At 65.4% G+C, this 461,373-nt stretch carries 433 protein-coding genes and 12 pseudogenes (2 of these 445 only partly in view); 279 read left to right on the forward strand and 166 right to left on the reverse strand.

What is annotated here, in order from left to right:
* Positions 1–247, reverse strand: partial view of a YceI family protein gene (locus LWC34_RS48015; protein WP_233732438.1) — the start only. The gene continues 305 nt to the left of window position 1, outside the view; only the first 247 of its 552 coding nucleotides appear in the window; the start codon lies at positions 245–247; its stop codon lies beyond the left edge, outside the window.
* A gap of 88 nt (positions 248–335) precedes the next feature.
* Here LWC34_RS48015 and LWC34_RS48020 point away from each other — a divergent pair, with 88 nt between their 5' ends.
* The 5 genes from LWC34_RS48020 (at position 336) to LWC34_RS48040 (ending at position 4,501) form a co-directional block, all read left to right on the forward strand.
* Entirely contained in the window at positions 336–830 is a 495-nt protein-coding gene (locus LWC34_RS48020; protein ID WP_233732441.1) for a MarR family winged helix-turn-helix transcriptional regulator, read from the forward strand.
* Positions 831–898: 68 nt separating this feature from the next.
* Complete coding sequence (gene pgsA, locus LWC34_RS48025; protein ID WP_233732443.1) at positions 899–1,510, forward strand: phosphatidylinositol phosphate synthase; 612 nt, start codon at positions 899–901, stop codon at positions 1,508–1,510.
* The gene (locus tag LWC34_RS48030) at positions 1,507–2,412 is read left to right on the forward strand and encodes a phosphatidylinositol mannoside acyltransferase (RefSeq protein WP_233732445.1); all 906 of its coding nucleotides are present in this window, start codon (positions 1,507–1,509) and stop codon (positions 2,410–2,412) included. The genes pgsA and LWC34_RS48030 overlap by 4 nt, the downstream gene beginning before the upstream one ends.
* Positions 2,409–3,539 (forward strand): glycosyltransferase family 4 protein, encoded by a 1,131-nt coding sequence (locus LWC34_RS48035; protein WP_233732447.1) that lies wholly within the window; start codon positions 2,409–2,411, stop codon positions 3,537–3,539. Before LWC34_RS48030 ends, LWC34_RS48035 begins: the two co-directional genes overlap by 4 nt.
* Positions 3,536–4,501, forward strand: a complete 966-nt coding sequence (locus tag LWC34_RS48040) for an NUDIX hydrolase (RefSeq protein WP_233732449.1) — start codon at positions 3,536–3,538, stop codon at positions 4,499–4,501. The genes LWC34_RS48035 and LWC34_RS48040 overlap by 4 nt, the downstream gene beginning before the upstream one ends.
* On the opposite strand, the gene LWC34_RS48045 is transcribed toward LWC34_RS48040, so the two are convergent.
* Positions 4,498–6,615, reverse strand: a complete 2,118-nt coding sequence (locus tag LWC34_RS48045; protein ID WP_233732451.1) for an elongation factor G-like protein EF-G2 — start codon at positions 6,613–6,615, stop codon at positions 4,498–4,500. The two genes, LWC34_RS48040 and LWC34_RS48045, sit on opposite strands and share 4 nt — an antisense overlap.
* Before the next feature lie 273 nt (positions 6,616–6,888).
* On the opposite strand from LWC34_RS48045, the gene pdxS reads away from it, so the two are divergent.
* Entirely contained in the window at positions 6,889–7,794 is a 906-nt protein-coding gene (gene pdxS / locus LWC34_RS48050; RefSeq protein WP_308200259.1) for a pyridoxal 5'-phosphate synthase lyase subunit PdxS, read from the forward strand.
* A gap of 43 nt (positions 7,795–7,837) precedes the next feature.
* Here the strand turns inward: pdxS and LWC34_RS48055 are convergent, their stop codons facing one another.
* Positions 7,838–8,026, reverse strand: coding sequence for a hypothetical protein (locus LWC34_RS48055; RefSeq protein ID WP_233732453.1), 189 nt, complete (start codon positions 8,024–8,026; stop codon positions 7,838–7,840).
* Here LWC34_RS48055 and LWC34_RS48060 point away from each other — a divergent pair.
* Positions 8,025–8,453, forward strand: a complete 429-nt coding sequence (locus LWC34_RS48060) for a hypothetical protein (RefSeq protein ID WP_233732454.1) — start codon at positions 8,025–8,027, stop codon at positions 8,451–8,453. The two genes, LWC34_RS48055 and LWC34_RS48060, sit on opposite strands and share 2 nt — an antisense overlap.
* A 106-nt stretch (positions 8,454–8,559) precedes the next feature.
* Positions 8,560–9,939: an amino acid permease gene (locus tag LWC34_RS48065; RefSeq protein ID WP_233732456.1), complete on the forward strand. Its 1,380-nt coding sequence runs from the start codon at positions 8,560–8,562 to the stop codon at positions 9,937–9,939.
* A 27-nt stretch (positions 9,940–9,966) separates the two neighbouring features.
* Here LWC34_RS48065 and LWC34_RS58455 read toward each other — a convergent pair whose 3' ends face one another.
* Both LWC34_RS58455 and LWC34_RS59215 read right to left on the reverse strand, forming a co-directional pair.
* Positions 9,967–10,386, reverse strand: coding sequence for a TetR/AcrR family transcriptional regulator (locus tag LWC34_RS58455; RefSeq protein ID WP_233732459.1), 420 nt, complete (start codon positions 10,384–10,386; stop codon positions 9,967–9,969).
* Between the two features lie 15 nt (positions 10,387–10,401).
* Positions 10,402–10,482: pseudogene (locus LWC34_RS59215) on the reverse strand (TetR family transcriptional regulator); the annotation flags it as partial.
* Here LWC34_RS59215 and LWC34_RS57575 point away from each other — a divergent pair.
* The 10 genes from LWC34_RS57575 to LWC34_RS48115 all read left to right on the forward strand — a co-directional run bounded on the left by LWC34_RS57575 (position 10,447) and on the right by LWC34_RS48115 (position 19,047).
* On the forward strand, positions 10,447–10,575 hold the full coding sequence (locus LWC34_RS57575; RefSeq protein WP_284051897.1) for a hypothetical protein: 129 nt from the start codon (positions 10,447–10,449) through the stop codon (positions 10,573–10,575). The pseudogene LWC34_RS59215 and the gene LWC34_RS57575 sit on opposite strands and share 36 nt — an antisense overlap.
* A 6-nt stretch (positions 10,576–10,581) precedes the next feature.
* Positions 10,582–11,010 carry an SRPBCC domain-containing protein gene (locus tag LWC34_RS48075; protein WP_233732460.1) on the forward strand — a complete coding sequence of 143 codons (429 nt, stop codon included), beginning with the start codon at positions 10,582–10,584 and terminating at the stop codon, positions 11,008–11,010.
* Positions 11,011–11,052: 42 nt separating this feature from the next.
* Complete coding sequence (gene pdxT / locus LWC34_RS48080; protein ID WP_233732461.1) at positions 11,053–11,670, forward strand: pyridoxal 5'-phosphate synthase glutaminase subunit PdxT; 618 nt, start codon at positions 11,053–11,055, stop codon at positions 11,668–11,670.
* Between the two features lie 25 nt (positions 11,671–11,695).
* Positions 11,696–12,448, forward strand: a complete 753-nt coding sequence (locus LWC34_RS48085) for a YebC/PmpR family DNA-binding transcriptional regulator (RefSeq protein WP_233732465.1) — start codon at positions 11,696–11,698, stop codon at positions 12,446–12,448.
* 114 nt (positions 12,449–12,562) lie between these two features.
* A complete protein-coding gene (locus LWC34_RS48090) occupies positions 12,563–13,129 on the forward strand; it encodes a hypothetical protein (RefSeq protein ID WP_233732467.1) in 567 nt (188 codons plus the stop codon).
* Between the two features lie 9 nt (positions 13,130–13,138).
* Positions 13,139–13,657, forward strand: coding sequence for a DUF4262 domain-containing protein (locus tag LWC34_RS48095; RefSeq protein WP_233732469.1), 519 nt, complete (start codon positions 13,139–13,141; stop codon positions 13,655–13,657).
* A gap of 171 nt (positions 13,658–13,828) precedes the next feature.
* Entirely contained in the window at positions 13,829–15,391 is a 1,563-nt protein-coding gene (locus LWC34_RS48100) for an NAD(P)-binding domain-containing protein (protein ID WP_233732471.1), read from the forward strand.
* Positions 15,391–16,440: an alpha-hydroxy acid oxidase gene (locus tag LWC34_RS48105; RefSeq protein WP_233732472.1), complete on the forward strand. Its 1,050-nt coding sequence runs from the start codon at positions 15,391–15,393 to the stop codon at positions 16,438–16,440. Before LWC34_RS48100 ends, LWC34_RS48105 begins: the two co-directional genes overlap by 1 nt.
* Positions 16,434–17,774 (forward strand): cytochrome P450, encoded by a 1,341-nt coding sequence (locus tag LWC34_RS48110; RefSeq protein WP_233732473.1) that lies wholly within the window; start codon positions 16,434–16,436, stop codon positions 17,772–17,774. Before LWC34_RS48105 ends, LWC34_RS48110 begins: the two co-directional genes overlap by 7 nt.
* A 10-nt stretch (positions 17,775–17,784) precedes the next feature.
* Positions 17,785–19,047, forward strand: coding sequence for a cation:proton antiporter (locus tag LWC34_RS48115; protein ID WP_233732475.1), 1,263 nt, complete (start codon positions 17,785–17,787; stop codon positions 19,045–19,047).
* Here LWC34_RS48115 and LWC34_RS48120 read toward each other — a convergent pair.
* Positions 19,008–19,451, reverse strand: a complete 444-nt coding sequence (locus LWC34_RS48120) for a cupin domain-containing protein (RefSeq protein ID WP_233732476.1) — start codon at positions 19,449–19,451, stop codon at positions 19,008–19,010. The genes LWC34_RS48115 and LWC34_RS48120 overlap by 40 nt on opposite strands.
* Positions 19,452–19,537: 86 nt before the next feature.
* Here LWC34_RS48120 and ruvC point away from each other — a divergent pair, with 86 nt between their 5' ends.
* The 9 genes from ruvC to LWC34_RS48165 all read left to right on the forward strand — a co-directional run bounded on the left by ruvC (position 19,538) and on the right by LWC34_RS48165 (position 29,958).
* The gene (gene ruvC, locus LWC34_RS48125) at positions 19,538–20,107 is read left to right on the forward strand and encodes a crossover junction endodeoxyribonuclease RuvC (protein WP_233732478.1); all 570 of its coding nucleotides are present in this window, start codon (positions 19,538–19,540) and stop codon (positions 20,105–20,107) included.
* Positions 20,104–20,700, forward strand: a complete 597-nt coding sequence (ruvA, locus tag LWC34_RS48130; protein WP_233732479.1) for a Holliday junction branch migration protein RuvA — start codon at positions 20,104–20,106, stop codon at positions 20,698–20,700. The genes ruvC and ruvA overlap by 4 nt, the downstream gene beginning before the upstream one ends.
* A gap of 9 nt (positions 20,701–20,709) precedes the next feature.
* Positions 20,710–21,762 (forward strand): Holliday junction branch migration DNA helicase RuvB, encoded by a 1,053-nt coding sequence (ruvB, locus tag LWC34_RS48135; RefSeq protein WP_233732480.1) that lies wholly within the window; start codon positions 20,710–20,712, stop codon positions 21,760–21,762.
* A gap of 114 nt (positions 21,763–21,876) precedes the next feature.
* Entirely contained in the window at positions 21,877–22,302 is a 426-nt protein-coding gene (yajC, locus tag LWC34_RS48140; RefSeq protein WP_233732481.1) for a preprotein translocase subunit YajC, read from the forward strand.
* A 149-nt stretch (positions 22,303–22,451) separates the two neighbouring features.
* Entirely contained in the window at positions 22,452–24,251 is a 1,800-nt protein-coding gene (gene secD, locus LWC34_RS48145; RefSeq protein WP_233732483.1) for a protein translocase subunit SecD, read from the forward strand.
* A 1-nt stretch (position 24,252) separates the two neighbouring features.
* Positions 24,253–25,485: a protein translocase subunit SecF gene (secF, locus tag LWC34_RS48150; RefSeq protein WP_233732485.1), complete on the forward strand. Its 1,233-nt coding sequence runs from the start codon at positions 24,253–24,255 to the stop codon at positions 25,483–25,485.
* On the forward strand, positions 25,485–26,009 hold the full coding sequence (locus LWC34_RS48155) for an adenine phosphoribosyltransferase (RefSeq protein WP_233732488.1): 525 nt from the start codon (positions 25,485–25,487) through the stop codon (positions 26,007–26,009). The genes secF and LWC34_RS48155 overlap by 1 nt, the downstream gene beginning before the upstream one ends.
* Before the next feature lie 112 nt (positions 26,010–26,121).
* Positions 26,122–28,437 carry a RelA/SpoT family protein gene (locus LWC34_RS48160; protein WP_308200261.1) on the forward strand — a complete coding sequence of 772 codons (2,316 nt, stop codon included), beginning with the start codon at positions 26,122–26,124 and terminating at the stop codon, positions 28,435–28,437.
* A 132-nt stretch (positions 28,438–28,569) separates the two neighbouring features.
* On the forward strand, positions 28,570–29,958 hold the full coding sequence (locus tag LWC34_RS48165) for an IS1380 family transposase (RefSeq protein WP_233723285.1): 1,389 nt from the start codon (positions 28,570–28,572) through the stop codon (positions 29,956–29,958).
* Between the two features lie 354 nt (positions 29,959–30,312).
* Here the strand turns inward: LWC34_RS48165 and LWC34_RS48170 are convergent, their stop codons facing one another.
* The 3 genes from LWC34_RS48170 to LWC34_RS48180 all read right to left on the reverse strand — a co-directional run bounded on the left by LWC34_RS48170 (position 30,313) and on the right by LWC34_RS48180 (position 33,962).
* Positions 30,313–31,581: an IS110 family RNA-guided transposase gene (locus LWC34_RS48170; RefSeq protein WP_233723845.1), complete on the reverse strand. Its 1,269-nt coding sequence runs from the start codon at positions 31,579–31,581 to the stop codon at positions 30,313–30,315.
* 748 nt (positions 31,582–32,329) lie between these two features.
* Positions 32,330–33,052: a helix-turn-helix transcriptional regulator gene (locus LWC34_RS48175; protein ID WP_233732491.1), complete on the reverse strand. Its 723-nt coding sequence runs from the start codon at positions 33,050–33,052 to the stop codon at positions 32,330–32,332.
* A 70-nt stretch (positions 33,053–33,122) separates the two neighbouring features.
* Complete coding sequence (locus LWC34_RS48180; protein WP_233732494.1) at positions 33,123–33,962, reverse strand: peptidylprolyl isomerase; 840 nt, start codon at positions 33,960–33,962, stop codon at positions 33,123–33,125.
* Between the two features lie 118 nt (positions 33,963–34,080).
* On the opposite strand from LWC34_RS48180, the gene LWC34_RS48185 reads away from it, so the two are divergent.
* Positions 34,081–34,782, forward strand: coding sequence for an MBL fold metallo-hydrolase (locus tag LWC34_RS48185; RefSeq protein WP_233734114.1), 702 nt, complete (start codon positions 34,081–34,083; stop codon positions 34,780–34,782).
* A gap of 3 nt (positions 34,783–34,785) precedes the next feature.
* Positions 34,786–35,418: a hypothetical protein gene (locus LWC34_RS48190; RefSeq protein ID WP_233732497.1), complete on the forward strand. Its 633-nt coding sequence runs from the start codon at positions 34,786–34,788 to the stop codon at positions 35,416–35,418.
* Here the strand turns inward: LWC34_RS48190 and LWC34_RS48195 are convergent.
* Both LWC34_RS48195 and LWC34_RS59220 read right to left on the reverse strand, forming a co-directional pair.
* Positions 35,375–36,643, reverse strand: a complete 1,269-nt coding sequence (locus LWC34_RS48195) for a YibE/F family protein (RefSeq protein WP_233732499.1) — start codon at positions 36,641–36,643, stop codon at positions 35,375–35,377. The two genes, LWC34_RS48190 and LWC34_RS48195, sit on opposite strands and share 44 nt — an antisense overlap.
* A 24-nt stretch (positions 36,644–36,667) precedes the next feature.
* Positions 36,668–37,194, reverse strand: a pseudogene (locus LWC34_RS59220) (AAA family ATPase).
* A gap of 345 nt (positions 37,195–37,539) precedes the next feature.
* Here LWC34_RS59220 and LWC34_RS59225 point away from each other — a divergent pair.
* A complete protein-coding gene (locus LWC34_RS59225) occupies positions 37,540–37,695 on the forward strand; it encodes a hypothetical protein (RefSeq protein ID WP_372496799.1) in 156 nt (51 codons plus the stop codon).
* A 52-nt stretch (positions 37,696–37,747) separates the two neighbouring features.
* On the opposite strand, the gene pnuC is transcribed toward LWC34_RS59225, so the two are convergent.
* Together pnuC and LWC34_RS48210 are read right to left on the reverse strand one after the other, a co-directional pair.
* Entirely contained in the window at positions 37,748–38,239 is a 492-nt protein-coding gene (gene pnuC, locus LWC34_RS48205; RefSeq protein WP_308200295.1) for a nicotinamide riboside transporter PnuC, read from the reverse strand.
* A 9-nt stretch (positions 38,240–38,248) separates the two neighbouring features.
* Complete coding sequence (locus LWC34_RS48210; protein ID WP_233732504.1) at positions 38,249–38,389, reverse strand: hypothetical protein; 141 nt, start codon at positions 38,387–38,389, stop codon at positions 38,249–38,251.
* Between the two features lie 197 nt (positions 38,390–38,586).
* Here LWC34_RS48210 and LWC34_RS48215 point away from each other — a divergent pair, with 197 nt between their 5' ends.
* The 5 genes from LWC34_RS48215 to LWC34_RS48235 are packed head-to-tail and all read left to right on the forward strand — an operon-like array spanning position 38,587 to position 44,305.
* A complete protein-coding gene (locus LWC34_RS48215) occupies positions 38,587–40,059 on the forward strand; it encodes an Rv2578c family radical SAM protein (RefSeq protein WP_233732505.1) in 1,473 nt (490 codons plus the stop codon).
* Positions 40,060–40,069: 10 nt separating this feature from the next.
* Positions 40,070–40,981 (forward strand): ABC transporter substrate-binding protein, encoded by a 912-nt coding sequence (locus tag LWC34_RS48220; protein WP_233732506.1) that lies wholly within the window; start codon positions 40,070–40,072, stop codon positions 40,979–40,981.
* Positions 40,968–41,837 (forward strand): amino acid ABC transporter permease, encoded by an 870-nt coding sequence (locus LWC34_RS48225; RefSeq protein ID WP_233732507.1) that lies wholly within the window; start codon positions 40,968–40,970, stop codon positions 41,835–41,837. The genes LWC34_RS48220 and LWC34_RS48225 overlap by 14 nt, the downstream gene beginning before the upstream one ends.
* Complete coding sequence (locus LWC34_RS48230; protein WP_233732515.1) at positions 41,834–42,610, forward strand: amino acid ABC transporter ATP-binding protein; 777 nt, start codon at positions 41,834–41,836, stop codon at positions 42,608–42,610. Before LWC34_RS48225 ends, LWC34_RS48230 begins: the two co-directional genes overlap by 4 nt.
* Positions 42,611–44,305 carry an aminotransferase class V-fold PLP-dependent enzyme gene (locus tag LWC34_RS48235; protein ID WP_233732516.1) on the forward strand — a complete coding sequence of 565 codons (1,695 nt, stop codon included), beginning with the start codon at positions 42,611–42,613 and terminating at the stop codon, positions 44,303–44,305.
* Here LWC34_RS48235 and LWC34_RS48240 read toward each other — a convergent pair.
* A complete protein-coding gene (locus LWC34_RS48240; protein WP_233732518.1) occupies positions 44,277–45,230 on the reverse strand; it encodes a helix-turn-helix domain-containing protein in 954 nt (317 codons plus the stop codon). The two genes, LWC34_RS48235 and LWC34_RS48240, sit on opposite strands and share 29 nt — an antisense overlap.
* 198 nt (positions 45,231–45,428) lie before the next feature.
* Between LWC34_RS48240 and aspS (LWC34_RS48245) the strand changes: the two genes are divergently transcribed.
* The 16 genes from aspS (LWC34_RS48245) (at position 45,429) to LWC34_RS48320 (ending at position 61,217) form a co-directional block, all read left to right on the forward strand.
* Complete coding sequence (aspS, locus tag LWC34_RS48245) at positions 45,429–47,204, forward strand: aspartate--tRNA ligase (RefSeq protein ID WP_233732527.1); 1,776 nt, start codon at positions 45,429–45,431, stop codon at positions 47,202–47,204.
* A gap of 337 nt (positions 47,205–47,541) precedes the next feature.
* On the forward strand, positions 47,542–48,738 hold the full coding sequence (locus LWC34_RS48250) for an aminoglycoside phosphotransferase family protein (protein ID WP_233732530.1): 1,197 nt from the start codon (positions 47,542–47,544) through the stop codon (positions 48,736–48,738).
* Between the two features lie 71 nt (positions 48,739–48,809).
* Complete coding sequence (locus LWC34_RS48255; RefSeq protein ID WP_233732533.1) at positions 48,810–49,610, forward strand: SGNH/GDSL hydrolase family protein; 801 nt, start codon at positions 48,810–48,812, stop codon at positions 49,608–49,610.
* A gap of 10 nt (positions 49,611–49,620) precedes the next feature.
* Positions 49,621–50,100, forward strand: coding sequence for a hypothetical protein (locus LWC34_RS48260; protein ID WP_233732536.1), 480 nt, complete (start codon positions 49,621–49,623; stop codon positions 50,098–50,100).
* Positions 50,101–50,139: 39 nt separating this feature from the next.
* A complete protein-coding gene (locus LWC34_RS48265; RefSeq protein ID WP_233734115.1) occupies positions 50,140–51,474 on the forward strand; it encodes a replication-associated recombination protein A in 1,335 nt (444 codons plus the stop codon).
* Positions 51,471–51,938 carry a GNAT family N-acetyltransferase gene (locus tag LWC34_RS48270; protein ID WP_233732539.1) on the forward strand — a complete coding sequence of 156 codons (468 nt, stop codon included), beginning with the start codon at positions 51,471–51,473 and terminating at the stop codon, positions 51,936–51,938. The genes LWC34_RS48265 and LWC34_RS48270 overlap by 4 nt, the downstream gene beginning before the upstream one ends.
* 100 nt (positions 51,939–52,038) lie before the next feature.
* The gene (locus tag LWC34_RS48275) at positions 52,039–53,619 is read left to right on the forward strand and encodes a purple acid phosphatase family protein (RefSeq protein ID WP_233732549.1); all 1,581 of its coding nucleotides are present in this window, start codon (positions 52,039–52,041) and stop codon (positions 53,617–53,619) included.
* Between the two features lie 84 nt (positions 53,620–53,703).
* A complete protein-coding gene (locus LWC34_RS48280; RefSeq protein ID WP_233732551.1) occupies positions 53,704–54,267 on the forward strand; it encodes a hypothetical protein in 564 nt (187 codons plus the stop codon).
* A gap of 58 nt (positions 54,268–54,325) precedes the next feature.
* Entirely contained in the window at positions 54,326–54,727 is a 402-nt protein-coding gene (locus LWC34_RS48285) for a DUF948 domain-containing protein (RefSeq protein WP_233732552.1), read from the forward strand.
* Positions 54,724–54,990, forward strand: a complete 267-nt coding sequence (locus LWC34_RS48290; RefSeq protein WP_233732554.1) for a hypothetical protein — start codon at positions 54,724–54,726, stop codon at positions 54,988–54,990. Before LWC34_RS48285 ends, LWC34_RS48290 begins: the two co-directional genes overlap by 4 nt.
* A 79-nt stretch (positions 54,991–55,069) precedes the next feature.
* Positions 55,070–57,733 (forward strand): alanine--tRNA ligase, encoded by a 2,664-nt coding sequence (alaS, locus tag LWC34_RS48295; protein WP_233732568.1) that lies wholly within the window; start codon positions 55,070–55,072, stop codon positions 57,731–57,733.
* A complete protein-coding gene (gene ruvX / locus LWC34_RS48300) occupies positions 57,730–58,257 on the forward strand; it encodes a Holliday junction resolvase RuvX (protein ID WP_233732570.1) in 528 nt (175 codons plus the stop codon). Before alaS ends, ruvX begins: the two co-directional genes overlap by 4 nt.
* Positions 58,254–59,474 carry an endolytic transglycosylase MltG gene (mltG, locus tag LWC34_RS48305; RefSeq protein WP_233732573.1) on the forward strand — a complete coding sequence of 407 codons (1,221 nt, stop codon included), beginning with the start codon at positions 58,254–58,256 and terminating at the stop codon, positions 59,472–59,474. Before ruvX ends, mltG begins: the two co-directional genes overlap by 4 nt.
* Before the next feature lie 49 nt (positions 59,475–59,523).
* Complete coding sequence (locus LWC34_RS48310) at positions 59,524–60,321, forward strand: shikimate dehydrogenase (protein WP_233734121.1); 798 nt, start codon at positions 59,524–59,526, stop codon at positions 60,319–60,321.
* Between the two features lie 71 nt (positions 60,322–60,392).
* Complete coding sequence (locus tag LWC34_RS48315) at positions 60,393–60,551, forward strand: hypothetical protein (protein ID WP_233732576.1); 159 nt, start codon at positions 60,393–60,395, stop codon at positions 60,549–60,551.
* A 57-nt stretch (positions 60,552–60,608) separates the two neighbouring features.
* Positions 60,609–61,217: a GrpB family protein gene (locus LWC34_RS48320; RefSeq protein ID WP_233732578.1), complete on the forward strand. Its 609-nt coding sequence runs from the start codon at positions 60,609–60,611 to the stop codon at positions 61,215–61,217.
* Positions 61,218–61,328: 111 nt separating this feature from the next.
* Here the strand turns inward: LWC34_RS48320 and LWC34_RS48325 are convergent, their stop codons facing one another.
* The 3 genes from LWC34_RS48325 to LWC34_RS48335 all read right to left on the reverse strand — a co-directional run bounded on the left by LWC34_RS48325 (position 61,329) and on the right by LWC34_RS48335 (position 63,500).
* A complete protein-coding gene (locus tag LWC34_RS48325; protein WP_233732582.1) occupies positions 61,329–61,817 on the reverse strand; it encodes a pyridoxamine 5'-phosphate oxidase family protein in 489 nt (162 codons plus the stop codon).
* A 128-nt stretch (positions 61,818–61,945) separates the two neighbouring features.
* Positions 61,946–62,212, reverse strand: coding sequence for an HPr family phosphocarrier protein (locus tag LWC34_RS48330; RefSeq protein WP_233732584.1), 267 nt, complete (start codon positions 62,210–62,212; stop codon positions 61,946–61,948).
* Positions 62,205–63,500: a PTS transporter subunit EIIC gene (locus LWC34_RS48335; RefSeq protein WP_233732586.1), complete on the reverse strand. Its 1,296-nt coding sequence runs from the start codon at positions 63,498–63,500 to the stop codon at positions 62,205–62,207. Before LWC34_RS48335 ends, LWC34_RS48330 begins: the two co-directional genes overlap by 8 nt.
* A gap of 192 nt (positions 63,501–63,692) precedes the next feature.
* Between LWC34_RS48335 and LWC34_RS48340 the strand changes: the two genes are divergently transcribed.
* The 12 genes from LWC34_RS48340 to LWC34_RS48395 all read left to right on the forward strand — a co-directional run bounded on the left by LWC34_RS48340 (position 63,693) and on the right by LWC34_RS48395 (position 73,563).
* Positions 63,693–63,929 carry a PTS sugar transporter subunit IIB gene (locus LWC34_RS48340; protein ID WP_233732588.1) on the forward strand — a complete coding sequence of 79 codons (237 nt, stop codon included), beginning with the start codon at positions 63,693–63,695 and terminating at the stop codon, positions 63,927–63,929.
* The gene (locus tag LWC34_RS48345) at positions 63,926–64,381 is read left to right on the forward strand and encodes a PTS sugar transporter subunit IIA (protein WP_233732591.1); all 456 of its coding nucleotides are present in this window, start codon (positions 63,926–63,928) and stop codon (positions 64,379–64,381) included. The genes LWC34_RS48340 and LWC34_RS48345 overlap by 4 nt, the downstream gene beginning before the upstream one ends.
* Positions 64,382–64,383: 2 nt before the next feature.
* Entirely contained in the window at positions 64,384–64,965 is a 582-nt protein-coding gene (locus LWC34_RS48350; protein ID WP_233732593.1) for a class I SAM-dependent methyltransferase, read from the forward strand.
* Positions 64,966–65,226: 261 nt separating this feature from the next.
* A complete protein-coding gene (locus LWC34_RS48355) occupies positions 65,227–65,670 on the forward strand; it encodes a prepilin peptidase (protein ID WP_233734122.1) in 444 nt (147 codons plus the stop codon).
* A gap of 56 nt (positions 65,671–65,726) precedes the next feature.
* Positions 65,727–66,908, forward strand: a complete 1,182-nt coding sequence (locus tag LWC34_RS48360; RefSeq protein WP_233732595.1) for a DUF222 domain-containing protein — start codon at positions 65,727–65,729, stop codon at positions 66,906–66,908.
* A gap of 134 nt (positions 66,909–67,042) precedes the next feature.
* Positions 67,043–67,666 (forward strand): hypothetical protein, encoded by a 624-nt coding sequence (locus tag LWC34_RS48365; protein ID WP_233732597.1) that lies wholly within the window; start codon positions 67,043–67,045, stop codon positions 67,664–67,666.
* Positions 67,651–68,838 (forward strand): chorismate synthase, encoded by a 1,188-nt coding sequence (gene aroC, locus LWC34_RS48370; RefSeq protein WP_233732598.1) that lies wholly within the window; start codon positions 67,651–67,653, stop codon positions 68,836–68,838. The genes LWC34_RS48365 and aroC overlap by 16 nt, the downstream gene beginning before the upstream one ends.
* Positions 68,835–69,350 carry a shikimate kinase gene (locus tag LWC34_RS48375; RefSeq protein ID WP_233732600.1) on the forward strand — a complete coding sequence of 172 codons (516 nt, stop codon included), beginning with the start codon at positions 68,835–68,837 and terminating at the stop codon, positions 69,348–69,350. Before aroC ends, LWC34_RS48375 begins: the two co-directional genes overlap by 4 nt.
* A 2-nt stretch (positions 69,351–69,352) precedes the next feature.
* Entirely contained in the window at positions 69,353–70,456 is a 1,104-nt protein-coding gene (gene aroB, locus LWC34_RS48380; RefSeq protein WP_233734124.1) for a 3-dehydroquinate synthase, read from the forward strand.
* Positions 70,453–70,878: a type II 3-dehydroquinate dehydratase gene (gene aroQ, locus LWC34_RS48385; RefSeq protein WP_233732601.1), complete on the forward strand. Its 426-nt coding sequence runs from the start codon at positions 70,453–70,455 to the stop codon at positions 70,876–70,878. The genes aroB and aroQ overlap by 4 nt, the downstream gene beginning before the upstream one ends.
* On the forward strand, positions 70,875–71,915 hold the full coding sequence (locus tag LWC34_RS48390; RefSeq protein WP_233732604.1) for a GNAT family N-acetyltransferase: 1,041 nt from the start codon (positions 70,875–70,877) through the stop codon (positions 71,913–71,915). Before aroQ ends, LWC34_RS48390 begins: the two co-directional genes overlap by 4 nt.
* Before the next feature lie 148 nt (positions 71,916–72,063).
* Positions 72,064–73,563 (forward strand): glycoside hydrolase family protein, encoded by a 1,500-nt coding sequence (locus LWC34_RS48395; protein ID WP_233732609.1) that lies wholly within the window; start codon positions 72,064–72,066, stop codon positions 73,561–73,563.
* Here LWC34_RS48395 and LWC34_RS48400 read toward each other — a convergent pair.
* Positions 73,527–73,943: a hypothetical protein gene (locus tag LWC34_RS48400; RefSeq protein WP_233732612.1), complete on the reverse strand. Its 417-nt coding sequence runs from the start codon at positions 73,941–73,943 to the stop codon at positions 73,527–73,529. The two genes, LWC34_RS48395 and LWC34_RS48400, sit on opposite strands and share 37 nt — an antisense overlap.
* A 70-nt stretch (positions 73,944–74,013) precedes the next feature.
* On the opposite strand from LWC34_RS48400, the gene LWC34_RS48405 reads away from it, so the two are divergent.
* Genes LWC34_RS48405 through nusB form a run of 3 tightly spaced genes read left to right on the forward strand, consistent with a single transcriptional unit; the run spans position 74,014 to position 76,168 of the window.
* Complete coding sequence (locus tag LWC34_RS48405) at positions 74,014–75,123, forward strand: M24 family metallopeptidase (protein WP_233732615.1); 1,110 nt, start codon at positions 74,014–74,016, stop codon at positions 75,121–75,123.
* A gap of 57 nt (positions 75,124–75,180) precedes the next feature.
* Positions 75,181–75,747 carry an elongation factor P gene (gene efp, locus LWC34_RS48410; protein ID WP_233732618.1) on the forward strand — a complete coding sequence of 189 codons (567 nt, stop codon included), beginning with the start codon at positions 75,181–75,183 and terminating at the stop codon, positions 75,745–75,747.
* A 1-nt stretch (position 75,748) separates the two neighbouring features.
* Positions 75,749–76,168: a transcription antitermination factor NusB gene (nusB, locus tag LWC34_RS48415; protein WP_233732621.1), complete on the forward strand. Its 420-nt coding sequence runs from the start codon at positions 75,749–75,751 to the stop codon at positions 76,166–76,168.
* Between the two features lie 814 nt (positions 76,169–76,982).
* On the opposite strand, the gene bldD is transcribed toward nusB, so the two are convergent.
* Entirely contained in the window at positions 76,983–77,471 is a 489-nt protein-coding gene (gene bldD, locus LWC34_RS48420) for a transcriptional regulator BldD (RefSeq protein ID WP_003096372.1), read from the reverse strand.
* Positions 77,472–77,734: 263 nt separating this feature from the next.
* On the opposite strand from bldD, the gene pyrR reads away from it, so the two are divergent.
* From pyrR to metK, 12 genes are all read left to right on the forward strand, one after another.
* Positions 77,735–78,307: a bifunctional pyr operon transcriptional regulator/uracil phosphoribosyltransferase PyrR gene (pyrR, locus tag LWC34_RS48425; RefSeq protein WP_308200263.1), complete on the forward strand. Its 573-nt coding sequence runs from the start codon at positions 77,735–77,737 to the stop codon at positions 78,305–78,307.
* Entirely contained in the window at positions 78,304–79,236 is a 933-nt protein-coding gene (locus LWC34_RS48430) for an aspartate carbamoyltransferase catalytic subunit (protein WP_233732623.1), read from the forward strand. Before pyrR ends, LWC34_RS48430 begins: the two co-directional genes overlap by 4 nt.
* Complete coding sequence (locus LWC34_RS48435; RefSeq protein ID WP_233732626.1) at positions 79,233–80,516, forward strand: dihydroorotase; 1,284 nt, start codon at positions 79,233–79,235, stop codon at positions 80,514–80,516. The genes LWC34_RS48430 and LWC34_RS48435 overlap by 4 nt, the downstream gene beginning before the upstream one ends.
* Entirely contained in the window at positions 80,513–81,016 is a 504-nt protein-coding gene (locus tag LWC34_RS48440; protein WP_233732628.1) for a PH-like domain-containing protein, read from the forward strand. Before LWC34_RS48435 ends, LWC34_RS48440 begins: the two co-directional genes overlap by 4 nt.
* On the forward strand, positions 81,013–82,122 hold the full coding sequence (gene carA, locus LWC34_RS48445) for a glutamine-hydrolyzing carbamoyl-phosphate synthase small subunit (protein ID WP_233732629.1): 1,110 nt from the start codon (positions 81,013–81,015) through the stop codon (positions 82,120–82,122). Before LWC34_RS48440 ends, carA begins: the two co-directional genes overlap by 4 nt.
* 3 nt (positions 82,123–82,125) lie before the next feature.
* Positions 82,126–85,452 carry a carbamoyl-phosphate synthase large subunit gene (carB, locus tag LWC34_RS48450; RefSeq protein ID WP_233732631.1) on the forward strand — a complete coding sequence of 1,109 codons (3,327 nt, stop codon included), beginning with the start codon at positions 82,126–82,128 and terminating at the stop codon, positions 85,450–85,452.
* Positions 85,449–86,297 (forward strand): orotidine-5'-phosphate decarboxylase, encoded by an 849-nt coding sequence (pyrF, locus tag LWC34_RS48455; RefSeq protein ID WP_233732633.1) that lies wholly within the window; start codon positions 85,449–85,451, stop codon positions 86,295–86,297. The genes carB and pyrF overlap by 4 nt, the downstream gene beginning before the upstream one ends.
* Before the next feature lie 111 nt (positions 86,298–86,408).
* On the forward strand, positions 86,409–86,726 hold the full coding sequence (gene mihF, locus LWC34_RS48460; protein ID WP_033390147.1) for an integration host factor, actinobacterial type: 318 nt from the start codon (positions 86,409–86,411) through the stop codon (positions 86,724–86,726).
* An 11-nt stretch (positions 86,727–86,737) separates the two neighbouring features.
* A complete protein-coding gene (gmk, locus tag LWC34_RS48465) occupies positions 86,738–87,328 on the forward strand; it encodes a guanylate kinase (protein ID WP_233732634.1) in 591 nt (196 codons plus the stop codon).
* Between the two features lie 18 nt (positions 87,329–87,346).
* Positions 87,347–87,628 (forward strand): DNA-directed RNA polymerase subunit omega, encoded by a 282-nt coding sequence (gene rpoZ / locus LWC34_RS48470; RefSeq protein ID WP_033390145.1) that lies wholly within the window; start codon positions 87,347–87,349, stop codon positions 87,626–87,628.
* Positions 87,625–88,878 (forward strand): bifunctional phosphopantothenoylcysteine decarboxylase/phosphopantothenate--cysteine ligase CoaBC, encoded by a 1,254-nt coding sequence (coaBC, locus tag LWC34_RS48475; RefSeq protein ID WP_372496802.1) that lies wholly within the window; start codon positions 87,625–87,627, stop codon positions 88,876–88,878. Before rpoZ ends, coaBC begins: the two co-directional genes overlap by 4 nt.
* 51 nt (positions 88,879–88,929) lie before the next feature.
* Positions 88,930–90,135, forward strand: coding sequence for a methionine adenosyltransferase (metK, locus tag LWC34_RS48480; RefSeq protein ID WP_233732636.1), 1,206 nt, complete (start codon positions 88,930–88,932; stop codon positions 90,133–90,135).
* A gap of 171 nt (positions 90,136–90,306) precedes the next feature.
* Here metK and LWC34_RS48485 read toward each other — a convergent pair whose 3' ends face one another.
* Positions 90,307–91,245, reverse strand: a complete 939-nt coding sequence (locus tag LWC34_RS48485; RefSeq protein WP_233732638.1) for a proline dehydrogenase family protein — start codon at positions 91,243–91,245, stop codon at positions 90,307–90,309.
* Between the two features lie 27 nt (positions 91,246–91,272).
* Here LWC34_RS48485 and LWC34_RS48490 point away from each other — a divergent pair, with 27 nt between their 5' ends.
* Positions 91,273–93,270, forward strand: a complete 1,998-nt coding sequence (locus LWC34_RS48490; protein WP_233732639.1) for a primosomal protein N' — start codon at positions 91,273–91,275, stop codon at positions 93,268–93,270.
* Here the strand turns inward: LWC34_RS48490 and LWC34_RS48495 are convergent.
* Positions 93,267–94,001 carry a hypothetical protein gene (locus LWC34_RS48495; protein ID WP_233732642.1) on the reverse strand — a complete coding sequence of 245 codons (735 nt, stop codon included), beginning with the start codon at positions 93,999–94,001 and terminating at the stop codon, positions 93,267–93,269. The two genes, LWC34_RS48490 and LWC34_RS48495, sit on opposite strands and share 4 nt — an antisense overlap.
* Positions 93,998–94,588: an RNA polymerase sigma factor gene (locus LWC34_RS48500; RefSeq protein ID WP_233732645.1), complete on the reverse strand. Its 591-nt coding sequence runs from the start codon at positions 94,586–94,588 to the stop codon at positions 93,998–94,000. The genes LWC34_RS48495 and LWC34_RS48500 overlap by 4 nt, the downstream gene beginning before the upstream one ends.
* Before the next feature lie 134 nt (positions 94,589–94,722).
* On the opposite strand from LWC34_RS48500, the gene LWC34_RS48505 reads away from it, so the two are divergent.
* Positions 94,723–95,859 carry a carboxylate-amine ligase gene (locus LWC34_RS48505; RefSeq protein WP_233732647.1) on the forward strand — a complete coding sequence of 379 codons (1,137 nt, stop codon included), beginning with the start codon at positions 94,723–94,725 and terminating at the stop codon, positions 95,857–95,859.
* A 96-nt stretch (positions 95,860–95,955) separates the two neighbouring features.
* A complete protein-coding gene (locus LWC34_RS48510; protein ID WP_233732650.1) occupies positions 95,956–96,177 on the forward strand; it encodes an RNA-binding S4 domain-containing protein in 222 nt (73 codons plus the stop codon).
* On the opposite strand, the gene LWC34_RS48515 is transcribed toward LWC34_RS48510, so the two are convergent.
* Together LWC34_RS48515 and LWC34_RS48520 are read right to left on the reverse strand one after the other, a co-directional pair.
* A complete protein-coding gene (locus LWC34_RS48515) occupies positions 96,174–96,749 on the reverse strand; it encodes a sigma-70 family RNA polymerase sigma factor (protein WP_233732653.1) in 576 nt (191 codons plus the stop codon). The two genes, LWC34_RS48510 and LWC34_RS48515, sit on opposite strands and share 4 nt — an antisense overlap.
* Positions 96,750–96,822: 73 nt before the next feature.
* Positions 96,823–98,337: a PucR family transcriptional regulator gene (locus LWC34_RS48520; RefSeq protein ID WP_233732655.1), complete on the reverse strand. Its 1,515-nt coding sequence runs from the start codon at positions 98,335–98,337 to the stop codon at positions 96,823–96,825.
* Between the two features lie 124 nt (positions 98,338–98,461).
* Here LWC34_RS48520 and LWC34_RS48525 point away from each other — a divergent pair, with 124 nt between their 5' ends.
* The 6 genes and pseudogenes from LWC34_RS48525 to LWC34_RS48550 all read left to right on the forward strand — a co-directional run bounded on the left by LWC34_RS48525 (position 98,462) and on the right by LWC34_RS48550 (position 108,083).
* Positions 98,462–99,895 (forward strand): sodium:solute symporter family protein, encoded by a 1,434-nt coding sequence (locus tag LWC34_RS48525; protein WP_233732658.1) that lies wholly within the window; start codon positions 98,462–98,464, stop codon positions 99,893–99,895.
* The gene (speB, locus tag LWC34_RS48530) at positions 99,892–100,830 is read left to right on the forward strand and encodes an agmatinase (protein WP_233732661.1); all 939 of its coding nucleotides are present in this window, start codon (positions 99,892–99,894) and stop codon (positions 100,828–100,830) included. The genes LWC34_RS48525 and speB overlap by 4 nt, the downstream gene beginning before the upstream one ends.
* Positions 100,827–102,441: pseudogene (locus LWC34_RS48535) on the forward strand (thiamine pyrophosphate-binding protein). Before speB ends, LWC34_RS48535 begins: the two are co-directional and overlap by 4 nt.
* Positions 102,438–103,781, forward strand: a complete 1,344-nt coding sequence (locus LWC34_RS48540) for an aminobutyraldehyde dehydrogenase (RefSeq protein ID WP_233732663.1) — start codon at positions 102,438–102,440, stop codon at positions 103,779–103,781. Before LWC34_RS48535 ends, LWC34_RS48540 begins: the two are co-directional and overlap by 4 nt.
* A gap of 58 nt (positions 103,782–103,839) precedes the next feature.
* Positions 103,840–105,627, forward strand: a complete 1,788-nt coding sequence (gene ggt, locus LWC34_RS48545) for a gamma-glutamyltransferase (RefSeq protein WP_372496804.1) — start codon at positions 103,840–103,842, stop codon at positions 105,625–105,627.
* A gap of 521 nt (positions 105,628–106,148) precedes the next feature.
* Positions 106,149–108,083: a glycosyl hydrolase family 18 protein gene (locus LWC34_RS48550; protein WP_233732666.1), complete on the forward strand. Its 1,935-nt coding sequence runs from the start codon at positions 106,149–106,151 to the stop codon at positions 108,081–108,083.
* A gap of 48 nt (positions 108,084–108,131) precedes the next feature.
* Here the strand turns inward: LWC34_RS48550 and LWC34_RS48555 are convergent, their stop codons facing one another.
* The gene (locus LWC34_RS48555; RefSeq protein WP_233732669.1) at positions 108,132–108,605 is read right to left on the reverse strand and encodes a PaaI family thioesterase; all 474 of its coding nucleotides are present in this window, start codon (positions 108,603–108,605) and stop codon (positions 108,132–108,134) included.
* The gene (locus LWC34_RS48560) at positions 108,602–109,078 is read right to left on the reverse strand and encodes a winged helix-turn-helix transcriptional regulator (protein WP_233732671.1); all 477 of its coding nucleotides are present in this window, start codon (positions 109,076–109,078) and stop codon (positions 108,602–108,604) included. Before LWC34_RS48560 ends, LWC34_RS48555 begins: the two co-directional genes overlap by 4 nt.
* Positions 109,079–109,160: 82 nt before the next feature.
* Between LWC34_RS48560 and LWC34_RS48565 the strand changes: the two genes are divergently transcribed.
* The 8 genes from LWC34_RS48565 (at position 109,161) to LWC34_RS48600 (ending at position 117,702) form a co-directional block, all read left to right on the forward strand.
* Positions 109,161–110,330: a thiolase family protein gene (locus tag LWC34_RS48565; RefSeq protein WP_233732674.1), complete on the forward strand. Its 1,170-nt coding sequence runs from the start codon at positions 109,161–109,163 to the stop codon at positions 110,328–110,330.
* Positions 110,331–110,427: 97 nt separating this feature from the next.
* Positions 110,428–111,888 (forward strand): glycoside hydrolase family 28 protein, encoded by a 1,461-nt coding sequence (locus LWC34_RS48570; protein WP_233732676.1) that lies wholly within the window; start codon positions 110,428–110,430, stop codon positions 111,886–111,888.
* 894 nt (positions 111,889–112,782) lie between these two features.
* Entirely contained in the window at positions 112,783–113,214 is a 432-nt protein-coding gene (locus tag LWC34_RS48575) for a hypothetical protein (protein ID WP_233732679.1), read from the forward strand.
* Positions 113,211–114,215, forward strand: a complete 1,005-nt coding sequence (locus LWC34_RS48580) for an IS3 family transposase (RefSeq protein ID WP_233732681.1) — start codon at positions 113,211–113,213, stop codon at positions 114,213–114,215. Before LWC34_RS48575 ends, LWC34_RS48580 begins: the two co-directional genes overlap by 4 nt.
* Positions 114,216–114,390: 175 nt before the next feature.
* Positions 114,391–114,798, forward strand: coding sequence for a hypothetical protein (locus LWC34_RS48585; protein ID WP_233732683.1), 408 nt, complete (start codon positions 114,391–114,393; stop codon positions 114,796–114,798).
* 11 nt (positions 114,799–114,809) lie between these two features.
* Complete coding sequence (gene def, locus LWC34_RS48590) at positions 114,810–115,355, forward strand: peptide deformylase (RefSeq protein ID WP_233732685.1); 546 nt, start codon at positions 114,810–114,812, stop codon at positions 115,353–115,355.
* A gap of 2 nt (positions 115,356–115,357) precedes the next feature.
* Positions 115,358–116,287, forward strand: a complete 930-nt coding sequence (gene fmt / locus LWC34_RS48595) for a methionyl-tRNA formyltransferase (protein WP_233732690.1) — start codon at positions 115,358–115,360, stop codon at positions 116,285–116,287.
* A complete protein-coding gene (locus tag LWC34_RS48600) occupies positions 116,284–117,702 on the forward strand; it encodes an RsmB/NOP family class I SAM-dependent RNA methyltransferase (RefSeq protein ID WP_233732692.1) in 1,419 nt (472 codons plus the stop codon). The genes fmt and LWC34_RS48600 overlap by 4 nt, the downstream gene beginning before the upstream one ends.
* Here the strand turns inward: LWC34_RS48600 and LWC34_RS48605 are convergent.
* Both LWC34_RS48605 and LWC34_RS48610 read right to left on the reverse strand, forming a co-directional pair.
* Positions 117,699–118,157, reverse strand: a complete 459-nt coding sequence (locus LWC34_RS48605) for a hypothetical protein (protein ID WP_233732695.1) — start codon at positions 118,155–118,157, stop codon at positions 117,699–117,701. The genes LWC34_RS48600 and LWC34_RS48605 overlap by 4 nt on opposite strands.
* Positions 118,144–118,566 carry a DUF3574 domain-containing protein gene (locus LWC34_RS48610; RefSeq protein ID WP_233732698.1) on the reverse strand — a complete coding sequence of 141 codons (423 nt, stop codon included), beginning with the start codon at positions 118,564–118,566 and terminating at the stop codon, positions 118,144–118,146. The genes LWC34_RS48605 and LWC34_RS48610 overlap by 14 nt, the downstream gene beginning before the upstream one ends.
* Positions 118,567–118,712: 146 nt before the next feature.
* Here LWC34_RS48610 and LWC34_RS48615 point away from each other — a divergent pair, with 146 nt between their 5' ends.
* From LWC34_RS48615 to LWC34_RS48650, 8 genes are all read left to right on the forward strand, one after another.
* Positions 118,713–119,084, forward strand: a complete 372-nt coding sequence (locus tag LWC34_RS48615; RefSeq protein ID WP_233732700.1) for a PLD nuclease N-terminal domain-containing protein — start codon at positions 118,713–118,715, stop codon at positions 119,082–119,084.
* An 11-nt stretch (positions 119,085–119,095) separates the two neighbouring features.
* Positions 119,096–119,599, forward strand: a complete 504-nt coding sequence (locus LWC34_RS48620; protein ID WP_235730949.1) for an HFCD family protein — start codon at positions 119,096–119,098, stop codon at positions 119,597–119,599.
* Between the two features lie 24 nt (positions 119,600–119,623).
* Positions 119,624–120,283 carry a ribulose-phosphate 3-epimerase gene (rpe, locus tag LWC34_RS48625; RefSeq protein ID WP_233734131.1) on the forward strand — a complete coding sequence of 220 codons (660 nt, stop codon included), beginning with the start codon at positions 119,624–119,626 and terminating at the stop codon, positions 120,281–120,283.
* 2 nt (positions 120,284–120,285) lie between these two features.
* Complete coding sequence (locus tag LWC34_RS48630; protein ID WP_233732702.1) at positions 120,286–120,909, forward strand: riboflavin synthase; 624 nt, start codon at positions 120,286–120,288, stop codon at positions 120,907–120,909.
* Positions 120,910–120,928: 19 nt separating this feature from the next.
* A complete protein-coding gene (locus LWC34_RS48635; RefSeq protein ID WP_233732705.1) occupies positions 120,929–122,170 on the forward strand; it encodes a bifunctional 3,4-dihydroxy-2-butanone-4-phosphate synthase/GTP cyclohydrolase II in 1,242 nt (413 codons plus the stop codon).
* Positions 122,167–122,664, forward strand: coding sequence for a 6,7-dimethyl-8-ribityllumazine synthase (gene ribH, locus LWC34_RS48640; RefSeq protein ID WP_233732708.1), 498 nt, complete (start codon positions 122,167–122,169; stop codon positions 122,662–122,664). The genes LWC34_RS48635 and ribH overlap by 4 nt, the downstream gene beginning before the upstream one ends.
* Complete coding sequence (locus LWC34_RS48645) at positions 122,661–123,149, forward strand: PH domain-containing protein (protein WP_372496805.1); 489 nt, start codon at positions 122,661–122,663, stop codon at positions 123,147–123,149. Before ribH ends, LWC34_RS48645 begins: the two co-directional genes overlap by 4 nt.
* Before the next feature lie 200 nt (positions 123,150–123,349).
* Entirely contained in the window at positions 123,350–126,790 is a 3,441-nt protein-coding gene (locus LWC34_RS48650; RefSeq protein WP_233732710.1) for a glycosyl hydrolase family 95 catalytic domain-containing protein, read from the forward strand.
* 191 nt (positions 126,791–126,981) lie between these two features.
* Here LWC34_RS48650 and LWC34_RS48655 read toward each other — a convergent pair whose 3' ends face one another.
* The 6 genes and pseudogenes from LWC34_RS48655 to LWC34_RS48680 all read right to left on the reverse strand — a co-directional run bounded on the left by LWC34_RS48655 (position 126,982) and on the right by LWC34_RS48680 (position 132,867).
* Entirely contained in the window at positions 126,982–127,659 is a 678-nt protein-coding gene (locus LWC34_RS48655) for an IS630 family transposase (RefSeq protein ID WP_308200296.1), read from the reverse strand.
* A pseudogene (locus LWC34_RS48660) lies at positions 127,572–128,072 on the reverse strand (winged helix-turn-helix domain-containing protein); the annotation flags it as partial. The pseudogene LWC34_RS48660 and the gene LWC34_RS48655, both read right to left, overlap by 88 nt.
* Positions 128,073–128,477: 405 nt before the next feature.
* Positions 128,478–129,230 (reverse strand): alpha/beta fold hydrolase, encoded by a 753-nt coding sequence (locus LWC34_RS48665; protein WP_233732715.1) that lies wholly within the window; start codon positions 129,228–129,230, stop codon positions 128,478–128,480.
* A gap of 30 nt (positions 129,231–129,260) precedes the next feature.
* Positions 129,261–130,139 carry an NAD-dependent epimerase/dehydratase family protein gene (locus tag LWC34_RS48670; protein WP_233732717.1) on the reverse strand — a complete coding sequence of 293 codons (879 nt, stop codon included), beginning with the start codon at positions 130,137–130,139 and terminating at the stop codon, positions 129,261–129,263.
* A gap of 69 nt (positions 130,140–130,208) precedes the next feature.
* A complete protein-coding gene (locus LWC34_RS48675; RefSeq protein ID WP_233732718.1) occupies positions 130,209–131,714 on the reverse strand; it encodes a sensor domain-containing diguanylate cyclase in 1,506 nt (501 codons plus the stop codon).
* Position 131,715: 1 nt separating this feature from the next.
* The gene (locus LWC34_RS48680; protein WP_233732720.1) at positions 131,716–132,867 is read right to left on the reverse strand and encodes an FIST signal transduction protein; all 1,152 of its coding nucleotides are present in this window, start codon (positions 132,865–132,867) and stop codon (positions 131,716–131,718) included.
* Between the two features lie 450 nt (positions 132,868–133,317).
* Between LWC34_RS48680 and uvrC the strand changes: the two genes are divergently transcribed.
* The 5 genes from uvrC to LWC34_RS48705 all read left to right on the forward strand — a co-directional run bounded on the left by uvrC (position 133,318) and on the right by LWC34_RS48705 (position 139,160).
* Entirely contained in the window at positions 133,318–135,297 is a 1,980-nt protein-coding gene (uvrC, locus tag LWC34_RS48685; protein ID WP_233732722.1) for an excinuclease ABC subunit UvrC, read from the forward strand.
* Entirely contained in the window at positions 135,290–136,162 is an 873-nt protein-coding gene (gene rapZ / locus LWC34_RS48690; protein WP_233732724.1) for an RNase adapter RapZ, read from the forward strand. Before uvrC ends, rapZ begins: the two co-directional genes overlap by 8 nt.
* Positions 136,163–136,200: 38 nt before the next feature.
* Entirely contained in the window at positions 136,201–137,211 is a 1,011-nt protein-coding gene (locus LWC34_RS48695; protein WP_233732725.1) for a gluconeogenesis factor YvcK family protein, read from the forward strand.
* Positions 137,202–138,188 carry a DNA-binding protein WhiA gene (gene whiA / locus LWC34_RS48700; RefSeq protein ID WP_033385886.1) on the forward strand — a complete coding sequence of 329 codons (987 nt, stop codon included), beginning with the start codon at positions 137,202–137,204 and terminating at the stop codon, positions 138,186–138,188. The genes LWC34_RS48695 and whiA overlap by 10 nt, the downstream gene beginning before the upstream one ends.
* 108 nt (positions 138,189–138,296) lie before the next feature.
* A complete protein-coding gene (locus tag LWC34_RS48705) occupies positions 138,297–139,160 on the forward strand; it encodes an LLM class F420-dependent oxidoreductase (protein ID WP_372496806.1) in 864 nt (287 codons plus the stop codon).
* A 304-nt stretch (positions 139,161–139,464) separates the two neighbouring features.
* On the opposite strand, the gene LWC34_RS48710 is transcribed toward LWC34_RS48705, so the two are convergent.
* The 4 genes from LWC34_RS48710 to LWC34_RS48725 all read right to left on the reverse strand — a co-directional run bounded on the left by LWC34_RS48710 (position 139,465) and on the right by LWC34_RS48725 (position 141,857).
* Positions 139,465–140,019, reverse strand: coding sequence for an alpha/beta fold hydrolase (locus tag LWC34_RS48710; protein ID WP_233732726.1), 555 nt, complete (start codon positions 140,017–140,019; stop codon positions 139,465–139,467).
* Positions 139,941–140,330 carry a hypothetical protein gene (locus LWC34_RS48715; RefSeq protein WP_233732727.1) on the reverse strand — a complete coding sequence of 130 codons (390 nt, stop codon included), beginning with the start codon at positions 140,328–140,330 and terminating at the stop codon, positions 139,941–139,943. The genes LWC34_RS48710 and LWC34_RS48715 overlap by 79 nt, the downstream gene beginning before the upstream one ends.
* A gap of 364 nt (positions 140,331–140,694) precedes the next feature.
* Entirely contained in the window at positions 140,695–141,354 is a 660-nt protein-coding gene (locus LWC34_RS48720; RefSeq protein WP_233732730.1) for a hypothetical protein, read from the reverse strand.
* 74 nt (positions 141,355–141,428) lie between these two features.
* A complete protein-coding gene (locus LWC34_RS48725) occupies positions 141,429–141,857 on the reverse strand; it encodes a Rieske (2Fe-2S) protein (RefSeq protein WP_233732733.1) in 429 nt (142 codons plus the stop codon).
* 202 nt (positions 141,858–142,059) lie between these two features.
* Between LWC34_RS48725 and gap the strand changes: the two genes are divergently transcribed.
* The 5 genes from gap (at position 142,060) to LWC34_RS48750 (ending at position 145,861) form a co-directional block, all read left to right on the forward strand.
* Positions 142,060–143,067, forward strand: a complete 1,008-nt coding sequence (gene gap / locus LWC34_RS48730; protein WP_233732736.1) for a type I glyceraldehyde-3-phosphate dehydrogenase — start codon at positions 142,060–142,062, stop codon at positions 143,065–143,067.
* Between the two features lie 10 nt (positions 143,068–143,077).
* On the forward strand, positions 143,078–144,274 hold the full coding sequence (locus LWC34_RS48735; RefSeq protein ID WP_233732738.1) for a phosphoglycerate kinase: 1,197 nt from the start codon (positions 143,078–143,080) through the stop codon (positions 144,272–144,274).
* Positions 144,275–144,280: 6 nt separating this feature from the next.
* The gene (gene tpiA / locus LWC34_RS48740; RefSeq protein ID WP_233732739.1) at positions 144,281–145,066 is read left to right on the forward strand and encodes a triose-phosphate isomerase; all 786 of its coding nucleotides are present in this window, start codon (positions 144,281–144,283) and stop codon (positions 145,064–145,066) included.
* Positions 145,067–145,204: 138 nt separating this feature from the next.
* A complete protein-coding gene (gene secG / locus LWC34_RS48745; protein ID WP_233732742.1) occupies positions 145,205–145,438 on the forward strand; it encodes a preprotein translocase subunit SecG in 234 nt (77 codons plus the stop codon).
* An 81-nt stretch (positions 145,439–145,519) separates the two neighbouring features.
* Positions 145,520–145,861 carry an RNA polymerase-binding protein RbpA gene (locus tag LWC34_RS48750; RefSeq protein WP_033385843.1) on the forward strand — a complete coding sequence of 114 codons (342 nt, stop codon included), beginning with the start codon at positions 145,520–145,522 and terminating at the stop codon, positions 145,859–145,861.
* 69 nt (positions 145,862–145,930) lie between these two features.
* On the opposite strand, the gene LWC34_RS48755 is transcribed toward LWC34_RS48750, so the two are convergent.
* A complete protein-coding gene (locus tag LWC34_RS48755; protein WP_233732745.1) occupies positions 145,931–147,142 on the reverse strand; it encodes a sensor histidine kinase in 1,212 nt (403 codons plus the stop codon).
* A gap of 966 nt (positions 147,143–148,108) precedes the next feature.
* On the opposite strand from LWC34_RS48755, the gene LWC34_RS48760 reads away from it, so the two are divergent.
* Positions 148,109–149,839 carry an ABC transporter ATP-binding protein gene (locus LWC34_RS48760; protein WP_233732748.1) on the forward strand — a complete coding sequence of 577 codons (1,731 nt, stop codon included), beginning with the start codon at positions 148,109–148,111 and terminating at the stop codon, positions 149,837–149,839.
* A 4-nt stretch (positions 149,840–149,843) separates the two neighbouring features.
* Entirely contained in the window at positions 149,844–151,187 is a 1,344-nt protein-coding gene (gene pabB / locus LWC34_RS48765; RefSeq protein WP_233732750.1) for an aminodeoxychorismate synthase component I, read from the forward strand.
* On the opposite strand, the gene LWC34_RS48770 is transcribed toward pabB, so the two are convergent.
* Complete coding sequence (locus LWC34_RS48770) at positions 151,184–152,152, reverse strand: hypothetical protein (RefSeq protein WP_233732753.1); 969 nt, start codon at positions 152,150–152,152, stop codon at positions 151,184–151,186. The genes pabB and LWC34_RS48770 overlap by 4 nt on opposite strands.
* Before the next feature lie 280 nt (positions 152,153–152,432).
* A complete protein-coding gene (locus LWC34_RS48775) occupies positions 152,433–155,774 on the reverse strand; it encodes a phosphodiester glycosidase family protein (RefSeq protein ID WP_233732755.1) in 3,342 nt (1,113 codons plus the stop codon).
* A 150-nt stretch (positions 155,775–155,924) separates the two neighbouring features.
* On the opposite strand from LWC34_RS48775, the pseudogene LWC34_RS48780 reads away from it, so the two are divergent.
* Positions 155,925–156,974, forward strand: a pseudogene (locus LWC34_RS48780) (glycerophosphodiester phosphodiesterase family protein); the annotation flags it as partial.
* Positions 156,960–157,976: a glycerophosphodiester phosphodiesterase family protein gene (locus LWC34_RS48785; RefSeq protein ID WP_284051952.1), complete on the forward strand. Its 1,017-nt coding sequence runs from the start codon at positions 156,960–156,962 to the stop codon at positions 157,974–157,976. The pseudogene LWC34_RS48780 and the gene LWC34_RS48785, both read left to right, overlap by 15 nt.
* Before the next feature lie 11 nt (positions 157,977–157,987).
* On the opposite strand, the gene LWC34_RS48790 is transcribed toward LWC34_RS48785, so the two are convergent.
* On the reverse strand, positions 157,988–159,166 hold the full coding sequence (locus LWC34_RS48790; protein WP_233732757.1) for a serine/threonine-protein kinase: 1,179 nt from the start codon (positions 159,164–159,166) through the stop codon (positions 157,988–157,990).
* Between the two features lie 615 nt (positions 159,167–159,781).
* On the opposite strand from LWC34_RS48790, the gene LWC34_RS48795 reads away from it, so the two are divergent.
* Positions 159,782–161,281 (forward strand): purine-cytosine permease family protein, encoded by a 1,500-nt coding sequence (locus LWC34_RS48795; RefSeq protein WP_233732763.1) that lies wholly within the window; start codon positions 159,782–159,784, stop codon positions 161,279–161,281.
* On the opposite strand, the gene pgl is transcribed toward LWC34_RS48795, so the two are convergent.
* From pgl to tkt, 9 genes are all read right to left on the reverse strand, one after another.
* The gene (pgl, locus tag LWC34_RS48800) at positions 161,274–162,023 is read right to left on the reverse strand and encodes a 6-phosphogluconolactonase (RefSeq protein WP_233732765.1); all 750 of its coding nucleotides are present in this window, start codon (positions 162,021–162,023) and stop codon (positions 161,274–161,276) included. The genes LWC34_RS48795 and pgl overlap by 8 nt on opposite strands.
* Before the next feature lie 4 nt (positions 162,024–162,027).
* Positions 162,028–162,945 carry an asparaginase gene (locus LWC34_RS48805; protein WP_233732768.1) on the reverse strand — a complete coding sequence of 306 codons (918 nt, stop codon included), beginning with the start codon at positions 162,943–162,945 and terminating at the stop codon, positions 162,028–162,030.
* A gap of 55 nt (positions 162,946–163,000) precedes the next feature.
* On the reverse strand, positions 163,001–163,693 hold the full coding sequence (locus LWC34_RS48810) for a Clp protease N-terminal domain-containing protein (RefSeq protein WP_233732770.1): 693 nt from the start codon (positions 163,691–163,693) through the stop codon (positions 163,001–163,003).
* Positions 163,694–163,785: 92 nt separating this feature from the next.
* Positions 163,786–166,134 (reverse strand): endopeptidase La, encoded by a 2,349-nt coding sequence (gene lon, locus LWC34_RS48815; RefSeq protein WP_233732772.1) that lies wholly within the window; start codon positions 166,132–166,134, stop codon positions 163,786–163,788.
* Between the two features lie 332 nt (positions 166,135–166,466).
* Positions 166,467–167,411: a glucose-6-phosphate dehydrogenase assembly protein OpcA gene (gene opcA / locus LWC34_RS48820; protein WP_233732775.1), complete on the reverse strand. Its 945-nt coding sequence runs from the start codon at positions 167,409–167,411 to the stop codon at positions 166,467–166,469.
* Positions 167,408–168,934 carry a glucose-6-phosphate dehydrogenase gene (gene zwf, locus LWC34_RS48825; RefSeq protein WP_233732777.1) on the reverse strand — a complete coding sequence of 509 codons (1,527 nt, stop codon included), beginning with the start codon at positions 168,932–168,934 and terminating at the stop codon, positions 167,408–167,410. Before zwf ends, opcA begins: the two co-directional genes overlap by 4 nt.
* Entirely contained in the window at positions 168,931–170,535 is a 1,605-nt protein-coding gene (locus tag LWC34_RS48830) for a phosphoglucose isomerase-related protein (protein WP_233732780.1), read from the reverse strand. The genes zwf and LWC34_RS48830 overlap by 4 nt, the downstream gene beginning before the upstream one ends.
* 9 nt (positions 170,536–170,544) lie before the next feature.
* Positions 170,545–171,657 carry a transaldolase gene (gene tal, locus LWC34_RS48835; protein ID WP_233732783.1) on the reverse strand — a complete coding sequence of 371 codons (1,113 nt, stop codon included), beginning with the start codon at positions 171,655–171,657 and terminating at the stop codon, positions 170,545–170,547.
* A complete protein-coding gene (gene tkt, locus LWC34_RS48840) occupies positions 171,654–173,750 on the reverse strand; it encodes a transketolase (protein ID WP_233732786.1) in 2,097 nt (698 codons plus the stop codon). The genes tal and tkt overlap by 4 nt, the downstream gene beginning before the upstream one ends.
* Before the next feature lie 309 nt (positions 173,751–174,059).
* On the opposite strand from tkt, the gene LWC34_RS48845 reads away from it, so the two are divergent.
* The 4 genes from LWC34_RS48845 to LWC34_RS48860 all read left to right on the forward strand — a co-directional run bounded on the left by LWC34_RS48845 (position 174,060) and on the right by LWC34_RS48860 (position 177,420).
* Positions 174,060–174,992 (forward strand): heme o synthase, encoded by a 933-nt coding sequence (locus LWC34_RS48845; RefSeq protein WP_372496807.1) that lies wholly within the window; start codon positions 174,060–174,062, stop codon positions 174,990–174,992.
* A gap of 91 nt (positions 174,993–175,083) precedes the next feature.
* Positions 175,084–176,100: a PQQ-dependent sugar dehydrogenase gene (locus tag LWC34_RS48850; RefSeq protein WP_233732788.1), complete on the forward strand. Its 1,017-nt coding sequence runs from the start codon at positions 175,084–175,086 to the stop codon at positions 176,098–176,100.
* A gap of 80 nt (positions 176,101–176,180) precedes the next feature.
* Positions 176,181–176,933, forward strand: coding sequence for a polysaccharide deacetylase family protein (locus tag LWC34_RS48855; RefSeq protein ID WP_233732789.1), 753 nt, complete (start codon positions 176,181–176,183; stop codon positions 176,931–176,933).
* Positions 176,934–176,952: 19 nt separating this feature from the next.
* Positions 176,953–177,420: a nitroreductase family deazaflavin-dependent oxidoreductase gene (locus LWC34_RS48860; protein WP_233732791.1), complete on the forward strand. Its 468-nt coding sequence runs from the start codon at positions 176,953–176,955 to the stop codon at positions 177,418–177,420.
* Between the two features lie 63 nt (positions 177,421–177,483).
* On the opposite strand, the gene LWC34_RS48865 is transcribed toward LWC34_RS48860, so the two are convergent.
* Positions 177,484–178,080, reverse strand: a complete 597-nt coding sequence (locus LWC34_RS48865; protein ID WP_233732793.1) for an FKBP-type peptidyl-prolyl cis-trans isomerase — start codon at positions 178,078–178,080, stop codon at positions 177,484–177,486.
* 197 nt (positions 178,081–178,277) lie between these two features.
* Between LWC34_RS48865 and LWC34_RS48870 the strand changes: the two genes are divergently transcribed.
* The 3 genes from LWC34_RS48870 (at position 178,278) to LWC34_RS48880 (ending at position 180,677) form a co-directional block, all read left to right on the forward strand.
* A complete protein-coding gene (locus LWC34_RS48870) occupies positions 178,278–179,282 on the forward strand; it encodes a hypothetical protein (RefSeq protein ID WP_233732794.1) in 1,005 nt (334 codons plus the stop codon).
* A gap of 1 nt (position 179,283) precedes the next feature.
* Positions 179,284–179,913, forward strand: coding sequence for a hypothetical protein (locus LWC34_RS48875; protein WP_233732795.1), 630 nt, complete (start codon positions 179,284–179,286; stop codon positions 179,911–179,913).
* 104 nt (positions 179,914–180,017) lie between these two features.
* On the forward strand, positions 180,018–180,677 hold the full coding sequence (locus LWC34_RS48880) for an HD domain-containing protein (RefSeq protein ID WP_233732797.1): 660 nt from the start codon (positions 180,018–180,020) through the stop codon (positions 180,675–180,677).
* Positions 180,678–180,684: 7 nt separating this feature from the next.
* Here the strand turns inward: LWC34_RS48880 and LWC34_RS48885 are convergent, their stop codons facing one another.
* Together LWC34_RS48885 and LWC34_RS48890 are read right to left on the reverse strand one after the other, a co-directional pair.
* Positions 180,685–181,254: a DUF5946 family protein gene (locus LWC34_RS48885; protein ID WP_233732798.1), complete on the reverse strand. Its 570-nt coding sequence runs from the start codon at positions 181,252–181,254 to the stop codon at positions 180,685–180,687.
* On the reverse strand, positions 181,251–182,213 hold the full coding sequence (locus tag LWC34_RS48890) for a quinone oxidoreductase family protein (RefSeq protein ID WP_233732806.1): 963 nt from the start codon (positions 182,211–182,213) through the stop codon (positions 181,251–181,253). Before LWC34_RS48890 ends, LWC34_RS48885 begins: the two co-directional genes overlap by 4 nt.
* 103 nt (positions 182,214–182,316) lie before the next feature.
* On the opposite strand from LWC34_RS48890, the gene LWC34_RS48895 reads away from it, so the two are divergent.
* Entirely contained in the window at positions 182,317–183,096 is a 780-nt protein-coding gene (locus LWC34_RS48895; RefSeq protein WP_233732809.1) for an aminotransferase class IV, read from the forward strand.
* Here LWC34_RS48895 and LWC34_RS48900 read toward each other — a convergent pair.
* The 10 genes from LWC34_RS48900 to LWC34_RS48945 all read right to left on the reverse strand — a co-directional run bounded on the left by LWC34_RS48900 (position 183,063) and on the right by LWC34_RS48945 (position 194,128).
* Entirely contained in the window at positions 183,063–184,562 is a 1,500-nt protein-coding gene (locus LWC34_RS48900) for an ATP-binding cassette domain-containing protein (RefSeq protein WP_233732812.1), read from the reverse strand. The two genes, LWC34_RS48895 and LWC34_RS48900, sit on opposite strands and share 34 nt — an antisense overlap.
* Positions 184,559–186,703, reverse strand: coding sequence for an ATP-binding cassette domain-containing protein (locus LWC34_RS58460; RefSeq protein ID WP_233732814.1), 2,145 nt, complete (start codon positions 186,701–186,703; stop codon positions 184,559–184,561). Before LWC34_RS58460 ends, LWC34_RS48900 begins: the two co-directional genes overlap by 4 nt.
* Complete coding sequence (locus tag LWC34_RS58465) at positions 186,700–187,728, reverse strand: tetratricopeptide repeat protein (RefSeq protein WP_233732817.1); 1,029 nt, start codon at positions 187,726–187,728, stop codon at positions 186,700–186,702. Before LWC34_RS58465 ends, LWC34_RS58460 begins: the two co-directional genes overlap by 4 nt.
* Positions 187,729–187,923: 195 nt before the next feature.
* Entirely contained in the window at positions 187,924–188,157 is a 234-nt protein-coding gene (locus LWC34_RS48915) for a hypothetical protein (protein ID WP_233732819.1), read from the reverse strand.
* 148 nt (positions 188,158–188,305) lie between these two features.
* A complete protein-coding gene (locus tag LWC34_RS48920; RefSeq protein ID WP_372496836.1) occupies positions 188,306–189,247 on the reverse strand; it encodes an acyl-CoA desaturase in 942 nt (313 codons plus the stop codon).
* 37 nt (positions 189,248–189,284) lie between these two features.
* On the reverse strand, positions 189,285–190,220 hold the full coding sequence (locus LWC34_RS48925; RefSeq protein ID WP_233732822.1) for a COX15/CtaA family protein: 936 nt from the start codon (positions 190,218–190,220) through the stop codon (positions 189,285–189,287).
* A 38-nt stretch (positions 190,221–190,258) separates the two neighbouring features.
* Positions 190,259–190,972, reverse strand: coding sequence for an ABC transporter permease (locus LWC34_RS48930; protein WP_233734140.1), 714 nt, complete (start codon positions 190,970–190,972; stop codon positions 190,259–190,261).
* Positions 190,973–191,058: 86 nt separating this feature from the next.
* Positions 191,059–191,994: an ABC transporter ATP-binding protein gene (locus LWC34_RS48935; RefSeq protein ID WP_233732823.1), complete on the reverse strand. Its 936-nt coding sequence runs from the start codon at positions 191,992–191,994 to the stop codon at positions 191,059–191,061.
* A gap of 11 nt (positions 191,995–192,005) precedes the next feature.
* Complete coding sequence (gene mptB, locus LWC34_RS48940) at positions 192,006–193,637, reverse strand: polyprenol phosphomannose-dependent alpha 1,6 mannosyltransferase MptB (RefSeq protein WP_233734142.1); 1,632 nt, start codon at positions 193,635–193,637, stop codon at positions 192,006–192,008.
* 32 nt (positions 193,638–193,669) lie between these two features.
* Positions 193,670–194,128 carry an Lrp/AsnC family transcriptional regulator gene (locus LWC34_RS48945; RefSeq protein ID WP_233732824.1) on the reverse strand — a complete coding sequence of 153 codons (459 nt, stop codon included), beginning with the start codon at positions 194,126–194,128 and terminating at the stop codon, positions 193,670–193,672.
* Between the two features lie 82 nt (positions 194,129–194,210).
* On the opposite strand from LWC34_RS48945, the gene LWC34_RS48950 reads away from it, so the two are divergent.
* On the forward strand, positions 194,211–195,326 hold the full coding sequence (locus tag LWC34_RS48950) for a trans-sulfuration enzyme family protein (protein ID WP_233732825.1): 1,116 nt from the start codon (positions 194,211–194,213) through the stop codon (positions 195,324–195,326).
* Between the two features lie 554 nt (positions 195,327–195,880).
* Here LWC34_RS48950 and LWC34_RS48955 read toward each other — a convergent pair.
* Complete coding sequence (locus tag LWC34_RS48955; protein ID WP_233732826.1) at positions 195,881–196,636, reverse strand: nucleoside phosphorylase; 756 nt, start codon at positions 196,634–196,636, stop codon at positions 195,881–195,883.
* Positions 196,637–196,763: 127 nt separating this feature from the next.
* Between LWC34_RS48955 and LWC34_RS48960 the strand changes: the two genes are divergently transcribed.
* The 11 genes from LWC34_RS48960 (at position 196,764) to LWC34_RS49010 (ending at position 206,533) form a co-directional block, all read left to right on the forward strand.
* On the forward strand, positions 196,764–197,474 hold the full coding sequence (locus LWC34_RS48960) for a helix-turn-helix transcriptional regulator (protein WP_233732827.1): 711 nt from the start codon (positions 196,764–196,766) through the stop codon (positions 197,472–197,474).
* Between the two features lie 41 nt (positions 197,475–197,515).
* Positions 197,516–198,922: a Fe-S cluster assembly protein SufB gene (sufB, locus tag LWC34_RS48965; protein WP_443667763.1), complete on the forward strand. Its 1,407-nt coding sequence runs from the start codon at positions 197,516–197,518 to the stop codon at positions 198,920–198,922.
* A 1-nt stretch (position 198,923) separates the two neighbouring features.
* The gene (gene sufD, locus LWC34_RS48970; RefSeq protein ID WP_233732829.1) at positions 198,924–200,084 is read left to right on the forward strand and encodes a Fe-S cluster assembly protein SufD; all 1,161 of its coding nucleotides are present in this window, start codon (positions 198,924–198,926) and stop codon (positions 200,082–200,084) included.
* Positions 200,081–200,395, forward strand: a complete 315-nt coding sequence (locus LWC34_RS48975; RefSeq protein ID WP_233732830.1) for a non-heme iron oxygenase ferredoxin subunit — start codon at positions 200,081–200,083, stop codon at positions 200,393–200,395. The genes sufD and LWC34_RS48975 overlap by 4 nt, the downstream gene beginning before the upstream one ends.
* A gap of 28 nt (positions 200,396–200,423) precedes the next feature.
* Complete coding sequence (sufC, locus tag LWC34_RS48980; protein ID WP_233732833.1) at positions 200,424–201,197, forward strand: Fe-S cluster assembly ATPase SufC; 774 nt, start codon at positions 200,424–200,426, stop codon at positions 201,195–201,197.
* Positions 201,194–202,501: a cysteine desulfurase gene (locus tag LWC34_RS48985; protein ID WP_233732835.1), complete on the forward strand. Its 1,308-nt coding sequence runs from the start codon at positions 201,194–201,196 to the stop codon at positions 202,499–202,501. The genes sufC and LWC34_RS48985 overlap by 4 nt, the downstream gene beginning before the upstream one ends.
* Before the next feature lie 2 nt (positions 202,502–202,503).
* Positions 202,504–202,947 carry a Fe-S cluster assembly sulfur transfer protein SufU gene (gene sufU / locus LWC34_RS48990; RefSeq protein WP_233732837.1) on the forward strand — a complete coding sequence of 148 codons (444 nt, stop codon included), beginning with the start codon at positions 202,504–202,506 and terminating at the stop codon, positions 202,945–202,947.
* Positions 202,944–203,327 (forward strand): metal-sulfur cluster assembly factor, encoded by a 384-nt coding sequence (locus LWC34_RS48995; protein ID WP_233732839.1) that lies wholly within the window; start codon positions 202,944–202,946, stop codon positions 203,325–203,327. Before sufU ends, LWC34_RS48995 begins: the two co-directional genes overlap by 4 nt.
* A gap of 13 nt (positions 203,328–203,340) precedes the next feature.
* The gene (gene mug, locus LWC34_RS49000; RefSeq protein ID WP_233734143.1) at positions 203,341–203,832 is read left to right on the forward strand and encodes a G/U mismatch-specific DNA glycosylase; all 492 of its coding nucleotides are present in this window, start codon (positions 203,341–203,343) and stop codon (positions 203,830–203,832) included.
* A gap of 271 nt (positions 203,833–204,103) precedes the next feature.
* Positions 204,104–204,652, forward strand: coding sequence for a GNAT family N-acetyltransferase (locus tag LWC34_RS49005; RefSeq protein WP_233732841.1), 549 nt, complete (start codon positions 204,104–204,106; stop codon positions 204,650–204,652).
* Between the two features lie 933 nt (positions 204,653–205,585).
* Positions 205,586–206,533 (forward strand): ABC transporter substrate-binding protein, encoded by a 948-nt coding sequence (locus tag LWC34_RS49010; protein ID WP_233732842.1) that lies wholly within the window; start codon positions 205,586–205,588, stop codon positions 206,531–206,533.
* Here the strand turns inward: LWC34_RS49010 and LWC34_RS49015 are convergent.
* The gene (locus LWC34_RS49015) at positions 206,523–208,625 is read right to left on the reverse strand and encodes a thiamine pyrophosphate-dependent enzyme (RefSeq protein WP_233732844.1); all 2,103 of its coding nucleotides are present in this window, start codon (positions 208,623–208,625) and stop codon (positions 206,523–206,525) included. The two genes, LWC34_RS49010 and LWC34_RS49015, sit on opposite strands and share 11 nt — an antisense overlap.
* A 194-nt stretch (positions 208,626–208,819) precedes the next feature.
* Here LWC34_RS49015 and LWC34_RS57600 point away from each other — a divergent pair, with 194 nt between their 5' ends.
* Positions 208,820–208,945, forward strand: a complete 126-nt coding sequence (locus tag LWC34_RS57600; RefSeq protein ID WP_284051900.1) for a hypothetical protein — start codon at positions 208,820–208,822, stop codon at positions 208,943–208,945.
* Between the two features lie 214 nt (positions 208,946–209,159).
* Here the strand turns inward: LWC34_RS57600 and LWC34_RS49020 are convergent, their stop codons facing one another.
* Together LWC34_RS49020 and LWC34_RS49025 are read right to left on the reverse strand one after the other, a co-directional pair.
* Positions 209,160–210,320: an NAD(P)/FAD-dependent oxidoreductase gene (locus LWC34_RS49020; protein ID WP_233732846.1), complete on the reverse strand. Its 1,161-nt coding sequence runs from the start codon at positions 210,318–210,320 to the stop codon at positions 209,160–209,162.
* Positions 210,321–210,327: 7 nt separating this feature from the next.
* Complete coding sequence (locus tag LWC34_RS49025; RefSeq protein ID WP_233732849.1) at positions 210,328–211,542, reverse strand: cytochrome P450; 1,215 nt, start codon at positions 211,540–211,542, stop codon at positions 210,328–210,330.
* 267 nt (positions 211,543–211,809) lie between these two features.
* Here LWC34_RS49025 and LWC34_RS49030 point away from each other — a divergent pair, with 267 nt between their 5' ends.
* On the forward strand, positions 211,810–212,415 hold the full coding sequence (locus tag LWC34_RS49030) for a TetR/AcrR family transcriptional regulator (RefSeq protein ID WP_233732852.1): 606 nt from the start codon (positions 211,810–211,812) through the stop codon (positions 212,413–212,415).
* On the opposite strand, the gene LWC34_RS49035 is transcribed toward LWC34_RS49030, so the two are convergent.
* The 5 genes from LWC34_RS49035 to LWC34_RS49055 form a co-directional block, all read right to left on the reverse strand.
* Positions 212,393–213,232, reverse strand: a complete 840-nt coding sequence (locus LWC34_RS49035) for an alpha/beta hydrolase (protein WP_233732855.1) — start codon at positions 213,230–213,232, stop codon at positions 212,393–212,395. The two genes, LWC34_RS49030 and LWC34_RS49035, sit on opposite strands and share 23 nt — an antisense overlap.
* 94 nt (positions 213,233–213,326) lie before the next feature.
* Positions 213,327–214,175, reverse strand: a complete 849-nt coding sequence (locus LWC34_RS49040; RefSeq protein ID WP_233732856.1) for an alpha/beta fold hydrolase — start codon at positions 214,173–214,175, stop codon at positions 213,327–213,329.
* A gap of 186 nt (positions 214,176–214,361) precedes the next feature.
* The gene (locus tag LWC34_RS49045) at positions 214,362–214,889 is read right to left on the reverse strand and encodes a general stress protein (RefSeq protein ID WP_233732858.1); all 528 of its coding nucleotides are present in this window, start codon (positions 214,887–214,889) and stop codon (positions 214,362–214,364) included.
* 112 nt (positions 214,890–215,001) lie between these two features.
* A complete protein-coding gene (locus LWC34_RS49050; protein WP_233732860.1) occupies positions 215,002–215,523 on the reverse strand; it encodes a TetR/AcrR family transcriptional regulator in 522 nt (173 codons plus the stop codon).
* A 215-nt stretch (positions 215,524–215,738) separates the two neighbouring features.
* Positions 215,739–216,740 carry a serine hydrolase gene (locus LWC34_RS49055; RefSeq protein WP_233732863.1) on the reverse strand — a complete coding sequence of 334 codons (1,002 nt, stop codon included), beginning with the start codon at positions 216,738–216,740 and terminating at the stop codon, positions 215,739–215,741.
* 78 nt (positions 216,741–216,818) lie between these two features.
* On the opposite strand from LWC34_RS49055, the gene LWC34_RS49060 reads away from it, so the two are divergent.
* Positions 216,819–217,658, forward strand: a complete 840-nt coding sequence (locus tag LWC34_RS49060) for an ESX secretion-associated protein EspG (protein ID WP_233732866.1) — start codon at positions 216,819–216,821, stop codon at positions 217,656–217,658.
* Between the two features lie 227 nt (positions 217,659–217,885).
* On the opposite strand, the gene LWC34_RS49065 is transcribed toward LWC34_RS49060, so the two are convergent.
* The gene (locus LWC34_RS49065; protein WP_233732868.1) at positions 217,886–219,436 is read right to left on the reverse strand and encodes a PucR family transcriptional regulator; all 1,551 of its coding nucleotides are present in this window, start codon (positions 219,434–219,436) and stop codon (positions 217,886–217,888) included.
* 62 nt (positions 219,437–219,498) lie between these two features.
* Between LWC34_RS49065 and pruA the strand changes: the two are divergent.
* The 3 genes and pseudogenes from pruA (at position 219,499) to LWC34_RS49080 (ending at position 223,818) form a co-directional block, all read left to right on the forward strand.
* Positions 219,499–221,123 (forward strand): annotated as a pseudogene (pruA, locus tag LWC34_RS49070) (L-glutamate gamma-semialdehyde dehydrogenase).
* Between the two features lie 9 nt (positions 221,124–221,132).
* Positions 221,133–222,047, forward strand: coding sequence for a proline dehydrogenase family protein (locus tag LWC34_RS49075; RefSeq protein ID WP_233732871.1), 915 nt, complete (start codon positions 221,133–221,135; stop codon positions 222,045–222,047).
* Between the two features lie 94 nt (positions 222,048–222,141).
* Positions 222,142–223,818, forward strand: a complete 1,677-nt coding sequence (locus tag LWC34_RS49080) for a PHP domain-containing protein (RefSeq protein ID WP_233732873.1) — start codon at positions 222,142–222,144, stop codon at positions 223,816–223,818.
* Positions 223,819–223,876: 58 nt separating this feature from the next.
* On the opposite strand, the gene LWC34_RS49085 is transcribed toward LWC34_RS49080, so the two are convergent.
* Positions 223,877–224,650 carry a bestrophin-like domain gene (locus LWC34_RS49085; RefSeq protein ID WP_233732875.1) on the reverse strand — a complete coding sequence of 258 codons (774 nt, stop codon included), beginning with the start codon at positions 224,648–224,650 and terminating at the stop codon, positions 223,877–223,879.
* 125 nt (positions 224,651–224,775) lie between these two features.
* Here LWC34_RS49085 and LWC34_RS58470 point away from each other — a divergent pair, with 125 nt between their 5' ends.
* Positions 224,776–226,920 (forward strand): CLIPPER-2 domain-containing protein, encoded by a 2,145-nt coding sequence (locus tag LWC34_RS58470; RefSeq protein ID WP_233732877.1) that lies wholly within the window; start codon positions 224,776–224,778, stop codon positions 226,918–226,920.
* A 1-nt stretch (position 226,921) separates the two neighbouring features.
* Here the strand turns inward: LWC34_RS58470 and LWC34_RS49095 are convergent, their stop codons facing one another.
* The gene (locus LWC34_RS49095; protein WP_233732879.1) at positions 226,922–227,884 is read right to left on the reverse strand and encodes a magnesium transporter CorA family protein; all 963 of its coding nucleotides are present in this window, start codon (positions 227,882–227,884) and stop codon (positions 226,922–226,924) included.
* 59 nt (positions 227,885–227,943) lie between these two features.
* Entirely contained in the window at positions 227,944–229,203 is a 1,260-nt protein-coding gene (gene aspS, locus LWC34_RS49100) for an aspartate--tRNA(Asn) ligase (protein WP_233732881.1), read from the reverse strand.
* Between the two features lie 306 nt (positions 229,204–229,509).
* On the opposite strand from aspS (LWC34_RS49100), the gene LWC34_RS49105 reads away from it, so the two are divergent.
* The 9 genes from LWC34_RS49105 to LWC34_RS49145 all read left to right on the forward strand — a co-directional run bounded on the left by LWC34_RS49105 (position 229,510) and on the right by LWC34_RS49145 (position 237,849).
* Entirely contained in the window at positions 229,510–229,962 is a 453-nt protein-coding gene (locus tag LWC34_RS49105; protein WP_308200267.1) for an ATP-binding protein, read from the forward strand.
* A gap of 26 nt (positions 229,963–229,988) precedes the next feature.
* The gene (locus tag LWC34_RS49110) at positions 229,989–230,780 is read left to right on the forward strand and encodes an alpha/beta fold hydrolase (RefSeq protein WP_233732883.1); all 792 of its coding nucleotides are present in this window, start codon (positions 229,989–229,991) and stop codon (positions 230,778–230,780) included.
* On the forward strand, positions 230,780–231,892 hold the full coding sequence (locus LWC34_RS49115) for a PP2C family protein-serine/threonine phosphatase (protein ID WP_233734144.1): 1,113 nt from the start codon (positions 230,780–230,782) through the stop codon (positions 231,890–231,892). Before LWC34_RS49110 ends, LWC34_RS49115 begins: the two co-directional genes overlap by 1 nt.
* Positions 231,893–231,951: 59 nt before the next feature.
* A complete protein-coding gene (locus tag LWC34_RS49120) occupies positions 231,952–233,016 on the forward strand; it encodes a sensor histidine kinase (protein WP_233732893.1) in 1,065 nt (354 codons plus the stop codon).
* A complete protein-coding gene (locus LWC34_RS49125) occupies positions 233,016–233,759 on the forward strand; it encodes a LytR/AlgR family response regulator transcription factor (RefSeq protein ID WP_233732895.1) in 744 nt (247 codons plus the stop codon). Before LWC34_RS49120 ends, LWC34_RS49125 begins: the two co-directional genes overlap by 1 nt.
* Positions 233,759–234,106 carry a hypothetical protein gene (locus LWC34_RS49130; protein WP_372496809.1) on the forward strand — a complete coding sequence of 116 codons (348 nt, stop codon included), beginning with the start codon at positions 233,759–233,761 and terminating at the stop codon, positions 234,104–234,106. Before LWC34_RS49125 ends, LWC34_RS49130 begins: the two co-directional genes overlap by 1 nt.
* A complete protein-coding gene (locus LWC34_RS49135; RefSeq protein WP_233732896.1) occupies positions 234,103–235,848 on the forward strand; it encodes a sodium/solute symporter in 1,746 nt (581 codons plus the stop codon). Before LWC34_RS49130 ends, LWC34_RS49135 begins: the two co-directional genes overlap by 4 nt.
* 64 nt (positions 235,849–235,912) lie before the next feature.
* Positions 235,913–236,257 (forward strand): DUF485 domain-containing protein, encoded by a 345-nt coding sequence (locus LWC34_RS49140; protein WP_233732898.1) that lies wholly within the window; start codon positions 235,913–235,915, stop codon positions 236,255–236,257.
* A complete protein-coding gene (locus LWC34_RS49145; RefSeq protein ID WP_233732900.1) occupies positions 236,254–237,849 on the forward strand; it encodes a monocarboxylic acid transporter in 1,596 nt (531 codons plus the stop codon). The genes LWC34_RS49140 and LWC34_RS49145 overlap by 4 nt, the downstream gene beginning before the upstream one ends.
* A gap of 230 nt (positions 237,850–238,079) precedes the next feature.
* Here LWC34_RS49145 and LWC34_RS49150 read toward each other — a convergent pair whose 3' ends face one another.
* Both LWC34_RS49150 and LWC34_RS49155 read right to left on the reverse strand, forming a co-directional pair.
* The gene (locus tag LWC34_RS49150; RefSeq protein ID WP_233732902.1) at positions 238,080–238,478 is read right to left on the reverse strand and encodes a hypothetical protein; all 399 of its coding nucleotides are present in this window, start codon (positions 238,476–238,478) and stop codon (positions 238,080–238,082) included.
* 66 nt (positions 238,479–238,544) lie between these two features.
* The gene (locus tag LWC34_RS49155; protein WP_233732905.1) at positions 238,545–238,937 is read right to left on the reverse strand and encodes a YybH family protein; all 393 of its coding nucleotides are present in this window, start codon (positions 238,935–238,937) and stop codon (positions 238,545–238,547) included.
* A gap of 361 nt (positions 238,938–239,298) precedes the next feature.
* Between LWC34_RS49155 and LWC34_RS49160 the strand changes: the two genes are divergently transcribed.
* The 3 genes from LWC34_RS49160 to pgfA are packed head-to-tail and all read left to right on the forward strand — an operon-like array spanning position 239,299 to position 242,213.
* A complete protein-coding gene (locus LWC34_RS49160; RefSeq protein ID WP_233732906.1) occupies positions 239,299–240,069 on the forward strand; it encodes a glycosyltransferase in 771 nt (256 codons plus the stop codon).
* A complete protein-coding gene (locus LWC34_RS49165) occupies positions 240,070–241,230 on the forward strand; it encodes a glycosyltransferase family 4 protein (RefSeq protein WP_233732908.1) in 1,161 nt (386 codons plus the stop codon).
* Positions 241,215–242,213 (forward strand): cell envelope lipid trafficking protein PgfA, encoded by a 999-nt coding sequence (pgfA, locus tag LWC34_RS49170; RefSeq protein ID WP_233732910.1) that lies wholly within the window; start codon positions 241,215–241,217, stop codon positions 242,211–242,213. The genes LWC34_RS49165 and pgfA overlap by 16 nt, the downstream gene beginning before the upstream one ends.
* On the opposite strand, the gene LWC34_RS49175 is transcribed toward pgfA, so the two are convergent.
* From LWC34_RS49175 to LWC34_RS49185, 3 genes are read right to left on the reverse strand one after another with little or no spacing between them, the layout of a single operon-like run.
* On the reverse strand, positions 242,197–242,925 hold the full coding sequence (locus LWC34_RS49175; RefSeq protein ID WP_233732912.1) for a class I SAM-dependent methyltransferase: 729 nt from the start codon (positions 242,923–242,925) through the stop codon (positions 242,197–242,199). The two genes, pgfA and LWC34_RS49175, sit on opposite strands and share 17 nt — an antisense overlap.
* A 1-nt stretch (position 242,926) precedes the next feature.
* Positions 242,927–243,088, reverse strand: a complete 162-nt coding sequence (locus LWC34_RS49180) for a hypothetical protein (RefSeq protein ID WP_233732914.1) — start codon at positions 243,086–243,088, stop codon at positions 242,927–242,929.
* Positions 243,089–243,092: 4 nt separating this feature from the next.
* Positions 243,093–244,745 carry an MmpA family trehalose lipid delivery protein gene (locus LWC34_RS49185; RefSeq protein ID WP_233732916.1) on the reverse strand — a complete coding sequence of 551 codons (1,653 nt, stop codon included), beginning with the start codon at positions 244,743–244,745 and terminating at the stop codon, positions 243,093–243,095.
* Between the two features lie 911 nt (positions 244,746–245,656).
* Between LWC34_RS49185 and LWC34_RS49190 the strand changes: the two genes are divergently transcribed.
* Positions 245,657–246,862 (forward strand): lipopolysaccharide biosynthesis protein, encoded by a 1,206-nt coding sequence (locus tag LWC34_RS49190; RefSeq protein WP_233732918.1) that lies wholly within the window; start codon positions 245,657–245,659, stop codon positions 246,860–246,862.
* A gap of 873 nt (positions 246,863–247,735) precedes the next feature.
* Here LWC34_RS49190 and LWC34_RS59365 read toward each other — a convergent pair.
* The 4 genes and pseudogenes from LWC34_RS59365 to LWC34_RS49210 form a co-directional block, all read right to left on the reverse strand.
* A pseudogene (locus LWC34_RS59365) lies at positions 247,736–250,864 on the reverse strand (alpha-(1->3)-arabinofuranosyltransferase); the annotation flags it as partial.
* Entirely contained in the window at positions 250,845–251,579 is a 735-nt protein-coding gene (locus tag LWC34_RS49200; protein ID WP_233732920.1) for a class I SAM-dependent methyltransferase, read from the reverse strand. The pseudogene LWC34_RS59365 and the gene LWC34_RS49200, both read right to left, overlap by 20 nt.
* 64 nt (positions 251,580–251,643) lie before the next feature.
* Entirely contained in the window at positions 251,644–253,365 is a 1,722-nt protein-coding gene (locus LWC34_RS49205) for a hypothetical protein (RefSeq protein ID WP_233732922.1), read from the reverse strand.
* The gene (locus tag LWC34_RS49210) at positions 253,362–254,900 is read right to left on the reverse strand and encodes a substrate-binding domain-containing protein (RefSeq protein WP_233732924.1); all 1,539 of its coding nucleotides are present in this window, start codon (positions 254,898–254,900) and stop codon (positions 253,362–253,364) included. Before LWC34_RS49210 ends, LWC34_RS49205 begins: the two co-directional genes overlap by 4 nt.
* A 179-nt stretch (positions 254,901–255,079) precedes the next feature.
* On the opposite strand from LWC34_RS49210, the gene LWC34_RS49215 reads away from it, so the two are divergent.
* From LWC34_RS49215 to dgoD, 3 genes are read left to right on the forward strand one after another with little or no spacing between them, the layout of a single operon-like run.
* Complete coding sequence (locus tag LWC34_RS49215) at positions 255,080–257,167, forward strand: DUF8189 domain-containing protein (RefSeq protein ID WP_233732925.1); 2,088 nt, start codon at positions 255,080–255,082, stop codon at positions 257,165–257,167.
* Positions 257,164–257,853 (forward strand): SDR family NAD(P)-dependent oxidoreductase, encoded by a 690-nt coding sequence (locus LWC34_RS49220; protein WP_233732926.1) that lies wholly within the window; start codon positions 257,164–257,166, stop codon positions 257,851–257,853. The genes LWC34_RS49215 and LWC34_RS49220 overlap by 4 nt, the downstream gene beginning before the upstream one ends.
* 10 nt (positions 257,854–257,863) lie before the next feature.
* A complete protein-coding gene (dgoD, locus tag LWC34_RS49225) occupies positions 257,864–259,012 on the forward strand; it encodes a galactonate dehydratase (RefSeq protein ID WP_233732927.1) in 1,149 nt (382 codons plus the stop codon).
* 55 nt (positions 259,013–259,067) lie between these two features.
* Here the strand turns inward: dgoD and LWC34_RS49230 are convergent, their stop codons facing one another.
* The gene (locus tag LWC34_RS49230) at positions 259,068–259,466 is read right to left on the reverse strand and encodes a rhodanese-like domain-containing protein (protein WP_233732928.1); all 399 of its coding nucleotides are present in this window, start codon (positions 259,464–259,466) and stop codon (positions 259,068–259,070) included.
* Positions 259,467–259,539: 73 nt separating this feature from the next.
* Positions 259,540–260,070, reverse strand: a complete 531-nt coding sequence (locus LWC34_RS49235; RefSeq protein ID WP_233732929.1) for a cysteine dioxygenase — start codon at positions 260,068–260,070, stop codon at positions 259,540–259,542.
* 173 nt (positions 260,071–260,243) lie between these two features.
* Between LWC34_RS49235 and LWC34_RS58475 the strand changes: the two genes are divergently transcribed.
* From LWC34_RS58475 to LWC34_RS49250, 3 genes are all read left to right on the forward strand, one after another.
* Positions 260,244–260,627, forward strand: a complete 384-nt coding sequence (locus LWC34_RS58475; RefSeq protein WP_233732930.1) for a Na-translocating system protein MpsC family protein — start codon at positions 260,244–260,246, stop codon at positions 260,625–260,627.
* The gene (locus tag LWC34_RS49245) at positions 260,624–262,450 is read left to right on the forward strand and encodes a S9 family peptidase (protein ID WP_233732931.1); all 1,827 of its coding nucleotides are present in this window, start codon (positions 260,624–260,626) and stop codon (positions 262,448–262,450) included. Before LWC34_RS58475 ends, LWC34_RS49245 begins: the two co-directional genes overlap by 4 nt.
* Before the next feature lie 81 nt (positions 262,451–262,531).
* A complete protein-coding gene (locus tag LWC34_RS49250; RefSeq protein ID WP_233732932.1) occupies positions 262,532–262,936 on the forward strand; it encodes an NADH-quinone oxidoreductase subunit A in 405 nt (134 codons plus the stop codon).
* Here LWC34_RS49250 and LWC34_RS49255 read toward each other — a convergent pair.
* Both LWC34_RS49255 and LWC34_RS49260 read right to left on the reverse strand, forming a co-directional pair.
* Entirely contained in the window at positions 262,879–263,790 is a 912-nt protein-coding gene (locus LWC34_RS49255; protein WP_233722569.1) for an IS3 family transposase, read from the reverse strand. The genes LWC34_RS49250 and LWC34_RS49255 overlap by 58 nt on opposite strands.
* Complete coding sequence (locus tag LWC34_RS49260; protein WP_233722568.1) at positions 263,787–264,104, reverse strand: transposase; 318 nt, start codon at positions 264,102–264,104, stop codon at positions 263,787–263,789. Before LWC34_RS49260 ends, LWC34_RS49255 begins: the two co-directional genes overlap by 4 nt.
* A 95-nt stretch (positions 264,105–264,199) precedes the next feature.
* Here LWC34_RS49260 and LWC34_RS49265 point away from each other — a divergent pair, with 95 nt between their 5' ends.
* The 7 genes from LWC34_RS49265 (at position 264,200) to LWC34_RS49295 (ending at position 271,151) form a co-directional block, all read left to right on the forward strand.
* Positions 264,200–265,177, forward strand: coding sequence for a hypothetical protein (locus LWC34_RS49265; RefSeq protein WP_233734151.1), 978 nt, complete (start codon positions 264,200–264,202; stop codon positions 265,175–265,177).
* Positions 265,170–266,036: an NADH-quinone oxidoreductase subunit H gene (locus LWC34_RS49270; protein ID WP_233732933.1), complete on the forward strand. Its 867-nt coding sequence runs from the start codon at positions 265,170–265,172 to the stop codon at positions 266,034–266,036. The genes LWC34_RS49265 and LWC34_RS49270 overlap by 8 nt, the downstream gene beginning before the upstream one ends.
* A gap of 10 nt (positions 266,037–266,046) precedes the next feature.
* Complete coding sequence (locus tag LWC34_RS49275) at positions 266,047–266,544, forward strand: NADH-quinone oxidoreductase subunit J (RefSeq protein WP_233732934.1); 498 nt, start codon at positions 266,047–266,049, stop codon at positions 266,542–266,544.
* Positions 266,541–266,846: an NADH-quinone oxidoreductase subunit NuoK gene (locus LWC34_RS49280; RefSeq protein WP_233732935.1), complete on the forward strand. Its 306-nt coding sequence runs from the start codon at positions 266,541–266,543 to the stop codon at positions 266,844–266,846. The genes LWC34_RS49275 and LWC34_RS49280 overlap by 4 nt, the downstream gene beginning before the upstream one ends.
* Before the next feature lie 4 nt (positions 266,847–266,850).
* A complete protein-coding gene (locus LWC34_RS49285; protein ID WP_233732936.1) occupies positions 266,851–268,392 on the forward strand; it encodes an NADH-quinone oxidoreductase subunit 5 family protein in 1,542 nt (513 codons plus the stop codon).
* 4 nt (positions 268,393–268,396) lie between these two features.
* Complete coding sequence (locus LWC34_RS49290) at positions 268,397–269,830, forward strand: complex I subunit 4 family protein (RefSeq protein ID WP_233732937.1); 1,434 nt, start codon at positions 268,397–268,399, stop codon at positions 269,828–269,830.
* 67 nt (positions 269,831–269,897) lie between these two features.
* Entirely contained in the window at positions 269,898–271,151 is a 1,254-nt protein-coding gene (locus tag LWC34_RS49295; RefSeq protein ID WP_233732938.1) for an NADH-quinone oxidoreductase subunit N, read from the forward strand.
* Here LWC34_RS49295 and LWC34_RS49300 read toward each other — a convergent pair.
* The gene (locus LWC34_RS49300; RefSeq protein WP_233732939.1) at positions 271,144–274,389 is read right to left on the reverse strand and encodes an EAL domain-containing protein; all 3,246 of its coding nucleotides are present in this window, start codon (positions 274,387–274,389) and stop codon (positions 271,144–271,146) included. The two genes, LWC34_RS49295 and LWC34_RS49300, sit on opposite strands and share 8 nt — an antisense overlap.
* Before the next feature lie 304 nt (positions 274,390–274,693).
* Here LWC34_RS49300 and LWC34_RS49305 point away from each other — a divergent pair, with 304 nt between their 5' ends.
* From LWC34_RS49305 to LWC34_RS49370, 14 genes are all read left to right on the forward strand, one after another.
* On the forward strand, positions 274,694–275,725 hold the full coding sequence (locus LWC34_RS49305; protein ID WP_233732940.1) for a BMP family ABC transporter substrate-binding protein: 1,032 nt from the start codon (positions 274,694–274,696) through the stop codon (positions 275,723–275,725).
* A 37-nt stretch (positions 275,726–275,762) separates the two neighbouring features.
* Entirely contained in the window at positions 275,763–277,088 is a 1,326-nt protein-coding gene (locus LWC34_RS49310) for an ABC transporter ATP-binding protein (protein ID WP_233732942.1), read from the forward strand.
* Entirely contained in the window at positions 277,085–278,053 is a 969-nt protein-coding gene (locus LWC34_RS49315) for an ABC transporter permease (protein ID WP_233732944.1), read from the forward strand. Before LWC34_RS49310 ends, LWC34_RS49315 begins: the two co-directional genes overlap by 4 nt.
* Positions 278,046–278,891, forward strand: coding sequence for an ABC transporter permease (locus LWC34_RS49320; RefSeq protein ID WP_233732946.1), 846 nt, complete (start codon positions 278,046–278,048; stop codon positions 278,889–278,891). The genes LWC34_RS49315 and LWC34_RS49320 overlap by 8 nt, the downstream gene beginning before the upstream one ends.
* A gap of 42 nt (positions 278,892–278,933) precedes the next feature.
* A complete protein-coding gene (locus LWC34_RS49325) occupies positions 278,934–280,112 on the forward strand; it encodes an ROK family transcriptional regulator (RefSeq protein ID WP_233732948.1) in 1,179 nt (392 codons plus the stop codon).
* 83 nt (positions 280,113–280,195) lie between these two features.
* Positions 280,196–281,512, forward strand: coding sequence for an LLM class flavin-dependent oxidoreductase (locus LWC34_RS49330; protein WP_233732950.1), 1,317 nt, complete (start codon positions 280,196–280,198; stop codon positions 281,510–281,512).
* An 11-nt stretch (positions 281,513–281,523) separates the two neighbouring features.
* Positions 281,524–282,516: an ABC transporter substrate-binding protein gene (locus tag LWC34_RS49335; protein ID WP_233732952.1), complete on the forward strand. Its 993-nt coding sequence runs from the start codon at positions 281,524–281,526 to the stop codon at positions 282,514–282,516.
* A gap of 5 nt (positions 282,517–282,521) precedes the next feature.
* Positions 282,522–283,298 (forward strand): ABC transporter ATP-binding protein, encoded by a 777-nt coding sequence (locus tag LWC34_RS49340; protein WP_233734152.1) that lies wholly within the window; start codon positions 282,522–282,524, stop codon positions 283,296–283,298.
* Positions 283,295–284,104, forward strand: coding sequence for an ABC transporter permease (locus LWC34_RS49345; RefSeq protein WP_233732954.1), 810 nt, complete (start codon positions 283,295–283,297; stop codon positions 284,102–284,104). Before LWC34_RS49340 ends, LWC34_RS49345 begins: the two co-directional genes overlap by 4 nt.
* On the forward strand, positions 284,095–285,639 hold the full coding sequence (locus LWC34_RS49350; RefSeq protein ID WP_233732956.1) for an FAD-dependent oxidoreductase: 1,545 nt from the start codon (positions 284,095–284,097) through the stop codon (positions 285,637–285,639). Before LWC34_RS49345 ends, LWC34_RS49350 begins: the two co-directional genes overlap by 10 nt.
* Complete coding sequence (locus LWC34_RS49355; RefSeq protein WP_233732958.1) at positions 285,636–285,977, forward strand: 4Fe-4S binding protein; 342 nt, start codon at positions 285,636–285,638, stop codon at positions 285,975–285,977. The genes LWC34_RS49350 and LWC34_RS49355 overlap by 4 nt, the downstream gene beginning before the upstream one ends.
* 10 nt (positions 285,978–285,987) lie before the next feature.
* The gene (locus tag LWC34_RS49360) at positions 285,988–286,875 is read left to right on the forward strand and encodes a TauD/TfdA dioxygenase family protein (protein ID WP_233732959.1); all 888 of its coding nucleotides are present in this window, start codon (positions 285,988–285,990) and stop codon (positions 286,873–286,875) included.
* 8 nt (positions 286,876–286,883) lie between these two features.
* Positions 286,884–287,378, forward strand: a complete 495-nt coding sequence (locus LWC34_RS49365) for an SMI1/KNR4 family protein (RefSeq protein ID WP_233732960.1) — start codon at positions 286,884–286,886, stop codon at positions 287,376–287,378.
* Positions 287,379–287,389: 11 nt separating this feature from the next.
* Positions 287,390–287,782: an NUDIX domain-containing protein gene (locus LWC34_RS49370; RefSeq protein ID WP_233732961.1), complete on the forward strand. Its 393-nt coding sequence runs from the start codon at positions 287,390–287,392 to the stop codon at positions 287,780–287,782.
* A gap of 45 nt (positions 287,783–287,827) precedes the next feature.
* Here LWC34_RS49370 and ykgO read toward each other — a convergent pair whose 3' ends face one another.
* The 3 genes from ykgO to LWC34_RS49385 all read right to left on the reverse strand — a co-directional run bounded on the left by ykgO (position 287,828) and on the right by LWC34_RS49385 (position 288,763).
* The gene (gene ykgO / locus LWC34_RS49375) at positions 287,828–287,950 is read right to left on the reverse strand and encodes a type B 50S ribosomal protein L36 (protein ID WP_233732962.1); all 123 of its coding nucleotides are present in this window, start codon (positions 287,948–287,950) and stop codon (positions 287,828–287,830) included.
* A 378-nt stretch (positions 287,951–288,328) separates the two neighbouring features.
* Positions 288,329–288,466 carry a hypothetical protein gene (locus LWC34_RS49380; protein WP_233732963.1) on the reverse strand — a complete coding sequence of 46 codons (138 nt, stop codon included), beginning with the start codon at positions 288,464–288,466 and terminating at the stop codon, positions 288,329–288,331.
* A gap of 36 nt (positions 288,467–288,502) precedes the next feature.
* Positions 288,503–288,763 (reverse strand): UBP-type zinc finger domain-containing protein, encoded by a 261-nt coding sequence (locus tag LWC34_RS49385; RefSeq protein ID WP_233732964.1) that lies wholly within the window; start codon positions 288,761–288,763, stop codon positions 288,503–288,505.
* Positions 288,764–288,835: 72 nt separating this feature from the next.
* Here LWC34_RS49385 and LWC34_RS49390 point away from each other — a divergent pair, with 72 nt between their 5' ends.
* From LWC34_RS49390 to LWC34_RS49405, 4 genes are all read left to right on the forward strand, one after another.
* Positions 288,836–290,530 carry an NAD(P)/FAD-dependent oxidoreductase gene (locus LWC34_RS49390; protein WP_233732965.1) on the forward strand — a complete coding sequence of 565 codons (1,695 nt, stop codon included), beginning with the start codon at positions 288,836–288,838 and terminating at the stop codon, positions 290,528–290,530.
* 1 nt (position 290,531) lies between these two features.
* Complete coding sequence (locus LWC34_RS49395) at positions 290,532–291,959, forward strand: ATP-binding protein (protein WP_233732967.1); 1,428 nt, start codon at positions 290,532–290,534, stop codon at positions 291,957–291,959.
* Positions 291,960–292,109: 150 nt separating this feature from the next.
* On the forward strand, positions 292,110–293,447 hold the full coding sequence (locus LWC34_RS49400) for a pyridoxal phosphate-dependent decarboxylase family protein (RefSeq protein ID WP_233732969.1): 1,338 nt from the start codon (positions 292,110–292,112) through the stop codon (positions 293,445–293,447).
* A gap of 57 nt (positions 293,448–293,504) precedes the next feature.
* Positions 293,505–293,927: a LapA family protein gene (locus tag LWC34_RS49405; RefSeq protein WP_233732971.1), complete on the forward strand. Its 423-nt coding sequence runs from the start codon at positions 293,505–293,507 to the stop codon at positions 293,925–293,927.
* On the opposite strand, the gene LWC34_RS49410 is transcribed toward LWC34_RS49405, so the two are convergent.
* Both LWC34_RS49410 and LWC34_RS49415 read right to left on the reverse strand, forming a co-directional pair.
* Positions 293,924–296,395, reverse strand: a complete 2,472-nt coding sequence (locus LWC34_RS49410; RefSeq protein ID WP_233732973.1) for an ATP-binding protein — start codon at positions 296,393–296,395, stop codon at positions 293,924–293,926. The two genes, LWC34_RS49405 and LWC34_RS49410, sit on opposite strands and share 4 nt — an antisense overlap.
* A gap of 2 nt (positions 296,396–296,397) precedes the next feature.
* Positions 296,398–298,089: pseudogene (locus LWC34_RS49415) on the reverse strand (glycoside hydrolase family 2 protein); the annotation flags it as partial.
* Between the two features lie 241 nt (positions 298,090–298,330).
* Between LWC34_RS49415 and LWC34_RS49420 the strand changes: the two are divergent.
* Positions 298,331–299,017, forward strand: a complete 687-nt coding sequence (locus tag LWC34_RS49420) for a CPBP family intramembrane glutamic endopeptidase (protein WP_233732975.1) — start codon at positions 298,331–298,333, stop codon at positions 299,015–299,017.
* Positions 299,018–299,052: 35 nt separating this feature from the next.
* Complete coding sequence (locus LWC34_RS49425; RefSeq protein WP_233732977.1) at positions 299,053–300,036, forward strand: trypsin-like serine peptidase; 984 nt, start codon at positions 299,053–299,055, stop codon at positions 300,034–300,036.
* Here the strand turns inward: LWC34_RS49425 and LWC34_RS58480 are convergent.
* Entirely contained in the window at positions 300,033–300,239 is a 207-nt protein-coding gene (locus LWC34_RS58480) for a pirin-like C-terminal cupin domain-containing protein (RefSeq protein ID WP_233732979.1), read from the reverse strand. The two genes, LWC34_RS49425 and LWC34_RS58480, sit on opposite strands and share 4 nt — an antisense overlap.
* A gap of 319 nt (positions 300,240–300,558) precedes the next feature.
* Between LWC34_RS58480 and LWC34_RS49435 the strand changes: the two genes are divergently transcribed.
* Positions 300,559–301,302: an alpha/beta fold hydrolase gene (locus LWC34_RS49435; protein WP_308200269.1), complete on the forward strand. Its 744-nt coding sequence runs from the start codon at positions 300,559–300,561 to the stop codon at positions 301,300–301,302.
* A 37-nt stretch (positions 301,303–301,339) separates the two neighbouring features.
* A complete protein-coding gene (locus LWC34_RS49440) occupies positions 301,340–302,428 on the forward strand; it encodes an aldo/keto reductase (protein WP_233732989.1) in 1,089 nt (362 codons plus the stop codon).
* Here the strand turns inward: LWC34_RS49440 and LWC34_RS49445 are convergent, their stop codons facing one another.
* The 3 genes from LWC34_RS49445 to LWC34_RS49455 form a co-directional block, all read right to left on the reverse strand.
* A complete protein-coding gene (locus tag LWC34_RS49445; RefSeq protein WP_233732991.1) occupies positions 302,429–303,409 on the reverse strand; it encodes an LCP family protein in 981 nt (326 codons plus the stop codon).
* Positions 303,409–303,906: a SigE family RNA polymerase sigma factor gene (locus LWC34_RS49450; RefSeq protein WP_233732993.1), complete on the reverse strand. Its 498-nt coding sequence runs from the start codon at positions 303,904–303,906 to the stop codon at positions 303,409–303,411. The genes LWC34_RS49445 and LWC34_RS49450 overlap by 1 nt, the downstream gene beginning before the upstream one ends.
* A 135-nt stretch (positions 303,907–304,041) precedes the next feature.
* Positions 304,042–305,385, reverse strand: coding sequence for an IS701 family transposase (locus LWC34_RS49455; protein ID WP_443667751.1), 1,344 nt, complete (start codon positions 305,383–305,385; stop codon positions 304,042–304,044).
* 531 nt (positions 305,386–305,916) lie between these two features.
* Here LWC34_RS49455 and LWC34_RS49460 point away from each other — a divergent pair.
* The 3 genes from LWC34_RS49460 (at position 305,917) to LWC34_RS49470 (ending at position 310,635) form a co-directional block, all read left to right on the forward strand.
* Positions 305,917–308,970, forward strand: a complete 3,054-nt coding sequence (locus LWC34_RS49460; RefSeq protein ID WP_233732995.1) for an AfsR/SARP family transcriptional regulator — start codon at positions 305,917–305,919, stop codon at positions 308,968–308,970.
* A gap of 57 nt (positions 308,971–309,027) precedes the next feature.
* Positions 309,028–309,558: a hypothetical protein gene (locus tag LWC34_RS49465; RefSeq protein ID WP_233732997.1), complete on the forward strand. Its 531-nt coding sequence runs from the start codon at positions 309,028–309,030 to the stop codon at positions 309,556–309,558.
* 168 nt (positions 309,559–309,726) lie between these two features.
* The gene (locus LWC34_RS49470; protein ID WP_233733001.1) at positions 309,727–310,635 is read left to right on the forward strand and encodes a C1 family peptidase; all 909 of its coding nucleotides are present in this window, start codon (positions 309,727–309,729) and stop codon (positions 310,633–310,635) included.
* 3 nt (positions 310,636–310,638) lie between these two features.
* Here LWC34_RS49470 and LWC34_RS49475 read toward each other — a convergent pair whose 3' ends face one another.
* A complete protein-coding gene (locus LWC34_RS49475; protein ID WP_233733003.1) occupies positions 310,639–311,391 on the reverse strand; it encodes an AfsR/SARP family transcriptional regulator in 753 nt (250 codons plus the stop codon).
* A gap of 146 nt (positions 311,392–311,537) precedes the next feature.
* Here LWC34_RS49475 and LWC34_RS49480 point away from each other — a divergent pair, with 146 nt between their 5' ends.
* Both LWC34_RS49480 and LWC34_RS49485 read left to right on the forward strand, forming a co-directional pair.
* Positions 311,538–313,406, forward strand: a complete 1,869-nt coding sequence (locus tag LWC34_RS49480) for an N-6 DNA methylase (RefSeq protein ID WP_233733005.1) — start codon at positions 311,538–311,540, stop codon at positions 313,404–313,406.
* A gap of 4 nt (positions 313,407–313,410) precedes the next feature.
* Positions 313,411–314,874 carry a serine/threonine-protein kinase gene (locus tag LWC34_RS49485; protein ID WP_233733007.1) on the forward strand — a complete coding sequence of 488 codons (1,464 nt, stop codon included), beginning with the start codon at positions 313,411–313,413 and terminating at the stop codon, positions 314,872–314,874.
* Here the strand turns inward: LWC34_RS49485 and LWC34_RS49490 are convergent.
* The 3 genes and pseudogenes from LWC34_RS49490 to pdxR form a co-directional block, all read right to left on the reverse strand.
* Positions 314,856–315,185, reverse strand: a pseudogene (locus LWC34_RS49490) (class I SAM-dependent methyltransferase); the annotation flags it as partial. The gene LWC34_RS49485 and the pseudogene LWC34_RS49490 sit on opposite strands and share 19 nt — an antisense overlap.
* Positions 315,186–315,200: 15 nt before the next feature.
* Complete coding sequence (locus LWC34_RS49495) at positions 315,201–315,494, reverse strand: class I SAM-dependent methyltransferase (RefSeq protein WP_233733011.1); 294 nt, start codon at positions 315,492–315,494, stop codon at positions 315,201–315,203.
* Between the two features lie 4 nt (positions 315,495–315,498).
* Complete coding sequence (gene pdxR / locus LWC34_RS49500; protein WP_233733013.1) at positions 315,499–316,860, reverse strand: MocR-like pyridoxine biosynthesis transcription factor PdxR; 1,362 nt, start codon at positions 316,858–316,860, stop codon at positions 315,499–315,501.
* A 90-nt stretch (positions 316,861–316,950) separates the two neighbouring features.
* On the opposite strand from pdxR, the gene LWC34_RS49505 reads away from it, so the two are divergent.
* Positions 316,951–320,046, forward strand: a complete 3,096-nt coding sequence (locus LWC34_RS49505) for a S8 family serine peptidase (protein WP_233733015.1) — start codon at positions 316,951–316,953, stop codon at positions 320,044–320,046.
* Positions 320,047–320,064: 18 nt separating this feature from the next.
* Here LWC34_RS49505 and LWC34_RS49510 read toward each other — a convergent pair whose 3' ends face one another.
* Both LWC34_RS49510 and LWC34_RS49515 read right to left on the reverse strand, forming a co-directional pair.
* Positions 320,065–322,056, reverse strand: coding sequence for an ABC transporter ATP-binding protein (locus tag LWC34_RS49510; RefSeq protein ID WP_233733025.1), 1,992 nt, complete (start codon positions 322,054–322,056; stop codon positions 320,065–320,067).
* Positions 322,057–322,082: 26 nt separating this feature from the next.
* Positions 322,083–322,628 (reverse strand): TetR/AcrR family transcriptional regulator, encoded by a 546-nt coding sequence (locus LWC34_RS49515; RefSeq protein WP_233734153.1) that lies wholly within the window; start codon positions 322,626–322,628, stop codon positions 322,083–322,085.
* A 931-nt stretch (positions 322,629–323,559) separates the two neighbouring features.
* On the opposite strand from LWC34_RS49515, the pseudogene LWC34_RS59230 reads away from it, so the two are divergent.
* Positions 323,560–324,132 (forward strand): annotated as a pseudogene (locus LWC34_RS59230) (transposase family protein); the annotation flags it as partial.
* A gap of 40 nt (positions 324,133–324,172) precedes the next feature.
* On the opposite strand, the gene LWC34_RS49525 reads toward LWC34_RS59230, so the two are convergent.
* Positions 324,173–324,355, reverse strand: coding sequence for a hypothetical protein (locus tag LWC34_RS49525; protein WP_233722972.1), 183 nt, complete (start codon positions 324,353–324,355; stop codon positions 324,173–324,175).
* Positions 324,356–324,454: 99 nt separating this feature from the next.
* Here LWC34_RS49525 and LWC34_RS49530 point away from each other — a divergent pair, with 99 nt between their 5' ends.
* Positions 324,455–324,949: a transposase gene (locus LWC34_RS49530; RefSeq protein ID WP_284051902.1), complete on the forward strand. Its 495-nt coding sequence runs from the start codon at positions 324,455–324,457 to the stop codon at positions 324,947–324,949.
* A 180-nt stretch (positions 324,950–325,129) separates the two neighbouring features.
* Here the strand turns inward: LWC34_RS49530 and LWC34_RS49535 are convergent, their stop codons facing one another.
* Positions 325,130–325,687 (reverse strand): TetR/AcrR family transcriptional regulator, encoded by a 558-nt coding sequence (locus LWC34_RS49535; RefSeq protein WP_233733027.1) that lies wholly within the window; start codon positions 325,685–325,687, stop codon positions 325,130–325,132.
* Positions 325,688–325,827: 140 nt separating this feature from the next.
* On the opposite strand from LWC34_RS49535, the gene LWC34_RS49540 reads away from it, so the two are divergent.
* Entirely contained in the window at positions 325,828–326,673 is an 846-nt protein-coding gene (locus tag LWC34_RS49540; protein WP_233733029.1) for an alpha/beta fold hydrolase, read from the forward strand.
* A 39-nt stretch (positions 326,674–326,712) separates the two neighbouring features.
* Here LWC34_RS49540 and LWC34_RS49545 read toward each other — a convergent pair whose 3' ends face one another.
* On the reverse strand, positions 326,713–327,621 hold the full coding sequence (locus LWC34_RS49545) for a sulfite exporter TauE/SafE family protein (protein ID WP_233733038.1): 909 nt from the start codon (positions 327,619–327,621) through the stop codon (positions 326,713–326,715).
* 263 nt (positions 327,622–327,884) lie between these two features.
* Between LWC34_RS49545 and LWC34_RS49550 the strand changes: the two genes are divergently transcribed.
* Positions 327,885–329,357: a CU044_5270 family protein gene (locus tag LWC34_RS49550; protein ID WP_233733040.1), complete on the forward strand. Its 1,473-nt coding sequence runs from the start codon at positions 327,885–327,887 to the stop codon at positions 329,355–329,357.
* Between the two features lie 30 nt (positions 329,358–329,387).
* On the opposite strand, the gene LWC34_RS49555 is transcribed toward LWC34_RS49550, so the two are convergent.
* A complete protein-coding gene (locus LWC34_RS49555) occupies positions 329,388–330,083 on the reverse strand; it encodes an alpha/beta fold hydrolase (protein WP_233733042.1) in 696 nt (231 codons plus the stop codon).
* A 132-nt stretch (positions 330,084–330,215) separates the two neighbouring features.
* Between LWC34_RS49555 and LWC34_RS49560 the strand changes: the two genes are divergently transcribed.
* Positions 330,216–330,992 (forward strand): SDR family oxidoreductase, encoded by a 777-nt coding sequence (locus LWC34_RS49560; protein WP_233733044.1) that lies wholly within the window; start codon positions 330,216–330,218, stop codon positions 330,990–330,992.
* Positions 330,993–331,109: 117 nt separating this feature from the next.
* Here LWC34_RS49560 and LWC34_RS49565 read toward each other — a convergent pair whose 3' ends face one another.
* The 3 genes from LWC34_RS49565 to LWC34_RS57620 form a co-directional block, all read right to left on the reverse strand.
* On the reverse strand, positions 331,110–332,057 hold the full coding sequence (locus LWC34_RS49565; RefSeq protein ID WP_233734158.1) for an ABC transporter ATP-binding protein: 948 nt from the start codon (positions 332,055–332,057) through the stop codon (positions 331,110–331,112).
* Complete coding sequence (locus LWC34_RS49570; RefSeq protein ID WP_233733046.1) at positions 332,057–332,857, reverse strand: ABC transporter transmembrane domain-containing protein; 801 nt, start codon at positions 332,855–332,857, stop codon at positions 332,057–332,059. The genes LWC34_RS49565 and LWC34_RS49570 overlap by 1 nt, the downstream gene beginning before the upstream one ends.
* A gap of 61 nt (positions 332,858–332,918) precedes the next feature.
* Complete coding sequence (locus tag LWC34_RS57620; RefSeq protein ID WP_284051903.1) at positions 332,919–333,047, reverse strand: hypothetical protein; 129 nt, start codon at positions 333,045–333,047, stop codon at positions 332,919–332,921.
* A gap of 233 nt (positions 333,048–333,280) precedes the next feature.
* Between LWC34_RS57620 and LWC34_RS49575 the strand changes: the two genes are divergently transcribed.
* Positions 333,281–333,904, forward strand: coding sequence for a hypothetical protein (locus tag LWC34_RS49575; protein WP_233733048.1), 624 nt, complete (start codon positions 333,281–333,283; stop codon positions 333,902–333,904).
* A gap of 141 nt (positions 333,905–334,045) precedes the next feature.
* Here the strand turns inward: LWC34_RS49575 and LWC34_RS49580 are convergent, their stop codons facing one another.
* From LWC34_RS49580 to LWC34_RS49590, 3 genes are all read right to left on the reverse strand, one after another.
* Positions 334,046–334,786 carry a polyprenol monophosphomannose synthase gene (locus LWC34_RS49580; RefSeq protein ID WP_233733050.1) on the reverse strand — a complete coding sequence of 247 codons (741 nt, stop codon included), beginning with the start codon at positions 334,784–334,786 and terminating at the stop codon, positions 334,046–334,048.
* Positions 334,787–334,915: 129 nt separating this feature from the next.
* Complete coding sequence (locus tag LWC34_RS49585) at positions 334,916–335,146, reverse strand: Rossmann-fold NAD(P)-binding domain-containing protein (protein WP_233733052.1); 231 nt, start codon at positions 335,144–335,146, stop codon at positions 334,916–334,918.
* The gene (locus tag LWC34_RS49590) at positions 335,143–335,640 is read right to left on the reverse strand and encodes an SDR family oxidoreductase (protein WP_233733054.1); all 498 of its coding nucleotides are present in this window, start codon (positions 335,638–335,640) and stop codon (positions 335,143–335,145) included. Before LWC34_RS49590 ends, LWC34_RS49585 begins: the two co-directional genes overlap by 4 nt.
* A gap of 87 nt (positions 335,641–335,727) precedes the next feature.
* On the opposite strand from LWC34_RS49590, the gene LWC34_RS49595 reads away from it, so the two are divergent.
* Complete coding sequence (locus LWC34_RS49595) at positions 335,728–336,285, forward strand: TetR/AcrR family transcriptional regulator (RefSeq protein WP_233733056.1); 558 nt, start codon at positions 335,728–335,730, stop codon at positions 336,283–336,285.
* Here the strand turns inward: LWC34_RS49595 and LWC34_RS49600 are convergent.
* Positions 336,265–339,048, reverse strand: coding sequence for an AfsR/SARP family transcriptional regulator (locus LWC34_RS49600; RefSeq protein WP_233733057.1), 2,784 nt, complete (start codon positions 339,046–339,048; stop codon positions 336,265–336,267). The genes LWC34_RS49595 and LWC34_RS49600 overlap by 21 nt on opposite strands.
* A 293-nt stretch (positions 339,049–339,341) precedes the next feature.
* Between LWC34_RS49600 and LWC34_RS49605 the strand changes: the two genes are divergently transcribed.
* From LWC34_RS49605 to LWC34_RS49615, 3 genes are all read left to right on the forward strand, one after another.
* The gene (locus tag LWC34_RS49605) at positions 339,342–340,529 is read left to right on the forward strand and encodes a PQQ-dependent sugar dehydrogenase (protein ID WP_233733058.1); all 1,188 of its coding nucleotides are present in this window, start codon (positions 339,342–339,344) and stop codon (positions 340,527–340,529) included.
* A gap of 175 nt (positions 340,530–340,704) precedes the next feature.
* A complete protein-coding gene (locus LWC34_RS49610) occupies positions 340,705–340,950 on the forward strand; it encodes a hypothetical protein (RefSeq protein ID WP_233733059.1) in 246 nt (81 codons plus the stop codon).
* A 697-nt stretch (positions 340,951–341,647) separates the two neighbouring features.
* On the forward strand, positions 341,648–342,769 hold the full coding sequence (locus tag LWC34_RS49615; protein ID WP_233731022.1) for an IS701 family transposase: 1,122 nt from the start codon (positions 341,648–341,650) through the stop codon (positions 342,767–342,769).
* 376 nt (positions 342,770–343,145) lie between these two features.
* Here the strand turns inward: LWC34_RS49615 and LWC34_RS49620 are convergent, their stop codons facing one another.
* Genes LWC34_RS49620 through LWC34_RS49630 form a run of 3 tightly spaced genes read right to left on the reverse strand, consistent with a single transcriptional unit; the run spans position 343,146 to position 345,270 of the window.
* On the reverse strand, positions 343,146–343,964 hold the full coding sequence (locus LWC34_RS49620; RefSeq protein WP_233733060.1) for an LLM class flavin-dependent oxidoreductase: 819 nt from the start codon (positions 343,962–343,964) through the stop codon (positions 343,146–343,148).
* Complete coding sequence (locus LWC34_RS49625; RefSeq protein ID WP_233733061.1) at positions 343,961–344,404, reverse strand: TIGR03618 family F420-dependent PPOX class oxidoreductase; 444 nt, start codon at positions 344,402–344,404, stop codon at positions 343,961–343,963. Before LWC34_RS49625 ends, LWC34_RS49620 begins: the two co-directional genes overlap by 4 nt.
* Complete coding sequence (locus LWC34_RS49630) at positions 344,401–345,270, reverse strand: helix-turn-helix domain-containing protein (RefSeq protein WP_233733062.1); 870 nt, start codon at positions 345,268–345,270, stop codon at positions 344,401–344,403. The genes LWC34_RS49625 and LWC34_RS49630 overlap by 4 nt, the downstream gene beginning before the upstream one ends.
* A gap of 160 nt (positions 345,271–345,430) precedes the next feature.
* Here LWC34_RS49630 and LWC34_RS49635 point away from each other — a divergent pair, with 160 nt between their 5' ends.
* Positions 345,431–346,615 (forward strand): MFS transporter, encoded by a 1,185-nt coding sequence (locus LWC34_RS49635; RefSeq protein WP_233733063.1) that lies wholly within the window; start codon positions 345,431–345,433, stop codon positions 346,613–346,615.
* A 50-nt stretch (positions 346,616–346,665) separates the two neighbouring features.
* Positions 346,666–347,544 (forward strand): LysR family transcriptional regulator, encoded by an 879-nt coding sequence (locus LWC34_RS49640; protein WP_233733064.1) that lies wholly within the window; start codon positions 346,666–346,668, stop codon positions 347,542–347,544.
* Here the strand turns inward: LWC34_RS49640 and LWC34_RS49645 are convergent.
* Positions 347,516–347,674 carry a hypothetical protein gene (locus tag LWC34_RS49645; RefSeq protein ID WP_233733065.1) on the reverse strand — a complete coding sequence of 53 codons (159 nt, stop codon included), beginning with the start codon at positions 347,672–347,674 and terminating at the stop codon, positions 347,516–347,518. The two genes, LWC34_RS49640 and LWC34_RS49645, sit on opposite strands and share 29 nt — an antisense overlap.
* 267 nt (positions 347,675–347,941) lie before the next feature.
* On the opposite strand from LWC34_RS49645, the gene LWC34_RS49650 reads away from it, so the two are divergent.
* Together LWC34_RS49650 and LWC34_RS49655 are read left to right on the forward strand one after the other, a co-directional pair.
* Complete coding sequence (locus LWC34_RS49650; protein ID WP_233733066.1) at positions 347,942–348,733, forward strand: class I SAM-dependent methyltransferase; 792 nt, start codon at positions 347,942–347,944, stop codon at positions 348,731–348,733.
* Between the two features lie 66 nt (positions 348,734–348,799).
* A complete protein-coding gene (locus tag LWC34_RS49655; RefSeq protein WP_233733068.1) occupies positions 348,800–351,889 on the forward strand; it encodes an ATP-binding protein in 3,090 nt (1,029 codons plus the stop codon).
* 24 nt (positions 351,890–351,913) lie between these two features.
* On the opposite strand, the gene LWC34_RS49660 is transcribed toward LWC34_RS49655, so the two are convergent.
* Positions 351,914–352,939, reverse strand: a complete 1,026-nt coding sequence (locus tag LWC34_RS49660) for an alpha/beta hydrolase (RefSeq protein WP_233733070.1) — start codon at positions 352,937–352,939, stop codon at positions 351,914–351,916.
* Positions 352,940–353,100: 161 nt separating this feature from the next.
* Between LWC34_RS49660 and LWC34_RS49665 the strand changes: the two genes are divergently transcribed.
* The 8 genes from LWC34_RS49665 (at position 353,101) to LWC34_RS49700 (ending at position 362,571) form a co-directional block, all read left to right on the forward strand.
* Positions 353,101–354,459 carry a sigma 54-interacting transcriptional regulator gene (locus LWC34_RS49665; protein ID WP_233733071.1) on the forward strand — a complete coding sequence of 453 codons (1,359 nt, stop codon included), beginning with the start codon at positions 353,101–353,103 and terminating at the stop codon, positions 354,457–354,459.
* Positions 354,440–355,627 carry an RNA polymerase factor sigma-54 gene (locus tag LWC34_RS49670; protein WP_233733072.1) on the forward strand — a complete coding sequence of 396 codons (1,188 nt, stop codon included), beginning with the start codon at positions 354,440–354,442 and terminating at the stop codon, positions 355,625–355,627. Before LWC34_RS49665 ends, LWC34_RS49670 begins: the two co-directional genes overlap by 20 nt.
* A 126-nt stretch (positions 355,628–355,753) precedes the next feature.
* Positions 355,754–356,542, forward strand: a complete 789-nt coding sequence (locus LWC34_RS49675; protein ID WP_233733073.1) for a hypothetical protein — start codon at positions 355,754–355,756, stop codon at positions 356,540–356,542.
* A gap of 26 nt (positions 356,543–356,568) precedes the next feature.
* Positions 356,569–357,369, forward strand: a complete 801-nt coding sequence (locus LWC34_RS49680; RefSeq protein WP_233733074.1) for a hypothetical protein — start codon at positions 356,569–356,571, stop codon at positions 357,367–357,369.
* A gap of 4 nt (positions 357,370–357,373) precedes the next feature.
* Positions 357,374–358,669, forward strand: coding sequence for a hypothetical protein (locus LWC34_RS49685; protein WP_233733075.1), 1,296 nt, complete (start codon positions 357,374–357,376; stop codon positions 358,667–358,669).
* Between the two features lies 1 nt (position 358,670).
* On the forward strand, positions 358,671–360,434 hold the full coding sequence (locus tag LWC34_RS49690; protein WP_233733076.1) for a hypothetical protein: 1,764 nt from the start codon (positions 358,671–358,673) through the stop codon (positions 360,432–360,434).
* Positions 360,431–361,444, forward strand: coding sequence for an aminotransferase class I/II-fold pyridoxal phosphate-dependent enzyme (locus LWC34_RS49695; RefSeq protein ID WP_233733085.1), 1,014 nt, complete (start codon positions 360,431–360,433; stop codon positions 361,442–361,444). The genes LWC34_RS49690 and LWC34_RS49695 overlap by 4 nt, the downstream gene beginning before the upstream one ends.
* A complete protein-coding gene (locus LWC34_RS49700; protein WP_233733086.1) occupies positions 361,444–362,571 on the forward strand; it encodes a M20/M25/M40 family metallo-hydrolase in 1,128 nt (375 codons plus the stop codon). Before LWC34_RS49695 ends, LWC34_RS49700 begins: the two co-directional genes overlap by 1 nt.
* Here the strand turns inward: LWC34_RS49700 and LWC34_RS49705 are convergent.
* Together LWC34_RS49705 and LWC34_RS49710 are read right to left on the reverse strand one after the other, a co-directional pair.
* Positions 362,543–363,844 (reverse strand): MFS transporter, encoded by a 1,302-nt coding sequence (locus tag LWC34_RS49705; RefSeq protein ID WP_233733087.1) that lies wholly within the window; start codon positions 363,842–363,844, stop codon positions 362,543–362,545. The two genes, LWC34_RS49700 and LWC34_RS49705, sit on opposite strands and share 29 nt — an antisense overlap.
* A gap of 45 nt (positions 363,845–363,889) precedes the next feature.
* Positions 363,890–364,912: an LLM class flavin-dependent oxidoreductase gene (locus LWC34_RS49710; protein ID WP_233733088.1), complete on the reverse strand. Its 1,023-nt coding sequence runs from the start codon at positions 364,910–364,912 to the stop codon at positions 363,890–363,892.
* Between the two features lie 412 nt (positions 364,913–365,324).
* On the opposite strand from LWC34_RS49710, the gene LWC34_RS49715 reads away from it, so the two are divergent.
* The 15 genes from LWC34_RS49715 (at position 365,325) to LWC34_RS49785 (ending at position 378,083) form a co-directional block, all read left to right on the forward strand.
* Positions 365,325–365,795: a TetR/AcrR family transcriptional regulator C-terminal domain-containing protein gene (locus LWC34_RS49715; RefSeq protein WP_233733089.1), complete on the forward strand. Its 471-nt coding sequence runs from the start codon at positions 365,325–365,327 to the stop codon at positions 365,793–365,795.
* A 176-nt stretch (positions 365,796–365,971) separates the two neighbouring features.
* Positions 365,972–366,676 (forward strand): GAF and ANTAR domain-containing protein, encoded by a 705-nt coding sequence (locus LWC34_RS49720; protein ID WP_233734160.1) that lies wholly within the window; start codon positions 365,972–365,974, stop codon positions 366,674–366,676.
* A 29-nt stretch (positions 366,677–366,705) separates the two neighbouring features.
* On the forward strand, positions 366,706–367,215 hold the full coding sequence (locus tag LWC34_RS49725) for a hypothetical protein (RefSeq protein WP_233733090.1): 510 nt from the start codon (positions 366,706–366,708) through the stop codon (positions 367,213–367,215).
* Positions 367,175–368,239, forward strand: a complete 1,065-nt coding sequence (locus LWC34_RS49730) for a hypothetical protein (RefSeq protein ID WP_233733091.1) — start codon at positions 367,175–367,177, stop codon at positions 368,237–368,239. The genes LWC34_RS49725 and LWC34_RS49730 overlap by 41 nt, the downstream gene beginning before the upstream one ends.
* Before the next feature lie 43 nt (positions 368,240–368,282).
* Positions 368,283–368,666 carry a hypothetical protein gene (locus LWC34_RS49735; protein ID WP_233733093.1) on the forward strand — a complete coding sequence of 128 codons (384 nt, stop codon included), beginning with the start codon at positions 368,283–368,285 and terminating at the stop codon, positions 368,664–368,666.
* A 79-nt stretch (positions 368,667–368,745) separates the two neighbouring features.
* Positions 368,746–369,429, forward strand: a complete 684-nt coding sequence (locus LWC34_RS49740) for a DUF6766 family protein (RefSeq protein ID WP_233733095.1) — start codon at positions 368,746–368,748, stop codon at positions 369,427–369,429.
* A 30-nt stretch (positions 369,430–369,459) separates the two neighbouring features.
* Positions 369,460–370,425, forward strand: a complete 966-nt coding sequence (locus tag LWC34_RS49745; RefSeq protein WP_233733097.1) for a DNA topoisomerase IB — start codon at positions 369,460–369,462, stop codon at positions 370,423–370,425.
* A gap of 29 nt (positions 370,426–370,454) precedes the next feature.
* Positions 370,455–370,973 carry a DUF1360 domain-containing protein gene (locus LWC34_RS49750; RefSeq protein ID WP_233733099.1) on the forward strand — a complete coding sequence of 173 codons (519 nt, stop codon included), beginning with the start codon at positions 370,455–370,457 and terminating at the stop codon, positions 370,971–370,973.
* A gap of 5 nt (positions 370,974–370,978) precedes the next feature.
* Entirely contained in the window at positions 370,979–371,968 is a 990-nt protein-coding gene (locus LWC34_RS49755; RefSeq protein ID WP_233733101.1) for an SDR family oxidoreductase, read from the forward strand.
* The gene (locus LWC34_RS49760; protein WP_233733103.1) at positions 371,969–372,691 is read left to right on the forward strand and encodes an alpha/beta fold hydrolase; all 723 of its coding nucleotides are present in this window, start codon (positions 371,969–371,971) and stop codon (positions 372,689–372,691) included. It abuts the gene before it with no gap.
* The gene (locus tag LWC34_RS49765) at positions 372,688–373,956 is read left to right on the forward strand and encodes a hypothetical protein (RefSeq protein ID WP_233733105.1); all 1,269 of its coding nucleotides are present in this window, start codon (positions 372,688–372,690) and stop codon (positions 373,954–373,956) included. The genes LWC34_RS49760 and LWC34_RS49765 overlap by 4 nt, the downstream gene beginning before the upstream one ends.
* A gap of 36 nt (positions 373,957–373,992) precedes the next feature.
* Positions 373,993–374,661: an HAD family hydrolase gene (locus tag LWC34_RS49770; RefSeq protein WP_233733107.1), complete on the forward strand. Its 669-nt coding sequence runs from the start codon at positions 373,993–373,995 to the stop codon at positions 374,659–374,661.
* A 230-nt stretch (positions 374,662–374,891) separates the two neighbouring features.
* Positions 374,892–375,953 carry a hypothetical protein gene (locus tag LWC34_RS49775; RefSeq protein ID WP_233733109.1) on the forward strand — a complete coding sequence of 354 codons (1,062 nt, stop codon included), beginning with the start codon at positions 374,892–374,894 and terminating at the stop codon, positions 375,951–375,953.
* A gap of 11 nt (positions 375,954–375,964) precedes the next feature.
* Positions 375,965–377,380: a VWA domain-containing protein gene (locus LWC34_RS49780; protein WP_233733111.1), complete on the forward strand. Its 1,416-nt coding sequence runs from the start codon at positions 375,965–375,967 to the stop codon at positions 377,378–377,380.
* Positions 377,367–378,083 (forward strand): hypothetical protein, encoded by a 717-nt coding sequence (locus LWC34_RS49785; protein ID WP_233733113.1) that lies wholly within the window; start codon positions 377,367–377,369, stop codon positions 378,081–378,083. Before LWC34_RS49780 ends, LWC34_RS49785 begins: the two co-directional genes overlap by 14 nt.
* Before the next feature lie 104 nt (positions 378,084–378,187).
* Here the strand turns inward: LWC34_RS49785 and LWC34_RS49790 are convergent, their stop codons facing one another.
* Complete coding sequence (locus LWC34_RS49790) at positions 378,188–378,691, reverse strand: SDR family oxidoreductase (protein WP_233733115.1); 504 nt, start codon at positions 378,689–378,691, stop codon at positions 378,188–378,190.
* A gap of 134 nt (positions 378,692–378,825) precedes the next feature.
* On the opposite strand from LWC34_RS49790, the gene LWC34_RS49795 reads away from it, so the two are divergent.
* A complete protein-coding gene (locus tag LWC34_RS49795) occupies positions 378,826–379,236 on the forward strand; it encodes an ABC transporter substrate-binding protein (RefSeq protein WP_233733117.1) in 411 nt (136 codons plus the stop codon).
* Here the strand turns inward: LWC34_RS49795 and LWC34_RS49800 are convergent.
* Entirely contained in the window at positions 379,202–380,308 is a 1,107-nt protein-coding gene (locus LWC34_RS49800; protein WP_233733119.1) for a sensor histidine kinase, read from the reverse strand. The two genes, LWC34_RS49795 and LWC34_RS49800, sit on opposite strands and share 35 nt — an antisense overlap.
* On the reverse strand, positions 380,305–380,973 hold the full coding sequence (locus tag LWC34_RS49805) for a response regulator transcription factor (protein ID WP_233733121.1): 669 nt from the start codon (positions 380,971–380,973) through the stop codon (positions 380,305–380,307). The genes LWC34_RS49800 and LWC34_RS49805 overlap by 4 nt, the downstream gene beginning before the upstream one ends.
* Before the next feature lie 147 nt (positions 380,974–381,120).
* Here LWC34_RS49805 and LWC34_RS49810 point away from each other — a divergent pair, with 147 nt between their 5' ends.
* Both LWC34_RS49810 and LWC34_RS49815 read left to right on the forward strand, forming a co-directional pair.
* Positions 381,121–381,414 (forward strand): LysR family transcriptional regulator, encoded by a 294-nt coding sequence (locus LWC34_RS49810; protein ID WP_284051904.1) that lies wholly within the window; start codon positions 381,121–381,123, stop codon positions 381,412–381,414.
* Positions 381,415–381,509: 95 nt separating this feature from the next.
* Entirely contained in the window at positions 381,510–382,076 is a 567-nt protein-coding gene (locus LWC34_RS49815; protein ID WP_233733122.1) for a TetR/AcrR family transcriptional regulator, read from the forward strand.
* 3 nt (positions 382,077–382,079) lie between these two features.
* Here LWC34_RS49815 and LWC34_RS49820 read toward each other — a convergent pair whose 3' ends face one another.
* A complete protein-coding gene (locus LWC34_RS49820) occupies positions 382,080–382,754 on the reverse strand; it encodes an SDR family oxidoreductase (protein ID WP_233733123.1) in 675 nt (224 codons plus the stop codon).
* Between the two features lie 357 nt (positions 382,755–383,111).
* Between LWC34_RS49820 and LWC34_RS49825 the strand changes: the two genes are divergently transcribed.
* Complete coding sequence (locus LWC34_RS49825; protein WP_233733124.1) at positions 383,112–384,353, forward strand: HNH endonuclease signature motif containing protein; 1,242 nt, start codon at positions 383,112–383,114, stop codon at positions 384,351–384,353.
* An 18-nt stretch (positions 384,354–384,371) separates the two neighbouring features.
* Here LWC34_RS49825 and LWC34_RS49830 read toward each other — a convergent pair whose 3' ends face one another.
* On the reverse strand, positions 384,372–385,799 hold the full coding sequence (locus LWC34_RS49830) for a M1 family metallopeptidase (RefSeq protein WP_233733125.1): 1,428 nt from the start codon (positions 385,797–385,799) through the stop codon (positions 384,372–384,374).
* A 210-nt stretch (positions 385,800–386,009) separates the two neighbouring features.
* On the reverse strand, positions 386,010–386,687 hold the full coding sequence (locus LWC34_RS49835) for a hypothetical protein (RefSeq protein WP_233733126.1): 678 nt from the start codon (positions 386,685–386,687) through the stop codon (positions 386,010–386,012).
* 220 nt (positions 386,688–386,907) lie between these two features.
* On the opposite strand from LWC34_RS49835, the gene LWC34_RS49840 reads away from it, so the two are divergent.
* Positions 386,908–389,649 (forward strand): BTAD domain-containing putative transcriptional regulator, encoded by a 2,742-nt coding sequence (locus LWC34_RS49840; protein WP_233733127.1) that lies wholly within the window; start codon positions 386,908–386,910, stop codon positions 389,647–389,649.
* Here LWC34_RS49840 and LWC34_RS49845 read toward each other — a convergent pair.
* From LWC34_RS49845 to LWC34_RS49855, 3 genes are read right to left on the reverse strand one after another with little or no spacing between them, the layout of a single operon-like run.
* The gene (locus LWC34_RS49845; protein ID WP_233733128.1) at positions 389,636–390,247 is read right to left on the reverse strand and encodes a lipoprotein; all 612 of its coding nucleotides are present in this window, start codon (positions 390,245–390,247) and stop codon (positions 389,636–389,638) included. The genes LWC34_RS49840 and LWC34_RS49845 overlap by 14 nt on opposite strands.
* Positions 390,248–390,300: 53 nt before the next feature.
* Positions 390,301–390,714 carry an iron chaperone gene (locus tag LWC34_RS49850; RefSeq protein ID WP_233733129.1) on the reverse strand — a complete coding sequence of 138 codons (414 nt, stop codon included), beginning with the start codon at positions 390,712–390,714 and terminating at the stop codon, positions 390,301–390,303.
* 32 nt (positions 390,715–390,746) lie between these two features.
* On the reverse strand, positions 390,747–391,202 hold the full coding sequence (locus tag LWC34_RS49855; RefSeq protein ID WP_233733130.1) for a carboxymuconolactone decarboxylase family protein: 456 nt from the start codon (positions 391,200–391,202) through the stop codon (positions 390,747–390,749).
* 169 nt (positions 391,203–391,371) lie between these two features.
* Between LWC34_RS49855 and LWC34_RS49860 the strand changes: the two genes are divergently transcribed.
* The 3 genes from LWC34_RS49860 to LWC34_RS49870 are packed head-to-tail and all read left to right on the forward strand — an operon-like array spanning position 391,372 to position 395,127.
* Positions 391,372–393,537, forward strand: coding sequence for an ATP-binding protein (locus tag LWC34_RS49860; RefSeq protein WP_233733131.1), 2,166 nt, complete (start codon positions 391,372–391,374; stop codon positions 393,535–393,537).
* A 56-nt stretch (positions 393,538–393,593) separates the two neighbouring features.
* Positions 393,594–394,502: an AraC-like ligand-binding domain-containing protein gene (locus LWC34_RS49865; RefSeq protein ID WP_233733136.1), complete on the forward strand. Its 909-nt coding sequence runs from the start codon at positions 393,594–393,596 to the stop codon at positions 394,500–394,502.
* Positions 394,503–394,554: 52 nt separating this feature from the next.
* On the forward strand, positions 394,555–395,127 hold the full coding sequence (locus LWC34_RS49870) for a flavoprotein (protein ID WP_233733138.1): 573 nt from the start codon (positions 394,555–394,557) through the stop codon (positions 395,125–395,127).
* Here the strand turns inward: LWC34_RS49870 and LWC34_RS49875 are convergent.
* On the reverse strand, positions 395,102–396,265 hold the full coding sequence (locus LWC34_RS49875; protein ID WP_235730958.1) for an MFS transporter: 1,164 nt from the start codon (positions 396,263–396,265) through the stop codon (positions 395,102–395,104). The two genes, LWC34_RS49870 and LWC34_RS49875, sit on opposite strands and share 26 nt — an antisense overlap.
* A 508-nt stretch (positions 396,266–396,773) precedes the next feature.
* On the opposite strand from LWC34_RS49875, the gene LWC34_RS49880 reads away from it, so the two are divergent.
* On the forward strand, positions 396,774–398,162 hold the full coding sequence (locus LWC34_RS49880; protein ID WP_233722400.1) for an IS1380 family transposase: 1,389 nt from the start codon (positions 396,774–396,776) through the stop codon (positions 398,160–398,162).
* A 764-nt stretch (positions 398,163–398,926) separates the two neighbouring features.
* On the opposite strand, the gene LWC34_RS49885 is transcribed toward LWC34_RS49880, so the two are convergent.
* From LWC34_RS49885 to LWC34_RS58485, 4 genes are read right to left on the reverse strand one after another with little or no spacing between them, the layout of a single operon-like run.
* On the reverse strand, positions 398,927–399,208 hold the full coding sequence (locus LWC34_RS49885) for a DUF4235 domain-containing protein (protein WP_233733141.1): 282 nt from the start codon (positions 399,206–399,208) through the stop codon (positions 398,927–398,929).
* Positions 399,208–399,546, reverse strand: a complete 339-nt coding sequence (locus LWC34_RS49890; protein WP_233733142.1) for a DUF3618 domain-containing protein — start codon at positions 399,544–399,546, stop codon at positions 399,208–399,210. The genes LWC34_RS49885 and LWC34_RS49890 overlap by 1 nt, the downstream gene beginning before the upstream one ends.
* Positions 399,543–399,941 carry a phage holin family protein gene (locus LWC34_RS49895; RefSeq protein ID WP_233733143.1) on the reverse strand — a complete coding sequence of 133 codons (399 nt, stop codon included), beginning with the start codon at positions 399,939–399,941 and terminating at the stop codon, positions 399,543–399,545. Before LWC34_RS49895 ends, LWC34_RS49890 begins: the two co-directional genes overlap by 4 nt.
* A 32-nt stretch (positions 399,942–399,973) precedes the next feature.
* Complete coding sequence (locus LWC34_RS58485) at positions 399,974–400,543, reverse strand: CGNR zinc finger domain-containing protein (RefSeq protein WP_233733144.1); 570 nt, start codon at positions 400,541–400,543, stop codon at positions 399,974–399,976.
* 134 nt (positions 400,544–400,677) lie between these two features.
* On the opposite strand from LWC34_RS58485, the gene LWC34_RS49905 reads away from it, so the two are divergent.
* The 3 genes from LWC34_RS49905 to LWC34_RS49915 all read left to right on the forward strand — a co-directional run bounded on the left by LWC34_RS49905 (position 400,678) and on the right by LWC34_RS49915 (position 403,239).
* Positions 400,678–402,066 (forward strand): IS1380 family transposase, encoded by a 1,389-nt coding sequence (locus LWC34_RS49905; RefSeq protein ID WP_233723285.1) that lies wholly within the window; start codon positions 400,678–400,680, stop codon positions 402,064–402,066.
* A 193-nt stretch (positions 402,067–402,259) separates the two neighbouring features.
* Positions 402,260–402,934, forward strand: a complete 675-nt coding sequence (locus LWC34_RS49910) for an AzlC family ABC transporter permease (RefSeq protein ID WP_233733145.1) — start codon at positions 402,260–402,262, stop codon at positions 402,932–402,934.
* A complete protein-coding gene (locus LWC34_RS49915) occupies positions 402,931–403,239 on the forward strand; it encodes an AzlD domain-containing protein (RefSeq protein ID WP_233733146.1) in 309 nt (102 codons plus the stop codon). Before LWC34_RS49910 ends, LWC34_RS49915 begins: the two co-directional genes overlap by 4 nt.
* Here LWC34_RS49915 and LWC34_RS49920 read toward each other — a convergent pair.
* The 10 genes from LWC34_RS49920 to LWC34_RS49965 all read right to left on the reverse strand — a co-directional run bounded on the left by LWC34_RS49920 (position 403,161) and on the right by LWC34_RS49965 (position 412,228).
* The gene (locus tag LWC34_RS49920) at positions 403,161–403,838 is read right to left on the reverse strand and encodes a DUF998 domain-containing protein (RefSeq protein ID WP_233733147.1); all 678 of its coding nucleotides are present in this window, start codon (positions 403,836–403,838) and stop codon (positions 403,161–403,163) included. The two genes, LWC34_RS49915 and LWC34_RS49920, sit on opposite strands and share 79 nt — an antisense overlap.
* A gap of 70 nt (positions 403,839–403,908) precedes the next feature.
* Complete coding sequence (locus LWC34_RS49925; protein WP_233733148.1) at positions 403,909–404,469, reverse strand: dihydrofolate reductase family protein; 561 nt, start codon at positions 404,467–404,469, stop codon at positions 403,909–403,911.
* Between the two features lie 60 nt (positions 404,470–404,529).
* Entirely contained in the window at positions 404,530–405,171 is a 642-nt protein-coding gene (locus LWC34_RS49930) for a UbiX family flavin prenyltransferase (protein ID WP_233733150.1), read from the reverse strand.
* Positions 405,164–405,946, reverse strand: a complete 783-nt coding sequence (locus LWC34_RS49935) for an IclR family transcriptional regulator (RefSeq protein WP_233733152.1) — start codon at positions 405,944–405,946, stop codon at positions 405,164–405,166. Before LWC34_RS49935 ends, LWC34_RS49930 begins: the two co-directional genes overlap by 8 nt.
* A gap of 21 nt (positions 405,947–405,967) precedes the next feature.
* Positions 405,968–407,410: a UbiD family decarboxylase gene (locus LWC34_RS49940; protein WP_233733154.1), complete on the reverse strand. Its 1,443-nt coding sequence runs from the start codon at positions 407,408–407,410 to the stop codon at positions 405,968–405,970.
* A complete protein-coding gene (locus LWC34_RS49945) occupies positions 407,395–408,123 on the reverse strand; it encodes an alpha/beta fold hydrolase (RefSeq protein ID WP_233733163.1) in 729 nt (242 codons plus the stop codon). Before LWC34_RS49945 ends, LWC34_RS49940 begins: the two co-directional genes overlap by 16 nt.
* The gene (locus tag LWC34_RS49950) at positions 408,120–408,578 is read right to left on the reverse strand and encodes a (2Fe-2S)-binding protein (protein WP_233733164.1); all 459 of its coding nucleotides are present in this window, start codon (positions 408,576–408,578) and stop codon (positions 408,120–408,122) included. Before LWC34_RS49950 ends, LWC34_RS49945 begins: the two co-directional genes overlap by 4 nt.
* Positions 408,575–410,821 carry a xanthine dehydrogenase family protein molybdopterin-binding subunit gene (locus tag LWC34_RS49955; protein WP_233733165.1) on the reverse strand — a complete coding sequence of 749 codons (2,247 nt, stop codon included), beginning with the start codon at positions 410,819–410,821 and terminating at the stop codon, positions 408,575–408,577. Before LWC34_RS49955 ends, LWC34_RS49950 begins: the two co-directional genes overlap by 4 nt.
* A complete protein-coding gene (locus tag LWC34_RS49960) occupies positions 410,814–411,668 on the reverse strand; it encodes an FAD binding domain-containing protein (RefSeq protein WP_233733166.1) in 855 nt (284 codons plus the stop codon). Before LWC34_RS49960 ends, LWC34_RS49955 begins: the two co-directional genes overlap by 8 nt.
* The gene (locus LWC34_RS49965; protein WP_233733167.1) at positions 411,650–412,228 is read right to left on the reverse strand and encodes an SRPBCC family protein; all 579 of its coding nucleotides are present in this window, start codon (positions 412,226–412,228) and stop codon (positions 411,650–411,652) included. The genes LWC34_RS49960 and LWC34_RS49965 overlap by 19 nt, the downstream gene beginning before the upstream one ends.
* 225 nt (positions 412,229–412,453) lie before the next feature.
* Here LWC34_RS49965 and LWC34_RS49970 point away from each other — a divergent pair, with 225 nt between their 5' ends.
* Genes LWC34_RS49970 through LWC34_RS49990 form a run of 5 tightly spaced genes read left to right on the forward strand, consistent with a single transcriptional unit; the run spans position 412,454 to position 417,102 of the window.
* Positions 412,454–413,419: an ABC transporter substrate-binding protein gene (locus LWC34_RS49970; protein WP_233733168.1), complete on the forward strand. Its 966-nt coding sequence runs from the start codon at positions 412,454–412,456 to the stop codon at positions 413,417–413,419.
* Positions 413,420–413,445: 26 nt separating this feature from the next.
* Positions 413,446–414,237, forward strand: a complete 792-nt coding sequence (locus LWC34_RS49975; RefSeq protein WP_233733169.1) for an ABC transporter ATP-binding protein — start codon at positions 413,446–413,448, stop codon at positions 414,235–414,237.
* Entirely contained in the window at positions 414,230–415,006 is a 777-nt protein-coding gene (locus tag LWC34_RS49980; protein ID WP_233733170.1) for an ABC transporter permease, read from the forward strand. Before LWC34_RS49975 ends, LWC34_RS49980 begins: the two co-directional genes overlap by 8 nt.
* Positions 415,003–415,746, forward strand: a complete 744-nt coding sequence (locus LWC34_RS49985; RefSeq protein WP_233733171.1) for an ABC transporter permease — start codon at positions 415,003–415,005, stop codon at positions 415,744–415,746. The genes LWC34_RS49980 and LWC34_RS49985 overlap by 4 nt, the downstream gene beginning before the upstream one ends.
* A gap of 45 nt (positions 415,747–415,791) precedes the next feature.
* A complete protein-coding gene (locus LWC34_RS49990) occupies positions 415,792–417,102 on the forward strand; it encodes an MFS transporter (RefSeq protein ID WP_233733172.1) in 1,311 nt (436 codons plus the stop codon).
* Positions 417,103–417,473: 371 nt separating this feature from the next.
* Here the strand turns inward: LWC34_RS49990 and LWC34_RS49995 are convergent, their stop codons facing one another.
* Both LWC34_RS49995 and LWC34_RS50000 read right to left on the reverse strand, forming a co-directional pair.
* Positions 417,474–419,252, reverse strand: coding sequence for an acyltransferase family protein (locus tag LWC34_RS49995; protein WP_233733174.1), 1,779 nt, complete (start codon positions 419,250–419,252; stop codon positions 417,474–417,476).
* Positions 419,253–419,372: 120 nt separating this feature from the next.
* The gene (locus LWC34_RS50000; RefSeq protein WP_504925942.1) at positions 419,373–420,446 is read right to left on the reverse strand and encodes a tetratricopeptide repeat protein; all 1,074 of its coding nucleotides are present in this window, start codon (positions 420,444–420,446) and stop codon (positions 419,373–419,375) included.
* A gap of 50 nt (positions 420,447–420,496) precedes the next feature.
* Between LWC34_RS50000 and LWC34_RS50005 the strand changes: the two genes are divergently transcribed.
* The 3 genes from LWC34_RS50005 (at position 420,497) to LWC34_RS50015 (ending at position 423,833) form a co-directional block, all read left to right on the forward strand.
* Positions 420,497–420,934, forward strand: coding sequence for a hypothetical protein (locus LWC34_RS50005; RefSeq protein ID WP_233733176.1), 438 nt, complete (start codon positions 420,497–420,499; stop codon positions 420,932–420,934).
* Positions 420,935–421,041: 107 nt separating this feature from the next.
* Positions 421,042–423,363, forward strand: a complete 2,322-nt coding sequence (locus tag LWC34_RS58490) for an ATP-binding protein (RefSeq protein WP_233733178.1) — start codon at positions 421,042–421,044, stop codon at positions 423,361–423,363.
* A 95-nt stretch (positions 423,364–423,458) separates the two neighbouring features.
* Entirely contained in the window at positions 423,459–423,833 is a 375-nt protein-coding gene (locus LWC34_RS50015) for a DoxX family protein (RefSeq protein ID WP_233733179.1), read from the forward strand.
* Here the strand turns inward: LWC34_RS50015 and LWC34_RS50020 are convergent.
* Positions 423,763–424,659, reverse strand: coding sequence for a helix-turn-helix domain-containing protein (locus LWC34_RS50020; protein ID WP_233733180.1), 897 nt, complete (start codon positions 424,657–424,659; stop codon positions 423,763–423,765). The two genes, LWC34_RS50015 and LWC34_RS50020, sit on opposite strands and share 71 nt — an antisense overlap.
* A 103-nt stretch (positions 424,660–424,762) precedes the next feature.
* Here LWC34_RS50020 and LWC34_RS50025 point away from each other — a divergent pair, with 103 nt between their 5' ends.
* Positions 424,763–425,656 (forward strand): alpha/beta hydrolase, encoded by an 894-nt coding sequence (locus LWC34_RS50025; RefSeq protein ID WP_233733181.1) that lies wholly within the window; start codon positions 424,763–424,765, stop codon positions 425,654–425,656.
* A 61-nt stretch (positions 425,657–425,717) separates the two neighbouring features.
* Entirely contained in the window at positions 425,718–426,122 is a 405-nt protein-coding gene (locus LWC34_RS50030; RefSeq protein ID WP_233733182.1) for a DUF3995 domain-containing protein, read from the forward strand.
* Here LWC34_RS50030 and LWC34_RS50035 read toward each other — a convergent pair.
* Positions 426,109–426,555, reverse strand: a complete 447-nt coding sequence (locus tag LWC34_RS50035) for a DUF4383 domain-containing protein (protein WP_233733183.1) — start codon at positions 426,553–426,555, stop codon at positions 426,109–426,111. The genes LWC34_RS50030 and LWC34_RS50035 overlap by 14 nt on opposite strands.
* A gap of 144 nt (positions 426,556–426,699) precedes the next feature.
* Between LWC34_RS50035 and LWC34_RS50040 the strand changes: the two genes are divergently transcribed.
* Complete coding sequence (locus LWC34_RS50040; protein WP_233733185.1) at positions 426,700–426,846, forward strand: hypothetical protein; 147 nt, start codon at positions 426,700–426,702, stop codon at positions 426,844–426,846.
* Positions 426,847–426,953: 107 nt separating this feature from the next.
* Here the strand turns inward: LWC34_RS50040 and LWC34_RS50045 are convergent, their stop codons facing one another.
* On the reverse strand, positions 426,954–428,477 hold the full coding sequence (locus LWC34_RS50045) for a tetratricopeptide repeat protein (protein ID WP_233733186.1): 1,524 nt from the start codon (positions 428,475–428,477) through the stop codon (positions 426,954–426,956).
* A 370-nt stretch (positions 428,478–428,847) separates the two neighbouring features.
* Here LWC34_RS50045 and LWC34_RS50050 point away from each other — a divergent pair, with 370 nt between their 5' ends.
* Positions 428,848–430,026 carry a cytochrome P450 gene (locus LWC34_RS50050; protein ID WP_233733187.1) on the forward strand — a complete coding sequence of 393 codons (1,179 nt, stop codon included), beginning with the start codon at positions 428,848–428,850 and terminating at the stop codon, positions 430,024–430,026.
* Positions 430,027–430,885: 859 nt separating this feature from the next.
* Here the strand turns inward: LWC34_RS50050 and LWC34_RS50055 are convergent.
* Complete coding sequence (locus LWC34_RS50055; RefSeq protein ID WP_308200270.1) at positions 430,886–432,100, reverse strand: amidohydrolase; 1,215 nt, start codon at positions 432,098–432,100, stop codon at positions 430,886–430,888.
* 73 nt (positions 432,101–432,173) lie between these two features.
* Between LWC34_RS50055 and LWC34_RS50060 the strand changes: the two genes are divergently transcribed.
* A complete protein-coding gene (locus tag LWC34_RS50060; RefSeq protein ID WP_233733189.1) occupies positions 432,174–432,593 on the forward strand; it encodes a GtrA family protein in 420 nt (139 codons plus the stop codon).
* On the opposite strand, the gene LWC34_RS50065 is transcribed toward LWC34_RS50060, so the two are convergent.
* Complete coding sequence (locus LWC34_RS50065; RefSeq protein ID WP_233733190.1) at positions 432,574–433,107, reverse strand: superoxide dismutase; 534 nt, start codon at positions 433,105–433,107, stop codon at positions 432,574–432,576. The two genes, LWC34_RS50060 and LWC34_RS50065, sit on opposite strands and share 20 nt — an antisense overlap.
* On the reverse strand, positions 433,104–433,967 hold the full coding sequence (ligD, locus tag LWC34_RS50070) for a non-homologous end-joining DNA ligase (protein ID WP_233733191.1): 864 nt from the start codon (positions 433,965–433,967) through the stop codon (positions 433,104–433,106). The genes LWC34_RS50065 and ligD overlap by 4 nt, the downstream gene beginning before the upstream one ends.
* 150 nt (positions 433,968–434,117) lie before the next feature.
* On the opposite strand from ligD, the pseudogene LWC34_RS50075 reads away from it, so the two are divergent.
* From LWC34_RS50075 to LWC34_RS58495, 7 genes and pseudogenes are all read left to right on the forward strand, one after another.
* A pseudogene (locus LWC34_RS50075) lies at positions 434,118–435,018 on the forward strand (TIGR03557 family F420-dependent LLM class oxidoreductase).
* A 23-nt stretch (positions 435,019–435,041) separates the two neighbouring features.
* On the forward strand, positions 435,042–435,455 hold the full coding sequence (locus LWC34_RS50080; protein ID WP_233733192.1) for a phage holin family protein: 414 nt from the start codon (positions 435,042–435,044) through the stop codon (positions 435,453–435,455).
* Positions 435,452–435,751 carry a DUF3618 domain-containing protein gene (locus tag LWC34_RS50085; protein WP_233733193.1) on the forward strand — a complete coding sequence of 100 codons (300 nt, stop codon included), beginning with the start codon at positions 435,452–435,454 and terminating at the stop codon, positions 435,749–435,751. The genes LWC34_RS50080 and LWC34_RS50085 overlap by 4 nt, the downstream gene beginning before the upstream one ends.
* 39 nt (positions 435,752–435,790) lie before the next feature.
* The gene (locus LWC34_RS50090; protein WP_233733194.1) at positions 435,791–436,543 is read left to right on the forward strand and encodes a phospholipase D-like domain-containing protein; all 753 of its coding nucleotides are present in this window, start codon (positions 435,791–435,793) and stop codon (positions 436,541–436,543) included.
* A 63-nt stretch (positions 436,544–436,606) separates the two neighbouring features.
* On the forward strand, positions 436,607–437,203 hold the full coding sequence (locus LWC34_RS50095; RefSeq protein WP_284051966.1) for a phospholipase D-like domain-containing protein: 597 nt from the start codon (positions 436,607–436,609) through the stop codon (positions 437,201–437,203).
* Between the two features lie 87 nt (positions 437,204–437,290).
* Positions 437,291–437,713, forward strand: a complete 423-nt coding sequence (locus LWC34_RS50100) for a hypothetical protein (RefSeq protein WP_233733195.1) — start codon at positions 437,291–437,293, stop codon at positions 437,711–437,713.
* 137 nt (positions 437,714–437,850) lie between these two features.
* Complete coding sequence (locus LWC34_RS58495) at positions 437,851–440,355, forward strand: ATP-binding protein (RefSeq protein ID WP_233733197.1); 2,505 nt, start codon at positions 437,851–437,853, stop codon at positions 440,353–440,355.
* Here LWC34_RS58495 and LWC34_RS50110 read toward each other — a convergent pair.
* Positions 440,331–440,834: a GNAT family N-acetyltransferase gene (locus LWC34_RS50110; protein WP_233733198.1), complete on the reverse strand. Its 504-nt coding sequence runs from the start codon at positions 440,832–440,834 to the stop codon at positions 440,331–440,333. The two genes, LWC34_RS58495 and LWC34_RS50110, sit on opposite strands and share 25 nt — an antisense overlap.
* Positions 440,835–441,018: 184 nt before the next feature.
* Between LWC34_RS50110 and LWC34_RS50115 the strand changes: the two genes are divergently transcribed.
* Positions 441,019–441,366 (forward strand): hypothetical protein, encoded by a 348-nt coding sequence (locus tag LWC34_RS50115; RefSeq protein ID WP_233733199.1) that lies wholly within the window; start codon positions 441,019–441,021, stop codon positions 441,364–441,366.
* Between the two features lie 20 nt (positions 441,367–441,386).
* On the opposite strand, the gene LWC34_RS50120 is transcribed toward LWC34_RS50115, so the two are convergent.
* The 6 genes from LWC34_RS50120 to LWC34_RS50145 all read right to left on the reverse strand — a co-directional run bounded on the left by LWC34_RS50120 (position 441,387) and on the right by LWC34_RS50145 (position 447,294).
* Positions 441,387–442,532 (reverse strand): PucR family transcriptional regulator, encoded by a 1,146-nt coding sequence (locus LWC34_RS50120; protein ID WP_233733200.1) that lies wholly within the window; start codon positions 442,530–442,532, stop codon positions 441,387–441,389.
* On the reverse strand, positions 442,529–443,659 hold the full coding sequence (locus LWC34_RS50125) for a PucR family transcriptional regulator (RefSeq protein ID WP_233733201.1): 1,131 nt from the start codon (positions 443,657–443,659) through the stop codon (positions 442,529–442,531). The genes LWC34_RS50120 and LWC34_RS50125 overlap by 4 nt, the downstream gene beginning before the upstream one ends.
* 78 nt (positions 443,660–443,737) lie before the next feature.
* Positions 443,738–444,397, reverse strand: coding sequence for an endonuclease (locus tag LWC34_RS50130; RefSeq protein WP_250109478.1), 660 nt, complete (start codon positions 444,395–444,397; stop codon positions 443,738–443,740).
* A 21-nt stretch (positions 444,398–444,418) separates the two neighbouring features.
* A complete protein-coding gene (locus LWC34_RS50135) occupies positions 444,419–445,765 on the reverse strand; it encodes a serine/threonine-protein kinase (RefSeq protein WP_233733203.1) in 1,347 nt (448 codons plus the stop codon).
* Positions 445,766–445,822: 57 nt separating this feature from the next.
* Positions 445,823–446,395, reverse strand: a complete 573-nt coding sequence (locus tag LWC34_RS50140) for a superoxide dismutase family protein (protein WP_233733204.1) — start codon at positions 446,393–446,395, stop codon at positions 445,823–445,825.
* A 122-nt stretch (positions 446,396–446,517) separates the two neighbouring features.
* Positions 446,518–447,294, reverse strand: a complete 777-nt coding sequence (locus LWC34_RS50145; RefSeq protein ID WP_233733205.1) for a TetR/AcrR family transcriptional regulator — start codon at positions 447,292–447,294, stop codon at positions 446,518–446,520.
* 74 nt (positions 447,295–447,368) lie between these two features.
* Between LWC34_RS50145 and LWC34_RS50150 the strand changes: the two genes are divergently transcribed.
* The gene (locus tag LWC34_RS50150) at positions 447,369–448,070 is read left to right on the forward strand and encodes a DUF8817 family protein (RefSeq protein ID WP_233733206.1); all 702 of its coding nucleotides are present in this window, start codon (positions 447,369–447,371) and stop codon (positions 448,068–448,070) included.
* On the opposite strand, the gene LWC34_RS50155 is transcribed toward LWC34_RS50150, so the two are convergent.
* Positions 448,052–448,549, reverse strand: a complete 498-nt coding sequence (locus LWC34_RS50155; protein ID WP_233733207.1) for a GNAT family N-acetyltransferase — start codon at positions 448,547–448,549, stop codon at positions 448,052–448,054. The genes LWC34_RS50150 and LWC34_RS50155 overlap by 19 nt on opposite strands.
* A gap of 465 nt (positions 448,550–449,014) precedes the next feature.
* Between LWC34_RS50155 and LWC34_RS58500 the strand changes: the two genes are divergently transcribed.
* The 6 genes and pseudogenes from LWC34_RS58500 to istB all read left to right on the forward strand — a co-directional run bounded on the left by LWC34_RS58500 (position 449,015) and on the right by istB (position 457,288).
* Positions 449,015–450,667: a PEP-utilizing enzyme gene (locus tag LWC34_RS58500; protein ID WP_233733208.1), complete on the forward strand. Its 1,653-nt coding sequence runs from the start codon at positions 449,015–449,017 to the stop codon at positions 450,665–450,667.
* Positions 450,664–451,638 carry a PEP/pyruvate-binding domain-containing protein gene (locus tag LWC34_RS50165; protein ID WP_233733210.1) on the forward strand — a complete coding sequence of 325 codons (975 nt, stop codon included), beginning with the start codon at positions 450,664–450,666 and terminating at the stop codon, positions 451,636–451,638. Before LWC34_RS58500 ends, LWC34_RS50165 begins: the two co-directional genes overlap by 4 nt.
* A gap of 27 nt (positions 451,639–451,665) precedes the next feature.
* Complete coding sequence (locus LWC34_RS50170) at positions 451,666–454,041, forward strand: ATP-binding protein (protein ID WP_233733211.1); 2,376 nt, start codon at positions 451,666–451,668, stop codon at positions 454,039–454,041.
* A gap of 118 nt (positions 454,042–454,159) precedes the next feature.
* Positions 454,160–454,918: pseudogene (locus LWC34_RS50175) on the forward strand (IS701 family transposase); the annotation flags it as partial.
* A gap of 136 nt (positions 454,919–455,054) precedes the next feature.
* A complete protein-coding gene (gene istA, locus LWC34_RS50180) occupies positions 455,055–456,521 on the forward strand; it encodes an IS21 family transposase (RefSeq protein ID WP_233723026.1) in 1,467 nt (488 codons plus the stop codon).
* Positions 456,518–457,288: an IS21-like element helper ATPase IstB gene (gene istB, locus LWC34_RS50185; RefSeq protein WP_233723025.1), complete on the forward strand. Its 771-nt coding sequence runs from the start codon at positions 456,518–456,520 to the stop codon at positions 457,286–457,288. Before istA ends, istB begins: the two co-directional genes overlap by 4 nt.
* A gap of 420 nt (positions 457,289–457,708) precedes the next feature.
* Here istB and LWC34_RS50190 read toward each other — a convergent pair whose 3' ends face one another.
* The gene (locus tag LWC34_RS50190) at positions 457,709–458,959 is read right to left on the reverse strand and encodes an aspartate aminotransferase family protein (protein ID WP_233733213.1); all 1,251 of its coding nucleotides are present in this window, start codon (positions 458,957–458,959) and stop codon (positions 457,709–457,711) included.
* Positions 458,960–459,427: 468 nt separating this feature from the next.
* On the opposite strand from LWC34_RS50190, the gene LWC34_RS50195 reads away from it, so the two are divergent.
* From LWC34_RS50195 to LWC34_RS50205, 3 genes are read left to right on the forward strand one after another with little or no spacing between them, the layout of a single operon-like run.
* Positions 459,428–459,688 carry a hypothetical protein gene (locus LWC34_RS50195; protein WP_233733214.1) on the forward strand — a complete coding sequence of 87 codons (261 nt, stop codon included), beginning with the start codon at positions 459,428–459,430 and terminating at the stop codon, positions 459,686–459,688.
* Positions 459,689–459,700: 12 nt separating this feature from the next.
* Positions 459,701–460,297: a S8/S53 family peptidase gene (locus tag LWC34_RS59435; protein ID WP_233733215.1), complete on the forward strand. Its 597-nt coding sequence runs from the start codon at positions 459,701–459,703 to the stop codon at positions 460,295–460,297.
* Positions 460,197–460,841 (forward strand): S8 family serine peptidase, encoded by a 645-nt coding sequence (locus LWC34_RS50205; RefSeq protein ID WP_233733216.1) that lies wholly within the window; start codon positions 460,197–460,199, stop codon positions 460,839–460,841. The genes LWC34_RS59435 and LWC34_RS50205 overlap by 101 nt, the downstream gene beginning before the upstream one ends.
* A 60-nt stretch (positions 460,842–460,901) precedes the next feature.
* On the opposite strand, the gene LWC34_RS50210 is transcribed toward LWC34_RS50205, so the two are convergent.
* Positions 460,902–461,373 carry the 3' portion of a TetR/AcrR family transcriptional regulator gene (locus tag LWC34_RS50210; protein ID WP_233733218.1) on the reverse strand. 182 nt of this gene lie beyond the right edge of the window, so the window shows 472 of its 654 coding nt (coding positions 183–654); its start codon lies beyond the right edge, outside the window — the gene reads right to left on this strand; it ends in the stop codon at positions 460,902–460,904.

The following is a 461,373-nucleotide window of genomic DNA, read 5'->3' on the forward strand; positions in this document are numbered from 1 at the left end:
CCTCGGACTTCACGTGGTTGTCGCGCTGCTCCTGGCGGGTGTGGAAGGAACCGGCGTCGATGGTCGCCGTCACGCTCGACTTCAGCGGGTCCTCAGCGGTGACGATCTCGCCCGCGAACGTGTTGAACTGGCCACGCACCTTGGCGACACCCAGGTGCCGGACGGTGAAGGAGACGTCCGAGTGGATCGGGTCGATCGTCCAGGTGCCGACGACGTAGCCAGGAATGTTGATGGTCGGGGTGCTCATGTCTATCCTTCTCCGTAGGCTCGTTGAAACTTCAACCAGACCCTAGCGCGATTTAGTTTAGAGTTCAACCATGGGGTACGATGAAGTCATGACAGAGGTCCGGTGGCTTGATGGCCGCGAGCAGATGATCTGGCGTGGCTTTCTGGGAGCGACCGGGTCCTTCATGGAACACCTTGACCGGCAGATGCAGCGCGATTCGGGCATGCCGCTGGCGTACTTCGAGATCCTCGCCGTGCTCTCCGAGATGCCCGGACGTTCGCTGCGGATGAGCGAGCTCGCCACGATGTGTCGTTCGTCTCGTAGCCGTCTGTCGCACGCGGTGTCCCGGTTGGAGGAAGCGGGCTGGGTTCGCAGGCGGGCTTGCGAAAGCGACAAGCGCGGCCAGTTCGCCGAGTTGACCGATGACGGCTTCAAGGTACTGGAGAAGGCCGCGCCAGGGCATGTCACGGCCGTGCGCGAGCACTTGTTCGACGTGCTGACGCCCGAACAGCTCCAGCAGCTGGACCAGATCACCGCCGCGATCCAGGCGGGCCTCACCCCACAGTGTGATCGGGCCAAGGTCGAGCTGCAGGCCGAGTTCTGACCGGGCGGGCCAGCGGTTAGGCTGCGTTTGCCGCTATCCGAGTCGATCAGGGTGCCCGCCGAGACCTCATGCTGAACATCTTCGCCCGTGCTTCGGTCTCGCGCGTGACCGATCCGATCGGGGCATGGCTTGTCCGGCTCGGACTGACGCCGAATGCGATGACCGTCATCGGAACGGTCGGCGCGGTCGCCGGCGCACTGTGGTTCTTTCCCCGCGGCGAGTTGGTCGCAGGCACATTCGTGGTGTGGGGCTTCGCCATGCTCGACCTCTTGGACGGCGCCATGGCGCGCGCCAAGGGCAAGGGCACGAAGTTTGGCGGTGTGCTGGATTCCAGCTGTGACCGGATCGCCGACGGCGCGCTCGGAGCCGCTGTCGCCTGGTATTGCTTGGCCGTCGCGCAGAACCACACCTTGGGTGCCGCGGCGCTGATCTGCGTGGTCAGCGGTCAGGTCATCTCGTACGTCAAGGCGCGCGCCGAGGCGTCAGGGCTGCATGCGGATGTCGGCATCGTCGAGCGGGCCGAGCGTTTGATCATCACACTGGTAGGTACCGGGCTGTTCGGGCTTGGAGTGCCGTACGCCCTGCACGTCGCGTTGTGGGGCCTCGCGGTGTTGTCCGTGGTGACGGTGATCCAGCGGATGGTCGCGGTGTGGCAGGCGGCGCGTGAGGAGATGGCGTGAAGGAACGGCTGGTCGATGCCGCGTACGGCGCCGGATGGGGCCTGGTCAAGGTCCTGCCGGAGTTCGTCGCGCGCCCAGCGTTCCAAGCAGGCGCCGACCTGGCCGTGCTGCGCAACGGCTCAGGGGCTCAGCAGTTGCGACGCAATCTGGTCCGTGTCGTGCCCGGGGCGTCGCCGAAGGAACTGGACGACCTCGTCCGTGCGGGGCTCCGGTCGTATTCGCGGTACTGGAAGGAAGTCTTCCGGCTGCCGACCATGAACCATCACGCGATCGCCGAGCAGGTCAACTCGGTGGTGGTCGGCCGTGACGTGGTCGACGCGGCACTGGAACGCGGCAAGGGCCTGGTGCTCGCGCTGCCGCACACGGGCAACTTCGATGTGTCGGGCATCTGGCTGGCCCAGAACTACGGCGAGTTCACGACTGTTGCCGAACGGCTCAAGCCCGAGTCGGTCTGGGAACGGTTCTTGGCGTACCGGCGCTCGCTCGGGTTCGACGTACTTCCGTTGACCGGCAACGGCAGCGGCCCTTTCCGTGGCATGATCGACCGGCTCAAGAAGAACGGCGTCGTATGCCTTGTCGCCGACCGTGACCTGACCAAGAGCGGCATCCCGGTGACGTTTTTTGGCGAGGAGACCCGGATGCCCGCCGGTCCGGCGCGCTTGGCGGCGACCACTGGCGCGGCGCTCGCTGTCGTGGACAACCTTTTCGTCGACGACGGCTGGGGTTTGCGGATTCACTCGCCGCAGTTGGTCGAATCGTGTGCCGACGTGCCCGCCGCGACCCAGGCGCTGGCCGACGGCTACGCCAAGGACATCGCCGAACATCCAGCCGACTGGCACATGCTGCAGAAACTGTGGATCGCTGATCTTTCGGACGCACGCAGGGAAGCGCTCGGCGAATGAGGATCGGAGTCGTGTGCCCGTACTCCTTCGAGGTCCCTGGGGGAGTACAGGCCCACGTCGTCGACCTGGCCAGGGCTTTGCGGGGAATGGGCCACGAGGTAGCCGTCCTCGCGCCCGCCGACGAGCACACCCCGTTGCCTGACTTCGTGCAGCCCGCCGGTCGCGCGCTCGCCATTCCGTACAACGGTTCGGTGGCGCGGTTGTCGTTTGGCCCGGTGTCGTACGCGCGAGTACGACGGTGGATTCGTGAGCACGACTTCGACGTGCTGCACCTGCACGAGCCCATCGCTCCTAGCTTGTCGCTGCTGGCGTTGATGGTCGCCGAGGGGCCGATCGTCGCCACGTATCACACGTCGACGACGAAATCGCGCGCGCTGAACGCTTTCCAGGTCGTGCTTCAGCCTTTTTTGGAGAAGATCACCGCACGGATCGCCGTTTCCGCGTTGGCTCGTCGGGTTCAGGTGGAGCACCTCGGCGGAGATGCGGTGCAAATCCCCAACGGCGTCGATGTTCGGTTCTTCGCCGACGCGAAACCGCTCGACGGATATCCGCGCGAAGGCCCGACAATCGGGTTCGTCGGCCGATTCACCGAACCGCGCAAGGGCATGCCGGTTTTGCTCGCCGCCATGCGTCAATTGTTGACGGACATGCCGGACCTACGCCTTTTGGTCGTCGGCCGCGGCGACGCGGATGATTTGCGGCGCGAGGCCGGTCCGGAATTGGCTGACCGGATCGACCTGCTCGGCCAAGCCGACGACGAGACCAAAGCGCGCGCGTTGAGCAGCGTCGATGTGTACTGCGCGCCCAACACCGGCGGCGAGAGCTTTGGGATCATCCTGCTCGAAGCCATGTCCGCGGGCACTCCCGTGGTCGCCAGCGACCTGGACGCATTCCGGCGCGTGCTCGATGACGGCATGGCTGGAGTCCTACATCCTGTAGGAAATCCGATTGCGTTGGCTGGCGCGCTCCGCGGTGTGCTGAGCGATCCGGAACGGCGCGCCACATTGGCCGCCGAAGGTTCGCGGCGTGCTGCGGCGTTTGACTGGTCGGTCGTCGCCGGCCAAGTTTTGCGCGTCTACGAAACCGCGATCGCCGCCGACCCGCGGCACGTTGGCGAGGCGCTGTGACCACTGCCCTGCTCATCGTTGTGCCGCTGGTGCTGATCCTGGTGGCGTGGTTGATGGCGACGGCGAACCGGCTAAACCGACTTCATATCCGATCCGACGCCGCATGGGCCGCGTTGGAGGCCGCACTTGCGCGCCGCGCGGTCGTCGCGCGGGCCGTTGCGGCGACCGGCTCGGCGCCGGGAACGCTTCGGGAGATCGCCGACCACGCCGAGCGCGCGCCGAGGTACGACCGCGAAGCGGCGGAAAACGAACTCAGCCGCGAACTCGCGGTCGTCGTTCGGGGGCAACTGCCAGTTGCGTTAGTAGCCGAATTGGTCGACGCCGAACAACGCGTCGTCATCGCGCGCCGCGTGCACAATGACGCGGTCCGCGACACTTTGGCGCAGCGTCGTCGCCGAACGGTCCGCTGGCTCAAGCTCGCCGGAACCGCGCCCCAGCCGGAATACTTCGAAATCGCCGAACCGGAATTGAACGGCGAGGTCGCACCTTTGCCGCGGTCGTCGGCGCGCGTGCTTTTGCTCGATGGTGACGGTCGCGTGTTGCTGTTCCACGGATGCAATCCGGGCGTCGAAGACGACACATTTTGGTTCACCGCCGGCGGCGGGATCGAGCCGGACGAGGACATTCGGGCCGCCGCGTTGCGGGAACTGTTCGAAGAGACCGGCATCAAACTGGCCGACGACCAGTTGACCGGGCCGGTTTGGCGGCGCCGCGCGGTGTTCAGTTTCGACGGCCGCAGCTACGACGCCGAGGAATGGTTCTTCGTCGCGACCACCCCGACGACCACTGTGGACACCTCCGGCTTCAACCAGATCGAACTGGACACGATCGACGAGCATCGCTGGTGGAGCGCAGCCGATCTGCGCGCCACCACCGACACCGTCTATCCCGTCCAGCTCGCCGAGTTGCTTCCGGCCCTGCTGGAGTCCGAATGGGACGGACGCACCCGCTCCGTCCGCTAGGTCATGCTGGCCACAAGGTTCTGTGGCAACGGGTCGAACCGGCTGAACTCGCGGGTGAACGTCGCCGAGCCGGAACTGAGCGACCGCAGATCGATCGCGTATCGGATCAGTTGCGTCGCAGGCACCTCGGCGCGAATCACCGAGTAGCCCGGTGACATGTCCGCCTCGGTACCCAGCACACGTCCGCGCCGACTGGAAAGGTCGCCGAGTACCGTGCCCAAGTGCTCGTCAGGCAACCGGACCAGCACCGTGTCGACCGGCTCGAGCAACGTGATCTGCCCGGCCGCGGCGGCTTCCTTCAAGGCGATCGACCCGGCGGTCTGGAACGCCGCGTCGGACGAGTCAACACTGTGCGCCTTGCCGTCGACCAGCGTGACCTTGATGTCCACCACCGGATAGCCGGACAGCAGACCGCGCTCGAGCTGCGCCCGGATGCCCTTCTCCACACTCGGGATGAACTGGTTCGGGATCGCCCCGCCGACGATCTTGTCGACGAACTCGAACCCGGAACCACGCGGCAACGGTTCGACGACGATGTCGCAGACCGCATATTGGCCGTGTCCACCGGACTGCTTGACGTGCCTGCCCTTCGCCTTCGCAGTTCCGCCGAACGTCTCGCGCAGCGCGACCTTCACCGGCTCGGTGTCCACATCCGCGCCGCCCGAACGCAAGCGCGCGAGCACGACATCCGCGTGCGCCTCGCCCATGCACCACAGCACCAACTGGTGCGTTTCGGCGTTGCGTTCCAAACGAAGCGTCGGGTCGCCAGCCACGAGCCTCGCCAAGTTGCGCGCCATCGTGTCCTCGTCACTGCGCGTCTTGGCCACGACCGCGACCGGCAGCAACGGTTCAGGCATCGCCCACGGCGTCATCAGCAACGGATGTTCGGGCGCGGAGACGGTGTCGCCAGTTTCCGCCGAACCAACTTTGGTCAACGCGCACAAGTCGCCCGCGACGCAGTACGGCACTTCGCGCAGCGTCGCACCGAGCGGCGAGTAAATGTGCGCCACGCGCTCGTCGACGTCATGGTCTTCGTGCCCTCGCTCAGACATGCCGTGACCCGACACGTGCACGGGACGCTCCGGCCGCAACGTTCCGGAGAACACGCGTACCAACGACACACGCCCGACGTACGAGTCGACCGCGGTGCGCACGACCTCGGCCGCGAGCGGACCTTCGGGATCAGCCTTCAGCTTCTCGCGGTTCCTGCCGTTCGGGTCGGTGACCTCGGGCAACGGGTGCTCCAAGGGCGATGGGAACGCGCGCTTGATCCCGTCGAGTACTTCGGCCAGGCCAACACCGGACGTCGAACAGACCGGGATGACCGGGTGGAACGAGCCGCGCGCGACCGCTTTCTCCAAGTCTTCGATGAGCGTGTCCTGGTCGAGATCCTCACCGGCGAGATACCGGTCCATCAGGGTCTCGTCCTCGCTCTCGGCGATGATGCCCTCGATCAGCTCGTTGCGTGCCTCGGCCATCCGCTCGAGATCGGCCGGATCCGGCTCGCCCATCTTCGGCGGATAGCCGTCGGAGTAGTCGTAGAACCGCTGGGTGATCAACCCGACCAGACCGTTCTTCGCCGGCAGATACAGCGGGAGCACGCCCGCGCCGAACGCGTCACGACATGCGGCGATCTCGTTCTCGGCGTCGGCGCGCTGGTGATCGAGCCGCGCGACGATTACTGCCCGGGGCATCCCGACGGCGGCGCACTCTTCCCATACGGCGACAGTCGCGGCGTCCACGCCTTCGGCCGCGCAGACGACGAACAACGCGGCGTCCGCGGCACGCAATCCTGCCCGCAGTTCCCCGACGAAGTCGGCGTACCCAGGCGTGTCGATGAGATTGATCTTGACGCCGTCGTGCATGAGCGGCGCGACGGACAGACCGACCGATCGCTGCTGACGGACAGCGGCTGGATCGTGGTCGCAGACGGTGGTGCCTTCGGTGACCGAACCGGCGCGTGACAACACTCCGGCCGCGGTGAGCAGGGCTTCTGTCAGTGTGGTCTTCCCTGAACCGGACGGCCCCACCAGGACCACATTGCGCACTTTGGCAGGGTCGTCCACAGCGACCGCGGCTCCGACGTCTCCGTTCTCGGTGTGCTTACCAGCCATAGCCCTCAACCTCCCGCACGGACAGTGTTCAGCCGTAGGACACAATGTGCTCGATCTCACACCCGTTTGCAGGTCGGGGACAACCCCGCAGGTGCTCTGCCATCCAGTGGTAGTAACGGCGTCGCAATCCGCCGTTAAGGGGTGACAGGGGCCACACGCTGGGGCTTTGTTGAAGTGGCCTGATGATATCGGGTCAGATTGGCCCGTTGGAAGTGGCCACACTCGCCGTACGATTCGAGACGAACCCATCGTTACGTCGAGAGGACGACTTCCGTGACCACCAGCCCAGAATCCATCCCGCAGACCGGGACCGCCCGCGTGAAGCGCGGGATGGCGGAGATGCTCAAGGGCGGAGTGATCATGGACGTGGTCACCCCGGAGCAGGCGAAGATCGCCGAAGACGCCGGTGCTGTCGCGGTCATGGCGCTCGAGCGCGTGCCCGCCGACATCCGCGCGCAGGGCGGCGTGTCCCGGATGAGCGACCCGGACATGATCGACGGCATCATCGCCGCGGTGTCGATCCCGGTCATGGCCAAGGCCCGGATCGGCCACTTCGTCGAAGCGCAGGTCCTGCAGTCGCTCGGGGTGGACTACATCGACGAGTCCGAGGTGCTGACCCCGGCCGACTACGCCAACCACATCGACAAATGGCAGTTCACCGTGCCCTTCGTCTGTGGCGCCACCAACCTTGGCGAGGCACTGCGCCGGATCACCGAAGGCGCGGCCATGATCCGCTCAAAGGGCGAGGCCGGCACCGGTGACGTCTCCAACGCCACCACGCACATGCGCAAGATCCGCCAGGAGATCCGCCGCCTGCAGAACCTGCCGGAGGACGAGCTGTTCGTGGCGGCCAAGGAACTGCAGGCGCCGTACGAGCTGGTCAAAGAGGTCGCCGAGCTCGGCAAGCTGCCGGTCGTGCTGTTCACCGCCGGTGGCATCGCCACCCCGGCCGACGCCGCGATGATGATGCAGCTCGGCGCCGAGGGCGTGTTCGTCGGCTCGGGCATCTTCAAGTCCGGCAACCCGGCGCAGCGTGCCGAGGCGATCGTGAAGGCCACCACCTTCCACGACGACCCTGACGTCATCGCCAAGGTCTCGCGCGGCCTCGGGGAAGCGATGGTCGGCATCAACGTCGACGAGATCCCGCAGCCGCACCGCTTGGCCGAGCGCGGCTGGTAATCGGATACCAAATACGAAATAGGGTCCCGTGAGCGTCGCTCGCTCACGGGGCGTCTTTGCGCGTCGCGTGGTCGAACAGGTCGGCCAGTTCGGTCGTGAAGGTTTCCAATTTCGTATCCGATCGCTCCATGAGTTCGCGCGGCACGTTCTCCAACGTCGCCATCAACGCCAACGCCATCACCCGGGGCGCGAACTTGCGATACTCGCCCGCTTGCCGCCCGTCCCGGAACATGTCCGCCAGTTCGTCGAGCGTGGCATTGCGCTGCCCTTCGGCCCACAAGTGGGGCAAGCCCATCACGATCCTGGAATTCGGCTGCTGCACGTATCCCAGTGCGTCCGAGCGCGGCGCTGGTAGCTACGACATCGTCGACTACACGCAGGATCCGCCGGTGATCAAGGCGGGATTCGTGCGCGACGAACGCGTCCAGGCCGAACGCATCACCCGGATGCTGCGGATCTTCGCCGCCGAGGGGATACCGGCGCACATCTATACGTTCATCAACCCCGAGGCGCCGCATTCGCCGGTCCGACAGCGCGAACTGGGTATCGGCGCGTTCAGCTTGGTCAAAGTTGTCCGCGAGCAGTACGCGGATTCGTACTCGCCGTATCGCTGGGAGCCGAAGGAAGCGTTCCACGCCGTCGCCCGATACAACGCGTAGTCGCGAGCTAACCCCAGCTCATGACCGATTGTGACGTTCGCCTCACGCTAAGTCTTCCTTAAGGGGTCTCGATCATCGCCGGTCCAAACTCTACGGTTCGGCAGCTATGGGCTCGGTTGATGTAGACGGTTACTCCAAGGCGCTCGGCAAACGCCAGGTACAGATGATCGCTATCGGTGGTGCGATCGGTGTGGGGTTGTTTCTGGGAGCAGGCGGGAGACTCAATCAGGCCGGTCCGTCTCTGGTTCTGTCGTACGCGCTGTGCGGCATCGCGGCGTATTTCGTGATGCGGGCGTTGGGTGAGCTCGTCATGCACGAGCCCAATTCCGGCAGTTTCGTGACCTACGCGCGGAAGTTCATCGGCCCGTGGGCAGGGTTCGCGTCAGGCTGGATGTACTGGGTGAACTGGGCGATGACCGGCATCGCGGAGATCACCGCGGTGGCCATCTACGTGCACCGGTGGTTGCCGGACGTGCCGCAGTGGATCACCGCGATGATCGCGCTCGCCGTGTTGCTGGCGGTCAACCTGTTGTCGGTGAAGCTGTTCGGCGAGCTGGAGTTCTGGTTCTCGCTGATCAAGGTGCTGGCCATCGTGGTGTTCCTGGTGGTCGGCCTCGGCCTGGTGGTGACCGCGGCGGACATCGGCGGAACTCCGGCCGGGATTGGGAACCTGACCGAGCACGGCGGGTTCTTCCCTGCCGGTATCGGGATCGCGTTGATGACGTTGCAGGCGGTGATCTTCGCGTATTCGGCGATCGAGCTGGTCGGCATCGCGGCGGGGGAGACCAAGGACCCGCACAAGGTGCTGCCGAAGGCGATCAACAGCGTGGTCTGGCGAATCGCGATCTTCTACGTCGGCTCCGTGCTGCTGCTCGCGATGCTGCTGCCGTGGCCGTTCTACAACGGCGGCGAGAGCCCGTTTGTCACCGTGTTCTCCCGTCTGGGCATCCCCGGCGTCGGCGACATCATGAACGCGGTGGTGCTCACCGCGGCGCTTTCGTCGTGCAACTCCGGCCTGTATTCGACCGGGCGGATTTTGCGCGCGTTGGCCGAAAAGGGCGAGGCGCCGAAATTCGTCGGCAAGATGAGCGCGCGGCACGTGCCCTACGGCGGCATCCTGTTCACCGCGATCGCCTACGTGTTCGGCGTGGTGCTGAACTACTTGGTGCCCAAGGAGGCGTTCGACATCGCGATCGCCATCGCGTCGCTTGGTGTGGTCGCGACTTGGGCGACGTTGGTCTTCTGCCAGATGCGGCTGCGGCAGGCGGCGCTGCGCGGCGAACTCGAGCGTCCGGCATATCGGATGCCGGGCGCGCCGTACACCGGATGGGCAACGCTCGGGTTCCTCGCGCTCGTCATCATCCTGATGGCGTTCTCCGACGGCGCCGAACGGATCGCGTTCTATTCACTGCCCGCGATCGTTCTCGCGCTGGTCATCGGTTGGCGCGTGATCTCGCGCCGCCGCGAGTCCGTCACCGTCGATTAGATACGAAATCGGATATATGACAGTCGGCTAGAACAACCGGGCAAGATACCCGCGATACAACGCCGGCAAGTCAACGGTGCCGGGGTCGAGCAGCCACAGCGTGACCGCGCCTTCCATGAAGGCGTGCAACTCAGTGGCCACGGCCTCGGCATCCATGGCTGGTCGATCGCGGCGGATCGTATCTGAAATATGATGTCGGAGCCGTCGGGCCCGTTGCAGGAACCGCTCGTGCACCGTTGACTCGTCGAACAAGTGCTCGGCCTGCAGGACGATGTGCAACATCGCCAGCCCGCGCTCGCTTGTCATGTACTCCGCGTCGGCGATCAATGCCTTGACCAAACCGTTGATGCCGCCAGCGTGGCTCGTCACGCGCGCTGCCGCGCGGGCGTCGTACTCATCCAGCACTGCCTGCAACAGTGCGTCCTTCGAACCGAAGTGATGGATCACAGCTGACGGCGTGATGCCTGCCCGCTCGGCGATCGCCGCGACCCCGGTGCCGGGGAATCCTTGCTGCGCGAACAGCTCAATGGCGGCGTCGAGAATGCGGCGCCGCCGCTCGACACCGCGCTGCTGCGTCTGTCCCTTTACCCCTGCGATGCGGAGAAGCTTATCGGCTTGCCCGGCGCATTATCCTGAACAACCATGCAGGAAAATGGTGTGGTTACGTCCGTGGTCATCGATGCGCCGCGGAACCGGGTCTGGCGCGTCCTTGTTGCCTTTGACCAGTACAAACAGTGGCATCCGACGATCGAGCTCGTCGCGGGCGAGCCGGTACCCGGCGCTCGCATCCAGATGCGGATCGCGGCAGGCACGCCCGCGGAACGCACCGCGGAAGGAACAGTGCTCGAAGCCTCGGAGGACCGTCTGCTCAAGTGGGAAGGTGGCGTGCGCGGCTTGCTCTGGGGTGAGCACCGCTTTGACCTGGTCGAACAGGACGGGCGTACCCACCTGACCAACAGCGAGAGCTTCACCGGCTCAATGGTCGAGCAGGTCATGGCCAGCGGCAGGGAAACCCTCGTCGCGGAGTTCGAAGCGGCCAACCAGGCGCTGAAGGCGTACGTCGAGAACTGATCTTCTAAGCTGGTAGGAGGCGTTTCGGGAGGGGAACCCAGGTTGACGGCTCAGCCAGTTGTCGGTGTGCTCGCGTTGCAAGGCGACGTGCGCGAGCACGCTGCTGCCCTGACAGCGTGTGACGTGCAGGTCCGGCCGGTGCGGCGGGTGGAAGAACTCGACGGGCTGCACGGGATCGTGCTGCCCGGCGGCGAGTCGACGACCATGTCACGGCTGCTGGAGACGTTCGAGCTGCTCCAGCCGCTCAAGACACGGATCGCCGACGGGCTGCCCGCGTACGGGTCCTGCGCAGGCATGATCATGCTGGCCACCAAGGTCCTCGATGGGCGCCCTGACCAGCACCAACTGGACGGCATCGACATGATCGTGCGTCGCAACGCGTTCGGGCGGCAGGTCGACTCGTTCGAAGAGGGCCTGGAGTTCGACGGCATCGAAAGCGGGCCGTTGCACGCTGTGTTCATCCGCGCGCCTTGGGTGGAGTCGGTGTCTCCCGACGTGGAGGTGCTCGCTACGGTGCCGGATACCGAAACTGCGGGACCGGCCGCCGGTAGGATCGTCGCGGTTCGGCAACGGTCCGTGCTGGCCACTGCGTTCCACCCGGAGCTCACCGGCGACGGGCGGGTGCACCGGCTGTTCACGGAGATAGTTCGGGCGTCCTGACTGGCGCGTAGACGACGGAGGAGAGATGAGCGGCCACTCCAAGTGGGCGACTACCAAGCACAAGAAGGCCGCCCTCGACGCCAAGCGTGGCAAGCTGTTCGCGAAGCTGATCAAGAACATCGAGGTCGCCGCGCGGACCGGCGGGGGCGACCCGGACGGTAACCCCACGCTGTACGACGCCATGCAGAAGGCGCGTAAGAACTCGGTCCCGCTGGACAACATCGAGCGCGCGCGCAAGCGCGGCGCCGGTGAGGAAGCCGGTGGTGCCGAGTGGCAGACGATCATGTACGAGGGCTACGGCCCCAACGGCGTGGCCCTGCTGGTCGAGTGCCTGACCGACAACCGCAACCGTGCGGCCGGTGAGGTCCGTACCGCGATGACCCGTAACGGCGGCTCGATGGCCGACCCGGGTTCGGTGTCGTACCTGTTCAACCGCAAGGGTGTCGTGCTGATCCCGTCGAGTGGCCTTGCCGAGGACGATGTGCTGATGGCCGTCATCGACGCGGGCGCCGAAGAGGTCAACAACCTCGGCGAGAGCTTCGAGATCGTCTCCGAGGCGACCGATCTGGTGGCCGTGCGTAAAGCCGTGCAGGACGCGGGTTACGACTACGAGTCCGCTGAGTCGAGCTTCCTGCCGTCGGTTTCGGTCGCGTTGGACGTGGAAGGCGCCAAGAAGGTCTTCAAGCTGGTCGACGCGCTGGAAGACTGCGACGACGTGCAGAACGTGTACGCGAACTTCGATGTGAGCGACGACATCTTGGCGGCTGTGGATGCGTGACGTTGTGGCGGCGCGGGGAACGTGTACGCCCGGCGTCCGATTCCATGTGAGCGACGAGGTCATGGAGGCCGTGGGCTGACCGCCGACGAAGTTGTCCTGTCGAAACCCCGGGCCGTGCCCGGGGTTTTCGCATGGCGTCTGCTTGTGGCGTTCTTCGGTTTCCTCGGATTCTTTCTCGCGGTCAACCGGCTGCCGGACCCGCTGACCGCGTTGAGCCAACAGGCAAGCCTGCTCACCGGCATCGTGTTCACCGGCCTGGCGGCGTATCCGCTGATCACCGGACGCGTCGAACCGCGGTCGCCGCGGCTGCGTGGCGCGATGGCGGTGCTGTTGCTGCTGGTCTGCGTCACGTTCATGACCTTGTTGAGCGGCAACCTGAGCCGCGCGTACTCGCTGTTCGAGCACTTGATCACGCCACTTGCCGTGCTTGCTGACTTCCTGTTGGTCGGCCGGAACCAACGGGCGATGAAGTGGTGGTACCCGATCAGCTGGCTCGGTTACCCGCTGCTGTACTTGGTTTACTACGTGGCCGCGGATTTGCGGCTCTACGGACGTTTCCTCAACCCTGGCGCGCCGAGCTTTCCCGGCGTGATCGCCGGGTTCGTCGTCGCGTTGCTGGCGGTGGGGTATCTGCTGTACGCGTTCGGCAGAGCCAAGGCGGGTTATCGCTCGAACAGGTGACCAGGCAGAATGGTCGACGTGTCCGAGCCGCTGAACCCTGACGAACAGAGATTCCGCGACTGGCTGCTCCATGAGACCGAAGTCAACGGGTGCGCCGTTATCGACGTCCCACCGGACGTGGAAGGCGCGGGCTACACGTTCTCGGTCGGTGCGTGGCGGCGCTTCGGTGTCGCCGAGGCAGTGGTTCTCGGGCTGCCGGAAGGCATGGGGCCGGTGTTGATCAACGCCTACCTCGACCGTGCCAAGAACGGTGAGCGGTTCCTGCCGGGCCAGCTCTACCACGAGTTCTTCGAAGGTCTTCCGGTCACGGTCGAGCGCGTCAACAAAGGCCACTATTTCGAGTACTTCGGCAGCGCGTTCGTGCTCTACCGCAAGGGCGACTTCCCGGCGCTGCAGATCATCACGCCGACTGACGAAGGCCACTGGCCGTGGTCGCCGGACGCGCCACCGGGTTTCATAGCCTGGCAGCACGTGCTGACCGAAAGTGGCCGCCCGGAAAGCTGGATGCCCGGCGTCAACGGTCCGTAGGGATCGAACCGTCGCAGCAGACCCGGATCGCGCACATATCATTTGGACCTCGGTCAAACAATGGCTGCGATTCTGGGAAAAATAACTGTGTCCGGCTGTCGAACTGCATCGTGGTTACGTGCGTAGTCATCCCTTGCCACACCGTCTCATGGTGTCCAGGGAGGGGATTTCATGCCCACTACCACGGATTATTTGGTGATCGGGGCTGGCCCGGCCGGGCTTCAGCTTGCTTACTTCCTCGACCGCGCGGGCCGCGACTACCTGGTAGTCGAAGCCGGTTCGTCGGCCGGGGCCTTCTTCGAGACATTTCCCCGTCACCGCCAGCTGATCTCGATCAACAAGCCGTACACCGGGATCGACGATCCCGAGTTCAACCTGCGGATGGACTGGAACTCGCTGCTGTCGGACGACGTTGACCTGCTCTTCACCAAGTACACACCGCGCTATTTCCCTGACGCGGCCGACATGGTCCGCTACCTCGGCGACTACGCCGCCAAACTCAACCTGAACGTGCGCTACAACTCGCGCGCCGTCGAAGTCAGCAAGGACAAGAACTTCCGCGTCGTAGACGACAACGGGGAGGTCTACGAAGCACCCACACTGATCGTCGCGACTGGACCGTCCAAGCCCTACCTGCCCGACATCCCGGGCATCGACCTGGTCGAGCTGTACTCGACAGTCAGCGTTGACCCGCAGGACTTCGTCAACCAACGCGTGCTGATCATCGGCAAGGGCAACTCGGCGTTCGAAACCGCCGACAACCTGATCGAGACGGCCGGTGTCATCCACGTCGCTGGGCCGAACTCTGTTCGGTTTGCTTGGCAGACCCACTATGTCGGGCACTTGCGCGCGGTCAACAACAACTTCCTCGACACGTATCAGCTCAAGTCCCAGAACGCGATCCTGGACGGCAACATCCTCGAGATCCGCAAGGAGGGCGACAAGTTCGTCGCGTCGGTCAGCTTCTCCAGGGCCAATGAGGTCGTCAAGGACATCCCGTACGACCGGGTGATCGCGTGTACCGGTTTCCGGTTCGACACGTCGATCTTCGCCGAGAACTGCAGGCCTGAGCTGGTGATCAAGGACCGTTTTCCGGCGCAGACCAGCGAATGGCAGTCGACCAACGTGCCCGGCCTGCACTTCGCGGGCACGATGATGCAGGTCCGCGACTTCAAGAAGTCGACGAGCGGGTTCATCCACGGTTTCCGGTACACAGTCAAGGCGCTGCACCGGATCCTGGAGCGCAAGAACCACGGCCACGAGTGGCCCCATATTTCGTATCCGATCGATGCGGCGGCGCTGACCGACGCGATCATCGGCCGGGTCAACCGCAGTTCGGCGCTATGGCAACAGTTCGGCATGCTCGGCGACCTCATCGCGGTCAACGGCAAGGACGCCAGGTACTTCGAGGAAGTCCCCGTCGACTACGCCCACGACAGCGGGTTCGCCGACAACTACTTCACCATCACGCTTGAGTACGGCCCGGACCACGACAAGGTCGACCCGTTCGACATCACGGTGCGCCGCGTCGCGCAGGACAGTCCCGGGCAGGCGCACGACGCGGCTTATCTGCATCCGGTCGTACGGCATTTCCAACGCGGGGCCGTACTCGCTGAGCACCATGTGGCCGAGAATCTGGAGAACGACTGGACGAGTGAGGCCAACCACCGCAAGCCGTTGACCGATTTCCTCGCAGAGCGCCTGCTGCAGAGCGTCCTGAGTGCGACGACGTAATGCCGTTCTCGATCAGGGAATTCGAGGCGCTGGCCCGGGACCGGTTGCCGCGCTACGTCTACGACTTCATGGCGGGCGGCGCGGATGACGAGGTGACGGTGCGAGCGAACGAAAATGCGTTCGCTCGCCTGCGTCTGTTGCCTCGCGTTCTGCGCGGGCGTCCAAAACGCGATCTCGGCATCACGTTGTTCGGCGACGAGATCACGATGCCGGTCGTCCTTTCGCCGACGGCCTTTCACCGGTTGGCTGACCCCGAGGGCGAACTAGCGACCGCTCGGGCCGCCGCGCGGGCGGGCACGGTGATGATCGCCAGCATGGCGTCGACGGCGTCCATCGGCGACATCGCCAAGGCGGGCGGCGCGGACCTCGCATTGTGGTTCCAGGCCTATATCCAATCTGATACAGGAATCACGCGGACCTTGGTCAGACGCGCCGAGGACGCAGGGTGCCGCGCGTTGGTCGTCACGGTCGACTCGCCGGTTTTTGGTTGGCGGGAACGCGATCACCGCAACGGTTTCCACCACCTACCGGTCGGTTGGCACTGCGAGAACATGCGCGATCTCACCGGCGACGGTGGCGTGCTCGACATCGAGATGGTCGCCGATCTGTCGTGGGACCACATCGACCAACTCGTGGCGATGACCGACTTGCCCGTCGTCCTGAAGGGAGTCCTGCATCCCGACGACGCGGTGACGGCCGTCGACCACGGTGTCCGCGGACTGCTCGTGTCCAATCACGGCGGCCGACAACTGGACACAGCCATCGCCACAATCGACGCGGTCGCCGACATCGCGGCCGTCGTTGACGTTCCGGTGCTCGTTGACGGCGGCGTTCGCCGCGGAACGGACGTCGTCAAAGCGCTCGCATTTGGCGCGCGAGCGGTGGGCGTCGGCAGACCGGTGTTGTGGGGCCTGGCCGCGCGCGGCGAAGACGGCGTGACCGAAGTGCTCGAGTTGCTTCGGGCCGAAATCGACCGTGCGCTCGCGTTGACCGGGTGCGCATCGGCGCACGAAGTTGCGCGCGATCTGGTCAGGGAGGACCGATGTTGATCGCGGCCCTCGTTGCGCTGCTGGTCTTCGTGATCAGCCTGCCGTTCTGGCTGCCCGCCCTGGTCGTCCGATTACGGCTGCGGATCTTCGCGCACATCAACGGCAAAGAAGGCATCCAGGTCGAGATCGCGCAATTCCGCGCGCTGTACGAGAACCCCGCGGCCAACGGGCGCAGTCGCGGCGCGGTCCTATCTGATCTGTTCTGGTACTGGCTCGCACCTGGACCACAGGTGCATCAAGAGCATCTGGAACCCGGCGAGCGCTACACCGAAGTCGCTCGCACGACCCGGCGCATTTTGGCGGGCGCGCATGCGAACGCGGCGGGCGTCGCGCAGGAGTGCGCCGAGCGCGTCCTCGCGCAAATTTTGGCGAAGCCGGTCAACGCCGTACGGCTGCGCGACCTGATGATGCCGATCTGGGCCGAGTTCTACTACGAGATGGTCTTCGGCGAATCGTGTAGGAAATCTGATCGGGACCTGATCGTCGGAAACGCCAACGACGTGGTCACCTCGCTCAAATGCTGCGGTCTGCGACACATGGATCGCCGCGAACGGTTGACGCGCTATCTCATCGAGCGCATCGAGGCAGGCGACGTGCCCCATCGGTTGCCCAATGTGCTCACCGTCGAAGAACAGGCCTGGTACCTGCAAGGCACGTTCTTCAACACGGCAGTCGTGCAGTCGAGCGAAGCGATGGCGCATCTGCTCATGGCAATCGCGCAACACCGTGACGTGCAACGCGGTTTGCGCACGGGCGCGGTCGACCTCGACCACGTCATGGACGAAGCCCTGCGGCTCTACCCGTTGTTCGGCGTCGCCCACCGGATAACCACCGGCGACATCGGCAACATCCCGACGGGCTCAGTGCTGCTGTTCAACTATCCGGATCTCCACCAATCAGGGTTCGACCATCCGGAGCGCTTCGACCCGGGACGGTGGGAGACAGCCAAAGTGGTCAAAGACGTCAATCACATCCCATACGGCGTGACGGCCAACCGCGCATGCCCGGCGCGTGGACTAATGCCCGTCACAATGCGCGCAGTCACGCAGGCGACGCTCGCGCGTTTCGAGTTGCGCACTTCTGCGGCGCACACGCGATCGATCCCCAACCGCGGTCCGTGCCTGCTGATCCGCCGGGAACCTACCGACCAGCCGGAAGCCACCCGACCGGTCGGTAGGCAGCTCGCGGTGATGCGGCTGCGGGACCGCTGTGAAGACGTGACGCGCAGCCTCACCCAGCTCGTGCTGGGCAGCTACATGGTCTTGGACGCCCGCAGGCAGCGGCTGTGCGGGCGCTACTTCGAACAACAGGACGGCTGGCTGGCCGTGGATTGAGGGGCTCTACATGGACATCGCCACCACTACCGCGCGGTTCTTCCTAGCCGCGGTCGTCATTCTGCTGACCTGCCGAGTGGTGGTGATGGCCGCTCGGCGGATCGGCCAGCCACCGGTCGTCGGCGAGATGATCGCGGGTGTTCTGCTCGGCCCATCCCTGCTGGGACTGTTGTTGCCCGGCGTGCAGGACTGGCTGTTCCCCGACGCCGTCCGGCCGATGTTGTACGTCGTCAGCCACATCGGCCTGGTCGCGTTCATGTTCGAAGTCGGCCACCAGTTCGCGAAACACAAAGTCCGCGGCCTCGGCCGACCGGCGGGCGCGGTCTCGCTTGCCGGTGTCACCGCGCCCTTGCTGCTCGGTGTCGCACTGATCCTCGCGACCCAGGGGCACGTCGACGCACTCAAAGAAGGCGTCCCGGTCGGAGTGTCCGCACTGTTCGTCGGAGTCGCGCTGGCGATCACGGCATTCCCGATGCTGGCTCGGATCATCAGCGAACGAAACCTGACCCATACCCGCCAAGGTTCGCTGTCGCTGGCCGCGGGCGCGCTCGACGACGGCGTCGCGTGGACCCTGCTGGCGCTCACCATCGGCCTCGCGACCGGCGACCCCAACCGGATCCTGGTCACCGCGGGCGGATCGCTGCTGTTCATCCTGGTGCTCTGGTTCGTCGGCAGGCCCGCACTCGCCTGGATCATTGCCCGGCAAGGGATGGCCATGGAGCACCTTGTGCTGGCTACGGCGGTAGTGCTGTTCGCGGCCGCGTGGTGGACCGACCTGATCGGTCTCTACTCGGTGTTCGGCGGTTTCTGTCTCGGATTCATCTTCCCGCGCGGCGAAACCGCCGACCGGGTCGTCAGCACGATCAGTTCGGTGACCAAAGTCGTCTTCCTGCCGCTGTTCTTCGCCTACTCCGGCCTGAACACGTCGTTCGGCCTGCTGTTCACCGTGCCGCTGATGCTGCTCACCATCGGCAGCATCGCGGTCGCGGTGATCGGCAAGTCCGGTGCGTGCTGGGCGGCGGCGCGACTGACCGGGGAAGACAACTACACCGCGATGCGAGTCGGCGTGCTGATGAACGCGCGTGGCCTGATGCAGCTGATCGCGTTGAACGTCGGCCTGCAAGTCGGCATCGTGACGCAGTCGCTGTTCAGCGTCCTGGTGATGGTCGCGATCGTGACGACGATGATGACCGCGCCGTGGCTGAGCTGGCTCGACAAGCGCGCGGAACGCCGTCAGGCCAAGCGGGATATGTCCGAAGCAGCGGCCGGATAGGTGGCGACGAGCGGGCCTGCTTCGGCGAAAGTCACGCCGTCTTCGTCGTAGGGCGGCGCCATGACCGTGCCGAGCAGGCTCCACTCGCCGAGCGTTTCCGTGGCCTGCCAGGTTCCCGCGGGAACGATCACCTGTGGCCGTTCACCGGCGGCCAGATCCATGCCGAGCACCGGCCGGGAAACCGTGCCATCCGGGTGCAGCAACAACATCCGGGCGGGCGCGCCCGCGTGATACGAGAAGATCTCGATGTGTTCGAGCTTGTGCAGACGCGAGAACTGAGGCGCCACAAGCATGTAGTAGATCGCCGACGCGTACGCGTGCCCGTTCAGGTTCTCCTTGTACAGCCCGCCTTCCACCGGCAGCGGCTGCAGGTCCAACGCCTTGATGATCTCTTCGGGTGTCACGGACACAACCAACCACAAGCGTGTCTGCGCCGGTACGGACAACCCACCCGTTACGCTCTCGAACAAGCGTTCTTAGGGGTGATGGTGTGCGGGTGCTCGGCGTCGACCCGGGCTTGACCAGGTGCGGTATCGCCGTGGTCGACGGCGGGACCGGCCGCAAGCTCAGCTGTATCGCCGTGGACACGGTCCGCACGCCCGTCGAGGCTGAATTGGCCGAACGGCTGCTTGCCGTCTCCAACGCGGTCGAGAACTGGCTGGATCTGCACAAGCCGGACGTTGTCGCGGTCGAGCGCGTGTTCAGCCAGTACAACGTGCAGACCGCGATGGGCACCGCGCAGGCAGGCGGCGTTGTCGCGGTCGCTGCGGCACGGCGCGGCCTGAAAGTCGAGTTCCACACCCCCAGCGAGGTGAAAGCGGCCGTCACCGGATCGGGCCGGGCCGACAAGGCCCAGGTGACCGCCATGGTGATGCGGCTGCTGAAGCTCCAGGAGAAACCCGGCACCGCGGACGCCGCCGACGCGCTCGCGTTGGCCATCTGTCACATTTGGCGCGCGCCGATGCGTGCCCGGCTGGCCGAAGCCGAGCAGCGCGCGGCGGAGTTGGCCAGGGTGCACAAAGCCCGGCTCGCGCAGGCACGAAAAGGAGCGAAGCGGTGATCTCGTCGGTACGTGGGCCGGTGCTGTCGGTCGGGCTCGACCACGCGGTGATCGAGGTCGGCGGGGTCGGCTTCGCGGTGCAGGCCGCCCCTTCCTGCCTGGCCACGCTGCGCAGGGGTGAGGAAGCGCAGCTGTTCACGGCGCTGATCGTGCGCGAGGACTCCTTGACCCTGTTCGGTTTCGCCGACACGGACGCGCGCGACCTGTTCTACATGCTGCTGACCGTGTCGGGCATCGGGCCACGGCTCGGCCTGGCGATGCTCGCCGTGCTCGAACCGGACAAGCTCAGGGCGGCGCTGTCGGAGGGCAACGTCGCGATGCTCACGCAGGTCCCCGGCATCGGCAAGAAGGGCGCCGAGCGGCTGATCATCGAACTGCGGGACAAGGTCGGCGCTTTCACCTCCAGCGGCGAAACGCCGGTCGCGCCCTCGGCCAGCGTCGTACGCACCTCGGTCATCGCCGCCCTCGTCGGCCTCGGGTTCGCGCAGAAGGCCGCCGAGCAGGCCGTCGACGGCGTGCTCGCGGAGAACTCCGCGGGCGACACGTCAGTGGTGCTGCGCAAGTCCCTGGCCATCCTCGGTCGCAAGCGGTAGGGCAGCGGCATGCACCATGACGACCTCGACGAGGACGCGCTGTCCCCGCTCGCCGAACCCGAGGATCGCGACGTCGAGGCGACGTTGCGGCCGAAGCGGCTGAGCGAGTTCGTCGGGCAGGCGCGCGTGCGTGAACAGCTGGAACTGGTGCTCGAAGGCGCCATGCGGCGTGGCACGCCACCCGACCACGTCCTGCTGTCTGGCCCGCCCGGCCTTGGCAAAACGAGCCTCTCCATGATCATCGCCGCCGAGCTGGGCAGCGCGATCCGGATCACCTCGGGGCCAGCTCTCGAACGCGCGGGTGACCTCGCCGCGATGCTGTCCAACCTGGTCGAGGGCGATGTGCTGTTCATCGACGAGATCCACCGGATCGCCAGGCCAGCCGAAGAGATGCTCTATCTGGCGATGGAGGACTTCCGGGTGGACGTCGTGGTCGGCAAGGGCCCCGGCGCGACCAGCATTCCGCTGGACATCGCGCCGTTCACCCTCGTTGGTGCCACGACCAGGTCCGGCATGCTGACCGGGCCGTTGCGTGACCGGTTCGGCTTCACCGCGCACATGGAGTTCTACGAACCCCACGAACTTGAGCAAGTGCTCGCTCGTTCGGCCACGATTCTGGGCGTTGACCTGCGGCCGGACGGCGCCGTGGAGATCGCGCGGCGCTCCCGTGGCACACCCCGGATCGCCAACCGGCTGCTGCGCCGCGTCCGCGACTACGCCGAGGTCCGAGCTAACGGTGCGGTCACAGTTGATGTGGCCAAGGCCGCTCTCGAGGTCTACGACGTCGACGAACTGGGCCTCGACCGCCTGGACAGGGCGGTTTTGAACGCGCTGGTCAGGTCATTCGGCGGCGGACCGGTGGGTATTTCGACTTTGGCTGTCGCCGTGGGGGAAGAGTCAACTACCGTGGAGGAAGTGTGCGAGCCGTACCTGGTACGCGCTGGCATGCTGGCAAGGACCCCTCGTGGCCGAGTGGCGACAGCGACCGCGTGGGCGCATCTCGGGTTGCAAGCCCCGAACGACGCACCAGGTCAAGCGGCGCCTACGCTGTTCGGTGAGTGACCGCGCGCACAGGCTGAATGTCTGGGCGTAACGCGCTGGTGGCACACTCGGCGGCAGGCAACCAGAACAATCGGGCATTTCGACTCCAACGGGATGTCCGCCGAACGGAGAGAAATGAACCTCGGGCAACTGCTTCCGTTTCTGCTGATCGCGGTGCTCATCGTGCCCATGGTGCTGATGAGCCGCAAGCAGAAGCGGGCGATGGCACAGCAGCAGGAACTGCAGAACTCGATTGAGGTCGGCGACAAGGTCATGACCACGTCGGGCCTGTACGGCTACGTGGCGAACACCGCCGACGACGCCACGGTCGACATCGAGATTGCCGACGGTGTCGTGACCACCTGGTTGCGTGCTGCTGTCCGCGAGAAGGTCAGTGACGACGTCGTCGAGGAGACCGTCGAGGATGACGACGAGGCCGTCGCCGAGGTCGAGGAGACCAAGGCCGACGAGACCAAGGCCGACGAGAAGAGCGTCGAGTCCGAGACCCCGAAGTCGACCGCCGAGGTCGCGCCGCCGCTGGAGCAGACCAAAAAGAGCTGACCGCTTTACGTCGCGCGCTGGGGAAACACCAACCTCATCGCCTTCGCGGTACGCTGCGCCCTCACCCATTCGAGATCGGGTGCGGGCGCAGCGTCATGACCAACCCGATCCCGGTCCCCAACTAGTGACCCATAGAGAGACGGACAGACGTGGCACCATCGGCTGGGCACTTCCGCCCCGTTCGTTATCTCGCCTTCTTCATAGCGATCATCGCGGTCCTCTACGGGCTGGTGTTCGGCACAGGTGACCACAAACCGGTCCCCAAGCTGGGCATCGACCTCAAAGGTGGCACCCGTGTGGTGCTGACCGCGCGAACGCTGGACGGCAACGCGCCGAGCCCTGAGTCCCTCAACCAGGCACGGCAGATCATCGAGACGCGCGTCAACGGCCAGGGCATCAGCGGTGCCGAGGTGGTCCTCGACGGCAACAACATCGTGATCACGGTGCCAGGTGACGGCGGCGAGAAGGCCAAGGAACTCGGTCAGACCGCGACCCTCGGCTTCCGCAAGGTTCTGAATTACATTCCGAACACGCCTCAGCAGCCGCCGGCCTCGCAGACGCCGCCGACCAGCGGGACCCAGCCCCCGCCGTCCGGCAGCCAGTCGTCCACGCCACCTCCGTCCGGCAGCGCGACCGCAGGGGCACCGTCGGGGACCAACCAGCCGCAGGGCCGCCCGGCGCCGCACGTGCAGCAGCAGCCATCCGGTAGCGCCACGCCCACGCCGCCGCCTGCCAGCCAGCCCGCGCCGCCGCCCACCGACACGGGTGCGGTCAGCCCCGAGGTCGCCGCACAGATCAAGGCCGCACGTGATCTGCGGCAGAACCCGGCACTGGCCACCGCCGAGGACGGCGGCAACGCCGCGCAGGCCGACCAGACCGCGCAGCAGACCGCGCTGTTGTCGTTGAGCTGCGAGGCCGACGACCCGCTGGTCGGCAACGACGACCCGAACCTGCCGCTGGTCGCGTGCAACCAGGAAGGCACCGAGAAGTACGTCCTGAGCAAGGTCTTCCTGCGCGGAACGGACATCAGCGACGCCAACGCCGCCCCGAACTCCCAGGGCGCGGGCTTCGTGGTCAACCTGTCCTTCAACGGCACCGGCTCGGAGATCTGGGCCAAGTTCACCGCCGCCAACGTCGGCCAGCGCGCCGCGTTCGTGCTGGACACCAAGGTCGTCTCGGCCCCGGAGATCCGTGGCCCGATCCCCGGCGGCAACACCGAGATCAGCGGTAACTTCAACCAGCGCAGCGCGACCGCGCTGTCCGACGTGCTGAAGTACGGTTCGCTGCCGCTGTCATTCCAGTCGTCGGACGCCGAAACCGTCTCCGCGACCCTCGGACTGGCGTCGCTGCAGGCAGGCATCATCGCCGGCGCGATCGGCCTGCTGCTGGTGTTCATCTACTGCTTGTTCTACTACCGCCTGCTCGGCGTGCTGACGATCCTGTCGCTGGCGCTGTCGTTCGCGATCGTCTACGCGATCATCGTGCTGTTCGGCCGGTTCATCGGCTACAGCCTCGACCTCGCGGGCGTCGCCGGTCTGATCGTCGCGATCGGTTTCACCGCGGACTCGTTCGTGGTGTTCTTCGAACGACTCAAGGACGAAATGCGAGAAGGCCGAACATTCCGCTCGGCCGTACCGCGTGCGTGGGTCCGTGCCCGTCGCACGATCCTGTCGGCCGACGCGGTGCTCTTCCTGTCCGCCGCAGTGCTGTACCTGCTGGCTGTCGGCCAGGTGAAGGGCTTCGCGTTCACCCTCGGCATGTCCACGGTCCTCGACCTGATCGTGGTGTTCCTGGTGACGCACCCGCTGGTGTCGATCGTCTCGCGGTCCAAGCGACTGTCCAACCCCAAGCTCGTCGGGCTCGGTGCGGCGCACCGCGAGAGCCACGCCGCCGAACAGTCCCAACCGGCCAGCACCGGCCGTACCGGTCCCACAGTGAAGGAGGCCTGAGGTGGCCGGCGAGGAAACGCCAACGGCGCCGCAGACGCCAAAGCCCGTCAAGCGCGGCTCGTTCTTCCAGCGTCTTTACGTCGGAAACGGCGCGCTTGACGTCATCGGCAAGCGCAAGCGCTGGTACATCTTCTTCTCAGCACTAGTGCTGGTCTGCCTCGCGTCGATCGCGATCAAGGGCTTCAACTTCGGTATCGACTTCGAAGGCGGCACCAAGATCCAGCTGGACGCCGACGGCGCCAGGGGCACGATCACGACCGAGCAAGTCACCCAGGTCTACACCGACACGCTGGGTGAGCCGCCGGAGTCGGTACAGAGTGTCGGTGTCGGCGACAGCGCGTCCATCCAGATCCGGACCGAGACGCTCAACCCCAACCAGGTCTCGCGGCTCAAGGCCGTGCTGACCGCGCAGCTGCAGCCGGAAGGTTCGATCAGCGACAGCGCGGTCAGTGGTACGTGGGGTGGCGAGGTCACCACCCAGGCGCTGATCGCACTGCTCGTGTTCCTGGTCCTGGTGACGATCTTCCTCGCGCTGTACTTCGAGCTGCGGATGGCGCTGGCCGCGCTGATCACGCTGTTCCACGACGTGGTCGTGACCGCGGGTATCTACTCGCTGGTCGGCTTCGAGGTCACCCCGGCGACCGCGATCGGTCTGCTGACCATTCTCGGCTTCTCGCTGTACGACACGGTGGTCGTGTTCGACAAGGTCAAGGAGAACACCCGCGGCCTGCTTGGACTGACTCGCCGGACGTACGGTGAAGCGGCCAACCTCGCGGTCAACCAGACCCTGATGCGCTCGATCAACACCGCGCTCATCGCGTTGCTGCCGGTCATCGGCCTGTTCGTGGTCGGCGCCATCCTGCTGGGTGTCGGCACCCTGCAGGACCTCGCGCTCGTGCAGATCGCGGGCATGCTCGCCGGCGTGATCTCCTCGATCGGCCTGGCCACGCCGCTGCTGGTGGACTTCACCATGCGTAACCCGAAGTTCCAGCAGCAGGCCAGGCGCGTGTACGCGCGTCGGGCCAACCTCGCGGCACGTGCCGCTGGCGCCACGAGCGTGGAGGGCGACCAGGCGGAGTCCTTCGACGACGAGTCGCTTGGCGCGGAGTTGCGTCGCGAGCGCGCGCTCAGCGCGGCTGGTGGCGTGCCTGTGCGTAACCCCAGCGCCGCTGAGCAGCGGCGCAGGCAGGGCCAGCCGCAGGGCAAGCGGCCCACCGGGAAGCGCAAGCACTGATGGAGTTGAACCAGGCACTCGCCCTGATCCGGCGAGTGCCTGATTTCCCTGAACCGGGCGTGCTGTTCCAGGACATCACGCCCGTTCTGGGCGATCCCGGGGGTTTCAAGGCCGTTATCGACGCGATGGCGTCCGAGGTCGGCAGTGACGGTCCTGTCGACGCGATCGTCGCTATCGACGCGCGCGGGTTTTTCTTCGGCGCCGCCGTCGCGTACTCACTTGGACTCGGCGTCGTTCCCGTCCGCAAGGCGGGCAAGCTTCCCGCGGTCGGCGGCAAGGCCACGTACTCGCTCGAATACGGCACCGCCGAACTCGAGATCCCCTCGGACGTGATCAAGCCAGGGCAGCGAGTGGCCGTCATCGACGACGTGCTGGCCACCGGCGGTACCGCGAACGCCGCATGTGAGCTGGTCGAGCTTGCCAAGGGAGAAGTGGCCGGTATCACAGTGCTGCTGGAGATTGGCGCACTGGGCGGTCGTAGCCGACTTGTCGGACGTAAAGTTCATCCGCTACTCACCGTGTGAGGAGCACCGCCCACCGCGAACGGGCATGGTTACCAGGGCTAACGCGTTATTCTCAATACAAGGGCCGCAGTCGTGGCCCTGGAGGCTCTGGTGACGTGCGGGGAGCGTGTGAGTGAGTCATGACGTGGAGTCCGCGGCGAGCCTGAAGCCGGCCTCGGAACAGCCGGCCGTACCAAGGCCGCCCTCAGCGACGCGTCGTGTCCGCACACGGCTCGCCCGCCGAATCACCGCGCAGCGCGCGGCCCCGGTCAAGCAGGTGCTCGAACCGCTGGCCGCGGTGCACCGTGAACTGCACCCCAAAGCTGACCTCGGGCTGCTGCAGCAGGCGTACGACGTTGCCGAGGAGAAGCACCGGCACCAGCGCCGCAAGTCCGGCGACCCGTACATCACCCACCCGCTCGCGGTCGCGACGATCCTCGCCGAGCTGGGCATGGACACCACGACCCTGGTCGCGGCACTGCTGCACGACACGGTCGAGGACACGGACTACTCGCTTGAGCTGCTGCGCGCCGATTTCGGCGACGAGGTGGCGCACCTGGTCGACGGCGTCACCAAGCTGGACAAGGTCAAGCTGGGCACGGCCGCCGAAGCCGAGACCATCCGCAAGATGATCATCGCGATGGCCAAGGACCCAAGGGTTCTGGTGATCAAGCTGGCCGACCGGCTGCACAACATGCGCACCATGCGGTTCCTCCCGCCGGAGAAGCAGGCGCGTAAGGCCAAGGAGACCCTCGAGGTGCTGGCCCCGCTGGCGCACCGGCTGGGCATGGCCACGGTCAAATGGGAGCTTGAGGACCTCGCGTTCGCGATCCTGCAGCCCAAGAAGTTCAACGAGATCGTCCGCCTGGTCGCCAACCGCGCGCCGTCCCGCGAGAACTACCTCAACGCGGTGATCGAGGAGCTGGACAAGCACCTGAGCGACGCGAAGATCAAGTGCACGGTCGAGGGCAGGCAGAAGCGCTACTACTCGATCCACCAGAAGATGATCGTGCGCGGGCGCGACTTCGACGACATCCACGACCTGGTCGGCGTCCGGCTGATGGTCGAGGACGTGCGCGACTGTTATGCGGCGATGGGCGTCGTGCACGCGATGTGGCAGCCGATGCCCGGCCGGTTCAAGGACTACATCGCGCAGCCGCGGTTCGGCGTCTACCAGTCGCTGCACACGACAGTGATCGGTCCGGACGGCAAGCCGCTCGAGGTGCAGATCCGTACGCACGACATGCACCACACCGCCGAATACGGCATCGCCGCACACTGGCGCTACAAGGAGACCCGCGGCACCCACGACAGCAAGGGTGTCGAAGTCGACGAGATGGCCTGGATGCGCCAATTGCTCGACTGGCAGCGTGAGGCCGCGGACCCGGGGGAGTTCCTCGAGTCGCTGCGCTACCAGTTCTCCACGCGCGAGATCTTCGTGTTCACGCCGAAGGGCGACGTCATCACGCTGCCCGCCGGGTCAACCCCGGTGGACTTCGCGTACGCCGTGCACACCGAGGTCGGTCACCGGTGCATCGGCGCCCGTGTGAACGGCCGGCTGGTCGCGCTCGAGCGCAAGCTGGAAAACGGCGAGGTCGTCGAGATCTTCACCTCGAAGGCCGAAGGTGCCGGTCCTTCTCGTGACTGGTTGCAGTTCGCGGCTTCGCCGCGGGCCCGGGCCAAGATCAAGCAGTGGTTCGCGAAGGAGCGTCGCGAAGAGGCGATCGAAGCGGGCAAGGACGCGATCGCCAAGGAAGTTCGCCGGGTCGGGCTGCCCATGCAGCGTCTGGTGTCGGTTGACGCGATGACGGCTTTGTCCCGTGAGCTCCGGTACCCGGACATCAGTTCACTGTATGCGGCTGTCGGCGAAGGCCACACTTCGGGCCGCCACGTCGTTCAGCGGCTTGTGGCGCTGCTCGGCGGCGTCGAACACGCCGAGGAGGAACTCGCCGAGCGGGCGACGCCCTCGACCGTCACGCGCCGCCGGGCATCTGGCGACGCGGGCGTGGTCGTCAAGGGCGCTTCGGACGTGTGGGTCAAACTTGCGCGGTGCTGCACTCCCGTGCCTGGCGACGACATCCTTGGGTTCGTCACCCGGGGCGGTGGCGTCAGCGTGCACAGGACGGACTGCACTAACGCGGACGAGCTGCTCGCGGAGCCGGAGCGGTTGGTGGACGTCGAGTGGGCGCCATCGGCGTCTTCGGTGTTCCTTGTCGCGATCCAGGTGGAGGCGCTGGATCGGCACCGGTTGCTGTCCGACGTGACCAAGGTGCTCGCTGATGAGCGGGTCAACATCCTGTCGGCGTCGGTGACGACATCCCGGGACAGGGTCGCGGTTTCGCGATTCTCGTTCGAGATGGGCGACCCGAAGCACCTGGGTCACGTGCTGAAGGCCGTCCGGAGCGTCGAAGGCGTCTACGACGTCTACCGGGTGACCTCAGCGTCCTAACGGCGCGCCTAACCCAGGTGTTTCACGCGGATAGCCGCGACACGAGCCGTAGATAGAACGAAGTGCCTGCCCTGTAAGGGAAACTGGGACTTGTCTAGGGTCCAGGTTCTCGAACGGGAAGGCACTTCGCGGATGAAGCGTATCGAACGGTCCCGCCGGGTCAAGGTCAGCGCGGACGGTACGGGTGTCGTGTCGCATGCCGGGGTCGGAATGCTGCGGGAACTGGCCTGGGATACCGGGCTGGTGAGCGGGATCAGCACTGCGCTGGCCGACACCTATGCCGGACGGTGGCAGCACGCGCCAGGCCGGGTGTTCACCGACCTGGCGGTCGCGATCGCAGATGGCGGCGACTGTGTCTCCCACATCGAGGTGTTCGGCGACCGGCACGAGGTATGCGGGCCGGTCGCGTCGATGCCGACCACCTGGCGGATGCTGGACCGCGTTGACCCGGCCCATCTGTCCAGGGTGCGTGCCGCGCGGGCAGCGGCACGGGAACGGGCCTGGGCCGCCGGCGCCACCCCGGACCTGACACAGCTGCTGCGGATCGATTTCGACGCCACAGTCACGATCTCGCACGCGGAGACCAAGCAAAACGCGGCGAAAACCTGGAAACGCACGTTCGGGTTTCACCCGTTGCTGGCGTTTCTGGACCGCCCGGAGGTCTCCGGCGGCGAGGCCCTGGCCGGGTTGCTGCGTCCGGGCAACGCGGGCAGCAACACCGCCGCCGATCATGTCACCGTGCTGGAGCAGGCGTTGGCCGCCCTGCCCGAGCACGCCCGGCCTCGGCCGGGTGACCCGGACACGGTGCGGGTGGTGGCCCGCTCGGACTCCGCCGGCGCCACCCACGCCTTCGCGACGGCGTGCCGGGATCGTGGGGTGTGGTTCTCCTTCGGGTTCCCCGTGGACGCCCGCATCCAGGCCATCGTGGATGAGGTGCCCGACCAGTGCTGGCAATCCGCGATCGAGTCGGATGGCGGGATCCGGGACGGCGCCTGGGTCGCCGAGGTCACCGGCCTGCTGGACCTGACAGCCTGGCCGGAAGGCTCCCGGGTGCTGCTGCGCGCCGAACGTCCCCATCCCGGTGCGCAGTTGCGGTTCACCGACGTCGACGGGCACCGGATCACCGCGTTCATCACCGACATTCCCGAGCGGGTGATCCCCGGTCAGAACGCCGGGCTGGAGCTTGACCACCGCCAGCACGCCCGGGTCGAAGACCGCATCCGGGAAGGCAAAGCCGCCGGGCTGCGTAACCTTCCCTGCCGGGGGTGGGATGAGAACGTCGCCTGGCTGGAAACCCTGCTGGCAGCCACGGATCTGGTGTGCTGGGCCAAACTGCTCGGGTTCACCGGCACACCGGAGTTGGCGCATGCCGAGATCGCCACCTTCCGCAATCTGGTGTTGCACGTGGCCGCCCGCATCACCCGCAGCGCCCGGCAGGTCCGCCTCCGTATCGACCGGACCTGGAAATACGCCGATGCCATCGCCGAGGCGTGGTTGAGGATCCGTGCCGCGTTCACCTGACCCGTCCACCCTGTCCCGACGACCCGAAAGACCCCGGAGCGGCCGACACGACAGCAGGTCGGCGGCATGCTCGCGCCTATCTCTCGAATCGCTCGCCGCGAGATCAACCAGACTCAACACAAGATCATCCCGGGATCACATGAAACACCTGGGCTAACGATCGGCTATTTCCTATACGATCTCGCCTTCAACGATGAGGTGCGCAATCGCGCGTCACCAATCGGACGCGTCCGCACGGCCGCGTCCGTACAGCGCGGTTCCAAACGACGCTTCGCTGATCCGAAAATCGATGGTGAGTGGGCAGGCCGAAGGCACCCGGCGTAGCGCAGCGGAGCCGGGTTGGTAGTTGGGTTGTCAGGCCGCGGGTTCGAGGGTGACGCGATAGCCCAGAGCGGCCAGTTGGCTGATGTGGTTGCGGACCTTGCGTTGAGTGTTGGTGTGCTGGACGAAGTAGTCGGCGCCGAGGTCACGGAACCGGGCGTTGGGGTCGGATAACAGGTGCCACATGATCACGAGAATGGAACGGCCGACCGCGACGATGGCCTTCTTGGCGCCACTGCGGCGAGCGATGCGCCGGTAGCGTTCGCCGAGAAAAGTGTTGGTCCTGCTGGCGGACACTGCGGCCTCGCCCAGGATTCGGGCCAGGTAAGGGTTGCCGTGCCCGGTGGCAGCTTTGCCTTTCTTCTTGCCGGCCGACTCCGACACCCCGGGAGCGAACTTGGCCCAGGAACACAGGTGGCCCGGAGTTGGGAAGCGTGCCATGTCCAGCCCGATCTCGGCGATGGCTACCTGGGCGGCGGTGCGCCCGACGCCGGTGATCTCATCAAGCTGGTCGACCGCTGTGGCGAAAGGGGCGATCAACTCCTCGATCGCGGCATCCACTCGGGCGACGTCAGCGATCCCGGCATCCACCCGGGCCAGCATGGTCGACAACAGGAACGCGTGATGATCGGTGAAAAACCCGGTGAACGCCTCTTCCAGCCTGCCGATCTTGCGCCGCATCGAGGTGCGGGCCAGCTGCGCGAGTACCTTCGGGTCCCGCTGCCCGGCGACCAGCGCGGCCAGCATGGCCCGGCCGGACACCCCGAAGATGTCCGAGACCACCACCGAGAGCTTGATCTGGGCATCTTCCAGGAGCTTTTCCACCCGCTGCTTCTCCGCGGTGCAGACCTCGACCAGGTCACGCCGATACCGGGTCAGATCCCGTAGCCGGCGGATCGGTGACGGCGGGACAAAACTGGGCCGGATCATCTGCCGCTCGGCCACCTTGCACAACCACACCGCGTCCAATCGATCCGTCTTCGGCCGGCCGGGCAGATGCTTGACATCGCGGGCGTTGACCAGCCAGGTCTCGAACCCGTGCGCCTCCAACAGGTAGAACACCGGCTTCCAATAGTCCGATGTGGACTCCATGACCACCCGGGTCACGCCCAGCCCGGCCAGCCGATCAGCCAGCACCAGCAACGACCGGGTCATCGTCGAGTACGGCCGGACCTCCTGCAGCCGCTTACCCGGACGCGCCTCATCGGGCACCCGGACACAACACATCACCTCGGCCTTACCGATATCCAACGCGGCCACCCGCGCGATGATCTCCTCGTTGTCCTGTGTCTGCTCCAACATCGGCCTCTCCCCGAGCGTCCGGCGGGGCGGCTACCCGCGGGAGCCCAGGCAACAACGAATCTGATCCGCGTGCTCGAAGCAACAATCAAGGGCCCACCAAGGGCTCCCAGCGTCCGACTAACGCACGGCCTTCACAGACCATAGAGACAACGACGTCAGCGGGCAGCCAACACCGATTTTCACCCCTCAACGGGCGTCTTCACCAGAGGACAGACTGACTAACGCAGAGATTCTGCGCGCCCGTTCCCAAACCGGCGCGTCACCACACGGCACGGTCGCCCGGAAACGTGGCGCCCGAAACGGCTTTTCTCCGATCGGTGACGTTCTGCGCGGCCGTACCCAAACCGGCGCGTCACCAGACAGCGCGGTAGCCCCGAAACGTCGGCGCCCGGAGCGGTGCCCGAAACGTCGCGTCACCAAAGTGGCTGCACGGTCACGGTCGCCTCCGAAACAGTCGCCTCCAAAACGGCGGCGCGCGAACGCCGCCTGCCAAAGCAGCAGCCTCGATGGGCTGCCGCGCCCGCAACGGCGGCGTCCAAGATGGCGCGTCACCAAACGGCTACGCGGTCGCCTTCGAAACGGCGGCGCCCAGAAAGGGGGCGCATCAAAGCGGCGACCGTTCTGCGCAGTGGCGCCCGAAACGCACGTTGTCGAACGGCTGGGCACCAAACGGCGCCCGCTTGAACCGGGCACCAACGGCGGCACCTTCGCCGGAGCATCAAACGGCGCCCACCTGACCGGCGTGCTTCTAAACAGCGGCGCCCTGCATTGGTGCGTCCGCAACGGCGGCGTCCTGGACCAGCGTGGTCAGCGTGGCCCCAGCCAGGGCTTTCACCTCGCGCGACAGATGCGCCTGATCCGAATATCCGATTTCGTATGCGATATCGGAAAAAGGTTTTCCGGCGTACACGAGCTCCATCGCGCTGGAGAACCGCATGATGCGCTGCAGCGTCTTAGGGCCGTAGCCGAACTTGGCCAGGCACTTGCGATGCAGGTGCCGTTCGGTGATGCCCAAGTGGTCTGCCGCGCCGCGGACTTCATTCCCGGCGACAAGTGCGCGAACGGCTTCGGCGAAACCATCACGCTCCGCGGCCCGCACCGAATGCAGAAGTTTGCGACCCGGATTGCCTTCGTACAATTCGTCGGCGAGCCGCTGAACCTGCTCCTTCGGCCACAGCTCCGCCAACGACACGCGTGTGTTCGCAATCGCGTGCGCCGGGACATCGAAGAAGCCAGGCGCCACACCAGGCTGGAAACGGATACCAACAGTGTTGCCGGTGGCTTCAGTGAGGAACGCCTGTGTATCCGGTCCGGCAACGAACAGGCTCTCGCCGTTCCAGATCATGTCCATGCATCCGTCCGGGACCACCCGTTGCACGCCAACCTTCGTGCTCGTCCATACGCAACGCACGACGTCGGTCTGCGGCGGCTCGTACTCCCGGTACATCACAGCTCCGTCAGCTTCGGACATCTGCCAACCACGGTACAAACAACGGCGCCGCCCGCAAACATGTGCGAGCGGCGCCGTCGGGCTGAGAAAATTAGGAAACGGTGGCCGTCTCGATGGTCACCGCGTTCTTCGGCGCACCGTCCTCGGCGCCGTTCTGACCTGGTGTGATGCCGCCGCTCGCAATCTTGTCGAGGGTGGCGAGGCCGGAAGCGTCGATGGTGCCGAACACCGTGTAGTTCGGCGGCAGCTGGCTGTCGCCGTAGACCATGAAGAACTGGCTGCCGTTGGTGTTCGGGCCCGCGTTGGCCATCGCCAGCGTGCCCTTCGGGTACGAAACGGCCTGCTGGCCCTCGGCGGGCTTGGGCAGGCTGGCCAGCTCGTCCTTGATCTGGAAACCGGGACCGCCGCTGCCCTGGCCCTGCGGGTCGCCGCACTGCAGGACCTTCAGGCCGGAGGAGTTGACCAGCCGGTGGCACGGGGTGCCGTCGTAGTACTTGGCCTTGATCAGGTGCTCGATCGCCTGCGCGGTGCACGGGGCCTTCGCGCGGTCGAGGGTCAGCGCGATGTCACCCTGGTTGGTCTTCAGGTTGACCTTGGCCGTCCCGGCGTTCGGCGTCGGGTCGACGTCCTGCGGCACGTCCACCGGCTTGGCGGCAGGCTTGTCCGGGGTCTTCTCGTACTTGCACGGACCGCTGGTGGTCTCCGGCGGAGGCGGCGGGGTCTCACTCGAGGTCTCCGACGCTGCCGTATCTGTGCTGTCGCCGGTGTTCAGAACGACCAGGAGGTAGATCAGCCCAACCACCACAACGACACCACCGACGGTTAGCGCGGTGGCGACGATCCTGCGCTTCTTCGCGCGTTCGGCCCTACGCGTAAGCTGTCGTTCCAGCTTTCGCTTCGCCGCCTCCCGGCGTTGCTGATTCGTCGGCACCTGCACCCTCCCTGAGCCCTCACGTTGCTAGCCGGCGCAGTCTATTTGCACCCCCAGTAAGAACTGTGTAGAGGGGATGCCCAGTAGTGTGGCGGTATTCACCCGAGAGGACGTGCGTGTGCTTGTCGTCGGCTTTCCCACAGGGGCTCTGCAGGCAAACTGCTACCTGATCGCGCCGGGTAAAGGCGAGGCCTGCATCATCGTCGACCCTGGTCAGGACGCCGCCGAGCCGGTCGCCGAAGCGATCGCGGAGCACGATCTCACGCCTGTCGCGGCTATATTGACGCACGGTCACTTCGATCACTGTTTCGCCGTCGCCCCGATCTGCGACGGCAACGACATCCCCGCGTGGATCCATCCCGACGACCGCGAACTGTTGTCGGACCCGTTGAAAGGCGTCAGCACGGAATCCGCCGCGTTCTTCGGCGGCAAGCTCGCCATGCGCGAACCGCAGGAGGTTCGCGAGCTGACCGATCAGGCCGTGCTGGACCTCGGCGGGCTGAGCATGACGGTCGATCACACGCCTGGACACACGCAGGGATCGGTGACGTTCCGATGCGGTACGCAGGAAGGCGGCCGGTTGATCTTCGCCGGGGACACGCTGTTCGCCGGTTCGATCGGCAGGACCGACCTGCCGGGCGGTGACGTCCACAAAATGGCGCAGTCGTTGCGCACCAAGATTCTCACCCTGCCTGATGACACCGTCGTTCTGCCAGGGCACGGCCCGACAACGACGATCGGCCGCGAGCGGTTGACCAACCCGTTCCTCGCCGGTCTTGAAGAAGGCTCGACGGTGCCCGGTCCGTTGCGAAGGCTGTAGTAGATGACGAACGAACATTTGCCGCTGGACCTGCTTGACCGGGCCGGCGTGCGAAAGCGTTTCCGGATGGCGATCATCGCGATCCTGATCTTGGCCGCGGCCATCGGCGGCGTGCTCGGCTTGATATTCGGCGAGGTGGCCGGGCTGGTCGCGGCCGGTGTCGTCGGCCTGCCGTTGTTGCTGTTCAGCTGGTCGCAGGCGCGCCGGACGCTGTGGCTGGACGGCACCAAGGTCGTTCTGCGGACGTTCGGTCGCCGCTCGGTCGACCTGGCCAAGGCTGAGCGCCTGGAAATGGTCGTGATGGACGTACGTAGCGTGCGCACGGTCAGCATGCTGGTCGCCGAGTCACCGCGCAGCCGCGGCATCAACATGGCGGTCGCGTCATATTCCGGCACAGGTGGCGCCGAGCTGGGCATCTTCGCGTTGCGCAAACTTGCTGACGCGCTCGCTGCCAGCGAGAACACGGGTTCGCTTGTGATCTCCGAATTGCTCGTGGCTCAGCTCAAAGCCGAGGCGCGAGGTGAAGGCCTCGACGGTCGCCCGCTGTATCAACTGGCTAAGGCAGCGCCCCCGGGCAAACTCGCGGTCCGCCTCAAGCCTGAGGCCGTGACGAAGTTCGTGGCTTCGCTGGAGTAGCCGGTTCGCGACTGGCCACCAACGCGGCGACCAACGTGGTCACCGGAACGCACGCCACCAGGCCGATGCTGCCGACCAGCGTGCGCACGAGTTCCTGAGCGATCGACTGCGAGCCCAGGATCGTGCCGAGACCGGCACCGGACAGGTACGACAGCAACAGCACTGGAAGCGCCGCGCCCGCGTAAGCCATCGCGAGCGTGTTGACGGCCGACGAGACATGGTCGCGACCAATGCGCAAACCGGCGGCATAAAGCTCACGCCAGCTCAGCAACGGGTTCGCGCGCCGCAGTTCCCACACGGCGCTCGCCTGCGTGACCGTCACGTCGTCAAGCACACCGAGCGCGCCGATGACGAGCCCGGCCAACAACAACCCGCGCGTGTCTAGGCCGTGTCCCAGCGCGCCGAGCAACGAAGAAGTGTCTTCGTCGATCCCTGTCAGTCTGGTGATGGCCGAGAACAGCGCGCCCAGCACGCCGATCAGCACGAGGCTGATCATGGTCCCGAGTACAGCGGTTGACGTGCGCGCCGACAGCCCGTGTGTCAGGTACAGAGCGACGAACATGATCAGTCCGGCGCCAGCGACGGCAACCAGAAGCGGGTTCTCGCCGGTGAGAATCGCGGGCAGCACGAAAAGCAGCAGGACGAGGAAACTGACGCCGAGCGCGACCAGCGCCGCCAATCCTTGGTAGCGGCCCAGCACAAGGATCGCCAACGCGAACAACGCGGCGAGCACCGCGAGCGGCAGGCCGCGTTGGAAATCCGCGACGCGATACGACTCACCGGCGGCCGGGTCGCCGCCTGAGTACGCCAGGACGACCTTGTCACCGACGGCAAACCGCGGGGTGCTTGGTTCGTTCGGCGACCGGCTGACGATTTCCCGGCCGGGCGCGGGACCGTCGCTCATCCTGACGGTAAGCACGAGACAAGCGGGATCCGGCGTACCGACTTGCACACCGCCGTCACAAGACCCGAGCGACGCGGCGGTGACCTCGCCGCGGACCGGCTCCTGTTGTCCGTTTACGGGCGACGGCGTATCTCCTATCGGATATAGGATCGCGACGCCCACGACGGAGGCGATCGCGAACGGCAGCAGCAGCCACGTCAGCAGCCGTCGTACGTTGCGTGACGCGGGTTCCGCCGGTCTGTGCCCGTGCCCATGTCCGTGACCAGTGGGGATCTCTGGTTCGTCGGTGACGCGAGGGATGGGGACGGTGTTGTCGTGCACCGGGACATCCTGCCCTCTCGTGCTTCACCCCAGCGGATCGGCGTAGCGAAAGTGTCTTATGAGCACGTCCTCGCATGCTTGGATCGCATGTTCCAAGCGTTCCGTTCTGCTTCCCGTGAGTCGAATCCATGGGACGCCGCGCTCTGTGAGCCGCTGAACGAACAAGTCCGTCATCCATTCGCGCAAATGCTCACCGTCGCGCCAACCATCCTGTTCGAACGGTACGTCCGAATGATCGGTCAATAGATACAGCGCAGGCCGTCGGTCGCCCACTGCGTCAGCGACCTGGGGGAGGCGCAGCCGAGATACCGTTCGCACCACACAGTCGCTGCCCATGGATCGTTGTCACATACGAGAACGGGTCCAATGTGGGCGGACTCGTCCTCGGCGCGCGCGTGTCGGTTGGCGATGTCCACGAAGTCGCCAACCGTCCATACCAGACCGTCGACATCGGCCGATGGAGTGAACGCCTTGGCCGTGGCCAGTTTCTCTTCGGTGTGCACCCGGCCGTACTCGGGCACCCACGCCGCTTTGTAGTGATCGGCCAACACTCGGACAATGTCATCGTGCCAGTGGATTCGGCTCCGACAACAACAATTCGCGCGGCGAGTCCCGCCCGGGTCGCCGGTGCCAAGTCCTGCCAGCGGCCGCGCGGATCTGCGCGCACCGCGGTGCCCGAGACTGGGTGCGTCACCCGATCGGGGTCGATCGAAATGTGCTGAGCGCCAAAGCGTTTCGCCAGTTCCGGGCCGTACTCCTCGGATGTGAACACCGCGTCCACGGCGGCGGCCGCGGGATTGCCGTCCATGATTGCCCGCCGGGACAACACGGAGCGAGTGATGGCGACGTGCGCTTCCCAAATGGCGTCGTCGTCGAAATCAGTCGGGTGTTCGTCCATGTCGCCCACCACCACGACGCCAGCGTCACCACTGTGCTCCACGGTCAGCCAGGACACCCTGGCCGCCAGGGGAATCGACTCAACGCTGGACGCCAGAACCGCAACAGTGGTTCTTTCGCTCGCCGCCGCGGCCGCGCGAATGAGCGAGTGGTGACCGAGGTGTGGCGGATAGAACTTGCCGAGCACCAACGCGTGCTGGAACTGCTTCACACCGACACCAACTCTCGCGCTCGAACATCCGCCAGCCAGCTGCGCAGCCCGAATACGCACAAAGCCAGGAAACCGACGTAAAGGATCGCGGTCAGCCACAGCTCTTTGTAGGCGTACAGCGGAATGTAGATCACGTCAGCGGTGATCCACAGCCACCAGGACTCGACCTTCTTGCGGGCCTGGCCCCAGGTGGCGAGCAGGGACAGCACGGTCGTCGCCGCGTCCGGCAACGGGACGGTCGAATCCGATTTCGTATCTAATATCCACGTCAGCAAAGCCGTCCCCGCGACGCCGACGCCAAGCAGCAACCACCATTGGGTCGCCGTCGTCCGACCGGTCGGTAGATGGTCGCGCGCTGGGCCGCCGCGCAACCATGACCACCAGCCGTACACCGCGAGTGCCAGGTAGACGACCTGCAACCAACCGTCAGCGTAAAGGCCGCTGGTCATGAACAGCGCGAAGAACGCGATGTTGTTGAGGATGCCGATCGGCCAGTTTCACACGTTCTGTCTGGCGACGAGCCACACGCATAACGCGCCCGTGACGAAGCCGGCGACTTCGCCCCAACTCGTGCTGGTGCCACCGACTGTGATCGCCGGTGTATGGAACGGCATCAGCAGTGTGTCCACCCACGACATGCGGGCGATCATGTCAGCCGCACACGAATGTGTCCCGCAGTTGACGACCGAACGGTCGGCGCCAAGGCAACGACAAGGTGGGGTTGGTCGGCGGCGCCTGGGGGGTTGTGCGCCGCCGACAACGACACTCTTTCCTACCGGCATACAAAACTTGCACAAAGTTGACAGCGACTCGAACATATGTTCGGATCAAGCTCATGCGCTGGGATGCTCAACGGGCCGATCGCGGGCAACTGGCCCTGCCAGGGCTGGTGCGGACGGTTCGCACCCCGGAGTTCGCTGACATCACGTTCCACGAAGTGCACGCCAAATCGGTGCTCAACCGAGTGCCCGCGAGCTCATCGATGCCGTTCCAGTGGACGATCAACCCATACCGCGGCTGCTCGCACGCGTGCACCTACTGCCTCGCTGGCGATACCGAGATCCTGATGCGCGACGGCACAACCCGGCCGCTGGCCGACGTCAACGTCGGTGACGAGATCTACGGAACCGGTCGGTTGGGCAACCATCGCTATCGCGTGCCGACCCGGGTGCTCGCACATTGGTCGACCGTCAAACCCGCGTTCCGAGTCACCCTCGAAGACGGCACGACGCTGGTCGCAAGTCGCGAGCACCGGTTGCTGACCGAACAAGGTTGGCAGCAAGTGGCCGAGGGGATCACCGGGCAACCGTTCCTGGTCAACGGGATCAGGCTCGTCACAGACGTCGACGGCGTGGTCGAACCGCGGCTAACGGTCGTCAACATCGAGCCGCTCGACGAATCGGTCGTCATGTACGACGTCACCACCGGCACGGGCGACTTCATCGCCAACCAGGTCGTGAGCCACAACTGCTTTGCCAGAAACACCCACACGTACTTGGAGTTCGACGCCGGGCGCGACTTCGACACCCAGATCGTGGTGAAGGTGAACGCGCCCGAAGTCGTCGCCAAACAAGTGCGTTCGCCGAAGTGGCAACGAGAACACGTCGCGATGGGCACGAACACCGATCCGTACCAACGGGCCGAGGGGCGCTACAAGCTGATGCCCCGGATCATCGAGGCCCTCGCCGACTCGGGCACGCCGTTCTCGATCCTGACCAAGGGCACCGTGATGGTGCGGGACATCCCGTTGCTGGTGGAGGCGAGCAAGCAAGTGTCCGTCGGGATTGGAGTGTCGCTCGCGCTCGTCGACCGCGAGTTGCAGCAGCGACTCGAACCCGGCACGCCGAGCCCGCAGGCCAGATTGGACATGATCAAGCGCGTCACGGACGCTGGGCTGCCGTGCGGTGTGATGGTCGCGCCAGTGATCCCGCGGATGACGGATTCGCGCGAGCAGCTTGAGGCGGCGCTGTCCCAGATCGCCGAAGCTGGTGCGACCGGTGCGTCGATGATCCCGTTGCACTTGCGGCCGGGTACCCGTGAGTGGTTCGCGGAGTGGCTGGCACGTGAGCGCCCCGACCTGCTCGACGACTACCGGGACATCTACGCGCGCGGTAGCTACGCCAACCGCGCATACCGCGACTGGCTCGGCGCGCGCGTCAAACCGCTCGTGCGCAAGTACGGCCTTGAAGGCAGGAGTTTTCCGAGCGGGAGCATGCCGCAGGCCGCGCCGAAATCGCCACCCGTCGCGGCTGAGCAGCTGGAACTCATGCTTCAACAAAATGTGGACAGTTTCAACTCTGAGTTGTAGCTTCTGGCGCATGCTTCGACGGATCAGCGTGCTGGTGGCAGCGTTGGCGCTGCTCACAGCCTGTGGCGGCAAGGATGAGCCGGTCGGCGCGCCGGCACCGAGCGGGGCGGATTCGCCCGTTTCGGCAGTGGCAAAGGACGACAAACTCGCGGCCGAGCTGCCGCCGGAGATCGCCTCGGCAGGCAAGATCCGGATCGGCTCGAACATCCAGAACCCGCCGAACAACTTTTACGCGGCTGACGGCAAGACACCGATCGGCTCGGAGGTCGACCTCGCCAAGGCGATCGGCCGCAAGCTCGGCGTGGAGATGGCCTACGAGGACATGGCGTTCGGTTCGCTGATCACCAGCCTGCAGGCCGGCCGGATCGACCTGACCATGGCCGCGATGAACGACACCAAGGAACGGCAGAAGTCCATCGACTTCGTCGACTACTTCACGTCCGGCATCACGATCATGATCCAAAAGGGCAACCCGGCGGGCATCAAGTCACCGGACGACCTGTGCGGCAAAGCGGTCGCGGTGAACTCCGGCAGCAGCCAGGAGACGTACGCCAAGGAGCGCAGCACCGCCTGCACCCAGCAAGGCAAGGGTGAGATCACGGTCGCGGCGACCGACAGCGACACGCAGAACCAGAACCAGCTGCGCACCGGGCGGGTGCAGGCCATCCTGAACGACCTGCCGACGGCGGTGTACGTCGCGCAGACCGCGGGCGACGGCAAGTACTTCGAGGTGGTCAACCTGCCGCCGATCAACGGCGGGCCGTACGGCATCGGCGTGAACAAGGCGAACCCGAAGCTGGCCAAGGCCGTGCAACTGGCGTTGCAGTCGCTTGTGGACGATGGCACGTACACCAAGATCCTGCAGTCGTGGAACGTCACCCAGGGTGCGATCCAGAAGGTCGCCATCAATGGCGGCCCCTGATCCGAATATGCAGATCGTCCGGCTGACCCACTGGGGACGGTGGGTCGGCGCGGCGGTCATTGTCGGCATTCTCGTCGCGCTTGGCTTCGCGTTCGCCGACGCGCAGATCCTCTGGGAGGACATCCCGGACTTCTTCGCGTTCGAGGTGATGATCGAAGGCTTGTGGCGCACGCTCGGCCTCGCGGTCGCCGCGCAAGCGGGCGCGATCGTCATCGGCGTCGTCATCGCGTTGCTCGGCAGGTCGGCCAACCCGGTCGCTCGCTGGTTCGCGTGGGGCTACATCTGGATCTTCCGTGGTTTGCCGGTCCTGCTGCAGATCCTGATCTGGTACAACCTCGCGCTGGTCTTCCCTGTCATTTCGATTCCGTTCGTCGTCGACGCGCCGACCAATACGGTGATCAACGCGTTCGCAGCCGCGTTGCTTGGCCTGGGGCTCAACGAGAGCGCCTACATGGCCGAGATCATCCGGGCCGGGCTCAACAGTGTGGACCGCGGTCAGATCGAAGCCGCTCAGTCGATCGGGATGACGCCGGGCAAAACGCTGATCCGGGTGACCTTGCCGCAGGCCATGAGGGTGATCATCCCGCCGACTGGCAACGACTTCATCAACATGCTCAAGGGCACGTCCATCGCGTCAGTGATTCCGTACGTCGAGTTGACGAAGGCCGCGAGCAACATCGCGTCGCGCAACCTCGAGTTCATGGAGACGCTGCTGGCGGCCGCGGCCTGGTACATGATCTTGGTCAGTATCGCCAGCGTCGGCCAGTACTACCTGGAGCGCTCGTTCGACGCCGCTGACCGCGCGCATCGGCTGCGCAACAAAGTCGGCCGGTCGCTGAAGTTGGGGAGAGCATGACGGTGTCTTCTTCCGGGCCGTTGGTTCAAGCGGTCGGTGTGGTCAAGAAGTTCGGCGACACCACGGTTCTGCACGAAGTCTCGATGGACGTCCAGTCCGGCCAGGTGGTGTGCCTGCTGGGCCCGTCGGGCGCGGGCAAGAGCACGTTTCTGCGCTGCATCAACCACCTGGAGCCGATCGACGGCGGGCAGATCTGGGTCGACGGTGAGCCGATCGGATATCGGGTACGAAATGGGAAATTGTACGAACTGCGCGAGCGTGAAGTGGCCAAACAGCGCCGCGGCATCGGCATGGTCTTCCAGCGGTTCAACTTGTTCCCGCACCGCACCGCACTGGACAACGTGATCGAAGGCCCGGTGCATGTCAAACGACGCAACAACGCCGAGGCGCGCGAAAAAGCGATGGCGTTGCTTGACCGAGTCGGTCTCGCGGACAAAGCAACTTCGTATCCGGGCCAGCTGTCCGGTGGACAGCAGCAGCGCGTAGCGATCGCCCGGGCGCTGGCGATGGAACCGAAGCTGATGTTGTTCGACGAACCGACATCGGCACTGGATCCGGAGTTGGTCGGGGAGGTACTTGACGTCATGGTCGGGTTGGCCAAGGACGGCATGACGATGATCGTCGTGACGCACGAGATCGGTTTCGCCCGTCAGGTCGCCGACCATGTTGTCTTCATGGTTGATGGCACGGTCATCGAGACCGGCCCGCCGAGCCAGGTACTGGACAACCCAGAACATCAACGGACTCGGCAGTTCCTGGCGAAGGTGCTTTAGGTGATTCCCAACCAGTTCCGCGAGCCAACCGGATATCTGGACTTCGCCCGGTTCGGCCCGCCGTCCAACGCTGTGCTCGCCGAACGCGCGCGCCTCACGGAGTACTCCGCGGTCGCCGGTCCGACGACGGTCGACGACCTGATGCGTCAAGATTTGCGCGCCCGCGCAGCGGTCGCACGTTTGTGCCGCACGGATACCGACCACGTCGTGCTGCTGCCCAACACCAGCACCGGCTTGTTCCAGGCGGCGTTCGGTGTCACCGGCGAGGTCGTGATCTCGGCAGCGGAGTTCCCAGCGAACACTTATCCCTGGTCACGGGCGGCAGGAGTGACACCACGCTGGGTTCGTCATGTGACGGAAATCCCGGAGGCACTAACCAAGGACACCGTCGCGGTATCGCTCAGCGCGGTCGATTTCAGGACCGGTTTTCGCGCGGACATCGCCGCAATGCGCGAAGCCGTCGGTGACCGGTTGCTCGTCATCGACGGTATCCAAGGCTTCGGGGTCGTTGACGAACCATGGGAAGTCGCCGACGTCCTCGTTGTCGGCGGCCAGAAATGGCTGCGCGCTGGATGGTCGACAGGCTTCATGGTGCTGTCCGACCGTGCACTCGAACGGCTCACACCTGCGTTGTCCGGCTGGACGGGCGCGGAAGACCCAGGCCTGTTTGACGAATCCGTCCACGAACCCACGCCGTTCGCGGCCGCGTGGTCGTTGACGAACCTCAGCCCGATCGCGGCAGGAGCACTGAACGTCGCGCTGGAACTGGTGGAGCAGGCGGGTATCAAGCAGATCGAGGCGGAAATATCCGCGAGGATCGAGGAAATCGGCGACGTCATCCAACGCGCGGGCGGCCAGATCGTGTCGTCGTTCGACCCCGCCCGGCGCGCGGGCATTTTGGCGTTCACGATCCCCGGCCGCCCGGCGGAAACCGTCGGTGCGGCATTGAACGCCGAAGGGATCACCGCGACCATCCGCCCCGAACACGTCCGGCTGTCACCGCACGTGTCCACGAGCGCCGACACGATCGACCAACTGTCCATCGCGCTGAAACGCATCCTCCCGACCGGTCGGTTGGCCGGTGAACCGCGGCGTTCTGTCGCGGGCGTTTTGGAGACGTTGATCCCGACCATCAACGGACTCGGCTCCGCGTTGGGACCGGGAACCGAAATCGTGCTGCACGACCTGACCAGATTGCCGAACTCGATCGTCGCGATCGCAGGCGACCTGACTCACCGGTCGGTAGGCGGACCGATGACGGACCTGTTACTCGGGTTGGTGCGCCGCGGAACGACGCAAGACCTGACCAACTACGAAACGCATGCACCCGACGGCCGCCCAATTACGTCATCGACGGTGTTCATTCGCGACCCGGACGGCGTCGCGGTCGGGTGCCTGTGCGTCAACTCGGAGTCCACCTCGGCCACCTCAGCCGCGCAGGACGTCGAGACGTTCCCCGGCGACGTGGACACATTGCAACGCCACCTGGTCGAACGCGCGGTCACGGACGTCGGCGTGCCCGTGTCGCTGATGAAGAAGGCGCACAAGTCGCAGGTCGTCAAAGTGCTCGACGACGCCGGGTTCTTCCTGATCCGCGACGCCGTCGACTATTTGGCCGCTCAACTAGAGGTGACCAGGTACACGATCTACAACTACCTGAACGAAACTAGGGGACCCAGCCCCACTCAACAGTGAACGTCCCCGGCCCGAAACCGAGCACAACGGCGTGCGTCCGGCCGGCGCTGTCGACGACGAGGTCGCGCCGGGTCGCCGCGTCCGGATCATCGGCAGGCGTGCTGACCTGGTGGCAGAACGCGGGCAGATCGGTCGGGTCGAACCGCATCTCGACCACGTAATCGCGAACAGGCAACCGGAACTTGCGGCAGAACGAATCGTCTCCGCGCGCGTACGGCGGCCCGCTCATGGCGACCTCGTACTCCATGATCACCGTCTCACCGCGCGACAGCGGACGGTCGAAAAGCAGCTCGCTGACGATCAACCCAGCCGCCGGATCCTTGGCGACCCGGCCAAGACGGCACGACTGCAGTGGAACGATCCGAGGCAGCGGATTTCCGGGCTTGGCGACGTCGTACACCGAAATCCACCGATCGGCCCCGTCGTGCTCAGCGCGCAAAACTTGACGGACCCGCACGCTGCGCTCGCCACGGTCGCCCGCTATCTCCACGCGATCGTGCTGGCTGATTCGCGTCAGTGACGTATCCGACGCCAGGTCCATCCGCGCGAGTAAAGGCGCGAGTTGCTCACGGTTGTCCCATAAAGCCTCGATCGGGATCGCGGCAGGCGTGCGTTGCGCGCGGCCACGCGGACGCGGCGGCCCGAGCAACGCGGTCAAGGATCCCGATTCGACGCCGAGCACTTCCTCGAGGTGCTTGAGCGCGCTCATCGATTCCGGCCGTTCCGGCCTGCGCCTGCCCGACTGCCAGTAGCTCAGTGCGGTCACGCTGATCGTCAGGCCCCGGGCTCTGAGCCGGTACTGGATCCGGTCGAGACTCAGTCCACTCGCGCGGATCGCCGCACGCAGGGCGATCGGGAATGCGTCACCGGCCAGCGCGTCGACCTCGTCGATCGCGCCAGCGTCCCCAACCGGCCAGCCTCCCATAGTCAGGCTCCCCTGGTCATGAACCGTTACACGACACTACTTCGTGGTAACCGCCTGTGGTACCGACAAGAGTCGGTCTTCTGACCGGCTCGCGGTAGCCGACGGTAAATGCTGTAGCGGCGTTGGCTAGCCTTTTCACCTGGGCCTGACTCGTGGCCCGAGGTTTTCGAGCTGATCGTGAATTGGAGTGCACTACCCGTGATCCGCACCCATGAGGCCGGAACGCTCCGGTCCGAGCACGCCGGGCAGACCGTCACACTCAGCGGCTGGGTGGCCCGCAGGCGCGATCACGGCGGTGTCATCTTCATCGATCTGCGTGATCGTTCCGGCGTCGCCCAGGTCGTGTTCCGCGAAGGCGAGATGGCCGAGCGCGCGCACAAACTGCGCAGCGAGTTCTGCGTGAAGATCGTCGGCGAGGTGTCGGTCAGGCCGCAGGGCAACGAGAACCCGGACATCCCAACCGGGCAGATCGAGGTCCTGGTCACCGAGCTCGACGTGCTCAGCGAAGCCGCGCCGCTGCCGTTCCCGCTCGACGAGCACCTGACCGTCGGCGAGGAGGCCCGCCTCAAGCACCGCTACCTCGACCTGCGCCGCAGCGGCCCCGCGGCCGCGATGCGCCTGCGCAGCGAGGCCAACCGGATCGCCCGTGAGGTGCTGCACGGCGACGGCTTCCTCGAGATCGAGACGCCGACGCTGACCCGCTCGACGCCGGAAGGCGCGCGTGACTTCGTCGTGCCCGCCCGGCTGGCGCCTGGTTCGTGGTACGCCCTGCCGCAGTCGCCGCAGCTGTTCAAGCAGCTGCTGATGGTCGGCGGGATGGAGCGGTACTACCAGATCGCCCGCTGCTACCGCGACGAGGACTTCCGCGCCGATCGACAGCCGGAGTTCACCCAGCTGGACATCGAGATGAGCTTCGTCGACCAGGACGACGTGATCGCGCTGTCCGAGAAGGTCATCTCGGCGCTCTGGCGCCAGCTCGGCGACTACGAGATCACGCTGCCGATCCCGCGGATCAGCTACGCCGAGGCGATGTCGCGCTACGGCTCGGACAAGCCTGACCTGCGCCTTGGCGTCGAGCTCACGGACCTCACCGAATTCTTCAAGGACACGCCGTTCCGGGTGTTCCAGGCGCCGTACGTCGGCGCGGTCGTCATGCCTGGCGGCGCCAGCCAGCCGCGGCGCCAACTGGACGCCTGGCAGGAGTGGGCCAAGACGCGCGGCGCCAAGGGCCTCGGCTACGTACTGGTTGCCGAGGACGGCACCCTGACCGGCCCGGTCGCCAAGAACATCTCCGACGCCGAACGCGAAGGCCTGGCCAAGGCCGTCGGCGCGAACCCTGGCGACTGCATCTTCTTCGGCGCTGGCGACCCGGGCTCCTCGCGTGCGCTGCTTGGCGCCGCGCGGCTGGAGATCGGCAAGAAGTGCGACCTGATCGACGAGTCCGCCTGGTCGTTCGTGTGGGTCGTGGACTTTCCGATGTTCCAGGCTGTCGAGGGTTCGGACGACGTCGCGGTCGGTTCGGGCAAGTGGACCGCGTTGCACCACGCGTTCACCTCGCCGACTCCCGAATGGATCGACCGTTTCGAGGAGGACCCGGGCAACGCCAAGGCGTACGCGTACGACCTGGTGTGCAACGGCAACGAGCTCGGCGGTGGATCGATTCGTATCCACAACCGCGAAGTGCAGCAGCGCGCGTTCAACGTGATGGGCATCGGCCCGGAGGAAGCGCAGGAGAAGTTCGGCTTCCTGCTGGACGCGTTCTCCTACGGCCCGCCGCCGCACGGCGGTGTCGCGTTCGGCTGGGACCGGATCTGCATGTTGCTGTCCGGTTCGGACTCGATCCGTGACGTCATCGCGTTCCCGAAGTCCGGCGGCGGCTACGACCCGCTGACCGGTGCACCCGCGCCGATCACCGCGGAGCAGCGCAAGGAAGCGGGCGTCGACTTCAAGCCAAAGCCGCAGCCCCAGAGCTGATCGGACAGGGCGAACGCGGCGGGTGGACCGGACTCCGATCCGCCCGCCGCGCTGGCGTTTGCGGCGTTCGTGACGAGTTGAACGCCAATTTCGTATCTGATGTGGGCGTGCTCTGCGCACTCGTGGCATTGTTGGTACGAGCGGCGGTCGCCGCGACGCTGGGGGAGTGGCGACGACGGTGTCTTCACCCGGCCAACTGGTGGACAAGTCGGTCGGCATCGCACTCGTTCGTTGTCCATTGGGTGAGATCGTGACCTGTTAAGGCTGCGCGTGCGTCTCTATCGTTGATTGTGACTACTGTCGGGGCCGCGATGACGCGGGAGTAGGGTCAGAGGAGATGAGTGTGGACATCGCCGCCGACCCGCCCGATCTCGACCAGCCGCCGAACCCGGCCATCACCGAGGCGGTGAGCGCCGCGGAAGCTGTGCTCAGACGCCGATACGGGGCCAAGATCCAGCTCGCCGAGCCGGAAGACCTCGGCGGCAGCAAACTGTCGACCGTTGTCCGGGTGCGTGTCGCCGCCACCCCGTTCTCGCTGCCACGCACGCTCGTGGTCAAGCGCTACAGCCCGCCGATGCCCTCCGAGGCATTCGTCCGCGAAGCCGTGAGCTACCAATTGTTCACCGCGCTGACGGCCGAAGAGCGGATGTGCCCGGAGTTGTATGCACACGACGGCGCAGCCGGTGTGATCGTTATAGAAGACCTTGGCCGTGCTCCGACGCTCGCCGACAAGCTGCTCGGCGACGACGCGCGCGCCGCCGAACGCGCTTTGCTGTCGTGGGCGCGGTCGTTGGGCAGGCTGCACGCTACGACCGCAGGCCGAGAGGCAGATTTTGACGCGCTGATGCGCCGATTGTCGTCGGCGAAGGTGAAGGGCGATCCCTTGGCGGTCAACGGGCCCGCCGCCATCGAGCGTCTGCCGCAACTGCTCGATGACGTCCTAGGCGTGCACACCCCGGCGCACGTGTTCGAGCGTGCCGAGCGGACTCGCTGGTTGCTGGCGACCAGCAGGCACCGCGGTTTCAGCCCGTCGGACCTGTGCCCGGACAACAACCTGATCACCAGCCGTGGTGTCCGTTTCCTGGACTTCGAAGGCGGCTGCGTCCGCAACATCATGCTCGACGCGGCCTACCTGCGGGTGCCGTTCCCGTCGTGCTGGTGCGCGTTCGCGTTGCCCGCGGGCATGACCGACGCGATGTTCGCGGCTTGGCGCGCCGAAGTGCGCGTGATGTGGCCGGACTTGGCCGACGACTCGGTCGTTCTGCCGCGCATGCTCGACGCGCAGCTGTTCTGGGTCTGGGCGTCCACTTTCTGGTTCCTGCCACGGCCTGGCGAGCAGGACGGGCCGATCGACAGCCACCTGCCGTCTCCCAGGCGAACCGTCTCAATCGCGGCGCGTTGGCAGCATTTGCGTGACGAGGCCGCGCGAGCGGGCGCGGACAACATCGTCGAGCACGCCAAGGCCGTGGTCGACGCGCTGACGAAGAAGTTCGGCCCCGATCTCAAGCTGCCGATGTACCCGGCGTTCCGATAGTTCAAAAAGGCGTCTTCGGACGGTTAACCCGACGTCACCGGTGGTGAGCGAACGCCAGAGATCGTTGTGCCGTGACCGTGCTGGAGTATGCGCCCCAGGGGCTGCGTCAGATACGTAGTCTCGTCATATTGGGGGATTCGACTGCGGTGGGGCTGGGCGATCCGTTGCCCGGCGGCGGGTGGCGTGGCGTCGGCCCGTTGCTCGCCGACGCGCTGAGCGGCACCGAACAGGTGCGGTTCGCCAATGTGTCGTTCACCGGTGCCCGGATGGGCTGCGTGCGCACGATCCAGCTGCCGCAGGCACTGGCGATGGCGCCGGAAGTTGCCGTGATCATCGTCGGGATGAACGACACGCTGCGCTCGGATTTCGACTCGGAACGCATCCGAGCCGACCTCGAGCACGTTGTGACGTCTCTGAAAGCGGCGGGAACGGTTGTCCTGACCGTCCGTTTCCACGACCACGCCAAGGTTTTCCGGCTCCCCGGGCCGTTGCGGCGTGCGCTGCGCAGCCGGATAACCGAGCTGAATTCGGTGATCGACTCGGTGTCGGCGAAGTACGACACCGGCTGCCTCGACCTCGATTTGCTGCCCGGGGCGTACGAGATGAGTGCGTGGAGCGTCGACCGGTTGCATCCGTCCGAATTGGGCCACCGGCTGCTCGCGCAAGGATTCGCCGCGCTGCTTGCCGAGCGTGACTGTGCGATACCCAACCCGGTGAGTTTGACGTGTTCCGGTGGACGCCAGATCGGCACCGCGGGGCACGTCCTGTGGCTGATCGTGAAGGGCATTCCGTGGCTGTGGCGGCGTGGCCGCGACCTCGTGCCGTACGCGGTGTCGATCATGGTGAAAGGTTTTGTCGGACCCCCTCGCTAACGTGCGGAGTATGAGCTTCACCGAGCGCTACTCCCGGCCGTTGCCCGCCACCCTGGTCGACGGCTGGACCATAAAGCCCTACCAGGTGGCGATCCGCCAAGAGCCGATCGCCACCTCGACCACCGCGGCCGCGGACGAATTCCTGCGGAAGCTGCTGCCCGATTCGTTGACGCATCCGTCGCTCGTCCACGAGCAGGCCAGCTCGCCGAAATACGCGTTCGCCGTGCTCCACCAGGGCGCGGACGCGTTATGGCTGAACCTCTATGTCTGGGTCTACCAGGCGATCCTGCACGTCCGGGCGGCCTCGTCGACTCTGGACACGGTCGAATTCAGCGAGCTGACCGAACCGCTGATCGGGTGTGTCTGGGAGTTGCCCGCGCTGGTCCACGAACGCTCGGCGTGGGTCAGGCACGTGATGACGCCCGACAGCCCGGATCTGGACGCCTACCTGGCGGATGTCTTACCCGCGGGACCAGTGGGCGGGCCTTGATTAGGTAGCGTGTTTGCCGTGGATGAGGGCCTGTTCGACATGTCGGAGCCGACCAACCCGCAACCCCATCCGGGGTCTGCGGCGAATGTGGCCGCCAAAGCTCCGCTGGCAGTGCGGATGCGGCCGCGATCGCTCGACGAAGTCGTCGGTCAAGATCACCTGCTTGGCGCCGGATCACCGCTTCGGCGGTTGGTCGAAGGCGCGGCTCCGGCTTCCGTGCTGCTGTACGGACCGCCGGGAACGGGTAAGACAACGCTCGCGACGCTGGTTTCGCAGTCGATCGGCCGCCGGTTCGTCGCGTTGTCGGCGCTGACGGCTGGCGTCAAAGAAGTACGTGCGGTCATCGACGAAGCCAAGCGTCGGTTGACGCGGTCTGGCGAGTCGACCGTGTTGTTCATCGATGAGGTGCACCGGTTCTCGCGTACCCAACAGGACGCTTTGCTGGGCGCGGTCGAGGACCGAATCGTCCTACTGGTCGCGGCGACGACGGAGAATCCGTTCTTCTCGATCGTGTCGCCGTTGTTGTCGCGGTCTCTGGTGCTGCAACTGCATCCGCTGACCGACGAAGACGTTCGCGTCCTGATCCGCCGGACGGTCGCCGACCCGCGCGGCTTGAACGGCCAACTTGGCCTGGCCAAGGACGCCGAGGATCACCTGGTGCGGCTCGCGGGCGGGGACGCCCGGCGGGCATTGACGGCATTGGAGGCGGCCGCGGACTCTGCCGCCGCGACCGGACTTGCCGAGATCGACCTCGCGACCGTCGAGGCCACGGTCGACAAGGCCGCCGTCCGATATGACCGGCAGGGCGACCAGCACTACGACGTCACCAGCGCGTTCATCAAGTCGATCCGTGGCTCCGATGTCGACGCCGCCCTGCACTATTTGGCGCGGATGATCGAAGCAGGGGAGGACCCGCGGTTCATCGCGCGCCGGTTGGTCGTGCACGCCAGCGAGGACATCGGTATGGCTGACCCGACCGCTTTGCAGGTCTGCGTCGCCGCCCACCAGGCCGTGCAGTTCATTGGCATGCCGGAGGGGCGTCTGGCGCTTGCCCAGGCGACCATTCACCTCGCCACGGCGCCGAAATCCAATGCGGTGATCATGGCGGTCGACTCCGCTTTGGCGGACGTCCGCGCGGGTGGCGCCGGAACAGTGCCACCTCACCTGCGCGACGGTCACTACGCTGGCGCGGCGCGGCTCGGCAACGCGCAGGGATACCGGTATCCGCACAACGTTCCGGAGGGTGTTCTAGCGCAGCAGTATCCGCCGGACGACCTGGTCGGGCGCGACTACTACGAGCCGACGACCCGAGGCGCCGAACGTGCGCTGGCCGATCGGGTTCCCAAGCTCCGTAAGGCGATCCGCGGCGAATGACGGTCGAACTGACGCCGGTCGCTGAGCCGGACAAACCAGTGTTGGCGAACCTCGTACAGCTGTACCTGTACGACTTCTCCGAGATTCGGGACGACCTGAAACTCAGTCCGCACGGCACCTTCATCTACCGGTACTTGGACACGTACTTCACTGAGCCGGACCGTGAGGCCTACTTCATCATGGCGGACGCCGAACTCGCCGGTTTCGCTATGGTGCGCAGCGACGTTGACGACGACGGATCGTGGAACGTGGCGGAGTTCTTCGTCGCACGCCAGTATCGGCGCCGAGGGGTGGCAACCGAGGCAGCCAGGTCGCTTTTCGCGCTGCATCCGGGCGAATGGACGCTGACGTTCGACCACGCGAACAAGCCCGCCGTCGTCTTCTGGCGGTCCGTCGCGACCGAGCCGTATATCGAGATCGGCTTGCCGGACGACCGCACTCGCCTGCGATTCCTGGTGGAGTAAAGAAGTCTTCGGAATCCCTTGACCGCCACCATCCATAGTGGACAGCTGGTGTTCATGTCGGTGTGGCCGCGCTGGAATGTCACCGGATGAGCATGTCGGCATGGAAATTCCTCGCGTTGGCGTTCCCGGTCACCTTGCTGACCGCCTGTCCATGGCCGAGCAGCACGAGTACCTCAACCGTAGGTCGTTACTCGGTCGCGGCGCTGCGGTCGCGGCGCTGACGGTCGCCGGACCGACCTTTTTGCCCGGTCTGGCGTACGCGTCCGGCGACCGCGTCACGCCGACCGGCAAACACATCGCGTTCGGGCGCAACCCGCGGACCCAAATGCGAATCGGCTGGCAGGTTCCCGCGCTGGTTCGCAAACCGTTCGTGCGAATCGGATACGATCCGCACGACCTCGGCCACCGTGAACCGGCCGAGATCCGCGCCCTGCACTCCGAGGTCAAGGGCGTGATCGCGCCCCAGGACCAGTACTACCTGCACGCCGAAGTCGGAAACCTGCGGCCGGGCACCAAGTACTACTACGCCGTCGGTCACGAGGATTTCGACCCGAAGCACGCCGACGCCTCGTTCACCACCGCGCCGCACCGCGGTTTGCCGCCGCACAAATTCACCTTCACCGCATTCGGCGACCAAGGCGTCACCACGGCGGCGTTGGCCAACGACGGCGCCGTCGCGCGACAGAATCCGGCGTTTCACTTGCTGGCTGGCGACATCGCATACGCGGACCCCAACGGCAACGGATTGCCGATCGGCAGCACACCGGACGCCGGCCATGACACCTTCAACCCGAAGGTCTGGAACGCGTATTTCGGCCAGATCGAGCCGGTGGCCGCAAATGTGCCGTGGATGGTCACCACCGGAAACCACGACATGGAGGCGCTGTACCCGCACAACGGCTACGGCGGCCAAACCGCCCGCTGGGACTTCCCGGGTTCCGGCCCGCGGTCGTGCCCGGGCGCGTACTCGTTCATTTACGGCAACGTCGGCGTCATCTCACTGGACGCCAACGACGTGTCCTATGAGATCCCGGCGAACTACGGCTTCACCGGCGGCGAGCAGACCCGCTGGCTCAAGCAGCGCCTGGCGTTCCTTCGCGCGCAACCGGACGTCGACTTCATCGTCGTGTTCTTCCACCACTGCGCCTACTCGACAACCAACAGCCACGCGTCCGACGGCGGCGTCCGCGACTTCTGGGTGCCCTTGTTCGACCGCTACAAGGTCGACCTCGTGGTCAACGGCCACAACCACGTCTACGAACGCAGCGACGCCCTCCGCGCCGGTCGCGTCACGAAACAGGTTCCTATAGGAAGTACGATCCGCCCCGAAACCGACGGCACCGTTTACGCGACGTGCGGCGGTGGCGGCAAGAGCCTCTACGACTTCCCGGCGCCCGACACGTACGCCGGTCACGAGTCGCCGCACACGGACGTACCGTCGTACCACTGGGCGCCCGGCAAAGCGAAGGTCACTGAACTCGTCCAATGGTCGCGAGTCCGGTTCACCGGTTACGCATTCCTCGCCATCGACTCCGAACCGGCGTTCCCCGGTCGCAAAACGCGCCTCACCGTTCGAGTGCTCACCGCGACCGGCGCCGAAGTCGACCGGTTCGCTCTCGAACGCACCGCCGGACTGCATTTCGGCGCCCTCACACTCGGCGCCGACGTCGGTGACGCGTGACCAAAATGCGACTCCGCGCCAAATGACGTCCGAAGCCTCCCGGTCGGCAAAGCCCGGCCGGGACAGGCGCGCTACTTTCCGAACATGTCCTCTCAAGTCCCGTTATGGGTCACCATCGCTGTCGCCCTCGTCGGGTTCGCCGGTGTCCTGAGCGCTCAGTTCGTCGCGGCCTGGCGTGAAGACCGACGTTGGCGCCGAGACCAAGAGCGTGAGGACAAACGCTGGGACCGCGAACGCGTCAAGGAACTCGAGAACCGCAGCTACGAAGGCCGCCAAAACGCCTATGTACAAATCATCGCGGCAGTGGAGGCCTACGACTGGCTGGTGTACCCGGTCGTCGCTGCGGTCCGGCGGATCGCCGACAACCCACAAGTACTGCGCCAGGACCAGCGTGGCGACGTCTGGCGGGCCAGGGAAGAACTACGCCATTCACTCGGTCCGGTGACCCTGTTCGCCTCCGAGCGTTTCAGCGACATGCTGCGCAGGACCATGCTGCCGCGGTCACGGCTGGCGATGTACATGTCCGCGGGCAAGGCGCCGGAGTGGACCAGGGTCAAGGAGCTATGGGACGAGTCGCAGGCAGGCTTCCGGAAATTGCGCGGCGAGATGCGTAAGGACCTCGGCCTTGAGGCGCTGCCGGACGACTGACGGCCCCCCGGTAATGTTTCCTTCACCCAATTCGAGCAACGCCTTTCCGGGAGGCTTCGTGTCCGCAGGGGAATGGATCGCGGCTGCAGCTGTAGTCGTGTTCCTGCTGCTGGTGATCCTGGTGGCGCGCCCATTGATCAAGCTGGGGCGCACGCTGGACGAGGCCACCATCGCGATCCGTAAGGCGCACGAGAACTCCGACCCGTTGTTCAACGGCGCCAACACCACACTCACCCACGTCAACACCCAGCTTGAGCGGGTGGACGGGATCACCGCGAACGCACAGGCGGTCAGCGGCAACGTATCCGCCCTGACCTCGGTTTTCACCGCCACACTCGGCGGTCCCCTCGTCAAGGCCGCAGCCGTTTCCTATGGCCTGAGCAAGGCGATCAAGGCCCGCCGCAAGCGCAAGGACGAGCGCGAGGGCAAGCACACGCGTCGTCGTAGGGGGCGCAAATGAGCAGGTTGTTCTGGCTCGGCGTCGGCGTCGCGGCCGGCGTTGCGCTGTCCCGTAAACTCAGAGAGAAGGCGCATCAGGCCACCCCGGCCGGTGTTGCCGAGAACGTCAGCGACGCGATGCGCGAGCTGGCGGGCGCCGTGGGCGCGTTCGGTGCGGACGTGCGCGCGGGGATGCAAGAGCGTGAGAAGGAGTTGCAGGACGTGGTCACCGAGCGGTCGGGCGTGCGTTTGCACAACGCACGAGCGCGACGGGCGGACGACTGAGTCGCTTCACAGCGCCCAGTGGTCGTTCGCCGTTCCGCCGTGCCTGACATCCGTCCATACCTCCTTCCAGGGATAAGCCGTGCAGACGCATGAGATTCGCAACCGTTTCCTGAATCACTTCAAGAACGCCGGGCATACCGAGGTGCCGAGTGCCTCGCTGATCCTCGACGACCCGAACCTGCTGTTCGTCAACGCCGGCATGGTGCAGTTCAAGCCGTATTTCCTCGGCGAAGCCCCGCCGCCGTACCCGACCGCGACCAGCGTGCAGAAGTGCGTGCGCACCGGCGACATCGACGAGGTCGGCAAGACCACCCGGCACAACACGTTCTTCCAGATGGCCGGGAACTTCTCGTTCGGCGACTACTTCAAGGCCGGTGCGATCGAGCACGCCTGGAACCTGATCACCTCCTCGGTCGACGATGGCGGCTTCGGGCTGGACCCAGACCGCATCTGGACCACCGTCTACCTCGACGATGATGAGGCCATCGAGCTGTGGAAGAAGGTCGCCGGGCTGCCCGACGAGCGGATCCAGCGGCGTGACGGCAGGGACAACTACTGGGACATGGGCGTGCCCGGTCCCGGCGGCCCCTGCTCGGAGATCTACTACGACCGCGGCGCCCAGTTCGGCAAAGAGGGCGGCCCGGTCGTCGACGAAGACCGGTACCTCGAGATCTGGAACCTGGTCTTCATGCAGGACGTACGCGGCGAGCAAAGCCCCAAGTACGGCCACAAGCCGATCGGCACCCTGCCGAAGAAGAACATCGACACCGGTATGGGTGTCGAGCGTGTCGCCTACCTGCTGCAGGGCGTGGACAACGTCTACGAGACGGACCTCGTGCGCCCGGTGATCAGCAAGGCCGAGGAGATGTCCGGCCGCCGTTACGGCGCCGATCACGTCGACGACGTGCGTTTCCGCGTCATCGCCGACCACGCCCGCAGCGGCGTGATGCTGATCGGCGACGGCGTGACCCCTGGCAACGAGGGCCGTGGCTACGTGCTGCGCCGCCTGCTGCGCCGCATCGTGCGATCCGTGCGTCTGCTCGGTGTCGATGAACCGGTGCTGCCGGAGTTCGCCGCCGTCGTGCGTGACGCCATGGGCCCGTCGTACCCGGAGCTCGTGCGCGACTTCGACCGGATCTCGGCCGTGGTGAAGACCGAGGAAGACGCTTTCCGCGCCACCCTCACCACCGGTTCGCGGATCTTCGACGTGGCCGCCTCGCAGACCAAGGACAGCGGCAGCAAGCTGCTGGCCGGTGACAAGGCCTTCCAGCTGCACGACACCTACGGCTTCCCGATCGACCTGACCCTCGAGATGGCTTCCGAGCAGGGCCTGCAGGTCGACGAGGCCCGGTTCCGTGAGCTGATGGAGGAGCAGCGGCAGCGCGCCAAGGCCGACGCGGCCGCCCGCAAGACCGGGCATGGCGACCTGTCGGAGTACCGCAAGGTGCTCGAGCAGCACGGCGAGACCCAGTTCCTCGGCTACATCGACCTGCAGTCGACCGCCCAGGTCATCGGCCTGCTGGTCGACGGCCAGCCGGTCGCCAAGGTGAGCGCTGGCCAGCACGCCGAACTGATCCTCGACCGCACCCCGTTCTACGCCGAGAGCGGTGGTCAGATCGCCGACACCGGCCTGCTGGTTGGTTCGGGCGCCGAGATCCAGGTCGACGACGTGCAGAAAGCCGTTCCCGGCCTCTTCGTGCACCGGGTGACCGTGTTGTCCGGCGAGATCGGCCTGGACTCCGAGGTCACCGGGTCAGTCGACCGTGACCGTCGCAAGTCGATCGCCCGCGCCCACTCCGCCACGCACCTCGTGCACGCCGCTGTCCGTGGTGCCTACGGTCAGCGCGCCGCTCAGGCCGGTTCGCTCAACGCCCCTGGCCGGATGCGGTTCGACTTCACCACGCCCGGTTCGGTGTCCACCGACATCCTGACCGAGGTCGAGGAGGAGGTGAACGACTACCTGCAGACCGACGTCGAGGTGCAGACGTTCACCACGACCAAGGCCAAGGCCCTCGAGCTGGGCGCCGTGGCCCTGTTCGGCGAGAAGTACGGCGATGATGTGCGCGTAGTCGACATGGGCGAGTACTCGCGCGAGTTGTGCGGTGGCACGCACGTCGACCGGATCGGCCAGCTCGGCCTGGTCAAGCTGGTCGCCGACTCGTCCATCGGCTCCGGCGTGCACCGTGTCGAAGCCCTGGTCGGCTCGGACGCGCTGCGCTACGTCCGCAAGGAGCAGCTGCTCGTGTCGCAGCTCGCCGACCAGCTGAAGGTGCCGTCAGCCGAGCTGCCCAGCCGGATCGAAGGCCTGCTCGGCCGGATCAAGAGCGCCGAGAAGGAGATCGAGCAGCTGCGCATCGCCCAGGTGCTGCAGTCCGCCGGTGACCTGGCCGCCAAGGCCCAGGACGTCAACGGCGTGCGCCTGGTCGCCGAGCGTGTTCCCGAGGGCGTCGATGCTGGTGGCCTGCGCGCCCTGGCCACGGATGTCCGTAACCGGCTTGGCGGTGCCGAGGCTGGCGTGGTGGCGTTGTTCGCCCCGGGTGGCGACAAGGTCAGCTTCGTCGTGGCCACCACCGGCGGTGCCAGGGACAAGGGACTGGCCGCTGGCAAGCTGGTCAGCTCGTTCGCCGCGGCGATCGACGGCCGCGGCGGCGGCAAGCCGGACATGGCCCAGGGTGGCGGCACCAAGCCCGCTGGCATCGACGACGCCATCGCTCTGCTTCGTAAGGAGCTGGGCGGCGCGTGACGCATGACAGTCCGACCGTGCATCGCCCGGGAGAGAATGATCCCGGGCCAGGTCGGAGGCTCGGCGTTGACGTCGGCTCGGTACGGGTCGGCGTCGCGCTGAGCGATCCAGCGCCGATGCTCGCGAGCCCGCTCGTTACTCTGTCCCGTGACGAGAAGACAACAAGTGATCTAGACCAGATCGCGCGACTCGTCACCGAACACGAAGTGGTCGAGGTGGTGGTCGGTTTGCCCAAGACATTGGCTGGCCGGCACGGCCCGGCGGCGATCGGCGCGGTCGCCTACGCCACGGCTCTTGCCGAGCGGATCGGGCAGGTGCCTGTCCGGCTCGGCGACGAGCGGCTGACCACCGTGACAGCGTCACGGATGTTGTCGCAGCGCGGTGTGCGTGGCAAGAAGCAGCGGGCCGTGGTCGACCAGGCCGCTGCGGTGGAGATCCTGCAGGCATGGCTGGACGCGCGCGCGGCCGCCGTGCGCAGGAACAACGACCGGGTCGGGGAAAGTTCACCGGAGGGTGCGGAGTGACCGACGGACTCGGACTGTTCGACAACTCGCGAAGCCAGGACCGGCACGACGACGAGTACGACTACGACGACGAACCGCGCAAACCGCGGGGCAAGAAGCGCCGTAGCCCCACTTTCTGGGTCGTCGCGGTCGTCGTGGTCGCGATCATCGCTGGTGGCGCCTGGTACGGCGTCACGCAGGTGCTCGGCATCGGCGGATTCGACGACTACACCGGAGCCGGTGAAACGGACGTCGTGGTCGAAGTGAAGGCAGGCCAGGGCACGGCCGATATCGGCGCCGCGCTCAAGGCCAAGGATGTCGTGGCCAGCTCGCGCGCCTTCACCTCGGCGGGTGAGGACCAGCCGAAGGTCAAGGCCGTCCAGCCCGGCTTCTACCTGATGAAGACCAAGATGTCGGGTAAGGCCGCGGCCGACCGGATCGTCTCCAAGGACGCACGGGTCGGCAACCTGCAGATCCGTGCGGGTACTCAGCTCGACGACATCAAACTGCCGGGTGACAAGACAACCCCGGGTGTCTTCACGCTGATCGCCAACGCCGGCCGAGTGACCATGAACGGCAAGGAGACCGGTCCTACGGTCGAGGAGCTGCGCAAGGTCGCCGAGACGGTAGACCTGAAGGACCTCGGTGCGCCCGCGTGGGCGGTACCGTTCGCCAGCCAGGTCGAGCCGAAGCGTCGGCTGGAAGGCCTGATCACGCCGGGTGTCTACGACGTCGAGCCCGGGGTGAGCGCGCAGGAACTGCTGACCAAGGTCGTCAAGGACTCCGCGACGACGCTCGACGGCTGGGGCATGCCCAAGCTGGCCGAAAAGACCGGGTACACGCCGTATCAGGTGTTGGTGATGGGCTCGCTGATCGAGCGCGAGGGCATCGCCAAGGACTTCGACAAGATCTCCCGGGTGATCTACCGGCGGCTGGCCGACAACATCCGGCTCGGCTTCGACTCGACGATCAACTACGTGCTCGACCGCCCGACCATCACGACGGATTCGTCGGCTCGTGAATCGCAGAACCCGTACAACACCTACAAGAACTTCGGCCTGACGCCGACCCCGATCGCGGCGACCAGTAAGGCAGCGCTGCAGGCGGCGGCGAAACCGGCCGACGGGCCGTGGGTGTACTTCGTGAAGTGCGAGAAGGACGGCACGTCGTGCTTCGCCGAGACACAGGGGCAGCACGACCAGAACGTCAGGGACGCAAGGGCTCGTGACGTTTACTGATCGCCGCGCCGCGGTGGTCGGGAAGCCTGTCGAGCACTCGCTGTCGCCTATGCTGCATTCGGCTGCGTATCAGGCACTCGGGCTGACGGGCTGGACGTATTCGCGGATCTCGTGCGACGCCGACGAATTGCCGGGTTTGGTTGCCGGACTTGGGTCGGAATGGGCTGGTTTGTCCGTGACCATGCCCGGCAAACACGCCGCTTTGACGGTGGCTACAGAGGTCACTGAGCGCGCTTCGCTTGTCGGCGCGGGAAACACGCTCGTTCAGTTACCTGACGGCGGTTGGCGGGTCGACTGCACGGACGTCGACGGCGTTGTGGGCGCGCTGTTGTTTGCCGGTGGGTATCAAACGAAACCGGGCGCGCACGCGCTTCTTTTAGGTGCGGGGGGAACGGCGCTGGCGACCATGGTCGCTTTGGCCAGTGTGGACGTTGCTTCTTTTGCCTTGGTGGTCAGGGATCCGGCCAGAGCGGCCGACGCCTCGCGTTGCGCGGAACGACTTGGCGTGCAGCTGGACGTGTATCGCTGGTCCGATGCGGACTTCCGGGACCTTGTGGCGTCTTCGGATGTTGTCGTGAGCACTGTGCCCGCTGGGGTCGCGGACTCCCACGTGTCCGAATTGGCCGTTGCGCCGTGCGTTGTCGACGTCATTTATCACCCTTGGCCCACGCCACTCGCGGCCGCTGTGCAGGCTCGTGGCGGCCGAATCGGCACCGGCTTGGATATGTTGCTGCACCAGGCGTTCGGGCAGGTCTCGCAGTTCACCGGGTTGCCTGCGCCGCGTGAAGTCATGCGGGACGCGCTGTTCGAGGCGACAGGCGGAACGGTCCCGTTGCCGCTGGCCTGAATCACCTGACCCGTGATACACAAGAAGGTGATGCTCACGATGCGGTGGGTATCGCTGAACGGAGGGTGTGCGTGGGTACAGCGTTGACCATGGGCATACTGGCAGTCGTGCTTGTCGTTATGGCCGTGTTCTTTGCCGGTTTCCTGGCGTTGTTCGGTGCGGTGGCAGCCGTGGGAACGGTCGCCGCGGCGGCACAACGGACCACTACTCGGCGCAAACTCGGGCGCTGAATAACGGTTTGCACCTCTCAATAGCGTGAAGGACCTGCCTATCGAGAGGAGTTCTTCGTGCCCGAGGAACGCATGTCCAGGGACGAGGAATATCTGGCCGCTTTGGTCAGCGACGCTCCGGCTCCTTACTCCGTAAAAGTCGTCGTCGCCGACTACGACCCGCTTTGGCCCTCGTGGTTCGCCGAGGAAGCCGACAAAATACGCACCGCTTTAGGGGCGGTTGCTGTGCGCGTCGAGCATGTTGGCTCCACTTCGGTTCCCGGCCTCGCGGCGAAACCCATCATCGACATCGCACTTGAGGTACCGGACTCGTCCCAAGAGGACACCTACGTGCCCGCCCTGCTCGCCGCAGGCTATGACCTGGAAATTCGCGAGCCGGAAGACCACCAGCACCGCTGCTTCACTACCCGCGTCGAACGCGGCCACAAGCGGGACGTCAACCTGCACACCTATACGGCCGGATGCGTCGAATTTGACCTTTACGCGGTTTTCCGCGACTGGCTCCGAACCCACGACGACGGCCGCCTGCTGTATCAGACAACCAAGCAAGAACTGGCCAAACGCGACTGGAAGTACGTCCAGAACTACGCGGACTCCAAAAGCGACGTGATTCAAGCGATCAGGGCACGCGCGGGCGTACCGGATCGTTCATGCCGACTGTACTGACGCCGGATGGTGGTCGACTCCCGGCGGCCTCGCGCACCCGGAGGTCGATGCCGAAGTCGGCGGCGCTTCCGTCGCCGACGCCCGAAGCCTTTGGCACTATCTGGTTGCGCCCTATTTGCGTACGACCCGCTCGGGCTCCCCGGGCTTCCAGATGGTGATCTCCAAGCGGCCGTCGGTCAACTCCACTGCCGAAGCGCTGGTCAGGTCGGCCGCATAGAAGTGCCCGAACTCCCGCCCGCGAATGTCGAACCCGGTCGTCTCGAACAACGCTTCGGCGAACCGCTGGTGCAGCGCCTTGTCTTGAACATCCTTGACGACACCGAAGAGCTTCGCGTCGCCGTCGCTGACGTGTGTGTCGATCGTCGCGGTGTGTAGGCAGAACCGCGGATCGCGTGCCAGGTCGTGGAACTTCGTCGTGTTCGGCATCCCGGCGAGCCAGAGTTGACCCTCGAAGAACCTCGGCTCCATCGGGCTGATTCTCGGGAACCCGTCCGATCGGAGAGTGGCCAGCATGCAGAGATTGCCAGTCGCCGTATGCCGACGAGTGAAGACCGACGCGATCCGCGGCGCCGCCTCACTGAACTCGTTCCAAGTTGTCATGGAACGACCCTACGCACGCCAAGAAGCGAATGCCCGTTCATGAGGCATGCTGCAGCGCTGGTTGAAGTCCCAGCAACCGGCCGACCGCTGACAAGCCAACGTGGTGGCCGCCCAAATATGCCACATGACTACGAGTCCAAATCGGTCGCGATCAATGCCGCTAGTTTGTCCAAACTGGACTGTGCCGCGTGACCATCTGCCGCGAGGACAACCTCATCGCCGTGCATCGCGCCAAGCGTCATCAGGTTGAGCAGGCTGGCCGCCGCAACCGGTTCACCACCTTCCTTGCGAATGGTCACGGTCACCGGCTGCTCAGCCGCCAACCGGGCGACCAGCGCGGCGGGCCGTGCGTGCAGGCCGACCTTGCTGGCCACCCGGACCCGTACCTCAGGCACGTCGACCCGGTGAAGGTGGCGGGCCGTGCTGCGGGCGGACCCGCTCCGTCGGCGTATCCATGGTCGTTTCGTTGTCGAGCGGTTCGGCTTCGCGGCCCGGCGTGCGCAGGTTCCACTTGGTGATGACGAAGCGGAACACCACGTAATAGATCACCGCGAACACCAGGCCGATCGGAATGATCAGCCACGGTTTGGTGGCGAGATTCCAGTTCAACGCATAGTCGATGGCGCCTGCCGAGAATCCGAACCCATCATGCACACCCAGCGCGTTGGTGACTGCGAGTGAAACGCCGGTGAGCACAGCGTGCACGATCAGCAGTGGCCACGCAACAAAGATGAACGCGAACTCCAGCGGCTCCGTCACACCGGTTAGGAACGACGCGAGCGCTGCGGCCAGCATCAAGCCGCCGACCAGCCTGCGGTTTTCCGGCCGGGCGGTGTGATAGATCGCAAGGGCGGCAGCTGGCAGCGCGAACATGAAGATTGGGAAGAACCCGGACATGAACGTTCCCGCGTTCGGGTCACCGGCGAAGAACCGGTTGAGGTCGCCCGTGACGCCGTTGGCCTCCCCGAACACAAACCACACGAACGAGTTGATGATGTGGTGCAAGCCAAACGGGATCAAGAAGCGGTTGAGCGCACCGTAGATGCCTGCCCCGACAACGGTGGACCCCGAAACTGCCTCGCCGACCGCGGTCAGCCCGCTGTTGAACCAGCTGTAGACCAGGCCGAGGAGCACGCCGACGATCAGCATGACCACCGCGGCGATGATCGGCACAAACCTTCTGCCGCCGAAGAAAGCCAGGTAGGGCGGGAGTTTGATGCGGTGATACCGCGTCCAGAGGACAGCCGTGATCAAACCACTGATGATGCCGCCGAGCACACCGTACGGGCCGCCCATGAACGACTTGCCCTCGGTGAGGCTCGTGTCCTGGATTGTGGCTACCAGTACCTGATGGAACACCAGGTAGCCGACTGCCGCCGCGAGCGCGGCGGAACCATCCGCCTTGCGCGCGAATCCGATGGCGATACCGATTGCGAACAGCAATGGGAGGAAGTCGAACAGTGCATTGCCACCGGCACCGATTACCCGCGCGGCGTCATCGAAGAATTCCCCCGGTATGGCAGCGATCAACTCGCCTTGTCCCTTGCCGGTGGAGTCGGTGTAACCGAGGCGGGACAACAGAGCCGCGGCCGGAAGGGCCGCGATCGGCAACATGAGGCTTCGCGCGAAGCGTTGTAAACCGGCCAAGCCACGGCCGGATTGTTGGATCTGTGGTGCGCTCACTGGAAATCTCCCGTGTCGGGGCCGGGTGTCCTGACGCGTTCAACCTCCTGGTCTAGACCAGGTAAGTGCGGGACTATGCGCCTGACTGGTGTTATATGTCAACGACCGTTACAGCTTTGTGTCGATGCGTGACGCGGTCGGTATGCGGCGCGTACAAATTGCGCAGGTTGTGCAACAGAGAGGGACAAGTCGATGGCAGACGAGCGGGCGGCGAAGATCCTTGCCGCGATCGGCGGCGCGGAAAACGTGATCGAACTCGAACCGTGTATCACCAGGCTCAGGTGCGAGCTGCAAGACGATTCCCTGGTGGACGAACCAGCGTTGCGTTCCCTCGGGGTGCACGGTGTCGTGCGAATGGGCGGAGCAGTGCAGATCGTGGTCGGGCCGGAAGCCGACACCATTGCCAGCGACATAGAGGATCTTCTGTGACATTCCGCGTTTCCAGCCCGGTCTCCGGTTCGGTTGTCGGCCTTTCCGCCGTGCCAGACCCAGTTTTCGCCCAGACCATGGTGGGGCCGGGTGTGGCGGTGCAACCTGTGCCCGTGGCCTCGGACGTGCTTTCGCCGATCGACGGCGTCGTGATGACGCTGCACCCGCACGCTTTCGTCGTTACGGGAGGCAGCAGCCAGGCCGTATTGGTCCACTTGGGAATTGATACCGTCAAGATGAAGGGCCAGGGTTTCGTCCTGCACGTGGTGAAAGGCGAGACGGTGCGGGCCGGGCAGCCGATCATCGGATGGAATCCAGGTGCTGTCGAGGCAGCTGGCTACTCATCGATCTGCCCAGTTGTGGCACTAGATGCACAGAATGGGGCGTTGACCGCGATCGCGCCTGACGGCCCCGTGAACGCCGGGGACCCGTTGTTCCTGTGGCACCCTTGATCATGTCTAACCGCTGGAACCACAACATTCATTACCACCCGATGGTCCTGTCTGCTGTACCTGCCGGTGCGCGAACTGCGCTGGACGTGGGCTGTGGTGAAGGCATGCTTGCCCGCCTTCTGCGGAAGAAAGTGCCGGATGTGGTCGGAGTGGATCTGGACCAGCCGAGCATCGACCTGGCGACGCAGTTCGACGATGACATTTCCTATGTCGTGGCTGACGTCCTGACATACGACTTCCCAACGTCATTCGATTTCATAGCATCGGTCGCCACGCTGCACCACATGGACGCGGCTGCGGGGCTTACCCGTCTGAAGGCGCTGCTGAGTCCTGGCGGCACGATGGTGATCGTCGGTCTGGCCAAATCACAGGTGCGCGACTTGCCGTACGAAGTGGCTGGTGTTGTGGCGAACCAAGTTCATCGCCTCCGGAAAGGCTACTGGGAGCACCCGTCGCCGATCTGTTGGCCGCCGCCCGAGACGTACACCAGTATGCGTCGATTGGCAACCACGTTGCTCCCAGGCGTTCGCTTTCGCCATCATATTTTCTGGCGCTACTCGCTGACCTGGGCTAAGCCTGAGTAGTTCCGCGCGAACGGACCGTTCGTACGAACTCATTGCTCCAAACGCTAGCGTTCGGTGGTCGCATGTGGGCAGGCTGGTCACGTGGTCCTCACTGCGTCCCTTCTCGTCGGCGGTCTCCTAGCGGGATCGCTCGGCCGCTGTCTGCTGCGCAGACTGCGGCGTGGTGCGCAGTTGCGACCTGGGTGGTGTGAAGCGGCCTGCGCAATTCTCTGGGGATTGGCAGGTCTGGCGGACATGCCTGCCCCGTGGCTGCTTGTGGTCATGGCTTTGTCTTGGTTCGCGGTCGTGCTCATCGCGACAGACTTGAAGCACGGACGGCTTCCTGACGCGTTGACACTGTCGGCCTACCCTGTTTTCGGGCTGCTACTTGCATTCGCAGGCAGTCTCGAACGCGCATTGGTGGGCGCCGTGTTGTTCCTCTGTCTACACGCGACTGTCCACTTCTTGGCACCTGACGCGCTCGGTGGTGGCGATGTCAAGCTCTCTGGCAGCCTCGGAGCTGTCCTTGGCTCGGTGAGCTGGCTTGCTCTGTCTGTGGGCTTGGCGCTAGCAGCCTTGATCACATTGGCGCTTCGAGGGGTTTCTCTTGGCCGTTACTCAGACCGAGTCCCGCATGGGCCAGGTTTGCTTGCTGCCACATGGCTTCTCGCCTTCCTGCCTATGACACCTGGATTACCTGCGGACGTCGTGTACCTCTCGCGCTAAGCGCAGTGCGTCAAACGATCCGTACTCCCTGTTTCTTGACCTTGATTGGAATGAGCATGACTGCTGACAACTTGACTGGCCACGCTGACGTTGACTCCCCGGTGATCGGCGCCATCGAGACGATGAATCAGTCGCAGTGCCTGAACGTGATCATCCACAGTGCCCGGATGAAGGCCTTCTACGAAGCGCAGATTGTCAAGGCCCTAGCCAGGTACTCGGATCTGAGGCCGCCGCCCGGAGGTAGCGGGAAGGAACTCGACCACGATGGCCGGCAACTGATATCGGCAGAACTCGCGGTGTCGCCACGAGCCGCCGACATACAGGTCCGCCAGTCGCGAAAGCTGGTCGACTCGCTGCCTTCCACGCTGTCTGCCCTGGAAAAGGGTGATATCGACCAGCGGAGGGCGTTGGCGATGGTCGACCTCGCCGGTCGACTGTCCAAAGAGGATGCGAGCAGGGTCGAGCGGGTCGTGCTCGAAGGCGGTGCACGCCCCAACTATCGGAGGTTCCGGGACTCCGTCCGGCAACAAGTGATCAAGGTGGACGCCGATGCGGTCGCACGCCGGAAAGCGGCGAGGCAGAACCCTGACGTGTCAGTCGAACCTTGCGATGATGGGATGTGCAAACTCATCGTCGACATGAACGAGGACGAGGCGATCCTTGCCCGAAAACGGATCGACACTCTCGCTGAGGAAGCCAAGATTCCTGGCGACACCCGGACTGATGGGCAGCGGAGGGTAGCGGTCGTTTACGACGTGTTCGTGCGTGACAACCGTGGCGAAGGGCTGTCCATCAAGGTCGCGATGGACGACGCGGTCTCGCCGACTGGTCAGTCCAACGAAACCGAACGACTCGGTGATCCCATCGCGTGCGAAACTAGCTCCACCCCGGAACATCGGGCCGATGTGGCGACCAGCCTGGATCCGTCGGAGCCACCGGGACATGTCCTCGATATCGCTCACCATCGATACGTCCGGCCCCCGCAGCTCGAACGCGCCAACGAGTGCGAAACCGTAGGTTGCCGGGCGCCCGCGGAGACCGGCCGTATCGTAGGCAGTGATGACTCTAAGGCCGTCTCACGGGACGAACATTGCACCTATCACAAGGTCAAGAAGCAGCATCATGGATGGACCTTCAACTACCCGGCACCTGGAGTGATCGCTCTCACCAGCCCGGACGGTGGCATGACTCATACGTATGCGGTCGCACCTGCTCAGTACCTGGACGCGCCCGCCTGATCACCCGCAGATCGCTTCGTGATGGGGTCGGGCGCGCCCGCTGAGTGTTCACTTGTCCCAGGTGGGGCGTGTGCACGTTCGCTTGGCGGGAAAATGCGTGCTGATCGTGTGCGGCCACGTGGTGGACTGTCGGCGTGGATTTGGAGTTGGTGCCGCGTCAGGAGCGACTGCAGGCCGAAGGTGCGGAACTGCTGCGCGACCTGAAGCTGGTCGAGCGCCTTGCGGAGGCCGGACCTGTGCTTTTGGCGGGCAGTTTCGTATCCGGGCTGATGACCTGGCGCGAACTGGACGTGATGGTGCTCGTCGGCCCGCAATTCACGCCGGCGGATGTCTTGGTGTTGATGCAGCGCCTGATCGACTTGCCGGGAGTGGTGAGTTTCGAATTCCACGATGAGAGGGAGACGCGCTGTCCTACCGAATATGCCCGCGACGAGCGGTACCACCTCAAGATCGGCATTGATCGCCTCGAAGGGGAGTGGTGCGTCGACCTCTCCCACTGGTTGCACGATGTCCACGCCAACGTGGCTTCATGGCATGAGGAGCTGCGTGGCTCCGTCACGCCTGACCAGCGGGACGCCATCTTGACGATCAAGGACGCCCAACGCCAGTTTCCGGACTATCCGGGTGGCTTGCCCATTTACACCGCTGTGCGCGTAACCCAGGACAATTCCGGCACTGGTACGCATCTGGACAACGGCCCCCAGGGGAGGGCTGAGCTCGTGCGACGTGAAAGGATCCGTCTGTGCTGCGCTGGATAACCGCTGGGGAATCACACGGCCCGGCCCTTGTCGCCGTGCTCGAAGGAATGGTCGCCGGGGTCGAGGTCACTTCGGACGACCTGACCGGCCAACTGGCCCGCCGACGGCTTGGCTTTGGGCGTAGTCCTCGTATGGGGTTCGAGACTGACAACGTCGAGTTCCTCGGCGGCGTCCGGCACGGCCGCACCCAGGGGGGTCCGATCGCGGTCAAGATCGAGAACTCCGAGTGGCCCAAGTGGGAAAAGGTCATGGCAGCCGATCCGGTTGACCCGGATGAGCTGGCCGGACTGGCCCGGAACGAGCCGTTGACCCGGCCGCGGCCTGGCCATGCGGACTTGGCGGGCATGCAGAAGTACGGCTTCGAGGACGCCCGGCCCGTTCTCGAACGAGCCAGCGCGCGGGAGACGGCAGCGCGGACGGCGCTCGGCACGGTGGCCAAGGGCTTCCTTCGGCAACTGCTCGGCGTAGAGATCATCAGCCACGTCGTGTCCATCGGTGCGGCTGAGGCCCCTGAAGGACCCGAGCCCACACCAGCCGACCTGGCAGCCATTGACGAAAGTCCGGTTCGGGCGTTCGGCCAGGCGGCGACTGACGCCATGGTCGCTGAGGTAGACGCGGTCAAGCAGGCTGGCGACACCGTCGGAGGTGTCATCGAGGTGATCACGTACGGCCTGCCGCCTGGCTTGGGCAGCTACGTTCATTGGGATCGACGGCTTGACGCTCGACTGGCTGGGGCGTTGATGGGTGTCCAGGCCATGAAGGGCGTGGAGATCGGTGACGGTTTCACGTCGGCACGGCGTTGGGGCAGCAAGGCCCATGACGAGATCGACAAGGGCGACGGGCCGAAAGGGGTGACTCGCCGGTCCAACCGTGCTGGTGGGCTGGAAGGCGGAGTCACCAATGGCGAGCCATTGCGCGCCCGCGTCGCGATGAAGCCGATCTCGACTGTCCCGAAAGCACTGTCCACTGTGGATGTCGTCACCGGTGAGCCTGCGGTGGCTATCCACCAGCGGTCAGATGTGTGTGCGGTGCCGCGTGCCGGAGTGGTCCTCGAGTCGGTTGTCGCGCTGATCTTGGCTGACGCGGCGTTGGAGAAGTTCGGCGGCGACTCGATGCGTGAGACGCGGGCGAACGCTGCGGCGTACTTGAAGGCACTGGAGGAGCGCTGGTGACCACCAACGGCCCGGTGTTGGTCCTGGTCGGACCGCCCGGTTCAGGCAAGAGCACGATCGGCCGGATGGCGGCTGAACGGCTTGGTGTCGGTTTCCGGGACTTCGACGATGACATGGCCGCCGAGCACGGCAAGGAAGCTGGCGACTTGGTCGTTGACCTCGGCCGTGAGCGCTTTCAGCAGTTGGAACACGAGCTGCTGATTCGTGTTCTGCCTCAGCATGACGGTGTGCTCGCGCTCGGTGGCGGAACGCCGACGGCGCCCGGTGTGCCGGACCTGTTGAAGCCCTACTCGGTCGTATTCCTGGATGTGGACCTCGATCACTTGCTCAAACGGGAAGGCCTTGTCGCGCTGCACCCGTGGTTGTTGCCCAACCCGCGGGCGCACCTGAAGCAGATGCTGGCCGACAGGCGACCGATCTATACCCAGGTCGCGGACGCCACCGTTGAGACCAATGGCCGTGACCCGCAGGACATCCTCGAAGATGTCCTTGCGGCCATGCCAGTTAGGTGACAGTGATGGAGCCAGTCAGAATCGCAGTGACCACCGCGCAGCCATACGAGGTCGTGATCGGCCGCGGACTGCTTGGTGATCTGGTCGAAAAGGTGCAGGGCGCTTCCAGGGTGGCGATCGTCCACCCGCCGACGTTGACCGCGACGGCCGAGGCAGCTCGTGAGGAAATCGCCAACTCAGGCGTCGATGCTCACCGGATCGAGATTCCAGACGCCGAGGACGGCAAAGCTTTGCCCGTCGCCGCGTATTGCTGGGAAGTACTTGGGCGCATTGGCCTTGATCGGCAGGGCGTTGTTGTCGGCCTCGGCGGCGGTGCGGTCACCGATCTCGCTGGTTTTGTTGCGGCGACCTGGCTGCGTGGCGTTCGCCTGATCAACGTTCCGACGACGCTGCTGGGCATGGTCGACGCGTCGCTCGGTGGCAAGACCGGCATCAACACCGACGCGGGCAAAAACCTCGTCGGCGTCTTCCATGAGCCCAGCGCAGTACTTGTCGATCTCGCCACCTTGTCCACATTGCTAGCCAATGAACTCGTCGCGGGTATGGCAGAGGTGATCAAGGGCGGGTTCATCTCGGATCCACGGATCCTTGAGCTGATCGAAGCCGACCCGAAGGCCGCCGTCGACCCTGATGGCGACGTGATCGCCGAGCTGGTAACCCGCAAGATCCAGATCAAGGCTCACGTCGTGGGGCAGGATCTGCGTGAGTCAGGGCTGCGCGAGATTCTCAACTACGGTCACACGCTGGGCCATGCGATCGAGCGGCGCGAGCGGTATCGCTGGCGCCATGGTGCGGCCATCAGCGTCGGCATGGTGTTCGCTGCTGAGCTGGCGCGTCTCGCCGGTCGGTTGGACGATGCCACTGCGGATCGGCACCGCGAGGTGCTTGAGTCGATCGGGCTGCCGACGTACTACGACGCGGATGCTCTGCCTCAGCTGATCGACGGAATGCGCAACGACAAGAAGACCCGGTCGGGAATGCTTCGTTTCGTTGTGCTCGACGGACTGGCGAAGCCTGGCCGATTGGAAGGGCCCGACCCGGCGTTGCTCGCCGGTGCGTACTCGGCGGTGGCGGCCAAATCGGCGAACGGAGGGGTGCTGCTGTGAAGATCCTGGTGCTCAACGGCCCGAACCTGGGCAGGCTCGGCACAAGAGAACCAGAGGTCTACGGCCACACCACCCACGCCGACCTTGTCGCCCTATGTGAGCAGACCGGCAAAGAACTCGGGGTCGACGTTGAGGTCAGGCAGACCAACCACGAGGGCGAGATGATCGGATGGCTGCATGAGGCCGCCGATCAGAAGGCTGGCGTTGTCCTGAACGCGGGCGCGTGGACGCACTACTCCATCGCGATCGCGGACGCTTGCGCGATGCTGACCGCCCCACTGGTCGAGGTGCACATCTCGAACGTGCACAAGCGCGAGGAGTTCCGTCACCACAGCTACATCTCCGCCGTTGCCAGCGGAGTGATCGTTGGTCTTGGCGTACGGGGATACCCGCTGGCGATCAGGTGGTTGGCTGAGCAATGAGCCAGCCGACGTTCGAGACGAACCGGTTGACGCTGCGTCCGATGCGGGCTGACGACCGGGACGCGGTAATCAAGATCTTCGCTGATCCGGCTAGCAGCAAGTACTTGACGCGGGACATGTCGGACGCGGTCAACGCGGCGACCAGCTTCGAGCGTTGGCTGGGCTGGGGTTCGCCGAACGGCATGGGAACCTGGCTGCTGGACTTGAATGGCTTGGTGATCGGCGTCGGCCGGTTCACGCCTTCGGATCGGTTGCCAGGCAAAGTGGTTGAAGTTGGCTGGTTTGTCGCCCGCACTCATGTGGGCCAGGGGTACGCGACCGAGGCGCTGCGCACGTTGCTGGACTATGGCATCCGCACCCTTGGGCTGCCTGCGATATGGGCATTGATCCACGCGCACAACGAGCCAAGCGTCCGCCTCGCGAAGTCCCTCGGGTTCCTCGACATAGCCGATCACTACCAACCAGCCGGGCCAGCCAGGATCCATGTCCTGCTCCCGCGCGCCGAGGCTAACGGCCACGATAGGCAACCCACGCTGCGGACCGAGCGCTTGGTAATCCGGCCGTTGCGCGAGGACGATCGGCGCGATGTGCGGGACATTTTCAGCGACCCGGAGTTGACGCGCTTCCTAAGCGAAGCTGCGCAGCAGCCTGGGTGGGCGGACAAGATGATCGACAGCAGGCTGGCCTATGCCGGGCCAACTGGTATGGGGCACTGGGCATTCGTCGAGGACGACATCCTGGTGGGCATCGGTCATCTGCGACCGTCTGGGGAACTGCCTGGCGATGTTGCCGAGATCGGCTGGTATCTCGGTACAGCGCACCAAGGGCGCGGTCTGGCGACGGAAGCGGCTATCGCGATCAGAGACCACGGTTTGCACACACTCCGCCTCGCGGCTGTGTGGGCGCTCGTCCACCAGGACAACGACGCCAGCCAGCGTCTTGCCAGCCGCCTCGGGTTCCTCGACGTCGGAACCGGTGTGCATTACAACGATCTTCACCGCGTCTACGCTGTGCTGCCGCGGCCCACGATCCGGTGATTCTGTCGATGCAGCCGTAGCTGCGGCAAACGGCTCAGATTCCGGTAGTTGGGTCGGCCAACGAGGAATGAGGATGACACCGCGTTGACTCCTGGCGGCACGGGAGGACCGTAAACTGTCGCCCGACTGGGTGACGGAAGGTCTGTGTGTGCGTCGTTTGGTGTTGGTGTCGGTGTTCCTGAGTGCTGCGGCGTTGGCGTCGTGTTCGGAGGCCTCGCCTCAGGCCGATGGCGTTGGGACAGCGGTCATCGGTGGCGCATCCGAACCCGCCCAGTTCGCTCCTGGGTCCGCACCCGAGCCCGCAGCTGCGCCATCACCACAACCGCGAGCGTTATCGCATGACGGTGCGCGACCGGATAGCGGGATTGTTGCGGCCGCGGGCGAGAACGCTCAATACAACTACGCGCCTTCGGTGATGGTCGACAACGGCCGTGTGCGCATGTGGTGGTGCAGCCAACTGGTTAGCAATCCGCCACCGGGCGACGATGTGGTCTACGCAGAGGCCGACACACCGGCGGGGCCCTTCTCCGTGGCGCGGGCGGTATTCGGTGGCGCTGGCCAAGGCTTTGACGGGCGGCACACCTGCGACCCGTCAGTGATCAGAGTCAACGGAACGTACTACCTGTATTACACAGGCGCGCCGAACGACCACAGTTCGGGCAACGCGATCGGGCTTGCGACGAGCTCAGACGGTGTTACGTGGACGCGTGCCAAAGGAGGCGAACCGATCGTAGGTTCGTCGTACGAAGTCGGGCGCAGCAACACTTACGGCGCTGGTCAACCGTCGGCGTTATATCTCGACGGCTGGTTCTATCTGATGTTCACCGACACCAACGCGTCCGGGGCGTACGACAACGGGGCTGGCCAATTCGTGTTGCGCTCCAAGGACCCGGTGTTCGCGACTGGCATGGAGATGTTGGGGCACGGCGGCTTCAAGCCTGGCCAAGGTCGCGAACGGTCCGTTGTAAATGCTTTCAGCGCCGACTGGATGTGGATCGACGCTCTGGACGCGTTCGCGATCGGCCACGAGACAGCAGACGGCACGACGATCACTTTCTGGAACAGGGACTTCACCACGCACCCGTACGAACCGGCGATAGTTCCGGGCCCCTGGGAAGAAGGACCAGGACTGGCACGCCGTGCGGACGGACACGCCCCACTGTCGATGACCGATCCATGTGGTCGCATACCGATCGATCTCATCCGCGCCACGCGGGATAAGGCCGAACCGACCGACCTCAAGCGGTTCGGGCTGGATCTGCACGCCGTCAACGGCTGCGCAACCAGACAGTCCGCGCTCGCCACACTGCAAGGATTCGCGGTGCCGTCCCCGCAACGAACGCTCGACATGGTGCTGGGCAACGAATTTGTGCGCGTGGACCGCCGGTCGGTTGCCGAAGCGATGGGCGCGGTCGTCATCAGTCAACGAGCCGCAGCGTTGAACGGTGTGCCGGTCACGGCGCACGTCGCCGCGGGCGCGGCAGCATTACGAGCGGAAGGGCGCGGCGTCGGCTTCCTACTTGGCGAAAGTCGCTTGTATCCGGTGACCCCGACGGTGGTTGCCGCCAACTCGTCGACCGTCGCCGACATTCCACCGACGACGTGGGACGGCTACTCGACCGGACCGGCCTTGGCTGTGCCGCGCTGAGCGAGGCGTCCGCCGACCAGCAAGCCGAGCCCGGCAGGCACGAGAATCACCAAGGCGCCGAAGGCGGCGTCGCCGGTCAACGCACTGCCCAGCGAACTCAGCCCTGTTTCGTCCACGAAGATCGCCTTGCCGATCACCCGCAGGATGCCGCTGGCGAATCCAGCCACGATCGAAGCCAGCACCCAGATCCGGGCACGATCAGCGAGCTGATGCCATCCGTCGAGCGCGCCCCACAACGCGGCAAGTCCCGCGACGACGCCGAGCACGATCGAGCGAATGACGCCGAGCGAGCTGATGTGCACAGCGATCGCCGCGAGCCCGACATCCGCGCCAGCCAGCACGAACGCGAGCACTCCGCCTCTGATCAGCCAAAACCGCACCACAAGACCCTACAACGAGCGTGTGGCCCAATGGTGATCCAGCAATCCGCACCGACGTTAAGCTCGTCGCATGTCTGACCTCTACGCCCGCCGCCGTGAAGCTCTGCGTACCCAGCTCAGGGAGCGAGGGCTGGACGCCCTGCTCGTGGTCGACCTACTTAATATCCGATATCTGACCGGATTCACCGGTTCCAACGCGGCGCTCGCCGTGCACGCCGCGGACAACCCCGGCGACGAGAAGCACACCATCTTCTGCACCGACGGGCGATACCTGACGCAAGCCGAAGAAGAAGTGTCCGACCTCGACCGGATCATCGACCGCGCCAGCGCCATCGCACTGGTCAACAAGCTCGCCGCGCAGAAGACCAAGCACCGCAGGACGGGCTACGAGAGCCACCACGTCACCGTCGAAGCCTTGGACGGCCTTGCCGACGCGGCCGCTGGGATCGAGCTGATCCGCGCGCCCGGCATGATCGAGAAGCTGCGGATCATCAAGGACGACGCAGAGATCGAGGCCTTGCGGATGGCGTGCGCCGCGGCCGACCGCGCGCTGGCTGACCTGATGGAACACGGAGGTCTTCGGCCGGGCAGGTCCGAGCGCGAAGTGGCGCGTGAGCTTGAGGACCGCATGCTCGAGAACGGCGCAGCCAAGCCCGCGTTCGAGTCGATCGTCGCCGCGGGCGCCCACTCGGCCATTCCGCATCACCGGCCAACGGATTCAGTGCTGCAGCACGGTGATTTCGTCAAGCTGGACTTCGGCGCGCTGGTCGACGGGTACCACTCCGACATGACCCGGACAGTGGTGCTCGGCGAGCCCGCTGACTGGCAGAAGGAGATCTACGAGCTTGTCGCGGCCGCGCAAGCCGCTGGCCGGGCCGCGTTGAAGATCGGCGCGGACGTCAAGGATGTCGATGCCGCGGCCCGCGACATCATCGAGCGCGCCGGCCGGGGCGACGAGTACCTTCACGGTCTCGGCCATGGCGTTGGCCTGCAGATTCACGAGGCCCCGAACCTGTCGAAGGCCGGTGAAGGTACACTTTCGGCCGGCATGGCGGTCACCGTGGAGCCCGGCGTGTATCTGGCCGGCAAGGGCGGTGTCCGAATCGAGGACACGCTTGTCGTGCGGGAGGCCGGTCCCGAACTCCTCACCTTGACCACCAAGCAGCTCATGGTCGTGTGAACGCACGCACGTCCTTGCCGAAAATTGAACACCGCTGAAAACAGGAGAGTCGAACCCGTGGCCACCACCACCAACGACCTGAAGAACGGACTGGTCCTCAACATCGAGGGCCAGTTGTGGACGGTTGTGTCGTTCCAGCATGTCAAGCCCGGCAAGGGCCCGGCCTTCGTCCGGACCACCCTCAAGGCCGTGCTGTCCGGCAAGGTCGTCGACAAGACGTTCAACGCGGGCACCAAGGTGGAGACCGCGACCGTCGACCGTCGCTCGATGACCTACCTGTACGCCGACGGCACGGACTTCGTGTTCATGGACGGCGAGACCTACGAGCAGATCCACGTCTCCCGGGACGTGGTCGCCGACGGCGCGAACTACCTCCTGGAGAACACCGAGGTCGTCGTGGCCACGCACGAGGGTGTGCCGCTCTACGTCGAGCTGCCGACGTCGCTCGAACTGGTCATCCAGCACACCGACCCAGGCCTGCAGGGCGACCGTTCGACTGGTGGCACCAAGCCCGCGACCCTGGAGACCGGTGCGGAGATCCAGGTCCCGCTGTTCCTGTCGACCGGCGAGAAGGTCAAGGTCGACACCCGGGACGGCCGGTACCTCGGCCGCGTCTCCAGCTGAGATGGGCGCACGGAGCAAAGCTCGCAAGCGCGCGGTCGACCTGCTGTTCGAAGCGCAGCTCAGGAAAGTCGACCCGGTCAGCCTGCTGGCCGACCGGGTCGGTTCCCCTGACGTGCCACCGGTGAACGACTACACCGTCACGCTGGTCGAGGGTGTGCAGACGCAACTCGGGCGGATCGACGAGCTGTTGGCAGAGCATTCGGAGGGCTGGACGCTCGACCGGATGCCCGCGGTGGACCTCGCGGTGCTCCGGCTCGGCCTGTACGAGTTGCTGTGGGCGTCGGACGTGCCTGACGCGGTCGCGATCGACGAGGCCGTTCAGCTCGCGAAGATGCTGTCCACGGACGACTCGCCGCGGTTCGTCAACGGTCTGCTCGGCCGGATAGCCACGATCGCGGACAGGCTGCGCGCGACCCTCTGAGCCGACCTGGACAAGAGCTAGCCCGGAAAGCGCTGGGGTGAAGAAGCGCTGGTCAGAACGCATGCGGCGCAGAACTGTCGGACCCCTGGTGTTGAATAAAAACTAGGGGTTCCCCCAATGGCGGGCTTTGTCGCGGTGGTGGGACTGCGACTTCCGCTGGAGTGCAGGGCCCTTAGGCCCGCAGGGGTGCATGCGCTTGGATGTTCGCAGAGCCGCGTGGGCCTGGACATTTGCCGGGCACCGATCTGGATGTCGCCGGGATCTGTCCCCCTTGCTGCGCACCGATCAGGATGTCGCCAGGCATCGATCTGGAGTGCCGGGTACGGGCCTGGATGTCCGCAGGGCTGCACTGAGCCGGATGCTCGCGGGGCCTGGACGTTCGCAGGTACGGGCCCGGATGTTGGGAAGGCTGCGCCGGGCGTTCGCAGGCCTAGATGTTCGTGGGCACCGGCCTAGATCTTCGCGAGTCGGGATGTACGGAAGGCTGCACGGATCTGGAAGTCCGGTGGCAGGGGCCTGGACGTTCGCGGGCAAAGATCTTGACGTTCGCAGGGCCCGGTCAGGTGGATGGCCGCCGCGGCTGTGTGGAGTCGCCTTCGTCTGGACTGCTCGGACTTGCGCGTTCGCCACAGCGCGAAAGTGGTTCGGTGCCAAGGCGAGAGTAGTTCGCATCAGCTCGATGCGCGCGCTGCACGTGTTCCGGAGGCGTGCGGTCGTGCAGGGCGACCTCATCCTCAGGTTGTTCTGCTCAGCGCCGACCGGCTGCGCGCCACCCATCGTTCAACGGGTCCCCCAGCGCGCAGCCGGTGTTGTATCAGTCCTCTTTGGACGGCCTTGCTTCCGGCGGGAGCACGCCCCAGTCGATCAGCTGCTCGGTGAGCTCGCCAGGGGTCATGTCGTAGATGATGGCGAGTGACCGCAGGTCCTCGGTCCGGATGGACAGAACCTTGCCGTTGTAGTCCCCTCGCTGACTCTGGATGGTGGCCGCGTAGCGCGCCAGCGGACCGACCTTCTCGGCCGGCAGCTGCTGCAGCCGCTCCAGGTTGATGACGATTTTCGTGGCTGGCTCGGCGCCGGAGGGGACCCTTCCCTCGGGCAGGAGCTCGACCACCGGTACCCCGTAGAAGTCGGCCAGCTCGGCCAGCTTCTGCACGGTCACTGCACGGTCGCCGCGTTCGTAGGAGCCGACAACGACTGCCTTCCAGCGTCCGCCGGACTTCTGCTCGACGCCGTGCAACGACAGGCCTTGCTGCTGGCGGATGCCACGGAGCTTGGCCCCTAGCGCCTTGGCGTAATCGCCCATGTGGCGGTTCTCCATTTCATTCGCCCCGGCGGCCGGGAAGGCGAGCCGACGGGTCTCTGCTTAGATCGATACGCAGAGTAATGGTTACTTGCCGTGGCCACCAGGTCAAGCACCTCGCTCAGTTGCAGTATCGAGATCGACCTCAAGACCACCCGGACGGTGTACCCGTGTGCCCTGGTAACGTGCCTGATGACCCTGGTAATGAGGGTCCTTGACATCCTTTAACGACCCGTCCAGCGAGGCGGGGAAGGAGGTCCACGCCAGTGCCACGCACCCGTGGCGCGGCGGATCCGGGCGAGCGGCGCGAGCTGCTGTCGGCCGGGGACGTCGCGCGCACCGTCGCCCGAATGGCCCATCAGGTCATCGAGAAAACGACTCTCGGTGGTCCTGACGCTGCTCCAGTCGTGCTGATCGGCATTCCTACAAGGGGTGCACCGCTCGCCAAGCGACTGGCAGCACGTATTGCCGAGTTCAGCGGAGTCCACGTCCCCACGGGCGTGCTCGACGTGACTCTTTACCGCGACGACCTGCGTCGCCATCCCAACCGCCCGCTCGAACCGACGAGCCTGCCCGAGGGCGGTATCGAGGACAAACTCGTCATCCTTGTCGACGACGTGCTCTATTCCGGCCGAACGGTCCGTGCCGCTTTGGATGCGCTGCGTGACCATGGCAGGCCGCAGGCCGTGCAACTCGCCGTGCTTGTCGACCGCGGCCACCGCGAATTGCCGATCCGGGCCGACTACGTGGGCAAGAACGTCCCTACCGCCCGGTCGGAAGGTGTCGAAGTGTTGCTTGACGAACTGGACGGCCGCGACGCCGTGGAGCTTGTTGGATGAAACACCTGCTGAGCTGTGACGGCCTGAGCCGTGACGCGGCCACTGCCGTACTGGACACTGCCGGCGCGCTGAAGCAGGCGCTTCTGGGCCGGGAGGTCCGTAAGCTGCCGACGCTTCGTGGTCGGACGGTCATCACAATGTTTTACGAGAACTCGACCCGCACCCGCGTCTCGTTCGAGATCGCGGGCAAATGGATGAGCGCCGACGTCGTCAACGTGTCGTCGAGCGGCTCGTCTGTCAGCAAGGGCGAGTCGTTGCGCGACACCGCCCTGACGTTGGCGGCCGCGGGCGCTGATTGCGTCATCGTTCGCCATCCGGCGTCCGGCGCGGCGCACCGGTTGGCCGACTGGCTGGCCAGCACGCACACCTCGGTCGTCAACGCCGGTGACGGTACGCACGAACATCCGACCCAGGCGTTGCTGGACGCGGCGACCTTGCGCGAGCGCCTCGGCGGCCTGGACGGCCGTCGGGTCGCGATCGTTGGTGACGTGCTGCACAGTCGCGTGGCCAGGTCGAACGTGCATTTGCTCACAACGCTGGGTGCCGAGGTGGTGCTCGTCGCGCCGCCGACTTTGCTGCCGACGGGCGTAAACAGTTGGCCTGTAACGGTGTCGCACGAGCTCGACGCCGAACTGTCCGCTGTGGACGGTGTGATGATGCTGCGTGTGCAGGCCGAGCGCATGCACGGCGGCTTCTTCCCCTCTGCACGCGAGTACTCCATCGCATACGGTCTGTCGGAGGCGCGCCTGCGCCTGCTCCCTGACCACGCTGTCGTGCTGCATCCCGGACCGATGCTGCGCGGCATGGAGATCGCGTCCACCGTCGCGGACTCGCCACGGGCCGCGATCACCGACCAAGTCCGAAACGGAGTCCACGTCCGCATGGCGGTGCTCTACCACCTGCTCGCCGGGGAAGAGGAAGTCGCATGACGCTGATCAAAGGCGCCGTGATGTACGGCGAAGGTGACCCGGTCGACATCCTCGTCGAGGACGGTCAAATATCGGATATAGGAAATCTGAAATCTGATGACCGGACCGTCATCGACGCACAGGGCCTGATCGCCCTGCCAGGGTTCGTCGACCTGCACACGCATTTGCGTGAGCCGGGACGCGAGGACACCGAGACCGTCGAGACGGGTTCGGCGGCCGCCGCGCTCGGCGGTTACACGGCGGTTTTCGCGATGGCCAACACCGATCCGGTCGCCGACAACCCGGTCGTCGTCGAGCATGTGTGGCGCCGCGGCCGCGAGGTCGCGTTGGTTGACGTGCACCCGATCGGCGCGGTGACCGTCGGGCTGAAAGGCGAGCGACTCGCCGAGCTCGGCGCGATGGCGCGGAGCAACGCGAACGTCCGGATTTTCTCCGACGACGGCATGTGCGTCGCTGACCCGCTCATCATGCGGCGCGCGCTGGAATACAGCCGAGGCCTCGATGTGCTCATCGCGCAGCACGCCGAAGAACCGCGCCTGACGGTCGGCGCCCAGGCGCACGAAGGTGAAACCGCCGCGCGACTCGGGCTCGCCGGATGGCCAGCGGCCGCCGAGGAGTCGATCGTCGCGCGCGACTGTTTGCTGGCGGGCCACGTCGGCGCGCGGTTGCACGTCTGCCACGTCTCGACTGCGGGAACCGCGGACGTGCTGCGCTGGGCGAAGGCCCGCGGCACCCAGGTCTCGGCCGAAGTGACGCCGCACCATTTGCTGTTGGACGACGATCGGCTCAACACCTATGACCCGGTCAACAAGGTCAACCCGCCGCTGCGGGCTATATCAGATACGAAAGCGCTCCGTGAAGCGCTCGCCGAAGGCGTCATCGACTGCGTGGCCACCGACCACGCGCCGCACGCGCCACAAGACAAAGACTGTGAATGGTCCGCGGCGCGACCCGGCATGCTCGGTCTGCAGACCGCCTTGTCCGTCGTGATCCAGACGATGGTCCAGCCCGGCCTGCTCGACTGGCGCGGAGTCGCGCGAGTGATGAGCGAGCGGCCCGCCGAAATCGCCGGTCTGCCGGACCACGGCAGGCCGATCGCGGTCGGCGAACCCGCCAACCTCGTCCTGGTCGACCCGAAAGCGACCTGGACGGTGAATGGCGCGGAATTGGCCAGTCTCGCGAGCAACACCCCGTACGAGGGCATGGAGTTCCCCGGCGTCGTCAAAGCGACGTTGCTGCGCGGCAAGGTGACCGCGCGAGACGGGAAGGTCGCGAGATGAGGATCTTGCTCACGCTCGCGATCGTGGCCTTCTTCCTGCTGTGCGTGCTGGCCATGTGGTGGGGCTACCGCAATCGCGCGCGCAGGCAAAGCACGGTCCTTCCGGCGTTTCCGCAACCACCGGCGCAGCTCAAAGAAGATCTGCTCAAACCTGTGACGGGCGTGTACATCAGCACGACGACCGCGAAGAGTTGGCAGGACCGTGTCGCTGTCGGGGACGTCGGATTCCGGGCTGCCGCGACCGTGCACCTGACGAACGACGGCGTGCTGTTCGACAGGGAAGGCGCAGACCGGGTCTGGATCCCGGCCGACTCGGTGGTCAGCGCCCGCACCGACCGTGCGATCGCCGGAAAGGTGATGAAGCGCGACGGCCTGCTCGTCGTGCGCTGGCGACTGGGCGAGCACGAGCTCGACACAGGCTTCCGGGGAGATGACAAAGACGTGTACGCGGACTGGGTCGAGGCGTTGACCGGCCTGGCCAAAGGAGGAGCGGCGAAGTGACACCAGCTGCATTGGTGCTTGAGGACGGCCGGGTCTTCCGGGGTGAGGCGTTCGGCGCGGTCGGGTCGACCCTCGGCGAGGTCGTCTTCTGCACCGCGATGACTGGGTACCAGGAGACCCTGACCGACCCGTCCTACCATGGGCAGATCGTGGTCGCGACGGCCCCGCAGATCGGCAACACCGGGTGGAACGACGAGGACGACGAGTCCCGCAAGATCCACGTCGCCGGTTACGTGGTGCGGGATCCCGCGCGGATTCCGTCCAACTGGCGGTCCCGTCGTTCCCTGAACGACGAGCTGGTCAACCAGGGCGTCGTCGGGATCGCCGGGATCGACACGCGCACGGTCACCCGGCACATCCGCGAACAAGGCGCCATGCGCGCCGGGATCTTCGCGGGCGACGCGGTGACCGATGTTGACACGATGGTCCAGGCCGTGCAGGAGAGCCCGAAGATGAAGGGCGCCGATCTTTCCGGCGCGGTCAGCACCAAGGAGACCTACGTCGTCCCCGCCGACGGCGCGACCCGGTTCAAGGTCGCCGCACTGGACCTCGGCATCAAGTTCAACACGCCGCGGATGATGGCCCAGCGCGGGATCGAGACACACGTGATGCCGGTCGGGTCCACTCTGGACGACCTGCTCGCGATCGAGCCCAACGGCGTCTTCCTGGCCAACGGCCCCGGTGACCCGGAGACCCAGGCCCACGCGATCACGCTGACCCAGCAGGTGCTCGAACGCCGGATCCCGCTGTTCGGCATCTGCTTCGGCAACCAGATTCTCGGCCGCGCGCTTGGCATGGGCACGTACAAGATGCAGTACGGGCACCGCGGTATCAACGTGCCGGTGATCGAGGCGGCCACCGGCCGCGTCGCGATCACCGCGCAGAACCACGGGTTCGCGTTGGAAGGCGAAGCTGGCCAAAAACTGGACACGCCGTTCGGCGCGGCCGAGGTGAGCCACTACTGCCCGAACGACGGCACCGTCGAAGGTTTGCGCTGTGTGGACGTTCCCGCGTTCAGCGTCCAGTACCACCCTGAGGCCGCCGCGGGCCCGCACGACGCGGCGCCGCTGTTCGACCAGTTCGTGACGTTGATGGATGAGGCCTGACAGATGCCGAAACGGACAGACATCAAGCACGTGCTCGTGATCGGCTCAGGGCCGATCGTCATCGGGCAGGCGTGCGAGTTCGACTACTCGGGCACCCAGGCCTGCCGCGTTCTGCGGGAGGAAGGCCTGCGGGTCAGCCTGGTGAACTCCAACCCGGCGACGATCATGACCGACCCGGAGTTCGCCGACGCCACCTATATCGAGCCGATCACCGCTGAGTTCGTCGAGAAGGTCATCGCCGCCGAACGCCCCGACGCGATCCTCGCGACCCTCGGCGGGCAGACCGCGCTGAACACCGCCGTCGCGCTGCATGAGCGGGGCGTGCTGGAGAAGTACGACGTCGAATTGATCGGTGCGGACATCGACGCGATCCAGCGCGGCGAGGACCGGCAGAAGTTCAAGGACATCGTCGCGCAGATCGGTGGCGAGACGCCGCGCAGCCGCGTCTGCCACTCGATGGACGAGGTCCGCGAAACCGTCGCCGAACTCGGCCTTCCTGTCGTCATCCGGCCGTCGTTCACCATGGGCGGTTTGGGTTCTGGCATGGCGCACACGCCCGAGGAGCTCGAGCGCCTCGCGTCGTTCGGCCTGGCCGAGTCGCCGGTGACCGAGGTCCTGATCGAGGAAAGCGTCCTCGGCTGGAAGGAATACGAACTCGAGCTGATGCGCGACCGGCACGACAACGTGGTGGTCGTCTGCTCGATCGAGAACATCGACCCGATGGGCGTGCACACCGGTGACTCGGTGACCGTCGCGCCCGCGATGACGCTGACCGACCGCGAGTACCAGCACATGCGCGATGTCGGCATCGACGTCCTGCGCGCGGTCGGCGTGGACACCGGCGGTTGCAACATCCAGTTCGCCATCCACCCGGAGAACGGCCGGATGGTCGTCATCGAGATGAACCCGCGGGTTTCGCGGTCGTCGGCGTTGGCGTCGAAGGCGACCGGGTTCCCGATCGCCAAAATCGCGGCCAAACTTGCTATCGGATATACGCTCGACGAAATCCCGAACGACATCACCGGCGAAACCCCGGCGAGCTTCGAACCGACGCTCGACTACGTCGTGGTCAAGGTGCCGCGGTTCGCGTTCGAGAAGTTCCCCGGCGCGGACAAGACGCTGACCACCACGATGAAATCGGTCGGCGAGGCCATGTCGCTCGGCCGCAACTTCACCGAGGCGCTCGGCAAGGCGTTGCGGTCCATGGAGACCAAGGCCGCGGGCTTCTGGACAAGGTCCGACCCCGTCGACGCGACCGTCGAGTCCACTTTGGAGCAGCTCAAGGCCGGGCACGACGGCAGGCTCTACACCGTCGAGCGCGCGTTGCGGCTCGGTGCGTCTGTCGAAGACGTGCACAACGCGTCCGGTATCGACCCGTGGTTCATCGACCAGATCTTGTCGCTGGTGGAGCTGCGCGCCGAGATCATGGACGCCGCCGTGCTCGACGAACCGCTGTTGCGCAGAGCGAAACGCGCCGGTTTGTCGGACCGTCAGGTGGCCGCGTTGCGGCCGGAACTGGCGGGGGAGGACGGCGTTCGCACGTTGCGGCACCGTCTCGGTGTCCGGCCGGTTTTCAAGACCGTCGACACCTGCGCGGCCGAATTCGCCGCGAAGACTCCGTATCACTATTCGGCTTACGAGTCCGACCCAGCGGCCGAGTCCGAGGTTGCGCCTCAGCGCGACAAGCCCAAAGTGCTCATCCTCGGCTCTGGGCCGAACCGAATCGGGCAGGGCATCGAGTTCGACTACTCGTGCGTGCACGCGGCGATGGCGTTGCGCGCTGACCAGTACGAGACCGTGATGGTCAACTGCAACCCGGAAACCGTGTCGACCGACTACGACACGTCCGACCGCCTGTACTTCGAGCCACTGACCTTTGAGGACGTTCTCGAAGTCGTGTACTCCGAGCAACAGTCCGGCACCGTCGCGGGCGTCATCGTGCAGCTCGGCGGTCAGACACCGCTCGGCCTTGCGCAACGGTTGGCCGACGCGGGAGTCCCGGTCGTCGGCACGCCACCCGCCGCGATCAACCTCGCGGAGGACCGCGGAGCGTTCGGTGACGTCCTGACGACCGCCGGTCTGCCAGCGCCGCGGTACGGAACGGCGACGTCGTACGAAGGCGCGAAGCGGATTGCAGATGAAATAGGATATCCGGTTTTGGTGCGACCGTCCTATGTGCTCGGCGGCCGCGGCATGGAGATCGTGTACGACGACTCCACGCTCGCCGACTACATCGCGCGCGCCACGGAGGTCTCGCCGGAACACCCCGTTCTGGTCGACCGGTTCCTCGACGACGCGATCGAGATCGACGTCGACGCGTTGTGCGACGGCGAGGAGGTGTTCATCGGCGGCGTCATGGAGCACATCGAGGAAGCGGGTATCCACTCTGGAGACTCGTCCTGCGCCCTTCCGCCGATCACGTTGGGCCGTACGGACTTGGAGAACGTCCGCCGATCGACCGAAGCCATCGCCAAGGGCGTCGGCGTGCGCGGCCTGCTCAACGTCCAGTACGCGTTGAAGGACGACCAGCTGTACGTGCTGGAAGCCAACCCGCGCGCGTCGCGGACGGTTCCGTTCGTGTCCAAGGCGACCGCGGTGCCGCTGGCGAAGGCCGCCGCCCGAATCATGCTCGGCGCGACCATCAAGCAGTTGCGCGACGAAGGCATGTTGCCGTCGTCCGGTGACGGTGGCGAATTGCCGTCGGACGCCGCGGTCGCCGTCAAGGAAGCGGTGCTGCCCTTCCACCGGTTCCGCACGCCGGAAGGCCACGGCGTGGATTCGTTGCTGGGCCCGGAGATGAAGTCGACCGGCGAGGTGATGGGCATCGACACCTCGTTCGGCAAGGCGTTCGCCAAGTCGCAGACCGCTTCTTATGGTTCGCTGCCGACGTCGGGCCGGGTGTTCGTGTCGGTGGCCAACCGGGACAAGCGCGCGATGATCTTCCCGGTGAAGCGGCTGGCCGACCTCGGGTTCGAGATCGTCGCGACCCAGGGGACCGCGGAAGTGCTCCGGCGCAACGGGATCCCGTGTGCCGAGGTGCCCAAACACTTCGAGGCTGGTGAGGACTCGGCGCGCAACGCCGTCAGCGTGATCCTGGACGGCGAGGTCGTCATGGTGATCAACACGCCGTACGGCAACAGCGGCCCCCGGGTGGACGGTTACGAGATCCGCACCGCGGCCGTGGCACGTGACATTCCTTGTGTGACCACGATTCAAGGCGCCGCTGCGGCCGTTCAGGGCATTGAGGCCCTGATCCGGGGTGAGATCACCGTCCGCCCGTTGCAAGCCTTGCAAGAAGCGCTGAAGGCGCAGTCGAGGAGTAACGCATGACGCACGCGGATCGCGCCCCGTTCGGCGCGCGGCTGACCGACGTCGTCGCCGAACGGGGCCCGCTCTGCGTCGGCATCGACCCGCACCCTGGTCTGCTGACCCAGTGGGGCCTCCCGGACGACGCGAACGGCCTCGAACAGTTCGCGTTGACCTGTGTGGACGCACTGGCAGGCGAGATCGCGGTCCTCAAACCGCAGTCGGCGTTCTTCGAGCGCTACGGCTCCAAGGGCGTCGCGGTGCTCGAGCGTGTCATCGCGGAGTCGCAGCAGGCAGGCGCGATCGTCCTGCTGGACGTCAAACGCGGCGACATCGGATCCACGATGGCGGCCTACGCGGCGGCGTACCTGACCGACGGTTCGCCGCTCGCCGCCGACGCCATAACACTGTCACCGTACCTCGGATTCGGCTCGCTCGAACCGGCGTTCCAAGCGGCGGAGAAGTCCGGGCGGGGCGTTTTTGTCCTTGCTCTGACCTCGAACCCTGAGGCGTCGGACGTTCAGCGTGCGCTGAATGGCGGGCGCAGTATCGCGCAGACGGTCGTAGACGCTGCGGCCGAACGCAACGCTGGGATTACCCCGATCGGGGGAATCGGTCTCGTCGTTGGAGCCACTATCGGGACGTTGGGCGTCGACCTGGACAGCCTCAACGGGCCCGTGCTGGTGCCCGGCTTCGGGGCACAAGGGGGCACGCTGTCCGATATCCGGACGCTCTTCGGAAAGTCCCTGCGTAGCGTGCTTCCGACCACGTCACGGGGGGTTCTGCGGGCGGGTCCCGATGTGTTCGCGCTGCGTAGCGAGGCCCTGCGGACGCGTGACGCGATCGTGTCGGCCGCGGGTCACCATTGATGTACCACGCGTGATCTGCGCAGGATCGTCGACCCACGTTGTCCTTGACCCGGGCGTGTCGGTACGGTCGCCAGCACCCGATCCGGAAACACCCACCCCACGGAGGAAATCGTGGCCCTTCCCCAGCTGACCGAGGAGCAGCGGGCCGCAGCGCTGGAGAAGGCGGCTGCCGCTCGTCGGGCCCGGGCTGAGCTCAAAGAGCGCCTGAAGCGAGGCGGCACGACCCTCAAGGACGTGCTCGCCCAGTCCGACAGCGACGAGGTCTTGGGCAAGATGAAGGTGACCGCACTGCTGGAGGCCCTCCCCGGCGTCGGCAAGGTGCGTGCCACTCAGATCATCGAGCGGTTGCAGATTGCCCCAAGCCGCCGTCTCAGGGGTCTCGGCGACCGGCAGCGCAAGGCGCTGCTCGCTGAGTTCAGCGGCGAGTGACTGATAGTCACTTGAGTGCCACTGAGCCGGGGACGGGTGTGCGCGCCCGGCCCCGGCTCACTGTTGTGTCGGGTCCATCAGGCGTCGGCAAGTCCACTGTGGTGGCCGAGCTGCGCAGGATGGACCCGAGCATCTTCTTCAGCGTCTCGATGACCACCCGCCGCCAGCGGCCCGGCGAGGTCGACGGTGGGCACTACCACTTCGTTGACCGGGCACGCTTCGACGACATGGTCGACAAGGACGAGTTCCTGGAATGGGCTGAGTACGCGGGCAACTGCTACGGCACGCCACGCCAGCCTGTTCTCGACGCGCTTGACGCGGGACGACCCGCGATCCTTGAGATCGAACTGCAGGGCGCGCGGCTGGTTCGCGCCGCGATGCCCGAGGCGCAGCTGGTGATGCTGGTGCCGCCGTCATGGGAAACCTTGGTCGGCAGGCTGACCGGTCGCGGGACCGAGGATCCCGAGGTGGTCCGCCACCGGCTGGCCGTCGCGGAGAAAGAGCTGGACGCTCAGGGCGAGTTCGACGCGCTGGTGGTGAACACCGACGTGAAGCAGGCCGCGACCGAGTTGCTAACCTTGATAACCGGTACCGCTGTCTGAAAACCCCTGGAGTTCCTCTTGACCACCGAGCTGGGCGCACTGGGCGAGCCGACCACCAACCTGGAAGGCATCACCAACCCCCCGATCGACGACCTGCTTGACAAGGTCAGCTCGAAGTACGCGCTAGTGATCTACGCCGCCAAGCGCGCACGCCAGATCAACGACTACTACGCGCAGCTCGGTGAGGGCCTGCTGGAGTACGTCGGCCCGCTCGTCGAGCCGGGTCCTCGCGAGAAGCCGCTGTCCATCGCGCTTCGCGAGATCCACTCCGGCCTGCTTGAGCACACCGAAGGCGAGTGACCACCCCGGCTTCTGGCCGGCCCCGGGTGGTGCTCGGGGTCGGCGGGGGCATCGCCGCCTACAAGGCCTGCGAGGTCCTTCGCCGTCTGACTGAGTCCGGTCACGACGTCCAGGTGCTTGCCACCGAGTCGGCACTCAACTTCGTCGGCAAGGCGACGTTCGAGGCGCTGTCGCACCAGCCCGTCTACACGGGCCTCTTCGAGGACGTGCCCGAGGTGGCGCACGTCCGCATCGGCAAACAAGCCGATCTTGTCGTCGTCGTCCCCGCAACAGCGGACCTGCTGGCCAAGGCCGCGCACGGGAACGCCAACGACATGCTCACCGGCACCCTGCTGACCGTGCGATGCCCGGTACTGATGGTCCCGGCGATGCACACCGAGATGTGGGAGCACCCGGCGACCCAGGACAACGTCGCGTTGCTGCGTTCGCGTGGTGTCGTTGTCACCGAGCCCGCCAGTGGGCGGTTGACCGGCACGGATACCGGCAAAGGCCGTCTGGCTGACCCCGCTGAGATCGTTGACCTCGCCCGGTTGCTGCTCGCTCGCGCTGACGCGTTGCCCCGCGACATGGCAGGCAAACGCGTTGTGGTGTCCGCCGGTGGCACACGTGAGCCGCTGGATCCGGTCCGCTACCTGGGCAATCGTTCGTCTGGCAAGCAGGGCTACGCGCTCGCGCGGGTCGCCGCGCAGCGAGGCGCCCAGGTCACCTTGGTCTCCGCGCACACCGTCGCGTTGCCGGAACCTGCGGGCGTGGACATCGTCGACGTCGGGACCGCGCTGGAGTTGCGCGACGCCATGCACAAGGCGGCCGCGGAGGCGGATCTCGTGGTGATGGCGGCGGCCGTGGCGGATTTCCGGCCGGTCAGCAAGGCCAACCACAAGATCAAGAAGACCGACAAGGACCCGGAGCCGGTCGCGCTGACCCGCAACCCGGATGTGCTGGCGGAGTTGGTCGTGGCCCGGGCCGAAGGCAAGTTCGACGCCTACATCGTGGGCTTCGCCGCGGAGACCGGCGACGAGCAGGGCGACGTGCTCACGCACGCGCGTGCGAAGCTGGCCAGGAAGGGCTGTGACCTGCTGGTTGTCAACGCCGTCGGCGAAGGGCAGGCCTTCGAGGTCGAGGACAACGCCGGGTGGCTGCTGTCCGCCGACGGCTCCGAACGGCCTATCGCACTGGGCTCCAAAGCGCAAATGGCAACCGAAATCTGGGACTTCGTCATGAAGTCGAGCACTCGTCGAACAGCGCGCTAGAACCTTCAGTAGGCTGGTCGATGCAGCTCATCCGTGATGAAGTGAGGGGTAATGGCAACAAACAAGGCCAGCCGGCTGTTCACGTCGGAGTCGGTCACGGAGGGGCACCCGGACAAGATCTGTGACGCGATCAGCGACTCGATCCTCGACGCCCTGCTGCGGAAAGACCCACGAAGCCGCGTCGCCGTCGAGACCATGGTGACCACCGGCCAGGTACACGTCGCCGGTGAGGTGACCACCGAGGCGTACGCGGACATCCCGGCGATCGTTCGCGACAAGATCCTCGAAATCGGGTACGACTCGTCAGCCAAGGGCTTCGACGGCAACTCGTGTGGCGTGAACATCGCCATCGGTTCGCAGTCTCCGGACATCGCTCAGGGGGTCGACACCGCGTACGAGTCGCGTGTCGAGTCCGCCGACGATGAGATCGACCGCCAGGGTGCTGGTGACCAGGGCCTGATGTTCGGCTACGCGTGCACCGACACGCCTGAGCTGATGCCCTTGCCGATCGCGCTCGCGCATCGGCTGTCCAAGCGACTGACCAAGGTCCGCAAGGACGGCGTCCTGCCGTACCTGCGTCCCGACGGCAAAACCCAGGTGACCATCGAGTACGCCGGTGACCAGGCCGTTCGGCTGGACACCGTCGTTGTGTCGTCGCAGCACGCCGAAGGCATCGACCTCGAGCGTCTGCTCGGCGTCGACATCCGTGAGCAGGTCATGGAGCCGGAGATCGGCGAGTTGCACCTGGACACGTCCAACGTGCGACTGCTGGTCAACCCGACCGGCCGGTTCGTCATCGGCGGTCCGATGGGTGACGCCGGCCTGACCGGCCGCAAGATCATCGTCGACACCTACGGCGGGATGGCGCGGCACGGTGGTGGCGCGTTCTCCGGCAAGGACCCGTCGAAGGTCGACCGTTCCGCGGCGTACGCCATGCGGTGGGTCGCCAAGAACGCGGTGGCGGCGGGCTTGGCCTCGCGCGTTGAGGTCCAGGTGGCGTACGCGATCGGCAAGGCGGCCCCGGTGGGCCTCTTCGTCGAGACGTTCGGCACCGAGGTCGTCGACCCGTCCAAGATCCAGGAGGCCATCTCCCAGGTCTTCGACCTGCGTCCGGCCGCGATCATCCGCGACCTGGACCTGCTGCGGCCGATTTACGCGCCGACGGCGGCGTACGGTCATTTCGGTCGTCCGGAGCTGGACCTGCCGTGGGAGCGCACCGACCGTGCGGAGGCCCTGAAGCAGGTTGCCGGTCTCTGACGGACCATCGTCACAAAACGGCGCGGGACTGTGCCCGCGCCGTTTCGTATCTGATTTTTCGTATCTGATATCCGATCGCCGGGTTTCAGGGAGCGCGAAATGGGCGTGCGCGCATCTTTGTGCGCGCCGCCCGGCTTCAAGGCACGGCATCGGAGGTACGCGCGGCCCCGTTCAGGATGCGGCGTCGACGAGCGCTTGCAGCAGGCGTTGCGGGTCCTCGGCGATGCGGTTGCAGACGTAGAGCCACCACTCGGTGCCGAACACGACGTACTCGCGAGTCGGGTGGCCGTTTTTGGCCATCGCTTCGAGCCGGTCCGGACCTAGCCCGAGCAGCGTCTCGAACTCCCACCGCGCGTCGGACCGACCGGCGCCGCCGAGGTAGTCGTCGATCTGGTTGATCAGGTCCCAGTCGTGGGTCGCGAACGAACACAGGTGCGCGGCATCAACCAACTGCTCGGCATACCGCCGATATGCGACCGCCAATTCGCGCGCCTCGCGCGGGTACGCGACGGTTTCGCTTTCCAAAAAGGCGCCTTTGACCAACCGGATTCGTCCAGGGCGCTCCAGAAGGCGAACCAAATCGTCGCCGGTTCGGTGAAGGCGCGCTTGTACGGTGATGCCGACGTGACCAAAGTGCGCGCAAAGTTGCTCATGGACCGCGAGGACGGCGTCCGTCCGGTCGGAGCCCTCCGCCGAGATGACCATTTCGCGGCCTGCGGCGGCGGTCGCCGTGGCGATCTCGGTCGCGTTCTCCAAAGCGAGACCAGCATCGACCGCGAGTCCTATATGAGATAGGTCGAGCGACACAGAACAACCGCTCGGTAGGCGACGCGCCATATCGACGAACACCGCGGTCTCGTCAGCGGCGCGTCGGGCGTCGCGGCAACTTTCGCCCATGTATTCGGCGTTCGCCCGGTGCCCGTCGGCGAGGATCCCGGTCACACGTTCGAGGGCATCGGCCAGGCTTTCTCCGGCCACGTACCGGCTGGCGACCTTGCGGACCAGTGGACCAATCATCGGATCGGCGGGGATTCGCCACTTCAGGTCCTCGTCGAGAGCCAGCGTGCGCAAAACCTGGGCGGCCCGCACTGCCTGGGCGGAGATGGTCATGATCCGACCCTCTGGTAAACCTCAAGCGTGGTCAACGCAGGCAACCGAAACAAGGGCGAACGGCACCCAGCAGCCGCCCTTCCGGTTGCCCGTGTCTACGTCGACGTGCCACTGGCGCACCTGGACAAGACATTCGACTACTTGATCCCCGCGCAGCTGGACGAACAAGTGGTGCCTGGTTGCCGGATCCGCGTACGGTTCTCCGGCAGGCTCGTGGACGCCTACGTCATCGAACGAGCGGCGGAGTCCGAGCATCCGAAGCCGATGTTCCTCGAAAAGGTCGTGTCGTCCGAACCGGTGCTGGCGCCACAGATCGCGCAGCTGGCCAGGACCGTCGCGGACCGCTACGCGGGCACGATGATGGACGTGCTGCGGCTGGCCATCCCGCCCCGCCACGCCCGAGCCGAAGCGGCACCCTCACCAGACCCGGTCGAGGTCAACCCGCCCGAAGAGACCGGCTGGGGACGCTACCCACGCGGGCCAGCGTTCCTCGACGCGTTGAAAGCAGGCCGCAACGCGCACGCGGTGTGGCAGGCGCTGCCGAACGACGACTGGCCTCGAAGGTTGGCGGAGCTGGCGACCACAGTCGCGGCGACAGGCCGGGGCGTGGTCATGGTCGTTCCGGACTACCGCGATGTGGCCCGTCTGCACGCCGCATGCCTTGACCTGGTCGGGAAGGAACAAGAGTCCGCTGTTGTCGCGTTGTCGGCCGATCTGGGGCCATCTACGCGGTACAAACGGTGGCTCGCGGTGCTCAGGGGCTCGGCAAGCATCGTTCTCGGCACCCGGGCGACAGCGTTCGCGCCGGTCAAGGACCCTGGCCTGGTCGTCATCTGGGACGACGGCGACGACTTGCACGCCGACCAACGCTCACCGTACGCCCATGTGCGTGACGTACTCACTCTCCGCGCGCATCAAACCGGCGCGGCGATGGTCATCGGCGGGTTCGCCAGGACATCTGAAGCCCAGTTGCTCCTGGACACGGGCTGGGCGCACGAAGTCATCGCGGCGCGAGACGAAGTCAGGAAATCCGCGCCACGGGTGACCGCGATCGGCGAGACCGACGTCCAGCTCGCCAGGGATCCGGCCGCCCGAGCGGCAAGGCTGCCGTCGGTGAGTTTCGAGGCAGCGCGTCACGCGCTCACCGCGGGCGCCCCAGTGCTGGTCCAGGTCCCACGACGCGGGTACGTGCCCGCGTTGGCCTGCGCGCAATGCCGCGCTCCGGCGCGGTGCCGCAGATGCGCCGGGCCGCTCTCGTTGCCGGGCGGGTTCGACGACGGCATGGCACGTCCAGCCGCATGTCGGTGGTGTGGTGCGGCTGAGGCCGCATTCCGTTGCGGCAACTGTGGATCACGGCGGCTGAGGGCTGTCGTGGTCGGTTCCAAAAGGACAGCCGAGGAGCTGGGACGGGCGTTTCCCGGCGTACCCGTTCGAACATCAGGCGCCGACGAAGTGCTCGCGACCGTGTCCAGCGCGCCCGCGCTCGTGGTGTCGACGCCAGGCGCTGAACCAGTTGCTGAAGGCGGCTACGGCGCGGCGCTTTTGTTGGACAGCTGGGCTTTGCTCGGCCGTGCGGATTTGCGCGCCACCGAGGAAACACTCAGGCGCTGGATGGGCGCGGCCGCGCTTGTTCGTCCTGGAGTGGACGGTGGGCGAGTGGTCGTGGTCGCCGATTCCTCGTTCGCGCCCGTGCAGGCGTTGGTGCGTTGGGATCCCGCTTGGCATGCCACGCAGGAACTTGCCGCGCGGAGCGAATTGGGTTTCCCACCCGCGGTCCGGATGGCGTCGGTAGACGGATCACCGGACGCGTTGGCGGAGTTCCTGGACAACATCGCATTGCCGGAGTCAGCCGAAGTCCTTGGCCCGGTGCCGATCGGCGAGACGAACGAGCGCGCGCTGATCCGGACGCCTCGCGTCGACGGGCGCGCGCTCGCCGCCGCGCTCGCCGTGGCGCAGAAGGAACGAACGGCACGGAAAGAGCCGGAGTCCATCAGGATCCGGCTCGACCCGTTGGAACTCGTCTAGTTGCTCGGCAGTCTCTCGGTCACGAGCGCCGGCGGGGGAGCGCTGAATATCAGTGTCGAGGTCTCGTGCAGCGCGTAGAGCTTCGTGCGCGGGTTCTGCAGGTCAGTTTCCGCGCGAGCAACGAAAATGTCGCCGCTCAGTTGAGGGGTGATGATCTCGGACGCGTCCGGTTCGACGGACACGCGCAGGTCGAACCCGCGCCACGCGGAGTCGACAACACCGGCGACCACGCCGTTTGACGTTGTGAACATGGCCGCGGTCTGGGACGGGGCCGCGTAACCAGGCACGCCATCCGGATCGGATACGGTCACGGTGGTTGCCGTCGTCTCACAGAACACCGGCCTGCCTTCGACGCGTGCTGCGGTGACGGTTACGCCGTTGACCTCAGAACTGGTCACGATCAGCCACTGTGGACGTTCAGGCAGATCGTGCGCGGCGGTAGCCGTTGCGTAACAGCGGTCGAGGTCGGCGTTCGCGCGTTGCAAGGAGACATTCTCGCTGCCGAACGCCGCAGCGGCGGGGGCGGTCGAGGACGACGACACGTTCTGCGCCAGGACAACCGAGCCGCCGATCAGGACAGCTACGGCACCGACAACTGCGGCGATGGGGGCACGTGCGCGGACGAACCACGACCGCGCCGGAACATCCAATTGGCTCCATAGTTTGCGTCGCAGCCGATCCCGCACCTCCGGCGGCATTTCACGGCGGCGGGGCAGTTCGTGGCGCGTCATTGGGCCGCCTCCAGCAAGTCGTCTCCGAGCATCCGGCGCAGACGGGATCGAGCGCGCGACAGCCGTGACCGGATGCTGACATCCTCGAGGCCGAGCAGTTCGGCAGCCTCGGCGACGGACAATTCGCCGATCAGGCACAACTCGACGGCCTGGCGTTCGGATTTCGGCAAACGCGCGACTGCCTGCAGCAGCACACGCATCCGGCCTTCGCCATCGACCTTGTCCACCACCGCATCCGCGTGATCCTCGATCGTGTCCGCGGTCGGCAGCCTGCGCAGCAACCGCGCGAACCGCCCAGAACTGCGGAATTCCGTGCGCGCCAGGTTTCCTGCGACCGCGTACAACCAGGGCAACGCGCTATCGCGGACCAACGTGACTTCGTGCAGCTTGCGCCATGCGTTCAGAAACGTCATGGATGTGAGGTCTTCGGCCAACGACCACGAACCGGTCAGCCGATAGGCGTGGTTCCACACCGCTTGCGCATGCCGCTCGAACAGTTCGCCGAACGCGGCCTTGTTGCCTGATGCGGCCCGGTGCCACAGCGCGGCGTCGCTGTGCACGTCGGCCTGCAGGCTTCTGGTGGTCACATCTATTAGATGTCCGCACCCGGTAACAACGTTGCATCCTCGAAAGTCACAGTTGGTTCAGCCCAACGCCGCATGCGGGGTGGCAGTGCCTGCTCCTACTGTCGAAGGTAGGACAGCCGTCACTGGAGGCAGGCGTGAGCGAAGCCCAGCTCGGCACCCGGGAGTACTTGTTGGCCGTCACCGAAGTGGATCAGCTGACGGTTGGTGTTGAAGAGGAGTTCCTGCTGGTCGACGTCGAATCCGGCGGGCTGGCCGACCGCGCTCCGGACATCCTGTCCGAAGTTGAGGGCGGCGGGCACGATCTGCAGCCCGAGATCGCGTTGAGCCAGGTGGAATCGGCCAGCGCCGTCTGCGTGACCATGTCTGACCTGCGGGCGCAGTTGAGCAGCGCCCGCAGGGTGCTCGCCGATGAAGCCACCCGGCACGGGTCGCGGCTTATCGCGACGGGAACGCCAGTGCTGGGCCGCGGATCGCCGAGCGGGCTGACGCCGTTGCCGCGGTATCACCGGATGACTCGAGAATTCCGTGCGCTTATTGGAGATTTGCCTGTCTGCGGGTGCCATGTGCACGTTGGTCTGCCGGACGACGAAACTCGGGTGCTGGTCTGCAACCACATTCGGTACTGGCTGCCGACTTTGCTGGCCATCAACGCGAACTCGCCGTACTGCAACGGTGCTGACACGGGTTACGCCAGCTGGCGGTACTTGATGTGGAGCCGATGGCCGTCAGCCGGTGCGCCGCCGTGGTTCGAATCTGCGTCGGACTACTACGCCGCTCGTGAACAGGTCATCGCAAGTGGGGCTGCGATGGATCTGGGCATGCTTTATTGGGACGTAAGGCTTTCCGCGCACCAACCGACAGTCGAGGTCAGGGTCGGTGACGTGGCTCCGACAGTGGACGACGCGGTGCTCATGGCCGCGCTGGTTCGCGGCATCGCCGCAACCGCGCTGGCGACCGGGGAATTAGGGCCCGCGGTGCCGCAGTATTTGTTGCGGCCCGCACTTTGGCGCGCCGCGCGGGACGGCCTGGAGGGCCAAGGAGTCGATCTCGTCACCGGGGAGCTGGCTCCGGCCGCGGATCTCGCCGGTGCGTTGGTGCGATGGATACGTCCGGCGCTGGAGATGGCCGGGGACTACGAATTGGTCGACGAGTCGCTGGCCCGTTTGGTGCTGGACGGATGTGGCGCCGCTCGGCAACGGGCCGCGTTTGGTCGGACCGGGTCGTTGGATGGCGTTGTGGAGTTCCTCGCCGCGCAGACGCGTTCGGCGTGATCGTCGCGAACCGTCCCGCCTATTTCATACTTCGTATCCGATATAGGGCAGGTCGTCGAGCGGTCGCTCGTTGGCCGGGCGGTAGGCTTTCACGCGATGAGCATTCGCGATGTGTCGATCCGGGACGACTCGATCAGGCTTGGTCAGTTCCTGAAGCTGGCGGGGCTGGCCGAGGACGGCAGCCACGCCAAGGACCTGATCGAGGCCCAGGACGTGACGGTCAACGACGAGGTCGAGGTTCGCCGGGGCAGGCAGTTGCGGCACGGTGACGTCGTCGCGGTCGACGGCGAAAAAGCGCGCTTGGTGGCGAACGGTTAAACGAGCTCGGCGATATCAACTTTTCGCCGCAGACGCGCCAATGCCCGATGTTGCGCGACCCGCACGGCCCCGGGCGTCGAACCCACAGCCGCGGCAGTCTCCTCAGCGGACAGCCCGACAACGATCCGCAGAACGAGGATGTCGCGTTGACGGCTGGGCAGGATGCTCAAGATCTCGTTGATCCGCCTGGACGCCTCGCCCTGCAGCACATGCTGCACAGGGCTGGCCTCGACTTCGGGCGTGTCCGGAATGTCCGCGACCGGTTGCTCTCGGTTACGGGCGACGGCGCGATGAGCATCGGCGACCTTGTGGGCCGTGATGCCGTAGACGAACGCCAAGAACGGACGTCCTTGGAACTCGTAGCGCGGCAGTGCGGTGAGAACCGCGAGGCAAGCCTCCTGCGCGATGTCGTCTGCTGAGGTGTAGGACCGCTCACCTCGGCCGACGCGGGCGCGGCAATAGCGCACGACCAATGGCCGGATCGTCGTCAGCAGCCGACCCACCGATTCAGGGTCACCGTTGACCGCCGCCGGAACCAGGGCGTCGAGGTAGTTGACCAAGTTCGTTGCCACATGGTCGATCCTTGCCGCCCGCAGTGGTTACCGACAGTGCCGGAAGACTTCGGCGGATTGATGACTTTAGGCCCTACTGGGATTCGGGCCAATCCTGTGGCAGCCAATTGACGGCGTACCAGAGGTCCATTCGGTGCTGTGCCTGGGACAAATCCACGTGCAGGGCACGCTCGATCTGACCGATCCGGTGCCTGACGCTGTTGCGGTGCACATCCAGGGCGGCCGCGGTGCGATCCCAGCTGCCATGGTTGGCCAGCCAGACCCGAAGCGTCTGCACGAGATGCGCCGGGCCAGGCGACCGAATTTCGGCGAGCGGCGCCAAGGTCCGTCGAGCGAACGCACGCGCTTGCGCAGGGTCGATCAGCGACGCGACGCTTTCAGACTCGTTGTCCGCGCTGATCGGATGACCCGACGCGGCGGCGCGCCGCCGCAAAGCGACAGCCTCCCGTTCGGCCATCCGCAAATCGGCGACACCGACAACGCCGCTCATGCCGACGAGCCACCCGCGCTTGTGCAACGTCTCCAACGCGGTCGGCGACGGTGCCGAGCGCGCCGAAACGATGGCACGGAAACTGCCACCGGCCAGGTCGACCAGGGGAGTGCCGAGCAACTGCACGAGCTGCGTGAAGTCACTGTCCACATCGGCGCGCTGCTTGCGACGCACGTCGACGCCAGCCACAACGCGGTAGTCCTGCCCCACGCGGTTATCCAGCAACGCGGCGAGATGATCACCTGTCGATTCAGCGGCCGAACCCGCGGCCAAAAGCAACCGGGCGGCCAGCCGGGAAGCGTGCCCTCGCGACGTATCGGTCTCTCGCCGCAGCAATCCGAGCATCGCCAACGCCATGGCGACGACCGCGCGGTCGCCGACGCTGAACGCGCGGCCGCGTCCGACGACGAGCACAGCTGACTGGTCAACCGGGTGCAGCACCACGTGGTCGACACCTATATGTGTGCTCGCGCTGCGGGGACCTGAGCCACCGCGCAGCCGTGAGGCCAAGGACAGCAGATCGTCCGTCGGCTCCGGAGCCAGACCGGACCTGGTCACGACCGCGCCGTCGGAATCCAGCAGCATGGCCCAGCCGGTGAGCGACGTGGCCAGCGAACGGACCGTGGTCTCGGTCGGCCGCGGCCTCGTCGCAGCCCTGGTCAAATTGCGCTGACCGTCGGCGATGACCCGGAGCTCGGCGTTCTGCACCTCGGCTAGTGCGGCACCGACAGCTTGGCTGACGGCCAGGAACGGCGTTCGTTCAGGAACAGCGAGCAACGGGAGGTCACGGTCGCGGCATGCTTTGACCAGCTCTCGGGGCACGGCGTCGTATATCGGGGTGACCCCGAAGCCCAACGCGCTGACACCCGCGTTGATCAGGCTTTCCACGTAAGCGTCGATTTCCGCCGGGGTGCGGGGAAAGTTCGTGCCCGCGGTCAGCAGCAGTTCCTGGCCAAGCAGATACGGCACCGGATCGCGCAGTTCGCTGACGTGCGCCCAGCAGATCGGGCGGTCAAGCCGCGACTTTCCGGCCTTCACCTCGAGGCCCAACTCCGCGCGGCTGACGACCGCACGCAGCGGGATGGTCCTGAGCACCATGGCACGCCTCCCCGGGCCGATTCATCCAATCGTGGCTGGCCAGATTGTGCAGAACAACCTCTGACCGAACCAGACTTGGCTCTCTACGGTGACCGGAACGAAACGCCACGCGTAGGAGATCGACATGGCCCTCGACAACGCAGTGATTGTGGCCTACCTGGTCGGCATGGTCGCGATGGGGTGGTGGGGCATGCGCCGGGCCACGACCAAGAGCGAATACCTGGTCGCCGGACGACGGTTAGGCGGCCCGATGTACTCGGGCACGATGTCGGCGATCGTGCTCGGTGGCGCGTCGACGGTCGGCGGCGTCGGCCTTGGTTACAAGTTCGGCATCTCCGGAGCGTGGCTCGTACTCGCCATCGGCCTCGGCATCCTGCTGTTGTCCGCCGCGTACGCCCGTCGCATTCAGCGGCTGAAGGTGTACACGGTCTCCGACATGTTGGATATCCGATATGGGGGTTCGTCGGCGTCGGTGTCCGGCGTCGTGATGTGGGGCTACGCGTTGATGCTGACGGTCACGTCGCTTGGCGCGTCATCGACGATCTTCAAGGTGCTGTTCGGGTTCGACAGGTGGTCGAGCATCCTGCTCGCTGGCGGAATCGTGGTGCTGTATTCGGTGCTCGGCGGCATGTGGTCGATCTCGATGACCGACATCGTCCAGTTCATCGTCAAGACCGTCGGCATCCTGTTCCTGCTGTTGCCGTTCGCGCTGATCAAAGCGGGCGGGTTCGAAGGGATGCGGGAACGGCTCGACGCGAGCTTCTTCGACTTCACCGCGATCGGTGGCGACACCATCGTCACATACCTGGTGATCTACACGCTCGGCCTGCTGATCGGACAGGATATCTGGCAGCGGGTGTTCACCGCGCGGTCGTCGAACGTCGCGACCTGGGGCGGAATCACGTCAGGTCTGTATTGCGTCATCTACGCGTTCGCCGGCGCGTTGATCGGCATGGCGACCAAGGCGCTGTACCCGGATCTGCCGAGCCGCGATGACGCTTTCGCGACCGCCGTGGAGAACCTGCTGCCGATGGGCGTTCGCGGACTTGTGCTCGCCGCCGCGCTCGCGGCGCTGATGTCCACGTCGAGCGGTGCGCTGATCGCGTCGTCGACGGTCGCGGCGAACGATATCTGGCCGCGGCTGACCAAACGTATTTCGGATATGAAAGAGGATGTACACGCCAACCGCATCTTCACGTTGGTGCTCGGCATTGTCGCGATCGTGCTGGCGATCCTGATCGAAGGCGTGATCGCCGCGCTGACCGTCGCGTACAACCTATTGGTCGGCGGTTTGCTTGTCACGATTGTCGGTGGGCTGATCTGGAAGCGCGGCAACCGGCAGGGCGCGTTGGCTTCGATGATCACCGGCGCGATCACCGTGGTGATCGTGATGATCACCGCAGGCCTTGAGGCCAACGAGGTCGTCTACTACGGGCTTGGCGTCAGCCTCGTGTCCTATGTGGTCGTCAGCCTGCTCACGCCGCCGACCGACAAAGCCGTACTCGAGCACTGGAACCGTCGCGTCAACGGCGAAGACAAGGAGGAAGTGCCAACATGATCGGTCCGGTGGACTCTTCGAAGGTGCCCCGGTTCGCTGGGCCCGCCACGTTCGCCCGGCTGCCCAGGCTGGACGAAGTGGAGCGGGCCGACATCGCGGTGGTCGGTGTTCCGTTCGACACCGGCGTTTCCTACCGGCCAGGCGCTCGGTTCGCGCCCGCCGCGGTCCGTGAGGCAAGCCGGTTGCTCCGGCCGTACCACCCCGGTCTCGACGTTTCGCCGTTCGAATCCGCGCAGGTCGTGGACGCCGGGGACATCGTGTGCAACCCGTTCAACATCGGCAAGGCGATCACCGAGATCTCCGAGCAGGCAACAGAACTGCTGAACACCGGCGCGAAACTGGTGACGATCGGCGGCGACCACACGATCGCCCTGCCCTTGCTACGAGCGATCGCATCGAAGCACGGCCCGGTCGCGCTGCTGCACTTCGACGCGCACCTGGACACATGGGACACGTACTTCGGCGAGCCGTACACACATGGGACGCCGTTCCGTCGTGCTGTCGAGGAAGGAATTCTCGACACTTCGGCACTGTCGCATGTGGGCACTCGCGGACCGCTTTACGGTCGCGCCGACCTGACCGAAGACGCACGGCTCGGCTTCGGGATTGTTACGTCAGCTGACGTAATGCGCCGGGGTGTGGATGAGGTCGTTGCCGCGCTGCGGGAGCGGATCGGCGACCGTCCGTTGTACGTCTCGATCGACATCGACGTCCTCGATCCCGCGCACGCACCAGGCACCGGAACGCCTGAAGCAGGCGGTATGACGAGCCGCGAACTGCTTGAGATCCTGCGGGGTCTGGCTGGGACGAACCTTGTTTCAGCTGACGTTGTCGAGGTGGCGCCTGCATACGACCACGCGGACATCACGTCCATTGCCGCGTCGCACGTGGCGTACGACCTTGTCAGCCTGCTAGCGATGGGCGTGGGCAAATGAGCCGGACCGGTGGAGACCTGGTTGTCGAATCCTTGACCGCGTTGGGTGCGCGGACCGTTTTCGGGCTTCCCGGTCAGCACGCCCTCGGACTGTTCGACGCGCTGCACCGATCGTCACTGCGCTACGTCGGGAGCCGCACGGAGGTCAACGCTGCGTTCGCCGCCGACGGTCACGCGCGGACGACCGGCGAAGTGACGCCGCTGTTCGTCTCGACGGGGCCCGGCGCGTTGCAGTCGTTGGCGGGTTTGCAAGAAGCGGCGGCGTCCAGCGTGCCGATTCTTGGCATCAGCAGTCAGATCCCGTCCGCTGGTCTCGGCGGCGCGCGACGCGGTTTCCTACACGAACTGCCCGACCAACAGGCCAGTTTCCGCGACGTCGTCAAACACACGCGCGTCGTGCGGGCCGCGTCGCAGATCCCGTCGGCGATCGCCGAAGCGTGGCGAATCGCGGCGAGCGCGCCGACGGGCCCAGTGTGGGTTGAGATTCCGCAGGACGTATTGCTTGGCCCTGCCGGAGTTCCGGCCGTCAGCGAACTGCGGGCGGACCCGATCGTATTGGAAATACGATCCGAGCTGATCGTCGAGGCGGCGCGCGCTCGCCGAAGCGCAGCGGCCGGTCATCCTGGCGGGCGGCGGAGTGCTCCGCAGCGGCGCGCAGGCGGAGTTGCTGACTTTGGCGGAGAAAATCGGCGCGCCGGTCGTCACCACGTTCGGCGGCAAAGGTGCGTTCCCCTGGCACCACAAGTTGTCGCTGCAGTCCTGGCTGGAGGACTGGCACACCACCGAAGTGCTCCAGGACGCCGACGTTCTTGTGGTGATCGGTTCCGGCCTTGGCGAGCTGTCGAGCAACTATCACACCTTCCGACCGGCCGGTCGGGTCATTCAGATCGAAGCGGATCTGGGCAAACTCGAATCCAACCATTCGGCGCTGGGCATTCATGCCGACGCGAGAGGCGCGCTGCGCGCACTGATACCGCTCGTCGAGCAACAGGACGCGGTCGTTCCCGAACTGTTGGCAAAAGTGCGGCAACGGCTGGACGGTCAAAATTTGACGGTCGAACGCGACATTCTCGCCAGCGTCCGCGAAGCGTTGCCTGACAACGCCCCGAGCTTCTGGGACATGACGATCCTGGCCTATTGGGCATGGTCGGCCTGGGACCCGCGCGACGGCGCGATGCATTCGGCGCAGGGCGCTGGCGGTCTCGGCTACGCCTTCCCTGCCGCACTCGGTGCGGCGTCCACTGCGGATGGCCCAGTGGTGGATGGCCCGGTGCTCGCGGTGTCGGGTGACGGCGGTGCGATGTACGGCTTGTCCGAGCTGGCCACGGCAAAGCAGCACAACCTGAACGTCACATGGCTCATCGTCGACGACGGCGGCTACGGAATCCTGCGCGAATACATGACCGAGGCCTTCGGAGCAGCCAGCGGAACGGAACTGGCCAGGCCGGATTTCGTCGCGCTGGCCGAGTCCTTCGGCATCCCGGCCGTCAAGACAAGCCCTGAACGGCTCCGAACTGACCTGGCCGACGCCTTGGCCGCCGCGGGACCACGTGTCGTCGTCCTGCCTGTGTTGCTGCGGATGTTCGCCCCGACCCACCTGGAGCACCGATGAGCACACTGGATCTGGTCAACCCGGCGACCGGCGAGGTCTTCGGCACGACGCCGGTCGGCCGTGAGTCCGAAGTGGACGCCGCGGTGCGGAACGCGGCCAAAGCGTTCACAACCTGGCGTCGCAGCACGCCGATGGAACGCCAAGCGGCTTTGCTTGCCATCGCCGACGCTTTGCAGGTCAGGGCGGACGACTTCGCTGAGGTCGAATGCCGGGAAACCGGCAAGGACCGGGCCGTGATGCTCAGCGACGAGATCCCCCAATCCGCTGACGTCTTCCGTTTCTTCGCAGGCGCGGCGCGGACGCTGGCTGGCGCGTCGGCGGGGGAGTACGTGGCGGGACACACGTCGAGCCTGCGCCGTGAGCCGGTCGGCGTGATCGCGCAGATTACGCCGTGGAACTACCCATTGCTGATGGCGGTCTGGAAGATCGCGCCCGCGATCGCCGCAGGTAACACCGTTGTGCTCAAACCAGCCGACACCACGCCCAGCAGCACGGTCCTGCTCGCCGAGTTGGCTGCGGAATTTCTACCCGAAGGTGTGGTCAACGTTGTCACAGGAGACCGGGACACGGGACGGCTGCTCGTCGCCCATCCAGTCCCCGCGATGGTGTCGATCACCGGCTCCACCCGAGCGGGCATCGAAGTAGCGCGCACCGCGGCGGACACGCTGAAGCGGACGCATCTCGAACTCGGTGGCAACGCGCCAGTGGTGGTCTTCGACGACGTCGACGTGGCCTCGGCGGCTGACGGCATCATCGCGGCCGCGTTCTACAACGCTGGTCAGGACTGCACTGCGGCGACGCGGGTGCTCGTCCAGGCAGGCGTACATGACGAGTTGGTCGACGCTTTGATGACCCGTGCCAAAGCCGCCACAACCGGTCCACTCAACAGCGCGATCCAACTGGATCGGGCCATCGGTCTGGTGGACCGGCTACCCGGCCACGCGGTCGTCCACTGTGGAGGAAAACAGCTCGGCGACCGCGGCTTCTTCCTTGAGCCAACGGTCATCTCCGGATTGCGCCAGCAGGACGAGATCGTCAAGGAAGAGGTCTTCGCCCCGGTCGTGACCGTGCAGCGGTTCACTTCCGAGGACGAGGGGATTACCAGCGCCAACGGCGTCCCGCAAGGCCTGGCTTCCTCGGTGTGGACAACTGATGCGAGCCGGGCCGCGCGTGTGAGCATCGAACTGGACTTCGGCTGCGTCTGGGTGAACACCCATGGTCCGCTTGCCTCCGAGATGCCCCACGGCGGCTTCGGCCAATCCGGCTACGGCAAAGATCTGTCCACGATTGGCCTTGATGACTACACACGCGTCAAGCACGTGATGACCAAGCTGGCTTGAGTTCGCCACGCGCGCGAGGCAAAGTGGGCCACCTCAATCGTTTGCGGGAGGTCATGTCGTGCGCAGGTCAGCCGCCTTGGTCGCGTTATTGACTACAACTACTGTGCTTGTCAGTGGCGCGGAAGTGGGCGCGAGTCCCAGCCGGTCCAAGGTGCCAGAGGCCATCGGCTACGGCGGTGCGGTCGCGAGCATCGACGCAGACGCGACCGCCATCGGCATTTCCGTTCTGCGCCGCGGCGGCAACGCGGTCGACGCCGCCGTGGCGACCGCGGCGGCATTAGGCGTCACCGACCCGTTCTCCAACGGCATCGGTGGCGGCGGCTTCTTCGTGTTCTACGAAGCGAAAACCGGAAAGATCCACACCATCGACGGTCGTGAGACAACGCCGATGGCCGCGACCGAAACGCTGTTTCAGGAAAATGGTGTGCCGATTCCGTTCGCCGAAGGCATGACCAGCGGCCTGAGTGTCGGCGTTCCCGGCACACCGCGCACCTGGCAGCGCGCGCTGCAGCTGTGGGGACGCAAGTCGCTCAACGACGTGATGAAGCCAGCGGAGCAACTTGCCCGCAGCGGTTTCGTTGTTGACGAAACGTTCCGCACCCAAATTGCCAACAACGCGACCAGGTTCGCCGCGTTCCCGTCGACCCGTGAGCTGTACCTGCCGGGCGGACAGCCACCGGCGGTGGGCACGACGTTCCGTAACCCCGACATGGCCAACACCTACCGGGAACTGGCCGACACGAACCTGAAGTCGTTGTACCGGGGGCAGATCGGCGAAGAGATCGTCAAGACGGTTCAGCAGCCACCGAAAGATCCGGCGTCCACCCTGAAGGTCCGGCCAGGAAAGCTGGCCGAGTCCGACCTTGCCCGCTACGAGGCGCCGCTGCGTGAGCCGAGCAAGACGACCTACCGCGGCCTGGACATCTACAGCATGGCGCCGCCGTCCTCAGGCGGCACGACCGTCGGCGAAGCGCTGAACATCCTGGAGTCGACCAATCTCAGCAAGCAGTCGAAGACCGACTACCTGCACTATTTCCTCGAGTCGACGCGGTTGGCGTTCGCGGACCGCAACCGTTGGGTCGGGGATCCCGCGTTCAGCAACGTGCCGACGCGTGAACTGCTTTCGCAGCGTTTCGCCGATTCCCGCGCGTGCCTGATCAACCCGGCCAAAGCGTTGACGAGCCCCGTCGCGCCTGGCGACCCGCGTAACCCGCAACCGTGCGCGACCACTGGTCAGGGCGTTGCCGCCGAGATCGGCAGCAAGCACACCACGCACCTGACGACCGCGGACGCGTGGGGCAACGTTGTCTCGTACACGCTGACCATCGAGTCTGAGGGCGGCAACGGAATCGTCGTGCCGGGCCGCGGTTTCCTGCTCAACAACGAGCTGACCGACTTCAACTTCGCTCCGTTGTTCCCTGGTGTTCCTGACCCCAACCTGCCCGCTGCGGGTAAGCGGCCGCGTTCGTCGATGGCGCCGACCATCGTCATGCGTCACGGCAAGCCGTTCTTCGCCACTGGTTCGCCGGGCGGGGCGTCCATCATCACTACGGTCGCTCAGGTGATCACCGGACGAGTGGACCGCGGCATGACGCTCAAGAACGCGATCGCGGAGCCGCGTGCCTCGCAGCGCAACTCCGCGTCGGCTCAGGTGGAGAAGGAGTTTCTCGCCCAGCCGGAGACGGCTGCGTTGATCGCTCGCGGACAGGGCTTCAGCAGTGCCCCCGCTGAAATCGGCGCGGCGACCGGCGTTGAGCGGTTGCCTGACGGCCGGTGGATCGCTGCAGCCGAGACTGTTCGGCGTGGTGGTGGTTCGGCGGCGGTCGTGATTCCTGCCCGTCGGTAGGGCGCTTTTTCGTTGGTGGATAGGTGGAGCACCTCGGTCGTGGACCGGGGTGCTCTCTTTTGTGCGTGCCGCAGTCTTCGGTGGACGGGTTTGCGTCCGTGGGTGAATGGTCATGTCGGTGCTGCGGTATTGCTGGCAGGCGGCCCACTGCGAGATCGGGATCACCGGCCGGGGAACGGCAGTCGCGGGTTGTGCAGGACGCCTCGAAGCGACACTGGAAGCAGCCAGCGAGTTTTCCTTGTCGGAGAACGGGCCGTAGTCGGTGCCGCCCTTGGCCGCCTGCTTTTGGCTGCCGGAGAGTGCGCCTGCCAAACTCGACGAGTAGCGCGATCCAGGGCGCCCTGCCGTCCTGTAGATCCGGATGCTGTCTGAACCCGTTGCGCCGGAACCGGTTTCCTGTCGGCGCGGGTTGCGGTCAGGTGACGAAGTTTGGTCTAGACCTTGAGTTGATCAGTGGTCTGGATCTTTAACTGATGTGTGGTCTTCCTTGCCACGACCCTGCCAACTGGAGGAAGAAACCGATGTCAGTCAGACAACGGCGATTCGGCATTGTGCTGATCGCCGGTTCGCTCGCGTTATCTGGCTTCTCCGGCACCGCGCAGGCCGCCGCCAATCCCACCGCCACATTCAGCAAGGTGTCCGACTGGGGCACCGGATTCACCGGCCAGGTCGTCGTCCGCGCCGGCGACTCCACCCCGCTCAACGGCTGGATCGTCAAATTCGACCTGCCTGCGGGCACAAGCATCGGCTCGACGTGGGAAGCGGACATGACCCGCGTCGGCGACAACTACACGTTCCGCAACCGCAGCTACAACGGCAGCGTAGCCGCTGGTGCCACAACATCGTTCGGGTTCAACGGCGCCGGACCCGGCACGCCGCTGAACTGCACGATCAACGGTAACCCGTGCGATGGCTCGTCTGGCGAGCCGGACGCTCAGGCGCCGACCGTCCCGACCGGCCTCGCGGCGGGCACGACCACCAGTAGCACGGTTCCGTTGAGCTGGAACGCGTCCTCCGACAACGTATCCGTTATCGGATACGATATTTTCCAAGGCAGTTCGACGACGCCCGTCGCCACCTCGCCGTCCACTTCGTTCACCGTCGGTGGTCTGCAACCGACGACCACCTACAGCTTCCGCGTACGGGCGCGCGACCGTGCAGGCAACGTTTCCGCGCTCAGCGCACCCGTTTCCGCGACCACGAAGGAAACCGGCAACCCCGGGCCTGGCGGAAAACGCAAAGTCGGCTACTTCACCCAATGGGGTGTTTACGACCGCGCGTACTACATCAAGAACCTGGACACGTCCGGTTCGGCGGCGAAGCTGACGCACATCAACTACGCGTTCGGCAACATCGACTCCGCGGGCCGGTGCTTCCAGGCCAACCAACTCGGCCAGGGTGACGCGTGGGCTGACTACCAGCGGCGGTTCACCGGGGACCTGACCGTCAACGGGCAGGCGGACGTGTACAACCAGCCGCTCGCAGGCAACCTCAACCAGATCAAGCAGTTGAAGGCCAAGTACCCGCACCTGAAGGTCAACCTGTCGCTGGGCGGCTGGACCTGGTCGAAGTACTTCTCCAATGCCGCGCTCACGGCCGCCTCGCGGCAGGCACACGTGTCGTCGTGCCTCGACATGTGGATCAAGGGCAACCTGCCGCAGATTGGCGGCGAACCACAGGGCGGTCCGGGTTCGGCCGCGGGTGTGTTCGACGGCATCGACCTCGACTGGGAATGGCCGGGTAGTGAGGGCAACGTCGGTAACGTCGTTCGCCCGGAAGACAAGCAGAACTTCACGGCGCTGGTCCAGGAATGGCGCCGCCAGCTCGACGCGTATGGCGCTACCACCGGCAAGCACCACGAGCTGACCGCGTTCATGCCTGCCGATCCCGACAAGGTGGTCGCCGGTTACGAAGTCAGCCAGCTCTTCACTTCGTTCGACTTCATCACCCTGCAGGGCTACGACCTGCACGGCGGCTGGGAGACGGTGACCAACAACCAGTCCGCACTGCGACTTCCGGCTGGCGATCCCGGCCCGAAGCCGTACAGCATCGAGATCGCGGCGAACGCGTGGACCAGCCGGGGCGCGCCCGCGAACCGGATTGTGCTTGGCGTTCCGTTCTACAGCCGCGGTTGGACCGGCGTGGCCAACGTCAACAACGGGCTGCACCAGACGGCGACCGGACCTGCCCCCGGTCGGTACGAAGCGGGCATCAACGACTACAAGCTGATCAAGCCTTTGGTCGGCAGCGGCTATCAGCTGTACCGGGATGCCAACGCCGGACACGCGTGGTTGTTCAACGGCAGCACATTTTGGACATACGACGACCCGACCGAAATCGCCAGGAAGACCGCTTGGATCACCAGCAACGGCCTTGGCGGGGCGATGATCTGGTCCATGGACGGCGATACGGCCAACGGTGAGTTGATGACGGCCGTGCACCAGGGCATCGGCTGACCACGTGTTTGATGGGACGCGCGTTGGCCGTTGGTCAACGCGCGTTCGTTACGAAAGGATCATGAGGCTGCTTGTCGCGGTCGCGAGTAGACGGTCGCTGCCATCCGTTATGCGCGCCTCGGCCAAAGCAATCCGTCGGCCGTGGTGGGTCAGTGTCCCGGTGCATCGGATCGCATCGGTGCGCTCCGAGATGGCGCTGAGGAACTTGACCGACAGATCGAGCGACGTATAACCGATCCCTACATCCAATTTTGTATGCAACGCGCTACCGGTCGCGGTGTCCATCATGGACGCGATGAATCCACCGTGGACGATGCCAGAGCCGTTGTACATGTACTCGGCCGGTTTGACGCCGAAGACGACTCGGCCCGGTTCGACTTCGATCAGATCGAGGCCAAGCGTCTGGACCATTGGCGGTGGCGGGATCGTTCCGGCGAGCAGGCCGCGCATGATCTCCAAGCCGGTCAGGTCAGCCGGAAAGCCTGGCTCTTCCCAGCGATAAGTACGAGTCCGGACGCTCATGATCGCTCCCCTTGTGCGGCGGTGGCCCACCGTCGCTGATAGACCCGGTCCGCTGACGTCAGCGGTTCGCCGCAAGTGCTGCACACGGTCGGCGAGCTGCTCAGGTGATCAGCTGACCGGTGCAGGATGGACATCTCGATATGGCGCGCGGGCGCCTTCGTGTACTTCTCGCCCCAACGCGCCAGAGCGTCGAGTGACGGCAGCAAGTCCGCGCCCGCGTCGGTGATCACGTACTCCTCGTGCATCCGCTGCTTACCGCGATACGGCGCGCGGCGAAGCAGTCCCGCTTCGACCATCTGTGCGAGCCTGCGGGCGAGCACGTTGTCGGCGACCTGGAGACGCTCGCGGAACTGCTCGAACCTCGTCGCGCCAAGCAGCGCCTCGCGCAGCACGAGCATGACCCACGGGTCGCCGACCACATCCAGCGAACGCGCGATCGGGCACGGGTGCTTCGACCAGTCCTGACGTAGCACGGGACGCTCCTCACATTGGCTTGCTCGAAGAAAGCCTATACGAAGTAGGCTTGCTTGAGGAAAGTTAACAAGGAGGTCGGCCATGAGAGACGCTGTGATCGTCGACGCCGTCCGCACGCCCATCGGCAAAGGTCGCGCCACAGGGACATTGGCTGGCGTGCACCCCGTCGACCTGCACGCGCACGCCATTCGCGCCCTCGTTGACCGCACCGGAATCGACCCGGCGTTGATTGACGACGTGATTTCCGGCGCGGTCGGTCAGATCGGCGAGCAGAGCGGCAACACCGCGCGCTGGGCCGCGCTCGCCGCGGGACTGCCCGAATCGGTTCCGGCCGTCACCGTCGACCGGCAGTGCGGCAGCAGCCAGCAGGCGATCCACTTCGCCGCCCAAGGTGTGATCGCCGGTGCGTACGACGTCGTCATCGCATCCGGCATCGAGTCGATGAGCCACGTCCCGATCGGCAGCCAGCGCGACGGTCGGGACTTCCTCGGCCCGCAGGTCGCCAACCGGTACGCCGACGGGCTCGTCCCGCAGGGGATCAGCGCCGAGTTGATCGCCGCCAAGTGGGGATTGACCCGCGAGCAACTCGACACGTTCGCGGCCACGAGTCATCAGCGCGCCGCGGCGGCGTGGGCGGATGGCCGGTTCGACCGCGATGTGGTGCCGTTGAAGGTGGGGGCCGACGAGGATGAGTCGATCCGTCCGTCAACGACGGCGGACATCCTGGCTGGTCTGAAACCGGCTTTCTACAACGACTACTGGACTACACGTTTTCCGCAAATTGGCTGGCACGTGACTGCGGGCAACTCGTCGCCGATCAACGATGGCGCCGCGGCCGTGCTGATCACGAGCAGCGAGACGGCGCAACGCCTCGGCCTGAAGCCGCGTGCACGCCTGCACAGCTTTGCGGTCGTCGGTGACGACCCGTTGCTGATGCTTACCGGCGTCATTCCCGCCACCGCCAAAGTTCTCGACCGCGCGGGCCTCGCGCTCAGCGACATCGACGCGTTCGAGGTCAACGAGGCGTTCGCCAGCGTCGTCCTGGCGTGGCAGGCGGAAACTGGCGCCGATTTGGCGAAGGTGAACGTCAACGGCGGCGCGACCGCCATCGGTCACCCACTGGGCGCCAGCGGTGCGCGACTGATGACCACCTTGTTGTCGGTTCTCGAGCAGACCGGCGGCCGGTACGGCCTGCAGACCATGTGCGAAGCCGGAGGTCTGGCCAACGCCACGATCATCGAACGGATCTGATGATTGACGGTCACCGTCCGTCAGTCCTAATGTACGTCCTTGTAAACGTTTTCATTCCGCCGCGCGAGTGACACGTCAAAGAAGACGAGGTGAGCTCATGGCGAGAATCGGCGCATTGATCGTATCTGGTCTGATCACCACAGGACTGACCATATCTGCGACCCAGGCAGCGCCTGCCGTGTTCAACGTCAAGTCGTACGGCGCGGTCGGCAACGGCAGCGCCAACGATGACGACGCCATCGACCGGGCGATCAACGCCGCCAACGCGGCGGGCGGGGGCGTCGTGGACTTCCCGGCCGGGCGTTACCGCTCGCGAACGATCCATCTGAAGAGCAACGTCACGCTCAACCTCAACGCGGGCGCGACTTTGCTCGCCGCGAGCAGCGGCATGGATCGCGCCGAGGCGAACGAGTGGGACGAGTACCAGGACTACGGGCACAGCCACTTCCGTAACGCGCTGATCTTCGGGGAGAACGTCGAGAACATCGCGTTCACCGGCGCGGGCACGATCGACGGCGACAACAACCTGATCACCGGCGACCCCAGTCAGGGCCAGGCCGACAAGGCGTTGAGCCTCAAGTACTGCCGCAACCTCCGGTTCCAGGACATCACGTTCCGCCAGGGCGGGCACTTCGCGATCCTGATCAACGGCTGCGTCGGCGTGCAGATGCACAACACCAAGATCCTCAGCGCCGACGACCGGGACGCGTTCAACATCATCAACACGTCCAATGTGGAGATCGCGAACTCGCGGATCGAGGCGAGCGACGACGCTGTCGTGTTCAAGAGCGACTACGCGCTTGGCCGGACGTTCACGACCGAGAACGCGATCGTCCGCGACTCGACGATCCTGTCGACGGAGAACAACGCACTGCAGTTCGGCTCGGAGACGTGCGGCAACTTCCACAACATCCAGTTGCGCAACCTCACCGTGACCGGCGCGGGCAAGGCGGGAATCGGCATGGTGTCGATGGACGGCGCCACGATCGAGGACATCACCTACGACAACATCAAGCTCAGCAAGACCGCCTGGGCGATCTTCATGCACATCGGCAAGCGTTCGCGCTGCCCGGGCAACCCGCCAGCGGGCAAGATCCGCAACGTCACGCTGAAAAACATCACCGGCACGAACCTGACCACCCCGCGCGATGTCGCCGGTGACGACGAGTACTCGGCCACGATCACCGGCCGGACAGACTCGGCAATCGAGAACGTCACGCTGGAGAACGTGAACATGAACTTCCCTGGCGGTCACCCAGCGTCTGACGCCAACCGCGTACCGCCGGAGAATTCGACCGCATACCCGCCGCGCACATTCGGCGTCCGCCCGGCGTACGCCTTCTGGGTCCGGCACGCAAAGGGCATCAAGTTCCTCAACAGCACCGTCGAGTTCCAGAAGTCCGACGGCCGACCGGTGTTCCTCGCCAACGACACGACCGGCGTGGTCATCGACGGCGTGACGATGGAACGCAGCACGGGCAGTTGGGACGTGACGTTCCAGAAGTCCATTGGCCAGCAGGTCGTCAACAGCGGCAACCCACGCGTCCGCGTGCAGTAGTCGAGTGCACCCTCGCCTCAATCGACGCAAGGGGAGAGGCGATGGGGGTGAACAACGGATCCGTGGCAGTCGGCCGTTGGCTGTCACGGATCCTGTCACTGTGGCATGTGCGGCCTGGCCGTGATTCGCGTGTACCTCAACGAGATCGGGGTCGGCGAGGGCGAGTCATGAATGGGAGAACGCGGTGACAGGGTGGACGGCGATGGCTGCTGTGTCCCATTTCGTTGTGCCAGATGAAGAAACGGCCCGTGCGCTGGCAGGTGCCTTTGCGCGGTTCGGATATCCCCGAGTGGCTGCCCGGCCAACGCGGCCGGATCCCTTTGATTTCGACACTGTCGAGCGGACGAGTTGGACGGTCGCTGTGGTCGACGAGGGACCGTATCCGATCGACGATGCCGGGCGGCGCGCCTACCGAGCGGTTGGCCGGCAGGCCAACGCGCTCGCTCGGGAGCATGGCGGGTTCTTCCGCGGCGGATCCCAGTTCGACATAAGCCAGCTGGGTACCGTCGATGAGGATGGGCCGATCGTGCTGGTCAATCCAGGGCGGCGGCCCGATCTGCCGGAGATCGTGGTGGTCCCGGAGCCTGCGAACGCGTTCCTGGCACTCACTCCCGATGACATCGAGGATGCCGAGATCGACCTCGACGGGCTCGATGACATCGACTGGGCCGCGCTCGAGCACGCGCACGGCAGCGCAGAGGATATTTCCTATCTGATCCGTCGGCTCGCCTACGACTTCGAGGTGTGGGAAGAGTGGTCGGAGATTGACAGTGAGCTCTTCGGGGACAACCTCATGCACCAGGGGACGTTCCCCTCTTTGTCAGGATCGTGTGAGACACCCGGTGTGAGTACCGGGGTTCCTGACCGAGGGCGGGATCGGAGATCCTTGTGTACGTGTCCACCTCCTCTGACGACCAGCCCAACCCGTCGTCCCCGAAGGGCGATCCCGCTCCGCGTCCGTCCCGGCGGGTGTTCAGCCCGGAGTACAAGCTGGCGATCGTCACCGAGTACGAGAACGCGCCCAACGGCGAGAAGGGCGCCATCCTGCGCCGGGAAGGCCTGTATTCCTCCCACGTCATCGAATGGGCACGCGCCCGCGACGCGGGCACCCTGACCAGCGGGCCGGCGGATCCGACGGTCCCGGCGAAGCGGCCGAAGAAGTCAGCCGAGCAGATCGAGTTGGAGAAACTCCGCCGCCAGAACGAGAAATTGCAATCCGACCTGGCGAAAACTCGGATGGCGCTGGACATCATGGGAAAAGCGCACGCGCTCTTGGAAGGACTCTCCGAGAGCGCGGAGAACGACGAGCCGCCGAGGACGTCATGACGGCCGCGTTCACCGACCTGCGCGCGGCCGAGGTCTCGGTGCAGGCGTCCTGCGCGCTGACCGAGATCTCCCGCGCGACCTACTACCGGCGCGCCAGCCCGCCGTCGGCCAAGCACGGTCCATGGCTGCCGCGCCGGCCACCGCCCTCAGCGTTGACCGATGCCGAGCGGGCGGCTGTGCTGCAACTGTTGACCAGCCCAGCCTATGCGGACCTGGCGATCCCGCAGGTCTGGGCCCGGGAGCTGGACGAGGGCCGGTATCACTGCTCGATCTCCACGATGTACCGCATCGCCAGGGCTGCCGGGCAGGTCTGCGAACGTCGCCGGCAGGCCACCCATCCGCCTCGGGTACGTCCGGAATTGGTCGCACGAGGCCCCAGCGAGGTCTGGTCCTGGGACATCACCGCGTTGAAAGGACCGGTCAAAGGCATCTGGTACAAGTGCTATGTCGTGCTGGACATCTTCTCCCGCTATGTCACCGGCTGGCTGGTCGCCGCGGCCGAGGACGCCGTCGTGGCCAAGGACTTCCTGGCTGAGGCCGTGCGCCGCAACGGAGTCGAGCCGCACACCATCCACGCCGACCGCGGCGGGGCGATGGTCTCCAAACCAGTATCCGAGCTCCTGGTCGATCTCGGTGTGCTGCGGTCGCATTCCCGCCCCCGCACGTCGAACGACAACCCGTATTCCGAGGCGCAGTTCAAGACAATGAAGTACGTGCCGGACTTTCCCGACCGGTTCGGCTCACTGGCCGACGCCCGCGCGTTCTGCGAGGGATTCTTCCTGGCCTACAACCACGAACACCGGCATTCCGGGATCGGGATGCACACCCCGGCCTCGGTCCACTTCGGCACAGCCGAGCAGATCCACACCCAACGGCAAGCCACGCTCAACCGGGCCTACGCCACACACCCCGAACGCTTCACCCGCCGACCCCGGCCACCCGCACTGCCCGAGGAGGCCTGGATCAACCAGCCAGCCGAGCAGCCGCAACCAGTCCCGTAGACACCAACCGTCTCAATTGGACTTGACAACTACCGTTCTACTCGGCAACGGCCTCCGCCATACCTTTCATTGCCCGGATAGCGACGTCCGGTGCAGTGCCCGCGCTCTGCCGGTCATCCCTTTACCGAACACTGGTCTTGGCTGCGGGGGGTGGGAACAGAGCATCGTGCACCGGATGTCCTTGGGGCACGGGCCGGTGCCCGCGCCATGGACCGAAGAGGTCTACCGGGCAGTCGGCGAAGCCGTGCCCAGTTTGCTGGCGCGCTGGGATTTCGAACCGCCTGCCAACCGTTACTTATTGGCTTTCGTCGCCGCCCTGTACGCGCGGACCGAGTTCACCGACGAGGTGAGCGCGATGGCGGATCGGTTATCGGATACGAAACCTGGTTGCTACCTTCGGCTCGTCGTCGCGCTGCTGCGGGGTGCGGATGACTTGGTGGCCGAGCTGGCGGAGGAGATCGCCACCTGGATGTACTACGGCAGCGACAGTTACCTCGACGAGCCTGGTGTCAGTGCGGCCAGTAAAGGCCGGATCACGCTGACCAAGGGAGTGCTGACAACTGCCTATGGGGAAAGTTCGTAGAATCGAACGTCGTGACCATCCAACCGATCAGGCTCTTCGGCGACCCGGTGCTGCGCACGCGCGCGGACGAGGTCGTCGAGTTCGACAAGGAGCTCCGCACGCTCGTCCAGGACCTGTGGGACACCATGGAGTCGCAGGGCGGCGCCGGGCTCGCCGCCCCACAGCTGGGCGTGGGCCTGCGGGTGTTCACGTATCACTGCGACGGTTTCGCCGGCCACATGGTGAACCCGACGTGGAACGCGATCGACGACGAGTGCCAGGACGGCGAGGAAGGCTGCCTGTCGATTCCCGGTTTCACCTGGGAGACGCGGCGGCTGCGCAATATCGTCGCGACCGGGTGGAACATGCACGGCGAACCGATCGAGATTGAGGGAACCGACCTGCTGGCGCGCTGCATCCAGCACGAGTCCGACCACCTGGACGGCGTGCTGTTCCTCGACCGGCTCGACCAGGAGACGCGCAAGCAGGCGATGCGCGAGATCCGGCAGGCGACGTGGTTCAACGGCTCGATGCCGACGATCAAACAGGACCCGCACGCGTTGTTCGGAGGCTTCTGACCATGCGGCTGGTCTTCGCCGGGACACCAGAGCCCGCGGTACCCACCCTCAAAGCATTGATCGACTCGCCGCGGCACGAGGTCGTCGCGGTGGTGACCAGGCCGGACGCGCCCGCCGGGCGTGGCAGGCACGTCGTGCGCTCGCCGGTTGGCGCGTTGGCTGACGAACACGGCATCGAGGTCCTGACGCCGCAGCGCGTCAAGGACCCGGACTTCCTGGCTCGGCTGACCGAACTGGCGCCGGACTGCTGCCCGGTCGTCGCATATGGGGCGTTGCTGCCGCAGGTCGCGTTGGACATTCCCGCACACGGTTGGGTGAATCTGCACTTCTCGCTGCTGCCCGCATGGCGTGGCGCGGCGCCCGTGCAGGCCGCGATTCGGGCAGGCGACGAGATCACTGGCGCGAGCACGTTCCGGATCGTCAAGCAACTGGACGCGGGCCCGGTGTTCGGTGTGCTGACTGAGCCGATCCGTGCGCAGGACACCGCGGGTGACTTGCTCGGCAGGCTCGCGGTCGCCGGTGCCGATCTCATGGTGTCCACGTTGGACGGTATCGAGGACGGCACGATTCGCGCTGTCGAGCAGCAAGAGGTGGATGGCGTCAGTTACGCGTCCAAGATCACGGTCGATGATGGGCACGTCGACGTGACGCAGCCCGCGCTCGCGGTCGATCGTCTGGTTCGTGCGGTGACGCCGGATCCTGGCGCGTGGGCGGAGTTCCGTGGCGAGCGGCTCAAGCTCGGGCCGGTGACGGTCGTCGACGCCGAGGTGCTACCGGCAGGCGAGGTCAAAGTGGAGCGTAAGCGTGTGCTGGTTGGCACCGCGACACAGCCCGTGCAGCTGGGTGAAGTCCAAGCGCAGGGCAAGAAGAGAATGGCTGCGACCGACTGGGCTCGTGGTGCCCGGGTCGAGCAAGGAGAACGATTGTCTTGACGCACCGACCGTCCCGCCCGCGGCGGGCGCATCCGCCCCGCCGCCGTGAGCCGTCCGCGCCGCGTCCGCCGATGGAAGATCCGGCTCGCCGCGCGGCGCTGGACACGTTGCGCGCGGTGCGTGACCGTGACGCCTACGCCAACCTCGTGTTGCCGGGTTTGCTGCGCGAGCGGCGGATCACCGGGCGCGACGCGGCTCTGGCAACCGAGCTGACGTACGGCGCGTGCCGTGCGATGGGCTGGCTGGACCAGGTGATCGCCGAGTGCTCGGATCGCCCGCTGTCGCAAGTGGACAAGCAGCTGCTCGACGTTCTGCGGCTCGGCGCGTACCAACTGCTGCGCACTCGGATCCCACCGCACGCCGCCGTCTCGTCCACTGTGGATCTCGCGAGGCTCGATGTCGGTTCGCGGTTGGCCGGGTTCGCCAACGCCGTTCTGCGCAAGGTCGGCGAGCGGTCGGAGGCCGAGTGGGTCGAGGCGCTGGCGCCATCAAATATCGAAGATCCTATAGGATATCTGGCGACGGCGACCGCGCATCCGCGTTGGATCGCGCGCGCGTTCGCGGACTCGCTCGGTGACAAGGGCGAAAGTCTGAAGGCCGCACTTGAGGCCGACGATGACCGTCCTTTGGTGCATCTGGTTGCGCGGCCGGGCGAGATCACCGCCGAGGAGCTCGCCGCGATCACCGGCGGCGACGTCGCGCCGTACTCGCCTTACGGCGTGCGGTTGGAAGCGGGCGCTGGTGATCCGTCCGATATGGAGCCCGTTCGCGAACGGTTCGCGGCGGTTCAAGACGAAGGCAGCCAGTTGTGCGCGATCGCGTTGACGCGGCCGACGCTCACCGGCTCTGACCAACGGTGGCTGGATCTCTGCGCCGGGCCGGGTGGCAAGGCCGCGATGCTCGGCGCGTTGGCCGGGCTGAGCGACGCGACCGTCGACGCGGTCGAGAAAGCGCCGCACCGTGCGCGGCTGATCGAGAACGCCACCGAAGGCCAGCCGGTGACCGTGCACGTCGCCGATGGTCGCGACACCGGTTTCGAGCCGGGCAGTTTTGACCGTGTGCTCGTTGATGCGCCGTGTACCGGGCTCGGTGCGTTGCGGCGCAGGCCGGAGGCACGGTGGCGGCGACAGCAGTCGGACGTCGGCGATCTGACCAAGCTCCAGCGCGAACTGCTGTTGTCAGCCATGGATTTGGTCAGGGTTGGCGGCGTGGTCGCGTACGTCGTGTGCTCGCCGCACCTGTCCGAGACCATTGGCGTTGTGGGAGACGTCGTGCGCCGGACCAAAGCCGAACAACTGGACGCGCGCGAATTCTTTCCCGGCGTGCCCGACCTCGGTGGCGGCCCGGACGCCCAACTCTGGCCGCACCTGCACGGCACCGACGCCATGTACTGCGCGCTGATCCGCAAGATCTAAGGCGAGTACAGCGGCAGCCACGACGGCCACCAAGCGGGCGCCCCGCCGGGGCAACTAGCCGAGGACAAACCGGTTGACGCCCCGGTGACCCCGAACGACCAATACCACCAGACGAGCGGTCCGATGAGGACGATCGCGCCGAGCACCACGGTCGCGATCCGCATCGGACCGCTCGACGCAATTCGGCCCGCCACAAAGCAAACGACGCTCAGCAGCGCACTTGCGGCGATCCACAGCACTGGGACGACGAACACCCACGAGTAGCCAAGCGCGAAATCCGTGCCGGCGTCGGTGTCGTGACAGGATCGGATCAGATATAGGAAACCTGCGTTGGCGAGCAACGCGACGGCCAGTCCGCCGAGTCCGGCGATTAAGCAACCACCGGACCCGAGCAAGCCCGGTTGGCGTTCCGCTGCCTCCGGAACGCCAACCGGTTGGGCGTCAGAAGGAGACACGCTCGACGCTGTCGGCGCGGAGCACCGACTGCTGCTGGAACTGCTTCTTGTAGTCCGTGCGGATTTCCTCGATGTCGCGGTTGGCCGACCGCTTGGTAGGCAGGTACAGCAGGATCAGCACGTACGAGTCCTCTTTGCCACCCATCCACTGGCCGTGCGCCTCGAGCCAGGTCAGGCCGTCCGGGAACGCGGGCGTGACCTCCTTGTCCACGAACAGCTCGAAGTCGGTCGGGGTGATCACCGAACCGTCCGGCTTGCTGCCGCCGAAGTACAACTCGGTGCGCTTGTAGGCCTCCCCAGGTGTCCGCTCGGCAGCGTTGTCGACGGCGGGCGCCGCGGTTCCGGCGGCCGTCAGGCCCAGCATCAGAGCGGTCACCATGCCGGCGATCGCGGTGCGTCGTGTCGTCATGAACAGCATTCAATCGCCTGGCGGAGGGTGTTGGACGTGAATTTCGGGCGATATCCAGACCCTGGGAACTGCCCGCTTGGGCAGGCCTGGCACACTGGCCGCCCTTCACACGGATTTTGCTGATGTCTTCTGGGGCGGAGAGACATATGCCGTTTTTCGCTGGTGGCCTGTTCAGCCTTGTCGTGATGGGCCTCTGGATCTTCTGTCTTGTCGACGTGATCACCACGGTCGACGGAACCACGCGCAACGTGCCCAAGATGGGCTGGCTGTTCATCGTGCTGTTGCTGCCGTTGATCGGCTCGATCCTGTGGCTGGTCGCGGGTCGGCCGGAGCGGGTGGGCGGCGGGGACGGTTACTACCGCCAGGCACCGCAGAGCAGGTTCCCGGAATACGATCGGCCGGGACGGCACGTCGCGGCCAGCCCGGATGATGACGATGAGTTCCTGCGCAAGTGCCGCGAACGCGCTGAGCAGCAGCGTAAGGCAGCAAAACAACGCGAGCAGAAGGACGAGTCATAGCCGTTCTCGGATTGGTCGCCGCCGCGTGTTTCGGCGTCGACCGGCGGTTGCACGACGAGATCGCCCTGCCAGCCGTCGAGCGTGGCTGGCAGGTGGCGATCACCCTGACACCGACCGCGGAACGGTGGCTCAAGGCGTCCGGCGAATACGACCGGCTGGCCGAGCTCGCCGACCTGCCGGTGCGTAGCGAATCCCGGTTGCCGGGCGAACCGCGCCCGCATCCGGACCCTGGCACGTTCCTGTTCGTGCCCGCCAGCGCGAGCTCCACGGCCAAGCTGGCGCTCGGTATCGCCGACAACCAGGCGTTGACCGTGCTCTGCGAGGCGCTTGGCGATCCGAAAGTGCACGTGTCGGTCTGCCCGCGGTTGTCCGAGGCGCAGGCAGGTCACCCGGCATGGCCCGGGCATCTGGCCACCTTGCGCGCGGCTGGTGCGCTGGTGACGCCCGTCTCACCTGACCAACCGTGGACGACCTTGCTGGATGCCCTTCCGGTAGCCGGAACGCATCGACCATAGACTTCTGGTGTGTCCCAAGAACCAATGATCGCGCCCAGCATCCTGTCCGCCGATTTCGCCCGCCTGGCTGACGAGCTGGCCGCCATCGAAGGGGCCGACTGGGTGCACGTCGATGTGATGGACGCGCATTTCGTGCCCAATCTGACCTTGGGGCTGCCCGTGGTCGAGGCGTTGCTGAAGGTGACCGACATTCCGATGGACTGCCACCTGATGATCGACGACCCTGACCGGTGGGCGATCGGATACGCCGAGGCAGGTGCCTACAACGTCACCGTGCACGCCGAGGCGGCCACAGATCCCGTCAAGCTCGCCAAGGACCTGAAGGCCGCCGGTGCGAAGGCCGGGTTGTCCATCAAACCGGGCACCGCGCTCGAGCCGTGGGTCGAGGTGCTCAAGCACTACGACACCCTGCTGGTGATGTCGGTCGAGCCGGGGTTCGGCGGACAGTCGTTCATCGCGGACGTGCTCGGCAAGGTCCGGGCGGCACGTGATCTTGTCGACACTGGGCACCTCAATCTCCTTGTCGAGATCGACGGGGGAATAAACAGCGACACGATCGACCTAGCAGCTGAAGCCGGTGTCGACTGCTTTGTCGCTGGTTCAGCGGTCTACAACGCGGGCGACCCCGGTAAAGCTGTCTCGGCGCTGCGCGACCGCGCGGCGCGAATCAGGGGAGGAGCCTGAGCATGTTCACCGGGATCGTCGAGGAGCGCGGCCAGATCGTGGCCGTCGAGCCGCTGCCGGACGCGGCGCGGCTGACGGTCGCAGGCCCGCTGGTCACCTCTGACGCCAAACACGGGGACTCGATCTCGGTCAACGGCGTGTGCCTGACCGTCGTGGATGTCTCCGGCGGCGCGTTCACCGTCGATGTGGTGCACGAGACGCTGCTGCGCTCCAGCTTGGCCAAGGCGCACGAGGGCGACCAGGTCAACCTCGAGCGCGCGATGGCGCTCGGTGATCGGCTTGGCGGCCACATCGTGCAGGGTCATGTGGACGGCACCGGCGTGTTCGTCTCGCGTGCCGACGACGGGCTCACCACCTTCGAACTGCCTGCGGACCTGGCGAAGTACGTGGTGGAGAAGGGGTCGATCGCCGTCGACGGTGTGTCGCTGACTGTGGCGTCCGTCGCTGACGACCGGTTCTCGGTCGCCCTGATCCCGACCACGTTGTCGCTGACCACACTGGGTCTGCGCCAGCCGGGGGACGTGGTGAACCTCGAGGTGGACGTGCTGGCGAAGTACGTCGAGCGACTTGCTGTGCCTCACATCGCGACGGCAACGGCGGCGGGGCAGGGCCACAATGGGCGGTAGTGGTTCTGAAGGAGGCGCTGTGGCCGGCTTGAACGACATCGAGCGGGCGATCAAGGACATTGCCGAAGGGCGTCCCGTGATCGTCGTCGACGACGAGGACCGGGAGAACGAGGGCGATCTGATCTTCGCGGCCGAGAAGGCTACCCCTGAGTTGGTCGCGTTCATGGTCCGGTACACCTCTGGCTACATCTGTGTGCCGCTGACCGAGGACGATTGCGACCGCCTCGACCTGCCGCCGATGTTTCACACCAACCAGGACCGTCGCGGCACGGCGTACACGGTCACTGTGGACGCACGGGACGGCGTGAGCACCGGTATCTCGGCCGCGGACCGCGCGCGCACCATCCGGTTGCTGGCCGACCCGGACACCAAGCCGACCGACTTCAGCCGGCCTGGCCACGTGGTTCCGTTGCGTGCCAAGGAAGGCGGCGTGCTGCGCCGTCCAGGCCACACTGAGGCGGCTGTCGACCTCGCGGTGATGGCGGGCCTGCGGCCCGCGGGTGTGCTGTGCGAGATCGTGTCCCAAAAGGACGAAGGCGACATGGCGCGCCGGGACGAACTTGAGGTGTTCGCGGCGGAGCACGACCTCGCGATCATCTCGATCGCGGCGTTGATCGCTTACCGGCGGCGTAACGAGAAGCAGGTCGCCCGCGTCGCGGAGGCCCGTATCCCGACCGCGCACGGAACTTTCCGGGCGGTCGGTTACGACAGCCTGCTCGACGGGATCGAACACATCGCGCTGGTGTACGGCGAGATCGGCGACGGCACCGAGGTCCTGGTCCGTGTCCACTCGGAATGCCTCACCGGCGACGTGTTCGGCTCGCTGCGCTGCGACTGCGGTCCCCAGCTCGACGCCGCCCTGGAAGCGGTCGCGTCCGAGGGCCGTGGCATTGTGCTCTACATGCGAGGCCACGAGGGCCGCGGCATCGGCCTGATGCACAAGCTGCAGGCGTACCAGCTGCAGGATGGCGGCGCCGACACGGTGGACGCCAACCTCGCGCTCGGAGTGCCCGCCGACGCGCGTGACTACGGCACGGGCGCGCAGATTCTGTCGGACCTCGGCGTGAAGACCATGCGTTTGCTGACCAACAATCCGGCCAAGCGGGTGGGTCTGGAAGGCTACGGGCTGACAGTGGTCGATCGTGTGCCGCTGTCGGTGTGGCCCAACCCGGAGAACCTGCGGTATCTGCGCACCAAGCGCGACCGGATGGGGCACGAACTGGGCAACCTCGAACAGTTCGAAGGAGATACGCGGCAGTGAGCGGCGAAGGACGACCAGAGGTGTCGGTCCCGGAATGCTCGGGCATCCGGCTGGCCATCGCGGCCACCAGATGGCACAGCGAGATCACGGACCAGTTGCTTGACCGGGCGCTGGCTGCGGCCAAGCAGGGCAAGATCGACGAACCGACGGTCGTCCGGGTGGCCGGCGCGATCGAGCTGCCCGTCGTCTGCCAGGAACTGGCCAAGCACCACGAGGCCGTGGTCGCGCTTGGCGTCGTCATCCGTGGCGGAACACCGCATTTCGAGTACGTGTGCGATTCGGTGACCGCTGGCCTGACCAGGGTTTCCCTCGACGAGGGGACCCCGGTCGGCAACGGCGTGCTGACCGTGAACGACGAGAAGCAAGCGCTTGACCGGGCGGGCTACCCGGACTCGGCTGAGGACAAGGGCTTTGAGGCGTGCGCCGCGGCGCTTGAGGCCGCGATGGTGCTGCGCGGCCTGCGTCAGCCATGGACAGAGCGAGGATTCGAGTGACCGAGCCGACGACGGGGACGATTGTGTCAACTGAGGAGACCGCGCCAGCCCAGCCGACGTTCCAGTTCCGTCCGCGCAAGGTTCGCTATGTGGCGGCTGTGATCGCGGTGGCGTTCATCGCGGTGTTCACTGTGGTGGCTTTCTTGCTGCGGAGCGAATGGACCGGCGCGTACTTCCAGACGTCGGACCAGGTCGCGATGGTCGGCATTGGTCTTATGCTCGCTATCGGCGTGCTGATGTTCACTCGGTCGCGCGTCCGTGCCGACGAGTCGGGCATCGAGGTCCGCAACCTGATGGGCACTCGTCGTTATGAGTGGAAGCAGGTCGAGCACGTCAGCTTTCCTGATGGTGCTTCGTGGGCGCGGTTGGAACTGCCGGACGACGAGTACGTGACGATCATGGCGATTCCCGCGATCGATGGCGAAAGGTCGGTCGTGGCGATGCGCGAACTTCGTCGTCTGAAGGCGAACGCGATCGCTGAGTGAGTTGCTGAGGCAACCGCCGAGCGGGTGGTGGTGCCGGGGATTTCTTCGCGCTGAGTGAAGATACCCGGCAAGACACCCGAGGAATATTTGTCATCTTCCATTTTTATGTCTAGTTTCGTCTGCCTTGCTGCCTGTTGACCGTAAATACATCGGATCTCTAGCCTGATGTGGTCCTGTCATGACAGCGAGGAATGACGAACATGCGCGTTCAACGAGGAACGGCCGTGGTCGCAGCTGTGGTCATGGCGTTATCCATGACCACGCTTGCTGCGGTCGCCACGGCGACCGACGGTGTCGGAAGTCCTAGCCATGTCGATAGTTCTGGCGTCGACGGTGCTGGCAGTGCTGGTATTGCTGGCAGTGCCGATACTGCTGGCGAGCAGGGATCGCTTCGCGACACCGGGTTGAAGCTCTGGTACGACGAACCCGCGACCGACTGGGAATCGCAGTCGCTGCCGATCGGTAACGGCGCATTGGGCGCGAGCGTTTTCGGCGGCGTTCAGAACGAACAACTGCAGTTCAACGAGAAGACTTTGTGGACCGGCGGTCCTGGCTCACCCGGCTACGACTTCGGCAACTGGCGTTCTGCGCGTCCCGACGCGATCAAACAAGTGCAGGACCGGATCAACGCCGAGGGACAGGTGACGCCCGAGTGGGCCGCCGGAGTGCTCGGCCAGGGCAAGACCGGATTCGGTTCATACCAAACATTCGGCGACGTCCGCATCTCGCAGCCGCAAGCGCCGCCGAACGTCACCGGTTATCGGCGCACGCTCGACATCGCTGACGCCGTCGCCGGAGTCAGCTACCAGTCCGGCGGCACGACATTTACCCGCGAGTACTTCGCCTCCGCCCCCGACGAAGTCCTCGCCGGCCGCATCAGCGCCAGCCAACCGGGCCGGATCGCATTTACGATTTCCTATATCACATCTGATAACCGATCGCGGTCCTTCAGCGCCCGCGACGGGCGGATCACGTTCGTGGGCAACCTAAACGACAACGGCATGCGGTTCGAGTCGCAGCTGCAGATCCGCAACGAAGGTGGCACCCGCACGGACAACCCTGACGGTACAGTCACCGTCAGCGGCGCCGACGCCGTCACTTTCGTACTGGCGGCCGGTACGAACTACTCGGACGTCTACCCGACCTACCGCTCAGTAGACCCACACGCCGCCGTCACGCGACGCGTCGACGCCGCGTCCGCCAAATCGTTCACGGCGTTGCGGGACGCGCACATTCGTGACCACCGCGGTCTGTTTGATCGCTTGTCGCTCGACATCGGTCAAAATTTGCCGGACATGCCAACGGACGACCTGCTGCGCGGATATCGGGGAACGGCATTGGCCCCCGAGGCGCGCAAGGCGTTGGAGGTCATGCACTTCCAATACGGCCGCTACTTGCTCATCGCGTCATCGCGCGCCGGCTCGTTGCCCGCGAACCTGCAGGGCGTGTGGAACAACTCGACGTCACCGCCGTGGAGTGCGGACTACCACGTCAACATCAACCTGCAGATGAACTACTGGCCCGCGGAGACGATCAACCTGTCAGAGACCACCGAGCCCTTCTTCGACTACGTGGACTCGATGGTCGCGCCGGGACGTAAAACCGCGCAGGACATGTTCGGCAACGACGGCTGGGTGGTGCACAACGAGACCAACCCGTTCGGATTCACCGGCGTCCACAATTGGGCGACGTCGTTCTGGTTCCCTGAAGCGGGCGCCTGGCTCGCGCAGCACTACTACGAGCACTACCTGTTCACGCGTGACGACGCGTTTCTGCGCAACCGCGCGTACCCGATGATGAAGTCATTGGCCGAGTTCTGGATCGACGAGCTGGTCGCCGATCCCCGTGACGGCAAACTGGTGGTGACGCCAAGCTTCTCGCCTGAGCAGGGACCGTTCTCGGCAGGCGCCGCGATGTCGCAGCAGATCGTGTGGGATCTGTTCACCAACACCGCCGAAGCCGCGACCGTCCTGGGCGACCAGGCGTTCACGACGCGGGCACGGGACGTGCTCAACCGGCTGGACCCTGGTCTGCGAATCGGCCGGTGGGGACAGTTGCAGGAATGGAAGCAGGACTGGGACGACCCGAACAACACGCATCGGCACGTCTCGCACTTGTTCGCGTTGCACCCCGGCAGGCAGATCACGCCGCAGCAGAACGCGGACCTCGTCGCGGCCGCGGAGAAGTCGTTGACCGCGCGAGGCGACGGCGGAACCGGCTGGAGCAAAGCATGGAAGATCAACTTCTGGGCACGCCTGCTGGACGGCAACCACTCCCACCTGATGCTCGAAGAGTTGCTGAAGAGCAGCACCCTGGACAACCTGTGGGACACTCACCCGCCATTCCAGATCGACGGCAACTTCGGCGCGACCGCGGGCGTCGCGGAGATGTTGCTGCAGAGCCATCGCGGCGTCATCGATGTCCTGCCTGCCGCGCCGGACTTCTGGGACAGCGGTTCCGCCCGCGGGCTGCGTGCGCGCGGTGACGTCACCGTCGACACTGACTGGGTGGGCGGCGTACCGACACGCATCACGCTCAAGCCAGGACGCGCTGGCCAGCTCAAGGTGGCCAGCGAGATGTTCGCCGGGCGATACCGTCTGATCAACAATCAGACTGGTCAGACGGTGCCGCATCAACGCGCTGGCAAGGAGATCGCGTTCACTGCGGTCGCTGGCAGCACTTACGTCGCGGTCGCTGACATTGCGGTAGCGGTTGACGCGCCTGACCGAGTTGTCGCCGGGACGCCGTTTGACGCGACGGTAACGGTGACTGGCGTCGGCGGACCGGTTCCGGCGTCACAGCTGACGATGGCGTTGCCTGCAGGGTGGACTGCTGTGCCAACGAACCAGAGCGTCGCGTCTATCCGAGTTGGACAGTCGCGGACGTACACCTTCACTGTCACACCTTCGGGGAGTGCGGCTCGGTATCAAGGCTTACGCGCGGAGCTCAGTGGTAGGGGAGTCCATGCGTCGGGGGTGACGTTGGTGCGGATCGATCCGTTGCCGCCGTGCGCGATTCCGCCACCAAACGCGCCGATTGTCGCGTGGGATCCGGTGTCAGGAACCGTCGTTGACGACAAGTCTGCGTTCAACCGCGACGCGACCATCGACGGCCCGGCAAATTTTGACGCGTCGGCGCCGACGGGATCCGGTCTTGTGCTGAACGGATCGTTCTTGCGTACGGCGAACACATCACTTGGCTTCCTGCGCGAAGCGACGTTCGCCGCCGAGGTGAAAGTTGACGGTTCGGGCTCGTACCGGCGGCTGTTCGACTTCCAGCCGAGCGGCGATCCGGGAAACGACGGCGTCCTGATCGACCTGACGCCGTCGAACAACGTGCGGTTCATCGGCTCGAAGCAAAACGTGACGACGAACGCCGTGGTACCGACCGGGCGATACATCGACCTCGTGATCACCATGACCGATAGCGGGCAGATCGATGTGTACGTCGACCGCGTGCGAGTCGGCGGCGCGACCGTTCCGGACGACGGCATTAACGGATGTGCGACCCGGCAGTTGAGATTCGCCGTCGACCAGAACGGCGGGCAACGGTTGACCGGCGCGGTCGACCGGGCGGCGATTTTCGCTGACGCTTTCACGGCGGCCGAAGTGCCGGCGTGGCGCACGCGTGCCTTCGGCTGACCGTGCGCGAAAGTGCAGATTCGGCTAGCAGCGCTGGCACGGGCTGGTACTGATTCGGATTAGTGGCGCTGGCTTGGGCTGGTACTGGTTCGGGCTGGTGGCGCTGGCTTGGGCACGCGGTGTCGCCAGGACTGACTTAGCCAACGGCGCTGGCCGGGCTTAAAGACCTTTCGGTATTTGAGTGAGTTATGTCATAGGGAAAGGCCGGTGTGGTCGAGGAAGTTGAAGCACAGTTGGTAGCTGCTGCCGACGCGTTCCAGGCCGGTCTGCGCGGCGGTGTGGGCTTCGTCGAGGGTGTCGGGGCACAAGTTGGCCAGTTCGCGTGCTTTGACGTTGCCCCATACCGTTTCCATCGGGTTGAGGTCGGGGGCGTAGCCGGGCAACGGTTCTACGCGCAGCCAGTGTCGTTGGGTGGCCAGCCATTCCTTCATGGCCGCGGAACGGTGGGCGGGCAGGCCGTCCCAGATCAGGGTGACTTTCTGGCCGTCAAGGTGATCGAGCAGAGCGGTGAGGAACTCGATCAGCGAGGCGGTGTTGTAGGCGCCTTCTTTGATGCCGAACACGAACACCGCCTCGCTGCGGTCGGGTCGGTAGGCCAGCGCGCCGGACATCGACAGGCGTTTCCAGGAGAACCGGTGGGTCAGCACCGGTGTCTGGCCGCGTGGCGCCCAGGTGGCCCGTACTACGGGCAGCAGGGAGAATCCGGACTCGTCCTGGAAGCAGATCCAGGCCCCTCGGCGCCGGGCGCTTTTTTTATGCGTGGCCACTCCTTTTTCACCCACCTGTCGATGGCCTCCTGGTCGCGTTCGGTGGCGCGGCGGGCGGGACGCTGCCTGCTCCAGCCCAGCCGCTCGCGCAGGATCGTCCAGGTCTGGGTTTGCGAGTACCGCACCCCGGTGAGTTTCTCGATGACCTTGGCCACCCGTGCCAGTGTCCACATGTCGGTCGGGAATCCGTTCGCCTTCGGCCCCTGCGCCAGCGCGCCGGCCACCTCGGCCACCTCGGCCACCTGCTCGTCGGTCAGCTTGGGCAGCCGCCCGGCACGACCAGCCCCGGCCAATGCCTGCCGTCCGCCGGCCGACCACGCCCGGTGCCACCGTGAGGCGGTCTGCGCCGAGACTCCCAACTCCACCACCACATCGACCTGCCGCTTGCCGCGGTCGAACATCTCCGCTGCCCGCATCCGGCGTTCTCGCAACGCCTCAAAATCACGGCGGGCAGCTACTTTCTTGCTGCTACGGGCTTTCCGACGCTGGCCGGCCGATCGTGACGGTTCTGGCATACCACGATTGTCCTACCAGGCAAGGCGAATCACCCGCAACGACTCACCCTATTACCGAAAGATCTTTAACTGTTTAGCTGAGCTGGTCTTGCGCAGTTGGCGAGGAGTGGTGCCCGATCGGTTTGGCAAAGCCGCCAAGGCGACTGGGCCTGACTGATCGTTTCTGTCAGACCCCATCGCTACTTTGGCCTGACGGGGGAGCCTTCGGTGTCGGATATTGACGCGGAGGGTTCCCCTGTCGGGCAGGGAGGGCCTGATTTGTTTGGCGATAAGGGTGCTGGGAAGCAGGCCACGGGCAGCAAGCACGCGGCTTCGCCTTGGCTAGCTGGTGCTTGGTTTGGTGAGCTGATGCTTGGTTGGTGAGTCGGTGGTTGGCTTGGCGGACCCTCACCGGTCCACGGCGTCTCAGCTCAGCAGGTCCGTGATCAACTTGACCATGGCACCAGGGTCCTCGACGTGCGCGTTGTGCCCGAGTCCCGGCAGCACGATGGCGTTCGGGTCGACTTCCTTGACCTGCTCGGAGCTGCACATCTGGTCCTGCTCACCCACGGCGAGCACGGTTTCCGCCTGGCTCGCGGCCAACAGGCCAGGCACGTCCGGGCGCCCGACGGCGAAAGTCCGGGGGTCGCATGCCAGCCGCCACCCATCCGGCGTGCCGACAAGCCCGAAGTCCACGCGTGAGTCCTCGACATCGACCAGCCCGCCGAGCCCGGACACCTTCAGGTACCGCTCCGCGGCCTCGGTCCGGCCGAGGTACATCTTGTTCGGCCGCTCGGCATAGGACTTCGCGCCCGACAACTCGGCCGCTGACCACGCGACCTTGATACCAAGGCCGCAGGCACGGTCCACGGATCCGCCGAACCAGCCGCTGGCGAGCGTCAATCCCAGTACGCCGCCCAACGAATGACCGAGGACGACCACGTGTTCCTCGTCTTCGATCAATTCCGCCAGTGCCGCGGCCATGTGCCCGTAGGTGTACCGCGGCAGGCTGTCCGAGCCGCCGTGACCAGGCAGGTCCGGGGTGATCCAGCGACATGGCCCGTTCGCGAGCTGCTCGTGCACGCCTTGCCAGACATCACCTGTGGCGCCCAAACCGTGCAACAGCAACACCGCAGCATCGCCGGAACCGCCACGCTGAACCCTCAGCCGGTCTCCCATCCGACGAATTTTGCCACAACGGGCGTAGCGCTAGGGCGAGGGGAACCACTCGGATGTCACGACCGGCCGCTCCGGTTTCCATCCGGTCGTCTCCGTCAGCTTGGTGGACACGACCCGCTGCGAGCGCGCGAGGATCTTCAAGAACCCGAACGTGAACGGCACCGTCCGTGCCTTGCGGGCCCCAGCAACCGCCGCGACGACCGCGCCGAACTCCCGTTTGCGCAGCGGGGTCGCGCCGACGTTGTACACGCCGCTCGGTGCCGAAAGGGCGGCGACGACGGCCGATCCGACATCGGAGGGGTGGATCGGCGTGATCCATCCCGAGGGCGAACCGAAGTAGGAGGGACCGAGTCCCGAAGCGCCCTTGACGATCCAGCGCGTCAGCGGTTCGTCGCCGTGGACATTGGCGATACGGAGCCGGACCGCGATTCGGCCGTCCCGCGCGAATCCCGCGACCGTGTCATGCGCGATCAAAGAAGTCTGCGGCGGACCGACCGCCAGGACGGGCGCCTCTTCATCCAGTTCCTGATCGCCGCCGTCCGCATACGCCAGCGCGACGCCTTCCTGCACCAAGATCCCGATGTCGGCCGCGGTAGCGGCGCGCACCAACGTCTTGCTGCCTTCGATCCGGATGCGCCCGTTCTCCGCCCACGAGGACGAGCGGATTAGTTTGCCGCCAACCGGAACCCGGGTCGCGAGGTTGACCATCGCGTCGTGCCCTTGCAACGCGTCGATCAGCTGCTCGACGTCGAACAGATCCGCGACAACCGGTGCGGCGCCGAGTTTCTTGACCACCGCCGCACGATCTTCGTTACGCGCCAACCCGGTCACGCGGTGTCCGGCCGCAATCAGTTGCGGCACCGCGAAACTGCCCAGCGTCCCTGTCGATCCGATCACGAGAACTCGCACGGCCGTCATCCCTTCACACGGCGACTGACGCGCCCATGGTGCAGCAGCGGCACCTGTCCAAGCGGCGAGTCAGTCTGAGGTGGGGAAGGACAGCAGCATCTCGTCGGTGAAGACCTCGAGACGCCCGCGCCCGTTGCGTTTCGCTTGGTACATCGCGACATCCGCACGCCGCATCAGATCGGCGGGATCAGGCATGCCCGGCGTGCTCAACGCGATGCCGATGCTGGCGTTCACGCGCAGTTGCCGTCCGGCGATCGGCATCGGCTCGCCCAGCGTGCGCAGGATTCGCTCCGCGACCCTGGCGGCGTCGGCTGCGGTCCCGACGCCGTACAACAGCACCGCGAACTCGTCGCCGCCGAAACGCGCGGCCACGTCGGTCGCGCGCAGCTGCGACTTCAGGCGGCCCGCGGTGATCGTCAGCAAGTCATCGCCAGCCGCGTGCCCGAGGCTGTCGTTGACCGCCTTGAACCTGTCCAGGTCCAGGAACAGCAGTGCCACGCGTTTCGCCTCGTGCTCGGCCGCACCCAAGCGCTTGGTCAGTTGCTCGAGGAACAGGCCACGGCTGGCCAGTCCGGTCAGCGAGTCGTGGAACGCCTGGTACATCCGGTCGACGGTGTTGGCGTCGGTCAACGCCAGGCTGACGTGTTCGGCGAACGCCCGCAGGGTTTGCACGTCCGACGCCGTATACGCGCGCGTCTGCCGGTGCGAGCCGACCATCAGGCTCCCGGTGACCGTCCCGCTGTCATGCACGGGCGCCGCCATCGACGCGCACAACCGTCCATCCGCCAGTTCCGCGATTAATGACGACGTCTCGGCGTATCCGTGGAACACAACAACGTCGTCAGTGAGCATTGCCTGGCCCGCCGAACCGGCCTCGATCAACGGGACCGTCGGGCGTCGGCGGGCGACCTCGGTACGCAACCCGACGTGCGCGACCAGCTTGGTGTCCTCGCCGTCAGGGGATTCGCGCAGCCACAGACCGACGATCTCGTCGCCGAGCAGGTCCTGCGCCGCGCCGGTGATCATGTCGAGGATCTGTGCGAGCGGGCGGCGCCGGGAGATCGCGCGCTGGATGTCGAAAAGGTGCTCAACCAGGCGTTGTCGTTGCCGCAACGACCTCAGCAACTCGGCGTTCTCGGCGGCCTGGCGCTCACTGCGCTCCAACGCGCGCAGCATCGTCAACGTCAGCTCCAGCAACCGCGCCATGCCGCGCACGAGCGACTGCTCCTGGATGCTGAATCCTTCGTCCCACCTGGCCAGCAGCAGGCTGCCGGGATGCGTGCCGCCCCAGCGTGCCGCGACCGTCGGGCACTCGCCGACACCGGGAACATCGAGTTTGTCCTGTTCACGGCGGGTCACGGCGACCAGGTCGTCCTCCGGTACCAGACCTGCCGGATAGCCGACCGACGCGACCACGCGGTCGCCGATCACGACCGCCGCCACCTCGGCCTCCAAGGCCTGGGCCGCGCGCTCGACCGCGCCACGGACGGCGGATTCCTCGTCAGGGTATGACGAGATCACGGCTAGCAGCTCAAGCAGCTGCTGGCCTTGCAGCCATCCGTCTTCGTCGGTCATTTCAACTGATAGCCAACACCGCGAGCGTCTGGTTGTGGAAACCGTCGATCCCGCGGATTCGCGCGATCTCGCCGTAGGTGTAGAACCCGGCGTACGGAGCGGTGCGCGCCCACTTGGCGATCCGCTCGTTCTCCCGTTTGATTCCTTCGTCGCCGAGCACGGCCCGCAGCGCCGCGCAGCTGAAGATCAGCAGCCCCACCGGCTCGCGGTCGCCCATCTCGGCCAGCACGTTCTCGCACACGGTCTCGGTCGCGTCGAGGATCGAGTCCTCGTCGCCGGTCATCGCCCACGTCAGCCCGCCGTGGTCGATCGCGGTCCCGCTGCCGATCGACCGGCCTTCGAGATCGATCTCGGTCGACAGGTTGCGCGCCTCGACCCCGCTTCGCCGTTGCACGCCCAACGGCCGTGACATCGCGAAGTCCATGAAGGCCTGTCGTTCGACATAGGCCTCCGGCGGCGCGCCAAGCCGGTCGAGATACACGTCCATCGCCGGTCTGTCGTCCAATGTGTACACACGGCCGTTGCCCGCGCTCGTCACGATCATCGGATCGCCGGTCTTGTGCCAGCCGTGGCCGACCGAGACGGCCAGCGGCGCCTCGGAAGCGATCGTCACGCCGACCACCGAGTCGGTCAGGACCTCGTCGTTGCCGAGTACAAGCGTGTGCGCCATGCGCCAGCCGTCGCCCGCGGCGCCGCCGATGAGCGGGATGCTCGCGCCGACCACGCCGTAACAGCCGCGCAGAATCGCTTCCTGGTCACGGATCCGGCCGTCGGTCAGGATCATCAGCACCTTGTGCGGCAGTTCGGGGTTCGACCGCACCGCGCACTGCGCGATCTCCACGCCCGCGTCGCGTTGCCTGCCGGAGACCGCCTCGGCGACCGAGGTGGTGATCTCGATCCCTGGTCCGCCGATGGCCGCGACGACCACTGTGTTGTCTGACGGGCCGCCTGGCGCGATCTCGCCATGCGTCGAGCAGCCGACCAGCGGGACGTCCGGACAGGCGTCCCGGACTCCGGCCAGCACCTCGACCGGGTCGTGCTTGATCGCGAAGAACACGATCAGGATCTTGGGGTCAGGGCCGGTGATCGCGTCGGCCGCCGCCGCCGCACCGGCAGCCCGGCTGGTGGTGTCCGCGCTGCGCGCGACACCCATCCATCTCCTGCCCGGCTCGATCATCGCTGCCTGCCCTCCCGGAGGCTGTCTGCCAGGTGCATCACCGTAGTGGTCTTGCCCACTCCGGGTAACAGCGACTGGCCCTGTTACCCGATCGGAGCACGGGCCGTCCCGGTCACCGGAACGGGCATTCCGTGCTGGCCGGATCGTGCCAGGTTGTTGGTTGTTTTCCGAATTTCGCGCGGGTGTGTCTTTGACTGTCCACTGTGGTCTGCGGGCGGGATTCGGTACCGGTACCGGCAGGATCGTCCCGGAGAATGTGGAGACGAACGAAAAAGTGTGGTGTCGCCGCGCGCCGTGCGAACGGCGGCGGGTAAGTTCCGGGCTGTCGCGGTGTCGATGGGGTGTCTTCATCGCGCATCCTGGCATGTCCAGGCTTCGCCGGTAGTCACTCGTCAGAGTGTCGGACGGTGCGCCTAGTCTTATGTGGTGGCCGATCCGTCGACCGACCGTCGTGTGAGTTACCGTCCAGCGCCCGGAACCATCCCGGACGCCCCTGGCGTGTACAAGTTCCGCGATTCCGGCGGCCGGGTCATCTACGTCGGCAAGGCCAAGAGCCTGCGCAGCCGCCTCAACTCCTATTTCGCCGACGTGTCCGGCCTGCACCCGCGCACCGCGCAGATGGTCACCACGGCCGCGTCGGTCGAGTGGACGGTGGTGGCCACCGAGGTCGAGGCGCTGCAGCTGGAGTACAACTGGATCAAGGAATTCGATCCGCGGTTCAACGTCCGCTACCGCGACGACAAGTCCTATCCGGTATTGGCGGTCACCCTCAACGAAGAATTCCCGCGGTTGCACGTCTACCGCGGCGCGCGTCGCAAAGGCGTGCGTTATTTCGGTCCATACGCGCACGCGTGGGCGCTTCGCGAGACGCTGGACGTTCTACTCAGAGTGTTCCCGGCTCGGACGTGTTCGCGTGACGTGTTCCGGCGCCAGTCCCGGATAGGCAGGCCGTGTCTGCTGGGTGACATCGGCAAATGTTCGGCGCCGTGCGTCGGTCGGGTGTCCGCCGATGAGCACCGCCAGATCGTCGAGGACTTCTGCGAGTTCTTCGCCGGGCGCACCGACGTGATGATGCGTCGCTTGGAAAAGCAGATGCAGGAGGCTGCCGCCGAGCTGGAGTTCGAGCGGGCCGCGCGGCTGCGTGACGACCTCGGCGCGCTCAAGCGCGCGATGGAGAAACAAGCTGTCGTGCTCGGCGACGGCGCGGACGCCGATGTCGTGGCTTTCGCACAGGACGATCTGCAGGCGGCCGTGCAGGTTTTCCACGTGCGCGGCGGCCGGGTCCGTGGCCAGCGTGGCTGGGTGATCGAGAAGGTCGAGGAGACCGGGACCGCTGGTTTGGTGGACCAGTTCCTCAGCCAGTTCTACGGCGACCAGGCGACCGCGGACGACGAGTCGATCGACGGCAGCCCAGATGATGCCAGCTCAGATGACAACAGTGCGGTTCCGCGCGAGGTGCTCGTGCCCGAACTGCCCGACGACGCTCCGGCGATCGCCGAGTGGCTCAGCGCGATGCGCGGTTCCCGCGTGCAGCTGCGGGTTCCGCAACGCGGCGACAAGCGCGCGTTGATGGAAACCGTTGAGCGCAACGCCAAAGAGGCGTTCGTTCAGCACAAGCTCAAGCGCGCGGGCGATCTGACCGCTCGTTCGGCCGCGTTGCAGGAGTTGCAGGACCAGCTCGGCCTGGACACCGCTCCACTGCGGATCGAATGCGTGGACATCAGCCATATCCAGGGCAGTGACGTTGTCGCGTCGCTAGTGGTGTTCGAGGATGGCTTGCCGCGTAAGGCCGAGTACCGCAGGTTCGCCATCCGGGAAGCCGCGACGCAGGGCGATGTCGCCTCGATCGCCGAGGTTGTCCGGCGCCGGTTCTACCGAATGGTCACCGAAACGGCGCCCGACGGGTCCAAGCCGGGCATCGATCCGGAGACCGGCAAGCCGAAGAAGTTCGCCTATCCGCCGAACCTGCTCGTGGTCGACGGTGCCGGCCCGCAGGCCAACGCGGCCGCGGATGTGCTCACCGACATGGGGATCGGTGACGTCGCGGTGGTCGGGCTGGCCAAGCGGCTCGAAGAGGTCTGGCTGCCAGCCGAGCCCGACCCGCTCATCCTGCCGCGCACCAGCGAGGCGTTGTATTTGCTGCAACGGGTGCGCGACGAGGCACACCGCTTCGCGATCACGTATCACCGCCAGAAACGGGCCAAGCGGATGACCACATCCGTCCTCGACGACGTGCCCGGTCTCGGCGAAACCAGGAAAACCGCGTTGATCAAGCATTTCGGCTCGCTGAAACGCCTGCGCGCGGCAAGTATCGACGAGATCAGCGAGGTGCCGGGTGTGGGCCGGCGCACCGCTGAGGCCGTTGCGGCGGCCCTGGTCAGGGATAAAGAGGGGAACGATGTCTGAATCCGGTATCGAAGTGGCGGTGGTGACCGGCCTGTCCGGCGCCGGCCGCAGCACGGCGGCCAAGTGTCTCGAGGACCTTGGCTGGTTCGTGGTCGACAACCTGCCGCCCGAGCTGATCGCGACGATCATCGAGCTCGGCGTGCAGGCACGCGGCGCGATCACCAAGGTCGCGGTCGTGATGGACGTGCGCAGCCGCGCGTTCACCGAAGACCTTTCGTCGGTCATCAAGGACCTCGACGCACGCGGGTACAAGCCGAAAGTGCTGTTCCTCGAGGCGACCGACGAGCTGCTGATCCGGCGGTTCGAGCACGTCCGGCGCGGTCACCCGATGCAGGGCGACGGCAGGCTGGTCGACGGCATCTCCGCCGAGCGGCACCTGCTGACGCCGCTGCGCGAGGAAGCCGACCTGGTCCTCGACACCACGTCGCTGTCGGTCCACCAGCTACGGGCCAAGATCGAGGACGCGTTCGGCGGCGCCGAGGATCTGCAGACGCGCGTGACAGTGTTGTCCTTCGGCTACAAGTACGGCCTGCCGATGGACGCCGACCTGGTGATGGATGTCCGGTTCCTGCCAAACCCGTTCTGGATCCCGGAACTGCGTGAGCAGACTGGCCTGGACTCCGAGGTCCGCAACTACGTGCTGACCCAGGAAGGCGCCGAGGACTTCCTCGAGCGCTACCACGAACTGCTCCGGCTGATCGGCGCCGGCTACCGCCGCGAGGGCAAGCGTTACCTGACGCTGGCCATCGGCTGCACCGGCGGAAAGCACCGCAGCGTCGCGATGTCCGAGGAGCTGGCAACCAGATTGTCCAAAGAGGATGGTGTGGCGGTGAAGGTCGTCCACCGGGATTTGGGGCGCGAGTGAGAAATCGGTCCACGGAGCCGGCGCTGAAACACCCGCGAGTGGTCGCACTCGGCGGTGGTCACGGGCTGCACGCCACATTGGGCGCGTTGCGCGAGATCACCCCGAACGTGACAGCCGTGGTCACAGTCGCGGACGACGGCGGCTCCTCGGGCCGGTTGCGCAGGGAGCTGGGCATGCTTCCGCCCGGCGACCTGCGGAAGGCGTTGGTCGCCCTCGCGGGCGCCGACGACAACGCGAAACTGTGGAACTCGGTGTTCCAGCACCGCTTCGGCGGCACGGGCGCGCTTGCCGGGCACGCGATCGGCAACCTGGTGCTGTCCGGGCTGATCGAGGTGCTCGGCGACCCGGTCGCCGCGCTGGACGAAGCCGCGCGGATGCTCGGCATCACCGGCCGCGTGCTGCCGATGTCGTGCGAACCGCTGGACATCGAGGCCGACGTGGAAGGCCTGGACGAGGACCCGGCCGCGGTCCGGCGGATCCGTGGCCAGGTCGCCGTGGCGACAACGCCTGGCCGCGTCAAGCGGATCGGCGTACAGACCAGTGCGGGCGATGTGCCGACCGCATGTCCGGAGGCATTGGCTGCCGTCCGTTCGGCGGACCTGGTCGTGCTCGGTCCGGGCTCCTGGTTCACCAGCGTGTTGCCGCACCTGCTGGTGCCAGAGTTGCATCGGGCGATCGTTGAGACGAAAGCGATGCGTGTGGTGGTGCTGAATCTGGTGCCACAACCGGGTGAGACGGCTGGGTTCTCACCAGAGCAGCATCTGGACGTACTCTGCGAACACGCTCCAGAGCTCCGCGTGGACGCGGTCATCGCCGACGCGAACGCGGTGCCGACGCCAGACCGGCTGCGGCGTGCCGCGGCCGTACTCGGCGCGCAGACGCTGCTGGCCCCGGTGGCGACGCCGGGTGCGGCGGATCGTCACGATCCGGCAGCACTTGCGCGGAGTTTGCGGCACGCGTTGGCCGGAACGACGAGCGCGACCGGCCAGGAGATGGTGGGATACGCAGGGCGCGAGCCCGGCGGGGGAGAGGAGGACACGTGGCGATGACCGCGGCAGTCAAGGACGAGCTGAGCAGACTGGCTGTGTCCAAGACATGCTGCCGCCGTGCGGAAGTGTCCTCCCTGCTGCGCTTCGCGGGTGGGTTGCACATCGTCGGCGGTCGTGTGGTGGTTGAGGCCGAGCTGGACACTGGTTCCGCGGCCAGACGGCTGCGTAAGGAGATCCACGAGCTCTACGGGCATCATGCCGACGTGCACGTCATCACTTCCGGTGGTTTGCGCAAAGGCACGCGATACGTGGTGCGCGTGGTGAAGGACGGTGACGGCCTCGCCCGTCAGACCGGTCTGCTCGACCCACGTGGTCGTCCCGTTCGGGGGTTGCCCGCCGCGGTGGTGTCCGGCGGGGTGTGCGATGCGGAAGCTGCCTGGCGTGGCGCTTTCCTGGCGCACGGCTCGTTGACCGAGCCTGGCCGTTCCTCCGCGCTTGAGGTCACGTGCCCTGGGCCGGAGGCTGCGTTGGCGTTGGTGGGCGCGGCTCGTCGCCTCGGCATCCAGGCCAAGTCGCGTGAAGTCCGTGGCGCGGACCGGGTTGTCATCCGTGACGGCGACGCTATCGGTGCTTTGCTGACCCGGTTGGGTGCGCATTCCTCTGTGCTGGCGTGGGAAGAACGCCGGATGCGTCGGGAAGTCCGTGCGACGGCCAACCGTCTCGCCAACTTCGACGACGCCAACCTCCGGCGCTCCGCCCGCGCGGCCGTCGCCGCCGCCGCTCGCGTGCAACGCGCGATGGAGATCCTCGGCCCCGAGGCGCCCGAGCACCTGACGGCCGCAGGCAAACTTCGGCTCGCCAACCGCCAGGCGTCCCTTGAGGAACTCGGCCAGCTCGCCGAGCCGCCGATGACGAAGGACGCCGTCGCAGGCCGGATCCGCCGGTTGCTGGCGATGGCCGACAAGCGTGCCAAGGACCTGGGTCTTCCCCCGACCGAGTCCGCGGTGACTGCCGAGATGCTGGAGGAAGAGGTCTAACCAGGACACTTCCGAGTTGCGCGGAGCGCCGAATACGCGCAGGTTGACCTGGAGCGCGCTCCAGGCGATAGCGTCGCGTGCAGGTACTCCGAAAAGAGGCGATCGACCGTGCAACTCGGTGTGCACATCACCAGATTCGACGAACCCGCCAACGAGATCAGGGACGAACTGACCTCCGCCGCGCACGCGGCGGAGGCGGCAGGCGTCGACTGGATCTCGGTGATGGACCACTTCTTCCAGATCGACGGCACAGATGCCGGGATGCTCGAGGCGTACTCCACCTTGAGCTTCCTCGCCGCGCACACGTCCACCGTTCGGTTGGGCGCGCTCGTGACCGGCGTGACCTACCGGCATCCCGGCCTGCTTGCCAAGACCGTGACCAACCTCGACGTGCTGTCCGGCGGCCGCGCAACCTTCGGCATCGGTGCGGCTTGGTTCGAACGTGAGCACGTCGGCATGGGCGTGCCATATCCGCCGGTCGCCGAACGATTCGAGCGCCTCGAGGAAACACTGCAGATCAGCCTGCAGATGTGGGACCCGGCCAACAACGGCCCGTACGAAGGCAAGCACTACCAATTGGCTGAGACGCTGTGCCTGCCGCAGCCGGTCACCTCGCCACGCCCACCGATCATGATCGGCGGCAGCGGCGAGCGAAAGACGTTCCGCCTGATCGCGCAGTATGGCGACGCCTGCAACCTCTTCTTCCAGATGGGGCCAGAGGAGATCGCGCGCAAACTCGACGTCCTGCGCGGGCACTGCGACGCGGCGGGCCGCGACTACTCCACCATCCAGAAGACGATCGCGGGCGCTGGCGCGGCCATCACCGAACTCGGCCTGGACGGATTCACCGAGCAGATGCGCGGCTACGCCAAGTTGGGCGTGGACCTGGTGATCCTGATACCGCCCGCAGGCCGCCCATCACAGTGGATCGAGACGCTCGGCCCGGTCGTCGAGCGCCTAAACGACATCTGAAACCCGAAACCTGAAACCCGAAACCTGAAACCCGAAACCTGAAACCCGAAACCTGATATCCGATATCTGATGTCGGAACCTGGCACGCCGGATGCCTGAAGTGGTCAGGGCCAAGGCGACTGCGGCCGGAAACCGGAAACCCGATATCGGATATCTGATACCGGAACCGCACGCGGCACGGCCTGGCGTGGTCAGCCAAGACGACTGTGACCAGCTACCGGAGCCTCTACCGGAGCCTGATCCGGGTGCCCGAACCTGGCGCCGGAAACCAGACGCGTGGCCCGGATACCTGATACCGGAAACCTCATATAGGAAATAGGAAGTCATCGGCGACGGCCCGGAACTCTCCGGGCCGTTCCACCCATGGGTAGTGGCCGCACTCGTCGATCACCGCGACTTCGCCGTTGGGGAACAGCTCAGCCAACGCGAGCACCGGCGCGAACCCGGTGAGGCAATCCTGCGCGCCGGCGACGACCAAAGTCGGCGCGGTCACCGCACTTATGCGCGCCGCGAGGTCCTCCGGCGGCGCCGCGCCGAAGTACGCCAGCGCCGCAGCCAGATCGAACCGGCCGGTGCGCGCATGTGCTTGCTCGGCTACATCCCATTTCCTATATCCGATAGGCGCGGTCGTTTGCTGCCATGCGTTGTAGGCGTCCTCAGTGGACAGGTCCGGTCCCGCCATGAATGCGGCAAGCGCCTGACCGTCCGGTTGGTCGGCGATGAACTCGTCCGCGTCCGACGGCACATCGACGAGATATGTCGCGGGCGGGGTGATGAGCATCAGTCGTTCGACGCGCTGCGGGCGTTGGACCGCGTATGAGATCGCCAGCCGGGTGCCCGCGGAGTGCGCCACGAGCACCAGACGCTCAAGTCTAAGTGCCCACGCAACGCTTCGATGTCCGCCGGTTGCTCCCAATAGGACGCTTTCCCTCCGCCGGGAGATTTACCGACGCCACGCAGATGTGGGATCACCAGGCCGGTCAGCCCGGCGAGGTCACCGAGGTAACTCGGGTGCCTCGCCGCACCTCCGGCCAATGTGACGATCGGGCGCCCGTGCGGGAAAACGCTCTTGGGCACGCCGCCAAGAACGTCCGCGGAAACGTTTCCGAGAACCTCGCCCACAATGTCGTAATGCAGGGAAACGCCATCGGCGGCTTGGTACGTCGGCATGGCGCCATTCCACCAGCCTGCTTACCGGTGCCACCACGGGGTTTTGCCCACGATCTTCGAGGTCGGCTGGTCAGGGTGCAGGCCGAGCCTGCGCAACGCATCCGCTGTGACAGAGACGCCGCACCAGCACTCCCATCCCTCCTGACCAGGGCCGCACATCATGTCGATTCGGACCTCGTCGACTCGAAACGGAAACCAGTCGATGCCCCGGTCCCGCAGTCAAGCGGACAGCGCGATCGACCAGTTGTCCTTGCCGGTTTTGCACCTGAACAACAGGATCCTTATCCGTTCCACGCACCCACCGTAAGTCTCCTGCCAAGTGGTTTACGGCGCGGTGGGACGAGGATCGCGGGCGTAGCGCGAGTCACGGCGGCGGGAAGAGGACGGCGATGTCGGTCGCGGCGTCGAGCGCTTCCCGGCTTGGCCTGCCGCCGACCGGTTCAGCCTCGGCGATCACCACAAGCGCGCCAGAGCGGCGCGACTTGTAGTGCTGCCCAGTCGGCTTCGGTGCACCCGGAAGGGGCGTGACGCACCCCGTGCCGTACTCGTCCGCGAGACGGCGAAGCCCTTGCGCCGTCGCAGTTTTCGGCATCCGCACCCATGTGACCATGACGGCGAGTTTGTTGCCGCCGTCGTCTGTCACGTGAACGAGCATCCGGTCGAGTGACCTACATGGGTTTCGCACGAAGAACTGCTGCACCTCACCATAGGAGTAAGGCCCGCAACGCAGTTCCTGTTTGGCCAGGCGCTTGACCGTCTTCCAGGACATTCGGTGCCACGCCTCGTCATGGCGGCCTTTCCTGGCTGAGTCCTTGCTGCCCTTCGTACGGGCGCGGATCGCTTGCGCCGCACCCGATCCAGTGGACGAGCCGGCGGACACCGCAGCACCGGCGCCGCCGGTCGCGGCACCTCCGCCCACCGCGATCACACCGGCTGCGGCAAGCGCCACCACGGCGCCACTCTTGGATTTCTTTCCTGTCAGCGGATGGACGACTCCATTTTCGTCCGTGAAGAAGTCCGGCATCTCGCATACCTCCCCAAGCTGCGAACACCGGACGCTATCGGTCACTCAGCGTCGTCGCATCCGCCGAACAGGTCTCATGCCGTGACGATGTCCTGGCCGTCGATCCGCACCGCGACCGCGGTCAGCCCAGTGGTGGCCGGTCCTTTCTTCATCTCTCCGGTCGCGGCGTCGAACACGCTGCCGTGGCCGGGGCACGTGATCGAGCCACCCGATGGCGCGCTGACGGTGACGCCCGCGTGCGGGCACACGGGGTCGAAGCCGCGGACCTCGTTCTCGCTCGGCCGGACAAGCAGGACCTTGCCTGGGCCGCCGCTGACGATCGTTCCGCCGCCGACCGGGACGTCGGCGAGTTTGGCCAGCGGCGTGCCACCGCCACCTCCGCCGCCGCTGGCGGATGGGGCGGCTGGTGGTGCGTCACTGGTGGAGCAGGCGGCGAGCGAAACCGGTGCGACCAGACCGGCTAGCAGGCCACACACGACTGTGCGGCGAGTGGGGTCCGGCAAGGCATGCCTCCAAAAGGGTGGTGGGTAGGCGTCCGGGTTGGTATCGGAAGATCACGCCGCCCGGATATATCCGGTTCAACCATCCGGGTTCTGATTCGATAAAGTGACGCGGTCGGCACTATGGCAATGGCGCCAGGACCAGGGCAGTAGTGTTTGGTTCGCCCGACTCATCCTTCAGCCCGCACGAACAGAGGAGCGCACCGTGACGGTCCGAGTAGGTGTCAATGGCTTCGGCCGGATCGGCCGGAACTTCTGGCGCGCCGTTGAGGCGAGCGACCACGACATCGAGATTGTGGCGTTCAACGACCTGGGCGACGTTGCCACCATGGCCCACCTTCTCAAGTACGACAGCATTCTCGGCCGCCTCCCGTACGAGGTGAGCGTGTCCGACGAGGGCATCGTCGTCGACGGTAAGACCATCAAGGCACTGGCCGAGCGCGACCCCGGCAAGCTGCCGTGGAAGGACCTCGGCGTCGACGTCGTGGTCGAGTCCACCGGCTTCTTCACCAACGCCGCCGACGCGCGCAAGCACGTCGACGAGGGTGGCGCCAAGAAGGTCATCATCTCCGCCCCGGCCAAGGGCGAGGACCTGACTGTCGTGCTCGGCGCGAACGAGGACAAGTACGACGGCTCGCAGACCGTCATCTCCAACGCGTCCTGCACCACGAACTGCCTGGCCCCGCTGGCCAAGGTCCTGCACGACACCTTCACCGTCGAGCGTGGCCTGATGACCACCATCCACGCGTACACGCAGGACCAGAACCTGCAGGACGCGCCGCACAAGGACCTGCGCCGGGCCCGCGCTGCCGCGCTGAACGTCGTCCCGACGTCGACCGGTGCGGCCAAGGCCATCGGCCTGGTGCTGCCTGAGCTCAACGGCAAGCTGGACGGCTACGCGCTGCGCGTGCCGGTGCCGACCGGTTCGGCGACCGACCTGACGGTCACCGTCGGCCGCGACACCAGCGTCGACGAGGTCAACGCCGCGTTCAAGGCGGCCGCCGAGGGTGGCCTCAAGGGCATCCTGCGCTACAACACCGACCCGATCGTGTCGGCCGACATCGTCACCGACCCGGCGTCCTGCATCTACGACGCCCCGCTGACCAAGGTCATCGGCAACCAGGTCAAGGTCGTCGGCTGGTATGACAACGAGTGGGGTTACTCCAACCGCCTCGCCGACCTGGTCACCCTGGTCGCCTCGAAGATCGGCTGAAGTAGAGACCATGAAGACCCTGGCAGATTTGCTGGCCGAGGGTGTGGCAGGTCGGCGCGTGCTCGTGCGCGCCGACCTGAACGTGCCCCTGGACGGCGAGACGATCACCGACGACGGCCGTGTCCGTGCGTCGCTGCCCACCATCCAGCAGCTCACGGGTGCGGGCGCGCGGGTGGTCATCGCCGCGCACCTTGGCCGCCCCAAGGGCGCGCCGGACCCCAAGTTCTCGCTCAAACCGGTCGCCAAGCGGCTGGGTGAGCTGCTCGGCAAGGACGTCAAGCTCGCTGCCGACGTCTGCGGCGAGTCGGCGAAGTCCGTTGTGGACTCGCTGGCCGACGGTGATGTGGCGTTGCTGGAGAACATCCGCTTCGACGCGCGCGAGACCAGCAAGGACGAGGCCGAGCGTGGCGCGCTCGCCAGCGACCTGGCCGAGCTGTGCGACGTGTTCGTGTCCGACGGCTTCGGTGTCGTGCACCGCAAGCAGGCCTCGGTGTACGACGTGGCCAAGCAGCAGCCGTGCTATGCGGGCGGCCTGGTGCTGGACGAGGTCGAGGTGCTGCGCAAGCTCACCGAGGACCCGGCGCGGCCGTACGTCGTGGTGCTCGGCGGCGCGAAGGTCTCCGACAAGCTCGGCGTCATCGCGAACCTGCTGACCAAGGTCGACCGGCTGCTCATCGGCGGCGGCATGGCGTACACGTTCCTCAAGGCACAGGGCCACGAGGTCGGTCAGTCGCTGCTGCAGGAAGACCAGCTCGACCAGGTGCGCGGTTTCCTCGCCGAAGCCGAGAAGCGCGGCGTCGAGTTGCTGCTGCCGGTGGATGTGCTTGCCGCGACCGAGTTCGGGCCGGACGCGCCGTACGAGGTCGTCGCCGCGACCGAGATTCCGGCCGACCGCCAAGGCCTGGACATCGGCCCGAAGACGCGTGAGCTGTTCGCGTCCAAGCTCGCCGACGCGGCCACCGTGTTCTGGAACGGCCCGATGGGCGTGTTCGAGTTCGAGGCGTTCTCCGGCGGCACCCGTGCCGTGGCGCAGGCGCTGGTCGACAGCAAGGCGTTCAGCGTCGTCGGTGGCGGGGACTCCGCCGCGGCCGTACGCCAGCTCGGCCTGCCCGAGGACGGTTTCTCGCACATCTCGACCGGCGGCGGCGCGTCGCTGGAGTTCCTTGAGGGCAAAGAACTGCCCGGCGTCCAGGTTCTGGAGGACTGACCCGACATGGCTCGCACGCCGCTGATCGCCGGCAACTGGAAGATGAACCTCAACCACCTCGAGGCCATCGCACTGGTGCAGAAGATCGCGTTCTCACTGCCGGAGAAGTACTACGCGAAGGTGGAGGTCGCGGTCCTGCCGCCGTTCACCGCGATCCGCGCCGTGCAGAACGTGATCGAGGGCGACAAGCTCCAGATCAAGCACGGGGCGCAGGACCTCGCCCCGCACGACTCGGGTGCGTACACCGGCGACATCTCCGGCCCGATGCTGGCCAAGCTCGGCTGTCAGTACGTCGTGGTCGGGCACTCCGAGCGTCGCGAGTACCACGAGGAAAGCGACGAGCTGATCAACAAGAAGGTCAAGCAGGCCCTCAAGCACGGCATCACGCCGATCCTGTGCGTCGGCGAGAAGCTCGAGGTGCGGGAAGCCGCCGGGCACGTGAACCACTGCAACTTGCAGCTCGTCGCCGGTCTCAAGGGCCTCAAGCCCGAGCAGGTCGAGAAGATCGTCATCGCCTACGAGCCCGTGTGGGCGATCGGCACCGGCAAGGTCGCCACCCCGGCGGACGCGCAGGAAGTCTGCGGCGGGCTGCGCAAACAGCTCGAGGAGAAGTACGGCTCCGAGGTCGCGACCAAGGTGCGCGTGCTCTACGGCGGGTCGGTGAAGTCCAGCAACGTCTCCGACCTGATGGCCCAGCCGGATGTCGACGGCGCGTTGGTCGGCGGCGCGAGCCTGGACGGCGAGGAGTTCACCAAGCTCTCCGCGATGGCGGCTGGCGGTCCGTTCGTCTGATGTTCGCCTCATCGGGGAACTGAACCGCTGGGCTGAATGTTTACGTAACACAAGCGTTGGGTCTTTACACGGCCCGTGGTCAAAGCGGGACACGTACGAGGTAATCTGTGATTCCTGCCGTGCGACAGCGAGGATGAAATGGAACTGGCTCTGCAAATCGGTTTGATCGCCACGAGCGTGCTGTTGATCCTCTTGGTGCTGCTGCACCGCGGCCGTGGCGGTGGTCTTTCGTCGCTCTTCGGTGGCGGGATGCAGTCGAGCCTTTCTGGGTCGAGTGTGGTGGAGAAGAACCTCGACCGCGCGACCCTGGTGGTCGGAATCATCTGGCTGATCTGCATCATCGGGCTCGGGTTGCTGATCAAGATCGCGTGAGTGCCCGTGCGCTGGGGACGTTCGAGTGTTCACCGATCAACCATTGCGGGATTGCCGTGTGTGATGGGGGTGTGAGGGCCGATGGCTGGTGGTAACGCGATTCGGGGTACCCGGGTCGGTGCTGGACCGATGGGTGAGTCGGAGCGCGGTGAGTCCGCTCCGCGTCGCCGAGTGTCCTACTGGTGTGCGAACGGGCACGAGTCCCGTCCGTCGTTCGCGGTCGACGCGGAAGAGCCGGAGTCGTGGGACTGCCCACGCTGTGGCCTGCCGGGTGGGCGCGACCAGCAAGCGCCGCCGAACGCACCCCGGAACGAGCCGTACAAAACTCACCTCGCGTACGTGAAGGAGCGCAGGTCGGACGCGGACGGCGAGGCGATCCTCGCCGAGGCGCTGGCCAAGCTCCGCGCGCAGCGCGAAGGCTGAGCCCAGATACTCAACAACCCTCGTAAGTGCCGCTCCGGCACCTACGAGGGTTTTGAGCTGTCTGAAGCCTCAGCTGGTCTCGGTCGGGTAGGTCACGCAGACCCGGAAACCACCGTCCGGCGTGTGCCCGGCGTGGAACGTACCGCCGAGTAGGACCGCCCGCTCCCGCACGCCGAGCAACCCGTGCCCGCCGGACGGCAGCCGCCCGGAGTGCGCCATTTCGGGGTTCGCCTGGTCGTTGACCACTTCGACGATCAACGCTGATCCGCACGGGAACAGCCGGATGACTGCCTTGGCACCTGGCGAGTGCTTGTGGATGTTGGTCAGCGATTCCTGCACGGTCCGGTAGGCGGCGCGCGACACCGCGGGCGGCACCGAGTCGGGGACGACCTGTTCGGCCAGTTCCACCGGCACCTCCGAGTTGCGCAGCAACTGCGGCAGCTCCTCGAGACCGGGATGCACGCCGTCGTCGAACGTGCCCGATCTCAGCACCCCGACCAGGTCACGCAGTTCGTCGAGCGTGCGTTTGCTCAACTGTCTGATGGTGTTGGCGCCCTGCCGTGACTCCTCGTCGTGCGCGGAGACCGCGAGCGCACCCGCCTGCATGGCGATCAAGGTGACCTGGTGGGACACCACATCGTGCATCTCACGGGCCAGACTGGCCCGTTCGGCGGCGCGGATGGTCTGCTCGTGCAGGTGGCGTTCGCGTTCGCGGCTTTCGGCCAGGTCGGCGAGCCGGTCGGAGAGCTGCTTACGCAGGGCCATAAGCAGTCCGAGCGCGATCGGCATCGCGGCGACCAGCACGCCGTACAGGCCGTTGAGGACGTGTTTGCGCCAGCTCAGTTCGACGAATTCGCTCAGCGGCCAGCGCACGTACCGGGCCATCCAGACCAGGACGCCAGCGGCCATCGTCTGCCACATCCACAGCTTGCGTCTGGCCAGCGTGCACAACGCGATCATCGCCGCGATCTGCGCCCAGCCCGCGAGGAAACCCGGAATGGTGATCAGGACGGCGAGGAAGGGGAACCGTCTGCGCAGCACCATGGCGGTGCACGCGACGCCGGACAGGACGATCGAGTAGGGCTGGGCTTTGGTGGGGATCACCAGCCACACGTCGGCCACCGCGACGATCACCGCGAGTGCGTCCAACGCGAGATTTCTGGCGACCGGGTGGCGGTGGAGCTGTTTGAGCCGGTCAAGGCTGGCGTATGGATTTCGGGCGCGCGTGACCTGGTGGGTCACTTCCCCCGCATGCCCGGTTGTCAAAGTGTGGGTGACCACCGTGGAACCCCTTGGTTTGGCCTGCGTGTCCTCATGGATCGGCAATGGGCTTTCCCCGGTCGCCGCTGACCGCTTGGGGTAGCCATCTCCTCGCTGCCGGGGAACATCGCTCGGGCTTGTGGCCCCGCCATGCTCCTCGGCCGGCCGGTGTCTTTGTCGTGGCATTGGCTCGGCCTCTCTGACGAAAGGGAGAGGGGTGTTCGCCCTTCGTCACCCTCTTAAGACAGTCCGATCCTCGAACGCGGACGCCCGGTCGGCAAGGAATGTGCGAACGCACATTCTCTATGGACGAACGTCGGTAGCGCGCCGCGTGCAACGTGTGCCGCGTCTCACCCGTTCGTACCCGGCCGGGCCTCCATTGCTGCATCTGCAATCGATCGCTGGCAATGCCGCGGGTGACCGGTTCGCGGCAGTGTGGTCGACGGGAACGCTGTCACGAAAGCGCCCATGCAACGGACGTATCTGATATCGGATGTAGGACCCTGATTTTCATATCGGATATTGGATATAGGACGCTGTCGGGTAAGCGGCCGCGTTCAGGTTCCCTCGGGGCGTGGTGCGCGCGGGCGCTGCTGAGGCTGCCCCGCCGGGGACGACGGCCGCCGTCCCCGCACATGGGCCAAGCTGACCGGTGCCGGGACCGCATGCCCGCGCGGGCGCCAATGAGGCCGCCGCGCCGGTGACCGCATGTCTGGCTCCACCGACGACCGCATCCCGCTCAGCCGACGACCGCATCCCGCACTTGTGCGTTGCCAGGGCCGCTCGCTAGGGCCCGCTGCGCAGGTGAGCATCCCGCTTGTGTCTCTGCTGTGCCCGCGCACTTGCGGCCCTCTCGGATCCTCTTTCGTATCCGCTATTTCGTATCTGATGTTTGATTCATGGGCGTTGGGTGCCTGGAATGTCGCCCAAAGTACGACTCGTCGTCATCCTTCGAACCGATGTCAGTGAACGATCAGGACAGGGAGCATGGGCAGCGTGCGGACGTTGCTGGGGTATGCGAAAAGCCATTGGATAGCGCTGACCGTCGGTCTGGTGATCGCGTTGGCGTCGGCGGCGGCGAATCTGGCGCAGCCGTTGGCGACGAAAACGGTCGTCGACGCGCTCGCGGACGGTTCGTCGCTGACGAGGCCTGTGCTGCTGTTGGCGATTTTGGTCGTCGTCGGATCATTGCTCGCGGGTTTGTACACGTACCTTCTCGATCGGACCGCCGAGAAGGTTGTGTTCTCGGTGCGCAAACAGTTGATCGGCCGGTTGCTGCGGTTGCGCGTTCCGGAGCTCGACCGATCAGCGCCGGGTGATCTGACCGCGAGGGTGACCTCGGACAGCACGTTGCTGCAGAGTGCGACCACCCAGTCGTTGATCAGCATCGTCAAGGGCGCGGCCGGTGGCATTGGTGCGGTCATCGTCATGTTCACGCTGGACGCCCGGTTGTCGGGTCTGACGTTGGGCGCGCTTGGGCTGGTCGGTGTGGTTATCGGGCTGTTGCTGCCGAAGATCCGGCGGGTGATCACCAAGGCGCAGGAGGCGGTCGGCGAGGTTGGCGCTGGTCTTGATCGCGCGTTGGGGGCGGCGCGGACGGTCAAGGCGAGTGGGGCGGAGGCCAGGGAAGAGGCCGCGGTCACCGAGGCGGCGCACAAGGCGATGCAGGCCGGGTACGCGGGCGCCAAATTCAACGCGCTGGTCGGCGGCATCATGAACCTGGCGTTCTCGGTGCCGTTCCTGATCGTCCTCGGTGCGGGTGGGGCGTGGGTGGCGACCGGTTCGATCGAGCTGTCGACGTTGATCGCCTTCCTGCTCACCATCTTCTACATGACCGAACCGCTGTCGGAGCTGGTCTCCGGGTTTTCCACGCTTCAGCAGGGTCTCGGCGCGGTGAAGCGGATCCGGGAAGTCGAAGAGCTGGCCATCGAGACCGACGTCGACAAAGCGGTCGAGACGGTCGGCGGCGAAGCGCCGGGCATCGCGCTGCACGGGGTCAAGTTTCAGTACGCGGGCAGGTCAGCCGCGCTCGACGGTGTCTCGTTCGAGGCACCGGCCGGTGGGCGGACGGCGATCGTCGGTCCGTCCGGAGCGGGCAAGACCACGTTGTTCGCGTTGCTTCAGCGCTTCTACGAGCCGGAAAGCGGCTTGATCAAGGTCGATGGCGTCGACATCGCCAAAATGACGCGCGCCGAAGTGCGTCGGCGGATCGGTTACGTCGAGCAAGACGCGCCTGCGTTGTCCGGCACGCTCGAGAGCAACCTTCGTTATGCGGCTCCTGACGCGACTGACGACGACCTCAACGAGGTGCTGCACGCGACGCGACTGACGGACCTTGTCGAGCGGTTGCCTGACGGTCTGAACACAATGGTCGGCACGCGCGGTGTCGCGTTGTCCGGTGGTGAACGACAGCGGCTCGCGATCGCGCGCGCGTTGCTGCGGCGACCGCAGGTGCTGTTGATGGACGAAGCAACGTCGCAACTTGACGCGCGGAACGAAGTCGCGCTGCGTGAGGCGGTCGACCAGGCGGCTGAGCGGTGCACGGTGTTGCTCATCGCGCACCGATTGTCGACGGTCGTGTCCGCGGACCAGATCGTCGTTCTTGAACGCGGGCGGGTCGTTGCCACTGGCACACATGACCAGTTGCTCGACGCGTCGCCGTTGTATCGGGAGTTGGCGGCATCACAGCTCCTTCTTCCGGAGGCTGTTGAACAATGACCGGGTGAACATCGCGGTAACCGAGGTCCAGGTCATCCGCCTCGGTTCCGCGGTTCCCGCCGAGGCGGCGTTCGACGCGTTGTACCGAGACGCGCCCTACGCGTTCTGGCTGGACTCGGCGTCGGGCGCGCGGTTCTCGTTCATGGGCGCCGCCAGCCGCGTGATGCGAGCGTGGCCGGATCGCATCGAGTTCGACGGCGAAGTGCTTCAGCCGGGGGTCTTCGCCTGGCTGGCCGACGCGTTGACCGAACGGGTCGAGGTTCCGGACGTGCCGTTCGGTCTCACTCTCGGGTGGGTCGGCTACCTCGGTTACGAGCTGAAGGCCGAGTGCGGCGGCGCGCGGGTGTACGAGTCTGTCGACCCGGACGCGGTCCTGATGTACGTCGACCGCACGATCGTCTTCGAACAGGACGAGACCTATCTGGTCTCGACCGACCGCGACTGGATCACTGAGACTGCTGCGTTGCTCGCGGCGCTGCCGGAGCCCGAGCCGGTTCGCCCAGTGGTCGCGACGCAGGTCCGGGCCAGGCACAGCCGAGACAAGTACCTCAAGATGATCGAGGCCTGCCAGGAAGCCATTCGAGGCGGAGAAAGCTACGAAGTCTGCCTGACCAACATGGTGTCCGCGCAGGCAGACATCGATCCCTGGAACGCGTATCGCTTGCTGCGCAAGCACAGTCCCGCGCCCTACGGCGCGTATCTGAGGCTGGGGGACATCGCTGTCTTGAGCTCGTCGCCCGAACGGTTCCTGCAAATTCTGTCCGACGGGACCGTTGAATCACAGCCTATCAAGGGTACCCGGCCGCGCGGCGCTACGCAGGCCGAGGATTTGGTGCTACGCAAGGATTTGGCGACCAACGAGAAGGACCGCGCGGAGAACCTGATGATCGTCGACCTGGTCCGCAACGACCTCGGCAGGCACGCGGTCGTCGGATCCGTTGAGGTGCCTGCGATCTTCCAGGTTGAGACGTACGCGACCGTGCATCAGCTCGTCAGCACGATCCGCGCCAGGCTCCGGCCGGACGTTTCACCCGTCCACTGTGTGCAGTCGGCGTTTCCTGGCGGGTCGATGACCGGCGCGCCGAAGATCCGGACGATGGAGATCATTGACGAGCTGGAGGAAGGCCCGCGCGGGGTGTATTCGGGTGTGCTCGGGTACTTCTCGATGACCGGCCACATTGATCTGTCCATTGTGATCCGGACTTTGGTTGTGCGGCAAGGAGAAGTGAGCTTCGGAGTGGGCGGGGCGATCATCGATCCGTCGGAACCCGGCGCCGAGTTCGACGAGACCGTCGTGAAAGCCACGGCGATGCTGCGCGTCCTCGGCGCCGAATTCCCTATGGACTAAGGCGTCCAGCGCACGGCAACGTACGGCTCTGAGTAGGACTCACCGACGATGTGGCCGGCGTTGTTGATCGATTTCGCGGTGCTTTCGGTACTGGTGGGCAGGATGTCGAGTTCGGTGACGGTGCCGTCGGTGTTCCAGCGGACCGCGCGCGTCAACCGGTTGTCAGACCGCAGGACGTGGCCGACCACGACACCGTCGGCGTTGATGTCCTCGCCACGGCTTCCCGCGTTGTTGTGCGGCGGAGTGAGCAGAGTGTAGGCGCCGCTGGCACTCCACTTGATCGGCTGACCATACGGGAAAGCCGGGGTGACCACGTATCCGGTGGACTCGCCCTTGTCGTTGATCCCGGTGGCCACGGCTTCGGTCGTTCCGGCGGGGGTGGACAGTGCGGTGACGTTTCCGTTGGCGTCCCACCGGACGGCCTGGTAGCCCGAGCTACCGACAACCACATTGTTGTTGTTCACAGCGGCCGCGGTCGCGGTGGCCGTGCCCGCGAGCCGGGGCAGTTCCACGACTTGGGTGGGCGAGACCCACCGCACGGCACGAACTTCGTAGTCCGGGGTCAGGTAGTGGGAGTCCCCGACGACCTGGCCGTTTTCGTTGATGTCGTTGGCCCAGGAACTGAAGAAACCGGTGCCGGGCAGTTGAGCGAGTGCGGTGACGGTGCCGCTGGCGCTCCACCGCACGGCGACACCGTTGGACCGACCAGCGACCTGGCCGGCAGAGTTGATCCCCAGACCCCAGTTGTTGTTTGATCCTGCCAAGCCGGGCAGGACGGTCAGCGTGTTGTTCGCCGACCACTTCACTGCCACGTCGATCGCGCCTTCGACGAAGGCCGTGCCCGTGGCGGATCCCGCCTGGCTGACGTCATACGCGATGGAGATGTACGCCCCGTCCGTCGACGGCAGCTGGGTAATCGTTGGTGCGTCTGCGATCGCCGGTGTCGCGATACCGGTTGCGATCACGGTTGTGAACAGAACTGTTGTCGTGCGCCTTAACCTCAAGAGTTTTCCCCTGATGTCGTTGTACACGGTCATTCTGTACGTCGTTCGGCGAACAGCCGATGTTGCACGCGATGACCGGTTTCACTTGTGGCTTAATGGGTTCCAGGAAAACCCTTGTGGCCCACCCTGTACCGGACAGCGGTAACCCGTTTTCCCGGGGCACCGCCGCTCATCAGGGACGGAACATATTGGTATACCGTCAAACCCGCCCGAAGCGGGCGGGTTTGACGGAGAAAAACGATCAGGACGCCGCTCGCAAGTACACCTGAATGGCCGACTGCCGTGTGACGCCGTTCACGGTCACCGCGAGCATGAATGTCCCTGGCCTCAACGCGGTCAGCGCGCCCGTCGCCGGATCGAGGCGGGCGACGTGCCACGGCCGCCAGTCACGCCAGTCACCGATCAGCACGCTCGGAGAGCCGGACCAGTCGTAGCTCACCGGATACGCCACCGGCACTGTGCGTGTGCCTTGGGTGAGCGTGGCGGCGATCTTGGCTGACTGGCCAACCTTGAGTTCGGCGGGCGCGTCGATGGTCAGCGCATCCACGTGCGGCCGGATTTCCGTGGCGATCCAGTCACGTCCGCGCTTGTTGTCCACTCCAATCAGGCTCCAGCCGCTGAAGCCGCCCAAGGTCGCGTCGCCGCCAGGCACCTTGCCGGAATTGCCGTTGATCAGATATGGCACACCGTCCACACGGGACGCATGGAAAACGCCAACATGTGCGCCGATGAAGGCGGCGCCTTTGCCGGTTTCCTGACGGAAGTCGCCAAGCCATTGTTCGACCAACGCGGCTTCTGACCGGTCCGACAATTGGCTGCACTTGGCGGGCGTTGGGTCGCGTGGCGGGTGATGTTCCATCACTACAACGGAATTCACCGACTTGTCCACTTTGGCAGCGTCAAGAGCCTTGCGCAGCAACACGGTCTGGTCGAAGCCGCCGCCTCTGATCGTTCCGGTCGACGAGTCAAGGAGGACGAACCTTGTTCCTTTGTGGTCGAAAGTCTGGTTCGTGACACCGAATTCACGCCGGAAGTTGTCTATTGTGCCCGGTCCCATGATCTCGTGGTTGCCTGGCACGTAGTACCACTTCAGGTCGTCGCCCAGTTCTTCGGTGAGGATCCGGCGCGCCAGCGTCAGATCCGCCGGTGCGGCTTCGTCGACGAAGTCGCCGTTGATGACGAGGAAATCAGGTTTCTGTGCCTTGATCTCCCGCAACGTCCGCCGCGCCGCCTTCACCAGGTCGCTGTCCGGATTGCGGGCCACGAACTGGGAATCCGACATCACCGCGAATCGCCACGGCCGGTCACCGACCGTCCCGTCCTGAACGACCAGTCGGTCTGCGACCGTTGCCTCGGCTGGGATTTGCACATCCGGTGGCACTTTGGCGACGAAGTCGTCGATCAACACCTCGCCGGTGTACAGCCGGTCTGCTTTGGTCTCGATTGTGTAGAACCTGGTGACTGTCAACGGGAACGCCATCGCCGACGGGACCGCGATCTCCATGTACCTCCAGCCGGTCCACGTGATGTACGGACCGTACAGCGACCGAGTTTGGCCTTGGCCGTCGATCACTGTGAACGCGGTCCATTCACCCTTGCCGCTGCCGTAGACCCACGCGCCGAGTGCGAGCGGCTGGCCGGGGATCTTGATCGGCTGCGGCGGGATCGCATACGCCGTACGGGTTCCGGTCGACAGTGAGAAGTCGTATGACAACTTCAGCCCGGCGCCAGTTCGTCCATTCGGGACAGGAGCGACCGAACCCGTGCCTCTGGCCGAGCCGAAGGTCCACGAGGCGCCGTCGTCGAAGTTCGCGAACGTGCGTTCCGCCAAGCCGACGGTCACGGGGATCTTGGTCACCTGCTGGCCGACGGTCGCCGTGACCACTGCGGAACCCACCGGCTTGAGGCCCTTGACCTGCAGTGCGCCATCCGCGTCCGGAGTGATCTCCAGCAGTGACCGGTCATAGTCCAGCCGTACATCCGCGGGTTCGATCGGCGCAGTGAAGCCGTCATTGTCATAGCCGACGATTCCGAAGTTCCCGGCAGAGCCTTCGCCAGCGAGGCTGAGTCGCGTGGTCGTGGACGTGAGCCGGGCGAGTTGCCCGAGCACGGTCAGCTTGACGCTGCCGGAAGCCTGTCCACTTCGGGCGGACACTGTTGAGGTTCCAGTGGTTGTCGCGTGGAAAACGCCGTCGCTGCCGATCCAACCGCCACCGCTGGCGTGCCACCGGTGCGAATTCTGCGCGGGGCCATAGGTTTCGTCGTATCCGTAGGCGAGGAGCTTACGGGTCAGGCCGGGGAACACGCGGTCCGGTCGGCCGCCGGGAATGGGATCCGCGCCTGGCGCTTTCTCGCGATCGATCGCGGTCGTCACCCAGAACCCCGTCAGTTTCCCACTTCCGGCGGGTGCGTAAAGCGCCAGTCCATTAGGGATAGGACGTTCGCCGCCGTCCGACGGCTTGTTCTCGACGTCGAGCTCGGCTGTGCCAGGCTCGCGTGCGAGCATTGTGGACGAACCGCCGCCGTCGAGGTTCAACGCGTTGTACGCGCCCATTTCCTTCAGGATCGCGGCCAAATCCTTGAGATTGAGGCCAAGCAAGTACGGCGCCTGCCGACCGTCCACAGTCAACAAGAACATCTTCTTGCCGTCAGCGGAGAAGCCGACCGCTGTGCGCGGATGCAGCGGGTCGTCCGGAGCGACGATCTGGCCGTTGCGGATCAGCAGCTGATTGCCGCCGACCAACGCCTTGGGCGTGCTTCCGTCGCTCGTACGTGACGAATACTGCACTTTGACCTTGTCGCCGGGCTTCAGCGCCGTCAGCGTGTCCGCCCCCAGCTCTCGTCCAACGAGGGCGTAACCGTTGGCGGGCAATGGATCAGCGCCGGGCGCCGCGCGGACCTGAGTCACAGTGTCGTCCTGCACGATCACCTCGGCGGCACGGGCGGCGCCTTGTGTTCCACGGTCACGTGAATACGTGCCCCATACCGGGTTGAAAACGCCGATGCCGTTGGTGTCGATACGTGCGCTGTTGAGCTGCGTGAGCTTGGTGGTGCTGCTGGGCAGCGTGAGAGTGCCGTCGAAGAACACTTCCATGACGCGGCCGATGCCCGCGGCGTCGATGCCGACCGCCCGGTGATGACCGGTGTTCGGCGACTTGACCAGTGCACCGGACTTGATACCGGCGCCTTCCGGCGCGTTGGAGTTGTTGATATCGAAGAAGTCGCCGTTCACCGCCGCGACCGCGCGCTTCGCGCCGGCCTGAGTGGACAGTGGTTCGGCCTTGCTGACCAGGCCGGGGTCGACGTAGTCCACGGTCGTGCCCGCGCTGAGGTCGACCGTGAGCGAGTCACCGCGGACCCAGCCGCCCGCGTCGCCCGGCTCGTACCAGTCGAACGAGCTGAGCGTCACACCTGGCGCGACGGGCCGGGTGATCCGGGACGTCTCGATGCGCTGTGCGGGGTCCACCGCGGTGCACAGAGACGGCACATCCGGCAGGTCGACGACCGGTGCTGCGATCGCCGGATTTGCCATACTTACCAACAGAAACAGCGGGAACGCGGCGACCCGCAGGCGTAAGGACACGGGGACTCCCCAACGTGCGCGTGAACACTTTACGAGGTGACAGCCAACCTGGTCAGAGGTTGCCCACAACACCGCCTTTCGGTGTAGTCCGGTGAAAAGTTCAGTGAATGGTCTTTGTTTGTTTTCTTGAGACTGAAACTATCCGCGGCCATGAGCACAATCTGGCCGAAGAGAGCCCTCGCGGGCTTAACCGTCACCCTTGTGGCTGGCGTACTCGCGGCTCCAGCACAGGCCGACCAGCACCAACAACGGCGTGCCGACTTCGACCTGCAGGCCCACCGGGGAGGCACCGGCCTGCGGACGGAGAGCACCCTCAGCTCGTTCGGCAACGCGATCCGGCTCGGCGTGAGCACGCTCGAGCTCGACCTGCAGATCACCGAAGACAGCCAGGCCGTCGTCACCCACGACCGCCGGGTCGACGGCCGCAAATGCGCCGACACCGCACCAGCGACGCCAGCCGACCCGGAGTTCCCGTACGTCGGCAAATACGTCAACACCCTCACCCTCGCACAGGTCAAGACGCTCGACTGCGGCTCGAAGAAGCTGCCGGACTATCCGAACGCGGTGTTGTCGCCCGGTTCGCGGATGCCGCTGCTTCGCGAGGTTTTCGACCTGGTCAAGCGCTACCGCGCGGACGACGTCAAGCTGAACATCGAGACCAAGGTCGAAGCGGGCGCGCCGACCGAGACCGCGCCGCGCGAGCAGTTCGTGCAGGTGACCGCGCGCGAGATCCGGCAGGCCGGGTTCACCAAGCGGGTCAGCATCCAGAGCTTTGACTGGGGCGCGTTGATGCGCATGCGCCAGGTCGCGCCGGAACTGCCGCTCGTGGCGCTGACCAACTACGACTTCCTCCAGGTCGGCAAGCCGGGTAAGTCACCGTGGCTCGGTGGGATCGACATCGACGACTTCGGCGGCGACCCGATCGCGGCGATCAAGACCTTCAAGGCGGGCACGTTCTCGCCAGTGCACGGCTTCCCCCAGGCGGGCCGAGTCACTGACCCGGACTACAGGCCGTACGTCACCAAGGACATGGTCCGCAACGCGCACCGCAACGGGATCAAGGTCGTCCCGTGGACCGTCAACGACATGCCGACCATGGCCAAGCTGATCGACGACGGTGTCGACGGCATCATCACCGACTACCCGGACCAGCTGCATAACTTGATGAAGCAGCGCGGGTACAAACTGCCGCGCGCGTACGCCTCGCCGTTCGACGTCCAGGCGCACCGCGGTGGCCGTTCGGTTCGGCCGGAGAACACGCTGGCCTCGTTCCAGTACTCGCTCGGCCTGCCCGAGGTGTCCACTCTGGAACTGGACACCGGCGTGACCGAAGACAACCAGCTCGTCGTGATCCACGACCGGACCGTCAACGGCTCGCACTGCGTCGACACCGCTCCGGTCACGCCTGGCGACGCGGAGTTCCCGTATGTCGGCAAGCAGATTCGTCAGCTGACGCTCGCGCAGGTCAAGACGATCGACTGCGGCACAAAGACGCTGCCGGAGTTCCCGAAGCAGGTGGCCGCGCCGGGGCAGCGCATCCCGACCCTGGCCGAGGTTTTCGACCTGGTCAAGCGCAGCGGCCGGGCCGATATCCGGTTCAACATCGAAACCAAGATCAGCCCGACGGCCAACGACACGGCGCCGTACCAGCAGTTCACGGTCCAGTTGGTGGCCGCGATCGAACAGGCCGGGATGGCTCGCCGGACGACGATCCAATCCTTCGACTGGCGGACCATCCGGCTGTCGCGCGCGATCGACCCGCGGATCGAGACGGTCGCGCTGATCTGGCAGTACGGACCGGACGAGTGCAAGACCGTGGCCGACGAGTGCTCGTTGATGGCGGCCTATGGCGACCCGTCAGTGAAGAGCCCGTGGACCGGCGGCTTGGATTGGTGGAAGTACCGCGATCTGGGCCAGCTCGTGCGTGCCGCCGGAGCGTCGACGGTTTCGGCGAACTGGCAGGTTCACGATCCCAAGCAGACCAAGGTGCTGTCGGATGACTGGTACCTGCGTACCGACCCGAAGTACTACTTCGGCCCGGACGCGCCGGAGTTGGAGCGTAAGTACGACCTGAAGGTTGTGCCGTACACGGTCAATGACGAGGCCACCATCCAGCGGGTGATCGACCTTGGCGTCACGGGCATCATTTCCGATGATCCTGACGTGCTGATCGCGGTGGCGCGCCGCAACGGCCTGCGCTGAGTATTTGGTCGTCAGTCCTCTTCGCCCTCTTCCTCGTCGCCGACCGGCGAGGGAGGGGGCTTTGGCGTTTTCGGCTTCTTCTTGTGCTTGACGATCTCTTCCCAGGGATACCAGGGCTGCCATGGCGTCGTGTACGTCGGCGGGTTTTGACCGAGGCCCACTGGCTGGTCCTGGATGAGGGGCTGTTGCTGTTCTTGTTCCTGTTCCTGTGAGGTCACTTCCGTCGTCGGTGACTTCGTCGTTTCCTCGGGCGTCTGGTCCGCGACCTCGTTGACGGTCGGCGTGCCTGGGTTGGTTGGCGTTGCCGTCACGGTTTGCCTTTGTGGCACGACGTTCGGTTCCATCAGCGGCTGTTGTTGCTGCTTCGGCAGATTCACCACGACCGCGATGCTCGTCGCGGCAATGGCGGCTGCGACCGCGGCGATCAGGACAGTCCTTGTCTGCACTCGGGCTTTCGCCGAGGAGCCACGTAACAGGTCGACGCATGTGGCCGCGTCTGGGCGATCGTTCGGGTTGCTGCTCAGCATCGCTTGCAGCGCCTTGGCGTGCGGCAGATCCGGCTTGATGATCGGCGCTCGGCTCAGCCGGGCGAGCGCGGTGGTCGCGTCATCGCCGGGATACTCGGTCCGGCCGGTCAACGTTTCCAGCAGCACAAGTCCGAACGAGTACACATCGGACGCCATCGTCGGCTGCTCGCCGTTGGCTTGTTCCGGCGCCATATAGGAAACCGCGGTCGACTCGGCGATTCCGACGTCGGTGAGATACGGTTCCATGCTCGGCCCGAGCAGGATGTTGCCGGGGTGGATGTCCCGGTGCGCCACACCTTGCTGGTGTGCGTACGCCAGCGCCCGGCCCAATGCCGATCCGAGTTCCGTCACTTCGCTGGCCGACAGGGCACCTTGGGTCAGCCGGGCACGAAGAGTTGTGCCCGCGATGAACTCCTGAACGAGGAACGGTTCGCCGTCGTCCGCTATGCCCGCGTCGAGTACGCGCACCAGGCCTGGGTGCGATAAGTCCGTCAGCGCTCTGGCCTGCTCGACGAACTTGTCCGCCTCGTCCTGCTGCGCGAATAACCGGACCGCCACGACTTGGCGCAGGTGCAGGTCCCACCCACGCATCACCCGCTGTCCCAGCGGTGTGATCAGCCGGTACCGTCCGGCGAGCTCACGAATCCCCGAGTCCTCCGACACCGTTCGAAGCTATGTCAGTGGTGGCGCCAGGTGCGCGGATATGTACAGGCCGCAACTGGTGTCAGCGCGCGAACGGGATATTCGCAGCTCAGGTCACCCGGTTGGCGTACGCGCACGGCGCGCTTCGGCAGGTTTTGCGCGGTTGCCCGGGATTCTGTCCGGCATGGCCGATGGCAGGGGGGCAGGTGCGGGAGGTGGCGCGTGGAAGGTCGCGTAGTGGTGGCGCGGGAGGTAGTGGGCAGGCGCGGGAAGTGGTGGGCAGGCGCGGCGGCGCGCGGGAGGTCGTGTTGGTGGCGCGTGGGCTGTGGTTTGGGTTGCCTGGCGTGACGAGAAGGTGCCATGGGCCGCGTTGGTTCTTGCTGGTGGGGCGGGGTGATGGCGGTATTTGGGGTGGGTTCCTCGCCGCCAAGGCTTGTGGATGATACATGGTATACCATATCGTCACTGTTCTGGACTATTGGGATGGATGGGTAGGAGCTTGGCGATCGGTCGGTCCTGTCGGTCTTGTTGACCGGCGGGATGGACGTGGGCCTGGCGCCCTCCCGCGCGTTTCACCGGCTGAGGCTTGGTGAGGCAACTGCTTCATTCATGTGCGGGGGCTGAAGGAGGACAACGGTGACCGACCGGCCAACGTCGACCAGTGTGGAAACCAATGGCGTCAACCCGATCCCGGACGAGGAGCGGCATGGCAAACCTGCCGGGCTGTTCGCGATCTGGTTCTCGTGGAACATCTCGATTCTCGGCATCAGCTACGGCATCTATGTCTACGGGCTTGGGTTGAGCGCGTGGCAGGCGATTGTGGCCGGAGTGCTCGGCTACGTGCTGTCTTCGTTCCTTGTTGGCATTCTCGCGGTTGGTGGGCCGCGGACTGGGTTGCCGACATTGACGCAGACTCGGTTCGCCTTTGGGTTGCACGGCAACAAGTTCCCGACGTTCTTCGCTTATCTTTCGAACATTGGGTGGAAGGTCACGATCATCACGCTGGCCGCCACGTCTGGGGCCAAGCTCTTCGTTCGGTTGTGGCCGGGGGTGTTCGCGGACGAGCAGGGCAATGAGAGCGTGCTTGCCGTCGTTCTGTGGTTCGTTGTGGTTCTCGCGGTGACGTTGACCGTTGCTGTTTTCGGTCATCAGCTGATCATGCGGGTGGAGAAGTGGATTGCGTGGCTCACTGCGGTCATGACGATCGTCTTCATCGCGATCATCGTTCCGAAGATCCGGTGGGATGCGTTGGGTGACGCTCCCAACGGGTCCGTGGGGACGTTCATCGGCGGGGTGATCCTGGCGATGACGATCGTTGGGCTCGGTTTTCTCAACTATGGCGGCGATTTTGCTCGCTACCTGCCGCGGGATACGCCGGCTCGTGGGGTGATCGGGTGGACCACCGGCGGGATTGTGCTGCCGGTCGCGGTGTTGCTGATCCTTGGCGTTCTGCTCGCGTCTGGTGATCCGGAGTTGGGGAAGGCCGCGGCCAATGATCCGATTGGGGCGTTGACCGCGCTGCTTCCGTTGTGGTTCTTCATTCCGTTCACGATCGTCATCGTGATCTCGCTGGTCGCCGCCGCCATCACCGGGATCTACTCGTCTGGTTTGGCGTTGCTGGCTTTGGGTGTTCCGCTGTCGCGTGCCGCTACGACGCTGATCAACATGGTGGTGATCGCGGCTGGTGCGTTCTATCTGCTTTTCGTATCCGATTCGTTTTTGGCTACGTTCCAGGCTTTTCTCGCGCTCATCTCCGTCGTCATGGGCACGATGGGTGGCATCCAGCTGCTCGACTTCATCCGGCAGCGCAGGCTTGGCTGGAACGTCGATATGGCCAAACCCGCTGGTGCGGGTGGGCGGTCGGGCCGGTGGACCGCGGTTGTCTCTTTGGTTGTCGCGTCGATCGTTGGGCTTGGTTTGGTGACGTCGTCCGATCCGAACATTGCCAAGGTCGTCGGGTTCCTGTTGTCCGACGAGGCCAAGCAGGGCGTCATCGGGACCACGAACGTTGGCGTCGTGGTGGCGATGTTGCTTGGCGCGGGTCTCTACGCGCTGCTGACGTTCGTGCTCAAACTGGATCCGCCCGGGATCTACGACCGGGAGCCGGTCGAGCCGGTCAAGACCGCCGTCAGCTGAGTTTGGCTGCTGCGGCCTTGTCCAGCAGCCACAGCGTGCGCTGCTGACCACGTGCACCGGCGGCGGGGATTTCGACCTCGGTGGCCCCGCCGAACGCCATCGCGAGCGCGTCCGCCTTGGCCTCGCCGCCGGTCAGCAGCCACACCTCGGTTGATCGCCGGATCGCGGGCAGCGTCAGCGAGACGCGCGTCGGTGGTGGCTTCGGGCAGTCGCGCACGGCTACCACTGTGCGCGAGGTTTCGTACACCGCTGGGGACTCGGGGAAGATCGACGCGGTGTGGCCTTCCTCGCCGACACCCAACAGGCACACGTCGAACACTGGTACCTGTCCGTCATCGGCTTTTGACGCCAGCAGTTGTGCGTACGCCTCGGCGGCCGCGTCGGGGTCGTCGCCGAATTTGCCGTCCGATGGCTCCATCGCGTACACGCGCGTCGGGTCGATCGGCAGGTGGTCCAACAGCGCCTCGCGTGCCTGCGTTTCGTTGCGCTCCGGGTCTCCGGCGGGCAGGAACCGTTCGTCACCCCAGTAGAAGTCCACGTTCGACCAGTCGACGGCGTCCTTGACCGGTGAGGCCAGCAACTGCGCCATGACGGCATTGCCGGTACGGCCGCCGGTCAGCACCACCGACGCGGTTCCCCTGGCGGCCTGGGCGTCGATCACGCTGGTCAGCAGGCGTGCTGCCGTTGCAGCCGCGAGCAGTTCCGAGTTGGCCAAGACCACGACCTGAGGTGCTGCTGTCATGCCGCTATCCAAGCAGGTGCCCGAACCACTCGCGTGCCGAGTTCACTCCACCTCCTTTGGCCAGCGCGACCATCAACGCGACTCGTGCATGCGCTGGTCGCAGACCGTTCGCGCTGATCGCGCCTACTTTCTCGGCCAGGCTGGTCATGCCCGGCGTGCGTGCTCGTGAGGCGATGACGACCGGGATGTCCCATTCGGTCAGTTCGCTGACCGTGATGAACAACTCGACGGGCACGTTCCCCGAGCCGGTGCCCTCCAGCACGATGCCGCGCGCGCCGGCGTCCGTTGCCGCGGTCAGTAAGGACGGCGGCATCCCCGGGTACGTCTTGATCAGCGCCACGTCGGTCTCCGGGACACCGTCAGGCTCCGGTAGCCGCGGCGGTAAAGGGACGACCATCGTGACGCCTGATCTGGTCACGTGGCCAAGCAGTGGATCGGATACGAAATATGTTTCGGTGGCGAGCGTCGCCCAACGAGCGGCATGCAGTTCACCGCCGAAGCACACGACCGTGCCGTTCACGGCTGGGTCGGCGGCCGCGATGAGTGCTGTCGCGAGGTTGGCCGGGCCGTCACTTCCGGGCTCGTCGAAGGGCTGGGTGGCGCCGGTGAAAACTATGGCGCCTTCCGTGGATCCGGCCATGAGTTCAGTGAGGAACGCGGTTTCTTCAAGCGTGTCAATGCCATGCGTGATCACCACGCCGTCGAAGCCTTCGGTCAGCGCGGAACGGGCTCTTCGCGCGATCGCGAGCATCGTGCTGGGTGACGTGTCCCAGCTTGGCTCGGCCAGCACGTCTTCGACTATGACGTCCACGCCCGGGACGTCCGCGATCCCGCGCAACAGTTGAGCGCCCTTCGCCACCCCAGGCGGGTCGCTCAGGTACGCCATCGTGTCGCCGGTCGCCACCAGCAGTATGCGTTTCATACCAGCGCTCCCAATAACAGTGCGAGCAGGAGCGCGACCATGAGGACGCGCCACATCACTTCGAGCCCGCTCGCTGCTCCAGTCGTTCGATTCGTTCCACGATCGGCTTCAGTTCCTGGCGGACCGCCGCCAGAACCGGGTCGTTGCCGGGCTGGGCACGCAGGTGTTGGTAGCCGATCAATGCGGCTTCCACCGTCCGGCGCGTGGTCCGCAGGTCCACGCCCTGCTCACGTAAGAAGTCACCGGCAACACCGCCGGGTTCGCTGAGCAGGCCGAGTAACAGGTGCTCGCAGCCGACATAGTTGTGCCCCAACGAAAGCGCCTCGGTCACGGTCAACTCGAGCGCGTTCGACGCGAAGTCGCTGAATCTCGTCGGCGGTTCGCCCTCGCTTAAGGGAACCCGTGCGGTCAAGGCGTTCTCGACCACTGCGGGATCGATGTCCATCGCACGTAAGACGCGCACTGCCAGGTTGGTGCCTTCAGCGAGGATTCCGGCGAGCAGATGCTCGGTGCCCACGCTTGGCGCGCCAGCCGCTCGTTCGACGGCCAATCTGATCACCGTGCGGGTGCGCTCGGTGAACTGGGACAACTGGCTGCCATCCAAGTCGGTCAACGTCATCGCTCTGATCGCGGTCACCCGCCGCACCGACTGTTCCAGCGCGCGCTGGCAGATCGCGGACACGGGCAGGCCCGCCGCTTTGACCGCGTCCGCGAGTTCGTCAGGGAGGTACACGTTGACCTTCGGCATAACCCCATTTATACCCCTATGTGGGGTTATGGACAAGGCTCAACAAAAAGTCACCCGCGTCCTTGGGGCACGGGTGGCTTTGTTTGTGCAGGTCAGGCTGCTAGTGCCGCCTCCGAGGTGGCTGGCTCCAGCGCCAGGTTCAGCACCTCGCGGACGTCGCTCACCAGGTGCACGGTCAGCTCCTTCAGCACGGTCTCCGGCACGTCCTCCAGGTCCGGCTCGTTGCGCTTCGGCAGCAGGATCGTGGTTAGGCCCATCCGGTGTGCCGCGAGCAGCTTCTGCTTCACGCCACCGATCGGCAGGACCCGCCCGGTCAACGACACCTCACCGGTCATCGCGACCTCGGACCGCACCGGCCGCCCAGACAGCAGCGACGCCAACGCGGTCGTCATCGTGACGCCGGCACTCGGGCCGTCCTTCGGGACCGCACCAGCAGGAACGTGGATGTGGATGTTCCGCTCGGACAGGTCACCGACCGGCAGCTCCAGCTCCGCGCCCCGCGACCGCAGGTACGACAGCGCGATCTGCGCCGACTCCTTCATGACGTCGCCGAGTTGCCCGGTCAGCGTCACGCCGGTGTGCCCGGTTTCCTTGTCCGCTAAGGAAGCCTCGACGAACAGCACGTCACCGCCGACACCGGTCACCGCGAGGCCGGTCGCCACACCGGGAACCGACGTCCGCTCGCCCGATTCCGGCTTGAACTTCGGGCTGCCCAGGTACTCCTTCAAGTCCTTGGCCTCGATGCGGACGGACTTGAGGTTCTCGCCGAGCGCCAGCTTGGTGGTCACCTTGCGCAGCACCCGCGCGATCCCGCGCTCCAGCTGCCGGACGCCCGCCTCGCGGGTGTACTCGGCTGCCAGCAGGCGCAGCGCGTCGTCGTCGACCGTCACGTCCTCGGCGGTCAGACCGGCGCGGTCCAGTTGCCGGGGGAGCAGGTGGTCACGAGCGATGACGACCTTCTCCTCCTCGGTGTAGCCGTCCAGCTGCACGAGCTCCATGCGGTCCAGCAACGGTCCGGGGATGGATTCGAGCACGTTGGCCGTGGCCAGGAAGACCACGTCGGACAGGTCCAGCTCGACCTCGAGGTAGTGGTCGCGGAACGTGTGGTTCTGCGCCGGGTCCAGCACCTCGAGCAGCGCCGCGGTCGGGTCACCCCGGTAGTCCGCGCCGACCTTGTCGATCTCGTCGAGCAGCACGACCGGGTTCATCGACCCGGCTTCCTTGATGGCACGGACGATACGGCCGGGCAGCGCGCCGACGTACGTACGACGGTGACCACGGATCTCGGCCTCGTCACGGACACCACCCAGGGCAACACGTACGAACTCACGGCCCATGGCTCGCGCGACGGACTCGCCGAGCGACGTCTTACCGACACCGGGCGGGCCGACGAGCGCCAGCACCGCGCCGCTACGCCGTCCGCCGACGACACCCAGGCCACGGTCGGCCCGGCGGCGACGGACCGCCAAATACTCGATGATGCGTTCCTTCACGTCATCCAAGCCCGCGTGGTCGGCGTCCAGCACCGCTCGCGCGCCCTTGATGTCGTAGCTGTCCTCGGTCCGGCTGTTCCACGGCATGTCCAGCACGGTGTCCAGCCAGGTCCGGATCCAGCCGACCTCCGGGGACTGCTCCGACGTCCGCTCCAGCTTGTCGACCTCGGTCAACGCGGCCTTCTCGACGTGCTCAGGCAGGTCGGCCTCTTCGACCCTGGCGCGGTAGTCCTGTTCCTCGGACGCGGGCTTGCCGTCCAGCTCGGCCAGCTCTTTGCGGATCGCGGCCATCTGCTGGCGCAGCAGGAACTCGCGCTGCTGCTTCTCGACGCCTTCCTTGACGTCCTTGTTGATCGTCTCGGCGACGTCCAGCTCGGCGATGTGCTCCTGACCCCAGGTGACGAGCTTCTCCAGCCGCTCGGTCACGTTCGGGGTCTCCAGCAGCCACAACTTCTGCTCTTCGGTCAGGTACGGCGCGTATCCGGCCAGGTCAGCCAGCTGCGCCGGGTCATTCACCTGCTGCACCTGGTCGACGACCTGCCACGCGCCACGGCGCTGCAGGATGGCGGTGACCAGGTTCTTGTACTCCTTGGCCAGGTCACGGGCCCGCTCGTCGACCACGTCGTCGAGCTCGGTCGCCTCGACCCACAGCGCCGCACCGGGGCCGCTGGTCGCGGCGCCGATCCGGGCGCGGGAGATGCTGCGGACCACAGCGGCCTTCTGCCCGCCAGGCAAGCGGCCGATCTGCTCGATCTCGCCGACCGTTCCTGCCTTGGCGTACTTCCCGTCTAGCCTGGGGACCAGCAAGATCTTCGACTGGCCTGCCGCCTGTGCCGCGTCGATCGCGGCCCTGGCCTCGGCCTCGGCGAGCCGGACCGGCACAACCATCCCGGGCAGCACGACGACGTCATCCAGCGGCAGAACGGGGAGGTTCAACGTCTCGCTCACGGCTGTCACACCCTCTACAAGAAATATTGAGTCTGCCTAGCTCAACTACGTAGATCGACGAACAATTCCGCTGAGCGGATCGCCCAGAGCGAACAGCGGTCACGGGGAACGGCGGCTTCAAGGGGCGTGGTGGGTGGCGACAGTCGGGCACCGAAGCGGGCTCGAACATGGCGCGCCGGAGTGGGGAACTCCAGGTGCCGGAAAGTGCATCTCAGTGTGTCGCAAAGGTGGACACGGTGTGCTGGAACGGTGGACACGGTGTGCTGGAACGGTGGACACGGCGAAGCCCCCGTGCGGCGGCCTGGTGCACGGGGGCTTCGGATTAGGCTGGGTCAGGTTTCTGCCGGCACCGGCTCTTCGGCGTTGACGCGGGCGAGGCCTTGCAGCGTGGCCTCGTAGACCTCGTCGGGGTCGAGCCTGCGCAGCTCTTCCACCAGGCAGTCCTTCACGTTGCGGCGCGCGAGCGCCACGCGGCGGTCGGGCTGGTCCGGCTGGCGCAGGATGCCGACCTTGCCATCCGGCCGGGACAACGAGACCGCGCCGGACTTGCGTTCGAGCACGACCGAGTTGATCCCGGGCGCGTTCTTCTCCGACGGCACCCGGCGGACCGGGATCTTCAGGTACGCCGCCAGCCAACCGGCGAGCAGGTCTGTCGACGGCGAGTCCGTCTGGCCCGCGACCGTCGCACTGGTGATCTCCTCGTACGGCGGCAAATCCAGTGCCGCGGCCAAATAGGCGCGCCACTGGGTCAGCCGGGTCCACGCGAGGTCCGTGTCACCGTCCGAATAGGACACTCGACGGTGCTCCAGCGCTTTGACCGGGTCCTTGTCGGTTGCCGCGTCGGTGATCCGGCGGTGCGCCAACTGGCCGATCGGGTCGTCGGCTGGCTTCTCCGGCGACTCGAACGGCCACCATGCCACCACTGGGGCGTCCGGCAGCAGCAGTGGGATCACGCAGGTCTCGCCGTGTTCCACCAGCTCGCCGTAGATCCGCAGGACGACCACTTCGGACGCGCCCGCGTCGCCGCCGACGCGGATCTGGGCGTCCAGCCGGGGAGCGGCCTCGCGGGCACCCTTGGCCACCACGATCACGCGGCACGGGTGCTCACGGCTGGCTTCGTTGGCCGCCGCGATCGCTTCCTCGGTTTTCTCGCCGTCGTCCGTGACGATCACCAGGGTGAGCACGCGGCCCAACGCGACCGCGCCGCCCTGCTGACGAAGCTCGACGATCTTGGCGTTCACCTTCGCCGTGTTCGTCGTCGGCATGTCGATGATCACGGGTGCCTCCAGGTGCGGCCGGTGCGGGCGAGCATCTGGTCGGCCGACGGCGGACCCCACTCACCCGGCGCGTACGGATCCGGCTTGCCCTGCTCGGTCCAGAAATCCAGGATCGGGTCGAGGATCTCCCACGACCGTTCGATCTCGTCGGCGACCGGGAACAGCGACGGCTCGCCGAGCAGCACGTCGAGGATCAGCCGCTCGTAGGCCTCCGGCGACGACTCGGTGAACGCCCTGCCGTAGCTGAAGTCCATCGTGACGTCACGGACCTCCATCGTGGAGCCCGGCACCTTCGAGCCGAACCGGATGGTGATGCCCTCGTCCGGCTGGATCCGGATGACGACCGCGTTCTGCCCCAGTTCCTCGGTCGAGGTCTGGTCGAACGGCAGGTGCGGCGCGCGCTTGAAGATCACCGCGATCTCGGTGACCCTGCGGCCGAGCCGCTTGCCGGTGCGCAGGTAGAACGGCACGCCAGCCCAGCGGCGGGTGTTCACCTCGAGCGTGATCGCGGCGAACGTCTCGGTCTTGGAGTCCGGCGGGAAACCTTCCTCCTCCAGCAGGCCGGGCACCTTCTTGCCGCCCTGCCAGCCGCCGGTGTACTGGCCGCGCGCGGTCGTCTCGCGGAACGGCTCGGCCGGTTTGGTCGCCGACAGGACCTTGATCCGCTCGGTCCGCAGCGACTGCGGCGAGAACGACACCGGGTCCTCGATCGTGGTGAACGCCATCAGCTGCAGCAAGTGGTTCTGGATGACGTCACGCGCCGCGCCGATGCCGTCGTAGTACCCGGCGCGACCGCCGAGGCCGATGTCCTCGGCCATGGTGATCTGCACGTGGTCGACGTAGTTGGCGTTCCAGATGGGCTCGTAGAGCTGGTTGGCGAACCGCAGCGCCAGGATGTTCTGCACGGTCTCCTTGCCGAGGTAGTGGTCGATGCGGAACACCGACTCCTCGGGGAAGACCTCGTTGACGATCCCGTTGAGCTCCTTCGCGCTCTCCAGGTCGTGCCCGAACGGCTTCTCGATCACCACCCGGCGCCAGCTCTCACCGTCCTGGTTGGCCAGGCCGGAGCGCGCGAGTTGCTTGCACACCACGGGGAACGCGGCAGGCGGGATCGACAGGTAGAACGCGTGGTTGCCGCCCGTGCCGCGTTCCTCGTCGAGCTGACGGACGGTCGCGGCGAGCCGGTCGAACGCGTCGTCATCGTCGAACGAGCCCTGCACGAACCGGATTCCCTCGGCCAGGCGGTCCCAGACCTCCTGGCGGAACGGGGTCCGCGCGTGCTCCTTGACCGCCTCGTAGACGATCTGCGCGAAGTCCTCGTTATCCCAGTCACGACGGGCGAAACCGGTCAACGCGAAACCCGGCGGCAGCAGGCCGCGGTTGGCCAGGTCGTAGATCGCGGGCATCAGCTTCTTGCGCGACAGGTCTCCGGTGACTCCGAAGATCACCAAGCCACACGGCCCGGCGATGCGCGGCAGCCGCTTGTCCCGCTCGTCGCGTAGCGGGTTCTGCCATGTGGTCACGGCCGTTCAACCTCCTGCACGGCTTTCACGAGATGGGCAAGCCCAGCAGCCCGGTCGGTCAGGTGCAGCCGCAGCACCGGACGGCCGTGCTCCTTCAGGACCTGACCGTCTCCCAACGCCTGCGCCCGCTGCAACACACCAAGTGTGTACGGCCGGTCCGGCACTTCCAGGTCGTCCTCGACCGCGCCGGTGATCTGCAGGAAGACCCCGTTCTGGTGGCCGCCCTTGTGATACTGCCCGGTCGAGTGCAGGAACCTCGGGCCCCAGCCGAACGTGGTCTGCAGACCCGTGCGCTTGGCCAGTTCCGGCCGCAGCAGCTCCGCCGACGCGTCGTCCAACCGGTCAAGGTAGGCCTGGACCGAGATGTAGCCGAACTCCGGCGCCGAGGCCACAAAGGACCGCAGTACGTCCACAAGGGACTCACCGGACGCGCCGTGGACCTCGACCGGACCGTCCACAAGCGACGGTTCGTCGCCGGATTCGGATCCCGGCGGCTGGTCGAGCAGCGCACGCGCGGCCTTCTTGGCGGCCTCGACGTCCGGCTGGTCGAACGGGTTGATCCCGAGCAGACGGCCCGCGACCGCGGTCGCGTACTCCCACAAAAGGAACAGGCCGCCGAGCGAACCCGAGGTCGACAGCCGCGCGGCACCCGCGGGGGTGCCGATCGCGGTCGTGGTGGCGTCGTCACCCGCGTCGGCGAAGCCCGGCGCGTCGATTCCTTCGGTGGCAACGGGAAGAAGGCCCGTGCCGTGCTTGCCGGTCGACTCCGCGATCAGCTGCTCCACCCAGTCGGGGAAGCCCTTCACGCTGGTGTCGGTGTTGGCGAAGACGACCTTCTCGGCGCCTTCCGAGTGCCGCACGCCCAACGCGGCGCCCAGCACCAGCCCGGCGTTGGTGTCCTCGTCCTTGGACAGCACCGCCGCCGCGGCTGAGGCCTCGTCCAGCAGCGTCGCGATGTCCGCACCGGCCAGACCCGAGGGAACCAGGCCGAACGCGGTCAGCGCGGAGTAGCGGCCGCCGACGTTCGGGTCGGCCAGGAACACCTTGCGGTAGGCCAGTTCGCCAGCGAGCTTCTCGAACGGCGAGCCGGGGTCGGTGACCACGACAATCCGCGACGCCGCGTCGATGCCCTGCGCGGTGAACGCCTTCTCGAAGATCCGGCGGTGGCTGTCGGTCTCGACCGTGCCACCGGACTTCGAGGACACCACGAGCACGGTCCTGGTCAGGTCACCGGCGAGAGCGTCGGCGACCTGTGCCGGGTCGGTGGTGTCCAGGACAGTCAGCGGCACGCCTGCGGTCGCCGTGATGACCTCGGGCGCCAGCGACGACCCGCCCATCCCGGCGAGCACGACCCGGTCGACGCCCTCAGCGTGCAGTTCGGCGCGCAGGGCGTCGATCTCGGCGAGCAGCGGACGCGACGTCTCGTGCAGCTGGGTCCAGCCGAGCCGGATGGCCGACTCGGCTTCGGCGTCAGGGCCCCACAGCGTGGGGTCCTGTGCGGCGATCTTGCTGGCCACCTTGTCGGCGACCAGCGTTTCCACGAGCGTCGCGGTCTCCTCCGCGAGCTTGTCGTCGACGATGTCGACGGAGATCTCAATCATGGGGAGTTCTCAGCCCTTTGCCTTCTGAAGTTGGCCGGACACCGTCTCGAGCAGCTCGGTCCAGGACTTCTCGAACTTCTCCACGCCTTCGTCCTCGAGCACCTTGAACACGTCGTCAAGGTCGATGCCCAAGTCGGTCAGCGCGTCGAAGACCTCCTGCGCCTCCTCGGCGGTTCCGGTGACCTTGTCGCCTTCGATCTTGCCGTGGTCGGCCACCGCGCGCAGGGTCTTCTCCGGCATGGTGTTGACAGTGTTCGGCGCGACCAGGTCGTCGACGTACAGCGTGTCCGAGTAGGACGGGTCCTTCACGCCGGTGGATGCCCACAGTGGACGCTGCGCGTTCGCGCCCGCGTCGGCCAGGGCCTTCCAGCGGTCGGTGCCGAACGCGTCAAGGTACGCCTGGTAGGCGAGGCGCGCGTTGGCGACGGCGGCCTGGCCGCGCAGCGCCTTGGCGTCCTCGGTGCCCAGCTTGTCCAGGCGCTTGTCGATCTCGGTGTCCACACGCGACACGAAGAACGACGCGACCGAGTGCAGCTGGGAGATGTCGTGCCCGTTGGCCTTGGCCTGCTCGACGCCCTCGATGAAGGCGTCCATCACGGCCTGGTAGCGCTCGATCGAGAAGATCAGCGTGACGTTCACGTTGATGCCCTCGGCGAGCACCTTGGTGATCGCGGGCAGGCCCGCGACGGTCGCCGGGATCTTGACCATCAGGTTCGGCCGGTCAACGGTCTTCCAGAGGTCCTGCGCCTCGGCGATGGTCTTCTCGGTGTCGTGCGCCAGCCGCGGGTCGACCTCGATCGACACCCGGCCGTCGACGCCGTTGGTCGCGGCGTGCACGTCACGGAACACGTCGGCGGCGTTTCGCACGTCGGTCGTGGTGATCTCGCGGACGGTCGCGTTCACGTCTGCACCACGGGCCGCGAGCTCGCGTACCTGCTCGTCGTAGGCCTCGCCCTTGCTCAGGGCGTTGGCGAAGATCGTCGGGTTGGTAGTGACCCCGGTGACGTTCCAGTCCCGGATCAGCTCGGCCAGGTTGCCCGTGTTCAGCCGCTCCCTGGACAGGTCGTCCAGCCAGATGGAAACGCCTGCGTCGCTGAGCGCGGTCAGTTTCTCGTTGCTCACTTGCCTTCCTCCACTCGCTGGAGCGAGCGCCGTGCCGCGTCGACAACGGCCTCGGTCGTGAAACCGAACTCGCGGTACAAAGTCTGGTAATCGGCGGACGCGCCGTAGTGCTCGATCGAGACGGCCTCACCGGCGCCGCCGAGGAAGCGGTACCACGGCTGCGCGATCCCTGCCTCGACCGAGACGCGGGCACGGACAGCAGGCGGAATCACCTGGTCCCGGTACGACTCGTCCTGCGCGTCGAACCACTCCACACTCGGCATCGAAACCACACGTGCTGCAACACCGTCGGCCTCGAGGACCTTCCGGGCCTCGACCGCGATTTGCAGCTCCGAGCCTGTGGCGATGAGCACTACCTGCGGCTCGCCGCTGCTCGCGTCGGCCAGCACGTAACCACCCTTGGCCACGCCCTCGGCGTCGGTGCCTTCGAGGACCGGCAGGTTCTGCCTGGTCAGCGCGATACCGATCGGGCCGTGCGGCCGCTCGATGGCTGCCTTCCACGCGGCTGCCGTCTCGTTGGCGTCACCGGGGCGCACGACGGTCAGGCCCGGGATCGCGCGCAATGCGGCCAGGTGCTCGATCGGCTGGTGCGTCGGGCCGTCCTCGCCGAGACCGATCGAGTCGTGCGTCCACACGTAGATCGCCGAGGTCTTCATCAGCGAACCGAGCCGCACCGCGGGCCGCATGTAGTCGCTGAAGACCAGGAACGTGCCACCGTACGGCCGGGTCGGGCCGTGCAGCGCGATGCCGTTGAGGATCGAGCCCATCGCGTGCTCGCGCACACCGAAGTGCAGCGTCCGGCCGTAGGGCTGGGCGTTCCACTCCTTGGTGGCGATGCTGGTCGGGCCGAACGAGTCCGCGCCCTTCATCGTCGTGTTGTTGCTCTCGGCCAGGTCCGCCGAGCCGCCCCACAGCTCGGGCAGCACGTCGGCGACCGCGTTGAGCACCTCGTTGGAGGCCTTGCGGGTGGCCAGGCCCTTGGCGTCGGGCTCCCACGACGGCAGCTTGGCGTCCCAGCCCTCCGGCAGCTTGCGCGCGACCAGGCGGTCGAACAGCTCCTTGCGCTCCGGGTTGGCCGAGGCCCACGCGTCGAACTTCGGCTGCCACTCGGCCTTGGCCTGCTCACCGCGCTTGACGACCTCACGGGAGTGCGCCAGGACGGCCGGGTCGACGTCGAACTTCTTCTCCACGTCGAAGCCGAGGATCTTCTTGACCGCGTCGACCTCGTCCTGGCCGAGCGCGGCGCCGTGCGCCTTGCCGGTGTTCATCTTGTTCGGGGCAGGGAAGCCGATGATCGTGCGCAGCAGGATGAAGGTCGGACGCGCGGTCTCAGCCTTCGCCCGCTCGAGGGCCTCGAGGATGCCGGTGACGTTCTCGCCGCTCTCGACGACCTCGACGTGCCAGCCGTACGCCTCGTAGCGCTTGGCGGTGTCCTCCGACAGCGCGATCGTGGTGTCGTCTTCGATGGAGATCTTGTTGTCGTCGTAGATCACCGTGAGGTTGCCCAGCTGCTGGGTGCCTGCGAGCGAGGAGGCCTCGGACGTGACGCCTTCCTCGATGTCACCGTCCGACGCGATCACGTAGATGTGGTGGTCGAACGGGCTCTCACCAGGCGCGGCGTCCGGATCGAACAGGCCACGCTCACGCCGTGCGGCCATCGCCATGCCGACCGCGGAGGCGAGGCCCTGGCCAAGCGGGCCGGTGGTGATCTCGACACCACGGGTGTGACCGTGCTCGGGGTGGCCAGGCGTCTTGGAGCCCCACTTGCGCAGCTGCTCGATGTCCTCGATCTCCAGTCCGTAACCGGACAGGAACAGCTGCAGGTACAGGGTGAGGCTGGAGTGACCGGCCGACAGCACGAACCGGTCGCGCCCGACCCAGTCCGGGTCTGCCGGGTCGTGCCGCATGACGCGCTGGAACAGCGTGTACGCCAGCGGAGCGAGGCTCATCGCGGTGCCGGGGTGCCCGTTGCCGGTGTTCTGCACGGCCTCGGCCGCGAGCACGCGGGCCGTGTCGACCGCCCGCTTGTCGAGTTCCGTCCAGTCTCCCGGAACGTTTGCTGTGGTCAGGCGGGTGATGTCGTCTACGGACACGGGCTTGTGCTCTCGCTTCCCTGCTCGTGCGGGAACATGCTGTGCGTTTGCGAAACGATGTTCCCGCTGGTTGTCCCTCGGCCCTTGCCTCAGCGTAGTCATCCTCCCGGCGGATGCGACCCGGGGCGCGGCTGGACAGGGGCTGTTCTTCCTTCATTTACGGACCAGACCGTTTCTCGGTTCGCATGAGGAGTACCCGGCGCAGGTCCACGTATGTAGCCGGTCTACTATTCCGATCCGTACCCGAACGGTTTTCCAACCACTTCCGAGGAGCGACATGTCGTCGGTGTGCCTCGCGCAGGGAGCGCCGTGAGCATCACCGCTGACGCACCCACCACCGCTCCGCGACGCACGTTCAAGGATGTCGTCCGCGCATATGTAGCGTTGACCAAGCCGCGCATCATCGAACAGCTGCTCGTCACCACCATTCCGGCAATGCTGTTGGCGCAGCGAGGGATTCCGTCACCTTGGCTGGTACTCGCCACCATGGTCGGCGGCACGCTGGCCGCGGGCAGCGCGGGCGCGCTGAACTGCGTGGTCGATGCCGACATCGATGCGGTGATGAAGCGCACGAGCGCGAGGCCCCTGGTCAAGCACGAGGTCCCGGTTCGCAACGCGCTGATCTTCGGCGTGATCCTTGGCGTGTTGTCCTGCGGTTTCTTGTGGCTGACCACGAACTGGGTCGCCGCGGTGCTGTGTGTCGGCGCGATCCTGTTCTACGTCTTCGTGTACACGATGCTGCTCAAGCGGCGCACGTCACAGAACATCGTCTGGGGTGGCATCGCCGGCTGCATGCCGGTGGTGATCGGCTGGGCGGCGGTCACCGGTGATGTCGGCTGGCCCGCGTTCGTGCTGTTCGGCATCATCTTCTTCTGGACGCCGCCGCATTCGTGGGCATTGGCCATGAAGTTCCGCGAGGACTACGCCAACGCGGGTGTGCCAATGCTGCCCGCCGTGGCCACGCCACGTCAGGTGTCGTTCCGGATCGTGCTGTACTCGTGGGCGATGGTGCTGTGCGGACTGTTGCTCGTGCCCGCGACCAGTTGGATCTACGCGCTGTCCGCTGTGGTCCTCGGCGCGATCTTCCTCGGCGCGGTGCACAAACTGCACAACGTGTACCGGCGCGGTGGCGAGACCAACCCGATGAAGGTGTTCCACCTGTCGAACACGTATTTGTGCGCGGTGTTCGTGATGGTCGCGGTCGATTCCGCGATCGGCCTGCCGGTGACCAGCATTTTCTGATTTATCTCGTTATCCGTTCACACAACGTGTGATCACTACGACATTATTGGTCTGTACCTCTGACCCCTGCAGTCAAGGAGGACAGCAACCAATGAAGGTTCGTACCGGCCTGGTCATCGCCACTGCGGCGTTGGCTGGGCTTTCTGTTTCCGCGGTACCGGCACAAGCCGCGACCACGGTCGTGGCCTCGCAGTTGGCCGTGCCGTGGGGACTTGGTTTCCTGCCGGACGGCAGTGCGGTGTTCACCGAACGCAACACGGCCAAGATCCGGCAGTTGCGCGGCAGCGCCGTGACCGACGTCCAGACGGTCCCTGGCGTCAGCGCGCAAGGTGAAGGCGGTCTGCTCGGGCTCGCGGTGTCCCCGCAGTTCGCGCAGAACCGGACCGTGTTCATCTACTACACGACGTCCTCGGACAACCGGATCGCTCGCGTCGTGCTCGGGCAGGCGCCCCAGCCGATCGTGACCGGGATTCCCAGGGCTTCGATTCACAATGGCGGGCGCTTGGCGTTCGGCCCGGACGGCCATCTCTACGCGGGCACCGGTGACGCGGGCAACACGGGCAACGCGCAGAACCGCGCGTCGCTCGCAGGCAAGATCCTGCGGATGACGCCGGACGGGCGCCCAGCGCCTGGCAACCCGTTCAACTCGCTCGTGTACTCGCTCGGGCACCGCAACGTCCAGGGTCTGACGTGGTCGTCGGACGGCAGGCTGTTCTCCTCGGAGCTCGGCCAGAACACGTTCGACGAGCTGAACCAGATCAGGTCGGGCGCCAACTACGGCTGGCCGACCTGTGAGGGCACCTGCAACAACCCGAGTTTCGTGAATCCGCTTGCGACATGGTCAACGTCACAGGCGTCCCCGAGCGGCATCGCCTTCTACAAGAACGCCTTGTACATGGCGGGGCTGCGTGGCCAGCGGATGTGGCTGATCCCGGTGACCAACACCGGTGTCGGCACGCCGCGTGCGCTGTACCAGAACCAGTTCGGGCGGCTGCGGACCCCAGTCGCCGGGCCGGACGGGAACCTGTACTTCACGACCAGTAACCGTGATGGCCGCGGTTCGCCCGTCGCCGCTGACGACCGGATCGTCAGAAGTGACGGGGCTTGACGCAACTTAGGTAGCCCCTGCGGCGTCCTCTTTGATAGGAGGCCAATTTCCTTGCGGGGAAGGAAAAGCAGGGGTAAAGAATGTCAAAGAAGCTGGTCATGGCCGTCGTGCTCGGTGTGGCGGCGGTCATGACGGCCAGTTGTGGTGAACAACCGGCCCCGGTGAACCAACAGTCCACAGTGCACGCTCAAGCTCGGCCATCACCCGACGCGCCAACGCATTCGCCAGTGCCCACAGTGAGTGCACCGGCCACTGCGGACGGTATGGCGCCGGTGATCCGCAAGATCCAGACGGACAAACCGTACGTCTTCATCACGATGGACGACGGCGCGATCAAGGACCCGGCCGCGTTGCAGATGATCCGAGACTCGGGCGCGAAACCCACGCTGTTCCTGAACTCGAAGTACTTCAAGGGACACGAGGACTACTTCCGCGCGTTGCAGGGCGCGGGCGTGGAAATCAACGACCACACAATGAACCACCCGAACCTGCGCGGCAAACCGTACGATTTCCAGCGCAGCGAGATCTGTGGCGACGCTGACGCGATTCAGCAGTCATTCGGCAAGCGTCCGACGTTGTTCCGGCCGCCGTTCGGCAACTTCGACGACAACACCCGCAAAGCCGTGGCGTCATGCGGGATGAAGGCCATCGTGCTGTGGACCGCGGCGGTGAATGACGGCGTCGTGCAGTTCCAGTCAGGCGACAAACTCAAGGCCGGTGACATCGTGCTGATGCATTTCCGGCACACGTTCACACAGGACTTCCAAGCGTTCCTTGACCGCGCGCGGCAGGACGGCCTGACGCCAATGCCGCTGTGGGACTTCCTGGCGTGAGGCGGTAGGTTGGCTGGTCATGGAGCTGATGCGCAAGATCGCGCGCTGGACCGCGGCGCGCCCTTGGCTGACTAACATTCGACCAGCCGTCGTGCGCATCGACAAGGTGTTGCTGCGGCTGACAAAGGGGCGCATCACCCTGGTCGGGATGGCCGGGATGCCGTCGTTGACGCTGACTGTGATTGGCCGGAAAACCGGTCTGCCACGGGAGATTTCGCTGCTGTACGTGCCTGACGGCGACGACATCCTGCTCGTCGGCTCGAATTGGGGCGGCCCCGGTCATCCTGTGTGGACAGTCAACCTGATGGCCAATCCGGACGCGAAGGTGAACGTCAAAGGGCGCACTCGGGAGATGAACGCGCGGCTGTTGAATGCTGAGGAGCGCACTGCGATCTGGCCGCATCTGGTGAAAACGTGGCCCGCGTACAACACGTATCAGTCCAAGACCGACCGCGATCTCCGGGTTTTCCGCCTGACGCCCAGGTAAAGCCTCGTGAGTGGTTAGCCGGGTTCTAACCCGGCTAACCACTCACGATGGGTGTCTGGAAATTCAGCTGACCTGCAAGGCGTCGATCACGAACACCAGGGTCTCGCCGCCCTTGATGCCGCTCTGCCCGTCGGGGCCGTACGCCTTGTCCGGCGGGATGACCAGCAGACGGCGGGAGTTGGCCGTGATACCGATCAGGCCCTCGTTCCAGCCTTTGATGACCCGCGCCTGGCCGAGCGGGCCGACCGTGAAGGGCTCGCCGCCACCGAAGTTGCCGTCGACCTCTTTCTTGTCCGACCAGGTCACCAGCTGGTAGTTGACAGCGACGCTGCCGCCTGCCTTGGCCTCGGCGCCGGTGCCAGCCTTGAGGTCCTTGCTCAGCAGTTGCTTCGGCGGCTGGCAGGTGGTCGGGATGGTGATCGTCGGCTTCTGTCCGAAGTCGCCGGAGACCTTCACGTCGTCGGCCGTGCACTCGGGGCCGGATGCCGTGCTTGTCGCGCTCGGGGGCGTGCTGGTGGCGCTCGGCGGCGGGGGAGTCGAGGTCCGCGTGGAAGTCTGGGTACCGGCTGTGGAGGCCTGCTCCGAGTTGGCACAGGCGCTCAAGGTGGCCGCCGCCACCAGCGCCACGGAAACCATCGTGACCTTGCCTGCAATACGCATGGCGTCACCCTAGGCAACCGGGTCACGCACTGGTTCCATCGGGTGCCCGGGTGGTCGCGAAACGCCACAGCGTGAACGTGAACATCCCCCGTTTTCCCGATTCCTACTTGGTCGTGATTCTTGTACAGTAACTGCTCGCACACAAACGGACACGGTTCGCATTCGTCCGTTCGAGTGCCTGTCAAGGAGGTGACCCGGTGTCCGCGGACGCCAACGGCATCCGCAAGAACCCGATCCAAGAGATGTTCTGGACAAGGACCGGTTTGTTGCTCGCCGTCCTGCTCGTGATCTCGATCGGTAGCCTGTGGATATCCAGTGCGATGGACGCCGGACTTCTACGCAACCTGGTGACCGCGCTCGGTACCGGCACAATGGTGTCGGCCATTGTCGGTTTTGGTCAGACGTTGATCACCGCTGCGGCTTCGCAGAAAGCGCTCGTCACCCCGTTGATCGAGGAAAGCAAACGGGCCTTGCGGGATTTGTCGGCCGAATACCGGGCGTTGAACAACGAGTTCTTCCCGACGCACGTCTTCGAGGCGAGTGCCGAGCCGGACCCGGAGTTCAACCGGCTGCTGATGCAGGATCTGCGGGCCAGCAGGCACTACTTCTTCCGTGGCTTCTCCGGCCGGCACGCCGCCGCGAGACTGCTGCTGACCAGGTCGGAGTGGGAGTTGCGGACAGTCGTCGCCGACCCTCGGCAGCACTCGGCGATCAGCGGGCGTGCGCGGTACCTGCTGCGCAACGAAGGCGCGACCGGCGACTACGACAAGATTCGCGCGCAGCTGATCGAGGAGATCTCGATCGGCATCGTCGGATTGTTCCTCGCCCGCAGCCGGTGCACGACGATTGACATCGCGGTGATCTCAGATCCGCCGCTCGACCGCACCGAGATCTTCGACGACAGCGTATGGCTGACGCTGTACAGCGACGTCGGCGGAGTGACCTCGTTGTATCCGCGTACGCTGCGTTTCTCGGAAGGTTCGTTCATCTACGGCATGCAACGCGCCGAGTTCCAGCGAATGCGCGACACCCGGACGGCCCAGAAATTCGTCATCACTCCGGACACCAGCCGGCAGGAATTCCTGGCCTTGTTCGAGAAGATCACCTCGACGCCCCTTTCCGAAGAGGGGTTCGGACAGCTGGAGCGCAAGTTCCACGACTTCCGCGAGGAATTCACCAAAGCCGCGGGGCTGGAGACCTGAAATGCGAACGGAGCTGTCTGCGCTGGCCGATCTGGCCGGCCAGCTACGAGCGACCGACCTGACCGACTGGACGGCTGTGAGCGGCCGGTTCACCCAGTGGGCGAGCCGGCCTGGACTACGCGACGAACTACGTCACCACTTGCAGACCCTGTCCGGTGAGGTGGCGGCTGCGGTCATCTCACGATCGCGGGAGACCACCACACACTTCGCGTGGTGCCTGCTCAACCAGCCGGGCGACAAGTTCTCGTTCTGGCTGCACGAGTACAAACCGCAACGAGACTGGCGCATCGGGTACGCGGACTCGGTGCACAACCACCGGTACCACTTCTGCACCACGCTCCTGCGCGGATGCTATGTGCACGAACGGTTCGACGCCGACCTTGACCCCAATGGACTGGTGGTCAAATCGGCGACGATGGTGCACAGCGGAGTGTGCGAAGCAGGGGAGTCGGGCACGATGCTGTCCGACCAGTTCCACCGGATCCCGAAGGCCGCCGACGGCACGATGACGTTCCTCGTGAAGTCGCGCCCGGTGCGCGGCTGGAGCCTGTCATTCGACCCGGCGACAAGTGTCAGCCGCAGGCACGTGCCAGTGGAGGAACGCCTCGGCAACCTAGCTGACCGTTTGTAGAAAGGTGCCAAAACCCGTCTGAGTGTCATCATGACTACTCGGAATCGGCGTCTCACCACCTACGATGCCCTCACTTGCTCGGGGGCGCGGAGGAGGAGAGACCGATGCTTGGTCAGAAGCTGGGTTCGGTCAGCGATCTGGCGGTCGAACAGGTAGAACGCCGGGTGAAACGGCTGTGCCAGCGCTTCGCGGCCAACCTGCCGTTCCACGGCTGGCACCACGTGCACTTCGTCAGGACGAAGGCAGGCGCGTTCGCTCAGGCCAATGGGTCCGATGCGGCGGTTGTGGAAACCGCTGCGCTCGTGCACGACCTGAACTACATCGTCCGCCGCAATTCCGACGCCGCCGAAGGCCGGGACGTCCGGATGCGGATCTTGGCCAAGTCCGGCGTCGACGAGCCCGTCGCGGAGTGGATCGACGCGATCGTGGTCGAGGCGGAGATGCGGACCCGGCACCGGGACATCTCGATCGAGGCGCAGGCGTTGAGTGACGCCGACACGTTGTTCAAGGCGTTGCCGGTGACGCCGGTGATGCTCGCGCACAGGTACCTCAGTGAGAACGGCATCACGTTGGGCCAGTTGGCGAACAAGATCGTCGGCGAGCAACGCGGCAAGCACGACGAGGGCTTCTACTTTTACAGCGACGAAGCCAAGGCGATGTATTCGCGCTGGGCGACGGCGAACCTTGAGCTGTGGCAGTGCGTGGTCGAGGCGCTGGACGACCCTTCGGTCGGCGAACTGCTGGACGCGGTCGAAAGCCGCTGAGTTCGTCTTAGTCGCTTTGGTTGGGCGGTCCGTTCGGTCGGTGGACTGGTGGATGCGGTCGAAAGCCGCTGAGTTCCTGGTCAAACAAGGCTTGCTTGTTCCAGGCACGGATAGTGGCGTGGTGCGGCGCCCAGGCCTGCCAGGTTTCCGTTCCCCAAGCCCAAACCAGCTTCGCGTGTTCGGCCGCATCACTGGCGGTCAGCACATCTTCGACCGTCATGAGCCCGGTCAGCGGCGGTGGCGCGAGCGGGTGGAACTCCGGGCGGTTCGCGACCATCTTCTTATGCAACTCTGCGCCGTCGCGCGGATCGGCGCCGTCTTCGACGAACAAGCCCAGCGTCATCAAGCACAGCGCGATCGCCTGCGTTTCCCGGCGCGACGTGCCGCCAGGGTGCTGCGCGATACAGGCGTCCACGACGATCTGGTGCACCGGCCGGTAAGCCGCGATGCCATACGAGCGCGCCAAAAGTTCGCCGTACCGCTCAAAGCACGCGGCCGACGCGCCGCGTTCCGCGGGCGGGGTCCTGCCGGTGTCCGGCAGGACCAATCCGCAGCCCGGGCACGCCGAGGTCGTCACGGGATGAGCAGCAGCTTTCCGGTGGTTTTGCGGGACTGCAGGTCTTCGTGTGCCTGCCTGGCTTCGGCGAGCGGATAGCGGCGGCCGATCCGGACCGACAACGTGCCCGCTTTCACCTCGTTGAACAATTCCGTTGTCCGCCAACGGACTTCCTCAGGGCTTGAGTAGTCCTTGCTGGTCGGGCGGGTCAGGTAGATCGAACCCTGCGCGTTGAGCCGCTGTGGGTCGACCGGTGGGACGGCGCCGCTGGACGCGCCGAACAGGACCAGGAACCCGCGGCGCCGGACGCTTTTCAGGCTGCCGTCGAACGTCGTCTTGCCGACGCCGTCGTAGACCGCGGCCATTCCTTCGCCGTTGGTGAACTCGAGCGCGTGCTTCTCGAAGCCTTCGTAACCGACGACTTCGTCGGCCCCGGCTTCGCGGGCGAGTTGTTCCTTCTCTGGCGTGGACACTGTCGCCAGCACTCGGGCGCCGCGCACTTTTGCGAGTTGCACGAGCAGGAGGCCGACGCCGCCGGCCGCCGCGTGCACCAGGATCGGGTCGCCGCTTTTGACCTCGTATGTCGACGCGACCAAATAGTGCGCGGTCACGCCCTGCAGGAGCAGCGCCGCCGCGGTTTCGGTGTCGACGCCGTCAGGAACAGATATCGTATCTGATACAGGAAGTACGATTTTCTCGGCGTAACTGCCCTGCGTCGAGTACCAGGCGACGCGATCGCCCACTTTGTGCTCGGTGACGCCAGGGCCGACGGCGGTAACGACGCCCGCGCCTTCCAAGCCGATCCCGAACGGCGTCTGCATCGGATACATGCCGGAGCGGTGATACGTGTCGATGTAGTTGACGCCCGCCGCCTGCACATCGACGGCAACCTCGCCCTCGCCGGGCACAGGAACCTCGACATCCACCAGCTCAAGGGCCTCCGGCCCACCGGTCTGCCGTACCCGTACTGCTTTAGGCACGCCACTCCTCCTCAGATTGTTTGCTCGGTGCTACCTCACCATGGGCCAACCTCATCATGGCCCCGGGTTGTTCCGCCTGACGGGCGCCGTTAATGATCGGCAGGTGGATGGCAGCAGAGATGACCTGGAAACCGTCGCTTCCGTCAACTACGGCAACTTCACCGCGATCGCGGTGCACGCGGACGGCGTGCGGGGCCTGAAGCTGCATCTCGAGCGGCTCGACCGGGACGCCAAGATCGTTTTCGGGCACGGCATCGACGGCGACATGGTCCGCGAACGCGTCCACCAAGCCATCCAGGGACACGAGCTGCCCGCAAATGTGCGCGTCACCGCGTTCACCCGAAACGCGTCGCCGCAGAATCTGCTCGGACTGGAACCGCCGGACGTCGTGATCAAGGTTCGGCCGATGCGGCAGCGTCCGGCAACGCCACCGCGCGTGCGCACGAGCGTCTTCAGCCGCTACCTGCCAGAGGTCAAACACGTCGGCACGTTCAGCCTGTACCACGAAATACGGCTCGCTCAGCAGGCCGGATTCGACGACGTCCTGTTCACCGACACGGACGGCCGGATCTCCGAAGGGTCGGTCTGGAACATCGGCTTCTACGACGGTTCGAAGGTCGTCTGGCCGGACGCGCCCGCGTTGCCCGGCGTCGAGATGGCACTTTTACGCGCCGGGTTGCGCACTTTGGGCGTGCCCGATGAACGACGCGGAGTTTTCATATCCGATATAGGAAATTTTCGGAGTGCGTTCCGGAGCAACGCGATCGTCGGTCCAACGTTGATCGGCGCGATCGACGACGTCGCTTACGCTCCGGATGCCGAACTCGCCGACCTTTTGGAGCGAGCGCGTCAGACGGTCCCGCGGGAGCCGCTGTTGCCGTGATGCACCAGAACCACCGCGGGCTCGATCTTGTCGAGAACCGTCACCACCTGGTGCTGTGTGGCGGGATCGAGCGCGCCGAGCGTCTCGTCCAGAACGAGTACGTCCGGGTTTTGCAGCAGAGCCCTGGCCAGAAACACGAGGCTGCGTTCGCCGTGCGACAGCTGCCATCCGGTCTCGCCAACGATTTGGTGCAGGCCTGACGGCATCCGGTTCAGGAGCGGCCCGAGGCCGAGTTGTTCGCAAACGGCCTGCGCGTCATCGAGGTCGTCGGCGGTCGCGGGCCAACCCCGGCCGACCAACAGGTTGAACGCCAGCGAGCCAAGCATTAGATGGTTTTCGTGGAACTGCGGCGACAGCACAACTCGCCGCCGCCATTCGTGCTCGCCGATGTCTTGCAGCGAACGGCCGTGCAACCGGATCGTTCCGTGGTGCGGCATGCGCAATCCGGCGAGCAGCGAAACGAGAGTCGACTTGCCGCTGCCGGAGTTGCCGGTCACGAGCAAACGTTCGCCGGTGCCGACCCGTAGGTTCACGCCGTCGAGCGCAGGCCGGAATGTCACCGATTCGGCGTCCAGCAGGGGGCCGTCATCGGCGACGGATACTACTTCCGATATCGGATACGAAATAGGGCGCGTCAGCGGTTTCAGGTTCGCCCACGCGGTTGAAGCGTCGGCGATGTCGCCCAACCCGGCCGTCAGGCTCCGCAACGCGCCCGCGGCGAGTGCAACGCCGCCAATGCCGACAGCCACATCGGTCGCGGAGATCCACAATCCGGTGACGCCGATAACCACCCAGCCGCGCGTGCACACAGCAGACAGAACCACGAGCCGACGGTCCAGTTGCCTGCTGCGGTTCTCGTACCGGCGCAGCAAATCATCCTCGCCGACGTGCCAGTCAGCAGGGGACTGTTGGGCCAGCCGGGTGCGATGGCCGAGCATCTTGGCCACGATGTCGTCGGTCAGCTCAAGCCGAGACTCGGTCCACGCCTGACGAGCCCGCAGATAGCGTCGCGCCACAACAAGCGTGATCCCCACCCAAGCGACCAGAATCGCCAGCGCCGGAACCGAGGCGGCGCCGAGAGCCACCCCGGCAATCACCAGTTCGACGCACGCGACGAGTCCGAGCAACCCGCCACCAACCGCCAAACTTTCGACGGCCTCGACCTCCAGTACCCGGCCCAGCAGCCGGCCGACACCCTGGCCACGCAACTCGTCCCGATCCAGCCCGAGCGTCCCGCGGACCAGCCGCTGACGAAGCAAACCACCGAGTCGCAAAGAAATGCTCGACTGCAATCGAGTGGCCGCCAAGTGACACGGCACGGACCCAGCCAGCAAAGCGGCCCAAATTACGAAGTCACCGCCATCAACCCTGCCGGACAAAGCCCCGCCACCGAGCACAACCCATGAGAGGACGAAAAGGACGTACGCGCCAGTATGTGCAAGAAGAAACGCGGCGATCAGCTTCATGCGCCCACCTCGACGTTCCGCCAACCGGCGAGCAAAGCGCGCGAGCCAGCCTGTTCGTCGAGCAGCTCCGGCAGCCGGGTGGACGCGGCGGGATCGCCGTCCTCCACGATCCGCCCACGTTCCATCACCAGTACCCGGGGAAACCCAAGAGCCTCGCGGGCATCATGGGTCACCATCAACACAGTCGCCCCATGCCACCAAGAATCCAGGCGCTCCAACATTCGGTCCCGCTGCGCCGGGTCGAGACCACGGAACGGCTCGTCAAGCAGCGCCAGTCGGACGTTTGAACGCAGCAGTGCGCGACCAAGCCGCACCCGCTGTCCTTCACCACCAGAAAGCAACCCACCCGCGTCGCCCAACTGGTTCGCGCGAATGCCATTCAGTTCGGCCTCGTCCACAGCGCGCGCGATGTCGGGATCAGCATTTCCGTAGCCCAAATTGTCAGCTAGGGAGCTGTTCCACAGGGACACCGCCGGATCCACCCACGCCGTTGACTGTCGCAGAAGGACAGGGTCAAGCGGCGCGCCATCGATCTCGGCAACACCGCCCGCTGGCACGTGCCAACCAAGCAAGAGACCGATCAAAGTCGACTTGCCCGATCCCGACGCGCCAACGATCGCAATACGCTCGCCAGCCATGACCGACAGGTCCACCCCGTCCAGCACGGTATGCCCACCGGCCACCACACTGACGTTCCGAAACGCGATCGCCACCCCGCCATCAACCGATTTCGCCACGATCGGCTGGTCCTCCTGCGGCGCCGCAAGCGGCTCGACCAACCGGTGTGCCACATTCCGGTGCCACGGCCACTGCCTGGTCAACCGCCCCACACGCGCAGCAAGCGTCGGCAACGACACGGCCCAGAAGGCGAGGAGCAGAAACGTGGCGGGCTCGTGGTCACGCGCCTGCCAAACGAGCCAAGCCGCCGCGCCCACGCCACAGATTCGTTGCAGCGCCTCGGCGGAAACCACAGCGCGCGCGAGCGCTCGCCCGCTAGCAGCCCAGTCCCGCAACCTCCGGTCGTGTTCGGCGGTCACGACAGCCTCGGCTGTGTGCGCGCGAAGCGCGGTCAACCCAAGCATGCCGTCGAGAAAGAACCTGGCCAGCGCGCCAGAATGACTGCGCTGCCGTAAATCCCGCTCGGCGATCACCGGATGGACGACCAGCGACGCACCAACCGCCGTCACCGCCGCGATCGCGGCAGGCAGGGCAGCGTCGAAGTCGATCAACGCGATCGCCACCACGACCGCGACGATCTCGGTGAGCGTGCGGACGACCTCGACACCGAGCGCAGGCAAATCCCGCAGCTGATGCAGCCGGTGCGCGCGCTCGGCGAGATCCGACGTCGGCCTGCTGTGCAGATATCGGTCGGGTAGCAATGGCAGCCTGCCCAGCAGCGTCCGCCGGAGACCAAGATCGAGCCCACGCCCGAGTCGCGTCCCGCCCAAAGCCAGAAGTGTTTCCAGCACAAGCAATCCGACTGCGACTCCCAGCACGGGACCGAAGCTGCCGTTGATCGCCTCCCGGAACAGCACGGCTTCGACCGTGACGCCAATAGCCGCGGCCACCGCCCCGACTCCAAGAACACCCCACGGAACGGGCCGGACCATCTCGGCGAGCGGCCGTGGCGGCGGTTCGGTCAACGCCGCCCGCAAGTCGGCAGGCAGTGCATCCCAGTCGACCGTCCCGACGCCGTTCACGCGGACCAGCACGGCGCCTTCGACCTTCGCGCCGTCCGGCATCCGGTGCGTGTGCACGTAGATCTCGTCGACGAACCGGTCCGCGCGCACCCAACGACGGCCGACCGCAGGGTCCATGATTTGCAGGAACTGGCCGTGCTGCCGCCAAACCACGACGAAATGCAGCATCCCGCTGGGCAGCCGGACAACCACGATCGCCGGGAGATGCCGGACGACGCGTGTCGGCGGCACCATCAGTTGCACGACGTCCAAGCCCAGCAGGCGAGCGGTGTCCTCAAGGGTGTTGATCGACGTGCCGTCCACGTCGGTCTGGCACGCTTCCCGCAACCGTCCGTAACTCGCGTTGATCCCGAAACCCGCAAGCAGGCAGCTCAGCGCCGCCGGGCCACAGTCCATTCCGGACGTCTGGACAACCTCTGGGACAAGAAAGCGCTTGCTCACAGCGTCGCCAGCGTTCGCGCGATAGCCACAACCCGCGGATGGTCCGCCGGGAACCGGGCGGTGAGCAGATCGAGCGCGTGCTCGATGAGCTCGCGCCCCTCGGCCTGCCGTCCCGCGTCGAACAGCAAGACGCCGAGGTTGTGTGCCGTCACCGCGATGTCCGGGTGATCGTCGCCGAGCGCCTTCCTTTTGCCTGCCAACGCGGCCCGGTAGTTGTCCTCGGCTTGTTCGATCCGGCCCTGCCGAGCCTGCAGGTGCGCCAGGTTCCCGCGCACGACAGCGATCTCGTAATCCGCGGTGAAGATGCTGATCGCCTGGCGGAAGGCCTTTTCGGCGTCATCGAGCCGCCCGGCACTCAGATAAAGAGACCCAAGCGCGCCGAGGTCCGCCGCGATGTCCGGATGATCCGGCGGCCGGACGTTCCGCCGGATTTCCAATCCCCGTTCGGCCCATGGGATTCCGGCTTCGGGCCTGCGTCGCTCGTGCTCAAGGCCGCCGAGGTTGTGCAGAATCGCCGCCATTCCCAACGGGTTGTCCTCGTGCAACTCCAGCGCACGAAGGTAATGCGCCTGGGCCTCGTCGAACTCGCCGGTGAACTTGCCGACAATGCCCAGCACGTTGTGCACGCCCGCCGCGAGCGGATCGCCCGGCTCCAGCCGGCCGAGTGTCGTGGACATGCGGGCACGCGCGGCTTCGAAGTCGCCGCTGATCCGGTCGAGATTCGCCACCGCGATCTCCGCACGGACACGTAGGATCATCACCGTCCGCAGGGAACTGGTGGCGTACTTGTCCAAAATGGACAAGGCGATCGTCGCGGAGCGCTTGGCTTGGTCGAAGTGTCCCAACTGCTCGTGCACGGAGGCGAGCAGCAGTTGTGCGTTCGCGGTGTCCGGGTGTTCGGCGCCGCATTCGGCGGCAAGCACCTGGATTGCATTGTCGCCCAATGCTGTGGCTTCGGGCAGGTCACCGGAATCGAGGGCCGCCCTCGCCGCAGCGAGGACGGCCACCCCATCGTCGGTTGTCACCGCACGATGAGGCCCTCGGAGTGCTGGTTGTCGGCGGCGCCACCAGCGGTCACGTCGGTGCGCACGACCAGCTCGTCGCTGTTGATGTCGTTGCTCATCTGCGTCTCCCATCGCCGAGAAGATCTTCAACGGACGACGCACGCTATCGCGAAAAAGGCGGATGAGAAGGTCCATCCCGGCCACATCGGACACAGATCAGATCAACGAGCGGCGGAGGACAAAAGCTTCAGAGTGGTTGGTTTTCTCGTCGTCCCTGGCGCCCGCTTTGACATCAGTGCGCACCACCAGCTCCTCCGAGTGGTTGGCTTTTTCGTCGTCTCGGGCGCCTGCCTTGACGTCGGTGCGCACCACGAGTTCCTCGGAGTGGTTGTCAGGCTCGTAGCCGCCAGCATTGATGTCTGTCCGCACAACCAACTCGTTCTCCTGCATGTCCTGCTCCTTTCGTCTGCCTGTAGAGACGTCAGGACACACGCGAACGTTTCCCCAAAAGGACATGGTCAGGAGAGCTTCCCGGCCACATGGGACAGACAAACCACGTGGCCGGGACACACGCCCCGGCCACTTAGGACACCAAAGATCAACCCGCCGATTCGGCGCTGACCCGCTTGCGGGCCAGGCGCTCCGCGGTCGGCCACCGCACGTCCCACGCCCAACCCAGCTTCTCGAAGATCCAGATCGTCCGCGCCGCGATATCAATCTGGCCGCGCAAAACCCCGTGCCGCGCGCACGTCGGGTCGGCGTGGTGGGAGTTGTGCCACGATTCGCCCATCGACAGGATCGCCAGCGGCCAGAAGTTCGCCGCGCGGTCCCGGCTGGCGAACGGCCGTGCGCCGACCATGTGGCAGATCGAGTTGATCGACCAGGTCACGTGGTGCAGGAACGCGATCCGGACAAGCCCCGCCCAGAAGAACCCGGTCAGCGCGCCCCACCACGACCAGCTGATCAGCCCGCCGAGCAGCGCGGGCAAAAGCAAACTTCCGATCGTCCACACGCCGAACAGCTTGTGGACGATCTGGACGTCTTTGTCACGCAACAAGTCCGGCGCGAACCGCTGGTAGTTGGTGACGTCGCGGGAGAACATCCAGCCCATGTGCGCGTGCCAGAAACCTTTCAGCAACGCGACCGGTGACGTGCCGAACAGCCATGGCGAGTGCGGGTCGCCCTCGCGGTCGGCGTACGCGTGATGTCTGCGGTGACTGGCGACCCAGAAGATGACCGACCCCTGCACCGCGAAGCTGCCCGCGATGCCGAGCACGATCCGCACGGCACGGTTGGCCTTGAACGCGCCGTGGGTGAAGTACCGGTGGTAGCCGACGGTCACGCCGAGTGTGGCGATCACGTACATGCTGGCGGCCAGTACGAGGTCGAGGACACTCAAACCCCAGCCCCACACCAAGGGCACAGCCGCGATCAGCGCCGCGAACGGCACCAACAGGAAGAGCTTCAAAATGAACTGCTGGGCGACTGTACGGCGTTCGCCGAGCAGTGGCGCCGCTCCTGATTCGGTCGTCGTCACAATTCAGACATTACGTGTCTGGAGTGACGCGAAGATAGTGTCAGAGCGACGCGCCGACGAAATGCTCATGCTCAGTCGCTTCCACAGTGGCCGGTCGTGCACGGCTCCACGCCCACAGCGCCGCCGTCGCGACCGTCACCAGCATGGCACCGAAAACGTGCAGGACGACCAGGATACTTGGCACGCCGGTGAAGTACTGCACGAAGCCGAGAGTGCCCTGCGCAAGCACCACGGCGAGCAGGAGGAAATACCGCTGCCAGATGTCCCGCGCTGACGGTCCACGCCAGAGCAAATAGCCGACGGCCAGCAGTAGCGCGAGGAACGTGTACATGAACGCGGCGTGTACATGGGCCAGCGTCGAGACAGGCAGCCCCAACCGCGCCACGTCCTTGTCACCCGCGTGTGGACCTGCGCCGGTGACCATCGTGCCCGCGATCAGCAACCCGACGAGCACAACCGTCTGAGCAACGAGCAAGCGCGGGACCCACGGATGCGTTTGCGGCCGCGCAGGCGCGTCACTTTCACGCAAGGACCGCACAAGCATCACGGCGAACCACGCCAGCACGGGCGAGACGACCATGTGAACGGCCACGGTCCACCACAACAGGCCGGTCCGCACGGTGATCCCACCGAGGACCGCCTGCACGAACACGCCGCCGAGCATCGCGGCCGACAGCCACAGCACGCGGCGCCGGTGCGGCCGCGACAGCCACGCGGCCAGGAAGCAGAAGCCGCCGATGATGCCAACGACGCCCGAAAGCATCCGGTTTCCGAACTCGATCCACTGGTGGAACATCGCCAGTTCGGGATGCTCGACCGGGACCATGCTGCCGGGCAGGCAGTTCGGCCATTCCGTGCAGCCGAGGCCCGAGCCGGTGACGCGCACGATCGAACCGGTGATCGCGATCGCGACATTGGCGATCACCGCGGCGATGGCGAAGCCGTACTGCCATTGGACGATCCGCTGCTTCAGCACACCGCCGATGGTATGCGTAGCGTGCCGAGTGATCGACTTCAGGTCAGGCGAGTTGTGCGCCCGGCCACCACAGCGGCGACGACACCCCACGCGACCAGCACGATCACCGGCTGCCACCCGGGGCCCCCGCTGCTGAGCGCCTGGTGGATGCCTTCGGTCAGCGCGCCGGACGGCAGCAGTTCGACGATCCCGGCGACACCGGAAGGCATCGACTCGGCCCGTACGATGATCCCGCCAGCCAGCAGCAGCACGAACCAGATGATGTTCGCCAGCGCGAGCACGAGCTCAGCCCGCAGGGTTCCGCCGAGCAACACACCGAGCGCGCCGAACGTCAACGCGCCGAGTACGGCGAGCACGACGCTCCACAGCACACCGCCGATCGAGGGCGACCAGCCGAGCAGAAGCGCGATCACGCCGAGCACGATCAGCTGGATCGCGACGACCGTGATCCCGGCGAGCACCCGTCCACCGACGAGCATCCAACGGGGGAGCGCGGTCGCGGCGAGCCGTTTGAGTACGCCATAGCGCCGGTCGAAACCGAGCGCGATCGCCTGCCCGGTGAACGCTGAGGACATCACGGCGAGCGCGAAGATCCGCGGCACGACCGCGTCAACGCGCGGCTCCGGCAACGAGATGATGTCGATCAAGGTGAGCCCGACCAGCAGCGCGATCGGGATCAGCAACGTGAGCAGGATCTGCTCACCGTTGCGCAGCGTCAGCTTGGTTTCCGTGCGTGCGTGCGCGAGCAGCATGCGCGGCTTGCTCCCAGCGCCGGGCTCGGGGCGGAACGTGCCAGCGGGGAACCGTGAGTTGACTCCGTTGGAAGCGGCTGTGGCCGTCAACGCAACTCCCGTCCGGTCAATTCGAGGAACACGTCCTCGAGACTGCGCCGGCCGACATGCAGTTCCTCGGCCAGCACTCCTTGTTGGGCACACCACGCCGTCACAGTCGAGACTACCTGCGGGTCGACGCGCCCGGTAACGATGTATGTACCCAAAGCAGCTTCGGCGACGTGACAGCCTTCGGGCAACGCGGCGGTCAGCAGCGAGGTGTCCAACCCGGGCCGCGCCTTGAAACGCAGTTGCTGGCAGTCGGGGTCCTCGGTGGTCAGCTGCGCCGGGCTGCCCTCGGCGACGACCCGGCCGTGATCAACGATCACCACATGGTCGGCGAGCGTCTCGGCCTCTTCCATCAGGTGCGTGGTCAGCAGCACGGTCACGCCGTCCGTGCGCAACGCCGTCACCAGGTCCCAGACCAGGCGGCGCGCCTGCGGGTCCATTCCGGACGTCGGCTCGTCGAGGAAAACCAGCTCGGGGCGGCCGACAAGGGCGCACGCCAGCGACAACCGCTGTTGCTGCCCGCCGGACAACCGCTTGTACGGGGTCCGCAACGCGTTGGTGAGGCCGAGGACGTCCAGCAGCCAGTCGGGGTCGAGCGGGTTCGCCGCGCACGACGCCACGAGCTTGAGCATCTCGCCCGCGCGCACGCCCGGGTACGCACCGCCGCCCTGCGGCATCACGCCGATGCGCGGGCGCAGCTTGTCGCTGTCGGCGTGGGGATCGAGGCCAAGCACGCGGACCCGGCCTGCGTCAGGGCGCAGGAACCCTTCGCACACCTCGACCGTCGTTGTTTTGCCCGCACCATTGGGCCCGAGCAACGCGAGGACGTTGCCCTGCGTAAGCCTGAGTTCGAGGCCGTCGACGGCGGTGGTCGAGCCGTAGCGCTTGACCAATCCCGACACCTCGACGGCAGGACGGGTTCCGGACGCGCTCACAACGTAAGAGCCTAGGGGGTGGCCGATGCGCTGTCTGTGTGCCCCTCGGCAGGAGCGACCCGGGTCACCTTGCGCGGCAGCAACGGCACCTTGCGGTTCAGCCAGAAAAGCAGCCCAGCCAACACGATGATCGCCGCGATGTACGCGAAAACCATGACGTACGTGCGGCCGGTGAACGTGCCGCCGGTGGTCGGCAGCAGCACCGACGCGATCGTGCATCCCATGGTGGCGAGGTTGCGGAACCGCTTGGTCCCGGCAAGCGACGCGGCCAGCGGGATCGCCGGGAACAGCAGGTACCAGGGCTGCATCGCCGGGTGCAGGATCAGGAACGCGGCCAGCGAGACGCCGAGGCCGGTCATCACGCTGCGCCTGCCATTGAGACAGTCCCACATCATCTTGACCGTGATGACGGCTGCGGTGGCGTAGCCGAGCAGCGTGAAGATCTCCAGCACGGCGGTGGTGTGGTTGCCGAGGCCCAGCGTGATGCCCAGGACGCCGCCCAGGTTGCCCAGTTCGGAGACCGGCGACATCCAGCTGCGGACAAGGCTTGGCGTGTCCAGCGCGCCGACCCAACCGAACCCGAGCCCTGTGCCAAGGCATGCGGCGGTCATCGTGACGGCCGCCGTAAACACGAAAAGCCCACCGACCGCGAACAACCGCGGAACGCCACCGCCCCATCTGCGGGTGACCTGCACGCCAACGAACGCGGCGGCCACGAGCGCGGGAAGTTTGACGGCCGCGCCCAGCGTGATGACCGCGACGCCGAGCAGGACGAACGTCCATTCCCTGCGCAGCGACGCGATCGGCGGATCACCGGGCCTTGGCAGGTAGCGGAAGGCGATCTCGGCGCCCGCCATCATCAGGCCGATCGCCAGCGCCTCGTTGTGCACGCCGCCGACCAGGTGGAACAGCACAAGCGGGTTGGCCGCGCCGAACCACAGTGCGGTGACGGGTTGTACGCCGAACCGTCGCGCCAACCGCGGCAGCGCCCAGACGAACAGCGCGATACCGACGATCGCGAGCAGGCGCTGGGTGAGCACGCCGGTGACCACGTGGTTGCCGGTCACGGAGTTGAGCAGGTGACCGAGGAACAGGAACAGCGGACCGTAGGGTGCGGGCGTGTCACGCCACATGTTCGACACGCCACGGGTCAGCGGGTGATCTTGGCCAAGCGCTTGGCCGGGACCCAGTTCGTACGGGTCGAGGCCAAGCGACACGATCGAGCTCTGCGCCAGGTAGCTGTAGACGTCCTTGGAGAACAGCGGCATGGCGAAGACGAGGGGAACGCCCCACATCATCAGCGTGCGGTTGAGCTGTGCCCGGCTGATCAGCCTGCCGCGGCCCGGTTTCGCGAACTTCCCGAGCAGCAGCCACGACGAGATGATCATGCCCATGCCCAGCGTGCCGACCCCGAGGGAGACAGCGGGGATCCGGGCGAAAAGGCCGAGAACGGGCACACTCGGCAGCGGGTTGAAGATCGGCAGCGCGCCCGCCCCGAGTGAGCCGAAGACCAGCAGCAGCGACCCGATGGTGCCGAACCGGCGGATCAGATCCAGCTCGCGGCAGTCTTTGTCGTCCAACGGTGGCGGCTTCGCCACGACAGCCGGGACCGCCACATCGACCGGCGCAGGCTCGCTCACCACCACGCCGGAAGCGTATCGGCAGCTTGGACGGCCTAACCCAGCAGCCGGGTGAGGGCCTCGGCGCCGGAACCGGCGAGTTCCCGCAACAACAGCCGCGTATTGGTCTCGACGACGCCGTAACTGCCGGGTAGCGCCATCACCACCTCGTCGAGTTCGGCGACGTCGCGGCAGGCGACCGTGAGCGTGTAGTCCCAGCGTCCGGTCACGTGCGCCCCGCTGAGCACGGCAGGCAGCGTGAGCAGCGCGGCTTCCAACTCGGCGTGATCAGGTCCTGGACGTAGACGGACGTCGATGAACGCTTTCAGCGGACGACCAAGCGCGGCCATGTCGACCTCGGCCCGGAAGCCGCTGATGATGCCGGACTCCTGCAGTTTCCGGACGCGCTCGGCGGTGGCGGTCGGGCTGAGCCGGACGCGTTCGGCCAGATCACGGAAGCTGACCCGGCCATCCCGGATAAGCTCGCTGAGGATAACTTTGTCGATCGCATCCATCACTGGATTATCTGTGGCTCTTCAGCGTTTTCGCCACATGAATCGAAGCCACCTGAACCCCGGTGAGTCGTATGGTCAGCGCATGAATCGTCCAGCGAAATCAGTGGGCTACGTCGCGCGAACCCGGCCGGTCGTGCCGCCGATCTACCAGTCGGCCACGTTCTATCTAGACGACATCGCCTACAAGGACATCCAAGGCAACGGTGGCCTGAGCGAGCACTGGTACAGCCGGTTCGCCAACCCAACGGTCGACGCGGCGGCCGCGGAGATCGGCGAGTTGGAGGGTGCCGAAGCCGCGTTGATGACCGCGTCGGGGATGGCCGCGATCGCGACAACACTGCTGACGCTGTTGCAGAGCGGCAGACGGATCGTTTCCGCGCGTCAGGTGTATGGCGACACTCGGGATTTGTTGCTTCGCGACCTTCCTGCGCTTGGGTTTGACGTGACCATGGTCGACGCGGCCGATCTCGACGAATGGCGGTCCGCGATCGCTTTGGGCCCGACGGCGATTGTCTATGCGGAGACCCTGTCGAACCCGCAGCTTGAGCTCACAGACCTGGCCGCGGTGGCCTCCCTGGCCCACGAGGCCGGAGCCAAGATGGTCGTGGACAGCACTTTCGCCACTCCGTACACGGTCAAGCCGTTGAGCCTCGGCGCTGATGTCGTCGTGCACTCGGCAACGAAGTTCCTCAGTGGACACTCGGACGTGATCGCGGGCGCGGTTGTGGCCGACCGTGACACGGTGACCTCGATCCAGCGTCGGGTGATCACGTTCGGCGGTTGCTTGGACGCCCATGCCGCTTTTCTCGTTTGGCGCGGCTTGCAGACGTTCGACGTCCGGATGGAGCGCGCGCAGGCGACCGCGCGGGCGCTGTCTGATCGTCTTCGGGCCAACCCCGAGGTGGCTTCGGTGCGCTATCCGGGCAATGGCGCGATGGTCGCTTTCACCGTCCACGGCGGCAACGATCGGGCGCTCGCGGTTATGCGTCACCTGACGGTCGCTTCCGAGGCAACGAGCCTCGGGGGAGTGGAGACGTTGGTAAGCACGCCGTTCAACTCCTCGCATTTCTCGCTGAGCGCCGAGGAACTGGCCGCCGCCCGCATCGACGCCGGGATGCTGAGGTTCTCCTGCGGCATCGAGAACGCCGAAGCGCTGATCGCCGACGTCGAGCAGGCACTGATGGCAACGAACCCCTGACGGATGGCAAATATCGGATACGAAACCTGATGCTGCGCGGCGTTGTGGTTCAGCCGCGGCGGGCATCGACGGCAGGCTTACCGGTTCGCCACCCTATTTCGGATATGAAACCTGGGATTCCGCCGGTGTTGTCGCCGACTGGCGTAGGCGCCTTGTCCTCGCCGCCCGACTGGCTGCTGCGCCGTGAAGCGAGCCTACATCGGATACGAAACCCGATAGACGAGATCCGAGACCCGATGTAGGACAAGCGAGACCCGATGTAGGAAATACGACACCCGATATAGACCTGCGTACCCGGCCGCCCGGCCAGTGGCTCTACACACAACGTTGACCGTGGAATCGACAGGCAACCAATGCCAGGAACGTGACCGAGACCCTCGCACGGGCGGCCAGTCCCAGCACCGACCAACCGGCGCAATCCCACAATATTCCCAGGTCAACGCCACGTGCCCGCCTCCAGGTCCGGCCACGTCCCGAGTGTTAACTTCCTGGCGCTGGCGTTCAACGCCCTACCGACGCCCTGAATTACCCGCCCAACGTGGTGAGGCGAGCCTCTAGATCCGGCCGCTGGCTTCGATGGCAAGCGGCAGCAGCCGCGCACGGGCATCGCTGGCCGTCCAGTTGCGCATGTCCCACGTCTTGCCGCTCAAATCATCGCCCGCATACAGCAGAAAACCCACCTTCACCCCGCGAAACCGTCCGGCTGCAAGCAAAGCCGAAGCCTCCATCTCGACAACCAGACATCCCTGATCCCGCCGCGCGGCCACCTTCGAAGGCGTCTCCCGGAAAGGCGCATCCGTCGTCCAAGTCAGCCCCGTGGCATGCGGAACCGACTGCTCTTCAAGCAACCCGGTCAACGCGCCCACAACCTCCGGATCAACATCAACCCGAGAACCAGCTGGCGCGTAATGAAAAGACGTCCCCTCATCCCTGATCGAACCGGTCGCCACGATCACATGCCCCAAAGCAAGCGGCACAAGCGCCCCGGTACCCCCGCAGACAACAACGCTCCGAACCCCAGCCGCGACAACACGTTCCAAGTGGTGAACCGCGGTCGGCGCGCCAACGGTCGGGTGAAACACGGCCACAGACTCACCACGAGAATCCTCGGTGACGTAAATGCCGTGCCCACCCATCTCGACGGAGAACCGGCCAGCCAACCGAGCCGCGCCACGGTCAACCAGCGCCGCGATCTGCTCGTGAAAGAAGCACATGACGGCCCGTGAAGGCCATGGCTCGGACAACCGAGGTGCACTTGGCGAGTACATGCCCGCACCGGTCGCGTCGAACTGCAGCAGGGGAAGATCCATACCGCGAACTCTGCCAAAGCGGGCATAGACCCGGTTGACGTGCCGTTACACGGAACGGTCGGACATGACGTGGGTCACCCCCGGCCCTCATTGAGCTGGTCCGAGGCAATTAGGTAACATCTATGTTGTGAAAAACACCGGACCTGCTCAGCAGCCGGCGGACGGCAGCACAAGGCTCGCCGTCGCCCGGTTGCTGCTTGAGCAAGGGCCGGTGAGCGCGGTATCGATCGCGGAGCAACTCGAGTTGAGCGGCCCGGCGGTGCGGCGGCACCTGGACGCGTTGCTGGCAGATGGCCAAGCCTGCACGAGGGACGCCCCGCAGTTCAAAACGCGCGGGCGTGGCCGTCCAGCCAAGTTGTTCCTGCTCACGGAGGCAGGGCGGGCCCGGTTCGGGCACGCGTACGACGACCTGGCGGTTGCCGCGATCCGGTTCCTCGCCGAGAGCGGCGGGCAGGACGCCGTGAAGGCGTTCTGGGAACGACGGGTCAAGACGCTCGTCGATCCACACCGGACTTCCGTGACCTCGGCGGATACCCCGCAGGAGAAAGCGGAGGCCCTCGCCGCCGCGCTGACCCGCGAGGGTTACGCTGCCTCGACTCGCAAGGTCGGGGCGGGAGAACAGCTGTGCCAGCACCACTGCCCGGTGGCGCATGTCGCGGCCGAGTTCCCCCAGCTGTGCGAGGTCGAGACGGCGGCATTCGCCGACCTGCTCGGCACCCATGTGCAGCGGCTGGCAACCATCGCACGTGGCGACGCCGCGTGTACCACGCACATACCGGTGGAGCCTTATTCCACCTCCTTAGGCCCACCGACTCCGGATGGAGGGAATCCCGCATGACTGCCGCTGCTGAGCAGCGCACACCCACCACAAGCGTGCCGATGACCCAGGACGAGACTCTGGCGACCCTTGGTCGTTACGAGTACGGCTGGGCCGACAACGATGTGGCTGGGTCCAGCGCTCGCCGTGGCCTGAACGAGGACGTCGTTCGGGACATCTCCGCAAAGAAGAGCGAGCCGGAGTGGATGCTGGAGAGCCGCCTGAAGGGGCTGCAGCTCTTCGACCGCAAGCCGATGCCCAACTGGGGCGCGGACTTGTCCGGTATCAACTTCGACTCGATCAAGTACTTCGTGCGCTCGACCGAGAAGCAGGCCCAGAGCTGGGAGGACCTGCCCGAGGACATCAAGAACACGTACGACAAGCTGGGCATCCCCGAGGCTGAGAAGCAGCGCCTCGTCGCAGGTGTCGCGGCGCAGTACGAGTCCGAGGTCGTCTACCACCAGATCCGTGAGGACCTGGAGGAAAAGGGCGTCATCTTCCTCGACACTGACACCGCGCTCAAGGAACACCCGGAGCTGTTCAAGGAGTACTACGGCTCGGTCATTCCGCACGGTGACAACAAGTTCTCCGCGCTCAACGGCGCGGTCTGGTCCGGCGGTTCGTTCATCTACGTGCCGAAGGGTGTGCACGTCGACATCCCGCTGCAGGCCTATTTCCGGATCAACACCGAGAACATGGGCCAGTTCGAGCGGACGCTGATCATCGTCGACGAGGACGCCTACGTGCACTACGTCGAGGGCTGCACGGCGCCGATCTACTCGAGCGACTCGCTGCACTCCGCGGTCGTCGAGATCATCGTCAAGAAGGGCGGCCGCTGCCGCTACACGACCATCCAGAACTGGTCGAACAACGTCTACAACCTGGTCACCAAGCGCGCGAAGGCCGAAGAGGGCGCGACCATGGAGTGGATCGACGGCAACATCGGCTCCAAGGTCACCATGAAGTACCCGTCGGTGTTCCTGATGGGCGAGCACGCCAAGGGCGAGGTCCTCTCGATCGCGTTCGCGGGCGAGGGCCAGCACCAGGACGCTGGCGCCAAGATGGTGCACATGGCGCCGCACACCTCCTCGACCATCGTGTCGAAGTCGGTTGCCCGAGGCGGTGGCCGCACGTCGTACCGCGGCCTTGTCCAGGTCAACAAGCGGGCGCACCACTCGAAGTCCACTGTGAAGTGTGACGCGCTGCTGGTCGACCAGATCTCGCGCAGCGACACTTACCCCTATGTGGACATCCGCGAGGACGACGTCCAAATGGGACACGAGGCGACCGTGTCGAAGGTCAGCGAGGACCAGCTGTTCTACCTGATGTCGCGCGGCCTGACCGAGGACGAGGCGATGGCGATGGTGGTTCGCGGTTTCGTCGAGCCCATCGCGCGTGAGCTGCCAATGGAGTACGCGCTCGAGCTGAACCGCCTGATCGAGCTGCAGATGGAAGGGGCCGTCGGCTGACATGGCGGAGCTAGTGAAGGAACACTCGCATGGTGCGGGTGTTGTGGTCCCAGCTGCCTCGCGCGCGGCGCAGTTCGCGTCGTTCGATGTGGACGCGTTCGAGGTGCCCGGTGGTCGCGAGGAGATCTGGCGCTTCACGCCGTTGAAGCGCTTGCGCAACCTCCACAGTGGAGCGGTCGCCGACGGCACCGCGACGGTGTCGGTCGACGCGCCCGCCGAAGTGAAGATCGAGACCGTCCAGCGTGGCGACTCCCGGCTCGGCACGGCTGGCACGCCGGACGACCGGATCGCCGCGCAGGCCTGGTCGTCCTTTGTGGACGCCACGGTCGTCACGGTGCCGAAGGAAGCTCGTCCGTCCACAATCACCATCACGGTGGACGGTCCTGGTGAGGGCAAGCTGGCCTACGGGCACCTGCAGGTTCGCGCCGAGCAGTTCGCCGAGGCCGTCGTGGTCGTCGACCACCGCGGTTCCGGGACGTACGCGGACAACGTGGAGTTCGTCGTCGGCGACGGCGCCCGGCTCACCGTTGTGTCCGTTCAGGACTGGGCCGATGACGCGGTGCACGTGTCGTCGCACCACAACAAGCTGGGCCGTGACTCGACGCTGCGGCACACGACGATCACCCTCGGCGGCGACGTCGTGCGGCTTTCGCCGACCGTGACGTACACCGAGCGCGGCGGCGACGCCGAGATGCTCGGCCTGTACTTCGCGGACGCCGGTCAGCACTTCGAGAACCGGACCTTTGTGGACCACGCGGTGCCGAACTGCAAGTCCAATGTGGTCTACAAGGGCGCGTTGCAGGGCGAGGGCGCCCACACGGTGTGGATCGGTGACGTGCTCATCCGCGCGGCGGCCGAGGGCACCGAGACCTTCGAGCTGAACCGCAACCTGGTGCTCACCGACGGCGCGCGCGCCGACTCGGTGCCCAACCTCGAAATCGAGACCGGCGAGATCGCCGGCGCGGGCCACGCCAGCGCCACCGGCCGGTTCGACGACGAGCAGCTGTTCTACCTGCAGGCCAGGGGAATCCCCGAGGAGCAGGCCCGCCGTCTCGTCGTGCGGGGCTTCTTCCACGAGATCCTGGTCAAGATCGGCGTGCCGGAGCTGCGTGAGCGGCTGGAAGCGGCGATCGAGGCCGAGCTCGAGGCGGTCGGCGCATGATCCGGGCGTGTGCACTGTCTGATTTGGACGACAAGAAGCCGCTTGCCGTCGAGATCGGCGACGTCGCTGTCGTGCTGGTGCGCGAGGGCGACGAGGTGCACGCCCTGCGAGACGAGTGCTCGCACGCTTCGCTGTCGTTGTCCGAGGGCGAGGTCACCCACAAGGGAATCGAGTGCTGGCTGCACGGTTCGTGTTTCGACCTGCGCACCGGGCAGCCGTCCTCCCCGCCAGCCAGCGAACCCGTGGACGTCTACGCGGTTCGCATCGACGGCGACGACGTCTACGTCGACCCCACCACCACCCTGAACTGACTGGTAAAAACGGAGAATTCGAGTAGTTATGGCCACCCTGGAGATCAAGGACCTGCACGTCTCGGTCACCGCCGACGAGGTCGAGAAAGAGATCCTGTCCGGCGTCAACCTGACGATCAACGCAGGCGAGACCCACGCGATCATGGGCCCCAACGGGTCCGGCAAGTCCACTTTGTCCTACGCGATCGCCGGGCACCCCAAGTACACCGTCACCTCTGGCCAGATCCTGCTTGACGGCGAGGACGTGCTGGAGATGAGCGTGGACGAGCGCGCCCGCGCCGGCCTGTTCCTCGCGATGCAGTACCCGGTCGAGGTCCCTGGCGTGTCGATGTCGAACTTCCTGCGCACCGCCGCGACCGCCGTGCGCGGCGAGGCACCGAAGCTGCGTACCTGGGTCAAGGAAGTCAAGACCGCGATGTCCGATTTGGACATCGACCCGGCCTTCGCCGAGCGCAGCGTGAACGAGGGCTTCTCCGGCGGTGAGAAGAAGCGGCACGAGATCCTGCAGCTCGGTCTGCTGCAGCCGAAGATCGCGATTCTCGACGAGACCGACTCCGGCCTGGACGTCGACGCGCTGCGCGTCGTGTCCGAGGGCGTGAACCGCTACCGCGCGTCCGGCGAGGTCGGCGTCATGCTGATCACGCACTACACGCGGATCCTGAACTACATCAAGCCGGACTTCGTGCACGTCTTCGCGGGCGGCAAGATCGTCGAGTCGGGTGGCCCCGAGCTCGCCGACCAGCTGGAGAGCGAAGGTTACGTGCGGTTCACCGGCAAGCGCGAGGAAGCCGCCGCACAGTGACAAGCCGACCCCCTACGGGGGCTCCCACCCCCACCGGGAACGAAAACCTTGATGTAGCCGCCATCCGCAAGGATTTCCCGATCCTGCAGCGGACGGTGCGTGACGGGAAACCGTTGCACTACATCGACTCGGGCGCGACTTCGCAGCGGCCGCGTCAGGTTCTCGACGCCGAACGCGAGTTCCTCGAGACCTCGAACGCGGCCGTGCACCGGGGTGCGCACCAGCTGGCCGAAGAGGCGACCGACGCCTACGAAGGCGCCCGGCAGAAGATCGCCGACTTCGTGGGTGCGAACGCGGACGAGCTGGTGTTCGTCAAGAACGCCACCGAGGGCATCAACCTCGTGGCGTACGCGATGAGCAACGCCTCGGTCGCCGGTCCGGAAGCCGCGCGGTTCCTGCTTGGCCCGGACGACGAGATCGTCATCACCGAGATGGAGCACCACGCCAACCTCGTGCCGTGGCAGCAGCTGGCGCTGCGCACCGGCGCGACGCTGAAGTGGTTCGGTGTCACCGACGACGGACGCCTCGATCTGTCCAATATCGACGAACTGGTCACGTCGAAGACCAAGATCGTCGCCTTTACGCACCAGTCCAATGTACTCGGTACGGTCAACCCGGTCGCCGAACTCGTTGCCAAGGCGCAGGAAGTCGGCGCGCTGACGGTTCTGGACGCGTGCCAGTCCGTGCCGCACCAGAAGGTCGATTTCCATGGCCTCGGGGTGGACTTCGCGGTCTTCAGTGGACACAAGATGCTCGGCCCGTCCGGTGTCGGTGTCCTGTATGGACGGCGGGCGCTGCTCGAGGCGATGCCGCCGTTCCTGACTGGTGGCTCGATGATCGAAATGGTCCAGATGGCCAAATCGACCTTCGCGCCGCCGCCGCAGCGGTTCGAGGCTGGCGTGCCGATGACCTCCCAAGCGGTTGGTTTGGGCGCGGCCGTCGACTACCTCTCGGTGGTCGGCATGGACCGGATCAACGCGCACGAGCACCTGCTCACCGAGGCCGCGATCAAGGGCCTGCAGGAGATCCCGGGTGTCCGGATCGTCGGGCCGACCGACATGAAGGACCGTGGCGGTGCGGTGTCGTTCGTGATCGACGGCGTGCACCCGCACGACGCGGGCCAGGTCCTCGACGACCTCGGCGTCGCCGTTCGCGTCGGGCACCACTGCGCGTGGCCGTTGCATCGGCGGCTGGGAATTCCGGCGAGCATCCGGGCGTCGTTCTACCTGTACAACGACCTCGACGACGTCACCGCGCTGTTGGACGGGGTCCGCGAGACCAAGCGGTTCTTCGGGGTGAGCTGACAATGCAGATGGAGCAGCTGTACCAGGAAATCATCCTGGACCACTACAAGAACCCGCACGGGCGTGGCCTGCGGGACCCGTTCGACGCGGAGTCCTTCCAGGTCAACCCGACGTGCGGGGACGAGGTCACGCTGCGGGTCAAGCTCGACGGCGAGACCGTGACGGACGTGTCGTACGAGGGCCAGGGCTGTTCGATCAGCCAGGCGTCGACATCTGTTCTGACGGACCTCGTCGTGGGGCGTAGCGTGGGTGAGGCGTTCAAGACGCTGGATGCGTTCACGGAGCTGATGCAGGGCAAGGGCAAGATCGAACCGGACGAGGACGTGCTTGAGGACGGCGTCGCGTTCGCGGGCGTGGCCAAGTACCCGGCGCGCGTGAAGTGCGCGCTGCTGGGCTGGATGGCTTTCAAGGACGCGGTCGTACGAGCGGAAGGGAACGCCGCATGACTGAAGATGTGGTGCGCGGCGCTTCGGGGATGCCCGAGGTGGCGCCGAAGGCAGACGTCGCCGCGATCGACGACGTCGAAGAGGCTATGCGGGACGTGGTCGACCCCGAGCTGGGTATCAACGTGGTCGACCTCGGCCTGGTCTACGACATCAAGGTCGAGGACGACAACACCGCGACCATCGACATGACGCTGACGTCGGCGGCGTGCCCGTTGACCGACGTGATCGAGGACCAGACGCGGACCGCGCTGACCAGCGGGCCGGGCGGCGGGATCGTGCAGGATTTCCGGATCAACTGGGTCTGGATGCCGCCGTGGGGCCCCGAGAAGATCACCGAGGACGGCCGCGAGCAGCTGCGGGCGCTTGGCTTCACGGTGTGATCGAACGAGGGTGATCATTCCGGACATCGTCGCCCCGGGTCTTTCCGTGTTGTTCTGCGGAATCAACCCGGGGCTTCTGTCTGCTCAGCGCAAGCAGCACTTCGCGCGGCCTGGTAACAGGTTCTGGCCCGCGCTGCATCTGTCGGGCTTCACGCCGCGCCAATTGCACCCGTCCGAGCAGCATGAGTTACTGACCTACGGCCTCGGCATCACCAACATGGTCGCCAGAGCGACAGCGACAGCGGCCGAGTTGTCCAAACAGGAATTCGTCCAAGGGGCCGGAATCCTGACCGCGCTGGCGGAGAAATACCTCCCGCAAACGGTTGCCATCGTGGGAATCGGCGCTTATCGGATGGGCTTCGGCCGTCCAAAGGCGACGATCGGCCCGCAACCGGAGATGCTCGGCCCGTCGCGCGTCTGGGTCCTGCCCAACCCGTCCGGCTTGAACGCGCACTACCAGCTTCCGGCGTTGGCGGAAGAGTTTCGACGGCTGCGCGAAAGTTAGTTCTTGTCCGGGCAGTCGGTCTCGACCCAGCTCGCCACCAGATCCCGGCTCGTGGTCGTCAGCGAACCGCTCCGGAGCGCGACCTCGTGGCTGCACCCGTTCGTGGTCGATCGGTCGCGAACGCTCGCGCGTCATCGGGCAGCGCGTCGGCGAACGAAGGCAGCTGATTCAGATATCCAATAGGATCGAGGATGTCTGATATCTGCACATGTTTCATGCGTCCGGGATCGTGGCACGGCCGAGCGAGGCAGACAACGAGATAATCGATGGCGTGGGTACCGAGATGCCGCCCTGGCCGACGGTGGCGCCGTCATACGGCGCGGTAGTGCTCCGGAAGTACGCCGACTCCGATGTGGACCTGGCATACGAACTGGGGGAGGACCCATACATCCCCTTGATCGGCACGTTGGTTGCCCACCCGACCGAGGAACAAGGCCTGACCTGGATCCGCGACCAACGCCAGCGCCTCGCCCAGGGAAAGGGATTCTCGTTCGCAGTGGCCGACGCACAAACCGGCCGAGCGTTAGGCGCAGCGGGTCTATGGCTGCACGACCTCGCTGTCGGGCGCGCGACCGTGGGGTACGCGGTATCGCCGAAACACCGCGGCAAGGGCGTGGCCAGTCAGGCACTGCGGGCCCTGGTCGCGTTCGCGTGGGCCATTCCACGGCTGGACCGGATCGAGGCGTACATTGAGCCGTGGAACCGGGGTTCGGTGCGTGTCGCGGAGTCGGCCGGGTTCCGGTTGGAGCGGCTGATGCCAGAGTCGCGCGAGGTCGATGGCGTGCTGACCGACATGTTGCTCTACTCGCTCAAACGATGATTCCCGCGCTGTCATTCGCTCTTGCACTCCGGTTTGGACACGGTAGTACTCGCCGAACGCGAGCCAGTGAGGCGCGGGCGCTGCCCGCAAATGCGGGCCAACAGAGGCCGTACTAACGCCGCCCGCTGGCCCGTTGAAGCACTCCCCAAATCGTCGCCGACCGCCCAGCCATCCGCGGCACTCAAGTCCGCGCAATCGTCAGCAAAGAAACGTCAGCCAAGAACAGCGCCGCATCCACCGGCCGACACACGGCACAGCGAATACATTGAACGCCATTCACCGGACAACTGTCCTTTTGCGATGCTGCGGTCGACTGTCCGGGCTTTGCTCTCTCGAACACGGCCCCGCGCCCAATTGGGCACGGCGTCGAACCCTCGGACGCGGCCTCCGGCCCCCGATTGCCAGTCTAGCGGGCAAAACCGACAATCCGCCGTTGAATAAGATCCAATGTGCACAGTTATCCACAACGCGGACGTTGTCCACAGCGTGCACGAGGTAACCCCTGTTGATCTTGCCCCCTCGATAGGCTGGCGTGGCGGGGTGCCCCCGGGATCGGGTGGGGGCCGTCTTGGGGGTGGTGGGGTGGTTTTGTTGGTGTGGTTGGGGTTTGGGGTTGATTGGGCGGGTTGGGGTGGATAGTTGGGGTTGGTGTCGTTGTCGGCAAATGATTGTCAGGATGTATGACGGTCATATGTCTGTACAAAGTGCGGAGTACGCTTCGTTCCCTGCGAGCGGTACATGCTTCGCCATTGAGTTCATAATGGTCGATCGCTGGTCGTACGCCGTTTTTTCGTGATTGGGAACTTGTCCGGCCAATGCCGCACTTGCCTTTTCGCCGTCTGTAGAGTTGGGTGTGCCCCCACAGGGGACGATGAATAGGCGGTAGTTGTCGTGGGCTGGCTCCAGCGGAGTGGTCGCCTGGTGGCGTTTCTGATGACTGTTGTGATGGCGGCTGCGTGCACCGGGTCCAACTCGGACAATCCGCCGCCGGAGAAGACGAACATCTCGCTTGGCGTTTTGCCGGTGCTGGGCGCCGCGCCGTTTTTCCTCGCCATGGAGAAGGGTTTCTTCGCAGAGGAAGGGCTCACGGTCAAGCCCGTCACGATCCAGGGCGCTGGCGCGGCTGTCGGCTCGATGAACACCGGTGAACTCGACCTGGTGTTCGGCAACTACGGCTCGTTCTTCGACGCGCAGGCCAAGAAAACCGCGGACGTCAAGTTCGTCGCCGACGGCTACTCGGCGAACCCGCGGACGTGGATGGTGCTTGTCGCCAAGGATTCGCAGCTGCGCAAGCCCGCGGACATTTCCGGCAAGCGGGTCGCGGTGACCACTATCAACAGTCTGGCCGAGCTGACCATCAGATCCGTGCTGACCTCCACTGGGCAGGCCGTCACCACGCCGAACTTCGTCGAGATGAAGTACACCGACATGGGTGAGGCGCTGCGTAACCGCACTGTGGACGCCGCGCTGCTGTCCGAGCCGTACATCACCGACGTGTCCAAGCGGTACGGCGCGGTCCCGTTGTTCGACGCGGCGTCGGGTGCGACCGCGGACATCCCGATCTCCGGTTACGCGACGAGCGACAAGTTCGCCCGCGAGAACCCGCACACCGTCGAGGCGTTCCAACGTGCACTGGCCAAGGGTGTGAACGTCGCGCTGACCGACCGCAACGAGGTCGAGCGGTCGATCCGGGGTTACGCGGGCGTCGACCAGCAAACCGCGGCGCTGACGGCACTGGTCGGTTTCCCGCTCGGTCTCGACCCGAAGCGCCTGCAACGCGTCTGCGACCTGATGCTGGCTTACGGCGAGCTCAGCACGCGTCTCGACGCGCAGTCCATGATTCTGCCCAGCGCGTTGAGCAAGCCTTTGGTCAGCCAGTAACCAGGTCGAGTGCCGCCTTCTCGATAGCGTCCTCGTCCAGCAGTACGTGATTTGCCGCCGGGCCGAGTGGGATGAAGCAGTCCTCGCTGGTGACCCGGCGCAGCGCGCCTCGGTAGCCGCCGTCGAGCAACGCGGTGAAGACGCCTTCGGAGACCCCACCGGTCCGGCGGGTCTCGTCGGCGACCAGCACGCGGCCGGTTTCGCCTGCGTGCGTGAGCAGATCCGCGACGGGCAACGGCGACAGCCAGCGTAGGTCCAGAACGCGCGCGTTGATGCCCTGCGCGGCCAGTCGGCGGGCGACGCGCAGGCTCATTGGGACGCCGTTCGCGAACGACACGATGGTCAGGTCCTTGCCCGAGCCGTAAATGCGCGCTGTGCCGAGCGGCGCGGATTCTGATGATGACGCGAGCCAGCCGTTGTCGCCGGGTTCGTAGAGGTCGCGCGTGTGGTACAGCGCGATGGGTTCCAGGAAAACGCACACCTGCCCGTCGGTACGGGCTGCGGCTGCGCAGGTGTACAGCATCGCGGCCGCGTCGTCGGCACGTGCGGGCGCGGCGATGACGACGCCGGGAATGTCGCGGAGCGCGGCAATGGAGTTGTCGTTGTGGAAGTGGCCGCCGAAGCCCTTCTGGTAACTCAGGCCAGCGATGCGCACGATCATCGGGTTGCGGTACTGGTCGTTGGAGAAGAACCGCATGGTCGACGCCTCGCCCCGGATCTGGTCCAGCGCGTTGTGCACGTACGCCAGGTACTGGATCTCCGGGATCGGCAGGAAACCGACGAGGGACGTGCCCAGTGCCGTGCCCAATATGGACTGTTCATCCAGGACGGTGTCGAACACCCTGGCCGACCCGAACTTCTTGTGCAGGCCTCGGGTCACGCCGTAGACACCGCCCTTGCGGCCGACGTCCTCGCCGAACACCAGCGCGCCGGGGTCGGAGGACAGGATCCCGGTGAGCGCTTGGTTGATGCCTTGCGCCAGCGTGCCGGAAACCGGGACGAATGGTGCGTCCACTGTGGAAGTGGTCAATGGCGCCATGATCTCCTTGGCGCTGGTCAGCTTTGGACGTGACACGGCTGTGCCGGCCGCGGCGCGGACCTCGGTACGTTTCGCCTCGTACCGTTCGAGCACTTCGGCTGGCGTCAAGATTCCCTGTGAGACGAGCAAAGACGCCGTCTTGACGAGTGGGTCGAGTGAGTAGTCCGCGGTGATCTCGCCGGGTGTCCGATATGCACTCTCCACATCGGACCCCGCGTGACCCATCAACCGGACCGTCCGCAGGTGTAGGAAAGCGGGCGCACGGTTGGTACGCACCCAGGCCGCGGCCTCAGCGGCAATCGGCACGACCGAGGTCAAATCGGTCGCGTCAGCCGAGAAGTACTTCATGCCCGCGCCGGAATGCGCTTCTTCGATCCAGCCGGGTGGCGTGCGGACACTGATCCCGATTCCGTTGTCCTCGCACACGAACAACACTGGCAACGGCAGCCGTTGGTACGCGCAGTGCCGTGCCGCGTTGAGCGCGCCGAGCGCGGTCGAGTGGTTCGCTGACGCATCACCGAATCCGCATAGGACGATGGCGTCTTTTGGCCATGGAGACGGCAGTCCGAGCTTGGCGGCGCGCTGCATGCCCAGCGCGAGACCGACTGCCCTCGGCAAGTGCGACGCGATGGTCGAGGTGAGCGGAATGATCGACAATTGGGCGTTTCCGAACACTTTGTGCCTGCCGCCCGAGATCGGTTCGTCCGTGGCGGCCGCGATCCCGAGTGTCATGTCCAGAAGGGGATTCGTGCCAGTTACCTGGCGTGCCCGCGCGATGTAAAAAGCACCCGATCGATAATGAAGCAACGCTGGATCGGTGGGGCGCAACGCCACCGCGACGGCCGCGTTTCCCTCGTGGCCCGATGATCCGATGCTGTAGAAACCCTGGCCCCGACTGCCGAGCTCACGGGCGATGAGGTCGACGTGCCTGCTGCCGAGCTGCGCGTCGAAGAGATCGAGGAACGGCAGGTCGGACGCGCTGTTCCCGGTGCCACGACTGGAGGAAAGGGCTTGCACTGTTCGAGTGAAGTGCTCGTCGATCGGCTCGCTCACCAGCCCGAGCATGAACGCGGACGGTGAGAGTACGCAACTATCCCGTTTGTCAAGAGCGAGTTCTGTCAAGAGACGGGCTCATGTACTCACCTTGTCGTGAAATCTGTGTCACAACGTGGAATAGGGGTTGAGAGTGGTTTGTCGATTCGCTTCCATGAATTGGTAGGCAAGTAGACGGGAGAGCGGAGTAAGCCATGACCGCCATGCGAGACAGAGTCTCGATCGAGGAGGACACCGAGGCCTCATTCGAGCTGGAACTGCCGGTCCAGCTGGACGATGACGACTACTTCGAGCCGACCATCGTGCGTGGCCGCGAGTAAGTAGAAGTCCACTTCGGATACAAGTGACCGGTTCGCCCGGTCGCATGGGAGCCGCGGCCACGCACCTTTGTGGACGGTTACCCCGCCGATCGCCCCAGGGCAGGACAGCCTGGCGGTGTTGATGTACGTGCTTGCTCTACTGTCCGTTCCCCACGAGGGAACGGCGTAGGCGAGACATTTCTCGCCTACCCACGTGCGAATCTGAACCGATGCACTAGAACGATTCGGCGAGCAGAGCTCGGGCTTTCCGTAGCTCGCGTGGCATGTTCCACGCCAGGACGCCGATCACCTTTCCCGACCGCGCGTAGTGCGCGACGAACTTGCCTTCCGCCGGGTCACCCTGTTCGATCGACACCTTGGCGTCCGGCGCGAGATGCCCGAAAGCCGCGATCTTCGTGTCGTACTGGTCTGTCCAGAAGTAGGGGATCGGCTTGAACGGCGTATCCGCCCCCAGCAGATTGCGCGCGGCGGCCATTCCTTGCTCCGTCGCGTTCATCCGATGCTCCACGCGCATCCGCTCGCCTAAGCCTTCGTGATGCCAATTGGCGACGTCACCGGCTGCATAAACGCCCGGTGTCGCTTGGCACCGCGCGTCGCACAGCACGCCGTTGTCGACCTGGACGCCGCTGTCGGCCAGCCACTCGGTCGCCGGGATCGCGCCGATGGCCACGAGCACCACATCGGCGTCGAGTTGCGAGCCGTCAGACAGCTGAACCGCTGTCACCCGGTTGTTCTCGCCGCCGAGCAAGCGCTCGACCCCCACGCCAGTGCGCACCGTGACGCCCTCGCCCCGGTGCAGTTCGGCGATCAGACGGCCGATCTCGTCGCCGAACTGGCGCACCATCGGCTGGGGCAGTGGATCGACGATCGTGACCTCCACCCCAAGCCTGCGCGCGGACGCGGCGGCCTCACAGCCGAGGAAGCCCGCGCCGATCACGACCAGCCGGGAAGCCGTGGCCAGTTCGGCGCGCAGCGCGACTGTGTCGTCGATCGTGCGCATCACGTGCACTCCAGCCAGGTCGTGGCCATGAGGGAGCAGCCTGGGACGCACCCCGGTCGCGATGATCAGGCCGTCGTAGCTGACCTTGTCGCCGTCGGCGAGCTGCACCACGCGCGCGTCGGTGTCCAGGCTGACCGCCGTCGCGCCGAGCCGGACGCCGAGGCTCGACTGCTCGTAGTCGGCGTCCTTGCGCAGCGCGATCTTGTCGGTCTCCCAGACGCCCGAAAGCACCTGCTTGGACAGCGGCGGACGGTCGTACGGCAGATGCAGTTCGTCGCCGATCAACGTGATCTGCTTGTCGAAGCCCTCCCTGCGGAGCGTTTCCGCGGCGGTGAGACCGGCTGCTGACGCTCCGATGACCACGATCCGATCCATGCTGTTCTCAGCCCTCCCAGGTGACCGGCAACTCGTGCACACCGTAGACGAGGGCGTTGTCCTTGAATGAGATCTCGTCGGCGTCGATCGCCAGCCGCATGGTCGGGATACGGCGGAACAGCCGCGCGTAGACCTCCTGCAGTTCGATCCGGGCGAGCTGCTGGCCGAGGCACTGGTGGATGCCGAAACCGAACGCCAGGTGGGTCTTGGCCTTACGCGCGAGGTCGATCGAGTCGGCCTCGGCGTAAACCTGCTCGTCACGGTTGCCCGAGCCGATCGCGGCGACCAGCCACTCGCCCGCTTTGACGGTCTGCTCACCGATCTGGACGTCCTCGGTGGCGTAGCGCAGCAGGCCGAACTGGACCACCGACAGGTAGCGCAGCATTTCCTCGACCGCGGTCGGCGCCAGCTCGGGGTTGTCGCGCAGCTCAGCCAGCTTCTCCGGCTGCTGCAGCAGCGCCGCGGTGCTCAGCGCGATCATGTTGGCGGTCGTCTCGTGGCCCGCGATGAGCAGCGTGATCGCCAGTTCGACCATTTCGGCCGCGGTGATCTGGTCGCCGGACTCGCGGCCGCGCGTGATCATCCGGCCGATCAGGTCGTCGCCCGGGTTGGCGAGCTTGGTCTCGAACAGCGTGGTCATGTATGCCTGGACCTGGCCATATGCGGCGAACCCGATCGCCGGGTCCCGGTCGACGGCCATCAGCGTCGCGCTGTGCTCGTGGATCACCTCGCGGTCCTCGTAGGGCACGCCCAGCATCTCGCAGATGACCAGGGACGGGATCGGCAGCGCGAACGCCTGGTAGAGGTCCGCGGGTTGTGGACCGGCGAGCATGGCGTCGATGTGTTCCTCGACGAGCTGCTGGATGTAGGGACGCAGTGCTTCCATTCGCCGGACGGTGAACTCCGGCGTGAGCAAACGGCGTAGCCGGGCGTGCTCCTTGCCGTCCAGTTGGAGGATGTTGCCGGGGGTGATCGGGCGCTCCAGGTCCGCTCCGGGGGTGACGTGTGCTGAGGGCGCTTTGCGTGAGCTGACGCTTGGCGTGGACAGCACGTTGCGGACGTCCTCGTAACGGCTGACCACCCATGCGTCGATGCCTGCCGGACAACTGGCCTGGGTGATGGCGTCGTTGTCACGCAGTTCGCTGAATTCGGCAGGCGGCTCGAACGGGCACCCAGGCGCACGGGTGGCAGGGAAGGCGGGGATGGTCGACATGTCCGTCATCGCGATGGGGATCCCTTCAAAATGTGGCAGTCAGTGCCATACGACCTAGACTGTCATTAGGCGGTTACTGTCGCAAGGCCCGGTGGCTCGGATTACATATGCGAAAGAACCGTTGTGTCCTAACGGGAGGGCCCACCGCGAAACCCAGGACGGGGCGCTGGTGGGGTTGTCCAGTTCGGAGGGTCGTGGCAGGGTTTCGCCGGTGCCGGGGCCCTGTTGCGCTGTTAGCATCTGGCGCGTGGATCTTGCCTGGTAGGAGGAATGGCCGTGGGGCTTCGCGAGCTCAAGATGGAGCGCACGCGGCAGCTGATCGCCGACAAGGCGTTCGAGCTGTTCACCGAACACGGTTTCGACGAGACCACGGTCGAGCAGATCGCCGCGGCCGCCGAGGTTGGCCCGCGCACGCTGTACCGCTACTTCCCGACCAAGGAGACGTTGATCGTCAACTTCGTCGAGTCACAGCTCTTTTCCGCGTTGGACCGGATGCGTGAGCAGCCCGACGACGTGCCGGTAACGGAGGCGATGTACGCGCTGATCGACAGTGTTGTGCTGACCACGGCCGTGCACGAGTCCCGTGTCCTGGCGATCTACGAACTCGCGGGGCGCACGGAGTCGGTCAACGCGCAGTTTTCCAGCATCTGGTTCAGGTGGCGCGCCGCGGTCGCGGACGAGATCTCGCGGCGGTCCAAGCGGCGCGGCGGCGACATGGCCGCGAGCCTCGCCGCCGCCACCGTGGGTTTCGTGATCGACGTCACTGTGCACGCTTGGGTCGAGAGTGGCGGGAAGGCCAACATGCGCCGGCTGGCCAACCGGGCGCTGGAGCTGCTGCGTAACGGCGAGGTGCCGGTCGCTATGCCTGCTGGCAGGAGATGAGGACGTCCGCGACCTCTTCCGGCTGGAACAGGAAGGTGCTGTGGCCGCTCGTGACTGAATGGACGTCGAAGGGATTTTCTGGCGTGAGCGCGTCGGCGTCCTTGATGTAGAGGTCCTGCGCGGCGAGCGGAATGCTCTTGTCCTCGGTGAGCCGAATGTAGGTGTGCGGGACGCGGCCCCAGGTGTCTTTTTCGGCGCGGAAGTCGAAGCTCGGTTTGGCCATCCAGGCTTCGTCCGGTTCGAAGCCGTTCAGCCAGACGATGACTTGCCGCTCGCTGAGGCCCAACGCGTCGGCCAGCGCTCCGAGCGTCGCGCGGTTCGCGCCTCGCCAATTTGTGCGCATGAAGTCGCGCTCCGTCGGGTTGCCCATCATGAGCGGCGCGCCCGCCGGGAACAGCGCGCTGGCTGCCCATTCTGGCTGGCCCATGTACTCGACCGGCGACATGCGAACGGGGCACTGCGCGGACACATATACGATCCGATGTAGGAAATCGGATATCTGATTCGCGACGCCGGTGACGGTCAGGCCGCCGAGACTGTGGCCGACGAGGATCACCGGGCCGTGCTCGCGAACGCTGCGCACGATCTGCACGACATGGTCGATCCAGTCCTGGCCGCTGACGTCGCCCGCTGGCGAGGACTCGTTCGTGAGCGCCGCGATGTCTTGGTCGTGGTACGCCGCGGTGAACCCGGTGCCCCGGCCGGGCAGGTCGACGGCGAGCGTGCGATGCCCGCGCAGGGACATTTCCCGTTGCAGATGTGTCCAGTTGCCGGAATTGCCGCACATACCGTGGACCAGAACATAAGTCGGCGTCATGGGATCGAGTATCCGCATGGCTTGCCCGTCCGTCGACGGAATTGCCCGTTTGGGAACCGGTGAGCGAACTATCGCCCGCCCACCGGTGGCCTGATTACGCTCGGCTGAAGCCGCTCAGAATGGCGGCGACCTCCGCTGGGTGATGGAGAAATGTGCCGTGGCCGCCCGCTGCGAAATGGACATCGAACGGGTTTTCCGGCGTCAGTGCGTCGGCTTCTTTGATGTAACGCTCTTGTGCCGCCGGCGGCATGCTTTTGTCTTCGGTCAGCCGGATGTAGCTGTGCGGGACGCGGCCCCACGTGTCCTTTTCGACCCGGTAGTCGAAGGTCGGGTTGGTCTGCCACCAGACTTCGTCCGGTTCGAACCCGTTGAGCAACCTGATGAACGCATCGGGGTTCGCGCCCGAACCCAGCGCCTCGTGCAGTCCGTCGACGACGTCCGGGTCGGCGGTTCGCCAATTCAGCCTGATGTACCCGCGTTCGGCCGGATTGGTCATGGTGATCTTGGCCGTGACGGGAAACAGCTTGCTGGAGGCCCATTCCGGCTCGCTGATGTAGTCCGCGCCCGCCATCGTCACCGGGCACTGCGCGGCGATGTATACGATCCGATCTAGGAAATCGGGTATCTGATTGGCGACGCCGGTGATGGTCAGCCCGCCGAGGCTGTGGCCGACAAGGATCACCGGACCGTGCTCCCGAACCCGGCGGACGGCGTCGACGACGTGGCCGACCCAGTCCGGTCCGGTCACGTCCGCGATCGGCGAGGGCTCGGCCGCGAACGTTTCAAGGTCCTGCGTCTGATATGCCCGCGTGAATCCCGTTCCCCGGCCGGGAAGGTCTACCGCGAGCGTCCGGTGGCCGCGGAACGCCATTTCCCGCTGCATGGCGGTCCAGGCGGTCGAATTACTGCCGGACGGATGAACGAAAACATATGTCGGAATCACGATGCCGAGTATGCGCACCGGTCAAGTAATCGTCGACAGAATTGCCCCAATGGGTGAAAAATTATACCTATTCGGTGCGGGAAAATTGATTAACCGAAGATGACTCGGATCGCCGTGCGAAGGCGTTGTTCGAATGATAGCACAAAGGGCGGACCGCGAAATCGCGGTCCGCCCTCCGGCGTTCGATCAGGCTTGAGTGGCGGCCTGCGCGGCAGGCATCCCGATGGACAACTTGGCGAGCAGGTTGCGCGCGGTCTCCGCCTGGCGCGGCTGGCACAAGACGTCGTAGCGCCGAGCCACGATCTGGCTGTGCGACACGAAGTCACGGCGCCCGCGGGTCGCGCTGTAGTTCATCGCCGCGAAGGCGAGACCGAAGACCGTACCGGCGACAAGGCCGACGAGGATCGGTCCCCACGCGAACCCGGCGCTGAACATGCTCAGCAGTAGTCCGACGAACAAACCGAACCACGCACCGCTTGCCGCGCCGGTGCCCAGCACGCGGCCCCAGCTCAGACGCCCGGCCACGCGTTCGACCAGGAGCGGCTCGACACCGACGATGGTCACGTCCTGGACCGGGAACTTGGCGTCGGCCAGGTAGTCGACGGCTGACTGCGCCTCGGCGTACGTGTCGTAGGAGCCGATCGGCCACCCGTTCGGCATCGTGGGCAACGAAGGGATTGCGTTGGTGGTGGGACGAAAGGCTGCTGTGGACATCTCTCTCACCTCTGGGGTGTATTAGTTCGTACATCCCATTGAACGTGAGGTATCGGTGAGATGTGCCCCCAGCCGGATGTTCACAGAGACCTATCAGCTGCTTCTCAGGAGGTCACGGCCAGTTGAGGATGGCGGTGGCGCCGCGCAGCAGCTCATCCCGCAGGTCTTTGGCAGGCACGTTCGGGAACATGTTGATCGGGTCTGTCGCCGCGGCGAACGCCTGTGCGGCGCGGACGCGTCGCCGCCAGTCAGGTCTGCGGCCCGCGATCAAGTCGGTCGCCTGCCGGACGATGTCCGTCACCTTGGTCATGGTTTCGACCGTCTCGTCGGTGTGCACGGAGACGTCGCGCAGCAGAAGAGCCATCGCCTTGCGGTGCTCGAGCATCGCGTCGATACACCCGCCGAGGACTTCTTCCGGGGTCCGCGCCGAGGTCAGCACCCCTTCGAGTTGCTCGACAGCTGGCCTGACCAGGTTGCTGAGGATCTCGGTCTTGCTGCGGAAGTGGTGGTACAGCGAAGGTTTCGTGATGCCGACGTGCTCGGCGATCTCACGCATCGACGCGGCTTTGTAGGTACGCGCGCTGAACAGGTCAAGCGCGGTGTCGAGGATTCGTGTCCGGGTATCGCCACTCACGGCGCCGGACCCTACCATCCGACCGACCGGTAGGTAGGTGCTCTCGGTGTCCACTGACACCGCCGGACCGCAGCGTTCGGCCACGGCGGCGCCAATGGAACCATCGGGTTCGCCGACCCGACGCGGGCATAGCCGTCGTGCCGAATCGGGTTCGGAGTTGATGGCGGGCAACGACCTTCGGGTGTCTACATTGGTCGCTGCCGTGTGCCGGTCGGTCAGCCGCCGTTGGACGGCTGGTAGGACTGCGTCCGCAGCGTGCGGGCCGCGGGGTCACCGCTGATCTTGTCGACTGCGCGAAGGAACTTCGGCCCCATCCTCGCTGCGGCCTCGCGGAACGGGTGCGTGCCGCCGAAGTCCGGAGCGTGCTCCGGCAAGCCGCGTGCGAACAGGGCGTACGTCAGGACCGGCTTGCCCGCCTTGTCGAACATGACGCCAGCCTCGTTGCGGCCGTCGTTCAGCCAGCCCGCCTTGGTGGCGACGCGGGACCGGTCGATCGACGACATGTTCCGGCGGATGCCGTCGGTGAACGCCGCCTGCGCCCGCAGCACGTTCAGGATGTGGTCGGTCGACGTCGGGCTGAGCAGCGTGCCTTTCACGATGCCCTGCAGGATGCCGTGCGTTTCCCGAGGCGTGGTCTTGCCGAGGAAGTACCGCCGCGGGTTGGACGCGGACGGGATGACCTGCGTGTTCGGGAATCCCTTCGCGACCATGGTCGCGTTGATCTCCACGGGCGCACAGACCAGGCCCGACAGTCGGACGCACGTGTCGTCCGAGACGGTCAGGAACAGCGACAGGATGTGCCCGACCGTGAACACGCTCGGGTATGCCCGGTCGAGCGGGATGACCCCGTCGCCGGTCTTGATCACGATGTCTTCCGGCACCTCGACCTGGTCGGTGATCTTGGCTTCGCCACGGTCGATCTTGTCGAGCACCGCGACCGCGGCGGCGACCTTGTTGACGCTGTACGCCTCGACCACGTCGTCAGAGCCGTGCTCGACGGCGACACCGTCCGCGACGCTGATGTGTGCGTTCCACGTACCGCCAGCATCTTGGATTGCTGAGTCGTAGACCCGCTTAACCCGGGCGCGGGCCCGGTCCGCCGTCGGCGGACTGATGTCTTCTTCTTGAGCGAGCGCTGGCGTGCTGCCGAGAACGCTGCTGGCCGCGACGACGGTCCCCAAACCGAACGCCGCACGCCTGTTGAGTCGGTACCCCATGCCGCAAGATCCAACCACGAACCGATGAACCGTGGCGTGGCAAGTACTCGTATATCAAGGAAGATGGGAGGGGTATGCATGAAAACTGCAAGAAGCAGACCCGCCGGGGCGCCAGGACCGGTCTTCACCATCTCCGACCTGGCCTTTCAGGTGCTCTGGGAGTTCCTCGGGCTGCCCGACATGCCCGAGACCCTCACCGTGTCACGTCACGGTCGTGACCAGCGCGGCATGGTCTCAAAGGCCTGGTCAGAGCTCCAGCGCGCCGGTCTGGCAGACTCGGCGGCGCCGAACCCGCGGCTCGTCGCCCTGCTGAACATCCTTGCCCGCCCCCGGCGTGCCGTCGGCGCGCGGTTATGGCTGGGTGGACCTGTCCGTGCGTACGCAGCGGCCGTGGGTGACCAGGCCGCTTTCGGTGTGCATGTGGGCGGTTACGTGAACGTCCACGCGGTCCGGCCGGAAGATCTTGCCCGCGCGCCGGTTTCGTTGCTGTTGGATGCCTCGCCCGGCCCGGGATGCACGGTGTCGCTTCCCAACGAGGTCATCGCGGACGCCCGGTTCCGGTCGATCGCCGGCCCAGGGAAACATGCCCGTCCGCGCGCGCCTCGAATCGGATCCGAAGAGGCGAACTGGCTGGCCGAGACGATCTACGGGGCCGGTGACCGGGGCGAGTTCACCGCGGCCGTGATCGACCACATGGGATATTCGGTGCGCGACGACGAACTGGTCGGCTTCTTCGACTCGCCCAACGGTCGTTACCTGATCGAGGAGTACCGCGCGGCCGACGGTCGCGATTGGACCACTGTGGAACCCGCACACGGCAAGATGCTCGTGGAATGCATCGAGCGCACCCTGCTGGCGCTCGAAGGGCACCTCATGCGCGAGCTCGGCCATTCGAACCAGCCAGCGCTGATCCGCTGAACTGACGGCACATCCGGCATTTGATATCGGATATCAGGCATCAGGTAACAGGTATCGGGTTTCAGATATCAGATACGATCCAGTGAGCCTGGATGCGGTGATGTCGCATGGCGGAATCACGTGGCTGAGCAGATGAAGAAGCCGCGCGAGTCAGGCCGCGAGTCGCGCAAGCCGGGCCGTGGTGGGAGTGGCGCGGGCCAGGTCGCGGTGGAAGTGGCGGGAGCCAGTCAGCTCGGTCTGGGAAGCGTCAGCTGAAGCTGTGTGATCAGGCGCTGTTTGGGATCTTCAAGGTCGATCCCGGCGAGCTCGGCAGCGCGCCGGACCCGGTACCGCAACGTGTTGGGGTGGATGTGCAAGCGGTTGGCCGCGGCCCGGACGTCGCCGAGCGCCTCGAGATACGCCAGCACTGACGGCACCAAGATCCGCTTTGTGTCCTGTGCGACGAGGTCGGTCAGTCGTGGGTCACGGATCTCCTCGTGTTCGGCGAGCAGGCTGAGTAGTTCGGCCATCATCACTTCGGCGCGCACATCGTCGATCGCCGCGACCGGCAGGTCGAGTCCTGCGTCGAGGATCCGGTCGGCTTCCCTGCGCGCGGCCGCTGTGCGACTGAGGTCTGGCGCCATGCCGACGGCGGCGCGGACCGAAATGCCGGGGTGCACTCGTGCGGCGGCGACAACTTCTTTCGCGAGGGTGATCATGCCGTCGCTCGCGTGCAGGTCGGGCAAAAGTGCGTAAATGCGGGCGCGCAATGTGGTGACCAACGCCGCGCGCCGATATGCGGCGGCGTGCACGGCGATCAGGTTGGTCAGTTCGGCGCGCCGGAGTTCCAAAGTGGACCGGTCGGCGTCGTCGGTCAGTTCGAATGCGACGACTCCGGCGGCGCGTTTGGGGTCCGCGCCGACATTGGCGGCCACCGCGGCGGCAGTGGTGTGGCCGTCGAGCAAGCCTTCGAGCAGGCTTTCGCGCAGTCGTAGAGGAGCAGCCGGATTGTTCCGGCTGCGCACCAAATGCAACGCGGTCACGCGGGCGGCACCGAGGAGTGCGCGTTCGGCGTGCTCCGTCAGCGGGACGGCGCCTTCTTGCACCCAGATCGAGCCGAGTGATTGGTCTCCGGCGTGTATCCCGACGGCCAGCCGTCGCCGGATGCCCAACTCGGGGCGTTCGTCGATGCGCTCGACGGCTTCGCTTTTACGCATCCGCTCGTAGACGCCCCACTCGCGCAGCTTCGCCAGATACTGCTCAGGGCCTTGCCTGCCCAGAATGGACAGTCGGCGCAGTTCGTCGACCTCGTCGGACGAACGCGAGTACGCCAACACCCGGCTCGCGGTGTCCTCAATGCTCACCAATCCGCCCGTCAGTGCGGCAATGGTTTGGGCGAGCGAGAACAGGTCGCTGACTGTCTCGCTGTCGGTTTCCGCGCCGATGTTTGCGCGGGCGAGCGACTCGAGTTGTTCCCATCGCGCGTCGGAACGCACAGAGAGCAGCGCGACGCCTGCGTCCGTCGCGGCGCGTTCCAGCGCTTCGTCCTGGCCTTTGACCGCGACCGCGAGCGCACCTCGGCGAGCCGCGGCACGGACCGTGGCGATCGCCGCTCGGCCGCGCACGCCGATGACCAGGACGACGTCACCCGGCCGCACCCCGGGGTCGTCCTCTGGGTCGAGGATGACCACGTCGCGGACGAGGCCGTCGAGGCCGCGCGGCGCGGCGACCACCTCGACCAGGGGATCTCCGAGGGCCTGCAGCAGCTGGCGCAGCGTTTTGTCCGATCGGCTAATCATGACACCCGAATATTAGCTGATCTTCTAAAAACTGCAGGTCAACGCGGACCTACCGTAGGCGCATGGACGCAGTGACCCGAGTACCCGCCCCCGTCAACGAGCAGGTCTTCGACTACGCGCCGGGCACCGCCCCTCGTGCCGCCCTGGAGGCCGAGCTCGCGGCGCAGGCCAAGGAGACCGTCGAGTTCACCCTCACGATCGACGGTGAACAGCGAATCGCAGGCGGCGACCGGATCGAGGTCGTGCAGCCGCACAACCACCGCGCTGTCCTGGGCACGTTGGCCAACGCCACTCACGAGGACGCCAAGGCCGCGATCGCGGCTGCCAAGAAGGCCGCGCCCGCGTGGCGTTCGCTGTCGTTCGACTCGCGCGCCGCCATTTTCCTGCGCGCCGCTGACCTGCTGACCGGCCCGTGGCGCGCCAGGCTCAACGCCGCGACCATGCTCGGCCAGTCCAAGACCGCCATCCAGGCCGAGATCGACGCCGCCTGCGAGCTGGCTGACTTCTGGCGTTTCAACGTGCACTTCGCCCGGCAGATCCTGGCCGAGCAGCCGATCAGCTCGCCGGGCATCTGGAACCGCACAGACCACCGGCCGCTCGAAGGCTTCGTCTACGCCATCACGCCGTTCAACTTCACCGCGATCGCCGCGAACCTGCCGACCGCGCCCGCGTTGATGGGCAACACGGTTGTCTGGAAGCCGTCGCCGACGCAGTCGCTGTCCGCGCACCTGACCATGCGCTTGCTTGAAGAGGCCGGTCTGCCCGCCGGTGTGATCAACCTGGTCACCGGCGACGGCATCGCGGTCTCCGACGTCGCGCTGACCGACCCTGACCTGGCTGGTATCCACTTCACCGGCTCAACCAAGACCTTCCAGCACCTGTGGGGCCAGGTCGGCGCCAACATCGCGAACTACCGGTCGTACCCGCGGATCGTGGGCGAGACCGGCGGTAAGGACTTCGTGATCGCCCACCCGTCGGCCGATGTCGACGTGCTGCGCACCGCGTTGGTTCGCGGCGCGTTCGAGTACCAGGGCCAGAAGTGCTCGGCGGCGTCGCGCGCCTATATCCCATCTTCGATATGGCAGCGCATGGAGTCAGATTTCGTATCTGAAATAGAAAACCTGAAGATGGGTGACGTCACCGACTTCAGCAACTTCATGGGCGCCGTGATCGACCGCCGCTCGTACGACAAGCTCGCAGGCGTTCTCGACCGGGCCAAGTCGGACTCGTCCTTGACGGTCGCCGCCGGTGGAACCGCGGACGACAGCGAAGGCTTCTTCGTCCGCCCGACGGTCCTGCTCGGCACCGACCCGACCCACGAGGTCTTCACGACCGAGTACTTCGGTCCGGTCCTCGCGGTGCATGTGTTCGACGACAACAACTTCGACACCGTCCTGCGCCAGATGGAGAGCGCGGCGCCGTACGGCCTGACCGGCGCGGTGATCGCCAACGACCGCGCGGCGATCGAGCGCGCGACTGAGGACCTGCGATTCGCCGCGGGCAACTTCTACGTCAACGACAAGCCGACCGGTGCTGTCGTCGGTCAGCAGCCATTCGGTGGCGGCCGGGCGTCCGGCACCAACGACAAGGCCGGTTCCCCGCTCAATCTGCTGCGTTGGGTGAGCCCTCGATCGATCAAGGAAACCTTCGTCCGCCGACCGTTTCACGCCACCCGCACCAGGGGTAGGAGGTAGACATGTTGCGTACCAGCCTGCTTGCCGCGGCTCGCTCGCCGTTGGCCCGTAAGGTCGTTGAGCGCAGCCCGCTGACCAAGCCCGTGGTCAACCGGTTCGTCGCGGGCGCCGAGACGCCCGACGCGGTCGAGGTGACGCGCGCGCTTCGCGACTCCGGTCGCGCCGTCACGATCGACTACCTCGGCGAGGACACCACCGAGGTGTCAGACGCGACGCACACCGTCAAGGCGTACGTCGAACTGCTCTCGGCGTTGTCCGAGCAAGGGCTCGCAGCTGGTGCGGACGTGTCGGTCAAGCTGTCCGCGGTCGGCCAGGCGTTGCCGGGTGACGGTCACCGCATCGCCCTCGACAACGCAAGGCTGATCGCCGACGCGGCCGCCGGAGTGGGCGCCACGCTCACATTGGACATGGAAGACCACACCACGACCGACTCCACTTTGGACATCCTCGCCGACCTGCGCGCGGATTTTCCTTGGGTCGGCGCGGTACTGCAGGCGTACCTGCGTCGCACCGAGGGCGACGCGCGTGACCTCGCGACCGTGGGATCACGTGTGCGGCTGTGCAAGGGCGCCTACAAGGAGCCCGCTTCGGTGGCCTATCAGGACAAGGCCGAAGTGGACGGCAACTACGTGCGGGTGATGCGGATCCTGATGCAGGGCGACGGCTATCCGATGATCGCCTCGCACGACCCGCGGATCATCTCGATCGCAGGCGACCTCGGCGCCGGGCGTGAATTCGAGTACCAGATGTTGTACGGCATTCGACCGCGGGAACAGGAAACCATCGCGCGCCGCGGTGACACGATGCGTGTATATGTGCCATACGGAGTGCAGTGGTACGGCTACTTCATGCGCCGTTTGGCGGAACGGCCCGCGAACCTCGCCTTCTTCCTGCGTGCGATGGCAACTCGTGGGTGACTTAGTTTAAGACGCGAATAAGATTGCGTTCGCCGGACGTTCACTTGCGCTGGCCAGGGTTGCGCCGGATTGATCAGTGCATGAAGGAGCGGACGTGGGACATCACCACCATCACGACCACGATCACGAACACTCCCACGTCACGGCCGAGGACCTGCCACGCGCAGCGGATCTCGCGGTGCCGGACGCGGAGCTCAACCGAGCGGAGATGACCCGGCGGTCGGTCTTCCGGCGCGCCGGTCTGCTCGGCGCGGGCTTAGCCGGTGGCAGCGTGCTCAACGCCACCCCGGCGGCCGCGACACCGCAGCACAACGTGCCGCGCGGCGGATTCCGTTGGCTCGCAGGCGATCACCATGTGCACACGCAGTACAGTGACGACGGCAAGTACCGGGTCATCGACCACGTGCGACAGGCGAACGCATACGGCCTCGGCTGGCTGGTGATCACTGACCACGGTGGACCCGTGCACGCCAAGATCGGTGTGGACAAGGTGAACCCGGACATCAAGGCCGCCAGGGAGAAGTACGACGACACCCTGGTGTTCCAGGGTCTGGAGTGGAACATCCCGGGCGCCGAGCACGGCACGGTTTTTGTTGCACCGGGCCGAAACGAAGCCTCGTTCCTCAAGGAGTTCGAGCTCGGCTACGACGGCCGCACGAACGAAGCCAACCCGAACAAGGAAGCGCTCGCGATCGCGGGCGTGAACTTCCTGTCCGAAGGTGTACGCCGCCGCCGTGTCGACGACGCGCTGATGCTTGCCAACCACCCGGCGCGCAAGGGAATTGACTCCCCGCATGAGATCCGCGCCTGGCGTGACACGGCACCGAACATCGCCGTGGGCATGGAAGGCGCGCCGGGACACCAGGCCGCTGGTATCCCGAAGCCGCATGGCGGCGGACGCGCTCGTGGTTACTACGACGGCATTCCCGGTTCGGACGCCTTCGCGGGTTACCCGCCGGAGAGCTACTACACCTGGGGCGGCTTCGACTGGCTCACGTCCACAGTGGGCGGAATGTGGGACAGCCTGCTGTCAGAAGGAAAGCCGTGGTGGATCACCGCGAACTCCGACTCGCACAGCGTGTACGCGGACTCCTCGGTTCGCGGCCCGAACAGCAACTACGCGGTCGACGGCAAGAACGCCGACCCGGTGCACGGCGGCCCGCTGAACCTCGGCGAAGGTGACTTCTGGCCCGGTTGCTACAGCCGTACACACGTTGGTGCGCTTGACTTTTCGTACCGCGCGGTGATGGACGGGATTCGTGCCGGGCGGGTTTGGGTCGACCACGGTGGCCTGATCAGCGGTCTGGACGTGCGCCTGCGTAGCCGGGGAAGCTGGTTGTCCAGCGCCACTCTTGGCGGCTCGTTGCATGTTCGCCGTGGCACACCGGTCGAGCTGACGATCAGCATCGACCTCGCGAACACGCCGAACTGGGCGCAGTTCGTGCCCGTGTTGTCGCGTGTGGACATCATTCAGGGCGACGTGACCGGGCCGGTGCAGGATCGGGACACGTTCACCGCGCCGCGCACGAAGGTCGTGAAGTCGTTCGAGGTCAACAAGTCCGCTGGGACGGCGACCTTCACTTACCAGTTGGGCCGGTTGGATCGGCCGGTGTATGTGCGGTTGCGTGGCACCGACGGCAACCGGGTCGCGCCTGGTTTCCACGGTGCCGCAGTAGATCCGCACGGTCCGGCGATCGACAAGGTCGGCGACGCGGACCCGTGGAAGGACCTCTGGTTCTACACCAACCCGATCTGGGCACTGCCTTACTAGGAAACGCTCGTGAGTGGTTAGCCGGGTTAGAACACGGCTAACCACTCACGAGGGTTGATCAGGGGATTCGGTTGAACTCGGCCAATGCCGTTCGGAACGAGTCTGGTTCGGCCTTGATCAGGCCGTGGAACGGTTGGTCGAGTTCGATCGCGAAGTACAGGGTGAAGGCCAGGATTCCGGCAAGGGCCACGATGCTCAACACGTGCCGCAAGTCCGCGCTGAAGCCGATCAGCAGGGGATAGGCGACCATCACGAACGCGCCGATGATCGTGCCCCAGAACAACAGCGTCAACAGCGAGCTGTCTCCTGTTGCCTGCTCGATTCGCGCTCTGCGTTCATCCGCGACCGCGCGCGCGTTCTGCAAAGCTTGGTCCTTTGTGGCCAGTTCGCGATCGGTTTCCGCGGGCAGTCTGCTGATCTCCGCGCGCAGGGCCACCAGCAGGTCGTCGGCTTTCGGGTCCGACTTCTTCTCGTCAAGCATCGGCCACTCGCGATTGACCACTTCGGACGTGTATTCCTTCACCAACGCCCGCACTTGGTCCCGGTCGGCCTGCGGGGAACTGGCGACCTGCCAGTAGACCTCGATCAGGCTGGACGCCTCGGCTTCCGCGTGTCCGTCGGTCGCGTCTGCCTCCGTCCACGTGATCACCGTGTAGAAGGCGAGCACGACGATGAACAACGCGTTCAGCACGCCGCCGACGAAGCCGAGGGCTTCGGCGTTGTAGGTTCCTTCCCGCGCTCGCTTTCGACGGCCAACCATGATCATGACGACCGCCGAGATCACCATTGCTGCTATGACCAACAGGTACGCGTATCCCGGCACGACAACCATGTTTGACACACCGTTGCCGTTAGCGCCATGGGGGAGCGTCGAAATACACCGGGAGGAGTGAACGTTCTGGCGAGTCGTCACTCGGCTGACCTATCGTCCCTGGCAACCGCCTGACGGAGGTCAATGTGCGCGTATGGGGCTTGGTGGGCACGCTGTCACTGCTCATTTTGTCAACGCTCCCAGCGGCTTCCGCCGCAGGCCCGGCGGTTCTGCCGACCAATTTCGACCAGACGGTCTACGGTGATTTCTCGGTGATCGGGAATACTGTCACCGCTTGCCCAAAGCAGCCAGGCCACTATCCGGTGAAGTACTGCCTTGACGCCCATAACCGTGTCGGCAGTGGACCTTCCGCGCAGAACAACGGGCATCCGATGACCTGGGCGGACATCGACAATGACCCGGTCACGTACAACTCCTCCAGTGGCCGTTTGTCCATTCCGGCCGGTGCGCGGATCGCATACGCGAAGCTGACGTGGGCGGGAAACACCGGCGGACCGGCCAATGTTCCGTGTGGACGCGGGCCGATCCGCCCTGCTGGTTCGCCCAAGCAGCAACAGGTTTCGCTGAAGATCAACGATCGAGGCAGCCTGATCGCGCCCGAGCGGTACACAGAGGACGCACCTGGGGATCTCACCCATACGGACCACCAGTTCTACAGTGCTTACGCCGACGTTACCGGTCAGTTTCGTGGGATCACTGGACCTTCGACCGTCTCGGTCGGTAATGTCTGGACGCCGCAAGGGTTCGACTGCTTCGGCGGCTGGTCCTTGACCGCCGTGTGGACATTCGACTCCGCGAACGCCGCCGCGCCCGCGCGAAAGCAGATCACCGTGTACGACGCGCATACCCGCGTGCTCACAGGAAACCGTCGCGCGGACGTCCGGATGCCGTCGATCAAGTCTGCCGGTGGGCTCACCAAGGTTGGGTTGTCCGGGTTCGAGGGTGACTGGGCGATGCCGGGCGACCAGTTCTTGATCAACGGCCGCAATGCGGGCCGGACGGACAACTTCTTCGTGTCCGGTGCGGACGGTCACGTCAATCCCGCGCACGCCAACAACATGAGCGTCGACGTGCGCACGATCGAGCTCCCTGGTGATCTGCTCAAAGTGGGCGAGGCGGGCGCCAACCTGAGCTTCACGAGCGGGTATGACGCCTATCTGGTCGCCAACGTCGTGGCGTCGTCGGGGCGGCCGGAGTTGGTCGTCAGTACGGTGATGGAGAAAGACGTTGTGCATCCGGGTGATCAGGTCACCCAATCGGTGACCGTGACCAACACCGGCAGTGCGCCTGCTGTGGACATTCGGGTGCAATCCGACCTCGGGCCGGCGTGCGTCGAGAACATCCCGAGACTCGAAGGTGGGCAGTGGGCGAAGTACAGCTGTTCGCGGCCCGCGCCCGATGACGACGTGAAGCCCGTCGCCACGGTCACCGGCCGAAGCCTGATCGGCGACGCGCTTTCCGCGTCCGCGCAGACATTCCTTGAGGTCATCCGGCCAGCGATCGCGGTCGAGAAGTCCGCGGCACCGGACACAGTCCTCAGTGGCCAATCAGTCGGCTACACGATCGAAGTACGCAACTCTGGCGACACCCTCCTATCTGGAGTGTCCATCGACGACAAGCAAGTGGATGCGTGCGACCAGCCAAACTACGGCCTGCTTGCGCCCGGAGAGTCGAAGTTGCTGCGGTGTTCAGTCGCCGCGGGCGACGAGGGTTTCACCAACAACGTGACAGTCAGCGGAACGGACAAGACAGGCAAGAAGGTCATCGCCGACGCGCAGGCGGCGTTCACGGTCATCCATCCGCGAGTCGAGTTCTCCGTAATGCCGTCGACCCGGGCAGCGCGGGTCGGAGAGTCCGTGACGTTCACGGTGACCGTCCGCAATCCGACACCGATCCAGCTGGGCGACGTCCGCGTGACCGGGACACCCCAGGCGTGCGCACGGAATATCGGCACGTTGGCGCCCCAGCAGACCGTCGAATACACATGCGCAGTGGTCATGCGCGAACGGCTCACCACATCCTTGACGGTCACCGCGACACCATTCGTCAATGGACAGTTGGTGGAAACAAGGCGTGACAACGTCAATCTCACCGCATCGGTGCTCGTGTCGCTTGTGGAGCCAACGCCAGAACCGCCGATCGTGAAGAAGTCCGTCAAGTCCGCGCCGACGGAAAACGCGCCGGTCGCGGCGTTTGTCGCCGGGCTTGCCGCGATCAGCACGTTCGTCACTGTCGGCGCGATCAGCGCGACCGCTCGATTCAAGCGGTGAGCTACAACCAGTCCTTGCGTTTGAAGGTGCTGTAAAGCGCGATCGACGCCAGCACGATGGCCACTGTGGACAGCCAGAAGCCCCACACCTTGTCCACGCCTGGAACCGGGATGTTCTGGCCGTAGAACCCGGTGATCGCGGTCGGCACCGCGATGATCGCCGCCCAGCTGGTGACCTTCTTCATGATCAGGTTCATCCGGTTGCCCTGCAGGTTCAACTGGGTGTCGCGGACCGTGGCTATCAGGTCCCGCAACGCCTCGACCTGCTCGGACGCCCAGATCACGTGATCGAGCACGTCCTGGAAGTACGGACGCATGGCGTCGTCGTAGATCGGGTTCTCCGGCCGCAGCAGCGGCACGATCACCTCACGCATCGGCGTCACCTTGCGCCGCAACTGTCCGAGACTCTTGTGCAGCATCAACGACCGCCGCTGCACCACCAAGGAGTTCGGCGGCTGCGTGAACACCTCGTCCTCAAGATCCTCGATCATGTCGTCGAGCACCTGGATTGTGTCGAGGTACGAGTCGACGACGTAGTCGAGGACGCCGTGCACGAGATACGCGACGCCGTCTATTGTGGACTCACTGTCCCACCGGGCGACGACCTGTTCCATGTCGAACGCGGGATCCTTGCGCACGGTCACCACGGTCTGCTTGGCGAGAATGACCGCCAGTTCGTGGGCGTGCAGCGCGCCGGATTCATCCGCCGAGACGGCGTACGCGATCACCAGGCCGTGCCCGGGATAGTGGCTGAACTTGGGCCGCTGGTGCATCTGCACGGCGTCCTCGACGGCCAGTTTGTGCAAGCCAAGGTACTCGGTCAGATCCGCGAGATCGTTCTTGGTCGGCGCGGCCATGTCGACCCACACGATCGTGCCAGGGTCGGCGAGATTGGCCGCCAGCTGGTCCGGCGGGAAGTTCTCCGACTCGAGCCGGCCGTCCCGATAAACCCGCGAGCGCGTCATAGCGACCAACATTAACGCGCCACGCGACCTGGACGTTCGCCCAGGTCGCGTGGCGTCACCTATGGACTGAGCCGGTTGAGGTCCCGAGGGAACAACGTGGTCTGCCGGATGTTCGGCGCGTCGACCAGCCGCGCGGTCCACCGCTCCAGCCCAAGCGCGAACCCGCCGTGCGGCGGCATGCCGTGCTTGTACGCGTCCAGATAGCCGCGGTACGGCTCCGGGTCGGCCAAAACGGCCAAGTAGTCGCTGTACTTGTGCAGCCGCTGGCCGCCAGTGACCAGTTCGACGCCACGAAACAGCAGGTCGAAGCTGTTCGAACAGGCCGGCCGGGCCGGGTCCGGATGCGTGTAGAACGGCCTTTTTCGTATCGGATATCCGATCACGAACAGAAACTCCGAGCCGTGCTCGCGAACGGCCCACTCCGAAAGCGCCCGTTCATGCGCGGGCGCGAGGTCCGGTTCCGCCGGATCGGCGCCGACCAATGCCAAAGCGTCCGCGAAGTGGATCTCCGGGATCACCGGCGGCACCTCGGGCAGCCGGATGCCGAGCAGGTCCACGGCCTCGGCTGCACGAGTCCGCACAGCGGAGACCATGCCCGCGACCGCCTCGCGCAGCACCGCCATCACGTCGTGGTGATCGGATATGAAACCCAATTCGGCGTCCAGGCTCGTGTACTGCGCCAAGTGCCGCGTGGTGTCGTGCGGCTCGGCCCGGAACACCGGTCCTATTTCATATACGCGTTCGAACACGCCCACAAGGGACTGTTTGAAGAACTGCGGCGACTGCGCGAGATACGCGCGGCGTCCAAAGTAGTCGATCCCGAACACGTTGGCGCCCGACTCGGTCGCGGTCCCGACGATCTTCGGCGTGTGCACCTCGGTGAAGCCCAGTTCGTCAAGCGCGGCACGATAACCAGCGACGCTCGCCGCGGTGATGCTGAACCCGGCGCGCATTTTCGGATGCCGAAGTGCGACCGGCGCGTTGTCCAAAATGGTCGGCAGAGTCGCACTGAGATTCGGCCGGTACAAGTCGAACGGCGGAGGCTGCGCCGGTTCGGACAGCAGCGTGACCACCGGCTCGGTGATCTCCGCGCCGCCGGGCGCCTTATCGCTGGCGATCACGACGCCTTCGACCTGGACGACTGTCTCCTCGGGAACGTCGACCGGCTGCGGCAGAACGACCTGCACGAGCCCGGATCGGTCCCGCAGGACTAGAAAGGTCACGGATTTCAGTTCACGCCGGCGGTGTGTCCAACCGGTCACTCGGATACGGGCACCGATGTGCGCGGGCACGTCGGCGGCCAGAACTCGAGAGATCATCGCCACTCCTGGTGGAATATCGGTGATCCCTTGGGAGTGCGGGCGAGAAGGGGACTCGCGGTGCCACCGCACTTTCGCCGCTGTGACCAGCGGCCTCGTTCAGCCCGATAACGGTGGCGAACCGGCGGGGCATTTCCTCCCCGCACTCAGGAGTGTCTTCGCCACGGACGCGAGGCCGCCTTCCCAGCTGCCGGCGGCTCTCTCCGGCTCGCGTGAGCCGTGGCTACTCGTCTCCCTCAACGTGTTGCGGGCAAGGATAGGACAAACCGCGCCCGATCAGCATCCGGATTCTGGTTGGCTGGTGACGTGCGCAAAGCACTGATCACCGGCATGTCCGGGACTGGGAAATCGGCGGTTCTGCTGGAGCTGGCGAAGCGCGGACACCGGGTGATCGACACCGACACCGACGAGTGGAGCGAGTGGACGGGCGACAAGACCGACTGGATATGGCGCGCGGACGCCATGCAGGACCTGCTTGATCAACCCGGCAGCCTGGTCGTCGCCGGATGCAAGTCCAACCAGGTCGACTTCTACGACAGCTTCGACCACGTCGTCCTGCTGAGCGCCCCGGCCGAAGTGCTGCTCGACCGGATCGCACAGCGAACCAGCAACCCATACGGCAAGAAACCCGAGGAGCGCGAAGAAATCCTGGGTTACCTGAAAGAGGTCGAGCCACTGCTGAGGGAGGGCGCGACCGTGCAGATCGACGCCTCCCAACCGCTGGATGCCGTGGTCAGCGACGTGGAACGGCTTCTATGACCGAGGGCATGCCAGGATGGTCTCCCATGGACGTACGCACCAGGAACAATATCGTCGTCACCGGTCGTGAAGACGGTCCGATTGTGTTGCTGGCGCACGGTTTCGGCTGCGACCAGAACCTGTGGCGGCTGGTCACCCCCATCCTCGCCGAGCAGTTCCGGGTCGTACTGTTCGACTACGTCGGCTCCGGCAAGTCGGATGTCACCGCGTGGCGTCCGCAGCGGTACTCCACCCTCGATGGGTACACCAAGGACGTGCTGGAAATCTGCCGTCAGCTGGACTTGCGGGACGTCGTCTTCGTCGGGCATTCGGTCAGCGCGATGGTCGGCGTGCTGGCTACGATCGCCGAGCCGCGCAGGTTCGCCAAGCTCATCCTGGTTACACCGTCGCCGCGCTACATCGACGACGGTGACTACCGTGGCGGCTTCAGCCATGCGGACATCGACGAGCTGCTGGAGTCGCTGGAGAGTAACTACCTCGGCTGGTCGGCCACGATGGCGCCGGTGATCATGGGCAATCCGGACCGGCCTGAGCTGGGCAAAGAGCTGGAGAACGCCTTCTGCCAGACCGATCCGGCGATCGCCAGGGTGTTCGCGCGAACCACGTTCCTCGCGGACAACCGTGCTGACCTGGCGAAGGTTTCCGTGCCGACGCTGGCGATCGAATGCGCGCAGGACGTGGTAGCGCCGCGCGAGGTCGGGCGGTACGTCCGCGACCAGATCCCTGGCTGCCAGCTGGTCACGATGGCGGCCACTGGCCACTGTCCGCAGCTGAGCGCACCGCAAGCGACCGCGAAAGCGATAGCTTCCTTCGTGTGATGGTCGAGGACGCCGAGGATCTCTACGAGAACGCGCCATGTGGCTACCTCTCGACAGCGCTCGACGGCACGATCATCAGGATCAACGGCACGCTGCTCGGCTGGCTCGGCTACACGCGCGATGACATCGTCGAGCGCAAGAGCTTCGCTGACCTGCTGAACATCGGCGGCAAGATGTACCACGAGACGCACTTCGCTCCACTCCTGGCGATGCAGGGTTCGATCAGCGGTATCGCGCTGGAGATGCGGGCCGCCGATGGGTCGAAGCTGCCGGTCTTGGTCAGCTCGACCGTCAAGGACGCGAAAGTGATCCGCACGGTCGTGTTCGACGCCCGCGAGCGCCGCTCCTACGAACAAGAGCTGCTCAGGGCACGCAGGCAGGCTGAGAAATTGGCCAGCACGCTGCAGCAGACGCTGTTGCCCCCGTCGATGCCGGACGTGCCGGGACTGGCGATCGCGAGCTACTACCACCCGGCATCGACCGACCAGGTCGGCGGCGACTACTACGACCTGTTCCCGTTGTCCGACGGTCGATGGGGTTTCTTCCTGGGCGACGTGAGCGGCAAAGGCGCGGACGCGGCGGTCGTGACATCGCTGACCAGATACACGATGCGAGCGTCGGCCACGCGCGACCCAGATCCCGTGGCCGTGCTGCGTGAGCTGAACACCGTGCTCAACCGTGAGTTCTTCCGACCGAATCCTCGGTTCAGCACGGTGCTCGCAGGTTTGCTCGTTCCAGACGAAGACGGTTTCGCGGTCACGCTCGCGACCGGCGGTCATCCACCTGCGTTGCTGGTCGGCGCCGACGGCAGCGTCGAATACCAGCACATACCTGGCGGGCAGCTCGTCGGGCCGTTGCGTGACGCCTATTTCGGCAGCATCGAGCTGCGACTCGGACCAGGTGACGCGTTGCTGCTGTACACCGACGGTCTCATCGAGGCGCGCACGGCACGAGGCCGCTACAACGAAGAGGCGTTGCGGGACTACGTCGCGGGCCTCACGGTGACCACGGCGTCAGCACTTGTCGAGGAGCTGACCGAGTTGCTCGCGGGATTCGGCAGTGGTCTCGATGACGACACCGCCCTGCTCGCGCTCAGCGTGCCGACCGGCTGACCGGGCCATTCGACGTAAGATCTCAGGCCTGGTTCGTCGATCGACGCGATGGAGCCGTGATGTCTGTGCTGCCCGGTCAGGAACCCGCCAGGTCCTGGCGGCCCCGGGCCCGGGGTGGACTTGCGACGCTGGGCGTAGCCCGGCGCGTCGCGGCCGACCTCGCCGGTGGGTTGTCCGGCCATCGCGTACGCGCGGCCGCCCGCGGAATCCGCCGCTTGCTCGAGGTCGACGGGGTCGGCCTGGCCGACTTGTCAGGTCGCCTGCTGTGGGTGGGGCAGGCGCCGACTGGAGCGGACGTGCTGTCGCTGGTGGAGAACGTCCTGCACAGCGAGACGAAGGCCGGACGGCTGCCGACCGTGGCGTGGCCGTTGCACTCGCGCGACGAGCTGGCGGGTGTGCTGGTGGTCGCGGGCGCGAGCCGGATGGCGCCGGTGCGGGAGATGGCCGACTGGATCAGCGACGCGCTCGAACGCACCCGGCTGGAGGCGCTTGCCGACCAGGCCGCTCAGTCTGAGCTGCAGAATCTGCGCGCGGAGATCTCACCGCACTTCGTCTACAACGCGCTCACGGTGATCGCGTCGCTGGTGAAGTCCGATCCGGACCGCTCCCGCGAGCTGATGCTGGACTTCGCCGACTACACCCGCTATCACCTCGCCCGGCACGGCGACTACACGACCGTCGCCGACGAGTTTCACGCGATCGAGACCTATTTGGCGTTGCAGCGGGCCGTGCTCGGCGACAGGCTGCGTGTACAGATCCGGGTGGCGCCGGAAGTGCTTGCGGTGGCGATCCCGTATCTGGTGTTGCAGCCGTTGGTGGAAAACGCTGTGCGGCACGGCATCGAGCCGCGGCCGGAGTCGGGGTTGGTGCAGGTGCGGGGCGAAGCCGAGGGGTCGGACTGCGTGATCAGCATTGAGGACGATGGAGTGGGCATGGACCCGGCGAAGGCCGAGCGGATACTGGCCGGGCAAGGCAAATCCGACAGCGTCGGTCTGACCAATGTGGACCGTCGGCTGCGGCACGTCTACGGATCGTGGTTCGGGCTCGTTGTGGAGACCGCGCCGGAGGCCGGAACCCGCGTTGTCGTACGTGTGCCGATGTTCCAGCCAGGGGTGATGCCGTAATGGGGCTGACCGTACTGGCCGTCGACGATGTGCCAGCCGCGCTCGCCGAACTGGTCCGGATGCTCAAGGACGCGCCGGAAGTCGACGAAGTCGTCGGCGCGGCCGATCCGATCACCGCGCTCAAGATGATCCAAAGTGGTCAGTTCGGTGCGGTGTTCTTGGACATTTCCATGCCAGGGATGGACGGGCTCGAACTGGCCGCGCTGCTGCGCAAACTCAGTGAGCCGCCCGCGATCGTGTTCGTGACCGCGCATCAGGAACACGCGGTCGCGGCGTTCGGCATCGGTGCGGTGGACTATCTGCTCAAGCCACTGCGCGCGGAACGGCTCGCGGACACGCTGGCAAGGGTCAACCGGCACGCCGAACCGGCGCCGAAACTGGACGCGATGGCCGCGCTGCCCGTGGAAGCCGCGGGACGTACACACTACATCCGCCGCAGTGATGTGTACTTCGTTGAAGCGCAAGGGGATTACGTCCGGCTCTACACGCGCAACGGATCACATCTGGTCCGGATGCCGATCTCGCGACTTCAGGAGTATTGGGAGAGCGCGGGTTTCCTGCGTGTGCACCGAGGTTTCCTGCTGTCGCTTGGATCGGTGCGTGAACTTCGCAGTGACTCCGCCGGTGGGCTGCTCGCGCACACCGAGGCAGGCGATGTTCCGGTGTCCCGCAGGCATTCCCGCGAGCTGCGCGAGCGCTTGCTTCAGGCCGCGCAGCGCGGCGAATTGGACGGGCGCGCCTGATGCCGCATCGCAGGGTCGCCGTCACCAGTCCACAAACGAGGCTCGCTCACGCGCGCCGACGCTCGCGTGGACGATGGCGATCGCCTGTGCTTGAACCGGCCGATGCCGAACGAGCACAACGGCTTTTCCGGATCCAGCGTCGACGTGCGATGGTCGCGGTTGGCTGGTTGTTCGCGCTGGTTTTGTTGCTGCCCTTGATGTTCTCGCTGTGGCCGCAACTGGATGCCATGCGGTTGTTCGGGATTCCGCTGTCCTGGTTGGCCGTGGTGTTCATTCCGTTCCCAGCGATGGTTTTTCTCGCGATCTGGCAGTTGCGGCGGGCCGAAAAGCCGGAGGACCAAGCGTGATCGCCGCGCTCGCGCTGGCGCCGGTCGTGCTGATCACGCTGCTGATCGGGCTACGCGGGGTCGCGGCGATGCGCACGACGTCGGACTTCCTCGTCGCCTCCCGCCGGGTGTCACCGCTGCTGAACTCGGCCGCGGTGTCGGGGGAGTACCTGTCGGCGGCGTCTTTCCTTGGCGTTGCGGGACTTGTGGTCAAGGACGGGGTCGGCGCGCTGTGGTATCCGGTCGGGTTCACCGCCGGGTATATCGCGATGCTGGCACTGGTCGCCGCGCCCATGCGGCGTTCGGGCGCACTGACCGTGCCGGATTTCGCTGAGGCCAGATTGGCCTCGCCGCCGCTACGCAGATTGGCCGCCGTCGCCATTCTGGTGATAGGTGGTCTATACCTCGTACCCCAGTTCCGGACGGCCGGACTTGTCCTCAGCGTCGTCAGCGGATCGCAATACTGGGTCGGTGTGGTGATCGCGGGCGTCGTGGTCGCGGTGACCCTCGCGCTCGGCGGGATGCGGGCCGCCACATACGTCCAGGCATTCCAATTCTGTCTCAAGCTGGTCCTTTTCATCATTCCGGCGATTTGGCTGCTGCTGCGGGTCGGCCCGGACGTTCGCGAAGAGGCCGTGCACCCGGTGGAATTCACCCACTTCGGCCACGAGACCGAGGTGACCTTCCGGGCATCGGTCACGCTCGAAGTCGCCGAACCGACCACGGTGCGTGACGCGACCAACGCGCAGATCACGTTGCCTGTTGGGGAATTTCAAGTACCAGCGGGCAGCGAGTACACCTTTCCCCAAGGGGCACCGGTTCCCGGCGTCAAAGGGCAGACGCCACCCGGCGGACCAGGCTGGGAACGACCGTTGATCGACCTGCAAGGCGAGGGCTATCCACTGCTGGGCACATGGGCTGTCCTACTGGCCACGATGCTCGGCACGATGGGCCTCCCGCACGTGTTGATGCGCTTCCACACCAGCCCCGACGGCCGCGCGGCGCGCCGGACCGCGGCGCTCACAGTTGTTCTGCTGAGCGCGTTCTACCTCTTTCCCGGCATCTACGGCGTGCTCGGCCGGGTGTTGGTACCGCAGCTGTATCTAACGGGCGCAACCGATACGGCAGTTGTCGCACTACCGTCCCAAGTGGATCACGGAGTGTGGGGAGACGCGTTCACCGCGTTACTGACCGCGGGTGCGTTCGCCGCGTTTTTGGCTACGTCACTGGGTTTGCTTCTTGTCGTGTCCGGCGCGATCTCGCACGACCTGTTGGCAGGAGGCCTTCGGCAGCTGCGGGTCACGGTGTTCCTCGCGGCCGCGGCGGTCGTGCTGCTGGCGCTGCCCGCCGCTCGCCTCGATGCCGGAATCCTTGTCACTTGGGGATTCACGGTCGCGGCGTCCACGTTCAGCCCGCTGCTCGTGCTCGGCATCTGGTGGTCCCGGCTCACCGCACAGGGCGCGATCGCCGGTGTGGCAGTGGGTTTGCTGGCCACGGCTGGCGCGATCGTGATGACGCTGTTCGGGCCGCCGGTGCACGGCTGGCTGGCGATCCTGGTGGCACAGCCAGCGCCATGGTCGGTTCCGCTCGCGTTCGGCACCATGGTCGTGGTCTCCTTGTTCGGCAGGCCGCCGCCGTGGACCACGACCGCCATGCTGCGGCTGCACCTGCGAGAGATGCAGGATCGTGATCCAGGCCACTCGACATTCGGCCAGAGCCGTTCGTCAACCGTTCGTCGCATGGTTCGGCGGTTTGTCCGGTGATCCGTCCGGTGCGCTGATTTCTCCCTAGGGTGTCGCGGAACACATGCCGTGACAGGGAGGTCGCGTGAGTACCGTCGAGCCTGACACCCGGCCGCCAGACGCCCACGATTGGGAACAAGTGCAGGCCAGTCCCGAATTCGCTGACCTACGGCGCAGGTTGCGCCGGTTCGTCTTCCCGATGACCGCGCTGTTCCTCGTCTGGTACCTGGCGTACGTGCTGCTTGCCGACTACGCGCACGGCTTCATGTCCACCAAGGTCTTCGGCAACGTCAACGTGGCCCTGATCCTCGGCCTGCTGCAGTTCGTGTCGACCTTCGCGATCACGATGCTGTACGTCCGCTACGCCAACAAGAAGCTCGACCCGCAGGCGGAGAAGATCCGCAAGGACATCGAAGGGGAGGACGCGTGAACCTCGCCCAGACGGTGTCCGGGTCAAGCCCGGTCCTGAACATCTCGATCTTCGGCGCCTTCGTCGTCGTGACGCTGATCGTGGTGTTCCGTGCCAGCAAGAACTCCCGCACGGCGGCTGACTACTACGCCGCCGGGCGGGCCTTCACCGGACCGCAGAACGGTATCGCGATCTCCGGCGACTACCTGTCGGCGGCGTCGTTCCTCGGCATCGCGGGTGCGATCGCGATCAACGGCTACGACGGATTCCTTTACTCCATCGGCTTCCTGGTCGCGTGGCTGGTGGCTTTGCTGCTGGTCGCCGAGCTTCTGCGCAACACCGGCAAGTACACGATGGGTGACGTGCTGGCGTTCCGCATGCGCCAGCGCCCGGTTCGCGCGGCGGCGGCGACGTCCACACTCGCGGTGTCCTTCTTCTATCTTCTCGCCCAGATGGCCGGCGCGGGCGGTCTGGTCGCGTTGTTGCTGGGCATCACGAGCAAGACCGGGCAGGCCGTGGTGATCGCGGTCGTCGGCGTGATCATGATCGTGTACGTGCTGATCGGCGGCATGAAGGGCACCACGTGGGTGCAGATCATCAAGGCCGCCTTGCTGATCACCGGTGCCGCCGCGATCACCCTGTGGGTGCTCGGCCGATACGGCTTCAACCTCTCGTCGCTGCTGCAGGGCGCGGTCGACAAGGCCGGCGCGGCCGTGCTCGACCCGGGCAAGCAGTACGGCAAGTCTGGTCTGACCCAATTGGACTTCGTGTCGCTGGCATTGGCTCTTGTGCTCGGTACGGCCGGTCTGCCGCACATCCTGATGCGCTTCTACACCGTGCCGACGGCGAAGGAAGCTCGCCGCTCGGTGGTCTGGGCCATTTGGCTGATCGGCATCTTCTACCTGTTCACCCTGGTTCTCGGCTACGGCGCGGGCGCGATCGTCGGTCCGCAGGCGATCAACGCGGCACCGGGCAAGGCGAACTCGGCCGCGCCGCTGCTTGCCCAAGCGCTTGGTGGGCCGGTGTTGCTCGGGTTCATCGCGGCGGTCGCGTTCGCCACGATCCTCGCTGTGGTTGCCGGTCTGACGATCACCGCGTCGGCTTCGTTCGCGCATGACGTGTACGCCAACGTGATCAAGAAGGGCAAGGCCGACCCGGCCAACGAGGTCAAGGTCGCCAGGATCACCGCGCTGGTGATCGGTGCGGTCGCGATCATCGGTGGCATCTTCGCGAACGGCCAGAACATCGCGTTCCTGGTCGCACTGGCGTTCGCGGTGGCCGCGTCGGCGAACCTGCCGACGATCCTGTACTCGCTGTTCTGGAAGCGGTTCAACACGCAGGGCGCGTTGTGGAGCATCTACGGTGGTCTCGCGGTCTGCCTGATCCTGATCGTGTTCTCGCCCGCGGTGTCCGGCAGCGCCTCTGCGATGTTCCCGACCGCGGACTTCGACTGGTTCCCGCTGTCCAACCCGGGCATCGTGTCGATTCCGGTTTCGTTCATTCTCGGCTGGCTCGGCACGATCCTGTCCAAGGAGCGTGACGACGCCAAGTACGCCGAGATGGAGGTGCGGGCGCTGACCGGCGCGGGTGCCGAGAAGGCCGTCGCTCATTAGGAAGTCACAGTGCCTGACCACCAGGGGTGGGGGTTGGGGACTGGGGAGGGAGGGCCGTCCGTTCGCGGGCGGCCCTCTCGGTGTTTGTGCGGCAACGGTGGACACGGTGTGTCGGAATGGTGGACACGGTGTGCTGGAACGGTGGACACGGTGTGCTGGAACGGTGGACACGGTGTGTCGGAACGGTGGACACGGCGGGCTGTGGCTTCCCGTTGGCCTTCGGCCTGGGTTTAGCCGAAGGAAAAGACGATGCCGGTGTGGCCGTCCGGGACCGGCTCGCGGCCTCGGCCTCGGATCGGCGTTCCGGCGGGGAAGAATTCGATCCACAGGAAGGGCAGGCCGTCCGGCGGCTCGAACGTCAGCGACCGCTTCCGGCCGTTGATGATCACCTGGTGCTCGCCATAGCCCGCTCTGGCGGCCGCCTCCAGCAACTGCTCGACCGTCTCTTCCTCGGTGCCCTGGCGAAGCGCGGTGATGCCACGCCCGGGCGCGACCATCCTGCCGCCGTAGCGGCGGTCCTTGAGCACGGTGCCTTGCCGCGCGTCAAGCGCCTTGACGACCGGACGGATCCGTCGCCACGTGGCACGCTTCTGCCAGCCAGTGACGACGAGATCCTTCATGAGGCCCATGGGGCACAGTATTCATCAGGCCGGGGCCATGTCAGCGGTGCCGAACGTCGTGTCGTCGCACTGTATTCATGAGGCTGGGTTCAAGTCGGCCGTGCCGAACGGGTTGTCGATCACGTACCGCCAGCGGCCGTCCTCGCCGAGCCGCGCGACGTCCGTCGCCGTGCCCTTCAGGTCGATGTCGCAGCCCTCGGGTGTCGTGCCCTGGATGGACCAGTCCACGATGATGAGGGCCACGTCACCGGCCACATAGATGTGCCGGACGTCGGCTTGCATCGGCAAGCCGAAGGCGAGCAGGTGTTTCTGGGCTGCTCTGCGGTCGTCGCCGGTCATCGGCTGGCCCGGTGCGGGTACAAGCAGGCCGTGCTCGTCGAAGATCTCGTCGATCGCCGCGGCGTCGCCACGGTTGAACGCGTCCACAAAGGACTCGATTACGCGTTGTATGTCATGAACTGCCGTCATGACTCCGACAGCATATTCATCGTTCACATAGCCCGCTCCAAATAGGCCTGTCCAAGCCTGTGCAAGACAGCTCCGCACGGTGACACGCGGCTGGACAAAGTATGTATGTGGCCTTTGTTCGCGGGAACAGTACGGGCGGTCTTGTTAGCCCTTATGGGCCAATTTCACAGGTCTGGACGGGCGAGCGCGGCGGCTTACTTAAGTAGCCTGAAATAGGTGTGACGTGGATCACAGCTGCGTTCTATTTCATGAGAACTACCGTTGGGTAACTTCGTGGCCCTGCGATCTGCCTCACGTTCACGGGAGGACTCTTGCAACGCCTCGCCGGTTTAGCTATGCCAAAATCAGGAGTCGCAACGTCATGACACTGCTTTCCATTGTCGTGCCGGTGCGTAATGAGGAGTCCCGGCTGCCGAACACGTTGCGTGGCCTGACCAAAGCTCTGGCCGGTATCACCAAGAGTGCCGAGATTGTCGTTGTCGACAATGCGAGCACTGATGGCAGCGTTGACATTGTCCGTAGGTACCAATCGGGAGCGGTTCCAATCCGTCTGGTGCACTGCGCGCAGCTTGGAAAAGGCGCGGCGGTGCGAGCGGGAGTACTTGGCACGGACAGTGCGTACGTGGGTTTCTGCGACGCGGACCTGGCGACCGACATGGCGGCATTGGAGCCGACGCTGGTGCAGCTCGGCGCGGGCGTGAACGTGGTGGTCGGCTCGCGGGCACACCCGAGCTCGATCGTGAACGCGAGACACAGCATCGTGCGGCAGACGGGTGCGTGGGTGTTTCGCCGAGTGGCAAACGGTTTCGTCCCTGGCGTCGCCGACACCCAGTGTGGTTACAAGTTCTTCGACCGGGCGACGGCCAACGCGGTGTTCCGGCCGTTGCGTACCTTCGGTTTCGCGTTCGACGTCGAGCTTTTGGCGCGGGCGCAACAGATCGGCGCGGTGATCTTCGAACTGCCGGTGCGCTGGCAGGACGTGGCCGGTTCGACGTTCCACCCGCTGCGTGACGGCTACCGGAGCTTCTCCGCGCTGGCGCGGATGCGTTCGATATTGGCCAAGCAGAACGAAATCGAGCTCGACCTGGACGAGGTCCGTCCGGTCACGACACCGATCGCGGAGGTGGCCTGAGTGGTACCACCGCTCAACGATGCGCGAGTGGTGTTGGTGAACTGGCGGGACCGTGGGCATCCGCTGGCGGGAGGCGCCGAGGAATACGCCGCACGAATGGCCGACGCGATGACCGCTGCCGGCGCTACAGTCACGTTCCTTACCGCGCGCGGCAAGGGACAGGACGCGGGCGACGCCACGACGGTCCGCCGCGGTAGCCGGTGGACTGTCTACTTTTGGGCTTTGTTGTGGTTGTTCCGTAACCGAAGGCGCATCGACGTTGTCGTGGACTGTCAGAACGGCATCCCGTTCTTCAGTCCTTTGGTGGTTTCCCGGCGTACCAAGGTCGTGCTTGTCATGCATCACGTGCACGACAAGCAGTTCGACGTGCACTTCCCGCCGTGGCTGGCCAAATTCGGGCGCTGGCTTGAAGGTCCTGCCGCGCGCTGGGTGTACCGGCGCGCGACGACCGTTGCGGTGTCCGAGTCCACTGTGCGGGCGATGCGTGAGCGCCTCGCGTGGCGTGGGCCGATCTCGGTGGTGCACAACGGAATGGATCAACCCGCCGACGCTGAGTCAGAGCGCTCGGTGCATCCGTCGATCGTCTGCCTCGGCAGATTGGTCACACACAAGCGAGTCGACCGGCTGATCGACATCGTCGGCGGCATGCTGGCGGACTGGCCGACGCTGCGCTTGCACATAATCGGTACAGGGCCTGAAGAAGAAGCGCTGCGTATGTTGGCCGCGCGGTTCGGCGACGCCGTTGTGGTGCACGGGTTCGTCGACGATGACAAGAAAAGCGCATTACTGCGGGATTCCTGGCTCAACGTCACGTTGTCCGACGGCGAGGGTTGGGGCCTCGCCGTGATCGAGGCCGCGGCGCACGGATTGCCGACGGTATGCCGTCGGGTTGACGGGCTGTCTGACTCGGTGCGGCACGGTGAAACCGGCTGGCTCGTAGATGACGATATCTCCGGTGCGCTGCACGACGCGTTGATGCTGTTGACCCGTCCGAACGAAGCGGAGATCGTCGCGAAGGCGTGCCGGGATTGGGCCGCGCGGTTCGATTGGGTCTCGAGCGGACATCGATTCGTGGCCGTGGTCACGGATCTGCTTTACAGTTCAAATCCGGGCCGTGCCAACGGTCCAGCTTCCCAGGAGGACCTGTGCGACGCGCGTTGAGCCTGATACTCATCGGCCTAGGTGTGTTCTGTATCGCCGGTGGTTTGCTGTTGCGCTTCTACGCGTACGGGCAACTGGCCAAGATTCCCCAAGATCCGGACACCACGTCGACAGCGCAGGGCACCGGCGTGACGGCGCTTGTCTACGTCCCGCAGCCAAGCGGCCCGGCGAAACCGGAGATCCGGCAGAACCTCAGCCTCACGTCGACGACGAAGGTCACGGGCGATCTGCGCGCACCGGAGTCGAAGAAGAACGGCGACACCGTGACGTGGATCGAAGCCAGCATGGTCACGGAAGACCAGGGCAAACTCGTTGTCAACGGCAGCGTCCGCACGCTGTGCCTCGACCGGTTCACCGGGGAAGCCGTCGCGCCATGCACGAACGGGTATCTGGAGAAGGAAAAGGGCAAGAAGATCACGGCCAGCGGATCGGTCGCGCAGTTCCCCGGGTACAACTTCAAACTCCCGTTCGGCACTGAGAAAGAGACGTACAAGTGGTACGACTCGACCCTGGAGAAGCCCGCTGACGCGCGGTTCGATGGCGAGGAGCAGATCAACGGCGTCGACGTGTACCGGTTCCGGCAGAAGATTCCGGTCAGCCAGGTAGCGACGCGTCAGGTGCCTGGATCGCTGATCGGCAGGCCGGAAACGCCGACCGTGGACGCAGGGCTGTTCTATGAAGTCGACCGGACACTGTGGATCGAGCCCGTCACCGGCGCGATGATCAAGCTGCGTCAGTGGAGCAAGCAGGAGCTGCGCACCGCGGACCAGGGACCTGGCCAGGGCACGACCGTGTTCGACGGCACGATGGAGCTCAACCCTGAGTCTGTGGCCAACAACGTCAACAAAGCGAACGAGAACATCTCGAAACTGTGGCTGCTGACCGGGCTGCCGGTGATCCTGTACATCGTTGGCGCAGTGGCGCTGATCGCCGGGATCGTGCTGCTGCTGACCGGAAGGTCGCGCTCTAGGCACACTTTCTGAGGACCAGCACCAGGTTCCAGGAAGCGACTTCACGCAGAACGGGAACGCGCACGATCCACGTCGCCCACGACGGGTGATAGCGGGGGAGTGCGCGTTCCAGCGTGGCGTCCGGGTGATTACGGGCCCACTGCAGAGATTCGGCGATGGAAACGGCGAAAAGGCTTTCGCCGAACGCGTTCTTGGGCGGATGGCCGTTCTTCTGCTGGAACCGGCGCCGCGCGTAATGCCCGCCGAGGAAGTGCCATGGCGAGGTTTCGTGGCCGCCCCAAGGGGAAAACCACGGCGTGAACGACAGGAACACGGTTCCGCCCGGCTTGGTGACGCGCACCATCTCGTCGAGCATCTTGCGCGGCTTGTCCACGTGCTCCAGCACGTTGGAGGAGTAACAGACATCGACCGAGCCGGTGCGCACCGGAAGTTCCGTGCCACTGGCCCGAATCATGCCGGGTGTGTACTCGCCGCGCGCGGACAGCTCGCCGACATCAGGGTCAAGGCCGAGGTAGTAGGCACCGGCCGCGCGGAACGCGTCGGAGAAATATCCTGGCCCACCACCGACATCCAGCAGCGTGCGCCCTTGCAGCGAGGCGAACTGCGAGACCTGGCGGACCGAATCGTCGGCCAGCAGGCGATAGAACGTGTCGCGATCAGTCTGTTCGTTGCGGAATGCCTTGAACAGGCGGACAGAACGGTCCAGCGTCGCGCTGTACGGCACGCTACCTCGAGCCGTAGTTGACGATGTTGCCGGTGTTGTTGGCGGGCTTGGCGAAGTCGACCTTCTCGTCCGGCTGGGACCGGTCAACGAGTACATATGTGCCACCGCCGGCAAGACCGAGGCCCGCGACCACAACGATGACCACAGCGATCAGAGTGCCCACGCGTCTACTCCTTGGTGGTTCGCGACCGGCTTCGCATGATGAATCTACCGGCTGGTAACACGAGCCACAATAGCGCGCCGAGGATCACTGTCAATACCACGGAATCCGCTGCCAGAATCGGCAAACTCGGCGGCCCTGCCGGTGGTCGCGCGATCATTCCAGGGACACGGTAGAGACTGAGCCACTGGCCGGACCATTCGTGCTCAAGCCGATCGAGCGTGGCCTGCTGAACGGCGCCAGGAGTGCGGTGTTCCACCAGAACCCAGCCGATGCCGTGCATGGCAAGGTTGCCGTTGTCCTCGACCGTCTGGCGGATCTGTTCGACACGCGGGTCTTCGCCAGCGATCGGACGGCCGTTCACCGCGACGACGTCATCGATCACGGTGGTACGCGGGAGAATCCGTGGCGCGGGATCGAGCTGCGTCCGGTTGCCGTTCCACGGGAACTGCCGGAACGAGGACATCGGCAGCGTCAGCACGTCGCCGCTCTGCCGATCCTCGGCGATGAGCTCGCTCACCGTGATCCAGTCGATCGGGTAGCGGACGGCTTCGAGCTGTTTGAAGCCGCCCCAAGCCAGATCAGGCATGGCGAGGATGGGAAGGAACGTGGCGACCGCGATCAAGAGGACTCGATTGGACAGATACTTGGTCGCGGCCTGCACGCCCAACGCGATCCCGATGGATAACGGCAATGCCCACCAGGCGACCCACTTCTGCGAGTCGCGCAGCAAACCCGCGCCGGGAATGTTGGTCACCGCCCAGCGCATGACGTCGTCGCCACCGGGGACCGTGGTGAACACAGCGAGTACGACACCGGCGGCGCCGAGCAAGACCAATGACAACGTTGGTGCCAAACCCCAACGGGCTGCGAGGGAACGCAACCCGATGAACGCGACCACCAAGGAGAACAGGATAAGGATGGGGATGACCGGCATGCTGCGGCTGGCTGGCGTGACTTCGGCGTTCCAGATCCCGCCGGTGCCGAGGACACTGATGACGGGCGTGGCCCAGTTTTCGTCCCTGGCGGCGAAGGCGGCTATACCGTCCGGACTGGACAGTGTGCCGCCTGGGCGTAGCAGGCTTGGCAGGATCCATGGGAGGTTCAGGAGGATCCCGGTGGGGATGGTGATAACAAGCGCTTGCTTGCCCGCGCAGACGATGGCGAGGACGACGGCGAGCAGGCCGCCTGTTGGCGTGATACATGCTGGTGCACAGGCCACAATGACCTTGGCGAACGCTTTTTTCTCGTTCCTGCGCATGGCCAGAGCGGCTGAGGCGATCCAGGGCAGGCAGGCGTAGGCGACCAGTAGTGCCCAATGGCCCATGAGCAGGCGTTCGGCCAGATATGCACTCCAGCCATACCAAACGGCTGCTACGACCCGGACGGCTTCCGATTCCGTGGGGACAAGGCGGCCCGCGCCCCAGCAGGCCATGAAAATGATGAGGAAAAGGACGAATTTCTGGACGATGTCGCCGGGAATGATGGTGGTGAGGGCGGACATAACGGCGTCTGCCGGGACGGATCGGGCTACCGAGGTGCCGAGGCCAAGCGCGTCAGGGACCAGTGGTTGACGTGGTGTGAAAACCATGTCGTAGTTCAGGGCGAAGCCGGGTTTGAGGATCGGGCCGAGGACGATGAACGCGAGCACAGCGGACACGCCCGGCACCACAAACCGCCGCGACCCGCCCACACTCGCTCCAAACCCATTTCGGCGAACAGCCGACCCATTATCGACCTGGTTCACGGGAAAGCGCAGCACGCCACCCGAGTGTTAGCCCACCGCAACATCGGCGGCGTTGGTTGGGGCTTCGGTTGGTTCTTGGCTGTTGCTGCGAAGGCCACCCTCACGGCGTCTACCGCGTCAAGGGAGGCCTTCGCGCGGTCAACGCCAATGCCAGGAACACGTGCGGGCTGCTTTCGAGCATCCCGAGGTCCACTAAGGACCCAAAATCGTCCCGTCAGTCACACGTGTCACACCAGCCACACCCAGCACGGGATGGAATGCCGCGAAGGCCACCTTCGCGGCGTTGAACGCACCTAACTCGGCCTTCGCGCCCTGGAACACCTGGCAATGCCCGCAGCTGCGCCCGCACGCGCCGACCATGACCGACTGCCCATGCCGGACACTGGATATTCACAGGTCAACGGCCTGTGCCTGGTCAAGCAGTGACCAAGGCTCAACCTTGAGTCCCTGGCACGCCAGATGCGCCTGGGTAAGCCAGCTCAACCGGATCCGCAGTCACCGGCGGCGAAGGCACAGGATTCGGGACAGCCGAAGGAACACGCACGGCATTGGGGTTCAACGCCACAGATCTTCCCCTCGCAACGGCCCGTCACCCGCGAGGCCTGGGGTGCGGCCTCTGGCCCCCGGCATCAAGTCTATCGGTGGGGACTGACAATTCGGTCGCTGTGAAGATCGACTAGAGGGACTTGTGCACAGGGTGCCGGGCCTATCTTTGGCCCTCGGGACAAGCGTTCATGTACCGGGGGACAACGGTCAGGCGTCCGCGGGCAGCGCGGGCTATGCTCCCCGGGAGCACTACCCGCGAGTAACTCAAAGGGGAGTCCATGGCCAGCACTCTGTCAGCCAGGACTCGGGTGGGTGCCCTCTATGTGGCCGCGGCCTTTGCGGGTACGAACATCGCGAGCTATGTGATGACGGTGATCGCGGCACGCCTTCTTGTCCCGGCGACGTTTGGGGAGTTTGGGTCGCTGACGGCTGTCCTTGTCATCGGGGCGGTTCCGGCGATGGGGTTGCAGACGGTGGTCGCGCTCAAGGTTGCGAAGAATCCCCAGCAGGATCGGGGGCAGCTTGTCACCCTTGGTCTGCTGACCAGTGGCACGATCATGCTGACGGCTCTTGTGGCGTCGCCGTTGCTCATGGGGTTGCTGCACGTCAACAACCCGTGGACCGTTGTCTTTCTGGCGTTGGCCGTGGGGCCGATCACCTTGATTGGCCTCTGCTACGGCATTCTTCAAGGTACTGAGCGGTTTGGGTTGATGGCGCGGTTGATCGCGCTTGAAGGGGTCGGGCGGGTTGGTGGGACGCTGACGGGCCTTCTTGTTTTCCGGACACCGACGGGAGCGTTCGCGGGGGCGGCGATCGGGGCCTCGTTGGTCGCTGGTGCGGGGTGGCTGATCTGTGGCAGGCCGTTGCCGGGCAAGCGGGGCAATGGGCATGTCACCGAGGTTCTGCACGCGATCCAGGCGTTGCTGGCGTTGGTGTTGCTGGTGAACCTCGACCTTGTCCTCGCAAGGCATGCTTTGCCTGCTCACGAGGCCGGTGAGTACGCGGTTGGGTCTGTTGTTACGAAGATTGCCTACTGGCTGCCGTATGCGATCGCTGTCGTTGTCCTGCCCAAGTTGGCCAACGAGGATGTGCGGCGCAGGCTTGTACCCAAGGCTCTTGGAATTGTTGCCGCGGTGGATTCCTTGGTTGTCGTTGGATGTGCGGTGTTAGGGCCAACGGTCGTCGCGTTGGTTGGGGGAGCGGCGTATTCCGCCAGCAGTATTCCCGTGTGGCCGTTCGCTTTGGTCGGGTCGCTGCTGTCCTTGGTGCAGCTGCTGCTGTACTCCCGGATCGCTAGTGCGGATCGGCGGTCGACTTTGCTGACGTGGTTGGCCGTTGTCACGGAGATTACGTTGGTACTGGGGTGGTGGCACGGGTCGTTGAGCCAGGTCGTCACGGGTGCTGTGGTGGCGACCGCCGCCCTCGCTTGTTTCGGCGCGCTCATCGAGTTCCGGACGCGGGTCGAACCAGTCGATACACGCTGATACGACCGTCGCCAGCGAAACCAGGATCGCGGCCTGTGCAACGGGTCCGTACGCCCATGCTTGCCCTTCGCCTTGCAGGCGGCCGAACATCGACACGAACGTGGCGACGGTCATCCCGCCGAGTGCGAGCACAGCCGACACCAGCAACTTGCGTCGGAACACCGCCTGCACGAGCAGCGACGCGATTAGCAACACGACGGCCAGGATTCCGCCCAATGCGGCGAGCAACACAACGAGTGCTACGGCAACCCATTGCTTGCCGCCAGGTGCGGTGCTGATGCGTCGGCGTCGGGCAGGCAGAACTGTGATCAGCAAGAGCAGTCCTGCGGCCACGGTGCCGATGAGTAACCGTTGCCGGTATGGGATGTCCGGCTCGAACTGCAGGCTCACGGTGGCCTCAGCGCCTGCTGGGAGGACCCAGGCCTGTTGCCAGCCGTCGACGCGGGTGCGGGCCAGCGGCTGACCGTCTACTTTGGCCACCCAGCCGTCGTTGGCGTTCTCCGGGACGCTGAGGATCGCGGCTTCGCCCGCGCCGACTCGCAGTTCACGCTGCGCGACGCCCCATTCGACGACATTCACGGATCGCTGGCGTGGGGCTGCGGCTGGCGGGGTGTTCGGTAGTAGTCGGATGTCCTGTACCACGAACGATTCCGAGCGGTCGGTGCGCAGTTCGTGTTCCCGTGCTTCCAGATCTATGCCTTCGACGAGGTCACGGCATGTTCCCAGGGTCAGTGGGCGGTGGTTGACGATGTCCGACAACGTCCCGGAAACGGTTGTCTGGTAGGTGGTTCCGTCCACGGTCACGGCCGGGCCGGATCCACAAGGGACAACGAACGGTGTTTCCTGTGGGATCGGCGGGAACACGCCTTCGGCGCCGGTCACCTTGACCTCGCTGATGCCCGCGGGGCCTGGGATGCGGTCGGGTGGCGACTCTGTCCTGGTGATCTGGATGTCCATCCGGTCGGTCGTGATCGGCGGGAAGCTCGCCGAACCGTCGGTGAACACCTGGGCTGTCCGCGTTCCCGATGATGTCCTGACGACGATTTCGGCCGGACGCGACGCGCCGGATGCCTCGGAAGTCGTGAGTTTGAGGCCGCTGATGGTTCTGGCGCCTTGCCATGCCAGTTGAAGCGTCGGTGTCTCGTCGGTGAAGTCCGAGATCCACGTCGTTCCCGCGTTGCCGTCGATCGCCGCGAGTGGCGACCCCGCAGGGTCACCGGCGAGTTGGGTTGATCCTGTCGCCGCAGAAGGGATTGGGATCCGCCCACCGGCTGCGGGCAGGACTGTCCCTTCGAGACGGTAGTTTCCTGCTTCGCGTGTGTGGAACAGCCTGTGGATTCCGTCGGGTTCTTCACCGAGGCGGGTGAGGCTTGAGTCGCAACGCTGTTCCCGTTGCATTGCGGCGCAGGCATATCGTGGCTGCGGTCCACGCGAGAACACGAAACTTGAGCGTTGCCCGGAGTTCGGCGCGAAGTCGGTGGGCACTTGGAGCGCACGCTGGGCTGTCACACCCGGCACGGTCAACTCCGCGATGCCGACGCCACCGGTGTCCCGGTTCGCCGCGACCGACAGCACTGTGACGCGGATTTTGCTGGTCAGGCCGGGTGCGACGGAGAACTTCTGCGGGTTGCCGCCTCTGGCCACGTCGTGATCGCGTGAGCCGAGGTCGGTGGTGATTCTGATTCTGGATACCGGCCAGCCGACGCGTTCGTCGTCCACGACACGCATCTCGACCTGGTCGACCACACGGGGTGTGTCCAATTCGACTTCGAGCCATTGCCCGGCTGGCGCGAAAATGGTCGACGATTGCCATGCCGAGTACGGATCGCCGTCGATCGCGGCGAACGGCATCGACGACGGGTCCGAAGGCCGGACCGAGTCGGCGTAACCGGCCGAAGTGGACGCTGTCACGCCACGGATTCCGCGGTATGCCGCGACTGTCTGATGTTCGAGGCCGTGGAACGGCAAGATGTCCGTGGCGGGCCGGTTCTGGCGCGGTTTCTCGTCGGCCGCGAGCGTTTGGCTGAGATTGTCCCGTGCTCGCCCCACGTTTCGTTCACGGTGGCGCAAGCCGTCGGTGACCATCCAGTCCTGGCCAGTCGGCGTCGCGCTGTCACCAGCCATGACGGTCGGCCGGTCTGCCGGCAGTACACCGGAATCCAGCAACTGCAGCAACGATTCCGGGCCGCCACTGACGGTCGCGATATCTGTCAGGTTGGTCGCCACCGCGCGCGCGACCGGGCGTTTCACCTCGTAGATCTCGATTGCCTTGCCGGTCGGCGCGTCGGTGTCGATGGACGTCGCGCCGGGCTGGTCACGGGCCTCGATATCTGGGCCGAAGGTCGTGATCCGCTCGATGCCCGGCGAACGCGCCAGCGCGTCACGTATCATCGTGACCGGTGGGGCACCGGTTGTGGAGCGGTCGATGTCGTTACGCAGCAACAAGAACCGGTGTCCGGAGCGGGCGAGGAAATCGGCGAGGCCGGGAGATCCGCGGCCGTCGGCCAACACGTCCTCGACCGCGTCCATGATCCGCGTGTTTCCTTCGGAGCCCAATGGGATCTGACTGCGCAGCGCCCATGGCGAGCGAGCAAGCGCTTGTGCAGGCTCGTCGACCGTCTTGCCCCACGTGTACTCGCCGAAACCAGTTCCCGGCACCAAAAGCGTGCGGGACTGTGGATCCTTCTCACCGAGCCACGTCATCGCCGCACGCCAGTAGTCCGGCACATTGTCCCAGCCAGGCCCTGGCCGGAGCGTGAAAAGCCACGCTGGGGCAGCCATGACGAGAACCAAAGCCATGCCTGAAGCGAGCCGTGCACGACCCAACGCACGTGCCTCACCCAACCGGGACACAGCGTGCATGAACGCGAGCATCAACGGCAGACGTAACCCTGGCTCGAACTTGTGCACGTTACGCAGCGGCGCGAGCGGACCGTCCAGCAACGCCCGCACGGTCTCGGAAAGCGGGCTGTCCAGCGAGCCGACGTACCCAATGGTCAGGAACGTGACCGTGGTGATCACGCTGATCGTGATGAACCGTCGCTCCGGGAGGCCACGCCTGACCAGGCCGAGCAGCCCGACCGCGGCGACCATTCCGGTGGCCAGCATCAGGATCGGGTGGTCGACCAGCATGAACCCCGACGGCCACCACGGCTCGCCCTGCACGACGTACGCGACCCATTGGTTGGTCCCGCGCATCGCCTGGAACAGCGACATCGGCGAGGTCGTGTTGGTGGCCGATTCGACGTAGTCGACGAACGGCAGGCTGTACTGGCCAAGCAGCATCAGTGGCAGGAACCACCACACCACCGCGGCCGTGACCGAACCGATCCACCACAGCACGAGTTGGACGTGCTGTTTCGTCCATTCCCTTGTCAGCAGCCACAACGCGGGCAGGACGAGGACGAGGATGACCACGGCGCCGTTGATGCCGCCGATGCACACCACAGCCAGCCCGGACAGGCCGGCCGCGCGTCTGGCTGAACCGATGCGGTCCGCCTTGACCAGCGGTAAAAGCACCCACGGCAACATCGCGGGCGCCAGCATTTCCGCCGACAGCGGGCCGATTTCGGTGAGCATGCGCGGCGCCAGCGCGTACGCCACCGCGCCGGTGTACTGCGCGGGCGTGCTGCCGATCTTCAGCGTCCGCGCGATCGCCAGGACACCGTAGAACGCCAGGCACAGCAACAACGCGCACCACAGCCGTTGCGCGATCCATGGCGGGATCCCGAGAAGCTGGTTGAGCGCGAAGTACGGTCCCATCGGGAACAGATAGCCGTAGGCCTGGTTCTGCAGTTCGCCGCCGGTGGCCTCCGGGTTCCACAGATGCAGCGCGCGGCCGAGGAACGCGATCGGGTCCACGGTGAGGTCGAGCTTGGTGTCAAAGGTCGTTTTGCCTGGTCGCTGCAGGAACGAGACCAGGGTGAGGCCAAGCATCACCCACGGCGTTGGGCTTCGGAGCTTGGTCAACACGCCGATGACATTAGACCTTGCGTACGACATATCGGGTCGACTGCCAGTGTGCCTCGGCAATGTCCTCACTCTGGCTGTCGATGACCTCGCCGCCGTGCGCCGTCACGACCTGCTTGAAATGCGCGGGCGAGACCGGCGTCATCCGCATGGGAGCGGGATAGCGCAACACGATCCGCTGCCCCATCGCGAGCAGTTTGTACGGCGCGAACCGCCACAACGCGCCCTTGAGTGTCCATAGTGGACGTGTCGTGCACTGCAGCACGGCGATACCGCCGGAATTCAGCACGCGCATGAACTCGGCCAAGTAGGTGTCGATGAGGTCGGCAGGCAGGTGCTGCAGCACGAGTTCGGTGTAGACGAGGTCGAAGTGGCCGTCGTCGAACTGGCGCAGGTCTGGCGAGTCGTTGTGCACGAACCGGCATTTCCCGCCGGTTCTGTCCAGCTTGCGAGCGGTTTCGAGCATCGGCTCGGACACGTCGACGCCCGTGACCTCATCGGCGTGCTCGGCAAGGGCCTGTGAGAGCCGCCCGGCGCCGCAGCCGAAGTCGAGTACACGTTTCCACGTGACTGGCAGGTCCCAGCGGGACAGCCAGTCGCGGGCCTTGGCCACGTCGGTCCGGCCCAGTTCGAGGAACTGGTCGACGTCCCATTTGCCGCCGCGCTTGTCCGGCGCGACATGGACCGCCCACAGGGGGTCCTGCTCGCCGAGCGTCGTCCAGTCTCGCCGCACCTCGTCGAAACTCACCGAGCCATCCTAGGGACGCATGAAGCTTTTTCAGGTTATCTGTTATCGGCCTGGTATCAGCAGGTCATGTCACGGGCAAGCCGATCCGGACATCGACAACGCACATCGGGTCCACCTGGGTGGCCCGGTTGATGTCGACACGGTTGAAACTGTCGTCCACCACCAGGTAGAGCACGTGCAAGCCATCGGTGAGCTGGATTTCGTAAGTCGTTTTGCCCAGACGGATGGTCACCGGACCTTTGCCTGACGTGTAGTACTCCATTCGGAGCAGACGGCGGCCATTGCTCCACCCGCTCAACGGGATCGTCGCGGTGTCGTAGCCGACCGCGTAGCCGCATTTCTCGTACGGTCCGGGCCTGCCGACAACCGGGTCACGGACATTGGTGATCTTCTGGGGTGTGCCGGTTTCGTCCAGCAGGTACAGGTTCTCCGCTGGCTGGTCGAACTTCGGCGGCCCGGGCAGCAGGCCGATCACGCGGGATGCCTTGCCGTCCTCGAAGAACCAGTTGCTCATGATCTGGTCGGGCACGGGCGTGTCGTACAGGACCATCGACGGGTTGCCCTTCAACGCGGCCTGCGCCGTGGCCACGTACTGCTTGGCCTTCTCGAACTGCAATCCCGGTGCCAGCCAGAGATAGCTGAACGTCGCGCTCGCGCCAAGCACCACGATCAGCAGGCCCGCGGCCGGGCGTTTCAACCGCAACGAAGAATAAGCGAAAGCACCGCACAGCACGGTGATCGGCACGGCATCGGCGGTGTACCTGGGGTCGTTGCCGATCAACGGCCCGATCTCCGGCAGACGCGTGATGATCACCAGCGCCAGATCGACCACGACGTACGCGCCGAGCAAACTCCACGCCAGCACGGCTTTGCGCCCGCCGACAACGATTCCGCCGACAATCACAGCGACCGCGATGGCCGCGGCGGCGATCCGAAGGCCTAACGCCGGGGTCGAAATCGCCGCGCCCGTGGCGGGATCGGCCCACGGACCACCGAAAAGCCCAGGCAGGAACACGTCGAACACCGAGCGCCGGAGGAATTCCAGTATCACCTCGACACGAGGCAAGCCCTCCTTGATCCGGCTCACGGTCAAGCCCGCGTACAGTGCCACGAACCCAGCGAGCAACGCGCCATGCGCGAGCCAAACGCGCCAAGGCGCCCGCTCGCCCAGCAGCAACGTGAAACCAAGTAGCAGCGGCAGGAACAGCGCGGCCTTCTCGTAGAACGCCATTCCCGCGGCGGTCCACAGCAACGTCGTCACGATATGCTTGGGCTCACGTGTCCGCAGATACGTCAAATGCGTGTTGAACGCGCCGAACATAGTGAGTAGCAAGGGAAACAGCTGCACGCTGTAGGCCCACCACATGGTGGAGAACAGGATCAGCGGTGAGAACGCGTACAGAGCGTACGGCAGCAGCAAACCCCAGCGATGCTTGAAAACCCGGACCAGTAGCCGCCACAGCAGGATCAACGCGCCCGCCTGCATGAGCAGGGCGGGAATCACCGCGATCGGGTAATTCAACGGCGCCAAGGCAGTGACGAACCAGGCCAGCAGGAACATCCCTGGCGCGATATGCCCGCTGTAGTCCTGGAAAAGGTAATCGGCGTCGAACGGGCCGCTGCTGCCCGCGCGATACAGGATGACGAAGTCGTCTTGGCCGAAATAGCCGGAGAACGTGGCAATGGCGTGGATCAGGAACGGAATCGCCGCGACCACGGCAGCGGCGATACTGACTGTCTTGGGTAAGACGAGGGTGGGCGCTGGTCGGGTCGCGGTAGCCGTCACTGTTGCTGCTCCAACAACTTGCCTAAGGCCGCGTAGAAGGTGTCGACGATCTTGGTCGGGTCGGGTGTCGGGAAGGCGTCGCCGCCGGTCGCCCTGGTGATCTCGCGCAGCTCGGCCGGGTCGATGTCCGGTCCGATGCCGATTCCGATGATCTGCAACGGCCGCTTGGGATCCTGCAGCTTCACCAGTTCGGCCAGCAGTTCCTGGCGGCTGATGCCCTTGCGGTCCTCGTTCTTGCCGTCGGTCAGCACCACGACGAGGTTGATCCGGCCGGGTTCCCAGTTCTGTCGTGCCGAGCGGTACGCGGCGAGGACGCTGTCGTACAGGCCGGTCGCGCCGCCGCTGATCGCTTTGACCGCGCGTAGTTTCGCCAGCGTGTCATTGCTTGCGAGGTGCTCGCCGACCGGCTTGACCGGCAGCAGTTCCTGGTAGTCCTTGTCGCCGTCGAGGTTCGTGGAAAACCGCCACAGCCCGATCTTCGTGGTCTTCTTGAACAGCCCAAGGCCCAGCTCGGCGGCCTTGATGGTCAAGGTCATCCGGTCGGCTTTGGCTTTGGGCACGGCCGCGGCCATCGACCCGGACACATCCAGCAGCACCTGCATCCGCGAGCTGCGGTTGGCCGCCGCCCATTCGTTGAGCAGCTTGTCGGGGTCGTCGGGCAGGTTCACCGGCGCTACGACTGGCTGATCAGGCCCTGGCGTGCCGTTGGGCGGCCGGAAGCCCGCCGCGGTCAGGATAGGGGCTTGCTGGAGCACCTTGGCAAGGAACTGTTGCGCTATCGCACGTTGCGCGTCGGACGTCCCAGGAAGCACGACATAGGGGTAATCCAGCGACGGGATCGCCGGATCCGCGTACGCGCCCACGAGGTTGTGCGCTTTCAACGACACCTCGGACGTGACCGCGCCTTCCAGCGCCGGGTCGAAGATCGCTGAGGGTTCCTGAACCGTGTGCTTGGTCAGCTTGCGCAAGGCTAAGGCGTAGGCGCCCGCCGGATCAGGCGCCTTCTTGGTCAGCTCACCTGTGCCGACCAACGCGGCCAGCCCGACCGGGTCGACGGCCGGATCGAGGAACCCGATCGCCGGGTCGCCTCTGAAGATGTCCGGCCATGTCGGCTTTTTATCCGGCCAGCCGTACTTGCGGGCCGCGGTTTCGGTCAGCCCCACCACGATCGGTGACGATGCCACCGAGGTCCCGGTCACCGGCAGGCTCCACGAGCCGCGTTCCTGCGCTCGCTGCAACCATAAGGAAGACTCCGGCACCCAGACGTCCGGCTTGGTCACGGCCAGGCTTTCCATGGCTTGACCGGACTGGGCCGCGACCGTTTCGACCTTGAAACACTTTTCAGTGTCCTGTTGGGACACCGTGGTCAGCGCGGGCGCGATGTCCGGCGCGGCGACGATCCGCAGTGTCGTGACGGCGTCACAGCTGGACGCGGCCAGGCGGGTACGCAGGTAGTCGAAGCCGAGCCAGCCCGCGAGGGTCAGCACGAGCAGGACGCTCAGGATCACCACGGGCGAGCCGGGCCGCCGAGCCATCCGCCTGAACCTCCCGTCGCTGGGTGCGGTGCCGCATCAGCGTAGGGGAAATCGCTACTGAGTGGTAATACCCGCATCCGGCGCTTTAGCTCATTAATTACTAATAAACGTTGACACGATCCGTCCCGACCGGCAGTCTCAACGCTGCACAGTCCTGAAGCGGGAAGGTAGGCGTCGCAATGCTGCGTCGTGTGATCCAGGCAAGCCTGGTTGCCGTGTTAGCCGGGCTGGTCACCCCGGTGGCCACCGCCAACGCCGGTGTCGATCAGGGAGCACCGGAGTATTACGACAGCGGCCTCGCGCCGACCCCGTACATGGGCTGGAACACGTATTACGGCCTTGGCGCGCCGACCGAGCAGGCCGTCAAGGGCGTCGCCGACCACCTGGTCTCCAGCGGTCTGCGGGACGCGGGGTACAAGATCGTGTGGCTGGACGGCGGCTGGCAGGGCACGCCGTCGCGCAGCGAGAACGGCAGGCTCCTGGAAGACCGGACCCGCTTCCCATCCGGCATTCCGGCGATCGTGGACTACATCCACAAGCGTGGCCTCAAAGCGGGCATTTACACCGACGCGGGCGCGTGGGACCCCAAGCACTGCGGCCTCGGCAGCGGTGGCGGGTACTACGAGCGCGACGCCAAGCAGTTCGCGGACTGGAAGTTCGACGCGGTCAAGGTCGACTTCCTCTGTGGCCTCGCCCAGAAACTCGACCCAGGCAAGGCCTTCGGTGAGTTCTCCGCCGCCGTGCGCAAGGCCGGCCGCAAGATGATCCTCAACCTGTGCAACCCGGTCACCAGGGAATGGGGCCAGGGCACGACGCCGGAGCAGGAAGCCGGCTACAACTACACCTGGGGCCCGACGACCGGTGACTCGTGGCGTACCGACACGGACGTCGCCGTCGGCACGCCGTGGCCGGGTGAGTTCAAGAACGTCCTGCGCAACATGGACAACAACGCGGCGCACCCCGAGGCCAACGGCCCAGGGCACTACAACGACGCCGACTACCTGATCCCGATGCGCAAGCTGCCCGACGGCAGTGGCTACGAGCTCAACGAGGAAGAGTCCACCACTCAGCTGATCATGTGGGCGCAGATGGCGACCCCGCTGATCATCGGGTCGGACCCGCGCACGCTGCCGCAGTCGATGATCGACACGTTGAAGAACCCGGAGATCATCGCGGTCAACCAGGACAAGCTGGCCATCCAGGGCGTCCGGGTGCAGTCCGCGCCCGAAGGCGACGTCTACAGCAAGGTGCTTTCCGGTCGCGGACAGCGTGCGGTCACGCTGCTCAACCGGTCGGACAACCCGTCGAAGATCACGCTGGACTTCGCCAAGGCGGGCCTGAAGGGCGATATCGCAGTCCGTGACATCCGCAAGCGCGCCAATATCGGCACTCTCAGCGGCTCGTACTCCGTCGAGGTTCCGGCGCACGGCACCGCGTTCCTGCGCTTGAGTGGCACGGACTCCGCTCCTGGCGCCGAGCTCGGCGGCGACACCTCGGCCAGCCCCGCGCTGGTCCGGTTCTCCGACACGTCGGCCACGGTGTTCTCCCGTGCGGCGGACGGCTCGATTGTCGTGAACACTAAGAACGGTGACACCTGGTCTCAGCGCTGGACCCGCCTTGACGGCCCGGTCCACCGCGGCATCCTTGGCCAGCCCGCCGCGTACGGCTCAGCGGGCGGCCGGATCGACCTGTTTGTCCGTGGCGCGGACAACGAGGCCTACCAGCGCACGTTCCGCAATGGACGGTGGGACCGTTGGATTCGCCTTGGTGGCAAGCTTTACGACGCGCCGACCGTCGCGTTCACCTCGCCGGACAACTGGACGATGTTCGCGACCGGCCCAGTGGGTCTGGTGTGGAAACGTAAACACAATGTCGGTTGGACCACGATCGGCTCGCCGAACCTCAAGCCGATCTACGGCAGGCCAAGCGCTGTGGTCGACGCCAACGGTGTCCACGTGGCCGTCCGGACGCGTGACGACGCGGCCTGGATCTACGAGAACGGCGAGTGGAAGTCCCTCGGCGGTGTCATCAGCGGCAGCCCGACGTTGCTCGCGACCGAAGGCCGGATCTACATGTTCGCTCGTGCCAGCGACTACACCTTGTGGCAGCGCAACTTCTCCGATGGCCAGTGGGGCGGTTGGTTCCCGCGCGGTGAGTTCCCGAGCAACGCGTTCGATGGCTCGCTCGGTGTGGCTGCTGGTGCGAACGGGTCCGCTTGGGTCGCGTTCCGTGGCATCGGTGGGCAGGTGCGACAGGTGGTGCTGTGACAGCTAAGTGTGCTGTGGTGACGGGCGCGGCGTCGGGTATCGGCGCCGCGGCCGCTCGCCGTCTGGCTTCGGATGGCTACCGCGTCATCGGTGTCGACATCAATCCGGCTCCAACGGTCGCTGTTGTCGGCGATGTGGCGTCGGACGCCACGTGGGAGCAAGTGCTTGCTTCGACCGATGGTGTTGACGCGTTCGTCAGCAACGCTTTCACGGTCGTCGTGAAACCTCTTGGCGAGACTTCTCGTTCCGAGTGGACTCGGCAGATCGAGGTCAACCTGACCGCTGCTTACCTTGGCGCGCACGCGTGTCTGCCGTCGTTGCGGGCTCGGCGCGGGTCGATCGTGCTGGTTTCCTCTGTGCACGCTCATTTCGGGCTGCCTGGGCATCCGGCTTACGCGGCGGCCAAGGGCGGTCTCGTGTCGCTCGCCGGTCAGCTCGCCGTCGAGTACGCCCCTGATGTCCGAGTGAACTGCGTGCTGCCTGGACCGGTCCTCACCGGCGCATGGGACCGGGTGTCCACTGAGGATCAAGCACGCAGTGCGCAAGCGACTCCGTTGGGGCGATTGGGAGGTCCTGACGAAGTCGCTTCGGTTGTGTCCTTTTTGGTGTCTGATCAGGCGTCCTTTGTGACCGGTGCGAGCATCGTCGTCGACGGTGGCTGGTCGGTGCACAAGGACTCGTCATGAGGGGGTATCGGTGAAGATCACCGGGGTCGAGACGTTCCTGGTGGCGCCGCGCTGGCTGTTTCTGAAGATCAGCACGGACGAGGGGATCAGCGGCTGGGGTGAGCCGGTCGTCGAAGGCCGCGCCGAGAGCGTGCGCGCGGCCGTGCACGAACTCGCCGATCTGGTGATCGGCCAGGACCCGCTGCGGACCGAGGACCACTGGCAAGTGTTGCGGCGCGGTGGTTTCTACCGCGGTGGCCCGATCCTGTCCAGCGCGTTAGCCGGGTTCGACCAGGCCCTGTGGGACATCGCCGGTAAATACCGCAATGCTCCCGTGCACGAACTGCTCGGCGGCCCGGTGCGCGACCGCGTGCGCGTGTACTCATGGGTTGGCGGCGATCGGCCGTCCGGGATCGCCGAAGCCGTTGCGGCACAGGTGGAGCGCGGCTTCACGGCCGTGAAGATGAACGGCTGCGGGCCAATGGACGCCATCGCCACCCCGGCTGAAGCTCAGGCCGTGCTGGATCGTGCCCGGGAGGCGCGGTCCGTGCTCGGGCCCACGCGTGATCTCGCCATCGACTTCCACGGCCGCGTCTCGCCCGCGATGGCCCGACGGCTGCTGCCGATGCTGGAGGAAGTGCAGCCGATCTTCGTCGAAGAGCCGATCCTGCCGGAGATCCAGGGCGACGTTTTGGCCTCGGTGGTCGCGTGCAGCAGCGTGCCGATCGCGTTGGGGGAGCGGCTGTATTCCCGTTGGGAGTTCAAGCCGGTGCTGGACGCGGGCGTGTCGGTGTTGCAGCCGGATCCGTCACACGCGGGCGGTATCTCCGAGCTGCGCCGGATCGCGGCCCTCGCGGAGGTCTACGGCGCCAGCCTGGCCCCGCACTGTCCATTGGGTCCGATCTCGCTGGCCGCGGCCCTGCAGGTCGCGTTCGCCACCCCGAACTTCCTGATCCAGGAACAAAGCCTGCGGATGCACTACAACGTGGGCACCGAGTACACCGACTACCTGGTGGACCCGACGCCGTTCACGTTCACCTCGGGGTACGCCGTGCGCCCGGCAGGCCCTGGTCTCGGCATCGAGATCGACGAAGAACAGGTCCGCAGGGCGTCCGAGGTTGGACACCGCTGGCGTTCACCGGTCTGGCGGCACGACGACGGCAGCTTCGCCGAGTGGTAACCCCTCGTGAGTGGTTATCCGTGTTCTAACAAGGATAACCACTCACGAGGGTCTTTCAGGCCTTGAGCCTTTTCATGACCGGGAACCCGGCTTCTTTCCAGGCCGCGAACCCGCCGATCACGTCACGCATGTTCGGCATGCCCAGTTGTGCGATCACCTGATGGGCCGCGAGGCTGGAGGTGTACCCCTCGTTGCAGATCAGGATGACCTCCTGGTCGGCGTCGCCATGCCGTAATTCCTTGATGTGCCAAGGACTTGTGACGTCGAGGCGCCATTCGAGGACGTGCCTCGACACGGGCACCGCACCTGGTATCTCGCCGAATCGCCAGCGGTACTCGGTCGGCCGCAGATCGACCAGGGTGGCGCCGTTGCGGAGTGCTTCTGCTGCTTGCGCTGGGGTGTAGCGGGTAATCGCCTCCCGCGCCTGCTCAAGCAGCCGCGAGATAGTGCTCATGCCTGCTCCCCGCTGTGATCAAGCCCGTCGCATGAGCAGCTCACTGTGTTGAATGATTCGCTCGCGAGCTCGCTCATAGCTGCGCCACGCGCAAGCCCGCCGCCTCGACTTCGAGTTCTCTCGTGTCGGGTTCCGGTGTGTCACACTCGATTGCTCGCAAATGGTGTGTTCCGGATGGCAGCCAGCAATAGAAGTTCATCACCCGCAGTGGTGGTGAGTACGCGTGGATCGACACGGTCGGTTCCATGCCCACGTTCACCAGGTTGTGCAGGTACTCAGGACCGAAGCCGACCGATTTCCCCGCTTTGTGCCTGCGGGTTTTCAGGCGCGGCTTGCCGATCTTTCCGTAGTCCTCGACCAGTGAACCCTTGGCCACGGTGAAAGCTCCCGAACTTCCGCCGTGATCGTGCAACAGGGTGTCCTGTCCGATGTCCCAGCAGATCAGCCACACTTCGTATTCGGTGTCGCGATGCAGCCGGACACAATACCTTTCGGCCAGATCGAAAGTCACTTTCGACTGCCAGGTTTCCGGCGATTTCGCGATTGATTCGACGATGTCCCGCAACTGCCCCGGCGGCAGCACGGCGTCGGTGGAGAACTCCACGAGATCAGCCCTTTCGCTATGAACCCGTGGTGTCCTGGTCCGCCGGGTCGGGGGTCCCGTCGGTACAGGCCAGCACGGATTGGTATCTCGCTCGAGCTCATGCCGCCGTCAAACACGCCCTTGTCGGCGCGTTCACCACGGCAAAGCCCGAAAGGCCACTATATGGTGGCCAGGTGCGGATAACCAGAGCACAGCGCAACGCGGTGGCGGAAAAGATCACCAGCCTTGAGCGGTCGTTCTACGGACGCGGTCCGCGCAACGTCAAGGTGTCGGTCAGCGACGACGACCCGATCAGCTTGGTGGTGCTGTCACTGGACAGCCTGACCGTCGCTGACGCCGTGCTGAGCGAACGCGGCCGTCAGGATGCCGTGATCAGCCATCATGAAGCGCTGCACGAAGCGACGAAGGCCGACTTCCTGGAAGCGATCGAGGAGATCGTCGGCGAACCCGTCTCCGCCTACCTCGCGCAGGTCCACCCGAACACCGGCTACGCCGTGCGCGTGTTCGTCTTCAGTGATCTTGGTGACTTCGACGACCCGGATGCGGACAACGCATGATCACTGCCCCGTTCGGCGAGTGGAAGTCGCCGATCACGGCGGCAGACGTCGCCAGCGCCCGGACCATGGTCAGCTACCCGCACGTGATCGGCGACGAAGTCTGGTGGCAGGAGATCGCGCCGTCCAGCGGCGGTCGAACCCAGGTGATGCACCGTGCCGCCGACAGGACGGTCAGCGCTGTGCTGCCTGCGGGATATGAGGCGCGGACGCGCGTGCACGAGTACGGCGGCAAGTCGTACCTGCCGATTCCTGGCGTCGGCCTGGTCTTCGCGAACCACCAGGACCAACGTCTTTACCTGCTCGCCGATGACTGTGTGCCGCTGACGCCCGACGATGGCGGTCGGTACGCGGACTTCGCACTCTCGCCGGACGGTACCGAGGTGTGGTGTGTCCGGGAGGTTGCCGCTGATCCGCCCGAGCGGTCGATTGTGGCCGTTCCGTTGGCTGGTGGAGACGTCCGCGAACTGGTGAACAACGGTGATTTCCTGGCATTTCCCACGCCGTCGCCGGATGGTTCGCTGGCGTGGATCTGCTGGAATCGCCCGGACATGCCGTGGGATTCCGCGGAATTGTGGATCGACTCCAAGCGAGTGATCGGCGGTCGCGGAGAATCGGTTCTCGCGCCGATCTGGCGATCGGCTGACAGCCTTTACGTGATCTCCGATCGGTCGGGCTGGAGTAATCCTTACGAGGTCGATCGTTCGGGCACAGTGCGGCACATTCATCCGGCATCGGAAGAATTCGCCGGTCCATTGTGGGCACTGGGTGGTCGTCCGTACGACCTGCTGCCGGACGGCAGGCTCGTCGTGCTGCACGGTCGTGGCGAGCTGCGGCTTGGCATCCTCGACCCCGACACCGGCTCGATGACCGACGTGCCGACGCCGTACACGTCATTCGCCGCAGCGTTGAGTGTGGACGGATATGTGGTTACTTCCGTTGGGTACAGCCCTGATTTGCCAGCGGCTGTGGTGCGGGTGGACCTCATCAGTGGGCATTGCGATGTGGTGCGTGCCGAGGCGGAGTTGGTTCATGCCTCGTACTTTCCTTCTGCCTCACCGGTGGAGTTCACCGGGGAGGACGGTGTGGTTCATGGCTTCCTGTATCCGCCGTCGAACCCTGATTTTCGTGCGCCTGATGGCGAGTTGCCGCCATATGTGCTGTGGATCCATGGTGGGCCGACCGATCATGCGACGTCCGCTTTGGACGCTGGCAAGGCATACTTCACCAGCCGGGGCATCGGTGTGCTTGATCTGAACTATGGCGGGTCCAGTGGTTATGGCCGGGCTTACCGTGATCGGTTGCTTGGCAACTGGGGCATTACCGATGTCGCCGACGCCGTGACGGCTGCTCGTGCCCTGGTTGCCGATGGTCGGGCTGATTCCGCTCGGCTGGGGATCAAGGGCGGTTCGGCCGGCGGCTGGACTGTGCTTGTTGCCGCGACTCGGAGCACTGTTTTCAGCGCTGGGGTTTCGTATTTCGGTGTCAGCGATTTGCAGCTGCTGGTTGAGCAGACGCACGACTTTGAGGCTGGCTGCCTGGATTCTTTGGTCGGGCCGCCTTCGTTGTATCGGGAACGGTCGCCGCTTGGGCACGTGACTTCGGAGACGTGCCCGCTGCTTTTGCTGCAGGGGTTGCTGGACCCGGTCGTGCCGCCGAGTCAGGCCGTGGCGCTGCTCGGCGAACTGGCCGAGCATGGGGTGGAACACGCTTATCTGGCTTTCGCCAAGGAGTCGCACGGGTTCCGGCGGCCGGAGAGCATCCGGGCTTCTTTGGAGGCCGAGTTGGCTTTCTATGGGCGGGTGTTCGGCTTCTCGCCGGGTTAGCTTGGATACCTCCTACCCGTATGAGGTTGCCGTCCGGACGGGTGGCTCCTAAGCTCCTTCGCAGACGAGGGAGGTGCGCACGTGGGTCTGGTGGCACTGCTGGCCGCCACAGTCGTACTGGTGGCGACGGCATACGTCGTGTCCCGAGCGGTCCAGCTGGCCAAGACTGCCTCTGATCGCCTGCCCTTCCTCGCCGGACACGCCCCGGCCGAACATGCCATGTCGAGGTACCACGTCCGCTGGTACACGCTGACGATGATCTTCCTGGCCTTCGACATGGAGATGATCTTCATGTACCCCTGGACACTCGTAGTGTCCGAAGTAGGCACACCGGCCGTGGTGGAAATGTTCCTGTTCCTCGCGGTGCTGTTCGCGGGCGTCTGGTACGCAAAGCGGAAGTGTCAATCCCCTCAGATCGTGGAGACGGTTTATGCCACTTCGGTTCTGACCTGCGTCGCTGATACTGCTCGTGCGTGTGCCATCTGATGCTCGAACGGGATCGGGGCCAGGCCGTCGTTGGCGCTGTGCCGGCGGGTGGTGTTGTAGAAGTCCGCGATCCAGGTCGCGACCTTGATCCGCGCCTCAGCTCGGGTAGTGAACCGGTGTCGGTGTACGAATTCGACCTTGAGTGTGCTGTTGAACGCCTCGGCCGCGGCGTTGTCCAATGCGGACCCGACCCGGCCCATCGACTGCACCACACCCAGCGTCCGGCAGGCCGCCGCGGTCGCTGCGGCGGTGTATTCCGATCCGCGGTCGGTATGGAAGATCACCCCGTCCACGTCCCCGCCCCGGGTGGTCGCGGCCATCCGCAGCGACGCCACCACCACAGCCGCGTCATGGTGGGCGGACATCGCGTAACCCAGCATCCGGCGGGAGAACAGATCCTCAGTGGTCGCGAGATACAGCGGCCCCTCATCGGTGTCGATCTGCGTGACATCCCCGCACCACAACACATCCGGTGCCACCGCGGTGAAGTTCCGCCGAACCAGATCGCGAGCCACTGGCCGTTTCCCCGGCCGGGTCAGCGACCGCCGGCGTTTCGGCGGTCGTCCGGCCAGACCGAGCTCGACCATCCGCGCCGCCACGGTGTTCTCCGAGACCTTCCAGCCGGCCTCCCGCAGGTCACGGGTGATCCGGGGACTGCCATAGGTCTCACCCGAAACAGTGAACAACCTCCTGATCTGCTCATCCAACTGCTCCCGCCGCTGATCACGGGCAGTGGGCTTGCGGTTGATCCACTTGTAGAACCAGGACTGCGAGACCTCCAAGGCCCGGCAGGCGATCGCATGCGGGACACCGTGCTTGGTCCTCTGGGACGCGATGAACTCCGCCACGATCACTGGTTCATCGCGTCCTTCACCCACAGGACCACGGAGCGCTTGAGCACATCACGCTCCATCTCCAACTCGGCCTTCTCCTTCGCCCACTGTGCTCGTTCGGCCCGCAGCCGGGCCAACTCCGCACGCTCGGCCTCGTTCAACCCGTCTGCGGGCTGCCCGGTCTGGCGCCGGTCGGCCTGTACCCAGTTGTGCAGGGTGTACGCGCTGATCCCCAGATCCCGTGCGACCTGCGCCACCGACTTGCCGGTCTCGGACACGATGCGCACCGCACCCGCCCGAAACTCCGGATCAAACCGGCGCCTCTTATCTCCCACGACCTGATCATCTCTCTTGGTTCAGGTCTCCACGCTACGAGGGGAAGCACAGAAGGCGCCTTGCGATGGACGTGACCTCGTGGCTTCTCCGAAGGATGGCTGTGCGCCCATTTGTGGTGGCTGTGCCAGGGGCAACGGCCGCTCGCCTCGCCGCTGAGCGGAGTTTTCGGGACCGAGGATGGCGGCAGGCGGCCAACCCGGTTGAAGCGAACCTCCTGGTGGTCGCCGGGGACATTGATGTGGACCTGGTGTGGGGGCAGATGCCACTGCCAAAGGCGAAGGTGGAGCTCGCGTCGGCGGCGGACGTAGATCGGGCGATTGGCGCGGCTGTGAGGGGATTGAGGGATCGGCGCAGGCAGTACGCGGAACCTGAGTCCACGCATGGGACAGCCTCCGATCTGCATCGAGGCCATGACGATTCTGAGGCAGTCAGCGATGCCCATGCGGCGCATGGCCATGACATGGGCCAGGCTTCGATGGCTGGACATCAGCATGGCGGCCATGACCATGGCATGGGCGAGATGGTGATGCCTGGTGGGATTCCGATGGCGAGCCGTACCGCGGACCGTGACGGCCTAGCCCTCGACTACCTCCACATCTTCCTTGGCCCGGTCCTCGCCGACTGGCCGCCCGGCCTTGTCGTGAAGGCCATCATGCAGGGCGACGTCCTGCAAGAGGTCGAGGTCGACGTGGTCGGAATCCCGGGCAACTACTGGACTGAGGACCGCATGCCCGCCCGTCGACTGGACAGCTGCGCCCGGTTGCTGGGTGTGGCCGGGTGGGAGACCGCAGCCACTAGAGCCCGGGAGCTGAGAGACCGAGTCCTCTCTGGACAGGATGCTGACGTTGACCGGTGGGCGAAGCGGGTGCGACGGTCGAGGGTGCTGAAGTGGTCCCTTGTCGGGGTCGGAGAGTGGCAAGGGCGAGACGCCTGGGATCGGCTGAACGCGTGGCTCGACCAAACCGACGTCGAGTCGGACATCGCGACCTTGCCTGACCTGCTGAACGGCAGCGAGCTCGGCAACGCGAGGCTCATTGTGGCCAGCCTGGACCCGGACACCGATCATGGTTGAGGCCGGGCCGTGGTGGATCGGCCTTCTCCTGCCCGCGATACTGGGCGCCTTCGCTCTCGGGGCCGCGATGCTTGACGCGGGCTCCTACCCGCTCAAAGCAGCCGCTGGACTCCTGATCCAGCAACGCAGGAAGACCCTGGCGGCGGACATCTTGCTGCTCAGGGCCGGGATTTTTGCTTTGGTGGCTGCCGCTGTTCTGGCTGCTGTGGTGATTCCGCTCGGCGAAGTCGCTGTCCTTGATACCGGTGTTGGTGTTGTTTGGTTCAACATGGCCGAGGTTTTGGCGTGGGCCGCGGTGTGGATGGTTGGGTGGGGCGCCAACTCCGCGTACGCCATGGTTGGTGGTTATCGGTTTGTCGCGCAGGGATTGGCGTACGAGCTGCCGCACATGTTCGCGCTGATCACCGCCGCTCTTGGTGCGGAGTCGCTGAGGGTTGGCGACATTGTCGAGGCTCAGCGCGATCTCTGGTTTGTGGTGTGGATGCCTGCGGCCTTTGTGGTCTATTTGCTTTCTGTTCTGGGGATGGCGTTTTGGGGGCCGTTCGATCAGCCTGCCGGGCGGGACATCGGCGGTGGTGCGAGGCTTGAACTGTCCGGTGTGGATCGGTTGCTGTTCGAGGGTGGCCGGTGGATGTTGTTGACCGCCGGTGCCGCTTTCGCTGTCCCGCTCTTTCTTGGGGGTGGGGGTTGGGGTTGGGTGATTGTCAAGACCGCTGCTGCGCTCGCGGCGTTGGTGTGGTTGAAGAAAAGGGTGCCGACCGTTCGGTTGAATCGGTATGTGGAGTTCGCGTGGATCGTGCTGATCCCGGTGATGCTGGTGCAGGCGTTGGTTGTGGCCGTCGTTGTCCTCGTCCGATAGGTGGGCTGACATGCAGATAGCGTTCTGGGCCTGCGCGGTCGGCGCGATCGCGGCCGGTGTCGCGGTGTTCAAAGTGGACTCGATGGCACGGGCGACGTTCGCGTTGCTCGCGTCGTTCATCTTCGCGGCGGGGACGATTCTTCTCCTGCGATTGGCCTATCTTGGCATTGTCGTTGTGCTCATGATGATCATGGAGATGGTCATCATGGCCGTTTTTATGATCATGTACATGATGAATCCCGGCGGGCTCATGCCGATGAGCATGGTGCACAACAAGAAAGGCTCCCTGGCGATCGCGGGTGCGACCTTCATCCTCCTCACTGCCACGATTCTCCTTGTGCCGTGGCCGATGCGGAACGGGGAACCGCCGCCCGATCCGACGCGTGCTCTTGGTGAGGCGTTGATGGGCTCGAAGATGCTGGTGATGATGGTTCTCGGGCTCGTCTTGTTCGCCACGATGGTTACGTGCGTCGTGTTGGCGACTCATCGCGGGCGGTACGACCGATGACTCTTCAACTATTCCTCATCTTCGCGGCCGCGTTGTTCAGTGTTGGGCTTTATGGCGCTTTGTCCCAGCAGTCCATTGTGATGATCATGATGGGGCTTGAGTTGATGGTGAACGGGATCATCGTTGGCGCGGCGGCGTTCTGGTACTTCGTGTCGCCTACGGTCGCCGATGGGCAAGTGCTCGTTCTGGTCGCGGTCACTGCCATGGCCGTCGAGATGGCTGTCGGGTTCGCCGTCACCACGGCCATTTTCCGGAAGCGGGACGTGGACATGACCGACATGGCCGCGGACTTGAAGGGCTGAGCCGATGCCGCCTTTCAGCTTCGCTGTCGATGGACTCTCCGCGACCATGTTGGTGACGCTCGCGGTCATCCTGGTCGCGGTTCTGGTTTTCGCCGCGGCCGATATAGGCGCCAGTCTGAGGTTTTACGTTCTGATGCTGGTTTTCGCCGTCGCGATGGCGATCACGGTGACTGCTACCAATATTGTGACTTTGTTGGTGGGCTGGGAGATCATGGGCGCGATGTCGTACGCCCTCATTGCTTTCTGGTGGCGTGAGCCTCGCAGAGCCACTTCTGGCGCGATTGCGTTCTTGACCACGCGGGCCGGAGACCTTGGGCTGTACTTGGCCGCGGGTGCCGCGTTCGCCAACGGTCAAACTGACCTCAGTGGACTGTCAGGCGATCTGGTTGCCGCGGGGATCGTCATAGCGGCGTTGGGCAAGTCCGCGCAGCTGCCGTTCAGCTTCTGGCTTTCCCGGGCGATGGATGGTCCTAGCCCGGTGTCCGCTTTGCTGCACTCGGCAACCATGGTCGCGGCTGGTGCGTACCTTCTGATACGGGTGAACCCGCTGCTGGAACAGACCGGGTGGGCCGGGCCGGTGGTCGCGTGGGTCGGGGTCATCACCGCGCTGGTTCTTGGCGCGGTCGCTGTGGCGCAGACCGATTTCAAGCAGATGCTTGCTGCCTCGACCTGTTCCCAGGTGGGGTTCATGGTCCTGGCCGCGGGCACCGGGGGAGCGCAAGCCGGGACCGCGCATCTCGTCGCGCACGCGGCGATCAAGAGTTTGCTTTTCCTTGCCGCTGGCGCCTGGCTGACGATCCTCGGGACCAAGCAACTTCCTGAGCTACGCGGCGCGGCCAGGAAGTATCCGCTGATCGGGGTCACGTTCACGATCGGCGCGCTCAGTCTTGCCGGAGTCCCGCCACTGTCGTTGTGGATCACCAAGGACGCCGTTCTTGCCACGGCACCCACGGCGATCTACGTCGTCGGGCTGGCGGCTGTGGTCCTCAGCGGTGTCTATGTTGGACGCGCACTACAGCACGTCTGGGCGCGCGAAGGTCAGCGTCAGAAAGCGAATGTCCTGCTGCAGGTTCCGCTGCCATTCCTTGCGGCCGCGGCTGCGGTCTTCGGGCTCGTGATCGCGCCGGAACTGCACCTGACTTGGTGGGAACTCGTGTTGTCTGGCGGGCTGGCGATCGTCGGTATCGCGCTGGGACGGGTGGCTTTCCAAGCCAAGGCGTTGGAAGGGTGGCTGGGGTTGGAACCTGCTACCCGCAAGGTCATCGTCAAGCCGACGATGGCGTTGGCGGCCGCGTTGGCGCGGTTCGACGACAAGGCGGTCGACGGGGGAGTTCGGGCAGCCGCGGCGACCGGGGATCTGTTCGCGAAAGTCGCAAGTGGACGGATTGAGGTCACTGTGGACGGCGTCGTCCATCGGATCGGCGCCGCCGCCAAGGCATTGGGCCGTTGGGCTCGTCGGCCGCAGACCGGGCAACTGCATCACTACTACGCACAGGCTGCGGTCGCTTTGGCCCTGCTCGCGGTCCTGCTGATGATTGTGAGGTGAGGACGTGCTGAGCCTCATTGTCTTCCTGCCCCTAGCGGTTGCCTTGGTGGTGCTTGCCTTGCCGTCCAAGGTCGCCAGATGGCTGTGGGTCGGCGTGAGCGTGGTCGATATGGCCTTGGTCGTGGCTTTGTGGATCAACTACACGCCAGGGGCTTACGAGGTCAATGTCCGGTGGATCCCCAGTGTCAGCTCCGGATATCACCTCGGCGTCGACGGTCTGAGCCTGCCATTGGTCGCTTTGACGGCGTTTCTGTTCCTGGCGTGCGCGGTTTTTTCGTTCAGGGACAACGACCGCATCAGGTCCTACGCCGCTCTGTTCCTGTTCATGCAGACCGTGAGCCTTGGTGTGTTCGTGTCTCTCGACCTCGTGCTTTTCTTCGTCTTCTTTGATCTGTCTATTGTGGGCATGTACTTCATCATCGCAGGTTGGGGGCATCGGGACGCGGCCAAGGCGGCCCTGAAGTTCTTCCTCTACACCTTCCTTGGTTCGCTGGCTTTGCTGCTGGGCTTCATCGGATTGTTCCTGGCAGGCAACACGTTCGACATGGTTGAGCTCACCAGGCTGGACCCGTTGGCGGGTAAAGGTTTTCTGAGTGTTGCTGTGTTGGTCGCGCTTGGTGTCGGGTTCGCGATCAAGACGCCGACTGTGCCGTTTCACACCTGGCTGCCGCCCGCGCATACCGAGGCGCCCGCGGCGGGGTCGGCGATCCTGGCTGGGGTGCTGCTGAAGATGGGCACGTACGGCTTCGTGCGGATCATGATGCCGATGCTGCCGGACACTTGGCGTGAGTATGCGGTCGTCTTTGTGATTGCCGGTGTCGTGAGTGTCCTTTATGGAGCCCTGGTCGCGCTGGCGCAGCAGGACTTCAAGCGCATGATCGCGTATACGTCGGTGAACCACATGGGCTACGTTCTGCTGGCGCTTGGGGCATTCAGCGAGATCGGCGTGACGGGCGCGGTGACCCAGATGGTCAGCCATGGGCTGATCACGGGAGCGCTGTTCCTGTTGTCCGGTGTGCTCTATCAGCGCGGCCGGACGTATGAGATGGACCAGTATGGCGGCTTGGCTGGGACTGCGCCGAGATTCGCCGGGTTGATGGCGCTTGCGGCGTTCGCTTCTCTGGGGTTGCCGGGTTTCTCTGGGTTTATCGCCGAGTTCCAGATCTTCACTGGGTCTCTTGGTGAGGCTCCGGTCGCCACCGCGCTGGCGTTCCTGGGCATCTTGATCACGGCGACGCTCTTCCTGCGGGCTTTCCAGCGGGTGTTCCTTGGGGCGTACAAGTCGCCGGAGGGGAAGATCGGAGACGTCACCGTGGTGGAGGGAGTGGCGATCGTGCCACTGATCGCGGCGACGGTGGTCATCGGCATCTTCCCGCGGTTCCTGCTGGACGTGATCGAACCGGCGTCGCGGACTGTGGTGGAGCTGGTGAGTCGATGATGGCTGTGATCGGACTGGCTTTCCTGATGGCCGTTGAGCCTATGGCTGTGATCGGGCTGGTGGGCCGATGACCATGATGGATGAGGACCCGTTCGCCCTTCTTCCCGAGATCTTCCTTGCCCTTGCTGCCGTCCTTGGCCTGCTGCTTGGCTCATACTTGCCACGGAAACGTCAGTGGCCGGTGATCGCGCTCGCCATTTTTGCTTGTGTCGCGGGCATTGTTGCCACAGTCTTCGCAGGTCCGGACCGTGCTGTGTTCGGTGAGAGCTACCGGATCGATGTGCTGACCAACCTTGGTCGATACATCATCCTTGGCGCACTTGTCTTCGTCATCTGTATCAGTGTCAGGCATTTTCGGGAGCACAAACGGGAAAGTGAGCTCTATGTCCTGATGCTGCTTGGGTCTCTTGGCGCTGTCGTCATGACTGGGGCCAACGATCTCATGCTGTTGGTCGCTGGATATCTGCTCGCGAGCATCCCGCTCTACGCACTCGCTGGATTCGGCAAGGATGACCTCGGAACCGAAGCCGCTCTGAAGTACTATCTGCTGGGAGCGTTCTCAGGAATCGTTCTGCTCGCGGGTGTCACGCTCCTTTTTGGAGTCGGTGGGGCTACTGGATATCCGGATATCGAGCTCGCCAACGGGGTGATCGCCGCGATCGGGCTTGTCGGGGTGTTCGCCGGGCTGTTGTTCAAAATCGGTGGCGTGCCACTGCATTTCTGGGTTCCGGACATCACCGAGGGAGCGCGGCCCCCAGTCGCTGCCTTCGTCACCACGGTCCCGAAGATCGGTGCGTTGATCGCGATGTTCCGGCTGGTTTCGCTGATTCCCGTACAGTGGCCGGTGCTGGTCGCGGTGATCGCGGCGGTCACCATGACGCTTGGCAACTTCGCGGCCTTCTTCCAGGACAATGTTCGGCGCCTGCTGGCTTATTCGACCATCAGTCAAGTCGGCTATCTGCTGATGGCGGTCGCTGTCGCCACTCGCAGCGACTGGGCTCAGCCGGGCCTGTTGGTCTACTTGGGCGCCTACGCGCTGACGAACCTTGGCGCGTTCGCCGTCGTGTGTGCTTTGCCCCAAGCCACAAGGATTTCTGACTACCGTGGGTTGTTCTGGACTAGACCATGGCTCGCGATTGTGCTCGTCGTCTGTCTACTTGGGCTAGTGGGGACGCCGCCAACTCCCGTATTCGTCGGCAAATTGGCGGTCTTCACGGCCGCGGTGGACGGCGGCTTCACGTGGCTTGCCGTCCTTGCCGCGATCAACACCGTCGCCAGCGTGTTCTACTACCTGCGCTGGGTCACGCCCACCATCAAGTAGCTTTCACGCCATTGGTCGAGACCATCGGCGGCTGTGCCTGTGGGCGGCCGAGCAGGTAACCCTGCGCCTGGTCGCAGCCGAGGTCCTGCAACATGGAGAACTGCTCGGCATCCTCCACCCCCTCGGCGATGGTTGTCAGACCAAGCGCTTGGCCGAGACGGATCACCGCGGTGACGATCTCCCGGTCCGACGGATCGGTGACCAGCCCGGCCACGAACGACCGGTCCACCTTGATGATGCTGACCGGCAGCCGCTTGAGGTAACTCAGCGACGAATACCCCGTGCCGAAGTCGTCGATGCCCAGCCCGACGCCCATCTCCCTGAGCTCCTCGAACTGACGCAGTGTGGACGTGTCCGCGTCCATCAACACTGTCTCGGTCAGCTCCAACGCCAGCGCGGACGGCTCCAGCTTCGCCCGCGACAATGCCTCGCCGACCGTCCGCGCGAGGTCCGGCTGAGTGGCCTGCCGCGCCGACAGGTTGACCGCCGACCGGAAATCAGGCGGCACGACGCCGGACGCGCGCCACGCCGCGAGCTGGCGGCACGCCTCCTCCAGCACGTACGTCCCGATCGGCACGATCAGCCCGCTGTCCTCGGCGACCTGGATGAACGCGGCGGGCGGCAGCAGGCCACGGCTCGGGTCCTCCAGCCGCACCAACGACTCGACCGCGACCGCCTTGCCCGTGTCCAACTCGATGACCGGCTGGAAATGCAGTACGAACCGGTCGTCACGCAACGCCTGACGCAGCGTGGACGCGACCGCGACCCGGTCGACGGCGCGTGCGCGGCGGGTCTCGTCGAAGATCTCCCACCGGTTCTTGCCCTGGGTCTTCGCGCCGTACATTGCCGCGTCGGCGTTGCGCAGCATGTCCTCGGGCGTCAGCAAGTCGTTGTCGGACAACGCGATCCCGATACTCGCGGTGACTTCGACCTCGACCTCGTAGCCCGGCAGTACGACCGGTTTGCCCACGGCCGCGGTCAGCCGCTCGGAGATCTCCACCACGCTCGGCTCGGACTGCAGGTCCGAACACAGCACCACGAACTCGTCGCCACCCAGCCGGGCGACGGTGTCCGACGGCCGGACCTGCGCGCTGATCCGGGCGGAGATCTCGCGCAGGACCTGGTCACCGATGTCGTGGCCGAGGCTGTCGTTGATGTCCTTGAACCCGTCGAGGTCGATGAACATCACCGCGGTCAGCGTCGGGTGCCGGTCGGCGCGCGCGAGGACCTGCTTCAGACGGTCCATGAGCAACGCACGGTTGGGCAACCCGGTCAGCGAGTCGTGCAGCGCCTGATGAACGAGGCGTGCTTCGGCTTCGCGGCGTTCGGTGATGTCCTCGATCTGCGTGACGAGGTAGACGGGCGCGTTGCTGCCGTCAGGCCGTACGGGTGACACCGTGACCTGGCCCCATACGATCCGGCCATCGGAATGGAAGTACCGCTTGACGCCGTGGAACGGTTCGTTGCTCCCGGCCTTCATCGCCGCCACCGCCGCGCCGCCGATGGCGTAGTCGTCCGGGTGGCTGACGTCGGCGACGGTCATCGCGAGCAACTCGGCCTCGGTCCGGCCGAGCATGTCGCACAAAGCCTTGTTGACCTGCAGGAACACCGCGCCCTCGCCGACCAGGCACATACCGATGGACGCGTGGTCGAACGCCTGGCGGAACCGCTCCTCCGCGTCGCGCAGATGGCGCTCGGCCTCCTTGCTCGCGGTCACGTCGATGCCGGTCGAGATCACGTGCGTGACCTGGCCGTCCTCGTCGACGATGGCGCCGTTGGACCACGACACGTCGAACTGGACGCCGTCGCGCCGCTTCCACGTGTGCTCGTAGGTCGCGGGAAAATCCGACGGCCCAATGTTCTTGTAGTACGCCTCGGTCTGCGCCCACTCCTCCTCAGGAAGGAAGAGGTCCCAGAACCGCTTGCCCGCGACCTCGGCGAACGTGTATCCGGTGATCAGCTCGCAGGTCCGGTTGAACCGGATGATCCGCCCGCCGCGGTCGAACACCACGATCAGGCTGCCTGCCACGTTGAGCACCGCGTCGACGAAGTCGTGCTCGTTTCTCAGTTGCAGCTCGGACCGCTGCTGCTCCTCGACCATCTCCTGCAGCCGCTGAGCCATACCGTTGAACGCTGTCGCCATGTCACCGATCTCGTCGCGGCTACGCACCGTCACGCGTTCCGCCAGATTGCCTTGCGCCAGCGTGGCCGCTCCCCGAGCGACCGCGCCGACATCCGAACTCATCCGGCGAGCCAGCCATACCGTCAGCACCATCGTGATCGCGAACGCGATGAGCACGCCCACCAGCGCGAACGTCCGGTCCTCCATGTCACTGGCTTGCCGGGTCTGCAGCATCTGGGCTTCTTGATCAAGGATCGACGCCCAGAGCGTCGCCATCGTTGCCGCCGCGTCGTCTATGGCACGGGCGTACGCGGTCCGGTCGACTCGGACGGTCGTCGCCTCTACGAAATCGCGTGTGGTCATCGTGGCCAGGTCGGTAACCGCCAGATACGCGGTGCGTAGCTGCGGCGCGAGCACGTCACGCATCGCGCGCCCCTCGCCGGTGTTGCCGGTGGCGCGGAACGCGGTGAAGAGGTTGTCCTGCAGCACGTCCGCGTGCCGCATCAGCATCGCCACGTCACCGGCGACCTTGGTCCGGTCGGGCAGGGAGATCCGGCCGGTGGTCAGCAGGTCGTCGATGGTGTTGCCCAGCCTGCTGATCCGGATGACCAGCTCGGGCGAGCACACCACCATCGCGTCGGCAAGGTGGTAAGTGCCCAGCTCAGGGTCCAAAACCAGGTTGGACGTCGCGCCGACGTACCCGATCAGCGTGCGGACGTCGCCGATCAGCATGGCGTGCGCGGCGTCGGTGCCCGCTTTGTCGTACTTTCCGGATTGGACGGTCTGCCAGTTCTGGGCCTGCGTCGCGGGCAGGGCGCTGGCGTTGAGGTCCGCGCCGGTGGTCAGCAGGTCGTCGTGCAGGCGGCTGTCCACTTCGGCCAGCGCGGCGTATCCGCTGTTGATCCGGTCGTCGACCGGCTGCAGATCCGCCGCGGGGCGGCTACCCGCGGCAACCTGACGGACGTACGTTTTGTGCGTTGCCAGATCAGGCAACAGTGTCGTGAGTGGCCGCAGATATTCAAGACCGCGCAGTTCGTTGGCGGTCAGGTCAATCCTTCGTGAGTTCGCGTCGAGCAACAGATAAGTAGCACCTGCGAGCAGCGCGGTGAACGCCACGCCGATAATCGCCAGCTTGTGCCAAATACGCCAACGTCTTCCACTGCTTCCGTGCCTGTCGGCCGGCGCATACATCGGCAGGGCCACCACCCGGACATCGCCACTTGTCACCTGTGCGCGGCAATCATCTGCCGCGGTATTCCGTAACGCAACCATCAATATGTGCGAGGGGCACGAACAGTACAGCCGGAAATGTTAAAACGTGATCAGTTCGAAAGACATCCGATGATGGTCAAGACCGGCCTCGTCCCGGCTGATGGGAAGCCGATCACATGATGGGAGCTCGGGCTTAGCATCCTCTCCCATGGCGCGGAGCAGGTTGTTGCAGGTTGGTGCGGTAACGGCTGCTGTGGTGGCATTGGCAGGGTGTAACGCGTCGAAGCCGCAGACCGGTCCGCCGCCGAGCGGCCCGGCGCTGGTGCTGGTAACGCCGAACCCGGTGGGCGTCAACGACTTCCTCAAGCTGTCGGTCCGCGGCGTCGAACAGGCCGCGGCGAAGCACAACGGCAGCCAGAAGGTCTTCCAGAGCACGGATCCCGCGTCACTCCAGCAGAATCTCGCGGCCGCGGTGCGTGAGAAGCCCGCGGTGATCGTGGCGGTCGGGTTCAACTTCGCCGACGCCATCGCGGCCGAGGCCGAACGCAACCCTGACCAGAAGTTCCTGTTCGTGGACTCCTGCACGACCAAGCCGTTCCCGAACGTGACGTGCGCGGTGTTCCGTGAGTACGAGGGCAGTTACCTCGCGGGCGCGGAGGCCGGACTGCTCAGCAAGACCGGAAAGGTCGGTGCGGTGGTCGCGTTGGACACCCCGCAGTTCCGCCGGTTCTCTGTTCCGTTCGGACAGGGCGCGGAGAAGGTGAAGCCGGGATCAACGCTGACACCGTTGTATATCGGTGGTTCGAACCCCTTCAACGACCCGGCACGGGCCAAGGCGCTCACGGCCATGCTCGGCGGACAGGGCGTTGACCAGGTGATGGGCGCGGCTTCGGCGGCCGGGAACCCTGGTGTGTTCGAGGCGGCCAAGGAAGGTGCGTTCTTCGCTTACGGCGTTGACGTCAACCAGTGCCCGCTGAGCCCCGGGCAGGTCGTGGACAACGTCATCAAACGCACCGATGTGGTGATCAGTGACGGTGTTGACGCCATCCTCAATGGACAGACCGGCGCCACCAAGTCGTACGGGCTCAAAGAAAAGGGCATCTCGCTGACCGGGCTTGAGCCCGACGCGGCTTCGTCGCAGTGTGTGGTCGCGCAGCAACCGGATGTGCTGAAGCGGGTTGGGGAGTTGCGCGACCAGATCGTGTCCGGGGCGATCACCATCAATGACCCCGCCGCCTAGCGTCTCGCTCCGGGGGATCGTGAAAAGGTTCCCCGGGGTGCTGGCCAACGATCACGTTGATGTGGACGTGGCGTGCGGCGAGATCCACGCGCTGATGGGCGAGAACGGTGCGGGCAAGTCCACGCTGATGTCCATCCTCTATGGACTGCGGCAGCCGGACGCCGGGACCATTGTGCTGCATGGGGCTCCCGTGACGTTTGCTTCGCCCGCGCAGGCGATCGATGCCGGTGTTGGGATGGTCCAGCAGGAGTTCGCTTTGTTTCCGCAGCTCACGGTTGCGGAGAATGTGGTTTTCGGGCGTGAGCCGACTCGGCGGGGGTTGCTTTCCCGGAAGGCTGCTGTGCTGGCGGTCGCCGAGTTGATCTCCCGGCACGACCTGCGGTTACGTCCTGGCGACCGGGTCGCCGACTTGCCGGTCGGGGCTCGTCAGCAGGTGGAGATCTTGAAGCTGCTGTACCGGCAGGCCGATGTGTTGATCCTGGACGAGCCAACGGCTGTGTTGACGCCTGCGGAGACCGAGCGCTTGTTTGGGGTGCTGCGCGGGTTGGCCGCCTCGGGCCGGACGGTGTTGTTCGTGTCGCACAAGCTGCAGGAAGTGCTTGCGGTCAGCGATCACGTGACGGTCATGCGGGATGGTCGCGTGAGTGCTCATGGGGCTACCGGTTCGTTCACCCCGGCGTCCTTGGCTTCGGCGATGGTCGGCCGCGAGGTCGATCTTGACCGGGCTTATCCGCGGGGAACTCCCGGTGCTCCCGTGCTTGAACTGCCGGAGTTGACGGTTCGTTCTGGGGAGATCGTGGGGATCGCGGGTGTGGCCGGGAATGGGCAGAATGCCTTGGTTTCGCGGATCCGGAAGGTCGCCCACGTGCCGGAGGAACGGGGTGAGGTTGGATCTGCTTCGCAGGCGAGTCTCGCTGACAACCTCGCGGTGGGGTTCCACCGGAGGAAACCGCTGGTCCGGGGTGGTTTTCTGCGGCCTTCGAAGATCCGGAAGCATGCGCGGTCGATCGTTGCCCGGTTTGATGTCCGTGGGTCGATCGAGCAGCCGATGGGCACGTTGTCCGGTGGGAACCAGCAGAAGGCCATCCTCGGCCGGGAGTTGACGCATGGGGCGGCGTTGCTGGTGGTTGAGCAGCCGACTCGGGGCGTGGATGTCGGTGCGATCGAGAACATCCATGCCCACTTGATCGTCTACCGGGATGCCGGGCATGGGATCTTGCTGGTTTCGGCTGAGTTGAGCGAGATTCTGGCGCTGTCGGACCGGATTCTGGTGATGTACGAGGGCCGGATCAGTGCCGAGTTCAGCCGGGCAGAGGCCGATCCCGAGCGGATCGGGCTGGCGATGGCGGGCGGGGCGCCGTGAAAACCGTTCTGATTTCCATCGGTGCCGCGTTGATTCTTGGCGCCCTCTTGTTGTTGGCTACCGGTGCCGATCCACTCACCGCCTATCAAGCCATTGTTTCTGGGGCATTTGGGCCGGACGGGTTCGCGGACACGCTCGCCTATGTGGTTCCCGTCGCCGGAATGGCCACGGCACTCGCGATTCCATTGCGAGCGGGCATGGTCAACCTCGGCGGCGACGGCCAGCTTGTCCTCGGCGCCATCAGTGCTATCTCGGTCGGCTTGGCCACCGGTAGCGGGATCCTTGCGTTGATCGCGGGAGTGGCAGCGGGAGGTGCCTACGCGGCCCTGGCCGCGTTGTGCGAGAACAAGTTCGGGGTGCCGCTGCTCATCAGCACGTTGCTGCTGAGCTACCCGGCGATGTCACTGGCCAGCTATCTCGTACGTTTTCCGTTGAAGGACGAGGGATCCAGCCTGCCGCAGACACCGCAACTGCCCGAAACAGCACGCTTGCCTGAGCTGATCGGGTTAGGGGTGGTCCTGGCGGTCGGGATCGCGTACACCGTGATCGACGCGCGAACACCCATTGGGTTCGAGACCCGGGTGATCGGGTGGAACGCGAGGTTCGCCGAATACGCTGGCATCAACAGGCCTCGGCTGACCATGACCCTGCTGGCATTCTCGGGCGGGACAGCTGGTCTGGTCGGGGCGATGGTCGCGATGGGGTTCCCGTACCGGTTCATCGACGGGGCATTGATCACCCCACAGTACACGTGGATCGGTCTGCTGGCGGCCCTCCTCGCCCGCGCGAATCCACTAGGGACACTCGCGGCGGCCGTCTTCTTCGCGGCACTGACAAGTGGTGGATTCGCGATGGAACGCGCGACACAGGTGCCACGGGAGCTGACCGCGATCTTGCAGGCCGTCCTGATCCTGTTCCTGGCGGCGACATCGGGCTTGCTGCGTAAGCGAGGCGCCCGTGTTTGACCTGAGCCTGATTTCGTCGACCCTCACCGCTCTTACGCCCATCTTGTTCGCCGCGTTGGCCGGGGCGTTGTGCCAGCGGGCGGGGGTTTTCAACATTTCGTTGGAAGGCACGCTGCTGGTCGGGTGTTTCGGCGCGGTCGCGGGCAGTTGGTACACCGGAAGCGCTTGGTTGGGTGTGTTGATCGCGGTGCTTGCCTCGGCGGCGTATTCACTGATCCTGGCCGTCGGATCGGTGACGTTCGGCGGGGACGCGATCGTTGTCGGTGTAGCCGCGAACCTGCTTGCCATTGGGTTGACGAGCTTTCTGATCCGGACGGTCTTCGGTACCGAGGGCGCGTTCAGTGATCCGGCATTGGCTGGGCTCGAACCGGTTTTCGGGCAGTCGTTGCTCGTTTACGTTTCGTGGCTTGCTGTGGCGGCGTTCGCCGTGCTGCTTTACCGGCATCCCTGGGGGTTGAGGTTGCGCGGCGTGGGGGAGCGGCCGTTGGCTGCGACCAGCCTTGGCGTGAGCGTGACCAAGTACCGGTACTGGGCGATCATTGCCGGAGGAGTGCTGTGTGGCCTCGGTGGGGCTCAGCTAGCGCTTGGTTCGGTCACACTTTTCGCCGAGAACATGACCGCGGGACGCGGCTGGATCGCTGTGGTTGCCGTGATGCTGGGACGTGCGACTCCTGCGGGTGTGCTCCTCGCGGCCTTGTTGTTCGGGCTCGCGGAGGCGTTGGGATTCCGGTTGCAGGGCCTTGGATTGCCGCAGCAGGCCACGGACGCGGCGCCATACATCGTCACGTTGATCGCGCTGTTCGCCTCCAGCCGCAGGCAACGGGTGTCCACGGGGTGAGAACGCGGGTCGCGAGGTCGTGACCGTGTCATCATCGCTGGCATGGTCGCGACCTCGGCCCCCAGCGATGGTCGCCTCGCTTCGAGTGCGGCCGCGGTGTTGCGGGCGGTACTCAGAAATGGTCCGGTGCCACGCAGGACGCTCTCGCGCCTCACCGGACTCAGCGGGGCAGCTGTGTCACGCCATTGCACGCGCCTCGCGGAACTCGGGCTGATCACGGAAACGTCCGCGATCCAACGGGTGGGACGGCCGCATGTCCCGGTTGACATCGATGTGTCGTCCCATCGCGTGGCCGGAGTCCATGTGGCACACGAGTTCTGCACCATCGTCGTACTCGACTTGCGGTGCCGGGTGTTGGCGCAACGTCGCGTGCCACATGTGTCGGACGATCCGGTCAAGGTACTCACGAATGCCGCCGAGAAGCTGACTTCCCTTGTCCTTGAGGTGATTCCGGGCCAGGCGCCGCTGTCGCTCGGCGTGGCAACGGGAGGATGGGTCGATCAGGACGCGGGCGTGATGGTCGAGCATGCCTCGCTTGGCTGGCGAGACGTGCCACTCAGGGACGTGTTCGCGCGTCGGCTCGGATTGCCTGTGCACGTGGACAATCACACGCGCGCGCTGATGCATGCCGAGGAACTCTTCGGCGCGGTAGGGGATCGGGACTCGGTGCTGCATCTGTTCGTTGGCAACGTCGTGGACGCCGCGGTGCGGATGGGTGGACAGACCTTGCGCGGTAAACGTTCCGCCGCTGGTGATATCGCGCATCTACCGGTCGGAGCACCGGATATTCGGTGCCGTGAAGGGCATTTCGGGTGTTTCGAGGCGACTGTGGCTGATCAGGCTTGGTCGCAACGGGTTTCTGGCCGGTCGTTCTGGGATTTGCTGGCGGCGGCCGAATCGGGCGATGCCTTGGCGCGGAAGCACTTGGTGAATCGCAGCCGGATCATTGGCCGCGCCGCCGCGTTGTTGTACGACTTGGTCAACCCGGACCTGCTTGTGGTCGCGGAACTTGGGGCGAACTCCTTCCCTGAGTGCCTCGCGGCCATCCGTGCGGAAGTCGGCACACGCTCCCGCGCGCCCGAAGACACCGTGCAGGCAAGCAGTTTCGGCTCTGCGACGGTGCTCGCGGTGTCGGCCGGTGCGGCTGCTTTGGACGTGCTCTACGGTAATCCGCTCGCGGCCTCGTTCGCGCCTGTGTCTCACCCAGTGGGCGCGACTTAATTTCATCGGTCGCAAAGTTGACCCTTCATCGGCGGCTTTCCCAGGATTGAACGCGATCCCACCCGAACATTCCTGGAGCAGCCATGCCGGAGCGGCACTTACATCTCAACGCCTTTCTGATGGGCGTCGGCCATCACGAGGCGGCATGGCGGCACCCGGCGACCGATCCGCATTCCCTGACCGATGTACGGCACTTCCAGAACCTGGCGCGAATCGCCGAGCGTGGCACGTTCGACTCGGTGTTCCTCGCCGACGGCGTCCAGGTCTGGGGCGACATCGAGCACACCGCGGCGCAGGTCTTCGAACCGATCACGCTGCTGACCGCGATGGCAACGGCCACAACGCGCATCGGCCTGATCGCCACCGTTTCGACCAGCTACAGCGAGCCCTACAACGTGGCAAGGTGGTTCTCGTCGCTCGATCACATCAGCGGTGGCCGGGCGGGATGGAACATCGTGACGACCGCAGGCGACCGCTCGGCGCAGAACTTCTCCCGTGACGCGGCCGCTGAGCACGCTGAACGCTACGAGCGCGCGGCCGAGTTCGTCGACATCACCACCCGGTTGTGGGACAGCTGGGACCCCGACGCGCTGGTCGTTGACAAGGCTTCCGGCGTCTACGCCGACCAGGGCAAAGTCCGCGAACTCGGCCATCAAGGCCGGTTCTACCAGGTCAGAGGCCCGTTGAACGCGATCCGCAGCCCGCAGGGACGGCCGTTGCTGGTGCAGGCCGGGTCCTCAGAGGACGGAAAGACCTTCGCCGCGCAGCACGCCGAGGCCGTGTTCACCGCACACCAGACTCTGGAGTCGGCTCAGGCGTTCTACCGGGATCTGAAGGCGCGAGTGGCCGACGCTGGACGCGACCAGGACGGCTTGAAGGTCCTGCCGGGCATCGTGCCGGTACTTGGCTCGACGCAGGCCAAGGCCGAGCGGCTGGCGCGGGAGCTGGACGAGCTGATCGTGCCGGTCAGGGCGGTCCGGCAACTGTCGGAGATGATCGGCGTTGACCTGACCGGGCATCCGCTGGACCAGCGACTGCCCGACCTGCCGCCGGTGCAGCGGATCAACGGCGCCAAATCGCGCTTCGAACTGGTCCGTGACCTGGCCGAACGTGAGCAGCTGACGTTGCGGCAGATCCTCTCGCGGCTCGGCGGCGGGCGCGGGCACCAAGTCGTCGCCGGGACGCCCGACTCGATCGCCGATCACATCCAGCTCTGGTTCGACAACGGTGCCGCGGACGGCTTCAACATCATGCCGCCGCTGTTGCCCTCCGGACTTGAGGAATTCGTCGAAACGGTCGTACCGCGGCTGCGTGAACGCGGCTTGTTCCGTACGCACTACACCGGGTCGACGCTTCGCGAGCATTACGGCCTTTCCCAATTCACGCCAGCGGCCGTCTGAAGGGAATTGTCATGGACAGGAGGAAATTCTTACTGCTGACCGGTGCCCTCGCGGCGGGGTGCGGTGTCGGTGAATCGTCCGGTGGCGAAACCAAGAAACTCCGCTACCAGGGCTGGACCGGGCAGGTGAACCCGCCGGAACTGGCACAGGATCTCGGCTACCTCGGTGACGTGACACTGGAGTGGGTCGGCAACACGATCAGCGGCCCGCAGGACATCCAGTCGGCCGCGACCGGGCAGGTCGACTTCGGCGGCGCGTTCAACGGCGCGGTGGTCAAACTGGCCGTCAGCAACGCCCCGATCACCGCCGTGATCAGCTATTACGGCGTGGACGAAGCCCAGTTCAGCGGCTACTACGTGCGGGCGGACTCGAAGATCCAGTCCGCCCGTGACCTCCCCGGCGCCAAGGTCGGGATGAACACGCTCGGCGCGCACGCCGAAGCCATGCTGGACATCTACTTGCAGCGCAACGGTGTCGCCAAGGCAGACGCGGCCAATGTGGAGCGACTGGCACTGCCACCGGTCAACACCGAGCAGGCATTGCGGCAAGGACAGATCGAAGTCGCCGTGCTCGGCGGAATCCTGCGGGACAAGGCTTTGCAGACCGGCGGGATTCGGCCGTTGTTCAACGACTTCGAGCTGCTCGGCCGGTTCAGCGCGGGCACGTACGTGCTGACCAAGCAGTTCTTGCGGCAGAACCCGCAGACCGCGAAGACGTTCGTCACCGGTGTGGCCAAGGCGATCGAGTGGTCACGGACCGCGCCGCGCGCGGAAGTCATCGCGCGGATGAAGGACATCGTCGGCAGGCGCGGGCGATCTGAGGACACAAAACCCTTGGACTACTGGAAATCCTACGGTGTCGCCGAGACAGGCGGCCGGATCCGGGACAAGGAACTGCAGTTGTGGAGCGATTGGCTGGCTGAGCGCGGCGACATCAAGCCGGGCGCGGTCAAAGTCAGTGACCTGTACAGCAACGAGTTCAACACGTTCACACAGGCAGGGTGACGGTCATTACTGCGAAGATCGTGTTCGACCGGGTTGGCAAGGACTTCCCGATCCGTGACTCCGTCGAGTCGTTCACCGCGATCGAGGAGTTCTCCTTGGCGGTCAAGGCGGGCGAGTTCGTGGTGATCGTCGGCCCGAGCGGGTGCGGGAAGTCCACTTTGCTCGATCTGCTCGCCGGGCTGACCACTGCGTCAAGTGGTCGTGTCCTTGTGGCCGGTGAGCCGGTCAGCGGACCCGGGTTGGATCGCGGGATCGTCTTCCAGCAGTACGCTTTGCTGCCATGGCGAACCGCGCAGTCCAATGTGGAATTCGGCCTTGAGGCGATCGGGGTTGCCCGCCGGGCTCGGGCCAACCGGGCTCGGGAGTTCCTTGACCTGGTTGGGCTCAGTGGGTTCGAGAAGCGTTATCCGCACGAGCTTTCCGGTGGAATGCGGCAACGCGTGGCGATCGCGCGGAGCCTTGCGTACGACCCGGACATCCTGCTGATGGACGAACCGTTCGCCGCGCTCGACGCGCAGACCCGTGAGTCCCTTCAGGACGAGTTGTTGCGGATCTGGCAGCGCACTGGGAAAACGATCGTCTTCGTCACGCACGGCATCGAGGAAGCTGTCTATTTGGGAAACCGGGTCGCGGTGATGACATCCCGGCCAGGGCGGCTCAAGGAGGTGCTGTCGATCGACCTCGGTCCTCGTTCGGTCGACGCGGATCTGCGCTCCAGCCCCATTTTCGGTCGCTACCGGCACGAAGTCTGGTCCCTTTTGCACGAGAAGGAGACAGTATGACCGCGACACTGGAGCGGCCAACGGTCGTCGCCGCTTCTCATCAACCTGGTCCACGCCGCCGGATTCTTCGTACTGTGTTCATGAAGAGCGCGGCAATCGTTGCCCTGCTGATGATCTGGCAACTGGCTCCGCGTCTTGGCTTGACCGACCGGACCTTCTTACCACCGTTCTCCGAGGTGCTGGTTGCTTGGTGGGAACTGCTCGGTGACGGCCAGTTGCTTACCAACTTCGAAGCCAGCTTGGTCCGTTCGTTGAGTGGCTTTGGTTTGGCAGTCGCGACCGGTGTGCCTCTCGGGTTGTTGATCGGGTGGTACAAACCGGTCGCTGACTTGCTTGGACCGTTGCTTGAGGTGTTCCGTAACACCGCGGCGCTGGCGTTGTTGCCGGTTTTCGTTCTGCTGCTGGGAATCGGTGAGACGTCCAAGATCTCGATCGTGTTCTACGCTTGCACATGGCCGATCTTGCTGAACACCATCAGCGCGGTGCGCAGTGCCGACCCGACGTTGATCAAACTGGCCCGATCGATGAACCTGCCGCCGTTCCGGCTGTTCCAGAAGGTGATCCTGCCAGCGTCGGTGCCGATGATCTTCACAGGTGTCCGGCTGGCGGGCGCGGTGTCCATTTTGGTCCTGGTGGCCGCGGAAATGGTCGGCGCGAAGGCTGGATTGGGCTACTTGATCAACTCTTCGCAGTACAACTTCGCGGTGCCGGAGATGTATGCGGGCATCGTCACGCTTTCGCTGTACGGCTTGCTGTTCAACCAAATTCTGGTCTACGCCGAGCGGAGGTTCACCTCATGGAGATGACAACCGATGTGCTCGTGGTGGGCGGCGGACCTGCGGCGACGTGGGCGGCGGCCAAGGCGGCGGCGTCCGGGGCTCGCGTTGTGCTGGCGGACAAGGGGTACTGCGGAACGAGCGGCGCTACGGCCTCCGCGGGGACCGGCGTCTGGTACGTGCCGCCGACGCCTGAGGCTCGGGAGCGGGCGATGGCTTCGCGGGAGGCCCTCGGCGGGTATTTGGCCGATCGTCGCTGGATGGCACGCGTTCTCGACCAGACTTATGATTCGGTGAACCAGTTCGCGTCGGCCACTCGTTATCCGTTCCCTGTGGACTCTTCAGGGCAGCCGTTGCGCAATGGTCTGCAAGGGCCGGAGTACATGCGGCGGATGCGTACTTGGGTGCGTCGCTTGGGCGTCCAGATTCTTGATCACAGCCCAGTCGTCGAGTTGCTTGTGGACTCTGCCGGTGTTGCTGCTGGCGCCGTTGGCTATCGACGACAGGAAGGCCATGAGTATCGGGTTCGTGCGGGCGCGGTCGTGCTCGCGACAGGCGGGTGTGCGTTTCTGAGCAAGGCTTTGGGGTGCAACGTGAACACGGGCGATGGCGCGTTGATGGCGGCCGAGCTTGGCGCGGAGATGTCCGGAATGGAGTTCTCCAACGCCTATGGCATCGCGCCGGAACACACCTCGGTTACCAAGACGGCGTTCTACAATTACGCCACTTTCTATCGCGCCGACGGCAGTGTTCTTGAGGGCGCGGGAAGTCAGCGTGGCCGATCAGTGATCGCCAAGGCCTTGTTGACGGAGAAGGTGTATTGTCGTCTGGACCTGGCCAATGAGGACGCTCAACGAGCGATGCGACTGGCGCAGCCGAACTTCTTCCTCACGTTCGACCGACTCGGGATCAACCCGTTCACAGCCAAGTTCGCGGTGACCTTGCTGGCGGAAGGCACGGTTCGCGGCACAGGCGGGATCCGGATCGTCGACGATTACTGCGCGACAACGGTTGCGGGATTGTTCGCGGCTGGTGACGCGGCCACTCGTGAACCCATCTGCGGTGGGTTTACCGGCGGTGGCAGTCACAATGCCGCCTGGGCGATCTCTTCTGGTGGCTGGGCGGGCATTGGTGCTGCCGCGTTCGCGCAGACAGTCGGGCCGATGCATCCTGCCCGCGCGGTGCGTGCGGCTGGTGGGGTGGCACTGCGGCCGACCGGCTCGGGTTCGGTCGATGTCCCTGATGTCGTCAAGGCTGTTCAGGACGAAGTGCTGCCGTACGACAAGAACTACCTTCGGCACGGCGACCGACTCCGGTCCTCATTGGACAGCCTGCACACGGTGTGGGACACCTTGCGCGACTGCTTGCACGCCTCAGGGTCGGCGGCGCCACGTGCACGGCAGGCCGCGGCGATGGTCGCGCACGCGCGGTGGATGTACACCTCGGCTCTGGCGCGCACGGAAACCAGAGGAATGGCCAAGCGCCTTGATTTCCCGGATCAGGACCCGGCTCAGCGCCACCGGATCATCTCCGGCGGCTTGGACAAGGTCTGGGCGCGGCCGTGATCGAACTCGTCTCCGCTGAGCGCTGCATCGCTTGCGACAAATGCGTTCTGGTGTGCCCGACCGACGTTTTCGACCGTGGACAGGACGGCATTCCGACGATCAGCCGCCAGTCGGACTGCCAGACCTGTTACCAGTGTGAGGCCAACTGCCCGGTCGACGCGCTTTTCGTGGCACCACAAACCCATCCGTTGCCGTCCGGCTCGCTTTCCGTGGCGTCGCTTGGCGGATTGATCGGCAGTTACCGGGAACGCATCGGCTGGGGCCATGGCCGCACGCCCGGATCAGCTCGCGCCGTCGGTCCTCGTCTCGACCCGAACGGCCCCGAGATCACCTCATGAAAGGCATGACATGACGACCATCACCTCGTGGGAAGTCCGCAAGATCGGCGGCCGGATCGGCGCTGAAGTACTCGGCATCGACCTGGCCAGGGACCTCCCGCCCGCGGAGTTCCTGACCTCGGCGTTGAACGAACACAAGGCGCTGTTCTTCCGTGGCCAGGACCTCGACGACGCCGGACATGCCCGCTTCGCCTCCCAATTCGGCGCCCTGACCACCGCGCACCCGACTGTGCCATCCGTCGACGGCGCACCGAATGTCCTAGCCGTGGACGGAGAAGAAGGTGTCCGCGCCAACCGCTGGCACACCGATGTGACGTTCGTCCGGACGCCACCCAAGGCAACTTCGTTGCGAGGCATCGTGATTCCGTCATCCGGTGGAAACACACTGATCGCCAACTCGGTCGCCGCGTACAACGACCTGCCTGGGCCACTGCGTGCGTTCGCGGACACGTTGTGGGCCGTGCACACCAATGACTACGACTACGCGGACCCGCCTCGTAACGCCAAAGCCGCCGAGCACAGGCGCGTCTTCACCTCAACCCGGTACCGCACAGAACATCCCGTTGTTCGCGTGCACCCGGAGACAGGGGAGCGGGGGCTGTTCATCGGCGGGTTCGCCACCCGGATCGTCGGACTGTCCACAGCGGAATCCGCCGACATCCTGCGGCTGTTCCAGGCGTACGTGACCCGCCCAGAGAATGTCGTCCGCTGGCAGTGGGCGCCCGGTGACGTGATCATCTTCGACAACCGCGCCACCCAGCACTACGCGCCAGACGACTACGGCACGCAGCCGCGCCTACTGCACCGCGTGACCGTTGTGGGTGACGCCCCAGTCGGGATCGACGGCTCCACCAGCCGAATCATCGAAGGCGACGAAGCGTCCCACTACACGTCCTAGGCTGCGGTGTGCACTTAGCGCGCATCGAGGAGCAGTTGCGAGCCATCGCGGTGGCCGTGATGGACAGCCTCCCGTATCCGCCGGGCGAGAACACGGTCGGAGAGCCGGGCGGCATCGAAGAGCTGGTGGCCGAGTTCGGCGGCGATCTGCCTGCCGACGTCGTCGAGTTCTTCAGCGCGATCGGCGCGGTCAGCCTGCCGGATCTGTGGAATGGCTACTTCATCGGCCCGACGAGCTGGTCATCCACCCTTCGTCGCACGGGCGAGCTTCGCGAGGTCCTTGGGCATGGTGACGTGCTCGTCGTCGCTTCGAATGGCGGCGGCACCTTGTACGCCATCCCGAGGACCGGCGAGGTGCTCGTCCTTCCACTGGCAGGTATCGAGAACGGCGTGTATCTGGGGCAGGCTCGCGAGGTTGCCGATTCGCTCGAGGACTTCATCGACGGCCTCATCAATGCTGCGACATCTGGCGAATGGGACCCGTTCGATCCGGACAGGTCCTAACATCACGTCGCATGACTGCCGAGAAGGACCTGGTGTACGGCTGGATCACGCGGGCCGACAAGATCCTGTTCATTCGGCGTGATCCGGCGGTTTTCCTCGGCGGCCGGTGGGAACTACCAGGTGGGACCGTGGAGCCAGGCGAGCCTGCCGAAGCCGCGGCGGTCCGGGAGATCGCCGAGGAGACCGGCCTGAAGGTCCAGATAGTCAGCGAGCGGGCCACATCCAGCTGGCCGGACATCAACGGCAAACCGTTGACGATCAACGCCACGATCTTCGACGTCACCGAGGACGGCCAGGCCCAGGTCGTGCTCAATCCAGGCGAACACGACGAGTATGCCTGGCTCACGCCAGCCGAGGCGGCCGAGCGGGAACTGCCTGAGCACGTACGGCGAATCTTGCCTTGAAACGGCGGAAGGGACGCTTTCGCAGCGTCCCTTCGTCAGTACTGGTCAGCCCTGGCTGGCCTTGAACCTGGGGTCCCGCTTGTTGATCACGAAAACCCGGCCCTCACGCCGGACAACCTGAGCGCCCGGCTTCTGCTTCAACGACCTCAACGAGTTCCTAACCTTCACGACTACTTCAACCACGGCAGGCCGCCTGCTATTCCCTAGGTGTCCGGCACCGGTCCTAGGGCTAACGCGTCCGTTGACGCTGATCCGCCAGCGCTGCAAAGTGGATCAACGCGCACGAAACGGACCACCATGGATTCCCTGCAGCTGGCCCACTTCGTGGCATCGGCGATCCTCGCGCACCCCGCCGGGATCCTCCGCCCGATGCTGCCGTCACTGCGTGCTGCCACCGAGTCACTGCCCGGTGCGCTGGCCGCCCCGCTGAGTCTGACGCTGTCCTATCTGGACCACGCGGAGGGTGAACCGCCGTGTTGCCTGCATCTCAGTTGTTACGTGGCAACGGATCATGCTCGGTTCGACCGGCTGTCGGCGATGTCCGGGCTACACGTCACGGACCATCTCGCGGTCATCCTTGAGTGCTCGGCGGCGGGCTACACCCGTGAGGCCGTCAACCTCCTCGTAGCCCACCGCGAAGCGCTGGATCTGTTGTGGCGCACCCTCGACGACCTCGGTTCGCACTACGCACCGACCGTTGAGGCTGTTCGAACGAGCGTGTCAGGCCGCGGTCTGGTGCACGAAGCACCAGCGCCACGACTCGCCCGGTTCGAACGACCGGATCACCGGGTGCCCTGTCTCAGCGGCGTGCTGGCTGGCGTGCTTGGCGGGCGACGAGTCACAACAGCCCACGTGACCACAAGCCAGACACAGCCGTAGATGCACCCAGGTCCCGCCGACGGCCAGGCAGTCCTCACACCCTTCGCGGGTGTGCGGCTCCGGGTCGGGACCGAGTTGGGCGATGTCCTGGCAAACGCTCACTGTCCGCTCCTCTACTGGCGACTGTCCGACACGAAGGTACGCCTCGAACCGAACTAATGCTTGACTGTGGACATGACAACAGCGGTCCCCGAGAACACCCGAGCCACGCGGCCCTCGATCCTGACAGTGGACGACGACCAGAGCGTGTCCCGGGCGATCGCGCGTGACCTGCGTCGGCAGTACGGCGAGAACTACCGGATCGTCCGCGCGGAGAACGGAACACAGGCACTGGAGGCCTTGCGGGAGATCAAACTGCGCGGCGAGGAGGTCGCGGCGCTGCTCGCGGACTACCGGATGCCGGGGATGAGCGGGATCGAGTTCCTCGAAGAGGCGATGGACCTCTTCCCGTTGGCCAAGCGCGTGCTGCTGACCGCGTACGCCGACACCGACGCCGCGATCCAGGCGATCAACGTGGTCGACCTGGACCACTACCTGCTCAAGCCATGGGATCCGCCGGAGGAGAAGCTCTACCCGGTGCTCAACGACCTGCTCGCGTCATGGGAGGCAGCGGACCGTCAGCCCGTACGCCAGGTCAAGGTCATCGGCCACCGTTGGTCCGCGCGGTCCTATGAGGTCCGTGACTTCCTTGCCCGCAACGCGGTGCCGTTCCGGTGGTACGAGCTGGACCAGAACGAAAGCGAGGCCCAGCGCCTGCTGACGGCGTGCCAGTGCGGCGAAGCGGACATTCCCGTCGTGGTGACGCCAGAGGGCGAGGCGCTGATCCGGCCGTCCGACGCGGAGCTGGCCGCACGCGTCGGCCTGAGCACCACCCCATCGGCTGATTTCTACGACCTGATCGTGATCGGCGCAGGCCCGGCCGGGTTGGGCGCGGCCGTCTACGGCGGCTCAGAAGGCCTGCGGACCGTGCTGGTCGAGCGGCTCGCCGCGGGTGGCCAGGCAGGCACGAGCAGCAGGATCGAGAACTACCTTGGCTTCCCGGACGGGGTGTCGGGCGAGCAACTGACCGAGCGGGCACGCAGGCAGGCGCTGAAGTTCGACGTGGAAATGCTCACCACCAGGAAGGTGGTGTCGCTCGAAGCCAAGGGTGCGGCCCGAGTTGTCCGGTTCGACGACGGCACGGAACTGTCGGCCCACACGGTTATCCTCGCGACCGGCGTCGCATACCGGACGCTCGCAGCACCGGGCCTCAGCGACCTGACCGGCCGTGGCGTGTACTACGGAGCGTCCACAACAGAGGGTCCAAGCTGCGCTGGCCAGGACGTGTACCTGGTCGGTGGCGCGAACTCGGCGGGCCAGGCGGCGATGTACTTCTCCAAGCACGCCAAACGGGTCGTGCTGGTCGTGCGCGGCGACTCGCTGGACAACTCGATGTCCCGCTACCTGATCGACCAGCTGTCCGGCCCCGGCAACATCGAGGTGATGACGTGCACCGAGGTGATCGGCGGATCGGGCACGGACCACCTGGAAAGCCTGACCCTGCGGCACAACAAGACCGGTGAGACCTCGACCGTGGACGCCTCATGGCTCTTCGCGTTCATCGGCGCCGCACCCCGCACCGACTGGCTGGACGGGACATTGGAGCGCGACCACCGCGGCTTCGTCCTCGCCGGACCGGACCTGCTCGTCGACGGCACGGCGCCCGCAAGCTGGGACCTCGAGCGTCCGCCGTACCACCTGGAGACGAGCCTGCCTGGCGTGTTCGTGGCCGGTGACGTGCGCTCGGACTCGGTGAAGCGAGTGGCATCGGCTGTCGGGGAAGGCGCGATGGCGGTGACGCTGGTACACCGGTACTTGGAGAGGTCGTGACATGGAAAAGCTGACTTCGGCCGAGTTGCGGGAGTTGTTCCTGTTCGAGCGGCTGAGCGACACGCAGCTCGACTGGCTGGTGGAACACGGTCACGTGGAGCGGAGGACCGCGGGGACCCCGATCCTGACCGAGGGCGACGACGCCACCTGTTTCTTCCTGCTGCTCGAAGGAACGGTATCGCTGAGCCGCAACATCGGCGGCGAGATCGTCGAGACGAACCGCACGGACCATCGAGGGTCCTATTTCGGCGCGACCCAGTCGTACCTTGAAGCCGACATCCCGTCGAAGACGACGTACCAGATGACGGTGCAGTCGATCACCGACACGGCGATGTACCAGCTGCCCGCGGCCGATTTCGGGCCGATCGTGCGCGAGTGGTTCCCGATGGCGATGCACCTGCTCGAAGGGCTGTTCTTCGGGCTGCAGAACACCCAGCGGGTGACCAGCCAGCGTGAACGGCTGCTCGCCTTGGGTTCCCTGTCGGCTGGTCTGACCCACGAGCTGAACAACCCGGCGGCAGCGGCTGTCCGTGCGACGGCGGCCTTGCGTGAACGCGTGGCAGGCATGCGGCACAAACTTGCCATGCTCGCCAGCGGCGCCATCGACCCCAAAACCCTGCCATCGTTGGTGCTGCTGCAGGAGGACGCGGTCGAGCGGGTCGCCAAAGCCCCAAAGCTGCAACCAATGGAAGCCAGCGACCGTGAGGACGAAGTCGCCGACTGGCTTGAATCGCGCGGGATCCAGGGGAGCTGGGACCTGGCGCCGACGTTGGTGGCCGGCGGGCTTGACGTGGAATGGCTGACTGAGGCGATCGCCAACTGTCCACAAGCGACCTCGGAGGCAGCGATCCGGTGGATCGCCTACACGGTCGAGACCGAGTCGCTGATGAACGAGATCGAGGACGCGACCACCCGAGTGTCCACTTTGGTGGGTGCGGCCAAGCAGTATTCGCAGATGGACAGGGCGCCGTTCCAGGTTGTCGACGTGCACGAACTGCTGGACTCGACACTGGTGATGCTGAACGCCAAGTTCGGCGATGGTGTGCAGGTCGTGAAAGACTACGACCGGTCGCTGCCGCTCATTTCGGCCTATGCCGCTGAGCTGAACCAGGTATGGACGAACCTGATCGACAATGCCATTTCGGCGATGGACGGCCGGGGGACGTTGACCATTCGAACGTTCCGGGATGACGCGTGCGCGGTCGTCGAGATCTCGGACACCGGGAGTGGAATTCCCCCGGAGATCAAGGACCGGATCTTCGAGCCCTTCTTCACGACGAAGGCCGTGGGCGAGGGGACCGGCCTGGGGCTGGACATCACGTGGCGCATCATCGTGAACAAGCATCACGGGGACGTCCGGGTTGAGTCCGAGCCTGGCAAGACCACTTTCCACGTCCGGATCCCGATCAACCCCCTCAAGGCCCAGTAGAAACTCCCAGCGTGCGCCTCGTGAGTGGTTAGCGGTGTTCTAACCCGCCTAACCACTCACGAGACCTGACCAGGCTGGAAGGCGACGCTGGCCTTGAACCCCCTCCGCACCCACCGGTATAGTTCGGGCCCAAACGAGATGGGAGCGGGGATGGACCTGCGGCGGGCGCTGAACCACGTGCTGGACAACCATCGCAAGTGGGTCGAGCAGTTCGGCGACCTGCCCAACCACCCATCCACGCAGCTCAGCGACGCCGAACTGGAAGCGGCCCTCGACACCCTCTCGGCCCGCCTCGGCATCAACTATCCGTACTTCCACCCGCGCTACGCGGGCCAGATGCAAAAGCCTCCGCACCCGGCGGCCGTCGCGGGCTACGTAGCCGCCATGCTCATCAACCCGAACAACCACGCCTTGGACGGCGGCCCGGCCACAGCGAAAATGGAGCGCGAGGTCGTCAAGCAACTCGCGACGATGTTCGGCTACGGCGAGCACCTGGGCCACCTGACATCGAGCGGAACCATCGCCAACCTCGAAGCCCTTTTCGTGGCAAGGGAACTGCATCCCGACAAGGGCGTGGCGTTCAGTGTGGACAGTCACTACACGCACGGCCGGATGTGCGGTGTCCTCGGGGTCGAAGGTACCAAGATCCAGGTCGACAACTCCGGCCGGATGGACATCGAAGACCTGGAAAACGTCCTCAAAACCGGCAAGATCGGCACAGTCGTAGCCACAGCGGGCACCACCGGACTCGGTGCCATCGACCCCATTCACGAAATCCTCGAAATAGCCCGAAAGTACGGCGTCCGCGTACACGTGGACGCGGCCTACGGCGGCTTCTTCACCCTGGTCGAAGACCTGGATCCCAAGCCGTGGCAAGCAATCAAGGACTGCGACTCCATAGTCGTCGACCCGCACAAACACGGCCTCCAGCCCTACGGCTGCGGTGCGGTGTTGTTCCGTGATCCCAAAGTCGGCCGGTTCTACGCGCACGATTCGCCCTACACCTACTTCACTTCCGACGATCTTCACCCGGGCGAGATCAGCCTGGAATGCTCACGGTCCGGTGCTTCGGCGGCCGCGTTGTGGCTGACCTTCCAACTGATTCCGCCCACTGTGGACGGTCTGGGCGCCGTCCTCGCCGCCGGACGGCGCGCCGCCGTGCAGTGGGCGGACATGATCGACGCCAGTGCCGAGCTGACCCTCTACCAGCGTCCTGAGCTGGACATTGTCACCTACTTCGGCACGGCACAGACCATGAGCGAGATCGACGCGACGTCGCAGCGGGTTCTGCACGCGGGGATGTCCGCTGAGGTCGAGCCTGTCTTCCTCAGCGTTCTGTCCGTTGGCCGGGAGGATTTCGGCAGGCGTCATCCCCAAATCACCGCCGATGCCGATCGGGCCAGGGTGCTGCGTAGCGTTTTGATGAAGCCTGAGTCTGAGCTGTACCTGGATACTCTGCACGCCAGGGTGATCGAGTTGGTGCGCTAGCCCGAACGGGTGAGTTACGTCCTGCGATCAGGCCTGACAAGCGGGATGATTCCGGCTATGACCACCAACCCCGAAACCCCGCCGACCGACGAGATCCCGGTCCAGGAACCGAGGGACCCCGCAGGTAAGGGCGCGGTAGCCGACAGCACAACGGGCAAGCACGCCGCCGCCGACCCCGCGGTCGTGGATCCCGCGGACGCAGCGGCCAAGGATTCGAGCAAATCCGTCACCAAGGCAACGCGGATCAGCGGTACGTGGATCGCGGTCATCGTCGCCATCATCGTCCTGGTCTTCCTGCTGATCTTCATCCTGGCGAACCTGACCTCGGTCACGGTCAGCTTCCTCGGCATGTCCGGCGAACTTCCACTCGGCGTCGCGCTACTCTTCGCCGCGATCAGTGGCGCGATACTCGTCGCTTTGATCGGCGCGGCACGGATTCTGCAGTTGCGGCGACGCGTGCGGCGAGCCGCCAAACACTAGTCGATGTTCTCGGCAGCCCAGTGAGCGAGCCGGATCCGGGATGACAGGCGGAGTTTGGCGTACGCGCTTGTCAAATGCGCCTCGACGGTCCGCTCGCTGATCAAAAGCTGCGCTGATATGTCCGCATTGGACAGTCCATAGCCGACAAGCCGGGCGACGTCGGTCTCCCGCTTGGTCAGCGGGCCTTTCGTGGATGGGTTGGGCGGGTGCAAGCCCGCCGCCCGCGCGGCCCGGCGAGCGCGATCGGCCCACGGCCGGGCGCCCGCGTTCTCAAAGACCTTGATGCACGCCACAACGCCATCGGTCGAGGCAAGCCGAGCCTCAGCGGCAAGCAAAGGCGCGCCCATACTCTCCAACAAGGACGAATTGGCAGCAGCGACGGCGTCAAGCAACGGGCCATGTCCGCTGCACGGCGCCACAACGCCAGCCCGCCACGCGAAGATCATCCGCACGATCATCGGCATGGGTTCGTGATACAAAGCCCAATAATCAAGCGGCGGAGCGAGTTCCGGGTGTCCAGAGTGGATCGCCAACGCGGTTTCCACGCTTTCCCGCAACGCGGTCAAACCAGGCTCCGGTCCGACCGAGATCGCCCGCGCCTCAGCACAAAGATCCTTGGCCGCCATCAGCTTCCCGCGTTCGGCGAGGAACAACGCATGGCAATACAACGCGCGCGCCAGCGAACGCGGCATTCCGGCATCACGCGCGCGCTGCACACCGACCGCGCTCGCGGCCGTGCCCGCGACCAAGTCCCCTGCCAGGTAGTACGTCATGTTCAGGTCGAGCCGCGCGGTCGACCCCGATGGTGAGACGCCTGTGACCGTCTGCGCCTCAAGCGCTTGTTTGGCCTGAACCACGGCGGCACCGACCGCGCCGACCGCCGAGTTCAGGCTGATCAGGGCGTGCATCGCGTAGTTGTCCAGCACCGGCCAGTCCTGTTTCCACTTCTGGCTGTGCTCGAAAGCGGCCGCGGCGTGGTCACGGGCGGCGATCAACTCACCGTTCAGCAGCGCAGCCAGTTGCTGGCGCAGCGCCTCGGACGCCACAGCGGCCGGGTGCGGATTCGGCGAGACGGAGTGATGTGAGATTATCTGCCGCGCCCGGTCAGGATCGTTGTGCCGCAAGGTATAGATCATCCGCAAAGCGATCGTCTGCGATGCCGTGTCCGTGATCGGGACGCTGCCGTCCAACGCGTGCGTCTCGGCCTTGGCGAAGTGGCCAGCCTCGGACTCCATCAACGCCAGCCGGAACCGCAACGCGCTGAGCTTATCGTTCTCGCCGAGCCGACGCGCCAGTTCCGCGGACTGGTTCCACGCGCCGATCGCGTCGGTGATCCGGCCTGCCCGCAGGTACGCCTGGCCGAGCATGTCCATCAACGCGAGGTCAGGCCCGGAAATCTGCAAAGCGGCGGAGACGTACTGCACGGCTTCGTCGCCTGCGTTGACCAGCATGGCCCGTCTGCCCGCCTTGGCCAAAGCCGCGATCGCGTGATCCTTGTCGACCAAATCCCCGGCCTGGAGGTAGTGCGGCGCCTTGGCAACCTCGTCATCGAGCATGTCGATCACGGCCGCGTGCAGAGTTCGTCGCTCGCCGATGGTCAAGGCGTCGTACGCGACCTCCGCGTACAGCGGATGCGCGACCCGGTAGCTCCCGTCAGCTTCAACGACCAAGCCCTGGCTGATCAGCCGAGCCATGCCAGCGTGATCGCCGGGCAAGGTCCCGGCGACCGCGATCAACTCCAACTGACGCCGGTCAGCACCAGAAAGCTGATCAAGCCGTGCCAGCACGACATCCTTGATGACGGCCGGAAGCGAGGTCAGACCGCCTTGCAGCAGTGCGGTCACGAACAATGGCACACCCTGCGCGCGCTCGGTGACCGTACTCAGCAACTCCGCGGAAGGCACCTTGCCCAGCAGATCCCGCGCCAATTCGGCAACGGACACGTCCGGCAACGGCCCAAGCTCGACGATCGCATCCGCCTGGATGGACGACTCGTCAGTGCGGGAGGTGACCAGGACCGGGCAGTGGCGGCTGACGTGCTGCAACAGCGCGACCGTGCCCCGATCGGCCCAGTGCACGTCGTCGACGAACAACACCGCAGGCCCGACCTGCCGGATCAACTCGGCCACGCCGCCGAACATCCGCGCCCGCTCAGCCTCGGGGTTGTCCAGCGCCGGAGCGACCGGCAGCTGCGGATCACCGAACAACTTCCCAAGGTCGGTCAACGCGGCGAAGTCGGTCGCGCGCTGCACCGCAGGCCGCAAAGCTTCCACGATCGGCGCGTACGCCAAGCCCGCGTGCAGCGGGTGCGCGCGGCCGACCAGGGTGTTCAGGCCGCACTCGGCCAGGGCTTCTTCCGCCAGCCTTGACTTACCAATCCCCGGGGCGCCGGTCAGCAGCGTCAGGCCACCAGCGAGGATCGATTCGAGCAGTGCGGTGAGTTCAGCCGTGCGGCCGATCAGCCGCATTCGCGGATGATCTGGTCGTTGACCGCACGCACCTCGTGGAAGTCCATTTTGGCCACTCGTCGATCGTAGGTGAAAAAGCCGTTCACCTCGTGCTCCACATCGGTGATCTGGGTGTAGATCGCGCCGCTGAGGCTGTTGGTCTTGGCTGCTTCGAGCACGTCACGCTGATTCTCGACATAACGCCTGGTCAACGTGGCGATGTCCGGCGTCATCTGGTACGCGTGGCCGTCGTTGAACCACATATGGCCGTCGACCTCAAGGCCGAAGCCGCCGTGCTCGCCGTCGATCGCGATCCTGGTGGCGTCCGGCAGCGTGGTGGCGGGGCCGACGTATTCGTGCAGGTCGATCACGTCGCCGTGGCCCGAATCGCCGAAGGAATCGGTGAGGTTGTAGCCGCTGTGCGCGTTGACGATCCGGCTCGGGTCGAGGGCCTTCACTTCGTCCGCGATGCGGCCGGTGTCCTCAAGCGACCATTCGCCCCAGCCCTCGTTGAAGAGGATCCACCCGAGAACGCACGTCCAGTTCTTCTTCTGTGTCACCATTTCATGCAACTCGGCCTCGAACTGGCGCTGAGCGTCGGCAGGCGGACGGCCGAGTTTCGTCGACGGCATGTCCTGCCAGACCAGCAGTCCCAGCCGGTCGGCGTGGTAGTACCAGCGGTCCGGCTCGGTCTTGATGTGCTTGCGAACCGTGTTGAAGCCAAGGACTTTGTGCTGTTCCAGGTCGAACCGCAGTGCCTCGTCAGTCGGCGCGGTGTAGATCCCGTCCGGCCAGTACCCTTGATCCAATGTGGACAGCAGGAACAGGAACTCGCCGTTCAGGGTGAACCGGAGTCGCCCGTCCTTGTCCGGCTGCATGCCGAACTCGCGCATCCCGAAGTATGAGGTGACCCGATCGCCTTGCGGGAGAACGACTTCGAGGCCGTACAGGAACGGCGAATCCGGTGACCACAGCTTGGGCTGCGGCACCGGGATCTCCACAGTGGACGTGCCACTTTTACGGCTGACCAAGGAATCGCCATCGCGGACCGTCACTTGGAAGGACTGGTCCGGCCCGGCGATGTGGGCGGTCACCACCAGCGATTCTCGGTCGAGGGAAGGAACCATGTCCAGCGAGACGACATGCGTTTCAGGCACCGGCTCCAGCCACACGGTCTGCCAGATGCCGGACGCACCCTCGTAAAAGATGCCCTGATCAGGGACAAGGCGTTGCTTGCCGATCGGCTGCCACGTCGCGTCGGCCCGGTCTTCGACCCCGACGATCAACTCCTGCGAGCCACCGGCCTGCAGAGCATCGGTGATGTCGAACGAGAAGGACCCGTATCCGCCCTGGTGTGAGCCGATTTCCTGACCGTTGACGTAGACGGTCGCTCGATAATCCACGGCACCGAAATGCAGCAGGATGCGCCCTCGCCAGGCAGGCGGGACGTCGAAGGTGCGCCGGTACCACATGAAGTCTTCATGCCGGGCGATACCGGACAAAGCGGACTCAATGGGAAATGGGACAAGGACCCGTTCCGGCAGCGTCTCACCGAAGGACGGCTGCTCGCCCGATGTGAACTCCCACACGCCGTTGAGGTTCAGCCAGTCCGGCCGGGCCAGCTGTGGTCTGGGGTATTCGGGCAGCGCGTTGGTGGGAGAGACCGAGTGGGTCCATGGCGTGGTCAGCTTGAGGTCGCCCATTGTCCAGTCCATCAAGCCCGACGCTACCAGCGCCAACCGTGTCCACCGTTCCGGCACAGCGTGTCCACCGTTCCGGCACACCGTGTCGACCACTGCCATTGCCAAAGGTGGACACACCGTGCTGGAACGTGTATTTCGCTGTGTTGGAAAGGTGGACACGGCGTGTTGGAACGTGCATTTCAGTGTGATGGAAGGGTGGACACGGCGGTTGAACCTTAGAAGATCGTCAGGCTGGGCTTCGTAGCTTGGGATCATGGCTGTGCGGACGGTTGCCCAGGGGACGATCCTTGGTGCTGAGATCACCAGTCGGCGGAAGGTGTATCTCCTCGCCGAGTTCGCCGTGCTGTTCTTCGGCACGATCGCGGCCTTCGCCGTGTTCGCGCAGGGTGTCAGCCCGATTCCGTTCCTGCTCGCGCTCGGCGTGGGCTCCGTGGCCTACCTGATCAGGCAGAAGAGCTTCGACCGCAAGGACTTCCTGCGTCCCGAGGCGGTCCGCGGGCAACTGCGGCCCATGCTCGGCCTCTGGGCGGTCGCGGCCGTGGTGGCTGTTGCGGCAGTGGCGATTCTGCTGCCCGACGACCTGTTCAGCCTGCCTGCGAGCAATCCATGGCTGTGGCTGGCCATCGCCGTCGGCTATCCGCTGCTCAGCGTCTATCCGCAGGAACTGATCTTCCGGGCCTTCATGTTTCACCGCTACGCCCCGGTCTTCGGCAGCGGAACGGGAATGATCGTTGCCAGTGCGGCCGCGTTCGGGTTCGCGCACATCATCTTCGGCAACTGGTTCGCGGTCGTCGCCACGACTGTTGGCGGTTTGCTCTTCGCTTCCCGATACGCCAGAAGCAGGTCATTGCTCGCGGTCTCCATCGAGCACGGCCTCTATGGCGTGTTGATCTTCACCGTCGGCCTCGGCCAGTTCGTCTATCACGGCGCCAATTCCTGACAACCTCCTGACATCCGGCTGCCACGCTAGCCGCCATGATCCGAAAAACGATCCTGTGCGGCTTGGCTTTCGCTACCGCACTGGCTTTCGCTACTGGATCAGGTGTTGCGACACCAGGTTGGGCGTCCACTTCGGACGCTGTCGTGCACGCCATCCCTGCCGGCGAGCAACAAGCCGTCAAGGACCACTGGACCACCGAGCGGATCGCCAAGATGGAGTCCGATCCGCCGAACAACGATCCGCTCAAACAAAGCCCTGCTGGCGCGGGTTTCCGGCAGGGAACCGCGGCCGACAGGTCCATCGGCAGGCTGTTCTTCGTCGATCGGGACGGCGACGACGCCAGTTGCACCGCCACCCTCGTGCCCAGCGCTGGGCGTTCCGTCGCCGTGACAGCCGGGCACTGCGCGCACGGGTTCGACCTGATCGGCAACGACCCGAGGTGGACGACGAAACTGCTTTTCGTGCCCGGTTTCCGGGACAACACCATGCCGTTCGGAGCCTTTCCGGTCAGGTCAGTCGTCGTCCACAAGGAATGGGTGGCCGATGACCAGAAGTCCGAGTACGACCAAGCATTCGTGACGCTCAACGAGCACATTCCTGCCGTGCCGCAGGCTATTGCTTTCGACCAGCGCGGAGACCAGGCCGTTCAGCAGTTCGGCTACCCCAGGGCAAGCCCGGCGCCAGGAATCAAGGGCCGCCCCGAGTTCATCGGCCAGCGGCTGGCTCGCTGCTGGGGCAACGCGGCGAAGTACGTTCCCCATCCCGAGCTTCCGCCGGAGGATCTCTGGGGTGTCGCGTGTGAGATGGGCGGCGGTTCCAGTGGCGGGCCACGGATCGCGCACTTCGCCGAGCCCGTTGGACTCGGTGTCGTCGTGGGTGTGAACTCGCAGGGCGCCCATATAGACAGTGCTGGCAAGTACTGCAACACACCGGTTGCCGGGCAGTGCACGCGTCACCTGGTCGGCCCGCGGTTCACCAAGAAGATCACGCAGCCGCTCTACCTGCGAGCACTGGTTTAGGTGTGCGGGATGTGCTCGCCAGGGATGACACCGAACTCGCTGGACTGAAAGTCCTGCAGCGCCTGGAAAATCTCCTCGCGGGTGGTCATCGCGAACGGGCAGTACCGCACCACCGGTTCCCGGATCGGCAGGCCGCCGAGCAGCAGGACATCGAGGTTCGGCTCGGCGGCAGGCTGGCTCGCGGCGCCCTTGAGAGTGAGCACATCGCCATTGCCGAAGACAGCGGCGCGCCACCGTCCGCTGAGGACAGCAGGCTGGCCTGCTGCGCGCGGATGTCCCGGTAGCGCGGTGGGTTGAACGTGTTGGTACTGGGCAGATTCACCCAGAGCTGGATGCCGTGGAACAGGCCACGGTTTGGCCAGCGAAGCCTGGGTAGTCCCTCGGCATGGGGATATTCACTGGGTTCGAGCTCGACTGGATCGAGGGAGCGGGCGCGCGGCTGCGGGTCCAGCACGGCGGTTCCGGATCGCCGGTCGTGTTGCTGCACGGGCATCCCAGGACACACACACAACGTGGCACCGGGTGGCGCCGCAGCTGGCCCGTGACCACTACGTCGTCTGCCCTGACCTGCGGGGATACGGTCAGTCCGACAAACCCGCGAGCACCGAAGACCATGCGCCCTACTCGAAGCGCGCGATGGCCGACGACATCGTGGCGATCATGGGCCAGCTCGGTCACGAGAGGTTCGCGGTCGTCGGACACGATCGTGGCGCCTATGTGGCGTACCGGACCGCGCTCGATCACCCGGACGTGGTGACGAAGCTGGTCGTGATCCACATAGTCCCGACTGCCGAGGCGCTCGACCGAGCGGACGCCAGGTTCGCCAAGGAATGGTGGCACTGGTTCTTCCTCGGGCAGACCGCGAAACCGGCCGAGCGCGTGATCACCGCGGACCCGGAGACCTGGTACAACGCCTGGACGTCGAACTCGCCGGACCGTCTCGGCCCTGAGAACCACGCCGATTTCCTCGCGGCGATCCGCGACCCGGCGACTGTGCACGCGATGGTCGAGGACTACCGGGCCAATCTCGGCATCGACCGGATCAACGACGAGGCGGATCGCGCTGTGGGCAAGCAGATCACGTGTCCCACGATGATGCTGTGGTCGCTGCGTGACGACATGGAACAGCTGTACGGCGATCCGCTGGAGGTCTGGAAACCCTGGTGCCCGCACATCATCGGGCACGGCATCGACTCGGGTCATCACGTCGCCGAGGAGAACCCGGACCAGTTGGCGAAGGACCTGCGCGCGTTCCTGGGCCAATGATTGGACTTGCCGGTCCATTTTTTGCTGGGCAGGCTGAATGGACCAGCTAGTCCATTCGGGAGATGAGATGCAGTACTACCTGCTCGGCAAGTCGGGTCTGCGGGTCAGCCGGGTCGCGTTGGGCACGATGAACTTCGGCACGCGTGGCTATCACGCCGCCTACGGCAAAACCGAGGACGAAGCCCGCCCGATCCTGCGGGCCTACCTGGACGCGGGCGGCAACTTCGTGGACACGGCCGATTTCTACACCGCGGGCCACAGTGAGGAGATCATCGGCAAGCTCCTGGAAGAGGCCGGGGCACGCGACCGGGTCGTGCTGACGACCAAGTTCACCAACACCCTCGACCCCAGCGATCCCAACGCCGGTGGCAACGGCCGCAAGCACATGATCAAAGCCGTCGAGGACTCGCTGACGAGGCTGCGGACCGACTACATCGACCTGTTCCTGCTGCACATCTGGGACCGGATGACACCGGTCGAAGAGGTCGTGCACACCTTCGACGACCTGGTCAAGGCGGGCAAGGTCCGGTACGCGGGCATGTCCGACGTGCCGAGTTGGTACGCCGCCAAAGCGCAGACCTACGCCGAAGCGCACGGCCTGACCAGGATGATCGGCCTGCAGCTGCCGTATTCCTTGATATCGCGGGAGATCGAGCTCGAATACGTGTCCTTGGCGCAGCACCTCGGCATGGGCATCACCGGGTTCGGACCGGTCGCGGGCGGGTTGCTGACCGGCAAATACCGGCCTTCGCACGGGGGCCTGGATGGTGACGGTCGTCTGAAAGACAGCCCCGGATACCGGGTGCTCGGTGAACGCGAGTGGCAGATCGTGGCCGCCGTCGAGAAAGTCGCCGGCGGGCTTGGCCGCAGCATGGCCCAGGTCGCGATCAACTGGACCGCGACCCAGCCGGGTGTCGCGGCGGCGCTGATCGGCGCGAGCAGCGCCGACCAGCTGGCGAGCAACCTGGCGGCGCTGGACTTCGAAATCCCGGCGGACGCACGTGAGCTGCTCGATCAGGCGAGCGCGCTGACCTTGCCCATGCCGTACGCCCTGTTCCACCCGGTTGCCCAGGCGGAACTTGTCGGCCCGAAGACCGCCGACAAGCCCACCGGGTACTGGGGTTAGTTAGTTGACGCACTCCGGCCCGTCGCTTGGCTGGCCGCTGAGACGTTCGGCCGTGAACCGCCGCGCTTGCTCGGGGTTGACGGTCAAAGTGTCCCCAGCTGGCCCGGTAGTCGTCGGACCCACCGGAACGGTTGCCACGGAGAAGCTGGTCTGCCCGGACAGCCGCTTGGCGAAATCGAGCACGTCGAAGCTGGGATCGGCCTTCACCTCACGCAACAACGCGGTGGCCAACGCGGCCTTCTGCTCCGCGTCGATGCCGGTCAACTTGGCGGCAAGACCACGCAGGAACGCCTGGTGGCGAGTGATCCGGTCGAGGTCACCCTGTGGCAGTCCGTGGCGCTGCCGGATGAACGCCATCGCCTGATCACCATTGAGAATCTGTTTGCCCGCACGGAAATCCGCGTTCGAGTACCGGTCCTTCGCAGCCGTTTTCAGGCAGACCTCGACACCGCCGATGGCCGACACGGCGTTGACGAATCCGGCCTGCGTGATGGTGACGTAGTGCTCGGCGCGGATTCCGGTGAGCTTCTCGGCCTCGGCCACCATCGCCTTGGCGCCGTTGTCGCCGCCGCCCGCCTTGGCGTAGTACGAGTTCAGGCGATAACCGGACGCGGTGTGGCTGTCGCGTGGCAGCGACACCGCCCGGATCGACCCGTCCGCGCCCAGCTTCGCCAGGACGATGGTGTCCGGAATGTTGATCACGTCGAGGCCCATCAGCAGCACGGTCGTCTCGGCGACAACTACCGGCGGGTTGACAGTTTCCGAGGTCGCGGGCGGTGCCGCCGCACGTGACGCGGTCAAGGGAATGACCACGGCGGCAATGCCCGCGGCCACCGCGCCGCCCGCCACGGCGACAATCCAGATCCGCTTACGGCGTGGCTTGGCGCCCTGCCGCAGCGCGGTGAGCACGGTGCCGGGATCGACCGCCTGCTCAGCCTCCGCGGCGATCGCCTGGCGGATCAGCAGTTCATCGTTGGTCATCACAGCACCTCCATGACCCGGTTGTCCGCGCGCAACGTCTTGAGCGCGCGGGAAATGTGGCTGCGTACGGTTCCTTCGGAGCAGTTCAGGACAGTCGCGATCTCCCCGTCGCTGCAGTCCTCGTAGTAGCGCAAGACCAGCGCCGCGCGCTGCTTACGCGGCAGCACGGCGATCCTGGCGCGCATCGCGTCCCGTTCGGCGTGCTGCACCGCGGGATCACCGACCGGCGGTGTCAACGCGTCGATCATCCGCGAAGGGGACGCGATGTCCCGAGCAGCCTTGCGGTGCCGCCAGGACAGGTATTCGTTCGTCACCATCCGCTTGACGTAGAGGTATGGCGCGTCCATCGCCTCGATCCGTGGCCAGCGCCGCTGCGCGCGCAGCAGCACCTCCTGCACGATGTCCTGCGCCAGATACCGGTCACAGGTCATCGCGGTCGCGTAGCGCAACAGCCGATCGAGACGATCAGTGACGAACTGGTCGAAGCCGTCCGGCACTGCCGCTCCCTTCTGCTCGATGTGTCGAATGCGGCCGGGAAACCCCGGCGCACCCCGCTGCTGTTGAACGCTGTGACGTGTGTCACCCGAAAAGGTGGCGAGATCACGACAGCCTAATACGGCAGCAGCCATTCGTTAGCTGACCTGGGTGATCTTGATGTCGCGGGCGAGTCTGGCGCGTTTGTGGAACCAGCGTGATCGTGCTTGATGCCTGCGGCGCCAGTTCACCCAGTGGGTTGCGTGTCCAGGTGGTCGGGGTGTGGTGGTGCCGGCGATCAGATGCTTGATTTCGGGGATGGTGAGCGGGATCAGGCCGGGATCAGCGGGTGGGAGCTGGTCGGGGTGTAGGGGTTCGGGGGCTTGACTGTCGGTGCGGTCGCGGAGCAGTGCGGCGGTGACCGCGCAGACCGCAAGAGCGGCGCATACAAGCACGGCGTGTCGGGCGATCGCGGTGTAGAGCCTGACCTGAGCCTGGTCCAGGCCGAAACAGTCTTTGCCGAACTCGAATCCTTCCTCGACAGGCCAACGCAGCCCGGCGGCGCGGATCAGCCGGGTCTTGGTGAGCAGTGCGCTTTCGGGCACGTAGCAGTAGTGGAAGGCCAACTCGCCGGTGCGCAGGTGTTTGCGGATGAGGAGGTAGTGGCGGGCCGAGTTGGTGGCGATCCAGGCCCAGGCATACCACCGGTCGCCTTTGGAGCCCTTGCCGGCCGAGCGGATTTCCCACTGTCGCTCGCGTTTCAGCAATGTCTTCGTGGCCTGGTCGCAGGACAGCTCCATGCCGCTGGACAGGATGATCCGGAAGTTCTTCTGAACCCGCAGCACATAGGCTTGCTTGTCGGCCTCGAAGTGGGCCCGCAACTCGGTGCAGCTGCCGTAAACCTCGTCCCCGCAGTAGAAATCAGGCCGGAACCCGTCCGCGGCCACCGTCGTGCAGATGTCGATGGCCAACTGTCCTTTGGTGCGGAACGTCAGATCCAGGGGAAGCGCCGAGCGCAGCGACGTCACCGGGTCGCTGATGTGCTCTTCGGGAATCCACTGTTGGAACCCGATCAACGCATGCCCGACACCTTCGCGCACATAGGACAGGTGCACCGTGTTGATCCCGTTCTCCACCCGACCCGCGCAGCCCAGATGCTGCCGTTTGACACCCGCGGTGGCTTCACCTTTCTTCTGCTGCCCCGTCTCATCCAGCGCCCCGATCACCAACTTCCCGCGCCGGCGCCCGCCCTTGCGGGCCGCTTCCTCCAACCCGGACACCGCGAACCGCCGGATCTGCGCCATCGCCTCGGCCTCGTCCCACACCGCCCGGTTCAGCAGCCGCTGCGTCCGATCCGGTGTCCGGTCCCCGACATACTCAGCGATGGTCCAGCCGTTCCGTTTCGGCAGCTCGCTTGTCACCGCCCGCACGTACTTACGCGCCTGCACGAACGGCTCGATCCGCCGAAAACACGAACGCAGCCGTTCGGACAGCTCACCCAGTTTCCGCCCAGCCAACCGAGCACCTATCCTGGCAGCCGCAGCCGCCTGCGATCCTGTAGTTCTCACAAACACATGATCAACAGGCGGCTGCCCCATGTCGCCACCGGCCCCAGCTACACATCCCCACAGGTCACAACCCGAATGGCTGCTGCCGTACTAAGCAGTGGCCCGCTGACCGGCCATGATCCAGACCACTTCGACTGTGCCGCGCGGGCACACCGACCGGCTATTTCTTGCTCGCCGAGTGGGCTTTTTGAACACGTATGAACAGATTTCCGCTCGGTTTTTCCTGCTGATGACTGTTTTTCCAGGTCAGCGGCTGTCTGGCTGAAATCGGACATGGCGGGCGTCAAATGCGATGGACATGCCCGAAAATCGCCAGGTCGGGCCGTTTAACTGGGCAATTGCAACGCATTTGCCGGAGCGTGGCGTTCTGACGTTAACTGTGCGACTGGGCCCCCGGTACGCGTTCGCCGCCAGCTCTTTCGCGCGTACCGGTCGCGGGCTTGTGCGGAAAGGGAATTGAGGCACATGGGGGAACCCGTAACCCCTGGTGAGCCGCGGTACCGGATCCTCGGACCGGTCGCTGTGATGGGTGACGTCGAGTTGGGCGCCCCGAAGCAGCGCGCGGTGTTGGCCGCGTTGTTGCTCAACGCGAACCGGATGGTGTCGGAAGAGCAGATCTTCACCCTCGTGTGGGGCGAGGAGACACCCAAGTCGGTACTCGGCCGGGTACGCGTCTACGTCCACGAACTGCGCGCGCTGCTGGGCAGGGACGTGATCGACCGGGTCAGGGCCGGCTACCGGATCAGCGTGCGGCCGGGCGAGCTTGACCTTGACGTCTTCACCGAGCGGATCACCGAAGGCAGGACCGAGGCGAAGTCGGGACGAGCGGCCGAGGCCGCGGCGAAGTTCCGGGCCGCGCTGGATCTGTGGACCGGCCCGGCGCTTGGCGGCGTGAGCGAGCCGTTGGCCGAACGTGAGACCGACGCGTTGGAGGAGCGCAGGCTCAACGTCTACGAGGAGCTTTTCGACGCCGAACTCGCAGCCGGATGCCACGACAAGGTGGTCAGTGAGGTGCAGCGGATCGCGGCCGACCACCCGTTGCGGGAACGGCTGCAGGGCCAGTTGATGCTCGCGCTCGACAGGTCGGGCCGCAGATCCGAGGCGCTCGCGGTCTATCTGGACACGCATCACCGGCTGGTCGAGGAGCTCGGCATCGAACCGGGCCAGGCGCTGCGCGAGATCCACCAGCGCATCCTTGATCCCGGCGAGGCGCCCGTGCGGACGCGGCCCGCTGAGTTGCCGCGGGACGTGCGCGGCTTCGCTGGGCGGGAAGCCGAGCTGACCGCGCTCAGCGAACGCCTGCTGACCAGCGACGGCGGTATCGGCGTGATCAGCGGGACCGGCGGCGTCGGCAAGACCGCGCTGGCGATCCGCTGGGCGCATCGGGTACGTGACCAGTTCCCGGACGGGCAGCTGTTTCTCAACCTGCGGGGATACGACCCGGATCACGAACCGCTCACGCCAGTCGCCGCGCTCGGGCAGCTGCTGCAATCCCTTGGCGTGCCGACCGAGCGGGTACCGGACACTGTGGAACAGCAGGCTGGGCTGTACCGATCGCTGCTTGCCGACCGGAAAGTCCTTGTGGTGCTGGACAATGTGCGCGACGCCAGCCAGGTCTGGCCGTTGCTGCCGCCGTCTGGTGTGGGGATCGTGACCAGCAGGCACCGGTTGGGCGACGTGGTCGCCAACACCGGCGCGTACCACGCGTCGCTGACCGAGTTGACCGAGTCGGACGCGTTGGCGTTGCTGACCGAGGTGCTCGGCGAAGACCGCGTCACCGAGGAACGCGACGACTGCGTCGAATTGGCCAGGTTGTGCGGCTGGCTGCCGTTGGCGTTGCGGATCGCGGCGGCCAACGTTGTCGAGACGCACGGCATTGCCGACGTGGCCTCGGAATTGGCCAACGGCGACCGGCTGGCCGAGCTGGCCGTCGACGGCGCGGACAGCCCGGTGAGTGCCGCGTTCGCGCTGTCGTATCGTGCCTTGCGACCTCGTGACCGGCAGGTTTTCCGGTTGCTGGGCTTGGTTCCCGGCCCGGACGTGACACCGCACGCGGCCGCCGCGGTCGCCGGGATCTCGGTCGCTGAAGCGACAAAGTCCTTGCGCACGTTGGCAGCCGCGTATCTGATCGAGCCACAGGCCGCGCAGCGCTATCGGTTCCACGATCTCGTGCGGCTCTTCGCGTCCGACCGAGCCCGTACGGATCCGGAACGCACGCAGGCGTGGGACCGGCTGATGGACCACTACCTGGCCGTTTCCAACGCCGTTGTGGAGAAACACGGCCAAGCCGTTCTTCGGTTGCCTGGCACGTTCCCGGTCGCGTCCGCGCCTGTCGGCGACGCGATGGAGGAACTGCCGAACCTTACGGCCGCGCTGATCCAGATGTGTGCGCAGGGACCGTATCGGCAAGCCTGGCGCCTGGCTGACGATCTGCGCGTGCTCTACCCGCGCCACGGCCGTCGGCTGGCGTGGCTTGAGCTTGGTCCGATCGTGCTGGAAGCCGCGAAACGCAATGGTGAAGCCGAAGTCCAGGCCATGCTGCAGCACAGCATGGGGGAGGCGTTGCTGCGTGCTGGCCAGCGTGAACAGGCGGTCACTGTGCTGAACAACGCGGTCGCGTTGTCTCGCAGTTGTGGCTGGCGGGAATGCGAGGCAGCGTCGCTCGCGGACCTCAGCCTGGTCCTGGAATACACCGGACGGCTGGCGAAAGCCATTGAGCACAACCAGAAAGCGGCCGCGCTGTTCGCCGAACTCGGGTCCGTCGCGGGGGAGAACCGCACGCTCAACGGGCTCAGCAGGCAGTACCACCACTTGGGCAAGCTCGAGCTGGCTGAGGACTGCGCCCGCAACGCACTGGAGATCAGCCGCAGCCACCGGATGCACCTCGCGATGGTGCACGACATGCGCGACCTCGGTTCGGTTCTGCTCGACCTCGGGCGCTACGAGGAATCGCGGACCTACATCGATCAATCGATCACGATCGGCCACGACCTCGGCGCACGCGGCATGGGCACCGCGTACACCTGGCTGAGCCGATGGCACTGGGAGACCTTCAGCGACGAAGGCGCGCGAGCGGCCGCGCAACGCGGGGTGGACGTGTCCGAGGAGGAAGGCGACGTGCTCATCAAACCCGCCGCGCTGATCGCGCTCGCGGACGCGGAGATCAGGCTCGGCGAATACGACCTCGCCGATCGGCACCTCTCACAGGCCGAAGCCATGATCAACCGGGCCGGGTTGCGGTGGCACATGGCGTACGGCCTCTGCGCCCGATCACGGTTGAGCGCGGCGCACGGTGACTTCGACAAGGCAATCGATGAGGCGACTCAGGCCCGTGATGTCGCACGGCAGGCCGGTTATCGTCCGCCCGAGCTGGCCGCGTTGACCGAGCTCGCTTTCATCCACTCCCGTGCCGGAAACCGCGCGCAGGCGAGCAAGACCGCGATCGCGGCACTGGAGTTGTGCAGGTTGTGCGGTCACGCGCCGTGCGCCGACCGGCTGGAGCCGCTGATCGAGGCATAACCGCAGCTGGCAACCGGAGGGAACTTTTTCGGAACAGGCCGGTGTGACTGTTCTGCCGTGCCTGACTTCGAATTCAAGGTGAGCCCGGAACTGACCGAGGCCGCCGAGCTCGCGTTGTCGGCGTGTCAGATCCTTGGCTGGGCGGACGCGCTTGTCGTGGACAGCGTCGAACCGGAGAAGGAAGCGGTAATCAAGCTGTTCACCGAGTTCTCGGACGCCGATCTCGCCGGGCTGCAGACGATGATCGACGATCTCGCCGAGACCACGGTGGTGTTCCGGCGGTCCCGCGAGCCGGGTGCGGACGTCGACGCGTTGATCCGTGAGCTCGGTGAGCTGCGTGCGGGAGTCGAGGCCACGCACCGCCTGATCAGCGAGGCGCGCACCGACCTGACCGGGCTGGCCAGGTCGTTTCACGCCGACGCGGTCCGCTACTGCATGACCAAGGCGTCGGGCGACTCCGCCACGACGGTGTTCCGGTCCTTTTTCGACCAAGCGCTCAGCCTGCGCAAAGCCGTCCGCAAGGCGGCTGAAGGTGTCGTCATCGGTCAGTCGGCGATCGGAAACGGGCCGATCGTCCGCAGCGCCTGACCGGTGACGATTGCCCCTCGTGGGTGGCCGCATTCGGGTTCCCCCCCCCAGTTCACCCTGTGCACCACCCACGAGGGTGCGTTTTGGACACGAGATGGTCCCGGCGTGTATCTGCACGGCCTCGTGCTACCTCTTTCAGCGATATCGCCAATCGACTGTGAGGGGAACATGGACACGATCTCGCTGCCGGGCAAGCCCGGGGTCACCGGGATGGGCTGGCTGCCGGACCGGCCGGACGTCCGCGATCTGACCCACGACTCGCCCGAAGTCAGAAAGTTACTGTCGGCGTCGGCATCCCCGGCGCTGCAGGCGCTCGCCGGTGACTCGCCCGCCGAAACCCCGGACAAATTGGATCTGCGCGAGTGGTTCTCGCCGGTGGAAGACCAGCAGACGATCGGTTCCTGCACGGCGAACGCGGCCTGCGGCATCGTCGAGTACTTCCAGCGCCGCTCGTTCGGCAAGCACGTGGAGATGTCGCGGCTGTTCCTCTACAAGGTGACCCGGCAGTTCCTCGGCCTGACCGGCGACACCGGCGCGCACCTGCGTAGCACGATGGGTGCGTTGGCGTTGTTCGGCGTCCCGCCGGAGCGGTACTGGCCCTACGACATCGCCAAGTTCGAGGACGACCCGCCCGCGTTCTGCTTCGCGTTCGCCCAGAACTACCAGGCGCTGACATACTTCCGGCTGGATCCAGCCGGTGCCTCGGCCAAGGAAGTCCTTGACACGGTTCGCAAACACCTCGCGGCCGGGGTGCCGTCGATGTTCGGATTCACGGTCTACGGCAGCATCCGACGGCCTTCCGCGCCGGGCGAGATCCCTTACCCGGCAAAGGGAGAGAACGTCGAGGGCGGGCACGCGATCCTGGCCGTCGGGTACGACGACAACCGGACGATCAAGAACCCGATCGACGGGAAGACGCAGACGGGTGCGTTCCTGATCCGCAACTCGTGGGGCGAGTCCTGGGGCGACAAGGGGTACGGCTGGCTGCCGTACGAGTACGTGCGCAAGGGCCTTGCCGAGGACTGGTGGGCGATGACCGCGCAGGAATGGATCGAGACCGCGTCGTTCGACGAGTGAGCCTCACTGTCCATTGAGGATCATTTCGTGCACCTGGCGCAGTTGGCGGCCCGGCTCGATGCCGAGCTGCTCGACCAGGGCGTGGCGGGACCGTTGGTAGACCCGCAAAGCCTCGGCCCGCCTGCCCGTCGCGGCCAGTGCCCGCATGTACTGCGCGGCGAACCGTTCGCGTAGCGGGTATTGGCGTACCAGCATGTCCAGTTCGCCGAGCAGTTCACTTGCCTTGCCGCAGGCCAGTTCCGCGTCGACGCACTCCTCGACGATGGTGACTCGCTCGGTTTCCAGTCGCGCCGCTTCCAGTTCGAGGTGTGGCTGGTCGATCGCGCACATGTTCGCGCTGCGCCATTGCCGCAGCGCTGTCCGGAAGCATCGGGCCGCGGTTTCGTAGTCGCCTCTGCGGGCGGCTTCGCGTCCGGCTTCCGATTCGGCTTGATATGTCAGCAGGTCGAGGCTGGCGACATCCACGGTGATTCGGTAGCCGCCGTCGACCTGCTCGATCGGGATGCCACGGCAGCGCAGCCTGTGGATGTATGTGTGCAGGTTCGACACGTACGACTTCGGCGGGGTGTCGCCCCACAGCACGTCCACGAGTCTGCTCACGGTCACCCAGCGGTTGGCGTGGAACAGCAGCTCGGTGAGCAATGCGGGCAAGCGGTTGCCGCGCAGCGACATCAGTGATCCGTCGGCCGCGGAGATGGTCAACGGTCCCAGCACGCCGAACTTCAGTTCGTCCCTGGCAGCGATTGCGGTAGTCATCTGATGTTCCCCCTGTCAGTGTTCCGTGGTCCGTTTCGGTGTTGCACTGAAATCGGACCACACTCGTGTGAACTATGTCAACACGAGTTCTGGCGATACGATATGTTTCCCACGGCAGGACGTGTGAACATGGAAGGGAGCGGCTGGTGTCGAACGAGGCTGCCGTCACGGCCGCGGACATCGCCAGGCTGGCCGGAGTCGGCCGGGCGGCGGTGAGCAACTGGCGCCGCCGGTACGAAGACTTTCCCGCGCCCGTCGGCGGCACCCCGAACAGCCCGCTGTTCACCCTCGCCGAGGTCGAGCGCTGGCTACGTGACCAGGGCAAACTCCAAGCGGTCTCGCCGTGGGAGCGGCTGTGGCAGCTGCTGGAGGCCCATCGCGGCGACCAGGAACCTGCCGACGTGCTCGCCGCGATCGGTGCCTTCCTGCTGCGCCGATCCGACGGCGACCCGGTCGCCCCGGCGCTGCTGAAAGAGGTCGCGACGCTGGCCAACGAGCATGGCCCCGTCGTCACGGCCGAGGCGCTGTGGGAACGGTTCGTGCAGGCCAACGCCCGGTGGATGGCCGTGACCTCGCCGGACATGGCCCGGCTGATCGCTGATCTGGTCGGCCTGTCCAACGGGACCGTTCTCGACCCGGCCTGCGGCGCCGGGACCCTGCTGGCCGCGGTCGCGGGCCGGACGGGCGGGCCGGTGCACTGTGTCGGCCAGGAAATCGACCCGGGACTGGCGGCACTGGCCGAGGTCCGGCTGGCCTTGCGCGGTGTGCACGTCGAGATCAAAGCGGCCGATTCCCTGCTGCACGACGCCTATCACGGCAGGCTTGTTGACGCGGTCGTCTGCGACCCGCCGGTCGGTGAGCGGCAGTGGGGACACGAGGAACTCCTGCACGACGAGCGCTGGGAGTACGGCATCCCGCCGCGCATGGAGTCCGAACTGGCCTGGGTGCAACACGCGTTGGCGCACGTCAAACCAGGCGGGCTCGTCGCGATGCTGATGCCACCGTCCGTGGCTGCCCGACGCTCAGGCCGTCGGATCCGCGCGGAGTTGTTGCGGCGCGGCGCCTTGCGGGCCGTGATGGCGCTGCCCGGACCTGTCCACCTGTGGATAATGCGTCGGCCCGCACAACCCGCCGATCCACAAATGCTCGTTCTCGAAGCGACGACCTTGGAGTGGGACGAGGCCGCAGCGCGTGCGATCGTCGCGTGGCGCGAGTTCGACGCCCCAGACAGGACGGCTGAGGACGAACCAGGTGTGTCACGCCTGATCCCCGTACTCGATCTGCTTGGCGAGGAAGTGGACCTGACCCCGGCCCGCAACCTGCCTATCTCCTCAGCACCGGACACGGCCGAGAAACTGCTCGCCAAGCACCGTGAACTGGGCATTCGGCTGAGCGGGCTGGCGCCGTTGCTGCCAACGCTCGACTGGACCGGACGCGGCCAGCAGCACCGGGTGATGATCACGGTCGCCGAGTTGATGAAGACCGGAGCGTTGGCGCTGTACAACTCCGACGCGCCCGCGACACCCAGTGGCGACGCGGTCCCGTTGCTCGATCTGTCCGATGTGGTCGCCGACCGGCCGGCGTCACGACGGATTTCCCGTGATCTCGCTGCATCCGCTGTCCGCGTGCAGCCAGGCGATGTCGTCATGCCGACTGCTGGACAGAAGCTGGTCGCACGGGTTGTGAACGACACGGGTGCTGTGCTCGGCCGGGGGCTGTGTCTGTTGCGGCCCAACCCTGACGTGCTCGATCCGTGGTTCCTCGCCGGGTTCCTCAACGGGTCGGCGAACTCCCGGCAGGCGGGCACCCACCTGTCCGCGGCCGCTCGGCTGGACGTGCGACGATGTGAGGTCCCGAGAATGCCACTGGCCGATCAGCGTGGGTATGCGGCAGTCTTCTCGGCACTGGGGACGTTCGCGACCGCCGTCGGCCGGGCCGGAGCGCTTGCCGAGCAGGTCATCCAGGCAACCGTGGACGGACTTGTCGACGGATTGGTGACGCCCGAGAGGAACTGAAGCAGTGCATCGCGTTGTCGGTGATCGCTACGAGCTCGTCCGGCCGCTCGGTCGCGGCGGGATGGGCGAGGTGTGGCTCGGCCGTGACTACCGGCTGGACCGGGACGTCGCGGTCAAACTGCTGCGCCCCAACACCTTGCCTGCCGGTGCCGACGTCGAGGCGTTGATCCAGCGGTTCAACAGGGAAGCGCGGCTGACCGCGAAACTCGAGAACTCCGGCGTGCCGGCGGTCTACGACACCGGCAAGGACGAGGACGACCTCTACCTGGTGATGCAGCTGATCCCTGGTGCCGATTTGTCGGACTTCCAGGCCGAGAACGAGCCGGTGCCGGTGTCATGGGTGGCGGCGATCGGCGCGCAGATCGCCTCGGTGCTGGCCGCAGCGCACGCGGTCGGGCTCGTGCACCGGGATCTGAAGCCGCGCAACGTGATGATCACCGACACCGGTGAGGTGAAGGTGCTCGACTTCGGCATCGCGGTCCTGCGTGACGTCGACATGACCAGGATTACCCGCACGGCCGAGACGGTCGGGACACCGGCGTACATGGCGCCGGAACAGGCGATGCACGGGCAAACCAGCCCCAGCAGCGACCTGTACTCGCTCGGTTGCGTGCTCTACGAGCTGGTGACCGGACAGTACGTGTTCGACGCCCACACGGCGTTAGCGATGATGCACAGGCATTTCAACGACACCCCCGAGCCGGTGCAGTCGCTGCGCCCGGACGTCGATCCGCGCCTTGCTGACGTGATCGCCCGACTGCTCGCCAAACAACCGGACCAGCGGCCAGCCTCGGCCAACGAGGTGTACGACGTCCTGTTACCCATGGTCTCCGGGCCGCTCAACGGGTCGTTGATCCCGATGGACCCGTCCCGTCCGTTCCGTGACCACTTGGCAGCGCCCCGGCCGCCGTCCGGTCCTGTTACGCCCATGGACATGCCGACGGTTCCGGTCCTCCCGTCCTTCACCGCACCGGCGGGCACGCGGGTCACCCCGGTTCCGGCGGCGATCCGTGATTCCGTGCCACGACGGGTCGGCGAGTCGTTCATGCTCGCCGTCAGCGTGCTGCTGATGCTGGTTTACCTTCAGGACGCGGCGAACGGTAAGCCCGTGCCTGACGCCGCGTTCACGTTCTCGTTGCTCGGCGGCCTGCTCGCCATCGCACTGTGGATGCGCAAACGGCGGCTGCAGCTTCGTTTCCCGTGGTCACTGGCGCCGTTTGGCAAGCGGGTGCTTGGGCCGCGGCGGTCCAATCTCGCGGAGAAGATCCTCGAACGGACCCTGTTCGTGATCGGCGGGATGCTCTGGGCAGGCTTCTTCGGCGAGTTGATCGCCGGCATCGTCAAAGGCCATCCGTTCATGTACATCGAATCGCCCCTTCTCGCGGCGGGGATCTGCATGGTGTTCTTCGCACCTGCGTTGCTGATGCGGCAACGTCGGCTGGGTAAGCCTTACCCCTGGATCTGGTAGTAGGAGCGGACGGCGGGCTGGCCGGTGTAGTTGGGGCCCGCGTTCTTGTCTGCTCCCAAGTACTTCCATTCGAACGGTGTGGTTTCCGGGCCGCGCTTGCGGATTCGTTTCGTTCTCGCGTCGTACGTGAAGCCCGCGGCTTTCAGCGCTGGCATCAGGTTCACCGGTTTTCCGTTGTGGTCACGGATGGAAGCGGCCTCGAAGTTGGCCACCAATAGGCCGTCCGGTTTCAGCCACTTGGCCATCCTGGTGATGGCGCTCAGCTTGTCGCCTAGGTAATGCAGACCGTGCACGCACGTGATGAGGTCGTACTCCTCTTGTGGCGTCTAGATTTCCAGCGGTGCCTCGACCAGGGTGAGGTTGCTTGCCGGTGTGGTGGTGAACTGCCCGGCCAAGTCCACGCCGGTGATTCTGGCTTCCGGCAACAGGACCGCCGCCTCGTTCAGCGCCTTCCCGCTGCCGCAGCAGAGATCCAGCCACGCCTTCGGGTTCTGTTCGAGGACGTCCAATGCCAGCGCCGAAGAGTAGCTGTCCCTGCCTTTCAACGGCCGGGTCCGATTCATTGCCCGGTTGGCCACGACATCGGATCGGAGCAGCTCATCCTGCTGCGTCAGCCGCATGGCCTCATTCTCGCAGCTCGCGCAGCGTGTTCAGCAGGGCCTCAAGCGCCCCGCCGAAGGCGTTCCTGGACGGCGCGCCGTACCCGACCAGCAAGCCATACTGCTTGTCTCCCATGGACATCTGGCTCACGGTCTCGATGGCAAGGGAGTGCCTGCGAGACACCGTCCGCACGTCAGCCTCGGCTGCCTCCGACAACGGCAACGTCAAATGCAAACCGGCGGAAATCCCCTGCGGGATAAGGTGTTTCGGCAGGGCGGCGACAACCCGGTCGCGGCGGGAACGGTACTCGATCCGGCTCTTGCGCACATGACGGTCGTACGCCCCGGTACTGATCATGTCGGCGAGGATCAGCTGATCCAGCAACGACGGTTGTGCCCCGCTTGTTTCCAGCGCCGCGATCACCGGATCAACGAGCGATCGCGGCAACACCATCCACCCGATCCGCAGCGAAGGCGCCAGCGTTTTGCTTGCCGTGCCCGCGTAGATCACGCGTTCCGGGGCCAATGCCTGCAGAGCCCCGACTTGGTGACGGTCGTACCGGAATTCGCCGTCATAGTCGTCTTCCACGATCACGGCACCGGTCTCGGTCAGCTTGGCCCGCCGATCCGGCGCCAGCGTCACACCAATCGGCGATTGATGCGCCGGAGTGACCACGACAGCAGGACTTGTCAGCTCGGACACCCGCATTCCGTTGCCGTCCACCGGAACACCGACGATCTTCTGCCCGGTCGCACCGGCCAGATCCCGGAACCGCCAGAACGACGGATCCTCGAACGCCATCTCCTTGATCCCGATACTCCGCAGCGCGGTCCCAAGGATGGTCATCGCGTGCGAGAAGCCCGAGCAGACCACGATTCGTGCCGGATCCGCCAGCACGCCACGGCTTCGGGCCAGATACGCCGACAAAGTGGCGCGCAGCACCGAAGATCCGCGCGGTTCACCCCAGCCGAACGTCTCGTTGTGCGTGTGCTGCAGGACTCGCTTCGTCGACGCCAGCCACAGATCGCGGGGAAACAGCGCGGCATCCGGCCGGCCGGCCATCAGGTTCCACCGCATCGCGGGTTCACGCGGTGTGGTCGGACGCGGCTGCGTCAACGGTTGCGCGCCCGCCGTGGCGACTCGCGTCGGCGCTCCCTGGCTGGTCTGCAGGTAGCCCTCGGCCGCCAGGTCCGAGTAGACGCGAGTGACCGTTCCCCGCGCCACGCCCAGGTCATGGGCCAAGGCCCGGGTCGACGGAACGACCGCTCCCGCCTTCCAGCGGCCGTCTCTGATCGCCTGACGGACGGCTTTCGCGAGCCCCTGCCTGCCGAGCCCTGGTGTCCAATCCAGGTGAACGTCGAGCGAACTGGACCACTCATCTGTCACGGAAAAACATCCTACCTGTGGACAAGTGGGAATCATGTGGTAATTGGCAAATGACCACGTGGCCGGTCTGAACCGGTAATGAAGTACTCGATGAAGACTTACTTGAGCCGCGTGGTGATCGGTGCACTGGTCGCGGCATCCCTGTTCAGTACCGAGGCACATGCCGCCGAGCCAACGGAACCCGGCTACGGCATCACCCTCGTCACCGGAGACAAAGTCGTTCTTGGCGGCGCGGGCGGCGCGACCATCCGGCCTGCCAAGGGGCGTGAGCGAATCCAGTTCCTCACGCAGCGGGACACGCGAGGCGATACGCACGTCACGCCGGTAGACGCGTTGAGCGGCCTGCGATCGGGGCAGCTGGACCCGCGGCTGTTCAACGTCAGCCAGCTGATGAAGCACGGCTTCGGCGATGCGACACGGCCGGACATTCCGCTGATCGTCACCGGAACGCCTGGCGTGCGGTCGTTGCCGAGCGTCAACGCCACCGCGATCAAGGTCGCCAAGAACACCGGCTTCTGGAACTCGCGCCATGCCGCGCGGATCTGGCTAGACGGCCCGGTCAAAGCCATGCTGGACAAGAGCGTGCCGCAGATCGGCGCCCCGGTGGCGTGGCAGGCCGGACTCACCGGCAAGGACACCAAGGTCGCCGTGCTGGACACCGGAATCGACCATGAGCACCCCGACTTGCTCGACGCTGTGGTCGAGGCCAAGGACTTCACCGGCAGCGCGTCCGGGACGCAGGACAAGCACGGCCACGGCACGCATGTGGCATCGACCGTGACGGGCAAGAACGACAAGTACACCGGTGTCGCGCCGGATGCGAAGCTCGTCATTGGCAAGGTCCTCAATGACCGCGGCAGCGGCACCGAGTCCGGCGTGATCGCTGGAATGGAGTGGGCCGCGAACAGTGGCGCGCGCGTGATCAACATGAGCCTGGGCAGCGAGATGCCCAGTGACGGCACGGATGTGGTGTCGCAGGCGGTCAACACGTTGACCGCGCAGTCTGGCGCGCTGTTCGTGATCGCGGCTGGCAACAACGGCGACCTTGTCGGGTCACCGGCCGCCGCGGATGCCGCGTTGACCGTCGGTGCGGTGGATTCGAAGGACGCGCTGGCCGATTTCTCCAGCATTGGCCCGCGCTTCCAGGACAACGCCATCAAGCCGGACATCACCGCGCCCGGCGTGGACATCGTTGCAGCCAAGGCGAAGGGGAGCTTCCTGGCCGACCGGCTGCCCAACGTCGGCGAGCACCACCTGATGATGTCCGGGACGTCGATGGCGGCGCCGCATGTCGCTGGTGCGGCGGCGATCCTGGCCCAGCAGCACCCGGCATGGCAGGCCGCCGAGCTCAAGGCGGCGCTGATGAACAGTGCCAAGCCACAGCCTGGTGTGTCCATCTTCAAGCAGGGGGCTGGCCGGGTGGACGTGGCGCGGGCCGTGTCGCAGACCGTGTGGTCCGCGCCTGCCAGCGTCAGCAACGGGGTTGTGCGCTGGCCGCACACTGACGACAAGCCGATCACCAATGTGCTGACGTACAACAACTCTGGTGCTACGGACGTATCACTGACGTTCACTGTGGACGTCCGTGACCCTGCTGGGAAGGCCGCACCAGCGGGCATGTTCAAGGTCTCACCGGCCACTGTGGTCGTTCCCGCCGGTGGCCAGGCTCAAGCCTCGCTGGTGATCGACACGACCGTGACCGCTCCGGACGGCTTGTACAGCGGCCTTGTCACGGCAGGGGATCTGCGAACGCCGATCTCGGTCACGCGGGAACCGGAGAGCTACGACACGAAGCTGGAATTCGTCGGCTTCGACGGCAAGCCGACCCCGGACTACGCCCTGCGGATCATCTCGTTCAACAATCCGTACCAGTATCAACGGTATGACGCGTCCGGCAGCCTGACTGTCCGGTTGCCCAAGGGGAAGTACTTCCTCGAGGCGCAGCTTCGCCAGGCCGATCGGCCTTTGGTGGTGATGACCGAGCCGGGATTGGACGTCAGCAAGGACGTCAGCCTGAAGCTGGATGCCAGGGACGCCAAACCCGCTGGCCTTGCTCTTGATCGGACCGGACTGCGGTCGGCCGAGACGTTCGTCGAGCTGAGCAGCAAGATGGCGTGGGGCACTGTGGACAGTGCGGTTCGGACGGAGTTCGGTGACGTGATCGTCCGGCCGTCCACGACTTCCGCTCATGGGGAGTTCCGGTACTCGGTCGGTGGCCGGTTCGCCGGAGAATCGTTGCTGTACAACGTTCGCGGTGATGCCAACGGCAAGGTTCCGGCTGATCCCGTTTTGAAGGTGCGGGACCGCGATCTGGTCAAGGTGAAGTCGGTCCATGGCGCCACTCGGCCGGGCACTTCTGGTGGCCGGGAGGGCCTTGTCACCAAGCCGCTTCCGTACACACTGGACGAGCTGTACTCGCCGGGAGTTGGCTGGCACGGCTCGTTCTCCGAGGTGGGCTCGGACGGCAACATCGTACAGAACATCTTCACCAGTGAGCCACGCAGTTTCACGCAGTCCACTGTGGAAAACTGGAACCACGGTGTGTTCGGTCCGGTCACACCGGTGAACTCGTTCCGGCCCGCCAGGTACGCCAGCCGGGCAGGCGACACGATGTTCTTCGGCATCCCGATGTACAGCGATTCCGGCGTGAACCGGGAAGGGTTCTCGGCCAACACGGGCACGACCGCGCTGTACCGCGACGAAGTGGAGATCGCCAAGCGTGCGGGCGCCGGTGGCGGGATCTTCGAGGTGCCGCCGGGCAAGGCGACCTACCGGCTACACGTCGAGTCCACTCGGGACCGGGCGCTGTCCAGCAAGATCGTCGCCGACTTCACCTTCGCGTCGGACACGACCTCGGCCTCGTCGCAGCAACCGTTGCCGCTGATGACTCTCCGGTTCACGCCATCACTCGACTCGCTGAGCCGGGCATCGCGGGTGTTGCCGACGATCGTGCCAGTGTCGGTGGGGCATAACACGAAGGCCGATGCACGGCCAACTCGTGTCGAGGTGTCGCACGACAAGGGCACGACTTGGCGGGCCGTGCCCCTGGTGTCGTTCGGTGGCAAGTGGTACACCGTGATCAGTCACCCACGGGACGCGGCTTCGGTGTCGTTGCGGGCCTCCGCACGCGACTCCGCGGGCAACTCGGTCAACCAGACCGTGATTGACGCGTTCGGTCTGAAGTAGACGATCAGGCTGTACTGATCAAGCGTCGAGGTACGCGGATGCCTGCAACGTGAACAGCTCCGCGTACCCGCCGTCCAGTTCCATCAGTTCGGCGTGCGTGCCTTGCTCGACCAGCTTCCCGTGCTCCAACAGGATGATTCGGTCGGCCTGTCGGACCGTGGAGAACCGGTGCGAGATGTACAGCGTCGTACGGCCCTCGGCGAGCTGATGGAGCCGGACGAACAGGTCGTGTTCGGCCTGTGCGTCCAATGCGGACGTTGGCTCGTCGAGCACGAGGATCGGTGCTTCACGCAGGAAAGCCCGGGCGAGTGCGATCTTCTGCCACTCACCGCCGGACAAGCTGACGCCTTCGTCGAACCACCGGCCCAACGGGCTGTCGTACCCGCGTGGCAGGCGGTCGATCCGGTTGGCGATGCCTGCCCGATCGGCCGCCAGCTCGATCCTCGGCCGGTCCGTGAGGTGTTCGAGGTCGCCGAGCCCGATGTTCTCCGACGCGGTCGCCTGGTAGCTGACGTGGTCCTGGAACATCGCGCTGATCTGCTTCTGCAGCTCGTCCGGGTCCAGCGTGCGAATGTCCACACCGTCAAGGAGGATCCGACCGCCGGTCGGGTCGTACAACCGGCAAAGCAGTTTGAACAATGTGGACTTCCCGGCGCCGTTCTTGCCAACCACGGCAACGGTTTCGCCTGGCTGGATGTCGAAACTGACGTCCTTGAGGGCTGGTTCGTCCGCGCCAGGGTACGAGAACGAGACGTGATCGAACGTGATGTGCCCGCGCAGCGGTCGCGGCAGTGGGGCAGGGGAGTCGGGCCGGTCGATCTCAGGTTTCGTACCCAGGAACCGAAACAGCGTGTCCAGGTAGAGATTGTTCTCGTACATCCCGGAGAAGCTGCTGAACAACCCGGCGACCGACGACTGCACGCTCGCCGCCGCTGCCGTGTACAACGCGAGATCACCGAGGGTCAGCTCGCCGGTCACGGCCTTCAGTGCGATGTAGAGATAGATCGCCGATCCCGCGATCGTGCTGAGCAATCCCCACAACGTGCCTGCCACGTTCTTCTTGCGGATCATCCCGCGCTGGCGCTCGTAGTACACCTTGCCAAGCCGCTCGAACCGATCGACAAGATACGGGCCGAGGCCGAAAAGCTTGACCTCCTTGGCATACGTGTCCGTGGTGACCAATGAGGACAGATAGTCCATCCGGCGCCGGATCGGCGAGACGATGTAGTTCAGCATGAACGACTGCGCGCCGTACTTCGACTGCGAGATGAACAACGGCACCGGAGCAAGCAGCGCGACCACGGCGAGCAACGGACTCACGGTGATCAACAGGATGATCATGCTGGTGAACGTGATCGCCATCCGGCCGAGCCCGAGTGCGGAGCTCATCATCGACATCGGCCGCATCGGCGCTTCCCGATCGGCCTGGCGCAGCAGGTCGTAGGACGCGGAATCCTCGAAGAAGGACAGGTGCAGCTTGCTGGCGTGCGCCATCACCTGGTGGCGGATGGTGAGCGTCATCCGCTCCTGCAGCAACTGCTGGCTGACCGTGGTCAGCATGGTCGTGACCGACTGGAAGACGAAGATCACCAGCTGGAAGGCCGCGATCCCGACGATCTTGCCGACCGAGCTGACGCCGACATCGCCGAACAGCGGAATGTGCAGGATGGTCTGATCCGGCCGGTTGGTCGCGTGGATCTGGATCGCCTCGACGACCGCGTCCATCAGGATCTTGGCGACGTAAGCGGTCGCGGTCGGGATCAGTCCACTGAGGATGGTGATGACGACCAGCGTGACGGTCAGCGGTCTGCTTGCCTGCCAGGACAGTCTGAAGACCCTTGGCAAGGCCTTCGCGGTGCCTCTGACGGACTCGCTGAGCCGCTGGTATCGGGATCTCAGGTCGTTGGGCTGGTCCTGCGGGACGGGATCAGGGATCTCGACCGGTCCGGTGAGACCGCTGTCGGCCACGGTCTGCGGCTGCCGCCGGTTGCGGCGCCGCCGTAACATCATCGATTCGAACCCACCACCGCCGGGCATCATCGGACGGCCCCGTGCAGCAGAACGTCGATCATGGCCTCGATACTTGGTTTCTCTTCGCCTAGTCGGCCGCGCATCATCAGCAGCCCGGTGAACATCGCGGCGAGTTGCTGTGGCGGCAGGCGCAGCGAGTCACTTTCCGGTTCGAACAACTCGGCAACGGCTTCTCGTAGGTCATCGCTCACTCGGCCACGCTTGGGGGCCGGGCCTCGCTCGCGTTTGTAGCCCGAGGACCGCAAGGCTCCGAACAGGGCTCCCATTCGTTCCATGTGCGCTGCGAGTGCACCTGCGGCTTCCACCAGACGGTCCTCCAGTGGCACGTCGAGGGGGATCGCCTGGATCCCGGCAACCGCGTTGTCCGGCCTCAAAGCCTCCGCGACGCAGGCGTCCAGCAGTTCGTCCTTGTCGGTGAAGGCCCGGAACACGGTCGCTTCACCAATTCCCGCCGCCCGCGCGATCTGGCTCGTCGTGACGGCAGCCCCATGCTCCACAAACAAGGGCAAGACCGCCTGAACGATCATCGCCCGCCGCTTCTCGGGGCTCATTCCAGGCGCTCGTCGCCTGGCCGAGGTCTCTGTCATGCACCCAGTATGCGGAGTGAGCGCTCACTCCGACAAACACCCGGGTAACAACGTGACGTAATGCTGTGGGCGCAGTGAACAGGCGGGTAGTCGGTGACGGGTGCCCGCGCGTGTCTGCCGCTCCGGCATGGTGTGTTGAACGCGCGAGCGGCGCAGGGTGGCGGGTGAGTCACAGTGAGAGCGAGTCGAGCAGTTTGACACGGCGTGCCGCTGGGGCGGACACGCGGTAGTTCATCCCGCCCGACCCGGCTGGACCTGGAAGCCAGCCGGAGGGCGGGTCTGTCGGTCACGCCGGGCCGTCAAGGTCGGGGCTGTCACCGGACGGTCTCTGGCCTTGCTCCGCCCTGGCGCGTGTCCACCGTTCCGTCACGGTGAGTCAAACTGCTCGACTCGCTTCCAGCGTGGCTGGTATTCGCCGTGCGCCGCTCGCGGGTTCAACTCACCATGACGGAGCCGGTGGACACGCGAACGCCAGCCGGTTCCCGTTCGCTTCGCTCCCGGGGCCCGGCCACAGCCGGCGCGAGGTGGGCAAGCCCTGGTGGGCCGGCGCGACGTGGGGTGACCCCGGGCACGCACACGGTGGGCCACCCCCGGATGCCGGAAGGAGGTGGGGCCGTTATGGCAGCCACTCGTCCACAGTGGACACCCGGATGGGCTGTGGCGACCCGCGAGGGGAACTTTTGGCGCGTTGGACCTGGATTCACCGAAGATCTTGGTGGGTTGGTCGTGTCGTGAACGGGCAGATGCCCTCTGACTTGGGATGATTGTTCTTACGAGAGAAACATATCGGTCCGAGTGAGAGGGCATCTGCTGAGTGAGAGCATCGCATACGCGTGGCGCGGTGTCGGTGAGGTTCGACGATCCGGGATTGGTGTCGCACGCGGGCCTGGTGGCGGTGATGCGGCTGGCCGAGGACGCGGGGTTGTCGGATCTGGCCGGTGAGCTGGTCCGGCTGGGTGGTCCGGTCGGGGCGAACGCGGGCGCGAAGATCAGCACGATCGTGGCCGGGATGGCCGCGGGCGCGGACTCGATCAGTGATCTGGACCTGGTGCGGCATGGCGGGATGGCGGGGTTGTTCACCGGGATCCGCGCACCGTCCACAGTGGGCACGTTCCTGCGCTGGTTCAGCATGGGTCATGTCGCTCAGCTGGAGAAACTCTCCGCCCGGCTGCTGGCCCGCTTGGCGGAGCTGACGCCGCTGCTGGCGGGGGCCGACCGGTTGGGGTTGCTGGATCTGGACTCGAAAATCAGCCAGGTCTACGGGCGGGGCAAAGACGGGGCCGCGTTCGGCTATACCGGGGTGTTGGGGTTGAACACGCTGGCCGCGACCCTGACCACAGCGGCGGGCAGGCCGGTGATCGTGGCGACCCGGTTACGGGGTGGCAACGCCGATACCCGCCGCGCGGTGAGCTCGCTGGCCCGGCGCGCGCTGGGCACCGCCCGCGCCGCGGGCGCGACCGGGCCGCTGCTGGTACGCGGCGATTCCGGGTTCTATGTCGGGGAATTGATCACGATGCTGGTGCGGGAAGGGGGTCTGGTTCTCCATCACCGCCCCACAACATTCCGCGATCCGGGAGGCGATCGACGCGATCAGCGAGCACGCCTGGCAGCAGCACACCTACCGCGACCCGGTCCTCGACCCGCACACCGGGCAGCTGATCCACACCGCCCAGATCGCCGAGACCAGCCATACCGCGTTCACCAACCCGACCGTCAACCCCGGCCAGAAAACCACCGCCCGGCTACTGGTCCGCCGGACCCGGATCACCACCCGCGACGAGCAGGGCGAGTTGTTCCCAGCCTGGCGCTACCACGCGGTGTTCACCAACCTCCCACCCGCCACCACCAGGCCCGACACCACCAGGCCCGACACCACCAGGCCCGCCACCACCAGGCCCGCCACCACCGAGCCCGACACGGCCGGCTTCGACACGGCCACCGCCTGGCGTCTGCACGACCAACGCAGCGGCGCGATCGAACACGTCTTCGCCGAACTCGCGGCCGGCCCGCTGGCCCACTTCCCGTCCGGACTGTTCGCCGCCAACGCCGCCTGGCTCTCCCTGGCCGCCCTGACCCACAACCTCCTACGCGCCACCGCCTGCCTGGCCGGCCCCGCCCACGCCCGAACACGCCTGACCACCCTGCGCCGCCGGTTGATCACCATCGCCGCCCGCGTCACCCGCACCGCCCGCCACATCACCCTGCGACTACCACAAGACTGGCCCTGGGCCCACGACTTCACCCACCTGTTCACCACCATCCACGCCCCACCCCACCCCGCCTGACCCCCTAACCACCCGCCTGACCAGGCCCAACCCGAAAGACCACAGTGGAAAAGCTGGGCAGACCAGCAACTCCCACACGACCACACCACACACCACCAGCCCACCACCACAACCACCCACCACCACGACCACAACCCAAGATCAACGGTGAATCCAGGTCCAACGCGCGTAACTCGCCCCTCACGCTCCGCCGAGTGCGTGGTCGATGAGCACCATCGCGGCCGTACGAGCGTGGTCGAAGGGCTCGACGTCGTCCAGCGAAGTGGCGAGCGATGAAGCGCCTTCCGCCAGCGTGTGCAGTTGAGTGCCGAGGACCTCGGGGTCGGGCGCGCCAGCCTCTTCCGCAATCGCGATGATCTTCGCCCGTAGCGCCGTCTTGTGCTCGGCGACCAGCGCGCGAGCAGGATGATTCGGGTCAGCCAACTCGACCGCGGCGTTGTGCATGGGGCACCCGCGGAACGTCTGTGAGGCGCGGGGCCGGTCGAACAGCGCGATCAGGCGTTCGCGCGGCGTGATCTCCGTGCTGTCCAGGTTGTGCTCGCCCGGCAGGCCCATGTGGTCGAACTGGGCGAGGTACTCCGTGATCAGCTGGTCCTTGCTCTCGAAGAGCCGGTACAGGGTCCGCTTGGACACCGCGGCCTCCGCGACGACCTCGTCAACGCCGGTCGCCTGGATGCCGTTGTTGTAGAACAGCTTCTTCGTCGTCGCCAGGATGCGGTCGCGCGGACTATCGGTCATAGCGCCAGGGTACAACGTGGTATCCCTGCGTACTTGCTGGTCAACTCCCCTTGTATCCCGCTTCACACATTTGAGGGTACCGATCTGTTTCCTCGGTGCTACGCTCGATTGAGCAACCCGGTCAGCGAAGGGGAAATGTCATGACCCAGTACACTCACGTCACCGTGCCGACGCAATTCGTCGAGGCCGACGATGTCCGATTCGCGTATCGGCGGTTCGGTGCCGAAACCGGGACGCCGCTGCTGTTCTTCCAGCCGTTCCGAGGCAATATGGACCTGTGGGATCCGGCGATCACCGACCGGCTCGGCGAGCAGCGGCCGATCATTCTGTTCGACAACGTCGGCGTCGGCCAGACCAGTGGGGAAACCCCGGAAACCATCGAGGAAATGGCGGACGCGGCCGCGACTTTCCTCGGCGCGATCGGCGTCAGCAAGGTGGACCTGCTCGGTTTCTCGCTTGGCGGGTTCGTCGCGCAAGCGTTCACCCTCCGGCACCCTGAGCTGGTCCGAAGGATCATTCTCGCTGGTACGCGTCCTCGCGGCGGTATCGACGAGGGCGCTGATCCCGAGTACGTCACCGTCGCGACGCGTAATGAGGTGCCGACGGTAGACGACTTCCTGTTCCTGTTCTTCGAGCAGACGCCGACCAGTCAGGCGGCTGGGCGCGCGCATTGGGATCGCCGTCACCTGCGTACAGTCGATCGTGACGTGAACACCTCACAGCAGACGATGAAAGCCCAAGGTGTCGCGGCCGCGGAATGGGCGCAGGTCAAGGGTGAGCGCTATGCCGAGCTGAAGAAAATCACCCAGCCCACGCTTGTCGTGAACGGTAAGCGCGACATCATGATCCCGACGATCAACTCGTACGTGCTCGCCCAGGAATTGCCGGACGCCCAGCTGATCATTTACCCGGACACCGGGCACGGCTCACTTTTCCAGTACCCCGAGCTGTTCGTTTACCACGCTTCGCATTTCCTGGATTCCTGAGGAACGAAGGGCCCTCGCCCCTGCTGACGAGGGCCGCTCTCAGGCTTTGGCGTGCGTCTCCGCGACCAGCTCGCGTTCCTGGTCGCGGTTGGCGCGGTACTGGCGGATCGAGTAGATCAGGGCTGCCGCCCAGACTGCGTAAATCACCGCGTAGATGGGGTAGCGGACGGCATCGCTCGCGTCGATCCAGTCGCTGCGCAGCAGGGTGCGGGTGTTGGTGAGGATGATGACGCCGCCGACCGCCGACCCGAGCACGCGCGGCGGAATCAGCCGGACAAGCCACGCGGCGATGGGCGCCGCGATCACGCCGCCGATCAGCAACGCGAGCACCCACGAGAAGTTGATGCCCTGCGAGCCGAGACCGAACAGGAAACCAAGGCTCGATACCAGCGCGACAAGGAACTCGCTGGTATCGATCGAGCCGATGGTCTTACGTGGCTCGAGACGGCCGCTGGCGAGGATGGCAGGCGTGCCCACCGGCCCCCACCCGCCACCACCGGTCGAGTCCACGAACCCGGCGATCAACCCAAGCGGGCCAAGGAAGCGCTTGCGTAGCGGCTTGCCGAGGTTGTGCCGGGGCAGGCCGAAAGTCGTGAAGCGGAACAATACGTAGAGACCGAGCGTGAGCAGCAGTACCGACATGACCGGCTCGGCGGTCTCCGTGGAAAGGCTGGACAGGAACGTGGCACCGGCGAAGGCGCCGATCGCGCCAGGGATGCCGATCTTCGCGACGACCTTCCAGTCCACGTTGCCAAAGCGCCAGTGGGCGATGCCAGAGGCGAGAGTCGTGCCGATCTCGGCGAGGTGCACAGTGGCGGACGCGGCCGCGGGGCTCGTGCCGATCGCCAGCAGCAGCGTTGTGGACGTGACGCCGTAAGCCATGCCAAGGCTGCCGTCGACGAGTTGGGCGCCGAGACCCACCAGGGCCAGCAGGACCAGCTGCCGCATCGTGCCTCCTCGTAGGTCCGGATCGTGCCAATGATCCGGACCGGATCGGGTGCCGCCAACCACGTCCGCACGCTGAGCGCTCGTTGCGACCCCGTGTCGGTCGTCACGTGAACGCCATGTGGGGGGTACCCATGGCGAGGCAGCTCATTCAGCGGATCGCTGTAGGAAACACTCGCGGGAAAATAGTGGGAACTCGACTGTGTGCATCGGGCAAAGACGGGTAGAGCCCATCACCGAGAGGGAGACCCGATGCGAGGTTCCGGATGACAGCGCTGCCGGCACGACCGGTCTCGATAACCGGCGAGTTGACTGACGCCGCTGTCGTCGAACAGTCCTGGACGGACGCGGACGCCTTCGCGGTGATCTTCGACCGGCACGCGGTGACCGTGCACAGGTTCCTGTCACGCCGGGTGGGTGCGCAACTCGCCGACGATCTCACCGGCCAGACCATGCTCGTCGCCTTTGACCAGCGGCGACGCTTCGACCTCAGCCAGCACAACGCGTTGCCGTGGTTGTACGGCATCGCCGCCAACCTGCTGCGTCGGCACACACGGACCGAGGAGCGGCGGCACCGGGCGCTGGCCAAGTCCGCGGCCGACACGATTCTGGAGAGCCATGCCGAGTCGGTCACCGATCGCGTGACCGCGGCCGCTCAGCCACTGGGGAAAGCGCTCGCGAAGTTGCCCGCCGCCGAGCGGGAGATCGTGCTGTTGGTCGCCTGGGAGAGCCTTTCCTACGAAGAGATCGCGGTGGCGCTGGACATTCCGATCGGCACGGTCTGCTCCCGCCTGCACCGCGCCCGTACGAAGCTGCGTCGCGCGCTTGAAAGGAGGCCCGCTGACATGGACGATCTCGAACTGCTCGCCCGCCTGCGTCCACAGGTCGACGACCCTGATCCGGCCGTGCTGGCCAAGCACCGGCGCACAATGCTGAACGGCGCCAGTAAACCCGTTAGGCGGCGCTGGTCGATGCCGTTGGCGATCGGAGCCGCCGCCGCAGCGGGGATCGTCGCGGTCGGCTTGGTGGTCGGCCTGCCCAACGAGGTACCGGACGCGTCGCCGAGTTCCACGCCACCGGCGGTCACCCTGCTCGCCAACGCGGCCGACGCCGCGGCCAAAACCCCGGCAGGCCAAGGCAACTGGGCCTACACGAGCACCGTCACCGTCTTCAACGACGCTGGCCTCCGTACCAACCGAACACAGACATGGGAGAAAGTCGACGGTACGGACGCCTTGATACGCACGAACCGCGACGGCAAATTCGACGAGACAAGGACCGGCGACAACAGCGACATATTCACGCCCTCGCTGCGCCACCCCACGTACCGCTTCCTGGCAACCCTGCCAACCGACCCCACCGCGCTACGCGACGCGATCTACGCACACGCACGGCAAGAAGTCGGCAACTCGAAGCAGTACACAGTGGACCAGTGGGCCTTCCAGATGATCGGGAATCTCGTGCAGAGCGCCGCGCCGCCCGCGCTGAAGGCCGCGCTTTACCGTGTCGCGGCTACGGTTCCTGGCGTGGAGTCCGTCGACAATGTGACGGACGCCGCTGGCCGCCAAGGGATCGGTGTCGCGCATACGGTCAACAACGCTGGCGATCGCACGATCCTCATCTTCGACCGGACCACCTATCAGGTCATGGGCCGCGCGGGGCAGGTCAGCGACGGTCGCACGGACTCGGTGGCTGTGCTGGCGACCGGGCTCGTCGCGGAGGCCGGGCAGACGCCATGAGCCCGGGGCTGCCAGCGATCCCCCGACCGGTCACCCAAGCAATAGGCCGGTGAGTTCCTCGGGCCGTGACCAGAAGGGCGAGTGTGACGCGTCCAGCTCCACGATCGAGGCGCCGTAGTCCTCTTTGGCTATCCGACGGGTCACTTCACCGTTGACCACATGGTCCTCGGTGCAGACGATGTAGCGGGTCGGAACGCGGGGATAGCTGGTCAACGGGGTTGGCGCGATAAACGGTTCCCGCGCATTGCGGGCAACCAAGCGCTTGATCGCCAGGTCGGCGTCGGATCGCTCGCAGTCCTGGTAGAACAGGGCGTAGGCATCATCGGGATTCCACACGATGCCGCCGAACTCGCTGGTGCCCTGCCGCCCAAGTGCGGTCACGACCTCAGTTGTCAGTGGGCCGGGGGTCTGACGACTGGCTTCGAGGGAACTCATGCCGATGATCGGCAGCAGGGACGTGAGCAGGACCAGTTCGCGGACCGGGGTTCGCTGAACGACCAACGGCGCGATGAGCCCGGAAGCCGAATGGGCGACAAGGACGGTGTCCTCTGGTGCGACGATGGCCTTCTCGACAGCGGCTGTGAGGGCCTCGAAAGTGATGGTGGGATCGTCAAACGCGAGGTCGGGGGTGACAACCCGGTGTCCGAGCGCCGTCAGGCCGGGCGTGACACGTTCCCAGCACCAAGCGCCGTGCCAGGATCCGTGCAACAGTACGAAATCGGTCACCGCAACACTCCAATGAGGACAACTGGACGTCTCAGTGTCGCGCCGCACGCGGCGACGGGTCCACTGTCCGGCGAGCACATGCCACCTGCAAATCGGGTGCTGTCCGCGCCGCGACCCGGCAAGATAAGGATCATGAGTAGGCAGAACGATGCCACGGCGGGACGACCGCTCGCCCTGGTCACAGGGGCGGGACGTTCGGCGGGAATCGCGGCATCCGTGGTCCTCAACCTGGCCAAGGCGGGGTGGGACGTGGCCTTCACGTACTGGACTCCGTACGACGCGCGGATGGAGTGGGGCATCGAGCAGGGGGCACCCGCGCAGCTGCGAACGAAGGTGGTGGCCCTTGGGGCAAGAACCCTCGCGGTCGAAGCGGACCTGAGTGACCCGGCCGCGCCGTCACAGCTCTTCGACAGTGTCGAGGCGGAACTGGGAAACGTCACCGCGCTCGTGCTCTGCCATTGCGAGTCGGTCGACTCCGGTCTGCTGGACACCACGGTGGAGAGCTTCGACCGCCATTTCGCGGTCAACGCGCGGGCGACATGGCTGCTGATCCGGGAGTACGGGTTGCGATTCCGCGGGCAGCACGGAAGCGGCCGGATCATCAGCCTGACCAGCGATCACACTGCCGGGAACCTGCCGTACGGGGCGAGCAAGGGGGCGATGGACCGGATCACGCTGGCTGCGGCCCGTGAGCTGGCCCAACTGGGAGTGGCCTGTAACGCGGTCAATCCCGGGCCGACCGATACCGGGTGGATGACCGACGAGCTGAAGGCCGACATGATCCGCTCGACGCCCCTTGGGCGCCTTGGCGTGCCGCAGGACTGCGCGAATCTGGTCACGTTCCTCTGCTCGCCGGAGGGCGGATGGATCAACGCCCAGCTTCTGCAGAGTGACGGCGGTATCGGGTAAGGCCAGTCGGACATCTCGGTGACGATCACTTGTTTCATCACCCCTCCAGCTTGTCCACAGAGGAGCTTGTCCGGCACTGCATAAGCGCCGGACAAGGCCGTTGGGAAGGAAAGCTTCCTAACGGGCGAGCATGTGCAGTTCGCGATATGGCCCGGAAGCCGCGAGCAACTCGCCCGGCGGCCCGTGTTCCACGACGCGGCCCTGCGACAGCACCAGCACACGGTCGGCGTTGGCCGTCAGCCGAAGGTCATGCGTGATCAGGATTGTGGTACGTCCAGCCGTCAACCGCCGCAATGGGCCAAGCAAGCGATCGAACGTGTGTGAGTCAAGACTTGCCGTCGGCTCGTCAAGCACGAGCACAGGAGTGTTCGCGACCATCGCACGCGCGATGGCGATACGCTGACGTTGACCGCCCGACAAGCCGTGACCGTGTTGTCCGATGACAGTGCGGTATCCGGCAGGCAGTGCGGTGATGAACTCGTGTGCGTCGGCTGCTTTGGCCGCTTCGACGATGTCCTGGTCTGTCGCTGTCTTCGAGCCGTAGCCGATGTTGTCACGGATCGTGCCGTGGAACATCAGCGTCTCCTGCTGAACCAGCGCGATGTTGCTGCGCAAGGATTCCAGCGTCAGATGGCGGATATCGACGCCGTCGAGGGCGATCCTGCCGAAGTCTGGGTCGTAGAAGCGTAGCAGCAGCTTGGCGATGGTCGACTTACCCGCTCCGCTCGCGCCCGTGACAGCCAGGAGTTCGCCCTGTTGAACGTCCACTGTGAACCCTTGAACAGCTGGCCGAGACGCGCCAGGATACGCGAAACCCACCGACTGCAGCCGTACGTGCCCCCACGCCCTCGCTAGCCGGCGGGCGTCAGGAGCGTCGGCCAGGGGTGGCACCGCGTCGAGCAGTTCGATGATCCGTTCCGAACCCGTTGTAGCAGCGGACACCATCACCCTGAGCTGGCCGAGCTCTTGGAGCGGCGCGTAAAGGTAGGTCAGGATCGCGGCGAACGCCAGCACGCCGCCGAGGCTGATGCGCCCACTGGTGATCTCCCACACGCCAAGGCCCATCACAGCAAGGACGCTGACCGTTTGTGCAATGTGGACAACCGGGTGTACAGGCCGCTGAGCTTGGCGATCGACAGATCCGTTGACAGCATCTGGATACCGGCCGCGTACAGGCGCCGTTTCTCGGTCTCCTGGCGGTTGTACGCCTGCACCACCGCGACGTTCGCCAGGCTCTCCTCCAGGATGGCCGTGATGTCGCCGTTCAGCGCACGTTGGTCGCGTGACTTGGTGTTGATGTGCCGGGCGAATCGGCGCGTGATCGTCACGAACACCGGCACGACAACGAAGGCCGCCAGGGAAAGCTCCCAGCTCAGGTAGATCGCGAAGCCACCGAAGAAGATCACCCCGAACACCGCGGTGACCGCCTGTACCAGTCCGGAGCTGACGAACCTCTCCACGGTGTCGATGTCGTCGGTCAGCCGGGCGATCAGGTCTCCTGGCTTGCGGCGTTCGAAGAAGTCCGGCGGTTGCCGGTGCAAGTGGCCGAAAACCTGGGTACGCAGGCGCAACAGGAACCGTTCGCCGGACCTGGTGGTCAGATACGCGCCGAAGAACACGAGCACACTGGACAGTGCTGCGACGCCGAGCCACATCGCGGCCGGAACCCAGAACGCGGCGACGTCACCGGTCCGAAGTGCTTTGTCCACAATGGAGGAGAAGATGGCGACCGCGACCGTGTCGCAGGCGGTCGCGACGATCATCAGAAGCCCACCGAGTGCGAGCCATGTCCGGTTGTTCCGGGTGAGCGGCCAGAACCGGCGGAACACGGCACGGGCGGAGAGAACGGTCTTCGGAGAGTCCACTGTGTACCCCGTTCGCGTGGTGAGGGCCCGCGGCGTGCTGCCGCGGGCCTCTCATCAGCGGTTACTTCCGCGGTCCGACCTCGGTACGCGGCTTGACCTCACCGCGCAGGGTGACCCGGTCGGTGATCCTCGGCACGATGTCGCCGAACGGGGAGGTACGCGGGGTGTCTTCCGGCTTGCGCTTCGCCATTGTTCTGCCCTTCTCTTGGAGTGGCCACCGTCGAGTGACGGTGACAAGCCAAACCGTAGGCAGCACGCTGTTTCAGCGGTGTCTCGCAATGTCCTTATCTGAACCCAACAACCGTGGTACTAGGCCGAAACGGTTGTTATCGTTCGGATCCGGACATTCACCGGTACCCTGATCGCACGTGCGGAGGGGTACCGATGCCGAAAGAACGCACTCGGGATCACAGATCCCGGATAATGTCGGCGGTCGTCGGAGGCGCGTTCACGCTGCTGATCGCCCTTGCCATCGCCCGGCCGGTGTATGTGGAGATCGGGGGAGGGATCGCCTTCCAAGCCGGGACTCTGGAGACGACGAGTGCGCACGCCATCGTGATCACGCATCCCGGCACAACGGGCAGTTATTCAACCGGCCCGAGTACCAAAACCACAGTCACCCTGCCCAACGGCAAGACACACCGCGCGACCATAAAGCAACGCGAGTTGACTCGGTACAACGGCCAGACGGTGACTGCGGGGTTGTTCAGCGGCGAAGTGGTCGCGGTCAACGGGTACGACGTCACGGGCATGTTCTCGTTCGGCTATTTTGTGCTCCTGATGATGTTGACCGGAATGACCGTCTTCAGCGTGACCATGGTCATCAAGCGTCGCTCGCTTGTGCCGGACCACAAGTCTCCGGTGGCGAGCGTCCACGCATGGTCTGCCGCGTGGCTTTCCCTGGTGGTGGCGGGGGTCTTCGACATTCTCGACACACCATGGTGGCCGGTGATCGCCTGGGGCGGCTGCTCGGCGCTGTTCCTGACCGTGTACTCGGTCAAGTACGTCCGCGTGAACCGGCTGTATCGGGCCGATCTCGTCCACTGATCTGGGATTGCTGGAAGAAAACCGCAAGATGCCCGTGGCACAGTTGGTCCCGGACTTGATGAGCCGTGCGCGTAAACCCCCCTACGCGCAGGTGATCGGGGGCGGTGGCCGCAGCGCGGGCCACCGCCCCCGTGACCACCACTACTTCTTGAGGTCCTTGCCGAACAACAGTTTCCACGGCATCGCCGCTGATTCCATCTGCACCTTGAGCGTCATTTTGGACGCGCCTTCGGTGCGTTCCTCGAATGTGATCGGGACCTCGTCGATCCGCAGGCCGAGTTTGACCGTGCGGTGGTTCATCTCGACCTGGAACGCGTATCCGTTGCTCTGGATCGTCGGCAAGTCGATCTTGCGGAGGGTTTCCGCGCGCCATGCTTTGAAGCCCGCGGTCGCGTCTTTCACGCTCAGCCGCAGTATTGTGTTGACGTAGAAATTCGCCCACGCTGACAACGCTTTGCGGTGCCACGCCCATTCGCTGGCGGTGGCTCCGCCCGGCACGTATCGCGAGCCGAGAACGACCGCCGCGTCGGTGGTCATCAGTCGCTCGATCATCACCGGAACCGCGGCGACGGGGTGGGAGAGGTCCGCGTCCATCTGCATGATGATGTCGGCGCCGTCGTCGAGCGCGCGGGCGAATCCGGTGAGGTAGGCGCGGCCGAGGCCGTCTTTCTCCGCCCGGTGGATGACCTGCACGGCACCCGCCGATTCCTCGGCCAGTGTGTCCGCGACCTCGCCGGTGCCGTCCGGCGAGTTGTCGTCGACGACGAGTACGCCAAGCCCTGGAACGCCGAGCCCGAGCAGTTCACCGACCAGCTTGGGCAGGTTTTCCCGTTCGTTGTACGTCGGGACGACGATGATCACCTTGGGGGAGCTTTCTCCCATTTTCGTGCTTTCCTTACGTGCTCCGTGTCAGGCATTGCGCGGCCGCTCCACCGTAGCCGGACCGGGAAAGGCCAGTTCAACCGGGTTGGAATGCATTTCACGAAGCCATTGGAACAATTACCCGTTCGCTCAGACGAGCTGATCGGTCGGGCGTACCAGAATCTCATTGACCGCAACATGATGCGTCTGGCTGACCGCGTAGACAACGGCGGCTGCGATGTCCTCCGCTTGCAGGGTGCGAATCGACTCGGCCAGTTGCCGCGCGGCCTCGCGCATCGCGGGGTCCACCTGGTGGCTGGCGAGCTCGGTCGCGGTGAATCCCGGCTCGATCAGCACGACATGTACCCCGGCGGCGGTCACTTCCTGGCGCAGGGTCTCGGTGAAGCGTTGAGCCCGAACTTCGTTGCCGAATACGCGGCTGCACGCGGCGAAACCACACGGCCGGACGTCGACGAGACCTGCACTACGGTGCCCGCGGAGTTGAGCAGGTGCGGCAGGGTGGCGTGCGTGATGTACATCGCGCCGAGCAGGTTCGTGTTCACCATCCGGCGCCACTGTGACGTGTCGGCGCCGGCGACGGTCCCGTTCGGCATCACCCCGGCACTGTTGACCAGGACATCCAGGCTGCCGAACCGGTCGACCGTGGCGGCGACCGCGTCCTGGCAGGACGTCTCATCCGTGACATCGAGGTCCAGCTCGAGGATCTCGCCTGGAGCCTCCTTGGCGAGCTGAGTGAGCCGGTCGGCCCGGCGTGCGCCGACCGCGACATTCGCCCCGGCCTGGGACAGGGCTAGCGCGGTCGCCGCGCCGATGCCCGAGGAAGCGCCGCTGACCAGGACGTTCTTTCCGCGCATGAGAGGTGCCTTTCTTCGGTAACCGGACCGTTCGGTCACTTTGGCAGCTAAACGGACCGGCCGGTCAGGTTGAGCTAGACTGGCCGCGTGAGAGCTGATGCCGTCCGGAGTCGCGAGCAGCTGCTGAAAGCCGCCGCGGAGGTGTTCGCCGAGCAGGGCACGGAGACTTCGATCGCGGAGATCGCACAGCGTGCGGGCGTCGGCAAGGGCACGGTTTTCCGGCACTTCGCCTCGAAGGACGAGCTGGTCGCCGCGATCGTGTGTGGCATCATCGATGATCTTGTGGTCACGGTCGAAGGTCTGGCCGAGTCGGATCCGATGACCGGTTTGTCCGGCTACATGACGGCGATGATCGACCTGCAGGCCCGTAACCGGGCATTTTGTGAAGTGGCGTACGAAGGCTCAGCGCTGGATCATCCCAGCGCCGAAGCCAGCCGGGCACGACTGCTCGCCGCCGTCGACGTCATCGCCGACCGGGCGCGCGCGGCAGGCGTGATCAAGCCAGGGATCACCGGCGAGGACCTGATGGCACTGCTCAGCGGGATCCACCATGCCGCAGCGCCACGGATGGCCGCCGAACCAGAGCTGAACAGGCGCTATCTGGCCGTGGTTCTCGACGGCCTGTCAAACCGGCTCGGGAGTTGATGCGAGCTCGTCCAGTTGCTGTTGTACGCGGCCAGTCTCGGCATCTCGGCCTTGTTGCCGGTACAGGTCCATCGCTTCACGCCACACCGCACGGGTTTGGTCGTGCTGCCCGAGTGCCAAGTGGACTTGGCCGAGCTGATCCAACGCGTCGGCCTGGTTGTACGTATGCCCGAGCGAGCGGTACAGCGACAGGGCTTGTTGGTAGTAGTCCAGCGCCAGGTCCTGCTGATCGGTGCGGTGGGCCACGTAGCCAAGGCTTTCCAGGGTCGCCGCCTGTCCCTGCGGGTTGTGGTGAACCCGGTGCAGCGCAAGCGAAGCCTCGCAATGCGTACGCGCCTGCTCGTAGTGGCCCAGTCTGGCATGCAACCAGCCCACGGCGTTGAGCATCACGGCCTTGCCCGCGGGATGATCGATGGCCTCGGAAAGCCGCAGCGCGCTCGTGCCGTGCTCCAGCGCCTGCTGGATGTCTCCTTGCTGTGCCCAAGCTCCGGTCAGCGCGCCATGGGTTTGGATCTCGGTAAGGAGATCACCGGTGTCTTCGGCCAGCCGGAGCGCTTGGTTCATGTGGTCCAACGCTTCGGTGTGCCTGCCCGCACGGGTGCAGACGCGGCCAAGGCTCCTGTGCGCGCGGAGAATGGCGGCAGGATCGCCTTTGTTCTCCGCGGCTGCCAGTCCGGTCCGCCACGCGGCCAGCCGATCGTGCAGATATCCCTGCCGCACATGGAAAGTGTCGAGCGCCCAGGCAATCTGCCAGACCGCGTCGTACCACTTCCGCTCCCCAGCTAACCGTTGGGCCGCCATCAAACACGGATGTTCTTTGCTGAACCACGTCAGCGCTGCCGCTTGATCGTTGAGCGGGTGCGGGTGGCTGCCTGTGACCGGCGGGTCGAGCTCGATCGCCGGTCGGTGCGGGTGGATAAGCCGTTCCCCGGCACGCGCGGTGTGCAGATAGAAATCGACGACCCGCCGCAAGGCGCTTTCTTGCGCGTCGCTCGTGAGATTGCGGACGGTGTCGGCCGCATACGCGCGGATCAGGTCGTGCATCCGCCAGCGGGCATTCATGTCTTGCTCGATCAGTGAGGCGTCCGCCAACGCGCGCAGCACGCGATTGGCTTGCGGCAGCGGAAGATCGGTGAGGCTGGCGACGGCAGGCAGGTCGATGTCCGGTCCGGGGGCGATGGCCAGCAGGCCGAACACCCTGGCCTGTTCGACCGTCAGGTTGGCGTACGACCAGGACAGCACCGTGGGCAGGCTCGCGGCCATGTCGGTCTCGTCGAGCGCGCTCAACCCGGCGTCACGCAGTTCCGCGGCCAAGGCCGCAAGGGGGACGAGGGGCTGGATGTGAGCCCGACCGGCAATGATGTTCAATGCCAACGGGAATCCGCCGCAGTAGGTGAGAAGTTCTTGCGCGGCCTCGGGTTCGGCGGCGATCCGGTCGCTGCCGAGCCGTGCCGTCAGCAGAGCAGTGGCTTCCGGCCCGCTGAGCACATCGAGCGGCAGGTGGTGTGCGCTGTGCCGGGCGACCAACCCCGTCAAGTGCCGGCGGCTGGTGACCACGACTGTGCACGTCGGCGCGCCAGGCAAGAGCGTGGTGAGTTGATCCGTGTCGACGGCGTTGTCCAGCACGATGAGCATGCGTTTGCCCGCGACCGCGCTGCGATAACGGGCGGCCTGAGCGTGCGGGTCCATCGGGATCTGGTCGGGCGCCACCCCAAGGGCGTCGAGGAACCCGCGTATCGCCGCCTCGGGCGACAACGGCTCTCCCTCGGGACAGAAACCATGCAGGTCAACGAACAACTGGCCATCAGGGAACCGGTCAAGGTTCTGATGGGCCCAGTGCAGCGCCAGCCAAGTCTTGCCAATCCCACCGGCGCCAGCGATCGCCGAGATCACGACGGTCGTACCCGGTTCGGCCGCGGAATCCATGACGTTGGTCAATGCGGCCAGTTCGCTGGCCCGTCCAACGAACATCCGAGGTGGGGCCGGGAGGTGACGCGGCACTGGCGCCACTGTTCTCGCCGGAACCGTCAGTTGCCCGTCGGCGGTGAGTATTTGCTGGTAGAGCTGTTGCAGTCGCGGGCTTGGGTCGGCGCCGAGCTCCTCACTCAGCTTCACGCGGATCTGCTGATAGCGCTCCATCGCGTCGGCTTGGCGTCCGCTGCGGTACAACGCGAGCAGCAACTGACCCGCGACGCGTTCGTCCAACGGATGGTGCTCGGCCCGCGCGTACAGCTGGGGGAGTAGTTCCTGGTGCCGACCACACCGCAACGCGACGTCCGCGTGGTCGAGTTCAGCGGCTAGCCGCTCCGCCGCCAGCGCCGTACGCAGCTCGGTCACCCAAGGGCCGTCCAACTCGGCCAGCGGCTCGCCGCGCCACAACCGCAAAGCTTCTTCGAGCGACGTCAGCGCGCGTTCGTCGTCCGCCGGTTGCGGCTGCGCGCGCAGGTGTCGGAACAGGTGCAGGTCCACGGCGTGTGTGTTTTCGATGGTGAGCGAGTAGCCACCGGAACGTCGGCTCAGCTGCACCTCTGTCGCGCCAGCCAGCGCCGCACGCAGCCGTGAGAGGTACGTGTAGAGCGTTTCCCGCGCCCGAAGTGGCGGATCTTCACCCCACAGCCGGTCGACCAACTGGTCGGTTCGCACGGTTTGGTTGGTTTCCACCAGTAGCGCGGCCAGTACCGCGCGCTGCCGCGGGTGCCCGAGATCGACCGGTACGCCGTCGATATCGGCTTCGATGCTGCCCAGGAGTCTGAATCTGACCATCGACACCGTCCCATTCCCCTTCGCTGCGGCCTCCCTGCGTTCCGAGTCACCACAACGACATGCGGGTTCCAGGTTGTTCGCAACTTTATCCCAAGCCGGGGCCCGCAGGGCGGCCCTCGCCGCCCAGTTGGGGCGCTGTGCGGTAGAAGGAAGCACTCCGTGGACTGATAGGCCAAGTGGCCCAACGGCCGCTGTCGTCGCGCTAAGTGACAGTGGTCGACAAGTACCGGATCCCACTACGCTCCTGGTTGAATTGGACCAGACCATTCAACGATGATTGGAGCTGAGCTGACATGTCGCGACCTCCCCTGCGGCGCGCATTGTCTTGTGTCCTCTCCGCTGTCGCCATTGGAACCCTGTGGCCCGCGGTGCCCGCTTCAAGCACCGAACAGCGCGGCGTCCCGCTTTCCCAACTGCGGGTCGTCAACACCGAGATCGCAGCTGGTCTAGACCGGCCGACCGCGATCGCCGCGCTGCCGGACGGCGGGCTGCTGATCAACGAGAAGCGCGGCACGATCCGCGCGTACAACCCCCGCACCGGCCTCGCCACGCGACCAGTGCTGGACATCCGCGACCGGGTGAGCGAGACGGAGAACGAGCGTGGCTTGCTCGGCCTCGCGATCCCAGCCGACCATGCCCGCAGCAAGGTGATCTACGTTGCCTACACGCGGAAATCCGACGAAGCCGTGACGCTGTCAAGGTTCCGGCTCGACACGCGCAGAGAAGAAGTGCTGCTGGCGCAGGACCATTCCGAGTTCGGCAACCACAACGGCGGCAACATCGCGTTCGGGTCGGACGGTTTCCTGTACTTCGGGATCGGTGACGGCGGCAGCGGTGGCGATCCACTGGGGACTGGGCAGAACCTGAACACGTTGCTAGGCAAGATCTTGCGGCTCGACGTCAGCCGTACGTGCGGTGCGCTCAAGTACTGCGTGCCTCGGGACAACCCGTTTGTCGGCGTTCCTGGGACGAAGGCGGAGATCTGGTCGTGGGGTCTGCGTAACCCGTGGCGGTTCTCGTTCGACCGCGCCAACGGTTCACTGTGGATCGGTGACGTCGGCCAGGGCCGGTTCGAGGAAGTCGACCACATCGGTGCGCGGCAAGGCGGAGTGAACTTCGGTTGGTCCTGTATGGAGGGTCCGAACGTGTTCGACCAGACGCGGTGCGACCCGAATGCGAAGTACACGGCGCCGGTGTTCCACTACCTGTCCGGCACCGAAGGCTGCGCGGTGATCGGCGGTCACGTGTACCGCGGTAGCCGGTTCGCAGGCCTGGCCGGTGGCACGTACGTCGCGACTGACTACTGCTCGGGGACGGCGTTCGGGATCCGCGCGAACGCGGACGGAACCCACACCAGTGCCACGATCGGGACGTTCCCGACCGACGTCTCGGCGCTGGGTGTCGACGTGAACGGCGAGCTCTTCATGGTCGACGACATTCCCGGTAGGCTGCACAAGCTGACATTCGAACGCGTCCGATAAGCACAGTCCGGCCCACTCGGCTTTGCTGAGTGGGCCGGACTGATACTTTCGACTGTGCCCGGCGCCGCGGATTTATACTTTGGTCTATGTTCCGCTGTTCCTGATTGAGCCCCAATCACCGCTTCCGTTAGCGTTCGAATCCGCGAAACGCCTGAGGTGAGAGGGGAACCGGGACATGGCTTCGAACAGCGACAAGGGCTGGTACGACTTCGGCATGCTGCTGTGCGTGGTCGTCGGGGTGTGGCTTGGGGTGATTCCGTTGGGGCAGCGGCTTTTCGGGGCCCGTCAGGGCGGAATGTTCGATGTCATCCTCGGCGATCTCGGGTTGACGGATCCGTGGACCTACGTGGTGCCCGGCGGCTTTATTGTCTTATTCTTCCTTGTCATCATCGCGCTCGATGCCGCGAAGAAACGTTCGTGAGTGGGGTGTTGAGCCACTCACGACGCGCCTTGTGGCAAGGGGTCTGTTCGGGCGGTAGCCCGTTGTGAGGGGAACATTCGGGGCGTTGAACGCCGCCAAGGTAAGAAGACCTTCACGGCACTACGACCTGTGATGGGTGGGGCTGGTGTGACACGTGTGACTGACGAGGTAAGTTTCTGTCCTTAATGGACCTTGAGATGCTTGAAACCGGCCAGCCCGGCGACTCGGTCAAGTTCCTGGCATTGGCATCCGACGCGTCAAGGGAGGCCTTCGCGCGTTCAACGCCAATGCCAGGAACTTAGGGTTCGGGGTTCGGTCGGATGCCTGGGGCGTGCGCGAGCCGTTGACCTGCGAAGATTTGTGGCTGGCACGGCTGGGTTGCTGCTGAGACCGGGGTGCCGCGGCGAGGGCGCCGGGCATGTGCGTCACCTTGAGGGGTATGAGGGCCGAGTTCGCTGCGTTGAGCGCAGTCAAGGTGGCCTTCACGGCATCAGGTTCCGTCGCAGGTGGGGCTGATGTTACACGTGTGACTAATACGACAGCCGCACAGTGTGATCTTGGTGTGGGGTCGTGATCATGGGTGCGGCCACCGCGTGATCAACTTCGAGGTGTGATTGGACTCGAGGAAGACGCGGTGGCCGCGTCGGAGACTGTAGTAGACGAGGGTTTCGCCCGCTGGCGGGCCGGGTTTGATGACATGTTCGCGCTGGTAGCTGGCCGGTTCGCGCAGGCCGATTCGCGTGCCCGTGCTCAGAAGTACCTACTCGGGCTGCTGTCTGGTGTGGAGCGCAAGAACTCCTGGTCGTTGGCGGAGCTCGCCGGGGAGAGCAGCCCGGACGGCATGCAGCGGCTGCTGAACTTCTACCGCTGGGACGCCGAGGCGGTGCGCGACGATGTGCGTGGCTACGTGCTGGCGCATCTGGATGACCCGAGTGGGGTGTTCGTCGGCGACGAGACCGGATTCATCAAGAAGGGCACCAAATCCGCGGGTGTGCAACGCCAGTACACCGGCACCTCGGGCAAGATCGACAACTGTCAGGTCGGCGTGTTTCTGACCTATGTCTCCCGGCATGGCCGGGCGTTGATCGACCGGGAGCTCTACCTGCCGCAGAAGTCCTGGTGTGCCGACCGGGATCGCTGTCGCGAGGCCGGGATCGGCGACGAGGTCGAGTTCGCGACCAAACCCGAGCTGGCCCGCCGGATGCTCGCCCGGCTGCTGGAGGCCGGGGTCACGGTGGGCTGGTTCACCGCGGACGAGCTCTACGGCGACAACCCGGCCCTGCGCGACTGGCTGGCCGAGCAGGCGGTGAACTACGTGCTGGCGGTGTCCTGCGATTACCAGGTGACCACGCCGACCGGGCCGGCGCGCGCGGACGTGCTGGCCGGCCGGGCACCGGCGCGGGGCTGGCAGCGGCTCTCGGCCGGGCGGGGCAGCAAGGGCCACCGCTTGTATGACTGGCTGCTGATCGATCCCGGTCCCGGCGAGCGGCATCAGCTGCTGGTGCGTCGCTCGATCAGCGATCCGACCGATCTGGCCTACTACGTCTGCCACACCGCCGGTCCGGTGCCACTCGCGGAACTGGTGCGCGTGGCCGGATCCCGTTGGGCGGTGAAGGAAACCTTCCAGTTCGCCAAGAACGAGACCGGGCTGGACCATTATCAAGTCCGCAAGTACATCGCGTGGTACCGGCACATCACCCTGGCCATGCTCGCCGCGGCGTTCCTGGCCGTGACCGCCCATACTGAACGCATCCGCACCCCACCACCGCCCCATCCGGCGCCGGAAAAGGGAGCGCCAGAACCGATCCTGACCGGCTGATCCCGTTATCCTGCAACGAAATACGACGACTCTGGGCCACCCTCACCCGTCCAATACACCCCCGAGCACACATCCAGCACTGGTCTACCTGGCGCCGACGCCACCAGACCCGCGCCCGTCACAGCCACTACCAGCGACAACACCGCACATATCAACAGACATAACACTGTGCTGCTGCCGTACTAACGAGGCGAATTTCCGTCCTTAATAGACCTTGAGATGCTCGAAAGCGCCAGGCCACGGACTTGGTTAAGTTCCTGGCATTGGCGTTCAACGCCGCGAGGGTGGCCTTCAAGGCATCCCAGCCTGTCGAAGGTGGGGCAGCCCGCAGGCACAGGGTCTGCCGCTTCCGTCCCTGTGAGGCCGCGGCGACAGGTCATTTCCGGTATTCCGCCAGCGCGGGCCCGGCGTCGACGATCTTCATGGACAGTTCGAGCGGGTCGAAGTGGATCAGCGACTCCATCCACCAGGTCATCCCGGCCTGACGCAGCCCGGTCACATCGACATCGATCGGTTCTTCCCAAGCGAGACTGGCGTTTCCAGCCACAGCCACATCGATCTTGCGGCCAACCGAAGCGAGGATGCCCGAGAGCTCCTCTGGCGTGAGCCGATGGTCCGTGGGGTTCGGGAAGATCCCGTCGCACGAGGCAGCGCGACGCAGGACGTGCGGCTTGGTCGTCGAACACCCTACCCAGACCGGGATGCGGTGCGGCTCAGGCACTGTTTGCTCAAGCCGGACTTGGTAGTACGGACCGTTGTGGTCATAGGCTTCGCCCGACCACACGGCTCGTACGACGTCCAGACCTTCGTCATACATTGCCGATCGGATCCGCGGATCCGAAGGTTCGCCGAATCGGCTGAAGTCCCCAGACTCGTCCGAACCGAGCCCGGTGCCCAGTACGAACCGGCCACCTGACAACCGGCTCAGCGTCCCCGCGTGCCGTGCGACGATCCACGGACGACGCCGGGGCAGCGGCGTGACCATTGTGCCGAGCTGAATTCGTTGTGTCGCTTGGGCAATCGCGCCCAATGTCGTCCACGGATCGACGATCGGCATGGCATCGGTCACCACGTGATCCCACAGGAAAACCCCGTCCCACCCGGCTTTTTCGGCTCGTACGGCCAGATCGACCAGGACCGAGGGATCGCCGAAAGGCCCGAACGGCGGCAGATACACGCCGTAACGCAGGCTCACGTCACCGGGTAGACGCGGCGGGGAACGACAAGTCCGGCGGCTCGTCGTTCCTCCTTCATCACTCGGTCGTAGGTGTCGAAGTCGTCATGCGTGCCGCCCGCGGCCTTGAAAATGTCCCGCAGCAGCAACCTCAACGCCTCACTGTCCACATCGGGGTGTGGGTCGTCCGGGCCGATGATCTGAACGTCGCCTTCGACCGTGGCCCACCGCCAGCCCGCGCGGACCACGATCGTGGCCCGTGGATCGGCGCGGAGGTTGACCATCTTGCGGGTCGAGCCGACGGCGACGAATCCGACGACGTCCTGCCCGGTCAGTGGGTGCTTCAACACCCCGGCGTTGACCACGGACGACTGGATGCTGCCGTCGGCCCGCAGGGTCGACAGCACGCACAGGCCGTCGTCGAACGGAACAAGCTTGGCGAATGCTGAGAGATCAGTCACGACTGGAACCCTAGGGGTACATCGGCTGTGTCGGCGCCCCAACTGGCCAACAGGCGCAATGCTTCCTGCGAGGCCGAGCCTGGTTCGGGGTGGTAGATCGACAGCGCCTGGTCCTGATCGCCCGGAAGGGTGAACGTCTCGTAGCGAACGGTCAACTCGCCGACAAGGGGGTGCTGCAGGCGCACGCTGTCGTGGGTTTTCCGTTTCACGTCATGGGTCGCCCACTTGGTGCGGAAGTCGTCGCTCTTCACCGACAGCTCCCCGATCAGCTCGGCGAGCAGCACGTCGTTCGGGTGCTGGCCCGCGTCGAGCCGCAGCTGCCCGACCACGTCCGAGGCCTTGGCCTGCCAGTCGGCGAACAGGTGCTGGGAGTCCGGATTGAGGAACACGATCCGCGCCCAGTTCCGGTCCCGCGGCTCAAGCGCGCCCCAGTCGCCGAAAAGGGCGGCTGCTGTGCGGTTCCACGCCAGGATGTCGGTACGGCGACCCCATACGTACGCGGGCACGCTGTCGATCGCGTCGAGCATCTGCAGCAGGACGGGCCGCACGCGCTGCCGCTGGGGTGGCGCGGACCGCCGACGCTGGGTGGGTTGGGTGAGGTCCATCAGGTGCGCGTGCTCGGTGTCATTGAGTTTGAGCGCGGTCGCGATGGCGTCCAGCACTTCGCGTGAGACATTGCGGCCGTTGCCCTGCTCCAGACGCGTGTAATACGCCACGGAGACCCCGGCGAGCTGCGCCAGCTCTTCCCGCCGCAGCCCTGGCACCCGGCGCCGCCGCCCGTACTCCGGCAGCCCCACGTCGGCCGGTGTCAGCCGGGCTCGGCGGCTGCGCAGGAACTCGCTCAGCTCAGCACGTGGATCAGTCACAGCTTGAGTATCACCCGGATAACCGCTGCTCGCGGGTTGTAAGCCTATCCCTGCCAGTAGTAGGTACACCGGTCGTACGTGAAGCGGAGATCTGGGTAACCCAACCGGCCCGGCGCAACCTCAGATCAAGTATCCGCACGAAGCGTCTGGAACGAAGGAAATGATCACTAAGGAAACGACCACTGTCACGGTGGACCGTCTTCCCGGAAAGGCCCTTTTCGGCCTCTTCCTCGCCGGGTTCATCAGCATCCTGACCGAGTGCCTGCCTGCCGGCCTGCTGCCGGAAATCAGCCAGACGCTGGGCACGAGTGTCGCGGCCACCGGCCAGATCGTCACGGTATACGCGCTGGCCACAGCGTTGGCGGCGATCCCGCTGTCCCGGCTGACCTCGATGTGGCCGCGTAAGTACGTCCTGCAGCTGGCGCTGGGCACGGTCCTGGTCGCCAACGCGCTCACCGCGTTGTCCACCGACTACACCTTGACCATGGTCCTGCGGTTCATCGCAGGCCTTGCGACCGGCCTGATCTGGCCGAACCTCGGTGGTTACGCGGCTCGGCTCGCTCCGCAGCGGCGCCAGGGCCGAGCGATCGCCATCGCGCTGGCCGGAACTCCGGTGGGGCTGGCCCTCGGCGTCCCGCTGGGCACGTGGCTCGGCTCGATCGGTGGTTGGGAGCTCGCGTTCTACGCCTCCAGTGCGCTGATCGCGTTGAACATGCTGTGGGTCCTGGTGACGCTGCCGAACCTGCCCGGCCAGTCCGTGGCCGAAGACGAGCACCAGCTGCTGCGCGTACTGCTGATCCCCGGGCTGCGCACAATCCTGTTCGCGCTCACGGCTTACATGGTCGCGCACAACATCCTCTACACGTACATCACCGATTTCCTCCGGTACGTCGGCATGAGCAGCCAGATCGGATGGGTGCTGTTCGCGTTCGGTGTCACGTCCGTGCTCAGTGTTCTGCTTGTGGGCACACACATCGATCACCATCTGCGCAAGCTCATCGTTGGCAGCACAGTGATGTTCGCGGTCAGTGTGCTCGTTCTGGCGGTGTTGTCCGGTCTGCCTGTGCTTGTCTACGTCGCTGTCGCGGCGTGGGGTTTCGCGTTCGGCAGCTCGCCCAGCCTGTTCATCGCCGGCGCGATCAACGCGACCGGACCGGCCGCGCACGTGGCGCAGTCGATCACCATCACGTTCTTCTCCGGGTCCATCGCGATCGGCGGCTTCATCGGAGGCGTGCTGGTCGACCTGGACACCGAGTTGATCACGTGCGCCGCGCTCGTCCTGCTGATCGCCGCGATGGTGGCCGTGATCGGCGGGAAGAAGCACGCTTTCCCGCGTAACGCCTGACAATTGAGTCCATAGTAGACACTCCGCTGGTCGGGTACCATCGCCCGACCATGGAGTTGAGGCAGCTGGAACACTTCCTCGCGGTGGCCCGGGACGGCAGCTTCACCGGCGCGGCGCAGCGGGCGCACATCGTGCAGTCGGCGTTGAGCGCATCGATCCGCAAGCTCGAAGCCGAACTGGGCGCTCAGCTGTTCGAGCGAACCACCCGCAGGGTGATCCTGACCGAGGCTGGCCGGGCGCTGCTGCCAGTCGCGCAGCGCCTCGTGGCCGACGTCGACGTGGCGCGCAGCGAAGTGTCCGCGGTCGTCGGGCTGTCGAGAGGCCGGGTCTCGGTCGGCACGATCCAGACCTTGACGGTCGTCGATCTACCGCAGGAGCTGGGCGTATTCCGGTCCCGGTACCCAGCGATCCAGGTTCACGTCCGTGACGGCAGGGTGGCTGATCTCATCGCCGCGATCACCACCGGCGAGCTGGACCTGGCGTACCTGGCCGCCGACGGGCCGCTGCCGGACGACCTGGCCTGTTTCGCCCAATGGGACCAGCGCCTTGTCCTGGTCACCTATCCAGGGCACCGGCTGGCCGACAGCCGCCGGATCCAGCTGGCGGAGATCGACAACGAACCGTTCGTGGACTACACCGGCAGCGTCATGCAGGAGATGGTCCGCCGCAGGTTCGCCGACGCCGGAATCCGGCACAACCCGGTGTGCGCGGCGACGCACGTGCCCCTGCTGGTCGACCTGGTCGCGGCCGGTCTTGGGGTCACGATCGTCCCGCAATCGGTCGCTGAACGCGCTGGACTGCCGTTCGCCGAGATCGACCACGCCTTCACCAGAACGATCTACTTGGCGGGACGGCAGCCGCAACCGGCGAACCCAGCGGCGCGGGCGCTGCTGGCGCACCTCATCGCGCAGGGCCGCCAACAGGGGTGAACAGCAGGCCGAAACCGGCGAGAGTGAGCGTCATCGCCAGCATCGGCTCGCCCAAGATCCCGAACAAGAACGCGAGCACCAACGCGCGGGCCGCGAGTTTCCGGAGAATCCGGGCAGCGTCAGAACTCATTGCTTGAGTATCCGCCTGGTAGACCCCCTGTTGTCCAACATTTCTCAGAGCTGCGACTCAGCTATGGGATCGCTGAATGCCCTACACAGGTCGTAGTGCCGTGAAGGTCACCTTGGCGGCGTTCAACGCACCCAACTCGGCCCTCGCGAACAGGTTGGACCGGACCACGCTTGGACACCGCGTGAGACAGCCGCCGACCCGGCAACCCGATGGGCGAGCCAAGCCGTCGGAAAGGGCAGCCGTCCGGATCCCACTATCCTGCGGATCATGGAAAGCATCTTGTCGGGTGTGTTGAAGAACCAGATCCTGGCCGTGCCCGCGATTCGACGGCGCCGCATGGCACAAGCGGATCCGTACGAGCCCGGCAAGAACGCGACAACCTATGTCCAAGACGTGTTCGACAACTCCTCCGAGCGGGTGCGGGCGAGGCGGGAGCTTTCCGGCGCAGTGATGGAGATCGGCCCCGGCGGAAACCTCGGCGCGCTGCTGATGTACCTCGTGGCCGGGTGTGACGAAGGCGTGGCGCTCGATGTCGTGCCGCTGGTCACAGATCAACAGAAGCTCTATGAGGACATCACACCCGATGCGGCCACGCTGCTGAAAAAGATCGAATACCGTACGGGCGAGCCGATCGAGCGAACATCCTTGCCAGACAACAGTTTCGACATCATCTTCTCGGCCGCGTGCCTCGAACATGTCGCAGATCCGGTGAAAGCGCTGCGCTCAATGCACGATCTGCTCAAGCCGGGTGGCGTGACCACGCACAGCATCGATCTGCGCGATCACCGTGATTTTGAGAACCCGCTTGCCTTTCTTCATCATTCCGAGGCTGTGTGGAACGCGGCGACGTCACGGCGGCTGGTCACCAACAGGTGGCGTGCGTCCGATTGGCTGCGCGGGTTCCAGGCCGCGGGCTTCAAGGACGTCACTGTCGAGGTGCACGAGCAGATTCCGGTCACCCCGGCGATGCGGGACAGTTTTCATCGCAGTTTCCGCACCAAGGATCTGACCGATCTCGGCACGCTGATCATCAATGTCACCGCGACAAAACAAGCGTGATGCAGGAAGTTGACGCGACCCCGATCCGGGTGCGTGACCAGGACTGATCCACGGCAGAATGGCCGGGTGCGGATAGGGCTGCTTGGACCATTCGAAGTGCATACGGGCGAGAACGTTCTCGCGGACGTGCCAGGCGCCCGGGTGCGCGCGCTGCTGATCGCCCTCGCACTCGAACCAGGCCGCGTGGTCCAGAAAGCGACCCTGATCGACTGGATCTGGGGCGAGAATCCGCCTGCGGACGCGGCGAATGCCTTGCAACGATTGGCTTCCCGGCTGCGTCGAGTGTTGCCTGACGGCGTGCTCGAAGGGCAGACAGGCGGCTACCGGTTGATTGTCGAACCGGACTCCGTTGACGCCGTACGGTTCGAGCGCCTTGTCGGTGCGGCGCGGGGTGACGCGGATTTGCGTCAAGCGACGCTCCTGCGTGAGGCTCTTGGCTTGTGGCGTGGTGCGGCGATGCAGGACGTGGGCCTGCAGGACAGTGACGCGTTCGACGCGGCGGTCGTACGGCTTGAGGCGCTGCGCCTCGCCGCGCTTGAGGACCGTTTCGAAGCCGAGATACGCCTCGGCCGTGGCGCGGAGATGGTCGCGGAGTTGACGGACTTGGTGGCCGCGCATCCGGTGCGTGAGCGACTCGTCGCCGCTTTGATGCGCGCCCTCGGCGCGGCTGGCCGCAGCTCCGAGGCGTTGCAGGTTTACCAACGTGCGCGCGAGGCGCTCGCTGACGAACTGGGCGCTGACCCGTCACCCGAGCTGTCCGCGTTGCATGTCGCGCTGCTACGCGGTGAGGTGGGCCGCAAGGAGGAGAGCCGCAACAACAACCTGCGTGCCGAGCTGACCAGCTACATCGGCAAAGACGCCGATGTCGCCGCGGTCCGCAAACTCGTCACCGAACATCGGCTCACCACCTTGATCGGGCCGGGCGGCACAGGCAAGACCCGGCTTGCTTCGGAGACCGTGCGCACGCTGCTCGGCGGCCTGCCGGACGGGGCGTGGATGGTCGAGCTCGCCGCCATCAGCGCGGACGGTGACGTGGCGCAGGCGACGCTCGCCGCGCTCGGCCAGCGTGACGGGCTGCTTGGCGGGCCGCCGGACGCTGAGCCGACCGACCGGGTCATCGCCGCGATCCGGGACCGGCAGGTCCTGCTGATCCTGGACAACTGCGAGCACGTGATCGAGTCGGCGGCGGCGTTCGCCCATCGAGTGCTCGGCGAATGCCAGCGGGTACGGATTCTCGCGACGAGCAGGGAACCCCTCGGCATTACCGGTGAGGCGCTGTGGCAGGTCGCGCCCCTGGACCTGCAGCCAGCCGTCCAACTGCTGCGCGACCGGGCCAGCGCGGTGCGCAAGGACATGGTGATGGACGCCGACACGATGGCGCGTGTCTGCCGTGCGCTGGACGGAATGCCGTTGGCGATCGAACTGGCCGCGGCCCGGTTGCGCACAATGTCGCTCGAGCAGCTCGCCAACCGCCTCGACGACGTGTTCCGCCTGTTGACCGGCGGCAGCCGGACGGCGTTGCCACGTCACCGGACGCTGCGTGCGGTGATCGACTGGAGCTGGGAACCGCTCAGCGAGGCCGAACGAATGGTCCTGCGCAGACTTTCGGTGTTTTCCGGCGGCGCAAGTCTCGAAGCGGCCGAATGGGTCTGCAAAGGCGACTCGGACGAAGTACTCGATCTGCTGACGGCGTTGACCGAGAAATCGCTTCTCGTGGTCACCGAAGGCGATATCGCCCCGCGCTACCGGATGCTCGGCACGATCAAGGAATACTCCGCCCAGCGGCTGGCCGAGGCGGGTGAATCGGAATTCGCGCGGCTCGCGCATCTTTCGTATTTCACCGACCTTGTCGAAACCGCGGTGCCGCATCTCTATCGAGCCGAGCAACTGGACTGGCTGCCGGTTCTCGAGGCCGAACACGACAACATCACCGCCGCGATGCGTGCCGCCCTCGCGGCCGGTGACGCGCAGGGCGCGATGCGGCTCGCGGCATCGGCATCCTGGTACTGGTGGCTCAGCGGCCACAAGACCATCGGCAGCGAACTCACCGTCGCGGCCATTGCCGTGCCCGGCGAGGTGACGGACGAGGTCCGGGCCCTGGTGTACCTGTTCGTCGTGCAGTTCGCGGTGTCCGGACGCAGCGGCCAGTACGACGTGGCGGAGTGGATCCGTGAGGCGCATAGAAGCGCCCAGCGTGCCAACAGCTCGCATCCGATGCTGAGGCTGGCTGCCCCGCTGGAGCGCCTGTTGCACGGACCGGACGCGTACCTGTCCGCGTTCGAATCGTTGATGTCCGACGATGAACCGTACGTACGCGCTATTGCCCGCCTCCAGCTCGGCAAGCAACGGATCTTGCTCGGTGATGGCGGGCGTGAGGCGGATGCCTACCTGGAGGCGGCTCTGGCCGAGTTCCGCGAGCTCGGCGAACGCTGGGGGATTTCGTTCGCCCTTCTCGAGCTGGTGGAACGGGTTACGGTGCGGGGCGAGTTGGCGGCCGCGTTGGACTATCTTGATCAAGCAATCACGGTCACCACCGAGGTCGGAGCGCTTGAGGACACCGTGCGGATGCGCGCACAGCAAGCCCGCCTGCACTGGCTGATGGGGGACAAGGAGGCGAGCGCGGCCGCTATGGCGCAGGCCGAGCGGGCGGCTGGTCGAGTCGCTTGGCCTAACGCGCACTCGGAGCTGGCGTTGGTGAAGGCCGAGCTCGCGCGTTGGAGCGGCGACTTCGCGGAAGCCCACCGTCAGCTCGATGTCGCGATAGCAGCCCTGGGCCGCAACGTCGAGCACGCGCACTACCGCGCGGGGATACAGGACCTGCTCGGCTACCTGGCCGAGGATCTGGACAAGGCCCGCGAACACCGTGCCGCGGCTTTTCAGGCTGCGAGCGCTGAGGGCAACGCGGTCCTGACTGCCGCGCTGTTGGTCGGGATCGCCGACCTTGCGCTGCGGCAGGACCAGTACGAGCAGGCCGCACGGTTGCTTTCGGCGAGCATCAGTGTGCGGGGCCTGCCGGACCTTTCGCAGCCAGATGCAGCCAGGATCGAACATGCCGTCCGGCTGCACCTTGGCGATGCGAGGTACGAGGAGCTGACCAAGGCCGAGGCCGACTGGCACGACCTTGTGCGGGACATCCTCGCTGGTGAGGCCTCGTGAGTGGTTATGCGTGTTCTAACCCTACTAACCACTCACGAGGCGGTTGGCGAGCCAGGTCAGGGACAGGGGGTAGCGGTAGTCGATCGCGCTGTGGCCCGCGTTGAAGAGTTCGAAATGGATCTTGGCTTCGGGTATGCCGAGCTTGCCTAGTTCGGCGTGGAATGCCTGCGCCCCAAGGTCAAGGAACCATTCGTCACGGGTTCCCGCGTCGATCCACACGGCACGCCACGACCGGACGGCGTCGGCATACCTGCTGACCATGCGCACCGGGTCCCAGTCCAGCCATCGCTGCCATACCGAAGGCACGATTCCGCCGGTCACCGGGTCGAAGGGGAGCTCGGGTGTGCCGTCGTCACGTGCTGAGAAGCAGGCTGCCACGCAGAGCAGTTCCACCAGTGCTTCGTCACCGGGCTTGGTGAACGCGGGCCGCGTTTGGAAGTCTGCCCACCAGCGCATGATGTCGTGGTCCCAGTCGCGCAGCGCACGTGCCGCCACGCCGAAACCGCGCAGGTAGGACAGCTCGTATTGGCTGTCTCCCGAGTGGGTCGCCAGTGCTCCGAACAGGTCTGGGCGCAGCATCGGGGTGATCATCGCGCCGAATCCGCCGGAGGACTTCCCGGTGATCGCGCGGGAATCCCGGTGCGGGATGGTCCGGTAGTTCGCGTCCACCCACGGCACGATCTCGTCGCACAGGTACGAGTGGTACTGGCCGGTGCCGGGGGAGTTCACGAACTGGGAGCCGCCATAGGTTGTCCACGCGTCGACATAGACCAGCACGCAGCCGGGAGTGCCCGCGGCGAACACCGCGTCCGCTGTTTCCACGAATGGCTGGCGGAAAGGCATACGGTTGGCCCACATCGAGACGTGGCCGCTGTAGCCCTGGATCACGTACACCGTGGGATACCTTGCGGCCGACGAGGAGTAGCCCGGCGGCACGTACACCCACAGCGGTCGCTCGTGTGGGTCGCCGAGGGGATTGTCCCGCAGCAGCACTGAGTCGATGGTGTGACGGTCGAGCCGACCCGCGAGTTCGGCTTCCCAAGGCAGCATGATGATCAGTCAAGCATGCCGGGTCGCCGCAATGGAAATAACCCGTTCAGGTCAACCAGGTGGCTGCTGCGCCAATTGGTCCTTTGTGCTCGATAGCCCTTTTGTGCAGAACTGCTAACGACATCGGAGTGCCGCCGAATAGTGAGGCAGGGGGTGGTGGCATGGACGATGACGGAATGCGGGCATGGCTTCTCGCGCCTGATGATCCGGTACGTTCGAAAGTGGCGATCGATGTTCTTGCCTCGCGCGGGCTCGATGTTGTTTCCACGGCGCGCAGTGATCTTCCCGGGGTGCTGATCACGCGTGCCGAACAGTGCGAACCCGGCATAGTTTCCGAGTTGTCGCACAACGGGCGTTGTCGAGTTGTGGTGGTTGTCGTCGGTGATCCGGTGGCGGATCCGTGGGAGTTGCTCGGCGCGGGCGCTTCCGATGTCCTGCAGTGGAGCAGCAACGGTGTCGAGACGATGCACACGGTCGCCGCGCGGATTCACCGCTGGTTTCAGGTCGATCGGCTGGCCAGGGCGGATCCGGTCACCAGCCGGATGATCGGGCAGAGTCCGGCGTGGATGTCCGCCCTACGGTGGCTTGTCGAAGTCGCCAGGTACTCCGACGCGTCCGTGCTCGTCACAGGGGAAAGCGGGACGGGCAAGGAACTCGCCGCCCGATTGGTCCACGCGCTGGACCCGCAGCGGCGCAAGGGAAAATTCGTTGTCGTCGACTGCACGACGATCATGGCTTCGTTGTCGGGACCGGAGTTGTTCGGGCACGAGCGCGGGGCGTTCACCGGCGCGCACATCGCGAGGCGTGGGGCATTCGCTGAGGCGGATGGCGGTGTTCTGTTCCTCGACGAAATAGGTGAACTGCCCCCGTCGCTGCAACCGGAGTTGCTGCGAGTGTTGCAAGAGCGCACGTTCAAGGCGATCGGATCGCAGAAGTGGGAACGTACGGACTTTCGTTTGGTCTGCGCCACGAACCAGGACCTCGGCGCGCTGGAGCAGGCCGGGCGGTTCCGGCGCGACCTGCTCTTCCGGCTGTCCGCGGCAACCGTGCGCCTGCCGTCATTGCGCGAACGGGTAGACGACATTCCCTTGCTCGCCAAGCACTTCCTCGGCCAATTGGTCACCGATCCCACACCTGCCCTTGACCCAGCGGTCGAGCGGTTGCTGCTGTCGCGGGCATACCCGGGAAACGTCAGGGAACTGCGCCAGCTCATCACCCAGATCGCGATCAGGCACGTAGGCGGCCCGCTGATCACCGCGGGCATGTTGCCCGACGAGGAACGAACCACTGAGTTGTGCCCCTTGGCCCGCCCAGACGGGCTGGCGGAATCCGTTCGGCAGGCCCTGGAAGCCGGACTTGACTTGCGCACGCTGAAATCCACGGTCGCCGAACTCGCCGTCACGAGTGCGTTGACCGCGAGTGGTGGCAACGTGATCCAAGCAGCCAGACGACTTGGCGTGACCGCTCGGGCATTGCAGTTGCGCCGCGCCGAACGAACCCGTGACGACACTCGAACTTGAAACACGCGCGCAGGTCAGCATCGAGACAATGGTGTCGGCGACCCTGCTCGCGATGCCCTCGGCGGACCTCAGTCTCAACATCCTCGCTGAAGCACAACGCAATCCGGCGCTGCGAGTCCGGCAACGCCCGATCTGCCGCCGGTGCTTCCGAGCTCTCGTCGGCGGGACGTGCCAGCGATGCGGCGGTGTTTCGGCACGTCCACTGACCGTTGACCCTGCTGCTTCGGTCTCAGCATGGGAACAATTACGCGGCGACGCCTTGGCTGCGGCTCCACGAAGCATGGCTGGCGTAGTGGTAACCGTGCTGGCGGCGTTGGACGAGCGCGGACTCCTGCCCACGGAAACCAGGGATACGTTGCTGGCCCAAGGAATGGAGCCAACCGGACTCGCCAACGCGATAAGAGCCCTGAGAGAGGTAGGGCCGCCAGGGATAGCGGCGAGAGACCCAGCGGAAAGCCTGCTCGTGCAACTGGACTCCGCGCCCCTGACCGCCACTGAACGCGAGCTGGCCCGGCGCCTGCTGACCGTCCACTCCGAACTCATCACCAACGGCGACCTCGCCGGAGCGGCCGAGCGAGAAGGTTGTGAGACAAGCACGATCGAGGCACTGCTGAGACGAATGCGCCGACTGCTGAGACCATTCCCCGGCCTGGGCGAACCCAGCTACCAGCCACCCACCCCGCCCGACCTGATCTTCGAACGCGACGGCGACCGAGTCCGCGCCCGCGTCACCGAGCAGGAAGCCATGGATCTGAGCGTGGATCCAGAGTTCCCCACAGCCAGGGAAGCCGACACGGTAGTCCGCCGCGTGCACCGGCGCTGGTCCATGCTGCAAGGCCTCGGCGATCTGCTCGCCGACCACCACGCGGACCACCTGCTCAACGGTTCACTCGCGTTCCGCCCGCTGACCCAAGCCCAAGCCGCGCACCTGCTGGAGGTGCACGAATCCACCATCAGCCGGGCGGTCGCGCATCGGTGCGTCCAACTGGTGAGTGGAGAAACCGTGCCACTGCGCCGATTGTTCGGTGCCAACCACGACGTACGCGCTGCGGTCGCAGAACTTTCCGCCATGGTGCCGCGCCCGTCCGACCGTGCGATCGCCGAACTGCTTGCCGAGCGCGGAATCGTGGTCAGCCGCCGTGCCGTGAACAAGTACCGGCGAAGCTGACTTCTTCGCCAAGGCGAAGCGTACTTCGCACGCGAACCTGGTTTCCCCACGTCGGCGTCGGATCCACGGGTGGCACAGATCTTGCATCTGTAGCCAGCAGAGCCACGACTCCAGTGGAGGCGACGTATGCACGACATCGATCAGGTCCAGCTCGAGGAGCCGGGACCGCCGCCGTTCGCCGTGCGCAAGCGGCAGGAGTACGAACAGTACGAGGACGAGGACTATCTCGAGTACGAGGACGAGACCGACGAGTACGAGTCGGTCCTCGGCGAGAACGAGGAAGTCGAACTGGCCGCACAGTTCCTCGAGGTGTCCGGCGAGCAGGAGCTCGAGCACTTCCTCGGCGATCTGTTGCAGTCCGTGACCGGCGCGGCGTCCGACTTCGCCCGCAGCCGCGAAGGGCGGCAGATCGGCGGCATCCTCAAGAAAGCGGCCGGACGGATCCTGCCGGTGGTCGGCCAGGCGGCTGGCAAGGCAGCGGGCGCCGGACTGGCCAAGGTGACCGGTGGAAACCGGAGCCGCTACCGCAAAGCGGGCGGGCAGCTCGGCGCGGCGGCTGGCCGGGCGGCCAAACGCTACTTCGGGCTTGAGCTGGAAGGCATCAGTGCCGAGGACCGCGAGTTCGAGATGGCCCGCCAGTTCGTCCGGTTCGGCGCCAAGGCGATCCGCAACTGCCTCGACAAGATGGGCACCGGACCGGCACCCCAGGTGGCCAGGCAGGCGGCGACGTCAGCGGCCGAGCAGTTCGCTCCCGGCTTGCTGAACGAGGAAATCCTGGAATCCGCGCGGAACGCGCGTTCCTCACCCGCTTCGGCGAAACGGGTCCGTAGCAACAACGGCACCAGCGGCTGCGTGTGCGGCGGCAAGACCAGTGGCCGCTGGGAAGTCCGCGGCAACACCATCGTCCTTCTGTAGAAAACCCCCATGTGAAAGGAAATCCCGTGACCACAACGATGACAGAGTTCGAGGACTACCTGGAATTCGAAGACGAGTCCTACGAGCAGAACGGCGAGTACGAGTTCGAGGAGGAGAGCGAGGACTACGTCGGCGGCCTGCTGAACTCGGCGCTCGGCGCGGGCGAGGTCGGCGGCGTGCTGTCCGAGCAGGAGGAGATGGACCTGGCCCAGCGGCTGCTCGAGGTCACGAGCGAGCAGGAGCTGGAAGAGTTCATCGGCAACGTGTTCAAGAAAGCTGTCCGTGGCGTGAAGAGCTTCGCCAGGTCCAACGTCGGCCGGACGCTTGGCCGGGCGTTGAAGGGCGTCGCGCGCAAGGCACTGCCGGTGGTCGGCGGGGCGATCGGGTCGTGGGTCGCGCCGGGCGTCGGCACCGCGATCGGCACCAAGCTCGGCTCGATGGCGAGCAAATTGTTCGAGTTCGAGAACGAGGCCGCCGCGCAGGAGTTCGAGTTCGAGATGGCTCGCCGGGTGGTCCGGATCGGTGCGGCCGCGGCTCGCAACGCCGCGGCATCCCGAGGCGGCGACCCGCGTCAGGCCGCGCAGCGCGCGCTGCTTTCCGCGACCCGTCAGCACGCTCCGGCCGCCATGCCGCGCAGGCGCAGCCGTGGCCGTCGTCCGTACGGCGGACGCAGGGGCATGCGTCCGCGCTTCGGCTACGGCGTCCCTTACCACTACCCCGTCGAGGTGCACACCAATGGCGCGGAGCCGGACGACGATGACGACCAAGAGGCTACTTCCGGCAAGTGGGTCCGCCAGGGCCGCACGATCGTCATCCAGGGCGTCTGAGCCGATGACTGGCCAGCCCACCGCAGGCGACTTCCTGGCCGACGAGGCGCGCGCCTTGCTCACGCGCGTTGAGCGGCTCAAACCGTTCATCCTGCAGGAAACCATGCTGCCGGCCGCGGCGCTGCTGCCTCGCACGCTGGTCGCGATCGAGGATCTGCTGCTGTGTGAACGGGCGAAGCTGCACGGGCTCGGCCAGTCGTATCTGCGTTGGCTCGCCGGGCCGGGCCGGTCGGCGCCGGTCACCGAACAGCAACGCAAGTTCACCGTGATCAGGTTGCGGCTCAACGAACATCTGGCACAGCTCGACCTGTTCGCCGACGCGATCACCCAGCGCTCGGAGAGCGAGACCGGGCTGTGGCTGTCCGGATTGGACGTCGCGGCGCACGACGCCCTGCGGCTCAACGACGGGGTCGGCGAGATGGAGGAAGTGCCGGTCATCTGTTACCTGGATCGTGGACCGGGCGCGGCGATCCGCCGCGCCAGGACCCGGTTGCCCGGTGGCGTGGCCAATCCGGTCGCGGTCATCCGGGTGCCGAGGGAACGAATGGTCGGTCACGGAATCGCCTCCTCGCTCGTGCACGAGGTCGGTCACCAAGGGGCCGCGCTGCTCGACCTCGTGCCGTCGCTGCGCGCCGAACTCCAGCGGCGGTCACAATCCGCGGAGGACGCGTGGCACTGCTGGGCCGCGTGGATCTCCGAGATCATCGCGGACTTCTGGTCGGTGGCCAAGCTGGGCATCGGTTCGACACTTGGGTTGATCGGCGTCGTCAGCCTGCCGAGGCCGTTCGTCTTCCGGTTCACATTGGACGATCCGCATCCGTTCCCGTGGATCAGAGTGCTCGTCTCGGCCGCGATCGGCGACCGGCTGTATCCAGATCCACAATGGACGCAGGTGGCCCGGCTGTGGCAGCAGATGTATCCGCCGTCAACGGCGCCGGACCGAGTGGCCGAGGTGATCGAGATGCTCGAACCGACTTTGGCGCAGCTCGCCGACCTGATCGCGACGCACGTGCCAGCGCGGCTGAACGGCCCGACCCTGCAGGACGCCCTGGCCCATGAGAGCAGGAACCCGGACGCGTTGCGGGAGTTGTTCACCGAGAGCACCCGGCAGTCGGCCGCACGTGTCCGCCCGGTGCACCGGTTCGCCATGCTCGGCCAGGCCAGGTGGGACCGCCGGTTGGCCGCCGGGCAGGAGAGCCGGGTCACCGACCGGATGCTGACCGGCTTGGCCGCGAAATCGACCATGCAGATGGCCATGTCCACCGCGCGTATTCCTAGCGCTATCAGTGAAAGGCAGTGAGATGCCTCCTGCACCACGTAAACCAACACAGAAGTCGGACGGCGCCAAAGCCGACACGGCTGAGACCACTGAGGAACAGATCGAGAAGGCTTTGGTCACCACCGACAACCCAGCCGTGCAGTCCTTTCCCGGGCAGAAGACCCGGCCGGACGGCGAGCTGATCGGTCCGGGGCTCAACGAGGACCTCGACGGCGTCACCAGGACGTTGCCACCCGAGGCACCGCCGTCGGACACCGCGACGACTGTCCGGCTGGCAAGGCCGGAGTCAGGGCCGACCCCTGACCAGAACCTGTGGACGCTGATCCGCAACCGCACCAACGCGATTTCCTTCAACAACTACAACCGTTACATCGACGAAGTGCTGTGCCAGAACCCGGAGGCGACCGACTCGCTGTCGCGCAACATCCGGCGGCAGGTCGGCGATCTGTCGTTTCTCGGGCTCGACGGCTTCGAAGTGCTGCGCGCGGCGACGCAGTTCTTCCTGATGCACGAGGTCGGCCTGATCGTCGAGGACAAGTACAACGGCCTGACGCCCGAGTACCTGCAGAAGCGCTACGACCACGTGATGGCGTCCGAAGGGGACACCAGCGAGACGCGGCGGCGCAACCGCAGGCCACTGCCCGCGAACTGGCTCACCGAGATGCGGGACACCTACCTGCAGCGGCTCGGCGCCGGCGTCGAGCCGAAGGTGCTGCCGTACCTGAAGCTGATCATGGATCGCCTGCGTGACCTGCCGCTCAAGCAGCCGGGCGAGTTCGGGGTGACCGACCCGGTGGACACTTCGGATGCCTGCTACGGCGTGCTGCCGTCCCGGCTGGTCGGTCCGCTCGGGCTCGAGCTGATTTGGTCGTACTGGATGGAGGAGGGGATGCTCGTCCAGGCGCACAACGCGGTGACCAACCGGTTCCAGAACCAGCGCGCGGTGCGCAACGGGCACGATCCCCTTGCCAGGATGGAGATCGACCCGCTGCGCAGGCTGAACAACGTGCTGTGGGGCTGGATCCAGAACCGGCCGTTCCTGCTCTCGGTGCGCCGCAGGGCGTTCGAGTACGACCACCACTACGGGATGACCCTGCTTGGCACCGCGGTCGGCGACGTGAAGGGTGTCGACAGCCGTTCGCAGTTCATCTCGGCGTTCCACAACCTGCTGCACCTGTGCACGATCTTCTACCAGCAGGACGACGACCTGACGATGCAGGCCGACGGGTTCCCGCTGCTGAACGCGCTGCGGGAGACGCAACTGGTGGTCACCGCCGGTGCGCACAACCAGTACGGCGACCTGCCGTGGACTGCCAGGGTCGAGATGCTCATGCAGATGTGGATGTTCGCGCGCCCGGAGATGCGGGAGTTCCTCGGCGGTCGCGTGATGGTGCCCTACAAGGAGCCGTGGATGGACCGGGTCGACGCGGTCAAATCCATGATGGGCTGGACCGACGTGAACGTGACCCACTTCCGTGACCTCGGCACCTTCGGCGAGCAGATCGTGCTGTCCATCCGCTACGGCAGCTGGGCGACCGAGATCGAGCCGGAGGCGGCGGTGAACTGGGCGCGGTACTGGCGTCCGGAGATCCAGGGGTACGTGCACGCGTACCGCGCGGCAGCCGGTGCGGACTTGCGTTCCACTGTGGACACGACGATGCCCGGCAGACTGTTGCAGCAGCGCCTTGCCGAGCGGCTCGGGTCGGCGCAGCAGCCGCAGCGTTCGATCGGCCGTGGCGCGCATGTTGCGGAGGTGGCCGGTCGTAGCGTTCACGAACACACGTGAACGGCATCGGTGTCGATTTCACATCGAGCAACTACCTGGATCACCGGCACGGGCACGACCAGCTACGACCGTGGCGACGGCTGACCACCGGCCTGCCACCCGCCCTTGGCGAGTTCCGGCGGGCAACGCGCCTGGCAGCGGAACTCGCCAGGCGCACGGGCCGACCGGCGGGAGTGCTGGAAACATCGACACTGCACGCGTTCGTGGACGGCTGGGCGGCACTCGCCGCCCGGCCGACCGCCGTGTTCATCGACGAGGCCGCGTATCCCATTGGCCGGATCGGGTTACGCGCCAACGGTCTCAAAGGGACAGTGGTCCGTCATTTCGACCCGGGGCATCTGGCATCGGCAGTGCGGCGATTATCTCTCGGTCTGCGGCCAGTGTTGCTTGTGGACGGACTGTGTCCCGGCTGCGGCCGGATCGCTCCACTGCGCGAGCTCGTGGATGTGCTGGCGCCTCGGCGAGGTGTGGTTCTGGTGGACGATACGCAGGCTTTGGGGGTTGGTGTCACGGCATCGCGCCGAGTGCCTTCGTCGGCGCCGGTGGTCACTGTGGCCTCGGCCGCGAAGGGCTACGGGGCACCACTTGCGGTGTTGGCGGGGCCGGAGGCGTTGGTGCGCCAGGTTCGGCGTACGGCCCCCAGTCGGTGGCATGGGAGTGGCCCGTCGGCTGCCGCGCAGTCGGCGTTGGCCAGTGCTCTGGCTTGTGACTCGACCGAACGCAAGAAGGTTTTGGCTGAATTGGTCTCTTTGTTCCGGTCGCGGTTACGGCAGTGTCAGCTGCCGGTTCCCGATGGAGGCCGGTGGCCTATGCAGACCGTTCCGGTGCCTTGGGAGGCCTGTGCCTCCGTCCGGGATTCGCTGTTGCGGAAGGGAATTCGTACCGTGGCTGTCAACCGGCGGTGCCAGGAAGGGGTCGGCATCGCGTTTCTGATCAACGCCGGGCATACGCCCGCGGACATCGAGCGAGCCGTCGACGCGCTCGCCCTTTCCATGCTGCAGGTGGCGTGATGATCGAGGATTTGCAGGCACTGGTGCGGATGCCCACGGTCAGCGACACGCCCGCGGTGCGTCAGGCTGGGGCTTGGCTTAGTCGTCGGCTCGCTTTCCTTGGGGCGCGGTTGATCCCGATGTCTGGACCGGTCGTGGTGGCTGAGCTTAAGGGTGATCCAGCGGCACCTACCGTGCTGATCTACGGCCACTACGACGTTGTCCCCGCCGGGCCGCTGGACCGATGGTCTGTGCCGCCTTTCGGGGCCGTCCGGACCGGTCGGACCCTGTGGGGACGCGGCACCAGCGACGACAAAGGCCCTGTGGTGGCGGGATTGCACGCCGTGGAGAAACTCGGTGCCACGCGGGTGAACCTGAAGTTCATCTACGACGGCGAAGAGGAGATTGGCAGCCCGACGCTTTCCCGATCCTTGGGGCGCATGCGTGCCTGGTTGTCCGATGTGGATGCTGTGGTGGTCTGTGACACCAACGCCACGCCTACCGGACGGCCAACGCTGACTCGCTCGCTGCGTGGCGGCATTTCCCTCGACCTTGTGGCAACTGGGACTGGCAGGGCGCTGCACACTGGCCGTTACGGCGGTGCAGCGCCCGATCCAGCGCACGCCGTGGCGCGAGTGGTCTCTGCACTGGACGAACCTGAGGGCACCTCTATCGTGGTCACGAGCTTGGCCACGAACCCGGCTGATGCGCGTGTCATTCCAGCGACTGCGACGGCCAAACTGGACGTCAGGATGGTCAGTCCACAAGTTCCGGATCGGATCGCGAACGAGCTCGCCGATCACGTGAAAACAGCCTGCCCGCCAGGTATCCGGCTGAGCATCCGTTCGCAGATCCGGTCCGAGCCTTGGCAGCTCCGCGATTTCGGCCATCCGATGCTCCGCGTGGCATGCGCGGCCGTCAAGGCGAACTGGGGCGTCGAGCCCGCGTTCGTCCGAAGTGGAGGATCAATACCGGTCGTGCCGTTGCTGGCCACAGTGGCGCCCAAGGCAGCATTGCTTTTGCTTGGCTTCACCCTGCCAAGCGATGGCGCACACAGCGTGGACGAGCACGTCGACCTCCCGCGAATGTTCTGTGCCGCGGAAACCTTGGCTGACCTGATCAATCGCGTCGGGGGAGAGCGACCGTGATCGTGGCGCCGATCAAGACCGCGCACACGATGGCCACTGCCTGGAAGCTGCCAGTGAACGCCACAAACGTGCCGATCAGGGCGACGCCAAGGCCCGCGCCCGCTTCGAACGACACCGACTCAACGCCCGCGGCGGCCCCGGCCTGCTCGGCGCCGGCACCGGTCATGATCAGATCGGAGGCGATCATCTGCACGGCCCCATGCCCGGCGCCGACCAACGCGAGACCAACGCCCAAAAGCGGCCCGTCGGCCACGACCACATATCCGATCGCGGCGACGACCAGACCAGCGAAAATCCCTGCCCTGCTGCCGATCCGGGAGACGACAAGGCCAGTCAGCGGCGCCGCGATCAGCGCGGCGAGCGGCATCGGCAGCAGCGCGAACGCGGCGTCGCGCGGCGACTTGTCCAACGTCAACTGCAGGTACTGCACGAGTTGCAGTTCAAACCCGACCATCACGAGCACCGGCAAGGTCGAAGCCACCGCGCCTGTGCGAAAACGTGGCCGCCGGAACAGGCTTACGTCGAGCATGGGATGCGGCAGCCGCTGTTGCCGTCGCACAAAGATCACGGCCGCGATCACACCGATCAGCCCGGATCCGACGATTTCGACCGCATGCCCATGCGGCAGCGCGATGATGGCGTACGCGATGCCCAGCGAGCCGACGATGGCCAACGCCGGCGAGGTCGCTTCCCAAGGCTGCTTGGTCTCGGACACTTCGTTCTTGAGCAGGAACCCGACCACTGGCAGCGCGATCGCCACGATCGGGACGTTGACCAGGAAAATGGAACCCCACCAGAAGTGGTTCAGCAACAACCCGCCAGCCACTGGGCCCAGCGCGGACGCTCCGGCGGCCACCGCGCTCCACGCGCCGATAGCGACCGAATGACTACGGCCCGCGTGGAACGTCTGCCGGATGATCGCCAGCGTCGCCGGGATGATCATGGCGGCCCCGATGGCCACCGCGACCCGCCCGGCGATCAGTTCGGCGGGTGTCCTGGCGAAGGCGGACAGCCCGGACGCGACCCCGAACACCCATAGCCCGATGACAAGTAAGCGTTTGTGGCCGATCCGGTCACCAAGCGGCCCGGTGACGAGCACGAGGCCGATCATGGTGAGCGAGTACACATCGACGATCCACAGGATCTCGCCGGCGGTCAGCCGCATTTCAGCGGTGAGCGCGGGGACCGCGATGTTCAGGATGGTCACGTCGACCGCGGCTGGCAGGAAACACCAGAGGACGGTGACCAGCACCGTCCACCGATAGATCGTCACGAGCGGTCATAGTGCACTGGCAACCGAGGCGAAGCGGCCTGTTTTTCAGCGCCAGCCCAGGTCAGGAGCGACGTGCGTGAGAATGCTCTCGATCACGTGCGCGTTGTAGTCGACGCCGAGCTGGTTGGGCACGGTCAGCAGCAGCGTGTCCGCCTCGGCGATCGCCTCGTCCTCGGCCAGTTGCTTCACCAGCACGTCGGGCTCGGCGGCATACGTACGACCGAAAATCGCCCTGGTGTCAGCGTCGATGTGGCCGATCTGGTCACGGCTGTCACCGTCCCGGCCGAAGTACCCCCGGTCAAGGTCAGACGTCAGCGCGAAAATGCTGCGCGACACCGACACACGCGGTTCACGGTCCCACCCGGCCTCGGTCCATGCCTTGCGGAACGCCCGGATCTGCTCGGCCTGCTGGACGTGGAAAGGCGCCCCGCCCTCGTCGTTCTTCAGTGTCGAGCTCATCAGGTGCATGCCTTGCTGAGCCGCCCATACGGCAGTGCCGTTGGAGCCCGCGCCCCACCAGATCCGCTCCCGCAACCCCGGCGAGTGCGGCTCGACGCGCAGCAACCCGGGCGGGTTGGCGAACATCGGACGCGGGTTGGGCTCGGCGAATCCCTTGCCCTGCAACACCATCAGCAGCACCTCGGCGTGCTTGCGGGCCATGTCGGCCTCGGTCTCGCCTTCGCTTGGCTGGTAGCCGAAGTACCGCCACCCGTCGATGACCTGCTCAGGTGATCCACGGGAGATGCCGAGCTGCAGCCTGCCACCGGCGATCAGGTCCGCGGCACCGGCGTCCTCGGCCATGTACATCGGGTTCTCGTAGCGCATGTCGATCACACCGGTGCCGATCTCGATGCGTTCGGTCTTCGCCCCGATCGCGGCCAGCAGCGGGAACGGCGACGCGAGCTGCCTGGCGAAGTGGTGCACCCTGAAGTAGGCGCCGTCCGCGCCGAGCTCCTCCGCGGCCACCGCAAGGTCAACTGCCTGCAACAACGCGTCCGACGCGGACCTTGTGCGGGAGTGCTGGCCGTCCGACCAGTGCCCGAACGAGAGGAAACCGATGTTCTTCATGCCATGGCCAACACCGAACACCGTTGATTGATTCCTCAACTAATTTTATGCCGTGAAGGTCTTCTCACCTTGGCGGCGTTGAACGCGTCAAACTCGGCCTTCGCGCCCGCCGGGACCTTAAGCAAGTCCGCGGGCTGACCGCTTTCGGCCACCTCAAGGTCCACTAAGGACAAAAAATCGCCTCGTCAGCCACACGTATCACACCAGCCCCACTTACCACGGGGTGGGATGCCGTGAAGGTCTTCTCACCTTGGCGGCGTTGAACGCGTCAAACTCGGCCTTCGCGCTCCTGAACGTCACGGCGTGGACTTCTTCAAGAAGGAGGCCGAGCGGGTGGCGTGAAGCTGGCCGACGAAGCCGGTACGGGTGCGCCGAGCATGCGCAAGCTCGCTGAGCGGCTCGGCGCGAGGCGATGTCGCTCTACTACCACTTCCGGAACAAGGACGTGCTGCTCGACGGCATGGTCGACCTGGTGTTCAGCGAGATCGAGCTGCCACCCGTCGACGCCGACTGGCAGCCCGCGATGCGACGGCGGGCCGTGTCGATGCGTGACGCGCTGAACCGTCACCCCTGGGCGGTCAGCCTGATGGACTCGCGAACGACCCCCGGTCACGCGTCGCTGCGCCACCGCGACGCCGTCATCGGCTGCCTGCGGTCAGGCGGTTTCTCGATCGCGGGCGCGGCCCACGCGGTCTCGCTGCTCGCCGTTCAAGTCACCGGCCGGGTTCGAGGAGGTGGCTGGCGCGATCCTGGACCAGCTGGCTGCCGAGGAGTTCCCGCACACCTCGCCGAGATGATCACGGAACGGGCCGGACACGCCTACACCGAGGAATTCGAGATCGGGCTCGATGTGATCCTCGACGGACTGCGGCGGTGGGCGTAGACACCTCCAGCAAAGGCGATGGTCAGCTCCGGTCGCCCGCGATGTAAGGTGATGTTGGCTTCGTTGAGCAGTCAGCGGCCTGGTTCGTGTTGGCCTTGTGTTGCTGATTACCTGCTTGCTGCGTGGACGCAGTAGATGGAGCTGGCTGAGTGGTGGGTGATACCCGCGTGGCTGAAATGCTTGATGATGTCCGTTCGGCTGTGGCTGCGCTGACGGCGACTCTCGAGACTGCTTCCGACAGTGCGGAAGTGCTTGACGCTGTCTGTTCCGAGGCGGTACGCGTGGTGCCAGGTGCCGACATGGCCAGCATCACCGCGATCGACGAAAGAGGCGCGCGAACGGCCGCGTATTCCGACAAGCGGGCCTACGAGGTCGACCAGGCGCAGTACGCAGCCGGTGACGGCCCATGCCTGCGCGCCGCCGCGACAGGGGAGACGGTTCGGCTGTCGTTGTACAACGCCAGCGAGCTGTGGCCCGACTTCGCCGCGAGCGCCAAACAGGTCGGCGTCGGCAGCTACCTGGCCGCGCCACTGCGCGTGGACGACCGACTTGCCGGTGCCATCAACCTTTTCGGGTTCGGCGACCACGGCTTCGCGGAGATGGACTCGAAACTGCTCGACCTGTACGTCACGGTGGTGACGTTCGGCCTGCGGACAATCCACCGATATCAGCAAGTCCGCGAGCTGGCCGACAACCTCGAGACGGCCATGCGGTCGCGCGCGGTGATCGAGCAGGCCAAAGGCATCCTGATGGCGACGTACAAGATCAGTGACGATGCCGCGATCCAACGGCTGATCAGCTACTCGCAGGGCACGAACACCAAGCTGCGCCAGATCGCGGCCGAGTTCGTGCGCAAGGCGTCGATCCCGGACGAGGAATAGCTTCCCGATCCCGGGGTACGCCTCGGACCATGACGGACACACTGCTCGGGATCTACTTGAACGACCACCTGGCCGGTGCGGTCGTTGGCGGCAAGCTGGCGAAGCGGCTGGCCAGGGCGGAACGCTACGAGCTGTACGGCCCGGTCCTGCACCGAATCGCCGGTGAGATCGACGAGGACCGGTCCGACCTGCTCAAGATGATGAACGCCTTGGACATCCCGGTCCGGCGCTACAAGACCGTGCTTGCCAAGGCGGGCGAGAGGATCGGGGCGTTGAAGCCGAACGGGCGGCTGTTGACGCGCTCGCCGCTGAGCCGGGTCGTGGAGCTGGAGGCGCTGCGGCTCGACGCGGAAGGCAAGGCGGCGGGCTGGCGCACCCTGAAAGCCTTGGCGGACTCCAGGTTGGATGCGGCGCGACTGGACGAGCTGATCGACCGGGCCACTACCCAGATCGAGGATTTGGAGCGGCTGCGGGTGCAAGCCGCGTCGGAGGCGTTCGATGGCAAGGCCGAATCGGTTGTTGCCCGCGACGATGCCTGATGTGGCAGTAGGTCTGCTCACTGACCCGGGGCTTGCCGCGGAACTCGTCGACCGGTTGCACGGCGATTTGTCCGAGCGACTGGGGGCCAGGGTGGACGTCGTGCACGATCCCTTCGAGGCGATGTACCCGGATATCAGCCTGCTGATGGAGAAGGCGCGGGAACACGTCCGCGGCACGGTGTGGGATCTGGTGATCTGCGTGACCGATCAGCCGATGCCGGGGGACTCCGGTGTCGCGATGGCCGGCTTGCACACGGCCGACCGGGTCGCGGTGATTTCCCTGCCCGCGCTTGGCTGGTTTCACCGCAGGCGGCTGCGTGCCTCGATCGTGGAGATCGTGGGTTACTTTGTGTCGTGCGAAACACCGGCGATGCCGGTGCCGACGACCTCCGTGCGCCGCTCGGAGTCCCATGTGGACGTTGTACTGCCCCGGCGGTGGGCGGTGTTGCAGGCAGTCATCGGCATGGTCAGGGTCAATCGGCCGTGGCGGTTGTTCCGTGGGCTGTCGAGGGCGCTCGCCGGGGCGTTGACCGGGATGACGTTCGGCGTGTTGTATTCGACGATCTGGACGTTGGCGGCCGTGTTGAGTCCGGCACGCTTGGCGGCTGCGACCGTCGCAGGCATTGCCATTCTCACGGTCTGGATCATCGTGGGCCATGAATTGTGGGAGAGCGCCCCGCAGACCCGGCTCCGAAATATCAGCACCGTCGTTACCGTTGCCGTTGGTGCGTTTGCGTTCTTTGTGGCGTTGTTCGCCATCGCCCTTGGCGTGATGGCGCTGGTGATCCCGCCTGGTTATCTGGCCGGGGTGCTTGGTCATCCGGTGGGTTTGTCCGACTACGTGACCATCGCGCTGATGGCCAGTGTGATCGGCACCCTTGCCGGTGCGGTGGGCTCTGGGCTCGAAAACGACACAACCGTACGAGAAGCGACATATGGCCACCGGGCACGCCAGCGCCGCAGCAGGGTGGAACACGAAGCCGAGGACGGCACCACGCCCACTCTTCGGTATCGCAAGGACTGACACGGTTAACCGAGCGCTGTTGCGGGTACTCAACTGTGTGCGGATGTTGCCGATGCTGCTCGTTGCTGTGTTCGTCCTAAGCGGATGCAGCGGCGCGTCAGAGTCCGCGCCTGTCCGGGAAATCGCGACCGAGTTCGTGTCCGCACTGGCCGACAACGACGCCACGACAGCATGTTCCCTGTTCGCGCCGCAGGCTGTGCAGCGTATCGCCAGGTTGCGGCCCGAAGGATGTGCGCAGGTTCTCGCCACCATGGGACTGCCGACGGATCGTCCTGGCCAGGTCGAGGTCTGGGGCGAGACGGCTCAGGTCAAGACCAGCGGCGACACGTTGTTCCTGAAGCGGTTCACGCAGGGCTGGCGCATTGTCGCCGCGGGATGTGTGTCGCGCGGGGAGGAGCCGTACGAGTGCAAAGTGGACGGAACATGATCAGTCGCGGGATTTTCCTCCTGTATCTCGTCATCATCCTCGGCGGGCTGCTCTACATGATCATCATCGGGTTGACGTCGTGAACCGGGTCACCCGCTATGTCCGCCACAACGGCCTGAGCCTGTTCTTCGGTGCCCTGTTCCTGCTCGCGTTGGCGGGGCAGGCGATCGCGGGTTTCGCGGATCACAACGACCGCATGATCGCCGACCACGCGGCGACCGTCAGCTTCCTCAGCTACGTGACCTCTGCCGACTTCGCGGTCGACGTGGCCGAGAACTGGCAGTCGGAGTACCTGCAGTTCTTCCTCTACATCATTGTGACGGTCTGGCTGGTCCAGGTCGGCTCCCCGGAATCGAAGCACCCGCGTGACATCGGCCAGGAAACCGACAAACAGCAACTGGTCGGCAGCCACAGCACAGCCGACTCTCCGAAGTGGACACGGCACGGCGGCTGGCGTACTGCCGTGTTCTCATGGTCGCTCGGATTGGCCATGCTGGGGCTGTTCCTGCTGTCCTGGTTGGCGCAGTCGGTGGCTGGACTGAGCGCGTACAACTCAGAACAGCTTGGCAATCTCCAGGATCCGGTCGGGTACGGCTACTACGTGACATCGGCTGACTTCTGGAACCGGACCCTGCAGAACTGGCAATCCGAGTTCCTCGCGATCGGCTCGATGGCGGTGTTCAGCGTGTATCTGCGGCAACGCGGATCGCCTGAGTCCAAACCGGTCGGCGCGCCCCACGCGACGACCGAGCAGTCCGGTTAGGTCAGCCCGGTGAATGGGTAGACGTCTGGCATGCGGTTGCGGCGGAGTGATCCGGCTGGGCCAGGGCTGACGCGACGCCGGCGAGGCAAGGGCTGGCAGTACCTGGACGAGAAAGGCGCGCCAGCGGACGCGCAATTCTGCGAACGCGCCAACGCGCTGGTGATCCCACCGGCCTGGCGCGACGTCTGGATCTGCCCATTTCCCAACGGGCACATCCAGGCAGTCGGCACGGATGACGCTGGCCGTCGCCAGTACATCTACCACGAGCAGTGGCGGGCCAAGCGGGACGAGCAGAAGCACGAGCGGGTGCTTGAGCTGGTCAAGCGCCTCCCGGAGTTCCGGCAAGCGGTGGAAACAGACTTGGCCGGACGTGGACTGACGTGTGCGAGGGTGCACGCGGGCGCGTTGCGGATGCTCGATCGCGGAGTTTTCCGCACCGGCGGCGAGGAATATTCCGACGACAGCCGCGGAGTGGCCACACTGCTGCGTGACGACGTTACCATCAGCAGAGGTGACCTGGCGTTCTGTTTCACGGCAAAAGGCGGCATTGAGCGGCGTCTGCGGATGAAGGATCCTGAGCTGGTCAAGCTCGTTCGCGCGCTGCGCCGGTCCTCGGCGGACACGGATCGGTTGCTTGTCTACTACCAGGGCCGGAAATGGCGTGAAGTGCACGCGGATTCCATCAACGAGCGGTTCAAAGAGCTGACGGGCGACGAATTCACCGCCAAGGACCTGCGTACGTGGAACGCCACAGTCGTTGCGGCAGTGGCATTCGCGGAGGCCGAGCGGCCGAAGTCCAAGACGGCGTTCAAACGGGCGGAGGCGTCGGTCCTCGACCAGGTTGCTGAGCAATTGGGCAACACCCGTGCGGTTGCGCGCCGGTCGTATGTGGATCCGCGGGTTGTCGAGGCGTTCAGTTCGGGAAAGACGATCGACCTGGCTGCGGTGGACAGCCGTGAGGAAATCGAACTGGCGGTGTACGAGCTGCTGGCGTAGCCGGTATTTGCAATGGGTACTACCTGTACATGCGAGCTGTCGACCGCGTCCGAGACGCCCTTGCCCAGGTACGCAAGCGATACCAGAACGGCGAAGACCGTCCTTTGCTCGGCTATGCGACTGTGTTGGGCGCTTACGGCGGAGTCGTGGGTCTGTTGGCGGCCGCCGGTCGTGTGACGGGAACGCGGTTGCCGGAGCGGTTCAGCCTCGGCGATACCGTCCTTGTAGGTATTGCCACGCACAAGGCAAGCAGGTTGCTGGCCAAGGATGCGGTCACGAGTCCCTTGCGTGCGCCCTTCACGCGTTACGAGGAGCCTGCCGGGGACGGTGAATTGAACGAATCCGTTCATGGCCATGGGGTTCGGCATGCTGCGGGCGAGCTGATGACGTGCCCGTTCTGTCTCGCGGTGTGGGTCGCGACCGGACTGACGGCTGGAATGGTGTTCGCGCCACGGTTCACCAGGGCGGCATCGACTGTGCTGACGGCAGTGGCCGTTTCGGACGTGCTTCAACTCGGCTACGACAGCGCCAAACAGATGGCGGGGTGAGAAACGTGTCGAAGGTCGTGGTGATCACGGGTGCGAGCGGTGGTGTCGGTCGTGCGACCGCGCGTGAATTCGCCAGGCGTGGTGACCGGGTGGCTTTGCTCGCACGTGGACAGTCGGGTTTGGACCATGCGGCTGCCGATGTCCGTGCCGAGGGTGGCGAGGCGTTGGCAATTCAGGTGGATGTGGCGGACCATCACGCTGTTTCGGCTGCCGCGCAGCGGGTGATGTACGACTTGGGGCCGATCGACGTCTGGGTCAACGACGCGTTCTCGGGTGTGTTCGCTCCGGTCACGGACATCGAGCCGGAGGAGTTCCGGCGGGTGATCGAAGTCAGCTACCTGGGCTATGTGTATGGCACGAAAGCGGCACTCAAGCAGATGATCCCGCGCGACACTGGGGTAATCGTGCAAGTGGGGTCCGCGTTGGCGTATCGCGGGATCCCGTTGCAGTCCGCATATTGTGCGGCGAAGCACGCGATTCAAGGTTTTCACGAGTCCCTGCGGTGTGAGTTGTTGCACGACAAGTCGAATGTCCGAGTGACAATGGTGCAACTGCCTGCCGTGAACACGCCACAGTTCGGCTGGGTGCTGTCCAGGCTGCCGCGCCGGGCGCAGCCGGTTCCGCCGATCTACCAACCAGAAGTGGCCGCACGGGCGATCGTGCACGCGGCCGACCACCCGAAGCGGCGTGAGCGGTGGGTCGGGGCGTCCACTGTGGCCACTTTGCTCGGGGACAAAGTGATCCCTGGGTTGCTGGATCACTATCTTGCGCGCAGCGGATACGCCTCGCAGCAGACGGGCGCGCCGCGTGACCCGGACCAACCGGTGAACCTGTGGAAACCGGCCGATGAGCGGACCGATCAAGGCGCCCATGGCACATTCGACGAGCAAGCCCATCCCCGCAGCACTCAGCAATGGCTGAGCCGTCATCGCGGGCTGATCGCAGGGGGAGCGCTGGTAGCGGCGGCTGCCGGGATCGTCCTCGGGAGATCGTGAATGCTGGAACCCCTGGCAACAGCGACATCGTGGGGACGGGTGCACGCGCTCGTCGGTGGCACGCCGGACCGTGGCGATCTTGTGGTGGCGCCGGGGCTCGGGGTTTCGGCTTACTTGCGTGAAAGCGTGGCGCACGCGGCAGCTTGCGGGTACCGGGCCTGGTTGCCCGATCCACCAGGATTCGGCCACAGCGACAACCCACCTCATCGGCTTGGTGTGCGCGATGTCGCCGAAGTGTTCGGGCAATGGCTGCGGCATCGGGAGCTGAGGGACATCACGTTGGTCGGCCACTCGTCGGGCACCCAGGTCGCGGCGCACATGGCGGCGGATGCGCCTGAGTTGGTCGCTCGATTGGTGCTCGGCAGCCCAACCATCGACCCGAAGTACCTGCCGTGGCCGAAAGCCGTGCTGCAATGGCGGCGGGACGGGCAGCTGGAACCGAAGTCTTTGGTACGGACCCAGGTTCCCGAGTGGCGACGAGCAGGCCCGTTGCGGCTCTTGCGATTGGCTCTGTCCGTGTTCGCGGACGACCTCGAAGCTTCGGTTCGACGCGTGACCTGCCCGGTCACGGTCGTTCGTGGTGAACGAGATCCGTTGTGTACCAGGGAATGGGCTCGTCGCCTTAGCTCGGACGTGGTGGAACTTCCAGGGCTGCCGCACGCCTTTCCGTACCAGGCGCCAAGTGTGTGGGTGGATGTAATGCAGGGGAGGACACCGTCATGACGGTCAAACCAGCCGACGCCATCGCCGCGTTCGACTCCGCCAGTGCCATGCTGGAAGCGACAGCGCGAGGAATCACGGGACGGCCGTTCGACCGGGTTGGCCGTGGCCGGTTGTTCGCCGCCACATTGCGCACCGCGAATCTGCTTCCGCGCTCGGTCCGGCAGAGCCTGTACGCGTTCGCTGGTGGCGCGGAAGGTGTTCGGCCTGACGAGCTGGGCTCGGTGGACCTCGAAGCGGTGGCTCAATGGGCCACCGAACACTATCCGGAGCGTCGATACCCTGCGGTCTTGCTGGGTTCGTCCAATGGCGCCGCGGTTCATTTGGCGACTGCGCTCGGCATCCCGTGGTTGCCGCAGACCATGCTGATTCCGGTTCGCTGGAAGGGAAATTCGCCGGACAGACCAGACCGGGCGCTGGAGTTCGGTGCGTCCGTGGCGCCGGAGTTGTTGCGGAACAACCCGGACATCGCATTGCACCACATGCACGACGCCAATCAGGACCGGTTGATGATTGGCCAGATGGCGTACTTCCGGTTCAAGCGCAGGCGATTGGGCGCCGCGTACGAGCGTTTCCTGCAGGATCGACTTGAGCCTGGGGCGCCGGTCATCGTGCTGGCCGACGAGTCGACATGGCCGGTCACGACCGTCGCCGACCGGCACGTGTTCCAGGTCGGTGCCCAAGGCGGTATCGGGCCAGAGGACTACGACCGGCACGGGATCGTCCCGGACACCTCGGCTCCCGAGGCCGAATGGGGCTTCGATCCGGCATTGCTTGAGGACGTGAACCGGTTCAGCGGCTCGCAGCCGGTGCACGTGATCCGGTATCCGAACACGCATGCCTTGTCCGGCCCGGTCGCCGACCTGTACCGGAATTGGCTGAACTCGGACCGGTTGCTGGTGGAATCGTTCCTGCTGATCGATCCGATCAGGACGATCGAGGCCCGACTGGTTCCACTGTGGACCATCTTTCCCGTGTCCTCGGCTGTCCGCACTGCTGTTGATTACCTTCGGTCTTCGGAAGAATTCAGGTCTGTGCACATCGGACTTTTCCCGCATGGCGTAGAGTCGGAGGGGATCGCCATGCCGTCGCGTTGGCGTGAAACGATCAGTGAAGCCAAGTTCATGGGTGTCGACACTCATCGGTATCCCGCGGACTTCGCCGCGTTGGTCCGCCATGGCGCCGCCTTGCGCAAGATGCCTCGGCGGCCATTGCCCGAAAAGCTCGACCTCGACGTGGCATTGCAGAGCCTTGGCCTGTTGACGTGATGGTTGCGGCCGTTGGCCGGTGGGCACTCTGCGGTTATGACTGATTGCCTGCTGTTCGATGTGGACGGCACCCTTGTCGACACCAACTTCCTGCACACAGTGGCGTGGCATCGGGCATTTCTGCGGTTCGACCTGGTGGTGCCGAACTGGCGGATCCACCGGGCCATCGGAATGGGCGGCGACCAGCTCGTACCAGCCCTGGTTGGCGAGAAGACCGAGGCTGACATCGGCGACAAGATCAGGCAGGCATGGGCAGACGAGTACCAGCCGCTGATCGAGCAAGTCCGCCCCTTCGAGGGCGCCCATCGGCTGCTCGCCGAAGCCGCCAGTAACGACGTTGTCGTCGTGCTGGCCAGTTCGGGCCCGCCCGACCACGTGGAGCATTACATCGACCTCCTGGACGCTCGTGACATCGCAGCCGCGTGGACAACCTCGGAGGACGTCTCGGAGACCAAGCCCGCGCCGGAACTGCTGGAGGTCGCGCTCGGCAAGGTGTCGGTCGAGCGTGCTTCGGTCGTGGGCGATTCCGTCTGGGACTGTGACGCGGCGAGCAGAAGCGGCCTCCCATCCGTCGGAACGCTGACCGGCGGCACCTCCCGGGCAGAGCTCATCGAACACGGCGCGGTCTCGGTGTACGAACACCTCGACCAGCTCAGAGCCGACCTCAACGATTTGCCGTACGTCCGCCTGGATGAGACGGCATGATCCTCGTGAGTGTTTATCGGCGTTCTAACGCCGATAAACACTCACGATGCAAGATTGGTCCGTTCGGTGTGATTGCCTGCGAGACGGTGACTTGAGCCCCACGTCCGGCGTTGAATGGTTGTGCGGATGGTCTTGGTGCTCGAGGGGGACTCGTGGACGAGCCGAGTTTCAAAGTCGTTGATACACGACGCCGTTTTTTAGCCTGGTTCGTTCCGCCCGCGGTCATCGCCTTGGTCGGCAGCGTCGTGCTCGGCGTCGCCGGGTACGCGGCCGGGCCGCTGAAGGACGTGACCGTGGTACGGGCGATGGTCGCGTCCAAACGGGAGTTCTTCGAGGACGAGCAGGTCAAGCGGATCATGATGGCGCACGGCTACGAGGTACAGGTGACACCGGTCGGGTCGCTGGATCTGGCCGAGAAGGTGGACCTCGACTCGTATCACTTCGTGTTCCCATCCGGCCAGAGCGCGGCCGACCGTATCCGGGAACGGCGGCGGGGCAAGCACGCCATCGCCTTCCGGCCCTTCTTCAGCCCAATTGTCCTTGCCACATTCCGTGACTACGCCGACGCGCTGTTCCGAGCGGGTGTCGCGCGCCCGCAGGGCGATCCGACGCTTTACTACGACCTGGAGATGGGCAAGCTGGTCGGGTTGATCGACCGCAAGGCGGTGTGGAGCGAGTTCGGTCTGAAGAATGGCAACCGGATCACCGCGCAGGCGCCGGACGCGTGTCGTACCTACTCAGGCGCTGTCTACGTGGGACTGGTTTCCTTCGCGCGCACCGGCCATCCGCCGGAGAACGAAGCCGACGCGGTCGCTATCGCCCGTGCGATCAAGCCGTTGTTCGACGTCGAGGGCCAGCATGGCGAGGACATGGCGCCGAAGTACTTCGCGCCGGAGGGGCGGACGTTCGCGCCGGTCGCGGTGTTGTACGAGCATCAGTTCATCGCACACCAGATCCGGAGTCGTCAGCAGACCGGGCGCCTTGACGACAGCCGGGTGCTGCTCTATCCAGCCGCGCAGCATCAGACCGCTCCCGAGCTGATCTCGCAGAGCCCGGAGGGTGACGCGATCGGCCACCTGATCATGGAAAACGACCAGCTGCGGCGGCGGGCGGTCGAACTGGGTTTCCACGTACTGAGCCCCGGCGACACACCTGTCGTGGACTTCGCCGATCTCCTTCGTGCCCACGACGTTCCCATTCCGACCACAGGCGTTGGTGATACCGAAACGTGGTTGCCAGCCAACGAGGTGTTCCGGGCGATGATCAAAGAGATCGGCCGCTGCACGTGGTGAGGCTTGCGATCTTGCTCCTGGTATTGGCCGCCTGTACGCCGAGTACGGGCGACCAGGTCCGCTTGACCGTGCTGGCCACGTCCGAGCTCGCCGACCTCGGCCCGGTTCTGGCGGATCTGAAGCGTGACACTGGTGTTGAGCTGGTGCTGGACTACCGAGGGACGGTGGCAGCCAGTTCCGAACTAGCCAAGGGGCCATCGGGATTCGATCTGGCGTGGCTGTCCACCAATCGGTTCCTGCGGCTGCGCGGCGCCCAACCGCTGCTGTCCGAGAGCACGATGATGTCGCCACTGGTGTTGGGAGTGAAGAAAAGCAAGGCTGGCCAGTTAGGGGAGCAGCCGTCGTGGGCGGACATCGCGGACCGGGCAGCGTTGGGCGAGCTGACGTTCGGCATGTCCGATCCGCGGGTGTCGGGCGACGGTATGGCCGCGCTGATCGGCGTGGCCACAGCCGCGGCTGGGACCGGCGCGGCCGTGCGGCAGGAAGACGTTCGCTGTGACCGGATCCAGGGATTCCTCGCAGGACGGGCTTTCGACGCTCCCGATGTGATTGAAGAGTACGAACGGCGTCAGGACAATGTGGACGCTGTTGTGGCGCACGAGTCGGCAATCCTGTCGCTCTCGGGACGGCTGCGTGAACCCTTGGAAGTGGTTTACCCGCGTGACGGCATTGTGCTGTCGGATTACCCGTTGATGTTGCTGAACCAGGAAAAGCGCGCTCACTACGATCGCGTTGTCGAATGGCTGCGCTCGCCCGCGGCCCAGCAAGCGATCATGGCGCGTACTTCACGTAGGCCTATCGATCCTGCTTTGCCGCGTAATGAAAAACTCGACACTCCAATCGGGAATGCGCTCTATTTCCCTGGCAGACAAGAGGTTCTCGATACTCTCCTCGCTGCCTACGATCGGGCAGGAACGGGCCGTCAGGTGATCTTCGTGCTCGACTACTCGAAATCCATGGCGGGCGGGCGCATTGCCGGGCTGCGAGAGGCGTTCGCCGCGTTGAACGGGTTCGACCGGTTCTACGTCGGCGAGACGGTCACGATCATCAGGTTCGCCGGTCAGGTGCTGGAAGAACGCTCGTTCACGGTATCGGGCAAGCGGGAACTGGACGCGCTGCAAGCTGTTGTGGCGTCGGATGACATGGGTAGTTACACGGCGATCTGGTCCGCGCTTGACCACGCGTACCGGAAGGCTGGGGACAACGCGTCGATCGTGCTGATGACCGACGGCGAGAACAACGCGGGCACGAGTCTGGCCGAGTTTCTGAAAGTCAAGCGTGTCAGAGTACCCACGTTCGCGATCAGGTTCGGTGAGGCCGATCTCGGCGAACTGAGCCAAGTCTCGGCTGCCACCGGCGGCCGGGTAGTGGACGCGACTGCGAAGTCGTTACTGGAGGCGGTGAGGGAGATCCGTGGCTGTCGCTAGTGGAGTGTGGACATATCTCGGTGCATGGGGATACGTGTGGGTCGCGGTCGTAATCGCTGGAGCGCTGGCGCTCGGCATACTCGTGGTCGCCCTGTTGAGTCGGCGTACACGCCACCGCTTGCCTGGCTTGCCCCTGTATCTGGACGAGGCCGACGCGATCGCCATCTGCCAGACAGGCGGCTACGGCGAAGTGGCGAAACGCGCGGTCAAGGACATCACCGGCGCCAACAAGGACGGCGCACTGGGCAAAGAAGGCTGGTGGTTCAAGTTCGGCGGCAGCCACACGTTCACGCAGGAGAGCACGTACGACGTCGAAGCCACCGCCAACAAGATCATCAGCTACGTCATCCAGGCGCTGGAGAACCAGGACGGAATCGTCGACGTGGACCTGGCGAAGGGAACCATCCGCGGCGACAAGGCATGGCGCAAGACCCGAGCACACCAGCTGGCCATGATCGGTCAGGAGTACGTGGCGGTCCACGGCACGTTCAAAGTCAGCAGCCAGACGGACAAGGAGACGGTACTGACAGCGCCAATCAACACGCCACGCAGAGCGGACCTACGGGTGACGTGTGACGAGCGCAGCCTTCGCCGCGACAAGGTACCGAAGGACGAGTTCAGCGCATGGTGCCTCGGCAAATACGTGTCCTGGAAGGAGGAGACGGGGGAGATCGTCATCCGGCCTGTCGCCCTCTTCCAGTGAGGAAGCACGGCAGAACTACGAGAATGTCCGCGCCGAGCTCAGCCGCGAACCGGCTGTGATCGGAGATGTCACGGTCGGCCCGGTGGAGCTGGAGACCATGGCGCTCAACAGGCTTTACGCCAAGGCCGCCTTTCCGGCGACCGCGTCAGGAAGTCCGCCGCGCCGTTGGTGATCGCGACGCCGAGAAACCCGATCGCCGGTTTGGAGGCGGCGACACCCGAGAACAGCGTGAAGGTTCCGCCGTCGTTGATCCGAGGAGCGAAGTGTTTGGCGAGCATCACCGGCCCGATCACCTTGGTGTCAAACGATTGCCGCAACGCGTCACGATCCAGATCCTGAAGCAGGCCACGAGCTCGCGCGGACGCGGTGGTGACGAGATGGTCGATGCTGCCGAGCCGATCGGCCAACGCCTCGATGGAACGGTCATCGGTGACATCGACTTTCTCGGCCGCTATGTCCGAGTCGTACGCCCGCTCCAGCTTTCCTTGGTCTCTGCCCGCGACGATGACCTGCGCGCCTTGTTCGCGCACGGCAAGAGTCACCGCTCCCGCGATACCGCTCGGGCGTCCGATGACCAAGATCTTCTTGTCCTTCAGTGAGATTCCCATGACTCCGCCTTCCTCTGTGGACACTTTCGACGGTACGTCGATTGACTCATCGAAACCATCGAAGTTATCTCGCGGAAGAGACGAAAACATCTATGAATGGGCAGGTACCGGCGTCCTGCGCTAGCCTTAGTCGCTTGGCAGCGACGCTGGTAGAGCCCTTGGTAGCCGACGTGAACCGTCGTTGGTTCATCGGAGTGGCAGGCGGGACAGCGCTGGGACTGGCTGGTTGCGGCACTGGTGAGTCCCGGCCGGACAGTGCTCCGGCGCCAGGGTTTCCGGTGCAGGTGGACGGCAAATTCGGTCCGACCGTGCTGAACGGACCGCCGCAGCGTGTGGTGGCGTTGGGTCTCGGGCCAGACGCGAGCGCGCTACTCGCCTTGGGCGTCGTTCCTGTCGCGATGGCCGCGGACTCGACGTTGCCTGGCGGCATCCCGCCGTGGGTCCGGGACGCGTTGCAGGGCCGTCAGGTCGAGCTGCTGCTGTCGCTCGGTTATGGCCTTGACCACTTGGTCAACCAGATCGCTGTGGCGTTGCCAGCGGAATAAGAACAGTCACGACAAGGCCGCCTTCTGGCCGAGGTTCGGCCTGGACTCGGCCGCTATGGGCCGTGACTAGCGCGCGGACAATGGACAGCCCGAGTCCGGCGCCTCCACCGGTCCTTTGTGGCGCGCCTCGCTGGAATGGCTCGAACAGCCTGGCAACCTCCGTTGCGGGCACGATTGGGCCGGTGTTGCGCACGCACAGCCGTCCCCAGCTGTCGTCGCGGTCCACTTGAACCTCGACCGTGCCATTGGAAACGTTGTACCGCCACGCATTCTCGAACAGGTTGCGGAAGATCTGACCGAGGAACAACGCGTCGCCCAGTACTTCGATGTTCGCCAGGTCCACGGTCACGGTGACGCCGGACGTTGGCTTCTCGTCGAGAACCTGGGTGACCACATTGTCCAGTCGGACTGGTTCGCGCGTGTGCAACCCCTGTTCACCCTGCGCGAGCTGCAGTAGACCGTTGATCAGTGCGATGCATCGATCGTTACTGCGCAGCAGTTCGTCTTTCGCGCGCTGTACACGTTCGGGATCGCTTGAGGACAGTCCAACTTGGATCAAGGTCCGGATGACTGTCAGCGGTGTACGCAGCTCGTGTGACGCGTTGGCGATGAACCGGCCTTGGGCGTGGAAGGCGTCGTCCAGCCTGGTCAGGAGGTCGTCGAAGGTGTCTGAGAGCTCTTTCAGTTCGTCCTGTGGCCCGGTAAGGGCGATTCGATCATGCAGGTTCGCTGTGGAGATGCTGCGCGCTTGGGCTGTCATCGTGTGGACGCGGCCCAGAACGCGGCCCGTCATCCACCAGCCAAGCACCCCCGCGATGACACCGAGCGCGAGGAAGGTCAGGATGGACTGGACGAGCAGGCCGGTCAGCGCATCATCTCTGGCTTCTTCCACGGACCGCTCGTTCACGAGGACACCGGTGCTGGTCACCTGCTGCCGCGGCATCGCGCCTTCCAGGCGGAGGATGCCTGCTCGGTTTTCCAGGTACACCAGCGTAACCACGATCGTGCTGGCGCCCAGGAAAAGTCCTGTGTGGACTAGTGTGACCCGTGCCCGCAGGCCCAGTCGTTTCATGCACTGTCCCGGCGAATGCGGTAGCCCGCTCCCGCGACCGTTTCGATCACGTTCGGGTCGTCGAGCTTGCCCCGCAGGCGGGACATCACGATCCGGACGGCGCTGGTGAACGGATCGGCGTTCTCGTCCCACACGCTCGTGAGCAGCGTCTCGGCACTGACAACCGCGCCATCCGCGGCCAGCAACGCGTGCAGGACGCCGAATTCCTTGATGGACAGAGGTATGTGCCGGCCATTGTGGACGACCTGACGCAGTGCGGTGTCCATTTCGATCCCAGCACGCTTGATCACCGGTGGCACGACCGGTCGAGCGCGGCGGGCCAAGGCGTCGATCCGGGCGACGAGTTCGTCGAAGTCGAACGGTTTCGCCAGGTAGTCGTCGGCTCCGATGCGCAGCCCCGCGACGCGTTCGCGGACGTCTCCCATCGCGGTGAGCATGAGGATTCGCGTGTGGACGCCTTGCGCGATGGCCTCCCGGCACACGTCGTCGCCGTGCTTGCCAGGCAGGTCGCGGTCGAGGACCACTACGTCGTATTCGTCGTCTGCCAGCTTGTCCACCGCGGTCAGTCCGTCGTGGACGATGTCGACCGCCATGGCCTGCTGACGCAGCCCGTCGGCGATGAAGTCGGCAAGGATACGCTCGTCCTCGGCTATGAGCACACGCATCACAACCTCCGAGCTCCCATCGTTTTCCCCACCATCGCACAGCCGTTGTTTCATTGGTGTATCGGTGCCGGGGAACGTCACCGAAACGAGTGAGCTTTCGGGTATTCGGTGCATGTATAACCTTGGGACCTTAGTTACATTCTACGAATGGCTACTCTGCGCGCGCTGGAATGCCTTGTGGCATTGGTCGACCATGGCTCGGTGACCGCCGCCGCCGAGTCGTTGCACTTGTCCCAGCCTGCCTTGTCCCATCAGATCGCCTCGTTGGAGCGTGAGCTGGGCACGCCGGTGGTTGAGCGGCTGGGCAGGGGAGTGCGCGTGACGGCTGCCGGGCGGGCGACGGCCCAGGAAGCGCGTGTCGCTTTGCGTGCTGCCGAGGAGGCGGTTCGGATCGGCCGCAGGGTCGGCGCAGGACGCGCTGGTCCAGATGTTCGTCGCTGACTTGCTGCGGCGAGGTTTGCCTGCCGGGCCGGTGCGCGTGGGGGAAGATTAGATTTTTGCTATCATCCAACCTGGGTGAATGGGAGAAGGCAGCTGTGGGACGTGCGTCAAAGGCCGAAGCGGCACAGCATCGCGAGGATGTCGTGCACGCGACGGCGAAGCTGTTGCGGGAACGCGGTAGCGCGTCGATCAGCGTCCAGGACGCGATGGCCGCGGCCGGATTGACCCACGGTGGCTTCTACAAGCACTTCGCTTCCAAGGACGAGCTGATGGGAATCGCCGCCACGGAGGCCTTCGAAGATGTTCTGAACCAGCTCGTCCACCTTGCCGAGGACCCCGACAAACCACACGCTCGGGCACAACTCGTGCGGAAGTATCTGTCCACACAGCACCGGGACTCGCCGGGCACCGGCTGCGCCAACGCGGCGCTGGCCGGTGACTCGGCACAGGCGGAAAGTCAAAGCCCGCTTCGGAAGTCTTACGTCGAGGGTATGAACAAGACACTGTCTTTCTTCACCGAGCTCGAATCCGGTGCGGACGCTCGGCGTCAGGCCATCGTGGACCTGGCCACCTTGGTTGGTGCTCTCACCCTGGCTCGGGCCACCGGCCGGACGGCGCTGTCGAAGGAGATCCTGGAGACCGTGAAGGACTCGCTCCAGTGACGTTCACCCCGCGAGGGTCGCTTTCACGTTGCGGGTGAACTCGTCCGCGATGATCTCCGTCTCGCCCTTGGCCAGGCCATCGAGTGCGATCTTCGCGATTTCGACCGGGTCTGACTTGTTCTCAGGGGGGACGTAGTCCGACATGTCGGTGTCCATGTAACCCACGTGCAAGGCGCTGACCTGGATCTTCTTGTCCTCCAGCTCCTGGCGGGCCACATTGGTCAGTGCCCAGGCGGCGGCTTTCGCCGCTGAGTAGGCGCCATAGTCCGGAAAGTGGACCCACGACAGCACGGAGAGGACGTTCAGGATCGCGCCTCCGCCGTTTGCCGCAAGGAGTGGAGCGAAGGTCCTGATCGTTGCCAGCGGGCCGAAGTAGTGGGTTTCCATCTCGAGACGGATCGTGTCAAGGTTACCGTCGGTCAGGTGGGTGTGGGTGGAGATGCCCGCATTGTTGATCAGCAGGGTGGCGTCTTTCGCGGCTGCCGCCGCTTCGGCGATCGAGTCGGGTTTCGTGACGTCAAGGTAGAGCGGGTGGACGCCTGGCAGGTCGATCGTTTCCGGCTTTCGTGCGGTCGCGTAGACCTTCGCCGCACCTCGCTCGAGGAGCTGAGCTGCCAGAACACGGCCGAAACCGCGGTTGGCGCCGGTCACTACGGCTACCGCGTTGGTGAGTTCCACTTGGGGTTCCGTTCGTTGGAGGGCCTTCGATGAGTAGATTACAGAGGTAATCTAATGAGGCAAGAAAGATAGATTGTGATAGACATCTAACAGGGGGGTGCGGGTTTCCGGGAATATCTTGGGATTGAAGCCTGATCGGCAGGTGGACAGTCAAGGATGTGGCTAGGCAGCCTCGCTGCGTCCCTATCCTTTGCTGTCGTTCCCTTTGGTTGCTCTCTGCTTTCGCTGATGTCTGCGGGCATCGCGGTCTTTGTGCTCCGGTCGCAGGCATCGTGGTGCTGACCAGCATTGGCACCCAATCGGGTACTTGCCTTGTATCGCAAGGACTTTCACATTCCATCGGCGTAGCCTGGAGGCATGGAGGGGATCGCATCTACACTGTGGCAGCTCGATAATCGCGAGCTCGTCGCGCGCATCTCCGCTTCCGAAAGCAAGCTACGGCAACACTATGCCGAGCACCTTGCTCTTCTGGCCGAAGCGGACGCACGCGGCACCGCGCACGAGCTCGGCTACTCCAGTACCACCGCCTTGCTCCTCCACATCCTCAACATCACCCGCGGCGAAGCCAGCCAGCGACTCGCCCACGCAACCGCCCTCAACGACGCCACAACACCCACCGGCGTCGTCATCGAAGCCTCGAGTCCCTTGACTGCCAAGAAACTCGACGCCGGTGAGATCAGCATCGGACAGGTCGAGGTCATCCGGAAGTTCATCGCCAGCCTCACTCACCTCGAACCCGACAAGGCCGCCCTCGCCGAAGAACTGCTCATCGAACGCGCCGCTCAAGACGATCCACATGCGCTGGCCCGGTATGGCGAACAGATAGTGCGCGACATCGTGGACCCGGACGGGAAACCACCGAACCTCGATGAGTCACAGCGGCCCGAGCGGGAGTTGCGGCGGCACGTGTACCGCGATGGGCACATGGAATTCAAAGGCCGCCTGGACGCCGAGACCGCCGCCCTGTTCAACGGCCTGCTCACACCCTTCGAGAAATACGAACCCGACGACACTCGTGGCTATGCCGAGCGAAGCGGGGACGCGTTCGCCGATGTGCTGCAGCAGGCCGCCAACTGCCCAGACCTGCCCACGCAGAATGGGTTGAAAACCGAGGTAGCCTTCACCATCTCGCTGGACCAGTTGATGAAAGCAGCCGAAGGTCATGTACTGTCGGATGCCCAGCTCACTCCGGCCGAGGTACGGCGGATCGCCTGCGACGCCCATGTACTTCCCGCTGTCATGGGCGGGGAATCCAAACCCCTTGATGTCGCGGTCCCCGCCTACGCCGTGCCCGCGCACATCCGGCGAGGGCTTGTCCTGCGCGACCGAGGGTGCGCGTTCCCCTCGTGCGAACGACCCGCCAGCGTCTGCCACGCACACCACATCGTGCCCTGGCTACAAGGCGGCCCCACCTCAATGGACAACACCGTCCTGCTCTGCGGGCACCACCATCGACTGATCCACCGCAGCGACTGGACGGTCGAACTCAAGGACGACGTCGCCTGGTTCACCCCGCCGGACTTCGTCGACCCTGAACGGAAGCCCCGGCGGAATCTCTTACACAGACGTTGTGCCGCCAGCCCTTACTCGCTTGGCTGACGGCACAACGTGTTCAGATTACTTGGCGGGCTTGAGGGCGCCTGGGTAGAGGTACTGGTCGGCTGGTTTGCCGGTTCCGTACACCCAGGCGTCGAAGAAGCCTTTCAGGTTTTTCCGGGACAGCAGTTCTGCGTAGCGCTGGAAGTTCTGCATGTTGGCGTTTCCATCGCGGTGCACCGTTGGCCAGGTCTTCAGCACCGTGTCGAACGCGGGCTGGCCGATGTAGTTACGCAGGGCGTGCAACATCAGCGGGCCCTTTGAGTACACGTAGGTGAACTCGTTGCCTGGACCCATGTCGTGCAGCTTGCCGTTCCAGAAGGCTTCCGAGGCCCGCTTGACTCGTGCCGCATAGTTGGCGTTGAGGTCGGCGTTGTCTTTCGCTTCAGCCCATAGCCATTCGGCGTAGGAGGCGAAGCATTCGTTCAGGCAGACATCGCGCCAGCTCTCCACCGCCACCGAGTCGCCGTACCACTGGTGGGCGTTCTCGTGCACGATCGTGTCGATGTCGCCTGCCTGGCCCGCATAGATCGGGCGGCTCATCGTCTCAAGCGAGAAGCCGATGTCCGCGCTGAGGAAAATGCCGCCTGCCGCGTCGATCGGATACTTGCCGAACTTGGACTCGAGGAAGTCGAGGACCTCAGGCAGCCGGGCTTCGGCCTGCTTCGCCGAATCGGGCACGCCCGGGGCATACGCGTTGACGATCGGTGTGCCGTCGGCCCGTTTCTGGTGTTCGAAGGTCCACTTGTCGATACCGACCGTCGTCATGTACGGCACAGTCGGGGTTTCCTCGGCCCACACATGTGTTGTGCCGCCTGAGGTTTTGAAGGTTCCGCGTTCCTGGCCCGCCGCGATGACACCCCACTCGTCAGGAACAGTCACAGCGAGGTGGAATGTGGCTTTGTCGCGCGGAGTGTCGTTGACCGGGTACCAAGTCGTGGCCGATTTTGGTTCACCAGCGGCAAACGCACCGCCATCCTCGGTGTACTGCCAGCCGTTGTCGCCGAGAGCTGGGTCGCTGATCGGCGTGGGGGAGCCGTGGTACGCGATCTCGACCGTGAAGTTCTGGCCGCGACGTAGTGCCTTCGCTGGCTTGATGACCAGTTCATAGTCCCCAGTACGGCTGAAAGTCGCGTCACGCCGATCCACCCGTACGGAGTCGACTGTCAGGCCGTGCAAGTCCAGATTGAAAGAGCTGAGCGAATGAGTCGCCCGCGCGGAGATTTGCTGTTTCCCGGTCAGCTGGCGCGTCGGCGGGTCGTAAGTGATCTTCAGGTTGTAGTCGGCGACGTCATAACCGCCGTTCCCGTCCTGTGGGTAGTAGCTGTCACCGGCGCTGTCGCTGCCTGGTCTCGGCGGATCCCAGCTGTCGGCCGACGCGACGGTGACGCTGAGGCAGAGGCTGCTCAGGACGGCTGTCACCACGACGACCGGTTTCTGTGCGCGCATGAACACTCCTGTCTGTCTGGAGTGGACTCCCGGCTGTCACCGACAGTGCCGGGTTGTCTCCTCCGAGCAACATATCCCCGGTCACCAGGCACTAACCGGGGATATGTTGGGAATGTCCGGATAATCAATACTTCCGTCGGTCAGTCCGTTCCGGCCGGAACAGTCCACAAAGGATTTTCATGACGGTAGCGGCAAACCGGACAGGGCGGGTTAGCGTGAGCCATCCGGCGCCTTGACTGGGGTGCAAGGCATCTTGTCCTTCACGAACTCGTTGCTCGCTTCCTTCGTCGGAACACAGAGTTCGAACGATGTCGCCTGGACCTTGTCGTCGATGGAGAATCCGATCTGGGCGAAACGCGTCTCGCCACGCTTGATGTCGGACCTCGTGTACTGGACGTGGCTCCAGCTCGCGGTGCGCCACTCGGCGCTCAGCAGTGGCTGGAGCTGGCTGCCTGGCTTGCCGTATGCGTAGCAGTTCCCGTTCTTGTCTACGGGCTGCGTGCCGTTGCACGTCGATCCGGCCGGTTTGAAGCGGACGTAGAACTCGTCGTCGATCTTGACGTTGTCCATTCCCCGGTCCGCGAGGGCAGGGGTGACCGCGACCCACACCGCGAGGAAGTGGTAGCCAGGGTTGGCAGGCTTGTCCATCACCTCGGCCGCCCAGGTCGAGTCGATCGCCTTGACTTTCAGGCCGAGAGACGCGCCCGATTCGGTGTACACGACGCCCTCGCCAGGGAAGTCCTCGAAAACCGGCCGCTTCGCCGGTTCGGCGGCCGGGGCGGCGGGCCCATCACCCGAACTGCCTTGTGCGACCGGTTCATCACCGCCACCGCAGGCCAACAGGGGCGCGGCGAGAAGTGCGCACAGGGCCAGCTTGCCAGACTTCATTGGTGTGTTCCCTCGTGTTCGCCAGCCCGATCCGGTTACTCGGAGTGGCGGGCGGCTTGTGCTCGACATCAGGTAGTCCCCCTCGATCCGTTGGCCGGAAGGGTGCCGAGCGCCGTCCTCATCTCGTCATCACGCCGTCACCGTGTCCCGAAACACCGCTCTAGCTGGGCATGTGTATCCTTCGGCACACACTGCGACCGGCTTGGGGAGGACCGGAGGCATGGACTTCCGCGTACTCGGGACGCTGGAGATCTGGACGGACCATGGGCGCCTCGCGCTGCCCAGCGCCCGTCACCAACGAGTCCTCGCGGCGTTGTTGCTGGCGCCGAACTCCGTAGTCCCGCTGCCCAGACTGGTCGAAGCCACCTGGGACGAAGAGCCGCCAGCGACAGCGACCAAACAGGTGCAGAACTGCGTCTCCGCCCTGCGGGAACGCCTCGGCGACCCCAGCGTGATCGTCACGGACGGTCACGGATACCGGATCGTCGTCAGCGACGATCAGCTCGACCTGCTGCACTTCACCAAAGGAATCGCCTGCGCGCGCCGGATCGCCGCCCAAGGCTCGCTGGGCGAAGCGGTACGAGAGATCCGGGAAGCGCTGAAACTGTGGCGCGGGCAAGCACTGGCCGGAATCGGCACAGCCATGCTGGCCAGGCGCGCGGCGCTGCTGGACGAGCAACGCCTCAACGCCGTCGAGTCCTGCACCGACTGGCAACTGGAACTTGGCGAGTATCGCGAGGTCATCGACGAGCTGACCGAGATCGTCACCGAGCATCCCCTGCGAGAACGGCCGCACGCGCAGTTGATGCTCGCGTTGGACCGCAGCGGCCGCCAGGCGGAAGCGCTCACGGTGTTCCACCGGTTGCGGACGCACCTCGCCGAAGAACTGGGCGTTGACCCCGGACCCGAAGTACGGGCGGCGCACGAACGGATCCTGCGGGCCGAAGACCAGCCGCCAGCCGCAGTTCCGAAGCTGGGCGAGTTGGACCTCGCGGCAAGGGAGCTTGCCACAGCGATCACCCGGCAGTGGACCGCCGAGGCCGAGATGCGGTCGCTCAACCGGCCTGAGCCAGTCCCGTTGACCTGGTCGACCACCGAACGGCACGTTGCAGCCGTGGCCTCGGCGGTCATGGGCGGAAGGCCAGGCAACGCCCCGGAACGGCTGACACTCAGCGGGGACCTCGCCGATGTGGTCACGAAGTTCCGGCAGCTTCCATCGCGCCAGCTGGTCGTGCTCGGCGAGCCAGGAGCAGGCAAAACAGTGCTGGCCATCCTGCTCACCCTCGGGCTGCTTGCCGATCAGCCACCCGGCGAGCCAGTGCCGGTGCTGCTGCCGCTGGCGTCATGGAACCCACGCCAGGAACACCTGCACGGATGGCTCGCCCGCAAGCTCGTCCAGGAATACCCGGGCTTGGCCAACACCGCCGCGTACGGCGAAGACGCCGCGCTGCGCCTAGTGCTCGAAGGCCGGATCATCCCGATCCTCGACGGCCTCGACGAAACCCCACCCGGCCTGCACGCGGCCGCGATCGACGCGCTCGACCAAGCCGTCGCCGGTGGTCGCCCACTCGTGGTGACCTGCCGGAGCACGGAGTACGAACTCGCCGTCAACCAGGCGGGGTCCTTCCTGGCCACTGCGGCGGTCGTGGAGATCGAGCCAGTCGAACTCGAGGACGCCATCGGTTTTCTCACCGCACGCCAGCGGCTCGGTGACAACCGCTGGCACCCCGTGATCGAAAAGCTGCGCCAGGAACCCGACGGGCCTCTCGCGCAGGCCCTGCGTACCCCGCTGATGGTCGACCTCGCCAGGACCGCGTACGCGCATCCCGGCACCGATCCAAGCGAGCTCACGCGATTGCCTGATCGCGCGGCCATCGAAGGGCACCTGCTCGACGCCTATCTGCCTGCCGTTTACATCCGCCGTCCAGCACCGCCCGCGCACATCGATCGCCCAACTCAGCCGCGTGACTACGACCTGGAGCACGCCAAGCGGTGGCTGAGTTTCCTCGCGCGCCAGATGGAACGCGGCGGTACGCGTGATCTTGCCTGGTGGCAGATGGATCGGGCGGTGCCGAGATCCGCCGTCGCGCTGTTGCTCGGACTGCCACCGGCACTGCTGTACATGATCACCGGCTGGCTCGCCGCAGGCGCGCTGACCGGCGCGATCTACGGCGCGGCGTTCGCCGTTGCCGGCGTTGTCTCGCACGGTGCCGGGCGGCATCCGGGGCCACTCCGGGTGCAGGCCAGATTCCGTGGCACCACAGGAAGATTCGCGCGCCGGTTCGCGGTCGGAGTCGTGATCGGACTCAGTTTCGGCCTCGGCTGGTCGCTGGCGACCTGGGTGGTCGTCCTGCTCATGCTGGTCTTCGGTCTAGCCGTCGGAGTCCACGCGTGGCTCGGCGCGCCACTGGACGCCAACCGCGTGTCCAGCCCGGTGACCGTGCTGTGCAACGACCGCGCGGCGACGCTGTCCTTCAGCGTTGCCGTCATGGTGGCACTGGGATTGTTCTACGGGATCGCGCTCGCCATGACGCCGTACATGCCGGACACGCTCGATTCCATGGTCATCGGCGACGGTTTCAACATCGAACTCGCGTTGGGCGGTGGCGTGGCCGCGGCACTGCTGGGCCGCTACATCATGCGCACCCCGGGCACAGTGGCCTACGGGCTCGCCGGAGCGATCGTCGGCGGGCAGATCCTGCCGACCGCCGAGGACCCGGTCCTGGCGGTGCTGGCAGGAACCATGTTCGGCCTCGCGGTCGGCCTGTCCGTGTGCGTCTCCCGTGCATGGGGCACGTTCGCGGTCACGCGGCTGTGGCTGGCGGCGCACGGCCAGATCCCGTTGGAGCTCATGGCTTTCCTCGACGATGCGCACCGGCGTGGCGTGCTGCGGCAAGTTGGTGCGGTGTATCAGTTCCGGCACGCCCGCCTGCAAGAACGCTTGGCTGTCACGGAATCGTGAGCGACTTCTTGGCCAGTTCGTACGCGGGCAGCATGGCCGCGTGCTCGTCGTCGTCGAAGCCGCCGACAGTGATCAGAACCGCGCCACTCGGCGTGGGCACCGACAGGATCCGCTCGCGCTTCTTGACCTCGGCGGTCGGGTTGTCCCGCACGTAAGACACTTCGGTCGCGGTCGTCGAAGCGACCTTGACCTCGCTGTACTCCGGGACGGTGATGTTCTTGTCGTCGGCGAGGTAGTCATCGAGCGCTTGGCGTGGGGGGCTGGTCTTCGTGCTTGTCCAGATCCGCAGGAAGCCGATGATGCCAGCGGGTTTGGCATCGATCTCGCAGACCGCGTTGAAACCGCCCTGTTTGACCAGCGAACCGAGGTCGTCCATGTTCTCGATGGGCTTCGGCTTCCACTTCGCCGCCAGTTCGAACGAGACGGGCAGCTTGCACGGCGTGTCCGCGCCCCCAAGGCGGCCCGCGCTCGTGGCCTCCGGTTTCGAACTCTGCTGCGTCGGCGTCGGATTGCTTTGCGGCGTGGGCTCTGAGCTGCACGCGGCGGTCAACGCGGCGACGGCGAACAGGACAATACTGGTGTTTTTGAATCCCCCCATGCGTCGGAGTATATGGGGGTGCCGTTGCCTGCGAACGGCACCCCGGGACCGAGTCAGCTCACGGCCTTCTTCACCAGCGCACCGATCTTCTTCTCCACATCAGGGGTCCATTCGGCGATCGCGAACCAGGCAGGCCACATGGCGCCGTTGTCGAGGTTCGCCGCGTCACCGAAGCCCAGCAGGGCGAACCGCGTCTTGAACTTCGCCGCGGGCTGGAAGTGGCACAGGACCTTGCCGTTACGGGCGTACGCGGGCATCCCGTACCACGTCTTCGGTGTGAGTTCCGGAGCGTTGGCCCTGATCACGGCGTGCAGACGTTCGGCGATCGCACGGTCGGCACCGGTCATCTCGGCGATCTTCGCGAGCACGTCGGCCTCGCCGTCTGTCTTGCCCTTCAGCTCTTTGGCGCGGTCCTTCATCGCGCTGCGCTCTGCCGCGGTGAAACCTTCGTAGCTCTTGCTTGCCATTGGATTCTTTCTCTCTCGGATGGGGGTTCTGGTCACCACTGGCCGGCTTGCTGCCGGGTCGGTACGTTGAGTCGGTTGAAGGCGTTGGTGATCGCGATGTTCAGCAGCAATGCGGCCAGTTCGGCCTGGTCGAAGTACTTGGCGGCGACATCCCACACCTGGTCCGGCACCGCATCCGCGTTGTCGGCGAGCCGGGTCACGGCCTCGGTTAGTGCCAGCGCGGCACGCTCTTCGTCGCTGAACCACGGCGTCTCGCGCCACGCGGCTACGGCGTGCACCTGGTCATCGGTCAGGCCGTGCTGACGGGCCTGGTGGACGCCACCCGCCACGCATGGGCTGCAGCTGTTGATCTGGCTGGCGCGCAGGTGGCTCAGGGCAAGTAGCTTGCCGTCCAGCCCGGTGCCCGCGATGGCCTTGTTCACGCCCATCAGGGCTTCGATGGCCCCGTTGATCAGCATCGCCGGGTTCGGCATCCGCGTGGTCGACATCGGTTTCTCCTTGGTGTTCCGCTCGTTTCGCTGACAGGAGCAATACGACCACCGGCGATGGCGTCCCCGCGCCGCCCGTGGGACACTGTGGGACACGCGCGACCGGGTCTACCTGCGTAAACGTGTCGCTGATCCGTTCGCGTGGAACGGGACAGGTACGGTGTCCCACGTGTCGAGCCCGCAGGAGCGACTGGTCGCCCAGCTCGCACGGATCAAGGAACTAAGCGGCCTCAGCCTGCGTGCCCTTGCCCGCAAGACCGAGCTGAGCAGCTCGTCGCTGTCGCGATACCTCAACGGCCAGCTCGTGCCGCCGTGGGAGGCCGTCGTCGCGCTGTGCCGTGCCGTCAGCCGTGATCCCAGGCCGTTGCGTCCGATGTGGGCCGAGGCAGCCAAGGCTGGCGCGGCGCCACCACCTCGCCGTAACGACCTACCGGCCGACTTGATCGACTTCACGGGCCGGGAGACCGAGTTTGCCCAGGTCGAAGAGCTGCTACGGGCCGCAGGCGCGGTGGCGATCGACGGCATGGGCGGGGTCGGCAAGACCAGCCTCGCCGTGCACGTGGCCCACCGGCTGGCGCCGACGTATCCGGATGGCGGCCTCTATCTCGACCTGCACGGGTTCACCCCTGGCCAGGAGCCGCTGACTGATCAGGCCGCGTTGGGACGGCTGCTTGGTGCCTTGGGGATCACGCATCCTCCCGCTGGGACCGAGGAACGCGCGGCGCTCTGGCGATCGGAATTGTCGCGCCGACGGGTGCTTGTCGTGCTCGACAACGCGGTTGATGCCGAGCAAGTGCGTCCACTCCTGCCAGGGGCCGGGAATTCCGCGGTCTTGATCACCAGCCGGTTGCGTCTGGTCAGTTTGGACGGCGTACCGCCGGTGTCACTGGCGCCATTGGCTGACGGCGACGCGGCGCACCTGTTCGCCAAGGCGGCCGGGCTTGCGTCTTCTTCGGACTCGGAGATCGGGCAAGTCCTGAGTCAGTGCGGGGGATTGCCGTTGGCGCTTCGGATGGCGGGCGCGCGGCTACGACACCGTCCTGGATGGACAGTGGGTGTGCTCGCGGAACGGTTGCGTGACAACGCAAGTCGCTTTGACGCTGTGTTCGGGATGTCGCTGCAGCAGCTCGACTCCGATCAGCGACGGGTTTTCCGGCTGCTGGGTGTGTTGCCGGGCACCGATTTCGACGCTTTGGCTGCGGCTGCGCTCGCCGACATGCGGGTCGACGCGGTGCTTGACGAGTTGGTCGACGCTCATCTGGTTCAGGAACCCTCGCCTGGGCGGTTCCGGATGCACGACCTGATCAAACGGTATGCCTCGGACATCGCCGCTGATGAGCAACCGCAGGCTGACGCCGCCGTGCGCCGGGTGCTGAACCACTATTTGGCGCAGGCTGTGGCTTATGACCAGACGTTGCCCTCGCCGCACCGCCCGAACCCTTCGCCGGGTGATCCCGCGGAGGCTATGGCCTGGTTCGATCTTGAATACGTCAACCTCATCGCGTCGTTCGATGCGGCCGTGCGGCTAGGCGTTGACGAGGTGGTGGCCGAACTTCCGCAGGCCATGCGGGTGTGGTTCTTCCGCCGCCGCGGTACCGACGACCAGGTCCGGATGCTCGACGCCGCCGCGGCCGCCGCCGGGCGACTCGGCCATTCCCCGGCATCGCTGCTGCTCGACCTCGGCTTCGCGCACGCGGCCGCCGGACGTCTCACCGAGGCACTCGCTGCCTATGAACAGGCCGAGAAGTCCGGAGTGGACGGTGACCTTGCGGCCGGTTTGGCTTTGCGGCTCGGCTTCGTGCGACGGGATCTCGGCGACTTCGAAGCGGCACAGGCCCAGTTCCGGCGGGCCCGCGAGCTGTTCGGGAAGCTCGGGCGTCGGGGCGGGGAGTCGCAGGCGCTGGCCTTCGACGGCTGGGTGACCCTGCACCTCGGCTCTCCCGACCAAGCCGTCTCCTTGGCCAGGGCCTCCCTTGACCTTGCTGACGGGCCTGCGCGGATCACCGGGCTGGTCACGCTCGGCCTTGCCTTGGCTTCGTCGGATCCGTCGCAGTCGCTGAGTGCTTTCGCCGATGCCGTGCGATTGGCTGAGCAGAACAATCTTCAGCACAACCAGGCGTGGTGCCACAACTACCTCGGGGTGGCGCTGCGAGTCATGGGCAAGCTCGACGAGGCGCTTGAGCAGCACCAGCGCGCGTTCGAGTTGCTGGAACCACTGGCCGAGGTTCAGCTGGAAATCGACTGCTTGCAAACGTATGCCGAAACGTGCCGGGTGGCCGGGCGTTCCGACCGGGCGCAGGTCCTGCTGGACCGGGTCAGCAAGCTGAAGCCTTGATCTGGCCACAACTCGCCATAGTCCACAAGGGAGCATTTCGGCGTTACCATGGACTCGTGGAACGAGTCGTGTGGTCCACTGCGGACGTCGCGCGGACCGATGCGTTCGGCTACTGGGCCGACGTGATCTGTGACGCGTTTGTACATGTCTCGGCACGACCGGTCACGCAGGAATCGTTCCAGGGGCGAATCTCGCATACAACCCTCGACGGGGTAGGAATTTCCGCGTTGTCCTCAAACGCCCAGCAGGTCCGGCGGACCAAGAGCCAGATCGCGCGCGGGCATGAGGACAGCGTGCTGGCCAACATCCAACTCACCGGCCGCGGCACCTTGGAACAGGACGGCCGGACCGCGGTACTGGAGCCTGGGACACTGGCGTTTGTGGACAGTGCCCGTCCGTACACTTTGGATTTCGCTGATCCGTTCTCTCAACTCGTCATCCGGGTGCCCCGATCGCTTATGTCCCAGCGGTGCTTGTCCGGTGCGACGGCAGTCGCTCTGCGGCCGTCCGGACCCGTTCGGCTGGTGACGGATTTCTTCGCAGGTTTGGACCGGCTCGACGTGGCCACAGCAGCCCAGTTGTTGCCGCACGGCATCGGATTGCTGGACTGTGCGGTGGGCTGGGCGGCTGGCTCGGCGCCGACGGACGCGGCGTTGACTCGTGAACGCGTGCTCCGGTTCGTCAACCGGCATGCTCGCGAACCAAGCCTCGACGCCAATGCGATCGCCGCGGGATGCGGGATCTCCCGCCGGACGTTTTACCGTTCGGTCGAGTCGGTCACGGGTCTGATCCGTGACCAGAGAGTCGCTTTCGCTCGGCAGATGCTGCGATCGAACCCGTCGTGCTCACTGGATGTCGTTGCGCGCCACTGTGGTTTTGCCGGTGTGGCCCAGTTCCACCGTGCATTTCGGACAGTCACCGGCATGACACCGGCGACCTATCGAAGTGGCACGGATCGTCACTGATCCTGGCACAAGACGTCACTTGTGGGCTGCGGGGTTCATTCACGATGGTGGCGTGACAAACGATCAATCCACCTTCGGCGGCCGCTTGCTGATCGGCGCGAGCGGCTCAGCGGCAGTCGCGATGCTGCCGATGTACATTTCCGGGCTGCGTGCCCAGTTCACCGGAACAATCACTGTGCTGATGACCCCCACAGCGACTCGTTTCCTTCCCGCGCACACGGTCGCGCTGTTCGCCGACCGAGTCGTGACCGGCGAGCCAGAGTCATCCTGGGCCCGGCACAACCAAGCGACGCTCGCCGCGGAACACGACATGCTCGCGGTATTGCCCGCGACCGCCAACCTGCTCGCCGCGACAGCGTCGGGTGCGGCCGGAAACATGCTGTCGACGACCATCCTGGCCGCGACGTTCCCGGTCGCCATCTTCCCCGTGATGACCGGTGAAATGTGGGAAAAGCCGTCCGTCCAACGAAATGTCGAAGTCATCAAGGCGGACGGATACCGCGTCGTAGCCCCGGAGTGGGGCAAACGGTACGACGTCGCGCTTGGCGGCTTCGTCGAAAGCACCGTGCCGCCCGCCCCGCCCATGGTCGTCAGCGTGATCAGGGAGTTGATGCCCGCAGGTTAGCCGTGATGGCCAGCGCCGCCATCACCCCGCTGGAAATCGCGGCGACCGTAAAGCCGCCGTGCGCGCCGGACGTGCTCACCGCCCAACCAGCCACAGCCGCCGCACCAGCAGAACCTGCCGCACTGGCCGAATTCAGCCACACGAAGGCCTGCGTGAGCACAGCCCGATGGACGGCAGCTTCGGCCAGTACGGAGCAAAGGACGAGGATCGGCGGGATCGCGAGCCCGGTCAGCACCACACCGACCGCCAGTTCAAATGGCTCGCTGGCCACCAGAAGCGGCAGGCAGCCTCCCGCCAACCCGACCGCGACGACCGCCAGTTGTACCTGAGGGGCTGTGCGCCATCGGCGCAGCCCGTACAACCAACCGGCAAGCAACGTGGCACAACTGGTTACCGTGAACATCACCGCGGCCGTGCCCGGCGCGCCGCGCTCGACAGCGAACGCCGTCACGGAGATCTGCATAGCGCCGAAGAACCCGCCAATAGCAAGATTCACGCCCGCCAATACCATGAATCCAGGTCGCAGCAGCGTCCTGGTCCTGGCAGGACTGGAAATCGGCGGCGCGGTCCGGCGTTGACTGGCGAAACACAACCCGCCACCCACGATGAAACAAGCAGCCAAGACCGTGCCAGCCGTCGGAAGCCCGCTAGCCCCAAGGAAACTAACCAAAACCGGCCCGCCAAGGTAAGCAACCTGATTAGCCTGTGACTCCAATGCGAACGCAGCATGCAGGGTCCGCTCGCCACGCAGCAACGTCACCCACCTCGCCGCCGACAACGCGCCAAGCTGAGGGACAGAGGCACCGACCAGCACGCCCGCGGTTATCAACCACCCCTGGGTCTCGCTTCCGAGCAACATCCCTACCGCCGCGGCATGCACCAACAGCGCGGGCGGCAACACCCTCGTCTGCCCAAACCGGTCAATCAACCTCGCCAATTGCGGCCCAGCAAGGGCCTCAGCGACAGCGAACCCACCCGTCACCAATCCAGCAGTGGCATAAGACCCAGTCCGAGCGTGAACAAACCAGACAATGCCAAGGCTGGTCATAGCAATACCAACGCGCCCGACGGTTGCGGTCAGGAAGAACGCAGCGGCACCACGAGCGCGCAAGAGAGTGCCATAAATCGCCGACGACATGCGAATGTCCCATTCGCTGCCCGGCGGGGCGAACCACCCAGGGTCGTCGGCGCCCAGATTTACCGACCCGTGGTCACACCTGAAACCGTCCAGTGTTGGCGTGAAGCGGGGACACGCACCCCACGCCGGCATCATCACCGGGCAGAAGCTGTAGATCCTTGTCGCCACAACCCTAACGGCTCGAAACGAGACCTGTCCAGACCGCCCACCGCCCGCGCAAGTACGAGGTTTGCCCGCCACTCGCTCTCAGCGTGGCTGGTTGCCGTCGAGCGCCGCTCGCGCGTTCAACTCACCACAAGGAATGGTGGACACGCGCACTTCGTGCAGGTTCCCGTTCGCCGCGCTCCGGGGCCCGGCCACAGCCAACGCGAAGTGGGTGATCCCTTAGCCTGAATCCACTGATGAGTGGGTGTTCGGGGCGGCGTGTTACAAGTGAAAGTGCCTTCTGACCTGTGATAATACGAGTTACTGAGGCTCGATTATCACCCGGGGATGGAAGGCACTTTCAGTGAAATTATCGCACAGGTGGTCGCGGGCGGCGGTGCGGTTCGATGAGGAGAATCTCGTGTCCTGCGCCGGGATCGTGCCGGTGATGGCGCTGGCCGAGCGGGCGGGCATGTCGGAACTGGTAGCGCAGAAGGTAGAGATCACGAACGCTCCGATCCCGTCGACTGGGGCCAGCCCGGCAGGCAAGGTCGCCTCGATCGTCGCGGGGATGCTCGCGGGCGCGGACTGTATCGATGACCTGGACGTGATCCGCCACGGCGGGATGAAACGTCTGTTCACCGGGGTGTACGCGCCCTCGACGCTGGGATCGTTTCTGCGCTCGTTCACCCACGGCCATGCGCTGCAACTGGCCGCGGTGCTGCGCGCGATGCTGGTGTCGCTGGCGGCGAAGACCCCGGTGCTGGCCGGGGCGGATCAGATGACCTTTGTGGACATCGACTCGCTGCTGCGCCGCGTGTACGGCACCCAGAAACGAGGTGCGCGGTTCGGGCCGGCCAAAGTCGGTGGCTACCAATTGTTGCTGCGAGGGCTCTCGCCGCTGGTGGTCACGATCTCCACCCGGCTGGCCGCACCCCTCGTCGCCGCGATCCGTCTGCGGGCAGGCAACGCCGGTTCCGCGCGGGGCGCGGCGAGGTTACTGACCCAAGCCCTGAACACTGCGAAAGCCGCCGGGGCACGCGCGGGACGGATCCTGGTCCGCGGCGATTCCGCCTACTACGCCGGCACAGTGGTCAGTGCCGCACGCCGCGCCGGGGCGATGTTCTCGATCACCGTGGCGACCAACCCGTCAATCCAGGCCGCCATCACGGCGATCGCCGAGGACGCGTGGGTCGCGGTGCGCTACCCGGGTTCGGTGGAAGATCCCGATACCGGCGAGCTGATCTCTGACGCCGAGGTCGCCGAGACCGGCTATACCGCCTTCGCCGGAACCCGCCACGTCATCACCGCCCGGCTGGTGGTACGCCGGGTGAAGGACAAGAACTCCGAGAACGCCCTGTTCCCGATCTGGCGTTACCACGCGTTCTTCACCAACACCGAACTATCCACAGTAGACGCTGATCTCGCCCACCGGCAGCACGCGATCGTCGAAACGACCTTCGCCGACCTCATCGACGGCCCGCTGGCGCATCTGCCATCGGGGCAGTTCGACGCCAACGCCGCGTGGGTCGTCTGCACCGCCCTCGCCCACAACCTGCTGCGCGCCGCAGGCAGCCTCACCAGCACCTTCCACGCCAAAGCCCGCGGCGCGACACTGCGCAAACACCTCGTCTGCGTCCCAGCCCGCCTTGCCCGCCCTCAAGGCCGCCCGGTCCTGCACCTACCCGAGCACTGGCCCTGGGCCGAGGCTTTCACCACCCTGCACACCGCCGCCAGCCCACCCGCCGCCTGACCTTTTCTTCACCACCCGCCCGCCAGGGCCCGACCGGAGACCTCCCGTGGACACGCTGGACAAGCCAGCCGTTTCACCATGCCCACCACCAAAACCCAAGATCCACACATGACCAGAACACCCCGGAAGATCAACACAAGGTCTATCGGTGGATTCAGGCTTAGAGGCCATGGACAAGGTGGGCAAGTCCTAGTGGGCCAGCGCGAGGTGGGCACGCATAAGGTGGGCCCCACCCCCGGACACCGGCGGGAGGCGGGGCAGTCACGGCAGCCACTCGTCCACAGTGGACACCCAAATGAGCTGTAGCGACCAGCGAGGGGAAAGTTAGGCGCGTTCAACGCCGTCAAGGTGGCCTTCACGGCATCCCGCCCTGTCAGAGGTAGGACACGTGTGACAGGGCGGTACAGGTGGGACTGTTGAGGCGAGTTATTGGTCCACAGTAGACTTAGCGCGGCCGGCCCGAGCTGGGAAGATCGGGACCTGCACCGCCAAGGTAACCCTCTTTGATTGGGAGCCGGCGCGTGGCCCACCATTCCGACACGGTGAGTCACACTGTTCGACTCGCCACCAGCCCAGCTGGGCGCCGCTGTGCACCGCGAGCGTTCAACTCACCACACGGAACGGTGGACACACGCACTTCGCGAGGTATCCCGTCGCTGCGCTCCGGGAGCCTGGCCATAGCCAGCGCGTGGTGGGTGAACTCTCAGACGGCTTGATCAAGGTGGTCAAGCCCGCCGGGCTCACACACGATAGACAACGAATGCTCAGTCTGTTTTGGATGACTTGTCGCCTGGCCATTCGCCGGTCATCTTGCGGTATCCGACGGCGCCGCCGCGGTCGACCGCGGTTTTGACCAGGCCGAAGACTGCGCCTTGGACGGCCGCCGCTGCCAGTACCTCTGTCCAGCCGCGGTCTTCGTCTGTCGCGCTTGGGGCTTCGTCGTCGCCCGTTATCGTTTTCCATACCTTGGCGAAGACCGCACTCGCCGCGATTCCGCCCAGTACTCCGAACAGTAGGCCCAGTGGCCGGTACAGGAGTCGCAACATCAGCTCTTTCGCCTCCTGCGCGTTACCTTTCGGAGCACGATCAACGACGCCATCGCTCCGGCCACGAAGGCGCCTGGGCGCTTCTTGACCGCGATGATCAGCCCCCTGGCTTTCTGGGCCGCTGGTTCTGGCAGGTTGTCTATTTTCTGCTGTGCTTGCTCCGAGACATGCGCTGCTTTGGTTTTCGCGGTTTCCAGCACTTCGGCCGCTTTTTCTTTGCTACGGGCTGGCACGTTTGCTTTGTATGCCAGCGCTTCCGCTGTGTCGCCGAGTTCTCGGCGGGTGCGTTCTATGTCGGTCCGGATGTCGTTCACTTCTGATTGCCGGGCGTCGCTCATCGGTGCATGCCCTCCTTCACGGTCGCGATGTCCGTCTTCACGCCCTCAGCCGCTTCTTGGGGGATTGGCGGTGTCGCCGCGTTGATCTGCTTGCGGCCGACCAGCGATGCCACGCCGGCGATCAGCAGTAGCGCCAGTCCGATCAGCAATGCGGCCAGCCATGGGGCGAGCACCAGTGACAACGCCAGGATCCCGCTGGTGATCAGGGTGGCGAGGGCGAGGAACGCGAACAGTCCGGCCCCGCCGAACAGTCCCGCGCCGATCCCGGCGCGTTTGCCTTTCTCGCCGATCTCCTTCGCCGCCAGCCGCATCTCGTCGCGAACCAGATGCGAGATCTGTTCGGACGCCTGCCCGACCAACTCCGAGATCGATCGATCATCGGTCCTACTGGACATGGTCAGCTGCTCCTTCCCGTCTTGAGCAGTGACTACCCGTTCGGCAGCGGCTCAATCGGGGTTTTGGACCGCTGATAGTGCCTACGGGCCCGTTCGCGGTTGCCGCAGTCCTGCGAACTGCACCACTGCCGCGAATGATTCCGCGTCCGGTCAAGGAAAAGCCAGCCACACCCAGGCCCGGAGCACTGCCGGACCAATGCCGCGTCGGGCGAGCGCAACAATTCATCCGCTGTCAGGGTGAGGGACGGAATTACGTCTTCGACCCGATCGACAGGCACGGTCCATCGCAACGGCAAGGACGGTGGAGCAACAGCCAGACTATGCGCGGCCGACAACCACGCGCTGAACTGGGCGACATCGGCGGGGGCGGGCGCGGTGAGCAGCCGGTAGAGGGTCTCCCTCAGTTCGCGCAATGGCTCAACCAAGGTTGAGGAACTCGCAAAAGAGCCCAGCTCGGTCCGCGTCAGCCACAACGGCAGAAAGTCGGGTGCGGTCAGCCGATCGAACGTCCGGGCCTGGTCAAGCCGCCACGACACCGTGTTCACCAGGTCGAGCGCGACGTTCCCGCCGAGTAGGTGGTAGCCGCGCCAACTGTCCGTCACGCCGAAAATACTAACCCAGGTGTTTCACGCGGATAGCCGCGACACGAGCCGTAGATAGAACGAAGTGCCTGCCCTGTAAGGGAAACTGGGACTTGTCTAGGGTCCAGGTTCTCGAACGGGAAGGCACTTCGCGGATGAAGCGTATCGAACGGTCCCGCCGGGTCAAGGTCAGCGCGGACGGTACGGGTGTCGTGTCGCATGCCGGGGTCGGAATGCTGCGGGAACTGGCCTGGGATACCGGGCTGGTGAGCGGGATCAGCACTGCGCTGGCCGACACCTATGCCGGACGGTGGCAGCACGCGCCAGGCCGGGTGTTCACCGACCTGGCGGTCGCGATCGCAGATGGCGGCGACTGTGTCTCCCACATCGAGGTGTTCGGCGACCGGCACGAGGTATGCGGGCCGGTCGCGTCGATGCCGACCACCTGGCGGATGCTGGACCGCGTTGACCCGGCCCATCTGTCCAGGGTGCGTGCCGCGCGGGCAGCGGCACGGGAACGGGCCTGGGCCGCCGGCGCCACCCCGGACCTGACACAGCTGCTGCGGATCGATTTCGACGCCACAGTCACGATCTCGCACGCGGAGACCAAGCAAAACGCGGCGAAAACCTGGAAACGCACGTTCGGGTTTCACCCGTTGCTGGCGTTTCTGGACCGCCCGGAGGTCTCCGGCGGCGAGGCCCTGGCCGGGTTGCTGCGTCCGGGCAACGCGGGCAGCAACACCGCCGCCGATCATGTCACCGTGCTGGAGCAGGCGTTGGCCGCCCTGCCCGAGCACGCCCGGCCTCGGCCGGGTGACCCGGACACGGTGCGGGTGGTGGCCCGCTCGGACTCCGCCGGCGCCACCCACGCCTTCGCGACGGCGTGCCGGGATCGTGGGGTGTGGTTCTCCTTCGGGTTCCCCGTGGACGCCCGCATCCAGGCCATCGTGGATGAGGTGCCCGACCAGTGCTGGCAATCCGCGATCGAGTCGGATGGCGGGATCCGGGACGGCGCCTGGGTCGCCGAGGTCACCGGCCTGCTGGACCTGACAGCCTGGCCGGAAGGCTCCCGGGTGCTGCTGCGCGCCGAACGTCCCCATCCCGGTGCGCAGTTGCGGTTCACCGACGTCGACGGGCACCGGATCACCGCGTTCATCACCGACATTCCCGAGCGGGTGATCCCCGGTCAGAACGCCGGGCTGGAGCTTGACCACCGCCAGCACGCCCGGGTCGAAGACCGCATCCGGGAAGGCAAAGCCGCCGGGCTGCGTAACCTTCCCTGCCGGGGGTGGGATGAGAACGTCGCCTGGCTGGAAACCCTGCTGGCAGCCACGGATCTGGTGTGCTGGGCCAAACTGCTCGGGTTCACCGGCACACCGGAGTTGGCGCATGCCGAGATCGCCACCTTCCGCAATCTGGTGTTGCACGTGGCCGCCCGCATCACCCGCAGCGCCCGGCAGGTCCGCCTCCGTATCGACCGGACCTGGAAATACGCCGATGCCATCGCCGAGGCGTGGTTGAGGATCCGTGCCGCGTTCACCTGACCCGTCCACCCTGTCCCGACGACCCGAAAGACCCCGGAGCGGCCGACACGACAGCAGGTCGGCGGCATGCTCGCGCCTATCTCTCGAATCGCTCGCCGCGAGATCAACCAGACTCAACACAAGATCATCCCGGGATCACATGAAACACCTGGGCTAACACCCTAAAGTGCAAATAGGGTGTTAGCGTAGCGCCATGGCAACGACCGAAAGTGGTTACGCGGCCGGTGTGCGTGTCGGTCTCGGAGTAGGCGTGCCGACGTTCGTCCTGGGGGTTACCTTCGGAGCCTTTGCGCATTCGCTGGGCTGGGGGATCCTGGCGCCGGTCGTCTGCTCGTTAGTGGTGTTCTCCGGCTCTGCGCAGTTCGCGCTCGCGACCTCACTCGCTGGTGGCGGCGGCATCGGCTTGGCCGTTGGTGCTGCTGCGATGGTCAGCGCGCGCTTCTTACCCATGGGCGTCGCGGCCGCGCGGGATCTGAAAGGAGGCCGCCTGCGGCGTGCGTTGGAGGGGCAGGCCATTGTGGACGCGTCGTGGGCGGCGGCGCACAAGGGAAGCGGCAAGTACGACCGCGAGAAGATGATCTCGGCGACACTGATCCAGGCGCCCGCGTGGGTCGGGGGAACTCTGCTCGGCGCGCTCACCGCGCCGTCGGCCGAGATCATCCACCGGTTCGGCCTCGACGTGGTCTTCCCGGCGTTCTTCCTGTTGTTGCTGATCGACGAGCTGCGCCAGTCCGTCCAGGCCCGATGGGTGGCCGGGATGGCAGCGGCGCTGGCCGCGGGGCTCACGCTGGTGGTCCCGGTCGGTTTGGCGATCATCGGATCGGGCGGGGCGGCGTTGATCGGGCTGAAGGCGGTGAACGACCGATGAGTTCAGTGTGGACAGCGATCTTGCTCGTCGCGTTGATCAATTTCGCGATCAAGGCGGCAGGTCCGGCTTTGCTGGGGGATCGGCCCTTGCCTGCCCGCGCGGCAGCTGTGATCGCGTTGTTCGCTCCGGCGTTGTTGGCAGGGTTGGTTGTGACTGATGTCGCGGGTCCTAGTTGGACTGAGGCGGATTGGACAGTCGCAGCTGGACTGTCCACTGCGGCGATCGTTTACCTCTGCCGTGCACCAGTTCTTGTCAGCGTTGCCGTCGCCATTGTGGTGACCGCGTTGCTCAGAGCGATTGTTTGACGCGAGCGGGCGAGCAGGAGGATCGAGCAGATCAGTCCGATGTCGACAGCGAGCGTGATGCGCTGGGTGAGGCCGACCGGAAGGATCGTGATCAGCTCGGACAGTGCCGGGATCTTGCCGAGTAGGTAGAACGTTCCAAACAGGACAAGGCTGCCGACGCTGTAACGAGTCCAGCACATCACTGTGGCATCACGCTTTGCCTTGAGCACGGAGAACCCGATCGCTGGGACACTCAGAAACGCAATCACGCTCGCGTACTGATGGATCTCGCCGCTGAGGTAACTGGCCGACGGACCATAGGCCGGGAACACGGCGGCGAGCGCGAGTCCGCCCGACCATAGTCCAAAAAGGACTCTCGTCGTACGACTGAGCGGCACGTCAGCTTCGGCGAGCGCGCCAAGCGTTGTCACAGAACCGATGGCGATCAACAGAATGCTGAAAGCCAACAACCCCGGTACGAGGTCAGTGAACGCGTACGTGGAAACCGGCTCCACGAGTGGATTGCGGCCAATGACCACGTGCAGGACGACGAACGAGAGCACGCCCCAGATGATGGCCACAGCCGAGATGATCAGCCATGGCTGATGTCTGTTCGTCATGCGTCAAGCGTCGCGGAACGGGCCAGGGCAGCCAACCCTGCGAACTCCCCAACCTCAGGTGGAGATATCCCTACCGGACCGCGTAACGGGAGTACGTGATCCCACCGCGGAACGCCTTCGTTTCCACGTGGCGCAGCCACGACAGCTCGAAACCCTCCGGAAACAGCCGCCGCCCCTTGCCCTGTACAACGGGATAGACGAACAACCGGTACTCGTCGACGAGCCCAGCCTCGATCAACTTGTGGCACAGGCGGATGCTTCCGGTGATCACGATGTCCATCCCCGGCTGCTGCTTCAGCGCGCCCACTGCCGAGACGGGATCACCGGACAGCACGGTGGAGTTCTGCCACGCCGGGTCGGTCATCGTCGAGGAGATCACGTACTTCCGCACACGGTTCAGGTAGTCGGCCACACCGGTTTTGTCGTCGGTCAAGGTCGGCCAGTAGCCGCGCAGGTCCTCGAAGGTCTGCCGACCGGTCAGGAAGGCATCGGCGGTGCTGTCCTGTCGGTGCAGCTCAGCCAGGAGATCGCTGTCATCGGCATCGCCTTGACCCTGTGGATCGAACCAGTTGCCGAGCATTTCGATCGAGCCGTCAAGGGTGATGTTCTGGGTGATGGCGAGCGTGCGCACGAGCTACTCCTCCGGGTTCACTGGTCGCTTGACAATGCAGACCAGCGTAGGAGTGAAAACTCATCGGTTCAGCGAGACGGCCATCCGGGCGGCGCCGAGCGTCCCAGTCCAGCGCTGGTAGAGGTCGTGCTCGACGTCGCACAGGTCCAGCACCCGGCCAGCCATGAAATCCACGAGCTGGTCGACGTCCGTCGACCCGGCGTAGAACGCCGGACTGGCTGGCATGATGACCGCGCCCTCCAACGCCAAGGTTCGTAGGTTGTCCAAAGTGGATAACCGCAAAGGCGTTTCCCGCAGGACGATCACCAACCGGCGGTGTTCTTTCAAGGTCACGTCGGCCGCGCGTTGCAACAGGTCCTTGCTCGTGCCCGCGGCGATCCCGGCGACGGATGCCGTGGTCGCGGGCACGATGATCATGCCCTTCGTGCGATACGAACCACTCGCGGGCCCAGCGGCGATGTCCCCGGCGGACCAGTACCGAACGGCACTGACATCACGGCCGATCCAGGTCCCGACGTGCTCCTGCCAGTGCTTGTCGCGCACGCCCCGGCCGGTCTCATCGAGCAAGGTCAGCCTGGCGGCTTGGCTGATCACCAGGTCCACGTCCTCGCCCGCGTCGATCAAGCCGCGTAACACGGCCGCCGCGTAAGGCGTCCCGCTGGCGCCGGTGATACCGACTAACCAGGGCTTGCGATCAGTCATCCGTGACCTCCGGTGGTTTCATGCCGCCGGTACGGGCGGTAATCCGATCCGCGCACGCGCTCACCATGGCGCCGATGCGCTGCACGTTGTCCTCGTGCAGCTCGGTGAAGAACGCGAGCGAGCACACCACCCGCGTGACCTGCCCACGCCGGTCGAACACCGGCGCGGCGACACCGCTCTGAGCCATGTCGTACTGCTGCAGGCTCGTGCTGAAACCGCGTTTGCGGGTCAGCGCGAGCTGCGAGTGCAGCGAATCCAGGTCGGTCACGGTGTGCGGGGTGAACTGTTTGAGGCCGAACCGGGCCACCAGGTCATCGACCTCGGTACGCGGCAGCCACGCGTGAAACGCCTGCATCAACGCGGGCGCGGAGAACGTGAAGTCCTCGCCGACACCCACCGTCACCCGCACGCCGACCTGCCGTTCGGCCTTGGCCGTGACCACGTAACCGCTGGAGCCGTCCGGTGATGCCAGGAAGACGATGAAGCCGATCCGCCTGGCCAGGTCGTCGATCTCCTGCTGGGCGACGGTGGCCGCCATACTGTCGGTCACGCCGGTCAAGGTCAGCAGCTTGGGCCCGAGCATCCAGCCGCCGCGCTCGCCGGTGGACGTCACCCAGCCGGCCCGCTGCAGCGTGGCCAGGATGTTGTAGCACGTGCTTCGGTTCAGCCCGAGGTCGTTGACCAGGTCCCTTGGCGCGACCGGGTGCGGCCACTCGGCCGCGAGCCGCTCAAGGATCCGGACCGACGACGCGACCGCCGGAACGTCACTCGCCACGCGAATCCCCCTTAATGATCGTCAGGGCGCGAACACCTCGGCCCACCGGTGCAGTACCGACTGTAAGTATTCGGGATCGCCGCTGGACACGGCGGGGAAGTCGGCCTTGCGCTCGAACGGGCGTGTCGCGTCGATGACCGCCCTGCTGTTGTACGGCGGCGCACCGTCGAGCAGCATCGGGTCGAGCTTGCTACCCCATGTGCCGGGGATGATGTCGATGTCCTTGGCCGGGTCACAGCGGGTGCTCATCGCCCACACCACTTCACCGAGGTCGGCCGGGTCGACGTCGGCGTCGACCACGACCACGAACCGGTTCATGTACGCCGCTGCGGGCAGCTGCGCGGTCAGATGCCCGACTTGCTTTGCTTGTCCGGCATACCGGTTCTCGATGGACACCGCGATGAACAGCCTGCCGCCGCCGGATTCGTGCGCCCACGCGCCACGGATCCCGGCCACACCCGCGCCGACCAGTGCGTCTTCGATCATCGCCGACTTCATCACGGTCCGCATGTACGAGTAGTCGTGCGGCGGTTTCCCTGGCGGCGCGCCCAGCTGGATCGGGTCGTCGCGGTGGTACATCCGCACGATCTCCAGCGCGGGCGCCGGGCGGCGCTTGCCAGAGTAGTAGCCGGTCCACTCGCCGAACGGGCCTTCGTCACGCAGGTGATCCGGCCGCAGCCAGCCTTCGATCGCGACCTCGCTGCCCGCGGGGATCGGCAGACCGGTTTCCGAACCGATCAGCACGGGCACACGCTGGCCGATGATCGCGCCCGCGTAGTCCAGCTCAGAGATCCTTGCCGGCACCTCGGTGCCACCGGTGATCAGCAGGATCGGGTCGTGGCCGAACGAGACCACGACCGGTGCCTTGCCGTGCCGCTCGAACCAGCGCTGGATGTGTTGCGCGCCATGCTTTCCCGGCACCGCGTTGATCGTCGCCGACCGGCCTTCGTCCTGGACTTCCATCCGGTAGCAGCCGCCGTTGATCGTCTCGTCCTCGGGATCACGGGTGATCACGAAACAGCCCGTGCCGATGTATCGGCCGCCGTCGCCCGCGTGCCAGCGGGGGACGGGCATGGACAGGAGGTTCACGTCCGGTCCATCGATCACGTTCTCCAGCAACGGCGAGTCGGTGACTGTCTCAGCGGGATAGTCGGCGGCCGCTGCTGCCCACCGGGAAGGCTTGCCCCGCAAGGCCGCGACCAAACTGACGTCGTCGAGGTCGTCGCCGAGCCGCAGGGTATGCCCGAGCCTGCGCGGGGAGCCGGTGCTGCCGGTCAGTACCCGGTTTCCGCTGCCGTATCCGGTGATGTCGTCGAACAGCAAGGCTTTCGAGTGAGGCTGGCGGTAGCTCAGTTCGGCGATCGCGCCGAGTTCGACGTCCCAGTCCGCGCCTTTGACGTGCCGCAGTTCTCCGAAACTCTCGACCTTGGCGAGCCAGGACCGCAGGCTCAGTACCGGTTCCACGGCCCCTCCTTACCGAGCAGGTAGTCGGCAACCATCTTGAGCGCGCCCGGTTTTTCGAACAGGCTGAAGTGCCGGGCCCCGCCGAGCGTCACGAGGTTGGCGCCTTTGATGCCGTCCGCCAAGGCCGCTGCCATCGCTGGCGGGGTCGCTTGATCGTCCTCGCCGACGACAACCAGTGTCGGACAGGAGATCTCGCCCAGTTTGTCGCTCGCGTCGAAGTCACCGAGAGCTCGGCAGGCCTGGGCGTGTGCGTTGGAGTCGGTCGCCACGAACAGTTCCACGACCCGAGCGATCTCAGCGCTGTTGGTGAAGTCGGGGGAGAACCATCGGTCCACTTGGAACTCGACCTGCTCCCTGCGCGGCTTGGCGACCGCGGCTTGAGCGCGCTTTTCCCACTGCTCCTTGCGATCCGGGCCGTAGCTTGCCGTCGTGTCAGCCAGCACAAGCCGTTGCACGAGCTCCGGGTGCCTGATGGCGAGAGCGATCGCCACACAGCCGCCCATCGACATGCCCAGCACCGGAACCGGCTCGGCGATGAGCGCTGCCACATCGTCGGCCAAGTCCTCGATCGTGAACGGCGTGCCGTCCCATGCGGATTTTCCGTGGCCGCGGGCGTCCGGTGCGAGCACTTGGGTGTGTGGTTCGAGGATGTCGATCAACGGGCGCCACAGTTCCCCGGACTGTGCGAGGGAGTGCAAGAGGACAATGGTCATGAGGGATTCCGTTCCGCCGCGGTGGCCACGGCTTTGCGAATCTCCGGGTACGTCCCGCACCGGCAGATGTTGCCCTCCAGGTGATCGGTGATCTGCTCGGCGGTCGGCCTTGGGTTCTCGGCGAGCAACTCGCATGACATCAACACAAACCCAGGGATGCAGTATCCACATTGGGCGGCGTCACAGTCGACGAACGCGTTCACTACGGGATCGTTTTCGTCAAGCCCTTCCACGGTAGTGACTTCTGTGCCCTCGTACCGCAACGCCAACGCCAGACAACTGGACACGCTCATACCGTCCACAAGCACTGTGCACGCGCCACAAGCGCCAACACCGCACCCTTCGCGGACGCTGAAGCAGCCCACCTGCTCGCGCAGGGCATCGAGGAGCAGAGTCGATTCGTCGACCGTGATTCGATGCTGGGTTCCGTTGACTGTCAGCGTGATCTGCTTCATGAGCGCTCCTCCAGCGCGGCGACGATACTTTCCGGAGTCATCGGCAGCTTGGTCAACCGGATGCCCAAGGCGTCCCGGATGGCGTTGCCGATCGCGGGCGCGACGCCGAGAATCCCGGTCTCGCCAACGCCCTTGGCGCCGAATGGGCCACTTGTGTGCGGGCTCTCCACCACGATCGGGGTCAGCCGCTCCGGCAGGTCCCGAATGGACGGCAGCTGGTAGTCCAGCAGCGTCCCGTTGATCAACTGGCCCTGGTCGATCACCAGTTGGTCGAACAACGCGTGCCCGATGCCCATGATCGCCGCGCCGGAGAGCTGCTGCTCGACCAGCAATGGGTTGATGGCCTTGCCGACGTCACCCGCGACGGCCAGATGATCGATCTTCACCCGCCCGGTGGCAGTGTCCACAGAGATCTTCACGCCGACCGCCCCGGCGAACCAGTGCTCGGTCACCTTCTCCGAGCGCCCGGTTTCCTTGTCATACGGAACCCACGAGGACGTGTAGTTTGCCTCAGTGGTCACGGTGGCGCCGCGTGCTCCAAAGTGTCCTCGGATCAGCTCGGGAATCCCGGCGGGGTCGTAGCTGCCGCTGAACAACTCGGTGAGCTTGGCGCGCATGGCTTCCGCGACTCGGCGTACCGCATTGCCTGTGTGGTAGGTGGAACGGCTGCCCGCGGTGATTGTGTCGTAGGGCGTCACGTCAGTGTCCGCTTTGACCACATGCACGCGGGCACTGTCCAGTTCGAGGACGTCCGCGACTATCTGGGCCATGATCGTGTCACTGCCCTGTCCCATGTCCACAGTGGAAATCATCAGGGTCGCTGACCCGTCCTGATTCAGCTGCAGCACGGCATTCGCGATCGTCGGCGTCAGCACGGCTTTCACGCCGACGGCCACGCCCTTGCCGCGACGGATCCGCCCGGTGCCACGGTCGAGAGGCGCGTCCCAGTCGATGGCCTCAGCCACGGCGTCGAGACAGCCGACGAAGTCCGCACTGTGCATTTTGGTGCCCATAGGCGCGATGTCGCCCTCGCGCAGCAAATGCCGCAGCCGGAAGCGATACGGGTCCTCGCCAAGTTCGTGCGCCAGCTCGTCGATCAACGTCTCGTGCGACCAAGTCACTTGCGGCACACCGAAACCGCGGAACGGCCCGGCCGAAGGTTTGTTGGTGTAGACGCACCGCGAGTGGATCGTCGCATTGGCCACTTTGTACGGACCTGCGGCGATCATCCCGGACTTCGCCGTGATGCGCGGGCCGACATCGGCGAACGCGCCGGTGTCGTAAGCGACATCCGCGTTCGCGGCTATCAACTCGCCATTCTCGTCAGCGGTCAACGACGAGGTCACGGCCGCGCCATGCCGCGTGGTCAGCAGGAAAGCTTCCTCCCGCGACGCCACAATCCGGACTTTGCGCTGGAAAAGCCACGCCAGGGCAGCGGCAAGGGGCTCGAGCCGGTCGTACATCTTGGCGCCGAAGCTCCCACCCAACGGCCGGGTCATCACGCGGACCCGGCTGAGCGGCACATCCAGCAGGTCAGAGATGGTCTGCCGGACGTACGACGGGGTCTGGGTGGTGGTGAGCATCTCCAGCCTGTCGCCTTCGACCCAGGCGACCGTGCACGGCAGTTCAATCGGCACGTGATGCGTCGGCGGCGCCCAGAATTCGCCTCGGACCGTGTGCGGCCCTTCCGCCTTGGCGTCCCCGGTGCGCAGGTTGTACTCGTAGTTCACGTTCGTGTCGCGTACGCCCCGCAGATGCCGCAAGTCCCCGAACACCGCCGAGGGCTTGAGTTCCTCGTGCACGAACGACTTACCGGCCAGCGCGGTCTTCAAGTCGTAGATCGGGTCCAGTTCGTCGTAGTCGATGTAGATCGCGTCCACGGCAGCGCGCGCGGTCGCGAGGTCCGCCGCGAGCACGGCGGCGATCGGCTCGCCGACGTATCGCACCTTGTCGTAGGCAAGGGCGGGCTGATCGGCGAACGCGGGGCCGGTCAACAGCCTGTCGCCGAACTGTTTGTACAGGTCGGCACCGGTGGCTACGGCGTACACGCCGTCCATGGCCAAAGCGTCTTCGACGTGTACCGCCCGGATCGTGGCGTGCGGCTGGGTGCTGCGGTGTACGGCGACGTGCGCGCACGGGCCCGCTGCCTGGTCTGCGACGTGTCCCAATGCGCCGCGAACTCGTCCCCGCATGTCGAACCGGGCGCGCCGGTCACCCACGTGGCCTGCGGTTTTGTCAGCCATCTGCCAGGTCCTTCCACGCGCTGCGAACGGCGTCCTCCACGGCGATCCGGCCGAGCCTGCGCTTGTAGGCCACGCTGCCACGGACGTCCGGGATCGGGTCGAGCGCCGGATCGACGGCCGTCAAAGCCGCGTCGACCGCTTCTTGATCAGTCAAACCAGTGGCATCGAACGACACAAAACGCGGCACAGGAGCGAGCGCGCCAAGGCCGATGCGCACCTCGCGGCGAGGAGAATCCACGACCAGCACGGCAGCGGAGGCACACGGCCAGTCGTTCTCGCTGAGGCTGCTGTACTTCACGAACCGCCCGGAACCCGTTGGCTGGGTGGGAATACGCACAGCCGTGACCATCTCGTCCGGTGTGAGCGCGGTTTGCTGGAAGTCCACGAAGAACTCGCGTGCCGGGATCCGACGGGTGCCGCGAGTAGACGTCGCGTCGATCGTGGCGTTCAGCACAAGCAAAGCCGTTGGGGGATCAAGCCTGTAGTCGCCGTGCGCGATGTTCCCGCCGACACTGGCCGTGTTGCGCACGCGCGGGTTTGCCACGAGATGGTAGGCAGAGGCCGCAAGGGGAGAGGTCGCGCGGACGCGCTCGTCTGTCTCCATGCGACGGACGGTCACCATCGGGCCGACGCTGAGTCCATTGTGGTCGGCTGTGATCTCGCGCAGCCGTGGGATCCTGGACAGGTCGACGAAGTTGTCGGCGAACAGGATGCCTTGTTTGATCAGGATCTGGATCGCCGTGCCGCCGCCGTAGACCATCGGATTGTCAAGGGATGCCAGCAGGGAGCACGCTTCGGTGAGCGTTTCGGGCCGGTACAGCTTGGGCATCAACGCCGCCTCAGCCACGCGATCAACGCGACAACAGCGATGACCGCGGCCGCGATCGGCAAGGCTCGTGAATTCTTCTTGGCCGGTAGGACTTCCGGCTCGACGACCGCCTCCGGCTCGCCGCCGATGACGCGGGCCAAGGATTTGGCGAACTCCAGCTCCACTTCCCGGCTGCGTCTGCGGATGATCGGCTCGCCGAGCCTGCCGAGCTTGCCCCACAGTGCCATTTCCATCTGATAGCCGATGATCGAGTTGTCCGTCCCGTCTGGCCGGACGGTCAGCGTGGCGTCGATCTTGATCGAGCTGCCCAGCTTGCGGTCCTCGCCCTTGAGCACCGCGTTCACCTCGGCGGGAGTGTCGTCGCCTGGCTCAGTGACCGACTGGATGGCCGCCGAGAACGCGGCGGAGAACCGTACGTGGGCGATCTCGTTGACCAATAACCCTCGGTACGTGCTGTCGTCGACGCGCGTGAGTTCCGTGCAGCCGGGGATGCACGACCGCATCGTGTCCGGGTCGAACAACAGCGGGAACACCTTGCCTGGCGGCGCGGGTACGGGAAATTCGGACGCGAGCTTCATGGGATGCCTCTAGACCGTTGGAGAAGACAACCAATCCTTCATAGAGGACAGTAAGAGTGCGGCCTGGCGGGTGTCAACTACCTCGGTGATAGCGGTTGAGCTGCGGATATGATCATCCGAACCCGCTGCGTAACCGAATCGAATCAGGTCTTGACGCTCGTTTCGGCGGCTACCTACTATCCGCTCCACAGGACAGGCTGTTCGATATACGGGTCAGGAGTCCCTATGGTCAGCACACGTCTCACCCTCATCGCCGGGGTCGTGGCGACGATCGCCTTAGCCAGCTGCGGCGCGGGCGGAGGCACCGGGGCTTCCGGTGGAGGTGATCCAAGGACACTGCGGATCGCGCACAACTCGAACGCTGCCGCGCTGCCCGTCCGGGTCGCTGAAGCGAAGGGCATCTTCGCCAAGCACAACCTGAAAGTGCAGCTGACCAAGGTAGAAAACCTCGGCACCCTGCCCGGCGCTGTCGGCAAATCCTTCGACGTAGCGCTGTCCGTGCCAACAACCCTGATCACCGCGGCCCAACAAGGCATCCCGGTAGCGCAGGTGGCCGGGGCCACAGTGGACATCGAGCAGAACCCGACCGCTTTCCTGATCGGATCCCGCAAGGCGGGTGTGTCGAAACCCAAGGACCTGGAAGGAAAAACCCTGGGAGTGCTCGTGGAAACCGGCACAACCCACGTGGCGACCAAGGCGTGGCTGAAACATGAAGGCGTCGACCTGTCCGCAGTGAAGATCGTGCAAGTGGACGGACCCGCGCAGGCCGATCAACTGTCGTCAGGCCGGATCGACGCAGTCGAGACGGTGATGCCGTTCGCCACCAACATCTTGCGCAATCCGGACGCGGCCGACCTCGGGGACCCGTACCTGAAACTCGCGCCAGAACTCTCGGCCATCCTGTGGATAGCGCAGCGGGACTTCGCCAGCAAGCAACCCGAGGTGATCAAGGACTTCCGTGCCGCGCTGGATGAAGCCCAGACCTTCATCGCACAGAACGACAAGGAAGCCCGCCAGGTGCTCAAGGACTACACCGGCCTGCCGGACGCGGTGATCGCGGGCACGAAGCTGCCGACGTACACCAGCGAGGTCCGGTCCGAGGACCTGCAGGTCTGGCTGGACACCATGCGCGAGGTCGACAATTTCAAGACGGATATGGACCTGAAAACCCTTGTCGCCCGGCAGAACTGAGCACGCGAAGAGTACCGGCGGAAGGCATGACTGTGACTTCAGAGTTGACCGAGCAGAGCCTGGCCTGCCAGGACGTCGCCGTGACCCTGCCTGGTGCGTCCGGTCCCATCGATATCCTGCGAGACGTCCGGTTCTCCGTGGCCAAGGGCGAATTCGTCTCAATCCTCGGCACGTCCGGCACGGGCAAGACCACCCTGCTGCGGGTGCTCGGCGGGTTGCTGGCGGCGTCCGCGGGCAAGGTTTCCTGGCATGGCGTCGACGTGACTGGTCCGCCTGCGGGTGTGGTGACTGTGTTCCAGGATTACACGCATTCCCTGCTGCCGTGGCGGACTGTGCGGCGCAATGTTGCCCTTGGCATCGAATCCCAGTGTTCACGGGAAGAACGAGACTCTCGGGTGGACGCCGCGTTGAGCATGGTCGGCCTGGAGAAACGGGCGGACGAGTATCCGTGGCGGCTTTCCGGTGGCATGCAACAACGTGTCCAGATTGCCCGTGCGTTGGCGATGAAACCGCAAGTTTTGCTGATGGACGAGCCGTTCGGTGCCCTTGACGCCATGACGAAAGCGTCCTTACAGGACCAGATGCAACAGGTACAGGAACTGACTGGGACAACCATTGTCTTCGTCACGCACGATGTCGAAGAAGCCGTCTACCTCAGCGACCGTGTTCTCGTGTTGCATGGCAGTCCGGCGAACATCGGTCTGTCTCTTGAGATTCCCTTGGAACGACCGCGTCATCAGGTGAGTACCAAGGAAGATCTGAGCTATCTCGAACTGCGGCACCGCGTCTACGAGGCATTGGGGCACGGGCATGGCTGAATTATGGCGCCGCATCAACGTTGTCGGCGTGGCGGTCTTCGTGCTCGGTCTTGTCGTGTGGGAAGTCGGTGTCCGCAGTGGACTTCTTGACTTCGCCTACTTGCCGCAACCATCCGATGTGGTCAGTGGACTGGCCGAATTGGTCAGTACCGGTGAACTGCAAACCGCGCTCACCCACACCCTCACCGCGGCGTTGACCGGCTGGCTGTTGGCCGGTGTTACGGGTGTTGTGGCGGGCAGTGTGCTGGGGCTGGTTCGGCCGGTCTGGCGGTATTCGATGGCCAGCCTTGAGGCGCTGCGGGCGTTGCCGATCGTGGCGTTCGTGCCGGTAGCAGTCCTGATCTTCGGTTTCTCCGCGCAGATGGAGGTCGTGGTCGCGTGGTACGCCGCGCTGTGGCCGATCCTGTTGAACACCATCAACGGAATGGGTACCGAGCAGCGGATGCTCGAATCCGGCAGCGTGCTGCGGCTGTCCAAGGCCGCTGTGCTGTGGAAGATCCGGCTGCCCGCGGCCACCCCGATGATTGTCGTGGGGTTGCGGCTGGGACTGTCCATTTCGCTCGTGCTCACGCTCGTTGCCGAGATGACTGGGAATCCGGCTGGGCTTGGGTTCGTGCTGGTTTCCAAGGCGCAGGCGTTACGGCCGGATGAGATGTTCGCCGGGGTCGTGGTGATCGGTGTCGCCGGTATCGTCCTGAATGGACTTGTCATGGGCCTGGCCCGGTTGGTTTTCCGTGGCCAGATGGCCGCTGCCGGGGAGGCACAGTGAAAAGCACACCGGTAAGGGGACTGTTACCGCTCGTAGTCCTGCTTGGACTGTGGCAGCTTTTCGGCGACCCGGAATCGCCGTACTTCCCGCCGCCCAGCGAATGGGTGTCGGCCGTGCAGCCGTTGGTGGACAACAGCACGCTGTGGGACGCGATCGGGGCAACCGCGCTGACGTTCCTCCTCGGCCTGGTCCTGGCGACCGTGATCGGTTCAGCCGTGGGGACGGTTGTCGGAGCCAGCAAGCCGGTGGACCGGGCACTGAGCCCCAGCCTGGAGTTCCTGCGGGCACTGCCTGCGGCCTCGCTGGTCCCAGTGGCCGCACTGATCCTTGGCTACACGACGTCGATGAAGCTGGTCGTGGTCGTACTGCCAGCAACGTGGCCGATCCTGCTCGCCTGCCGGACCGCCCGACGCTCGCTGAGCCCAGTTTTGCTGGACGTGCCCAAGACGCTGGGACTGTCCAGATGGGAACGGGTCACCAAGATCCTCACGCCCGCTCTGCTGCCAGCCGTGCTGTTGGGTGTCCGGGTGGCTGCGCCGCTGGCGTTGATCATCACCTTGCTGGTGGAGATCATCACGAGGGTTGACGGGCTTGGCGCGGTTCTCGGCGCTGCCCAGGCGAATTTCCTGTCCGCGCAGGTCTACGGGCTGCTTGTGGTGACCGGTGTGCTGGGATACGTGGTGAACTGGATCGTCACAAGGGGAGAGACCGCGATCAGCGGACGGATGCGTCCGAACTAGGTGGACCACCAGGGGGAAACAGCGACAATCCTGAGTGGAGAGAAGATGACCGAGACCGCGGCCCAGCCCCAGCGCTGGTACCAGTCCTTAGACCGGACCCAGTGGCGCGCCCTGATCGCGGCGAATCTGGGTTGGTTGTTCGACGGCTTCGAGACGTACGCGTTGATCCTCACTGCGGGCGTGGCGCTTCGCGAGCTCGCCCCGGATCAGAACGGCGCGTTCGCGGTCGGCCTGACCATCGCGCTGACCCTGCTTGGCTGGGGCGTTGGTGGCATTCTCGGCGGGATCCTCGCGGACTACGTCGGCAGGCGGAAGATCCTGCTGACCGCGATCACGTTGTATTCCTTGTTCACGGGCCTGAGCGCGGCGGCGTGGTCGTGGGAGTCGTTCCTGGTGCTCAGGTTCCTGACCGGCATCGCGCTCGGCTCGGAATGGGGGACCGGCACGTCACTCGTCGCCGAAATGTGGCCCCCGAGCGCCCGCGCCAAGGCCGCCGGGTTGATGCAATGTGGACTCGGCCTTGGCTTCTTCATCGCATCGGCGTGCTGGAGCTTCATTGCCCCGCTCGGCGAGCATTCCTGGCGGTACATGTTCCTGATCGGAGTGTTGCCCGCGCTGTTCGCTCTGTGGTTGCGCCGGAGCGTGCCGGAATCCGACCGGTGGGAACGGGTCCGCGATCGTCGCACGGAACTGGCCAGCGGCAGCGAACTGTCCGACAAGGACCGTAACTACCTGCGGTTCACGGTGCGGCAGATCCTGGCGGACCCCAAGCTGCGCAGGCTGACCGTCCTCGGTTCGATCATGTCGGCCGTGACCACCCTGGCGTGGTGGGGAATCTCTACATGGGTGCCCGCGTATGTCGGCAGCGTCGCCCAACGGGAAGGCCTGTCACCGCAGAGCTACGCCAGTACAGCCGGGATGATCTACAACGCGGGTGCCATCGCCGGGTACATCAGCCTTGGCTTCCTCGCGGACCGGTTCGGTCGCAAGGGGACAGTGTTCCTCTACTTCGGAGCGTCACTGGTGCTGACGCCGGTGTTGTTCCTGTGGACCCACGACCTGTGGCTGATCCTCGTTTTCTGTGCGGTGAACGGGTTCTTCACCCTCGGCCAGTACACGTGGATGCCGGTGTGGCTGCCCGAGTTCTACCCGACGCACCTCCGGGGAACCGGGACGTCCTTTGTGTTCAACGCGGCCCGGTTCATCGCCTTTCTCGGCCCGCTCACCGCGGGCACGATCATCGCCCAGTTCGGTGGCTACGGCACGGCCGCGACCGTGCTCGGCCTCGTGTACATCGTCGGGATGATCGTGGTGCCGTTCTGCCCGGAGACCCGTGACCGTCCGCTGCCCGAGTGATCCATATGGCCAATGGCTGATATTGCTTGGTCGCAATAGCAGCCGAAAGAATTCGGTATTCCACCGGTTTGGACCATCGCGTGCCACCGGCCGGTGTTTTTCGGCCAATTGGAGCAGGGATGGGACGACAGCGCGTGACACCGCTGTACGCCTGCCGGGGAGGTGACAAAACCTGGCGCGGCGAAATAGTTTCGTTGTGGCGCCGAGACCGTAATTCTGCCACAACCAGGAGGTCGAAATGATCGTCGTCGGTCTGGGTATCTTGGGTATGGTCGGCTGGTGCTACCACTGCTACTGCTGAGTCCTTCCCTCCGCGCACAAGAAATGGGCACGGGCGCCCAGGTTGACCGCTGGGCGCCCAAGTCCTTTGCTCAAGGCGCTGTCGCGGCCTGCGCGATCAGATTCGCGTACGCCGTGGCACCTTGCGGCTTCATGTGAATGCCATCGTTGTACAGCAGATCTTTGTGCTCAGAAGCGAAAGCGTTCCAGTCGACGATGCGCAGGTTTGAATAGCGATCGGGCATCGACCGCAGCAGCTTGAGATTGTCGTCCTGCCACGGGCGTGCGACGTACACGGTCGCCAGCAGGACGCGTTGCCGGTCGCGCAGCTTGTCCAGCACGCCGGTCAGCTGGCTTTCCTTGATCACGCCGTTGTCGCCGGTATGAATGAGCACGATCGGCTGCAGCTTGCCGCTTTCCTGATCCGCTGTGATCTTTTCAAGGACCTTGCTGGCCTGGATACCTTCGGTGGTCGACACATCCGCTTGTTTGAATGCCTTCTGCATTCCGGGGATCGCGCCTTCCAGCACCGAGTCGCCGTACGCGGAAATGGACAGCTGTTTCGCGTCAGTCGCCGTCGCGCTCGGTGTGGCCGCGGACGGAATGACGTTCGCCGTCGTCCCGGATTTGTTGCCGGACAACGCGAAGACCGTGACCACGATCGCCACGACCACTGCGGCCAACACAGCGATCCCGGGCACCGGGCCGATTCGCCACCGAGTCCAGCCTTTCTCGCGGACGGGTTTCTCGACCATCTGATAACTCATTTCTGTGAGAGCCGCGATCAACGTGAGCCGCAGCAGGAACAAACCCGGTCCGTCCAGGTCGACGTCAAGGTTCGGCCGGGTGAAGGTCATGACGGGCCAGTGCCACAGGTACAAGCCGTACGACCGGCGCCCGACCGCGCGCAGCGGACCAAGCGACAGCAGCCGCGCGACGGGCGTCTGGCGCGTAGCCGCCGCCGTCACCGCGAGGGCCGCGAGGCTGATGCCCTGCAGGCCGTAGCGGTAGAGCCCTTCCGTGTACGGATCCAGCCAGATCGTCGCTGCCACAAGCGCGAGCAACGCCGTCGCGCCCAACGAAGCCAGCCACGGTGGGCCCTTACGGAGGCCTGCCATCGGCCTGCCGAGACCGTCACCGTGGCGAAACACTGCCAACCCTGCGCCCAGTAGGAGGCCGAACGCGTGGCTGTCGGTGCCGAAGTACCAACGAGAGCCATCGTTGTCATAGGGCACGTTGTCCATGGCGCTACCGATGGCCATAGTCAGCGCGGAGGCCAATGCCAGACCGATGATGAGCGTGAGAACGGCCGTACGTCGCCTTCGCCACGTGACCGCAGCGGCCGCGAACAGAGCGAGCATGAGCGGCCACACGAGGTAGAACTGCTCTTCGACCGCCAGTGACCACAGGTGCTGCAGGACCGGCGGGCGCCCGGATGACTCGAAGTACGACCGCTGGCCAAGGACGTACCACCAGTTCGAGGCGTAGGCGAGCGCAGCGACCAGGTCGCCTCGGAAGGATCCCAACTGGTCGCGTGCCGCGATGAGCACCGCAAGCGAGGCCGTGACCAGGACAACGAGCAACGCGGGTGCCAGGCGGCGTACGCGAGCCGCCCAGAACCGTTTGAGGTTCACCCTGCCGGACGCGACCTGCGCCCATAGTTGACCGGTGATCAGGTAACCGCTGAGCACGAAGAACACGTCCACACCGATGAACCCGCCGCGCGCCCACGGCACGTTGGCGTGGCTCAGGATGACCGCCACCACCGCGAGGCAACGCAGCCCGTCAAGGGCAGGAAAGCGCGTCGGGCGCGAGAACTTGACGGTCGGCTCGGTGCGTGGCAAGCGGACCGTGCACTGCTCAATCGTCATGCAGTCGACGATGCGGCACGCATGTCTTGCCGTCGTTCTGGCAATGTCATGCGTTTGCAACAGATGAAAAGCTCGTGAGTGGTTAGGCGTGTTCTAACGCTGCTAACCACTCACGAGGCTTCAGGCGTGTGTGGAGCTCGTGATGAAGGTCGAGATGAAGTCGGACAGCGCCCGGGCGTCGGTATGGTCCCTGTGCTTGTCCGTCTGATGCTTGAGCGGCTGGATCCGGTCCTTGACCCGGACGGACTTGAGGGTCTCCGCGGCACTTACCGCCTCGATCCCCACCGAGGCTCCCTGCTCCACCTCACCGGCGAGCATGTGGTTGGTAGCCAACATGATCAAGCAGAACGACCGGCTACGGACCATGTCCGGCCCATAATTCCTGATCGCCTCGGTCAGCGCGGGAATCGCGACCCGGCTGTGGTGCGCCCCGACCGCACAGGCCAGTTCCGTGTGGATGGTCCCGACCATCGCCGTGAGCTCGACCTCGGTGAAGAACCGCGCCCAATCCGGGGCCTCGCCGATATCGGCATTGCCCAAGTCGTCCGCGGCACGGGAAAGCAACCCGACCGCGGGCTCGGCATCGCCCTTCTTCGCGTACGCCCAAGCCTGGTTGGCGTGCAGGATGCTCGACGCCAGCGCCGACGAAGACCTGTGCGCGGCCAGTTGACCGAGCTGGAAATGCGTCAACGCGGCATCCGGGGATCCGTGGTGCAGGCGTAATCGGCCCTTGCGGTAATGGATGTTGGCGACGAGGGCCTCGTTGTTGCCTTGCTTGGCGAGCTGGAGCGCGATGTCGAAGTGATGGTCCGCGGCACCGATGTTGCCGCTGTCGAAACACGTCCACCCGGCGAGGTTGTGCAGGTCAGCGACCGCTGACAGCAGCCGGTCCGGCACCGGGTCGGACATGCTCAGGATCTCGTGTCCCCAATGGATGCGGACCATCACCGCCTCGCGGCACATTCCTCCGCCACACCGGTAGTCCACCGTGCGCAGGGCGCTGATGTGTGCTTCCAACTGCTCGGCGTCACTCGTGCCCGATCTGCCGTGCGTTGGCGGGCGAAAATTCACGAACTCGGGAATCGTCATGGCAGCCAACCTTGAACAGAGTTCAACCGCCCCTCGACGACGGAGAGTACTCCCGCCGACACAGGTAGGGATATAGGTATTTCTGCGGGCGCGCGTGGGAGGCACACGTAGGAATCTGGAACGGTTCCGATCGTCGCCGAAAGGGTCGTCATGCCATGGCGCGACGCAGGCACCTCCGGCTGGTCACCGGCACGGAGGGCATTTCCGACCAGGTTTCGTCCGCACAGGTCAAGTACGGCGATCTAGCCGACCGGCGGCTGGCTTCGATCCTCGCGGCCGAGGACACCGCGGAAAGCTACGGCCTCGGCCCGTACGCCCGAAGTACCTGCCAGGTCCATCGATGCTGGCTGCACCAATGCATTGCCGAACCGGTCCACGTGAGCGCGGTGACGGGGCATCGATGGTGTCTCGAATGCGAGTGCCCGGTCGATGTCGACATCGATGAAGTGGGTGCGGTCCGGTTGCGGTGTTCCCGCTGTGGTGGTCAGCCGGATACGACTGCCAATCGGGAAGTGCTGCTCGCCTGCCGGACAAGCTTGTCCGCGATGCACGCGGGAACGCGCGCGGAGCTGTACGAAATACCAGAGGAGTGACCGAAACTTTCTGTTTTTCATCAGATCGGGGATGGTCGTTGCTCTCTCCAGGGGAACGACAACGTGGTGTGTTGACCCATTGCCAAAGGGGGATCAGGGTTTAGCGCGTGGCACTCGCGACACGCCAGCGTGGCAACCTGCCGGCTGAGACCACGACTTTCGTTGGTCGCAAGCAAGATCTGGCCGAGGTCAAGCAGTTGCTGACGAAGGCACGACTGGTGACGTTGACCGGTGTCGGTGGCGTCGGCAAAACCCGGCTGGCGCTGCGGACAGGGATTGACCTGCGACGTGCCTTCCGTGACGGGGTGTGGCTCGTCGAACTCGCCGATCTGCCGAACGGCGCATTGGTGCCGCATACCGTTCTCGAGGCGCTTGCCGTGCACGACGAGACCGGGCGCGACGCGACCGACGTGCTCGTTGAGCATCTGCGGGAGCGGCAAGTCCTGCTGATCTTGGACAATTGCGAGCACTTGGTTGAAGCGTGCGCGGACCTTGTCGACGTTCTGCTGCGTGCCGCGCCGGGATTGCGGGTGCTCGCCACGAGTAGGGAGCGGCTCGGAAACAGGTGTGAGTACCTGTGGCCGGTCAGCCCACTGCCGTTGCCGGACGAGTCCTCGTCGCCGGGGGAGTGGCCGCGCTTCCCTGCGTTGACGTTGTTCGGCGAACGCGCGGCCGCGGTACTGCCGGGCTTCACGATGACCAACGAGACTCAGGCGCGAGTCGCTGAGGTTTGCCGGTTGCTCGGTGGCATTCCGCTTGCCATCGAACTGTCCGTGGTCCAGCTCAGAGTGTTGAACCTGGACCAGTTGACCGCCCGGCTCGCCGATTGTTACCGCCTGCCTGCCGCGGCCACGCGCGGTGGGCTGCCGAGGCACCAGACGTTGCAGGCGGCGGTGGAGTGGAGCTTCGACCTGTGCACGGCGGCCGAACAGAACCTGTGGATGCGGGCATCGGTTTTCGCTGGCGGGTTTGATATGGCCGCGGCCGAACAGGTCTGTGCCGCGGCAGGCCTGCCGTCCGATGAGATGCTCATCCACCTGTTCCGTCTGGTCGACAAGTCGGTGCTGATCAGCGAGCCGGACGCGGAACAGAGCAGGTTCCGGCTGCTGGAGCCGTTGCGACAGTATGGAATGGACAGACTTCGGGAGTCCGGTCAGCAAGACTCGGTCCGGCGCAGGCATCGCGACTACTACCTCGAACTCGCTGAGCACAGCGAGAAGGAATGGTTCGGGCCACGGCAAGCGGAAATGGTCGCGCGTACCAGCTTGGAACACGCCAACTTCCGGGCAGCACTGGACTTCAGCCTGTCCTCGGACACCACGGCGGCGCTGCGGCTCGCGGCCACGTTGTGGTTCTATTGGACTGGGTGCGGGATGCTCGGCGAAGGCCGCCTTTGGCTCGGCCGTGCTCTGGAATCCACTTCGGAGCCTACTGCTGAGCGAATGAAAGCGTTGTGGGTCAATGGGTACATTCACACTTTGCAGGGTGATGTGGCTGCGGCCGTTACAATGCTTGAGGAATGCCGGTCGTATGCGGGCAGTGTCGGTGACGAGGTCGCTTTGGCGTACGCGACCCACAGGATTGGTTGCAATGCTCTTGTCGGCGATGATGCGGAGTATGCGAAGTCCTTGTTCGCCGACGCGCGGGAACGCTATCGGCGCCTAGGCGTGTTGGACAGCAACGTCATGCTGGCCGATATCGAGCTGGCCATCGCTTCGGTGTTCCTCGGTGAGCTCGATCAGGCCGCTGCGCTTTGCGAAGAGGCTTGTGAGACGGGCCTTGCACATGGCGAGCAGTGGGCGTACGCCTATGCGATCTACGGTCTGGCGCTGGTTTCCTTGAGCCGTGGTGACTTGGCCGGGGCAGCCGCTCACGGTCGTGAGTGTCTGCGGATCAAGCGTGAATTCAAGGACCAGCTGGGTATCGTGCTCGCCATCGAGATACTCGCGTGGACCGAAGCTGCGCAGTCCAATTGGGACCGGGCGGCGACCATGCTCGGTGCTGCGCAACGGATCTGGCAGTCTGTCGGCTATCCCATGTTCGGCTCCAGGTACTTTGGTGCCCCGCATGGACACTGCGAGACCCAATCCGAACAAGCGCTTGGTGCCGAGATGTATGAAGCCAAAGTCCGGCATGGCCACGAAATGAGCCTGGACGAAGCGATCATGTATGCGCTCGGCGAAGACAAAACCCCGATCCGCCCTGCCCATGAGGCGAATCAGCCGGCGGCACTGACCGAGCGGGAACTCGAAGTCGCCGGACTGATCGCGACCGGCCTTTCCAACAGGGCGATCGCGCAGAACCTTGTCATCTCCCAGCGTACGGCGGAAGGCCACGTCAACCGGATCCTGCGCAAACTCGGCTTCGACTCCCGCGCCCAAGTCGCGACCTGGGTCACCCAGACATCGATGGCGACCGGTAACGACTGAAGCGACGACAATTCGCCGATCTCCCGGTGAACCGGATGAATGACCGGCGCACGGCGTTACTGTGCGCAGGATTTCGTCCCCTGCTAGGAGTATCGGTGAACATCGCCCTGTGGGTTGTGCAAGGCATCCTCGCTGTCGCGTTCCTCATCGCCGGTGGCACAAAGCTGGCACTGTCGAACCAGCGGCTGCTCGAAAGAGGACCGGCTATGGCGTGGGTCGGTGACTTCAGCCAGCGGTCCGTGAAAACCATTGGCACTCTTGAGGTGCTCGGGGCGCTGAGCCTGGTCATCCCGCCTGCTTTGGACTTCGCGACTGTGCTGACGCCGACCGCGGCAACGGGTTTCGTGCTGCTGATGTTCGGCGCGACCATCGTGCACCTGCGTCGCGGTGAGACTGTCGCTATCGGACTGCCGATCCTGCTTGGCGTGTTGGCCCTTGTGGTCGTCTTCCTTCGTGCGTTGGCTCTTTGAGCTTGTTCCAGGAGGCCAGCATTCGCAGTGCGTCGTGGGACGGTGTTCCTGGCTCGGCCGTGAGAGTCATCAGGCGTTGTCCGCTGCCGTCGGGACTGTCCCAGGTGTCACAGTCGAGGGTCAGGTCGCCGACGAGCGGGTGCCGGTAGTTCTTCATGCCGTACGAGGCGCTGTTGACCTCGTGGGTGGCCCACCACGTCCGGAAGTCAGCGTCCTGAACGGACAGTTCACCGACGAGAACGGCCAGGTCAGGGTCAACGGGGTCCTTGGCGGCTTCCATGCGGAGCGCGGCGACCGCCTCGCGCGCGTTGCTCTCCCAGTCGACGTGCATCGCACGCACAGCGGGGTTTGTGAACAGGATGCGGATGTAGTTGCGCCGCGCGGGCGGGATGTCGGCGAAGTCGGTGTACAGCGCGGCGGCGGGAGCGTTCCAGGCGAGGATGTCCATGCGCTTGCCGAAAACCATCGCCGGGTTCTCGGTGAGCTGGTCGAGCAGCCGTCGCATCGGGGGCCGGACCTGCTGCGGGCGTCGACGGCGTGGGCGGGAGTCGCTTTTGCCAGCGAGTTGGTACAAGTAGGACTGCTGGTCTTCGTCGAGACGGAGTGCCTTGGCCAGCGTGACAAGGACGGACGCGGAGGCTTGGACCCGGCCTTGTTCGAGGCGGGTGTAGTAGTCGACGCTGATCGCGGCGAGCTGGGCGACTTCCTCGCGGCGCAGCCCGGTGACTTTGCGTCGCGTGACCGTCTGAGGCAGACCGACCTCGCGCGCGGTCAACTGGGCACGGCGGGCCTTGAGGAATCCACCGAGCTCATTGGGAGCGCTCATGGCAGCCATTGTGACCCTGGCGCCGATTCCGTGCGGGGGCAGGATTTTTCCCAGGCAGAGATTCGCACTGGTAGGCGCGGTGAAGCGGGCCAAATCTGGACCTATGAGAACTGATGCCACCTTCGACAGCGCCGGGATCCAGATTGCCGGCCACCTCTACGCCTCTTCTTCCGACGGCCCATGGCCTGCGATTGTGGTCGGTCACCCGGGCAGCGGCGTCAAAGAACAGGCCGCTGGCCTGTACGCACGGCTGCTGGCCGAACAGGGGTTCGTCACTCTGGCGTTCGATGCCGCGTACCAGGGTGAAAGCGGTGGCGAACCGCATGGCCTCGAAGACCCGGCGCAGCGGGTTGAAGACCTGAAGGCCGCCGTCACCTTCTTGGCCTCGCGGCCCGATGTCGATGCCGAACGCATTGCTGTCCTGGGGATTTGTGCCTCAGGTGGTTACGCGCTTCCTGCGACTGCCAGTGACCACAGGATCAAGGCCGTGGGCACGGTCAGCCTTGCGGACATCTCCCGTCAGTTCCGCCTCGGCGCTGACGGTACCCAGGACCCGGCCGTTTTCCAGCGGCTTCTGGATGCTGCTGCGGCTGCTCGTAACGGCGATGGGCCACCGAGTTTCCAGTTGTTCCCGGACACTGTGGAGCAAGCTCGGGCATTGGGTGGCGAGCATGGTGTTGAGGGCTTCGACTACTACCGGACGGACCGTGCTCGGCATCCGCGCTCGATGACGTTCATGACCTGGTCCAGCGTTGACCGGATGGCGTTCTTCGACGCTTTCGGCGCCGTGAGCATGATCGGGCAGCGGCCGGTGCTGGTGATCGCCGGGCGTAAGGCTGTTACGGCGTGGATGAGTGTGGAGGCGTTCCAGCAGATCCAGGGGCCCAAGGAGTTCCACTGGATTGACGGTGCCAGTCACGTTGACCTGTACGACAAGGAGCAATACGTGGGTCCGGCGGTTTCCCGGCTCGCCGAGTTCTACCGTCGCGTGGTTTGACGGTTGCGGCCTTTCGTGCCAGCGTGGAGTCATCGCTGGGGGAGGTTCGTTGTTCGGGTACATGGCTGCAGGCTGGGCACTGGTGTTCGCCTGCGCGCACTTCTTCTGGGCGCTCGGTGGCCAGGTAGGGCTGGCTGTTTCAGCGGGACAACAGCTTGCCGCCGAACGTCCGGATTGGTTCGTCGCGAGTGGACTTTGGGGCGTCGGCGTACTGTGCCTGTTCGGCGCCTTGATCGCGCTTGGTCTTGCTCGCGTGTCGCATCGGCTCCTGACGATCCTCGGCTGGGGTATCGCGGTGCTGCTGCTTGTCCGCGGGATCGGTGTCGAAGTGCTGATCCTTCTTGGCGAGGCGCCGGGAGTGAGTGCGGAGCAGAAATTCTGGACACTCGCGCTGTGGAATCCGTGGTTCATCCTCGGCGGTGTCCTCTTCGCACTCGCTGCCCGGCGGTCTGTCAAGGGCGGGTGACCGGCCGCGCGCCTCGGCCGAGGGCGACGCCGAGCCCGATCATGGCGATCGCCAGAACGAGATGCAGCCAGTTGTCCGCATCGTTCACTGGCACGAAGTTCGCTTCCCCGCCCATGTCGATGACCACGCCGTAAAGCCAGATCAGCGCATACACGGCCCCGCCGCCGATGAGGAAACCGCGGGCGCCGGAAGCCGTGCGTGCCAGTGCGAGCCCCGCGACACCGAAGGCCAAATGGACGATGTTGTGCAGGATCGAGACGTTGAACAGGCCAAGCAGCAATGCGTCGGAGTGGTGACCGGCGAATTGGAGCGAGTCGAAGTTCGTGGTCACGCCCGGAATGAATCCCGCGATCCCGACCAGCAGGAACACCACCCCGAAGGCGAGTGCCGCGAGCTGGACGGGTGTGCGGGCTGACTGACGTACCTGAGTCATTGGGTACGGCCTCCTCTTGACGATTTGTCCATTCCGGCTGGCTACCCGCGGTGCGTGAAAGGAAACTCGGCCGTTTTTACCCGATCAGGGTGCATGAAGGCCGCTGGTAGCGGGTATCCGGTGAATCGCTCAAGGGAGGTAGCGATGGCCAAGCATCGACTGGACAAACAAGACGGAAACAAGTGGGGCGGGCCCGACCTCGTCGCCGAACTCGACGGCCAGGAGCCGACAACGCATGCGAATGACGACCACGCAGGGGCTGACCACGGCAGACAGACCGACAAAGACTGACCAATCAAGACAACTCAGTTGAGCACTGTTGCTGGCCGATGGCCACGGTGCTGTGCTGCGTTGCTAGAGGTGGCGGCGCTGAGCCATGTGGCTGGCGGGCATTGTTATCACTGTTCCGCTGTCTGCGCCGATGTAGCGGCCAGTTCTATCGCATTCCGATAATCTGACGCAGCTTCGTCGAGTCGCCCTGCGGCCTGTAGGGCGACGCTGCGGTTGAGCCAGATGTCCGCGTCCTGCGGGGTTATTTCCAAAGCGCGGGTTAGTTTTTCGATGGCGGCTGGAAAATTTCCGCCGTCGTAGTCCAGGATTGCGCTGTTGACCAATGCTGGGGTCAGGTTCGGGTCTCCGCGTAGCGCCCGCGTGAACAGCTCCCGCGCCGCCTCCATGTCATCCATCATCAACAAGCCCTTGGTGCACAACAGATGCGCGTTGTCGGGGGCGAGCTTGAGGCCGTGCTCGACGTCCGCCATCGCGGCGTCGTAGTCGTCCAATTCGGCCAACAGGGCTGCTCGGTTGACTCGGGCGTCGAGATGGTCTGGGTCAAGTTCCAGCACATACCCGAAGTCCTCAAGGGCTCCTTGGATATCACCACGCGCTGCCCGTAGATCACCTCGGCTGTAGTAAGGCTCGGGCCATGGGGCGCTCAAAGCCATCGCCCGCTCGTAACCCGCGATGGCGCCTTCCGCATCACCGAGCAGCTGCACGCATCCGGCCCGGTAGTAATGGTACTCAGGGAAATACGGGTCCCTGGCCACTGCGGCATCGAAGTCTTGGAGAGCTTCGTCGAGGCGTCCTAGAGCCTGGAGGATCCGGGCACGGTTGAGGTGCACGATCGCGTGGTGCTCAAGGGCACTGTCGGGAAGTTCGGTTCCCAGGATCCCGAGAGCCTCGGTCGTCAGATCCAGAGCCGCCTCGGGGCGACCGAATCGCAGCTCGACGAGGGCGAGTCCGTTGCGCTGGAAGGAACGCGCGAACGGGTCGCTCAGTTCATCCGCCAATTCCACGGCTTTCCGGGCCAACGAATGAGCGCGGGAGAGGTCGGGGCGGGCGTGGAATGTCGTGTGCAGCATGGCCAATGAATAATTCGTGGCCATCAACGTGGCTGGGTCGGCGTATTTTTCCTGAACCTCAAGCAGGATTTGCTCAGACAGTTCCGGATCCGTGCTGCGTACGCTGAACGCGTGCAGCAGGCGGATCCTGCGGTCCTCGACAGGGTCCTGAGTCACGACATGCTTCGCCAGTGCCGCGGCGATTTCGAAGTCCCCAAACGAGATGTACGACCGCACGGCCTCCTCGGTCGGCTGCGGGAGGGCTGATACTCCACTGAGGACAGTGACAAGCGGCGATCTGCGGGTTAGAACTGCCTGGAGTTCCTGGTTATCGACGGTCAGGGTGAGCGGGCCCGTGAGGTCTACATAGGAATTGAGAAGTTCGGCAATGCCGTGCGCGGCTCGGCGGATGACTCCGTCCTGGAATCGCGTGCGTTCTTCCCATGAGGCGACGTCCGTCAGCGTTTCAGGGACCGAATCTGCGAGGTCCGGCAGATACGTGCGGATGGCGTAGCGGTGCTTCGCTGTCAGCTCTGGGTGTTCGCGGTGGATACGCAGGACGATGTCGCGCAGGACCGGCAAGCTCGTCGCCTTCTTTCTTCGGTGTGGCGTGAAGGACACCGGCCTTCACGCCACAGTCCATCCATTCAGCGGATCGGGAAGCCGTACAGGAAAATGCTGCTCTTCACCGCCGCCGGACCCGGCTTGCGGGCGCTGGCCTTCCTCATGGGTTTCTCCTCACTCTGAAAAGGGACGGCCCGAGGATCACTCAGCGGCGCCGATCGCGGCATCCCCCGGACCGCATTCCGCCCGATGGCGAACGACCGTCGCACGATCGGGCTGGCCAGGTGGCTGCACGGGTGGCGTCTGAGCCGTGTCAGCGCCGTGTCAGGACCGTCGGTGAATGTGGTCCGCAGCCACCACGAAAGGACATCTCATGCACGGTCTGCCCATGAAGCGCGACGCGGGCCCGTTCAACCCGCCAAGCGAAATAACTCAGCTGTGTCAGGCTCGCCCGGTCAGTCCGTTGATCTTTCCCGACGGGCACGAGGGCTGGCTTGTCACCGGCTACGACGAGGTTCGCCAGCTCATGGCCGATACGCGGTTCAGCTCACGCCAGGACCTCGGCATCGTCCACGTGCCGTACGAGACCCCGGGCATGCCCGCGCAAACCGAGCCGTCCCCGGCGATGCCGGGCGTGTTCGTCGCCATGGATCCGCCGGACCACACCCGGCTGAGGCGCAAACTCACTGGCGCGTTCACCGTCAAACGCATGAAGCAGCTCGAAGACCACATCGCCGAGATCGTCGAGCGGCAGCTGGACGAGCTGGCGAGCCTGACCCCGCCGGTTGACCTGGTCAAGGAGTTCGCGCTGCCCGTGCCGTCGCTGGTGATCTGCGAGCTGTTGGGCGTCCCGTACGCCGATCGGGCGACCTTCCAGGGCCACTCCGCCAAGTTCCTGGAAAAGGACATCACGCTTGACGAGAAAATGGCAGCACTCGGCGGGATCATGACGTACCTGACCGAGCTGGTCATCAGCAAGCGCGCCGAACCCAGCGAGGACATCCTGGCCGACCTGGCCCGTGACGAGGACCTCGGGATCGACGAGCTGGTCGGCATCGGCTTCCTCCTGCTGCTCGCTGGCCACGAAACCACAGCCAACATGCTGGCGCTTGGCACGTTCGCGCTCCTTGAGCACCCCGAGCAGCTGGCCGAGCTGCGCGCCAACCCGGACCTGGTGCCCGACGCCGTCGAGGAACTCCTGCGCTACCTGGCCGTCGGTGACGTCTTCTACCGCTACGCCACCGACGACATCCCGCTCGGCGGCCAGACGATCACCAAGGGATCGACCGTGGTCGTGTCATTGCTGGCTGCCAACCACGACAGCCAGCGCTTCGACAACGCGGACACTTTGGACATCCACCGCAAGGCCCGCGGGCACCTGTCGTTCGGCCACGGCATTCACCAGTGCCTCGGCCAGCAGTTGGCCAGGATCGAGATGCGTGCCGGGTTCGCCGGTCTGCTGCGTCGCTTCCCGGCACTGCAACTCGCCATCCCGGCCAGCGAGGTGAGGCTCAAGACCGACATGAACATCTACGGGGTGCACGAGCTGCCGGTGACCTGGTCCTGAGTGACCCGTATCTCAATACCTATACAGCGAGATTAATGGCTTGTCTCGTCAGGTTGCCGCGTTTGTTCGGCGGAGCCCGTCTCCGCTGACCAGGATCCAATCCGAGGTTGTCCGAATGACTCCGAATGAGGCATTTCCCCGGCGAGAGGGCCGTCGCCTCGTCAGTCGCACGTGCCACATCAGCCCCACCTATCACGGGTGGAGATGCCGTGAAGGTCACCTTGGCGGCGTTGAACGCGTCAAACTCGGCCTTCGCGCCCCTGAACGTCACGTCATGCCCGTACTCCTCGCCGGGCGGCCAGTTTCATCCGCGTCAGCCGTCGATCATCGCAGGTTAACCGCGCGCGTCCGTCGACAGTCTCGATCGAACTCCGAACCTCAAGTTCCTGGCATTGGTATCCAACGCGTCGAGGGAGGCCCTCGCGCGTTCACGCCGATGCCGGGGATGCAACCAGGTCCACACGCGGGCCGCTTTCGGCCACCTCAAGGTCCACTAAGGACAGAAATTCGCCTCGTCAGTCGCACGTGCCACATCAGCCCCACCTATCACGGGTGGGGATGCCGTGAAGGTCACCTTGGCGGCGTTGAACGCGTCAAACTCGGCCCTCACACCCCTGAACGACGAGCAATGCCCGCACCCCTGCCACGGCGGCCGGTTCCAGCACCGACCCGCCCCGCCAGCCGCACGTATTCACAGGTCAACCGCCCTTGCCCGCCGCCAGCCTCGGCCACACTCCGAACCCTAAGCTCCTAGCATTGGCGTCCAACGCGTCAAGGGAGGCCCTCGCGCGTCTAACGCCGCGAGGGTGACCTTCACGGCATCAACTTGGGCACTTTCGTCACTAGCCAACGGTATATCTCAAAGCGAGTACACGGTTCGCCCGTCGACCATCGTTTCCTGCACCTTGATGTCCCGGATCTCATCGCGGCGACAGGTCAACGGATTGCCATCGAGGACGACGAGGTCGGCGCGCTTGCCGGGTGTCAGCGTGCCGACACTGTGCTCGGCGAACTGCGTGTACGCGCTGCCCGCGGTGTACAGATGAAGCGCCTCAGCTGGGGTGATGGCCTGACCGGCGCCAAGAATCTCGTCCTGGAGGGTCTTGCGTGTGGTCATCCACCCGAGTGACCACAGTGGACTCGGCGGGACGACGGGTGCGTCGGTTCCGCCCGCGACCACCAGTCCGGCGTCGATCAGGTCTCTGACCGGAATGCCACGGCCGGCACGTTCCCGTCCCCACCACTTGACCATATTGTCGCCAAGCAGCACGGGATGATCCTGCACGGTCGCGAGAATTCCCATCCGCTTCATGGTTTTCATGCCCGCATGGCTGGGCAGGAAAAGGTGCATGAGCGCGAACCGGTATGGCGCGAGGCGGATTTCATCGTTCGCCTTGCGCAGGGCGGAGACCACGATGTCGAAGGCCGCGTCGCCGACGACATGCGTCTGGAATTGGAACTTGTGCCTTGCCGCGGTGACATACATTCGCGCCAGCTCGTCCTCGCCGCCAGCCGGAAGCCTGAGCGTGCCGCGATAGCCGGGATTGGTCTGCTCGCCGGGAATCACCTGATACGGCTGGTAGAGGTAGCCGCCTTCGACCCCACCATCGGCGTAGGACTTGAACCCGTCAAGGCTGAGCATGTCATCGCCAGACTTGCCTGGAAAGGCTTCGACCATTGTTTCGACGTCAGCCAACGACGTCACCCGCAAGAGCAAATGCGCGCGTACGGTCAGTTGCTGCCGCAGGCTGGCGTAGAGCTCATAATTTGCCGGGCTGATCCCGGGTTCGGTCACCGAAGTGATGCCCAAAGCGTTGTGCGCGGCCATTTGCGCCAGCAGCAACCGCCGCTGCTCGGCAATCGCGGGCGGGGCAGGAAGATGCGCGCGCACGAGCTGCGCCGCCGCTTCCAGCAGGACTCCGGTCGGCTCGCCGGACGCGTCACGAACGATCACGCCACCGGCCGGATCTGGCGTATCCCTGGTGACTCCGGCGATCTTCAGCGCCTGGCTGTTCACGGAAACCACGTGCCCGCCGCGCGGGCAAGAATGCGCAATAAGGCACGTGTGACGCACGGGACAGCCCGCCGATAGTCACCCGACAGCTTTGCCACAGGTTCCCAAAAGGATCACCCGTCAGTCTTTGACCGTGACCACTTTCGCGCCTCGAGCGGCCCTCGCGCCAACCGGCGAGATGCAACGGCAATTCGTCCGGTTCATCGTGATCGGCGTGGCCAACACGGGCCTCTCACTCGCCTTCTACCTGCTGTTCCGGGTAGTGACGACAGCGACCGTGGCCAACCTGGCCGCGACGGTACTGACAACCGTCATCGGCACGATCCTCAACGGCCGGCTGACCTTCGGCGTGCGCGGACTGATCTCGGTGTCTCAGCACGCCAAGAGCATGGCGGTGACCGTGCTCGGATTCGTGATCACAACGGTCGCGGTGAACATGGCCGACGGCAGCGCGATGGGAGAAATGGCCGCACTGATCGTGTCAAGCGGCGTGGCAGGCGCAGTACGGTTCATCCTGATGCGCTATTGGGTTTTCACCGCGCCCGCAAGGTAAAACAAGCCAACCGCGTGTCGCTTTCGGACACGACGAACGAAGCCGGAGCCCGCTCGCTCAGCGTGAACGGCACACTGGTCCGCGGCTTGGCGGCCCCATCGTGGTCAGTACGTAAATCAAGCCAGATCTCGTTGTCCGGATTGGCATAAGCCGGATCGACGGACGGCTGCCGCGGATCAACGCGGTTCTGAAACCGCGGCCCAGCATCATCGGCGGACTTGCCACAGGGCTTGGTATGCGCGCGGACGGCGTATTCCCGGTTCGGCAGCAGCCCGGTCGCGGTCAGCTGAACATTCGTGGCATCACCGGTCACCAGAATCTCAGCGGTCAGTTCTGCCCCAACGGGAGCGGCTGGGCTGTAGCTGAACGCATTGGTAGCCGACTCCGGCGGCGCGAGCGTGCCGTCCTGCCGAACGGCGGCCTCCTGAGACCGGGTATTGGGCGGCGGAGTGACGCCCCCAGTTGAGCACGCGCTGACGGCTATCAGCAATGCGGCACCGATCTGCGGCTTCATTGTTCGTCGCCGATGGATGACCACGGGTCCTTGACCCGCGTCAGCCGCCGCTTGATGGTGTGCAGGTCATAGCCGTTCGGTGTGGCGCGGCCGAGTTGCGACCACAGCAACGGAGTCGCGACCGGCGCCCCAGGTCTGGCGCGCAGCGAGTACGGGCAGACGAAGGTCTGGCCATAGGCGTTGCGGTTGATATCCAGGTAGATCCGGTCGCCGCGGCGCTGCTTGCGCTGCGCGGTGGTCAAGTTTTCCGGATCCTGACTGGCCACTTCGTCTGCCATGTCCGAGGCTCGTGCCCGGACCTGGTCGAAATTCTGTGACCGGTCGAGCGGCGCTACGACATGGAAACCTCGGCCGCCAGTGGCTTGCACGTACGGAACCAGCCCAACCGAGCGGAAAGCCTTACGCAGCCGCCGCGCCACGGATCGCAGGGTGGCCACCGGTGTCCCATCCGGCGGATCGATATCGATCACCAGCCGGTCGGGATGATCGAGTTTGTCCGCTGTGGACAACCAGACGTGGAACTCGATCGTGGCCTGGTTGGCCAGATACACAAGCGCCGCGGCATCGTCACACACGACGTGCCGGACGGTGCCGGAACTCGTGCGCCTGGGCACGTCGACCGTGGTCAGCCAGTCAGCGAAATAGTCGGAGACGTCGTGCTGGAAGAAGCCATCGGAATCGATTCCGTCCGGATAGCGCCGCATGGTCAACGGCCGCCCGGCCAGGTGGGGCAGCATCACGTCGGCCACCGCGCGGTAGTGCTCGATCACGTCGCCCTTCGTCACCGCCGGGAACATCTGTTTGTCCAGTTTGGACACCTTGATGTCGTGGTCGGCGACATGGACGGTGGTCGTGGCCATGAACTCGGCTACCCGTGCAGGTCAGACAGCAAACTTGGGGCAAGAGCCGGTGAAGTCGGCCAGGGTGGGTAACCGCGTTACATGGTGAGCTTCGGTTACTTCCTGTCCTGTGAGGAGTTCCGGCCCCGTGAGCTGGTGCGTCAGGCCACAATGGCCGAGGCGGCCGGGTTCGAGCGGCTGTGGATCTCGGATCACTTCCATCCGTGGAACGACGAACAAGGCCAGAGCCCGTTCGTGTGGTCGGTGATCGGCGCCTTGTCGGAGGTGACCACGCTGCCGATCACCACCGCCGTCACGTGCCCCACGTACCGCATCCATCCCGCCGTGATCGCGCAAGCGGCAGCGACGGCCGCAGTGCAACTGGACGGCAGGTTCGTGCTCGGCGTGGGCAGCGGTGAGGCGCTCAACGAGCACATCTTCGGTGACGCGTGGCCCGAGACCGACGTCCGGCTGGAGAAGCTCGAGGAAGCGGTCGCGGTGATCCGCGCACTGCATCGAGGTGACGAGGTTTCATCACGGCACGCACTACACGGTCGAGAACGCCCGGATCTACACGCTTCCCGACGAGCCCGTGCCGATCTATGTCTCAGGTTTCGGCCCCAAGGCCGTACAGCTGGCTGGCCGGATCGGCGACGGCTTCATCTGCACGATGCCCGACGCGGATCTACTCAGGACATTCCGCGAGACTGGTGGCGCCGACAAGCCAACGCAGGCAGGCATGAAGGTCTGTTACGCGCCGACCGAAGTCCAAGCCGTGGCGACCGCGTACCGCATCTGGCCCAACGAACACCTGCCAGGCGAACTGGCCCAAGTCCTGCCCACCCCTCGGCACTTCGAGCAGGCCGCCGAGCTGGTGACACCGGAGATGGTGGCGGACGCGCTGCCGTGTGGGCCGGATCCCGATCCGTACATCGAGGCCGTCCACAGCTATGTCGACGCCGGTTTCGACGAGATCTACGTCCAGCAGATCGGCCCCGACCAGGACGCCTTCTTCGACTTCTGGCAGCACAAGGTCCAGGTTGGCATCGGTGCTGCCCGGGTATCCGGGTAGCACTGACCAGGGAGGTGTGTGTCGTGATCGAGGAAGTGAACAAGACGCCTGCTCAGGACAAGTCGGTCGGACAGCTGGTGACTGACCTGTCAGACGGGCTGAAACGGCTGGTCCGGGACGAGATCCGGCTGGCTGTCTTCGAGTTGCGGCACAAAGGCAAGAAAGCGGGCGTCGGCGCCGGTTTGTTCGGCGCCGCTGGTCTGTTCGCGGTACTTGGCCTGGCGACCTTGGTGGCGGCAGTTGTGTTGGCCTTGGCGCTCGTAATGGCGGCCTGGCTGTCGGCGGTGCTGGTCGCGGCCGCGCTGCTGATTGTTGCCGGGATCGCCGCGTTGATCGGCAAGAGTCAGATCAGCCGGGCGACGCCGCCGGTGCCCGCGGAGGCCATTGACAGCATCCGCGAGGACGTGCGCACCATCCAGCAGGGAGTTCGGTCATGAACGACTTTCCGAAGACCGCCGAGCAGGCGCGGATCGACCGTGATGCCACGCGGGAGGAGATCACCGAGACGCTCAACGCGTTGGCGTACAAGCTGAACGTGAAGGGGCGGGCCAGCGAGGCGGTCGGTGACTCGATCGACCGCGCGTCCACGAAGATCGCGGGCAAGGTGTCTCCCTCAGCGGCCGAGCGGTTCCGGCACTCCGCCTACGCTGTGCGTAACCACCCGCTGCGGGTGATCGCTGTGCTCGTCGCGTTGGTGGTGGCGATCCGGTTGAGCCTGCGACTGCGTTCCTGACCGGTTTGGCCGGGCGGGTTTCTGGAAACCATGGCTGGTATGGGTTTACTCGACCGGATTGACAATCGGCTTGGCGACGGCCTTGAGCGAATCCTGTGTTCCCATCATGCTCGGCGGCTACGCAAGCTCGGCTGGGACGACATCCTGAGCGAAGCCGGGACAGGCTGGTTCAGCCCGCACGCGCCGGTTCGCGCGGGGTGCCGTCTCAAGATGCTCATCGACGGCGAGGAAGCGTTGCCGGAGATGGTCGAGGCGATCAAGGGCGCGCGGTCGTACGTGCATCTGGCCGGGTGGCATTCGAGTCCTGATTTCCGTCCGACGCGCGGGGACAGCGCGCAGACCCTGCGGGAACTGCTGGCTGAAGCGGCAGAACGGGTACCGGTCCGGGTTTTGCTCTGGGCAGGGCCGCCTTTGCCCGCGTTCGAGCCGACGCGTAAACGGGCGCGTGCGGCGTGCACGGAGTTCATGCGGGACAGCAACGTGCGATGCGTGCTGGACTCACGTGAACGAACACTGCACTGCCACCACGAAAAGCTGGTGATCGTCGACGACGAGATCGCGTTTGTCGGCGGGATGGATTTCACCGCCATGGAAGGCGACCGCCACGACAGCCCGAAGCATCCCGCGGACCGGCCGATCGGCTGGCACGACGCGGTCATGCGCACCGAGGGGCCAATAGTCGCCGACGTGGCCAGCCACTTCCGCAACCGTTGGGCCGAGGTCGCCGGTGAGGAACTGCCGCGCCCGCATATGCCCGGCCATGTGGGAACTTCGACCGTCCAGTTTGTATGAACCGTTCCGGAGAAGACCTACGACTTCGCGCCACGCGGCGAGTTCACCGCGCTTGATGCGTACCTGCGTGCGCTCAGAGCGGCTGAAGACCTGATATACCTGGAGAATCAGTTCCTGTGGTCGCCGGAGATCACCGAAACCCTGATCGACAAGCTGCGGAATCCGCCGCACGACCGCTTCCGCGTCGTACTCGTCCTGCCCCGGAAACCCAGTAATGGCGCGGACACCACGCGCGGTCAGCTCGGCCGATTATTGGAGGCCGACGACGGCAACCACAGACTGCTGGCCGTCACGCTGACCTCGCACGACGGCGAATCCAAGGTGGCGGTCTACGTCCACGCCAAGCTCGCCATCATCGACGACACATGGATGACCGTCGGCTCGGCGAACCTCAACGAGCACTCCCTGTTCAACGACACCGAGGCCAACGTCGTCACCGATGACGCTGGGCTGGTGAAAGACACCCGGCTACGTCTATGGGCTGAACACCTGCAGCTTCCTGTGTCTGAAGTGGACGATGAACCCGCTGATGTGATCGATCGCCTGTGGCGGCCTTTCGCTGAAAGCCACGAGAAACACCGGCTCACGCTGCTGCCTGGCGTATCGCGGCGGGTGGATCGGTTGCAAGGCCCGTTGCGTGGTCTGCTTGTCGACGGCTGACTGTTACCCGGGTCACATTTCCCCGGTTCGAGAACCTACACGGCCGGTGCTGACGCCTGACAGGGAAACGAATCGGGAAGGGGAGCCATGGCGAAGGCAGGACGGGTGATCGGCGGGCTGGTCGGGGCGGCCGGGTTGATCGCCATTGGCGTTGTCGGCACCGCCAGTGCTTCGGCGGACACTTCGGGGAGTACGCAAGACGTGAGTAAAGGACACCATCAGCCGCCCAAAGGGGCGCGGGCGACGGTTCGGGTCAGCCCGAACCCCACCACCGAGCGCGGCCAGGAAGTGACCATCACGGGTGATTGTGGTGGCGGTCCAGGGTTGAAAGCCGTGATCGGCGGGTTCCCTGACAAGCCCGCGCTGGTGAACATCCGGATCTTGAAGGACGACCCGAAGGCCTTTCTTGCCAAGGCAAACCTCGCGCCACACATCGGGAACGGTGTCGGGCCGGTGTTTGTGGACTGCGGCGGCGAAGTCGGCGTGACCCTGTTGGTCACGCACGTCTGATCGACGGCCCCGAAGCGGCGTTGGACCCCCGACGGCACTTCGGGGCACTATTCTGTCGATCGACAGAAAAACGTCGCCATTCTGCCGCACGGCACATACGATGACAGGTCCCGGTCCCGGACTGAGGGGGATGGGCCGTGCTCGAAAGAACTTCGGCGTTGGCGGCGCTCGTGGACACCGTCATCGACGCGCGTGCCGGTACAGGCACGATGGTCCTGGTCAGTGGGGAAGCGGGAGTCGGGAAATCGAGTCTGCTACGGGCATTCGCAGACCAATTGCCCTCCGATGTACGGGTCCTGCGCGGCGCGTGCGACGACCTCCTGACGGCACGGACGTTGGGTCCGCTGCGTGACGCGGCAGCCGCGACCGGCGGGCCGCTGGAAACAGCCCTGGCCAACGGAACGTACGACGGCATATTCGAAGCCGCGATCGCCGAGTTGTCCGCGCACGCAACGATAGTCCTGGTCGTCGAGGACGTGCACTGGGCTGACGACGCGACATTGGACGTGCTCGGTTACCTGGCGCGGCGAATACATCGCCTTGGCGCGGTTGTCGTGGCGTCGATCCGGGACGGCGGCGCACCCACAGGGCACCCGTTGCAGCGCTGGCTCGGCACACTGAACGGCGCACGCAGGGTCGTGCTGCCGCCGCTATCCGTTGCCGCGGTGGGGGAGTTGGCGCACCAGACAGGCTGGGATCCAGTCGTGTTGCACTCGCTCACTGGCGGAAATCCTTTCTTCGTCACCGAAGTCCTCGCGGCCGCGCTGGGTGAAGTGCCGGACACCGTCGTCGATGCCGTCCTCACGAGGGTGCGGCGACTGTCTCCGGAGTCCCAACAAGCGTTGGCCCAGTTGGCTGTCATCCCAGGCACGGTCGATCTGGAACTCGTCGACGCGGTGCTCGGCGGATCGCTTGCCTTGGCTGAAGCCGAAACGCATGGCATCCTGCAGGTGCATCCGGACGGCGTGGCATTCCGGCACGAGCTGGCCCGCCAAGCGATCGAGCTGAGCCTGCCCATGTTGCGGCGCCGAGGATTGCACCAGGCTGTGGTCACCGCGTTGCTCGGGAGGTCCCGGCTTGATCTGGACCGGTTGATCCATCACGCGGTCCGCGCCGGTGACACCGACGCCGTGGTCGCCCATTCCGCGCAGGCGGCAAGACAAGCGGCCGCTGCGAGGTCGCATCGGCAAGCACTGGCGCACTTCGAAGCGGCGGTCAAGCACGCGAACCGGTTCGAGCCAGCCGAACGGGCCGCGTTGCTCGTCGACTACGCGTGGGAACTGCACAACGCACACCACTTCCTAGACGCCCTAACCTCCGCGGAGCAAGCCGTATCGATCTACAGTGGACTCAACGACCCAGTGGCGCTCGGTCAGGCAGCCGTGCTGTTGTCCCGGTTGTATTACCTGGTCGGTGAAACCACTCGGTCCGAGGTCGTTGCCCGAGCCGCGGTCGCCACGCTCGAACCCACTGGCTCTTTGCCTGCCTCCGCCTACGCGACCACGTATCACGGCGCTGTTCTCGCCCTCGCAGGGGATCCACTGGCCGCGAGCACTCTGCGCAGGGCCCGTGTGCTGGCGGAGAACGCGGAACGCATTGATCTGATCGAGCTGTGCCTGATCTACCAGGCTCTCGCCGAGCCGGACCTGGACACCGGCAGCCGGATCGCCTTGCTACGGCAGAGCATTGACTTCGCACTTGTCCACGGGCATCACGAACACGCCGCCAGAGGCTACACAAACCTGGCCTTGCTGCTTTACCGGCACGGCAGGCTCGACGAGCTGGAGCAGTGCGTGACCGAAGGACTGACGTTCAGCCACGATCGCGGATTCGAACAGCATATGTACGTTCTGAAGTCCCAGGCTTGCATGGTCCGGCTACACCGTGGCGATTGGGCCGGGGCCGAGGCTGGTTTGGCCGCGCTGCTCGACCAGGAGGAAGACGCAGGGCTCCTGCACAGCATCGCCGAGCCCGTCCACGCCCGCCTGCAAGCGCGACGTGGTGCCTTGGATTCTGGCAAGCAACTCGTCGCCGCATGGCAGGAGGCCCTGCGCCAGCGATCCCTGACCAGCCTGGCCTTTGCGGGCATCGCCCTGATGGAGTGGGCCTGGCTGGCCAACGAGCCGCACACCGCCACCGCCATCCTCGATTCCTGGGCGCCGCACGCCCATCGGCCCGAAGCTGAACCGGTGACAGCGGAACTGCGCCGATACGCCGCCCGTCTGGCGATAACGCCCGCCACAGCACACAAACCCACGGACGATCCATACGAGCGAGCCCTTCAGCAAGCCGACTCCGACGCGGTCGAGCCCGTGATCGACGCCTTGCGCGCGCTCGACGACCTCGGTGCCAACGCTGCGGCCACGATTGTCCGTCGGAGACTGAAAACCCTTGGCGTGCGGACGATTCCACGCGGCCGGGCGTCAAGCACGCGGGCCCATCCGGCAGGACTCACCAACCGTCAAGTGGACGTGCTCGACCTTCTCGCCGAAGGACTCACCAACGCGGAGATCGCTGCGCGGCTTGTGGTTTCCGTGCGCACGGTCGACCACCACGTCTCCACGATCCTCTGCAAGCTGGGCGTGTCCTCCCGCCGCGAAGCCGTGGCAAGGACAACTCAGGCAGCGAGGTCCAGCCGGTAAGCGAGCGCCACGAAGTCACCGACGCCGTAATGTTCGGCCGCAGTGATGTCCCAATCCGGGGCACGTTCGAAGCCAAGCTGTTGGTACATGCGGATCCCGTCAGCCATGAAACTAGTGGTGTGCAAACTCAAGGCTGCGGCGCCGGTTTCCCGCGCCCGGCGGATGCAGTCGGTGAGCAGGGCGTGTCCGATGCCCGCACGGCGCTGCTCAGGGTGAACCGCGACCGCGCGACACCAAGCCCAATCGGCGGGTAGCGAGAGCTCGTCGACCGATCCCGCAGGGTAAAACCGCGCGGTCCCGACGAGCGTTCCGTTGTGCGAAGCGACAAGGCTGGTTCCACGGTTCAACTCCGTCAGATCCGCGAGGTAGCGGCGGAACAGCTCGGTTGGCATGTCGGCGGCGTACTGCCGGTAGGCCGCCTGCAGCAGCGCTCGGATCCCGGCCAGCTCGTCGGATCTGGCGTCCCGGACTTTCATCATGGCAACGGTTGTACGGATCGCGGTGCCGGTGGTACATCGGTAGCCGGTGCCTATCTTTGCGGGTCGTTACGAAGAGCGACGATGGCTTTGCGTGGATTGACGAAGACACCTCACCCACCGTGTTGGGAGGCTTCGCCTGCCGTCAGTTTTCACACTAAGGCGAGCAATAGGTGAGGAGAACATCTTGAAGCTTCTCAGCGCAGCGGCTGCCGTCGCGGCCGCGCTGGTGCTCGGCGGTCCGGCCGTGGCGTCCGCACAGCCTGCCACGGCCGAACAAGTGGGTGTCGCCAGCCTGCACCGCACCTGGAACTGCGTGGTCCCAGGCGGTTACGTCTGGTCGGCCGTGCGATCCAAGCCCAGCTGCGGATCGCGCTACGAGTACTTCCTGCTCGACGCCGTGAACGTCAACCTGACCGGCCAGTGGGCGTGTGCGATCCCGAGCGGCTACTCGTACACCTCCTCGCGCCAGGGCATCAACTGCTCGGCCTCGCCAGGATCGTCGGCTTACGAGTACCGCCTCGTGAAGGTCTGATCCTCCGCGCCGAGAGCCCGTCACCGGTCCCCGCCGGTGACGGGTCTGCCAGACAATGCCCGCGACACGAGTGCGCTCAGCACCCGGATGCCGTGGGTGCTGGCAGGGGCGATTCCGGTCAGCTCGTGCACTCGCTGCAACCGGTAGTCCAGGCTCCTTGGGTGGATGCACAACGCTGCTGCCGTTCGTGGCCGGTTCATGTCGTGCCGGTAGTACGAATCCAAAGTGGACACCAGGTCCGGCCCGTCGGTCAGTCGCTGCGCCAGATCGTGCAGCCAACGGTCGATTTCCGGAAGTTCGGCCGCGCCGAGTTCGATGAACACGTCCGCTGCCGTGAACAAGTGCGGCACGGTCTCGGCACGGGTCACCCGGCTGACCCGTCTCGCTAGTGCGAAAGCCTCGGAAAGGGCTGCGGCGGGACCAGTTGCCGTGCCCACAGCGAACGGGCGTCCGATGATGTCGGCGAAGTCGCTGATCATCTTGGTGGAGTGCCCGGCTGGGACCAGCGCGACGAAGTCGTCGCCGTACCAGGTCGCCGCGACGCCGTATCGGTGCCAGACCGTGTGCACGGCTTCATCTGACGTTTCCGCGTCGACATCTGGTGCGCGGGCAACGATCACCTGGTAGGAGGCCGGGATCTGCATGCCCAACTCCCGGCCGTTGGCCAACGCGGCTGGTTCCTCGGCGAGCACCATCTCGGCGAACTGCCGCACTTGACCGATGACCGGAAGGAAATGCTTCTGCCCCTTCAAAAAGCCCAGGGTGTACGCCTGCTGCGCGGCCGCGCCCTGTGGTCCAAGCCAAGCAAGCATCTGCATGGCCACGGGCAGATCCGTCGGCCCGGACGCTTCCTGGATTTCGTTCAACGTGGCGCTGGCGTGCAACGTGAGCAGCCGACGCAGGACTGGTCTTGACATCCCGGTCTCACCGCGTCGTTCCCCGGTTGCCGCGACCACCGCGAGATCGTCCTCGGTCAGTGGTGAGTTGCTGGCGACGAGATCGATCGTGCGGCGCCGGATGAAGACCGCGAAATCGAGCATGTCCGTGTATTCGCGCGGATCATCGGCGGCAACAGCGTAATCCGGAAGGTCGTTCGAGCAGACCTCGACAACACGTTTGGCGTTGTCGGGTATCCGGGTCCGCAACAGGCCAAGCAGATCGCTCACAGTGTTTCACCGGCTAGCGCGCGCGTCACAGTGGTGCTCAGCACCCGGACACCGTACACGGAAACGGGATCGAGGCCGGTCAAGTCATGCACCCGCTGCAGCCGGTACTCCAGCGTCCTCGGGTGGATTTTCAACGACGCGGCCGTCTGTGTCCTGGCCATGTTGTTGCGGTAGAAGGCATCGAGCGTCGCCACCAGGTCTGGTCCGGTGGTGAGCCGGTCGGCCAGTTCCCGCAGCCATCGATCGACCGGCGGTATCCGTGCGGCACTGATCTCTGGGAACAGATCAGTCAGGTAGGACACCGTGCTTGGCACAGAGCGGATTGGCGCGGCCTGGCTGACCTCGCGTGCTTTGACCAACGTCTCGGCCAGTTCACCGGTCCGGCCTTGGGCGGCACCGACCGCGCACGGGAGTCCAAGACGGTCACCGAAATCCTGGATGATGCCGAGTTCTTGTGCGGGGAGCAAAGCTACGAACTCGTTGGGTTCCGTCCAGCGGACCGGCATCCAGTGGCGTCGCAGCAAATCCTGGAGAATCTCGGCGCGATCTGGTTGGCCCATAGGGATTCGAACCACTGTCACAATCCAACTGTCAGGGATGGTCATAGCCAGGCTCTCGGCCATCGCGGCCGCGACCGGGTCGTCGGTGAGCAGCATGTCGGCCAGCTGCTGCACGCGATCGGTGACCGGCAGGACCGCCTCCTGCCCGGCAAGAAAACCCGAGGTGTAGGCGGTTTGCGCGGCCAAGCCCAGCGGTGGCAGGCAAGCCAGCGTGTGCATGACGTCTTCGAGGTCGTGCGGGTTGGCCGCCTCATGGACCTCTTTCAAGGTCAGCGAAGTGTGCAGGAGCAGGACGTGCCGCTGGGAGGCGAGCGTCAGACCCTTCCTGGCGCGCTCACGCCCGACTGCCTCGATGAATGCCAGATCATGGTCGGGGAACGGCTTGTTCTCGGTGACCAGTGACACCGTTCGTTTTCGGAGGAACACCGCGAAATCCAGGATCGCGGCACGTGCCTTGGTCTGGTACGCGATCTTGCGGAAATCCGGAAGTTCTTGCGTGTAGACATCGACAGCGCGTCTGCTGTTGGCATCGACACGACCTCGCCACAGGGTGAGCAAACCACCCATTCGAACCCCCTCGCCCAGTCCTGCTCAATGCAGAATATGGTGCTGTGCAAGGAGGTCGAGGTGTACCGCCAGAGGGACCTATGCGGCATTGACCTCTTTGGCGAGACGCTTGTCCAAGCCGACACGGACAAGACCGGCGGCAAGCCTGGCGAGGTCCTTGCCAGCCAGCCGCGCAAGTTGACGTGTGTCCGTGGGCAGGCCGACCTTGTCCGCGCCGTCGAGAGCCTTGCGGTCAAGGTATGGCTGTAGCTCCGGCCAGATCGCTTGTGCCTCACGGCAGAAGATGTGCGCGCCTACCGGGCCCAGCCGTGGCACCTCCTGCAGGAGCTCACGAAGCTTGTCCACGTCGCCGTCGGCTGCTTGCCGGAGCTTGCGCAGGTCGCCGCCGTACTTGTCGAGCAGCAACTGCGCGCCTTCGCCGAGGGCGGTGGCTGTACTCTCGTCATAACGGACGTAATGCCCTTTTCCCAAGGCGTCGACGCGTTGTTGCCAGGTTGCGTCGAGCATCTTGCGCGGGGTTTTCATCTTGGCTTTGAACAGCTCTTGGCCCGCGGCGACGCCGATGTCCGCCTTCATCGGGGCGGACAGCAGGACGCTGAGCACGAGCAGTTGATACAACGGCGACGGCTTGTCGGCGAGGCGGATCCCGGTCTGGCTGGCATACGTTTCGCCAGCCACATCGATCAGCCGCCGGGCGATTTCCTTCTGGGCGGTCATACGGGCCGGGTACCCGAGCATCCGGCAGCTATGCCCTTCCTTTCAGCGGCAGCTGACGGCCCGGTCGTTGGGCGACGAGTTGTCCAGCCTGCGTACGAAGGAATCCCGGCCGACCGAGTTTCGCTTGGCACAGGCGGTGTTCTTGTCCGGGAACGGGCCATAGTAGACAGAGTAGATCTCCGTACCGTCTATATGTGTGCGCAGCGAGCTGCACCCGGTCGTAGGGGCGTGCAGGTATTTCGCTCCGACGTTCTCGGCAAGGAACTGGCGGAGGTCGGAGGTGTAATTCGCGGGTGTCACGGCTGAACCGACGATCACGATGAAGGTGCCGTCACACGGCGGGTTGGTCGGCGCGGCCAGCTCACGGGGCGTGGGTATCGGAGTGGTCGGAGTCGGCTCGATGATGTACGTCTTCGGCCACCACCAGATGGCGAGCCCCGCGATCACCACCACGGCAACCATTGCGGCGACGATCTTCCACTGTGGACCACGGCGTTTGGGCGGGACTTCAACGGGTGCGTCCGCTGGCGTCTCGACCGGTACGGGCGGCGGCACCGGAGGCAACCGCTTGGTCGAGTCCGAGACCAGCGCCTTGCGTGCAGCGGCGGCCAGTTCGCCCGCGCTGGCGTACCGCTCGCCGGGATCCTTGGCCATCCCCTTGGCGACAACTCGATCAAGGCCAGTTGGCACGCCCTCGCGGCGTTCACTCGGGCTCGGCGGGTCGTCGTTGGCGTGCGCGAAGATCACCGCGAGCGGGTTCTCGGCCGTGAACGGCTTGTCGCCGGTCAGGCACTGGAACAGCACGCAGGCCAGCGCGTAGATGTCGACCCGATGATCGACCGGGCCGGACCCGAACCGTTCCGGCGCCATGTAGCTGAGCGTGCCGAGAGCCTCGCCGGTACCCGTGATGTCGGTATTCGCGGTCAACGGCCGGGCGATGCCGAAATCCACCAGGTAGGCGAAGTCGCCCTGGAGGATCACGTTCGACGGTTTGACGTCCCGGTGGATCAGGCCTTCGCTGTGCGCGGCGTCGAGCGCGGCCGCGACCTGGCCGATGACGTCAACGGCCGTTTCCGGGCTCATCGGCCCGTTCAAGGCCAGCGTCTTGCTCAGGTTGTGGCCTTCGACCAGCCGCATGTCCAGGTACAACCGGCCGTCGATCTCGCCGTACGCGTGGATCGGGATGACGTGCGGTTCCCGTAACCGCGCGGCCGCGTGCGCTTCACGCTTGAAACGTTTGCGGAACTCGTCGTCATCGGCCGCGCGGTCGGTCAGTAGTTTGAGTGCGACAAAACGGTCATGCCGAGTGTCGTACGCGCGGTGGACCTCGCCCATACCGCCACGTGCGATCAACTCATCAACCCGGTACGGACCGAACTGCCACGCCACGTCCGGCATCATAGCGATGACCGGCGAAACCCCGAGGTCAACGGCACCGCGTGGCGGTTACCTTGTGATCACGCCGCAGGCGACACGGCCACCGGCGTCGCCGGTCGCCAGCGTCGCGGCATCCGGCCCGGTGGGGGAGTAGCGGGTAGGAATGTTGGCGAAGTTGTCGGGCAGGGAGTGGATGATGATCGCGCTGCGGTCGGCGTCGAACAGTGCCGCGGCGGTCAGTTCGTCGTTCTCGTTGACACTGCTGGCGGTGCCGTCCGCGGAGACGTACAGCGAAGGCAGATCGCCGGTGTGATGCCCATGTCCCGACGCGTCCAGGTTCAGATGCCCTGCCGCGGTGAAGAACGGGACCACGGCGCCATTGGGATCGGTGGCCCTCGGGTCACAGATGCCCACCGAGTGCACGTGGAAAGCGTGGAAACCAACTGTCAGACCGGTAAGCCTGCCACTGATGACGATCTTGCGGCCGACGGAGTCGAAACGCACTGTGCCGAGAAGGGTTCCGGACACATCGCGTACGACGGCCCGGCCGATGCTGCTGCTCGCGCTGTCAGCCTCCGCGACGGCGGGTACGACAGCGGCTAGAACCGTGAGGGCAGCAAGAAATCCTGACGTGCTGCGCATGGTGCCTCCTGGTATGACCGAACAGTCAAGTCGTACCAAGTCTTTCCGGCACCGGGCAGAGCAAATCAGCCTCAGTCCTCCCTGAGACTACTTGGGGATCGCGGTGTCCACTGTGGCAAGTCTTAAGGGCTGTTTGCCTTTATCCGGGCCTGAATGCCGTCGAGAATGGTGTCGAGGCCGAACGTGAGCGCGTGTTCCGGGCTGTAGGCCGAGTTGAACTGCGCGCCGACCGCGCTACCGACCCGACCGGCCGTGGGGAGGTCTTCGTCGACCATGACCTGGGAAAGGACCGGGCCGACGACACCCCACCACTCGGCATCGGTCATCCCGGACTCGGCTTGGGCGCGCGTGGTGCTCCTGCGGGCCCGGGCAGCACTGTCGACATGCCCAAGGACCAGGGTCAACGCGGCATCCATTTCCACATCGGACAGTCCGATGCCATCGAGTGGTCGCAGTTCGGTTTCGTACTTCCGGCTGATGTTCGGCCCCAGATTGGGCCTGGTGGAGACGAGATCAAGCAGCCACGGGTGTCGCTGGTAGATGGCCCAGTTCTGGGCCGCGACGAACTTCATCGCCGCACGCCAGTCGCCCGCGTTGGTCGCGGCGTCGACATCGTCATAAAGCTCGCCGTAAACCGAGTCGACCATGAGCGCGGTGAGTTCATCCTTGCCGGGCACGTAGGCGTAGAGCGACATCGCGCCCGCGCCCAGGTGACTGGCCACTTTGCGCATGGAGACAGCGTCGAGCCCGTCGGCATCGGCGATCTCGATTCCGGCACGGACGATCGCCGTCACTGACAGCCCGGAGCGGCCAGGGTTCGGGTGATGACCCCACAGCAGGTAGATGCTGCGCGCCAGGTCAGGGGCTGGGGAACGTCGCACCACTGCTGTCGTCTCCATTCACCTTGCAACTTTCGTACACCGTACCGTACAGTTTTCGCCGTACGGCGTACCGTACGGTAGATGGAGGGTGGATGGCCAACGAGATGACCGTGCCGCTGCTGCCGTGCCGGTCGATCGACGAGATAGGTGCGTTCTACGAGATGCTCGGGTTCACGCGGATCTACTACCAGATCCGGCCGAACCCGTACATATCGGTGAAACGCGAGGATTTCCAGCTGGGTTTCTTCGGCATGCCGGATTTCAAACCCGAGGACTCGTACGGCACGTGCCTGGTGATCGTGCCCGACACCGGCTCGCTGTTCGAGGCGTTCGCCGAAGGAATGCGTGCGCGGCACGGGAAGCTGCTGGTTTCCGGGATTCCACGGATGACCCGGCCACGGAAACGTAAGAACGCGGACAATCACTCGGGATTCACCGTGATCGACCCCGGCGGGAACTGGATCAGGATCATGGCGTCGAAGGCCTCAGCCGAGCAGCCGGAGTTGACTAAGCTCGCCAAATCATTGCGCAGCGCCGTGGTGATGGGCGACTCGCACGGGAATGACTCGCAGGCCGTGCGGATCCTGGATGCCGCACTTCGCCGCGACGAGGAGGCCGCATCGCCCGTCGATCTGGTCGAGGCCTTGGCGTATCGCGCCGAACTCGCCGCCCGACTGGACGATTCGGCGGGCGTCCGTGAATTTGTGGCGCAGGCATTGGAAGTTCCACTCACCGATGCCGAGCGCGCCACACTCGCCACAACGCTTGCTGGCCTTCAGGACCTCTCGTCGTAGTGTGTCCACATGGAACAGTCGTGCCAGACGTCGTCCTCGGGATTCTCGGTCAGCCAGGAACGACAATGCTGTGGCTCGACGGACTCCCATTGGTAACCCGCCCGCTCGGCAAGCCTGCTCGAAGCCACATTGTCCGGGTTGATCTCCAGCCACAGCCGGGTAAATCCGCCCTGGTCGTGCGCCCACTCGGTCACCTTCGTCAGCCCGCGCAAGCCCAAACCCTTGCGGCGCTGCTCAGGGCGCACCCAATACGCGATCTCGGCGCTCCCCGGTCCGTCCGGCATGACACCCACAGCGGCGAGAAGGCGCCCGGACTGCGTCAACCCGAAGTTGTAGCCATTCCATGCGACCAGAGCTGCTCTCGCTTGGTCCAATGTGTACGGTCCGCGGCGCGCGCCCCACAGCGCGCGCCCGCTTTCCTGTGCCGTGGCTTCCACTATCAGCGGGGCGTCCTGCTCGCCGAGTAACCGGAGGTCCACCCGTGTCATGGTACTGAACCCCATCGAGGCGCAGTTCGGTCCGTCGCGCAGTTCACCCTGGCCGACTCCGACTACCCCAACCACCCAGCACTGGCGCGGGAGATGCACACGTATCTGCGCTGGCGCAACGCGAACAACCGCCGTCCCGACGTGGTGGCCGCACAACGCCGAGAACGCACCCAGGTTCGTAGTGAACGGCATCGCAGGTGGGGTCCACTAACAAAGCACTACTATTACGTTGGTGGACTGTGCCTGGACATGATGAGCGAGACCTTGCCTGCGACGAGCCGCAATTCGACGTTCCCGGCAATGGCGGGTATGTGCCACTGTCATTTTTCGCCTCGGTCTGCCGGGAGGACAAAGGAGTGCCCATGAGTAAGGTCTGGGTCTGTGGCGATGGTCTGGGTCTGTGACGATGAACCCAGCGAGCGATTTCCGATATACACCCGGGGCAATGTGTCCGAGGTGTTCGTTGAGGTGGTCTCACCGCTGACGTGGAGCGGCTACGCGTCACGCTCCGTAGAGCTGGGCTGGCGGGACGCCTTGTGCCGGATGGGTGTGTTCACCCCGGACGAGTTCAAGCCGGTGGGCGAGTGCGAGGTGGTCGGCTGCTTTGGCGGTTATGTCTACCTCAACGTCTCCCTCTCCCGTGTGCTCGGGGTCCGGATGCCGGGGATGTCGATCGAAGCGATAGACCGGTCGTTCTTCGGCGACTACCCGAACGTCCCGCCGTACCGGCCGGACCCGCGCGACGAGAACCCGGAGCGTGCCCGCGCGGCGGGCGAATGGCTGAGGTCGCTGTTCACCACGACCGAACTGCCGGAGCTCGCGGAGGACGAGGCCCGGCTCGACCAGCTGGTGAACAGCCGGCCGGACCTGTCGCTGCTGTCCAACGCCGAGTTGCTGGCACGTTTCCGCGAGCTGCGAGCGGACCACCGCTACTTCTTCGCCAAGCACATTTATATGACCTACTGCTCGAATGTGGTCGCGGCGGTTGTCGCGCAGATCACGGCCGCCGCGCAGGCGCCGGAAATGGCCGCCAAAGTGACGACTGCACTCGATATCCCGTCGGCGCGGCAGTCATTCGAAATGTGGGACCTGTCGCGTGTGGTGGCCCGCTCCGCAGTGCTCATGCGGGAATTCGACGCCGGCGTCGACGGGCTGCTGGAACGCCTGCTGGACTCCCCTGAGGGGGACGCGAAGCAATTCCTTGCCCGGTGGGCGGAGTTCATCGATCGGTGGGGATTTCTCGGGGCCAGCATCTGGGAGTTTCGTTCGGCTACCTACGCGTCCGATCCCCGGGTCCCGTTGCGTATGCTCGACCGCGCCCGGCAGGCTCCCGACACGGCCGCACCACGCGAGCGATCCACAGTGTTGTGCGCCAAGCGGGACAAGGCGATCAGGGAGATCGCGGCACGGCTGTCAGGTGACGCCGAAGCCCGAGGCCGGTTCCTCGGTGCCGCCCAAGCCGCCGAGGTGTTCCTGCCCGCCCGCGAGCAGACCAAGCTGAACTGCACGCGGATGACCGAAGAGATCCGGGCCAGTCTGCGGGAGCTTGGTGGCCGGTTCGTCAACCGGGGCGTGCTGGTGGCCTGGGAGCAGCTGTTGTTGCTGCTAGACGACGAGGTGGATGGTTTCCTTGACGACCCTGGCCGCTACGGCGAGAAGATCGCGGACCGTCAGGCCGGCCTGGAGTTGCTGAAGTCGAAGTGGCCGCCGTTCGTGTTCGAGGGCGAGCCACCGCCGCTGGCGGCGTTCGAAGATCACGTGAAGGAGCCGAGGCCTGCTGTCACCAGCGGGGAACAGTTGATCGGCGTGCCCGTTTCGCAGGGTGTCCACACTGGGCCGGCCCGCGTCATCGCGTCGCTGGACGACGACAGCGACCTCGAGCCGGGTGAGGTCATCGTCGCCGTCACCACCGACTCGTCATGGGGCCCGCTGTTCCTGGCTGCCGGCGCGGTGGTCTGCCAGACCGGAGCCGTGATCTCGCACGCCGCCATCGTTGCCCGCGAGCTCGGCATCCCCGCTGTGGTATCGGTTCCCGACTGCGCCGAACGGATCAAGAACGGCACTGTGGTGACTGTGGATGGCTCGACGGGTCGCGTGACGGTTGCGTGACGAGGACAACCATGCTGGATCCCGGTAGGAGGCTCGTCGTTTCTCTCGACGGAACTACCGACCTGTCGCGCGCGGACATCGGTGACAAGGCCTGGAACACCAACCGCATGCGGGCACTCGGCCTCCCCGTACCGCCCGCGGTCGTGGCCGCCACTGCCTATTGCCGGTCGTACCACGCCGCCGGAGGCCGGTTGCCGGACCCGCAGTGGCAGGGGATTGTCGACCAGATGTGGTTTCTCGAAGCGGAAACAGGCCGTAGTTTCGGTTCGCCGTTGAAACCTCCGCTGATGGCCGTGCGCTCCGGTGCCGCTCGGAGTATGCCCGGAATGCTGGACACGGTCCTCGACGTGGGGATCGACTCCGCCATTGAAGCCGCTCTCGCCGCCGAGACCCGAGACCCGGCTTTCCCGGCCGATACCCATCGCCGGTTCACCGAGGCGTACCGCCACATTGTCCTCGGGATGACCGATGCCGAGGTGCCGTCGGATCCGTGGCAGCAGTTGCGTGGGGCGGTGGAGGCAGTCCTCGCGTCCTGGAATTCACCTCGCGCCCGGGCTTACCGGCGACACCGTGGCGTCCCTGACGGTGGTGGCACTGCGGTCATCGTGCAGGCCATGGTGTTCGGCAACCTCGATGACCCGTCCGGCACCGGGGTGCTGTTCACCCGGAACCCGATGACCGGCGAGGGACCGTCCTTCGGCGAGTGGATCGCCCGTGGGCAGGGCGACGACGTCGTGTCCGGCCGCGCTGACCCGCAGCCCCTGGTTGCCTTGCGCGAGCGACTGCCCGACGTGCACACCCAGCTCATGGACATGGCCGTCCGGCTGGAACGCGATCGTGGCGACCACACCTTCATCGCGGGCAGCAGCAAGGACAGCTTTCACACGTTGTGGTTCGAACTGCATGAGGATCTGCTCAGCATCACCGGCGGCGGCCGCGAATGCGAAGTGGCGGCGGGCCGCGCGCTCTAATCCGGACAAGGCGGTCTTTTCGACACGATGCAGCGTGCGAAGTATCAGGGGATGTCGGATCGGGCGCTGGGACGCCTGCCCGTCCAACTGACCAGCTTCGTCGGCCGGCGGCGCGAGGTGTCCGAGGTGCGACGCCTGCTGTCCAAGTCGCGGCTGGTGACTTGCACCGGGCCAGGTGGGGTGGGCAAGACACGGCTGGCGTTGCAGGTCGGCGCTCAGTGCCAGCGGGCGTTTCCCGACGGTGTCTGGCTTGTCGAGCTAGCCGGTCTCAACGAAGCGCAACTGGTCGCCGACGCCGTCGCCGATGCCTTCGGGCTCGCCGACCATCGGGCCGATCCGACCGTCCGGTTGGAGGAGTACCTCCACGACCGGCACTTGTTGCTGGTGCTCGACAACTGCGAGCATCTGGTGGACGCCTGTGCGATGCTCGTGGCCAGGCTGCTGGTGGCGGCACCCCGGCTGCACGTCCTGGCGACCAGTCGGCAGGTTCTGCAGGTGGACGGTGAGCAGCTTTTTCCCGTGCCGCCGTTGACGATCATCCCGGCGGAAAGGGCCATCGACGGCAGGAAGCTCCTCACCTCGGACGCGGTCACCCTGTTCACCGACCGGGCGGGCGCCGCAGTGCTCGGCTTCCAGCTCACCCCAGAAAACCTGCCGACGGTGCATGCCATCTGTCGACGGCTCGATGGTATCCCGCTGGCCATCGAACTGGCCGCCGTCCAGTGCCGCGCGTTCGGGCCGAAGGCGATGCTGGCGCGCCTCGACGACGCATTCGCGCTGCTGAACTCCGGGCGTGGCGGGGGCGAATCCAGACACCGGACCCTGGAGACCGCGATGGCGTGGAGCCATCGCCTGTGCACCCCGGCCGAGCAGCGGATGTGGGCGCGGCTGTCGGTGTTCGCCGACGACTTCAATCTCGATGCCGCCGAAGCCGTGGGCTCGGGGAACGGGATCGACCGGGCCGAGGTGGAAGAACTTACTGCCGGCCTGGTCGAGAAGTCTATTGTTATCCGGGCCGACGGGCCCGGTGAGCGGGAAGCGCGGTTCCAGCAACTGGTCATCGTCCGGCAGTACGGAGGCTCCCAGCTGGCCCTGTCCGGTGAGGAGATCGCGGTCCGCAAACGGCACTTGGCCTACTACCGCGACCTGATCAATCGCGGCGAGACCGCGTACTTCCACCCTGGCGAGGTCGCGTGGTTCACTGAGTTGCGTCGCGAACACAGCAACCTCCGGGCCGCGCTCGAGTTCTGCCTTGCCGATCGCGCTCGCGCACCCGTTGCCCTGGACATCGCCGCCCGGCTGTGGCCCTATTGGTATGCCTGCGGGTTGTTCCGCGAGGGGGCACTGTGGTTGCGCCGAGCTCTTGCGGCCGCCCCGGAACCGAACCCGCTGCGTGCCAAAGCGCTGGCGGCGTGCGCGCTCCTGGTGCAGTACTGTGGCAATCACGACGAGGCCGCGACCATGTTCGAGCTGGCCGAACAGTTCGGGGACACCACCATCAGCGCGGAGGCCGACTGGTGTGCGGCCCTGCGTGCCGTTCACCGCGGCGACACGCGGACAGCCTTCACGCTGCTTGATCGGTCGTTGGTCAGATTCCGTGCGGTGTCCGACATGGCGGGCGTCTACCGCACGTTCATAGTGCATGGCATCGCCGCGTTCGACATCGCGCCCGAAGAGGGGAAAGTGTCTGTGGAGCAGGCGCGTGCCCTGGTCGAGCTGTCGGGAGCCGACTGGTCGAAGACCATTGTGCTGCGGATTCTCGGCCGCTACCGACTCGCCGACGGGGCGCTCCCCGAGGCGGTGGTCCTGTTCGAGGAGGCTCTGTCGCTGGCCTGGCATACCTATGACCTGCGGACGATCGGGCGGTGCGTCGAGGGGCTGGGGTGGTGTGCTTCGGGGACGGGCCACCACGAGCGGGCGGCGCTACTGTGGGGCGCGGCCGAGACGGTGGTGCAGCTCGCCGGTGTCGTGCCGGAGTATCCGCACATCGCCAAGCGCTTCGCCCGCCACGAGCAGGCCACCCGGAAGGCGCTCACCGAGCGCCGGTTTGCGGCAGCCTTCGCCCGGGGCAAGGCGATGTCACCCGCTGAAGTGGTCGAGTTCGTGCTGGACAAGGCGGCAGAGGCGCCAGTTCCCACCGGGGAGACGGTCCAGCTCACCCGTCGCGAGACGGAGATCGCCCGGCTGGTGGGTGAAGGGCTGACGAACAAGCAGATCGCCGCTCGGCTCGTCATCGCCCAGCGCACCGCCGAGGGTCATGTCGAGCGCGTCCTGGCCAAGCTGGGCTTCCGATCACGAGTCGAGATCGCGGCCTGGATCAACGGCCTGTCGGCGACGCCTGACCCGGCCGGGGCGCAGCCGCCGTGGGAACCAGGCTCGACGGCCTGCGATACGGGGTTCTAGTAGTGCTTTGTTAGGTGTGTCGTTGACCCTGTTCCAGGTGTTGTCTGATCGACTTGTGGTGTGACTCCGGAAGAGATGGAGCAGATCCGGCCGCGGCTGGAGGCGTTCGCCGCGGAACTGCAGCGCGTTGGGCAAGACCGGTAACTGCCAGATCGGGGTCAGCGTGCACGCGGTCACCGACTGGGCGTCCGCGGCGATCGACTGGCGACTGTTCCTGCCGGAATCCTGGGACGACACCACCACCACCGATACGCAGGATGCCGCGGAGATTCGTCGGCGCCGGGCGCGGTGCAAGATCCCGGATGCGGTGCGGCATCGGGAAAAGTGGCGGCTGGCGCTGGACATGCTCGATGAGATCCGCACCCTCACGGCCGCCGGTGGGTGGGGCCTGGCCGATCGCCCGGTCGTTGCCGACGCTGGCTACGGCGACGCCACCGGCTTCCGTCTCGGTCTGGCTGAGCGGGGCCTGGCCTACGTGGTCGCGGTCAAGCCGACCACCAGCGCCTACCCGGCTGACGCCGTGCCGGAGTTGCTGCCCTACCCGCCGGGCAGAGGCCGACGCCCCGTCCCGCGCTACCGCGACGCGCCCACCAATCTCAAGGCGCTGATCCTGGCGGCCGGACGAGCGGCAGGCAAACGAGTGACCTGGCGACAAGGCTCGCGCAAGACCCCAGGTAACCCGACCGCCGCGCTACGTTCCCGGTTCATCGTGCTGCGGGTCCGCCCGGCCAACCGGGACATTCCCCGCAACGCTGATGGAAGCCTGCCCGAGTGCCGGCTGATCGCCGAATGGCCACCGCGCGAGCCCGAGCCCACCGACTACTGGCTGTCCAACCTCCCGGTCAACGCCCGCCCGCGCGACCTGGTGCGTCTGGCCATGTCGGCGTACGGACTCATGTGACCAGCCACGTACGGGTTAATGTGTCCACTTTGTAGCGTGTCGGGGTGTCGGTACGCGCTGGTGATCGTCAAGCTGTCGTGCGACCTGGCGGGTGTGTATAGGGACGGCACTGGTGATCTTGGACGAGGAGCGGTGGGCGGAGCTGCGTCGCTTCCGTGGCTTGTATGAGTCCGGCGCGATGAGCATCTCTGCGATCGCGCGGGAGACCGGGCTGCACCGGCAGACTGTCCGCAAATACCTGGCCAGCGACGCGCGGCCAGGACCGCCGCGAGGCAGCAGCCGCAAGGGGACCCGCACGCCGGTGATCGCCGCGATGGCGCCGGTGATCGATGCGTGGCTGCGCTCAGAGCTGCTGCTGAAAGGCACGGTTATTCACGAGCGGCTGGTCGAGCAGTACGGGTTCACCGGCAACTATCAGCGCGTCAAGCTGTATTTGCAGGAGGCCCGTCCCAGGATCGCGGCCGAGCTGGGTATCGCCCCGGACGAGCTGGGGCTCCTGCACCGCCGGTTCGAGGTGATCCCAGGCGCGCAGGCCCAAGTGGACTGGGGGGACGAGGGTCAGATCCTCGCGCATGTCGGCATTCCGAAGGTCTACTCGTTCCACATGACCTTGTCCTATTCACGCGACCCGTTCTGCTGCTTTACCACCAGTCAGGACCTGGAGACCTTCTTCGCCTGCCATCGCCGGGCGTTCGAGCACTTCGGCGGGGTGCCTCGGGCGATCGTCTACGACCGCACCAAGACCGTGGTGCGTCGGCATGTCGCCCCAGGCAAGGCCGTTCCGTTGCATCCGGAAGCCGTGGCGTTCGCCGGGCACTACGACTTCGACATCGACGTGCTGGCCGCATACCGCCCGACCGGCAAGGGCCGGGTCGAGCGCCAAGTCGCGATCGTGCGCGATCACGTCCTGGCCGGTCGTGGGTTCGCCAGCCTGGAGGAGATGGACTCGGCGTTCACCGCCTGGGTCCCGTTGCGGCGCAAGCGCGTCCACAGCACGCACGGCGAGGTCATCGGCCACCGCGCCGCCCGTGACCACTCGGCCCTGCACCCAATCCCAGTCAGTCCGTATCTGGTCACGCAGCGGCATCTGCGGCACGTCGGCAAGGACTGCCTGGTCGCGTTCGACGCCAGCCTTTACTCAGTTCCTGCCCGCAAGGTCCGTCACCGCCAGCTGGTCGAGATCCGCGCCACCGCCGACACCATCAGCCTGCATGCCACATCCATCGACGCGGCCACGACCGGCAACCTAGCCGACGGCACCCTGCTGGCCGTCCATCCCCGGGCCACGACCAGAGGCCAGCGGGTCGTCGACGAAACCCATTGGGACGGTCTGCCCGACGGCCACACCCGCGCGGTTACCACCAGCATCGAGGACGACGACCACGACGGGAAGGTCATCCCGCTGCGGCCCAATACCGCGCCTGAACAGTCGTGGCCCCGGTCACTGGAGGCGCTGCTCACCCGCACCGCCGCCGCACAGATCAAGGTCGAACACCGCCCGCTGTCGGTCTATGAACAACTCACCGGCACCGGACCCAGCAGGACCACAGCACTACCGCAGACGAAGGATCACCGTTGAACGAGCTGGTCACCACCCGCATCCGCTCCACCGCCACCCGGCTCGGCCTGAACCACCTGCCCAGCCAGCTCGACACCTTCGCCCGCCGCGCCGAGGACAACCAGATGGGATACCTCGAGTTCCTCGACCTGGTCCTGGAAGAGGAAGCCGCCGTCCGCGACGAACGCCGCTTCCGCAGCGCCCTGCGCCTGTCGAAACTGCCGCACCACAAGACCCTGGACGACTACGACTTCTCCTTCCAGCCCGAGCTGGATCCGCGGAAGATCAAAGACTTGGCCACGCTCTCGTTCATTGAGGACAAAGGCAACGCCGCTCTGCTCGGGCCGCCCGGAGTCGGGAAAACACACATCGCCGTCGCTCTCGCGGTCGCTGCCTGCCGCGCCGGCTACACCGTCTACTTCACCACCCTGGACGACATGGTCCGCCGCCTGAAAGCCGCCGACGCGATCGGACGGCTCACCAGCACTCTGCGCACCTACCTACGGCCCAACGTCCTCGTGATCGACGAGGTGGGCTATCAGCCCCTCGAACGCGCCGAAGCCAACCTGGTCTTCCAGGTTATTTCGAAGCGCTACGAGAAAGGCTCCGTCATTCTGACCTCGAATAAGAACTTCGGGGAATGGGCCCAAGTCTTCAGCGACGAGGTCCTCGCCACCGCGATCCTCGACCGGCTCCTGCACCACTGCGACGTCATCCCCATCAACGGCCCCAGCTACCGGCTGAAGAACCGACTCGCCGCCATCACGGACACCGCCACCGTCGCTTGACACCTGGACACATCAGTTCGTACTCACCTGGACACATCACCGGATACGCCGACAGGCCAAGATCCGCTGGCACATCGAACACGACTACCGGGAACTCAAAGATGGTCTCGGCCTGGACCACTTCGAGGGCCGCAGCTATCTGGGCTGGCTTACGGGCACTCGGGTTCAACCTCCACAACCGGCCAGAAGTCGCGGCGACTGGTGCCTTGCGGCTAGGACCCGACGGGTATGACGCACCACAATTCTGGCGCGCTGGTCGTGGCGGCCATGCGCCGTTGGCACCCTTGGGCCGTCGCAAAGTCCAGGCTTCCTCAGCATCAGCCACCGCCCCAGCCGCAGACCCCGCGCGGGTGGCCTGCCAGGCAGGGCACTGCAAAGTTCGGTGTGCCGCGGACCCGGTGAACGTAAGTGGTCACCGTACTAGGCGACCTCACTGAGTGCCTTGTCGAGGATTTCCAGCCCTAGCGCCAGTTCGTCCTCGGTGGCTGTCAGCGGCGGCGCGACCCGGAAAACCCCGCCCATCCCTGGCAACTGGACGATGTTCATGTGCAGACCGAGTTCGAGGCAACGCCGGGTGACGCGTGCGTCGATCTGATCGGAACTCTGCGGGTCGGCGGCCAGTTCGAGGCCCACAAGCAGGCCGCGACCTCGCACATCGCCAACGATCGGGTGCCGTTCGGCGATCTCCATGAGCCCAGCCCGCAGGAACGCCCCAAGTTTCGCGGCGCGCTCGTCCAGCCGATCCCTGATCAGCACATCAAGCACGGTATTGCCCACGGCGGCAACCAAGGGATCGGAGACGTGCGTGGTGAAGAACAGGAACTTCCGATCGTGCGCTTCCTGCTCGATTTCGGCGCTCGTGACCACGGCCGCGAGTGGGAGACCGGCGCCGAGCGTCTTGGAGAGCGTGAGGATGTCCGGAACGATGCCGTCACGTTCGAACGCGTACCAGTTTCCGGTGCGACACAGCCCGGTCTGTGCCTCGTCGATGATCATCAGCATCCCTCGCTCCCGGCACTTCACCCGCAACGCGGCGAAATATCCGACAGGCGGCTCGACGAGCCCGCCAGCGCTCAGAATTGGTTCGACGATGCACGCCGCGAGGCTGCCGACCGACTGAACGTCGATCATGTCGAAAGCCAGGTCCAATTGCCGTTGCCAGTCGACGTTGCTCGGCGTCGGGATGGCGAAGTTGCCTGGCGCGGCCGGTCCGTAACCCTTGCGGCCCGCGGCATAGGTGGCGCTCGCCGCGGCCTGCGTCATGCCGTGCCAGGACCGGGCGAAGGAGACGATTTCGTGCTTGCCGGTCACCAGTTTGGCCATTCGGATGGCGGCCTCGTTCGACTCGGCGCCGGTCGTCAGCAGCAGGACCTTCTCCAGCGGCGCTGGCAAGGTATCCGCCAGCCGGCGTGCCAGATCCACGACCGGACGGCTGACCATGCCGCTGAACAGGTGATCCAGCGTCGCCACCTGGCGCTGCACGGTGTCGACGATGTCCGGATGCGAGTGCCCGAGAATCGCGCTCATCTGGCCGGAGGTGAAGTCGAGGATCCGGCGGCCGTCCTGCGTGAACAGGAAACTGCCCGCCGCGCGGTCGATGATCTCCGGGGTGAACGAGCCCGGTCCAGCATAGCGGATCAGGTGCCGGTCGACGTCTGTCCAGAAGGCCATACCCCGACGCTAGGCGCGGCCCTCCGGCCGTGTCCATGTCATAATTCCGCCTCCTGTGGGGGCGTGCCGTGAAGGCCACCCTCGCGGCGTTGAACGCGTCTATCTCGGCCCTCACGGTGTTCGACGCCAGTGCTAGGAACTCAACCAAAGTCCACGGGCGGACCGCTCTCGAACACCTCGGGTCCACTATGGACAGAAAGCGGCCTCACCAGTCACACAGGTCACACCAGGCCCACTTATCACGGGGTGGCACGCCGTGAAGGCCACCCTCGCGGCGTTCAACGCACCCAACTCGGCCCTCACACCACAAACGTGCAATGTCCGCAACCGGCGCGTGCCAGGCGCAGGTGTTCTCAGGTCAGCGGCCTGTATCCGGTCAAGTTTCGGCCAAGGCCGGGTCTTGAGTTCCTGGCATTGGCATTCGACGCCACAGAACAGGCCCTGACGAACAGTCGTACCGAATGCAGGATGGACCTGAACGTCGGCCACTTGCAGCAGTCCACCGCGTCCGCGATCACCGGCGCCACGCTGCAGTTCTCCCTCGATGGTGGCGCGAGCTGGCAGAACGCTTCGGTTGCGGCGCAGGGTAAGGGTGCGTACCGGGCATCGTTCTTGGCCGAGTCGCCCGATTTCCGGGGTGTCCATGTCGACCTACGGGTCAGTGCGACGGACGCGAATGGCGGCCAGATCACCGAAACCCTGTCCCGCGCCTTCAAGACCTTCGACTGACCGGGGGAATCAATGAACAGTCGGATAATCGCGGCGGTCGTCGGCGTGCTCACGAGCCTCGCCGTCGTGCCTGCCGCCAACGCGAGCCCCGCGCTACGGGCCGCATGTGCCGAACCCGCGCCGGGTTCGGTTCGTTGCCTTGCCATGTACGGAGCCGCGGCCGGTTTGCAGGACGAGGTGTACGGCTTGGGTGCAGACGATCTCGCTGCGGCGTACAACCTTCCGCCGACACCTGGTGCGGACACGACGATCGCCATTTCCATCGCGTACGACGCACCGAATCTGGAAGCCGATCTCAACCAGTACCGCCAGGAGTTCGGCCTGCCGGAGTGCACGACTGCCAACGGGTGCTTCCGTAAGGTCAACCAGCGCGGTGACGCGACTCCCTTGCCCGCGGCCAACTTCGGCTGGGCAATCGAGTCCACATTGGATGTCTCGATGGTCTCGGCGGCTTGTCCCGTCGTGCAAGATCCTTGTGGTCGAAGGCGACAGCCCCGGCTACGCGGACTTGGCGCAGACAGTGGACACTGCGGTCCGGCTTGGCGCGAAGGTCGTGTCGAACAGCTACGGCGCAAGGGAAAACGGTCTGGCGCTGTCCTATGCGCGTAGCTATGACCGTACGGATGCCACGATCGTCGCGGCATCTGGCGACAGTGGCTTCACGGCAGCGTCTTACCCGGCCGTCTTCGGCTCGGTTGTCGCCGTCGGTGGGACGACGCTGTTCAAGGACGAGTTCTCGCCCCGAGGATGGACGGAAATCACCTGGCAGCTCAGTGGCAGCGGCTGCTCGGCCTACGTTACGAAACCCAAGTGGCAGAAGGACAAGAGCTGCGGCAAGAGGGTGACTGCAGACATCTCGGCTGCCGCGGACAACATCGCGATCTATTTCGCCGAAGCCGGGGGATGGTTGACGACAGCGGGCACGAGTGCGTCCTCGCCGTTCATCGCTGGCCTTTACGGCCGTGTCGGCGCCAAACCGGCGCCTGGCGCGTTGTATCAGCAGGCCAGTGCGCTGTTCGACATCACGGTCGGCGCCAACGACCGTGACGGCAGCGGCACCAAATGCGGTGGCGACTACCTGTGCAACGCGCAACCCGGCTATGACGCCCCGACGGGCCTTGGTACGCCCAACGGGCTGGCAGCCTTCAAGTAACCGGTGAAATGCCAGCGGGTTCGCCCGCTGGCATTTGACCTTTGTAGTCATTCATCAAGGTCAGAGCGTACGCCGGGCAAGCAGTCCGGCGAGCGTGGTTTGCAGGATCTCCCCGTACCTCGCGCCGAAGTCCACACGAGACCGCGCGAGCCGAGGGTCCGCTGTGGCCTCCACGACCGCGGGTGGCGGGCAGCTGAACGGCCACAGGCCGACCAATGCGACGACGGCGTACTCCGTCAGCTTGATCGCATCGTCCGCGTCGAGCCCTTGAACCCGCGAACTGAGCAGCTTCGCCAGCACGGTCCGGTGTTCGAGATCGGTGAATTTGTATGCGCGAACAGTCTCGGCGGACACGTTCCGTTCAAGGACGCTCGGCAGCAGGCTCCACAGTTGACACAGGATCGGGCGGGCAGCGAGCGAGTCGGCGCACGCCTGCATCACCTGGTCTGGATCGCCATGTGGCAGTTCGCCCGGCAGGTCGTCCAACCAGGACAGTCGCAACCGGTTGAGCAGTTCGAGGAAGACGCCCTCG

The sequence above is a fragment of the Kibdelosporangium philippinense genome (assembly GCF_021390435.2).
Classification (GTDB): Bacteria; Actinomycetota; Actinomycetes; order Mycobacteriales; family Pseudonocardiaceae; genus Kibdelosporangium; species Kibdelosporangium philippinense.

Excerpts from the sequence above, each read along its gene's own strand:
- LWC34_RS48020 (WP_233732441.1), top strand. The coding sequence starts at position 336 with ATGACAGAGGTCCGGTGGCTTGATGGCCGCGAGCAGATGATCTGGCGT.
- pgsA (WP_233732443.1), top strand. The coding sequence starts at position 899 with ATGCTGAACATCTTCGCCCGTGCTTCGGTCTCGCGCGTGACCGATCCG.
- LWC34_RS48035 (WP_233732447.1), top strand. The coding sequence starts at position 2,409 with ATGAGGATCGGAGTCGTGTGCCCGTACTCCTTCGAGGTCCCTGGGGGA.
- LWC34_RS48045 (WP_233732451.1), bottom strand. The coding sequence starts at position 6,615 with ATGGCTGGTAAGCACACCGAGAACGGAGACGTCGGAGCCGCGGTCGCT.
- LWC34_RS48060 (WP_233732454.1), top strand. The coding sequence starts at position 8,025 with ATGTCCGCCAGTTCGTCGAGCGTGGCATTGCGCTGCCCTTCGGCCCAC.
- LWC34_RS48055 (WP_233732453.1), bottom strand. The coding sequence starts at position 8,026 with ATGTTCCGGGACGGGCGGCAAGCGGGCGAGTATCGCAAGTTCGCGCCC.
- LWC34_RS48065 (WP_233732456.1), top strand. The coding sequence starts at position 8,560 with ATGGGCTCGGTTGATGTAGACGGTTACTCCAAGGCGCTCGGCAAACGC.
- LWC34_RS48075 (WP_233732460.1), top strand. The coding sequence starts at position 10,582 with ATGCAGGAAAATGGTGTGGTTACGTCCGTGGTCATCGATGCGCCGCGG.
- LWC34_RS48085 (WP_233732465.1), top strand. The coding sequence starts at position 11,696 with ATGAGCGGCCACTCCAAGTGGGCGACTACCAAGCACAAGAAGGCCGCC.
- LWC34_RS48095 (WP_233732469.1), top strand. The coding sequence starts at position 13,139 with ATGGTCGACGTGTCCGAGCCGCTGAACCCTGACGAACAGAGATTCCGC.
- LWC34_RS48100 (WP_233732471.1), top strand. The coding sequence starts at position 13,829 with ATGCCCACTACCACGGATTATTTGGTGATCGGGGCTGGCCCGGCCGGG.
- LWC34_RS48105 (WP_233732472.1), top strand. The coding sequence starts at position 15,391 with ATGCCGTTCTCGATCAGGGAATTCGAGGCGCTGGCCCGGGACCGGTTG.
- LWC34_RS48110 (WP_233732473.1), top strand. The coding sequence starts at position 16,434 with ATGTTGATCGCGGCCCTCGTTGCGCTGCTGGTCTTCGTGATCAGCCTG.
- LWC34_RS48115 (WP_233732475.1), top strand. The coding sequence starts at position 17,785 with ATGGACATCGCCACCACTACCGCGCGGTTCTTCCTAGCCGCGGTCGTC.
- ruvB (WP_233732480.1), top strand. The coding sequence starts at position 20,710 with ATGCACCATGACGACCTCGACGAGGACGCGCTGTCCCCGCTCGCCGAA.
- yajC (WP_233732481.1), top strand. The coding sequence starts at position 21,877 with ATGAACCTCGGGCAACTGCTTCCGTTTCTGCTGATCGCGGTGCTCATC.
- LWC34_RS48155 (WP_233732488.1), top strand. The coding sequence starts at position 25,485 with ATGGAGTTGAACCAGGCACTCGCCCTGATCCGGCGAGTGCCTGATTTC.
- LWC34_RS48165 (WP_233723285.1), top strand. The coding sequence starts at position 28,570 with ATGAAGCGTATCGAACGGTCCCGCCGGGTCAAGGTCAGCGCGGACGGT.
- LWC34_RS48170 (WP_233723845.1), bottom strand. The coding sequence starts at position 31,581 with ATGTTGGAGCAGACACAGGACAACGAGGAGATCATCGCGCGGGTGGCC.
- LWC34_RS48175 (WP_233732491.1), bottom strand. The coding sequence starts at position 33,052 with ATGTCCGAAGCTGACGGAGCTGTGATGTACCGGGAGTACGAGCCGCCG.
- LWC34_RS48190 (WP_233732497.1), top strand. The coding sequence starts at position 34,786 with ATGACGAACGAACATTTGCCGCTGGACCTGCTTGACCGGGCCGGCGTG.
- LWC34_RS59225 (WP_372496799.1), top strand. The coding sequence starts at position 37,540 with ATGTCGCCCACCACCACGACGCCAGCGTCACCACTGTGCTCCACGGTC.
- LWC34_RS48210 (WP_233732504.1), bottom strand. The coding sequence starts at position 38,389 with ATGTCGTGGGTGGACACACTGCTGATGCCGTTCCATACACCGGCGATC.
- LWC34_RS48215 (WP_233732505.1), top strand. The coding sequence starts at position 38,587 with ATGCGCTGGGATGCTCAACGGGCCGATCGCGGGCAACTGGCCCTGCCA.
- LWC34_RS48220 (WP_233732506.1), top strand. The coding sequence starts at position 40,070 with ATGCTTCGACGGATCAGCGTGCTGGTGGCAGCGTTGGCGCTGCTCACA.
- LWC34_RS48225 (WP_233732507.1), top strand. The coding sequence starts at position 40,968 with ATGGCGGCCCCTGATCCGAATATGCAGATCGTCCGGCTGACCCACTGG.
- LWC34_RS48230 (WP_233732515.1), top strand. The coding sequence starts at position 41,834 with ATGACGGTGTCTTCTTCCGGGCCGTTGGTTCAAGCGGTCGGTGTGGTC.
- LWC34_RS48240 (WP_233732518.1), bottom strand. The coding sequence starts at position 45,230 with ATGGGAGGCTGGCCGGTTGGGGACGCTGGCGCGATCGACGAGGTCGAC.
- LWC34_RS48250 (WP_233732530.1), top strand. The coding sequence starts at position 47,542 with ATGAGTGTGGACATCGCCGCCGACCCGCCCGATCTCGACCAGCCGCCG.
- LWC34_RS48260 (WP_233732536.1), top strand. The coding sequence starts at position 49,621 with ATGAGCTTCACCGAGCGCTACTCCCGGCCGTTGCCCGCCACCCTGGTC.
- LWC34_RS48265 (WP_233734115.1), top strand. The coding sequence starts at position 50,140 with ATGTCGGAGCCGACCAACCCGCAACCCCATCCGGGGTCTGCGGCGAAT.
- LWC34_RS48270 (WP_233732539.1), top strand. The coding sequence starts at position 51,471 with ATGACGGTCGAACTGACGCCGGTCGCTGAGCCGGACAAACCAGTGTTG.
- LWC34_RS48275 (WP_233732549.1), top strand. The coding sequence starts at position 52,039 with ATGGAAATTCCTCGCGTTGGCGTTCCCGGTCACCTTGCTGACCGCCTG.
- LWC34_RS48280 (WP_233732551.1), top strand. The coding sequence starts at position 53,704 with ATGTCCTCTCAAGTCCCGTTATGGGTCACCATCGCTGTCGCCCTCGTC.
- LWC34_RS48290 (WP_233732554.1), top strand. The coding sequence starts at position 54,724 with ATGAGCAGGTTGTTCTGGCTCGGCGTCGGCGTCGCGGCCGGCGTTGCG.
- LWC34_RS48310 (WP_233734121.1), top strand. The coding sequence starts at position 59,524 with ATGCTGCATTCGGCTGCGTATCAGGCACTCGGGCTGACGGGCTGGACG.
- LWC34_RS48325 (WP_233732582.1), bottom strand. The coding sequence starts at position 61,817 with ATGACAACTTGGAACGAGTTCAGTGAGGCGGCGCCGCGGATCGCGTCG.
- LWC34_RS48340 (WP_233732588.1), top strand. The coding sequence starts at position 63,693 with ATGGCAGACGAGCGGGCGGCGAAGATCCTTGCCGCGATCGGCGGCGCG.
- LWC34_RS48350 (WP_233732593.1), top strand. The coding sequence starts at position 64,384 with ATGTCTAACCGCTGGAACCACAACATTCATTACCACCCGATGGTCCTG.
- LWC34_RS48355 (WP_233734122.1), top strand. The coding sequence starts at position 65,227 with ATGGCTTTGTCTTGGTTCGCGGTCGTGCTCATCGCGACAGACTTGAAG.
- LWC34_RS48360 (WP_233732595.1), top strand. The coding sequence starts at position 65,727 with ATGACTGCTGACAACTTGACTGGCCACGCTGACGTTGACTCCCCGGTG.
- LWC34_RS48390 (WP_233732604.1), top strand. The coding sequence starts at position 70,875 with ATGAGCCAGCCGACGTTCGAGACGAACCGGTTGACGCTGCGTCCGATG.
- LWC34_RS48405 (WP_233732615.1), top strand. The coding sequence starts at position 74,014 with ATGTCTGACCTCTACGCCCGCCGCCGTGAAGCTCTGCGTACCCAGCTC.
- nusB (WP_233732621.1), top strand. The coding sequence starts at position 75,749 with ATGGGCGCACGGAGCAAAGCTCGCAAGCGCGCGGTCGACCTGCTGTTC.
- bldD (WP_003096372.1), bottom strand. The coding sequence starts at position 77,471 with ATGGGCGATTACGCCAAGGCGCTAGGGGCCAAGCTCCGTGGCATCCGC.
- LWC34_RS48430 (WP_233732623.1), top strand. The coding sequence starts at position 78,304 with ATGAAACACCTGCTGAGCTGTGACGGCCTGAGCCGTGACGCGGCCACT.
- LWC34_RS48435 (WP_233732626.1), top strand. The coding sequence starts at position 79,233 with ATGACGCTGATCAAAGGCGCCGTGATGTACGGCGAAGGTGACCCGGTC.
- LWC34_RS48440 (WP_233732628.1), top strand. The coding sequence starts at position 80,513 with ATGAGGATCTTGCTCACGCTCGCGATCGTGGCCTTCTTCCTGCTGTGC.
- carB (WP_233732631.1), top strand. The coding sequence starts at position 82,126 with ATGCCGAAACGGACAGACATCAAGCACGTGCTCGTGATCGGCTCAGGG.
- pyrF (WP_233732633.1), top strand. The coding sequence starts at position 85,449 with ATGACGCACGCGGATCGCGCCCCGTTCGGCGCGCGGCTGACCGACGTC.
- metK (WP_233732636.1), top strand. The coding sequence starts at position 88,930 with ATGGCAACAAACAAGGCCAGCCGGCTGTTCACGTCGGAGTCGGTCACG.
- LWC34_RS48485 (WP_233732638.1), bottom strand. The coding sequence starts at position 91,245 with ATGACCATCTCCGCCCAGGCAGTGCGGGCCGCCCAGGTTTTGCGCACG.
- LWC34_RS48495 (WP_233732642.1), bottom strand. The coding sequence starts at position 94,001 with ATGACGCGCCACGAACTGCCCCGCCGCCGTGAAATGCCGCCGGAGGTG.
- LWC34_RS48510 (WP_233732650.1), top strand. The coding sequence starts at position 95,956 with ATGAGCATTCGCGATGTGTCGATCCGGGACGACTCGATCAGGCTTGGT.
- LWC34_RS48520 (WP_233732655.1), bottom strand. The coding sequence starts at position 98,337 with ATGGTGCTCAGGACCATCCCGCTGCGTGCGGTCGTCAGCCGCGCGGAG.
- LWC34_RS48525 (WP_233732658.1), top strand. The coding sequence starts at position 98,462 with ATGGCCCTCGACAACGCAGTGATTGTGGCCTACCTGGTCGGCATGGTC.
- speB (WP_233732661.1), top strand. The coding sequence starts at position 99,892 with ATGATCGGTCCGGTGGACTCTTCGAAGGTGCCCCGGTTCGCTGGGCCC.
- LWC34_RS48540 (WP_233732663.1), top strand. The coding sequence starts at position 102,438 with ATGAGCACACTGGATCTGGTCAACCCGGCGACCGGCGAGGTCTTCGGC.
- LWC34_RS48550 (WP_233732666.1), top strand. The coding sequence starts at position 106,149 with ATGTCAGTCAGACAACGGCGATTCGGCATTGTGCTGATCGCCGGTTCG.
- LWC34_RS48555 (WP_233732669.1), bottom strand. The coding sequence starts at position 108,605 with ATGAGCGTCCGGACTCGTACTTATCGCTGGGAAGAGCCAGGCTTTCCG.
- LWC34_RS48565 (WP_233732674.1), top strand. The coding sequence starts at position 109,161 with ATGAGAGACGCTGTGATCGTCGACGCCGTCCGCACGCCCATCGGCAAA.
- LWC34_RS48570 (WP_233732676.1), top strand. The coding sequence starts at position 110,428 with ATGGCGAGAATCGGCGCATTGATCGTATCTGGTCTGATCACCACAGGA.
- LWC34_RS48580 (WP_233732681.1), top strand. The coding sequence starts at position 113,211 with ATGACGGCCGCGTTCACCGACCTGCGCGCGGCCGAGGTCTCGGTGCAG.
- LWC34_RS48585 (WP_233732683.1), top strand. The coding sequence starts at position 114,391 with ATGTCCTTGGGGCACGGGCCGGTGCCCGCGCCATGGACCGAAGAGGTC.
- fmt (WP_233732690.1), top strand. The coding sequence starts at position 115,358 with ATGCGGCTGGTCTTCGCCGGGACACCAGAGCCCGCGGTACCCACCCTC.
- LWC34_RS48610 (WP_233732698.1), bottom strand. The coding sequence starts at position 118,566 with ATGACGACACGACGCACCGCGATCGCCGGCATGGTGACCGCTCTGATG.
- LWC34_RS48615 (WP_233732700.1), top strand. The coding sequence starts at position 118,713 with ATGCCGTTTTTCGCTGGTGGCCTGTTCAGCCTTGTCGTGATGGGCCTC.
- rpe (WP_233734131.1), top strand. The coding sequence starts at position 119,624 with ATGATCGCGCCCAGCATCCTGTCCGCCGATTTCGCCCGCCTGGCTGAC.
- LWC34_RS48630 (WP_233732702.1), top strand. The coding sequence starts at position 120,286 with ATGTTCACCGGGATCGTCGAGGAGCGCGGCCAGATCGTGGCCGTCGAG.
- LWC34_RS48650 (WP_233732710.1), top strand. The coding sequence starts at position 123,350 with ATGCGCGTTCAACGAGGAACGGCCGTGGTCGCAGCTGTGGTCATGGCG.
- LWC34_RS48665 (WP_233732715.1), bottom strand. The coding sequence starts at position 129,230 with ATGGGAGACCGGCTGAGGGTTCAGCGTGGCGGTTCCGGCGATGCTGCG.
- LWC34_RS48675 (WP_233732718.1), bottom strand. The coding sequence starts at position 131,714 with ATGACCGACGAAGACGGATGGCTGCAAGGCCAGCAGCTGCTTGAGCTG.
- LWC34_RS48680 (WP_233732720.1), bottom strand. The coding sequence starts at position 132,867 with ATGGGTGTCGCGCGCAGCGCGGACACCACCAGCCGGGCTGCCGGTGCG.
- rapZ (WP_233732724.1), top strand. The coding sequence starts at position 135,290 with ATGTCTGAATCCGGTATCGAAGTGGCGGTGGTGACCGGCCTGTCCGGC.
- LWC34_RS48715 (WP_233732727.1), bottom strand. The coding sequence starts at position 140,330 with ATGCCGACGTACCAAGCCGCCGATGGCGTTTCCCTGCATTACGACATT.
- LWC34_RS48720 (WP_233732730.1), bottom strand. The coding sequence starts at position 141,354 with ATGCCGGACTTCTTCACGGACGAAAATGGAGTCGTCCATCCGCTGACA.
- LWC34_RS48735 (WP_233732738.1), top strand. The coding sequence starts at position 143,078 with ATGAAGACCCTGGCAGATTTGCTGGCCGAGGGTGTGGCAGGTCGGCGC.
- tpiA (WP_233732739.1), top strand. The coding sequence starts at position 144,281 with ATGGCTCGCACGCCGCTGATCGCCGGCAACTGGAAGATGAACCTCAAC.
- secG (WP_233732742.1), top strand. The coding sequence starts at position 145,205 with ATGGAACTGGCTCTGCAAATCGGTTTGATCGCCACGAGCGTGCTGTTG.
- LWC34_RS48750 (WP_033385843.1), top strand. The coding sequence starts at position 145,520 with ATGGCTGGTGGTAACGCGATTCGGGGTACCCGGGTCGGTGCTGGACCG.
- LWC34_RS48760 (WP_233732748.1), top strand. The coding sequence starts at position 148,109 with ATGGGCAGCGTGCGGACGTTGCTGGGGTATGCGAAAAGCCATTGGATA.
- pgl (WP_233732765.1), bottom strand. The coding sequence starts at position 162,023 with ATGACAGCAGCACCTCAGGTCGTGGTCTTGGCCAACTCGGAACTGCTC.
- LWC34_RS48805 (WP_233732768.1), bottom strand. The coding sequence starts at position 162,945 with ATGAAACGCATACTGCTGGTGGCGACCGGCGACACGATGGCGTACCTG.
- LWC34_RS48810 (WP_233732770.1), bottom strand. The coding sequence starts at position 163,693 with ATGCCGAAGGTCAACGTGTACCTCCCTGACGAACTCGCGGACGCGGTC.
- LWC34_RS48830 (WP_233732780.1), bottom strand. The coding sequence starts at position 170,535 with ATGATTGAGATCTCCGTCGACATCGTCGACGACAAGCTCGCGGAGGAG.
- LWC34_RS48850 (WP_233732788.1), top strand. The coding sequence starts at position 175,084 with ATGAAGGTTCGTACCGGCCTGGTCATCGCCACTGCGGCGTTGGCTGGG.
- LWC34_RS48855 (WP_233732789.1), top strand. The coding sequence starts at position 176,181 with ATGTCAAAGAAGCTGGTCATGGCCGTCGTGCTCGGTGTGGCGGCGGTC.
- LWC34_RS48860 (WP_233732791.1), top strand. The coding sequence starts at position 176,953 with ATGGAGCTGATGCGCAAGATCGCGCGCTGGACCGCGGCGCGCCCTTGG.
- LWC34_RS48865 (WP_233732793.1), bottom strand. The coding sequence starts at position 178,080 with ATGCGTATTGCAGGCAAGGTCACGATGGTTTCCGTGGCGCTGGTGGCG.
- LWC34_RS48875 (WP_233732795.1), top strand. The coding sequence starts at position 179,284 with ATGCGAACGGAGCTGTCTGCGCTGGCCGATCTGGCCGGCCAGCTACGA.
- LWC34_RS48880 (WP_233732797.1), top strand. The coding sequence starts at position 180,018 with ATGCTTGGTCAGAAGCTGGGTTCGGTCAGCGATCTGGCGGTCGAACAG.
- LWC34_RS48900 (WP_233732812.1), bottom strand. The coding sequence starts at position 184,562 with ATGAAGCTGATCGCCGCGTTTCTTCTTGCACATACTGGCGCGTACGTC.
- LWC34_RS48915 (WP_233732819.1), bottom strand. The coding sequence starts at position 188,157 with ATGCAGGAGAACGAGTTGGTTGTGCGGACAGACATCAATGCTGGCGGC.
- LWC34_RS48930 (WP_233734140.1), bottom strand. The coding sequence starts at position 190,972 with ATGCTGCTCGCGCACGCACGCACGGAAACCAAGCTGACGCTGCGCAAC.
- LWC34_RS48945 (WP_233732824.1), bottom strand. The coding sequence starts at position 194,128 with ATGGATGCGATCGACAAAGTTATCCTCAGCGAGCTTATCCGGGATGGC.
- LWC34_RS48950 (WP_233732825.1), top strand. The coding sequence starts at position 194,211 with ATGAATCGTCCAGCGAAATCAGTGGGCTACGTCGCGCGAACCCGGCCG.
- LWC34_RS48955 (WP_233732826.1), bottom strand. The coding sequence starts at position 196,636 with ATGGATCTTCCCCTGCTGCAGTTCGACGCGACCGGTGCGGGCATGTAC.
- sufB (WP_443667763.1), top strand. The coding sequence starts at position 197,516 with ATGACCCAGGACGAGACTCTGGCGACCCTTGGTCGTTACGAGTACGGC.
- sufD (WP_233732829.1), top strand. The coding sequence starts at position 198,924 with ATGGCGGAGCTAGTGAAGGAACACTCGCATGGTGCGGGTGTTGTGGTC.
- LWC34_RS48975 (WP_233732830.1), top strand. The coding sequence starts at position 200,081 with ATGATCCGGGCGTGTGCACTGTCTGATTTGGACGACAAGAAGCCGCTT.
- sufC (WP_233732833.1), top strand. The coding sequence starts at position 200,424 with ATGGCCACCCTGGAGATCAAGGACCTGCACGTCTCGGTCACCGCCGAC.
- sufU (WP_233732837.1), top strand. The coding sequence starts at position 202,504 with ATGCAGATGGAGCAGCTGTACCAGGAAATCATCCTGGACCACTACAAG.
- LWC34_RS48995 (WP_233732839.1), top strand. The coding sequence starts at position 202,944 with ATGACTGAAGATGTGGTGCGCGGCGCTTCGGGGATGCCCGAGGTGGCG.
- LWC34_RS49010 (WP_233732842.1), top strand. The coding sequence starts at position 205,586 with ATGACTGTTGTGATGGCGGCTGCGTGCACCGGGTCCAACTCGGACAAT.
- LWC34_RS57600 (WP_284051900.1), top strand. The coding sequence starts at position 208,820 with ATGACCGCCATGCGAGACAGAGTCTCGATCGAGGAGGACACCGAGGCC.
- LWC34_RS49020 (WP_233732846.1), bottom strand. The coding sequence starts at position 210,320 with ATGGATCGGATCGTGGTCATCGGAGCGTCAGCAGCCGGTCTCACCGCC.
- LWC34_RS49025 (WP_233732849.1), bottom strand. The coding sequence starts at position 211,542 with ATGACGGACATGTCGACCATCCCCGCCTTCCCTGCCACCCGTGCGCCT.
- LWC34_RS49035 (WP_233732855.1), bottom strand. The coding sequence starts at position 213,232 with ATGACGCCGACTTATGTTCTGGTCCACGGTATGTGCGGCAATTCCGGC.
- LWC34_RS49045 (WP_233732858.1), bottom strand. The coding sequence starts at position 214,889 with ATGTCCACAGCAGCCTTTCGTCCCACCACCAACGCAATCCCTTCGTTG.
- LWC34_RS49055 (WP_233732863.1), bottom strand. The coding sequence starts at position 216,740 with ATGGGGTACCGACTCAACAGGCGTGCGGCGTTCGGTTTGGGGACCGTC.
- LWC34_RS49060 (WP_233732866.1), top strand. The coding sequence starts at position 216,819 with ATGAAAACTGCAAGAAGCAGACCCGCCGGGGCGCCAGGACCGGTCTTC.
- LWC34_RS49065 (WP_233732868.1), bottom strand. The coding sequence starts at position 219,436 with ATGATTAGCCGATCGGACAAAACGCTGCGCCAGCTGCTGCAGGCCCTC.
- LWC34_RS49075 (WP_233732871.1), top strand. The coding sequence starts at position 221,133 with ATGTTGCGTACCAGCCTGCTTGCCGCGGCTCGCTCGCCGTTGGCCCGT.
- LWC34_RS49085 (WP_233732875.1), bottom strand. The coding sequence starts at position 224,650 with ATGGTTGTCGTGCCGGGATACGCGTACCTGTTGGTCATAGCAGCAATG.
- LWC34_RS49095 (WP_233732879.1), bottom strand. The coding sequence starts at position 227,884 with ATGACGCGCTCGCGGGTTTATCGGGACGGCCGGCTCGAGTCGGAGAAC.
- aspS (WP_233732881.1), bottom strand. The coding sequence starts at position 229,203 with ATGATCTCTCGAGTTCTGGCCGCCGACGTGCCCGCGCACATCGGTGCC.
- LWC34_RS49110 (WP_233732883.1), top strand. The coding sequence starts at position 229,989 with ATGGACGTACGCACCAGGAACAATATCGTCGTCACCGGTCGTGAAGAC.
- LWC34_RS49115 (WP_233734144.1), top strand. The coding sequence starts at position 230,780 with ATGGTCGAGGACGCCGAGGATCTCTACGAGAACGCGCCATGTGGCTAC.
- LWC34_RS49120 (WP_233732893.1), top strand. The coding sequence starts at position 231,952 with ATGTCTGTGCTGCCCGGTCAGGAACCCGCCAGGTCCTGGCGGCCCCGG.
- LWC34_RS49125 (WP_233732895.1), top strand. The coding sequence starts at position 233,016 with ATGGGGCTGACCGTACTGGCCGTCGACGATGTGCCAGCCGCGCTCGCC.
- LWC34_RS49130 (WP_372496809.1), top strand. The coding sequence starts at position 233,759 with ATGCCGCATCGCAGGGTCGCCGTCACCAGTCCACAAACGAGGCTCGCT.
- LWC34_RS49150 (WP_233732902.1), bottom strand. The coding sequence starts at position 238,478 with ATGGGCCTCATGAAGGATCTCGTCGTCACTGGCTGGCAGAAGCGTGCC.
- LWC34_RS49155 (WP_233732905.1), bottom strand. The coding sequence starts at position 238,937 with ATGACGGCAGTTCATGACATACAACGCGTAATCGAGTCCTTTGTGGAC.
- LWC34_RS49160 (WP_233732906.1), top strand. The coding sequence starts at position 239,299 with ATGACACTGCTTTCCATTGTCGTGCCGGTGCGTAATGAGGAGTCCCGG.
- LWC34_RS49190 (WP_233732918.1), top strand. The coding sequence starts at position 245,657 with ATGGCCAGCACTCTGTCAGCCAGGACTCGGGTGGGTGCCCTCTATGTG.
- LWC34_RS49210 (WP_233732924.1), bottom strand. The coding sequence starts at position 254,900 with ATGGCTCGGCGGCCCGGCTCGCCCGTGGTGATCCTGAGCGTCCTGCTC.
- LWC34_RS49215 (WP_233732925.1), top strand. The coding sequence starts at position 255,080 with ATGCTGCGTCGTGTGATCCAGGCAAGCCTGGTTGCCGTGTTAGCCGGG.
- LWC34_RS49230 (WP_233732928.1), bottom strand. The coding sequence starts at position 259,466 with ATGAGCACTATCTCGCGGCTGCTTGAGCAGGCGCGGGAGGCGATTACC.
- LWC34_RS49245 (WP_233732931.1), top strand. The coding sequence starts at position 260,624 with ATGATCACTGCCCCGTTCGGCGAGTGGAAGTCGCCGATCACGGCGGCA.
- LWC34_RS49265 (WP_233734151.1), top strand. The coding sequence starts at position 264,200 with ATGGCTGTGCGCCCATTTGTGGTGGCTGTGCCAGGGGCAACGGCCGCT.
- LWC34_RS49270 (WP_233732933.1), top strand. The coding sequence starts at position 265,170 with ATGGTTGAGGCCGGGCCGTGGTGGATCGGCCTTCTCCTGCCCGCGATA.
- LWC34_RS49275 (WP_233732934.1), top strand. The coding sequence starts at position 266,047 with ATGCAGATAGCGTTCTGGGCCTGCGCGGTCGGCGCGATCGCGGCCGGT.
- LWC34_RS49280 (WP_233732935.1), top strand. The coding sequence starts at position 266,541 with ATGACTCTTCAACTATTCCTCATCTTCGCGGCCGCGTTGTTCAGTGTT.
- LWC34_RS49285 (WP_233732936.1), top strand. The coding sequence starts at position 266,851 with ATGCCGCCTTTCAGCTTCGCTGTCGATGGACTCTCCGCGACCATGTTG.
- LWC34_RS49295 (WP_233732938.1), top strand. The coding sequence starts at position 269,898 with ATGACCATGATGGATGAGGACCCGTTCGCCCTTCTTCCCGAGATCTTC.
- LWC34_RS49305 (WP_233732940.1), top strand. The coding sequence starts at position 274,694 with ATGGCGCGGAGCAGGTTGTTGCAGGTTGGTGCGGTAACGGCTGCTGTG.
- LWC34_RS49325 (WP_233732948.1), top strand. The coding sequence starts at position 278,934 with ATGGTCGCGACCTCGGCCCCCAGCGATGGTCGCCTCGCTTCGAGTGCG.
- LWC34_RS49330 (WP_233732950.1), top strand. The coding sequence starts at position 280,196 with ATGCCGGAGCGGCACTTACATCTCAACGCCTTTCTGATGGGCGTCGGC.
- LWC34_RS49335 (WP_233732952.1), top strand. The coding sequence starts at position 281,524 with ATGGACAGGAGGAAATTCTTACTGCTGACCGGTGCCCTCGCGGCGGGG.
- LWC34_RS49345 (WP_233732954.1), top strand. The coding sequence starts at position 283,295 with ATGACCGCGACACTGGAGCGGCCAACGGTCGTCGCCGCTTCTCATCAA.
- LWC34_RS49350 (WP_233732956.1), top strand. The coding sequence starts at position 284,095 with ATGGAGATGACAACCGATGTGCTCGTGGTGGGCGGCGGACCTGCGGCG.
- LWC34_RS49360 (WP_233732959.1), top strand. The coding sequence starts at position 285,988 with ATGACGACCATCACCTCGTGGGAAGTCCGCAAGATCGGCGGCCGGATC.
- LWC34_RS49370 (WP_233732961.1), top strand. The coding sequence starts at position 287,390 with ATGACTGCCGAGAAGGACCTGGTGTACGGCTGGATCACGCGGGCCGAC.
- LWC34_RS49390 (WP_233732965.1), top strand. The coding sequence starts at position 288,836 with ATGACAACAGCGGTCCCCGAGAACACCCGAGCCACGCGGCCCTCGATC.
- LWC34_RS49395 (WP_233732967.1), top strand. The coding sequence starts at position 290,532 with ATGGAAAAGCTGACTTCGGCCGAGTTGCGGGAGTTGTTCCTGTTCGAG.
- LWC34_RS49400 (WP_233732969.1), top strand. The coding sequence starts at position 292,110 with ATGGACCTGCGGCGGGCGCTGAACCACGTGCTGGACAACCATCGCAAG.
- LWC34_RS49405 (WP_233732971.1), top strand. The coding sequence starts at position 293,505 with ATGACCACCAACCCCGAAACCCCGCCGACCGACGAGATCCCGGTCCAG.
- LWC34_RS49410 (WP_233732973.1), bottom strand. The coding sequence starts at position 296,395 with ATGCGGCTGATCGGCCGCACGGCTGAACTCACCGCACTGCTCGAATCG.
- LWC34_RS49420 (WP_233732975.1), top strand. The coding sequence starts at position 298,331 with ATGGCTGTGCGGACGGTTGCCCAGGGGACGATCCTTGGTGCTGAGATC.
- LWC34_RS49425 (WP_233732977.1), top strand. The coding sequence starts at position 299,053 with ATGATCCGAAAAACGATCCTGTGCGGCTTGGCTTTCGCTACCGCACTG.
- LWC34_RS49440 (WP_233732989.1), top strand. The coding sequence starts at position 301,340 with ATGGACCAGCTAGTCCATTCGGGAGATGAGATGCAGTACTACCTGCTC.
- LWC34_RS49445 (WP_233732991.1), bottom strand. The coding sequence starts at position 303,409 with ATGACCAACGATGAACTGCTGATCCGCCAGGCGATCGCCGCGGAGGCT.
- LWC34_RS49460 (WP_233732995.1), top strand. The coding sequence starts at position 305,917 with ATGGGGGAACCCGTAACCCCTGGTGAGCCGCGGTACCGGATCCTCGGA.
- LWC34_RS49470 (WP_233733001.1), top strand. The coding sequence starts at position 309,727 with ATGGACACGATCTCGCTGCCGGGCAAGCCCGGGGTCACCGGGATGGGC.
- LWC34_RS49475 (WP_233733003.1), bottom strand. The coding sequence starts at position 311,391 with ATGACTACCGCAATCGCTGCCAGGGACGAACTGAAGTTCGGCGTGCTG.
- LWC34_RS49495 (WP_233733011.1), bottom strand. The coding sequence starts at position 315,494 with ATGCGGCTGACGCAGCAGGATGAGCTGCTCCGATCCGATGTCGTGGCC.
- LWC34_RS49505 (WP_233733015.1), top strand. The coding sequence starts at position 316,951 with ATGAAGACTTACTTGAGCCGCGTGGTGATCGGTGCACTGGTCGCGGCA.
- LWC34_RS49510 (WP_233733025.1), bottom strand. The coding sequence starts at position 322,056 with ATGATGTTACGGCGGCGCCGCAACCGGCGGCAGCCGCAGACCGTGGCC.
- LWC34_RS49515 (WP_233734153.1), bottom strand. The coding sequence starts at position 322,628 with ATGAGCCCCGAGAAGCGGCGGGCGATGATCGTTCAGGCGGTCTTGCCC.
- LWC34_RS49525 (WP_233722972.1), bottom strand. The coding sequence starts at position 324,355 with ATGGCTGGTCTCGGCGATCTGGGCGGTGTGGATCAGCTGCCCGGTGTG.
- LWC34_RS49535 (WP_233733027.1), bottom strand. The coding sequence starts at position 325,687 with ATGACCGATAGTCCGCGCGACCGCATCCTGGCGACGACGAAGAAGCTG.
- LWC34_RS49540 (WP_233733029.1), top strand. The coding sequence starts at position 325,828 with ATGACCCAGTACACTCACGTCACCGTGCCGACGCAATTCGTCGAGGCC.
- LWC34_RS49545 (WP_233733038.1), bottom strand. The coding sequence starts at position 327,621 with ATGCGGCAGCTGGTCCTGCTGGCCCTGGTGGGTCTCGGCGCCCAACTC.
- LWC34_RS49550 (WP_233733040.1), top strand. The coding sequence starts at position 327,885 with ATGACAGCGCTGCCGGCACGACCGGTCTCGATAACCGGCGAGTTGACT.
- LWC34_RS49560 (WP_233733044.1), top strand. The coding sequence starts at position 330,216 with ATGAGTAGGCAGAACGATGCCACGGCGGGACGACCGCTCGCCCTGGTC.
- LWC34_RS49565 (WP_233734158.1), bottom strand. The coding sequence starts at position 332,057 with ATGGGCCTTGGCGTGTGGGAGATCACCAGTGGGCGCATCAGCCTCGGC.
- LWC34_RS57620 (WP_284051903.1), bottom strand. The coding sequence starts at position 333,047 with ATGGCGAAGCGCAAGCCGGAAGACACCCCGCGTACCTCCCCGTTCGGC.
- LWC34_RS49575 (WP_233733048.1), top strand. The coding sequence starts at position 333,281 with ATGTCGGCGGTCGTCGGAGGCGCGTTCACGCTGCTGATCGCCCTTGCC.
- LWC34_RS49580 (WP_233733050.1), bottom strand. The coding sequence starts at position 334,786 with ATGGGAGAAAGCTCCCCCAAGGTGATCATCGTCGTCCCGACGTACAAC.
- LWC34_RS49590 (WP_233733054.1), bottom strand. The coding sequence starts at position 335,640 with ATGCGCGGAAAGAACGTCCTGGTCAGCGGCGCTTCCTCGGGCATCGGC.
- LWC34_RS49600 (WP_233733057.1), bottom strand. The coding sequence starts at position 339,048 with ATGGTCAGATTCAGACTCCTGGGCAGCATCGAAGCCGATATCGACGGC.
- LWC34_RS49605 (WP_233733058.1), top strand. The coding sequence starts at position 339,342 with ATGTCGCGACCTCCCCTGCGGCGCGCATTGTCTTGTGTCCTCTCCGCT.
- LWC34_RS49610 (WP_233733059.1), top strand. The coding sequence starts at position 340,705 with ATGGCTTCGAACAGCGACAAGGGCTGGTACGACTTCGGCATGCTGCTG.
- LWC34_RS49615 (WP_233731022.1), top strand. The coding sequence starts at position 341,648 with ATGTTCGCGCTGGTAGCTGGCCGGTTCGCGCAGGCCGATTCGCGTGCC.
- LWC34_RS49635 (WP_233733063.1), top strand. The coding sequence starts at position 345,431 with ATGATCACTAAGGAAACGACCACTGTCACGGTGGACCGTCTTCCCGGA.
- LWC34_RS49640 (WP_233733064.1), top strand. The coding sequence starts at position 346,666 with ATGGAGTTGAGGCAGCTGGAACACTTCCTCGCGGTGGCCCGGGACGGC.
- LWC34_RS49645 (WP_233733065.1), bottom strand. The coding sequence starts at position 347,674 with ATGAGTTCTGACGCTGCCCGGATTCTCCGGAAACTCGCGGCCCGCGCG.
- LWC34_RS49650 (WP_233733066.1), top strand. The coding sequence starts at position 347,942 with ATGGAAAGCATCTTGTCGGGTGTGTTGAAGAACCAGATCCTGGCCGTG.
- LWC34_RS49660 (WP_233733070.1), bottom strand. The coding sequence starts at position 352,939 with ATGCTGCCTTGGGAAGCCGAACTCGCGGGTCGGCTCGACCGTCACACC.
- LWC34_RS49665 (WP_233733071.1), top strand. The coding sequence starts at position 353,101 with ATGGACGATGACGGAATGCGGGCATGGCTTCTCGCGCCTGATGATCCG.
- LWC34_RS49675 (WP_233733073.1), top strand. The coding sequence starts at position 355,754 with ATGCACGACATCGATCAGGTCCAGCTCGAGGAGCCGGGACCGCCGCCG.
- LWC34_RS49685 (WP_233733075.1), top strand. The coding sequence starts at position 357,374 with ATGACTGGCCAGCCCACCGCAGGCGACTTCCTGGCCGACGAGGCGCGC.
- LWC34_RS49690 (WP_233733076.1), top strand. The coding sequence starts at position 358,671 with ATGCCTCCTGCACCACGTAAACCAACACAGAAGTCGGACGGCGCCAAA.
- LWC34_RS49700 (WP_233733086.1), top strand. The coding sequence starts at position 361,444 with ATGATCGAGGATTTGCAGGCACTGGTGCGGATGCCCACGGTCAGCGAC.
- LWC34_RS49710 (WP_233733088.1), bottom strand. The coding sequence starts at position 364,912 with ATGAAGAACATCGGTTTCCTCTCGTTCGGGCACTGGTCGGACGGCCAG.
- LWC34_RS49715 (WP_233733089.1), top strand. The coding sequence starts at position 365,325 with ATGTCGCTCTACTACCACTTCCGGAACAAGGACGTGCTGCTCGACGGC.
- LWC34_RS49720 (WP_233734160.1), top strand. The coding sequence starts at position 365,972 with ATGCTTGATGATGTCCGTTCGGCTGTGGCTGCGCTGACGGCGACTCTC.
- LWC34_RS49725 (WP_233733090.1), top strand. The coding sequence starts at position 366,706 with ATGACGGACACACTGCTCGGGATCTACTTGAACGACCACCTGGCCGGT.
- LWC34_RS49730 (WP_233733091.1), top strand. The coding sequence starts at position 367,175 with ATGGCAAGGCCGAATCGGTTGTTGCCCGCGACGATGCCTGATGTGGCA.
- LWC34_RS49735 (WP_233733093.1), top strand. The coding sequence starts at position 368,283 with ATGTTGCCGATGCTGCTCGTTGCTGTGTTCGTCCTAAGCGGATGCAGC.
- LWC34_RS49745 (WP_233733097.1), top strand. The coding sequence starts at position 369,460 with ATGCGGTTGCGGCGGAGTGATCCGGCTGGGCCAGGGCTGACGCGACGC.
- LWC34_RS49750 (WP_233733099.1), top strand. The coding sequence starts at position 370,455 with ATGCGAGCTGTCGACCGCGTCCGAGACGCCCTTGCCCAGGTACGCAAG.
- LWC34_RS49760 (WP_233733103.1), top strand. The coding sequence starts at position 371,969 with ATGCTGGAACCCCTGGCAACAGCGACATCGTGGGGACGGGTGCACGCG.
- LWC34_RS49765 (WP_233733105.1), top strand. The coding sequence starts at position 372,688 with ATGACGGTCAAACCAGCCGACGCCATCGCCGCGTTCGACTCCGCCAGT.
- LWC34_RS49770 (WP_233733107.1), top strand. The coding sequence starts at position 373,993 with ATGACTGATTGCCTGCTGTTCGATGTGGACGGCACCCTTGTCGACACC.
- LWC34_RS49790 (WP_233733115.1), bottom strand. The coding sequence starts at position 378,691 with ATGGGAATCTCACTGAAGGACAAGAAGATCTTGGTCATCGGACGCCCG.
- LWC34_RS49800 (WP_233733119.1), bottom strand. The coding sequence starts at position 380,308 with ATGAAACGACTGGGCCTGCGGGCACGGGTCACACTAGTCCACACAGGA.
- LWC34_RS49805 (WP_233733121.1), bottom strand. The coding sequence starts at position 380,973 with ATGCGTGTGCTCATAGCCGAGGACGAGCGTATCCTTGCCGACTTCATC.
- LWC34_RS49810 (WP_284051904.1), top strand. The coding sequence starts at position 381,121 with ATGGCTACTCTGCGCGCGCTGGAATGCCTTGTGGCATTGGTCGACCAT.
- LWC34_RS49825 (WP_233733124.1), top strand. The coding sequence starts at position 383,112 with ATGGAGGGGATCGCATCTACACTGTGGCAGCTCGATAATCGCGAGCTC.
- LWC34_RS49830 (WP_233733125.1), bottom strand. The coding sequence starts at position 385,799 with ATGCGCGCACAGAAACCGGTCGTCGTGGTGACAGCCGTCCTGAGCAGC.
- LWC34_RS49835 (WP_233733126.1), bottom strand. The coding sequence starts at position 386,687 with ATGAAGTCTGGCAAGCTGGCCCTGTGCGCACTTCTCGCCGCGCCCCTG.
- LWC34_RS49840 (WP_233733127.1), top strand. The coding sequence starts at position 386,908 with ATGGACTTCCGCGTACTCGGGACGCTGGAGATCTGGACGGACCATGGG.
- LWC34_RS49845 (WP_233733128.1), bottom strand. The coding sequence starts at position 390,247 with ATGGGGGGATTCAAAAACACCAGTATTGTCCTGTTCGCCGTCGCCGCG.
- LWC34_RS49850 (WP_233733129.1), bottom strand. The coding sequence starts at position 390,714 with ATGGCAAGCAAGAGCTACGAAGGTTTCACCGCGGCAGAGCGCAGCGCG.
- LWC34_RS49855 (WP_233733130.1), bottom strand. The coding sequence starts at position 391,202 with ATGTCGACCACGCGGATGCCGAACCCGGCGATGCTGATCAACGGGGCC.
- LWC34_RS49875 (WP_235730958.1), bottom strand. The coding sequence starts at position 396,265 with ATGTCGTCGGCGATTTATGGCACTCTCTTGCGCGCTCGTGGTGCCGCT.
- LWC34_RS49885 (WP_233733141.1), bottom strand. The coding sequence starts at position 399,208 with ATGTTGCGACTCCTGTACCGGCCACTGGGCCTACTGTTCGGAGTACTG.
- LWC34_RS49890 (WP_233733142.1), bottom strand. The coding sequence starts at position 399,546 with ATGAGCGACGCCCGGCAATCAGAAGTGAACGACATCCGGACCGACATA.
- LWC34_RS49895 (WP_233733143.1), bottom strand. The coding sequence starts at position 399,941 with ATGTCCAGTAGGACCGATGATCGATCGATCTCGGAGTTGGTCGGGCAG.
- LWC34_RS49905 (WP_233723285.1), top strand. The coding sequence starts at position 400,678 with ATGAAGCGTATCGAACGGTCCCGCCGGGTCAAGGTCAGCGCGGACGGT.
- LWC34_RS49910 (WP_233733145.1), top strand. The coding sequence starts at position 402,260 with ATGGCAACGACCGAAAGTGGTTACGCGGCCGGTGTGCGTGTCGGTCTC.
- LWC34_RS49915 (WP_233733146.1), top strand. The coding sequence starts at position 402,931 with ATGAGTTCAGTGTGGACAGCGATCTTGCTCGTCGCGTTGATCAATTTC.
- LWC34_RS49920 (WP_233733147.1), bottom strand. The coding sequence starts at position 403,838 with ATGACGAACAGACATCAGCCATGGCTGATCATCTCGGCTGTGGCCATC.
- LWC34_RS49930 (WP_233733150.1), bottom strand. The coding sequence starts at position 405,171 with ATGACTGATCGCAAGCCCTGGTTAGTCGGTATCACCGGCGCCAGCGGG.
- LWC34_RS49945 (WP_233733163.1), bottom strand. The coding sequence starts at position 408,123 with ATGACCATTGTCCTCTTGCACTCCCTCGCACAGTCCGGGGAACTGTGG.
- LWC34_RS49950 (WP_233733164.1), bottom strand. The coding sequence starts at position 408,578 with ATGAAGCAGATCACGCTGACAGTCAACGGAACCCAGCATCGAATCACG.
- LWC34_RS49955 (WP_233733165.1), bottom strand. The coding sequence starts at position 410,821 with ATGGCTGACAAAACCGCAGGCCACGTGGGTGACCGGCGCGCCCGGTTC.
- LWC34_RS49965 (WP_233733167.1), bottom strand. The coding sequence starts at position 412,228 with ATGAAGCTCGCGTCCGAATTTCCCGTACCCGCGCCGCCAGGCAAGGTG.
- LWC34_RS49970 (WP_233733168.1), top strand. The coding sequence starts at position 412,454 with ATGGTCAGCACACGTCTCACCCTCATCGCCGGGGTCGTGGCGACGATC.
- LWC34_RS49975 (WP_233733169.1), top strand. The coding sequence starts at position 413,446 with ATGACTGTGACTTCAGAGTTGACCGAGCAGAGCCTGGCCTGCCAGGAC.
- LWC34_RS49980 (WP_233733170.1), top strand. The coding sequence starts at position 414,230 with ATGGCTGAATTATGGCGCCGCATCAACGTTGTCGGCGTGGCGGTCTTC.
- LWC34_RS49990 (WP_233733172.1), top strand. The coding sequence starts at position 415,792 with ATGACCGAGACCGCGGCCCAGCCCCAGCGCTGGTACCAGTCCTTAGAC.
- LWC34_RS49995 (WP_233733174.1), bottom strand. The coding sequence starts at position 419,252 with ATGACGATTGAGCAGTGCACGGTCCGCTTGCCACGCACCGAGCCGACC.
- LWC34_RS50005 (WP_233733176.1), top strand. The coding sequence starts at position 420,497 with ATGGCGCGACGCAGGCACCTCCGGCTGGTCACCGGCACGGAGGGCATT.
- LWC34_RS50020 (WP_233733180.1), bottom strand. The coding sequence starts at position 424,659 with ATGAGCGCTCCCAATGAGCTCGGTGGATTCCTCAAGGCCCGCCGTGCC.
- LWC34_RS50025 (WP_233733181.1), top strand. The coding sequence starts at position 424,763 with ATGAGAACTGATGCCACCTTCGACAGCGCCGGGATCCAGATTGCCGGC.
- LWC34_RS50030 (WP_233733182.1), top strand. The coding sequence starts at position 425,718 with ATGGCTGCAGGCTGGGCACTGGTGTTCGCCTGCGCGCACTTCTTCTGG.
- LWC34_RS50035 (WP_233733183.1), bottom strand. The coding sequence starts at position 426,555 with ATGACTCAGGTACGTCAGTCAGCCCGCACACCCGTCCAGCTCGCGGCA.
- LWC34_RS50040 (WP_233733185.1), top strand. The coding sequence starts at position 426,700 with ATGGCCAAGCATCGACTGGACAAACAAGACGGAAACAAGTGGGGCGGG.
- LWC34_RS50050 (WP_233733187.1), top strand. The coding sequence starts at position 428,848 with ATGAAGCGCGACGCGGGCCCGTTCAACCCGCCAAGCGAAATAACTCAG.
- LWC34_RS50065 (WP_233733190.1), bottom strand. The coding sequence starts at position 433,107 with ATGAAGCCGCAGATCGGTGCCGCATTGCTGATAGCCGTCAGCGCGTGC.
- ligD (WP_233733191.1), bottom strand. The coding sequence starts at position 433,967 with ATGGCCACGACCACCGTCCATGTCGCCGACCACGACATCAAGGTGTCC.
- LWC34_RS50085 (WP_233733193.1), top strand. The coding sequence starts at position 435,452 with ATGAACGACTTTCCGAAGACCGCCGAGCAGGCGCGGATCGACCGTGAT.
- LWC34_RS50090 (WP_233733194.1), top strand. The coding sequence starts at position 435,791 with ATGGGTTTACTCGACCGGATTGACAATCGGCTTGGCGACGGCCTTGAG.
- LWC34_RS50100 (WP_233733195.1), top strand. The coding sequence starts at position 437,291 with ATGGCGAAGGCAGGACGGGTGATCGGCGGGCTGGTCGGGGCGGCCGGG.
- LWC34_RS50110 (WP_233733198.1), bottom strand. The coding sequence starts at position 440,834 with ATGATGAAAGTCCGGGACGCCAGATCCGACGAGCTGGCCGGGATCCGA.
- LWC34_RS50125 (WP_233733201.1), bottom strand. The coding sequence starts at position 443,659 with ATGGGTGGTTTGCTCACCCTGTGGCGAGGTCGTGTCGATGCCAACAGC.
- LWC34_RS50130 (WP_250109478.1), bottom strand. The coding sequence starts at position 444,397 with ATGCTCGGGTACCCGGCCCGTATGACCGCCCAGAAGGAAATCGCCCGG.
- LWC34_RS50140 (WP_233733204.1), bottom strand. The coding sequence starts at position 446,395 with ATGCGCAGCACGTCAGGATTTCTTGCTGCCCTCACGGTTCTAGCCGCT.
- LWC34_RS50145 (WP_233733205.1), bottom strand. The coding sequence starts at position 447,294 with ATGGAGACGACAGCAGTGGTGCGACGTTCCCCAGCCCCTGACCTGGCG.
- LWC34_RS50150 (WP_233733206.1), top strand. The coding sequence starts at position 447,369 with ATGGCCAACGAGATGACCGTGCCGCTGCTGCCGTGCCGGTCGATCGAC.
- LWC34_RS50170 (WP_233733211.1), top strand. The coding sequence starts at position 451,666 with ATGCAGCGTGCGAAGTATCAGGGGATGTCGGATCGGGCGCTGGGACGC.
- LWC34_RS50190 (WP_233733213.1), bottom strand. The coding sequence starts at position 458,959 with ATGGCCTTCTGGACAGACGTCGACCGGCACCTGATCCGCTATGCTGGA.
- LWC34_RS50195 (WP_233733214.1), top strand. The coding sequence starts at position 459,428 with ATGGACCTGAACGTCGGCCACTTGCAGCAGTCCACCGCGTCCGCGATC.
- LWC34_RS59435 (WP_233733215.1), top strand. The coding sequence starts at position 459,701 with ATGAACAGTCGGATAATCGCGGCGGTCGTCGGCGTGCTCACGAGCCTC.